General features: G+C 48.1%; 375 protein-coding genes, 6 tRNA genes, 3 rRNA genes, 1 other RNA gene, 13 pseudogenes and 1 CRISPR repeat array (1 of these 399 cut by a window edge). Of the genes and pseudogenes, 173 read left to right on the top strand and 225 right to left on the bottom strand.

Going from position 1 to position 461,373, the window contains the following annotated elements:
* The first annotated feature begins 320 nt into the window (after positions 1-320).
* Positions 321-989 (top strand): AlkZ-related protein, encoded by a 669-nt coding sequence (locus BQ5591_RS10955; RefSeq protein WP_071149326.1) that lies wholly within the window; start codon positions 321-323, stop codon positions 987-989.
* 37 nt (positions 990-1,026) lie between these two features.
* Here the strand turns inward: BQ5591_RS10955 and BQ5591_RS21845 are convergent, their stop codons facing one another.
* Positions 1,027-1,479: an AEC family transporter gene (locus BQ5591_RS21845; protein ID WP_235817075.1), complete on the bottom strand. Its 453-nt coding sequence runs from the start codon at positions 1,477-1,479 to the stop codon at positions 1,027-1,029.
* A complete protein-coding gene (locus tag BQ5591_RS21840) occupies positions 1,440-1,934 on the bottom strand; it encodes an AEC family transporter (RefSeq protein ID WP_235817074.1) in 495 nt (164 codons plus the stop codon). Before BQ5591_RS21840 ends, BQ5591_RS21845 begins: the two co-directional genes overlap by 40 nt.
* Before the next feature lie 602 nt (positions 1,935-2,536).
* Here BQ5591_RS21840 and BQ5591_RS10945 point away from each other — a divergent pair.
* The 3 genes and pseudogenes from BQ5591_RS10945 to BQ5591_RS10935 all read left to right on the top strand — a co-directional run bounded on the left by BQ5591_RS10945 (position 2,537) and on the right by BQ5591_RS10935 (position 4,837).
* Positions 2,537-3,163: a hypothetical protein gene (locus BQ5591_RS10945; protein ID WP_071149325.1), complete on the top strand. Its 627-nt coding sequence runs from the start codon at positions 2,537-2,539 to the stop codon at positions 3,161-3,163.
* 2 nt (positions 3,164-3,165) lie between these two features.
* Positions 3,166-4,203 (top strand): HNH endonuclease signature motif containing protein, encoded by a 1,038-nt coding sequence (locus BQ5591_RS10940; RefSeq protein ID WP_071149324.1) that lies wholly within the window; start codon positions 3,166-3,168, stop codon positions 4,201-4,203.
* Positions 4,204-4,268: 65 nt separating this feature from the next.
* Positions 4,269-4,837, top strand: a pseudogene (locus BQ5591_RS10935) (hypothetical protein).
* Positions 4,838-4,845: 8 nt separating this feature from the next.
* On the opposite strand, the gene BQ5591_RS10930 reads toward BQ5591_RS10935, so the two are convergent.
* The 10 genes from BQ5591_RS10930 to BQ5591_RS10890 form a co-directional block, all read right to left on the bottom strand.
* A complete protein-coding gene (locus tag BQ5591_RS10930; protein ID WP_071149323.1) occupies positions 4,846-6,375 on the bottom strand; it encodes a mobilization protein in 1,530 nt (509 codons plus the stop codon).
* A gap of 323 nt (positions 6,376-6,698) precedes the next feature.
* Positions 6,699-7,409: a hypothetical protein gene (locus BQ5591_RS10925; protein ID WP_071149322.1), complete on the bottom strand. Its 711-nt coding sequence runs from the start codon at positions 7,407-7,409 to the stop codon at positions 6,699-6,701.
* Positions 7,410-7,443: 34 nt separating this feature from the next.
* The gene (locus BQ5591_RS10920; protein ID WP_071149321.1) at positions 7,444-7,791 is read right to left on the bottom strand and encodes a hypothetical protein; all 348 of its coding nucleotides are present in this window, start codon (positions 7,789-7,791) and stop codon (positions 7,444-7,446) included.
* Positions 7,792-8,015: 224 nt separating this feature from the next.
* A complete protein-coding gene (locus tag BQ5591_RS10915; RefSeq protein ID WP_394331804.1) occupies positions 8,016-9,209 on the bottom strand; it encodes a primase-helicase family protein in 1,194 nt (397 codons plus the stop codon).
* Positions 9,210-9,225: 16 nt separating this feature from the next.
* Positions 9,226-9,531, bottom strand: a complete 306-nt coding sequence (locus BQ5591_RS10910) for a helix-turn-helix transcriptional regulator (RefSeq protein WP_071149319.1) — start codon at positions 9,529-9,531, stop codon at positions 9,226-9,228.
* A 141-nt stretch (positions 9,532-9,672) separates the two neighbouring features.
* Positions 9,673-10,749, bottom strand: coding sequence for a DUF6043 family protein (locus tag BQ5591_RS10905; RefSeq protein ID WP_235817071.1), 1,077 nt, complete (start codon positions 10,747-10,749; stop codon positions 9,673-9,675).
* Between the two features lie 8 nt (positions 10,750-10,757).
* Positions 10,758-11,087 carry a hypothetical protein gene (locus tag BQ5591_RS21835; protein WP_235817070.1) on the bottom strand — a complete coding sequence of 110 codons (330 nt, stop codon included), beginning with the start codon at positions 11,085-11,087 and terminating at the stop codon, positions 10,758-10,760.
* 21 nt (positions 11,088-11,108) lie between these two features.
* Positions 11,109-12,401, bottom strand: coding sequence for an ATP-binding protein (locus BQ5591_RS10900; protein WP_007747646.1), 1,293 nt, complete (start codon positions 12,399-12,401; stop codon positions 11,109-11,111).
* A gap of 175 nt (positions 12,402-12,576) precedes the next feature.
* Positions 12,577-14,076: a tyrosine-type recombinase/integrase gene (locus BQ5591_RS10895; protein WP_071149318.1), complete on the bottom strand. Its 1,500-nt coding sequence runs from the start codon at positions 14,074-14,076 to the stop codon at positions 12,577-12,579.
* 133 nt (positions 14,077-14,209) lie between these two features.
* Positions 14,210-14,668 (bottom strand): lipocalin family protein, encoded by a 459-nt coding sequence (locus BQ5591_RS10890; RefSeq protein ID WP_071149317.1) that lies wholly within the window; start codon positions 14,666-14,668, stop codon positions 14,210-14,212.
* 214 nt (positions 14,669-14,882) lie between these two features.
* Between BQ5591_RS10890 and BQ5591_RS10885 the strand changes: the two genes are divergently transcribed.
* The 11 genes from BQ5591_RS10885 (at position 14,883) to BQ5591_RS10835 (ending at position 36,507) form a co-directional block, all read left to right on the top strand.
* Complete coding sequence (locus tag BQ5591_RS10885) at positions 14,883-18,158, top strand: UvrD-helicase domain-containing protein (protein WP_071149316.1); 3,276 nt, start codon at positions 14,883-14,885, stop codon at positions 18,156-18,158.
* A 17-nt stretch (positions 18,159-18,175) separates the two neighbouring features.
* Positions 18,176-21,076, top strand: coding sequence for a PD-(D/E)XK nuclease family protein (locus tag BQ5591_RS10880; RefSeq protein WP_071149315.1), 2,901 nt, complete (start codon positions 18,176-18,178; stop codon positions 21,074-21,076).
* Between the two features lie 290 nt (positions 21,077-21,366).
* The gene (gene gltB, locus BQ5591_RS10875) at positions 21,367-25,902 is read left to right on the top strand and encodes a glutamate synthase large subunit (RefSeq protein ID WP_071149314.1); all 4,536 of its coding nucleotides are present in this window, start codon (positions 21,367-21,369) and stop codon (positions 25,900-25,902) included.
* A 132-nt stretch (positions 25,903-26,034) separates the two neighbouring features.
* Positions 26,035-27,384, top strand: a complete 1,350-nt coding sequence (locus BQ5591_RS10870; RefSeq protein WP_071149313.1) for a glutamate synthase subunit beta — start codon at positions 26,035-26,037, stop codon at positions 27,382-27,384.
* Positions 27,385-27,420: 36 nt separating this feature from the next.
* Positions 27,421-29,151 (top strand): asparagine synthase B, encoded by a 1,731-nt coding sequence (asnB, locus tag BQ5591_RS10865; RefSeq protein WP_071149312.1) that lies wholly within the window; start codon positions 27,421-27,423, stop codon positions 29,149-29,151.
* Between the two features lie 418 nt (positions 29,152-29,569).
* Positions 29,570-30,418 (top strand): diaminopimelate epimerase, encoded by an 849-nt coding sequence (dapF, locus tag BQ5591_RS10860; RefSeq protein WP_071149311.1) that lies wholly within the window; start codon positions 29,570-29,572, stop codon positions 30,416-30,418.
* A 71-nt stretch (positions 30,419-30,489) separates the two neighbouring features.
* Positions 30,490-31,722: an LL-diaminopimelate aminotransferase gene (locus BQ5591_RS10855; RefSeq protein ID WP_022163815.1), complete on the top strand. Its 1,233-nt coding sequence runs from the start codon at positions 30,490-30,492 to the stop codon at positions 31,720-31,722.
* 43 nt (positions 31,723-31,765) lie between these two features.
* Complete coding sequence (locus BQ5591_RS10850) at positions 31,766-32,485, top strand: hypothetical protein (protein WP_071149310.1); 720 nt, start codon at positions 31,766-31,768, stop codon at positions 32,483-32,485.
* 23 nt (positions 32,486-32,508) lie between these two features.
* Positions 32,509-32,865 carry a P-II family nitrogen regulator gene (locus BQ5591_RS10845; RefSeq protein ID WP_022163817.1) on the top strand — a complete coding sequence of 119 codons (357 nt, stop codon included), beginning with the start codon at positions 32,509-32,511 and terminating at the stop codon, positions 32,863-32,865.
* Positions 32,866-32,926: 61 nt separating this feature from the next.
* A complete protein-coding gene (locus BQ5591_RS10840; protein ID WP_071149309.1) occupies positions 32,927-34,213 on the top strand; it encodes an ammonium transporter in 1,287 nt (428 codons plus the stop codon).
* A gap of 104 nt (positions 34,214-34,317) precedes the next feature.
* Positions 34,318-36,507 (top strand): glutamine synthetase III family protein, encoded by a 2,190-nt coding sequence (locus BQ5591_RS10835; RefSeq protein WP_071149308.1) that lies wholly within the window; start codon positions 34,318-34,320, stop codon positions 36,505-36,507.
* A gap of 368 nt (positions 36,508-36,875) precedes the next feature.
* On the opposite strand, the gene BQ5591_RS10830 is transcribed toward BQ5591_RS10835, so the two are convergent.
* Complete coding sequence (locus tag BQ5591_RS10830; RefSeq protein ID WP_071149307.1) at positions 36,876-37,463, bottom strand: HdeD family acid-resistance protein; 588 nt, start codon at positions 37,461-37,463, stop codon at positions 36,876-36,878.
* A gap of 139 nt (positions 37,464-37,602) precedes the next feature.
* Here BQ5591_RS10830 and BQ5591_RS22005 point away from each other — a divergent pair, with 139 nt between their 5' ends.
* The 9 genes from BQ5591_RS22005 to BQ5591_RS10785 all read left to right on the top strand — a co-directional run bounded on the left by BQ5591_RS22005 (position 37,603) and on the right by BQ5591_RS10785 (position 45,598).
* Positions 37,603-37,731 carry a hypothetical protein gene (locus BQ5591_RS22005; RefSeq protein ID WP_262483109.1) on the top strand — a complete coding sequence of 43 codons (129 nt, stop codon included), beginning with the start codon at positions 37,603-37,605 and terminating at the stop codon, positions 37,729-37,731.
* Positions 37,732-37,837: 106 nt separating this feature from the next.
* Complete coding sequence (trpB, locus tag BQ5591_RS10820) at positions 37,838-39,049, top strand: tryptophan synthase subunit beta (RefSeq protein WP_071149305.1); 1,212 nt, start codon at positions 37,838-37,840, stop codon at positions 39,047-39,049.
* Entirely contained in the window at positions 39,046-40,452 is a 1,407-nt protein-coding gene (locus tag BQ5591_RS10815; protein WP_071149304.1) for an anthranilate synthase component I family protein, read from the top strand. The genes trpB and BQ5591_RS10815 overlap by 4 nt, the downstream gene beginning before the upstream one ends.
* Positions 40,453-40,482: 30 nt before the next feature.
* Positions 40,483-41,049: an anthranilate synthase component II gene (locus tag BQ5591_RS10810; RefSeq protein ID WP_071149303.1), complete on the top strand. Its 567-nt coding sequence runs from the start codon at positions 40,483-40,485 to the stop codon at positions 41,047-41,049.
* 67 nt (positions 41,050-41,116) lie between these two features.
* Positions 41,117-42,112 carry an anthranilate phosphoribosyltransferase gene (gene trpD / locus BQ5591_RS10805; RefSeq protein WP_071149302.1) on the top strand — a complete coding sequence of 332 codons (996 nt, stop codon included), beginning with the start codon at positions 41,117-41,119 and terminating at the stop codon, positions 42,110-42,112.
* Between the two features lie 4 nt (positions 42,113-42,116).
* A complete protein-coding gene (trpC, locus tag BQ5591_RS10800) occupies positions 42,117-42,935 on the top strand; it encodes an indole-3-glycerol phosphate synthase TrpC (protein WP_071149301.1) in 819 nt (272 codons plus the stop codon).
* 24 nt (positions 42,936-42,959) lie between these two features.
* Positions 42,960-43,565, top strand: a complete 606-nt coding sequence (locus tag BQ5591_RS10795) for a phosphoribosylanthranilate isomerase (protein ID WP_022162940.1) — start codon at positions 42,960-42,962, stop codon at positions 43,563-43,565.
* A gap of 51 nt (positions 43,566-43,616) precedes the next feature.
* Entirely contained in the window at positions 43,617-44,405 is a 789-nt protein-coding gene (gene trpA, locus BQ5591_RS10790) for a tryptophan synthase subunit alpha (protein ID WP_071149300.1), read from the top strand.
* Positions 44,406-44,557: 152 nt separating this feature from the next.
* Positions 44,558-45,598 (top strand): asparaginase, encoded by a 1,041-nt coding sequence (locus tag BQ5591_RS10785; protein ID WP_022162942.1) that lies wholly within the window; start codon positions 44,558-44,560, stop codon positions 45,596-45,598.
* A 338-nt stretch (positions 45,599-45,936) separates the two neighbouring features.
* On the opposite strand, the gene galE is transcribed toward BQ5591_RS10785, so the two are convergent.
* From galE to BQ5591_RS10735, 9 genes are all read right to left on the bottom strand, one after another.
* The gene (galE, locus tag BQ5591_RS10780; protein ID WP_022162943.1) at positions 45,937-46,971 is read right to left on the bottom strand and encodes a UDP-glucose 4-epimerase GalE; all 1,035 of its coding nucleotides are present in this window, start codon (positions 46,969-46,971) and stop codon (positions 45,937-45,939) included.
* Positions 46,972-47,127: 156 nt separating this feature from the next.
* Complete coding sequence (gene rsxA, locus BQ5591_RS10775) at positions 47,128-47,706, bottom strand: electron transport complex subunit RsxA (protein ID WP_022162944.1); 579 nt, start codon at positions 47,704-47,706, stop codon at positions 47,128-47,130.
* A gap of 45 nt (positions 47,707-47,751) precedes the next feature.
* Positions 47,752-48,336 carry an electron transport complex subunit RsxE gene (gene rsxE, locus BQ5591_RS10770; RefSeq protein WP_022162945.1) on the bottom strand — a complete coding sequence of 195 codons (585 nt, stop codon included), beginning with the start codon at positions 48,334-48,336 and terminating at the stop codon, positions 47,752-47,754.
* 18 nt (positions 48,337-48,354) lie between these two features.
* Positions 48,355-49,017, bottom strand: a complete 663-nt coding sequence (locus BQ5591_RS10765) for an RnfABCDGE type electron transport complex subunit G (protein ID WP_071149299.1) — start codon at positions 49,015-49,017, stop codon at positions 48,355-48,357.
* The gene (locus tag BQ5591_RS10760) at positions 49,014-50,006 is read right to left on the bottom strand and encodes an RnfABCDGE type electron transport complex subunit D (RefSeq protein WP_022162947.1); all 993 of its coding nucleotides are present in this window, start codon (positions 50,004-50,006) and stop codon (positions 49,014-49,016) included. Before BQ5591_RS10760 ends, BQ5591_RS10765 begins: the two co-directional genes overlap by 4 nt.
* Positions 50,007-50,020: 14 nt before the next feature.
* A complete protein-coding gene (gene rsxC / locus BQ5591_RS10755; RefSeq protein WP_022162948.1) occupies positions 50,021-51,358 on the bottom strand; it encodes an electron transport complex subunit RsxC in 1,338 nt (445 codons plus the stop codon).
* 37 nt (positions 51,359-51,395) lie between these two features.
* A complete protein-coding gene (locus BQ5591_RS10750) occupies positions 51,396-52,304 on the bottom strand; it encodes a Fe-S cluster domain-containing protein (RefSeq protein ID WP_071149298.1) in 909 nt (302 codons plus the stop codon).
* A 32-nt stretch (positions 52,305-52,336) separates the two neighbouring features.
* Positions 52,337-52,759, bottom strand: a complete 423-nt coding sequence (locus BQ5591_RS10745; protein WP_071149297.1) for a SoxR reducing system RseC family protein — start codon at positions 52,757-52,759, stop codon at positions 52,337-52,339.
* A gap of 333 nt (positions 52,760-53,092) precedes the next feature.
* Positions 53,093-54,550: a DUF3078 domain-containing protein gene (locus BQ5591_RS10735; RefSeq protein ID WP_071149295.1), complete on the bottom strand. Its 1,458-nt coding sequence runs from the start codon at positions 54,548-54,550 to the stop codon at positions 53,093-53,095.
* A 299-nt stretch (positions 54,551-54,849) separates the two neighbouring features.
* On the opposite strand from BQ5591_RS10735, the gene BQ5591_RS10730 reads away from it, so the two are divergent.
* The 3 genes from BQ5591_RS10730 to BQ5591_RS10720 all read left to right on the top strand — a co-directional run bounded on the left by BQ5591_RS10730 (position 54,850) and on the right by BQ5591_RS10720 (position 59,920).
* Positions 54,850-56,496, top strand: coding sequence for a CTP synthase (locus BQ5591_RS10730; RefSeq protein WP_071149294.1), 1,647 nt, complete (start codon positions 54,850-54,852; stop codon positions 56,494-56,496).
* Positions 56,497-56,540: 44 nt separating this feature from the next.
* Complete coding sequence (gene yidC / locus BQ5591_RS10725) at positions 56,541-58,397, top strand: membrane protein insertase YidC (RefSeq protein ID WP_022163904.1); 1,857 nt, start codon at positions 56,541-56,543, stop codon at positions 58,395-58,397.
* Positions 58,398-58,576: 179 nt separating this feature from the next.
* Positions 58,577-59,920, top strand: a complete 1,344-nt coding sequence (locus tag BQ5591_RS10720; protein ID WP_071149293.1) for an MATE family efflux transporter — start codon at positions 58,577-58,579, stop codon at positions 59,918-59,920.
* Positions 59,921-60,619: 699 nt separating this feature from the next.
* Here the strand turns inward: BQ5591_RS10720 and BQ5591_RS21375 are convergent.
* The 5 genes and pseudogenes from BQ5591_RS21375 to BQ5591_RS10690 all read right to left on the bottom strand — a co-directional run bounded on the left by BQ5591_RS21375 (position 60,620) and on the right by BQ5591_RS10690 (position 64,555).
* Positions 60,620-60,763, bottom strand: a complete 144-nt coding sequence (locus tag BQ5591_RS21375) for a hypothetical protein (RefSeq protein WP_159434452.1) — start codon at positions 60,761-60,763, stop codon at positions 60,620-60,622.
* 324 nt (positions 60,764-61,087) lie between these two features.
* Positions 61,088-62,016, bottom strand: a pseudogene (locus BQ5591_RS22180) (IS982 family transposase); the annotation flags it as partial.
* 7 nt (positions 62,017-62,023) lie between these two features.
* Positions 62,024-62,380 (bottom strand): annotated as a pseudogene (locus BQ5591_RS22295) (IS982 family transposase); the annotation flags it as partial.
* A gap of 331 nt (positions 62,381-62,711) precedes the next feature.
* The gene (locus BQ5591_RS10695; RefSeq protein ID WP_071149289.1) at positions 62,712-63,344 is read right to left on the bottom strand and encodes an RloB family protein; all 633 of its coding nucleotides are present in this window, start codon (positions 63,342-63,344) and stop codon (positions 62,712-62,714) included.
* Positions 63,341-64,555 carry an AAA family ATPase gene (locus tag BQ5591_RS10690; RefSeq protein WP_071149433.1) on the bottom strand — a complete coding sequence of 405 codons (1,215 nt, stop codon included), beginning with the start codon at positions 64,553-64,555 and terminating at the stop codon, positions 63,341-63,343. The genes BQ5591_RS10695 and BQ5591_RS10690 overlap by 4 nt, the downstream gene beginning before the upstream one ends.
* Before the next feature lie 275 nt (positions 64,556-64,830).
* On the opposite strand from BQ5591_RS10690, the gene BQ5591_RS10685 reads away from it, so the two are divergent.
* The 6 genes from BQ5591_RS10685 to BQ5591_RS10660 all read left to right on the top strand — a co-directional run bounded on the left by BQ5591_RS10685 (position 64,831) and on the right by BQ5591_RS10660 (position 74,834).
* Positions 64,831-65,742: a fimbrillin family protein gene (locus tag BQ5591_RS10685; protein WP_083380931.1), complete on the top strand. Its 912-nt coding sequence runs from the start codon at positions 64,831-64,833 to the stop codon at positions 65,740-65,742.
* A 46-nt stretch (positions 65,743-65,788) separates the two neighbouring features.
* Complete coding sequence (locus tag BQ5591_RS10680; RefSeq protein WP_071149287.1) at positions 65,789-69,307, top strand: leucine-rich repeat protein; 3,519 nt, start codon at positions 65,789-65,791, stop codon at positions 69,305-69,307.
* Positions 69,308-69,325: 18 nt separating this feature from the next.
* A complete protein-coding gene (locus BQ5591_RS10675) occupies positions 69,326-70,222 on the top strand; it encodes a fimbrillin family protein (protein ID WP_071149286.1) in 897 nt (298 codons plus the stop codon).
* A gap of 114 nt (positions 70,223-70,336) precedes the next feature.
* Positions 70,337-72,196 (top strand): WG repeat-containing protein, encoded by a 1,860-nt coding sequence (locus BQ5591_RS10670; protein ID WP_083380930.1) that lies wholly within the window; start codon positions 70,337-70,339, stop codon positions 72,194-72,196.
* Positions 72,193-73,182 carry a hypothetical protein gene (locus tag BQ5591_RS10665; RefSeq protein ID WP_071149284.1) on the top strand — a complete coding sequence of 330 codons (990 nt, stop codon included), beginning with the start codon at positions 72,193-72,195 and terminating at the stop codon, positions 73,180-73,182. Before BQ5591_RS10670 ends, BQ5591_RS10665 begins: the two co-directional genes overlap by 4 nt.
* A 14-nt stretch (positions 73,183-73,196) precedes the next feature.
* Positions 73,197-74,834, top strand: a complete 1,638-nt coding sequence (locus BQ5591_RS10660) for a leucine-rich repeat domain-containing protein (protein WP_071149283.1) — start codon at positions 73,197-73,199, stop codon at positions 74,832-74,834.
* Between the two features lie 2 nt (positions 74,835-74,836).
* On the opposite strand, the gene BQ5591_RS10655 is transcribed toward BQ5591_RS10660, so the two are convergent.
* The 7 genes from BQ5591_RS10655 to BQ5591_RS10625 all read right to left on the bottom strand — a co-directional run bounded on the left by BQ5591_RS10655 (position 74,837) and on the right by BQ5591_RS10625 (position 87,549).
* Complete coding sequence (locus BQ5591_RS10655) at positions 74,837-76,144, bottom strand: anaerobic C4-dicarboxylate transporter family protein (protein ID WP_071149282.1); 1,308 nt, start codon at positions 76,142-76,144, stop codon at positions 74,837-74,839.
* A gap of 15 nt (positions 76,145-76,159) precedes the next feature.
* Positions 76,160-79,771, bottom strand: coding sequence for a glycosyl hydrolase 2 galactose-binding domain-containing protein (locus BQ5591_RS10650; protein WP_071149281.1), 3,612 nt, complete (start codon positions 79,769-79,771; stop codon positions 76,160-76,162).
* 12 nt (positions 79,772-79,783) lie between these two features.
* Positions 79,784-82,051, bottom strand: a complete 2,268-nt coding sequence (locus BQ5591_RS10645) for a GH92 family glycosyl hydrolase (RefSeq protein WP_083380929.1) — start codon at positions 82,049-82,051, stop codon at positions 79,784-79,786.
* A 29-nt stretch (positions 82,052-82,080) separates the two neighbouring features.
* Positions 82,081-83,481, bottom strand: coding sequence for a glycoside hydrolase family 125 protein (locus BQ5591_RS10640; protein ID WP_071149431.1), 1,401 nt, complete (start codon positions 83,479-83,481; stop codon positions 82,081-82,083).
* A gap of 301 nt (positions 83,482-83,782) precedes the next feature.
* On the bottom strand, positions 83,783-85,849 hold the full coding sequence (locus tag BQ5591_RS10635; protein WP_071149280.1) for a beta-N-acetylhexosaminidase: 2,067 nt from the start codon (positions 85,847-85,849) through the stop codon (positions 83,783-83,785).
* A 112-nt stretch (positions 85,850-85,961) separates the two neighbouring features.
* Positions 85,962-86,978 carry a serine/threonine protein kinase gene (locus BQ5591_RS10630; protein ID WP_071149279.1) on the bottom strand — a complete coding sequence of 339 codons (1,017 nt, stop codon included), beginning with the start codon at positions 86,976-86,978 and terminating at the stop codon, positions 85,962-85,964.
* Complete coding sequence (locus BQ5591_RS10625) at positions 86,965-87,549, bottom strand: hypothetical protein (RefSeq protein WP_022164071.1); 585 nt, start codon at positions 87,547-87,549, stop codon at positions 86,965-86,967. Before BQ5591_RS10625 ends, BQ5591_RS10630 begins: the two co-directional genes overlap by 14 nt.
* A gap of 243 nt (positions 87,550-87,792) precedes the next feature.
* Here BQ5591_RS10625 and BQ5591_RS10620 point away from each other — a divergent pair, with 243 nt between their 5' ends.
* From BQ5591_RS10620 to BQ5591_RS10595, 6 genes are all read left to right on the top strand, one after another.
* Positions 87,793-89,970 (top strand): dipeptidyl-peptidase Dpp5, encoded by a 2,178-nt coding sequence (locus BQ5591_RS10620; RefSeq protein ID WP_083380927.1) that lies wholly within the window; start codon positions 87,793-87,795, stop codon positions 89,968-89,970.
* A gap of 893 nt (positions 89,971-90,863) precedes the next feature.
* The gene (gene cas9, locus BQ5591_RS10615; protein WP_071149277.1) at positions 90,864-95,396 is read left to right on the top strand and encodes a type II CRISPR RNA-guided endonuclease Cas9; all 4,533 of its coding nucleotides are present in this window, start codon (positions 90,864-90,866) and stop codon (positions 95,394-95,396) included.
* A 5-nt stretch (positions 95,397-95,401) separates the two neighbouring features.
* Positions 95,402-96,337, top strand: coding sequence for a type II CRISPR-associated endonuclease Cas1 (cas1, locus tag BQ5591_RS10610; protein WP_071149276.1), 936 nt, complete (start codon positions 95,402-95,404; stop codon positions 96,335-96,337).
* A complete protein-coding gene (gene cas2 / locus BQ5591_RS10605) occupies positions 96,337-96,669 on the top strand; it encodes a CRISPR-associated endonuclease Cas2 (protein ID WP_071149275.1) in 333 nt (110 codons plus the stop codon). The genes cas1 and cas2 overlap by 1 nt, the downstream gene beginning before the upstream one ends.
* A 106-nt stretch (positions 96,670-96,775) precedes the next feature.
* Positions 96,776-97,206: a CRISPR direct-repeat array (repeat unit 47 nt; unit sequence GCTGTTCTTTATGGTTCAAAGATACTAATTTGAAAGCAAATCACAAC).
* Positions 97,207-97,645: 439 nt separating this feature from the next.
* Positions 97,646-98,869: a site-specific integrase gene (locus tag BQ5591_RS10600; RefSeq protein ID WP_071149274.1), complete on the top strand. Its 1,224-nt coding sequence runs from the start codon at positions 97,646-97,648 to the stop codon at positions 98,867-98,869.
* Positions 98,870-98,890: 21 nt separating this feature from the next.
* Positions 98,891-100,195: a site-specific integrase gene (locus BQ5591_RS10595; protein ID WP_071149273.1), complete on the top strand. Its 1,305-nt coding sequence runs from the start codon at positions 98,891-98,893 to the stop codon at positions 100,193-100,195.
* A gap of 63 nt (positions 100,196-100,258) precedes the next feature.
* Here BQ5591_RS10595 and BQ5591_RS10590 read toward each other — a convergent pair whose 3' ends face one another.
* From BQ5591_RS10590 to BQ5591_RS10400, 40 genes are all read right to left on the bottom strand, one after another.
* Entirely contained in the window at positions 100,259-100,570 is a 312-nt protein-coding gene (locus BQ5591_RS10590) for a helix-turn-helix domain-containing protein (protein ID WP_071149272.1), read from the bottom strand.
* Entirely contained in the window at positions 100,567-100,860 is a 294-nt protein-coding gene (locus BQ5591_RS10585; protein ID WP_071149271.1) for a helix-turn-helix domain-containing protein, read from the bottom strand. Before BQ5591_RS10585 ends, BQ5591_RS10590 begins: the two co-directional genes overlap by 4 nt.
* 13 nt (positions 100,861-100,873) lie before the next feature.
* Positions 100,874-101,197: a helix-turn-helix domain-containing protein gene (locus tag BQ5591_RS10580; protein ID WP_071149270.1), complete on the bottom strand. Its 324-nt coding sequence runs from the start codon at positions 101,195-101,197 to the stop codon at positions 100,874-100,876.
* Between the two features lie 206 nt (positions 101,198-101,403).
* Positions 101,404-101,820, bottom strand: a complete 417-nt coding sequence (locus tag BQ5591_RS10575; protein WP_071149430.1) for a hypothetical protein — start codon at positions 101,818-101,820, stop codon at positions 101,404-101,406.
* Between the two features lie 346 nt (positions 101,821-102,166).
* Positions 102,167-103,474 carry a sigma-54-dependent transcriptional regulator gene (locus BQ5591_RS10570; protein WP_071149269.1) on the bottom strand — a complete coding sequence of 436 codons (1,308 nt, stop codon included), beginning with the start codon at positions 103,472-103,474 and terminating at the stop codon, positions 102,167-102,169.
* A gap of 12 nt (positions 103,475-103,486) precedes the next feature.
* Positions 103,487-105,799 carry a hybrid sensor histidine kinase/response regulator gene (locus BQ5591_RS10565; protein ID WP_235817068.1) on the bottom strand — a complete coding sequence of 771 codons (2,313 nt, stop codon included), beginning with the start codon at positions 105,797-105,799 and terminating at the stop codon, positions 103,487-103,489.
* Positions 105,800-105,818: 19 nt separating this feature from the next.
* Positions 105,819-107,111 carry an ATP-binding protein gene (locus BQ5591_RS10560; RefSeq protein WP_071149268.1) on the bottom strand — a complete coding sequence of 431 codons (1,293 nt, stop codon included), beginning with the start codon at positions 107,109-107,111 and terminating at the stop codon, positions 105,819-105,821.
* A 48-nt stretch (positions 107,112-107,159) separates the two neighbouring features.
* Positions 107,160-108,056: a protein kinase family protein gene (locus tag BQ5591_RS10555; RefSeq protein ID WP_071149267.1), complete on the bottom strand. Its 897-nt coding sequence runs from the start codon at positions 108,054-108,056 to the stop codon at positions 107,160-107,162.
* On the bottom strand, positions 108,043-108,723 hold the full coding sequence (locus BQ5591_RS10550) for an eCIS core domain-containing protein (protein WP_071149266.1): 681 nt from the start codon (positions 108,721-108,723) through the stop codon (positions 108,043-108,045). The genes BQ5591_RS10555 and BQ5591_RS10550 overlap by 14 nt, the downstream gene beginning before the upstream one ends.
* Before the next feature lie 12 nt (positions 108,724-108,735).
* On the bottom strand, positions 108,736-113,004 hold the full coding sequence (locus BQ5591_RS10545) for a contractile injection system tape measure protein (RefSeq protein ID WP_071149265.1): 4,269 nt from the start codon (positions 113,002-113,004) through the stop codon (positions 108,736-108,738).
* Between the two features lie 35 nt (positions 113,005-113,039).
* Entirely contained in the window at positions 113,040-115,415 is a 2,376-nt protein-coding gene (locus tag BQ5591_RS10540; protein ID WP_071149264.1) for a hypothetical protein, read from the bottom strand.
* A 24-nt stretch (positions 115,416-115,439) separates the two neighbouring features.
* Positions 115,440-116,174, bottom strand: a complete 735-nt coding sequence (locus BQ5591_RS10535) for a hypothetical protein (RefSeq protein WP_071149263.1) — start codon at positions 116,172-116,174, stop codon at positions 115,440-115,442.
* A 38-nt stretch (positions 116,175-116,212) separates the two neighbouring features.
* Positions 116,213-119,449, bottom strand: a complete 3,237-nt coding sequence (locus tag BQ5591_RS10530; RefSeq protein WP_071149262.1) for a baseplate J/gp47 family protein — start codon at positions 119,447-119,449, stop codon at positions 116,213-116,215.
* A gap of 45 nt (positions 119,450-119,494) precedes the next feature.
* Complete coding sequence (locus BQ5591_RS10525) at positions 119,495-119,911, bottom strand: GPW/gp25 family protein (protein WP_071149261.1); 417 nt, start codon at positions 119,909-119,911, stop codon at positions 119,495-119,497.
* Positions 119,912-119,954: 43 nt separating this feature from the next.
* Positions 119,955-120,767: a hypothetical protein gene (locus BQ5591_RS10520; protein WP_159434451.1), complete on the bottom strand. Its 813-nt coding sequence runs from the start codon at positions 120,765-120,767 to the stop codon at positions 119,955-119,957.
* Positions 120,768-120,912: 145 nt separating this feature from the next.
* Positions 120,913-121,035, bottom strand: a complete 123-nt coding sequence (locus tag BQ5591_RS21995) for a hypothetical protein (protein WP_262483108.1) — start codon at positions 121,033-121,035, stop codon at positions 120,913-120,915.
* 10 nt (positions 121,036-121,045) lie between these two features.
* Positions 121,046-122,506, bottom strand: coding sequence for a fimbrillin family protein (locus BQ5591_RS10515; protein ID WP_071149259.1), 1,461 nt, complete (start codon positions 122,504-122,506; stop codon positions 121,046-121,048).
* A gap of 68 nt (positions 122,507-122,574) precedes the next feature.
* Positions 122,575-122,874: a PAAR domain-containing protein gene (locus BQ5591_RS10510; protein ID WP_071149258.1), complete on the bottom strand. Its 300-nt coding sequence runs from the start codon at positions 122,872-122,874 to the stop codon at positions 122,575-122,577.
* A gap of 201 nt (positions 122,875-123,075) precedes the next feature.
* A complete protein-coding gene (gene vgrG / locus BQ5591_RS10505) occupies positions 123,076-124,851 on the bottom strand; it encodes a type VI secretion system tip protein VgrG (protein WP_071149257.1) in 1,776 nt (591 codons plus the stop codon).
* Positions 124,852-124,874: 23 nt separating this feature from the next.
* Positions 124,875-125,534, bottom strand: coding sequence for a CIS tube protein (locus BQ5591_RS10500; protein ID WP_071149256.1), 660 nt, complete (start codon positions 125,532-125,534; stop codon positions 124,875-124,877).
* A gap of 192 nt (positions 125,535-125,726) precedes the next feature.
* Entirely contained in the window at positions 125,727-126,173 is a 447-nt protein-coding gene (locus tag BQ5591_RS10495) for a phage tail protein (RefSeq protein WP_071149255.1), read from the bottom strand.
* A 23-nt stretch (positions 126,174-126,196) separates the two neighbouring features.
* Positions 126,197-126,652: a phage tail protein gene (locus BQ5591_RS10490; RefSeq protein ID WP_071149254.1), complete on the bottom strand. Its 456-nt coding sequence runs from the start codon at positions 126,650-126,652 to the stop codon at positions 126,197-126,199.
* 43 nt (positions 126,653-126,695) lie between these two features.
* On the bottom strand, positions 126,696-128,285 hold the full coding sequence (locus BQ5591_RS10485) for a phage tail sheath family protein (protein ID WP_071149253.1): 1,590 nt from the start codon (positions 128,283-128,285) through the stop codon (positions 126,696-126,698).
* Positions 128,286-128,349: 64 nt separating this feature from the next.
* The gene (locus BQ5591_RS10480) at positions 128,350-129,129 is read right to left on the bottom strand and encodes a hypothetical protein (RefSeq protein ID WP_159434450.1); all 780 of its coding nucleotides are present in this window, start codon (positions 129,127-129,129) and stop codon (positions 128,350-128,352) included.
* Positions 129,130-129,150: 21 nt separating this feature from the next.
* Complete coding sequence (locus tag BQ5591_RS10475; protein WP_071149251.1) at positions 129,151-129,678, bottom strand: Pvc16 family protein; 528 nt, start codon at positions 129,676-129,678, stop codon at positions 129,151-129,153.
* Positions 129,679-129,689: 11 nt separating this feature from the next.
* The gene (locus BQ5591_RS10470) at positions 129,690-131,588 is read right to left on the bottom strand and encodes a fimbrillin family protein (protein ID WP_071149250.1); all 1,899 of its coding nucleotides are present in this window, start codon (positions 131,586-131,588) and stop codon (positions 129,690-129,692) included.
* A 12-nt stretch (positions 131,589-131,600) separates the two neighbouring features.
* Positions 131,601-133,157 (bottom strand): fimbrillin family protein, encoded by a 1,557-nt coding sequence (locus tag BQ5591_RS10465; RefSeq protein WP_071149249.1) that lies wholly within the window; start codon positions 133,155-133,157, stop codon positions 131,601-131,603.
* Between the two features lie 26 nt (positions 133,158-133,183).
* Positions 133,184-134,101: a fimbrillin family protein gene (locus tag BQ5591_RS21155; RefSeq protein ID WP_071149248.1), complete on the bottom strand. Its 918-nt coding sequence runs from the start codon at positions 134,099-134,101 to the stop codon at positions 133,184-133,186.
* A 48-nt stretch (positions 134,102-134,149) separates the two neighbouring features.
* Positions 134,150-135,028, bottom strand: coding sequence for a FimB/Mfa2 family fimbrial subunit (locus BQ5591_RS21150; protein WP_071149428.1), 879 nt, complete (start codon positions 135,026-135,028; stop codon positions 134,150-134,152).
* A 17-nt stretch (positions 135,029-135,045) separates the two neighbouring features.
* Positions 135,046-136,158 (bottom strand): DUF3575 domain-containing protein, encoded by a 1,113-nt coding sequence (locus BQ5591_RS10450; RefSeq protein ID WP_071149247.1) that lies wholly within the window; start codon positions 136,156-136,158, stop codon positions 135,046-135,048.
* A gap of 598 nt (positions 136,159-136,756) precedes the next feature.
* On the bottom strand, positions 136,757-137,545 hold the full coding sequence (locus tag BQ5591_RS10445) for a PRTRC system ThiF family protein (protein WP_071149246.1): 789 nt from the start codon (positions 137,543-137,545) through the stop codon (positions 136,757-136,759).
* The gene (locus tag BQ5591_RS10440; RefSeq protein ID WP_071149245.1) at positions 137,542-138,243 is read right to left on the bottom strand and encodes a prokaryotic E2 ligase family D protein; all 702 of its coding nucleotides are present in this window, start codon (positions 138,241-138,243) and stop codon (positions 137,542-137,544) included. Before BQ5591_RS10440 ends, BQ5591_RS10445 begins: the two co-directional genes overlap by 4 nt.
* Entirely contained in the window at positions 138,230-139,372 is a 1,143-nt protein-coding gene (locus tag BQ5591_RS10435) for a hypothetical protein (protein WP_235817067.1), read from the bottom strand. Before BQ5591_RS10435 ends, BQ5591_RS10440 begins: the two co-directional genes overlap by 14 nt.
* Complete coding sequence (locus BQ5591_RS10430; protein WP_071149244.1) at positions 139,373-139,594, bottom strand: PRTRC system protein C; 222 nt, start codon at positions 139,592-139,594, stop codon at positions 139,373-139,375. It lies immediately after the preceding gene.
* A gap of 4 nt (positions 139,595-139,598) precedes the next feature.
* The gene (locus BQ5591_RS10425; protein ID WP_071149243.1) at positions 139,599-140,597 is read right to left on the bottom strand and encodes a PRTRC system protein E; all 999 of its coding nucleotides are present in this window, start codon (positions 140,595-140,597) and stop codon (positions 139,599-139,601) included.
* Between the two features lie 32 nt (positions 140,598-140,629).
* Positions 140,630-140,845: a hypothetical protein gene (locus BQ5591_RS10420; protein ID WP_071149242.1), complete on the bottom strand. Its 216-nt coding sequence runs from the start codon at positions 140,843-140,845 to the stop codon at positions 140,630-140,632.
* 340 nt (positions 140,846-141,185) lie between these two features.
* Entirely contained in the window at positions 141,186-141,422 is a 237-nt protein-coding gene (locus BQ5591_RS10415; RefSeq protein ID WP_071149426.1) for a hypothetical protein, read from the bottom strand.
* Between the two features lie 192 nt (positions 141,423-141,614).
* On the bottom strand, positions 141,615-143,714 hold the full coding sequence (locus tag BQ5591_RS10410) for a type IA DNA topoisomerase (RefSeq protein WP_071149241.1): 2,100 nt from the start codon (positions 143,712-143,714) through the stop codon (positions 141,615-141,617).
* A gap of 91 nt (positions 143,715-143,805) precedes the next feature.
* Positions 143,806-144,066, bottom strand: coding sequence for a DUF4099 domain-containing protein (locus tag BQ5591_RS10405; protein WP_071149425.1), 261 nt, complete (start codon positions 144,064-144,066; stop codon positions 143,806-143,808).
* A gap of 51 nt (positions 144,067-144,117) precedes the next feature.
* Complete coding sequence (locus tag BQ5591_RS10400; RefSeq protein ID WP_071149240.1) at positions 144,118-145,887, bottom strand: DUF3945 domain-containing protein; 1,770 nt, start codon at positions 145,885-145,887, stop codon at positions 144,118-144,120.
* Positions 145,888-146,041: 154 nt separating this feature from the next.
* Between BQ5591_RS10400 and BQ5591_RS21370 the strand changes: the two genes are divergently transcribed.
* The 4 genes from BQ5591_RS21370 to BQ5591_RS10385 all read left to right on the top strand — a co-directional run bounded on the left by BQ5591_RS21370 (position 146,042) and on the right by BQ5591_RS10385 (position 149,262).
* Complete coding sequence (locus BQ5591_RS21370; protein ID WP_159434449.1) at positions 146,042-146,212, top strand: hypothetical protein; 171 nt, start codon at positions 146,042-146,044, stop codon at positions 146,210-146,212.
* A gap of 573 nt (positions 146,213-146,785) precedes the next feature.
* On the top strand, positions 146,786-147,808 hold the full coding sequence (locus BQ5591_RS10395) for a type IV toxin-antitoxin system AbiEi family antitoxin (protein WP_083380926.1): 1,023 nt from the start codon (positions 146,786-146,788) through the stop codon (positions 147,806-147,808).
* Complete coding sequence (locus tag BQ5591_RS10390) at positions 147,786-148,634, top strand: nucleotidyl transferase AbiEii/AbiGii toxin family protein (protein WP_071149239.1); 849 nt, start codon at positions 147,786-147,788, stop codon at positions 148,632-148,634. The genes BQ5591_RS10395 and BQ5591_RS10390 overlap by 23 nt, the downstream gene beginning before the upstream one ends.
* The gene (locus tag BQ5591_RS10385) at positions 148,621-149,262 is read left to right on the top strand and encodes a PP2C family protein-serine/threonine phosphatase (RefSeq protein WP_071149238.1); all 642 of its coding nucleotides are present in this window, start codon (positions 148,621-148,623) and stop codon (positions 149,260-149,262) included. The genes BQ5591_RS10390 and BQ5591_RS10385 overlap by 14 nt, the downstream gene beginning before the upstream one ends.
* Positions 149,263-149,435: 173 nt before the next feature.
* On the opposite strand, the gene BQ5591_RS10380 is transcribed toward BQ5591_RS10385, so the two are convergent.
* The 8 genes from BQ5591_RS10380 to mobA form a co-directional block, all read right to left on the bottom strand.
* On the bottom strand, positions 149,436-149,726 hold the full coding sequence (locus BQ5591_RS10380) for a DUF4120 family protein (RefSeq protein WP_071149237.1): 291 nt from the start codon (positions 149,724-149,726) through the stop codon (positions 149,436-149,438).
* A complete protein-coding gene (locus BQ5591_RS10375; protein ID WP_071149236.1) occupies positions 149,723-150,235 on the bottom strand; it encodes a hypothetical protein in 513 nt (170 codons plus the stop codon). Before BQ5591_RS10375 ends, BQ5591_RS10380 begins: the two co-directional genes overlap by 4 nt.
* Before the next feature lie 11 nt (positions 150,236-150,246).
* Positions 150,247-150,504, bottom strand: a complete 258-nt coding sequence (locus tag BQ5591_RS10370) for a DUF6926 domain-containing protein (protein ID WP_071149235.1) — start codon at positions 150,502-150,504, stop codon at positions 150,247-150,249.
* 12 nt (positions 150,505-150,516) lie between these two features.
* Complete coding sequence (locus tag BQ5591_RS10365) at positions 150,517-150,783, bottom strand: hypothetical protein (RefSeq protein WP_071149234.1); 267 nt, start codon at positions 150,781-150,783, stop codon at positions 150,517-150,519.
* Positions 150,784-150,802: 19 nt separating this feature from the next.
* Positions 150,803-151,123: a hypothetical protein gene (locus BQ5591_RS10360; protein ID WP_071149233.1), complete on the bottom strand. Its 321-nt coding sequence runs from the start codon at positions 151,121-151,123 to the stop codon at positions 150,803-150,805.
* Positions 151,124-151,349: 226 nt separating this feature from the next.
* Positions 151,350-153,371, bottom strand: coding sequence for a conjugal transfer protein MobC (gene mobC, locus BQ5591_RS10355; RefSeq protein ID WP_071149232.1), 2,022 nt, complete (start codon positions 153,369-153,371; stop codon positions 151,350-151,352).
* A 33-nt stretch (positions 153,372-153,404) separates the two neighbouring features.
* Positions 153,405-154,658: a conjugal transfer protein MobB gene (gene mobB, locus BQ5591_RS10350; RefSeq protein ID WP_071149231.1), complete on the bottom strand. Its 1,254-nt coding sequence runs from the start codon at positions 154,656-154,658 to the stop codon at positions 153,405-153,407.
* Complete coding sequence (gene mobA / locus BQ5591_RS10345; RefSeq protein ID WP_071149230.1) at positions 154,648-155,118, bottom strand: conjugal transfer protein MobA; 471 nt, start codon at positions 155,116-155,118, stop codon at positions 154,648-154,650. Before mobA ends, mobB begins: the two co-directional genes overlap by 11 nt.
* Before the next feature lie 673 nt (positions 155,119-155,791).
* Here mobA and BQ5591_RS10340 point away from each other — a divergent pair.
* The 4 genes from BQ5591_RS10340 (at position 155,792) to BQ5591_RS10325 (ending at position 158,209) form a co-directional block, all read left to right on the top strand.
* Positions 155,792-156,559, top strand: coding sequence for a ParA family protein (locus BQ5591_RS10340; protein WP_071149229.1), 768 nt, complete (start codon positions 155,792-155,794; stop codon positions 156,557-156,559).
* Positions 156,556-156,993, top strand: coding sequence for a DUF3408 domain-containing protein (locus BQ5591_RS10335; protein WP_071149228.1), 438 nt, complete (start codon positions 156,556-156,558; stop codon positions 156,991-156,993). The genes BQ5591_RS10340 and BQ5591_RS10335 overlap by 4 nt, the downstream gene beginning before the upstream one ends.
* Positions 156,994-156,995: 2 nt before the next feature.
* Entirely contained in the window at positions 156,996-157,451 is a 456-nt protein-coding gene (locus BQ5591_RS10330; RefSeq protein ID WP_071149227.1) for a DUF3408 domain-containing protein, read from the top strand.
* Between the two features lie 89 nt (positions 157,452-157,540).
* The gene (locus BQ5591_RS10325; protein WP_235817066.1) at positions 157,541-158,209 is read left to right on the top strand and encodes a DUF4122 family protein; all 669 of its coding nucleotides are present in this window, start codon (positions 157,541-157,543) and stop codon (positions 158,207-158,209) included.
* Between the two features lie 163 nt (positions 158,210-158,372).
* Here BQ5591_RS10325 and BQ5591_RS10320 read toward each other — a convergent pair whose 3' ends face one another.
* Positions 158,373-158,678: a hypothetical protein gene (locus BQ5591_RS10320; protein WP_071149226.1), complete on the bottom strand. Its 306-nt coding sequence runs from the start codon at positions 158,676-158,678 to the stop codon at positions 158,373-158,375.
* A 112-nt stretch (positions 158,679-158,790) separates the two neighbouring features.
* Between BQ5591_RS10320 and BQ5591_RS10315 the strand changes: the two genes are divergently transcribed.
* Complete coding sequence (locus BQ5591_RS10315; protein ID WP_071148388.1) at positions 158,791-159,564, top strand: IS5 family transposase; 774 nt, start codon at positions 158,791-158,793, stop codon at positions 159,562-159,564.
* Between the two features lie 29 nt (positions 159,565-159,593).
* Here BQ5591_RS10315 and BQ5591_RS10310 read toward each other — a convergent pair whose 3' ends face one another.
* Positions 159,594-160,175, bottom strand: a complete 582-nt coding sequence (locus tag BQ5591_RS10310; RefSeq protein ID WP_071149225.1) for an SLOG family protein — start codon at positions 160,173-160,175, stop codon at positions 159,594-159,596.
* A 367-nt stretch (positions 160,176-160,542) separates the two neighbouring features.
* Between BQ5591_RS10310 and BQ5591_RS10305 the strand changes: the two genes are divergently transcribed.
* The 16 genes and pseudogenes from BQ5591_RS10305 (at position 160,543) to BQ5591_RS10230 (ending at position 174,174) form a co-directional block, all read left to right on the top strand.
* Positions 160,543-160,839: a DUF4134 domain-containing protein gene (locus BQ5591_RS10305; protein ID WP_005801791.1), complete on the top strand. Its 297-nt coding sequence runs from the start codon at positions 160,543-160,545 to the stop codon at positions 160,837-160,839.
* 2 nt (positions 160,840-160,841) lie between these two features.
* A complete protein-coding gene (locus BQ5591_RS10300; protein ID WP_005801790.1) occupies positions 160,842-161,174 on the top strand; it encodes a DUF4133 domain-containing protein in 333 nt (110 codons plus the stop codon).
* Positions 161,171-163,195: pseudogene (locus tag BQ5591_RS10295) on the top strand (TraG family conjugative transposon ATPase); the annotation flags it as partial. The gene BQ5591_RS10300 and the pseudogene BQ5591_RS10295, both read left to right, overlap by 4 nt.
* A gap of 628 nt (positions 163,196-163,823) precedes the next feature.
* Entirely contained in the window at positions 163,824-165,479 is a 1,656-nt protein-coding gene (ltrA, locus tag BQ5591_RS10290) for a group II intron reverse transcriptase/maturase (RefSeq protein WP_071149379.1), read from the top strand.
* 116 nt (positions 165,480-165,595) lie between these two features.
* A pseudogene (locus BQ5591_RS10285) lies at positions 165,596-166,069 on the top strand (TraG family conjugative transposon ATPase); the annotation flags it as partial.
* A 33-nt stretch (positions 166,070-166,102) separates the two neighbouring features.
* Positions 166,103-166,717, top strand: coding sequence for a hypothetical protein (locus BQ5591_RS10280; protein ID WP_071149223.1), 615 nt, complete (start codon positions 166,103-166,105; stop codon positions 166,715-166,717).
* 40 nt (positions 166,718-166,757) lie between these two features.
* Positions 166,758-167,390, top strand: a complete 633-nt coding sequence (locus BQ5591_RS10275) for a DUF4141 domain-containing protein (RefSeq protein WP_071149222.1) — start codon at positions 166,758-166,760, stop codon at positions 167,388-167,390.
* A gap of 18 nt (positions 167,391-167,408) precedes the next feature.
* On the top strand, positions 167,409-168,413 hold the full coding sequence (traJ, locus tag BQ5591_RS10270; RefSeq protein ID WP_032944415.1) for a conjugative transposon protein TraJ: 1,005 nt from the start codon (positions 167,409-167,411) through the stop codon (positions 168,411-168,413).
* A 20-nt stretch (positions 168,414-168,433) separates the two neighbouring features.
* Complete coding sequence (traK, locus tag BQ5591_RS10265; protein ID WP_029426967.1) at positions 168,434-169,057, top strand: conjugative transposon protein TraK; 624 nt, start codon at positions 168,434-168,436, stop codon at positions 169,055-169,057.
* A gap of 12 nt (positions 169,058-169,069) precedes the next feature.
* Positions 169,070-169,363: a TraL conjugative transposon family protein gene (locus BQ5591_RS10260; RefSeq protein WP_071149221.1), complete on the top strand. Its 294-nt coding sequence runs from the start codon at positions 169,070-169,072 to the stop codon at positions 169,361-169,363.
* 4 nt (positions 169,364-169,367) lie between these two features.
* Complete coding sequence (traM, locus tag BQ5591_RS10255) at positions 169,368-170,660, top strand: conjugative transposon protein TraM (protein WP_071149220.1); 1,293 nt, start codon at positions 169,368-169,370, stop codon at positions 170,658-170,660.
* Between the two features lie 20 nt (positions 170,661-170,680).
* Complete coding sequence (gene traN, locus BQ5591_RS10250; RefSeq protein WP_032944397.1) at positions 170,681-171,652, top strand: conjugative transposon protein TraN; 972 nt, start codon at positions 170,681-170,683, stop codon at positions 171,650-171,652.
* A 2-nt stretch (positions 171,653-171,654) separates the two neighbouring features.
* The gene (locus BQ5591_RS10245; protein WP_071149422.1) at positions 171,655-172,227 is read left to right on the top strand and encodes a conjugal transfer protein TraO; all 573 of its coding nucleotides are present in this window, start codon (positions 171,655-171,657) and stop codon (positions 172,225-172,227) included.
* A gap of 6 nt (positions 172,228-172,233) precedes the next feature.
* Positions 172,234-173,112: a toprim domain-containing protein gene (locus BQ5591_RS10240; protein ID WP_071149219.1), complete on the top strand. Its 879-nt coding sequence runs from the start codon at positions 172,234-172,236 to the stop codon at positions 173,110-173,112.
* Positions 173,113-173,144: 32 nt separating this feature from the next.
* Positions 173,145-173,648: a DUF3872 domain-containing protein gene (locus BQ5591_RS10235; RefSeq protein WP_005801773.1), complete on the top strand. Its 504-nt coding sequence runs from the start codon at positions 173,145-173,147 to the stop codon at positions 173,646-173,648.
* 13 nt (positions 173,649-173,661) lie between these two features.
* Positions 173,662-174,174, top strand: a complete 513-nt coding sequence (locus BQ5591_RS10230; protein ID WP_071149218.1) for a glycoside hydrolase family protein — start codon at positions 173,662-173,664, stop codon at positions 174,172-174,174.
* A gap of 58 nt (positions 174,175-174,232) precedes the next feature.
* On the opposite strand, the gene BQ5591_RS10225 is transcribed toward BQ5591_RS10230, so the two are convergent.
* The 3 genes from BQ5591_RS10225 to BQ5591_RS10215 form a co-directional block, all read right to left on the bottom strand.
* Positions 174,233-175,297 (bottom strand): DUF1848 domain-containing protein, encoded by a 1,065-nt coding sequence (locus BQ5591_RS10225; RefSeq protein WP_071149217.1) that lies wholly within the window; start codon positions 175,295-175,297, stop codon positions 174,233-174,235.
* A 116-nt stretch (positions 175,298-175,413) separates the two neighbouring features.
* A complete protein-coding gene (locus BQ5591_RS10220; protein WP_071149216.1) occupies positions 175,414-176,337 on the bottom strand; it encodes a DUF932 domain-containing protein in 924 nt (307 codons plus the stop codon).
* Between the two features lie 45 nt (positions 176,338-176,382).
* Positions 176,383-176,673, bottom strand: a complete 291-nt coding sequence (locus BQ5591_RS10215; RefSeq protein WP_071149215.1) for a DUF4120 family protein — start codon at positions 176,671-176,673, stop codon at positions 176,383-176,385.
* Between the two features lie 335 nt (positions 176,674-177,008).
* On the opposite strand from BQ5591_RS10215, the gene BQ5591_RS10210 reads away from it, so the two are divergent.
* Positions 177,009-177,353 (top strand): hypothetical protein, encoded by a 345-nt coding sequence (locus BQ5591_RS10210; protein ID WP_071149214.1) that lies wholly within the window; start codon positions 177,009-177,011, stop codon positions 177,351-177,353.
* 54 nt (positions 177,354-177,407) lie between these two features.
* On the opposite strand, the gene BQ5591_RS10205 is transcribed toward BQ5591_RS10210, so the two are convergent.
* From BQ5591_RS10205 to BQ5591_RS10120, 16 genes and pseudogenes are all read right to left on the bottom strand, one after another.
* On the bottom strand, positions 177,408-178,121 hold the full coding sequence (locus BQ5591_RS10205) for a hypothetical protein (protein ID WP_071149213.1): 714 nt from the start codon (positions 178,119-178,121) through the stop codon (positions 177,408-177,410).
* A gap of 4 nt (positions 178,122-178,125) precedes the next feature.
* The gene (locus BQ5591_RS21595) at positions 178,126-178,833 is read right to left on the bottom strand and encodes a hypothetical protein (RefSeq protein WP_071149212.1); all 708 of its coding nucleotides are present in this window, start codon (positions 178,831-178,833) and stop codon (positions 178,126-178,128) included.
* Positions 178,834-178,843: 10 nt separating this feature from the next.
* Positions 178,844-179,863, bottom strand: a complete 1,020-nt coding sequence (locus BQ5591_RS10195; protein WP_071149211.1) for an LPD29 domain-containing protein — start codon at positions 179,861-179,863, stop codon at positions 178,844-178,846.
* An 11-nt stretch (positions 179,864-179,874) separates the two neighbouring features.
* Positions 179,875-180,084 carry a hypothetical protein gene (locus BQ5591_RS10190; RefSeq protein ID WP_071149210.1) on the bottom strand — a complete coding sequence of 70 codons (210 nt, stop codon included), beginning with the start codon at positions 180,082-180,084 and terminating at the stop codon, positions 179,875-179,877.
* A gap of 11 nt (positions 180,085-180,095) precedes the next feature.
* Positions 180,096-180,692 (bottom strand): hypothetical protein, encoded by a 597-nt coding sequence (locus BQ5591_RS10185; RefSeq protein ID WP_071149209.1) that lies wholly within the window; start codon positions 180,690-180,692, stop codon positions 180,096-180,098.
* 10 nt (positions 180,693-180,702) lie between these two features.
* Positions 180,703-180,933 (bottom strand): hypothetical protein, encoded by a 231-nt coding sequence (locus BQ5591_RS10180; protein WP_071149208.1) that lies wholly within the window; start codon positions 180,931-180,933, stop codon positions 180,703-180,705.
* A 13-nt stretch (positions 180,934-180,946) separates the two neighbouring features.
* Positions 180,947-181,528, bottom strand: a complete 582-nt coding sequence (locus tag BQ5591_RS10175) for a hypothetical protein (protein WP_057254238.1) — start codon at positions 181,526-181,528, stop codon at positions 180,947-180,949.
* 39 nt (positions 181,529-181,567) lie between these two features.
* Complete coding sequence (locus tag BQ5591_RS10170) at positions 181,568-182,056, bottom strand: DUF4313 domain-containing protein (RefSeq protein WP_071149207.1); 489 nt, start codon at positions 182,054-182,056, stop codon at positions 181,568-181,570.
* 29 nt (positions 182,057-182,085) lie between these two features.
* Positions 182,086-183,018, bottom strand: a complete 933-nt coding sequence (locus BQ5591_RS10165) for a hypothetical protein (protein WP_071149206.1) — start codon at positions 183,016-183,018, stop codon at positions 182,086-182,088.
* A gap of 84 nt (positions 183,019-183,102) precedes the next feature.
* A complete protein-coding gene (locus BQ5591_RS10160; RefSeq protein WP_071149205.1) occupies positions 183,103-183,390 on the bottom strand; it encodes a hypothetical protein in 288 nt (95 codons plus the stop codon).
* Between the two features lie 12 nt (positions 183,391-183,402).
* A complete protein-coding gene (locus tag BQ5591_RS10155; RefSeq protein WP_071149204.1) occupies positions 183,403-183,717 on the bottom strand; it encodes a hypothetical protein in 315 nt (104 codons plus the stop codon).
* A 12-nt stretch (positions 183,718-183,729) separates the two neighbouring features.
* Positions 183,730-184,221, bottom strand: coding sequence for a hypothetical protein (locus tag BQ5591_RS10150; RefSeq protein WP_071149203.1), 492 nt, complete (start codon positions 184,219-184,221; stop codon positions 183,730-183,732).
* Positions 184,222-184,443: 222 nt separating this feature from the next.
* Entirely contained in the window at positions 184,444-187,446 is a 3,003-nt protein-coding gene (locus tag BQ5591_RS10140; RefSeq protein ID WP_071149201.1) for an N-6 DNA methylase, read from the bottom strand.
* 80 nt (positions 187,447-187,526) lie between these two features.
* Positions 187,527-188,468: a hypothetical protein gene (locus tag BQ5591_RS10135; RefSeq protein ID WP_071149200.1), complete on the bottom strand. Its 942-nt coding sequence runs from the start codon at positions 188,466-188,468 to the stop codon at positions 187,527-187,529.
* A 12-nt stretch (positions 188,469-188,480) separates the two neighbouring features.
* Positions 188,481-189,311: pseudogene (locus tag BQ5591_RS10130) on the bottom strand (DUF4121 family protein).
* Positions 189,312-190,029: 718 nt separating this feature from the next.
* Complete coding sequence (locus BQ5591_RS10120) at positions 190,030-190,356, bottom strand: hypothetical protein (protein ID WP_083380923.1); 327 nt, start codon at positions 190,354-190,356, stop codon at positions 190,030-190,032.
* A gap of 326 nt (positions 190,357-190,682) precedes the next feature.
* Here BQ5591_RS10120 and BQ5591_RS10115 point away from each other — a divergent pair.
* The 5 genes from BQ5591_RS10115 to BQ5591_RS10095 all read left to right on the top strand — a co-directional run bounded on the left by BQ5591_RS10115 (position 190,683) and on the right by BQ5591_RS10095 (position 195,607).
* Positions 190,683-190,755 (top strand) — tRNA-Thr (locus tag BQ5591_RS10115).
* A gap of 119 nt (positions 190,756-190,874) precedes the next feature.
* Complete coding sequence (mltG, locus tag BQ5591_RS10110) at positions 190,875-191,909, top strand: endolytic transglycosylase MltG (protein WP_071149198.1); 1,035 nt, start codon at positions 190,875-190,877, stop codon at positions 191,907-191,909.
* Between the two features lie 198 nt (positions 191,910-192,107).
* Positions 192,108-193,700, top strand: coding sequence for a thiamine pyrophosphate-dependent enzyme (locus BQ5591_RS10105; RefSeq protein ID WP_022164067.1), 1,593 nt, complete (start codon positions 192,108-192,110; stop codon positions 193,698-193,700).
* Positions 193,701-193,704: 4 nt separating this feature from the next.
* Complete coding sequence (locus BQ5591_RS10100; RefSeq protein ID WP_022164066.1) at positions 193,705-194,289, top strand: indolepyruvate oxidoreductase subunit beta; 585 nt, start codon at positions 193,705-193,707, stop codon at positions 194,287-194,289.
* 4 nt (positions 194,290-194,293) lie between these two features.
* On the top strand, positions 194,294-195,607 hold the full coding sequence (locus BQ5591_RS10095) for a phenylacetate--CoA ligase (RefSeq protein ID WP_071149197.1): 1,314 nt from the start codon (positions 194,294-194,296) through the stop codon (positions 195,605-195,607).
* 528 nt (positions 195,608-196,135) lie between these two features.
* Here the strand turns inward: BQ5591_RS10095 and rplT are convergent.
* From rplT to BQ5591_RS10040, 11 genes are all read right to left on the bottom strand, one after another.
* Positions 196,136-196,486 (bottom strand): 50S ribosomal protein L20, encoded by a 351-nt coding sequence (gene rplT, locus BQ5591_RS10090; protein WP_022164499.1) that lies wholly within the window; start codon positions 196,484-196,486, stop codon positions 196,136-196,138.
* A 102-nt stretch (positions 196,487-196,588) separates the two neighbouring features.
* On the bottom strand, positions 196,589-196,786 hold the full coding sequence (gene rpmI, locus BQ5591_RS10085) for a 50S ribosomal protein L35 (protein ID WP_022164498.1): 198 nt from the start codon (positions 196,784-196,786) through the stop codon (positions 196,589-196,591).
* Between the two features lie 72 nt (positions 196,787-196,858).
* Positions 196,859-197,461, bottom strand: coding sequence for a translation initiation factor IF-3 (gene infC / locus BQ5591_RS10080; protein ID WP_022164497.1), 603 nt, complete (start codon positions 197,459-197,461; stop codon positions 196,859-196,861).
* Positions 197,462-197,573: 112 nt separating this feature from the next.
* Positions 197,574-199,514: a threonine--tRNA ligase gene (gene thrS, locus BQ5591_RS10075; protein WP_022164496.1), complete on the bottom strand. Its 1,941-nt coding sequence runs from the start codon at positions 199,512-199,514 to the stop codon at positions 197,574-197,576.
* Positions 199,515-199,596: 82 nt separating this feature from the next.
* A complete protein-coding gene (locus BQ5591_RS10070) occupies positions 199,597-201,654 on the bottom strand; it encodes a tetratricopeptide repeat protein (RefSeq protein WP_071149196.1) in 2,058 nt (685 codons plus the stop codon).
* A 133-nt stretch (positions 201,655-201,787) separates the two neighbouring features.
* A complete protein-coding gene (def, locus tag BQ5591_RS10065; protein WP_022164494.1) occupies positions 201,788-202,342 on the bottom strand; it encodes a peptide deformylase in 555 nt (184 codons plus the stop codon).
* A gap of 73 nt (positions 202,343-202,415) precedes the next feature.
* Complete coding sequence (ruvX, locus tag BQ5591_RS10060; RefSeq protein ID WP_071149195.1) at positions 202,416-202,838, bottom strand: Holliday junction resolvase RuvX; 423 nt, start codon at positions 202,836-202,838, stop codon at positions 202,416-202,418.
* A gap of 175 nt (positions 202,839-203,013) precedes the next feature.
* Entirely contained in the window at positions 203,014-204,489 is a 1,476-nt protein-coding gene (gene xylE, locus BQ5591_RS10055; RefSeq protein ID WP_071149194.1) for a D-xylose transporter XylE, read from the bottom strand.
* Positions 204,490-204,589: 100 nt separating this feature from the next.
* Positions 204,590-205,906 (bottom strand): xylose isomerase, encoded by a 1,317-nt coding sequence (gene xylA, locus BQ5591_RS10050; protein WP_071149193.1) that lies wholly within the window; start codon positions 205,904-205,906, stop codon positions 204,590-204,592.
* An 82-nt stretch (positions 205,907-205,988) separates the two neighbouring features.
* Positions 205,989-207,479: a xylulokinase gene (locus tag BQ5591_RS10045; RefSeq protein WP_071149192.1), complete on the bottom strand. Its 1,491-nt coding sequence runs from the start codon at positions 207,477-207,479 to the stop codon at positions 205,989-205,991.
* Between the two features lie 61 nt (positions 207,480-207,540).
* Positions 207,541-208,263, bottom strand: coding sequence for an NUDIX hydrolase (locus tag BQ5591_RS10040; protein ID WP_071149191.1), 723 nt, complete (start codon positions 208,261-208,263; stop codon positions 207,541-207,543).
* A gap of 404 nt (positions 208,264-208,667) precedes the next feature.
* On the opposite strand from BQ5591_RS10040, the gene fabD reads away from it, so the two are divergent.
* Entirely contained in the window at positions 208,668-209,555 is an 888-nt protein-coding gene (gene fabD, locus BQ5591_RS10035) for an ACP S-malonyltransferase (protein WP_071149190.1), read from the top strand.
* A gap of 126 nt (positions 209,556-209,681) precedes the next feature.
* Here fabD and BQ5591_RS10030 read toward each other — a convergent pair whose 3' ends face one another.
* From BQ5591_RS10030 to lipB, 4 genes are all read right to left on the bottom strand, one after another.
* A complete protein-coding gene (locus tag BQ5591_RS10030) occupies positions 209,682-209,927 on the bottom strand; it encodes a TIGR03905 family TSCPD domain-containing protein (RefSeq protein ID WP_071149189.1) in 246 nt (81 codons plus the stop codon).
* Positions 209,927-210,661, bottom strand: coding sequence for a YebC/PmpR family DNA-binding transcriptional regulator (locus tag BQ5591_RS10025; protein WP_022164486.1), 735 nt, complete (start codon positions 210,659-210,661; stop codon positions 209,927-209,929). The genes BQ5591_RS10030 and BQ5591_RS10025 overlap by 1 nt, the downstream gene beginning before the upstream one ends.
* Before the next feature lie 266 nt (positions 210,662-210,927).
* Entirely contained in the window at positions 210,928-213,390 is a 2,463-nt protein-coding gene (gene pheT, locus BQ5591_RS10015) for a phenylalanine--tRNA ligase subunit beta (RefSeq protein ID WP_071149187.1), read from the bottom strand.
* 154 nt (positions 213,391-213,544) lie between these two features.
* On the bottom strand, positions 213,545-214,201 hold the full coding sequence (gene lipB / locus BQ5591_RS10010) for a lipoyl(octanoyl) transferase LipB (RefSeq protein ID WP_071149186.1): 657 nt from the start codon (positions 214,199-214,201) through the stop codon (positions 213,545-213,547).
* Positions 214,202-214,857: 656 nt separating this feature from the next.
* Here lipB and BQ5591_RS10000 point away from each other — a divergent pair.
* The 13 genes from BQ5591_RS10000 (at position 214,858) to BQ5591_RS09940 (ending at position 234,095) form a co-directional block, all read left to right on the top strand.
* Complete coding sequence (locus BQ5591_RS10000) at positions 214,858-217,281, top strand: outer membrane beta-barrel family protein (protein ID WP_159434448.1); 2,424 nt, start codon at positions 214,858-214,860, stop codon at positions 217,279-217,281.
* Position 217,282: 1 nt separating this feature from the next.
* Positions 217,283-217,972, top strand: coding sequence for a lanthionine synthetase LanC family protein (locus tag BQ5591_RS09995; RefSeq protein WP_071149183.1), 690 nt, complete (start codon positions 217,283-217,285; stop codon positions 217,970-217,972).
* A gap of 807 nt (positions 217,973-218,779) precedes the next feature.
* Entirely contained in the window at positions 218,780-220,423 is a 1,644-nt protein-coding gene (locus BQ5591_RS09990; protein ID WP_113740860.1) for a VapE domain-containing protein, read from the top strand.
* Positions 220,424-220,579: 156 nt separating this feature from the next.
* Positions 220,580-221,425, top strand: coding sequence for a DUF3298 and DUF4163 domain-containing protein (locus tag BQ5591_RS09985; RefSeq protein ID WP_071149182.1), 846 nt, complete (start codon positions 220,580-220,582; stop codon positions 221,423-221,425).
* 51 nt (positions 221,426-221,476) lie between these two features.
* Complete coding sequence (gene rsmG, locus BQ5591_RS09980; RefSeq protein ID WP_071149181.1) at positions 221,477-222,097, top strand: 16S rRNA (guanine(527)-N(7))-methyltransferase RsmG; 621 nt, start codon at positions 221,477-221,479, stop codon at positions 222,095-222,097.
* A gap of 63 nt (positions 222,098-222,160) precedes the next feature.
* Entirely contained in the window at positions 222,161-222,799 is a 639-nt protein-coding gene (locus BQ5591_RS09975; RefSeq protein ID WP_071149180.1) for an MBL fold metallo-hydrolase, read from the top strand.
* A 63-nt stretch (positions 222,800-222,862) separates the two neighbouring features.
* A complete protein-coding gene (gene gcvP, locus BQ5591_RS09970; protein ID WP_071149179.1) occupies positions 222,863-225,712 on the top strand; it encodes an aminomethyl-transferring glycine dehydrogenase in 2,850 nt (949 codons plus the stop codon).
* A gap of 347 nt (positions 225,713-226,059) precedes the next feature.
* Positions 226,060-226,863 (top strand): metallophosphoesterase family protein, encoded by an 804-nt coding sequence (locus BQ5591_RS09965; RefSeq protein WP_071149178.1) that lies wholly within the window; start codon positions 226,060-226,062, stop codon positions 226,861-226,863.
* On the top strand, positions 226,838-227,647 hold the full coding sequence (locus BQ5591_RS09960; RefSeq protein WP_113740859.1) for a hypothetical protein: 810 nt from the start codon (positions 226,838-226,840) through the stop codon (positions 227,645-227,647). Before BQ5591_RS09965 ends, BQ5591_RS09960 begins: the two co-directional genes overlap by 26 nt.
* 451 nt (positions 227,648-228,098) lie before the next feature.
* Entirely contained in the window at positions 228,099-229,445 is a 1,347-nt protein-coding gene (locus BQ5591_RS09955) for a sigma-54-dependent transcriptional regulator (protein ID WP_071149177.1), read from the top strand.
* Between the two features lie 15 nt (positions 229,446-229,460).
* Positions 229,461-230,852, top strand: a complete 1,392-nt coding sequence (locus BQ5591_RS09950) for a sensor histidine kinase (protein WP_071149176.1) — start codon at positions 229,461-229,463, stop codon at positions 230,850-230,852.
* A 45-nt stretch (positions 230,853-230,897) separates the two neighbouring features.
* On the top strand, positions 230,898-232,349 hold the full coding sequence (locus BQ5591_RS09945) for a potassium/proton antiporter (RefSeq protein ID WP_071149175.1): 1,452 nt from the start codon (positions 230,898-230,900) through the stop codon (positions 232,347-232,349).
* A 78-nt stretch (positions 232,350-232,427) separates the two neighbouring features.
* A complete protein-coding gene (locus BQ5591_RS09940; RefSeq protein ID WP_071149174.1) occupies positions 232,428-234,095 on the top strand; it encodes a long-chain fatty acid--CoA ligase in 1,668 nt (555 codons plus the stop codon).
* A gap of 131 nt (positions 234,096-234,226) precedes the next feature.
* On the opposite strand, the gene BQ5591_RS09935 is transcribed toward BQ5591_RS09940, so the two are convergent.
* From BQ5591_RS09935 to BQ5591_RS09920, 4 genes are all read right to left on the bottom strand, one after another.
* A complete protein-coding gene (locus tag BQ5591_RS09935) occupies positions 234,227-235,813 on the bottom strand; it encodes a beta-N-acetylhexosaminidase (RefSeq protein WP_071149173.1) in 1,587 nt (528 codons plus the stop codon).
* A gap of 331 nt (positions 235,814-236,144) precedes the next feature.
* Complete coding sequence (locus BQ5591_RS09930) at positions 236,145-237,887, bottom strand: phospho-sugar mutase (protein WP_071149172.1); 1,743 nt, start codon at positions 237,885-237,887, stop codon at positions 236,145-236,147.
* A gap of 105 nt (positions 237,888-237,992) precedes the next feature.
* Positions 237,993-239,636 carry a C69 family dipeptidase gene (locus BQ5591_RS09925; protein ID WP_071149171.1) on the bottom strand — a complete coding sequence of 548 codons (1,644 nt, stop codon included), beginning with the start codon at positions 239,634-239,636 and terminating at the stop codon, positions 237,993-237,995.
* Positions 239,637-239,705: 69 nt separating this feature from the next.
* Positions 239,706-241,370, bottom strand: coding sequence for a M23 family metallopeptidase (locus BQ5591_RS09920; protein WP_113740858.1), 1,665 nt, complete (start codon positions 241,368-241,370; stop codon positions 239,706-239,708).
* Positions 241,371-241,582: 212 nt separating this feature from the next.
* Here BQ5591_RS09920 and ald point away from each other — a divergent pair, with 212 nt between their 5' ends.
* Complete coding sequence (gene ald, locus BQ5591_RS09915) at positions 241,583-242,689, top strand: alanine dehydrogenase (RefSeq protein WP_071149170.1); 1,107 nt, start codon at positions 241,583-241,585, stop codon at positions 242,687-242,689.
* A gap of 143 nt (positions 242,690-242,832) precedes the next feature.
* Here ald and BQ5591_RS09910 read toward each other — a convergent pair whose 3' ends face one another.
* From BQ5591_RS09910 to BQ5591_RS09880, 8 genes are all read right to left on the bottom strand, one after another.
* The gene (locus BQ5591_RS09910; protein WP_071149169.1) at positions 242,833-243,792 is read right to left on the bottom strand and encodes an NAD(P)H-dependent flavin oxidoreductase; all 960 of its coding nucleotides are present in this window, start codon (positions 243,790-243,792) and stop codon (positions 242,833-242,835) included.
* 112 nt (positions 243,793-243,904) lie between these two features.
* Positions 243,905-244,417 carry a DUF4858 domain-containing protein gene (locus tag BQ5591_RS09905; protein WP_317042566.1) on the bottom strand — a complete coding sequence of 171 codons (513 nt, stop codon included), beginning with the start codon at positions 244,415-244,417 and terminating at the stop codon, positions 243,905-243,907.
* Positions 244,371-244,586, bottom strand: a complete 216-nt coding sequence (locus BQ5591_RS22085) for a DUF4858 domain-containing protein (protein ID WP_317042565.1) — start codon at positions 244,584-244,586, stop codon at positions 244,371-244,373. The genes BQ5591_RS09905 and BQ5591_RS22085 overlap by 47 nt, the downstream gene beginning before the upstream one ends.
* 12 nt (positions 244,587-244,598) lie before the next feature.
* Entirely contained in the window at positions 244,599-245,147 is a 549-nt protein-coding gene (locus BQ5591_RS09900; protein WP_071149418.1) for a DUF4943 family protein, read from the bottom strand.
* 19 nt (positions 245,148-245,166) lie between these two features.
* A complete protein-coding gene (locus BQ5591_RS09895) occupies positions 245,167-246,255 on the bottom strand; it encodes an outer membrane beta-barrel protein (protein ID WP_071149168.1) in 1,089 nt (362 codons plus the stop codon).
* A complete protein-coding gene (locus BQ5591_RS09890; RefSeq protein WP_071149417.1) occupies positions 246,242-246,793 on the bottom strand; it encodes an RNA polymerase sigma factor in 552 nt (183 codons plus the stop codon). The genes BQ5591_RS09895 and BQ5591_RS09890 overlap by 14 nt, the downstream gene beginning before the upstream one ends.
* Positions 246,794-246,981: 188 nt before the next feature.
* Positions 246,982-247,830: a carboxylating nicotinate-nucleotide diphosphorylase gene (nadC, locus tag BQ5591_RS09885; protein WP_022164460.1), complete on the bottom strand. Its 849-nt coding sequence runs from the start codon at positions 247,828-247,830 to the stop codon at positions 246,982-246,984.
* On the bottom strand, positions 247,823-248,215 hold the full coding sequence (locus BQ5591_RS09880) for a DUF4783 domain-containing protein (protein WP_022164459.1): 393 nt from the start codon (positions 248,213-248,215) through the stop codon (positions 247,823-247,825). The genes nadC and BQ5591_RS09880 overlap by 8 nt, the downstream gene beginning before the upstream one ends.
* Before the next feature lie 206 nt (positions 248,216-248,421).
* Between BQ5591_RS09880 and rlmH the strand changes: the two genes are divergently transcribed.
* On the top strand, positions 248,422-248,895 hold the full coding sequence (gene rlmH / locus BQ5591_RS09875; protein WP_071149167.1) for a 23S rRNA (pseudouridine(1915)-N(3))-methyltransferase RlmH: 474 nt from the start codon (positions 248,422-248,424) through the stop codon (positions 248,893-248,895).
* Positions 248,896-249,002: 107 nt separating this feature from the next.
* Here the strand turns inward: rlmH and BQ5591_RS09870 are convergent, their stop codons facing one another.
* The gene (locus BQ5591_RS09870) at positions 249,003-251,861 is read right to left on the bottom strand and encodes a bifunctional fucokinase/fucose-1-phosphate guanylyltransferase (RefSeq protein ID WP_262483113.1); all 2,859 of its coding nucleotides are present in this window, start codon (positions 251,859-251,861) and stop codon (positions 249,003-249,005) included.
* A gap of 154 nt (positions 251,862-252,015) precedes the next feature.
* Positions 252,016-253,233 (bottom strand): transposase, encoded by a 1,218-nt coding sequence (locus BQ5591_RS09865; protein ID WP_071148854.1) that lies wholly within the window; start codon positions 253,231-253,233, stop codon positions 252,016-252,018.
* A 267-nt stretch (positions 253,234-253,500) separates the two neighbouring features.
* On the opposite strand from BQ5591_RS09865, the gene BQ5591_RS09860 reads away from it, so the two are divergent.
* The gene (locus tag BQ5591_RS09860; protein ID WP_071149165.1) at positions 253,501-255,309 is read left to right on the top strand and encodes a C10 family peptidase; all 1,809 of its coding nucleotides are present in this window, start codon (positions 253,501-253,503) and stop codon (positions 255,307-255,309) included.
* Between the two features lie 34 nt (positions 255,310-255,343).
* Complete coding sequence (locus BQ5591_RS09855; protein WP_071149164.1) at positions 255,344-256,465, top strand: fimbrillin family protein; 1,122 nt, start codon at positions 255,344-255,346, stop codon at positions 256,463-256,465.
* 2 nt (positions 256,466-256,467) lie between these two features.
* Here the strand turns inward: BQ5591_RS09855 and BQ5591_RS09850 are convergent, their stop codons facing one another.
* The 8 genes from BQ5591_RS09850 to BQ5591_RS09815 all read right to left on the bottom strand — a co-directional run bounded on the left by BQ5591_RS09850 (position 256,468) and on the right by BQ5591_RS09815 (position 266,679).
* The gene (locus BQ5591_RS09850; protein ID WP_071149163.1) at positions 256,468-256,821 is read right to left on the bottom strand and encodes a MarR family winged helix-turn-helix transcriptional regulator; all 354 of its coding nucleotides are present in this window, start codon (positions 256,819-256,821) and stop codon (positions 256,468-256,470) included.
* Positions 256,822-256,836: 15 nt separating this feature from the next.
* Positions 256,837-259,287, bottom strand: coding sequence for an FAD-dependent oxidoreductase (locus BQ5591_RS09845; RefSeq protein WP_071149416.1), 2,451 nt, complete (start codon positions 259,285-259,287; stop codon positions 256,837-256,839).
* A 315-nt stretch (positions 259,288-259,602) separates the two neighbouring features.
* On the bottom strand, positions 259,603-260,676 hold the full coding sequence (locus BQ5591_RS09840) for a clostripain-related cysteine peptidase (RefSeq protein WP_235817083.1): 1,074 nt from the start codon (positions 260,674-260,676) through the stop codon (positions 259,603-259,605).
* Between the two features lie 132 nt (positions 260,677-260,808).
* On the bottom strand, positions 260,809-261,207 hold the full coding sequence (locus BQ5591_RS09835) for a hypothetical protein (RefSeq protein ID WP_022164451.1): 399 nt from the start codon (positions 261,205-261,207) through the stop codon (positions 260,809-260,811).
* 163 nt (positions 261,208-261,370) lie between these two features.
* Complete coding sequence (locus BQ5591_RS09830) at positions 261,371-262,231, bottom strand: sigma-70 family RNA polymerase sigma factor (RefSeq protein ID WP_008766632.1); 861 nt, start codon at positions 262,229-262,231, stop codon at positions 261,371-261,373.
* 262 nt (positions 262,232-262,493) lie between these two features.
* Positions 262,494-264,062 (bottom strand): trypsin-like peptidase domain-containing protein, encoded by a 1,569-nt coding sequence (locus BQ5591_RS09825; protein ID WP_071149161.1) that lies wholly within the window; start codon positions 264,060-264,062, stop codon positions 262,494-262,496.
* Positions 264,063-264,287: 225 nt separating this feature from the next.
* Positions 264,288-265,445: a dipeptide epimerase gene (locus BQ5591_RS09820; RefSeq protein ID WP_071149160.1), complete on the bottom strand. Its 1,158-nt coding sequence runs from the start codon at positions 265,443-265,445 to the stop codon at positions 264,288-264,290.
* Between the two features lie 10 nt (positions 265,446-265,455).
* Positions 265,456-266,679: a C40 family peptidase gene (locus BQ5591_RS09815; protein ID WP_071149159.1), complete on the bottom strand. Its 1,224-nt coding sequence runs from the start codon at positions 266,677-266,679 to the stop codon at positions 265,456-265,458.
* Between the two features lie 124 nt (positions 266,680-266,803).
* On the opposite strand from BQ5591_RS09815, the gene rnpB reads away from it, so the two are divergent.
* An RNA gene (rnpB, locus tag BQ5591_RS09810) (RNase P RNA component class A) lies at positions 266,804-267,219 on the top strand.
* Positions 267,220-267,246: 27 nt separating this feature from the next.
* A complete protein-coding gene (locus tag BQ5591_RS09805; RefSeq protein WP_022164445.1) occupies positions 267,247-268,566 on the top strand; it encodes a YihY/virulence factor BrkB family protein in 1,320 nt (439 codons plus the stop codon).
* A 200-nt stretch (positions 268,567-268,766) separates the two neighbouring features.
* Here BQ5591_RS09805 and BQ5591_RS09800 read toward each other — a convergent pair whose 3' ends face one another.
* Entirely contained in the window at positions 268,767-270,344 is a 1,578-nt protein-coding gene (locus tag BQ5591_RS09800) for an ATP-binding protein (protein ID WP_071149158.1), read from the bottom strand.
* A 175-nt stretch (positions 270,345-270,519) separates the two neighbouring features.
* On the opposite strand from BQ5591_RS09800, the gene BQ5591_RS09795 reads away from it, so the two are divergent.
* The 11 genes from BQ5591_RS09795 to BQ5591_RS09745 all read left to right on the top strand — a co-directional run bounded on the left by BQ5591_RS09795 (position 270,520) and on the right by BQ5591_RS09745 (position 286,839).
* Positions 270,520-271,437 carry a tyrosine-type recombinase/integrase gene (locus BQ5591_RS09795; protein ID WP_071149157.1) on the top strand — a complete coding sequence of 306 codons (918 nt, stop codon included), beginning with the start codon at positions 270,520-270,522 and terminating at the stop codon, positions 271,435-271,437.
* 1,166 nt (positions 271,438-272,603) lie between these two features.
* Entirely contained in the window at positions 272,604-273,191 is a 588-nt protein-coding gene (locus BQ5591_RS09790) for a DUF3575 domain-containing protein (RefSeq protein ID WP_071149415.1), read from the top strand.
* Between the two features lie 108 nt (positions 273,192-273,299).
* On the top strand, positions 273,300-274,718 hold the full coding sequence (locus BQ5591_RS09785; protein ID WP_083380920.1) for a DUF3868 domain-containing protein: 1,419 nt from the start codon (positions 273,300-273,302) through the stop codon (positions 274,716-274,718).
* Between the two features lie 327 nt (positions 274,719-275,045).
* Positions 275,046-276,992, top strand: coding sequence for an Mfa1 family fimbria major subunit (locus BQ5591_RS09780; RefSeq protein ID WP_071149156.1), 1,947 nt, complete (start codon positions 275,046-275,048; stop codon positions 276,990-276,992).
* Positions 276,993-277,167: 175 nt separating this feature from the next.
* Positions 277,168-278,247, top strand: coding sequence for a FimB/Mfa2 family fimbrial subunit (locus tag BQ5591_RS09775; protein WP_071149155.1), 1,080 nt, complete (start codon positions 277,168-277,170; stop codon positions 278,245-278,247).
* Positions 278,244-279,995 (top strand): Mfa1 family fimbria major subunit, encoded by a 1,752-nt coding sequence (locus BQ5591_RS09770; RefSeq protein ID WP_071149154.1) that lies wholly within the window; start codon positions 278,244-278,246, stop codon positions 279,993-279,995. The genes BQ5591_RS09775 and BQ5591_RS09770 overlap by 4 nt, the downstream gene beginning before the upstream one ends.
* Positions 279,996-280,024: 29 nt before the next feature.
* Entirely contained in the window at positions 280,025-281,173 is a 1,149-nt protein-coding gene (locus tag BQ5591_RS09765; RefSeq protein WP_071149153.1) for a hypothetical protein, read from the top strand.
* 22 nt (positions 281,174-281,195) lie between these two features.
* Positions 281,196-283,742 carry a fimbrillin family protein gene (locus BQ5591_RS09760; protein ID WP_159434447.1) on the top strand — a complete coding sequence of 849 codons (2,547 nt, stop codon included), beginning with the start codon at positions 281,196-281,198 and terminating at the stop codon, positions 283,740-283,742.
* A 9-nt stretch (positions 283,743-283,751) separates the two neighbouring features.
* Complete coding sequence (locus tag BQ5591_RS09755) at positions 283,752-284,801, top strand: BF2992 family fimbrillin-A clan protein (protein WP_071149151.1); 1,050 nt, start codon at positions 283,752-283,754, stop codon at positions 284,799-284,801.
* Between the two features lie 22 nt (positions 284,802-284,823).
* Entirely contained in the window at positions 284,824-285,873 is a 1,050-nt protein-coding gene (locus BQ5591_RS09750) for a DUF4906 domain-containing protein (RefSeq protein ID WP_071149150.1), read from the top strand.
* A gap of 90 nt (positions 285,874-285,963) precedes the next feature.
* Positions 285,964-286,839, top strand: coding sequence for a DUF5106 domain-containing protein (locus tag BQ5591_RS09745; protein WP_071149149.1), 876 nt, complete (start codon positions 285,964-285,966; stop codon positions 286,837-286,839).
* A 252-nt stretch (positions 286,840-287,091) separates the two neighbouring features.
* On the opposite strand, the gene BQ5591_RS09740 is transcribed toward BQ5591_RS09745, so the two are convergent.
* From BQ5591_RS09740 to phoU, 3 genes are all read right to left on the bottom strand, one after another.
* On the bottom strand, positions 287,092-287,640 hold the full coding sequence (locus tag BQ5591_RS09740) for a nitroreductase family protein (protein ID WP_071149413.1): 549 nt from the start codon (positions 287,638-287,640) through the stop codon (positions 287,092-287,094).
* 94 nt (positions 287,641-287,734) lie between these two features.
* On the bottom strand, positions 287,735-288,334 hold the full coding sequence (locus BQ5591_RS09735; protein ID WP_022164402.1) for a riboflavin synthase: 600 nt from the start codon (positions 288,332-288,334) through the stop codon (positions 287,735-287,737).
* A 453-nt stretch (positions 288,335-288,787) separates the two neighbouring features.
* Complete coding sequence (gene phoU / locus BQ5591_RS09730; RefSeq protein WP_022164401.1) at positions 288,788-289,474, bottom strand: phosphate signaling complex protein PhoU; 687 nt, start codon at positions 289,472-289,474, stop codon at positions 288,788-288,790.
* Positions 289,475-289,996: 522 nt separating this feature from the next.
* Between phoU and BQ5591_RS09725 the strand changes: the two genes are divergently transcribed.
* The 3 genes from BQ5591_RS09725 to BQ5591_RS09715 are packed head-to-tail and all read left to right on the top strand — an operon-like array spanning position 289,997 to position 293,856.
* Positions 289,997-291,736, top strand: a complete 1,740-nt coding sequence (locus BQ5591_RS09725) for a glutamine--tRNA ligase/YqeY domain fusion protein (RefSeq protein ID WP_022164400.1) — start codon at positions 289,997-289,999, stop codon at positions 291,734-291,736.
* 24 nt (positions 291,737-291,760) lie between these two features.
* Positions 291,761-293,176 carry a tetratricopeptide repeat protein gene (locus BQ5591_RS09720; protein WP_022164399.1) on the top strand — a complete coding sequence of 472 codons (1,416 nt, stop codon included), beginning with the start codon at positions 291,761-291,763 and terminating at the stop codon, positions 293,174-293,176.
* Between the two features lie 26 nt (positions 293,177-293,202).
* On the top strand, positions 293,203-293,856 hold the full coding sequence (locus BQ5591_RS09715; RefSeq protein ID WP_071149148.1) for a DedA family protein: 654 nt from the start codon (positions 293,203-293,205) through the stop codon (positions 293,854-293,856).
* Positions 293,857-294,425: 569 nt separating this feature from the next.
* On the opposite strand, the gene rrf is transcribed toward BQ5591_RS09715, so the two are convergent.
* The 11 genes from rrf to BQ5591_RS09660 all read right to left on the bottom strand — a co-directional run bounded on the left by rrf (position 294,426) and on the right by BQ5591_RS09660 (position 306,296).
* Positions 294,426-294,536, bottom strand: a 5S ribosomal RNA gene (rrf, locus tag BQ5591_RS09710).
* Between the two features lie 77 nt (positions 294,537-294,613).
* Positions 294,614-297,495, bottom strand: a 23S ribosomal RNA gene (locus BQ5591_RS09705).
* A gap of 141 nt (positions 297,496-297,636) precedes the next feature.
* A tRNA-Ala gene (locus BQ5591_RS09700) sits at positions 297,637-297,710 on the bottom strand.
* A 14-nt stretch (positions 297,711-297,724) separates the two neighbouring features.
* A tRNA-Ile gene (locus tag BQ5591_RS09695) sits at positions 297,725-297,798 on the bottom strand.
* Between the two features lie 125 nt (positions 297,799-297,923).
* Positions 297,924-299,452, bottom strand: a 16S ribosomal RNA gene (locus tag BQ5591_RS09690).
* The 16S, 23S and 5S rRNA genes sit together here with 2 tRNA genes alongside, the layout of an rRNA operon.
* A 764-nt stretch (positions 299,453-300,216) precedes the next feature.
* A complete protein-coding gene (locus BQ5591_RS09685) occupies positions 300,217-301,524 on the bottom strand; it encodes a DUF58 domain-containing protein (protein ID WP_071149147.1) in 1,308 nt (435 codons plus the stop codon).
* Positions 301,525-301,555: 31 nt separating this feature from the next.
* On the bottom strand, positions 301,556-302,521 hold the full coding sequence (locus tag BQ5591_RS09680) for an AAA family ATPase (RefSeq protein WP_071149146.1): 966 nt from the start codon (positions 302,519-302,521) through the stop codon (positions 301,556-301,558).
* Positions 302,518-303,774, bottom strand: a complete 1,257-nt coding sequence (locus BQ5591_RS09675; protein ID WP_071149145.1) for a DUF4350 domain-containing protein — start codon at positions 303,772-303,774, stop codon at positions 302,518-302,520. The genes BQ5591_RS09680 and BQ5591_RS09675 overlap by 4 nt, the downstream gene beginning before the upstream one ends.
* Entirely contained in the window at positions 303,771-304,388 is a 618-nt protein-coding gene (locus BQ5591_RS09670; RefSeq protein ID WP_071149144.1) for a DUF4129 domain-containing protein, read from the bottom strand. Before BQ5591_RS09670 ends, BQ5591_RS09675 begins: the two co-directional genes overlap by 4 nt.
* A 17-nt stretch (positions 304,389-304,405) precedes the next feature.
* Positions 304,406-305,353 carry a hypothetical protein gene (locus BQ5591_RS09665; RefSeq protein WP_071149143.1) on the bottom strand — a complete coding sequence of 316 codons (948 nt, stop codon included), beginning with the start codon at positions 305,351-305,353 and terminating at the stop codon, positions 304,406-304,408.
* Complete coding sequence (locus tag BQ5591_RS09660; protein ID WP_071149142.1) at positions 305,334-306,296, bottom strand: stage II sporulation protein M; 963 nt, start codon at positions 306,294-306,296, stop codon at positions 305,334-305,336. The genes BQ5591_RS09665 and BQ5591_RS09660 overlap by 20 nt, the downstream gene beginning before the upstream one ends.
* A 103-nt stretch (positions 306,297-306,399) precedes the next feature.
* Between BQ5591_RS09660 and BQ5591_RS22175 the strand changes: the two are divergent.
* Positions 306,400-306,517, top strand: a pseudogene (locus tag BQ5591_RS22175) (RDD family protein); the annotation flags it as partial.
* Positions 306,496-307,125: an RDD family protein gene (locus BQ5591_RS09655; protein ID WP_394331807.1), complete on the top strand. Its 630-nt coding sequence runs from the start codon at positions 306,496-306,498 to the stop codon at positions 307,123-307,125. The pseudogene BQ5591_RS22175 and the gene BQ5591_RS09655, both read left to right, overlap by 22 nt.
* 28 nt (positions 307,126-307,153) lie before the next feature.
* On the opposite strand, the gene queF is transcribed toward BQ5591_RS09655, so the two are convergent.
* The 4 genes from queF to BQ5591_RS09635 form a co-directional block, all read right to left on the bottom strand.
* Entirely contained in the window at positions 307,154-307,609 is a 456-nt protein-coding gene (gene queF / locus BQ5591_RS09650) for a preQ(1) synthase (RefSeq protein WP_022164277.1), read from the bottom strand.
* Positions 307,610-307,667: 58 nt separating this feature from the next.
* Positions 307,668-308,324, bottom strand: a complete 657-nt coding sequence (gene queC, locus BQ5591_RS09645) for a 7-cyano-7-deazaguanine synthase QueC (RefSeq protein WP_071149140.1) — start codon at positions 308,322-308,324, stop codon at positions 307,668-307,670.
* Between the two features lie 116 nt (positions 308,325-308,440).
* Positions 308,441-309,121, bottom strand: coding sequence for a queuosine precursor transporter (locus BQ5591_RS09640; RefSeq protein ID WP_071149139.1), 681 nt, complete (start codon positions 309,119-309,121; stop codon positions 308,441-308,443).
* Between the two features lie 250 nt (positions 309,122-309,371).
* Positions 309,372-310,835 (bottom strand): OmpP1/FadL family transporter, encoded by a 1,464-nt coding sequence (locus BQ5591_RS09635; protein WP_071149138.1) that lies wholly within the window; start codon positions 310,833-310,835, stop codon positions 309,372-309,374.
* Between the two features lie 280 nt (positions 310,836-311,115).
* Between BQ5591_RS09635 and BQ5591_RS09630 the strand changes: the two genes are divergently transcribed.
* The 4 genes from BQ5591_RS09630 to BQ5591_RS09615 all read left to right on the top strand — a co-directional run bounded on the left by BQ5591_RS09630 (position 311,116) and on the right by BQ5591_RS09615 (position 314,090).
* Positions 311,116-311,844, top strand: coding sequence for an MBL fold metallo-hydrolase (locus BQ5591_RS09630; RefSeq protein ID WP_071149137.1), 729 nt, complete (start codon positions 311,116-311,118; stop codon positions 311,842-311,844).
* 28 nt (positions 311,845-311,872) lie between these two features.
* Entirely contained in the window at positions 311,873-312,946 is a 1,074-nt protein-coding gene (locus BQ5591_RS09625) for a DUF4468 domain-containing protein (RefSeq protein ID WP_071149136.1), read from the top strand.
* Positions 312,947-313,162: 216 nt separating this feature from the next.
* A complete protein-coding gene (locus BQ5591_RS09620; protein WP_022164271.1) occupies positions 313,163-313,351 on the top strand; it encodes a hypothetical protein in 189 nt (62 codons plus the stop codon).
* 4 nt (positions 313,352-313,355) lie between these two features.
* Positions 313,356-314,090: a class I SAM-dependent methyltransferase gene (locus BQ5591_RS09615; protein WP_071149135.1), complete on the top strand. Its 735-nt coding sequence runs from the start codon at positions 313,356-313,358 to the stop codon at positions 314,088-314,090.
* Positions 314,091-314,109: 19 nt separating this feature from the next.
* Here BQ5591_RS09615 and BQ5591_RS09610 read toward each other — a convergent pair whose 3' ends face one another.
* The 3 genes from BQ5591_RS09610 to feoB all read right to left on the bottom strand — a co-directional run bounded on the left by BQ5591_RS09610 (position 314,110) and on the right by feoB (position 317,576).
* Positions 314,110-314,649, bottom strand: coding sequence for a TlpA family protein disulfide reductase (locus BQ5591_RS09610; protein ID WP_071149134.1), 540 nt, complete (start codon positions 314,647-314,649; stop codon positions 314,110-314,112).
* Between the two features lie 99 nt (positions 314,650-314,748).
* A tRNA-Cys gene (locus tag BQ5591_RS09605) sits at positions 314,749-314,820 on the bottom strand.
* A gap of 284 nt (positions 314,821-315,104) precedes the next feature.
* Complete coding sequence (gene feoB, locus BQ5591_RS09600; RefSeq protein ID WP_071149133.1) at positions 315,105-317,576, bottom strand: ferrous iron transport protein B; 2,472 nt, start codon at positions 317,574-317,576, stop codon at positions 315,105-315,107.
* Positions 317,577-317,997: 421 nt separating this feature from the next.
* Here feoB and tilS point away from each other — a divergent pair, with 421 nt between their 5' ends.
* On the top strand, positions 317,998-319,275 hold the full coding sequence (tilS, locus tag BQ5591_RS09595; protein ID WP_071149132.1) for a tRNA lysidine(34) synthetase TilS: 1,278 nt from the start codon (positions 317,998-318,000) through the stop codon (positions 319,273-319,275).
* Here tilS and BQ5591_RS09590 read toward each other — a convergent pair.
* Positions 319,265-320,101, bottom strand: a complete 837-nt coding sequence (locus BQ5591_RS09590) for a 4Fe-4S binding protein (protein WP_071149131.1) — start codon at positions 320,099-320,101, stop codon at positions 319,265-319,267. The two genes, tilS and BQ5591_RS09590, sit on opposite strands and share 11 nt — an antisense overlap.
* Positions 320,102-320,393: 292 nt before the next feature.
* On the opposite strand from BQ5591_RS09590, the gene rho reads away from it, so the two are divergent.
* The 6 genes from rho (at position 320,394) to BQ5591_RS09560 (ending at position 327,897) form a co-directional block, all read left to right on the top strand.
* A complete protein-coding gene (rho, locus tag BQ5591_RS09585) occupies positions 320,394-322,421 on the top strand; it encodes a transcription termination factor Rho (protein ID WP_071149130.1) in 2,028 nt (675 codons plus the stop codon).
* A 63-nt stretch (positions 322,422-322,484) separates the two neighbouring features.
* Positions 322,485-323,810, top strand: coding sequence for a signal recognition particle protein (ffh, locus tag BQ5591_RS09580; protein WP_071149129.1), 1,326 nt, complete (start codon positions 322,485-322,487; stop codon positions 323,808-323,810).
* A 153-nt stretch (positions 323,811-323,963) separates the two neighbouring features.
* Complete coding sequence (gene folD, locus BQ5591_RS09575) at positions 323,964-324,845, top strand: bifunctional methylenetetrahydrofolate dehydrogenase/methenyltetrahydrofolate cyclohydrolase FolD (RefSeq protein WP_071149128.1); 882 nt, start codon at positions 323,964-323,966, stop codon at positions 324,843-324,845.
* Between the two features lie 10 nt (positions 324,846-324,855).
* Positions 324,856-326,001 (top strand): CapA family protein, encoded by a 1,146-nt coding sequence (locus BQ5591_RS09570; RefSeq protein WP_071149127.1) that lies wholly within the window; start codon positions 324,856-324,858, stop codon positions 325,999-326,001.
* Between the two features lie 91 nt (positions 326,002-326,092).
* Positions 326,093-326,166: transfer RNA gene (locus BQ5591_RS09565), tRNA-His, on the top strand.
* 93 nt (positions 326,167-326,259) lie between these two features.
* Positions 326,260-327,897: a B12-binding domain-containing radical SAM protein gene (locus BQ5591_RS09560; protein ID WP_071149412.1), complete on the top strand. Its 1,638-nt coding sequence runs from the start codon at positions 326,260-326,262 to the stop codon at positions 327,895-327,897.
* Between the two features lie 4 nt (positions 327,898-327,901).
* Here the strand turns inward: BQ5591_RS09560 and BQ5591_RS09555 are convergent.
* Positions 327,902-328,228: pseudogene (locus BQ5591_RS09555) on the bottom strand (LysR substrate-binding domain-containing protein); the annotation flags it as partial.
* A 136-nt stretch (positions 328,229-328,364) separates the two neighbouring features.
* On the opposite strand from BQ5591_RS09555, the gene BQ5591_RS09550 reads away from it, so the two are divergent.
* A complete protein-coding gene (locus BQ5591_RS09550; RefSeq protein ID WP_071147970.1) occupies positions 328,365-329,651 on the top strand; it encodes an IS1380 family transposase in 1,287 nt (428 codons plus the stop codon).
* Positions 329,652-329,818: 167 nt separating this feature from the next.
* Here BQ5591_RS09550 and BQ5591_RS09545 read toward each other — a convergent pair.
* Both BQ5591_RS09545 and BQ5591_RS09540 read right to left on the bottom strand, forming a co-directional pair.
* Positions 329,819-330,385, bottom strand: a pseudogene (locus BQ5591_RS09545) (LysR family transcriptional regulator); the annotation flags it as partial.
* A 1-nt stretch (position 330,386) separates the two neighbouring features.
* A complete protein-coding gene (locus BQ5591_RS09540) occupies positions 330,387-330,992 on the bottom strand; it encodes a DUF6621 family protein (protein WP_071149126.1) in 606 nt (201 codons plus the stop codon).
* 305 nt (positions 330,993-331,297) lie between these two features.
* On the opposite strand from BQ5591_RS09540, the gene clpB reads away from it, so the two are divergent.
* Both clpB and BQ5591_RS09530 read left to right on the top strand, forming a co-directional pair.
* Positions 331,298-333,892, top strand: coding sequence for an ATP-dependent chaperone ClpB (gene clpB, locus BQ5591_RS09535; protein WP_071149125.1), 2,595 nt, complete (start codon positions 331,298-331,300; stop codon positions 333,890-333,892).
* Between the two features lie 232 nt (positions 333,893-334,124).
* Positions 334,125-334,592, top strand: a complete 468-nt coding sequence (locus BQ5591_RS09530) for a nucleoside deaminase (protein ID WP_022164256.1) — start codon at positions 334,125-334,127, stop codon at positions 334,590-334,592.
* Between the two features lie 113 nt (positions 334,593-334,705).
* On the opposite strand, the gene BQ5591_RS09525 is transcribed toward BQ5591_RS09530, so the two are convergent.
* The 5 genes from BQ5591_RS09525 to nusB form a co-directional block, all read right to left on the bottom strand.
* Positions 334,706-335,134, bottom strand: a complete 429-nt coding sequence (locus tag BQ5591_RS09525; protein WP_022164255.1) for a DUF5606 family protein — start codon at positions 335,132-335,134, stop codon at positions 334,706-334,708.
* 148 nt (positions 335,135-335,282) lie between these two features.
* Positions 335,283-335,861, bottom strand: a complete 579-nt coding sequence (coaE, locus tag BQ5591_RS09520; RefSeq protein ID WP_071149124.1) for a dephospho-CoA kinase — start codon at positions 335,859-335,861, stop codon at positions 335,283-335,285.
* A complete protein-coding gene (locus BQ5591_RS09515; protein ID WP_071149123.1) occupies positions 335,851-336,873 on the bottom strand; it encodes a CdaR family protein in 1,023 nt (340 codons plus the stop codon). Before BQ5591_RS09515 ends, coaE begins: the two co-directional genes overlap by 11 nt.
* A gap of 18 nt (positions 336,874-336,891) precedes the next feature.
* On the bottom strand, positions 336,892-337,227 hold the full coding sequence (gene yajC, locus BQ5591_RS09510) for a preprotein translocase subunit YajC (protein ID WP_022164252.1): 336 nt from the start codon (positions 337,225-337,227) through the stop codon (positions 336,892-336,894).
* A gap of 42 nt (positions 337,228-337,269) precedes the next feature.
* Positions 337,270-338,196 (bottom strand): transcription antitermination factor NusB, encoded by a 927-nt coding sequence (gene nusB / locus BQ5591_RS09505; protein WP_022164251.1) that lies wholly within the window; start codon positions 338,194-338,196, stop codon positions 337,270-337,272.
* A gap of 172 nt (positions 338,197-338,368) precedes the next feature.
* On the opposite strand from nusB, the gene BQ5591_RS09500 reads away from it, so the two are divergent.
* From BQ5591_RS09500 to BQ5591_RS09480, 5 genes are all read left to right on the top strand, one after another.
* Positions 338,369-338,782 carry a PUR family DNA/RNA-binding protein gene (locus BQ5591_RS09500; RefSeq protein ID WP_071149411.1) on the top strand — a complete coding sequence of 138 codons (414 nt, stop codon included), beginning with the start codon at positions 338,369-338,371 and terminating at the stop codon, positions 338,780-338,782.
* A gap of 140 nt (positions 338,783-338,922) precedes the next feature.
* Positions 338,923-339,510 (top strand): 50S ribosomal protein L25/general stress protein Ctc, encoded by a 588-nt coding sequence (locus BQ5591_RS09495; RefSeq protein ID WP_022164249.1) that lies wholly within the window; start codon positions 338,923-338,925, stop codon positions 339,508-339,510.
* Between the two features lie 160 nt (positions 339,511-339,670).
* A complete protein-coding gene (pth, locus tag BQ5591_RS09490) occupies positions 339,671-340,234 on the top strand; it encodes an aminoacyl-tRNA hydrolase (protein ID WP_022164248.1) in 564 nt (187 codons plus the stop codon).
* On the top strand, positions 340,235-340,657 hold the full coding sequence (locus BQ5591_RS09485; protein WP_071149122.1) for an RNA-binding S4 domain-containing protein: 423 nt from the start codon (positions 340,235-340,237) through the stop codon (positions 340,655-340,657).
* An 87-nt stretch (positions 340,658-340,744) separates the two neighbouring features.
* On the top strand, positions 340,745-341,731 hold the full coding sequence (locus BQ5591_RS09480; RefSeq protein WP_022164246.1) for a Gfo/Idh/MocA family protein: 987 nt from the start codon (positions 340,745-340,747) through the stop codon (positions 341,729-341,731).
* Positions 341,732-341,741: 10 nt separating this feature from the next.
* Here the strand turns inward: BQ5591_RS09480 and BQ5591_RS09475 are convergent, their stop codons facing one another.
* The 3 genes from BQ5591_RS09475 to BQ5591_RS09465 all read right to left on the bottom strand — a co-directional run bounded on the left by BQ5591_RS09475 (position 341,742) and on the right by BQ5591_RS09465 (position 347,818).
* A complete protein-coding gene (locus BQ5591_RS09475; protein WP_022164245.1) occupies positions 341,742-344,012 on the bottom strand; it encodes a monovalent cation:proton antiporter family protein in 2,271 nt (756 codons plus the stop codon).
* 391 nt (positions 344,013-344,403) lie between these two features.
* The gene (locus BQ5591_RS09470; protein WP_083380917.1) at positions 344,404-346,905 is read right to left on the bottom strand and encodes a hypothetical protein; all 2,502 of its coding nucleotides are present in this window, start codon (positions 346,903-346,905) and stop codon (positions 344,404-344,406) included.
* A gap of 82 nt (positions 346,906-346,987) precedes the next feature.
* Positions 346,988-347,818, bottom strand: a complete 831-nt coding sequence (locus tag BQ5591_RS09465; protein ID WP_071149121.1) for a GLPGLI family protein — start codon at positions 347,816-347,818, stop codon at positions 346,988-346,990.
* 228 nt (positions 347,819-348,046) lie between these two features.
* On the opposite strand from BQ5591_RS09465, the gene BQ5591_RS09460 reads away from it, so the two are divergent.
* Positions 348,047-349,489 carry a sensor histidine kinase gene (locus BQ5591_RS09460; protein WP_071149409.1) on the top strand — a complete coding sequence of 481 codons (1,443 nt, stop codon included), beginning with the start codon at positions 348,047-348,049 and terminating at the stop codon, positions 349,487-349,489.
* A complete protein-coding gene (locus tag BQ5591_RS09455) occupies positions 349,486-350,169 on the top strand; it encodes a response regulator transcription factor (protein WP_022162267.1) in 684 nt (227 codons plus the stop codon). Before BQ5591_RS09460 ends, BQ5591_RS09455 begins: the two co-directional genes overlap by 4 nt.
* 342 nt (positions 350,170-350,511) lie before the next feature.
* Here the strand turns inward: BQ5591_RS09455 and BQ5591_RS09450 are convergent, their stop codons facing one another.
* A complete protein-coding gene (locus BQ5591_RS09450) occupies positions 350,512-350,757 on the bottom strand; it encodes a hypothetical protein (protein ID WP_394331803.1) in 246 nt (81 codons plus the stop codon).
* Positions 350,758-350,810: 53 nt separating this feature from the next.
* Positions 350,811-351,068 (bottom strand): hypothetical protein, encoded by a 258-nt coding sequence (locus tag BQ5591_RS09445; RefSeq protein WP_071149120.1) that lies wholly within the window; start codon positions 351,066-351,068, stop codon positions 350,811-350,813.
* 956 nt (positions 351,069-352,024) lie between these two features.
* Between BQ5591_RS09445 and BQ5591_RS09435 the strand changes: the two genes are divergently transcribed.
* The 8 genes from BQ5591_RS09435 to BQ5591_RS09400 all read left to right on the top strand — a co-directional run bounded on the left by BQ5591_RS09435 (position 352,025) and on the right by BQ5591_RS09400 (position 361,838).
* Entirely contained in the window at positions 352,025-353,218 is a 1,194-nt protein-coding gene (locus BQ5591_RS09435; RefSeq protein WP_159434446.1) for a 6-bladed beta-propeller, read from the top strand.
* A gap of 130 nt (positions 353,219-353,348) precedes the next feature.
* Positions 353,349-353,765 carry a methylmalonyl-CoA epimerase gene (gene mce / locus BQ5591_RS09430; RefSeq protein ID WP_021847717.1) on the top strand — a complete coding sequence of 139 codons (417 nt, stop codon included), beginning with the start codon at positions 353,349-353,351 and terminating at the stop codon, positions 353,763-353,765.
* Between the two features lie 196 nt (positions 353,766-353,961).
* Complete coding sequence (locus BQ5591_RS09425; protein WP_022162262.1) at positions 353,962-355,515, top strand: acyl-CoA carboxylase subunit beta; 1,554 nt, start codon at positions 353,962-353,964, stop codon at positions 355,513-355,515.
* A gap of 15 nt (positions 355,516-355,530) precedes the next feature.
* A complete protein-coding gene (locus tag BQ5591_RS09420; RefSeq protein ID WP_071149117.1) occupies positions 355,531-356,481 on the top strand; it encodes an OadG family transporter subunit in 951 nt (316 codons plus the stop codon).
* A gap of 30 nt (positions 356,482-356,511) precedes the next feature.
* Complete coding sequence (locus tag BQ5591_RS09415) at positions 356,512-356,943, top strand: acetyl-CoA carboxylase biotin carboxyl carrier protein (protein ID WP_022162260.1); 432 nt, start codon at positions 356,512-356,514, stop codon at positions 356,941-356,943.
* Positions 356,944-356,947: 4 nt separating this feature from the next.
* Entirely contained in the window at positions 356,948-358,114 is a 1,167-nt protein-coding gene (locus BQ5591_RS09410) for a sodium ion-translocating decarboxylase subunit beta (protein WP_022162259.1), read from the top strand.
* Positions 358,115-358,532: 418 nt separating this feature from the next.
* Positions 358,533-359,861: a tetratricopeptide repeat protein gene (locus BQ5591_RS09405; protein ID WP_071149116.1), complete on the top strand. Its 1,329-nt coding sequence runs from the start codon at positions 358,533-358,535 to the stop codon at positions 359,859-359,861.
* Between the two features lie 123 nt (positions 359,862-359,984).
* Positions 359,985-361,838 carry a glycoside hydrolase family 13 protein gene (locus tag BQ5591_RS09400; protein ID WP_071149115.1) on the top strand — a complete coding sequence of 618 codons (1,854 nt, stop codon included), beginning with the start codon at positions 359,985-359,987 and terminating at the stop codon, positions 361,836-361,838.
* A 168-nt stretch (positions 361,839-362,006) separates the two neighbouring features.
* Here BQ5591_RS09400 and BQ5591_RS09395 read toward each other — a convergent pair whose 3' ends face one another.
* Positions 362,007-362,909, bottom strand: a complete 903-nt coding sequence (locus BQ5591_RS09395) for a cation diffusion facilitator family transporter (RefSeq protein WP_071149114.1) — start codon at positions 362,907-362,909, stop codon at positions 362,007-362,009.
* Between the two features lie 328 nt (positions 362,910-363,237).
* Positions 363,238-363,687, bottom strand: a complete 450-nt coding sequence (locus BQ5591_RS09390) for a cupin domain-containing protein (RefSeq protein ID WP_071149113.1) — start codon at positions 363,685-363,687, stop codon at positions 363,238-363,240.
* Between the two features lie 235 nt (positions 363,688-363,922).
* Between BQ5591_RS09390 and BQ5591_RS09385 the strand changes: the two genes are divergently transcribed.
* The 12 genes and pseudogenes from BQ5591_RS09385 (at position 363,923) to BQ5591_RS09335 (ending at position 371,185) form a co-directional block, all read left to right on the top strand.
* Positions 363,923-364,294, top strand: coding sequence for a winged helix-turn-helix transcriptional regulator (locus tag BQ5591_RS09385; protein WP_071149112.1), 372 nt, complete (start codon positions 363,923-363,925; stop codon positions 364,292-364,294).
* A gap of 41 nt (positions 364,295-364,335) precedes the next feature.
* The gene (locus BQ5591_RS09380; protein ID WP_071149111.1) at positions 364,336-365,097 is read left to right on the top strand and encodes an SDR family NAD(P)-dependent oxidoreductase; all 762 of its coding nucleotides are present in this window, start codon (positions 364,336-364,338) and stop codon (positions 365,095-365,097) included.
* Between the two features lie 49 nt (positions 365,098-365,146).
* Complete coding sequence (locus BQ5591_RS09375; protein ID WP_022162252.1) at positions 365,147-365,740, top strand: GNAT family N-acetyltransferase; 594 nt, start codon at positions 365,147-365,149, stop codon at positions 365,738-365,740.
* On the top strand, positions 365,737-366,270 hold the full coding sequence (locus BQ5591_RS09370; protein ID WP_071149110.1) for a helix-hairpin-helix domain-containing protein: 534 nt from the start codon (positions 365,737-365,739) through the stop codon (positions 366,268-366,270). The genes BQ5591_RS09375 and BQ5591_RS09370 overlap by 4 nt, the downstream gene beginning before the upstream one ends.
* 70 nt (positions 366,271-366,340) lie before the next feature.
* Positions 366,341-367,312 (top strand): annotated as a pseudogene (locus tag BQ5591_RS22290) (GNAT family N-acetyltransferase); the annotation flags it as partial.
* A gap of 63 nt (positions 367,313-367,375) precedes the next feature.
* Positions 367,376-367,912: a GNAT family N-acetyltransferase gene (locus BQ5591_RS09360; RefSeq protein WP_071149408.1), complete on the top strand. Its 537-nt coding sequence runs from the start codon at positions 367,376-367,378 to the stop codon at positions 367,910-367,912.
* A pseudogene (locus tag BQ5591_RS21805) lies at positions 367,909-368,355 on the top strand (GNAT family N-acetyltransferase); the annotation flags it as partial. The gene BQ5591_RS09360 and the pseudogene BQ5591_RS21805, both read left to right, overlap by 4 nt.
* Entirely contained in the window at positions 368,332-368,799 is a 468-nt protein-coding gene (locus tag BQ5591_RS21990) for a GNAT family N-acetyltransferase (protein WP_262483112.1), read from the top strand. The pseudogene BQ5591_RS21805 and the gene BQ5591_RS21990, both read left to right, overlap by 24 nt.
* A gap of 339 nt (positions 368,800-369,138) precedes the next feature.
* Positions 369,139-369,498: a DUF3795 domain-containing protein gene (locus BQ5591_RS09350; protein ID WP_071149108.1), complete on the top strand. Its 360-nt coding sequence runs from the start codon at positions 369,139-369,141 to the stop codon at positions 369,496-369,498.
* A 1-nt stretch (position 369,499) separates the two neighbouring features.
* Complete coding sequence (locus tag BQ5591_RS09345) at positions 369,500-369,946, top strand: DUF2867 domain-containing protein (protein WP_071149107.1); 447 nt, start codon at positions 369,500-369,502, stop codon at positions 369,944-369,946.
* Positions 369,947-369,969: 23 nt separating this feature from the next.
* Complete coding sequence (locus BQ5591_RS09340; RefSeq protein WP_071149106.1) at positions 369,970-370,341, top strand: DUF2200 domain-containing protein; 372 nt, start codon at positions 369,970-369,972, stop codon at positions 370,339-370,341.
* A gap of 16 nt (positions 370,342-370,357) precedes the next feature.
* Complete coding sequence (locus BQ5591_RS09335) at positions 370,358-371,185, top strand: SDR family oxidoreductase (protein WP_071149105.1); 828 nt, start codon at positions 370,358-370,360, stop codon at positions 371,183-371,185.
* Positions 371,186-371,633: 448 nt separating this feature from the next.
* Here the strand turns inward: BQ5591_RS09335 and BQ5591_RS09330 are convergent, their stop codons facing one another.
* Together BQ5591_RS09330 and BQ5591_RS09325 are read right to left on the bottom strand one after the other, a co-directional pair.
* Positions 371,634-373,532, bottom strand: coding sequence for a CocE/NonD family hydrolase (locus tag BQ5591_RS09330; RefSeq protein WP_071149104.1), 1,899 nt, complete (start codon positions 373,530-373,532; stop codon positions 371,634-371,636).
* A 118-nt stretch (positions 373,533-373,650) separates the two neighbouring features.
* Positions 373,651-374,514, bottom strand: a complete 864-nt coding sequence (locus BQ5591_RS09325; RefSeq protein ID WP_083380915.1) for a helix-turn-helix domain-containing protein — start codon at positions 374,512-374,514, stop codon at positions 373,651-373,653.
* A 130-nt stretch (positions 374,515-374,644) separates the two neighbouring features.
* Between BQ5591_RS09325 and BQ5591_RS09320 the strand changes: the two genes are divergently transcribed.
* The gene (locus BQ5591_RS09320) at positions 374,645-375,952 is read left to right on the top strand and encodes a cytidylate kinase family protein (protein WP_071149103.1); all 1,308 of its coding nucleotides are present in this window, start codon (positions 374,645-374,647) and stop codon (positions 375,950-375,952) included.
* A 129-nt stretch (positions 375,953-376,081) separates the two neighbouring features.
* Here the strand turns inward: BQ5591_RS09320 and BQ5591_RS09315 are convergent, their stop codons facing one another.
* Both BQ5591_RS09315 and BQ5591_RS09310 read right to left on the bottom strand, forming a co-directional pair.
* Entirely contained in the window at positions 376,082-377,086 is a 1,005-nt protein-coding gene (locus tag BQ5591_RS09315; protein WP_071149102.1) for a class II fructose-bisphosphate aldolase, read from the bottom strand.
* 238 nt (positions 377,087-377,324) lie between these two features.
* Positions 377,325-378,332 (bottom strand): endonuclease/exonuclease/phosphatase family protein, encoded by a 1,008-nt coding sequence (locus tag BQ5591_RS09310; RefSeq protein ID WP_071149101.1) that lies wholly within the window; start codon positions 378,330-378,332, stop codon positions 377,325-377,327.
* Positions 378,333-378,582: 250 nt separating this feature from the next.
* Between BQ5591_RS09310 and BQ5591_RS09305 the strand changes: the two genes are divergently transcribed.
* Together BQ5591_RS09305 and BQ5591_RS09300 are read left to right on the top strand one after the other, a co-directional pair.
* Positions 378,583-378,834, top strand: a complete 252-nt coding sequence (locus tag BQ5591_RS09305) for a type B 50S ribosomal protein L31 (protein ID WP_071149100.1) — start codon at positions 378,583-378,585, stop codon at positions 378,832-378,834.
* A gap of 117 nt (positions 378,835-378,951) precedes the next feature.
* The gene (locus BQ5591_RS09300) at positions 378,952-379,959 is read left to right on the top strand and encodes an alpha/beta hydrolase (protein ID WP_071149099.1); all 1,008 of its coding nucleotides are present in this window, start codon (positions 378,952-378,954) and stop codon (positions 379,957-379,959) included.
* 111 nt (positions 379,960-380,070) lie between these two features.
* Here BQ5591_RS09300 and BQ5591_RS09295 read toward each other — a convergent pair whose 3' ends face one another.
* The 5 genes from BQ5591_RS09295 to BQ5591_RS21365 form a co-directional block, all read right to left on the bottom strand.
* Positions 380,071-380,616, bottom strand: a complete 546-nt coding sequence (locus BQ5591_RS09295) for a hypothetical protein (protein WP_071149098.1) — start codon at positions 380,614-380,616, stop codon at positions 380,071-380,073.
* A gap of 49 nt (positions 380,617-380,665) precedes the next feature.
* Positions 380,666-382,960: a GH92 family glycosyl hydrolase gene (locus BQ5591_RS09290; RefSeq protein WP_394331802.1), complete on the bottom strand. Its 2,295-nt coding sequence runs from the start codon at positions 382,958-382,960 to the stop codon at positions 380,666-380,668.
* Between the two features lie 346 nt (positions 382,961-383,306).
* Entirely contained in the window at positions 383,307-384,914 is a 1,608-nt protein-coding gene (locus BQ5591_RS09285; protein ID WP_071149096.1) for a RagB/SusD family nutrient uptake outer membrane protein, read from the bottom strand.
* 16 nt (positions 384,915-384,930) lie between these two features.
* Complete coding sequence (locus BQ5591_RS09280; protein WP_071149095.1) at positions 384,931-387,933, bottom strand: SusC/RagA family TonB-linked outer membrane protein; 3,003 nt, start codon at positions 387,931-387,933, stop codon at positions 384,931-384,933.
* Between the two features lie 749 nt (positions 387,934-388,682).
* On the bottom strand, positions 388,683-388,853 hold the full coding sequence (locus BQ5591_RS21365; RefSeq protein WP_159434445.1) for a hypothetical protein: 171 nt from the start codon (positions 388,851-388,853) through the stop codon (positions 388,683-388,685).
* An 847-nt stretch (positions 388,854-389,700) separates the two neighbouring features.
* Between BQ5591_RS21365 and hydF the strand changes: the two genes are divergently transcribed.
* A complete protein-coding gene (hydF, locus tag BQ5591_RS09275; protein ID WP_071149094.1) occupies positions 389,701-390,888 on the top strand; it encodes a [FeFe] hydrogenase H-cluster maturation GTPase HydF in 1,188 nt (395 codons plus the stop codon).
* Here the strand turns inward: hydF and BQ5591_RS09270 are convergent.
* The 16 genes and pseudogenes from BQ5591_RS09270 to BQ5591_RS09200 form a co-directional block, all read right to left on the bottom strand.
* Positions 390,881-392,149 (bottom strand): histidine-type phosphatase, encoded by a 1,269-nt coding sequence (locus BQ5591_RS09270; protein ID WP_071149093.1) that lies wholly within the window; start codon positions 392,147-392,149, stop codon positions 390,881-390,883. The two genes, hydF and BQ5591_RS09270, sit on opposite strands and share 8 nt — an antisense overlap.
* 195 nt (positions 392,150-392,344) lie before the next feature.
* Positions 392,345-393,745, bottom strand: coding sequence for a glycoside hydrolase family 28 protein (locus BQ5591_RS09265; protein WP_071149092.1), 1,401 nt, complete (start codon positions 393,743-393,745; stop codon positions 392,345-392,347).
* Positions 393,746-393,759: 14 nt separating this feature from the next.
* Positions 393,760-395,220: a glycoside hydrolase family 28 protein gene (locus BQ5591_RS09260; RefSeq protein WP_083380946.1), complete on the bottom strand. Its 1,461-nt coding sequence runs from the start codon at positions 395,218-395,220 to the stop codon at positions 393,760-393,762.
* 32 nt (positions 395,221-395,252) lie between these two features.
* Positions 395,253-397,565, bottom strand: a complete 2,313-nt coding sequence (locus BQ5591_RS09255; protein WP_083380914.1) for a GH92 family glycosyl hydrolase — start codon at positions 397,563-397,565, stop codon at positions 395,253-395,255.
* Positions 397,566-397,619: 54 nt separating this feature from the next.
* On the bottom strand, positions 397,620-398,696 hold the full coding sequence (locus BQ5591_RS09250) for an acyltransferase family protein (protein WP_071149406.1): 1,077 nt from the start codon (positions 398,694-398,696) through the stop codon (positions 397,620-397,622).
* Complete coding sequence (locus tag BQ5591_RS09245; protein ID WP_071149090.1) at positions 398,696-400,852, bottom strand: alpha-N-acetylglucosaminidase; 2,157 nt, start codon at positions 400,850-400,852, stop codon at positions 398,696-398,698. Before BQ5591_RS09245 ends, BQ5591_RS09250 begins: the two co-directional genes overlap by 1 nt.
* A gap of 112 nt (positions 400,853-400,964) precedes the next feature.
* Positions 400,965-405,131 carry a two-component regulator propeller domain-containing protein gene (locus BQ5591_RS09240; RefSeq protein WP_071149089.1) on the bottom strand — a complete coding sequence of 1,389 codons (4,167 nt, stop codon included), beginning with the start codon at positions 405,129-405,131 and terminating at the stop codon, positions 400,965-400,967.
* 29 nt (positions 405,132-405,160) lie between these two features.
* Positions 405,161-406,582 (bottom strand): [FeFe] hydrogenase H-cluster radical SAM maturase HydG, encoded by a 1,422-nt coding sequence (gene hydG / locus BQ5591_RS09235; protein WP_071149088.1) that lies wholly within the window; start codon positions 406,580-406,582, stop codon positions 405,161-405,163.
* Positions 406,583-406,612: 30 nt separating this feature from the next.
* A complete protein-coding gene (hydE, locus tag BQ5591_RS09230) occupies positions 406,613-407,647 on the bottom strand; it encodes a [FeFe] hydrogenase H-cluster radical SAM maturase HydE (protein ID WP_071149405.1) in 1,035 nt (344 codons plus the stop codon).
* Positions 407,648-407,669: 22 nt separating this feature from the next.
* Positions 407,670-409,142 (bottom strand): monomeric [FeFe] hydrogenase, encoded by a 1,473-nt coding sequence (locus tag BQ5591_RS09225; protein ID WP_071149087.1) that lies wholly within the window; start codon positions 409,140-409,142, stop codon positions 407,670-407,672.
* A gap of 351 nt (positions 409,143-409,493) precedes the next feature.
* Complete coding sequence (gene gcvT / locus BQ5591_RS09220) at positions 409,494-410,597, bottom strand: glycine cleavage system aminomethyltransferase GcvT (protein ID WP_022163115.1); 1,104 nt, start codon at positions 410,595-410,597, stop codon at positions 409,494-409,496.
* 30 nt (positions 410,598-410,627) lie between these two features.
* The gene (gene pepT, locus BQ5591_RS09215) at positions 410,628-411,848 is read right to left on the bottom strand and encodes a peptidase T (protein WP_071149086.1); all 1,221 of its coding nucleotides are present in this window, start codon (positions 411,846-411,848) and stop codon (positions 410,628-410,630) included.
* A 110-nt stretch (positions 411,849-411,958) separates the two neighbouring features.
* Entirely contained in the window at positions 411,959-413,368 is a 1,410-nt protein-coding gene (locus BQ5591_RS09210; protein WP_071149085.1) for an amidophosphoribosyltransferase, read from the bottom strand.
* A 15-nt stretch (positions 413,369-413,383) separates the two neighbouring features.
* Positions 413,384-414,832, bottom strand: a pseudogene (locus BQ5591_RS09205) (protein-disulfide reductase DsbD family protein); the annotation flags it as partial.
* 107 nt (positions 414,833-414,939) lie between these two features.
* Positions 414,940-415,402: pseudogene (locus BQ5591_RS22160) on the bottom strand (protein-disulfide reductase DsbD domain-containing protein); the annotation flags it as partial.
* Between the two features lie 25 nt (positions 415,403-415,427).
* Complete coding sequence (locus tag BQ5591_RS09200) at positions 415,428-415,730, bottom strand: Dabb family protein (protein ID WP_022163119.1); 303 nt, start codon at positions 415,728-415,730, stop codon at positions 415,428-415,430.
* Positions 415,731-415,832: 102 nt separating this feature from the next.
* On the opposite strand from BQ5591_RS09200, the gene udk reads away from it, so the two are divergent.
* A complete protein-coding gene (gene udk / locus BQ5591_RS09195) occupies positions 415,833-416,444 on the top strand; it encodes a uridine kinase (RefSeq protein ID WP_071149083.1) in 612 nt (203 codons plus the stop codon).
* An 18-nt stretch (positions 416,445-416,462) separates the two neighbouring features.
* On the top strand, positions 416,463-417,863 hold the full coding sequence (locus BQ5591_RS09190) for an MltF family protein (RefSeq protein WP_083380913.1): 1,401 nt from the start codon (positions 416,463-416,465) through the stop codon (positions 417,861-417,863).
* A gap of 138 nt (positions 417,864-418,001) precedes the next feature.
* On the opposite strand, the gene metH is transcribed toward BQ5591_RS09190, so the two are convergent.
* From metH to BQ5591_RS09165, 5 genes are all read right to left on the bottom strand, one after another.
* Positions 418,002-420,770 carry a methionine synthase gene (metH, locus tag BQ5591_RS09185; protein WP_071149082.1) on the bottom strand — a complete coding sequence of 923 codons (2,769 nt, stop codon included), beginning with the start codon at positions 420,768-420,770 and terminating at the stop codon, positions 418,002-418,004.
* Positions 420,771-420,883: 113 nt separating this feature from the next.
* Positions 420,884-421,336: an SsrA-binding protein gene (gene smpB / locus BQ5591_RS09180; protein ID WP_022163123.1), complete on the bottom strand. Its 453-nt coding sequence runs from the start codon at positions 421,334-421,336 to the stop codon at positions 420,884-420,886.
* 40 nt (positions 421,337-421,376) lie between these two features.
* On the bottom strand, positions 421,377-421,952 hold the full coding sequence (locus BQ5591_RS09175; protein ID WP_071149081.1) for a Yip1 family protein: 576 nt from the start codon (positions 421,950-421,952) through the stop codon (positions 421,377-421,379).
* Positions 421,953-422,744, bottom strand: a complete 792-nt coding sequence (locus BQ5591_RS09170; protein WP_071149080.1) for a hypothetical protein — start codon at positions 422,742-422,744, stop codon at positions 421,953-421,955.
* 213 nt (positions 422,745-422,957) lie between these two features.
* Positions 422,958-423,461, bottom strand: a complete 504-nt coding sequence (locus BQ5591_RS09165; RefSeq protein WP_022163126.1) for a DMP19 family protein — start codon at positions 423,459-423,461, stop codon at positions 422,958-422,960.
* 378 nt (positions 423,462-423,839) lie between these two features.
* On the opposite strand from BQ5591_RS09165, the gene BQ5591_RS09160 reads away from it, so the two are divergent.
* The 4 genes from BQ5591_RS09160 to BQ5591_RS09145 all read left to right on the top strand — a co-directional run bounded on the left by BQ5591_RS09160 (position 423,840) and on the right by BQ5591_RS09145 (position 426,365).
* A complete protein-coding gene (locus BQ5591_RS09160) occupies positions 423,840-424,541 on the top strand; it encodes an iron-sulfur cluster assembly scaffold protein (RefSeq protein WP_021846350.1) in 702 nt (233 codons plus the stop codon).
* Between the two features lie 13 nt (positions 424,542-424,554).
* Positions 424,555-425,565 (top strand): GGGtGRT protein, encoded by a 1,011-nt coding sequence (locus BQ5591_RS09155; RefSeq protein ID WP_071149403.1) that lies wholly within the window; start codon positions 424,555-424,557, stop codon positions 425,563-425,565.
* Between the two features lie 166 nt (positions 425,566-425,731).
* Positions 425,732-426,031, top strand: a complete 300-nt coding sequence (locus BQ5591_RS09150) for a nucleotidyltransferase family protein (RefSeq protein ID WP_022162656.1) — start codon at positions 425,732-425,734, stop codon at positions 426,029-426,031.
* A complete protein-coding gene (locus BQ5591_RS09145) occupies positions 426,024-426,365 on the top strand; it encodes a HepT-like ribonuclease domain-containing protein (protein ID WP_071149079.1) in 342 nt (113 codons plus the stop codon). The genes BQ5591_RS09150 and BQ5591_RS09145 overlap by 8 nt, the downstream gene beginning before the upstream one ends.
* 122 nt (positions 426,366-426,487) lie before the next feature.
* Here BQ5591_RS09145 and tnpC read toward each other — a convergent pair whose 3' ends face one another.
* The 3 genes from tnpC to BQ5591_RS09130 form a co-directional block, all read right to left on the bottom strand.
* Positions 426,488-428,335: an IS66 family transposase gene (gene tnpC / locus BQ5591_RS09140; RefSeq protein ID WP_071149078.1), complete on the bottom strand. Its 1,848-nt coding sequence runs from the start codon at positions 428,333-428,335 to the stop codon at positions 426,488-426,490.
* Between the two features lie 90 nt (positions 428,336-428,425).
* Positions 428,426-428,758 carry an IS66 family insertion sequence element accessory protein TnpB gene (tnpB, locus tag BQ5591_RS09135; RefSeq protein ID WP_071149077.1) on the bottom strand — a complete coding sequence of 111 codons (333 nt, stop codon included), beginning with the start codon at positions 428,756-428,758 and terminating at the stop codon, positions 428,426-428,428.
* Positions 428,752-429,117: a hypothetical protein gene (locus tag BQ5591_RS09130; protein ID WP_071149076.1), complete on the bottom strand. Its 366-nt coding sequence runs from the start codon at positions 429,115-429,117 to the stop codon at positions 428,752-428,754. The genes tnpB and BQ5591_RS09130 overlap by 7 nt, the downstream gene beginning before the upstream one ends.
* 240 nt (positions 429,118-429,357) lie before the next feature.
* On the opposite strand from BQ5591_RS09130, the gene BQ5591_RS09125 reads away from it, so the two are divergent.
* The 3 genes from BQ5591_RS09125 to BQ5591_RS09115 all read left to right on the top strand — a co-directional run bounded on the left by BQ5591_RS09125 (position 429,358) and on the right by BQ5591_RS09115 (position 433,449).
* Complete coding sequence (locus BQ5591_RS09125; protein ID WP_071149075.1) at positions 429,358-430,533, top strand: MFS transporter; 1,176 nt, start codon at positions 429,358-429,360, stop codon at positions 430,531-430,533.
* A gap of 21 nt (positions 430,534-430,554) precedes the next feature.
* Positions 430,555-431,991, top strand: a complete 1,437-nt coding sequence (locus BQ5591_RS09120) for a Na+/H+ antiporter NhaC family protein (RefSeq protein ID WP_071149074.1) — start codon at positions 430,555-430,557, stop codon at positions 431,989-431,991.
* A gap of 93 nt (positions 431,992-432,084) precedes the next feature.
* Positions 432,085-433,449 (top strand): S41 family peptidase, encoded by a 1,365-nt coding sequence (locus BQ5591_RS09115; protein WP_235817064.1) that lies wholly within the window; start codon positions 432,085-432,087, stop codon positions 433,447-433,449.
* A 27-nt stretch (positions 433,450-433,476) separates the two neighbouring features.
* Here the strand turns inward: BQ5591_RS09115 and BQ5591_RS09110 are convergent, their stop codons facing one another.
* Entirely contained in the window at positions 433,477-434,304 is an 828-nt protein-coding gene (locus BQ5591_RS09110; protein WP_071149073.1) for an alpha/beta hydrolase, read from the bottom strand.
* Positions 434,305-434,377: 73 nt separating this feature from the next.
* Between BQ5591_RS09110 and BQ5591_RS09105 the strand changes: the two genes are divergently transcribed.
* Complete coding sequence (locus BQ5591_RS09105; RefSeq protein WP_071149072.1) at positions 434,378-435,682, top strand: hemolysin family protein; 1,305 nt, start codon at positions 434,378-434,380, stop codon at positions 435,680-435,682.
* A gap of 223 nt (positions 435,683-435,905) precedes the next feature.
* Here BQ5591_RS09105 and BQ5591_RS09100 read toward each other — a convergent pair whose 3' ends face one another.
* Together BQ5591_RS09100 and BQ5591_RS09095 are read right to left on the bottom strand one after the other, a co-directional pair.
* On the bottom strand, positions 435,906-436,508 hold the full coding sequence (locus BQ5591_RS09100; RefSeq protein ID WP_071149071.1) for an OmpH family outer membrane protein: 603 nt from the start codon (positions 436,506-436,508) through the stop codon (positions 435,906-435,908).
* A gap of 29 nt (positions 436,509-436,537) precedes the next feature.
* On the bottom strand, positions 436,538-436,771 hold the full coding sequence (locus BQ5591_RS09095) for a hypothetical protein (RefSeq protein WP_071149070.1): 234 nt from the start codon (positions 436,769-436,771) through the stop codon (positions 436,538-436,540).
* A gap of 145 nt (positions 436,772-436,916) precedes the next feature.
* On the opposite strand from BQ5591_RS09095, the gene BQ5591_RS09090 reads away from it, so the two are divergent.
* Both BQ5591_RS09090 and BQ5591_RS09085 read left to right on the top strand, forming a co-directional pair.
* Positions 436,917-438,377 (top strand): aminoacyl-histidine dipeptidase, encoded by a 1,461-nt coding sequence (locus BQ5591_RS09090; RefSeq protein WP_071149069.1) that lies wholly within the window; start codon positions 436,917-436,919, stop codon positions 438,375-438,377.
* Between the two features lie 178 nt (positions 438,378-438,555).
* Complete coding sequence (locus BQ5591_RS09085) at positions 438,556-439,602, top strand: endonuclease/exonuclease/phosphatase family protein (protein WP_071149068.1); 1,047 nt, start codon at positions 438,556-438,558, stop codon at positions 439,600-439,602.
* Between the two features lie 16 nt (positions 439,603-439,618).
* On the opposite strand, the gene BQ5591_RS09080 is transcribed toward BQ5591_RS09085, so the two are convergent.
* From BQ5591_RS09080 to BQ5591_RS09070, 3 genes are all read right to left on the bottom strand, one after another.
* The gene (locus BQ5591_RS09080) at positions 439,619-440,200 is read right to left on the bottom strand and encodes a 5'-methylthioadenosine/S-adenosylhomocysteine nucleosidase family protein (RefSeq protein ID WP_071149067.1); all 582 of its coding nucleotides are present in this window, start codon (positions 440,198-440,200) and stop codon (positions 439,619-439,621) included.
* A gap of 106 nt (positions 440,201-440,306) precedes the next feature.
* On the bottom strand, positions 440,307-440,591 hold the full coding sequence (locus BQ5591_RS09075; protein WP_022162644.1) for a winged helix-turn-helix domain-containing protein: 285 nt from the start codon (positions 440,589-440,591) through the stop codon (positions 440,307-440,309).
* The gene (locus tag BQ5591_RS09070; protein WP_235817063.1) at positions 440,584-441,225 is read right to left on the bottom strand and encodes a hypothetical protein; all 642 of its coding nucleotides are present in this window, start codon (positions 441,223-441,225) and stop codon (positions 440,584-440,586) included. The genes BQ5591_RS09075 and BQ5591_RS09070 overlap by 8 nt, the downstream gene beginning before the upstream one ends.
* A gap of 645 nt (positions 441,226-441,870) precedes the next feature.
* On the opposite strand from BQ5591_RS09070, the gene BQ5591_RS09065 reads away from it, so the two are divergent.
* The 5 genes from BQ5591_RS09065 to BQ5591_RS09045 all read left to right on the top strand — a co-directional run bounded on the left by BQ5591_RS09065 (position 441,871) and on the right by BQ5591_RS09045 (position 445,878).
* Entirely contained in the window at positions 441,871-442,164 is a 294-nt protein-coding gene (locus BQ5591_RS09065) for a hypothetical protein (RefSeq protein ID WP_071149066.1), read from the top strand.
* A gap of 12 nt (positions 442,165-442,176) precedes the next feature.
* Positions 442,177-442,467 (top strand): cell division protein ZapA, encoded by a 291-nt coding sequence (locus BQ5591_RS09060; protein WP_022161576.1) that lies wholly within the window; start codon positions 442,177-442,179, stop codon positions 442,465-442,467.
* 138 nt (positions 442,468-442,605) lie between these two features.
* Positions 442,606-444,144, top strand: a complete 1,539-nt coding sequence (gene rny, locus BQ5591_RS09055) for a ribonuclease Y (RefSeq protein ID WP_071149065.1) — start codon at positions 442,606-442,608, stop codon at positions 444,142-444,144.
* A gap of 169 nt (positions 444,145-444,313) precedes the next feature.
* A complete protein-coding gene (locus tag BQ5591_RS09050) occupies positions 444,314-445,066 on the top strand; it encodes a copper homeostasis protein CutC (RefSeq protein WP_071149064.1) in 753 nt (250 codons plus the stop codon).
* Between the two features lie 140 nt (positions 445,067-445,206).
* On the top strand, positions 445,207-445,878 hold the full coding sequence (locus BQ5591_RS09045; protein ID WP_071149063.1) for a hypothetical protein: 672 nt from the start codon (positions 445,207-445,209) through the stop codon (positions 445,876-445,878).
* Here BQ5591_RS09045 and BQ5591_RS09040 read toward each other — a convergent pair.
* Positions 445,875-446,558, bottom strand: coding sequence for a response regulator transcription factor (locus BQ5591_RS09040; protein WP_071149062.1), 684 nt, complete (start codon positions 446,556-446,558; stop codon positions 445,875-445,877). The two genes, BQ5591_RS09045 and BQ5591_RS09040, sit on opposite strands and share 4 nt — an antisense overlap.
* A 96-nt stretch (positions 446,559-446,654) precedes the next feature.
* Positions 446,655-448,181 (bottom strand): sensor histidine kinase, encoded by a 1,527-nt coding sequence (locus BQ5591_RS09035; RefSeq protein WP_071149061.1) that lies wholly within the window; start codon positions 448,179-448,181, stop codon positions 446,655-446,657.
* Between the two features lie 235 nt (positions 448,182-448,416).
* Here BQ5591_RS09035 and BQ5591_RS09030 point away from each other — a divergent pair, with 235 nt between their 5' ends.
* Positions 448,417-449,286 (top strand): GLPGLI family protein, encoded by an 870-nt coding sequence (locus BQ5591_RS09030; protein ID WP_071149060.1) that lies wholly within the window; start codon positions 448,417-448,419, stop codon positions 449,284-449,286.
* A gap of 323 nt (positions 449,287-449,609) precedes the next feature.
* Positions 449,610-452,129: a carboxypeptidase regulatory-like domain-containing protein gene (locus BQ5591_RS09025; RefSeq protein WP_071149059.1), complete on the top strand. Its 2,520-nt coding sequence runs from the start codon at positions 449,610-449,612 to the stop codon at positions 452,127-452,129.
* Positions 452,130-452,144: 15 nt separating this feature from the next.
* On the opposite strand, the gene BQ5591_RS09020 is transcribed toward BQ5591_RS09025, so the two are convergent.
* The 6 genes from BQ5591_RS09020 to BQ5591_RS08995 all read right to left on the bottom strand — a co-directional run bounded on the left by BQ5591_RS09020 (position 452,145) and on the right by BQ5591_RS08995 (position 459,315).
* Positions 452,145-452,813, bottom strand: a complete 669-nt coding sequence (locus BQ5591_RS09020; protein ID WP_071149058.1) for a phosphatase PAP2 family protein — start codon at positions 452,811-452,813, stop codon at positions 452,145-452,147.
* Between the two features lie 39 nt (positions 452,814-452,852).
* On the bottom strand, positions 452,853-454,766 hold the full coding sequence (locus BQ5591_RS09015; RefSeq protein ID WP_071149057.1) for an LTA synthase family protein: 1,914 nt from the start codon (positions 454,764-454,766) through the stop codon (positions 452,853-452,855).
* A 166-nt stretch (positions 454,767-454,932) separates the two neighbouring features.
* On the bottom strand, positions 454,933-456,384 hold the full coding sequence (locus BQ5591_RS09010; protein ID WP_071149056.1) for an ATP-binding cassette domain-containing protein: 1,452 nt from the start codon (positions 456,382-456,384) through the stop codon (positions 454,933-454,935).
* 14 nt (positions 456,385-456,398) lie between these two features.
* Positions 456,399-458,396: a type I pullulanase gene (gene pulA / locus BQ5591_RS09005; RefSeq protein ID WP_071149400.1), complete on the bottom strand. Its 1,998-nt coding sequence runs from the start codon at positions 458,394-458,396 to the stop codon at positions 456,399-456,401.
* Between the two features lie 50 nt (positions 458,397-458,446).
* Positions 458,447-459,016 (bottom strand): crossover junction endodeoxyribonuclease RuvC, encoded by a 570-nt coding sequence (gene ruvC / locus BQ5591_RS09000; RefSeq protein WP_071149055.1) that lies wholly within the window; start codon positions 459,014-459,016, stop codon positions 458,447-458,449.
* Positions 459,013-459,315: a DUF4286 family protein gene (locus tag BQ5591_RS08995; protein ID WP_071149054.1), complete on the bottom strand. Its 303-nt coding sequence runs from the start codon at positions 459,313-459,315 to the stop codon at positions 459,013-459,015. Before BQ5591_RS08995 ends, ruvC begins: the two co-directional genes overlap by 4 nt.
* 113 nt (positions 459,316-459,428) lie before the next feature.
* Here BQ5591_RS08995 and BQ5591_RS08990 point away from each other — a divergent pair.
* The 3 genes from BQ5591_RS08990 to BQ5591_RS08980 form a co-directional block, all read left to right on the top strand.
* Positions 459,429-459,502: transfer RNA gene (locus BQ5591_RS08990), tRNA-Ala, on the top strand.
* A 224-nt stretch (positions 459,503-459,726) separates the two neighbouring features.
* Positions 459,727-461,190, top strand: a complete 1,464-nt coding sequence (rhaB, locus tag BQ5591_RS08985) for a rhamnulokinase (protein ID WP_071149053.1) — start codon at positions 459,727-459,729, stop codon at positions 461,188-461,190.
* 25 nt (positions 461,191-461,215) lie between these two features.
* On the top strand, positions 461,216-461,373 hold the 5' portion of the coding sequence (locus tag BQ5591_RS08980) for an L-rhamnose isomerase (RefSeq protein ID WP_071149052.1). The gene runs 1,096 nt beyond the window's last position; only the first 158 of its 1,254 coding nucleotides appear in the window; it begins with the start codon at positions 461,216-461,218; its stop codon lies off the right edge, out of view.

The raw sequence follows: 461,373 nt of genomic DNA, 5'->3' as shown, positions 1-461,373 counted from the left end.
GAAAATTTTATAACTGGCCACAAAAATTTTCCCAGTTAGCAAAAAACTTTTTCCTAACTATAAAAAAATCAAGCATCCAAATATCAATCACCACCAAACACTGAATAATAACAATGCGATAAAAACAAGAGCATTAAAAATGACAAAGAAATATTACAAACAATACAAGATCCCAATATACCATGTTTCCGATTGACCAAACATTTTCATCTCCTCTTCAACCAAAATTCCTCAAAAACTTATATATTTGGAAAAAGATTACAATAAAAAATTGTATTGTATTGTATTAAGAAAAGCAACAGAAAATAAAGATATTATAGATGGAAAAAGGAACATTGCATTCTTGCCCCGAATTGATTGACTATATCAACCACATCGGATTTCTGCCACTATTACGCATGGGCATTCCTGGATGGTCGGCCGAAGAAATAACAGATGAAAATTGCCAGTATACCCGCCTGCCCGATGGCGGATGGGAATGGCCGCTGTGGGAATGGAAAGGTGCTATCCTGCAGGAAAGTGGTTGTGCATACGGTAAGTTTTTCAATCGTAAAGCTGCCTTTATCAGTCGCGAATGGTGGCCTGACTTCTGCAACTACCGTCGAAGCGTTTTCCCTTCCCCCGAAGAGGGAAGCATCGAAGAAGCTATTCTTGATGTTTTAAAAACAGAAGGAAGCCTTATCACCCGTGAACTTCGCGCTGCATGTGGCTTCACTGGAACTAAAATGCGAAGCCGATTCGATGCTTATCTCACTCGCCTGGAAATGGGCGGATACATCGTTACACAAGACTTCATCTATCCTCGCGACCGCCACGGACACGAATACGGCTGGGGATGGTCGCTCTTAACCACTCCCGAAGCACTCTTCGGACGAGAAGCTTGCCACCCCAAACGCACCCCACAGGAATCACGCCAACGAATGCTTATCCAGTTAAAAAAAATATTGCCTGAAACTTCACCAAAAGTGTACGACTTCTTGTTGAAATAGTTCCCAAAAGTCAAACAAACCAATAAATAGACTACTTCTACAAGAACAATGTCAGCAAAGGAATGGTCAACACCGAAAGCAAAGTTGTAATAAAAGTTCCCTCGGCCATAATAACCTCCCCTTTAGCATATTGAATACAAAACAGTGTTCCATACGAAGCCACAGGCATAGCTGCCAGCACCACATTAATATTGGCAATAGTATTGTCGACACTGCAAAGGCGTGATATGTATAAGATGAACAGAGGAATTAGCATCAAACGCAAAGCCGACATAAGGTAAATGGCTACATTACCGAACATCCGAAGGACAGGTACCCGAGCTATCGACGACCCTATGATGAGCAAGGCTGCAGGTACGGTTACATTGCCCAATAATACAAAAGGTGTGCTGACAACACGGGGAGGCACCCATCCCGTCAGTACAACAAGGATAGAAAGGTACGAAGCAATCATAGCCGGACAATAAAGAGTATGCCAATTGAAACGCATATTGCCCTGGTCACCCGAAATAAAAAAGGTGCAAAAACAAAAATCAGCAAAGTGCTTGGAAAATTAAGGATACTGGCATAGAATACTGCATTCGGTCCGAAAATAGAAGCAACAATGGGATAACCGATAAAACCAACATTACCGAAAGCCAACATAAAGCTATAAATTCCACGGTCGGCCGCCTTGACAGGCAAATAACGAGGAAGCAGAAAAGCCGCACCTATCAACACCACATAAGTGGCAAACCCCACGAGAAGCAAGGGAACGATGAATGTTTTGTCAGGAAGCGTATCGCCCATCACCGATGAAAGTATCAGGCAAGGACACGTTACATTAATAACCAATCCCGAAAGCTTGCGGTCAAAATCCGCATCCATCATCTTCTTTTTACTCAGATAATAGCCGACGACTACCAGTACGAACAAGATAATCATCTGCGTTACTATTGCATCCATAAATCTTTTTACCTCCTAAAAAACTGGCGCAAAGATACAGATTATAGAATTTGGATATTCTCCACTCGGGCGGAAAATTGATAGCTAATATACTTTCCTCCTCACACTCACTTTACAGAAAAGTCATTGAACACCAGCCTATCCGTATCGTAACCACGCCGACGGAGTTTGTCAAGAAGTTCTTGAAGTACATTATCTGGTAAAGTCGCCTCACGACTCATAATCCGGAGGTCCCAGGTTCAAGCCCTGGCTGGTCCACATTAAGAATCAAGCACTTACAAATATTTGTAAGTGCTTTTTCTTATATACAGTGACCTTCAGGTGACCTTTTTGAGGCGAAACTCTGTAATAATGGCCTTTTGCAATTCCATGAAATTACAGAGAGTTTTTATAGATTTTTAAATAGAAAGAGTGGCTAAATCTGGCCTTTAAATAAATCATTGCGATTATTCGTGTAAGGGATAAGATGAGACCGCAATAACTTGTCGGGAAATTATTGAGTATTCTTGAAATTAATACATTATGCACAATAACATGATACACCTATTTTTTCTTTGCGTATATTTTGTTCTGTAACTTTGTATCCATAAATATTATGCAATATGGAAAGCGAAAAATTAACCATTGGCAAACTCATCGAAAAGGAGGTGAGGAAACAGCAAATTCCAATCACAGAGTTTGCACGATTGATTTGCTGCCAAAGGAACAATGTGTATGACATATTCAAGCGCAGCAAAATTGACATCGTACAGCTTAAACAAATATCAAAGGTTTTAAGGCGGAACTTTTTCAAAGAGCTTGCCGATGACCTTGAATTGATAAATGAAGAAGAAATGAGTGGGGCTGATGTAAAAAAGCAAAAGGCAGTATCACAATTCTTTGAGGTCGTACCGAATATATTGCGAGAATTGGGAAAAACGTCTACAATTATCTTCTGTAAATTGGACGATTCTGGCTATGAAGATTGTGCTACACCAGATTTTGGATTGCCCGACTATTTCATAACTTTCACCATCGGAGACACTCTCCAAGAGCGAATCGGCAACAACCTTGCGCTTCCTATTGGAGTAGTCCACGACAGCACGAATAACTGTGAAGTCGAAGTCTGCACTAATGTCGTCTATGGGTCAGTCTGTGTAAATGTAAAGCTGGATTACAAGACACAAGACGAATGGAGAAAAGTTTTGCTGTTAGCTTTTGAAACCTATGACATATTTGGACGGAGGTAATAATGAGAAATTTATTGGATGATTATAAGGAGGTTAAGGATTGCATCTACAAAGGTGAAACCTACTCTGTCCGTGACAATGGGGCGGTATTGCGCCATTCTCGCATAGGTAAAAGAGTGAGGAAAGAAGATGATATTTGGACATTCGGAAAAGCTAATGAACAAACTGGATATATGATTATTGGCGGCGAAAGAGTACATCGCATTGTTGCCTATGCTTTCTTAGGGGAGCCACCTACACCCCAACATGTTGTTGACCATATAGACACCAATAGACGAAACAATCGCCCTCAAAATCTAAGGTGGTTAACAAAGTTGGAAAATGTTTTGCTAAATCCTATTACAAGAAAGAGAATAGAGTTTCTATGTGGGAGTATTGAAGCATTCATAAACGACCCTTCAATCATACAGGAATTTGCCAATGACAACCCAAACTTTGCATGGATGCGGACTGTTTCCGCCGAGGAAGCAAAGGCTTCATATGAACGCTTGAAATTATGGGCGGAAACACCATCTGCCCCAACAAACACAAGCAATGGTACTATGGGCGAGTGGATTTATGCACCGACCAAACGCCACGAACACATTGAGCCATTTTCTAAATACAGTTCTGTACCCAGTAGCCAATCAGAATTCTCTGCCGTAGAATACAAGCAAGACATTCTGACTGAATCGCTATCACCGACTGCGATGCAAAAGTATTGGCGTACACCGACAGAATTTCCGCTATGCCCAATTCGTTGGGATGAAGAACCATTGGAAACATATTCCAAGATGCTTAAAAAAGGGGCTATCGTTACCAAGAATGAATTTTCCACTCATTATATTGACGATTTCGCCTTGAAAGGGGACTCCCTTTTAATCAAAACCCATGCAGATGATGGCATCAAGAAATTCTCTTTGATTACTGTGTCATTTGAAGGTGATAAATATATTCACGAGGGACAAACATTCTTTGAGGAACAGGGCGCACGAAAGGCTTTTACATTAGCCCAAGGTTTAGAATGGGATGGTGAAGATGGAATTGACGATTATTGCTAAAATAATTTGCTATATTGCTAAAAATGAGTAAATTTGTAACTATAACAAATCAACCATCATAAATTATGAAAAAGATTCTAGCCTCTTTAGCCGTATTCTTAGCTGTCATTAACATCATGGCACAAGAACACCTTTCATTCAAAGGGATTCCTATTGAAGGAAGCATGACCGAGTTTTGTAAAAACTAAAAACCAAAGGATTTACTTCTATCGGGCAGGAAAACAATATCTCTTTGTTTACAGGGGATTTTACTGGCCGTGAAGCGACTGTAGGTGTAACTGCTACAGACGATGGGAAAAATGTTTTTGCTGTAGTTGTGTTGTTTGAACCGAGCGGAGAATGGAACACTCTCGTTAACACCTATGACTACTATAAAGATTTGTATACTCGCAAATATGGTAAGCCGTCTATCTCAAAAGAAAAAAATCCAGCCCTTTCTGATTCCAATACTGCTTTAATGGCAGAAGTCCATCAAGGAACAGTTGTATATGGTAGTGCATGGGAAGTGACAGGTGGAGATATACAACTTTCAATTGAAAAATCCTCTGGGGTTTACGAAGGTATGGTGCTGATTCGCTATCGTGATTCTCAAAATGTAGAAGCCAAAATTCAAAGCGATTTGGATGATATTTAGATCCAATATCATCTTTGTAATCTTTGTTGTATACTCTCTATTTTCCAATCATACTTACCTTCTGCCACATCACCAACCTCTTTGAGTGTATGGCGATGTTTTATTTCGTCAAACGGCTGTCGGCTTTCCGCATAGTCACAGAGCCATGCTCCGACCGCGTTCTGCTGTTCGGTTGTTTCCCCGTACTCCTGCATCACGCTCTTGATGTCGGCGGCTTCAGACGGGGCGAAGAATGACTTGTGCCGCTCCGTGCCGAAATGGATAATCGCATCGATGGCTCTTTTGAACACCTCGCTTGCCTTGTAGAGCATATCCGCAAACAGGCTTAGGATATGCCTGCTCGCTTTCAGCGTACTCTGCAACAGGCGGATAGTCTTGTCTTTCTCCACCGTGGCTTGGCTCACCGCTTGGCTGATGCGCTGCCGCTCGCCGTCCTTTTGCTCCTGAAGCTGCCGTACCGCCTTGTTCCTTTCAATGGCAAATGAACGGCTCTGCACCAAAGCCCTGTCACGCTCCGTTTCGGCTTTCTGTTTTTCTGCGACCAATGCCTTTGTCCGTTCTTCCGCCTTGTCCTTTACAGCTTCGGCAAAGGCTTTCTTCATGCGTTCGTTCTCGGCTTTGAGTTTGGCGTTTTCCTTTTCGACCGCTGCGGACTTGCCGACCCCCACAAGGTTGCCAACGCTGTCCAGTATGCTGTCCACTTTCGCCTTTCGCTCGTCTTTCAACTGCTTCTCCTTTTCGGCAATCTCGCTGTCGAGGGCAAGACGGTACTGTTCTTTCGCCTTGTTCTCGTTCTCCACAGACATGAGTTCCGCTTCGGCTTCCTCCTTGGCGGCGATGGCGGCTTGCCTTGCGGCTTTCGCCTGTTCCGCTTCCTGTTTCTGTTTGGCGATGATGAAGTCCGTGCGCTCCAGATGTTCCTTTCCCGTCACCTCCTTTGAGGTGCCTCTTTCCATTTCCAGACACTCAGCCAGAACCGTTTGCATCTCGCTCATGGCTTTCTCGTCCAGTTTGCAGGATTTGCCCGTATCGTGGTTCATCCAGTCCCATACGATATGGGCGTGTAGGTTGGGTTTCCATGTGGCATTGTCGCCGGGTATTCCGTAATGCCCCTCGTCACGGTGGATGAACACCTGTAGGGCTGTGATTCCCCAACGCTGCCTACACACCTCACAGAACTTCCGTAACTGCTCCATCGTTGTGTCATCCTTGATGACGACCACACCCTCCTTGAGCGGAGTGCTGCCACGGACGATGGTCACCTTGCCCGTCTTCTTGTTCACCCGTTCCCGGTCTTTGGTCTGCATCGCCCGTCCTGTCTTTTCCTTAACCATAGCGGCTATCTGATTGTAGCGGTCGGTGAGCGTGGCTTCGCCGAAATCAGGTGATACCCATGTCTCGTTTCCTGCCATGAGGTCGGTACGGATGTAGAACTTCTCCCTGCGGATATTGGCGAGGTATTCCGCTGTCCGCTTGTTATGCGCTTCGCTGCTGCCGATGTTGCACGGCTTGATGTTAATGGATGTCTTCTGTGCCATAGGCTTGTCTGTATTTTGGGTTTCACTTCGGGTCATTAGGGCGGAGCCTTAATCGGAGGGTGCAGGGAGAGGGTCACTTCCTGCTCCGGGTTCTTAGGGGTGGAAGCCACTAAGCGGAGTTTCCAAAGAGAGGGTCACTCTTTGGTCGGGTTGCACAGGGCTGAAAGTCCTTGCCGGGTTCTTAGGGCAGCGTCCTAAGCCCCTCGGGAGAGCCCACAACTTCGGAAGTTATAGTGGGCTATATCTGGGCAAGCCCAGTCAGTCACGTCCACCAACGGAGTACCGCTGAAATCCTGCGCTGTGCGCCCGTCAGTTCCTCCCGGCTATGTCGGGTCTTCCACGCCGCCAATCGTGCCGTTCTGCGCTTCTTTCGGGCTTTCTATAGGATTGTTTTCATGCTGTCCGTTGTCATTGTCTGCGATATGGGGATTGTCGGCTTTGTCCTCCGCATCCGCTCTGTTCTCCGAACTGTCGAAAACCACAGGCGAACATAGGGAAAAAGAAAGGGCGGCTGCTCCGCCTGCCATGCTGTCCGCTTCCAGCCTTGGGCACTGGCAACCATCCGGCACGGTACACGGTTTGTTCTCCGACGGCATATCATTAGAGTATGGTGTCCGCACTCCGTCTGCCTGTCCTTTGGAAACTGCCGCAGGCTTGACATAATGGGGATTAGTCAGCAGGACACCATCCACATACCACCCCGTAAGAAAATGCAGGGTGTGTATGGATGTTCGGTTGTTGGTTCGGGTGGTCAGCATACCAAGCCTGTTGAAGTTGCCGATGAGCTTTCCGATGGTCTTTCGGTTGCAGCCCATGTATTCCGCCAGTTCCACATCGGAAGCTGCCGCCTGTCCCACCTCCAACTCAATCTCAACTCCCTTGATACGGAGGGCGGTCTTTGTCCGCACGGCTGCGGTCATCAGCCTGTGCAGGCACTTCTGCCTGTCGATGGCGGATCTGCCGTCCAAAAGGAAATCCCACTGCCCGGCGGAAAGGATGGTGCAGTAATGTATGGTCTGTTCGTTCTTGCACATAGTCTATGATATTTATAGGTGTTACACTGGTCAGCTACCTGCCCATGCCATACCCGTGTTCCGGCATATGGTATTCCCTGTCCGCTGCGATATGGTTCAGCACATCCTGCAAACGGTCGAGCTGGTCATGGTCAAGCACACGGATTGCGTTAATGGTTATCACCTGCGTGGCAATCCTGCGGTGTGCAATATTGTTCTCGCTCATCGTACCGTTACCGTCAGCATGGACTGAACGGAGGTAGGCATTGACCGCTTCCGTCTGTTCCTTTGAGGGGTACGGTGCTGCCCACCTGTCTTGAATGTAGCCGACCATTTTGCCGACCGCATCCGCCAAGAGCGGATTGCGCTGTGCGATAATTGGTATCAAATCTTCTTTCTTCATGTGACTGTTATTTTAGAAGTCTTGTGATTGTTTATTTCTCGTTGATTTTGTTGACTTTGTTGAGAGAGTACCGACAAAAGGGAAAATAAAAATCGCATCCAACGGTTTAGGATTCTACTTTTCTTTTTTGGCCAGCAATTCTGTTGAAAACTGTTGAGACTATTGTTGAATCATATAAGCCTTGCTCATACGTTTCTCCCTATATTTCATCAAATTCAACAAACTCAACGATAGTCTTTCAGAATTTCTCGGGTGACGGTGTAAAAGCGACCGACTTTCTTGGGTGATGCTGAATACTTCTGTCCCGGCAACACGGATATTTGGTAAGTGGAATAAGACAGCGCATTGGGAGCAGGCTCCAGTTTCCAACACTGTTGCAGGACATTCCTCACTTGGTGGCGTTCCACTCTTACCATAGAATAGTTGAACAACGCCAATAGGTCGTTGATGCAGAAATCCACCACATCCACCTGCATGCAGTCCATGATGTCGAGCAGCAGTTCAGCCATGTCAAGTTCTATGCGGCTCCGATTGCTGCGGATGATTTTCTCCAATGCTTCCGTGCGTATGAGTGACGGCGAAAACCACATTCGACTTTCTTCTTTGGTTGTCAAGTCACGATGCAACAGATAGTGCAAAAATGCTGGGATTTCGTCTTTCAATTTCTGTAGAAACGAAGTATCATCCTTCTCCAATCGGTTAACCTTCCTTACCCAATAACGTGTTTCCTCCGGCTCAATGTAAACGGGGAAATTCTCGTTATTGGAACACAGCACAAACTTAGCGAAGAACTGCACTTCATAGCGGTCTTTTCCTTTGGATTCCATTTTATAGGAATGGGCTGTGCTAAGATTCTTCAACCGTTCGCTATCCTCACGGCGGTTGAGCAGCACTTCATCCACAACTATCATCAGTTTGCCTGCCCAATCGGCATTGAATTGACTGCGGAAATCCTCATTCGTATTGAAAGTAACATTATCCTGAAACAATGCTTTCAAGAAGTTCAAGAATGTACTCTTGCCTGTATTCCGTTCTTCCGAAACCAACAGAAGTATCGGCAATTTCTGTGTCGGTTTCAGATATAACAGTTGAAGGTAATCCATTCCCAACTCATACTGCTCACCGAAAATGTGTTCCACCAACGAGCGGATATGCTTGAAATCGCCCTCCACAGGAATATGGGTTATCGGCTCGTAAAGATTGTAGAAACCTGCAACTTCTTTTTGATAGTTAATATGACTCGGTACTGTACAAAAGCCATTATACTTTGTGATGGGAGGAATATTGTTCTTTCCATAGTCCTGCCGGATAGTGCCAAAGCTCCATTGAATCCGGCGGGTGATAGTTGTACCATCGACCAAAGGTTGCTGCACTACCTTATATATTGTAGTACCTACTCGAATATATAATTCTTCCATATTGTATCTCTTGGGATTATACATTCAATTCATTACAGCCAGAACCCTGAACTTTCGATTTCACAAGTGAAGTAATCTCTCTTTTTGAGTAAAGATTACGTCCACCTAACTTGTGAACGATGATTGTACCCTCTTTCTGCATACGCCATAAAGTGGTGTAGGTGATGTGAAGCCGTTCACATACTTGGTCGCGCGTATAGTATTCGTCACTCTCTTCTGATGTCAAATCGGGCTGGGATTTCTTTCCTACCAACTCTTCCACTAATTCGGAAACAACCTGCTTGAGGTCATCCTTCTGTAACATGATAAAATTTCCTTGCATAATATGTTGTTTAGATGATTATGCCGCGAAATTATTATAGAACACAAAGAAAGCACCTCGGTAAAAATCGCGTCGATTTCTGCCGAGGTGCTTTTAACGGGATAGCGTTTCTTTTTAACTAACCAAGCGTTTATGATAGAATTAATATATATTGGGAGAAAGCAAAGTACGCAGTCTTATCTCCATCAACTTCGCTTGTTCCCTTCCTGTTTGAATAGTTTTTTCTGATAAACTCAAATTATAGCCATAGTCACCATGTTCATTGATAATGGCACAATAAAGGGCTTCTGCCCAATCAAAACCAGATTTGAATCCAAGGGATGGGAACCTCTCCAAAATGGCAGTATGAAAAGTTCGGTAATTGTAAGAGTCATTAAGCAAACCGCCATTAGTCAACGCAGCAAAAATATAGGCAAGAACGGAGTCTGTAGCATTCGTTTCCATCCATTCGGTGAGTATTGTTTCTATCCCATTGGTAAGAAGTTCCGCATAAGGTTGTATAAGCATTTCTTCAAGCAGGACACAGACTTGCTTGCGTCCACGGCGACCTTTAGATGCCTGTAAGGTGGAACTGACCACCTCTTTTGCCGCACCATTTTTACCCATAGCTTTCCATGCCCCTTTGGTATAAGCTGCTTTGTCAAAACTGGTAAGCATTAAAGAGCGTATAAATTGCCCACCAAAACCTTTCTGCCAGACAGACGAGTTTTCTCCCATCATTGTTTTGGAGAGTAAATCTCCCATCTTCACAAAACCATCGTCAAATATCATCCAGTAGAACGCACTACACATGAAAGGATTGTTATGCAGGAGTTTTTGTTTCGTTGCCTCTTGATTAAATGTAGAAGCAAACAAGGCTGTCAGTTTCTCATGGACTTGCTGGTAATTGCTTCCAAATTGAGCTCTATTGTAGCTTTCAGTCCCAGGACAAAGGCTTTCAAGTAATTCTGTAATGCCCTTAATTCCATTAAGAGACAGCATCTCTGCCAAGTAAGACATGCCTTTAAGAATGAAAGTCATATCACCTTCGTATGCTTTGGCAAAAAGATTTGCAAATTCTTGATAGTCTCCGGGGTGTTCATAGTGCCAGCGACGCAGGCTGAGCAAATTCAAATCCTTGTTAACTGCTTCTTGAGTTTCACGTTTCTTATCTTCCAAATAGGCATGAATGCCTTCTTTAATGTATTTTGCATCCTCTGATTGCTCAAATTTGGTCATGGCATATTCTATTCCTTAAGCCCATTGTCCAGTTCCAAATAGCAATACAAGCAGCAGGCTGACACATTCCCATCTTTTATGGCATTAGAGAATTTGTCAATCATCTCATCGGTAGCAACACCTTCTTCTGTGGTCATTATCTCCAAGATTATGTTTTGTAACGTAATTGCCTCATCGTCTATCTGTTTACTGTGGTTATCGCACAACAGATTCTTTAAGATTGATTGAATCTTGCTCTTAAAATTTGTATAGATTTCTTGATTCGCTTCAAGCCATTCCTGCATTTTCGCTTGAAGATGAAACTTATCAGGGGAAAGTTCCTTCATATTATTGTCCATATAAACAGCTCCGCTAAATGGTTAATCTTTGAGACATGCCAAAGGAATCACTTTAACCCCATCGGGACGAGAATATGCCATTGTTCCACCTGTCATCACAATAAGTAAATCTGGCTCCCGAATAGGTACCTGCTTCTCCGTCTTGTTGTGTTCCTGTATAAGCCTTTTGAGTTCGAGTAAGTGTTTAGCTCCTTCATCAATTTCGCTACTACCAAGTTTGCACTCAATGAGAGCATAACGTCCATCTTCCAAATGCAGCACTATGTCCGCTTCCAAGTCGTATCGGTCATGGTAGTAAGATACATGACTATTTAAATCAATGGTGTACGCCTTTAGGTCACGAATACACATCTGCTCAAAGATAAATCCAAACGTCCTAAGTTGCATACTTAATGATTCGGGAGATAGTCCCAAAAGGGCAATCGGTATAGAAGGGTCACAGAAGCATCGTTTTACACTGCTTCTGATAGCGGTCTTACTTCTTATGGCAGGACACCATGCACTTATGTTCTGGATAACAAATAGTTTTTCTAAAGCCGAAACATAATCATCAAATGTATCTACGTGACAACTTACTTCGCCAGACGAGGTTACATCATCTAAAAGAGATTTTTTCTTGACCAATGTCGAAACATTCCTGGCATAAGCCCGAAGTATCATGCTGGTCAGTTTGGCATCTCTTTTCTTTCCATCAATACCGGAAACGTCGTCAGAACAAATGGTTTGAACATAGTTCTTTGCCACAAGTAATTGAGCTTTTGGAGTACGAGCCAACAAAGAAGCCGGCCATCCACCTCGGGATGCGGCAAAGATTAGGTCTTCGACGGTCATCTTAGACATTTTACCGTCAATATCATAATCAGGATTGTTGAAAAGTTCTTTCAATGAAACTTCGCCCGTAGATTCTTGCGACTCCCACAAGCTCATAGGCAACATACGCAGCCGGGCAATACGACCAGCTCCGGAATGATGTATTTGAGATTTGTCAACAGCATTGGAACCAGTGAGTATAAATTGTCCGGGAATTTGGCGGTCATCAACAGTTGTTCGTACCGCATCCCACAACATTGGAGCATCTTGCCACTCATCAATAAGACGAGGTGTATCTCCTTTTAACAGAATGGACGGCTTAGTTTTAGCTGTGGCTAAATACTCCTCACGCATACTTGGGTCTTGCATTCTCAAGATGCTATTGGCAAGTTGAGATGCCGTAGTGGTTTTACCGCACCATTTGGGACCTTCTATCAATACTGCCCCAAATGCATCCAGTAAATCTTGCAGCAGGGCATCGGCTGTTCTTTTATAATAATTCATATAATATATTTTTCAATGGCAAAGATACACATTTTCTGCGAATTGTATTGCCAATTCGTGTTTTTTGTGGTAATTAAATCCACTTTTTTGCGGCATTTCATTCGGTATTTTTGCTGTGTTTTGTTCCGTGTTTTTGTGGTATTTCACTTGGTGCTCTTGCGGTAAACAGCTATAATTAGTCAGATAGATTAGCTATCAGTTCCATCCTCTCCTCTTCGCTTAAGCCCTTCAGCATCTCCAACAAAGCTTTCTTATCTACAACTGGGGCAGTTTCTTTAGGCTTCTCATTAAGCAAATAATAATTGTACTCCAACATCTTCGCAAGAGGATAGGTGCCTATATAGTTGGAAGTGATGTCACTGCCACCACTATGCCCCATGCTGTCACTTATATATTTATAAGGTACGACACCTGAATTATTGAGATTGGTAGCAAAGCTATGTCTTGCCCATGTTGGTGATGGTGTTTGTTCCAATCCTATGAGTTTAGCGACTTTTGCCATGTGCTCACGTATATATCTGTTATAACGTTGGATAACCCATATCTCCTGTTCAGGGGTAATAAGTTCGCTCATTATGGGAAATACCCTTCGCCCAAGTTTTGGAGCATTACCATATCGGTTGAGTATCTCTTGTATCTCAGGTGTAACAGGAAATATTACCTCACTGGCACTCTCGTTTCGTTCCCGGGTCTTATGACGAAGAAAACGCAACTGTTTGCCATGAGTGGCATAGTATAGTTCATCATAAGTCAGACGGAGTGTATCAGCAAGATTTTGTCCATCGCCTAAATACATAAAGAGGAATAATCCAAGGTCGCGAAATATAGCATGTTTTTCTCGCCCAAGAAACAACTCGTTCCTATCCTTGTCTTTTGCCTCACCTGCTTTCCAGAAGTCATAGAGTTTACGCATGGTAGCTACATCAAGAAACTCATGCTTGCGGCTTTGGGATTTATTGTAACCTGTGTCCTTGAACATTTCCTTGGTATCACCCTTCATCAAACCATTTGAGATACACATATTGATGATTGTTCTGAGGCTACGAAGTGCGATGGCAATGGTCGTTGTACTCAGTCCGTTCTTTTTCATGATTTTTACCCACTTCATGATAAACTCCTTGTTAATATCAGCAAATGATACATCCGTACCCAAGTCTTTCACAAAGCGGTTACGAACATCTTTGCTACAACGGGCTGAACCAGCCTTGCCCTCATTGGTCTTAGATTGAATGTATGAATCCCACACTGTAATAATGGTGCTGTCATCATCTTTTCTACCCTGAAATCTGTCTTGCAGCTTGCGAAGAGAGAAGTTGTTTTCTGCGATAAGTTGATTGGCGATAAGTTCCACCCTATCCATTAGATTTTTCATGTCGTTTCTCTCTGTCAGTTGAACACGACGGCCACTTTTCTCGTATTCGCACAAGGTCAACCATTCTTCCATAGTGTATGTTTTGCCCAAACGAAGAAAGACCTTCTGTCCAGCATGACATATACGCACGGCAACAGGAAGCGGTTGCGAGTAATCTCCTGCTTTTCGTATATCAAGAGTCAATGAACCATATACGTTGCCATTTGCAGCCGTGAATTTGGCGAGGCACTTTTCTCCCCTTGAAGTGGTTTTGGCTTCCATTTTTGCCGTTTTAGTGACCTTATTCGTCTCCTTCTTCTCCATAATATGTTTATTTACAAGTGATATTCCGCTCTCTTTGGTGACCTTCAGGTGACCTTTTCGCACGAAAACTACTGCAAATATACGTATTTTCCTGCAAACCACAAAATGTATTAAGTGCTGACAATCAGTATATTTACATAATATGTAATTTCATGAAATACCCTACAAAAAGACTCATAATCCAAAGATACTTATCGCTGCTACTTCCTACCAGCACATAACGATAGTCGGGATCGATGTCGAGCACATAATAATCAGCATAAAACCACAAGAAGAACGATACTTTCAACTTGCCCGGATCAGCAGCATCAGGTTGTTTGGCTTTTCCTTTAATCTCTTTGTACTTGCCGTCTTTATAACCAGCATTCAGCACTTCAATCCGTCCGTTATCAAGCAAGGTATAAGTAGCTGTCACCCGATTCATTCCCTCTTCAAAGCGATGATCATAACGTGCTATCTCGTACCATTTTCCCATAAAACGAGTCACATCGAAAGTCTGCACCGTCCGGTTGTCAATCTCCTTACTTGCAATAACAGAGCCACAACCACTCAATCCTAAGATAGAGCACAAAAGAATCAGAATGTTTTTCATACGCTTTCAAGTTTATTATGTGTAGAGAAGTCAACAAAATCGGTAATGTCACACAGTTGCCACCAGCATGTGCCACTCACTTCTCTCGTTCTACTCTTCCTATTGACAAAGATAAAACATTGCAGACACACAACCAAACAATCAGCCCTTGAATATTACGCAAACTTTACGTAATTTTGCCAACATCTTTTGTTCAGAAAATGAAAATCTACACATGGAATTGTTAGTATACAAAGCATCCGCCGGGTCAGGAAAAACATTCACTTTGGCCGTCGAGTACATCAAACACCTGATAGCAAACCCAAGAGCCTACCGGCAGATTCTGGCTGTGACCTTTACCAACAAGGCCACTACCGAAATGAAGGAACGTATCTTGCAGCAACTGTACGGTATCTGGCAGGCCGACCCCGCATCCGACGCTTACCTGAAACGTATAGAAGAGGACCTCGCACGCCATCACCAGACAGGCATGCCCAAGCCCTGTACAACCAGCGAATTGAGGCAACGCGCCGGCATGGCTTTACAGTACATTCTACACGACTATAGCCGCTTCCGCGTAGAAACCATTGACTCCTTTTTCCAGTCCGTCATGCGTAATCTTGCACGCGAGCTGGAACTGAGCCCTAACCTGAATATCGAACTGAACAACAACGAAGTATTGAGCGATGCCGTCGATACCCTTATCGACCAACTCACTCCCACCTCACCCGTATTGGCATGGCTTCTGGCCTACATCGACGAACGTATTGCCGACGACAAACGCTGGAATGTATCTGATGAAATAAAACGATTCGGACGAAACATCTTCGACGAAGGCTACATTGAACGTGGCGAAATGCTGCGCCAGAAATTACGCGATCCGCAAGCCGTCAGACTTTATCGCGACGTGCTGCGTGAAATGCTGACAGATGCCCTTGAACAGATGAAAGCTTTCTACGATCAGTTCGTCGGCGAACTCGAAGCCCATGCCCTCACCTCCGACGATCTGAAAGGAGGGACACGAAGCATTGGAAGTTATTTCCGTAAATTGCGCGATGGAAAACTGGCCGACAAAGATGTATTGAACACTACCCTGAAAAATTGCCTCGACGACCCGCAAAACTGGGCATCGAAAACATCGACGCGCAAAAAAGACATCATCCACTTAGCCGAAAGCAGTCTGATGCCCCTTTTGCGTGACTCAGAAAGACTACGTCCACAACGCAACCAAACAGTAAATAGTTGCCGCCTCTCTCTACAACATCTTGACAAACTACAGCTGCTAAACCACATAGACGAACAGGTACGTATCCTTAATAAAGAACAGAACCGTTTTCTGCTGTCTGACACGAATGCCTTGCTGCATCGACTGCTGGGTGAGGGCGACTCATCATTCGTCTTCGAAAAAATCGGAGCCAGCATACACAATGTGATGATCGATGAATTTCAAGACACCAGTCGGATGCAATGGGACAACTTCCGCATGTTGTTGCTTGAAGGCCTCGCACAAGGTGCCGACAGCCTCATCGTGGGCGATGTCAAACAATCCATTTATCGCTGGCGCAACGGCGACTGGAGCATTCTGAATAACCTTGGCAGTTCTACCAACAAAGACTCTTTTGGTTCCAACCGTTTTCCCATTCGTGTGGAAACGCTGAAAACAAACCGTCGAAGCGAAACCAATATCATCCAGTTCAACAACCATTTCTTCACCCAAGCCGTCGATTATCTGAATGCTCTGCACTTGGACGAACTGCACGAAGAATGCCACCCACTGAAGAATGCCTATGCTGATGTCGCCCAAGAATCACCACGCAGCCTGTCGCGCGGCTATGTAAAGGCCAGTTTCCTTGAACCCGACAACGACCACAACTACACTGAACAGACTTTGATTGCATTAGGCAACGAAGTACGTCATTTACTCGATAGCGGTATACTGCTAAACGACATCACCATACTGGTACGTAAAAACAAAAACATTCCTCTCATTGCCGACTATTTCGATCAGGAACTCCGCCTGCCTATCGTCTCTGACGAAGCTTTTCGTCTTGATGCATCCGTAGCAGTCGGCATGCTGATAGATGCCCTACGCATCCTGCTCGATTCTGATGACAAAATATCGCAAGCCTCGCTTGCGACAAACTACACCCAATACGTGGCTACCTCCCCGGTTCAATGGCATCAGTTATTCGCCGAACCGAACTCTGGCATACTGCCCGAAGCTTTCTGTGCACACACCGCAGAACTTCGCCTCATGCCTCTATACGAACTGTTAGAAGAACTATACAGCATCCTGCACCTCAACCTCGTCGCAAAGCAAGATGCCTACCTGTTCTCCTTCTTCGATGCCGTGACACAATATCTGCAAGACAATCCTTCGGACATCGGTCACTTCATCCGCCATTGGGAGGACACACTATGTGCCCAGACAATCCCTAGTGGCGAAGTGGATGGCATACGTATCCTCTCTATTCACAAATCGAAAGGACTTGAATTCCACACCGTGCTCATCCCATTCTGCGACTGGAAACTGGAAAACGAAACCAACAACCAGCTTGTCTGGTGCCAAGCGCCTTCTGCCCCCTACAATGCACTTGACTTGGTTCCCGTTACCTACAGTCCTCTCATGGCTGAATCTGTTTACCGTTCCGACTATCTGGATGAACGCCTTCAGTTATGGGTCGACAACCTGAATCTATTATACGTAGCTTTCACCCGCCCCGAAAAAAACCTCATCGTATGGAGCAAAAAGGACCAGCGTGGCACTGTAGCCGAATTGCTGGCCAACGCACTTCCTTCCGTAGCCAAAGCCATCGAAGGAAGCCTGTGGGACGAAGAATTCGCTACGTTTGAGAGTGGTTCTCTATGCCCTTCGACCCTATCCGGACAGGAAAATAAAACTTCTGCCAACAAGTTGGCTTTCAGTCCCCATAAACAACCGGTACGTATGGAAAGCCTGAAGCACGACATCGAATTCAGACAATCCAACCGCTCAGCCGATTTCATTGCCGGTATCGATGAAGAAGAATCTGCACAACGTTTCATCAACCGCGGACGCCTGCTTCACACCCTCTTCTCAGCCATCGAAACCGAAGCCGACATTGACAATGCAGTCTCACACCTTGTAGCCGAAGGTGTCATCGGCCACCAAACAACCGCAGACGAAATCAGAGAGCTTACCAGACGTGCCTTCTCCCTACCCGAAGTCAAACAATGGTATTCGGGAGAATGGCGCCTGTTCAACGAGTGCGACATCATCTGGCTTGACAACGGAAAACTGCTTAACCGCCGTCCCGACCGTGTAATGATGAAAGGAGATGATATCGTGGTTGTCGATTTTAAATTTGGTAAGCCTAGTAAACGATATAACCGACAGGTTCAAGACTACATGCGCCTGCTGGTACGTATGGGCTACACTGCCTCTCACATAAACGGTTACTTGTGGTATGTAGACATGCAACAAGTAGAAAAGGTAGATTTCGAGAAACAAGAAAAAACAAAAAACAAATAAAATAAAAATTCAGCAAGATGCAAACTTTCCTCCAACTGGTAGCCCACGACCTTTATCATAAGATAGGTAATGACCTGTCACGCACAGCCATTGTCTTCCCCAACAAACGTGCCAGCCTTTTCTTCAACGAATATCTGGCAGCCGAAGCCGACCGTCCCATCTGGTCGCCTTCGTATGTCAGCATCAGCGAATTATTCGGTCAGCTATCCCCCCTGAAACTTGGTGACCCCATTCGCTTGGTATGCGAACTCTACAACATATTCGTCCAAGAAACCCATAGCGACGAAACCCTCGACGACTTCTATTTTTGGGGTGAATTATTGATCAGCGATTTTGATGATGTCGACAAGAACCTTGTAGATGCCGACCGCCTTTTCACCAACTTACAAGACCTGAAAAATCTGATGGACGACTATAGCTTCCTCGATCACGAACAGGAAGAAGCCATCCGCCAATTCTTTCAGAACTTCTCTATCGAAAAACGTACGTTGCTGAAAGAACGTTTCATCTCCCTTTGGGACAAACTGAACGATATTTACCATCATTATCGCGACAGCCTGACCCAACTGGGCATTGCTTACGAAGGAATGATGTATCGCAACGTACTCGAACAACTTACAGCCGACTTCAATGCCGGTATTCCTCTGCTTCCCCGCTACGATCGTTATGTCTTCGTAGGCTTCAACGTATTAAATAAGGTAGAGAAAGCCTTCTTCTCCCTTCTGCAAGAGGCTGGCAAAGCTCTTTTCTACTGGGATTACGACATCTTCTACACCCGTCTGCCTCATGAACAGCAGCCACCCTATACACACGAAGCAGGTGAATTCATCTTGCAAAACCTCAAGATTTTTCCCAATCAGTTACCCGAATCGGTTTTCGACACCTTGCGGAGCAACAAAAAAATACAGTATATCTCCTCTCCTACCGAGAATGCACAGGCACGCTTCATTCCTCAATGGGGTCAAAGCATTGACACTACAAAGAACCTGAAAGAAAACGCCATTGTTCTTTGTAATGAAGCCCTTCTCTTGCCAGTGCTTCACTCGCTCCCGGCAGACATTAAAGACGTCAACGTCACCATGGGATTTCCACTGGCACAAACACCTGTGTACAACTTCATCAACGCCCTTGTCGAACTGCAAACCTCCGGCTATCGCACCGATACGGGCCGCTACACCTACGAAGCTGTGCTTAACGTGTTGAAGCATCCCTACACCCGTCAGTTATCCCCTTCGGCTCCGGCACTCGAATTGTCGCTTACACGCAACAACCGTTTCTATCCTCTTCCTTCCGAACTTAAACAAGATGCTTTTTTGGAGAAGGTATTCACCCCACAAAACGGCATTCAGGCTTTGTGCACCTACCTCATTGACATGATACAGGAAGTAGCTGTTCTCTACCGCCACGAAGACGATTCGTCCGACTTATACAACCAGCTCTACCGCGAATCGCTGTTCAAAGGTTATACTCTTATCAATCGTCTGCTCAGCCTGATTGAAGATGAGGTATTGACTTTACGTCTCGACACCCTGAAACGGTTGCTCAACCGCCTGCTGGTTTCGGCCAACATCCCTTTTCATGGCGAACCTGCCATCGGACTTCAGGTCATGGGAGTACTTGAAACACGTAACCTAGATTTCAAGAACCTGCTTATCCTCTCACTGAACGAAGGCAAGTTGCCCAAAGCCGAAGGCGAATCATCCTTCATCCCCTACAATCTGCGCAAAGCTTTCGGCATGACTACCATCGAACACAAAAATGCTGTCTACGCTTACTATTTTTATCGACTCATTCAACGTGCCGAAAATATCACCCTGCTCTACAATACTTCTTCCGACGGGCTGAACCGGGGAGAAATGTCACGTTTCATGTTGCAGTTTCTCATCGAATCGCCTCATACTGTTACCCACAGTTACCTCGAAGCAGCTCAATCACCTAAGCAAGGTCGCACCATCCAAATTGATAAAACCGATGAAGTAATACGTACAATGTACGCCACCTACAACAGCCGTCTCCATCCCGAGCGTCTGCTATCTCCCTCGGCTTTGAACTCTTATCTGGACTGCCGACTGAAGTTTTACTTCCGTTACATAGCCGGCCTTAAAGCACCTGATGAAGTCAATGCCGAAATCAATTCAGCTCTGTTTGGAACTATTTTCCACCGTTCTGCCGAACTGGTATATACCGACCTTACCAGCCACCAGAAGGAAATACATAAAACAGATCTCGAACAATTACTCAAAGACGACGCACGACTGCAAGAGTACGTCAACCGAGCTTTTAAAGAAGAGTTTTTCCATGTACCTCCTCAGGAAAAACCTGAATACAACGGAAGCCAACTCATCCACGCACGGGTCATTGTTTCCTATCTGAAACAACTGCTCAGAAACGACTTGCAATATGCCCCCTTCAGCATGGAAGCTATGGAAAAGACTGTAAAAGAAAGTATCGAGATTGAGACCTCCAAAGGAAAACTATCAGTAAACATTGGTGGCACTATTGACCGTATGGATAGCAAGGATGGTACTTTGCGCATTGTTGACTACAAAACAGGAGGCTTACCTAAGACACCTGAGAACATTGGACAGCTTTTCACCCCTTCTGAGAATCGCCCGGGTTACATTTTCCAGACCTTCTTGTATGCCGCCATCATGTGCCGCAAACAATCCCTAAAAGTAGCACCCGCCCTTCTCTATATCCACAAGGCTGCTTCCGACACCTATTCGCCGGTTATTGAGATAGGTGCTCCGCGTCAGCCCAAAATTCCAGTACTCAACTTTGCTCTTTACGAAGACGACTTCCGCGAACATTTACAAGCCTTGCTGAACGAGATATTCAATCCGCAAGAACCTTTTACCCAAACTGATGACACGAAAAAATGCGAATATTGCGATTTTCATAAATTATGCTGGGGATAAGTTGAAGTACGGAACACAATGCATAATGCCACCTATATGGCTTTATGCATCCAATTAAAAAACTTATTCAATATGTTAAAATAACAATATGAAATTAAAAAGCACAAATATGCTTTCAGTTTAGTATATTTAATTACTAAATTATCAACCAATCGTAACCGTTTAAACAAATGCTTTAATTTTATTATAAACAAGATTATTGAAAATTTACCATTTTGAAATTAATACCATATATTTGCCGTGCATTTTGACACAAATAATAGGTATTACAGGAAATAAAGTTAATCAAGATGGTAAAGCAAGAACTTTTTAACAACAAAACAAAGGAAAAGAGAGGACTATACGATCCGTCTTACGAACACGATGCATGTGGTGTAGGAATGATTGTAAACATCCACGGAAACAAAAGCCACGAATTGGTTGAATCGGCTCTGAAAGTGCTTGAAAACATGCGCCATCGCGGTGCTGAAGGTGCTGACAACAAGACTGGCGACGGGGCAGGTATCATGTTGCAGATCCCCCATGAGTTTATCTTACTACAGGGAATTCCCGTGCCCGAAAAAGGCCGATACGGAACAGGTATTCTATTTCTTCCCAAAGATAAAAAAGATCAGGAAGCTATTCTTAGCATCATCATTGAAGAGATTGAGAAAGATGGACTCACATTGATGCACCTGAGAAATGTACCCACATGTCCCGAAATTTTAGGGGAAGCAGCACTGACTGCTGAACCGGACATCAAACAAATCTTTATTACCGGATTCACCGACAGCCAGACAGCCGAAAGAAAACTATATATTATAAGGAAAAGAATAGAAAACCGCATAAGAAGGTCGGACATTCCTACCCGAAACGACTTCTACGTATGTTCGCTATCGACCCAGAACATTGTCTACAAAGGCATGTTATCGTCTATGCAATTAAGAGGGTACTTTCCTGACTTGACCAACAGTTACTTCACCAGTGGTCTGGCTTTGGTTCATAGCCGGTTCAGTACTAATACTTTCCCCACTTGGGGACTCGCCCAGCCTTTCCGCTTGCTGGCACACAACGGCGAAATAAACACCATCCGAGGAAACCGCGGATGGATGGAAGCCCGCGAATCGGTATTGTCCACCCCCACATTGGGAGACATACGCGAAATACGCCCCATCGTACAACCAGGTATGAGCGACTCGGCCTCGTTGGACAATGTGCTTGAATTCCTAGTCATGTCCGGTATGAGTCTGCCTCATGCTATGGCCATGCTCGTACCCGAATCTTTCAATGAAAAGAATCCTATCAGCGAAGACCTGAAAGCTTTCTACGAATACCACTCCATCTTGATGGAACCATGGGACGGTCCTGCCGCTCTGCTCTTCAGCGACGGTAGATATGCTGGTGGTATGCTCGACCGAAACGGTCTCCGTCCTGCACGCTACCTCATTACAAAAAATGACACGATGGTAGTAGCCAGCGAAGTAGGTGTAATGGATTTTGAGCCAGGCGACATAAAAGAAAAAGGACGCCTTCAACCCGGAAAAATCCTGTTGGTTGACACACAGGAAGGACGTATCTACTATGATGACGAACTGAAGCGCCAACTGGCTGAAGCCAAGCCTTATCGCGCATGGCTTGCCACCAACCGAATCGAATTGGACGAACTGAAAAGCGGAAGAAAAGTTGCACATAGTGTACCTCATTATAGCGACATGCTCCACATCTTTGGATATACCCGCGAAGATATCGAAAAAATTATTCAGCCCATGGCCGAAAATGGTGCCGAGCCCGTAAGTGCCATGGGTAACGATACACCATTGGCTGTATTGAGTGATCGCCCACAATTGCTGTTCAACTATTTCCGACAGCAATTCGCTCAAGTCACCAATCCGCCTATCGACCCAATCCGCGAAGAATTGGTCATGTCGCTCACCGAATACATCGGAGCTGTGGGAATGAACATCCTGACTCCTAATGCCGAACACTGCAAAATGGTAAGGTTGAACCACCCCATATTGACCAATACGCAACTTGATTTGCTTTGCAACATTCGCTACAAAGGATTTAAAACAGTAAAGCTTCCTATGCTCTACGATACTTCCAAAGGAAGAAACGGTTTGCAAGAAGCCATTGCCTCGTTGTGTAAGCAAGCAGAAGAAAGTGTCAATGAAGGAGTTAACTATATTGTTCTGACCGACCGTGAGGCAAACGACGCACATGCCCCCATCCCTTCACTCCTGGCCGTCAGTGCTGTACATCATTACCTGATTTCTGTAGGCAAACGTGTACAGACAGCCCTTGTAGTAGAAAGTGGCGAAATACGCGAAGTTATGCATGCAGCCCTGCTGCTCGGATTCGGAGCCAGTGCTCTGAACCCCTATATGGCTTTCGCCGTACTCGACCAATTGGTGGCCGACAAAGACATCCAGCTGGATTATGCCACAGCCGAGAAAAACTACATCAAAGCCGTATGCAAAGGTTTGTTCAAAGTGATGAGTAAGATGGGTATCAGTACCATCCGTTCTTATCGCGGTGCAAAAATATTCGAAGCTGTAGGGTTGAGTCAGGAATTGAGCGATGCCTACTTCGGTGGACTGAAATCATGCATAGGTGGTATCGGTTTGGAAGAAATTGTCAAATTCAGATTCAGAAATCCCCATCCTCAAATAGAGGGCTCGCATGCCGAAAGCGAAGATACGACAAAAGCCGGTAAAGAACTTTTGCCCAACGCAGGTATCTACGCCTTCCGTAAAGATGGCGAAAAACATGCATGGAATCCCGAAACCATAGCTACCCTGCAATTGGCTACACGTACGGGAAGTTACAAGAAGTTCAAAGAATTTACCCGCTTGGTAGATGAAAAAGAACAGCCTATCTTCTTGCGCGATTTCCTGGATTTCCGACATAATCCCATCGACATTAACCGTGTAGAGCCTGTCGAATCCATCGTGCGAAGGTTTGTCACCGGAGCCATGTCGTTCGGTGCCATCAGCCAGGAAGCCCACGAAGCCATTGCCATTGCCATGAACCGTCTGCACGGACGCAGCAATACCGGCGAAGGAGGAGAAGACAGCTCACGCTTCGACAACGAAACCAGAAGTGCCATCAAGCAGGTAGCTTCCGGACGTTTTGGCGTGACAACCGAATACTTGGTCAATGCTGACGAAATCCAAATCAAAGTGGCCCAAGGTGCCAAGCCTGGTGAGGGCGGACAATTGCCAGGATTCAAGGTAGATGAAGTCATAGCACGCACTCGTCACTCCATCCCGGGCATCTCGCTCATCTCGCCTCCACCTCATCACGACATCTACTCTATCGAGGATTTGGCACAACTGATTTTCGACCTGAAGAACGTGAACCCGCACGCCAAAATCAGTGTCAAGCTGGTTGCTGAAAGCGGTGTAGGAACCATCGCTGCCGGTGTGGCAAAAGCCAAGGCCGACTTAATCGTCATCTCTGGAGCCGAAGGAGGCACGGGAGCATCACCGGCATCAAGCATCCGGTATGCAGGTATCTCGCCCGAAATCGGATTGAGCGAAACGCAACAGACGCTGGTATTGAACGGTCTGCGCGGACAAGTCCTCCTGCAAGTAGACGGACAATTGAAGACTGGACGTGACATCGTACTGATGGCTATGCTCGGTGCCGAAGAATATGGGTTCGCCACTGCCGCCCTGATCGTACTGGGATGCGTGATGATGCGTAAATGTAATCAGAACACATGTCCCGTAGGTGTAGCCACCCAGGATGCCGAACTTCGCAAACGCTTCAGAGGACGAAGCGAATACCTGGTGAACTATTTCACTTTCCTGGCACAAGAAGTACGCGAGTATTTGGCCGAAATCGGAGTTGAAAGAATGGACGACATCATCGGACGGACGGATCTCATCATCCGAAGTAAACGCGATTACAAGAACCCCAAGCATGCCTTGCTCGACTTCTCGCAATTGCTTACCCGTGTAGAGAACGGAGCTGCTATACGCCACGTCACCGACCAACAACACGGCATCGACCACGTAAAGGATGTAGAAATCCTCCACGCTGCTGCCGAAACATTGGAGAACCAGAAAGAGATCTCCTTAGAATATACTATCGCCAACACCGATCGTGCCTGTGGTGCCATGTTGTCGGGAGCCATCGCCCAAAAGTATGGCGCTAAAGGACTTCCGGAGCATACCCTGAATATAAAGTTCAAAGGTTCGGCCGGACAAAGTTTCGGAGCCTTCTTGGTACCAGGTGTCAACTTCAAGTTGGAAGGCGAAGCCAACGACTACTTGGGCAAAGGACTCAGCGGTGGACGCATTGCCGTATTGCCTCCTGTTCGAAGCAACTTCGAAGCCGAAAAGAACACAATTGCCGGAAACACCCTGCTATACGGTGCAACCAGCGGAGAAGTATACATCAACGGATGTGTGGGCGAGCGATTTGCCGTACGTAACTCGGGAGCCATTGCTGTAGTCGAAGGTGTAGGTGATCACTGCTGCGAATACATGACCGGCGGACGTGTCGTTGTACTGGGTAAAACCGGACGAAACTTTGCTGCAGGTATGAGTGGAGGCGTAGCCTATGTATGGAATAAAGAAGGAAATTTCGACTATTTCTGTAACATGGAAATGGTAGAACTCTCGTTAATCGAAGAAGCATCGTACAGAAAAGAGTTGCACGAACTCATCCGGCAACATTATCTGTACACCGGTTCGAAACTGGCACGCGTCATGCTCGATGACTGGACACACTACGTCGACCAGTTTATCCAAGTAGTACCTATCGAATACAAAAAGGTATTGCAGGAAGAGCAAATGCGCAAGTTGCAACAGAAGATTGCCGACATGCAGAGAGACTATTAAACGATAAAGGAACAAAAGAAGCAAAACTTCCTTCCCAGACATGAAACCATCGTCTTTAATGTCTAATGAAGCGAAGCGGAAAGATAACTTCTTTAACTCCTAATGAAGTGAACTTCATAAACTAATGACAACATGGGAACCTCAAAAGCATTTTTAAATATACCCCGCCAGGAAGCGGGTTACAGACCGATAGAAGAAAGAATCACCGACTTCAGCCAGGTAGAGCAAACCCTGAACAGCCACGACCGTAAACTTCAGGCCAGCCGGTGTATGGATTGTGGCGTACCTTTCTGCCACTGGGCATGCCCGCTGGGCAACAAAGACCCGGAGTTTCAGGCTGCTCTCAGCAAGGGAAAATGGGAAATGGCTTACAGAATATTATCGCAAACCAACGACTTTCCGGAGTTCACCGGCCGAATATGCCCTGCGTTGTGCGAGAAGTCGTGTGTATTGAAACTGTCATTCGATGCTCCTGTCACTATCCGCGAAAACGAAGCAGCCATAGCCGAAGCCGCCTTCCGCGAAGGCTACATCCGTCCGCTGAAACCGGTAAGAAACGGTAAGAAAGTGGCAGTCATCGGTGCAGGCCCTGCCGGACTAAGCACAGCTGTCAGACTTAACGCCCAAGGATTCGAAGTCACTATCTTCGACAGGAATCCCATGCCGGGAGGACTGCTGCGATACGGCATCCCCAACTTCAAGCTTCCTAAAGAAATCATCGACCGACGCATGAAGCTTCTCAAGGAAGAAGGCATCCACATGGAAATGGGAGTAACCGTTGATGTAGAAAAGCTTCCGGAAGGATTCGATGCCTATGCATTGTGCACCGGTACTCCCGAAGCCCGCGACCTTAACATTCCCGGACGAGACCTGAAAGGTATCTACTTCGCACTCGACATGCTGGCACAGCAGAATCGGATATTGGACGGAGAAACCTTCCCGAAAGAACAACTGGTGAACGCTCATGGTAAGAAAGTGCTCGTTATAGGTGGCGGAGACACTGGAAGCGACTGTATCGGTACCAGCATCCGACAAGGAGCCGTAAGCGTCACTCAGATCGAAATCATGCCCCAGCCGCCCGTAGGATACAATCCAGCCACTCCTTGGCCCCAATGGCCTGTCGTGCTGAAAACAACTTCCAGTCACGAAGAAGGCTGTATCCGGCGGTGGAGCCTGAATTCGAACAAATTCATTGGACGGAACGGTCGTGTAACCGGTGTCGAAGTAGAAGAAGTAGAATGGATTCCGGCTGCCGACGGCGGACGTCCCACAATGAAACCCACCGGGAAAAAAGAAATTATCGAAGCAGATATGGTACTTCTGGCCATGGGTTTCCTGAAACCCAAACATCCGGAGCTTCCGTCCAATGTTGTGATAGTCGGCGATGCCGCCACAGGAGCCTCGCTCGTCGTGAAATGCCTTGCTGCCGGACGCCGTGCTGCTAAAGACATCGAACAGATGTTATCCGATAAGGAGAAATAAATTCATCACTAACCTTCAACAAAAAACGTAAATATTATGTGTGGAATAGCCTGCATCTTCAATATTAAACATCAAACGCCAGAACTGAGACAAAAGGCTCTCACCATGGCGAAACGCATACGCCACCGCGGTCCCGACTGGAGCGGAATCTATTGCGGCGGATCGGCCATACTGGCACACGAGCGACTCTCCATCGTTGATCCTCAAAGTGGAGGACAGCCGCTCTTCTCACCCGACCGCAAACAGATTCTGGCTGTAAACGGCGAAATCTATAACCATCGCGACATCCGGCGCGACTTCGCTGGCGACTATGAATTTCAAACTGGTAGCGATTGCGAAGTTATCCTTGCCCTATATCGCCGTTACGGAAAGGACTTCATCGAACATCTAAGCGGTATCTTTGCTTTCGCCCTTTACGACGAAGAACGCGACGAATTCCTCATTGCCCGCGACCCCATTGGTGTTATACCTCTTTATATAGGTAAAGACAAGGATGGTACCGTCTATTGTGCCAGCGAACTGAAAGCTCTGGAAGGCATGTGCGACGAATACGAACCATTCTTGCCCGGCCACTACTATTGGAGCCGCGAAGGAGAAATGCGCCCTTGGTACAAACGCGAATGGACTGAATACGATGCAGTCAAAGACAACTATACCGATAAAGCAGATAACGAGACACGCACTTCTGCCGCCTCGGCCTGCGATCCCGAAGCATATCGCATGCAAGTGTCAGCCATTCGTACCGCCCTTGAAGATGCCGTTCGCCGCCAGCTGATGAGTGATGTTCCTTACGGAGTACTGCTATCAGGCGGTCTTGATTCTTCCGTCATCTCGGCTGTAGCCAAACTTTATGCCGCCAAGCGTGTGGAAACAGACAGTACCCAGGCAGCCTGGTGGCCGCAACTGCATTCCTTTGCCGTCGGACTGAAAGGAGCTCCCGATTTGGAAAAGGCACGCCTCGTGGCCGAACATATCGGAACCGTACACCACGAAATCAACTATACCATTCAGGAAGGACTGGATGCCATCCGCGATGTTATCTACTACATCGAGACATACGATGTGACTACCGTACGTGCCTCTACTCCGATGTACCTGCTGGCTCGGGTCATCAAGTCGATGGGTATCAAAATGGTACTGAGTGGTGAAGGAGCCGACGAAGTTTTCGGAGGCTACCTCTACTTCCACAAAGCTCCTACTCCACAGGCCTTCCACGAAGAGACGGTACGCAAACTCTCCAAACTCTATATGTACGACTGCCTTCGTGCCAACAAATCCCTCTCGGCATGGGGAGTAGAAGGACGCGTGCCATTTCTCGACAAAGAGTTCCTCGATGTAGCCATGCGTATTAACCCTGCCGTAAAGATGTGCCCGGGTCATACCATCGAAAAGAAAGTGGTGCGCGACGCATTTGCCTCACTTCTGCCCGACAGTGTAGCCTGGCGACAGAAAGAACAGTTCTCAGACGGTGTAGGCTATTCTTGGATAGACACTTTGAAAGCCATAACCGCTTCTGCCGTAAGCGACGAACAAATGGTACATGCTGCCGAGCGTTTCCCTATCAATCCGCCACAAAACAAGGAAGAATACTATTATCGCAGTATTTTCGAAGAACATTTCCCCAGTGAATCGGCAGCCCGCTCGGTACCCAGTATACCCAGCGTAGCATGTTCGACCGCCGAGGCTCTGGCTTGGGATGCTAGCTTCAAGAATCTGAACGACCCCAGCGGCCGTGCAGTTGCCGGAGTTCACGAACAGGCATATTGATAAATCTCTCCATCGTAAATCTTAAAAAGAACCGTATCTTTCCTTAATATAGGATAAAGATATGGTTCTTTTGCATTTTTATAGTATGCAAACGTTATCCTTACAACCAATAAACTGTCTACAATGTAGTTAATCACCTACTATCACACAATCCGAAACTTTTATCAATAGGACCAAGATACATAAAAAGGCTCTCCTCTATTCTGAAGTATTCCAGAAGTCATACTTTCAGATTGTAGAAATATATCCCTATAATATTCCAATCTGAAACCTAAACACACAATATCTATTCATCTTGAAAGTAAAAGCTAAAATATTTAGAAAAAAGACAGGGATACAAATATAAAATAATCAAAACGTCGTATATTTGCATTGAAATAAAACAAAAAGATATACCAATCAATTATTAAAAGACAAAATGACAAGAGTGGTTAGATTTACTAAAATGCACGGAGCTGGAAACGACTACATCTATGTAGACACCCAACGTTACCCTATCGAGTATCCGGAAACACTTGCCATCAAATGGAGTGCTCCGCATACGGGAATAGGCAGCGACGGACTGGTGTTGATCGGATCATCGGAAAAAGGTGATTTCAGCATGCGCATCTTCAATGCCGACGGCTCAGAAGCCAAGATGTGCGGAAATGCCAGCCGATGCATAGGTAAATACCTCTACGAACATGGACTGACCCACAAACAAGAAATCAGACTTGAAACCTTGTCGGGCATTAAAATCCTGCAACTACATGTCAAGGACAGCAGCGTAAATTCCGTTACTGTAGACATGGGGATACCTGCCGACGAACCGGTCGACTACGACGGACTAGGAGCCAAACCGATGAAGGAACGTCCTATAGTTGCCGGAGGAAAACAATGGATCGGTACCACCATATCAATGGGAAACCCACATCTGGTGATCTTCGTAGAAGACCTTAACGAAATAGATATAGAAGATGCCGGACCGAAACTGGAAAATCATCCCTTATTCCCCGGACGAATCAATGTAGAATTTGCCCAAATTCTGGAAGACGGAAAAATCAGAATGAGAGTATGGGAACGCGGTTCGGGCATTACTCAGGCCTGTGGTACAGGTGCATGTGCTACCGCCGTAGCTGCTTGCATCACCGGACGTTGCGGAACAAAATCGGACATCATCATGGACGGAGGAACCCTTACTATTGAATGGAATCAAGAAACCCGACATGTACTGATGACAGGAGAAGCGACCCAAGTCTTCGAAGGAGAAATTAATATAGAAGATTGAGAAACAAAACGAGCTTTGCTCGTTCATTCAATTGACAGAAACTTAATTCAACTAACCAAATAAAAAAGATTATGGCTTTAATAAACGAACATTTCTTAAAATTACCTGGTAGTTACTTATTTTCAGATATAGCTAAAAAGGTAAACACATTCAGGATAACACATCCCAAACAAGATGTCATCCGTCTGGGCATCGGAGACGTTACCCGTCCACTGCCGCAGGCTTGCATCGAAGCCATGCATAAGGCAGTGGACGAGATGGCCAGCGAAAAAACGTTCCGCGGATACGGACCGGAGCAAGGATACGACTTCCTGATCGAAGCTATCCTTAAAAATGACTTTGCCTCCCGAGGAGTCCATCTGTCACCGGCCGAAATCTTCATTAACGACGGTGCAAAAAGCGATACCGGAAACATCGGCGAACTACTACGTTGGGACAACAGCATGGGGATTACCGACCCAGTATACCCGGTATACGTAGACAGTAACATCATGTGCGGACGTGCAGGAGTATTGGAAGAAGGAGGCCACTGGAGCAATGTCACCTATCTTCCCTGTACCGAAGAGAACGGATTCATTCCGCAAATCCCCGACCGACGCATCGACCTCATTTACTTATGTTACCCCAACAATCCGACCGGTACTACACTGACCAAAACGGAACTGAAAAAATGGGTAGACTATGCGCTGGACAACGACACCCTGATCGTATTTGATGCAGCCTACGAAGCCTTCATCCGCGAAGACGACGTGCCCCACTCCATCTACGAAATAAAGGGAGCCAAGAAATGTGCCATCGAGATACGAAGTTTTTCGAAAACCGCCGGTTTTACCGGGGTACGCTGCGGCTACACCGTAGTGCCCAAAGAACTGACTGCCGCCACTCTGACTGGCGACCGCGTAGCCTTGAACAAGCTATGGAACCGCCGCCAGTGCACCAAGTTCAACGGCACAAGCTACATAACCCAACGGGCTGCAGAAGCCATCTATACCCCCGAAGGCAAACAACAGGTAAAAGCCAACATCGACTATTACATGGAAAATGCCCGAAATCTGAAAGAAGGGCTCGAAGCTGCCGGATTAAAGGTATACGGTGGTGTCAACGCTCCCTACATCTGGCTGAAGACACCTCAGGGAATCAGTTCTTGGAAATTCTTCGAACAAATGCTCTACGAAGCCAATGTAGTAGGCACTCCAGGAGTAGGCTTCGGCCCCAGCGGAGAAGGATATATACGGTTGACAGCCTTTGGCAAACACGAAGACTGTACAGAAGCGCTGAAGCGCATCAGGAAGTGGCTGGCATAAAAAAGAATTTCTTTTTTACTCACTTTAAATAGTTTTAATAGGTATGAAAACAGGAAGATTGAAATCAGGAGTAATAGCCATCGCGCTATTATCTGCAGCTTTCGGAGCAAAAGCACAGGACAAAGTAGAAGCATCGGTCGGCGCCGACCTCGTAAGTGGTTACATCTGGCGCGGACAGGACTTGGGAGGCGTCAGCATACAGCCCGGCGTATCATTGTCCTACAAAGGTTTTTCACTGGCTGCATGGGCCTCGGTAGGCCTGGAAAGCTCCGATACAAAAGAAATGGACCTGACTTTAGGATACTCAACAGGAGGGTTCAGCGTATCGGTTACAGACTACTGGTTCAATAGCGGAAATGGTTACTTGCACTACGGTGCACACAGCACGGCACACGTGTTCGAAGCACAGGTTGGATATGACTTCGGCCCGTTGGCGGTTAACTGGTATACCAATTTCGCAGGTGCCGACTACGCGAAGTACGATGGCAGTCGCGCCTATTCTTCCTACATTTCGGTAGCAGCACCTTTCAAACTTGGCGGACTGAACTGGAGCGCAGAGATCGGTGCTACTCCATGGGAAACAGCTTTCTACAATAAGACAGGCAACTGCCCGGGGTCAAACGGTTTCACCGTATGCAACATCAGCCTGGAAGCAAGCAAGGCAATCCGGATCACCGATAGTTTTTCGCTTCCTTTGTTTGCCAAAGCCATCTGGAATCCACGTACCGAAGGGGCCTACTTCGTAGCCGGAATAAGTTTCTAACACAATCATAAATAGTTTAAGGTATGAAAAAGATTGAAGCTATCATCCGCAAGACCAAATTCGAGGAAGTGAAGGACGCACTGCTCGAAGCGGATATCGAATGGTTCTCCTACTACGATGTCAGGGGAATAGGAAAGTCCAGAGAAGCCCGTATCTACCGTGGTGTCATGTACGACACCAGTTCTATCGAACGTATTCTTATCTCGATTGTAGTGCGTGACAAAAATGCCGAGAAGACTGTACAAGCCATCCTGAAAGCAGCTCAAACGGGCGAGATAGGCGACGGACGTATCTTCGTCATTCCCATCGAAGATGCCATACGCATACGTACTGCCGAACGAGGCGACATTGCCCTCTACAACGCCGAACAGGAAAAATAGCACGCAACTCACAAACCACACAAAGACCAATTACAACAAATACAACTAAAGTAAAAAGATTATGGATACAACAACTGATACACTGGCGCAACTGGTTTCGGGCGTCAACACCGTATGGATGCTATTGGCAGCCATGCTGGTATTCTTCATGCAACCGGGTTTTGCATTGGTAGAGGCTGGATTCACTCGTACAAAAAACACTGCCAACATCCTGATGAAGAACTTTGTGGATTTCATGGTAGGTTCACTCCTTTATTGGCTGGTAGGTTTCAGCATTATGTTCGGACTGGGCGATTTCTTCGGTACGCCCCACTTCATGAGCTTGCTGTTCGACAGCAACGGTCTGCCCGATCCTGCCTCACTCCCTACCGAAGGCTTCCTCGTATTCCAGACCGTATTCTGTGCCACTTCGGCCACCATCGTTTCGGGTGCCATGGCCGAACGTACTAAATTCTCCATGTATTTGGTTTATACTATCTTCATCAGTGTACTGATCTATCCGGTATCGGGCCACTGGACATGGGGTGGCGGCTGGCTGATGAACGGCGATGAAGGTTCGTTCATGATGAATACGTTCGGAACTACCTTCCACGATTTTGCTGGTTCTACAATTGTACACTCCGTAGGTGGCTGGATTGCTTTGGTCGGAGCAGCTATCCTGGGCCCGCGCCTTGGCAAATACGGAAAGGACGGGAAGTCGAAAGCTATTCCCGGTCACAACTTGACCATCGCCGCCTTGGGGGTATTCATCCTGTGGTTTGGCTGGTTCGGATTCAACCCCGGCTCACAACTGGCTGCCGCTACAACCGACGATCAGGTAGCCATCTCACTGGTATTCCTCAACACCAACCTGGCAGCCTGTGCCGGTGGTTTCATGGCACTGCTGGTAAGCTGGTTCAAATATGGTAAACCGTCACTCTCACTTACCCTCAACGGTATCTTGGCCGGCTTGGTAGGTGTAACAGCCGGATGCGATGCCGTATCGCCACTGGGAGCTGTTATCATCGGAGTCATCTGCGGAACTTTGATGATCTATTCGGTAGAGTTCATCGACCGCGTACTGAAGATTGACGACCCCGTAGGAGCCAGCTCCGTACACGGCGTATGCGGATTCACCGGAACCATACTTACCGGACTGTTGTCTACCAGCGAAGGTCTGTTCTACGGTGCAGGCTGGGGATTCTTCGGAGCACAGGTATTCGGTGCAGTAATTGTAGGTAGTTGGGCAGCCATCATGGGCTTCATCATCTTCAAGGTGCTCGACAAGATTCATGGTCTGCGCGTACCGGCACGTATCGAAGAAGAAGGACTCGACATCTACGAACACGGAGAGTCGGCCTATAACTGATAGCTTAATCCCGGGCGGGCTTGGCCGCCTTCCCGGAAACCAGATAAAAAAGAAAATCTTTATTCTAACACATCATTTTTAAACCAACAAATTACAAAGGTATTATGTCAAAACTGAGATTCAGAGTAGTCGAAACGGCGTTCAAAAAGAAACCCGTTGCAGTGGCAATCCCCGAGGAACGACCTTCGGAATATTTTGCCAAGTATGTTTTCAACAAGGAAAAGATGTTCAGGTATCTGCCCAGCAAGGTATACGCAAAGTTGATCGACGTAATCGACAACGGTGCTCCACTGGATCGCAGCATTGCCGACGAGGTAGCTGCAGGAATGAAAAAATGGGCTCTTGAAATGGGAGCCACTCACTACACTCACTGGTTCCATCCGCTGACCGAAGGTACGGCCGAAAAGCACGATGCCTTCATCGAACACGACGGAAAAGGAGGCATGATGGAAGAGTTTACCGGCAAACTGCTGGTTCAGCAGGAACCGGACGCTTCGAGCTTCCCCAACGGTGGAATCCGTAATACGTTCGAGGCACGCGGCTACTCGGCATGGGACCCGTCGTCACCCGCTTTCATCGTAGACGACACTCTGTGTATTCCGACTATCTTTATCGCCTACACTGGCGAATCGCTCGACTATAAGGCACCGTTGCTGAAGGCGCTGCGTGCCGTTGACAAGGCTGCCGTAGAGGTATGCCACTACTTCAACCCCGACGTCAAGAAAGTATATGCCTACCTGGGCTGGGAACAGGAATATTTCCTGGTTGACGAAGGTTTGTATGCTGCCCGTCCCGACCTGCTGATGACCGGACGTACACTGACCGGACACGACTCGGCCAAGAACCAGCAGCTGGAAGACCACTACTTCGGTGCCATTCCGCCCCGTGTGGCAGCCTTCATGAAGGAACTGGAAATTGAAGCACTGAAACTGGGTATCCCCGTAAAGACACGTCACAACGAAGTGGCTCCCAACCAGTTCGAGCTGGCTCCTATCTTCGAGGAGTGCAATCTGGCTGTCGACCACAACATGCTTATCATGGCACTGATGCGTAAGATAGCACGCAACCACGGCTTCCGCGTACTGCTGCACGAAAAACCCTTCAAGGGAGTAAACGGAAGCGGCAAGCACAACAACTGGTCGTTGGGTACCGATACCGGCATTCTGCTTCACGCGCCTGGCAAACAGCCCGAGGACAACTTGCGTTTCATCACGTTCGTAGTCAACACACTGATGGCTGTCTACCGTCACAATGGTCTGCTGAAGGCTTCCATATCGAGCGCTACCAACGCACACCGTCTGGGAGCCAACGAAGCACCTCCCGCCATCATCTCTTCTTTCCTGGGCAAGCAGCTGAGCCAGGTGCTCGAACACATTGAGGAAAGCACGAAGGACGAACTCATCAGCCTCAGCGGCAAGCAGGGCATGAAGCTGGACATTCCGCAGATTCCGGAATTGCTGATCGACAACACCGACCGCAACCGTACCAGTCCGTTCGCCTTCACCGGAAACCGCTTCGAGTTCCGTGCCGTAGGTTCCGAGGCCAACTGTGCCAGCGCCATGATCGCCCTGAATACTGCCCTTGCAGAACAGTTGACAGACTTCAAGAAAGACGTGGACGAACTGATTGAAAAAGGCGAACCTAAGATTTCGGCCATCCTCGACGTCATCCGCAGATACATCAAGATCTGCAAGCCCATCCATTTCGACGGAAACGGTTACAGCGACGAATGGAAAGCCGAAGCTGCACGCCGCGGCCTGGATTGCGAAACAAGCGTCCCCGTCATCTTCGACAACTACCTGAAACCGGAAAGCATCGCCATGTTCGAGTCGACAGGCGTCATGACCAAGAAGGAACTCGAAGCCCGCAACGAAGTGAAGTGGGAAATTTATACCAAGAAAATCCAGATTGAGGCTCGCGTATTGGGTGACCTGGCCATGAACCACATTATCCCCGTGGCCACTCAGTACCAGACCGAACTGATAGACAACGTCTACAAGATGAAAGAACTGTTCCCGGCAGAAAAAGCAGCCAAACTTTCGGCCAAGAACCTGGAACTGATAGAGGAAATTGCCGACCGCACCGCTTTCATCAAAGAACACGTGGATGCCATGATCGAGGCCCGCAAAGTGGCCAACAAGATTGAATGTGAACGTAGCAAAGCCATCGCCTACCACGATACCATCGTTCCGGCCATGGAAGAAATACGCTACCACATCGACAAGCTGGAACTGATTGTGGACAACCAGATGTGGACGTTGCCCAAATACAGAGAACTGCTGTTTATCAGGTAACAGACACAAATCTATAAAAACATCGGCATTCAGCCTCCTCATCACCGTCTGGCAGTCAAACAGACAGAGGCGGCGAATGCCGGTTGAAAATTCTTTTGTTGGTTGTTTTAAGTTTATAAAGGGAGAGGTGCCGTGAGGCAGTTCTCCCTTTGCTTTATGCCGTACATACTATCCGCCTGTCGTCCACAACCGGCGTTTCCTTCGTTCCCTTTTAATGGGAATTCCAGTTTCCCTTAACGGGAACGGCAGTTTCCTTTAATGGGAACTCCGGTTCCCTCTAATGGGAACAGCCGTACCCACAAGTGGGAACCGGCGGTTCGACCAGAGAAAACCGGAGTCTACCTAAATCTTCAGTATTCCGAATCGGTTTATTCTACGATTTCGGCGTCTTCAATGTCGCGGCGAGTCTTCAGCGAAGTGCTGCCTGCAGGCATGTCAGCCTTCGGACGACGGCGCATAAACATGGCCCAGTTCAGCAATTCGGAAGCCGCATACACCAGGCTGCTTACACCGATAATGATGAAAGCCGTAGAACGCACGCCCGTAGGATTGAACAAAGCCACCAGCCCGGCTATCAGAATGAGCGACGGAACGACGTAAAATCCTGCCGGAACGGGCACCCAGCGACGGGCACTGACCAGCGAAGCAATCTGCTGGACTCCACCCATCAGAAGCACGAAGCCCAAAACATACGTCAGCAGGTCGGCAAAGAATCCCGGCATAATGATGAGCCACAGGCCAAACAACAGACTGCCCACCCCTTCGACCGGAAAACGGCGGCGCAACTCTTTGTCCTGTGCAAAATATCCGATAAGGCTGATAAGCGAAGGAACCAGAAAAACGACTCCGATCGTTATCACAAAATAATCGCCTGCACGGTCGGGAAACAGCACCAGCACCAACCCGACAACCAGCGCGCACACGGCACGCAGAAATGAATAACTTAATCCTTTCATAACTTCTATTCTTTTTTTGCGAAGATACGCTTTTATCACAACAATAGAACACATAACAACCGAAAAAAGATTGCTGGAGACAGCAATTTTACAAGAAACTTGGAAAAAAATTCCTCCGGCATTTGGAGTTTCCAACAAAATGACTACATTTGCCATCGTAAAACAACAAAAAGACAATGAAAACAAGATTCGTAAATACATATTGGTGGTGGCGCCCGTTACAACTCCTACAGTCGTAAGGGAGCAGCGCTCGTATGTATATATGTAATCAGTAACTGATATCGGAAAGAGCCCTGCCGCACTTGCGGCAGGGCTCTTTTTCGTTTATCACACTCTCAACATCCGAATAATAACTCTACTAAAACCATACAGATATGACTTTCTTAGTTGACAATCAAGGCTATTACGGCGAATTCGGTGGCGCCTACATCCCCGAAATCCTCCACCGTTGCGTAAAAGAACTTCAGGACACCTACCTCGACGTGCTGCAAAGCGAAAGCTTCCGCCGCCAGTACGACCAGTTGCTCCGCGACTACGTAGGCCGTCCCTCCCCACTCTACCTGGCCCACCGCCTTTCGCAGCAATACGGATGCAAAATCTACCTGAAGCGTGAAGACCTGAACCACACGGGAGCCCATAAGATAAACAACACCATCGGACAAATTCTGCTGGCACGCCACATGGGCAAGAAACGCATCATTGCCGAGACCGGTGCCGGACAGCACGGCGTGGCCACCGCCACCGTATGCGCCCTGATGAACATGGAATGCATCGTCTACATGGGCAAGACCGATGTAGAACGCCAACGCGTCAACGTCGAGAAGATGAAGATGCTCGGTGCCACAGTCGTACCCGTCACCTCGGGCAACATGACCCTGAAAGACGCCACCAACGAAGCCATCCGCGACTGGTGTTGCCATCCGCAGAACACCTATTATATAATAGGTTCCACCGTAGGTCCTCACCCCTATCCCGACATGGTGGCTCGCCTGCAGTCGGTCATCAGCGAGGAAATCCGCAAACAGCTGCTCGAACAGGAAGGACGCGACTATCCCGACTACCTCATTGCCTGCGTAGGCGGCGGCAGCAACGCGGCCGGCACCATCTACCATTACGTCGACGACCGCCGTGTGCAGATCGTCCTGGCCGAAGCCGGAGGCAAGGGCGTGGAAACCGGTATGACTGCCGCCACCATTGCCTTAGGCCAACTGGGCATCATACACGGCGCACGTACTTACGTCATTCAGGACGAAGACGGGCAGATACAGGAGCCTTACTCCATATCTGCCGGTCTCGACTATCCCGGCATCGGCCCTATGCACGCCAACCTGGCCAAACAGAAACGCGCACTCGTCCTGGCTGTCAACGACGACGAAGCCATCCGTGCCGCCTACCAGCTGACGCGCCTCGAAGGCATCATTCCCGCCCTGGAAAGTGCCCATGCTCTCGGTGCTTTGGAAAAGGTCAACTTCCGTCCCGACGACGTAGTTGTGCTGACCGTTTCGGGCCGGGGCGACAAAGACATTGAAACTTATCTGAAATATAATACATCTTCGTTCAACACCTCAAATACAACTGCACTATGACCCCAACTACATTCCGATACAAGACCGTCAGCCGCACCCTGCTCGGCGACCTGCACACGCCCGTAAGCACTTACCTGAAGGTACGCGACATCTTTCCGCAAAGCGCCCTCATGGAGAGTTCCGACTATCACGGAAGCGAAAACAACCGTTCCTTCATCGCCCTCTGCCCGCTGGCAAGCATCAGCATCGACCACGGCACAGCCATATTCCGCCTGCCCGACGGCCGGCGCGAAGAACGGGCCGTGACCGATACCTACCGGGTGGAAAATGCCATCAACGATTTTCTGGGCCGCTTCCGGGTAGAGGGAGAGTACAGCAACTACTGTGGCCTGTACGGCTACACCTCGTTCAACGCCGTCCGCTACTTCGAGAACATCCCGATAAAAGACAGCCGCGAAGCCACCAACGACGCCCCCGACATGCTGTACATCCTCTACAAGTACCTGATTGTATTCAACGACTTCCGCAACGAAATGATGCTCCTCGAAATGCAGGGCGAAGGCGAGGAAAGCCAGCTCGACGTGGTGCAGCGGGCCATCCACAACCGCAACTACACCGCCTACGACTTCCACGCCTCGGGTCCCGTCACCTCGCCGCTCACCGACGAGCAGCACAAGGCCAACATCCGTCGGGGCATTACCCACTGCCTGCGGGGCGACGTCTTCCAGATTGTGCTTTCGCGCCGCTTCGAACAACGCTTCACGGGCGACGACTTCAAGCTGTATCGCGCCTTACGCAGCATCAACCCTTCGCCCTATCTGTTCTACTTCGACTTCGGCGGATTCCGTATCTTCGGCTCTTCGCCCGAAACTCATTGCCGCATCGAGGGAGGACGCGCCTACATCGACCCCATTGCCGGAACGACCAAACGTACCGGTGATCCGCAGCAGGATGCCGCCAACGCCCGCTACCTGCACGACGATCCTAAAGAGAATGCCGAACACGTGATGCTCGTCGACCTGGCCCGCAACGACCTCTCGCGCAACTGCCACGACGTCAAAGTCGACTTCTACAAAGAGACACAATACTACAGCCATGTCATTCACCTGGTCAGCCGTGTCAGCGGTACGCTGAACAACGATGCCGACTCCGTCAAGACATTCATCGACACGTTCCCGGCCGGTACACTGAGCGGTGCTCCCAAAGTGCGCGCCATGCAGCTGATCAGCGAACTGGAGCCCCACAACCGTGGCGCCTACGGCGGCTGTATCGGATTCATCGGACTGAACGGTTCGCTCAATCAGGCCATCACCATCCGCACCTTCGTCAGCCGCAACGGCGTACTGTGGTTTCAGGCCGGCGGAGGAATCGTGGCCAAGAGCAACGAAGAATACGAGCTGCAGGAAGTGAACAACAAACTCGGCGCCCTGCGGAAAGCCATCGAAATGGCCGAGAAACTATAAACCACAACCCTTACAAAAACAACAAGAACCATGATAGCCATCATCGACAATTACGACTCCTTCACCTACAATCTGGTACATCTGGTGAAAGAGCTGGGCGCAGAAACCTGTGTGTTGCGCAACGACTGTTTCCGCCTGGACGAACTGAAACGTTACGACAAGATCCTCCTGTCGCCCGGTCCGGGCATCCCCGAAGAAGCTGGCCTGCTGATGGACACCATCCGCACCTATGCCGAAAGCAAACCGATACTGGGCATCTGCCTGGGCGAACAGGCCATAGGCGAAGCCTTCGGTGCCCGGCTGACCAACCTGAAAGAAGTATTCCACGGCGTACAGACTCCCGTAAAGATACTCCGCGCAAATGAAGACTACCTCTTCAACGGCCTGCCCGACGAGATTCTGGCCGGACGTTACCACTCGTGGGTAGTAGACCAGACCGACCTGCCCGACGCCCTGGCCGTTACCGCCGTCAGCCCCGAAGGCCATATCATGGCGCTGAAGCACCGCCAACTCAACGTACACGGCATCCAGTTCCACCCCGAATCGGTACTGACTCCCGAGGGAAAGACAATCATACGAAACTGGCTCCGGCAATAACCGCTCAAGACAGCGCGAACCCAAAGAAAAATTCTCTATACAACATACACTCAACAAAGAAAACATTATGAAAGAAATATTATCCCGACTCTTCAACCACGAAGAACTGACCTCGGCAGAGGCCCGGCAGATTCTGCTCAACATCACCCGCGAGATGTATCCGGAAGCTCAGATAGCCGCCCTGCTCACCGCCTTCCAGATGCGCGGCATCACAGTCGACGAGCTGATAGGATTTCGCGAAGCACTGATGGAAACACGAATTCCCGTCGACTTCAGTCCTTATCGCCCTATCGACATCGTAGGAACAGGTGGCGACGGTAAAAATACATTCAACATCTCGACCTGCGCCTGTTTCGTCGTAGCCGGTGCCGGCTACAAAGTGGCCAAGCACGGCAACTACGGAGCCACTTCGGTCAGTGGTGCCAGCAACGTCATCGAGCAGCACGGTATCCGTTTCACCAACAATGCCGACACCCTGAAACGCAGCATGGACCGATGCAACATAGCCTACCTGCACGCCCAGCTTTTCAACCCGGCTATGAAGTTTGTCGGCCCCGTACGCAAGGCATTGGGTGTCCGCACCCTGTTCAACCTGCTCGGACCGCTCGTCAATCCATGCCGTCCTGCCTACCAGCTGCTCGGCGTGGCCGACCTTGCCCAAATGCGCCTTTACACCAATGTATTTTATAAACTGGGCATCGACTTTGCCGTGGTCAACAGCCTGGACAGTTACGACGAAATCTCCCTGACCGACGAGTTCAAGGTAATGACCCGCCACTACGAACGCATCTACCGCCCGCAGGCTTTGGGCTTCAGTGCAGCCCGCCCCGAAGAACTGTTCGGCGGCGGCAGCAAGGAAGACGCCGCCCGCATCTTCGACAACATCCTGCACTGCCGTGCCACACCGTCACAGACACAGTGCGTAGTGGTCAATGCAGCCTTTGCCATTCAGGTGATGGAGCCGGAAAAGGAAATCGAAGAGTGCATCGCCATCGCCCGCGAATCGCTGGAAAGCGGGAAAGCACTGAATACACTGAAAACATTCATCGAAATAAACAGCTAAGGACATGAAGGATATACTATCGCAAATCATCGAGCACAAAAAGACAGAGGTACAGGCACAGAAGCAGGCCATCGGCCTGGAGCAACTGCGCGAACAGGTGAAGGAGCAACTGAAAACAGATAACACACCCCGCCGCAGCATGAAGCAGGCACTTGCCCAATCGGCAACCGGCATCATTGCCGAGTTCAAACGCCGCTCTCCTTCGAAAGGCTGGATCAACCGACAGGCACAGGCCGACCTCATCCCTCCCGGCTACGAAGCGTCGGGAGCAAGTGCCCTGTCCATTCTGACAGACGAAACATTCTTCGGCGGTACTTTGAACGACATACGCACGGCACGCCCGCTCACCCGTCTGCCCATCCTGCGCAAAGATTTCATCATCGACGAATATCAGCTGTTGCAGGCACGCCTGGCTGGTGCCGATGCCGTCTTGCTCATTGCTGCCTGCCTGACCAGCGAGGAATGTGCCACACTGACCGAACAGGCTCATGCGCTCGGACTGGAAGTCTTGCTGGAGCTCCACAGCGAAAGCGAGCTGGCATACCTCAGCACTGTAGCAGCCGACATGGTTGGCATCAACAACCGGAACCTCGGAAGCTTTGTCACGGATGTAGCCAACTCATTCCGGATAGCCGACCGGCTCAGGCAACAGACCTCGGCGTTACTTGTTTCGGAAAGCGGCATCTCCAGCATGGAGACCATACAACGGCTGCGCGCTGCCGGCTATCGGGGCTTCCTGTTGGGAGAAGTCTTCATGAAGCACTCCTCACCCGCCGAAGCCCTGAAACAGTTTCTTCAATCAGAAATACAACCGCGTGTTTAACTACTAATTTATCTTCAAACAACTATGATCATCAAAGTCTGCGGAATGACCGATGCGGAAAACATCCGCCAAATAGAACAACTGGGAGTAGACATGATAGGCTTCATCTTCTACCCCAAGTCACCCCGCTATCTGTACGGCATTCCTGAATATCTTCCACAACATGCCAGGCGAGTCGGTGTCTTTGTCAATGAAAGCAAGGAAAACGTCTGCGTCTATGCCGACCGTTTCGGCCTGGACTACATACAGCTGCACGGCAACGAATCGCCCGAGTATTGCCGTTCGCTCCGCCAGCAGGGACTACAGCTGATCAAAGCTTTCTCCATCGCTTCGCCCAAAGACCTGAACAGCATCTCGGCTTTCGAAGGCATATGCAGCTACTACCTGTTCGACACGAAAAGCGAGAAATTCGGCGGATCGGGCAATCAGTTCGACTGGAACCTCCTGCACCGCTACCAGGGACACACTCCCTTTCTGCTGAGTGGAGGCATCAACCAGTACAGCACACAGGCGATAAAGCAGTTCCATCATCCCCGACTGGCTGGCATCGACATCAACAGCCGCTTCGAAACATCACCCGGGCTGAAGGACGTAACGCGCATAAAAAATTTCCTCCAGACAATCCGGTAACGGACATTATCAACCCCCATTTATGTATAACCCTATAAAAAGAATATTATTATGAACCGCATCAACCAGCTTTTTCAGCATAATCCCCACAACCTGCTTTCCATCTATTTCTGTGCCGGTTGCCCCAGCCTTGAAGGTACTGCCGACGTCATCCGCACACTCGAAGAAAACGGTGTCGACATGACCGAAATCGGCATTCCCTTCAGCGACCCGATGGCCGACGGTGTCGTCATACAGGCTGCTGCCACCCAGGCACTGCGCAACGGCATGTCGGTACGCAAACTGTTCGAACAGCTGCACGACATCCGCCGCCACGTTCACATCCCGCTCATCTTGATGGGCTACCTGAACCCCATCCTGCACTACGGATTCGAATCCTTCTGCCAGCAGTGTGTCGCGTGCGGCATCGACGGCATCATCATTCCCGACCTTCCTTTCCGCGATTACGAAGAACATTATAAAGACATCGCCCAGAAGTACGACCTCCGCATCATCATGCTCATCACCCCCGAAACCAGCGAAGAACGCATCCGTCAGATCGATGCCCATACCGACGGTTTCATCTACATGGTTTCCTCGGCTGCTACCACAGGTGCCCAGCACGATTTTGACGCACAAAAGCAAGCCTATTTCCGCAAAATCGAGGATATGCAACTGCGCAATCCCCGCATGGTAGGCTTCGGCATCAGCAACAAGGCCACCTTCGACGCCGCCTGTGCACATGCCTCGGGAGGCATCATAGGCAGCCGCTTCGTCACCCTTTTGAACGAATCGGACGGCGATGCCGGCAAAGCCATCCGGAAACTGAAGACTGACATCGGTCTTTTGCAACTGGAATAACCCCACAACAGCCCTGCACAGCCAGAAAGACAGACCTATCAATGGCATATTTCCACACGTATTACAGAAATGTGTCATTGATACCTGTAAACAAAAGTGGATTTTTAATATTTTATATTAACTTTGCCGCTGAAATAAAAAGCGATATGTCTATGCAGATAAATTGTCCTTCCGTATTGTTGATTTATACCGGCGGAACTATTGGCATGATAGAAAATCCGGAAACCGGCGCACTTGAGAATTTCAATTTCGATCATTTACTCAAACACGTTCCCGAACTGAAACGTTTCAACTATCACATCTCATCCTATCAGTTCAACCCTCCTATCGACTCTTCGGACATGGAGCCCGCCTTTTGGGCAAAAATCGTAAAAATCATCAGCTACAACTATGATTATTTCGACGGTTTTGTTATTCTGCACGGTACCGATACCATGGCCTATACCGCTTCTGCCTTGAGCTTTATGCTCGAAAACCTGTCCAAACCTGTCATCCTGACCGGCTCGCAACTCCCCATCGGTACACTGAGAACCGACGGAAAAGAAAATCTGATCACCGCCATCGAAATCGCAGCCGCCAAGCATCCCGACGGCACGCCTGTCGTACCGGAAGTCTGCATCTTCTTCGAGAACGAACTGATGAGAGGAAACCGTACCACCAAAATCAATGCGGAAAACTTCAATGCATTCCGTTCCTTCAACTATCCCTCGTTGGCCAAAGTCGGCATTCACATCCGTTACAACGAGCATCTGATTCGGCGTCCGGATCCTACACGTCCGCTAAAACCGCATTATCTGTTCGACACCAATGTAGTAGTCCTCACCCTTTTTCCCGGCATACAAGAAAAAATCATTCATTCCGTTCTGCATGTACCGGGCCTGAAGGCTGTTGTGCTGAAAACATTCGGATCGGGCAATGCACCGCAAAAAGACTGGTTGATCAATTTATTGAAAGACGCCACCGAGCGCGGCATCATCATTGTCAACATCACCCAGTGCCAAAGTGGAGCAGTCGAAATGGAACGCTACGAAACAGGTTTGCAATTACTGCAGGCCGGCGTCATCAGCGGCTACGACAGTACGCCCGAATGCGCTGTCACCAAACTGATGTTCCTCCTGGGACACGGACTTAGCCAATCCGAAATACGCTACCGGATGAACTCCTGTCTGGCAGGAGAAATAACCAAGGAATAACCACACAAAAGTTACTTTCCTTCTCCTTCCTTCGTCTGTCTAAACAGGCGAAGATATCCTCTTTTTCCCTTGTCCGTAACTTTATCCTGTTTTCGTATGCCCCATGCAAGTGGGTATACGAAAAATAGGCCCTGTCTCCCGACAAGGCCTATTCACAACACAAACACAAAATAAAACACGACAAAACTACTATGCAATCTATCCTGTCTATGCCGAGGAGGCATAAGTATCTATCTAAGTATATTCACATACACCAAAGATAAAATCAGGAAGATTAGCCTCTATATAACAAATGCGGGGAAGCATTTGTTTTTCCAATTTCCTTAAAAAATGTTATTTTATTGAATTCCTCTTTCTCTTAACTTCAATTGCCAGTTCCATGCCGAACGCAAAGTATCTTCAATAGTGCTTTCTGCCTTCCAGCCCAACTCTTCATTGGCCAAAGCAGGATTAGCCCATACTTTCTCGATATCACCGGCACGGCGACCTACAATCTGATAGTTCAATTTCACACCTGTTGCTTTCTCAAATGCATGAATCAGCTCCAATACAGAAAGTCCGCGTCCTGTTCCAATGTTGAACACTTCTACTTTTTCTTTCTGCTTCTTTTCCAGAATTCGTGCAATAGCTACAACATGTGCCTTAGCCAAATCAACCACATTGATAAAGTCGCGGATACATGAACCGTCAGGAGTATCATAGTCATCTCCGAATACGCTCAGTTTCTCGCGGATACCAATGGCTGTCTGAGTCAGATAAGGAACAAGGTTTTGAGGCACACCGTTCGGCAGTTCACCCAACAAAGCAGTAGGATGAGCACCAATCGGATTGAAATAACGCAGCAAAATAGCATTGATAGGTGATCCGGAAGCAACAGTATCACGGATAATCTCTTCATTGATCTGCTTCGTATTTCCGTAAGGAGACTCAGCCTTCTTGATCGGAGCCTGTTCTGTTACCGGCAATTCATCCGGCTGTCCGTATACCGTACACGAAGAAGAGAATACAATTCCTTCCACTCCGTGCTTGGGCATCAGCTCCAGCAAATTGATCAAAGAAACCAGATTATTACGATAGTACAGCAAAGGCTTCTGAACAGATTCACCCACAGCCTTGCTGGCTGCAAAATGAATAATCGCCTTTATACCTTTATATTTTGCAAACACGGCATCAAGTCCGGCAAAATCCAAACAATCCAACTTTTCAAAAGCCGGACGAATGCCTGATACCTTTTCGATATTATCTACAACATCTGCACTCGAATTCGACAAGTTGTCTACAATAACAACATCGTAACCTGCATTCTGTAATTCCACCACAGTATGAGAACCAATATATCCAGTTCCACCTGTAACTAAGATTCTTTCTTTCATAAAAAAATAGATATTTAGCCGTTAGCTTTTCAATACGAACGCAAATGTAGAAAAATAAATCAAGAAAAAACAGAAAGAAGAGAAAAAAATAAAAAAAACGCGAATGACAGCCCTTTTCGCGGCCATCATTCGCGTCCAAATTCACATTATGATCGATTAAATTTTCACTACACCCGAGAAGCCCATAAAGGCCATCGCCAACAAGCCGGCTGTAATAAGTGCAATAGGAGTGCCCTGCATTCCTTTAGGCACGTTCACCAGGCTCATCTGTTCGCGCAGACCGGCAAACAGTGTCAATGCCAATCCAAAGCCCAATGCTGTTGAAAAAGCATAAACCACACCAGTCAGCAGATCATAATCCTTCTGGATAACAAGGATCGCTACACCCAGAATACAGCAGTTCGTCGTAATCAGCGGCAAGAATACGCCTAATGCCTGATACAAAGAAGGAGAAACCTTTTTCAGGATGATCTCCACCATCTGAACCAATGCTGCAATCACCAGGATGAAGGTGATGGTCTGCAGATAGCCCAGACCGAATGCGTCGAGAACATATTTCTGAATAAGGAATGTCACAATAGTGGCAATCGTAAGCACAAACGCTACTGCTGCCGACATACCCAGTGCCGTATCAATCTTTTTGGATACACCCAGGAACGGGCAGATTCCCAAGAACTGCGACAATACGATGTTGTTCACAAAGATTGCCGAAATAAATATCAATATATATTCCATACTTTCTTCAATTGATCGTTAAATTCATGATTCATTCTCCTTGTTTCAGGCCTTCTTCAAACGGTTTACCACAGCAATCAGATAGCCCAATGCGATAAATGCACCCGGAGCAAGAACAAACAACAGCATACCGTAGTCTTCTGGGAAAACAGTCAGACCGAATATCTTGCCCGTACCCAGCAACTCGCGTACAGCTCCCAGAAGAGTCAGACCCAACGTGAAGCCCAGACCCATGCCCAGACCATCGAACATGGAAGCCAACGGACCGTTCTTGGCAGCAAAAGCCTCGGCACGTCCCAGCACAATACAGTTCACCACAATCAAGGGGATAAACAATCCCAGTGTTGCGTACAGTCCGGGAACATAAGCCTGCATAATCATCTGCAGCAACGTCACAAACGAAGCGATAACGACAATAAACGACGGAATACGTACCATATCCGGGATCAGATTCTTGATCGCTGAGATTACGACGTTGGAGCAAATCAGCACAAACATCGTGGCCAATCCCATGCCCATACCATTGATTGCCGAAGAAGTAGTACCCAAAGTAGGACACATACCAAGCAGAAGCACAAACGTCGGGTTTTCCTTGATAACCCCGTTCATCAATACTTTAAAATTGTTCATAGCTTTCTACTCCTTTCATTAATTAACGCTAACCGAGTCCGTAGCAGCAGAGTCGGCATCATTAGCAGGTTCAACATGTTTTTGTGTAGCGCCCGTTGCACCGTCGGCCGTATTCTGGCCAGCATAAGCCGCATAGGCCGCATTCACTGCATTCAGAAAAGCACGTGAAGTAATGGTAGAAGCAGTAATGGCATCTACCTGACCGCCATCTTTGCTCACGGTCAACGGAGTCTCTCCCGGGTTAAGTCCTACGATATTTCCCTTATTTCCCTTCTTAAACCATTCGGCAGCTTTCGAGCCAAGTCCCGGAGTTTCGGCATGAGCCAACAGAGAATAATCGATGATCTTGCCTTCGGCATCAAATCCGACCAATACTTTCAGTTCACCGCCAAATCCCATAGACGTAGCCTCAACAGCTGCTCCAATATATTCTCCGCCTTTTGTAGCCGGATAAACAGCATATTGTACTCCGTTCACTTCCTGAATTTTCTTTTCCGCTATCGGGTCATTGTCAAATCCGGGAACAACGGCACTGACAGCGTCGCTCAATGTTTTGGCATTGGCTTGCGCAATGGGTTCTTTTGTCAGTTCATTGACATAAGCCAACAATGCTACAGAAACGGCAGTCACACCAGTGAGCACCAGTAACATATTCTTTAAGGATGATTCTAACTTTTTCATTTCTTTTTCGCTACCTCCCCAAAGCGTTTAGGTTTAACATATGTATTGATCAAAGGAGTGAATGCATTCATGATAAGAATGGCAAACGACATACCCTCGGGATAAGCACCGAACAGACGGATAATGACCGTCAGCAGACCAATGCAAACACCATAGATCAACATTCCTCTATGATTCATCGGCGAAGTCACATAATCGGTAGCCATGAAAATAGCACCCAGCATCAGACCACCCGAAAGCAGGTGTACCAGACCGGACGCATACTTTTCAGGATCAACCCAGTGCATGATCGAAGAGAATACAAATACTGTCACAAGAATCGATACAGGAATATGCCAGGTAATGATTTTCTTCCACAGCATATAAGCCAGTCCGATGAGCAGTGCCAATGCGCTGACCTCACCGATACAGCCACTGTTGTTACCGATCAGCAGGTGGAAAGACTGCGGCAGGTCGCTCAACGACATTCCGGGAGCGCCGTTGATCACACCTTTCATAATAGCCAGCGGAGTGGCAGTTGTCGTAGCATCCGTATAAGCCATCAGTTGTCCTACTTCCGGCCAGCTGGTCATCTGCACCGGGAAAGAAAGCAGCAGGAATACACGTCCGGCCAAAGCAGGATTGAAAGGATTACATCCCAAACCGCCAAACGACATCTTGGCTACGCCAATGGCAAAAAGTGCACCAATGATGATGATCCACACAGGCAGGTTGGAAGGCAGGTTGAATGCCAGCAGCACACCGGTTATGATGGCCGAACCGTCTGTAATGGTTGTATGAGGGTTCTTCAGCAGATACTTGCCGATCACCCATTCGAAAAAGAGACAGGCCAGCACCGAAGTAGCAGTAACGATCAGTGCTCCCAGTCCGAAGAAATATAGCGACACCAGAAAAGCCGGGATCAGTGCCACAAGCACCCCGTACATATTCTTCTTCACGCTATCACCTCCATGCACATGGGGTGAAAGGGATACAATTAACTTATTCATAGATTTGTGCTAATTTATTTTTTTACTTGGCGTGCACGTATCATGGCACCGACCTTTGCCTTGCCCAGACGTATAAAGTCCAGCATAGGACGATTGGAAGGACAGGTAAACTGGCAGGAGCCACATTCTATACACGACATAATATCTTCTTTTTCCACTCTCTCGAAATCGCCATGAGCCGACACAGTTGCAAGCAAATAAGGTTCCAGACCCATCGGGCAGGCTCCTACGCACTTGGCACAACGGATACAGGGCTGAACACTGCCACGCTTGGCTTCCTTATCGTTCATGATAAGTATGCCCGAGCTTCCCTTGGCAGTAGGAACATCGGTATTCACCAGCGCCTTACCCATCATCGGTCCACCACCGATAATCTTACCGGTATCTTCCGGCAGTCCGCCGCAAGCGTCAATCAGCTGCTTCATCGGCGTACCAATACGAGCCAGGAAGTTAGACGGCTTGGCCAGCGACTTTCCGGTCACTGAAATCACACGCTCAAACAGCGGTTTGTTTTTCTGAACGGCCTGATATACCGCAAAGGCTGTACCTACATTCTGTACCACAGCTCCTGTAGAGATAGGCAGTGCACCGGCAGCCACCTGACGTTTGATGATGGCATCGATCAGCTGCTTTTCACCTCCCTGCGGATATTTCACCTTCAAAGGCACAACCTCGATACCGGCATACGAAGCGGCAACTTTCGTCATCAGCTGGATAGCATCAGGCTTGTTGTTCTCGATACCGATAAAGGCCTTGTTCACCTTTACTGCCTTCATCAGGATTGATACGCCTACCATAATTTCTTCAGCGTGCTCCAGCATCAGCTGATGGTCGGCGGTCAGATAAGGTTCACATTCTACAGCATTGATAATGACACATTCGGCTTTGAATGCAGGCGGCGGACACAGCTTGACCTGTGTAGGGAAGCAGGCACCTCCCATACCAACAATACCTGCATCGGCTATTTTCTTCACAATTTCTTCGGCAGACAGGTTGCACTCTTTCACCAAAGTTTCACTACGGTCGATGCTTTCCTCCCACTCGTCACCTTCCACGTCAATAAAGATAGCCGGTTTGGCATAACCGCTGGCATCGATAACCGTATCAATTTTAGCAACTTTTCCACTGACAGAAGAGTGGATGGCCGCAGAGACAAAACCTCCGGGCTCGGCTATTTTTGTTCCAACCTTCACCATGTCACCTTTTGCCACAATCGGCTTTGCCGGCGCACCAATATGCTGGCTCAACAAAATCACTGCTTTGGCAGGGATCTCTGCCTTGACAATCGGCTGATGTGCTGAAAGTTTATTTTCGTGTGGATGTACTCCACCAATTGAAAATGTCTTCAACATACGATCTTGTATTTTAATTCGTTTATTTCTCTAATCTTTATTTCTTTGCATCAGCGGCCACTTCGGCAGCCTTTACTTCAGCGGCTTTCGGAGCCTCGCCCTGTGCGGCTTCTTCCGTCTTAGGTTTACGCGGCGGGAAGTTCAGAGCCACGATAGCTCCCTGCGGACAGGCTTCTTCGCACTTGCGGCACGACTTACATTTGTTATAATCGATATAAGCCAGGTTGTTTTCCAACGTAATGGCCTCGAACGGACATACCTTCACGCACTTTCCGCAACCGATGCAGGCAGCCGTACATGCCTTACGGGCCACAGCTCCCTTGTCCTTATTGACGCATTGTACGTAAACCCGACGCGATTTCTTACCCTGCGGACGGATTTCGATGATATTACGCGGACAAGCTTTCGCACAGGCACCGCATGCCGTACATTTGGCTTCGTCCACTTCGGGCAACCCTGTTTCAGGGTTCATGCGAATGGCACCGAACTGACACGCTGAGACACAGTCGCCACATCCCAGACAGCCATAGCTGCAACCCGTTTCGCCTCCATACAGAGAAGACATGATAGCACAACTTTTAGCACCGTCGTACTGATTGATTCGAGGACGGTTGGCACACGTACCGTTACATCTCACCACTGCCACCATCGGTTCGGATGCAGCAGCATCCAATCCCAGGATTTCAGCGACCTGAGTCATAACAGCCTGTCCACCTACAGGACACAATTTCCCTTCCAAAGAGCCAGCCTTCACACATGCGTCGGCAAATCCGCTACAACCAGGGTACCCACATCCACCACAATTGGCCTGGGGCAGCACAGCAGCCACCTTGGCTATTCGTGGATCTTCATACACGGCAAACTTCTTGGAAGCCACATAGAGCACAATCGCCGAAACGAGCGCTATGACTCCCAAAGAGATCACTGCAATCAGAATTACATTCATAGATCTGTTGTTTATTAGTTATTTATTTTAAATTAGTTAATCATCGGTTTGATCGAAAAGGAAAATTTCTTGCTCATCCGCGACCTGTTCATCCATAAGACACCATAGTACAATGCCAGCAACAAGAACGACACAAGCGCCGAAGACAATTCTTCTTTCCAAATACTCATAAAGACAAAAAGAGAAATTACCAAAATCAGGAAAGGGAATATAAAAGCATAGAGCACGGCCAATGCACCCATCGACACTTCTCCGACTACACAGACCCGATCCCCTACCCGATAAGAAGACGTATCTGTCACCGTTACATCAATCAGCTTTTCCTTTACGTCGGCCGAAGTGCAATGTCCCTTTATACTGCAAGCCGCACAAGCAGAAGTCTGAACAATCCGCACCTGAAGATGCGAATCTGTTATGTTTTCCACAATACCTTGATGTTCTATAGTATTCGCCATTTTGCAAAGTGAGCATTACAAATCGCGGCAAATTTACTCATTATTTACGAACTGCAAGGGATTAAATAGTTTTTTTGTGTGCGATAACGTTCATTTTTTGCATTTGAATGGTATTTATACTCATTTTACAATAAGCAGAGCCGATGAAATGCTCAAAATCACCCGAAAAGCCATTTCCGGGATTCTGCGACAGGGGGAAAGAAAAAGGATGTTTTCCCCTCCGCATCGCATCCCGATACGGCAGAGAGAACATCCTTTTGTATTGAGAAGAGGGTGTGTCGAAATGAAGATACACTCTCTCCACTATCATTCTGACCAATCTTCAGCCTTCGCTTACCATGAATAGTTGATACCGAAGCTCAACAGTTCTTTTACCTGGAAATAGCTGTCACCCTCGGTCGGCAAACTACTGTCATCAAAACGGGCATGAATATAAAGCTTGGTCGACAGGTATCTGTTCAGCACAAAGTTGAATGTATTTTCCCATTCGATGCGCACCCACTCGTAACTTGTCAGGAAGTCGAGACGAGACTCCAGCGAAATCGAAGGTATGATCTGCCACGTCAAGGTCGGCTTAATCTGCGAACCGAAATTATGTTTCACCGATTTTCCTTCCTCCAGACCAAAGCTCACCTCATTCACCTCACTGTTGCCTACATAACGCATGGTCCACGTCAAAGGTGCCATGAACACAGACAGGTTTATCTTACTCTTCACCAGCTTATAATCCATACCGACACTGGCCGACCAGTCAGCCGGTGCCAGGAAAGACGAAACCAACGGTTCTTCGTTGGCCTTATAGCCATGACAGAACTGGGTCTTGAATTCGGTCGATATAGTATAATACCATTTCGAAGCAGCCTGAATACCCAGCTTGCTGTAGATGCGCAGCTGGTCGGTATTCACCAGAAAATCGTGAAACTTGTCCGAGGGTGCAGATGTAAAGCCCAGCTTGGCATCCAACAGACTTTCCCACTGGATCTTTTCACGGTCGTTGTAGTTGGCAAACATCTGCAGGTTGGCGAGCACCGAATTGGTACTTTCTCCACCCTTGTACCAGTTGTCCGAAATGTAGTTCTGCGTTATCTGCAACGAACCGTTTCCACCCGTTGTCCACCAGTTGGGTTTATGAATCACAACTCCTGCATCTTTCTTCACCGTCATTTTCTCCTGCGAGAACAGTTTGATGACAGACGGTTTGGACGATGCTTCCTTTTCGATGTCATCCTTGAACAGTCTTCCCTGGTTAATCACATCCTCCGTCCGTGTAACCTTCCGCGGACAATGCACATAGGCCGACAGCAGTGTACGGTCTACCACCTCACCGATGCGGTCCAACGACGAAAAGCTCAGCGTATCGTACGGCAGCAGGTCGCGCGTCAGTTCGGGCACCGTATCCGGCTGCTGAAACTTCCACTCCAACGTAGAATAACGCTTCAGCGGACCATAAAAATACGTAAAGGGCACAAACATCCGGTAATAATACGGATTCCAGGCGATATAACGTTCCGAAGTAGCCGGATCGTTCAGATAGTTCAGTATCCCCAGATACTTTTCATACAGCACGGATACAGTATCTACCTTATAAAGTGAATCCACCTTATTCAATTTCAACATCAGATTTTCCTTTAAAATTCCAGATAAGGTATCGACCTTTGCAGTATCCTGTACACTGGTCTTTACCGTCTTCCCTTTATCGGGAAGAGCACTTGTGGAGTTCTGCGCCATCAGCACCGATGGGAAAAGCATGGTGGCTGCCATTATCCACATACAAAAACGTCTATTCTTCATAAAGCCCTGAATTTATGATTTGAGCGCAAAAATAACTTAATTTTATATAGGAAACAACCGACAATAAGTTAAAATCTGCTCTTTATGCTACTGGCGGCTTTACTTTTCTGCGGAATGAAGCCAAGTGGCAACTTCTGTAAATCCTAAACTCTACAGGGATATTAAATCCGAAAATCAGGTAAAATAGTCGTCTCCAGCGGTTTTTCACAATTGTTTTTGCCAAACCTTATGAACTTCCTCATTTTTTTCATAATTTTGCGCTTTAAATTGAAAACAAATTAATTAAAAACAGTATAGCTGTGGGAGAAACAAAGTATATTTTCGTCACTGGTGGCGTTGCCTCTTCTTTAGGAAAAGGCATTATCTCATCCTCCATCGGTAAATTGCTGCAAGCAAGAGGTTACAAAGTTACAATCCAGAAATTCGACCCGTACATCAACATCGACCCGGGTACACTGAACCCTTACGAACACGGAGAGTGTTACGTAACTGTAGACGGTCACGAAGCCGACCTGGACTTAGGACACTACGAACGCTTTTTAGGTATCCAGACTACCAAAGCCAACAATATCACAACCGGGCGCATCTACAAAAGCGTTATCGACAAAGAACGTCGAGGCGATTATTTAGGAAAAACCATCCAGATAATCCCCCACATCACCGACGAAATCAAACGCAACGTCAAGCTGTTGGGCAATAAATACAAATTCGATTTCGTCATCACCGAAATCGGAGGTACCGTGGGCGACATCGAATCATTGCCCTACCTGGAAAGCATCCGTCAGCTGAAAAGAGAATTAGGTAAAGACGCCTTGTGCGTACACCTTACTTATGTTCCCTACCTGGCTGCTGCCGGCGAACTGAAGACCAAGCCGACCCAGCACTCGGTAAAAGAACTTCAAAGCGTTGGTATCCAGCCCGACATCCTCGTGCTGCGTACCGAACACGAACTGAATGCCAACCTCCGAAGAAAAGTGGCACAGTTCTGCAACGTTGACGAAGAAGCCGTTGTACAAAGCATCGACGCACCTACCATCTACGAAGTTCCTATCCTGATGCAGGCACAGAAGCTCGACGCAACCATTCTGAAGAAGATGGATCTGCCGGTGGGCGATACTCCGGGACTGGCTCCGTGGCGTGCTTTCCTGGAGCGCCGTCACAAAGCCGAGGCTACAGCTCCTCTGCACATAGCCCTGGTCGGCAAATATGACCTGCAGGACGCTTACAAGTCCATCCGCGAAGCCCTGTCACAAGCCGGTACCTACAACGACCGCAAGGTGGAAGTAGACTTCGTAAACAGCGAAAAGCTTACAGACGAAAATGTAGCCGAAGCTCTGAAGGGCAAGGCCGGTGTACTGATCGGACCGGGATTCGGAGAGCGTGGAATCCCCGGCAAGTTTGTAGCCATCAAGTACGCACGTACTCACGACATCCCCACTTTCGGTATCTGTCTGGGCATGCAGTGCATCGCCATCGAGTTTGCCCGTAACGTACTGGGATACGCCGACGCCAACTCACGCGAAATGGACGAAAAGACTCCCCACAATGTCATCGACATCATGGAAGAACAGAAGTCCATCACCAACATGGGAGGCACCATGCGTCTGGGCGCTTACGAATGCGTACTGAAGAAAGGCAGCAAGGCATACGAAGCCTACGGCGAAGAGCACATTCAGGAGCGTCACCGTCACCGCTACGAATTCAACAACCAATATAAGGAAGAATACGAAGCAGCAGGCATGAAGTGTGTGGGCATCAACCCCGAGTCCGACCTGGTAGAAATTGTCGAAATACCTGCACTGAAGTGGTACATCGGCACCCAGTTCCACCCGGAATACAGCAGTACCGTGCTGAAACCGCACCCGCTGTTTGTTTCATTTGTGAAAGCCTCCATCGAAAACGAACGCGAACATGCTGCAAATGAAGATGCGAACGTAGAAAAATGACAACATCATTCATAGAAAAACTTTAAACATACTTTATTGACTACATGGACAAAAATACCATTACAGGTCTGGTTCTGATTGCCATATTACTGGTGGTCTTCAGCTTTCTGAGCCGCCCCAGTAAGGAAGAAATAGCAGCCCAGCAACGCTACTACGACTCCATCGCACAAGTACAACAACGCGAAGCCGATCTGAGAGCCAAAGCCGAAGCCGCACTGGCCAACGAGAAAGAAAAGCAGAGTCTGGACTCTACCAGCCTGTTCTTCAATGCCCGCAAAGGCACAGATACGCAGATTACCATCCAAAACGACGTAGCCCAGATTAGCGTCAGCACCAAAGGCGGACGCATTTCAGCAGCTACATTGAAAGATTGGAAGGAACAGGACAAGACAACTCCCGTCACCCTGTTCAGCGGTGAAGATGCTTCGATGAACTTCCTGTTCTATAACAAGAAGGAGACCATACAGACCGAAGACTATTACTTCACCCCCGTCAATCAGACGGATACAGCCGTAACCATGCGTCTGGCAGCCGATAGCGCAAGCTACATCGACTTCATCTATACCATGCATCCCGAAAGCTACCTGGTCGACTTCAAGATTCAGGCAGTGAACATGGACGGAAAGCTGGCATCAAGCAACAAATCGGTCGACATCGAATGGTCGCAGCGTGCCCGCCAGATCGAAAAAGGCTATACGTACGAGAACCGCCTGGCCGAACTTACCTACAAAGTAACCGGCGAGAGCACCGACTACCTCTCTCCTTCGAAAAACGACGAGAAAGAGTTGTCCGAACCCCTCGACTGGATTGCTTTCAAGAACCAGTTCTTCTCTACCGTATTCCTTTCCGAATCGAGCTTCGAGAAGAGCAAGCTGACGTCGAAACTGGAAGCACAGGGCAGCGGTTACATCAAGGACTATGCAGCCGAAATGAGCACCGCGTTCGATCCTGCCGGCCAGACACCTACCCAGCTCTACTTCTACTTCGGTCCCAACCACTACAAGACCCTGACCGCCCTCGACAAAGGACGCGACGACAAGTGGGAACTGAACCGTCTGGTCTACCTGGGATGGCCTCTCATCCGCTGGATCAACAAATGGTTCACCATCAACATCTTCGACTGGTTGTCCAGCTGGGGTCTGAGCATGGGTCTCGTACTGCTGTTTATGACGCTCATCGTCAAAGCCGTCGTATTCCCTGCCACGTGGAAGACCTATATGTCATCGGCCAAGATGCGCGTACTGAAGCCGAAAATCGACGAAATCAACAAGAAATATCCCAAGCAGGAAGACGCGATGAAGAAGCAACAGGAAATCATGGGACTCTATAGCCAGTACGGTGTCAGCCCGATGGGTGGCTGCTTGCCGATGCTCATCCAGTTCCCCATCCTGATGGCCTTGTTCCTCTTTGTACCGAGCGCCATCGAGTTGCGTCAGCAAAGCTTCCTGTGGGCCGACGACCTTTCGACGTACGACGCGTTCATCAACTTCCCGTTCCACATACCGTTCCTGGGCAGCCACCTCAGTCTGTTCTGCCTGCTGATGACGGTTACGAACATCCTGAACACCAAGTACATGATGCAGCAGCAGGACACCGGTGCCAATCCGCAGATGGCAGCCATGAAGTGGATGTCCTACCTGATGCCTATCATGTTCCTGTTCATCCTGAACGATTATCCTTCAGGCTTGAACTACTATTACTTCCTCTCCACCCTGATCAGTGTGGCAACCACCATCATCATGCGCAAGATGACCAATGAGGAAGCCCTGCTGGCACAGCTCGAAGCCAACAAGAAGGATCCCCGTAAAATGAAGAAATCGGGATTCGCCGCCCGTCTGGAAGCCATGCAGAAGCAACAGGAAGAACTGATGAGACAACGTCAGAACCAAGGTCGCAAATAAAATATCAGCCAACGGCTGCAAACCGGCAGATATCCCTCTCCGCAACTTGCCAGCCCACGTGTCTGAGTAAATGACGCGGACAACATAGATTTTTATCCATCGCCCCCTACGGGAAACGATGTATCATAAGAATTTGTGTATTCCGCGTCATTCTTATTCTAACCTATTCCAAAAACAATATGAAAACAACCTATCCTACCCACTACACCAACAAGCAAATCTGGCTCATAGCCTATCCCATCCTCATCAGCCTCATCATGGAACAGATGATCGGAATGACCGATACCGCCTTTCTGGGCCGTGTAGGCGAAATCGAACTTGGCGCTTCGGCCATCGCCGGCGTATTCTATACGGTCATCTTCATGGTAGCGTTCGGCTTCAGCATCGGCACCCAGATACTCATCGCCCGGCGCAACGGCGAAGCGAACTACAAAACCATCGGTTCGCTCCTCTACCAGGGCATCTATTTCCAGACCTTCCTGGCAGCCGTCCTGTTCCTGCTCTCCTACTGCTTCTCGCCCATCCTGCTGAAGCACATCATCGAATCGCCGCAAATCTACGAAGCAGCCAACAGCTACCTGCACTGGCGTGTGTTCGGCGCCTTCTTTTCTTTCAGCGCCATCATCTTCCGTGCCTTCTTTCTGGGCACCATGCAGACCAAGACCCTGACACTGAACTCCATCGTCATGGTCCTGAGCAACATTGTCCTCAACTACATCCTCATCTTCGGCAAGCTGGGCTTCCCCGCGCTGGGCATTGCCGGCGCAGCCATCGGTTCGTCGCTGGCCGAACTGATATCACTCGTCTTTTTCATCGTCTACACGCGCTACCGCATCGACTGCCCCAAGTACGGCCTCAACCGCATTCCCCGGTTGCAGCTGTCCGTATTGCGCCACATGCTCAACGTCTCTTTCTGGACCATGCTGCAGAACTTCCTGTCCCTGTCCACCTGGTTCCTGTTCTTCCTCTACATCGAGCATCTGGGCGAACGCCCACTGGCCATTACCAACATCATACGCAGCGTCAGCGGCATCCTCTTCATGGTCATGATGGCCTTCGCATCGACCTGCGGTTCGCTCGTCAGCAACCTGATCGGCGCCGGCCACGCCTCCAGCGTGCACTCCACCATCCGCCAGCACATCCGTCTGGCCTATCTGCTGGTGCTGCCCCTGGCCTTGCTCTTCAGCCTCTTCCCCGAGCTGATACTGGGCATCTACACCGACATTCCCGAACTACGTCAGGCCTCCATACCTTCGCTGTGGGTCATGTGTTCCACCTACCTCTTCCTAATCCCCGCTAACGTCTATTTTCAGGCCGTTTCGGGCACAGGTAATACTCGCACTGCCCTCGGCCTCGAACTGTCCGTATTGGTCATCTATGTGGCCTATATCACGTTCATTATTCTCTACCTGCGCCTCGATGTTGCCCTTTGCTGGACTTCCGAGATCGTCTACGCCACTTTCATCTTCCTTTTCTGCTACTACTACCTGCACAAAGGAAACTGGATGCTGAAGAAGATTTAAAGGAAGCGATGAACCCCGCGAATCTTGCAATCTTGCAATCTTGCATCCTTCCTCACACACACCCACGCGCACGCACGTACGCGCGCGTATATAAGGAGTGAAGAAGTTAAGGAGTTAAGAAGCTAAGAAGTTATGGAAGTTATAGAAGTTATGGAAGTTATCACTCCGCTTTGCTCTGTTAGAAGTGAAAGCCGATAGTCTTGCAAAAGGAGGAAATTGGCAGTAGCAGGCCTATTTGTATATTAACACTTTATGTTTTCACCTGCCACCTCCCCTTCCGGGTACTCACTCCCTCTTAACTCCCCGCTATCGGGAGAAAACAGCCTTCTGATCCTGAAAAGGTTATCATGGGCAAGAAGACCTCAACTCCTCCATTATCGGGAGAGAACAACCTTCAGGAAGGAGGAGTGTTTCAAAAACCTTTGTTTGGGCACATCCCCGAAAACTTCTTTCCCACTTCTAACTTCTGCAAGGCACCTGCCTCCCCTCCTTCGGGAAGGAGAGGTGCCCAATGGGCGGGGTGGTAGGCAATACTACACCTTATACTACGCGCGCGTACACATGCGCGTGGGTGTGTGTGAGGAAGGATGCAAGATTGCAAGATTGCAAGATTCTACTTCCCCAGTTAGGAAAATATTTTTTCCTAACTGGGAAAAAAAGATTGGGCAGTTAGGGAAAAAAACAAAGGGGTTCTATCTTCTACAGCTGGCGTTTCCAGTGCACAATTTTGTCACGATTGATTCCATAATCAGTACAATACTCGCAAAGATCCTTAGCCTCGCTACATAACAGGTAGAAGACATACACCTCCTGATAGTTTACTTTCCCTTTTGCTATAATCATTGTTATTAAATATATAGCGCAAAGACATGTTTGAGAGACATTCGTATTAAGACGAAAAAAAGAATGGTCACTTTATATTTTGAACTCACAGTAAGTTCATAAATTACAGTAAATCATACTAATTCACACATAATAATCTAATCTAGTGACTCTGGTTCATCTTCAGTCGACTCTGTTGTACTTGAATCAAAAGTTAAAAATATCTCAAGAAAAGCCGTCTCTCTATAAAAGTAATTAACGTGAGTTCGATATAAAATCAAAAAAAGAAAGTTGTCTGTCATTGACAAAATTTATATCAATAGCTGGCTTCTTTTCAAAAAAGCAGTATGCTGCGATAGCCGACAAAGAGTTAGCTATAAAGTTATTGAATGAACGATGTCTGGAGTGCTCTATCTGTGCAATGTTCTTCAATTCGTCATTGACCGTTTCGATCAGGGCTCTTTTTCTGAGCAAGATCTTGTCGGCAATACTCATCAGTGAGTTCTTCATATTGTTCTTGACCTTGGTGACAAGTTGTATGCCATTAAGAAAAAGATTCTCGAACNATGTGTATAAGAGATAGGGGCTCTTTTTCTGAGCAAGATCTTGTCGGAAATACTCATCAGTGAGTTCTTCATATTGTTCTTGACCTTGGTGACAAGTTGTATGCCATTAAGAAAAAGATTCTCGAACAGGGCCTGACCAATATATCCTTTGTCTGCACATAGTTTTCCTTTAATGTTCTTCAGGAACTTGCCCAGCTTCAAAGGCTCCCGGTCATCCACGTTTCCGGGAGTAAACATGAAATTGAGAATTTCCCCTTTGTCATTGATTATCAGATGCAACTTGAATCCGAAGAACCATCCCATTGAACATTTTCCACGCTCGGCAAGTCCTTCAAATGTCTTATGAATAAGGATTCTTTGGTTACGGCATACACGTAAGGGAGTGGAGTCCACAAAACTGATGCCGGTACAGGTTCCCAGCAGTACTTTTTTGATAAAGATGCTCAGGGGAAGTAGTACTTCCTTTTCCAATTATACAAAACGGTTATAGGAAACTTGGCGCGGAAAAAGGTGTTTCAGATGTTTACAGACATACTCCTTGTAGTAATGCTTGAAACAGCGAAAACCACCGGAGTGAAACAGGATAAGAATAACCATAATCTCAGCATCACTCATACGGTTGGGTTTATTGTGATGCTTGGTCTTCTTATCATCAATCATATATTTTTCCTGTTGAAATGTAAATTCCTTGCAAAAATCATCGGCCATACAATAAATCTCTGTAANTGATGCCGGTACAGGTTCCCAGCAGTACTTTTTTGATAAAGATGGTCAGGGGAAGTAGTACTTCCTTTTCCAATTCTACAAAACGGTTATAGGAAACTTGGCGCGGAAAAAGGTGTTTCAGATGTTTACAGACATACTCCTTGTAGTAATGCTTGAAACAGCGAAAACCACCGGAGTGAAACAGGATAAGAATAACCATAATCTCAGCATCACTCATACGGTTGGGTTTATTGTGATGCTTGGTCTTCTTATCATCAATCATATATTTTTCCTGTTGAAATGTAAATTCCTTGCAAAAATCATCGGCCATACAATAAATCTCTGTAACTTTAGACTCTGGAAACATAGTGATAATCGTTTAAATGTTATAATTGTTCACTATAAATTTAATACTTTTATCGCTATGTTCCTAATTTTCAGTGAAATATTTATTTGCTTATATCGAACTCACGTTAATTATTGCTTCCGATATCCCCCGAAAACGCTCCTTACTCGGCACAATTCAGTTTGTTATTCTTTAGAATAACCTGATAAAACATTCCATTATCGTGTCAGAAATAACATTTATCTTAAATCCTGTCTCTTAGCAATAAGGTAGCAATTACTTATCCGGAAAAACAGAGAATAAAACTAATTCAGAAAATCGAACGTGTTTTATATATGTAAATATGATTTAATCAAACATATTTATTCAGTTCTTCAACCAATAAATGTACAGTAGTTGAAGATTCTTCCATAGCAGGATTACCTTTTGAAATCTCGCTAAGTACAAAAGATGCGTTCTTTATTGCCTGAGATTGCAAATGATAAAGTCTGTTATACATGATAGCGCCAAATCCTTCACTTTTGGAATATGGTATTCCTAAAAGTTTCGATAGCATATCCGCATAATTCTGGCGATGAAAGGGACCTCGATAGAGATTAAAATGCAGCAAAAACCAATACTCAAATGCCTGATTACTATATGCAACACGAAAACCGTTCTTTTGAGCCAAAGCTATTGCCTGGTTGAAGTCTTTTGCTGGAAAATCATCCTTGTCAAAAACAACCCAACACTGGTCGTAATAATGCTTTTTCTTTTGTTCGGTATCACGTATACTGATTGCCTTATTGACAAGACTTATGGTATTCATTGCCTGACCTATGGCTTTGACAGTGGCTGTTGTCATGCGGAAAGCCTTAAAGTAGTCCGGTTCTGTACGTACCCCTTCACATACAATGAGAAACGACTGTTTTACATTTCTCGTTCCCTGCTTTCTGGTTAGACTACTTGTACGATGATCCTTTTTTATTTGTCTTCCCATACTCATTCCTCCATATTAAAGACCTTCTCCATTTCACCGATAATGGGAGTTGCACCATATTTGCCTAACAGATAATCCCTTTCAAATGGAGTATTGCTGCGTACCTTATATTCAACCAGTGAATATGCTTCAGTGGAACCGAAACTGTTTTTCTGAGTAAACCATATCTGGTCACGACGAAACATTCCGGCACTTAACAGGAATGTATCATGAGTGGTAAAAAGCAGTTGTGCGCCCTTCGGATTTGTTTTTGCCGAATTAAAAAGACTGATGATTTTACGAACCAACAAAGGATGAAGCTTTGAATTAAGTTCATCAATAACCAGAAACTTTCCATTATCCAAAGCATCAATGATCGGATATGATAAAGAGAAATATTTTATTGTTCCTTCCGATTCGTTACTGCTGAATGAAAAGGCTACACTATTGGTTTCTTTTCCCTCATCATCATATTGACGGTGGGTACTAACGATGCGGTTATCTGTTTTTACGATATTGTCTATCCCCAAATCTGCATATTTTGCAAAGTTCGTAATACGCAAACGAAGATTCTCATCATCCATAGACTTTAAAGCCTGTTTCCACAGTTTTTCCTCGTCATTGCCAAATATCACCTGCATATCATTCAGCCATTGCAAGATACTGACTGCTATCGGCTCATTGAACTGTGCTCCAGTAGACAGCAATAAAGCATTGTCACGCACCATTTTCTTGTTTACAAGTTCCATCAATAAAGAGCTCTTCTGATGAACGGTGGTTTCTTCTTCTGTCCTATAGAATATTTCAATTTCTTTAGCTCTCTTTTTATTTGTACGCTGGTATAGCCATTCAGCATGTACTGCTTTACTGTCAACTTCGAAACCATAACGGTAAGTGAAACCTTCAACGATAAAGGTTGCTTCCATCGTAGTCGGCTCATTCATTGAAGTTGAATTCAACCGAAAGTTCTCTACATCAATTGCTTCTCCTGCCTGACTGTTTTTGAAAGAGTCCGTGATAAAACGCCTATAAAAAGCGATAGCCTTCAGAACATTAGACTTTCCTGAAGCATTGGCACCGTAAATCACTGCACTCCTTAAAACAGATAATCCTGTATCGGGCACAGTTATCATATCGTTTGACTCTGTAAGAACATCCTTAAGAGCTGTTGCAACAAAGGATATTTTTAACTCGTCCTTTATTGACAGGTAATTGCTGACACAAAACTCTAAAATCATAAACTTAACTCCTATTTTTTGCAAGATTTCTACAAAAATAGAAGTTAAGTTTTGAAAATCCAAAAGATAACTAAAAATTATTGTTTGGCGAATACACTTTTAAAAGCCTTGAATTTGACATTATTTTAAATGACAAAGAACTTGATATATTGTCTCAAAAGTAAAAATACAGCCCATCACCCACTAATATCCCACTCATCTCACCGTATGAACCATTATGAACTTGACAGCTATTAACAGTCTTATTACTTTTGTAACAAATTTAATTCGAACGTATGAAAACATATCATCAACTTCTGTGTGCAACCATGCTTGCACTGTTTGTGGCAGGATGTTCGTCCGATCATACGGATGAAGTACCGGAACCCGAGTCTAAGAAAATCCCCATAACCCTCAGTTGCGGCATCACTGCGACCTCTACCAAGGCTACTGATACGGGATTTGAGACTGGCGACAAAATCGGACTTTATGTGGTGAACTACAGCGGAGGGGTGTCGGGACCGCTGCTTAACGCCGGTAACCATGTGGATAACATGCGATTCACCTACGATGGTACGTGGACTCCGGCCACACCTATCTACTGGGAAGATGAAACTACTCCGGCCGACTTCTATGGTTACTATCCTTATAGTAGTACGCTGACCAACGTAAAGGCAATGCCTGTCGAGACACTGGCCGACCAAAGCACCGAAGCCAACTACAAAGCCAGCGACTTTCTGTGGGGCAAGACGCTGAATGTGTCGCCTACCGAAAAAGCGGTGGGCCTGACCCTTGACCATGTGTTCAGTTGCGCCGTAGTAAAAGTGAGCGCCGGAAACGGATTCACCACCGAAGGACTGGAAGCGGCGAATGTGAGCGTGAAGCTGAACCAGGCTGTATGCCAGGCCACACTGAACCTGCAGGACGGCAGTGTAACTCCAGGTACGCAGAAAGAATCTGTCTCTTTCCTGCGCGGCAAGAACAACGAGTTCAAAGCACTGGTGATCCCGCAAAGCATTCCGCTGGCCGACAACCTGTTCACCGTAACCATCGACGGGCGTGACTTCAACCTGAAAAAGGAATTTACTTTTGTCGGTGGCAAGCGCCATACGTTTACCATCACCGTCAAGAAGACCAGCAACGGCATCAACGTTGATATAGGCGACTGGACAGATGATGGTGAGGACCATGGTGGCGTGGCAGAATAAACAGAACAAACAGAATAAACAGAATAAACTTAAATAGAACTCATATATGAGAAGCAACATCATTCACAGCTTGGCTATGCTAATGCTCGTCGGGGCACTGGCATCGTGCAACGATGACACCTTCGGTCCGAACGGATCGCAGGAGGAAAACAGACGCCCCATCGTTCTGTCCGGAGAGATAGAACAGGTGGCCGTGACACGTGTCAACGACAACGGTTTCTGCGATGGCGACGAAATGGGTGTCTACATCGTAGACTATCAGGGAAGTACACCGGGTACGCTGCAAAACAGCGGTAACCGCGGCAACAACGTGAAGCATACGTTCGACGAAGCCGCCTACAAGTGGAACTCGGCTTACGACGTCTATTGGAAAGACGATCATACGCACATCGATATTTATGGTTACTACCCCTTCGGCTCGCCCGAGGACGTCAATGCCTATGCTTTCGAAGTGAAAAAAGACCAGTCTACCACTACCACCAGCAACGAAATGGGCGGCTACGAAGCCAGCGACTTCCTGTGGGGAAAGGCTGCCGACGTGGCTCCTACGGAAAGAATCATCCGTCTGCCTATGCGCCACCGTATGAGTAGCCCGCGCATCACGCTGACCGAGGGCGATGGTTTTGCCGAAGGTGAATGGGCCGGACTCGAAAAACAGGTATTGATTAAGAACACCAAGCAGAAGGCTGTCATCAACCTGGCCGACGGAAGCGTCAGCGCTACAGGCGAAGTGAGCCCTACCGGTATCATCCCTTACGTAAAAGACAACGTGTTCCGCGGCATCGTAGTGCCACAAACCATTTCGGCAGGCACACAGCTGTTCAGCATCACCGTCAACGGTGTAGTCTATAACTTCAGCAAAGAAGAAGCCTTCACCTACGTCAGCGGCAAAATGCATAACTTCACCATTCAGGTGAACAAAAAGGAAGCGACAGGCGAATATACCTTCAAACTGGCAGGTGAATCCATCACCGCTTGGGAGAACGACGACGTGTCGCACGATGCTACCATGAAGGAATACATCGTCATCAACTCTACAGCCGGGCATCTGAAGGACTCGATTACGGCTGCAAAGAAGGATTACAGAAAATTGCAGAATCTGAAGATTACGGGAGAAATAAACTCGCAGGACTTCTACTTCATGCGTGATTCGATGGATGTACTGCAATCGTTGAATCTGAAAGAAGTAAGATGTTTACATGGGCAATTCGGAGGCCGTGGAGGAGGTTTCCCTAATAATAGTTGGGAATACGAGGATGACATCATCCCAGAAAGTGCCTTGAATGAAAAAAGATCGCTTGCCCGAATCATATTGCCTGACAAACTAAAAAAAATAGGTGACTGTGCATTCCGTGACTGTATCAGCCTAACAGGTAGCATTATTATACCTGAAGGTGTTACACACATCGGAGCCAGTGCCTTTCTGTGGTGTAACGGTTTAACCGGTTCTTTATCTCTGCCAAGTACATTGGAATATATCGGAGGCGGAGGTGCTGTCGATATAGGAGGAGCATTTGACGGTTGTAAATTTACATGCGAATTAAAACTTCCTGACAATCTAAAATACATCGGGCACAACGCGTTTAGTGGAAATCCTGGTTACTATGGAGAACTGAGACTTCCTGGAAAATGCGAATTTATAGGAGACGGTGCATTCGCTTCCTGCAAAAACTTAACAGGTAACCTATCAATACCGCAAGGTGTAACTGTCATCTCGCAATTTGCATTCAGCAATACAGGATTAAACGGAACATTGCAACTGCATGACGGAATTACTACCATCATGAATGACGCATTTTCCGGAAGCCCGCTTAAAGGAGAATTAGTATTACCTAAAAACCTAACAATGGTAGGTATAGGTGCTTTTTATGGCTGTGATTTCTCTGGAGAACTAAAGTTGCCTGCTAATATTGCATCAATCGGTGATAAAGCCTTCGCCTACAACTGGCGTCTGATTGGTATACTAGAATTTCCCGAAGGCATTCAAAGTATCGGTGCCGGTGCTTTCGCCAAATGTAGTGGCATCGAAGGACTCGTATTTCCTGAAAGCCTTGAAAGTATTCGCTACGAAGCCAGCTACTATGAAGAAGGCGGTGCTTTCCAGGATTGCTTTGGTATCGGTAGCATCGTCTGCAAGGGTTCTACACCTCCTTATGTGCAAACAGGAGCCTTCGATGGCGTAGCCAAAGACAACTTCACCCTTGAAGTACCGGAAAGTGCCATTCAGCAATATCAGGCCGCATCGGGTTGGTGCGACTTCAAACGCATTGCCGCCCATCGCGAGCTGGTATGCCGACCCAGCATAGCCAATGCAATCAATACCGAATGTACCCGTACGCTGATTGTTGATGCAGAAGGCGACTGGATAGTAGAAAGCAAGCCGGACTGGTGTACGTTGTCGCAGAACGAGGGCAGCAAAAAGACAGAAGTGACGCTGACCATCCATCAGATGTCATCGGGAAGCTCCATGCGTAGCGGAGAAATCGTATTCAAACTGAAAGACCAGGACTATCGCCACAAGTGTACCGTATCGCAATACGACTACATCTATGCCGAAGACGAAATCATCAACCTGCAGAAAGCCAGCAAAGGCAATCGGGGCGGCATCAACCTCGTCTTTTTAGGCGACGGATATGACGCCAAGGACATTTCGGACGGCAAGTATATGAAAGACATGCAGGATCAGGTAGAGAATTTCTTCGGCATAGAGCCGTACAAGAGCTATCGCGACTACTTCAACGTCTATACCGCCATTGCTGTATCACCGGAAACGGGTATCGGTACGGTCAACACCATCCGCTACGCCAAATTTGAAACGACATATACCGGCGGTGTAGGATTGAAATGCGACTACGATGCTGTCTTTGACTATGCACTGAAAATGCCTACCGTGACGACAGAGAATCTGAAAGAATCGCTCGTTATTGTGGTGCCCAACAGCACCGACTACGGCGGCATCTGCCAAATGTGGGAAGACGGATCGGCCATTGCATTCTGTCCGCTCAGCACGTATGGTTATCCGCTCGACACACGCGGAGTGATCCAACACGAAGCAGGTGGACACGGATTCGGCAAACTGGGTGACGAATACATCTATCACAATGCGTTCATCGACTTCTGTACATGTACTTGCTGCGGACATGTCGATGCTATCAATTGGGCCAAAGCCTTGGGATGGTACGAAAATCTGTCGCTGACCGGCAAGATGAACGAAGTGCCCTGGAGCCAGCTGATATTCGACGAGAAATACAGCGACTTTGTCGACATCTTCGAAGGTGGCTATATGCACAGCCGGGGCGTGTTCCGTTCGGAGCAGAACAGCTGTATGAACAACGACATCCCCTACTACAGCACCATCAGCCGTATGGCCATCGTGAAACGCATCAAGCAATATGCTGGCGAAGAGTTCAGCTACGAAGACTTCAAAGCCAACGACGTAGTGAGCAACGATGCTGCTACTCGCAGCTTCGACAACTTACGATACAGTGGAGGAAGTGTGCACAACTACCAGCTCCCGCCGAAGATTCACAAAGGCAGTCCGCTGGGCAACAAGAAAAACAAATAACGTCATAAACCTACTGATATGAACAATAACAAGTTACACCATATACTGGAAGCAGGACTCCTGTCAGTCCTGCTGATGGTGGGAAGCGGATGCAGCGACAACGAATCGCCGCTACCTGCTGCCGAAGATGAGAATGTGATGACTTTCAACGTCATGCACCCACGGCAAGCGGTTGCCGACTCAAGGGTGACGACTACATCCTTTGAAAGTGGAGACCGGGTCGGTCTGTTCATCACCCGCAAAGATACCCCACTGGAAGTTTCGGGCAACTACGTGAACAATGCCGCCCTGACTTTCGACGGGAGCCAATGGACAACCGAAAAGCCCGTATACTGGGACGGAGGCACTTACAACATCTATGCGTACTATCCGCAAATGAAACCGGTAACTTCGGTGGACAATCTGCCTTTCAGCGTGTCGACCAACCAGTCGGCCGAAGGAGAATACGAAGCGAGCGACTTCTTATGGGCTGGCCAACAGAACGTCAGTGCGAGCAATTCACCTGTCAACCTTCAGTTTGCCCACCGCATGAGCCGCATGCTGATCCAGCTGGTCAAAGGGGAAGATTTTGAAGGCGACCTGCCGGAAAATGCTGAAGTATTTATCCACAACACGGTGCCCGAAGCCACCATTGACCTGAGTGCCGGTGTAGTGACACGCTACACGTACGGCACCCGGCAAAGTATACAGGCCAAGAGTCTGGGGAACCATACCTATTCGGCCATCATCGTTCCCCAACGCCTGGACAACCGTCAGCCGCTGGTGGAGGTCATCATGAAAGGAGTGTCTTACCTGTACGAAAGCAAGTTTGTCTTTAAACCAGGCATACAGCATTCCGTGCAATTGGTTGTTTCTAAAAATCCGGAGCAGATAAAGATTGAAATAGGAGGAGAGTTGGAAAATTGGGACGAATAAAGTTGCATTAACTGGTAGGGAGATGCCATCCTTTCTTTTCTCATTTTTTATGGGAAAAGAAGGATAGGCATCTCATTTTAAGTTATCTTTGCCGTCACATAACGATGTAAAACCATGCAACAAACCAATCCTATTTTCCATATTCTTTTATCGAGCTTATCTGTCTGTGTTCTTTTCCTGTCGTCATGCCACCATTCGGATACCGATCCTGTTGAGGCTCTTCCGTTCCGTAACGATGGAACAACGTGGGGGTTGATAGCCACCGACGGGACCGTACTACAGCCTGCCGGGAGCTTCGAACATCGGCCATCGGCCGTTGTAGGAGGCATGTTCAGTCTGGCAAATGAAGAAGGACGTCTCCAACTCTACAGCCTGCACGATCCTGCACATCCCGTCAGCCAACGCAGCTTTGTACGCATCGGACATTTTTTCGAGAACGTGACACTTGCTCAGGAGGAAACAGATTCTCCGATTCTGCTGATAGACAAACAGGGAAACAATGTAGCCTCGACGGCCCAATATCCGCAATATGACATCGTACTGATGCATAACTTCAGCGAAGGTCGTGCACTGTTTGCCACAGGCAATGGAAAATACGGATATATGGATACACAGGGGAACATCGTTATTCCACCCATTTACGACCGGGCACACGATTTTCACGAAGGCCTGGCACTGGCCGGCAACACCAATAGCCAGGGACAGAGCGGCTACCTGCTGATTGACAGGAACGGAAAGATAAAGACGGCCATCCGGTTGTCCAACTCGCTGCTCGATGCCAGACTGTCTGACAACCGTCTTCTGTTCTGCGAATTGGGTACCCGTCACTTCGGCTACCTGAACCGGCAGGGAGAACCGGAACTCTATCTGCCCGAAAAGTTTCGCCTGGCATTGCCATACAAGAATGATATGGCTGTGGTAGAAACGGAGGAAGGACAGGGCGTTATCGACCGCCAGGGGCAACCGCTGATTCCGAGCATCTACGACAAAATATACCTGACTAACCACGGGCTCACAGCCATCTGTAAGAACGGGAAATGGGCAGTGGTCGATCCCAGAAATCAGGCAGCTATCCAATTTCAATACGATTCCATCGGGCACTATTACCATGAAGGACTTGCCGTAGCCCGGCAAAAGGGACGATACCTGCTGATTGATAAGGAAGGGAATCCGCAGGGAGATGTGACTTATAATGTCATCGGTGAGGAGCAGACTGCCAGCCGGTTGTGTCCGCAGCGTTTCCTGATAGAACGTCCATCGGCCGGAAACAGCATGAAACTGCAATCTGAAAGCATTGAAGACAAGCAGGGAAATGCGCTCCCAGACACAGACCTTGCACAAACATCCGGCAACCATACGACGGAACCCACAACAAAAACCTCCAGCCATATAGCTAGTCAGGACTGGAGGAAAGTAAGCGAACAGCATCCGTTCTATCAGGAAGCCATCAAAGTGGTATCGGGCAAACTGGACGAAAAGGATGCAGGGAACAGACAGATGATACTGAACTACGTAGAGCATCTGCGTACTTCGTATACAACCAAGGATATCGACTTTCTGGAACAGCTGTTCAGCGAAAACGCCCTTATTGTGGTAGGCACCGTGGTACACACGTCGCAAAAGGAAACCGGCTACCTGTCGCCTGCACAAGTCGTCTACAACGTTAAGAGCAAACGGCAGTATCTGGACCGTCTGAAACAGGTGTTCAAGGCCAACCGCAGCATCAACGTGAAGTTCAGCGATTTCCACATCATGCGCCATCCTACGGTGAAAGGTATTTACGGAGTCAGCCTGAGACAGAAGTACCGGTCGGACATCTATGCCGACGACGGGTATCTGTTCCTACTGTGGGACTTCCGTGACGAAACGGCCCCGAAGATTCACGTACGTACCTGGCAACCCCGTATGCAAGCTGACCATACGCCACTGCCAGAAAACGAAATATTCAACATCAATAACTTTAACCTGCAATGAAACGTACTTCATCCGTCCTACTATTCAGTCTGCTGCCGGTCCTCCTGCTGCTTTTACCCACAGGAAGCACCTTGGCACAGGACTTTACCGTACGCCATTTCCGTATATTGCCCAATGACATTTCAGCCTACATTGACCCGGTGCGCGACCTGAACGATGAAGCCTGTGCCCTGATCAAAGTTGTAGGTGACAAGGATTTTGTATTCTCCTCTCCACTGGGCATCGTAAAACGTAAAAACGATGTAGGAGAAATCTGGTTATACCTGCCCAAAGGTAGTGTGATGATAACCATCAAACATCCACAATGGGGCGTGTTGCGCGATTATCGCTTTGCGGCACCACTCGAATCGCGTATGACTTACGAACTGATGCTGACACCGCCACTCGGATATCAGTATCCGGTAGAAATGCCAACGCTTGAAAAGCAGCCTGTACTGCCCGACACCTCCCTGTACCTGGCTAAGCATCTGCCACCGCTTCCGCCTCAACGGCCCCGCCGGCCACGGGAGCCCTGGCGCAGGCTTATATTGCTCAACGCAGGTATACAGGCCGACGGGCCTTCGGCCGGACTGCGCCTGGCACTTATGCGGCGACACGGTGCGTATCTGCTGGCACAGAAAGATTTTCACGGCATGCCTCATACCCAGGGCGAATGCGACCGGAACGGACTTCTGCCCGGAACGGATGAAGCCCCCTACTACACCGGACGGACAGAAAAAGGACGCTGGATGCTGATGGCGGGAGGCATTCACCGGTTGATAGCCGACTTCTGTATCTACGAAGGTGTGGGTTACGGACAGCGGGATGTGGCTTGGGAACAATATGATAACAGTGCACTGCTGCTGAACACCGATTTTTCGTACCGGGGTATCAGTGCGGAAGCCGGTTGCCTTTACCGCTTCCGACGGATGGTGGTATCGGCGGGTGTTATGACCATCCGTCTTCAGTATTGGGAAGCCGCTGTCGGAGTAGGTATTAACTTCTAAATCCTTTCGAAAAAATGACTAATTATTTCCGTACATACATCCATATATGGATCATATTCCTGCTTACAGCCTGTAGTAAGGATGAAGAACCGGTGAACCTGCCTCCGTCGGTCAGCATAGAGGCAGCCAGGGACATTACGCGCACAAGTGCCCTGCTCTCGGGCAAGGTAACGCCGAATGCAGAAGGTAATGTCAGTCAGATTCGGTTCCGATACGGACTGACTTCTGACATGACCGAATCCGTCGACATATCCGTCACCGAGGAGCAGGATGTCTCGACACTATTGACTGGCCTGCATCCGGGAAGCACTTATTATTATCGCCTGGAAGCTGGAAACACATACAGCACCGTGCACAGTGAAACGATGAGTTTTGAAACAGTCCCCAATACAGAACCTACTGTCAGCGACCTGAAAATGCTGAACCAGGGACCGAGCAGCATCACCCTTGAATGCGAAATTCTGGACGATGGCGGAGAAGAAATCACCGCTACCGGATTTTATTTCCGGGCCGAGGAAGATGAACAGGAACAACAAATCAAACTGGGTAGTCCGGAAGAAAAGCGCTGGAAAACACGCATCGGTAACCTGCAACTAGAAACCACCTACTACATACAAGCCTATGCCGCTAACTCTATTGGTGAGACACGCAGTAAGGTGTACCAGTTCCAGACTGGTGAGGTGGTCGTACTGACAGAAGCCGGAACCCTTCATGAAGCAATTGGAGAACAGGAAAAATACCAGTTCACTACCCTCAGTATAGCCGGACCGCTGAACGGAACAGACATCCGTTATCTGCGCGACATGATGGGAACGGACATCGAAGGAGAGAATACCGACGGGAGATTACAGCGACTTAACTTAAACGATGCTTCGATTGTGGCCGGTGGTGCGAGTTACGACGGACAACGTTTCACAACTGCCAATACAGTCAGCCAAGGCATGTTTGCCAACTGCATCTGGTTACAGGAACTGACCCTTCCGGTAGGAGTAACGACGGTCGAAAGAAATGCCTTCGAAAACTGTACCTCTTTGTCTGTCCTTCATTTCTCACCATTGCTGGCACGATTTGCTCCCTCGGAAGGTTGCAGCAGTCTGACCATCCTGGACATTCCGGAAGTCAATCCGGCCTTTAGCAGCGATAATGGGATATTATACAACCAAAAAATGACAGAACTGGTATGGTATCCGGAAGGGAAAAAAGAAGAATACTTCCAGATACCGTCGAACATCACCACAATCAGGGAATATGCTTTCTACAACACCCGGTTACAACAGATCGACTTGCCTTCGTCCGTAAAGGAGATCGGGCAAGAAGCCTTTGCCTTTTCAGCAATCAAAAGCATTGTTTTGCCCGATAATATCAGCCTCATCCCTCATGGATGTTTTCAGCAGTGCCGGCAATTACAATCGCTGACATTGGGAGCATCTGTATCTTATCTGTCTGAATATTGCTTCGACGGTTGCTCTTCGCTGCAACACCTGTACATCAAAGCAAGCGATTTTCCGCCCGTATGTCAGGACGAAACCTTTGTCGGAGCGGAACAACTGTTCGAACAAGGTACCCTTCATGTGCCCTACGGCTGCCAGTCGATCTACAGGAAGCATGCTGTCTGGGGACAGTTCAGGAACATCGTTGAAGAGAGTTTTTAAAGCTACAGCCAGATCAGCAGCAATCCTACCGCAATGCTCACGATGGTGCACACCATTCCCGGCATCATAAACGAATGGTTGAGAATGTACTTCCCGATGCGGGTCGTGCCTGTACGGTCGAAATTGATTGCTGCCACCACTGTCGGATAATTGGGTATAAAGAAATAGCCATTCACAGCCGGGAACAATGCTATCAGCATCCAGGGAGAAATGCCTAATGCGATTCCCAAAGGGAGTACGGCACGGATGGTTGCAGCCTGACTGTAAAGCAGAATGGACATGACAAACAACGCCACCCCAAACAGCCATGGCATGGACTGGACAACACCTTCGATGGAGGAAGTCAGCGAAGACAGATTGCCGGCAATGAATGTATCGCCCATCCAGGCAATACCGAAAATGGCAATCACAGCCTGCATACCTGCCGAAAAAACACTTCCCTGCACAGCCTTGATACCGTCGATCCGACAGATAATCAGGATGAGAGCCGAAGTGCTGAGCATGATGATTTCGATAATGGAAGGCATGTCGAGTGGAACAAGTTTGCCATCTGCCCAAAATACAGGACGCAAGGCATCAACCGAACCAAACAATACAATCAGAAAAGTAGCCAGTAGAAATATGCCTACTGAGATACGGGCTTTCTGCAAATCGAACGATACAGTCGTTTCGGCCAGACGAGACTCTATCATCCCCTCCTTAAGACGGCGTTGGTATTCCGGATCGTTCACCAGTTCTTTGCCTACCTTCATCGAACAAAAGGCACCCACCAGTACCCCGATCAGCGTAGCAGGAACGGAAATCTTCAGAATATCGAACAAGGAAATGTCGAAACCAGCCAGCATGCCCAGCAAAGCCACCGTAGCCGCCGAAATGGGACTGGCTGTAATGGCCTGCTGCGAAGCAATGACAGCAATACCCAACGGACGTTCGGGACGGATTTCTGTCTCGCGTGCCACTTCGGCTATCACAGGAAGCACCGAATAGGCTATGTGCCCTGTTCCTGCCACGAAAGTAAACAGATAAGTAACCAAAGGGCTCAGCAGCGTAACCCATGCCGGATGTTTGCGCAATAACCTTTCGGCCAGCTTCACCATATAGTCGAGCCCACCGGCAGCCTGCATGCACGAAGCTGCCGAAATAACGGCTACAATCATCAGCATCACATCGATAGGAGGAGCCGTAGGCTGAAGCCCGAAAACAAAACAAAGCAAGGCCAGGCCTGCGCCTCCCATTACTCCTAACCCGATGCCTCCCAAACGGGCACCAATCACAATAGCAGCCAGTACAACAATCAATTGCAACCACATACTCACTCCATTTTTTTATTCTACATTATAGCCTGACACTTTCAGCAGGGGTTTGTTCCCCCGTGTATCTACGTCTTTCCAACGGACATGTATCAGTTTGCTCTCGCCCGGCAGCAGGGCAAAATAGTTGTCGGAATAGAACACGGGCAAGAACTGAATGCCGTCTTCATCGCCTACCACATTCAGCCGGATCATCAAAGCCGGAGTGGCAGTGCGGTTCTCGACAGTGATTCGGGCCGTCCATTCACCGTCAGCACGCTTCGCATATGCTGCCTGCGTATGCAGAGTAACCTTCGGAAGCTGTTTCAGAGCCTGATAGTTGTTCTCGACCTTACTGCGGTGATAGAAATTCTCGGAAACAGTCTTCCCATTTTCCTCCAGCAGTAACCTGATGAAATGTACTTCGCTCAGGTTGTCGGGGAATTGCAGTCGGATACACTTTTCGGTGGTATCTTCGCGGCTGTCTACTTTGACTTCCTTCTCCCAAGCTACGGTGCCGTTCATGTGGAGCACCTGTGCACGGGCCTTCAGAGCGGGATGCCGGCCGGCATGATAGTTCACCACTTCTACATCGTCCGTAGCCGGATTCCACTGGATGTGCAACGGTTCGGAAGCTTTCTTGATGGCAAAGTAAGCGGCTGTCGGTTCGAAATAATAGTCATACGTCTGCCACACCATCGAAGGCCAGCAGGGATGGCTCATCCACATCAGCAATCCCATACGGTTCTTGCTGCGCGACTCGAAGAGGCTGCGATGCCCATCGTAGTTCACCCACTGAGCCAGATCAGCAAATTCTTTGGCACTCTGTGGCTGACCGTATCCCGAAGCTATGATCTCATTAAAAGACGTTGCGCCCTGTGCCCCTTCCAGAGTATAGTCGTGCATGCCCCACTGATGCGACTGCGGCCAGATACCTTCGGGCGAATAGGTACGCAGAAAACTCTCATAAGTCAGTACGTTGGGCATGCCTCGCTCGCTGTGGAACTTGTCGTTACCGGTCTCCAATGTAAAGTAGGTTTTGGCAGGAAGCATACGGTAAGGACCGTGACCGCTCACTACCTCATCGGCCGAACTGGAAATATAATGAAGTCCCGGGTGTTCTTCCTTTACGATACGGCGCAAAGCTTTGTCGATAGTCTCGGGTGGGAAACCCTCGTTACGTCCGCAATACAAAGCAAGTGAAGCATGGCTGCGGATGCGCTTCACATAGTCCTCGGCATTGGCAATAAACATTGCCGGATTGTAAGGATCGGGACCGTCGGCAAGATTGGCCAGCCAGAAATCTTGCCAGATCATAATGCCATATCGGTCGCAGGCATCATACAATTCTTCGTCGCCAATCATGCCTACCCAGTTGCGAAGCATGGTGAAGTTCATGTCTGCATGATAAGCCACGGCAGTCTCGTATTCGCGGCCCCGGTAATTCAGGTTCGACTCACTGAAGCCCCAGTTACCACCACGGCCAATGAAACGGCGACCGTTGATGTAGAGGTTCAGCACGTCGTTCTTCTCGTCGAACGTCATCTGACGAATACCGACTTTGAAGTCACGGGTATCGGATACTTCGTCATCTACTTTGAACGTAAAGTTTGCATCATATAGATAAGGGGTGCCATAACCGTTGGGCCACCACAAACGAGGATGCTGCATACAAAGTTGTGGGAAACGGTCAGCATCGAATACAACCGTCCGTTCTTCACCGGCCTGCAAACTGACGGGTTGCTCGAAACGTACATCGCCTATCCGGCCCGACAAGATGCCACTCACGGCATTGGCGTCGTGATTCTTCACCACAACCTCTGCCGTCAGTCGGGCCTGGGTGGTGTCGAGCAAAGCCAGTTGGGTCTGCACGTAAGGATCCTGCACGGTGACCTTGCCAGTCGTTGTCAGAAACACATCGTTCCAGATACCAATGTTTCGTCCGCGTACGGTCGGTATCCAGTCCCAGCCGATGGTGGCATGGAAAGTAGGATTGTCCGCACCCAGAATACCGCCATTGAAGTCCGTACTCTGTTTGTTCTTTTCTTTCACGGCACCAATATGTTCATTCTTGATGATTTCTACGGCCAGAACGTTTGTACCCTCCTTCGCCCACCGTGTCACATCGAACTTACCGCGGATAAAGGCACCTTCGATACGTCCTACCTGTTGTCCGTTCAGGAAAACATTGGCTTTCCAGTTGATGCCGTCGAAGTTCAGAAAAACCCGGTCGCGCCGGAACGATTGCGGCAACTGGAATTCACGACGATACCAGAAATTGGAGTTAAAAAACGATTCAGATACCATCAGTTGATTGTCGGCATAGTTCGGATCGGCCAGCGCACCTACATTCTTGTACGAAGTCAATACGGTGCCCGGCACGGTAGCTGTCACCCACCCTTCAGGTTTATAAGCAGGCAAGGAAATGTCCTCGCCTACGGCCTGCACCTCCGAAGCTCGCTGCAACTGCCATCCACCGCCCGAAAGTAGCAGTTTGCCGTCTGCCGCTGCGGGCATGGCTGCCGCATGGGGCAGAAGTCCTCCCCGACCCATTACTTCCAATTCACTCAGTATGTAGCATTCCCCGTCTGCCGACTGGTCCATACAGACACGAACATAACGCCCCTTTCCATCGACAGCGATTTCGTCTGTCAGTTCTGTTCCGCCGGGCAACGAAGCTACATCGTGCCACGTACGGGCATCGTCCGAAGTCTGTATGCTTCCTTTGACAGCCTTGTTCACCCAGCGCAGAATTACTTTGTCAAACTCCGAACGGGTACCTAAGTCTACACTGACCCATTCCTTGCCCGCAGTGGCACTCATCCATGCACTGGTGAAAAACTGCGAAGGCTTCAAATCGACGGGTCCTTGAGCATCGGCAAACTCAACTTCGTGGAAAGTCCACTCGTAAGCACCCTTCATCCGCAAGCGGATGCGATAGGATGAATAAGACGCAGCATTGGCAAAACGGAAGGTCTCCTCCAGTCGGCGCATTGGCATGGACACAGTACCGGTCTGTTTATTGGGGTCGTTTACATCTACCCGACCATTACGGGCTTTGCCGAGCAATCCGCTTCCCCGGTTCACAGCCAGTACAGTCCAGGTAGTACCGTCGTTCGAGGCTTCCCACGTCATTTCGTACCCACCCTGAGCCAATCGATCGTCGTACACCAATGTACCGGTGACTACTGCATGGGTAACAGTTTTGCCATAATGGTGCATATCAAACTGGAAAAAGGCATCTTCACCACGCACACTATTGCGCGAATACGGCCCTCCGTCAATCATCCATTCCCGTTCCCTTTTGGGGACACTCCCCCCGGCAGTCCGGAGCTCGAAGTAAGGAGGCTTGCGGTCGGTCACGATGCCATCCGTCAAAAGTTGCGAGGTCAGGTTATAATCGTAAGCCGACGACTGATAAGTAGCCCGCAGGAGAGCCAGGTTACGATATTGGTTGCCTCCGGGTAACAACTCGGGCGAGAAGTCTTCTTCCGGACTGCCCGGATAGACACCAATGCCACGGGTGTAATAGTCGGAACGCAGATAGTCCCGCTCCGAAGCTGTCTGTGCATCGGCACAACCGGACAGAAGCAACAAGGCTCCTGCCCCACCATACAATATTAAAGCTGCTGCGTCTTTCTTCTTCATAAATCATCTAAACTAATAGGAACGGGGACGGTCTGCCGGAGCAGCACCAAACTGTTTATTCGGCTTGTTGCCCATCTCGAAGGTCAATGTACCGCCTTTCATAACATCTTCGTACGTGATATAGCTTTTCGGATAGGACTCACCATTCAGTCGGACAGATTGGATATATTTATTGTCCTTGCTTACGGCCGGAGCCTCTATCGTAAATGTCTTTCCTTCCGGCAGGTTAATGGTAACTTTCTCAAAGAGCGGACTGCCAAAAACATACACTCCGTGAGACGGATTAACCTGATAGAATCCTAAAGCAGACAGTACATGCCATGCCGACATCTGACCACAATCTTCATTGCCAATAATACCGTCGGGACGGTCAGTATAAAAGTTGTGCTGAATGTAACTGACTCTCTCCGCCGTCTTCCACTGCTGGCCGGCATAAACATAGAGGTAAGCCACGTGATGACTGGGTTCGTTGCCGTGGGCATACATGCCTATTAGTCCGCTGATGTCGGCTGAGGCCTGCTCACCCATATCACCTTCGGCCACAAAGAGCGAATCCAACTTGCTGGCAAAGCGGTCGTCGCCGCCCATCAGACTGATGAGTCCTTCGGGATGCTGAGGCACAAAGAAAGTATAATGCCAGCCATTGCCCTCACAGAAATCACCCCATCCGTGAATAGACAGGAAAGGATCGTAGGGCGTACGCCAACTGCCGTCGTCCATCTTCGGACGGATAAAATTGATACTTTTATCAAAATACTGTTCGTAGTAGTGCCCACGCTTCCAAAAAGTATTATATATATCTTCTTTACCCATCTTCTGAGCCATCATGGCCAGCCCCCAATCGCCTACGGCATATTCCATGGCAATGGAAGTGGCTTCAGGCATTTTGTCACACGGTATCCAGCCTTTTTCCATCACGTAAGGAACCCCACGCTGCCTGTCGTAAGTAGCTGAAGCGACCATGTAGTTCAACGCCCGTTCGGGATCGAAACCACGGAAACCTTTCAGATAAGCATCTGCTATTACCGGAATAGCACTGTAACCCGGCATTTGATTGGTTTCGCCTCCCACTAACGGCCAGATGGGCAACTTACCTTGCTGATCGTAGATACTCAGCATGGAATTCACCATGTCGGGCACTAACTGAGGTTGGAGAATGGTAAGCAACGGATGGAGAGTGCGGTACGTATCCCACAACGAAAACGTAGAATAGTTAGTCCAATAGTCGGCCTTGTAGATTTTATCATCGTGCCCACGGAACTCTCCGTTCACATCGGCATACAGTGTCGGAGCAATGAACATGTGATACAAACTGGTATAAAAAATCTTCTTGCCACGTTCGTCACCACTCTCTACGTTCACACACGACAGCATGCGATTCCAACGTTTTTCGGCATCCGAACGAACCTTCTCAAAGTTCCATTCAGGTTGTTCCGCTTTCAGATTAGCCAGAGCATTGGCACAACTGACGGATGAAAGGGCCACCTTGAGCTGCACCTTCTTCGGATTGTTCCGAAAGGTCAGTACCCCTTTCACCGCTTCGCCGGAAAGGCTATCTGATCCGACAGCCGCATCATCGTCAAATACGGCCACACTCTCAATCGGTTGATCGGACTTCAGCACAAAAAATACCTTGTGCTGCGGACTCCATCCCTTGGAAAAGCGGTATCCCTCAACCGTATATTCATCCGTCCGTTTCAACGCAGTCGCAAAAGCACGGTCGCCGTTGCCTTCCTTTAAGTTCACCAACAGCCGGGGTGTTCCTTCGGGGTAAGTATAACGATGAATGGCAACACGGTCGGTAGCCGTCAGTTCGGCACGCACGCCATTATCCATCAGCAATGAATAATAACCGGGAGCAACTTCTTCGTTCTCGTGCGAGTAATAGGTCGAACAGGCTCCCTTGATGTTATCCTGTTCGCCACGGGCAGTACGGACATCGCCTACATAAGGCATCAGAAGCACATCGCCCAAGTCGGCACATCCAGTACCGCTGAGGTGCGTATGACTGAATCCTATCAGTACACTGTCCGAGTAATGATAGCCCGAACACCAATCCCAACCTTTATGAATGTTCTGCGGCCCCACCTGCACCATGCCCAAGGGGACACTGGCACCTACAAATACATGTCCGTGCCCACCCGAGCCGATATAAGGATCTACGTAACGGAGGTAATCGGCACCAGCCATACTGTTTTCTTTTTGCAAAACGCATGCGGACGGCAGCACAGCCAGCAGTCCACACAGCAATATACCTATAGTAAATGAAAGTATTCTCATGGCATTATGTTTGTTTGAAAGTTTATTCGTTACAGACTGTTCAATAAATCCAGCTTCCCGTCATTGATTAACTTGATGATCAACTCACCGAACAGTGTGTTCTGCCAGGCAAACCATTTACGGGTGAACTTTTCAGGATTGTCCTTATGGAAAGATTCGTGCATGAAACCGGTACCGGCATCAGTTGTCATCAGCATACGGATACACTGTTTGATTTCCTCGTCGTCCTGACTGGTGAAAGCTTTCATCATGATGCTCATGGGCCACACCATATCGTATCCGATATGCGGTCCTCCAATGCCTTCGCCTGCCTTTCCCCTGAAGAAATAAGGATTGTCCTCGCTCCAGACAAAGCGGCGTGTATTCTGATAGACGGGATCGTTGATATCGACATCTCCCAGATAGGGCAAAGCCAACAGGCTGGGAACATTGGCATCGTCCATCAGCATGCAGCTGCCATAACCGTCTACCTCGTAAGCATAGATTGTACCATATTTAGGATGCTCGCAGGTGGCATATTTTTTCAGAGCCTGCTCTACTTCATTGGCCAGATCCGTGCATTGATGTGCCAGTTCCCCATTCTTGTTCACTTCCGTCAGAATCTCGGCCGCTTTCCGCAAAGAAGTCACGGCAAAGAAATTGGACGGAATGAGGAAAGGCAGGGTCGTAGCATCGTCCGACGGGCGGAAAATGGAGACTATCAGGCCAACCGGATTGGCAGGGGCTCCCCAACCGTCGTTGATGGTAGTATCGGTAGCACGTTCGGTTTTGCGCTGGAAACGGTAAGGTCCCCTATCCTCTTTACGTTGCTGTTCCTTAAAAGTACGGAGTACGTTACCGATAGCCTTCAGCCAGTTTTCATCGAAAATACTGGCATCGCCCGTCACTTTCCAATAGTGATAGGCAAGCCGCAACGGATAGCATAAAGAGTCTATCTCCCATTTGCGCTCGTGCAGTTCGGGCTTCATGTCAGTACGGTCGGTCTCCCACTGACTGCCCTTGGGACCGTCATTGAAAGCATTGGCGTAAGGATCCTGATTAATGCACAGAAACTGACGGCGAATGACTCCTTCGAGCATCGCCTTCAATTGAGGATCATCGTTGGCAAACTGTACGTAAGGCCATACCTGTGCACCCGAGTCGCGCAGCCACATGGCATGGATGTCGCCCGTATAGACAAAAGTGTCCGGTTTACCGTCCAGCATACGGAAGTGCACGGTGGTATCCAGTGTATTTGGGAAACAGTTCTCGAACATCCAGGCCAGATAAGGATTCTTCAGCAACGCTTTTATTTCCGCAATTTTCTTTTCGATGATATCCGACTGAAACAGACGCTCCTCCGGCTTGGGACGTTGGCTGATATAGCGACCAACGTTATCGTTCGGTGCCGTAAAAGATTCTTCCGGAATTTGTTCAACGGGGCGGGACATCCCGTAACGGTTTTCGGCTGCAGCAGTGCCCGACACCAGTCCCGACAGCATCAGGGCGGCAGCCAGTAGTTTTTGGTTCATCATATATTCTATTTACTTATCTTACTTAAGTTTCGCAAGTCTCAACTTATTAGTTGACAAGGCTTCAGTTAACAAGTCTACTAGGCTGGAACTCCCGGTTTGACAAAGTGTTGCTTGAAACGGCTTGCTACAAACGCCTTGTTAACTCGTCAACTTGTTGCTTGTCAACTGCAACTTGAGCTTGCGAATTGAAAATCGACGAAGTCAAAGTTGAATTATCTTACTTAACTACAATTTCATCGGTAAACAGCCAGCCCATCACCTCCCGATTCATGAATCCCTGGAAACGGACATATCGTACTTTTGCATTGCCTTCCCACCGATAGTTGCGGAAGGTAAGCCGTTCCTCGGTAACAGGGACGTCGGTCGCAATGCGCTTCACCTCTTCGAAGTGGAGCCCATCCTCGGACAAAGAAATCACGACCTCCTTCGGAAGCCATACTTCAGGACCACGCAGTTGCAGAAAGTCCGCTTCCACCAGCCTGATATCCGTCAGTCTGCCCAGATCGATGGTTACGTCCACATCCTTACACAGGAAACCTTGCCAGCGACGGTCGCCATACGTCCAGCCTCCACGCCATCCATCAGTCAGCGTAGAATCGCCCGAAGCCGGATAGGCCGATGAGAAAGGTTGGGCATACGTCACCGGACAATGCAAGGCAAGATGTTCGACCGGCTGCAAAGACTCCGGACGCTCGCCCACTTCTTTCTTTAAGTCGAAAGGATGATAGTCCTGCGACTGCAACCATTCCGTTTCCTTCAAGACGGATTTCCGGAAACGGGTCCAGTCTTTCCGTTCCGGCTCTGTCCACGCCACTTCGGCCAAGGCCAGCAAGCGCGGATAAATCATATATTCGGCATGTTCGGCAGTGGGAATATACTCAGTCCAGACATTAGCCTGTACTCCTTTAATGAACCGACGCTGCTCACTGCTCAGTTCGGCAGGAACTGGATTGTAGGAATATACTTTCTCCAAAGTCAGATAACCGCCAATCGCTTCGGGCTGTGAAACAGGAGCATCCTGATAGGCGTCCAAATAGCAAAACTCGCCGGGAGTCATGACAACATCGTGGCCAGCCTTGGTAGCCGTAATGCCTCCCTGCTCGCCCCGCCACGACATTACTGTAGCACTCGGAGCCAGCCCACCTTCCAGAATCTCGTCCCATCCTATCAGTTTACGGCCGTGACTGTTCAGGAACTTCTCTACGCGATGAATCAGATAGCTTTGCAATTCTTTCTCGTCTTTCAGTCCTTCCTTACGGATACGGTTCTGACACTTCGGGCACTTCTCCCAACTGCTTTTGGCTGCTTCATCCCCACCGATATGAATATACTCCGAAGGGAAAAGCTCCATCACTTCCAGCAACACGTTCTCCAGAAAAGTAAATGTTTCTTCGTTGCCAATGCATAGTTCACCGTTCTGATAAGGCTTGCCCGAGCAGGACAACTGAGGAAAGACGGCCAGTACTTCTTCCGAGTGTCCAGGCATCTCGATTTCCGGAATGACGGTAATGTGCAGTTTGCGTGCATGTTCCACAATCTCGCGTACGTCGTCTTGCGTATAATATCCACCTTCGGCATCGGCCTCATCCCGACGGCAATATTTACGTCCTCCCCTCCACCAGGCTTTCCAGTTGGGATAAGGACGATAGGCAGTCTGTTCCGTCAGCTGAGGATAACGTTTGATTTCCAGACGCCAGCCCGCACCGTCGGTCAGGTGCCAGTGGAAACGGTTCAGCTTGTAACGGGCCATGGCGTCGAGCTGCTTCATCACAAACTCCTTCGAACGGAAGTGACGAGATACGTCAAGATGCAGACCACGGTAATCGAAACGTGGATAGTCACTGATATCTACATAAGGTAAACTCCAACTACCTTCTTCAGGCCCTTCCTCTGCCAGTTGCAACAGGGATTGAAAGGCATAGAAAAGTCCTGTCGCAGTAACAGCCTCAACATGTACCCCGCCGCGGCCTACAGCTAAGGTATACCCTTCGGCAGAAGCTATACCCGGAATAGAATCTGTCAGTTCGAAACAGAAAGGTGCCCGCTCATCCTCCGACATCTGCAGCCTGAACGGGGAAGCTCCAAGCACAGCAGCCAGATCGGAGCGTTCAGTTCCTTTCAGATTGGTAGTAAACTGTCCTCCAAAAGAAAATGTGTACATACCAGAATGTACCTTATACATCTGAGGTTGAGGAATGAGGGCTAACGGGGAAGTGGACACACGCCCACATCCGACAGCCAATGCCATCAAGACAGTCAAAAGGGAAATCAAACGGATTTTCATAGCCTAAAAGTATTAAATCTTCTTCGGCCGCCTAAATTAGCAAAAATATTTTTAAATCAAAGATTTAACCGACAAAGAAAAACAAAGCCACCGGAAACAGCTCCGTCCCCGTCTAATACAGATTACCTAACTTTGTCCGGTAGCTGGCAGCAACGCTCTGCTGAACCGACAATGGAAACTCATCGTTCCAAACAGATTTCTGCATAGCGGTATCGGACAACTCAGCCCAATGGGAAGCGGGCAAAGAATAGTTACCATAGACCGGCAAAGCCACAGGAGCCTTACCCGACCTGCGGGAAATATAAAGAGCTCCCCCCACAACAAGCAACAACGCCATGCCGGCAGCCAAGATCCGGTAACGCCTCAAGAAGACAGACTTTTCCTGCACACTGCAGGACACCTCCAATGCCGAAGCATAACGTTCTGCCGGCTTACGACGCGTACATCTCCGCGAAACAGCAGCCAGTTTTTTGTCCTCCAGGATTTCGGCCATCTCGCCAATGATTATGCCCAACGAATAAATATCGGCACGCAGGTCAAGAGGCTGTCCAGGTTTCAGGGCTTCAGGAGCCAAGTAATAGCGGGTACCGGCAGGAAGCTTTAACGCATCGTAATCGTCACAGTCGGACAAGCCGAAATCGATCAATTTTACATTATGACCATTATGAGTCACCAGTATATTTTCCGGTTTCAAGTCTCGGTGTACAATCTGTTTCCCGTGCAGATAATGAAGCGCACTGCAAAGTTCGGTTATAAACTTACGCGCCAGTTCCGGTGTCAGCAGACCACGCTGCATAACTTCCTTCAGCGTAATTCCGTCAATGTACTCCAGCACAATGCAATGTCCCAGCTCCGGTAAGGTTTCCCAGCCTAAGGCTCTGCAGATATGAGGGTGCTCCAGTTGATAACCGATATCGAATTCTTTCCGCAACGCCTGTTCATAGAAATCGCTGCCAATGTATTCGGGCTTCAACGCTTTCAAAATATGCAAGCGATTATAACGCTGACAACGGAACAGACGTGCATAACCCGACACGGACACATACACCTCCGTCAGATTCGAAAAGCTCTGTTCGCCCGACTGAACGTCAGCATCGATAAATCCGGACGAAACTTCATTCTCTGCCATTGGCCAGCCCATTTAATAATGTCAATCCACCGTTACGCCCTGCGATGAAAGGCGAAAGCTTCACACCGTCGCGCAATACGTAAGGCAGGAAAAGCGGTTGTCCCATCAGGAAAGAGACTGCTTCGAAACGGTCACCCACCAACAATTTAGACTGCCGGGCTTCCTTTACTTCGAACAAATCGCCTCCTTCGTAGTACAGACGCAGATAACGATTAGGCGACCATCCGATCTCCAACTCCGAACCGGGTGACAACTCGCGGGTCACGATCTGATGAGCCGAGAAAAACGATGAATTATAAACCGGACTATTCTTCAGCCATGCGCAAAACTGCTTGAAATTGGAATGCCCCACATAGCGTGCCAAAACATCCAATGTACGCATACGAGGCAAATGAGAATCACCCACATACCCCCACAAACGTTTCAAGGTAGATGTCGAGACCAAATCGTCCACCTGCTGCTTCAGATGTAGAGAAAACTCATCGAAATCGGTCGAAGTCTGCAACGGCTTCTGATATGTCTTCTCCACCTGTAATAACAATTCTGCAATTTCCGGTTTATATATATTCATTTTTGTCTTGCATTATTTAACGAGACAAACTTACGGAAAAATCTTCATTTATAACACCTCCACAACAAAAAATGCCAATTAAAAGTTGAATGTGCATCTGTTAAATCTGCGTCATTGAGCTGTCTTTCTCTGTTTTGTCTCCCAAAAAATCTTATCTTTGCACACACCGAAACCGTGCGACAAAGGCAGTTATACCGCCGGTCGGCACGAAGCCCGACGAAATCAAACCAATACTATAACAATATGAAACATCTAAATCTTTTGCTTATGGCAGCAACCATGACGTGTGGAGCATGCGGAAGTATCCAAAACAGCGATACACCGGATGCAGAAGACCTCATCCAGCGTTCGGACATCCGTATCGAAAACCGCCGTATGACACCCGAAGCCCTGTGGGCCATGGGACGCATCGGAAGCGTAGCACCCTCGCCCGACGGTAAGCAGATAGCCTATGCCGTCACTTACTACAGCGTACCGCAAAACAAGAGTAACAGCGAACTGTTTGTCATGAACGCCGACGGCAGCGCCAACACACAAATCACCCATAGTGCCATGCGCGAAAACCAACCCGCCTGGATAAAAGGCGGTCAAAAACTGGCCTACCTCAGCACCGAAAGCGGAAGCAGCCAGGTATGGGAAATGAATCCCGACGGAAGCGGAAAGCAACAACTGACCAACTACGATGGCGATATAGAAGGTTTCTCCTTCAGCCCCGACGGTAAAAAGCTGCTTTTCATTGCCCAGGTGAAAACAGTGCAAAGCACCAAAGACAAATATCCCGACCTGGATAAGACAACAGGTATCATCGTCACCGACCTCATGTACAAGCATTGGGACGAATGGGTAACCACTGCCCCACATCCCTTCGTAGCCGACTTCGACGGTTCGTCCATCAGCAACGTGACAGACATCCTGCAAGGCGAACCTTACGAAAGCCCGATGAAACCTTTTGGCGGTATCGAACAGCTCGCCTGGAGCCCCGACAGCAAGGAAGTGGCCTATACCTGCCGTAAGAAGACAGGACTGGAATATGCCATTTCCACCAACTCAGACATCTACATCTACGACCTGGCCAGTAAACAGACACGTAACATCACCGAAGAGAACAAAGGATACGACACCAATCCGCAATACTCTCCCGACGGCAAATACATTGCCTGGCAAAGCATGGAGCGCGACGGCTACGAGGCCGACTGGAACCGCCTTTTCGTGATGGACCGCCAGACGGGCGAGAAACGTTTCCTGAGCAAGGGCTTCCCCTCGAACGTGGATGCTTTCTTATGGAACAGCGATTCGCAGAGCATCTTCTTCACCGGTGTGTGGCACGGTATGACTCCTATCTATAACGTAAGTCTGAAGCCGGACGGCTGGATTTACCAGCTGACCAACGGCCTGTACGACTACGGCAGCATCGCCCTGTGCGGCAAGGACCTCATCGCCACCCGCCACTCCATGAGCGAAGGCGACGAAATCTATGCCATTACCGACCTGGACAGCAAGCCTTTCCCAGTAAGCTTCTTCATGGAGGGCGGCCCGGAGCGGTTCAGCAGCACGGACAGCATCCGTCCCGACTACCCCGTCAAGCAACTCACCCACGAAAACCAGCACATCTACGACCAACTGGACATGGGCCGCGTAGAGGGACGCTGGATGAAGACCACCGACGGCAAACAGATGCTGACATGGGTCATCTATCCGCCCAAGTTCGATCCTAACAAGAAATATCCCACCCTGCTGTTCTGCGAAGGCGGACCGCAAAGCCCCGTCAGCCAGTTCTGGAGCTACCGCTGGAACTTCCAGATCATGGCAGCCAACGATTACATCATCGTAGCCCCCAACCGTCGCGGCTTGCCGGGATTCGGCGTCGAATGGAACGAAGCCATCAGCGGCGATTACGGTGGTCAGTGCATGAAGGACTACTTTACCGCTATCGACGAAATGGCCAAAGAGCCGTTTGTCGACAAGGACCGTTTAGGATGCGTAGGAGCCAGCTTCGGAGGATTCTCCGTCTATTGGTTGGCCGGCCACCACGACAAACGCTTCAAAGCCTTCATTGCCCACGACGGCATCTTCAACATGGAAATGCAATACTTAGAGACAGAAGAAAAATGGTTTGCTAACTGGGATATGGGCGGCGCATACTGGGAAAAAGACAACGCCACAGCTCAGCGTACCTTTGCCAATTCGCCTCATAAATTTGTTGACAAGTGGGACACGCCTATCCTCTGCATCCATGGCGAAAAAGACTGCCGCATTCTGGCCAATCAGGCCATGGCTGCCTTCGATGCCGCCAAGATGCGTGGCGTACCAGCCGAACTTCTTATCTATCCCGACGAAAATCACTGGGTGCTGAAACCACAGAACGGTGTGCTGTGGCAGCGCGTATTCTTCGAATGGCTGGATAGATGGTTGAAGAAATGATAATGAATTATGAATATAGAATTCTGTTCAAAATCCATAACTAACTTTTAACATTCCAACTGCTTTCTTCCCTTGATGAAAGCAGACATAAACCTATAACGGTTATTCAACATACAAAGTCCCTCTTTAGAAAACTAAAGAGGGACTTTACGTTCGTATATGGCTATCAATATTGCATAGCTTTTTATCCTGCATCATATTGTTTTCACAACAGCATTGCTTTCCCTATCACACAATACAGCTTGTGCTTTCCCCCTACATTTTATCCTTTTTCACCGAAAATGCCTTCACGCTTTCACCTCCTTACAAATGGCTCGTTATAAGGAGTTTCCGGTGAAAGCTATGTTTCAAAAACAATTTCACCTTTCTAATTCAGGAAAACACAACTATTTGCGAATACCCAACAATTGTGAAAGGTATGTTTCACTATATTCTTCTGTTTATCAATGCAATGAAAGCAATAAAGCGGTAAAAGTAATTTCAGGAAACAAAGTTCAAAGAGCGGTGAAACTTATACGTTCTCTTTCAGACAACAACTAATCACCTTTCACCGACATCATATGGATATTTTCACTCACTTGCAAGGCTAACGAACCACACAAGTGTCCCACGCGAGAAACATAAGTGCGGCTCGTCTTCCACACTGGTGTCTCTCGCGAGCCGTACAAGTGCGGAAGAGAACGCGTAGATGCAATCACTATTTCAACCCAAACAGGCAGAAATAAAAAATCCCCCGTTAAAGGACGAGGGAACCTAATGTTTTCACAACGGAATAATCCTTATTGTGAGTTGCTTCAAATTAGTATGGCAAATATACAAAGAAAAAAGCATTTAGCAAGTGATTTCTCATTTATTTTTGTAGATTTGTGGCAGATATAAAGATTTCCATTACCATGAAAAGAATATTAGGGTTAGATTTAGGTACCAATAGTATTGGTTGGGCAATAATAAATAAGTCTTTCGATAATGAGGGTAACGAATTGCTATGCGGTATAGAAGCAGCAGGTAGTAGGATTATCCCAATGGATGCTACTATTTTAGGAGATTTCAATAAAGGTAACAAAGTTTCTCAGACAAAAAACAGAACACAGGCTAGAAGCGTCAGACGTATGTACGAAAGACAGCATCTAAGACGCGAAAGACTCCATCGGGTACTATCTGTGTTAGGATTCTTGCCTCCTCACTATTCACAACAATTAGATCGTTATGGTAAATTTTTGCCTGATAAAGAGCCCAAATTGGCATGGTATATAAACGATGCTGGTAAATCACATTTTTTGTTTCAAGACTCTTTCCAAGAGATGCTAGATGTATTTAGAAAATACAATCCATCTGTCATTATTGGATCTCATAAAGTACCCTATGATTGGACTATTTATTATCTAAGAAAAAAAGCGTTATGCAAAAAGATTAAAAAAGAAGAGTTAGCTTGGATTTTACTAAACTTTAATCAGAAAAGAGGATATTTTCAATTACGCGATGAAGAAGAAGAACAAGTTTCTACCAAAACTCGACAATATTTCGATCGCCAGCAAGTGGTTGATATTATAGATACTCAAGAAGTGTATAAAGGATTGAAAATCATACAGGTTGTGCTGGCTAATGGTACTCAAGGGAAAATCTTCAAAAAAGAAATTCCTGATTGGATCGGACAAATAAAAGATATTATTGTAACTGTTGATATAGACAAGGATGGAAAAGATAAATATGATGAGGACGGCTCTCTTTCATGTCGTTTTAAAGTCCCTTCTGAAACCGAATGGGAAACAGAATGGAAATTAATTAAAGAAAAAACACAGCATGATTTAGAGGCATCTGGTAAAAGCGTAGGTGAATATATATTCGATACCCTCCTTCACAATCCGACGCAGAAAATTCGCGGAAAGCTGGTCCGTACCATTGAACGAAAATATTACAAGGAAGAACTATATCGGATATTGTCGAAACAAAAGGAATTCCATGACGAACTAAATGATAAGCAACTCTATGAAAGATGTCTGGAAGAACTATATCCCAACAATCCGGCTCATAAAAATCTAATGGCAACACATGATTTGCCTTACTTTTTAATAAATGATGTTTTATTTTATCAACGTCCGTTGAAAAGTAAGAAGTCATTAATAGATAATTGTTCCTTTGAAGGACATGAATATATAGATAGAGAAACAAATGAACGCAAATTTTCGCCAATAAAATGTATTGCAAAGTCTCATCCTTTATTTCAAGAATTCAGATTGTGGCAATTTGTTTCAAATCTTCGTATTTACCAAAAGGAAAAGGAAATTGACGGACGCTTGATGACAGATGTAGATGTCACGCAAGAGTTTCTACGTGACGAAGAAGACTATGTTGCCTTATTCGACTGGCTGAATGGGAAGAAAGAAATCAAGCAAGAACAATTTTTGAAATATCCGACATTTGGCTTAAAGAAAAAAGCGAACCAATACAGATGGAATTATGTTGAAGACAAGCCTTATTGCTGTAACGAAACACGTTCTCTAATGTTGGTTCGTTTAGAACAAGCTGGTATTCCGCTTACATTTCTGACTCGCGAACGCGAGAAAGCTTTGTGGCATATTTTATATTCTGTATCGAACAAACAGGAACTAAAGCAAGCTCTTGCATCTTTTGCTGGCAAAAATGGTTTAAACAAGAACTTTGTCGAAATATTTGTCAATACACCAGCATTCGAAAAGTCTTATGGATCATATTCTGCTAAGGCTATTAAAAAATTACTTCCTTTAATGCGTATGGGACATTACTGGAAAGAAGAAAACATAGATGTGCACACACTCGAAAGAATCAATAAAATTCTGTCAGGAGAATACGATGAAAATATCAAGAATCGAGTCCGGGAAAAAGCTATCCATTTGGAAGATTTATCTTCTTTCAGGGGACTTCCTCTGTGGCTTGCAAGTTATATTGTTTATGACCGTCATTCGGAAGTGAAAGAAGCCTGTCAATGGAAATCCCCCCAAGATATTGATGAATATCTAAAAGCGTTTAAACAGTATTCTTTGCGTAACCCGATTGTGGAACAGGTCGTTCTGGAAACTTTGCGTACCGTTCGTGATATTTGGAAACAAATAGGGACAATTGATGAAATTCATGTAGAGTTAGGACGTGAAATGAAAAATCCAGCTGAGAAACGTAAGAAAATGGCTCAGAAAATGCTAGAAAAAGAGAATACCAATCTGCGTATCAAATCCTTACTTGTTGAGTTCATGAACCCCGAATTGGGCATAGAGAACGTCCGTCCTTATTCTCCTTCTCAGCAGGATTTGTTACGTATCTATGAAGAAGGCGCATGGAATGCTTCAAACGCTGATGATAAAATGCACGATGAAATGCTGAGTATTCTGAAGAAATTCAATGAGTCGGACAGCAAAAAAAGGCCTACTTCTTCTGATATCAAACGCTATCGACTTTGGTTGGAGCAGAAATACAGATCACCCTATACAGGTGCAGTCATTCCATTAAGCAAATTATTCACTCCTGCCTACCAGATTGAGCATGTCATCCCTAAAGCCCTTTATTTTGACGATTCGTTCAGTAATAAAGTGATCTGTGAGTCTGAAGTGAACAAACTTAAAGATAAACAGCTAGGCTATGAATTCATTAAGAAACATCATGGTGAAAAAGTTCAATTGTCGTTAGGCGGTGTAGTCGAAATTTTTTCAGTAGATGCCTATGAACAATTTATAAAAGAAAACTATTCACAGAATAGTGCCAAGATGAAGAAACTTTTAATGGACGAGATACCAGAACAATTTACAGAACGCCAAATGAACGACAGCCGATATATCAGTAAGTTAGTTGTATCATTGTTGTCGAACATCGTCCGTAATGAAGAAGAACAAGAAGCTCAGTCAAAGAATGTCGTAGTATGTACAGGTGGAGTGACCGACAGATTAAAGAAAGATTGGGGAGTGAACGACGTGTGGAATAAAATCATTCTGCCGCGATTTGAACGTATGAATCAACAAACAGGAACCTCCGATTTTACGTCGGTCAATAGCAATGGGCATACAATACCTGCCATGCCCCTTGATTTACAAAAAGGGTTCAACAAAAAGCGTATTGATCACAGACACCATGCGATGGATGCCATAGTAATAGCATGTGCGAGCAGGAACATAGTCAACTATCTGAATAATCAATCGGCAGGAGAACACGGGAAGATATCCCGCTATGATTTACAACATCTGCTGTGCACCAAGGTGCAAGATGGCAATGGGTATCAGTGGGTTATTAATAAACCTTGGAAAACATTTACCCAAGATGTATATGAAACGCTGAGAAACGTGATTGTCAGCTTCAAACAGAATTTGCGTGTCATTAACAAAACAAGTAATTACTATCAGCGGAAAGAAAATGGAAGAACGATTCTTTCCAAACAGGATAAGGGAGATAATTGGGCAATTCGGAAATCGCTACATAAAGAAACTGTTTTTGGAGAAGTAAATTTACGTAAAACAGGTAGTACTTCTTTAAAGGTTGTTCTTACTAACCCGAAAGTAGTTGTTGACAAAGATTTAAAAAAGAAACTAATAGAACTCATACAACAAGGATTTAACGAAAAACAAATAAAGAATTATTTTAAAGAACATAAAGACAGTTGGCAGGATGTAAATCTAAAAAAAATTCCTGTGTATTTTTTCACAAAAGATACCCAAGAACATTATTTTGCTTCCCGAAAACTTTTAGATGACACTTTCAAACAAGATTCAATTAAAGAAAGTATTACAGATACAGGAATACAAACTATTTTGTTGAAGCATCTGAAAGAAGAAGGTAATGACCCTAAAGTTGCTTTTTCACCAGAAGGAATAGAGCGTATGAACAAAAATATAGTGCATTTAAACAATGGACATCAACATCAGCCAATTTATAAAGTACGAAAATATGAAAAAGGTGACAAGTTTGCAGTGGGTGCAAGAGGCAACAAATCCTCAAAGTTTGTAGAGGCTGCTAAAGGCACAAATTTGTTCTTTGCAATCTATGAACAGGAACAAGTCGAAAAAAGCAATGGTGAGGTAGTGAAGAAGCGCACATTTGCCACAATTCCACTGAATGTAGTTATCAGTCGGCAAAAACAGGGCAAATCTTCTGCACCTGCTGACGAAAATGGAAATTTGCCTTTATTCGTTCTTTCACCCAACGATTTGGTGTATGTGCCAACCAGAGAAGAGCTAAAGAATGGACAATTACCTGACAATCCTCATCCTGATAGAATTTATAAAATGGTAAGTTCTAGTGGTAACCAATGCTTTTTTATTCAATATGGAGTATCTAGTATGTTATGGGACAAAAATGAATTTTCTGCTCTTAATAAGATGGAAAGAGCTATAACAGGAGAAATGATTAAAGAAATCTGTATTCCATTAAATATTAACCGTTTGGGGCATATCACTTATAGACTATAACTATCATGATAAAAAAAACGCTATATTTTGGGAATCCAGCTTATTTATCCTTACGCAATGGGCAGCTGGTAATAAAGCTACCGGAAGTTGAACGAAATGGTTCACTTCCGGAAGCTATCAAACAACAAACGGATGTTACACGACCTATTGAGGACATCGGTGTAGTGGTTCTCGACCATAAACAAATAACTATTACTTCGGGTGCTTTGGAAACCTTACTGGAAAATAATTGTGCTGTCATCACTTGCGATAGTAAAAGTATGCCAGTAGGATTGATGTTACCTCTTTGTGGCAACACCACACAAAATGAACGTTTTCGAAAACAACTAGAGGCTTCGTTGCCATTAAAAAAACAAATGTGGCAGCAAACCATTCAAACCAAAATCCGTAATCAGGCACAAATATTAGCGCAATGTACAGGAGAGAAAGCAAAGTGTATGTTTGTGTGGGCCAATAATGTTCGGAGCGGTGATCCTGATAATTTGGAAGCCCGAGCTGCCGCTTATTATTGGAAAACAATGTTTGCTGATGTAGATGGTTTTACACGCGATAGAGACGGCCTTCCTCCCAACAATCTATTGAATTATGGATATGCTATTTTGCGTGCAGTCGTAGCTCGTGGATTAGTATCGAGCGGATTACTCCCGACTTTAGGTATTCATCACCACAACAGATACAATGCTTATTGCCTAGCAGATGATATAATGGAACCCTATCGTCCTTATGTTGACCGTCTCGTTTATTCTTTATTTAAAGAAAAAGGAGAAAATGTAATTATGGACAAAGCTGTTAAAACAGTCTTGCTTACCATCCCAACTTTAGATGTTCATATTGGTGGCAAACGTAGTCCATTAATGGTAGCTGTTGGGCAAACCACTGCATCCTTATATAAATGCTTTGCAGGGGAATTAAGACGTATCCAATATCCCGAAGAAGATTAATGGAACGCTTTAGCGAATATAGAGTAATGTGGGTATTAGTATTTTTTGACTTACCAACGGATACAAAGAAAGAGAGAAAAGCAGCGTCCGATTTCAGAAAAATGCTTCAGCGTGATGGGTTCACCATGTTTCAGTTCTCCATTTATGTCCGACATTGTGCCAGTAGCGAAAATGCCGATGTACATATTAAAAGAGTCCAATCCTTTCTTCCTCAATTAGGTCAGGTGGGTATCTTATGTATTACAGATAAACAGTTTTCCCAAATTAAGATTTTTTATGGGAAAAAGACTGTAGAGCCTAATGCTCCAGGACAGCAATTAGAGCTATTCTAAAAAAGTAAATCCTACTATTTGTAGGATTTACTTCAAAGAAACAGCATTTTTACAAATTCTAGCTATACTCATAAATCCCTGATTTACTAGTCGTTGCATACATTGAGCTGTTCTTTATGGTTCAAAGATACTAATTTGAAAGCAAATCACAACATTGTGTCTAAATTAGGGGTGGGGTATTGGCTGTTCTTTATGGTTCAAAGATACTAATTTGAAAGCAAATCACAACGATAGGACTAATTCATCCCTGTACTTGTAAGCTGTTCTTTATGGTTCAAAGATACTAATTTGAAAGCAAATCACAACACGTATTCGTTCGCGTATAACAGACTTTATGCTGTTCTTTATGGTTCAAAGATACTAATTTGAAAGCAAATCACAACTCAGAAGAGCGAAGCATGATTTCACCAGATGCTGTTCTTTATGGTTCAAAGATACTAATTTGAAAGCAAATCACAACAGGGTTTAGAATGATACTCGAAAATCCTTCGCTGTTCTTTATGGTTCAAAGATACTAATTTGAAAGCAAATCACAACATACTCTTGATTGTTCCGTCCGCTTCCGTTGCTGTTCTTTATGGTTCAAAGATACTAAAACTCGCCCACATACGGATCGATTTTGGAGAAATAATGCAAACTGTTGGAAATGAAAGGTGATGTGCGGTTGTATTCCGTATCCGTCATTGGGGCACATTTGCCATTTTTTGAGGGGTTAAGAAAATAAATCGCTACCTATCCGTTGCCTTTTTCAGATTGGGAAAACCGTGCGAAACGGGCTTCCGATTCCTCTGTCATATCACCGTAAAGAACGCTGTTCCTGCATATTTTGCGTTAGCGAAGATAGCCATTTTTTCGCAAAGCAGAAAAAATACGGGCCGGTTCTTTCGAGCATGGGACTTGTTTCCATATTCTGCCATATTCGTCATGCCTTTCATTTGGCTTTTATCCGGTAATTTTGCAACGAAAGGAAAAGAGTATGAATCAGACGAATGTAAAGGTTTCGTTCTACCTGAAAAAGAGCGAGGCGGATGCTGACGGGAATTGCCCCGTGATGGCAAAGTTGAACATCGGAAAATATTCCGAAGCGGCATTCAGTGTGAAGATGAAAGTCCCCCAGTCCCGTTGGGCTTCGGGACGCGCGTCCGGCAAGAGTGTGGCGGCAAAGGAAATCAACAACAGTCTGGATGAAATCCGTGCAATGGCATTGAGCATTTATGCGGACTTGTCGGCTGTCCGCGACGGGGTGACAGCCGATGAGGTGAAAAAACTATTGCTCGGAATGGCTTGCGGACAGGAAACGCTCCTGGGCTATTTCAGGCAATTCATCAGTAATTTTGAAAAGCGCGTAGGAGTCAGCCGCACGGAAGGCAGCCTGAGGGCGTACCGTAATGCCTACAACCATATCGAAAGATTCCTGCATTGGCAATACAGGCTGTCTGACATATCGTTTGCCGCATTGGACCGTTCCTTCATCGACAAATACGACTTGTACCTGCGGACAGAGCGCAATCTCGCACCCAGAACCATCATCAACCTGACCGTCCAATTGAAGACTGTCGTGGGCGAAGCCATAGCGGAGGGCATCATCACCACTTATCCGTTTGGCGGATATGAGCCGGTACACCCGAAAGCCGTGCAGAAGTATCTTACGGCAGAGGAACTGCGGCGGATTATGACGACCCCGCTTCATAGAAAGACCCTCTACCATGTACGTGACCTGTTCCTGTTTTCCTGCTACACCGGCATTCCATACGGGGACATGCGCCGGCTGACAAAGGACAACCTTTCATGTGCTGAAGATGGCACATGGTGGATCAAGAGCGCCAGGAAGAAGACCAAGGTGGAATTTGAGATACCCTTATTGGAGTTGCCGCTGCATATCCTGCAAAAGTATCGTGATGCCGCTCCTGGTGACAAGTTGCTGCCGGTGTACTGCAATTCCATGCTGAACCTTTACCTGAAAGAGATTGCCCGGATTTGCCGCATCGACCGTCCGCTCGTATTCCATCAGGCCCGGCATACATACGCTACAGAAATTACGCTCTCCCATGGAGTTCCCCTTGAAACTGTCAGTAGAATGCTCGGCCACAGCCGTATCGAAACCACGCAGATTTATGCGAAAGTGACTGATGACAAGATAAACTCCGATACAAAAGCCTTGAACCGGAAAATATTGGAACGCTTTTCTGTCATCATTTGACGAACCCTTAAAAGCAATGATATGGAAAAGAATACAGGCAATCAGAACACCAAACGCCGCAGCACCTTTGCGGTATTGTTCTATATCAACCGCACCAAGGTGCGCAAGGATGGGATGTGCCAGCTGCTATGCAAGGTCAGCATAGATGCGGAATGGGAACAAATCGGGACGAAAGTTTCTGTCAATCCCGCCATCTGGAATCCGGAAAAGGGACGGGCGGACGGACGGAGCGAGAATGCACTTACCGTGAACCGTGCCATAGACGACCTGACGCATGAGATTTGCGGACATTACGACCGGATAAAGAACAGCCTGGGGTTCATCACGGCGGAACTGGTCAAGAATGCGGTCAAGGGCATCGGACAGAAACCGCTTACCCTGTTGGCCCTCTTCAGGGAGCATAACGAGGAATTCAAGAAGCGTGTCGGGATAGACCGCATACAGGAGACATACGATTCCTACTTGCGTTCCTACAAACACCTTTCGGCATTCATCCGTGAAAAGAAGGGTGTGGAGGACGTGACATTGCGAAGCCTTGACCGGGCGTTCTATGACGATTTCGAGCTGTTCCTGCGCACTGACCACAACTTGAAGCCCAAGAGCGTGCACGAACACCTGTACCGCCTGAAGAAGCTCACGATGCGGGCTGTCAGCCAAGGCACATTGCGCCGCGATCCTTATTGCCGGCTGCATCCCGAACTGCCCAAGAGGAAAAGCCGCCACATGAAACTGGAGGATCTCAAGACATTGATGACCACACCGGTGGAGAAACCGCAGTTGCAGTTCGTAAGGGACATGTTCATATTCTCGACGTTCACCGGACTGGCATATGCGGATTTGAAAAAACTGTCAATCAATGATATTGCCCGGGCAGATGACGGTACATGGTGGATACATCTACACAGGCAGAAGACAGACACGCTTTCGTCTGTCCGCCTGTTGGATATTCCACTCCGGATCATTGAAAAGTACCGCAGCCAAAGAACGGGGGATAAAGTATTCAACGTGTACTCCCGTGGATATTTCATTTTATTGACAAGGGAACTGGGAGAGGTTTACGGCTTTGACTTGACCTTTCATCAGGCCAGGCATAATTTCGGCACTCATATCACCCTCTCGCTCGGCGTACCGATAGAAACAGTCAGCCGCATGATGGGACACACATCCATTTCCACCACGCAGATCTATGCGCAGGTGACAGACACAAAAGTGGATGAAGACATGAAAAGGCTGAGAGCCACCGGATTTTGGGACAAAACAGGCCTTTATGAGGAGGATTTCACTGCCGGGAAAAAGTGGAAAAGGAATTCTGACTCTCAGAAATAAGAAAACGGAGAAACAGCCTGCGATCCGGACAGGTTGTTTCTCCGTTTCTGATTATGAGGAAGGCTATACCCACCTCTGTTCTTCCCGGCACCTCTTGTAGGCATCCTCCAGAAGTTTCTGTATGTCGGATTCCTTGTAGAGCACTTTTCCTTGAAGGAGGTAATATGGAATGACACCGAATGTGCGGTATTCCTGCAAGGTGCGCCGGCTTATCCTGAGTATGCCGGACAGTTCCTCATCCGTCAGGAAGCGTTCTCCCTTGAATATCGGTTTGGGGGTCTTTTCCATGTCGGACAGCATTCTTTCCAGATTTTCCAGCCCTTGAAAAAGGACTTCAATGTGAGGGTCTTTCTTCTCTATGAAATGGTAACTCATGGTTTTCTTTTTATGGGGTGATAACTTGATTCCAACAGGTTCTGCACGTCCTCCGGCTTGTAGAACATCTTGTGTTTGATGCGCGTGAAAGGCAGGAGGCCCTTGTCGCGGTAAACCTGCAATGTCTTCTTCGATATGTGGAGCACGTCGCAGACATCCTGGTTGTCCATCCAGTTCTTCAAGTCTGTGTCCTCCTGTGAATGGCACAGCCGCGCCATCCGTCCTTCAAGTTCGCAGAAACGTGTCCGGAACTCGTCAAAGGTCTTTTTGTCTATACATATTATTTCCATACATCATGTCTGATTAAGATTGAATACCCAATTCCTTTTTGATTCTTGCGGGCAACGCCTTTCCTTTCCGGTTCAGGAACTCCTGCACCTCGGAAGCCTTGTAATAGGTACGCCCGTCAATCATATAGTAGGTCACGAGCTTCTTCTGGCGGTAACGCGCAAGGGTGCGCTTGGTCACGCCGAGCAGCTCGCACATGTCCTGGTTGTCGAGCAGCTTGTCGCCTTCAAGGGCGGCCGTCTGCCGGTTCATACGGCTCAGCCTGTCCTCGATTCTGTCGAAGCGTTCCATAATCTGGTGGAGCATCATCTGGAATGTCTCCCGGTCTATCTGTATCATACTGAATTCTGTTTTTAGTGCGTGAATACTTCGTTTACCGCACTGTTGCGCAACAGGCTTCGGTATAATAAAGGCCAAATCATAGACCAACGCGGCAGTTTATCCTTTCATAAGCAGATAAAATACTGAAAACCATAGAAATAAAAAATCAGCCTCCGTTTCGGAAGGCTGACGGGCATATTGCAAATGCAATCTTTTGCAATGGTCTATTGCAACATCCTGCAATAATTCAGGCGGCACACGCCGTTCCGGAAAGTCTTGGACTTGACAAGCCGCCAGTTGCCCGACGGGAGGTGGGCGGAAACGGATAAAGGGGAAGCGCAGACCGTAGGGATAAGAAAGATTACAAGTTCGTCAATGAGCCGGTATATCGACAGCCCTCTCAAGAGTTCCACGCTTTCCTCATCGTATATTTCCGCATGGAAGACAGTGGAAGACCCGGAAGTGTCTTTCTCGCAAATAAGGTCAACCAGCGGATAACCGGGAAATAAGTGTCTGGTGGAATGTTCCCGCCAGTACGGGAAGCCCATCCTGTCCGATTTTACCCATTCCATCAACGGTTCGCCTTCCGACGGGATGTTCCCGTCCAATGTCATTGCTATCACTGCCTGTAACCTTGCCATAGTCCTACCCTTAATGAGAAATAGCGTGAAATCCACGCATTATCAGGTAGAGGCTCTGGCAAGCCCAAAAACAGATCTGCATGGACTCACGCTATAGGGTATAGCATAAGCCTCACGCAAAAGCCTCTGTTTTTGAAATTTTGCCAGATTTCTACCTGAGACGTCTTGCGACTTATGTATGATAACCGGCAGGACTCCGGTCCTTGCCGTCATCAGTTCAGTATGTTGCGGCCGGAACTTATGCGGCGCACAGTTTTCCGACCTCTGTGCAAAAGTAGGCATTTTCTTTCATTCTGTAATGCCTTTTGCTCCTATATCTTGCGCCCGACAATGAAAAACATGCCGTTCATTTGTCAAGCAGGTAGTATTTTTTCATTTTCCGGTACAGGGTGGACGGGTCGATATGCAGCATCTCCGCCGCCTTCCTGCGGTGTCCTCCGCTTGCCTTTAACGCTTTCAGTATGGATAGTTTCTCTTCCGCTTCCGTTTCCGGGAACAGGTTGATTCCACCGTCCGTGTCGTCCGTCCGGATATTCAGTTCCGCCGCTTCAATCACCGGTTGCCGTGCCATTAGCACCGCCCTCTTGACCTTGTTCTGCAATTCGCGCACGTTTCCCGGCCACCGGTAGGAAAGCATCAGCCGCGCGGCTTCAGGAGTGAACCCTTCCGCTTGTTTCTTGAGTTCCTTGGAAAATTTCTCCCTGAAATGCTCCGCAAGCGGAAGGATGTCTTCCGGGCATTCATGCAGCGACGGCATGACTATCTCAAACTCGCACAGCCTGTGGTACAGGTCCTCACGGAAACGCTTTTCCCTGATGGCCAGCTGCAAATCCTCATTCGTGGCGGCCACTATACGCATGTCGGCCTTCCTTTCCCTGCCGCTGCCGATCGGAAGATAGGTCCCTTCCTGAAGGACACGCAGCAGCATGGCCTGCACTTCCGGAGACAGCGTGCCTATTTCGTCAAGGAACAGTGTGCCGCCCCTGGCCAGGTCGAAATAGCCCTCCTTGTTCCCGTCCGCACCGGTGAAAGTCCCTTTCACATGTCCGAAAAAGAGGGTCGGTGCCAGTTCTTTGGGAATCACGGCGCAGTTGACGGCCACCAACGGCTGTTCACGGCGGTCGCTGGAATAATGGATGCGCTGGGCGACGGATTCCTTCCCGGCTCCGTTCGGCCCGAGGATAAGCACGGATATGTCAAATGGGGCGACAGTCCGCGCAAGATTCTCCACCTCAAGCATCTTCGGGCTGTTCCTGTGGAAAAGGTCCTTGTCCTTGCCATAGACCAGGGCTTTGGGGCGCAGTATGTCCTTGATCAACTCAAGGAGTTCTTCCATCTGCACGGGTTTCGCTAGATAATCTTTTGCGCCGAACTTGATGGCCTTCACCGCGTCAGGCACGGAGGCATAGCCGGTCATGACGATGAAAGGAATATCTATCTTTTCCTTGTGCATCCATTCGAGCAGGGATATGCCGTCTCCTTCCGGAAGACGCACGTCTGCAAGGATCAGTTCAAAGTGTTCCGATTTTATCCGCTTTCTGGCACCCGGTTCGTCTATTGTAGTATGAACCTCGTAGCCGGACTTCTCAAGCCACTTTTTCTGCTGACCGGCCAGCATGATGTTGTCTTCTACGATAAGTATTCTATGCTTCATATATTAATTTCTTTATTGTTCATTTTCCGTTTCCGACAATAACCTTTCGGCTTCAGCAATCAGCCCGCATATACGGGCGATAGTTTCTTCCGTATACCTTTGAATCATATCCTCGTCAGAATCATCATGTAGAACCTCGCTGTACCTTTCAAGTTCATGGGAAATACCCAGCTGTTCCCATACCGGATACATGCGGTGGAGCGTTTCCCTCATCCGCCCTAAATTCATTTCAATGTCCGAAAGGGATTCCTGAAGCTCCGCCTTGTTCTTATGGGACTCTTCAATGAATGTCTCCAGAAGCCATTTCCTGTCCTCAATGTCGGCTGCCAGTGTGGAAAAGTCTGCTGAAAGTGGCTGCGTTGTTTTCTCCTTTCCCATAATGGAAGACATGAATGTCAGCAGTTCGTTTATTGAAAACGGTTTGCGTATGCATCCGGCAAATCCTGCGTCCGTATAGCGGCATCCGTCCCCGTCATTCCGGGCTGTCATTGCCGCGACCGGGACGGTCCTTGAATCACCTATATTGGAGTGCCGCAACAGGTATAGCAGGTCGAAGCCTCCAGTACCACGCATCTGTATGTCTGTCAGAATGATGTCATAATGTGTCCGGCGAAGTTCATTCACCACGGCCTGGGCACTCTGGCATTTGCAGCAGAACACGCCGTTTCTTTCCAGCATTTCCCCGATGATGCACAACTGTATCGGGTCGTCATCGACGACAAGAACTTTTCGTGGAAGAGCAAGCCTGCCTTCTGTTGGAACAGCGGTGGCTTTCACCGGCTCGTCCGTCCTGGGGAGAGGAATCCGTATTTCGAAGGAGGTACCTTCTCCCAAACGACTGGATACGGAAATTTCTCCTTTGAGCAGGCTGACAAGTCCCTTAGTTATCGCTAGACCAAGTCCGAACCCTTCGGCATCCATTTCCGGTGCCGCGCGTTCAAAAGGCCGAAATATCCGTTCCATGGATTTTTCATCCATGCCTATGCCCGTGTCCTGTATCCTGACAGTCAACATATCTTTTTCATACGATGCGAAAAAGTTGATTGAGCCGGATCTTGTGAACTTGATTGCGTTTGACAGCAGGTTGTCAATGACCTGTTCCATCCGGTCGGCATCACCGGAAACCGTGATGTCCGGAACATTTATATTCTTGGAAAAGAGCAGCCCCTTGTCATTGGCAGGCCGCGTATATTCTTCCGCTATGCTTTCGAGGAAGGAATCGAGACGGAAAGGAACAGGATTCAAGATTTCCTTGGCCTCGTCAAGACGTGACAGATCAAGCAGGCTGTTGGCAAGCCGGAGGATATGCCGTGATGACTCAAGGATGTTCTCAATGTGTGCATTGCGCCGCTTCCTGTCCTTTGTATCCAAAGCCAGTTCCGCACTGCCGCTGATGGCGTTCAAAGGACCACGTATGTCATGCGAGAGTGTCACTATGATTTTCTTGCGTATGTCGGACAGACTGCGGTTCTGAGCCAGAGTATCCTCCAGACTATTCCTATCATGTTCCCGACGCCGGAGATCGCGCATGATGATAAGGTGCGAAATGATGAGCAGGAGTATGGCCGCTCCTACGAGTCCGGCTATGAGACGGAAGGAATGTCTTTGCGCCTCGGCGAGTTTCTGTTCCCGATATTGGAAAGAGGTCTGTGCTTGCCCGTCAAGTTGGGTAATGAATGAGGTGAGCCTTGTGTTCAGTTCCTGATTGTAGAACCGAAGACTGTCGGTGTAGGTGTCGAGATCGCGGATGCGCTTCTCTTGCAGGGATATAAGCCGTTCGTTCAGAGAATGAAGAGGTGCGGCGGGAACCGGAATTGTCACCGTATCCTTTTTGCCGAACCATCCGGCTATGCCTTTCTTTCTCCTGATTTCTGTCCTGGTATGGGTGGCCTGTGAGGTCACTTTCGGCAGCTGCTCCGCTATGAGGCTGTCGGCTATTTCCTGCCGATGGAACGCTTTCATGATGCGGTATAGGTGATGTTCTTTGTCGGAGAGCAGCATCCGCAGGGTGTCCACCTGTTCCGGCAGGACAAATCCGGTACAGTTCTGTTTCAGGTCTGCTAACAAGGTATCGACCGACATGCGTTTCTTGTGATACTGATGGTACTCCGTGGTGTCCCATGCCATGACCGACTCTCCGAGGGTTGCAAGCTCCGTGATACGGCGGTGTACGGCGTTAATGTCCCGGCGGACAGACCGTATCTCCGCACTCTCTTCCTCGATTTCCCTTATCCGGGCACGGTCAAAGAGCAATATGGCAGTCATGCTGCCGATGACTGCCATAAGGATGACATAGCCGAAAAGTATCTTATGCTGTATATTCATAAATATGAGCTAATAATTATCATGTCCCGTTTTCTTCCCTGTGTATGGAGGCATGTAACAATACTAAACTCAACATTTGTTGCTGGTTCTCTACTAATGTTATCGCACACCTTCTTACCACATTCGCAATGGAACCACCGGAGATTTCGGTCTGGGCGGCGGTAGCGATGAGTTCTTCCGCATCATCGCCGAGCCATTCTTTAGGAAGCATACTGCGCCATAGGGCGGCGCGGAGTTCTTCGTCAGGCATCGGGAAGTAGATGATGGACTGGAAGCGGCGGGAGAAGGCTTCGTCGATGTTTGACTTCAGGTTTGTGGCAAGGATGACTGTGCCGGGGAAGTCCTCAATACGCTGAAGCAGGTAGGCGACTTCTTGGTTGGCATGACGGTCGTTGGAGGTGTTGGTCGAGGTGCGCTTGCCGAAAAGGGCGTCCGCCTCGTCGAAGAACAGAATCCAGTTGCGGTTCTCTGCCATGTCGAAGACTTTGGCCAGGTTCTTCTCCGTCTCACCGATGTATTTGGACACAATCATTGAAAGGTCCACACGGTAGACATCCATGTTGTTTTTTTTGCCGAGCAGGGTGGCGGCAAGGGTCTTTCCGGTTCCGGGCGGGCCGTAAAACAAGGCTCGGTAGCCCGGTTTAAGGAAGCGTTTCAGTCCCCAGCCTTCCATGATAGTGTGCTGATGTTCAATCCATGTATTGATCTCTTCAAGGGCTTCCAATGTATTGTAGTCCAGTATCATGTCCTCCCATTCCAGTTCCGTGGTGATGCGTTTGGCCGGAAATCCGATATTGTAGTCCGGCTTGTACTCCCTGTCGAGCAGGACATGGCTCAGAAACTCCTCGGAAGGACGGAGCTGGCCGCTCAGGAACGGCTCGCCTTCGCCAGCACCCTCCAGCCGCAGGATGTTCTTCGTATAGAACCAGTAATCCTTTTGGAACATTCTGATGACAGTTTTCTTCTTCTCCATATCCTCACCGGCAATGATGAACGAGGCGGTCTCACCCGTAGGCAGGAATCCGCCATGAGACAGCCCTTTCCAACCGCCGAACTCGGTGTACTGGCGGTCGAAGTTCTTGTTCTGGACGAAGAAGATGTCAAGGGCCTGCGGACATGTATGCGGCATCAGGGCCAACATGATTATCACACGGTCATTGAATGAAATGTCCTGCTGACCTGTCATCTCTTCCAGCCATCCGTCATCAGGGGGCACGATTTCCTCAATGGAAGAGTATTCGCACCCCTGCTGAAAATACAGCTGTATGGCTGTGGTCAGCATCCGGTTGAACCAGTCGATAGAGAGTTTCATTTAAATTCCTTTATTTTAAAGATAAGATGGATCTTTAGTTCGTTTACATTATTTTTTCAAAAACAATTTTTCTATTGCTGTATTTATTCCAATTTCCAAATTGTTTTTTGCAATTATTTTTTTGTTTTTTAGAATGACCTCTTCGCCTTTCTTGTTGTTTATTGTAAACATCTTTTTAAAATAACTATTATTTATTATATCAGTTATTATATCTTCTTTGTTATTTTCCAATAATTTATAAGCATAAATTCTATATTTCTTCTTATTAATACCTCTAAAATAGGATCCTGAATCAATAGGAATGGCCTTACCTGTATCAATATTAATGAATAAATTTTCTTCATTCATAGACCATGGCATCCATTTTCCATCACCAGGATCGTCATATTCTGAATTGCCAAGTTGATTCTTATATTTTTCCAATCCAAATCGATCATAATTTCTCATATACAAATCAAGAACTAAAATCTTTCCAATATTCTGGAATATGTTTTGTACACTTTTATCTTTGGGAATTTTATCTAATGAAATATTTGTAAGTTCTTGCCCATTAATTTTTTTCATCAACAATGCTGTATCTATTCCACTTATTTTCTCCCCATTTCTCCATCTATACCTAACATCCTTCAATGCGACTTCAACTGTTTCTTTCCACAAGCGAGATTTACTAGTAATAATTTGGGAATCAGGCGTTATCAATCCTAATCCTCTTGCCTTTTTATCATAAATTTCAGCACTTGAGTTATATCCACTTAATTTGATAACATATTTATCGCCTATAAGAGCTCCGTCATCTCCGTTGCTAGACCATTGATATTTACATTGAATTGGTTTTTTTTGAGAAAAGATATCCCATATAGAAATAGTTTGATGACAAGGAGAATTCTTTTTTTGTTGAAAAATAACTCTCGAAGCTACATGTTTTTTTTCACTATACTCTTTCATTGTAATAACTGTTCGCCTTTGCACCCATCACATCGGCCTCATGTTCAAGGTCTACATTGTCATTCACGGGCAGTCCACCCACTTCGGTGGTCGGTTCGACACGGCCTGCCATCTGCTGTGCCACATGCCATGCCTCGTGGGGCAGGTACTGTTCCTGTCCGGGAGCGACATGGATGTCGGTTCCCTGCGTGTAGGCCAAAGCCTGCACGGTTGCCGGTTTGTCGGAGTTGTAATGCACACGCACATCGTCCATTGAGAAGCCGGAGAGGTCTTCTATCCCGGCTTTCAAGTTGTCGGGCATCCCCGTCTCGTTCTTCTTCTGTACAGGCTGCTCGAACTTACCCTGCAGGGCTTCATCGTCTTCCTCACGCTGGACGGTCTGTGCGAATTTTCCCTGTAATGTCTCATCATCCTCGTCACCGAGCCGCTGTATGGGCTGCTCAAACTTGCCTTGCAGGAGTTCTTCGTCATCCTCCTGCCGTTGTAGCGTATTCTTGAACTTGCCCTGCAATGTCTCGTCCTCGTCTTCGAGCCGCTGCACAGGCTCTGCCACCGCCTGAAGGATTCCACCCTGACGGTTGTCAGCAAACTCCAGTGCGCCTTCACCGCCACGCTTCTGCTGGATGGTGCGCGGTACCTTGTTCTGGTATGTCTTTTCTGCTTCCATATCGGTATATGTTTAATTGTTATAATTCTCAAAATCAAATTCTTCCTTGTCACGCCAGACGACATTGATCTTCTTTTTCAGCCACGGCAGCCGTATGGTCCGGTATGACCACGGCAGGGAGTCCAGCAGGATGTCGTATGAGCGTTCCTCGACATACAGTACCCATTTGTCCTCGCGCTGCTCCAGTTTCCCTGGACGCTCGATGAAACTTTTCTGGAAACCTTTCACCGATGTGCCTTTCATCTTGTCCCAGTTGGCCTTCACTCCGGAGAGCATGGACTCTGCGGTCCTAATTTCATTGTCGGTCAGTTCCAATGTCCTGGGCAGCGGTACATGGAAAGGACATCCGGTCAGTATACGGTTCAATGCCAGTTCCTGCTCCCTGTATTCCCTTTTCTCGTCCGTAACCAGCCGCTGCAGGATGAATATCGCCCTTATCCTGGCTGCTGTATCTCTCAGGTCTTTCTTCCCGTCGGTATTTGCCTCCAGCAGGCCGAGCATATCAAACAGGCGGGTGAACCATACAGCCAACAGGCACAGTCCGACATTCGGAATCTCGATGTATTCCGGCAGGACGGCATCCTCCATAATCCGTTCTTTATCCTCTATATGCAGTTCCATTTCGGTTTCTTTGGCAACGGTGTCCTGCACGGATTTTCTGTCTTCATTATAAGGAATTATCTCAGGTATTTCAGACGTTTCAGTCCGTTTTTGAACCAGTATGGAACTCTTTTCTTGGCCCTGAACTTCTGACACAACATTCCCTGTTTCCTCAATGTTTCCCCGTTCCGTATTATCCCTGCCTGCCGATATGTGAGGCTCCAATGCTGAAATATAGTCCCGGACAACAGCCTGCGGTTCTAAATAATGTACATTATCCGAAGGATGGGATGCGAGGAAGATTACCAATGCTTCCGCAGATGCGGAATCGGTGATATTGTATTTTCCCGATACGGCGGTGATTGTCTGTCGCAAAGTCTCACCCAAAGTCAGGGAGATGCCCGAAATCATTTCCAATAATGTGTCCCTGTCAAGCCACGATGCCCACTTCGTCGGAATAATTGCCCTTGTAGCGGAAGTTCCCGATGAGTAGAGGATAAGCCTCCAGAGCAAGTCCGGCTGCCAGCGGGCATAGTGTCGAAGCAGTTGCGATTTTGCAGTATCGCTGACAGACGAAGATATCAGCCATTCCGACATCCTGTCAAGAGTCTCCGGCATCTGTCCATCTGCCGGAGAAGCTGGCGGCATACCTTCTGTTTCTGACGATGATGATTCGGCAGGAACGGTCCCGGAAGGCACAATGTCAGAGACAATCTTCAATCCGGCGGACTCCCATTCCTGATGTTCCGAAGCTGTATAGTCCTTGCTGCCGGTAATTGCAAAATGCAGGGTATCCATGAACATCCAGACAATACTTTCAGTATTAATGGAATCCGTATTGTGCTCTTCTGCAAGCATCATCAGTATTGCCTTTGCAATGGCCTTGTCATACTCTGTTCCGCTGGCACCTTTGAATATGACATCACCTGCACCGGTATCCTGCAAACGCATGACAATCCTCTCTGTCACTGAGGACAATCTGCTGTCAATACTGCCTGCAAGTTCCAGTAGTATATGGATATCCGATATTTCCGACCACAAGGCAAGCAAGCTGCTGTCGGAAATGATGCTCTCCCGTACAAGTTCTGCTGCCTTGTCCGGCCTCGCAGACATGAAACGACGGAGTAATTCCCGCTTCTGTGATATAGGGAAAGCATCGTCTCGAAGCCATTCTGCGATTTCGGCAGGATTATCAAGAAAGCGTTCAATTGGAGACTGGCCATCATGAACCCGAATATATTTCCTGATTTCGGACAACAGGGACAGAAGCGAGCCATTTTCAGCGTCAGTGGCAGCAACCCAGTATTCCCCGCCTGATGCCGGACTTTCCGATACCGATGGATATGGTTTCAGGACCAATTTATGGAAAAGGTACTCCAATGCAGCATCAGTATGGCCGTTGCCGACTGTATCGGTAAGCAGGCGGACAATATCCTCCATGCCGTTATCATCAACTGCCGGCAACATGGCTTTCCTTTTTGATACCAGCGATACGAGCAATGATAGCCATATCTCTTTTGCCGGGCGGGAAACGACACCTGCCAGGGTCTCCATATTGTCGGCAATCAGACTGACGGCCAAGGAAATGTAATATCCTGTACCATAGTAGCCGTATGCGGAGCCAGTCAGTCTTGATGCAATCTGTCTGAGCTGCGAACTTTCAAGAATATCTATCGCTTCCTCCAATATCCGTTCAGAATACAGGGCCGATACCAGTCCGATTTCATCACCATTCCATGTGTCGAACCATTGAAGCAGGAGCAGTCTTTTTCCGGAGTCTGGAATGCTTCTGTCAAGCAGCAACGCTTTAAGTGATGCGGGCGTTTCGGATGCCGCAGTTCCTTTGTCAGGATGCAGCGGACGATAGTACTGATCCGGAACACTGTCCGATACATTCAGTCCAGGTATTGCATTTTTGACGGCATCGAGAAATTCCCGTATCGGTTCCGGAACGGTACTGTCCTCTGAAGATGCCGCTCCTCCGACTTCTTTGAACAGCCGTTCAGTAATGCGCATGATTATTTCCCCGGCAGTACCCGATGTGGAAAGCGAACCGTCGGCTATACCTTCCAGAATCGTAAGATATACCATCTGTCCGAATCGGGATCTGTCGGTTTCTTTCAGCCATGAGACATGGGTGACAATATTGTCTGCCTGACCTGAAATGACGGATATAACTTCAGCCAGCTGCAGGGAAATCCTGCCAGCCAGCATGGATAATGACCTGCCATTCGAAAGGGATGCCAGCACAGAAATATTCCGCTTTTCCTGTCCTGCCTTCAGCCACCGTACCAACTCGTCCGGATTTTCCCTGACAAGGCGGTTTATGAGGCGTTTTTTAACGACAGGAGGAATATTATTGTCCTCTAACCATTGCCCGAAACTTTCCGTATACTTTATAAACTGGTCTAATGCTTCTGATCCTATATTCTCCGTTTTAGCATGGTTATAAGATATATTATCTCGCTCCACACGGAATGTGCGTGTAGTCTTCTCGTCTTCTGTCAATTCTTTCCGAATGGCAGATATATCATCCTTGTTAGGAGTGAATGCCCGGTCTGTGTTTACTGCATTCGCTTTTATCAGCGAGAGCTGCATCAGCGTATAGTAAAGTTCCCAGGCATAGCTGTCCCCGCCGGCAGGGGAGCCGTCCGGATTGAGAGGCTGGTTGTGGTAGATGATGTCAAGTACGGCGGTATAATGTTCAGCTCCGAACACCGCCATGAGGAACTGCACGGTCAGTTCAGCCTTGGAAAGGTATGACGGATAGGTGCGGCCGTGTATGAATGACAGCAGGCTGCGGTTCAGATGCAGGCGGAAATGCTGCTTGTCCCCAAACATCGGCACTCCGTTGAAAGGATAATACTCCAGCAGCCAGCTGTAGAGCCTGTACCAGTATTCCGGAAGGTCAATCTCCGCATGACTTTCCGTCTCCGCCTCCATGATGCCCCTGACCTGTGGGGACTCTATCAGCCCGGCCATGCCGTCAAGGATTCCTGATTTGCCTGTCTCATGTATGAGCTTGATGACCGTTTGCGGAGAATGCTCCAACGTGGCGGCTATGTGGCGCCGCTTCTCATATTCCCCGATGGCATCGGAGGAAATCACGGCCCGCAGGATATCCATACCGAAATCCGAATCTCCGGAGTGCATCGACAACCTGACGGCAGCATGTGGTCTGGACACAATCAGAGCGGCAATCCGTCCGGCATAATCCCTGCCCTTGAAGAAGTCCGCTTCCTTGGCCGGATCAAAATCACAGCCGCTCCACTCCGGCAGACAGAAGCCGTACTCCAGATAATGCAGGAAATTCTCAAATCGCTTTTCTGTCGCTGAGGCAGACGGACCGGTCTGATAACCGCTTACCCCTTCCAGATATTGTCGGGTAGATGACTCTCTGGCGGTAATTCCTCGTACTAGTGGAATGAAATTCCTCTCCAACGCCTCACGCAGCCTTGCCGGGAACTCGTTCATGAAATCCTCCTGCGGGATGTCACCGAGGTTAAGGTCGAGGCTGTCTATCTCGATGTAGGAGTCCTTGGTGTCATACGGGGAGAAGAAATCCTCCATCACATCTGTGACACAGCGGCGGCAGAATCCGTCCCAGTCCGCATAGAGGTCTCTGGCGAACTGCTCGTCCGTCATCCGGAAGCTGAACGATATCCTGTCAATCACTGTCATCGGCGTATGGTGTTACATTGTCAAACTATAATCCATCAAGTCGCGGTACCTGAACTGTCACCGGTGCCTGCTTCAGAGGCACGTGCGGCATCAATCACATCCGTCATGTCCTTCTGCAGTCCGGCACGCATCTCCTCCGGCAGACGTCCTGCCAGACAGTCGCGCCACTTGCGGTAGCATTCCTCGAACCTCTGCATCCGGGAGGCATTGAGCCAGCAGGTCTCCATTTTCAAATGTGCCGGAATCACCGACCTTGCCAGCTGTGTGCAGGCATCCCTGAAACGGGGCGAGTGCGTGCGGGCCGTCCATCCGGAGAATACCAGCAGGACGGAGAGCCGCTCCGCAGGCTTGAAGAGGCTCTTCTCCACCACATACACCGCCTCACACTGGCGGTTCAGCCCGCGCAGATAACGGCACAGGGTATTGGCCCAGCCGCGCAGACGCTCCTTATCGTCCGACCTCCCGAGATTCATCCTCAGCCGTTCCTCCCGTCCGCGGAACGCCAGTATCCACTCGCTGCCGTCCGGCACGAGGTTGTAGTTGTCCAGCCGGATGCCCTCCCGGAAAAGAGAACCGCTGATCCAGTTGGAGTTGAATATCGGCAGGCTGCGCCTCAGATCCTCGTCACGTCTCAGCCGTTCCTCCTCTGTCCCCGGCGGGTCGTCCGGCTCGATGGCCTCCACCATGTCGTCATCGAACAGGGAGTCGTCTATCATGGCGGAGTTCATCAGCTCGCGCACACGGTGCCCTTTCTCCCCGTCACCCATCAGTATCAGGTTGTGTCCCGGAAGGATGTTGCCCACAGATACCTCCTCGTCGCAGTTGAAGCCCAGATGCAAAGAAAGATGGCGTTTCACCGCAGGTATGTTCTCTCCTCCGTATGTTCCGGTAATATCCACTCCGCGCGAGCGGTAGCGGACCAGTCTCGGAAGTTCCCTCAGGAAAGCCATCCTGCGTTTCAGACGGTCATCCTCCGACCGGCTGTAGTAGTCGAATTCCCGTAGCCATAGCGGATTGCTGTCTGTCCCGTACAGGCCGTCAAGGAAGTCCATGTATCTGTCTTTCAATGCCGAGACATTCCTCTGTCTGTCCCTGCGCTTGCGCATGTCCAGAGTCCCTTCCGGCAGGGTCGGTATTCGGGAAGGCGAATCCTCCTCTTCGATCGACAGCAGGCTTTTCAACCCGGCCAGCTCGCCCATGCCCCTTTCCATCAGCAGGTCGAACAGCCGGAGGTAACTTCCGAAATTCACCGCTTCGGCTATCTTAGAGGCAGGCGTGCCGCTGACAAAATCCTTGTCGGATGTACGGTAGCACTCCGGCAGTTCACCGGCTACGGGATAATGTCCGTAGACATCCCTGTAACGGGCCTTGCGGCGCATTTCCTGTACCGAGGTGTCCCCATGTACATCCGTCATGCCCCGTCCGTGCTCCTGCATCAAGTGACGCATCCTCAAAGTAGAGCGCAGGAAGTACTTGGCTTTCAGTCTCTCCTTGAACTCGTCCACATCAGCATACACCCGCTCTCCTCTGACCGTCACCACCATGTCCGACAGGCTGTCGGGTATCCGGAGCATATATCCGTCCTTAAAATCCGTCACCGCACGCCCTTCCGTGTCCCTGAACCAGCATGTCTTGAAGCCTCTGACACCCTCTATCCCATTCAGCCGCCAGAACAGTTCCCTCTCGGTATTCCTCTGAAGCGGTATCACAGCACGCACGTCCTTCACCGGGCCATCATACCAGGAACTGAGGTCCGGTCCTTGCTCCGGATTCCCGGAATCGCTGACTTCCAGCTGTACCGAGCCGGACAGATACTGCATCGCTGTCCAGTATATCTGTACCAGTATCTCCGTGGCATTGCAGCCCGGCAGTATTTCCAGTTCGGCTTCCAGTGTCAGTTTCTCCGGCTGCCCGATCGTTACCCCGCCTATGGTCTCACACAGGTTGCGGTGGCGGTTCAGGAAACTGCGCACACGACCGATAACTCCAGCCTCGTCAGTAAAGAAAGGCGACAGCCTGAGAATGAAACTGTACGAGCAGTTGCCAAGGTCGGGGATTATATCCACATTCTGGACCATAGGGAACCGGGCGAGGATAAGCCTTCGGTAGTCATCCGGTGTCACCGGAGCGGACGGATAGACTTCGGATGCGGGGAAAAGCCCGTATCCGCACACCGACCATGTACCATCGGCGTCCGTCAGGTAGTCCTCCATGCAGAATCCTAACTTGTAGTCGGTCTCCGTTAGGGCATAGTTCACTGCATCTGCCACGGTCACACCCGGGTCATGCGGGTTGTAGTCCGTCCACACCTCTCCGGCAAGACGCTGCAGTTCGGCGAGTGTCCTGCGCTGGAGGACGGTATAGAGATCGTCCCCTTCCGGTCGTGTTATGTATAACGGTCTGTCTGCCATTTTCTTCGGTTTTCAGTACGACAATCACATATCCCACACGGTCTCTATCCGGCAGGAGATGAACTCCGCCCCGCGCCTTGTCCTGCGGCTGCACATCTGGAGGTACAGATGTCCGTCATGCAGCTGCCAGCGCAATTTTATCTTCCCGCTCCAGCCCCACCAGTGCTTCCGTGCCGACTCGATCCTGCGGCGGCTTCCGTCCGAATGGGAGGCCACGGCCTCGCATACGGAGTATCTTCCGCTGCGCGGATGGTGCCAGCAGGCGCAGATGCGGTACACTCGGCATCCGTCGCTGCCCCTCCCGCTGTCTGCATACTCTACGGGCAGGTCGTGCCAGTGCCCGTCGGCATTGATCCTGAACATGCCGTCATCCTCCGGAGAGGTTTCCTCTTCCTTGTCGGACAGGTACCGTCCGGCCTTCATCTCTCCCGGGACGGTCACGCTATCGTCCTGCCCGAGAATTAGGACGGCATCTCCCTTGCCGTTCAGTATCTCAAGTGTCCCGCCTTCCCCTGTGACAATGCGCCATAGGGGAGCGGCATCGGGAGATTCGGGCTTTTTCGCATACACCGTCGCTACCGTCTTCCCTCCCTGGGATGGGAAGAGGATGAGACCATCACTTCCGGTCACTTTCAGGCAGCCGTCTTCACGGATGTTGTGCAGTGAGTCTATCAGGGCGGCGAACTGCTCCTCGGTGGGTATCCTGCCCTTCTTGAAATATGACTTCAGGGTCTGTCTGTCTATGTGGCTGTTGTCCATATCGTTGTTCCTTTCTCTTGGTTATCAGTATCATATGCTTATCCTATGACAAAATCATTTCCTATCCGGGTCTCTTCTATGCCCGATCGGCTGTCCACCAATTCTATGCGGATGTCCTTCACATACAGCACTCCGGCCCTTGCTGTCGGGCTGTACCACCTGTCCCCGCCAAGCTCCGTTTCTTCCGCCCCGCTTACCTTGAGCGAGATGACATCGATGATGCACTTGTCGTTACCGACCCGCGAAAGAAGGGCTTCATGGGAGTATCTCTGGCCGAGTTCCGGCAGTGTGCCGTCTAAAAACCAGGAACAGAAATATATCATCACCATTCGTTTCAGCCTCCGTCTTACCTCACCCGTATCCTGCACGTCCTCCCTGATGACGGCCTTGAAGCCTACCTCTATCGGCTGGTACACCGCGTTGATGACTTCCATCCGGACAAACGGGGATGTCCTTTCCCTGATTCTGTTCCCGATTTCCGCAAGCTGCCACAGTGGAAGGAGCGGGAAGCTGCGCTTCTCCGGCTTCGGGAACACCACGACCTCGACCGTGCCGTCCTGCGATTCGGAAGGTATGCAGCACACTTTCTCTATGTCCGGGAACTGTTCCATGACCAGAGACTCATAATCCCCTTGACATACGGCCCTGTTGCGGGTGGAGATGCGGATCCGGCTGCGGATTCCCGTGTCTGCGGGATTCTCCGCCGGTCTGCCTCCGTAGCCGGGCAGTGGCTGCGAGACGGACAGTATGCGGCTGTCCTCCACGACTGGAGCGGCTATCGTCCCGGCAGGCAGGGAATGTCCGTTCCCGTTCCGGGCCGTGACACGGAAGCAGTTCAGCCATATTCCGTCCACCGCCGTGTCCACGGGGGCGTTGCCGTCAGGAAAGCTGAACATGAACCAGGACTTTCCGTCCGCTCCGGATGCGGGACATCTGACCTCGATGAATCCGCTGCGGGTCAGCCCTTCGGTCTCCTCGCACAGGATGTCCTCCTGTGTCATTTCCTCCCAGCCGGTTCCGTGCACATGGCGTGATACGGCCATCCGTCCGTGCCGGACAGCAGTGTCCATGCCTTGTCTGACCATGTCCCCTGTCATGATGTAGCGGAGATTCATGTACAGCCTCAGGCGGCTTGTGTCTCCCATGCCGCTGAATCCCAATATCAGCGATGGGACGGCTATACGGGGAACAAACAGCGGTATCGTATTTCCTCCTGTACAGGCGCATTCCTCGCATCCCGTGGTTTCTGATACTGCCAACAGGCGAGAGCCGATTCCGTCACCCGGACTGAAAGTCTCGTCACTCTCGTATCCGAATACGGCTTCCGCAAGCATGGGTACGGACGGCATGTCGGGTACAGGCACATGGTTCTTTTCCTTGGTGTTGTGCATCATGGCGGCTGCATAGAGCCGGTAGTAGTCGTTCATGCCGAAGCCGGTTTCCGGAGCATCCAGCGTGATCCGGTACAGCCCCTTGCTGTTGTGCGCGGCCTTGTATTCGGGGTCGCTAACCAGATTTATTGTTATGGAAGCGCTTTCGCAGAGGTTGCCCCTATCCGTTTCCCTGAAAAGGGACTTGTCCGAGTCCCGGCACTCTTTCCAGAGTCCGCCGTCCTGCCATTCGCAGCGTATTCTGAAGCTGCCGTTACCGATGGCTTCCCTTGTCCCGTAATGGCGGTATGTCTCCCTGAAGCCTTTCTCCGGCAACTTGTTCCAGAGACCTTTCAGCGACACTCCCACGGTATTCTTCATCGCCGCCTCCGAGTGGCCGAACACAAGCCGGTTTCCTCGCTCTCCCGTCGGGCCGAAAGGATAGAACGGCTGGCCCGGATCCATGTCCCCGAGGTCGCCTTTCAGGGTGAAGTTGCGGATGCCGTCCACTTTGGTGCGGATGCGCACACTGCTGATATTTAACCCCTCGGGCAGGATGTCTATATGCTTCCTGTCTGCGAAAAGCAGTCTTGCCGCAGGGTATTCCGTATCAGTCCCATGCAGTTCCGCACTGCACGGAGTAGGGGCAGGTTCTTCCTCTTTCAGGGTGAATGTGAACTCAAGGGAGTGGTCCTCTTTATTGAATACAAAAGTATATGGCATCTCCGTCCAGCCGTCCTCTCCGCTTACCTGCAGGCGGAACGCTGCCGTGGCCCCGTCCAGTATGCCCGACAGGTCGGGAACGGCAGAGCCGTCTTTCATGGCCAATGCCAAAGTGACGGTCACGCACCGTTGCCCCTCCGACAGCACGAGGCTGCGCGAGGTGACCATCCATCCGTATTCCAATTCGGCGGAAGTCACGCCGATGTGAGTGAACAGGCGGGCGGAGCGGTTTCCTTCAAGCAGCAGGGAGGCTGTGTGCAGCCTGTCGTCTTTCCTGAATACGGACTGAACGGAGGAAAGGACGGCCGGAACAACATACGCTTTTTCGTCAAGGGCATAGAGCAGGTCGTTGCCGTCCGCGGTCTTGCCTGCCGTGAATGCGGTGCCTTCCGGCAATGAGAATGTCCCTGTGGCTTTTGTCCTGTCCGGCTCTATCGTGATGAAGGTCCTGTCCTGCACGGCCTCTTTCGGTGTGTCATGCAGTATCTCCCGGCGGTAGAAAAAAGCCCAGTCTGTCAGTCTGGCGTTGAAATCCGATGCGATGCCGCAGTAGTTGCGTACCATCGTCAGCAGCAGGGCGAGCGAGGCGTCCATGTCGCCGCCGGATTCTATGCGGCTGATGTATTCCTCCGCCTTGGCCTGTATGTCCTGCAATGCTCCGAGCATCTGGAAATAGGGCTGTGTGCGGTTGTCCATGAATGCCGGCATACGCCTTGGCCTGTCCCGGTCTTCATCTCCGGTCGGTATGACTGCAGTGAGCCTGTCCCGTATCTCCACGGCCACCTGCATGGCCGGGCTGTCCGGACTGTAGCCGTGTGACTTGCGGATGAAGCGGTCCAGTCTCAATGACCACTGCGTGCTGCGGTTGATAAGGTTCCGGGTGTAGCGTTTCTGCAGCGAGGTGCCCTGACCTCCAACGAACGAGGATACATAGCCGCTGAGGTCCTTGCGGATTATCTCCACCAGCACCACCAGCACATGGTTCTCCCACAGGGAGGAAAGGCGACCTTCCTCCTCGTCATCCGCATTGATGAAGGGGATGTCCCCGCTTACGGACAGCAGCCACCGGAAGAGTTCCCTCCAGTCGCTCTCCAGAGCGTGGAAGTCCTCCAACGTCGCGGTGTCCTTCATGCAGTCCTTCCGCAGCGTGCCTCTCAATTCGTATGTCGGCTTCTCGTTCATCGTGTCATCACTATATGGTTCTTTAGTTTTCTATAATTTCGTTTGTTACAGTCCTGTCAGGTCAGTACCTTCATGAAAGTAGAAGGGATAGACCATGTTGGTGCGGCGGTTCGTCCGGCGGATGGTGTAGTCTAGGGTGATGCGCAGGATGCCTGCCTTCTCATCCGTATCGAAGTCCACTTGGTTCAGGTCCACCCTCGGCTCGAACATCACCACCGCCCGCTCTATCTCGTCACGCAGCAGTGTCTGCGTGGAGACATCCATTATCTCAAATACGTACCGCCGCACCGGGCAGCCGTAGTCGTAGCGGTGGATACGCTCGCCGGGCGATGTGCTCAGCAGCGTCCACAGACTTTGGCGTATGTTCTCCTCGTAGGCGACCATTCGGGTGGGTGTGCCGTCCTTGTCCAATGCCGGAGGAAAACTCCAGCCGTTGCCGAGGAATGTTTTGTTTTCGTTCATATTTCGTTATATACTGAATTATAATCCAGCATGGGATTAGAAACTATTTTTTTTGAGTATAAAATATACGTTTTTTCTTAACAGCGTCTTCTTTACGTGCTCTTTCTTCTTCATCAGAACTAAAATCATCTGATACTGTTGGAGAGAGTGCATTCCATATTTCTTGTTCATCTTCAGAAAGATCTTCGATACTTCTAACTCCTGATTGTACATCGTGGAATCTTCCCACTTGCTTTCTGCCTTCATCTGCCGAAGAAATAAATTTATATTTTTGAAGAAAATCATCAAGCGTATCTTCCCCTTGAGCTATCCTTGTTAACTCTCCTCTATATAATTTTGCTGCGCCGTGTTTTCTCCATTCTTCTGCTAAATATATTGTAGAATAGAGCATGGCAGCCCCTCTTTTCTCACCATCACTACTAAGAACAGACCCATCTTCTTGTAATAGAGCGTTAGCTATTTCTCTATCGCTTTTACCTCCAGATCTTAAAGCTTTAATATATTCTACATATTTATCCCCCATTGAAAATCCTCCATAATTGGATGCACGTGAGCCTATTTTAGGTGCTCCTCTTTTATGAGTTGCGCTAACTTCTCCAAAAGGTGTTTGTGCCCGTATTCCTGTAGAATTTTTTGTCCATTCTCTTAATTCTGGCATACCACGTGAAAGATGACGTTTAACATAAATATTACCCTCTACAATATCTACTACTTCATATAATAATCCTGTATTCATATCTTTATATATACCATTACCAACATCAAGCAAATTCAATCTATGCCCAGTTTCAGAAACAATAACCCAAACACCTTGAAGAATTGACTTTACAACTGTAATTTTCTCTTTATTTAACATTCTCGTTGCATTTTCAATTCTTCGACTAACCTTCTCCTTACGTTGTCTCGCCTCGTACATATCCATCAAATTTTTAAGATTATTACTCAATTAAAACTCTTTGAAGAGCAGCCGCCCAAAGGGGCGACCACTCTTAATGCCCGTCTTAACCCAACGGATTTTCAGTCTGGTCTTCGTCCGGAATAATGGTAGTGCCGCCATCCGTGGAAGCCTTTACCCTCTCAATGTTTATATATGTGTTGGTTGATGGTCTTGTCAACTGAATCATGGCACTCTTTTTATTCTTTGATTACTCCGACATGGTCTTCCGCGTAGGTTGTTCCGTTGATAGTGACACCGGCACGGATGGTGACAGTGCCGCATGTGCCATAAGAACCCGCTCCAACAAGACTGCTCAACATACATTGGTTTTGAAGCGTGAATGTTCCACCTTCAAGCGTGATTGTCCCGGCATCCTGGCTTACGAATTCTCCAATGTTGGCTCCGCCTTCTGCAGTTGGTGAACCGCCAGTCACGGTAATTGTACCTCCTTTGATGACAAGGTTGGCATTCTCATACAAACCGATACCTGCCCCATACAATAAATAGATAGCTGTGTCCGTTCTTCTCCGAGTTATGGTCAATGTTGCTTTAGGTTCGCTTTCTATGGTAAGCGTACCGCTGGAGCGTACTTCGATGCCGGAACCCAAGTCACTATAAAAGGGGTCAGCTCCTTTTGATGTCGGACTAAGTTGATTAGTACCGCTGAGAGTGATGTGGGCAGTTCCTTGGCAAATGATAGTAGGGCCTTCATTGTAAAAGATATTAACATCCTGCAGGGTAAGTTCTGTATCGGGTTCGACGGTGATTTGCAGGTTCTTTTGCTGTCCGTCACCCTTGAGGATGGTCTTTCCGCTGACGGTAAGGGTTGTGCCTTCGCAGGTGCCAAGGTCTATTTCTGTAGGTGCTTGCTCTACGCTGATGGTTATCGTATTAAGCGCCGCCACTACCGGGGTGAGGGGCGTGGTAAGAGTGGTTTCGATGCCATTCACCTTTACACGGTCTATCACTACATCGGGCACTACGTTGGCCTCCCAGCACTCAGTGCCGTCAGTATAGGTGGTGTGCTTCATCTTTATCCAGCCTTGCGTGGTGCTGCCATCGGTGACGGGAGCGCCTTCATTGTTCGTGCAGGTGGTGTAGCCGTAGACTTCCACGCTCTGCGCCATACCGGCCTGCGTGCCGCTGAGCACTAAGCGCACCTTGGCAAGTTGGTGCTTGAAGCCAAGGGTAATTTCATTGTTGTAGGTGGCATCCTGCACTTCGGCTTTCAGCAGATAGGCAAGACCATTTGTCTGGTCGCTGAAATCTATCGTCTCATCCGTTGGATACCAGGCGGTGACGCGGGCGGGGTCAGTGCTTGTCCAGTAGAGCTGCCTGTCAGGTGTCAATTCCTCGCCGACATTCAGCGTATAGTCTGCGGTTTCGTCGCCCAGCTGCACACGTATTGTTTCCGAGCCGTCCCATTCCCACACACTGCTCTTGCCATCGGTATTATCCTCAGTAACACGGGTCTGCGGTCCCTCTGCACTCCACGGCTCCGCGCCGCTTTCCACATTGAGGGTGACGCCGCCTATTTGCAACGGATATTCGCCGTAAGGCAATTCATTGCCTTGTCCGCCCGGTTCGTCCTGCGTACAGGCGGCAAGCAGCAGGAGGGCTGCTGCGGGGATTATGCCGATTAATGTTCTCTTGTTCATATCGTTCTCTTTTATGTTATTCTATTGTGTTTTATATACATTCTTCGTAACAATGCTCTCAACGGCAGTCATCCGCCAATCATTACAGTTGGACAGCCCATCACTATGCTGCCTCCGTGTGCGGTGGTGTCGCCCATCCGTGCGGCAGGCTTGCCTCCGATCATTACCGTGGCGGAGCCTTTGACAATGCTGTCGGGCGGCCCGACACATACGCACATGTCCCCCATGACAGCGGCAGGTATCTTGTCTATCAGTACATTCGGCACACCCGGACCGACTATCGGCCCTCCCACATGGGGTATAGGCGGCAGACCCGGAGTCTGCATGGGGCAGGTGTGCATGTCTGTCAGTCTTGCAGCCGGCGGCATAGACTCCTCCTTTCTATTTTATATGTTCCACTTCCATTCATATATCGTTTCTTTTTTCGTTTCACTTTCATCCCTGTTCTGAAAATTCATATAAAAAGAGGGAGTTCAAGGCCTGCGATATTTCAGAATACCGGAGCATACTTTCGTATGTGAGGATTTCTGAAATGAGCATAACGCAGAAATCACCTTTTTATATAATTTTCAATTTATCATGACCATAGCTCCCTTTACGGTAGTCTGGCCGCTGGCGGACAGTTCCGCCGTGGCTTTTCCCTTGACGGTCGCGCCCATCTTGCCCTGCACCGTGACGTTCAGCCCTTCGAGACTGGCGTCCTGCTTGGCCGAGCCGCTGAGTTTCATCGTGGCATCCATCGTGATGTTGCCTTTCGCACTCAGCTTTATGTTCTTGGCCGATGAAAGGGATATCCCGTCCTTGTCCATTTTCACCTCGTTCCCGTTGGCATCGGTCAAGGTAACGGATTTCCCGTCATCGTTGAGTTCCACCTTGTTGTTTCCGGGGGTGGATACCGTGATTATCTTCTTCTCCTCGTCAAACTCAATCTTCATTTTCTCGCGAGTGACGAGCGCTTTCATGTTGTTTTCCGCCGTATATTCATAAGGCGGCTTGTGCTTGGCCCCATAGACGGAGCCGAGGATGACCGGATGGACCGGGTCGTTGTTCACGAAGCCTACAAGTACCTCGTCATCCGGTTCCGGCAGCCAGAATGTGCCGGAGCCATTTGTCCCGTACAGGGATGAGAGCCGTGCCCAAAGTAGCTTGTTCTCTCCCTCTAGCCAAGGCAGTTCCACCTGTATGCGATATTCTCCGGCGGGGTCGCCGTCAAGTTTCTTGACCACCGCCGTATGCAGTCCCTCCATGCCGGGCAGAAGTCCCGCCGCCGCAGGACTCACCACATCCGGCTCGTCGGTGATGCACGCGGGGTCTATCCCGATGCCCGCCTCTGTTATCCACTCGTTCTTTTCAATGATATGGGTCACGGAGCCGATGAAGGCATTGCCGTTGAAGCGTTTGCCCAAGCCTTTCAGCTCGATGACACAGCCCGGCACGACCTCCGCAGCACCATAGAAGCTGACTCTACCCCTGTATCGTGACAGTCCGGCTTTCAATGCAAGGCTGTCCGCCCATGCTTTCAGTACGGAACTGTCTACCGGGGCATCTGTCTGGAGAAGCATGCTGCCGTCCGAGGAGAGGTCGCTTGCCGCCATGTCGCCCTGGCTGTTCAGGGACGGGGCGGAGGCGGAAGTCTTGACCTGCTTCTGTTCCGCAGGATTCCATGACACCGCATCGTAGCCTGAGAACTGGTCCCCTGCGGAAAGTCCACAGTCGAAGGAAATAAGATCGTTGCCGTATGTGACGGTCAGCACCGGGGATGCTCCCACATCCGGCTTGAACACCTTGATGGCAGTGCCTGTGGTGAGGATGAACATACCGCAAGCATCGGCACGGGAAAGGGCGAAGTCCCAGTCCGTACAGTAATACTGCACCATCTCCGGATGCTTGTAATCCGTGCCATCTACCGAAACGCTGCCGTAGGAGGAAAGGGCCTCGCTGATCATCTCGCTGTCCTTCTTCTTCTCGAAAATCCGGTTGTGCCGTCCCTGTGTGGCAGGCCAGGCGTTGTCCCTGCATTCCACCACCATCATGGAGCGGCAGTTCTTTCCGATACGGATGCCCGTCTGCATGATGATGCCCTCGAACAGGGTCTTCTGGTCGTTCAGGTCACCTGCATCCAGACGTATGGTATTGCCCGGCTTGAAACTGTCCGAATCGCTCTCATCGAAAGTCTGCGTATCCATGTCCCCGGCGTTGAAGCACAGGGTGGCCTTGCCGATCCGGTTCAGTTCGAGGCGAATGCGGGCCGAGACAAGCTCGAATGAGCCGTCCAGCCTGCTTCCGCCTGCGTAAACCGTCCAGGCAAGGATGCGGTCAGCGTATTTCGATGGTGAGTCTGCCATATTGCTCCTTTCTGTCTTTGTTGTCAACTCTTTTTAAGCGGAGGGAACAGCAGTTGTGTCCCAGCCGGTATGTTTCTGAAACTATCCAAGTCGTTGAACCTCGCCACCTCCCGGACAAGCAGGGAATCCCCGTATATCCTGTAGCAGAGGTAAGGCAGTGTCTCGCCCTCCTTGACGGTGATGAGCCGGGACATGTCGGGAGACTGCTTGGAGAATTTCTTGCGTTCCTCCTCGCTGTTTCGGAATCCGGTAAAGGTCAAGGACACCGATGCCCGTAGAGGATTACCCTTGTCATCAAAGAGGGTGTAGTCCACCTCGAACTTCTTCACTTGTCCGTGAAATACCATCGTCCCATACAGAACTTTCACATAAGAGGGGCGGTGTCCGTCCGTGTTATAGACATACAGCAGGTTCTCTATCTCCTGTATCTTATTGTACACTTGGTCATTTTCTTTCGTCCCCTCCACAAGCCCCGTGCAGTCTATGGTGAACTTGAACGACAGGTTCTCTGCCTTGTACCGTACGAATTTTACATTCCCTCCGATGGCTCCGAGCTGCCTGTCTTCGGCATACACGATTTCCTTGTCAAGTTTGAGCGTGTCTGGATCCAACAGTGCAGTATAGCTGCCTGTCTCGCTGCCGTACTTCGGGTCTGTGTACCCTGTAAATGTCAGATTCTCCATTTCTTTTCCATTCTATCGTTCAACGTTCCTTTTTTCTGATGTCCATCGAATGCCTATGCTCCTCCTTTTCAGAGAGTTCCTCCAGCACAGCCCGTTTAAGGGATTCCAATGCCCTCTGAGAAATCTCCTCCGGGAGGATAATTTTCTTCTCCACTACTGTACTGACCCGTATTTCCTTGATGACAATCGGCATTATCTGTTCCTCCTCAATGATTTGCACCGTAAAGTAATGGTCTCGACAGCAATCTTGCTTTCCGAGGCGTTCAGCTGACCGACAGTCCATTTGATAGGAAAAGCCCATTCACAAGTCCATCTTGCTGCAATCTTATCCTGTTCATCGAGCAGAGAAACATGCAGTGTACACGGCTTTATCTTTGCTCCGTGCTTAAACAGAAATGTGTTCTTGACCCAGACCGTGATTTTCTCGTTGATGGGCTCGATAGCACGTTTCAGAGTGACATCCGAGACTTTAACATCGGTTGCCAGATTCACCTTGTTGCTTCCTGTTTCAAGCACAAGTTCCTGACCAAGGCCATCCACCTCCGCAAAGGAGGCGGATGCCTTGTCTTTTCCCCACTGGAACTCCACCGTGAAGTGGAAGAGTACCGGCGGTTTCCATGTCTTGCTGTCATGAGCCATGCCTGAACAGTCAAAGGTTTACACTATGCCGGAGTCACACCCTCGTGGGCAATCACAATGGTTTCCATCGATACGCTGTTGCCGTCGGCCTTGAACCCTTCCACGGTGTACTTCTTCGGCCATGCGTTGGTCAGATTCCATTTCTGCACGGGTTCCCCGTTTTCATCTAAAAGGGCAACCGTTATGCTTGAACGCTTGATGACATTCATCTTTACCTGGTTGATCCAGTCCCATAGTTTCGTGTCTGATTTGAACATCGCTTTCTTGAGTGTCACGTCTCCGGTCTTCTTCAGCCCCGGCATCTTCACCTTGGTAAATCCGGGCATGTCACCGGAGCGGTATTCAATCACGTCGAACTCCATGTCGAGTCCTGATACTTCCTTGCAGGAGATCTTGCCTACATCGGCTATCTCCACGCTGAAATGAAATTCGGGCACGGGCCACGTTGCTGCGCTCTGTGCTGATCCATCTTCTGTCATAATTCTTTATGTTTTAATGTGTTATTAATTCAACATACAGTTATCAGCTCTTCTGCATCTGCTGCTGGAAGGTGATTTCGATGAACTCTGCCGGACGGGTAATGGCCACCAGTACCGTGATGCGCATGATGCCGTCGAGGATGTCTGTGGCGGTCATCGTATCACCCAGTCCCACATGAATTTCGTATGCGTCCTCCGGAGTGGCTCCGGCAAGTCCGCCCCGTTTCCATACGCTGCGCAGGAAGTTGTCTATCATCGAGCGCACGTTCATCCAAGTGGCGGCCACATTCGGCTCAAACACGTATGCCTTGGCTGCGTTCTTCACCGACTCTTCAAGGAACATCATCGTGCGGCGCACATTGACATACCTCCAGTCCTGGGAATTGCCGTCCAGTGTCCTTGCACCCCACACCTTGATGCCTTCGCCCGGGAAAGTGCGGATGGCGTTCACCGCCTTGCCGTTCATCGGCATGTTCAGGTCTTCCTGCATGGCGTTGTCGATGTTCTCGACGGGGCTGTTCACATAGTTTACGCTCACATTTGCAGGGGCTTTCCAGACCCCTCTCGTATTGTCCACCATTGTGTAGAGGCCTGCCATGGCAGCTGAAGGAGGAAGCAGGTTAAGCCTGTCTTTTACTTTGTTCACGATATACTGATAGCCCGGAAGATTCTGCAGCAGGGCGTTGTGCAGGTTGGTCTTCATGGCTGCCAGTTCGTCCGGCGTGCAGTCCGCTGTCTCGGCAGGAACTGTTTCTGCTCCAGTCTCGTCCTTCTGGGCCGGCTTCACCACCTTCTTGCCTGCGGCAATCTCAGCGTATGTGTCCGCGAAGTATTTCGGGAACTTGGAGCCGGGAGCGAAGAACGGAGCGATGTCAGGAGTCGGCTGGGTAAAGTCCCATGTCAGCACCGTGCCGTCTATGTCCTTGACGGACAATACGGATGTGTTCAGCCACGGATAGTAGGCGGCACCGTATGAGAGGAAATTGGCACCTACATTGGTGCGGAAAGTCTCTATCTGGTCGGACATGGTCTCGTGTGCGGCGGCTTTCGGCTGCACATCGAGGATAGCGATTCGGTTCATCATCTTTCCGCAATGCGCCAGCACCTGAGTCTGGATGTCCTTGCAGTCAGGTACGGATGCGGCTTCCGGGACGACCACCATCGTGATCTCCTGCTCCTTCTCCATGGCTGCGAGAGCGGCCACGACCTTGTCCTTGTCCACAGGCGCACCTTCTGCGTAAGTACCGACAGAGACGATGTAGCAGGTACCACCGCCGTTGGCATAGAACATGACCATCTGGTAATACAGGGAGAAAGGTCCGCTCTGGTCAATGACCGTGACAGCCTTGCTGCCGTCAGGTGACGGGAGGCTGTAGAATGGAGCCGGGTCGCCCTCCTTCGGAGCATCGCCCACGGAAAGCACGAATTTCGGAGCCGGTGCTCCGCCGAAATACTGCTGGAACTCGGTCATGGACGTGATCTTCCACGGCTTGCCGCTGAGGGAGTCCGGACCGTTCTGGGCTTTCTCGGTGATTCCGATGAAAGCCGGGATCGCTGTAGCCGCTTCGACTACCGAATTGGGAAAGGCGCTTTTCTCCACGATGTAAACGCCAGGGGTCTTCATCTGTGCCATAAGCTACTTGGGTTTAATTGGTTTGACATATTATTAATTATTTGGTTATACTTGTTCCTGACTGTCATATTCTGATTATGCGCTTCAGTATCCTTGGTTCCGAATCCAGATAGGCACCGGTCTCGGGCGGCGGGATATGCCGCATGAGGGTCTGGCGTCTGTCCGAGTTCTCCTGCCTGCATGTGAGTCTCAGGTCGATGTCATAGCGGACGTGCATCGGCACGGATTCTTCCGAAACCGTCCGGAATATGCCGTCCTCCGTCTTTGCAAACGGCGGAAAAGTCAGTCTTCCGCCTCTCTCCTCCAGCATGAGCTGTCCGGATGGCCGGAGGGTGTCCTTCCGGAAATCCAGCCGGTATTCCCACCTGCACGCTTTCGGAGTGAACCGCAGGGTGCAGCCCTGTGGATGACCTTTCAGGGCATCCTGCCACATCTCTTCTGTCAACCGTAGGCTGACCGTACATAAGCCGCGTCCGATCTGCCGTGCTGCGGCAGACTCCATCAAGGCATTTGTACCATCCGCTGTACCGCCTTCTGGAAGCGGAAGAGCCAGCGTATATGCGGCTGTCGGACGGAAGTCCTCCCACAGGGTGTAGAGGACGAACTGCGGGTCTGTGATGGCCAGGTCCAGTTTCAGGACATCCGTTCCGGTATCCGGCCCGGATCCAGCGGTATCGCACAGAATGGTCCATGAACCTACATCCGTCTGTCTGAACAGCAGTCCGCGCCTGCGCATGAGTTCCTGCCCGGGCGGTGCTGGAGTGCAGGAGAACGCCCGGCAGAGACCATCGTCAAAATAGCCGTGCCGGATGCTCAACATGTATAGCGGACTGTAACTGCTCATCTTGCTTATATCATTAGTTGTCTACATTCTTACTTCATTTCCTGTGGCCGCTCCTGTGCCGGAGATGACCGTGCCGGAGTCTATGGTCAGGCCGCGTACCTTGCAGATGACTGACGGATGGTACTGGCCGCCCATTGTCGTCCAGATATTGTGCAGGTCCATTGTGGACATCGGCACCACCTCTATGGTATATACCGCACCGTCCACACTGAACTTCGGCATGGACTGGATGAACTCCAGGGTGTCCGACAGGACTGACAGGGACTCCGCATATCGCTTGCTCTCGTAGACGGCAGCCAGCATGATGTGCATGTTCAGCATCAGCGGTGCAAGCCGTCCCGCATATCCGCTTGAAGCACGCTGCATATACACGCCATCCCCGGATGCCTCCTTTTCGAGGTTCACGAGGGATACCACCAGTTTGTTCGGTGTCTCTTCAGAGGCAGTACCGATAAGTCCTACCGTTGCAATCCCTTCGGGCTGGCGGTGAGTACGGCTGAGGTATTCCTCCAAGCGTTCGGCGTAGTATGTCAGTATCTTACGTATCATTGCGTTTCAGTTTAATTGTTCGGCACGAGGGTCGGTGGAGTATCCGGGGCATCGGTATGCCACAGGTAGGTGGCATCTGTGCCGAGGGCGGCGTTCATGGCTTCAGTGGCCTGCGCCCAATTAATAGCTTCTCCATCTACCTTGTAGGCTCCGTCCCACTGATTGTTTTCATTACAATAACCTACACCTACACCGTCGAAGTTGCTCCAATAGCAGGCGTTAGCCGTGGTGTTGATTTGCAGGAAACCGACAACTCCTCCTGTTCTATATGCAGTTGTTGATAGATTAGATAATTCTCCTACAGAATAACATCCAATCATGTCATTGAAGAACCTACAATATCCTGCAACGCCACCAACTGCTCTATCACTGGTAATTGAACCCGAAAACGAGCAACCTTTGATAACTGTTGCCGTGGCATATTCGCCTCCCAATACTCCGCCTACATAAGTAGAGTTTCCTCCTTGAATAGAAGCCGAGGAATGGCAATATTGTATAACTCCAGAATCCATCCTTCCGACGATGCCTCCTACATAGAACAATCGAGAATTTGTAGAGATGTTTCCAGAAACATTGCAGTTCGAGATGATACCTTGATTAGACCCAGCCAAAGCTCCTATTGCAGCAAGACCTTCATTAGAACTAACATTCAGGCTCACATTCTCAAGGGTCAGATTTTTTATGGTTGCATTTGTTCCTACACTACCAAACATTCCACAATAATAATTGAAATACAGATTTGTTATTGTCAGATTGCTAATAGTATGTCCATTACCATCGAAAGTTCCAGTATAATATGTATTATAATTCCCAAAAGCCACCGGTTCCCAATTCACGCCCGAAAGATCTATGTCTGTCATCAGGGTACAATTGGTACTCAAATCTTGGTTTGCCGCTTCCGCCCATGCGTCCAGCCCCTCGGCGGTATAGACGGAATAGGTCTTGGTGCTTTCGTCGTAGGTGTAATCTTTCAGGGTGATGCTGCCGCTGCCTGTAGCACCGTTTTCCCAATTGATACCTTCCGATACCTGCACCTCAAGCCCGTAGTGGAAGACGGTGATGTCGTAGGTATAGACATAGCCGGGGTTCCAGTTTACATTATTTTTCAGGGTGTAGTAAAACGGACCGTAGGAGGTGCCGTCCTTCTCGGCGGTAAAGGTAAACAGCCTTGAGCCTGCCGCCACGGACTGCGGGATGACAAAGGCTTCGTAAGTGGCGAAGTTGTCGGTCTCCGTGGTCGTGGCAAGGTGGGGCTTGATGCTGCCTTTGGTGCTACCGGATGCCCATGTGCCGAGCCAACGGTCGTCACTGTCCGCTGCCGTTGGGAGGGAGAACGAGCCGTCCATCGTGAGGATGTCACCCTCACCGATGGTCAGGCTAATGTTGTCTGCCGTGGCGCCGATGCTTGTGGGTAATCCTTCCTGCTTGATGTTTACCACCACCTTGGCGGTCTGGTGGTAGAAAGTGAGGGCGGGCGTCTGGGCGAAGCTCACAGCCTTGGATTCACTGCAAAGCAGGTCGCCTGACTGATAGGCTTCATCGCTGCTTTGGTCTTCCTCCACGCTCCATGTCCAGTCGTTGTTTTTCACCATGATATTCGGGTAAAGGCCCTGCACGGTGATGGAACTTGGATTTGTCCAGTAGTAGTCGCCGGACAGGTTGCCTTTATCGTCCACCGTGTAGTCGTACCACTCCGTGCCGTTCCCGTCGGTTACTTGCAGGGCTATCGTCTCATTGCCGTTCCACCGGTTGTCCACGGTGGCGCGGGTCTCTGCATTGCCCTCTATGGCGGCGGTCAGCATCAGCGGCTGCATGCCGTCGGGCAGCGTTCCAACATCGTCCTGCGTGCAGGCGGTGGCCGCAAGAAGCAGGGCGAGTGTCGAGAATGTATGTAAGGTATATCGTTTCATAATGTCCTGTTTTTACTTCTTCTTCAACACAGGCAGACCGTCGGTGCCGAGCTCCCATTGGTAGGCATTGTCGGTAAGGGCGGCGTTCATGCCGTCTATGGCATTCTCCCACGATTCGCCGTCATTCACCTTCGTGGCGTCTATCGTTCCTCCTTCATTATTGTATACTCCTTTGTCTGTATTAGCACGCCAATAGCAAGCTGTTATAGAACCAATGCTAAAATTATAATTTACTATACCTCCACTTGCATTCTCTTTTAATGTTCCGTCGAACCAGCAGGCGGTGATGCTGCCTTGATTTGCGTAGGCTATACCACTGACAGCACTGAAAGCGTCAATCTTCCCCGTTACGGAGCAGGCAATGACTTGGCCATAATTATTAACCACTATACCGGCTGTACCTCCGCCTGATTCGTATAATTCCACATCCACGAGTTGCAGATTCTTTACCGTTGCACTTTCTCCTGTTCCTCCAAAAAGCGAGGGAGCATTTAATCCCGTGATGCTGTACCCTTGTCCGTCAAAAGTGCCGTTGTATGTTTGAAAGCTATTACCTATTGGTGTCCAGTTCTTGTCCACCATATTGATGTCTTCGGTCAAGGTGCAGTTCAGCGATGGGTCGTTTTGTGCAGCTTTTGCCCATTCCGTCAGACCGTTGGGTGTATAGACGGAGTAGGTATGGGTGTCCGCATTGTAGGAGTACCCCAAATCCTCTGCCGTGCCGCTCTCGCCTACACCAAGTGTCCAGTCACCGATGGTGCAGCCTGCCAGTTCCAGCCCCTTGGCAGTGACATTGACGGTGTAGGTGTAGCGGCTGCCAGCCTTCAGCTCCACGCTGTTCTGCGGGCGGAAGTAGAAGGTACCGCCGTTCAAGTCCACTTGAATGAAAGGTGTGTTTGCTTTCACGGTCTGCGGTGCGGCAAGTGCCTCGTAGGTGTCGTTGCCCGGTGCATAGGTGCTGATGAATGCCGGATTGCCGCCGTCCGTGGAGAGGCCGGTCACATAGACTTCCGCTCCTGTCAGGTCGTTGATACCGGCGCCCTCTCTAAGTATAATAGTCACCCGTGCCGTGCGGTGGCTGAACGCCAAAGTCGGGTTGTCGAAGTGCACCGTCTGGTTCTCAGCGGAGATGTAGTCGCTGGCTGCAAAGTCGTTCGCTGTGCTTTGGTCGGCCTTCACCACCACGGTGGGCATCTGCGAGATGTTGGTCTGGTCGTATGGCCACCAGGCGCTGACGGTGATATCGTTGCGGCTCGTCCACCAGAACGGGGAGAGGTTGTTGCTCAGGGTAGCCGTCTTTTTCTCGGCATCGGTGGTTGTCACGCTGTACTCCTTCGTCTCGCTGCCTAAGCTGAGGGCCACGGACGTGACCCCGTCCCAGTTGCCGTCCACGGTGGCACGCGAAGCAGGGGTTGCCTCTACAGAGAGTCCGGTGGCGTTGATAATCAAAGGGTATTCGCCCTCAGGCAGACGGGTGCCGTCCGCCAGTTCGTCCTGCGTGCAGGCGGTCGCTGCGAGAAGCAACACTACCGCACCGGAGAGAATATATGATAGATGTCTGAAACTCATGATTCCTCAGGTTTTGAATGTTTTATTTATAAGTCTGCATTCACATTGCCACCGCTTACCGGATTCCAGTCACTAATCTCGGCCTTGCCGACGCTCAGGTCCTTGTTGCGGACGGTGACGGTCCATGTGTAATTGTTGCCGGCTTTCAATGCGCCCTCGGGTACGGTGAGCGTGGCGTTGTAGTCATTGTCGTTGAAATTCACAGTCAGGTCAATGCTTGTCATGGTCTGCGGAAAGAGGATGACCGACGAGGTGAGCGTGCTGCCTATCGGCATGGTGAGGTCGGCTGCCTGCGCGTTCTCATCCGCCTTGGCTATGCCGGTTTCGGTGTCGAAGCTGCCCGTCAGCGTCAGTCCGGAGAGCGTGTAGCTTACAGGCTTGACAGCGGTGAAACTTACTCCGCTGCCTGCCTCGAAGGTAATGGTGATCTGGCTCATGCAGTGGTGGAAGGAACAGTCCCTTCCGTTGTCCTTGGTGTTGTCGGTGAAGTCTATCGTAGGATGGTGCGTATCGGCAGTGGCTCCGGTGGCATAGAGGAAGTCGATGAGGGGCCGGTTTTCAGCCGTCTGGTTCTCACTTCCCGTGCTGACTCCAGTCAATACGCCCGCAGATTCGCCGGGTGTGCCCGTGAACGGATAGTAGGCGCGGAAGGTCACACTCTCGGGAGTCTGGAAGTAGATAGCGTTCTCCGACGGTGTGGTAAAGCTGCTGCCGTTCCATTCGTAGCATACGTTGTTGTAATAAGTACCCGTGCCTGCCACGGTAGAGACACCTATCTGGTCGTACGTGGTCCACTGCGTCCCACTGGCGCGGGTAGCCACCGCATCGGAGATTTCGGCGTTGATGCGTGCCGCCACAGGGCTGTTGTCCATTGCTTCGTTGTCGTTGGTGCAGGCTGCCAGGCTGAGGGCAAGCGCTGCGAGTGCAAAAAACTTGGTATTCATCGTATCTTAAATTTATTATTTTCTTTTCAGTTATCTGTCCGGTACGTCTTACATCTCGGCATCCACTCCGCCGCCGTCAATCTTCTCCCAGTCGGTGATGCCGGCTTCCACTCCGGCTTCCGCCGGGGTCTCAGCCATGGTACCGCCGAGGGTGAGAGGCTCTGTCTTGTCGGCGTTGAAGTCCGCGAGGGCTGCCGTGAGGTCGCTCTCAAGTTCCGTGGGTTGTGGGTTGCCGTTTGAGTATGTCAGCGTGGCGGTCAGCCTTTGGAGGTTGCCTGCGATGCCCAGAAGCCGCACGGTGGCGGTCCATTTGCCGGCATCGTCACCCTCGGTTATCCTGGTGAAGTGCAGGGCGACATCGGATGCCGCTCCGTAGGTTCCGGTGGCGAAGTCCAGCGTGCCAGCCGCTCCTGACAATGCGCCTTCGATGCTCTCTATCCTGTCCGCCGCATCGCCTGTAGGCTCGATAACAAGGGTAAGCTGGCGTACCTGCTGGTGCATCGCAGCTGTCAGGTCATAGTCGGTGTCGGCCTCGACGGTAACATCCTGTACGGAGGTCATCAGCCAGCCGGGGGCGTTGCTGATGAATGTTCCGGTTCCTGTTTCTTGAACTACGGTGGCGGTGGTGCCGCTTATCGTAATGTTCTCGGTGGTGTTATACACTGCGAGGGTGTAATCGCCGGGATTGAAGAGATAATCCGGCGCATGGGCCTCTCCGGTCTCCGTGCCTGTGTAGTCGCCCATCGTCACTGTCCATTCCTCAGGGATGCCCACGCCATCGCCCCTGTCGGTCCAGTCGGCGGTGACGGTGATCTTACCGGTGTCCGGATGCGGCGTGTCGTGAAGCTCGTCCTTTACGCAGGAGGTAGCGGCCAGCAGCAGGGCTGCCGTTAAAAGTGATGTCTTGTATATGCTGTTCGTTTTCATCATCTCATCCTCCTTTCTTAAAATAGTTGCCATACCAATGTCACTCCGGCGTTTATCGGGCCGACCCAGTGCTTGGTCCCGTTGCCGTCGCGAACCCTCACTCCATTGATCACCTCGTATTTCTCCGTATCGGCATTCAGATAGCCAAGTCCGAGGGTGAAGTCCATCGAGAGGGCTTCGGTCAGGCGCATCTGGTAGCCGCCGGTGATGCCGCCGCCGAGAAGGTCACCCTGACGGCCGGTGCCGGAGAGCTTGTAGTTGAACTGTCCCGCCTTGAACATCGCTCCGACATACCAGCGTCTTGCATCGCCCAGATACCAGCGTACCTCCGGAGACACTTCCCACAAGGCGTAGCGGCGGGCGTTGTCCTGCCATGTCCAAGACGTCCAGCTGCCGTTAACCATGATACCTACGGACGGGCTGATACGCCACTCGATGCCGAGATCGGGAGTGAGGGTCGCCCAGCGCAGCAGGTTGGCACGGAGGGACAATGTATAGGAATCGACGGTTTTCGATTTCTCGGCTGCGAGCCTTTCGGCTTCGGCCTGTGCTTGGGCAAGGCTGTCGGCCTTGGCCTGTTCTGCGGCAAGGTGTGCCTGTTCTCTATCATGTGCGATGCGATCCTGTTCAGCCTTTTCTGTGGTTATCCGCTGCTGTTCGGCATGCTCCACTGCAAGCTGTTCCTTTTCAGCACGCTCAGTAGCAAGTCTCGCTTCTTCATTATTATCCGCAGGGATAACTATCCGCACCGTCACATAGTCACCTCCTCCTGAGTGATTTTTAGTGATGAAGCATTCTTCTGTCAGTTTCTGTCGCACTATCAGTTCTGACTTCACCCGGTTGGAACGGACCTTCGACATGGCGAGATTTTCTGTCTCATCCTGTCCTGCCGTGCTGTATCCGTCCACATAGAGCGGAGTCTCTCCGGAGAGAATGTCAGCCCTGTACTGCTCCACGCACTGCATCAGTCTTTCCAGTTCCGCATTATTGCCTCCATAAGGAACGTAGAACATGTCCCTGTCCGGTACAAATCGGAAAGTGTAGACCGTATCCGGCTTTTCCTGTGCCGACAGAGGCAGCAGGAATAAAACGCAGATGACGGTCACTATGGTTTTCATTGTCTTACTCATATATTCATCTATGGTTTATTTGTTCTCTATTGGATACAAAAAGCCCCGGACACATACAGGCGCAATTTCTCCTTGCATCGTATGTAACCGGGGTATATAAACATGTCCACCCGTCCATTACTGCATGGCGGGGACACAGTATGTCCTGTGATTGTTTCTCGCTGAAACGGACTGACGGAAGCGTAATCCCTTCCGACGACCTTTTGAAAATTAAATAATTTGGAGTAAATTCCTGCGCGTACCCCCCCGATACATATTTTCACTATTACAAGTGAAATTTAACAATTCAAGTGAGACTGGACAGGTTTTGATAGAGGTTTCCTGTTTGATTATGAGATTGATTAGAGCACACAAAAGACTCATCGCCATACTTTCAAGAATAGCGATGCAAGCAGATGAAGGGAAATTTGCCTGCCATATCCGTTGTGTTCTATTGTCATAATCCATTTTGATATACTTAACCAAGTACAAAAGTAGAGAAAAATTTTATGTGATTGCAGAATCTATGGTTAAAAAATCATTGCCGAAGCAGAATATTTTGCTATACATGTTTCAAAAGAACAGATTTCAGACTCATATTTAAAACTTTGGCCCAAGGTTATACAGGTATCGGATTAACTTTCATCGTTTCCAGATTGAGGTAAAGCCCGTGATGCTCAATCATCCCGTGGCGGAACATCTTCCACAGAATGTTGCAGCCCAACTGCGCCAATGTGGAATTGATGAACAGATCCTGCTTTTCCAGAGCTTCCGCCAGCGAGCAGCTCGGGCCGGAATCTTTCTCCTTCACGCTCGCATATTTCACCAGCCGGGTGATGACTTTCAGCGAACTTACAGTTTCGTAGAGCCGGGAAACCGGTTGCTTGATTTTCTTCGGTACCGTTCCCAGCACGGCCTGGCCAGATGTCTGCGTGTTTCCGAAGTCCATCCAATAGAGGGGTGTCTCGTAACTTCTGTATTCCGAAACCGACACGGCTTTCAGCGTGTTCCACAGGTCGAGCCGTGACTTGATATTGTCCGTGCAGGTGATAGTTATATTGGCGAGGTTGTCCCGCCTGGCATCTTTCAGAATGGCCGGATAGATATCCGGTACCGCCTTCCAGCCGTTCCCGAAGAAGTTGTTCATGCGCGTGACGAGGCACTGCGCCTTGTTCAGGCCTATGTCCGAAGGGCTGAAGAGCTGGCGTCCGATGTTGGCTTCCGTTACGGTGTCCGGATCGTAGGCTGTCACGAACAGTCCGGGATGCCCGAGCCCCCTGAGTGCCATGTCGAACCGTGCCAGGCAGGTCAGCACCTGAGAGCCTGTCCCACCCGCACCGATGACATTCACTGTCACAGGATGCTGCGGGTTTATCAGGTAATTGTCGATATAGTGTACTCTCTTCATTTCAGTATATCTTTAAGTTTCAGATTCTTCAGCGGCTTCAATTCTTTCAGGTCGAAAGGCTTGCCCCTTGCCGCCTTAGTCACCAGTACGAGGTTTGACTTCGTTGGATTCCCGTGTCCTCCCAGATGGGAAAACTCCGTCAGCCAGAATTTTTTCTCCCAGTATTCGAGCAGGTTCACATAAGTCAGTTCCTTTGGCTTTTCTATCCTTGCCGAACCGAGACAGACGCTTGACCCTGTCACGTTGAAAAGTGGCGCCGCATAGAGTGCCGTTTCCATGCCGGGCCTGTCTTCCTTGTAGGCGTAGACGTCCAGCCGTGTGTCCCCGGCTTCGTAGATGATTCCCGGCAGGTTGTATTCCGCGTTCTCTATCCCGAGGCCGCTGACAAAGTACATCCTCCGTTTCCCGGGAGGATTGTACCAGACGTATCTCTCGCTTCCCTTGCGGGTATCCGCATACAGCAGGTTGGACGGTAGCCTGCCGTGGGGCGTACCGCTGTATGTTTCCGAGTAATTGCGTACCAGTTCGTTCATGAATTCCACCGTTACAGGATGTCCTTCACCCATCCTTCCCCTCGCGTCAATGCTCCGCTGCTCCAGGAAATACTTATTATTATTCCCTTCATAGGTATAAGCTATCAGTACCGCCCGTGGGCATAGGGTGGCATGTATCGTGTTCGTAAGCTCATTCTTCTCCATCTTCCTTATTATTTGATATGTGGTTTATGAACCTGTCCGCCCATCTGAAGAAACGTTCCGGATAATCATCGTCCATCTTGAACAGGCTGTCCGTTTCCGGGGATATTTCCATCGTGGTGACGGGAATCAGGTCGTATGTTTCCTGCCTGTCGGAATTGTACTGTTCTTCAAGACTTTCCGTCACGATGTCATGGATATCATAGGCAATCCGTATCTGCCTGTCAAGCCCCATCGGCCAGTAATCCGGTTCTTCCTCGAAGTACGGATCATAGCAGTATTGCATGATCGGCTTTTCCGGGCGGAGGAATTGCAGACCCTCTGTCATCAGTTCCAGCAGTGCCGCTTCCCAGTTGTCCTGCGGAGAATATTTCCGCATGGCGGCAGGTAGGTTCTTGTAATAGGAGGTCTTCTCCACCCGTCTCAACAACCTTCTGATTTTCCCGCTCCGGTATGAGCGGACGAGGGCATTTCTGCGCCGCACATCATCTTCCGGCTCATCCCGGTCCGCCGTTTCAATCCAGTCAAGTACCGTTTCAGTTTCCTCTCCGTCCAGTACCGTGGCTATCCCGTTGGCTTTCGCCATACCGCTGATGAACGATATGGCGATGCGCCTCAGTACCGGATTCAGATTTTCCACGAATTTTACGGGGAAATAATACAGCGTATATTCTCCCCACTGGTGATATTTCCACAGGTTGAAATACAGGCGCTGCCCGTTTTGCTCTATATTGACACCCGCATTGTCCTTGAGCAGGGTTTCCATGTCATATACCAGCTGGTTGATGCTTTCCCCGACATTCCTTCCCGGAACATGCTGGGCTTTTGCCCCCATGAGTTCTGCATACTTCCGGTAAGAACCGAGCAGGAACCTGTAGTTTTTATCCGTCAGTATGTTGAACGGTTCTCCGGCATGGTCTTTTATAAGAAATCCGGGTACGATACCGGAGAAGACCGTGCTTAAAAAACGATTACGGCACCGCTGGGTGCCGCAATCCTTCTTTCCTTTTCTGTTCCGTAACGGTAGGCTTGTCCGGTTTCCTGTATGATGTACCTTGCAAGTTGTTCCACCTGGGATTCGCTCAAGAGTCTGCATGATTTCTTCTTTTTTCTGTTGTCCTTTGCCATACATTTATCCTTTTGTCCCGATGGTGGTTTTGAACTCGTATTCCGCCATGTCCTCCCTGATGACCGGCCCGTGGACGGTTGCCGTCGTCAGTTCCGGGTACATGTTCGAATAATAACTCATGACCATGTCCGGCGTGAAATCCGTACCCGGATCAGCCAGGGTCACATACTCCGTTCCTTTCTTGAACTTGAATGAGCGTGTCATTCCTTTTACTTCGAGTGGCATAATCTTACATTTGTTGGTTTGTTGTCTGATATCTGTTTCCGCCTTTCAGCATTTCCATCGGGAAATCCGGGTAGTTCGCATACTCTTCCGGGTTGTAGTCCGGTTCGTCCTGCCCGTAGGAGGACGTTCCGTCTTCCATCATCGAATACCCGTCATACTGCGGCATGTCCCCGTCAAAGCCTGCCGCCGGCTGTAGCGGCTGTGGCGCCTGTTGCTGTCCGTATGCGCCCGGCTGAGGATATTGTCCTCCCTGACCGCGATACGGCTGCGCGGGGTATGGCTGTTGTCCTCCGGGATAAGGAGCCGTCTGCTGTACAGGCTGTCGCGGCGGTAAAGGCTGTCTGACAGGCTGCTGCCCACGGTTTGCCGGATGCGGCTGCGGCGGCATGTTCCCCGGAGCCTGCCCTTGTAGCGGACGGGGGTGTGGCACAGGTTGCGGCTGTGGCTGCGGTGCGGGTTGTGGAGCCGGCTGTTGGTCAAAGGCTTCCATGCCGAACAGGCTGCCCTTGTTGAGCTCGGTGGTCTGTACCTTGATTTTTTCCTCGATTTCCTTCGCCTGCTGAGGGTTGGCGTACGCCTTTGCCTGTCCAAACACGGTCACGGCCTCCTTGTGGTTTTTCGCCGTTGCCAGCTCGTCCGCCTTCTTCATCAGTTTCTCATACTTCTCCCGCTTTTCCTTTTCCTCCTTGGTCTCTTTTGCCTTCGCTTCCTTGGCCGCCTTGCTGTCTTTCGCGGTCTTGTCCGCCTGTTTCTCGAACTCCGCCATGTTGGTCAGCAGCCCCGATACCTTCTGCACCGGCCTTGCGATGGTCTGGAAGAAACCGCCGTCAAGCTCTTCCGGTGTCCCGGACAGGGTCAGCGGCACGATATGGTTCTGGGCCTCGTCCTTGAGCCCGTTTGACTTGGGCAGTACTGATACCGTCATGCCCGTGGCTGATTTGCGGATGACCAGCGTGATGTCCACGCTTCCGGCCATCAGTTGGTTGAACTGTGTAAAAAACATAATCTTTTGTATTAAATGGTTAGACATTGATTCTATGCGTCCTTGAAGAGTTCCGCCAGCAACCTGTCCCTATCCGGATGACTGCATATTTCCAGTATCGGGTTCAGCAGTCTGGAGATATGTACCGGACCGCTTCCTCTTGGCGGCAGCTTGATTGCCGGCTGCGGGATGTGCACTTTCGGTCTTCTTGCCACGGGCATCCCTATCGGGGCCGGTGACGGTTGTCTTGTGATGATCGCTTGTCGCATAATCTTTATTGTTTAATGTGAATACTCGGGCTTTGGCAGCCCGTTGAACTACGGGGGCCGGGCGGCGAATGCTTCCGGAAAGGCAAGGTTTTCGGGAAAAATACCGGAGCCTCCGGCGAGGATGATTTTTTCCGAAACCGCAAGGCCAGACCTTGCCGTCCGACAAGAAGCATTTGCCAACTTTGCCCTGTAGTTCATCGGGTCGCCAATGTCTGTGTCTTCCATTCCTGTCTTTCCACTTTTCCCATGCAATGTATGAGGATAAAAAAAGAGCCGTCCGTGTCCGGACAGCTCCCTTATGCTGTAATAGTAAAGCCTGCACATGTCCTATTCCTTTAGATTAGAAGACCAGAAAACTCAGGATGCACAGGATGATGGCGAGCGCCACGAGAATACAGGCTATCCGGTAGAGGAACCTGAACAGTCCCCTGAAACACACGATGGCCACGGCTGTCCATACGGGGGATATGCCGTGCGAATAAAGCCAGCTGAACGCGATGGCGGCTGTGAGGGCCAATGCTGCCGTCCTTGCCCACCTGTTGCCGGCTATTTTCCTGATTTTTTCTTTCGCTTTCATAATCTTCATGTTTTATGGGAATGCCATTCCCGGTTTCGGGGGCTGTCGTGCAGACCGCCTCCACAGGCAAGGTTTTTCGGGGAAAATACCGGAGCACCGGCGAGGATGATTTTTCCCGGAAACCGCAAGGCCCGACCTTGCCGGTGGAACCGGGCGGTCTGCGACCTTTGCCCGCGAACCGGAATGGCGCCGTCATTTCCTTTTCCTGCCTTTTCCGTCTTTCGGGAACGAGAGGACCAGGTTGAACCCCGCGTCAAAGGCTACCGCCGCATCGAAAGCAACCCCTTTCTTTCCCTTGAATCCCTTGATAAGACGGGTAGTGCCGGAGGAGAAAAGCTGCTCCAAGTGCTGATCCGTCAGCTCCTTGTTCAGGAACTTGCGGAACACGAGCAGGCCGCAACCCTCGTTGTCGCATTTGGCCGTCCTGCCCTTGAGGATGACATGGCCGGTCTTGCATTTGGGGCAGGTGAACGTGCGGACGGGTGCCGCCGGCAGGGAGAGTCTCAGGATCTCCCCGGTGGCCTTGCGGGTATAGTCCCTGATGGACGCCATGAACGCATCCGGGTCGAGCGTGTGCCGCTCTATCTGCGACAGGGCGTTCTCCCAGCTTCCGGTCAGGGAGACATCCGCCACCAGCATGTCCTTCACCGCCCCGTAGAGGAGAAGTCCCTTTTCCGTAGGCACGAGGCTTTTCCCGTTCCGTTCGACATAATCCCTCTTGAACAAAGTGGTGATGATGGCGGCTCTTGTAGCCGGTGTGCCTATTCCAATATCCTTGACGGCCTCACGCGCCTCTCCGTCGGCGATGTCCTTTCCGCATGTCTCCATTGCCGCCAGCAGCGTGGCTTCGGTGTAGAGCGGCTTGGGCACGGTCTTTTTCTGCACAAGCCCGTGGCCCGATACCGGAATCCGGTCCCCTTCGGAGAAAACGGCATGACCGTCGTTCAGCCCGTCCCCGTCCTCTTCCTTGTCCTCCTTCCTGCCGAAGACCCCGCGCCAGCCGGGACTGGTGACGGCGGAACTCTTCGAGCGGAAAACCGTCTCTCCGATACGGCACTCCATCAGCAGCGTCTCCTTTTTGCAGCAGGGCGAGAATGCTTCCAGCATCCGTCCGGCAATCAGGGCATAGACGGCGGACTCCGCTTCGGAAAGCCCTTCGGGGGCGATGCCGGTCGTAATCAGGGCATGGTGGTCGGTCACTTCCGTGTCGTCCACGCTGCAGGTGTTCAGGGCGGAGAGGTCGAGCGCCTTCCCGTATTTCCGGAATTCCGGCATGGCGGAAATCTTTTCCAGCAGTTCCGGAACATACGCCATGACATCCTGCGGGATGTGGCGGCTTCCCGTTCTCGGGTAGGAAATGAGCTTCTTTTCATAGAGCGTCTGGGCGATGTCCAGCGTCTTGGCCGCCGGCAGGTCGAGATGCACGTTGCAGTCCTTCTGGAGCGCCGTCAGGTCGTAGAGCAGCGGCGGTTGCTGCTGGACTTCCCTGCGTTCCGCTTTGGTGATTTCCGCCACGGAACCGGACGGGATGGCCCTGTATGCGGCTTCTGCCTCCGCCTTGTCGCCGAAGTTCCCGACACGGAAAAAACGGCGGTACGATTCCTTGCCGTCCAGCGTGATGTGGAGCTGCCAGTAAGGGGCGGACACGAATTCCCTGTTCTCCCTGAACCGGGCGCATATCATGGCCAGCGTCGGGGTCTGCACCCGCCCGATGGAGCTGTTCGGGGTGCCGGAGGCTATGGCCAGGGCACGGCTGGCGTTCATGCCCACCAGCCAGTCCGCCTTGGCGCGGCTGTCGGCGGCGGCATACAGGCTGTCATACGCCGAACCGTCCTTCAGTTCCTCCAGCCCTTTCCGTATGGCCTCGTCGGTGAGCGAGGAGATCCACAACCGTCTGAACGGTTTCGTACAGCCCAGGTAGTCGTATATCCAGCGGAATATCAGCTCGCCCTCGCGTCCGGCATCGGTGGCCACGATGATGCTGCCGCACCGGTTGAACACGCTTTCTATGATTTTCAATTGTTTCGAGGCGGCAAGGTCGGGCACCATACCCCTGTCCGTGCGTACCTGGCGGGATACCAGGCGGAACGGTTCCGGCAGCATCGGCAGGTCCTCCGCCGCCGTTTTCGTGTAACCGTATGCGTCCGGCAGGGCCAGCGACACGAGGTGCCCCAATGCCCATGTGACCATGTACCCGCCTCCGGCACAGTAGCCGTCATTTTTACTGTCTGCCCCGACCACACGGGCTATGTCCATGCCCACGCTCGGCTTTTCTGCGATGATTGCTATCATGTTGTTCGATAAAATTTAAGCCGTTTCCCGTTTTCCATGCGGAAGACAGGAAACGGCGGTTTGACATTCTTTATTCGATATTACTGTCCGGTTATCTGCCCAATGGGGTGACACCCTGGATTTCAAGAAGTGGCGCTTCGCCCTTGCGTACAAGCTGGAGCGTGGCGTCCATCACCACGTCCACGCCGAGGAGCACGAGGCTCAGCGGTATTACGCCGGTCTTCTCCCCCTTGAGGAGGGTGTCCAGTTCCCCGGCCATTTCCAGTTCGTCCTTCAGGATGCCGATGGCGGCCAGTTCGTTCCAGTCCACATCCTCCGCCTTGAAAGGCGCATTGTTGTTTTCCTTGTTCATCTTCTTGTTCATTTTGAGTTAAAACTTCTTTTCCCTCTTCACGGATGCATGTCAGGAAGCGCTGATTCCCTTGGACTTGCGGCTGCCCTTTTCCTGTCCCTGCTTCTGGGCCGCCGCCACCACGTTGCGCTGCGAGGCGTTCTGCTTGTGGTCCGGGTTCTCGTTGTAGAAGTCCAGGCGGCCCTGGTTGAAGTTCGCCTTGACATACTGCGAGATGGTCTTTCCGTCGTAGCCCTTGATGCCCTCGACCAGCACCGCCTTGCCGTCCTGGAGGTCGGCGCGTTGCTTCCGGGTCAGTTCCACGTTCCATACCTTGTCGGGTATCTTGAACTCTACCTGCTGGTCGAAGCCGTCCGGCGTGCGGGAGTAGCTCAGCCGCCCCGTCTCCAGGTCCGCCTTGATAAACGAGGAGAATTCCTCGCCCTTGCGGTTCACCATGTCGTTGAGGAAGATCGGCCTCCCCGCCAGAAGCTCCTTCTTTTCTTCCGGCGTGATTCTCACCCCGTTGATTTCGTCCGGGATGTAAATCTCACGGGCGCCTTCCGGGGAATCCGGGTTGTAGCGGGTATAGGCGGGCTTTCCGGTCGCCTCGTCCAGCTTCACGAATGAGGAGAAGATTTCGCCGTCCTTGCGCTTCATCCCCTCCACGAAGATGGCCTTGCCCGCGTTCAGGTCCTCGATCTGCTTCTGTGTCAGTTCCACGCCTCCCAGCGACTGGCGGTTGAAGAGCTTGTCGTTCTCGAAGATGTACTCGATGCCCCTGCGCTCGGCGTTGACCTGTATGAAGGCGTTGAACTCGTTGCCTGATTTGGCTGTCATGCCCTCGATATAGACTTTCTTGCCTTCCCGCAGGTCGTTCTTTTCCTGCTCGGTCAGTTCCACCCCTTTTATCTCGTTCGGGATGAACACGTTGTCCACTTTGGTGGCCACCACCTCATTGGTAAGCCTGTCTATGCTGATGAAGGACGGGATGTATTCCCCGTTGCGCCCCTTCAGCTCCACGACACGCCCCATGTTGCCCGTCTCCAGCAGGTTGCGCTTGTCCTCGTCGGAGAAAATGTGTCCGAAATACGGGCGGTCGAGGTCGGGCTTCTGGCGGATTCCGTGGATGCCCAGCACGATTTCCCCGTTTCTTGACTGCTGGAAGGACAGGCGGGCGTCGGTACGCAGCGCGGCTGAGCCGAAGTTCATGGTGATGGGCACGACCTGGTTGGTCTTGTAGCCCCTGAGCATTTGGTCAAGCAGCCCGCGCTCCTGGAGGTACTCGCGGGACAGTCCGAAGTTCTTCAGCTGCTCCCAGTTGATCATGGACTCGTTGTAACGGTACGGGTTCTGCTGCTGGCCTCCTTCTGCGGCGACCTGCGGCTGGTTTTCTTCTTTTTTTGCCATTTCTTCTTGATTTTGTGGGTTGATACTTTGGTTTTCCTTGTTCCGTGGGACAATCTCATACTTTTTCAGAAATTCCTCCACGGCCTCTGTCTTTTTTCCGTTTGCCATGTCTTCTATGGCCTGCCGTACTTCCGGAGTGTCCAGGCTTCCTTCCCTGACGGAGAGGATGCCGAAACGGGTCGGGTCCTTGAACTGGCTCCAGAAATTTTTGATGAAATTCTCGAAGATGTCCGCATAGCGGTCAATCTTCAGGAAGGAGTTGCGGTGCCGCTTGTCGGCGTCCACCGTCTTGAACTTGCCGTCCTGCCCGATTTCAGACACCGCCTTCAGGAGCAGCTCCATCTTGTCGAGGATGAAGACGATGTCGCTCATCTGGGCGTTCTCGGCGACCGTCGGTTTCGGGGGTTCTTCCCTTGCATTTTTCTTTGCCATAACTGAAAGTTTTTTTAGCGTTAATACTGATGTTGTCGGTGCAAATATATAGGACTAATTTTGATAAATAATTGATTTGTAATGTGTTAGGATATACATTACACCGTATGTCATCCTGTTTCACCGCAGGCTCGGGTACGGAAAGGGAAAAATCGTGGAAACACGAGGGGGAAACAGCCCCGCAGCGGAGGGTGCGGCAGGGAAAGGGACGGCACGGGAACAAAACCGGGCAGCGTCACCGCCGGACGGGACAACGCCGGCAAAACGGGAACAGAAACTGTACTATGCAGAGTGGGGAGCGAGCGAAGCCCTTGTCCCGTCCTGATGCGTTCCTGGAGACAGGAGGCGGATATTCGGTGGGAATGTGATGTGAAGGCGGCAACCCATTGGGATTTCCGATGTTGCAAAAAAACAGCCCCGCCAGATTGCTTTTCTTTGACCCTGTACTTATGCGTCGTAGGTCGCTTCGCTTGCCAAGTCCCGCTCCTTTCCCCAACTCGGACGGCAATACCGGAGCGTTTTTTCGGGCTGAAAATTACCATCGGGAATTTTCTGTCCCGAAAACCGGAGGCCCGAACGTGGAGGTATTCGCCCTCCGAGTTATCTTCTCCGGGGGACTTGCCAAGTGAAGCGGGGCTTATGATGCCGTTTCATAGAAGAATGGGGAAACAAACTCTTCGGGTATGCGAAACATTGCAGTGAGTATGCACAAGCAGTCAAAAAATGGCTACTTTCGTATGACCGTTGAAGAAATGAAGCATCTTCCGTTCACATTCTCCTTTCGTTCATTTATAATGAACATCATTAAAATATGAACAAATTTCTTTGCCGCCTGGATTTTGTTCATTATATTTGCAGCGTTCATTATAAATGAACATCACTAAAACATGAACATATTATGGCATTGGCTGAACGTGAAACATTAAACTTGGCATTGGAGGCATTACGGGAAAAGTTAGTATTGCCCGAAGAAACGGTCATTCTAAAAGAGGACAATGCATACAGGAATTATGATGCGATTGTCCAGATTATGAATGTGGAGTTTCTATGTGAAGTCAAAAATACGGTGACAACAGCCACCGTCGGGAATATTGCAAACCGGTTAAAGACCTTGGCTGCAACAGAAAAGCGGCCTGTATTGTTAATCGCCAAATACATAACGCCGACTGTCACAGCTGACTTGGCGACAAACGGGATCAATACCTTGGACTGTGCCGGCAATTGTCATATCAGATATGTAAAAGGAAATAAGATAATATTTCATCTGGCGAATAAAGGAGAAAAAAACACTTTAATGGCTGAAAAGCCTTATCCGGTATTTCAAGAAGCAGGATTGAAAGTCATTTTCTATTTATTGCAGGAATTTACCAATGTGAACAAACCGTACAGGGAAATACAGAAAGCGACAGGCGTTTCTTTAGGGGCAATCAAAAATGTATTTGATGTTTTGGTGGAGAGGAACTTTGTCCTTATGACCAACAGCAAGCGAACACTAAAAAACATCAATGCCCTTTTAAATTTGTGGACAGAAAATTATAATCAGGTACTGAAGCCTAAATTATTGCTCAGCAGGATGACATTCCGTACCAATGAGCAACGCATAAAATGGTTGGCTATGGAATTGCCTGATGGAATGTATTGGGGGGGAGAAAGCGGAGCAAACATGGTCGATTCTTATCTGGAACCCGGTGCTTTTGATATATATACACAAATTCCTGCCGCACATTTACTGAAAACAGGTTTTGTAAGATTTGATGAGAAAGGGGAGATAAGAATATACAAGAAATTCTGGAATTGGGAAACGGAAAATCATCTTGTCCCTCCAATTCTCACGTACGCAGATTTGATAGGTAGCGGCAATAGCCGTTGTATTGAAATGGCTGAAAGACTTTTGGACCATGGACTTAAAGATTACAAGTGAAAAAATAGCGAATCCATTACTGGTCGATTTGCTAAAAAAACTGACGGACAGTTTCAACCGCATGGGACGGGAGTTCTATGTCATCGGTGCGACTGCGCGGGATATAATCATCGGCCAGCTTGCCGATATCACATCTGGAAGGAAAACCCGGGATTTGGATATTGCGATAGCAATACCCGAATGGAGCGTTTTTGATGAAATAAAAGAAGTTTTGATTGCGGACGGATTCAAAAAGTCCAGGCATATGCACCAACGTTTTTACTATGGCGATTACGAATTGGATATAGTTCCGTACGGGGTCGCCAAGGAAGATGACAATATCTATTGGCCGCCGGAAGAAGAGATTGCCATGTCCGTGAAAGGTTTTGACGAGGTGTTATCGGATGCCATAACCGTGAATGTCGATGATGAATTTGACATAAAAATAGCATCGCTTCACGGTTTGTTCCTTTTGAAATTCAACGCATGGCTGGACAGGAATATCCAGACAAGCAAGGATGCCGAGGATATGTCGTTCATCCTATCCAATTATTTCATCGCCAATCTTGACCGCGGCATCCATCCGGAAGTTTATGATTGGGAAAGGTTCGATGAATATACCGTTGGAGGATACTGGCTTGCCCACGACCTGCTTTCCCTCTTGAACAAAGAACAGGTTGCCTATTACAAGGACTGCATTGAAAAGGAACTTGAAAAAGGAGACGGAAGCAGGCTGTTCAATCAAATCATAGAACACAGCCACGGTCTGGCTTATGAGACAGTGAAAGATGCGTGGCAAACCATTGCGGATGTTTTTCAAAAAGCGATAGAGGATGAAAATGATTGAATTAAAGGCTTTCAGCCATTCCGGAAAAGACAAGGACAACGAGGATTATGCCTTATGCCACAGGCTGTCCGACAACAGCCTTGTTGCCGTTCTTGCAGACGGCATGGGAGGCCTGTCTTACGGTGCATGTGCCGCAAAAATCATATCGGACTCCATCCTGGCCACTGTCATTGACAAGATTCAGGGATGTTCGCCGGAAGACGTATTGCGTATGGCATTCGATGCCGCCGACTCTGCCATATACAGGAAATGCAGGGAATTAAAGTGCAGGATGGGAGCCGCAGTGACCGTGGCCTTGGCCATGGGTGATTCCTTGTATTACGCGTGGCAGGGCAATGTGAGATTATACAAAGTGTCGGACGGCGAATTATCCTTATTGACAACAGACCATATCGTGGCAGACGCAGAAGGCATATATTTAACACGATGTGTCAACGGGAAGGGGTTTCGTGAAAATGTCCCGGTTATGCATGAAAGGCTGGAACAGGTTGACAGGATCATCATTTGTTCCGATGGCTGCTACCGGCATACAGACTTGAATGCCATGATAAACCATGGTGGAGCGTTTGAATTTGATGGAATCTTTGAAGATGACGCATCATTGATTGAGATGAAAAAAAGTAATTGAAGGGTTTAATCCGATGTTTTTGCAAGAATTGGGTTTTAACTTATCAGGTGAGAATTTAACGTCCAATTCCTACAAGAGGTGTTGTCAGGATGTGCGGAAAAAGTGCAGGAATAATCAGATTACTATTGCACTTTTTCCGCTCAATGTCCTGTCACATTTTTAGTTCTTGACACTTACGTGTGTATGCTCCAGCCGTGGAACGGCTCCAGGATTTTGGAAAGGGATTCGTCCGGCCTGCCGTGATAGAGCAGCCCTCCGACGACGCCTGTCCGTCCGTCGGGTGTCCTTTCGGCGAATCCGAAAGAATATGGTGCCATATCCCAATAGAGTTCGATTTCACTTTTCCCGTTCGAGTTCTTTTCCCATTGCTTCAAGTCTTCAATGCAGCGTTGCAAGGTCTTGTCTCCGATGCTTTTTGCGTATTCCACCACCTTGTCGTAGTGTTCCTGGCATTTGATTGTCATATCCGGTTGTCTTTAAGTTGTTGCAATAGTTCTTCATACTCACCGAAGCCGTAACATCCGGCCAAGACGAAATCTTCCCCGCATTTGTCGGCCAGCGATTGCAGACCGTCAAGGGAATCACAGTAGAAGAAAATCTCATCATCCTTTTCCGTATCCGACTCCATGCCCAGGGCGATTCTTGCCTCTTGGGTTTCAAAGGTGTCATTCCATCGTATGACGCAATCCAGGAAATGCGGTTCATGCCCCTTTCCCGCGCGGTATTCCAGATATCTTTCGCGGATTTCCTTCTTGATTTCTTCCGGCTTTTTCCATGAGCTGTCATCCACGATTTCAAAACCCGATCCTTCGACCAACAGGCAAGTCCCGTTGTCGTTCACCATCAGGGTACGTTTGCCCATATGCCTCTCACACATCCCTGCCCAATCCGGCAAGTCCCAACGCTCTGTTGTCCAGATTCCGCGCCAGGTTTCCGGAATGGAGTTGTACTCACTTAATGTAATCTTTCTCATGACATTGCATTTTATTTGAATGTTACAAAATTGACCCTGTAGGTCTTGCACGGTTTCCCGAATGCGGGATGAGGGTCAAACTCCCGGAATGAATCCCAATCCACGCTCATCGTGTATCCGTTCGGAAAATTTTCGGCAATGAACCGGGTTATCATTCCCTTGTCCTCTTCGGAAAGGAAGAGTTCTTCCTCAATGCCGTATTCCAATGAAAAGACCGCCCATTCGGGTATGTTGTCCCAAACGGGCGGCATGTAATTGTTCTCCTTCATACATCGGGATGCTTATTGCGGTGATGCCGTCAGTTTCCGGATAATGTTCCCAAGTTCCGTCTCCCATGTCCTGTCACCGTTCCCGGCAAAGGGATAAGTCAGCTGGTGCCAGTCGTGGTAATCGAAAAGTTTCATCCGCAGCGGATAATAGTCAAAAAGTTTCCTGCCGTCCTTGAATATGCGGATATGGTTGGTCCCTACATTCATGGACTGTAATCCGTTCCCGTGAAGAATCTCCCGGAATCTTTCCATTGGTGTGAAGTTGCTTCTCTTTTTCATATTTCTTTCCATAACTCGTTCAACAATACATTCTATACAACTCGGCATCCGGCAGTGTGCGCAATTCCTCCCCGGTACAGAAACCGTCGATTTCCTCGCATACCTCCATCGCCTCGTAGATACCGCTGCGCATATCGGTTATCAGTTCATCCCGCAGGCTTTCCACCGACACCCTGAACGTGCTGCTGCCGACATCAATTTCCCTGACGGGATAGGCGCGTCCTTTCCAATGGATTTGTCCAATGACTGTTCTGTCCCCGTTTTCAGCCGCCATGCGTTCCTTCCTGCACATCTCGCCACAGGCTTCCTTGCGGATATCGGCCGTTCTTGTCTTGTCCATAACTTTCTGATTTTATTCTGTTAAACATCTACCGGCTCGTGAGCCGATATTTTATTTCTTGCCTGCCATACCGTCCCGTGCCGGATTGTGCAAGGCTTTCCGGAAAAATACCGCAAGCGGAGCGCGGAAGATTTTTGCGGAAACCCGCGAGGGCCCGGCCTTGCTCAATCCTGACAGGCACGGGAAGACCTTTGCAGGCGGAAATAAAAAAGCGGCCTGTCGGATATTATTCCTTATTCTCTTCTTCCTTTGGAATCAGGTGCTTCAAGTCCGGATCGTTGGCTATGCGCTCCATCTCGTCCTCGATTATTTGCAGCACGTCGGCCTTTATCTGCGAATAGTTGCGGTCTATCTGCTGCTGCATGATGTCGTTTCCGTCCGCGTCCCTGAACTCGTTGATGACCGGTATTTTCTTATAGGCTTTCATCTCCTCCGACACTTTCGCGCTGTCCACGATGATGCGGGCATGGAAAATCTTCTGCTCTATCTCCTCCCCGAAGTTGTCGGCCACGCTGCCCACGAAAGTACCCTGCGAGAGGTTGGCGATCTTGGAGGCGGGTATGAGGGAGTCCATCTGCGTGTTGATGGATGTGGAGGTGTCCTGCCGGTTGATGGAGAGGGACTGCCGCTGCTGGAGTATCTTGCCGAACCGCTCCGACAGGCTCTTTGCCGTCTCGCCGACCACCTGCCCGCTGAAGATGTTGCCCACCGTGTTCTGGATGACCTTCGCCTCCTTGTCCCCGTAATCCCTCGCCAACTGGCTGAAGTCCTGGAAGCCGAGACAGACGGCCACCTTGTTGCTCCGGGCGGTGGCGATCAGGTTGTCAATGCCACGGAAGTAGATGGTGGGCAACTCGTCGATGATGATGGAGCTCTTGAGCTGACCTTTCTTGTTCACCAGCTTGACAATGCGCGAATTATACAGACCGAGAGCGGCCGAATAGATATTCTGCCTGTCCGGATTGTTGCCTACGCAGAGGATCTTGGGGTGTTCGGGATTGTTCAGGTCCAGGGTGAAGTCATCCCCCGTCATCACCCAGTAAAGCTGTGGCGAGATCATTCGCGAAAGCGGAATTTTCGCGCTTGCTATCTGGCCCTGGAGCTGATCTTGAGCTCCGCCTTGCCATGCGTCCATAAAGGGGGAAAGGTAATTTTCAAGGGACGGATACGAGGTCAAAATCGTGAAAATATCCGCATAGGGCTTGTTCAGGAATTCGATCGCATGAGGGAACGTACAGTACTTCCCGTTCTTGTAAATCCGCAAATACCAGATGATTGCGGCAAGCAGGATAATCGGTGATTCCACGAAAAAGTCACCCTGTTTCTGTATCCAGGTCTTGTTCAGGTTGAGCATTATCGTATAGGCCGACTCATAGGCATCGGATATGTCCGCCATGAATCTCGGGTTGATGGGATTGCAGCGGTGGCTGCGCCTCGGGTCATCGAAATTGATGACGTAGAATTCCGGCTTGACCTTGTAATGCGCCTTGTGCTTGAGCAGGTGGTTGTAGGCTATCTCCGACAGGTCCGGGAACTTGTAGTCGTAGATGTACATGGCAAATGACTTCTCTATCTGCTGCTTGATGTAGTTGTTCACCACGGCGTAGCTCTTTCCCGATCCCGGCGTTCCCAACACGATGGAGGCGCGGAAAGGATTGACGATGTTGATCCAGCCGTCCCATTCCCTGCCCTGATAGACAAACTTCGTGGGCAGGTTGACGGAATATTCGTTCTCCATGAGCCTTGTCTCCTGCATGAAACTCTCGTTGGCGGTGTTGAACACGTCCTCCATGAGGTTGTGTTTCAGCATACGGCTGATCCACACTCCCGACATGAGCAGGAGAATGTAACCTGCGGTGAGCGTCAGCGTATATGCGGCCGCGTTCACCGTCGGGCTGAACGGGAGGTCAAGCATCCACCAGTTCATGAAGAACAGCACCAGCCCCGAAAGGAAGGCGGCGTATATCTTCCGCCAGGTCATTTTCTGGTTCTTCACGCCCTTTGTGCCGAGGCATGACAGTCCCAGGAATATGAAGGCGAACACTTTCGTCACCAGCAGGTTGCTGAACAGCCCCGCCGTCCGCTGGAAATTAAGGAGTATCTTATCCAATACACCTATGTCTATACCCATATCCACGAATGAACGGTAACAGAACCAATAGACATGGACGATAATGAACACGATGGAAATGGCCCGCATGAATTCCATGACCTTGGCCAATCCCCTTAAATCATCTTCTTGTTGCATAAATTAAAAATTTTGATGGTTGGTAATTGACAATCAGGATATGCCGCGTGAACGGCGTTTCTTTTTCTTTTTGCGTTGCAGCCTGCGGGCAAGCGCCTCCTCCTGCGGGTCGGGACCGTTGATGTCGGGACTGAATATCCCGAAAGCCTGCTCGATGGCGCTCTCCATGCTGTCGGAAAGGTTCTCCCGTTCGCCAGCATATTGTCCGGGGAATTCCGGTTCGGGGAACTCCTGCGGCCTGTTGAAGAGCTGCTCGAAGGCATTGGCGGAGAACTCCTTGCCCAGACGGGAACCGTTATACACCTCCCGGTTCCTGTGATCGATGAAGGTCACGCCGTAGATACGCCCTTCCTCATTTTCCCGGAACACCACGTCAATGCCCTTTTCCCCGAGCAGCCGGACGAAGTCCTCCCGGTTTCCCCGGCATCCGTGCACGGCAAGCGCCACATCATCCCGTATCTTCGGCTGCCATTTCCGGTTCCTGAAGTCACGGACATTGGCGGCAATCCGTTTCTCTATGCCTTCGTAGCCGAAGCGCTTGCCGATGAGGGACGACTTTATGGGCGTGCATACCGGCCTGCCGCTGTCGTCGGTCAGGGTATAGACTATGCCGTTATAAGGCGTGCCCTCAAAATCACCCCTGACCTGTTTCGCCTCGATGTTGAAGCAGGAAAGCAGGGCGCTGTACTCCCCGAATGTCTGGAAGCGGTAGGCGGTGAACACGCTCTTGAGGATATTGCCGGCCTGACGTTTCACGTCCCCGTCCCTGTAGTCCGCCTTTTTAAGATACGGCTCCAGCAGTTCGTTCCGCTTGTCCGCCACCGGCTTGAGCCCGAACCTGCTCTCCAGTTCCCGGCAGGCTTTCATCGAGCGGTTCCATTCGTAGGCGTCGCTGATTTTCTCCCCGTTCTCCTTCACGCAGGTGGAGACGATATGGACGTGCCTGCGGCCGATGTCCTCGTGCAGATACACGATATAGGGCTGGTCGCCGTAGCCCATCTTCCGCATGTATTCACGGGCCAGTTCCGCGAACTGCCCGTCCGTGAGGCGGTCGTCCACCGAGGGGTTCAGGGAGATGTGCAGCACCGGCTTCTCCGTGTTCCTGTTTGCGGCGAGGTAGCTCTCGAACGCCCACAGCGTCTGCTGCATGACATTGTGGGGATTTCCGGTGAGGTCGGTCATCATGCGGTTGCCCGCGATGATGCGGGCTGTGGATTCATCCACTTTCTGCTGGTTGTAGGCGACCGCCCCGTAGAGCGATGCGCCCCTGTTGATCTTAGCCACCATTCCGCTGTTCCTCCTTCTTCCTTTTTATAAGGTACTCCTCCTCGAACTCCCGGGTCAGCATGATGATCCGCTTGCCCAGCACCACCAGGTCGATGGTGGCCTTCTCCAGGTTGCGCAGCAGGGCGAACGCCCGTTTCTCCCCGAAGTTGGACTTGACGGCCTTCACCGTCTGGTTGTAGTTGTTGCCGATGGCCTGGAACTGGTGGTAGAAATTTGTCAGGCGGATGTAGTAGTCCGTCGCAGCCTTGTCGATTCTGACGACCTTCATTTCGCGTCCGAAAATCATCGCCTTGATGAATCTTGCCCGTTGTTTCATCCCGGATTTTTCAAACAGCAGCTCGAATTTTCCGTTCTCTTCCGAGGTCAGCTTGATGCCGTAGCGGAATACTGCCGGGTCAGTCTTCGGTTTTCTGCCCGTGCTTCTTCTTGTTCTTCTTTTACTGTTTTCTTCCATGCGCATTGAGTTTTTCTGTTTTTGATTTTCCGTCATGGATTTCCGACTTTGGAGGAAATCCCTCCCGAGCCTTCAGGCGAGCGGCAAGTTTGTTTTGGGATGCCCGAATCATTTCGGGCTGCCCAAAACACAACTTGCTATGTTCGCTTGAACATGAATTTGCCTGAAGTCAAATTGAGTTTTGACCTTCAGCCTCATTCTTCGGCTTCGGGATAGCTCCATCCGGTATCCATTCCGTTGTTGGTGGCAAAGTTACAGCGGTATATTTATCTGTAAAACAGTGGATTATATGTAATAAGATGTCATACGGTGACAAGGGTCGTCACCGTCTCCGGATGATGGTGATCATTCGGGAAAATCCCCTTTTATTTGCAGTGCGGACGGTTGCAACCGGCCTTCTGATAGCGGAATAATGGTCATGTTATCCGATGATTCCGGTAACGGTTGGGATGATGGAAGCAATATCGGACGGGACCGTTGACGGATTGTCATGACCAACAGACAGACCGCGGATGGAAGCGATGTCGGAAAGATGCGGTAACAGTAGCATCAAAGGTTATGACACTGGATGATACCGTTAATGGATGCGGATTCGGATGGTTGGAAAGAAACGTCTGCGGATTCACGGATTAGTGGATGACACCGGTATTTATTCAATAACAATTAAAAAGAAAGACTTATGAGTAAAGAAACTTTGTTCGTTGCGATTAGCAACCAGAAAGGAGGGGTCGGGAAATCGGCCCTGTCCGTAGTGCTTGCCAGTTACTTCCATTTCGAGAAGGGACTGAACGTGGCTATCGTTGACTGTGACTCTCCCCAACACAGTCTCGTACGTATGAGGGAGCGTGACAAAAAGGCTGTTTCCAACAGCGCCTATTACCGGCAACTGATCAAACAGCAGTGGAACCAAGTGCAGAAAAAGGCTTATCCCATTGTAGGCTCCACCGCTGAAAAGGCAAGGGAAGCGGCTGATGCGATTGCGGCAAGCGGGGATTATGACCTTATTTTCGTGGATCTTCCCGGAACGGTAGAATCCACCGGGGTATTCCGAACGATTGTCAATATGGACTACGTGCTTACTCCCACCGTTCCGGACCTGATTGTGATGCAGAGTACACTGTCCTTTGCCACGACCGTGCTTGACCATATCAAGAAGATGGAAAATACCCCGTTGCTCAAGGACATCTTCTTTTTCTGGAACAAGTTGAAAAAACGTACCAATGTGGAGATTCTCAAGTCATATTCGGAAGTCATGAGGGAGCTGCATCTGACAGTCCTCGACAGCACGCTTCCTGACCTGTGCCGTTATGAAAAGGAGATTACCCATGCCAAGCGTGCCTTTTTCCGTTGCACGCTGCTGCCGCCTCCGGCCAGACAACTGGAAGGCAGCGGGCTGGTGGAACTTGCGGAAGAGCTTATGGTCAAACTTAAACTCGGACAGTCATGAAAAAGAAAATCGTAGAGGTGGACGAAGATGTACTGAAGGAAATCATTGTCGGCGACATACCTGTTTTCGGCAAGGACAGCCTCGCCCCGAAAGAAAAGCCCGTGGAACATCAGGAAGCGAAAAGCCCCGCCTCAACCGTACCGGCAGATACTCCAGCGGAAAAGCCCTCCGTGGAGAAGCCCAAAAGGAAAAAGGATGAATCCTGCGGATACCGGGAAAGGTTTCTGGTCAATATACCCGCGTCAAACCGTTCCCATGTGTATATCAACCGTGAAGTGGCCGAGTGCATCAAACGGGTACTGCCTGTCATCGCTCCGGAGATGAGCATATCCGGCTTTATCAGCAATATCCTTGTGGACCATCTGCAGAAACACTGGGACGAAATCAACGAATTGTATAACAAAGAGTATTATAAACCATTAAAACCATTTTGATTATGACACAGATTATTTTTCAGGCCATCGTTGCCTGTTGCTGCATTTACACTGCTTACAGATTGTCATTGTTTATTTTCCGTAGGCTGTTCAAGGGCAGGAAAAGAGGAAAGGATGTCCGCGACGTTTCTGGTGAAACGGCAGACATGACAAAAACTGACAACAGGGATGACGATACATCCGAGATTACGTTTGAGATACTGAAAGACATATCTGCTTCCAGGTCTCCGGAAAGCGGTTTCTATAAATCCATCTATCTGGTAAACTATCCTGTTGGAAATCGGATACAAGTCTATATCAACAAGGAAAATCACTCCCATATCAAGCGTTTTCTGGCAGTTACCGCTCCTGAGGTGCCCATTTCCGGTTTTGTAAACAGGATTATAGATGAACATTTGAAGAAGTACGAGCATGAGATGTCAAAGCTGTACACGGAATGTATCACCAAACCTTTATAATTATGACTGCGATAGTTTATTTTACCGTAAAGGCAGTATGTGCTGTCTATATATTGTGCCATTTGTGGACATTTATTTTCCACAGACATATGTACGGAATATGGGACCTCATTTTAAGGCTGATGCGGATTGCCCGTGTCAGAGTGTGGAGATACCGCAGACAACGCAAGGAAGAGGCGGAACGTCGTGCCCGCAGAAAGGCAAGGCGCAGAAAGCCGGAAACGGATAAGTCCAAAGGAAAAACCGAAACGGCTGTTCCGTCCTCTTCTTCGGATGACGATGATGTGATAGGCAAGACAAAGGTCATCTATCTGGAAGACCCGAAAGTTGCAAGGATGACTCCAACCCGTTCCGAGCCGATGGAGAAAATTCCATTGGAGGAAGACGAGGATATCGGTTCTGATGATGTGGAGCAGGAAAACAAAGGACTGACAGAAGAAGAGCGTGAGGAACTGATGGCTCCCGTAGATGCCGAACCCGACCCGGATTTCAACACGGCATTGACAATCGAGGAAATAAACAACGTAGCGGAAGTACTTACTTCCGGGATTGTTGACGAACAGAAAGCCCTGCGTGCCGCAAGAACCATCCATTACAAACTGAGTGAAACGGAGATACTGGCTTTCCTGACCGACAAGCTGAGCAATCTGGAGAAGGTGAACGGTTTGCTTGACAAGTATCTGGGAAACCGGAGGGGTGTATCAGGAAGAAAAGGCAGTAAGGAAGATGAGCCTTTCGATATAGACAAGTATGCGTGATCAGGAAGTTCAAACGTGGCCATCCTGAAACGGTCAGATGAAGGAGATTCTGGTTGAATCTGAAAGAGTGATACATACAGGATAACTTTAGTTTCATACCCCTGCTTTCCCTTTTTAATATTTAGGGGGAAGTGGGGGTATGCGATATGAGACGGTGGATATCCTATTTCCTATCCGGGTACAAAAGGTCGGGACTGACATTGATGAAACGTACGTAATCCTCCGTATGCGCGAAAGACTCGTCATTGATTCGTCCAGCCAGTTCATCGGGTGTCAGACATTCCACATCGTAGAATGTCTCGTCTTCAGGATCATCCAGACTTCTGGCGGGGGATTTCCTCCACATCTCAATGATTTTCTCATCAGAAACGTCTCTGCTGAAAAAACCGCAGTTCCATACAAAAGCGAGTAATCGTGTTTCTCTTTTCCCTGTATGGTCAGGGATTTTAATCTGTTCCTTTGATTTCATAAGAAACTGTTTTGAATTGATTCAAGAATAATGTTACAGTCTCCTTAAAATTTGAAATCAGCAGGCCAATTGGAAAAATGTTATATCTTTAAAGGTACCAAACTATAAAGTTATGACACACTATCCAACCGACCTGACTGAAAAACAGTGGCAAGTTATAAAAAATATTTTAGAACCGCAAGCGAGGAACCGAAAACATTCTCTTAAAGAGATAATGAATGCAATCCTTTATATCAACAAGACCGGCTGCCAGTGGCGTATGCTTCCCTCTGACTTCGCCCCTTGGCAAACCGTCTATTACTATTTCCGTAAATGGAAGCTTGAAGGCGTGTTTGAAGAGGTGATGGATACCTTGCACGCTTTCATCCGTAAACAGGCAGGGCGTCAGGAAAGCCCCAGCCTTGGCATCATGGATTCCAGAAGTGTGAAGACTTCCCATCATGTTGATTCTGACCGCGGTATAGACGGGAACAAGAAAATCAAGGGGCGGAAAGAGCACATAATTGTCGATACGCTTGGTCTTCCGTTAGCCGTCGCAATCCATGAAGCCAACCTGCATGACAGCAAAGGCGCTCCGCAAGTCATAGAGAAACTTGCTTATAAATTCCCGCGCTTGGTGAAAATCCTGGCAGACGGTGGTTATAAGGGAAAGTTGGCTGATTGGGTCAAGAAGAAATTCGGATGGGTATTGGATGTCGTGCTCAGGCCGGACGAATGTCCAACCAAGTTTCAAGTTCTGCCTAAGCGCTGGATTGTGGAACGCTCTTTCTCATGGCTGGAAAACTTCAGAAGGCTAACCATCGATTATGAATTCCTCGCTGAAACTGCGGAAGCCATGGTACAAATCGCATTCATCCAAATCATGCTTAACAAATTTATCGAATGAAATCAAAACAGCTTCTAAGTTCCTATCTTTTAATCTGTCCATTTTATATTCGGTTTATTTGGTTCATGATTGTTTTGCAATGCAGTTATGTCCGTTATCACTTCTCCAGTAAACAGATTGATGACTTCCCGTCCAGTTTCCACGGCCTTTTTCACGGTATGGTATGTACCTCCGTTGCACACGTTGTCCCAATATGCTATTACCATTGAAGCCCTGCTGACCATATAGGTGTCACGGCGCAGGTAACATCCCCTGTAATATTTTTCTGAAAGCATCACTACCCGGTCAGCCTTCTTAAGCAGTTCCCTGTAAAGCAGCTGGTCTTGCGGGTCAAACCATTCGGCTTGGGCTCTGAAAGGGATAGCAGCCGCCAGTGTCATATCCTCATATTGTTCTTTCAGTTGCAGGACAGCTTCAGCCGCTATCATGTCGAACCCTTCTGCCATGCCCGAATAAAATTCTCTGAAACCTTCTTCATAGAGGTTTTTTATCATAGTTATGACCTTTCCCCTGATTTGTCCGCTGAAGTTCCGGTAGTCCTTGTTTTCCTGCATCAGTCTTTGCTTCCGGTGTCCCGTGAATGCCGCTACCTTTTTTTCTTCCTGTTTCATGATGTTCTGTTTTTTGTTCTACATGTGTCCGGTATATGCCGGAGTTTGATTTCTTGCAGGCTTTTCTGTCCCGTGCCTGGATACTGCAAGGCTTGTCGGGAGAAAATACCGCAAGCGCAGCGAGGATGATTTTCTCCCGGGCAACCGGAACGGCCTGCCTTGCAGATTCCGTAAAGGCACGGGCTACCTTTGCCGGAAGAATCAAAGGACGTTTTCCCAGTGTTTTTCCTTTGCCGAAATCCCCCTGCCGATGTAACGTAATGACACCCGATGTCACGCATCGTCAGTGTTGTAAATCAATGGATTAAGCGTTATATATTCGTGGTCGAAATCATTTTTTTGTCTCACCAATTAAAAGTTTCGACACATGAAAAAAAGATTCTTTTTTGCAGCCATGATGCTGCTTGCAACGACAGGGGCTTTCGCCCAGGGTAATGGTATCGGCGGTATCACTGAAGCCACCAACATGGTCACTTCCTATTTCGATCCGGGAACCAAACTGATTTATGCCATCGGAGCCGTGGTCGGCCTTATCGGAGGCGTGAAGGTCTATTCCAAGTTTTCCTCGGGAGATCCCGACACCTCCAAGACGGCAGCCAGCTGGTTCGGTGCCTGCATCTTTTTAATCGTAGCCGCCACCATCTTACGTTCATTCTTCCTCTGATTATGGCGGAGTATCCTATCAACAAGGGAATCGGCCGCAGCCCTGAGTTCAAGGGGCTGAAAAGCCAGTACCTGTTCATCTTCGCCGGCGGACTGCTCGCCCTGTTCGTCCTGTTTGTCATCATGTACATGGCAGGCATCGACCAGTGGGTATGTATCGGCTTCGGTGTCATCTGCGCTTCGGTGCTTGTCTGGGTGACTTTCCGCCTGAACGCGAAATATGGTGAATGGGGACTGATGAAATTGCAGGCGCTGCGCCGCCATCCCCGCTACATCATCAGCCGGAAGGGTTTCCTCCGGTTGATTTGTCCAACCCCGAAAAAACGTAATGTATGAGAAATGTAATGAAAGCCGCCACACTGGAAAGCCGGTTTCCTCTGATGGCCGTCGAGCACGGGTGCATCATCAGCAAGGATGCCGACATCACCGTGGCCTACAGGGTGGAGCTGCCCGAAGTGTTTACGCTGACACGCGCCGAGTACGAGGCCCTCCATTCCACATGGGCGAAGGCTGTCCGGGTTCTGCCGAACTACAGCATTGTCCACAAGCAGGATATCTTCATCGAGGAGAGTTACAGACCTGACATCTGCCGGGATGACCTGAGTTTCCTCAGCCGAAGCTTTGAAAGGCATTTCAACGAACGGCCGTACCTGAACCATACCTGCTATCTGTTCCTGACTAAGACCACTAAGGAACACAGCCGCACGACAAGCAGTTTCAATGCCCTCACGCGCGGGTTTATCATCCCCAAGGAGATGCAGGACAAGGATACCGTTGCACGCTTCCTGGAATGCTGCGGGCAGTTCGAGCGTATCGTGAACGACAGCGGTCTGCTCCGCATGGTCAGGCTGACGGACGAAGAGATTACCGGTACGGAAACCTCCGCGGGCATTATCGAAAAGTATTTTTCGCTTTCGCAGGAAGATACGACCAGCCTGCAGGACATCACTCTCGGAGCCGGGGAAATGAAGGTCGGCGACAATGTGCTCTGTCTGCATACCCTTTCTGAAACTGAGGATTTGCCGTCATCCGTGGGTACGGACAGCCGTTATGAACGGCTCTCCACGGACCGCAGCGACTGCCGCCTGTCCTTTGCCGCACCGATAGGGATACTGCTCACGTGCAACCATATCGTGAACCAGTATCTCTTCATAGACGATTCGGCGGAGAACCTGAGGAAATTCGAGCAGACCGCCCGCAACATGCACTCGCTGTCCCGTTACAGCCGCTCCAACCAGATCAACCGTGAATGGATTGAGGAGTACCTGAACGAGGCGCACAGCAAGGGACTCACTTCCATCCGTGCGCACTGCAATGTCTTTGCATGGAGCGACGACCGGGAGAAGTTGAAGCGTATCAAGAATGATGTGGGCAGCCAGATTGCCCTGATGGAGGCCAAGCCCCGCCATAACACGGTTGATGTGCCGACACTTTTTTGGGCGGCCATTCCCGGCAATGCCGGTGATTTTCCGTCTGAGGAAAGCTTCTACACCTTCATCGAGCAGGCCCTGTGTCTGTTCATCGGGGAAACGTCCTACAAGGATTCGCTCTCGCCGTTCGGCATCCGCATGGTGGACCGTCTGACCGGAAAGCCTGTCCATCTGGACATTTCCGACCTGCCGATGAAGAACGGTACGATTACCAACCGCAACAAGTTCATCCTCGGACCTTCGGGCAGCGGAAAGTCATTTTTCACCAACCACATGGTGCGCCAGTATTACGAACAGGGAGCACATGTGTTGCTGGTGGACACGGGAAATTCCTATCAGGGACTGTGCAGCCTTATCCATGCCCGCACGCATGGCGAGGACGGCATCTATTTCACCTATGAGGAGAGTGACCCGATAGCTTTCAATCCTTTCTACGTGGAGGACGGTGTGTTTGACATCGAAAAGAAGGAGTCCATCAAAACACTTATCCTTACCCTGTGGAAACGTGATGACGAGCCGCCGACACGTGCCGAGGAGGTGGCGCTCTCCAACGCAGTCAATCTCTTTCTGGAGAAGATACGCACGGACAGTACCGTGGTTCCGTCCTTCAACACCTTCTATGAGTTCATCCGCGACGAGTATCAGGAAATCCTGAAGACCAAGCGTACACGGGAGAAGGATTTTGACGTGTGGGGGTTTCTGAATGTGCTGGAACCTTATTACAAGGGTGGCGAATACGACTATCTGTTAAACTCCGAAAAGCAGCTTGATCTGCTGTCCAAACGCTTCATTGTCTTTGAGTTGGACAATATCAAGGACAACAAGGTACTGTTCCCGATTGTCACCATCATCATCATGGAAACCTTCATCAACAAGATGAGAAAGCTGAAAGGTATTCGCAAAATGATTCTGCTGGAGGAGGCATGGCTGTGACATGTAAGTCTTGTATATGATTGTTCAACTTTCATTCCACGAGTTGGAAATAGAACGATTGAACCTGTTGTTCCGTCAACAGTAGCCTATGGGAACGTGCGGTATTAAGCAATGAACCCGTGCGGTAACAGAACCAACAATGAAGCCCTTCCGAAAGGAGAAGTCTGAACCGTGAGGGGATGACAACTGCCGTTAGTATCGAACGACAGGGGAGCTAGGCTGAATGGTATGAATAACGTAATGTGAACCGTTGATAAACGTCGTAACTTCGAATGAGCTGCTAATGATACTGGGCTCTAACCCAAAAGGGATGCAGTCGGATAACCTTCTCCATGCTAAGGTTACACGGACATAACGACTGCCGGCGGATAGACGGATTCTAACCCATTCGTTTGTCATATACGAGAAACATGGTAAACCCGTACTTCTCCTGTTAACAGCAGGTAAGCAGACCGTAAGTGAAGCCGAATGGAGTGCGGGCAGAGGAATGCGGAGAAAGCGAATGCCGTTCTGTAACGGAACGGATAGAGGTTGAAACATCACCTCACACGAAAGTGGGCAGACTTCCGCATGGTGGATGTTTTACAAGAAACTTATAGAACTTATTAAAGGAGAAAAGCAAATGAACGAGATTAAAACATCGTGTGCATCTACTGACCGGAAATGGAGCACTTGGGAAAGCATAGACTGGAACAAGTGTGAGATAGCGGTTAATAAGCTACAAGCACGTATTGTAAAAGCTCAAAAGGCGGGCAAACACGGCAAGGTGAAATCCTTGCAATGGGTGCTAACGCATTCGTTTTACGCTAAAGCTTTAGCCGTAAAGCGTGTTACATCAAACAGTGGCAGTGACACCGCAGGCGTTGACAAGGTGAAATGGTCAACTCCCAATGCCAGATTCAAGGCTATCGGTGAACTGAAAAGAAGAGGCTACAAGCCCCAGCCGTTAAAAAGGGTCAATATCAAAAAGAGTAATGGGAAACTACGTCCTTTAGGTATCCCGACGATGAAAGACAGGGCTATGCAGGCATTATACCTGCTTGCGTTGGAACCTGTATCGGAAACAACTGCGGACAGTAATTCCTACGGTTACCGTAAAGAGAGAAGTACTGGAGATGCAAGGGAACAATGTTTTTGTGTCCTTGCAAAGAAAACTTCTCCCGAATGGATTATGGAGGGTGACATCAAAGGTTGTTTCGACCACATCAGCCACGAATGGCTGCTGAACAATATCCCTATGGATAAAGTGATGCTGCGGAAATGGCTCAAATGCGGTTTTGTCTTCAACAAGGAGCTATTCCCCACGGAAGAGGGTACCCCACAGGGCGGTATCATTTCACCAACTCTTGCGAATATGACACTGGACGGGCTGCAAACTATGCTTGCAGAGAAGTATCACAAGAAATTTGTAAACAGGAAAACGACCTACTATCCCAAAGTACATCTTGTACGCTATGCGGATGATTTTATCATCACGGGTAGAAGCAAGGAAGCTTTGGAAGAAATCAAACCGTTAGTAGTAGACTTTCTCAAGGAAAGGGGATTAACCCTATCGGAAGAGAAAACAAAGATTACACACATTGATGACGGATTTGATTTTCTTGGGTACAATATCCGAAAATACAAAGGAGTGCTTCTAATCAAACCGTCCAAAAAGAGCCTGAAGAAATTCATGCAGAAAATCCGGGGAATCATTGATTCCAATAAAGGAAGCAAACAGGAATCACTTATAAGGCTCTTGAATCCTGTGATAACAGGCTGGGTAAACTACTATAAGAATTGTGTGGCTTCTGACACATTCAGAAAAGCTGACTACCTGATATTTGAAAAGTTATGGCAATGGGCTAAGAGACGACACCCCAAGAAAGGCAAATACTGGATTGCCGACCGGTACTTTACACGGGTAAAAAACCGCAACTGGTGCTTCGTGGCAAACTTCAAGAAAGGCAAGACTGATGACAGGATTGCACTGAAAAGGCTGTATGACACAAAGATTACCCGATATGTCAAGATAAAAGGTGAAGCAAATCCCTTTGACCCCGAATGGACAGAGTATTTTGAAAAGCGTAAGACTTACAAGATGCTACAGTCGCTCAACGGTAGAAAATCATTGCTGTACATGTGGGAAAGACAGAACCATTTATGTCCCGTATGTGGTAAACCCATAGACAAGGAACATCCTTGGGGAACTTCCCAACAAATAGTCAATGGCAAGAAAGTAAATTTCCTGCTGCATGACAGCTGTAGAAGAAAAGTCATTCAAACTAATAAGATGTAACTATGAGCTGGTTTCTATTAAATAGAAATTTAACACTGCTTGAGCCGTATGATTGGAAACTTTCATGTACGGTTCTGAGGGGGGAAAGGGGCAGTAATGCCCCTGACCTACCCGGCAAAGCCATCAGCAAGGAAGGTATGGCGGAATATCTGAAGTACCTTTTCAAGACCGTCCGAAAGTTTTTCGGAGAGGCTGTTGTCGTTACCCAGGAGGTGGAAGACATCATTTCGTCACCCATCGTCAAGGGAACCATCATCAACAACAGCGACTGCAAGATTTTGTTGGACCAGAGGAAGTATGTCAACAAGTTCGATGAAATCCAGTCCCTGCTGGGTCTGACCGACAAGGAACGTGCCCAGATTCTCTCCATCAACATGGCCAACAGCCCGTCCCGCAAGTACAAGGAAGTGTGGATAGGTCTCGGCGGAACACAGTCGGCGGTCTATGCCACCGAGGTCTCACCGGAAGAGTACTACACCTATACGACCGAGGAGACGGAAAAGCTTGAAATGATGCGGCTTACCCGGAAGCTGGGTGGCAATATCGAGCTGGCAATCAAGCAGCTGGCCGAGAGCAAGAGGAAAAAGTGAAATCATTTATCAACCAATTAAACTTCTGAATTTATGTATAGCGATCTGGAATCTAATGAAAGCAAACGCCGTGAGGTCGTGTCATCCTTCTACTGGTCCCTGATGCAGGGCTGGAATATTCCTCTTTCCATACAGGAGTATTACGGACTCACGGAGGATTACCGTCTGTTCCATCAGCTTGAAGGGATGGCTCCTGACGAATACCTGCGGAAGAGGCAGACGGGGGAAGTACCCGACATTCTGGAGGTGGATGCAAGACTGACACATGCGGTGGAGAAGATTTTTGAAAGTGTGTGTCCCCGTCCTCCGGCTGAATACCTCGACAAGTTGAACGGGGAACTGGAGAGGCTGGGCAGTATTGCCGCCTCGCCGGGTTCCGTACATGACCCGATACATATCCGCCCGGATTTTCTCGTGAAATACGGCATTGACAGGAGCAGTCCGGAGGATGTGATACGGAAACAGGCGGAGAAGGCTTACCGGGAACTGGACGCCCGATTTGTCAGGATGACCGGCAGACGTCCCTATGCGGACGAGTTCTTCAGGAATATCAGGCCTGCCCGCACGGTCTCTTCGGAAACAACACTGCGGAGGAAACCGCACATCACTGTCCGTCCGAAGCCGAAAGGCCGCAAGATGGGACTCTGAACTAACGGAAAAGATTTATCAACCATTAAAGATTAACGACATGAAGAAAAGAATTATGACAGCCTTATGCTGTATCTGCCTCCTTTCGGCAGGCAGGGCACACGCCCAATGGGTAGTGACCGACCCCGGGAATCTTGCCCAGGGCATCATCAATGCCGCCAAGAACATCGTCCATACGTCCTCGACGGCAAGCAACATGGTCAAGAATTTCCAAGAAACGGTAAAGATTTACCAGCAGGGCAAGGAGTATTATGACGGTCTTAGGAAAGTCAAGAATCTGGTACGCGATGCCCGCAAGGTACAGCAGACCATCCTGATGGTCGGCGACATCACGGAAATCTATGTGACCAGTTATGAGCGTATGCTCAGTGACCCTTATTTCACCCCTGAGGAACTGAGTGCCATCGCCCTCGGCTACACGAAGCTGCTGGAGGAGAGTGCCAATCTGCTGACGGACCTGAAGACGGTGGTCAACGAGAACGGCCTTTCGATGAACGACAAGGAACGTATGGACATCATCGACCGCTGTTATACCGACATGCTGCAATACCGTAGTCTGGTGCAGTACTATACCAACAAGAACATCGGCGTGTCGTACCTGCGTGCCAAGAAACAGAATGATCTTGACCGTGTGATGGCTCTGTACGGTTCACCCAACGAACGCTACTGGTAATTTCAAGGAGGATTGCTTATGGTATTGTTGGCTGTGAATTTTGACAATCTGCACCAGATCCTGCAAAGTCTGTATACGGACATGATGCCGCTCTGTTCGCAGATGACCGGCGTGGCCAAGGGCCTTGCCGGATTGGGAGCCCTCTTTTATGTGGCGTATCGTGTCTGGCAGTCACTGGCCAGGGCCGAACCTATTGACGTGTTCCCTTTGCTGCGTCCGTTTGCTCTGGGTATCTGCATCATGTTTTTTCCGACCATCGTGCTGGGTACGCTCAACAGCATTTTGTCACCCGTCGTGACCGGAACGCACAGGATTCTGGAGACGCAGACCTTTGACATGAATGAGTATCGGCAGCAGAAGGACAAGCTGGAGATTGAGGCGATGCGGAGGAATCCCGAGACGGCCTACCTGGTGGACAAGGAGGCTTTTGACAACAAACTGGATGAACTGGGAGCTCTGGACGCTATCGAGGCTTGCGGTATGTATGTGGACCGTGCCATGTACAACATGAAGAAGTCCGTGCAGAATTTTTTCCGTGAGCTGCTGGAACTGATGTTCAATGCGGCCGCGCTTGTAGTGGACACGCTAAGGACATTCTTCCTGATTGTCCTTTCCATTCTCGGACCGATTTCCTTTGCCATTTCGTGCTGGGACGGCTTTCAGGCCTCGCTGAGCCAATGGTTTGTCCGCTATATCAGCATCTATCTGTGGCTGCCCGTCTCTGATCTTTTCAGCAGCGTGCTGGCACGCATACAGACCCTGATGCTTCAGAGGGACATCGAGCAGCTGTCCGACCCCAACTTCATTCCGGACAGTTCCAATGCCGTGTACATCACGTTCCTGATTATCGGCATCATCGGGTATTTCACGATTCCGACCGTGGCCAACTGGATTGTTCAAGCCGGTGGAGGTGCAGGAAATTACGGCAAGAACGTGAATCAGGCTGCTTCCAAGACAGGCTCCATTGTGGGCGGTGCCGCAGGTGCTACTGTAGGAAATGTGGCCGGAAGACTAATCAAGTAACAATCATAAAACGAATAAGAATGGAATTCAAATCATTGAAAAATATCGAGACCAGCTTCCGGCATCTGCGCCTGTTCGGAATAGTCTATCTGGGTGTCTGCACCCTGCTTGTGGGCTATTCCGTGTGGAAGGCATACAGTTTTGCCGAAGCCCAGCGCCAGAAGATCTATGTGCTGGATGAGGGGAAGTCGCTCATGCTCGCCCTCTCGCAGGACCTGGAGCAGAACCGTCCCGTAGAGGCAAGGGAACATGTCAGACGTTTCCATGAGCTGTTCTTCACGCTGGCCCCTGACAAGAGTGCCATCGAGGGGAACGTGCAGCGTGCCATGTTCCTGAGTGACCGTTCCGCCTATTCCCATTACGGGGATCTGGCCGAACAGGGTTATTACAATAGAATAATTTCGGGCAATGTCAGCCAGCGTATCGAGATAGACAGCGTGAAATGCGACTTCAACACCTATCCGTATGATGTCATGACATACGCACGCCTTTTCATCATCCGTGAGAAGAGCGTGACGGAACGCAGCCTTGTCACGCATGGCAGGTTGCGGAATTCCACCCGCAGTGACAACAATCCGCACGGGTTCATCCTGGAAGGGTTCCATGTACTGGAGAACAGGGATATCAGAATGTATGACAGATAAAACAATGTATGTATGAGAAAAATGTATGTAAAGTTCAAGGAATGTATCGGGGGCAGGCTGCGCGGCCTTTGTGACAGACTCACACCCCGTCAGAGGGCAATCGCCATCATCGTGATGGTTTCCCTTTTCGCGCTGGTGAATTTCTACATGATTTTCCGTGCGATTTATGACATCGGACGGGAGGATGCCCGGCAGGACATCATCAGGATAACCCCGCTTGAGGTTCCCGACTTTGTGCCTGCGGATACCCTCTCCGATATGAAAGTCCGTGAGATGGAAGAGTTTTTTAACCAGTTCAACAAGTAAGATTATGAGTACAGATGCAGAAAAATTGAAACAGAAGCAGAAAATCAGGAAATATCTGGTTTTCACAGGCATGTTCCTGCTGTTCCTCGGGTGCATGTGGTTAATTTTCGCCCCGTCCGAAAAAGACAGGCAGGAGGCGGAAAGGAAGACGGGCTTCAATGCCGAACTTCCCGATCCGAAAGGTACGGGTATAGAGGCGGACAAGATGGCTGCCTATGAGCAGGCAGACATGATTCGCCGGCAGGAGGAGAAGAAGCGTACGCTGGCCGACTTCTCCGCCCTGACCGATGGACACAGACAGGATAATGTCCCGGAAACAGAACCGGCGCAGGACATTGCAAGTGAAAATGAAAGCCGTGCGTACCATTCAGGAGGAAACGGCAGGACGGGAGCCTTCGCCTCTTCAGCCTCGGCTTACAACGACATCAACGCCACTCTCGGTAGTTTTTACGAGAGTCCTGAGGAAGACCCGGAAAAGGAAGCCCTGAAAGCAGAGGTGGAACAGCTCAGACAGGCTGCCGCAGCGCAGACGGCCGGACCGAGCTACGAGGAACAGGTGGCTCTGCTGGAGAAGTCCTATGAACTTGCCGCCAAATATATGCCTTCGGGCGGCAGCACGGGAACAGCGGACAGTCAGGAGACGGAAAGTCCCTCAAGGGAGAGGAAGGCGAAAGCCGTTCCCGTCGGGCTGGTGTCCTCTCCGGTCGTGTCGTCCCTTCCTCAGCCTCTTACCGATTCGGTACAGTTCGCGAGACTGCTTTCCGGTGCTGATATCGGCTTCCATACGGCTGTGGGCAGTGCCGGGACACAGATGGCGAGGAATACCATACGGGCCTGCGTGCATGGCGACCAGACCATTATCAGCGGACAAAGCGTGCGTCTCAGGCTGCTGGAGGCCATGCGTGTGGGAAGATATGTGCTTCCCCGCAATACCCTGCTGACCGGTGAGGGACGTATCCAGGGCGAGCGGCTTGGCATTGAAATCCTGCAGGTCGAATATGACGGCAATGTCATTCCCGTGGAACTGACCGTGCTGGACAGTGACGGACAGGACGGGATATTCATTCCCGGTTCGACGGAAGCGAATGCGGTAAGGGAAGTGGCCGCCAACATGGGACAGAATCTCGGCACGACCATCTCCATCACCAACCAGTCGGCAGGTGACCAGCTTCTCTCCGAGCTTGGACGAGGGGCCATACAAGGCGTGTCGCAGTACATCTCCAAAAAGATGCGCGAGGAGAAGGTACACCTCAAATCAGGCTACGGACTGATGCTTTATCAGAACAACAATCAATAACCCATTAAAACAGTAAAGACATGAAAAAGATTCTTTTGATGCTTGCCCTCGCAGGCGGCGTTGCAAGTGCACATGCACAGTCGGCTGATACCACGGCCGTAAATGATTTGACCCTGAAGGCGGATATCTATCCGCAGCAGGAGGACGGCGACCTCTATCACGGGCTGTCCAGAAAGCTCACCTTTGATCGGATGATTCCGCCTTACGGTCTGGAAGTGACGTATGACAAGACGACCCATATCATCTTTCCCTCGGCTGTCCGTTACGTGGATCTCGGTTCTCCGAATCTGATTGCGGGCAAGGCGGACGGTTCAGAGAATGTAATCAGGGTAAAGGCTACCAGAAAGAACTTCCGTGAGGAGACCAACATGTCGGTGATTACCGAAAGCGGAAGTTTCTACACCTTCAATGTGAAGTATGCCGATGAGCCTCTGCTGCTCAACATCGAGATGGCCGATTTTGTTCATGACGGCAGCGAGGTGAACCGCCCGAACAATGCCCTTGACATCTACCTGAAGGAACTCGGCAGCGAGTCGCCCAAGCTGGTACACCTTATATCCAAGGCCATCCACAAGGATAACAGACGTCATATCAAGCATATCGGGAGCAAGGCGTTCGGCATCCAGTACCTGCTGCGCGGACTCTATACCCATAACGGGCTGCTTTATTTCCATACCCAGGTGAAGAACACGTCGAACGTGCCTTATGAGGTGGATTTCGTGACGTTCAAGATCGTAGACAAGAAGGTACTCAAGCGCACGGCCATCCAAGAGCAGGTGATATTTCCACTGCGTGCCTACAACTATGCCACGGCTGTCGCCGGAAAGAAGGATGAGCGTACTGTCTTTGTCTTTGACAAGTTCACCATTCCCGCCGACAAGATGCTGGTGGTGGAGATGCACGAGAAGAGCGGAGGCCGTCATCAGACCTTCACCGTGGAGAGTGAGGACATCGTGAGAGCGAGGGTGATCAATGAACTTAAAGTGAAATGACCATGAAGAAGTATCTGTTTCTTTTTGCCGTATGCGTATCGCTTGCCCTGTCATCGGGGCAGGCATACGCCCAGCGTTACCTTCCCGGAATGAAGGGTGTGGAACTCAGGGGAGGCTTTGCCGGAAACCTGAAATCACCGGTTGACTGGTACACGGGCTTTGCCGTGTCGGGATATACGAAAAGGGCCAACCATTGGGTGGCTGGCGTGGAATATCTGCTGAAGAACTACGGCTATCGCGGGACCTTCGTTCCACGGGCCCAGTTTACTGCCGAGGGCGGCTATTACCTAAAGTTCCTGTCCGACCCGGCGAAGATATTCTTCCTTTCTGTCGGCGGTTCTGCCCTGGTGGGATATGAGACGTTGAACTGGGGAGAAAAGGTTCTGTATGACGGTTCCATGCTTTCCTACCGTGATGCATTTGTCTATGGCGGAGCCCTGACGCTGGAGCTGGAAAGCTATGTGACTGACCGTATCGTGCTGCTTGCCCATGTGCGCGAACGTGCGCTATGGGGCAGTTCTCTGGGAAAATTCACGACACAGTTCGGGCTTGGAGTCCGTTTCATCTTCAATTAGACGCCTATGGATATAGAGATGATCAGAGGCATTCCCATTGAGGAATTCCTGTCCCGTCTGGGACAGGAGCCGGTCAGACGGCACGGCGACGAATGCTGGTATCTCTCCCCGTGCCGTGAGGAAAGGACACCTTCGTTCCATGTGAACACCCGTAAGGGCGTATGGCATGACTTCGGCACCGGGCATGGAGGCGACATCTTCACCCTTGCGGGGGAACTTTCAGGAAGCGACGGCTTCATGGCGCAGGCGAGGTTCATCGCCGGAGTATATGGAGGAACAGTCCCCGAATATGCCGGACAGAAAAGAGAAAAGGAAAGTGTCAGGACAGAAAAGCGCAAGGAGCCCTCCCGCTTCGAGGAGGTGGTTTGCGGTCCCTTGCGCTGTAATGCCCTGCTCGGCTATCTGAAGGGACGCGGCATACCTGCGGAAATTGCCCGTGCAGAGTGCGAGGAAGTACGGTTCCGGCTGTACGGCAAGCGGTATTTCGCCGTCGGCTTCAGGAACATGGGCGGAGGCTATGAGCTGCGGACCAGGTTCATGAAATGGTGCCTGCCGCCCAAGGACATCTCCGTCATCCGCAACGGCTCGCTTACCTGCAACCTTTTTGAGGGCTTTATCGACTTTCTTTCATGGAAGGTACTCGGCATCAGCCGCGGTGAGGATTATCTGGTCCTCAATTCGGTGGCCCTGCTTGAACGTTCGTTCCCTTTTCTGGACAATTACGGGAGGATCCGGTGCTACCTGGACAATGACGATGCCGGAAAAAGGACACTGTCCGTCCTTCGGAAACGCTACGGTGACAGGATTGACGACTGTTCCGACCTGTATGCCGGATGCAAGGACCTGAACGAATATCTGGAAAGCAATTTTCCGCCTGAACAGTAATTTTTTATAAACCGTTAAAACAAGAAATGAATATGAAACCGATTATGAACAAGAAAGGGCTGTTTGCCCTTGTATGCGCCCTGATGGGCATGACCTTCAGTATATTAACCTCGTGCAGCGATGACCTTGATGTGCAGCAGTCCTATCCCTTTACTGTGGAGACGATGCCTGTACCCAAGCGTATCGTGAAAGGCGAGACCGTGGAAATACGCTGTGAACTGAAACGGGAAGGACGGTTCTCCGACGCCCGCTATACCATCCGCTATTTCCAGCCGGACGGCGAAGGCAAACTGCGCATGGATGACGGGATGGTGCTGCTGCCCAACGACCGTTATCCTCTGGACAGGGAGGTGTTCCGTCTTTATTACACCTCAGAGTGTGAAGACCAGCAGAGTATCGACATCTATTTTGAGGATAACAGCGAGCCGGCACAGCTTTTCCAACTGACCTTTGATTTCAACAACGAGACGGAGGACGAGGATACCGTGGTTACTTCCGGCGGCAAGGAACTGCCTGTCGTCATCGTATCACAATGAACCTGACCTGCCTATGGGAATAAAAGCAAATTTGTTTGCGGCGTTTTTCGCCATCATCTGCTTCGGGAGCATACCGTTGCGGGCGGAGAATCCGGTAAAGGAAAAACAGGACAGGTTCAGCCTTGCGGTTGAGTGCATTAAGCGGTTCGAGGGCTGGCATGGAGAAAAAAGACACTGGCCTTATGTCGGGTACGGGCATAAGGTCCTTCCCGGGGAAAGGCTGACCAATGACATTACAAAAGAACAGGGGGATTCAATCCTGAGAGCGGATTTACGCAAGCTGTGCCGTATGTTCAGTTATCTGGGACGTGATTCATTGATTGCCGCTGTTTTGAGCTATAATGTGGGGGCATACCGTCTGAAAGGTTACGGCAAGATGCCCAAAAGCAAATTGTTGAAGAAGCTGGAGGCCGGAGACCGGAATATCTATAAGGAGTATGTTTCTTTCCGGTGTTACAAAGGCAAGGTAGTGCCGAGCATTGAACGGAGAAGGAAGGTGGAATATATGCTGCTCTTCGAAGAGTAAAAAAACGAGGAAGAATCTTTCAGTCTTTTGACTGTCAGTTTCTTCCTCGTCTGTTGTTCTACTTTCCGGTTATCGTTTCCGCCATAGGGTTCTGCCGGTGCATTTCCCAGTTCATGATTGCCGATTTTTTGCTTGAATTTGCATAGCAGTATTCGCAGAGATAAGGGCAGGTATTGTATTCCCCAATATCCTTGGCTGCCATACATCCGCATGAGGCACGTTGTCCCGGATCCTTTTTGTGATTGCTGACGAAGTATTTGTTGCCAGGTAGAAGCACAGCACCGTAAGGAAGGTCATTCATGTCGAAAAAGGCTGGAGACGGCATTTCCTGTATGGTGACTCCCAATGCAGACATCAGTTCCTTGTCTTTCCATGCCAGACGTGCTATCAGGTCACCGTCGATGCAGCGGTTACGGGATATCCTGTATTTGCCAAAATCCAGATTTTCGCCGCAGGTAGCCAGCTCCAGATTCCATCCTCTGTTACGGTTCAGTACCGTCAGTTTTCCGGCAAGTTCCTCCATTTTTTCTTTATTCCATTCATGATACGGGATTCCGCTGTCTGTCATGTTGGCCTTGACCTTTCTGTACGAGTCTATGTCTGCAAAACTGAAAACCAGCTTTTCCGTACAATTGTGTATCTCCGTTCCTACACGTTCGATCTTTTCAATCAGAGTATCCACGGATATGTTGTCTGTGAGTATCAGCGGATCGAACCGCCATATTACGGCTTCTTTACCCAATATCTCAGAAAGGGTCCTGAATGTTTCAATACGTTCTGTCAGCGGAGGAACACCGGTTTCCAGTCCGTCTTCCTCATAATCATTCAAAGTGAACTGGATATAGCAACCGATACCTCTTTCTTTCAGGATCGGCAGATAAGGAAGAAGAGGTTTGGGATTTTTCGACCAGAACACTATGAATCTTGTATTCCGGTAAGAGATATAGCTCTTTTTTCCGTTGAACGGGTTGTTCCACACGGAATAGCCGGTTTCGAGCCGATGGAAGAACCAGTCCGCATAAAATGCCGGGATGTCCGTGCTGCGGCTTGCCGATATGATGTCGGGAGCCGGGACTTCCATCTTTCGGCCGTCTATGATGATATTTGCTTTTTTCCAAGTCATATTGTTAAAATTATATAGTAAAGACAGGCGTCGGTTATGAACGCCTGTCCGGGTTGTTGATATGTCATTGGTTTGCTTGCGGCAAAAATAATATGAATATTTCATTCTGTAGCCGTTCAGCTTACCAGAACCGCATCCTGTATTTCCACCTCTGCTGGAAGACGGGAAAGCAGGAGTTCCGCCATTGCCCCATTCTGTGGAATCAGTGCCGGGAAATCCGTTCTGCCCGGCTTATATATCTCAGTCGCTACGTTATACAAGTCCCAAGCGGTGATTTGTCCCTTTTCGCGGACCAGTTTCAGCACCTCTTCCGTGAAGATGGAAATCTGGCTCTGGTTCAGCGGGTAGGTTTCCACGGAGGATGACAGGTTCCTGTCCGAACTGTCATGGGAGACGCGCAATGCTGTCAGCAGCCCGATATACATATACACTTCCTCCAGGGAGACAATTCTGCGTTTCAGCCGCTGAATCCTTGCGATGTCCTCGTTCATGTTCACCTCGAAGTTTGCCAGCCAACCGTCCACCGTTTCGAATACCCCTTCCGTTGTCACCTTGTTTTTTCCGTAATTGCAGATGCTCCTTTCCGGTGATAGGATACACTGGTTATGGCATATCTTCACGCACGGGCCTATGGCTGCCTGTATGCCGTCCTGATGGTAGGCGACGACCAGCGTAGTCGTCAGCTCGTCCGTTTCCCAGTCCTTGATCCGGATGGTCGCGAAGATGCGTCGGAGGATGTGCGCTTCCACTGCTTTTTCACCAAGTGTCTGTTCCACCTGCGGGAGAATGCTTACTCCCGGCTGTGTCTTGTTCCTGTTCTGTGCCGCGAAGATTTCTTCCACCTCGTAATCGAGGTTGTACTTCTCGCAGATGTCCATCATACGCTGCAGGACCTGGTAGTGATAGATGCCCTGGACAGGCTTGCCGTAGATGTCATTTTCTTTGTAGGTACGCTGGAGAGTCTCGAAGTTCATTACTTCGATTCCGTTGTTCTGAAAATCAAACTGCTGTTGTTTTTCCAATACTGCCATTGCTTCCATAATCTTGAATTTTATAAAGTTAATACTATGATTGTCTATCTTTTTTCAGGTATGTATCTGCCATCCGTGGAACGGTTCAAGTGTCACGGCAAAAGACCGGTCCGGTATTCCGTGATAGAGCAGACCGCCTACGATGCCGATGCTTCCGTCGGGATAGCGTTGCGTGAAGCCGAACGAGTACGGTGCATGGTCATAATAGAGCGAGATTTCGCTTGGATGGTCTGGATTCTCCTCCCATTTTTTCAGTCTATCCAGACAGTTCTGGAGTGATGTGTCACCGATGGATTCGGCGTAACGCTTTACATTCTGGAAATGTTCTTCATTCAGGATTTTCATGAGTCATTGTATTTTATCTGTTAAACACGTCCGGCTCCGGGAGCCGGTATTTTTTATTTTTCGCCTGCCTGACTGTCCCGTGGCCGTACCCGCAAGGTTTGGCGAAAGAAAATACCGCAGCCACCGGCGAGGATGATTTTCTTTCAGCCAACCCCATAGGGGCCTGACCTTGTCCGGGTACGTTGGACACGGGACTATCTTTGCAGGGAGGAAAATAAAATATACAGGTTGTGTGTCGTTGTATTTTCTTGCAGGTATGTCGGTGAGAAACCCATTGATTTGTTCGTCTTTGACAAAGGAATGGTGTACTTTTGCAAATCCTAATTTGAAAAATCATGGAAGATTATATAAAGAAAGCTGCGGATGCTTTCCTTGTGGAGCGTCCGTATGGTATGCGCGTGGATTACAGTAAGCGGGGATACGTGCTGTTCAACCGTAATCTCAATGTGTTGGGCAATGGGGAACATGCCCGCCTGGAGGAACTGCCTCTGGAGGAGTTTGATGTGGACGAGATTCCCTTGGAAGGAGAAATCATAAAGGAACATGCGGGTTTTACCGATGTGTTTTTCTATTCGGATTGTACCAATCCCTATGCAGGGTATGTGCTGGATCTGAAGAAGCTCAAGGTCTATAACCAGTTTATATATCCCTTGGCGATGGTACTGAACAGAAAGCTGTAAAATTCAGATAATAGCGGTAACAGTTGCATAGGAGAGCTGTTACCGCTTTGGATCTTATTTTCTGATTTCATTTCCGGCAAGAAATGCAAGATAGTCTGCCACAGCCTTATGGCACCCGGTAAAGTCGGGAGTACGGCGGCCTTTGTATTTTCGGAAACTGACGGTTCCGTTCCTGTCGATTGCTGTCACATGCCTGTTGAATGTCCCTTTGGTTCTGATATGGATGTCAAAGCCGTCCCTTCCGGTAATTTCAAGAAACATTTCTGCCGTTATTTTCTCACCGTCCAGGAATTTCCGCTTGTTCTCGTCAAGCAACTGTTGCCATCGGGTTTCTTTCTCCTTTCTTTCCAGTTCTTCTTTTCTTTTCCGTTCCAGTCGCTTTTCTTCCTGCTTTTTTGCATATTCCTCACGGGCCTGTACCAAAGGGGTGGAGTCAAGACCGAGTGCATTGAATACATGGACAGACAAGAGGGGAATGATTTTTCCATCCTCTACATCCTTCAGGGTGTTTTCAATCCAGTTCTTGCAATAGGTCGCCGCTTCTTCCCGGTACCCCTCCTTGTCAAGTATTCTGCGTGAATACTGTCCACAGGAAAAATGGACATCACCTATCTTGCAGATTATATGGAAACTGTCTTCACTTTCGTTTCCGTATTCGTTTTTTCTTGCCAGCGAGATGAATACATTCTCCGCATACGGCTCAAGTTCCATGTATGGGGCAACGATGGTGTTGCCGTCAAACTTGTATTTCAATACTTTTGCTTTCATGTTTCTATTCTGTTTTTCTGTCGGTAGATATTTCATCTATTATCTCATTCTCTTTTCTCTCACCTTTGAGGAAGGCAAGCAGCCGCCCGAAAAAGAACGGGGCTTGGTCTGTCCCCAGCTGTGAGCTTTCCCCGTTCCGGGTGGCGCATATTGCAAACCGTCCCAGTCCGAGACTGTCCTGTGGAGGTAGGATATGGAATGACAGGTTTCCCGTACCGTTGATATGAAGCCCGCCACGGTAGGTGTAGAATGTCTTTGCGGTTCTTCTGTCCGTATCAATGTCCACCCGGCTGTAGCCTGTTTTTTCCAGGTGCTCAATTATTTCCCGGACGGATATTTCCATGTCTGTACAACAGTTCGTCCAGTCCATGTTTGCCAGCACCGCCTCATAACGGTCATAAACCGTGTTGAACTGCTTCTGATATTCTTCAAGAAAATTTCCTTCGTCATCGCACATATCTTCAAGCGCAATGCCGCTTCTTTTCACGAGGGCGATATCCGCCAGTCCGCATACCGTTTCGATAAGCAGCGACCGTTCCATATCCCCGTTTTTCCCTATCCCGAATATTTTCATCCGGCAATACCGGAACATGGCAACCCGTGTCGACATGTCAAGGTCTTTCCATACATTGATATTTTCCTGTACATATAGCTTTTTTCTGATTTCTTCCGGCAACGAGTACCACCATTTGTTCAAATTTTCCGTATCCATAAATTTTGATTTAAGTTGTTTTAAAATTCCGCCTTGATTGCCATGTGCGGTATGCAGTGGCATATTCCTGCCTTTCCCGTTCCAGATTGCTTTCCGTTTCCGGGGTATATCCGAGCAGGCGTATGTATCCGCCGTTGCAGCCTGTCAGTTCGCAGCGCATTCCGGCTGCCTCCAGTTTCCCGATGCGTTTCTGTGCCGTCTTCGCACTCGAATATTCCTTGGGCCAGAAATAATGTTCGCCCTGTGAGCCGTAAAAGTCCTCTCCAAGTATCATTTCCCCGATATGTCTTCGGTTCTCGATGAAGCCGAACCGGGCCTTGCCCAGTGCCTGACGTATAGCCTTGTGTGCCGCTCCTTCGGGATGTCTGAAAGCTTCAGGATTGTCTTTTCCCGTAATTTTCGGCAGTTCCATCCGGTACGGCTGTCTGTAGCTGCCGATTCCGAGCGTGAGATAGAAGTTGGTGTGGAAATAGTCGGTCATGGGGTCGCTTTCATCGAAATTGTATGACATCACAAAATCCCTGACGTTTGTCATCACGTCCTTGGCCCGGTCGGTCAGACTGTCTGATGTCTGGATGTTGTAGTGGTTGATGTCTCCCTGTATTTTTCCTGACTCTTTGGTGAAAGCCTCGAAGTCTGCTTTCATCAGCCGGATAAGGATTGAATTGTATCCGTCCCTGCGGACCGAGAAGGTATATCTCGGGTAGGTTTCCTTGAGCCATGCCCTGACCAGTTCCGTGATCTCCGGTGCGGACTGTCCGGTATAGTTGTGTCCTTTCCAGCGGTATTCATTGTACACATATTCGGTGTATTCCTTTGCGGTGGCACCCTGAAAGTCGTGTTCGTAGCCTGTTGGAGCTGTGGAAACGCAGGGCTTGTCTTTCCAGACCTCGAACAATTTTCCGAATTCGGTGTTCACCTGCTGCATGAGGGCAGTGTCACCACCCTTGTCCGGGTGGTGAAGCATTGCCAGACGGCGGTATTCCTTTTTCAGGTCCGCCAGAGAGTGTATGTTTTGAAAATAAGTCATGTCTGTATCCGTTAAAGTCCCGCGAGACGGTTGATGAAATATATCTGCCAGTCCAGGTCAAGCCCGAGGTTGCTGCACGCGATTTCGAAGTCTTCGCTTCTCAGGTCGTTGTCCTCCTGAAGTTCCTGCAGGTTTCTTATCTCGTCGTCCAGGTATTCCTGTGCCTCTTCCTTGCCGCAACTGCATGAGTTGCAGATCAGGTCAATGATATTCCGTGCCATATCTGTTGTCTTTAATTGTTTGTCAGGTATATGTTCCTCTTCTCGTCATAGTTTTTGCCGTTCCACCATTCGTCGGCGGCCTCGGAGAATGTTTGCCCGGAATTGGCTGAAGGGAAATCGGATGTCTTGAATCCGGTCAGGTATTCAAGGTTATCGGTATTGTTGGATTTCCACCATTCCTGCATCTTTTCCAGAAAGGATTGCTTGGAGCAGGTCTCCACATTGTCCTCGCACTGGGAACACCAGATGTCATCGTCCACGTCACTGTGGTATTCGTTCGTGTTTACATCCACCCATGCCTGAATCTCAATCTCTGTTGAACCGCAGTCACTGCACACTTTGATTTTGGAATCGTCCGGGTGTTTGCGCCTGGCCTTGCCGTCATACAGGCTGACGGCCCGTTCCACCAGTTTTTCCCTGTAGCGGTCCGTCAGTTCCGCATAGAACCGTTCGGAGGCTCCGAATACACCCTTGTCCGTCATCAGACTCCATTTTTCCCAAAAATGTGGGTACATTTCCTTGAAGACTGTCTTGCACTCTTCCTCGCACCAGGTATTCCACATGTAGTAGAAGTAGCTGGACACTGCATTTTCCGCTTGATATTTCATACTGTTGTTTCTATTTGAGGTTATACATTTTTGCAAAATGGCTGTTCACTTCAGGAATCCTTTTCTTGTAATAGGGTTGGTTGTCCCTGCACCAGTCCGCCAGTTCCTGTTTGTTTCTGAAAGGTTCCCTCCAGCTTTGCCCGCTCATGATCATTTCCACCTGCGGGGCCAGCTCCCTGATGAACGCTCCGACAGTCCATCCCTCCCGGACGTGTCTGTCCATATTGACTTTTGTTGCCATATTGTCTTTCGTTTTAAGAGTTCCCGTTTGTATTTTCAAGTTGAAGCCTGACTGCTTCGTACATTTGATTGAGCCAATCAATGTTGCTGGCTCCAAGTTCGAAAGGACTCTGACAGAAAACCTCTTCCATACTGTCCTTTATTGTTGCCAACACGGTAATGAACTTGTCAGTAACCTCAATTCCTGTAACATAACACTCGTATGGGTCTCCATTATCGTCAAACCAGATAATCCATACGGGGTCTTCTTCGTTGTCGGTAAACGTGATTTCTTTCAGTCCCTGCGCATCAAGCAGCTCCCTGATGGCTTCGATTATGTCCTTTCTCAGTTCTTCAATCCTGTCGCTGAAACACATGGACGTGTATCTGACCTTGCCTTTGCCACCCCGTTCCCTGAAAGAAAGGATCTGCATGTCGGGGTGACAGCCGAATCTCCAGTCTGTCACCTCGTCATCATCGCAGGTAGTGTGGATGTTTCCGCCCAATACCAGACCGCAGTCTTCCGTTACAATTCTTTCCGCCTCGTCGCGGTCTTCCGCCACGACCTTGTAGGTACCCTCGAAGGTGTACCTTACTCTTACATCGTACTTTGCCATAATTCCTATGATTTGGTTAATGATTTCTGTTGTTGATTCTTATTCTTGGTTCTCGAACGATTCCGGTGACAACCGGTACAGTTCAGCCAGGTTCAGTTTGGCCATCGGATATTCCACCCATCCGCTTTTGCGTCTGTATCCCGTATCTTCGGCAAGGCTGTTCCTTATGAGAAATTCCATCGCTTCCGGATTGTTGTTTATGTCAATGAATGCCTGGTCGGGAATCCCGAATGCCGGGGAGTCTTCCAGATTGACGGTAAGTACCGTGTATAGTTCCCCGTTGTCCGGTGATTCCAGACTCAGAACCAGCCATCCGTTCGGGTAGAAGCCGATGACAAGCCTGAATTCCTTTCCATGGTACCGGAATGTCCTTTCAGACCGGTTTTTCCCGGATTCCTGAATTTTGAAGTCGTCTTCTCCTTCAGTGAATGTCCTCACCGGGCAGGACACATCGTAATGGCAGCCGTCTTCGTGACCGCACAGGTATTCTTTTCCCTTGAATAGGATGATTGCATATTTCTTTTCCATACTTGATTTTTTTAGTGACCATACTTGATTTATGAGGCGACAAGACCTATCTTTTCTCCGAAGAAGGAATCGCATACCCCGTACACATGCTTGATGGAGCATTCATATTTTGACCTCTCGTTGTCAATACGGAAGCGGAATCCGTGATAGTCCCTGACTTCCAGTTTCAGTCTGACGTCTTTTCTGAGTTCCATTTCCAGGAGGCTTCCGCCGCCGTACATGGAGCTGAAGATGCCACAGCAGTTGCCTTTGGGAATAATGACTTCCTTGAGCGAGAATCCGGCATCATAAAGTTCCTGCAGGCTTACCTTGCCGATATATGTCAGCAGGTTGGCACCGCAGCAGGAGTTGATGAGTTCCTGATAGAACTGTTCATAGGATACCTGTTCCTTGCCGTCCCTGTATTTTTTGTCGGGGAACCGGCCATATACCGTGTAGCCTTTCTCCACCAGCATTTTTTTCACTTTGGAAGGATTGAGGTTCAGCGCGTCTATCATATCCCCGAAATAGGATTCCTTGTACCGGTATCCTTCCTGCGATTCCAGCCAGTTGGAATTGATGCAGTCGTAGTTGGACAGCATCTCGACACGCACTGGTATGTCATCCGTGTTTTTGAGAAGTTCTTTCAGTGTGTCAGAGTCGTTTCTGTCATAGATTTCTTCCCTGATTTCATCTTCGTGTTCTTCGAAGAATTCTTCCACTTCCTCTTCCCCGAAGTCATGGAAGCCGGTGCATTCATCCTTCAGCTTTGAGATGATTTCACGGACGCTTTCCCATTCGGCGTCACCGTACCATTCGTCCACTTTTTCCCACAGACTTTCACAGCTCCTTTCTTCCAGACACTTCTGAATGGTGTCACGGCAGTTGTCGAGATTGTCGTTGTAGTCCACCCATACCAGCGTGTAGGACTTGTCCATGAGCGATTTCACGAATTCCATAGTCAGTCTTTCCTGTTCTTCCATTTCTGTTACCTGTGTACGGCAGGATTCCGTTTCCCGTACATGTCGTTTATAAATGAGAAGAGCGACCTTTCGGCCGCTCCCTTATCATCTGTTCTCTTCCTTGAGCCTTTCATATTTCTCTGTTTCCATTTCCGTCTCGCCGTCGAAGTGGAAATGTGCAGTATGACCGTATCCGGTCTTCGGCTCACCGCCGCACTGGTGCAGGGCGGTATCTATTTCCCAGTCGGTGTCACCGATGCCGAGGGATATGTATGTCCCTCTGAGCATACACCCGGCCAGCCTCAGTGCGGCATCCTTCCTTTGTTCCCTGCGGAGCCTGTCAAATGCCGCGAGCGCGATTTCCCGGTTGGGTATTTTTACCGTAGTTTCCATATCGTTTCATTTTCAGTTTGCCGTTTCCATGTCTTTTCCGTTGTCTTTCGCTGCCAGGACACCGAAAGGCAGATCGAGTATCCTGTGATTAAAACACAGCGTTGAATTGTAGTCCGTGCGTTGCCAGAGGGTGAAATGGTTTCCGGTGAACGACCATCTGAAATAGCCTGACAGCGAGCCGAATTGCGGGTTGACGTTCCTGCTTATGAGGAAGCGGTTCACGTCCACGATGTGTCCCGCCGTCAGTAGTATGTTCAGTATCTCCACGAATGCCAGCTGCGAGTATGGGTCGATAGGCATTACAGGTCCTTTGAAGTTGATTTCCATATTTTTTGTCTTTTAGTCATAATTGTCATCAAATATTTCGTACCGGAAGGGAAGCATGTCGCAGTAGTAGCTTGATACGCCCGTGTATATCAGGGCATCTTCTCCCGTGTCCGCGTCTTCTTCCGTTTCCGTGACGGTGTCCCCGTACAGGTCATGGTAGTGCGATACCATCATGTGCGGGTCATCCGTGGTGATGTCATATCCGTAACTTCTGCTCCAGTTTATGAAAAACTCCGTTTCTTCCTCTTCGAGCCTTTCAAGGGCATCCCTGATCTCGAAGAAGTTGGGACAGAGCCATTCACGGCTGATCAGTGTGTCCGGAATGTTTTCCCATTTCGGATACCGGTATTCCGGTTCCTCCTCCCCGGGAAACAGGTCGGAACAGGCACTCAGGAACTCGCCCATGTCGCTGTATTCGGACAGGTGCATCCAGTAGTCCCTGTAATCCTTTATGTCCATGAGATGCTGTGTGGTCACGGCAATCTCTGCATTGTTCAGATCCATATTACTTGTCTTTTATGTATGTGGATGCCGGGGATTCCATTCCACCGACCTTGACAAGGTGCCGTGTCCCGGCTGTGCAGGGTTTTGCGGGAAAATACCGCAGCTCCGCGAGGATGATTTTCCCGAAAACCGCCTGCGGCCTGACCTTGCTCAGCCGATGGGGACGCGGACTACCTTTGTCGGTGGGAATGGAACTCCCGGTCTTCTCCATACGGTTCATGTTCATTCTCTTATGCGCTGGCTTCCCCAGCTGATATGTATTTTGCCTTCACTGTCCTGCGTGCGGACGAGCAGGCTGTCGATGACGGACATCGTGATGTCGAATTCCTCGAAGATTTCTGACTGTTCCTTGACCTCCCCGGTCTTGATGAATTCGTTCAGACGCTCCTTGGTCAGTACCAGTGCCATCAGGTTCTGTTCGACCGAATCTTCGTAGGTGACGTAGTGGACATCCTTCATTTCTCTGGAATCGAGACGGATGAAGCGGAAATAGAACTGTTCCATGCGGGGGATGTTCCATTGCAGGGACTCCAGTATCACGTCGTTGCAGGTAGGTATGTTCACGGAACTGCTCAGGCTCTGTTGCGTGCATATCAGGATGCCGTTGATGGTGGAGTCGAATTCCGTCACGATACTTTGCCGTTTTTTGAAGGCGACATCTCCCTTGACCACATATACAGGTCTGTCAGGAAAATGTTCCCGGATATAGCTCTCATACAGGTCAAATGCCGCCAGCGTGGTACATCCGATGGCTACCTTGCCCGGTATTTCCCTTACAAGCCTTTCGATATACCGGGTCTTGGAGGGATACCTGTCGCCGTAATACCCCTTTATCAGGTGCGGTACCGAGCAGGCCTTGATAAGCAGTTTGATCTGCCTCATGAGTCTCAGCCCTGCATCCTTTTTCGTGTCTCCCGTGCTGTTGTAGTACAGTTCGCAGATGCGGCAGAATTCCTCGATGATGACACGGTATACCTCGTGTTCTCCTTCCGAGGGGCGGACGGTATGTGTCCGTATCCGGTATTTCTCACCCGCGAAGTCACGGAATTTGCGGGTGATGACCGTCTTGCCGATAAGTTCGGAGAGTTCGTCCTTGTTGTACACGTCCTGGTTCTGTTTCTCGATGCCGAATACAGTGGCTTTCCCCGGACAGTGGCAGGCACGGAAAAGGACATGCCCCCTGAAGGCGGGGAACGGTGTTCCGTAATCCGGGTTGTTCTCTTCCTCTATCTCGTGGTCCCTGTTTTCGTGGTAGACCTGCGGGCTCCAGCATATCATGTTCACCGAATTGTTGTAGAGCAGTTCGAACTGGCTGTACAGTTCCGCGATGTTGTTGCGGGTGGTTGTTCCGGTATCGAGAATCTTGTACCTGAGCCTTCTGAATATGCACAGGATGTTTCTTGTACGCTGCGATGTGGGATTGGTGATTTCGTCCGACTCGTCGAAGACAAGGCACAGTTTGCCGGAAGTGCGTTTTACGAAACGCATCAGTCCTCTTTTCAGTTTCCGGAGCATGGAGGTGGAGACGACAAGGAATGTCCCTTCCGGTACGTTGTCGAGGTCGCCGGCGGTCTGTATTGTACGGAAGCGTTCCTTGTTTATGGTAAGGAACGGTATCCAGGTCATGTTGGTGGCGATGGCCGGGGCAAGTATGATGACGTTCTTTGCCTTTCTGAACTTGAGCAGGTATTTCGCCCTGTGATAGACGGCGGCGGTCTTGCCTGAACCCTGCTGCCAGTTCAGCAGGGCGTAGCGTTTCTGCAACACGAGGTTCAGGTCGTGTTTCTGCAAGTCCGTGAATTCGCAGACTTCACCTTCCTTGTTGATGAACCTGGTGCGGTCCAGGTATTCCTTCAGACCGTCATCTTCCCGCATTTCCGCAAACTGGAGATTCTGGGTCTCATATTGCCTCTGTTTGCGCCGTATCAGTTTTCTGGCGGCACGGATCTGCCGCATGTTCTTTTCCGTGACGGTTTCCGGCATCGGGAGTTCGGCCCTTCCGAGTATGATGTCGTTGATGCCTGCGGCCTTGTGCGTGACCTTGTCGAGCAGACGCGGGGCATACTGTTTCAGCTTGAAGCCGTAGGATGTCTTCACCAATGCCACTTCCTTGCGCGGCACCACGTTCTGCGAGGTGATGTACCTGCGGATGATGCCGAGAACCTTGCCGGTGGTCAGCTTCTTGCGTTCCCATTCCTTTATCTGTTCCCTGGTGGCACCTTCCGGTGGTTTCTGGTTGCGGAATTTGGACACCAGTGCTTCCGCCTTTTCGATGTGCCTGTTCAGCACGGCATGGGTTTTCAGTTCGTACATGTACTTGGCGAGCCTGTACTCGAACTGTTCCAGTTCTTCCTTGTCTATATGGTTGGACTCCCGCATCAGTTGGAAGCGCAGCCGGTGTTTCATTTTCCGTACTTCGGCTATGCGTTTCTTCAGCTCATCCATGCTGACAAACTCTTCCGCGTTGTAGGGCTGCATTTCAATATGGAGGGAACGGCGGAGGAATACCATGATTTTTGTTGCGAAATTCTGTACGCCCACCGTAGAGAAGGCTGAATGTTCCAGCCTGGTCTGGCCGATGAAGGAGAAATTCGAGTTGATTTTCGCCACGCGTGTCTTTTCCCAGAACTCGTTCTGCATGAAGGAGAGAGGGACGATGACCATCAGGATTCCGGCAGGGTTGAGCACGTCATAGGCCTTGTCCATGTAGAATTCCTGCGACAGCCTGTAATCAAATTTCAGGTTGAAGGGCGGATTTCCGACAATGATGTCGAAACGCTGTTCGGGATTGTACAGCTGTATGTCGCATTTCTCGATATGGGCTTCCGGGTAGAGGTATCTGGCAACGGCCACCGCCTTGCCGTCGATGTCGAATCCGTAGGCATTGTGCAGGTTGGGCAGATGGTTGAAGAAGTTGCCCATGCCGCAGCACATGTCAAGCACCATTTCCGTAGATGTCGGGGATAGGGCTTCCATCATGTTTCGGCATATGTCGTGCGGGGTGAAGAACTGTCCCATCTCAAATTCCTTCTTGGCCTCGGCATAGTCATGGTAGCTGGCGAAGTCCGACTGTCTGAGGCTGTGCAGTCCTCCGGTTCCCGTGTAGCAGTTGTAGATGCTTTCCTTCGGGACGAGGTCCTTGCCGGAGTCTATGGCGAAAAGAATCTTCTCGTTGACCTCGGCACGCCTGTCCTGGGGAATCTGTTGGGGTATGATGGCATACATGTCTTTTCTTTTTTAATGGTTGGAAACGAAGACACCCCGCAAGGATGTCTTACGGGGTGCCTGAATAAGTATTTCATGAATCAGTCTTCTCTGAGTGTGATTTCATCCAGCCGCAGCTTCCTGTAGCAGTTCTCTGCGGCTCGGCTGTCTTTGAAGCGCACGTCGATGCGTCCGTTCTTGTAGAACTTGATCTGCTCTGCATTGGTCAGGGTGAGGCTGTACCATTCGGTTATATCCACATCGCGTCTGTCAAGGCCGATGACCATACCGCTTGAACCGTTTATCACGTCATCCGCCCCGTATGCGATACCTTCGCAGAAAATGTCCACTTTCCTCCCGCAGTCATACGAGAACTCATATTCCTTGTGGTATTCCAGATGGATGCTGTCCCAGGACACGATGTCAGGGAAAGTTATCTTGTCCTTTTTCAGTTCGGGCTTCACCTTGCTCCAGCGGGAAGGCTGTACCGTTTTCAGAAAACGGGCCAGCAGTTCTTCCTCTGCGGTCTCACGGAAACTTTTTCCGCCGAGGTGTTCGATGACCGTGTCCACGTAAGTCTGGTAGACCGGACGGAACCCCATGCGCATGGCCTTCTCGTCGATTACAGGAACAGGGACATCTACATTGTAGGTCCTGTTGAAATAGGAAATGATGCGACTCGCAAAATTCGCGTTGGCATTGCAGTTGTTGTCCGCAAGCTCGTTGATGAGGTCAAACGGTTTGAATTCGTTGTGGGTATAGTCATCCTCCCCGCTGTAGTTGAAATGGAAATTCCGTATAGTGACCTTACCGTTATCCTCATACTTGAAGTTCTTTGTTTCCCGGTACCGTTCCGCTTCTTCCTTGAAGATGGCATACCATCGGTCGATACGGTCAAGCGTTTTGTAGAGCTGGTCCTGCTGGAGCTGGCAATACTGCCTGTCCTGTTCTGTAATCTTGTCCTCGTTTCTCACTTGTACGTTCAGGATTCCTGTGAGCAGGTCAGTGTGGCTGCCTGCTGCTGTTGTTGCTGTTGTCTGCATAACTGTATTATTTTAGAGATTGTCAATTTCGGGTTTGATTCGGTAGCAGTAGGTGATGTGGCTGTCCATGTCCTTGACCAGCTTGACCTGTTCGAGATAAAAGTTGAGACGCCGTTCCACGGCCTGGACATCTATTTTGTCCCACTCGTGCTGCGGCAGGAACTGGTTCTCATGACGGAAACACCAGAGAACGATATGGTTTTCCTAGTTGCCCTTGAACACGGTCCCTTCATAGTCCTTCAGGAACTGCTGGAAGTCATCTTCGGTCCTGAAAGCTATGTCGTAGCCCTGGTACAGGTTGCGTGCGTCCGGACCCGTGTTTTTTGTCAGATAATACTGTCTCCATGTTTCCGTGGTGAAATCGCCGTAGAGAGGGTCAGGTTCGGAATAGGACCATAACGGCACTCTTGCCGTGAATGCGACGGCACCGTTGGCGCACGCACCGCAGTTGCCCCAGTCTTGGAATACCCCTTCCGTCCATCTGACGAACTTTAACTGGCGGGGGTCAATATGATGGAAGGATCCTCCGCTGACGCTTAAACCTATACCGTCATACTCTTCCCAGATAAAAGGGACATAGGGGATTTCACAGATGGAAATCAGTCCGTCCGTATTTTTGCGTTTCTCGATGAGGGCGTTGCCGTAATATTTCCCGTATCTGTCCACATAGATGAGTCTGTCTCCGACCTGCGGAATCTTTTCAGAGCGTGTCCTTTCTATCAGTTCCACATAACCGTTGGCCATATCCACGTCCTGCTGTGTCAGCCAGTGCTTGTGATCGTACAGAATGTTCAGTGGCTTGAGTGTTTCCACCGTGTACTTGTTCTTTGTTGCCTGTAACATAACATTTGATTTTTTGTTAGTCCGGCTTCTGGGGCCGGAGTTCCCATAACTACAGGCTTAAAAAGGTCGTGTTCCGTACATGCAAGGCTTCGGGAAAAAATACCGCAAGCCCTCCGGGGCGAGGATGATTTTTTCCACGAACCCGAAGGGCTTGGCCTTGCTTGTACGGGAAGAACACGAATTACCTTTGCCTGTGGTTATGGGGACTCGGCTACGGTATGCTCGTTTTCCCGATATGTTTTTATTCCGTAAGATTGCAGCCGTTTATATGGCCTTTTCAGAAAGAAATGTTATCTTTGCAAGTGAGATAAAGAGTTATTTGAAAGCATGAGAAATATGGCGGTTCGGAACAGTCCGGCTTTTTCTTATCCATTGCCCGTTCTCGTGCGAGTTTTATCCAATCTGTTGATAGTCAAATAAAACCTACCTGATTACAACAAATATACTAATTTGAAAGCAAATCACAACTCCGTACGACCTGTATCAGCGAATAGGCTAGCTGTTCTTTATGGTTCAAAGATACTAATTTGAAAGCAAATCACAACGTATCTTTGTAGTGTTGAAAGCAACCAATAGCTGTTCTTTATGGTTCAAAGATACTAATTTGAAAGCAAATCACAACACCTCGGCTTGGGCTACCTGAATGCCGATTGTTGTCTCCAATGGTCCAAAGATACTAATTAAAAAGCAAACCACAGCAACAAAAGGAAAGAGACGATTACACCTCTTTCGTATAACTGTTCAAATAAAACTTTTTAAAAGCTTTTGCATCTTCGATTAATCCATATCCGCCATACCAGTGACAATAACGATTAAATAAAAGAGCTTTTAGTGTGATCGGTGTATCATCCATCATGTTAAACTCAGAAAGCCCAGCAGAAATATATTCATCAAGCATATCACCAAGAATATCATCTTTATTAATGCTTAACGCAATCCATTTCTCTTCATAAAACCAAAATAGATTTTTATCCCCATTTTTGTAAGGGTTCTCTTCCTCACCTTTATAATACCTACAGAAAGGTAAATAATTATTTTTTTCCATGCTCAATATCTAATGTTTGATAAAGTTTAAATATAACTAATTTCATTCATCTGGAAGAATATTCAGACAGCTGTTCTTTATAATCCAAAAATACTAATTCGAAACAATTTTACTACCCCAATTTCAACTAAAAAAACAAAAGAGATTAGTTTTCAATTCCTCAAGCCAGAACTCCCCCATTTTACCCCTTCACTAAAATCCCCCATCCTTTCTCCCCCACCAACCACTTCCCCTACTTTTTCGATTCGCTCCTAAAAAAACAAGCGATTATTTTTGCAGTTCCAAATAAAACAGTACCTTTGCACCCCGTAAAACGAAAAGAGATTGCCGATATAGCTCAGTTGGTAGAGCAACGCATTCGTAACGCGTAGGTCGCCGGTTCAAGTCCGGCTATCGGCTCGAAATGTAGAGAAAGAGATGTGACCGCATCTCTTTTTTTTGTTTCAAGACGAAAAGAGAGAAACGCCACACTTCTTTCCAAAGATTTACGAACAAAAAATCGACGTATTCAGACTTAAATGAAAAAGAAACAGAAAATGCTTTTGGGAGGACTGGCGGCCCTGGTCCTCATTGGACTGGCATGTGCCGGAACTGCTTACTACCTGTTACTGGCTCCCCAGTTTCATCCGTCGAAAACCAGCTATATCTACATCGACCGCGACGACAATATCGACTCTGTCTGCCACAAGCTGAAGACACAAGGCAAAGCTGCCAGCCTGTCCGGCTTCAAACTACTGGCACGCTATAGGGAATACGGCCAGCATATCCGCACCGGACGCTATGCCATTCGCCCTGCCGACAATGCATACCACGTATTCAGCCGACTGTACCGTGGTTATCAGGAGCCTATGAACCTCACCATCGGTAGCGTCAGAACACTGGATCGCCTGGCACGCAACGTAGGCAAACAACTCATGATAGACTCTGCCGAAATAGCCAGTCTGCTGAACGACACGATGCTTATCCGGCAGTGGGGTTATCAGAAAGAGACCCTGCCCTGTCTTTTCATCCCCGACACCTATCAGGTATATTGGGACATCAGTGCGGAACAGTTCGTAGAGCGGATGCAAAAAGAGCACAGCCGCTTCTGGAATGAGGAAAGAAAACAAAAGGCGCAAGCCGCAGGCATGACGCCCGAAGAGGTATGCACACTGGCTTCCATCGTAGAAGAAGAGACCAACAACAACGCCGAAAAACCTACCGTAGCAGGACTTTACATCAACCGCCTGCACAAAGACATGCCTTTACAGGCCGATCCTACAGTCAAATTTGCCCTGCAAGACTTCCAACTGAAACGAATCAGCAACAAGCACCTGACCGTGGATTCGCCGTACAACACGTATCGCAACATCGGACTGCCTCCCGGACCGATACGCATCCCTACTCCTGTCGGAATCGATGCCGTGCTGAATTATGAAAAGCACGACTACATCTATATGTGTGCCAAAGAAGACTTCTCGGGGACACACAACTTCGCATCCAACTACACAGAACACATGAAAAATGCACGCAAATACTGGAAAGCCCTGAACGAAAGAAAGATTTTTAAGTGATTTTGTGTTCTTATGTAAAAGCAAAAGCTTATATTTGCGGTTAACTAACCGAAAAAACAACCACACAAGTTTCGCAAGTTCTGCAAAGCTTGTAGAAGTTAAGAAGCTAAAGGATGGCATCGCCTGCCTGAAGCAGGACGGTTTCACAGCCACCCATTAACTTCAAAGACTTTAAATTAATACCTAAAAAAGACAGATATGAGCAAACAACTTTTACTTGGCGACGAAGCCATAGCGCAAGCTGCACTAGATGCCGGACTTTCGGGCGTTTACGCCTATCCGGGCACTCCGTCTACTGAAATCACCGAATACATACAGATGATGCCTATAACGGCCGAACGGAACATCCACAACCGGTGGTGCTCCAATGAAAAGACGGCCATGGAAGCTGCACTGGGCATGTCGTTTGCCGGAAAACGGTCGCTGGTCTGCATGAAGCATGTAGGAATGAACGTGGCAGCCGACTGTTTCATCAATGCAGCCATGACTGGTGTTAAAGGCGGAATGATAGTCGTGGCAGCCGACGACCCCAGCATGCACTCTTCACAAAACGAACAGGACAGCCGCTTCTACGGCGACTTTGCACTGATACCTATATTCGAACCCAGCAGTCAGCAGGAGGCCTACGACATGGCCTACGAAGGTTTCCGCTTCTCCGAACAGACGGGCGAACCCCTGCTGTTGCGCATCGTTACCCGTCTGGCCCATTCGCGCTCGGGCGTAGAACGCAAGGAACAACAGGCTCAGAACGAACTGGCTTTCAGCGACGACCCGCGTCAGTTCATCCTGTTGCCGGGAAATGCCCGCAAACGCTACAAAGCCCTGCTACAACAACAGGACGAGTTTGTAAAAGCATCCGAAAATTCTCCCTTCAACAAATACATTGACGGACCCAATAAGAAACTGGGTATCGTAGCTTGTGGCATCGGCTACAACTACCTGATGGAAAGCTATCCCGAAGGCTGCGAATATCCCGTGCTGAAAATAGGTCAGTACCCGCTGCCCAAGAAGCAACTGACACAGCTGATAAACGAATGCGAAGAGATTCTGGTGCTGGAAGACGGACAGCCCTTTGTAGAAAAGCAGCTGAAAGGTTATCTGGGACTGGGCGTCAAAGTGAAAGGAAGACTGGACGGTACACTGCCGACCGACGGCGAACTGACCCCCGACAGTGTGGCACGTGCCGTAGGCAAGGAAAACAAGGCTGAATTCAGCGTTCCGTCACTGGTAGAAATGAGACCGCCCGCACTGTGCGAAGGCTGCGGACACCGCGACATGTACACCGTACTGACACAGGTGCTGAAAGAAGAATATCCCTCGCACAAGGTATTCAGCGACATCGGTTGCTATACACTGGGAGCCAACGCCCCCTTCCACGCCATCAACTCGTGTGTAGACATGGGAGCTTCTATCACCATGGCCAAAGGAGCGGCCGATGCAGGATTATATCCATCGGTAGCCGTCATCGGTGACTCGACTTTCACTCACTCGGGCATGACAGGTCTGCTGGATTGTGTCAACGAGAATGCCAACGTCACCATCGTCATCTCGGACAACGAAACAACCGCCATGACAGGTGGACAGGACTCTGCCGGAACCGGACGTCTGGAAGCCATCTGCGCCGGCATTGGTGTAGCACCGGAACACATCCGCGTAGTAGTGCCTCTGAAGAAGAACTACGAAGAAATGAAGCAAGTGATACGCGAGGAAATTGAATACCACGGAGTATCGGTCATCATCCCCCGCAGAGAGTGTATACAGACATTAGCACGCAAAAAACGTAACAAGTAAAGCCATGAAAAAAGACATCATACTTTCGGGCGTAGGAGGACAAGGCATCCTGTCTATCGCCACCGTTATCGGTAAAGCTGCCCTGAAAAAGGGCTTGTATATGAAACAAGCCGAAGTACACGGCATGAGCCAGCGCGGAGGAGACGTACAGTCGAACCTGCGTATCAGCGACCAGCCCATCGCATCCGACCTGATTCCGACCGGCAAGTGCGACCTGATCATCTCGCTGGAGCCTATGGAAGCCTTGCGCTATCTGCCCTACCTGAATCACGAAGGCTGGCTGGTGACCAATGCAGTTCCCTTTGTCAACATTCCCAATTACCCCAGCGAAGAAGCCCTCAAAGCCGAACTTGACAAGCTGCCGCACAAAATTGTGGTAAACGTCAGCGAGATAGCCAAGGAAGCCGGTTCGCCCCGTGTGGCCAACATCGTGCTGTTGGGAGCCACTATCCCCTTCCTGGGCATCGACTACGCTACCATGCAGGAAAGCGTACGCGAAATCTTCCAGCGCAAGGGCGATGCCATTGTGGAAATGAACCTGAAAGCACTGGCAGCAGGCAAAGAAATAGCAGAAAAACTTATACAATAGAACCATGAATGACAAGTACTGGGAAGAAGAAATCGAAACCATGCCACGGGAAAAACTCCGTGAATTACAACTGCAACGACTAAAGAAAACAATAGGCATCGCTTCCCATGCCCCTTATTACAAGAAAGTGTTCCAGGAGCACGGCATCACGCCAGACAGCATTCAAAGCCTGGAAGACATACGCAAGATACCGTTCACTACCAAAGCCGATATGCGCGCCAACTATCCTTTCGGACTGGTAGCAGGCAACATGCGCGAAGACGGAGTACGCATCCACTCGTCCAGTGGTACGACCGGTACCCCTACCGTCATCGTACACTCACAACACGATTTGGATTCGTGGGCCAATCTGGTAGCTCGCTGCCTCTACATGGTAGGCATCCGCAAAACCGATGTTTTCCAGAACAGTTCGGGCTACGGCATGTTTACCGGCGGACTGGGCTTCCAATACGGAGCCGAACGTTTAGGAGCGCTGACAGTGCCGGCTGCTGCAGGAAACAGCAAGCGTCAGATCAAGTTCATTACAGACTTCAAGACAACTGCCCTGCACGCCATCCCCAGCTATGCCATCCGTCTGGCCGAAGTGTTCCAGGAAGAAGGCATGGATCCCACCCAGACAAGCCTGAAAACCCTTGTCATTGGTGCGGAGCCTCATACTGACGAACAACGCAAGAAAATAGAGCGCATGCTGGGCGTAAAGGCCTACAACAGTTTTGGTATGACGGAAATGAACGGTCCGGGCGTAGCCTTCGAGTGTACCGAGCAGAACGGTATGCACTTTTGGGAAGACTGCTACCTGGTAGAAATTATCAATCCCGAAACAGGCGAACCAGTGCCCGATGGCGAAATTGGTGAACTGGTGCTGACTACCCTCGACCGTGAAATGATGCCACTGATACGCTACCGTACGCGCGACCTGACACGCATCCTGCCCGGTACGTGTCCCTGCGGACGTACACACCTGCGTATTGACCGCATCAAAGGACGTAGCGATGACATGTTCATCATCAAGGGAGTAAACATCTTCCCGATGCAGGTGGAAAAGATTCTGGTACAGTTCCCGCAGCTGGGAAGCAACTATCTCATCACCCTGGAAACAGTGGACAATCAGGACGAAATGATTGTAGAGGTAGAACTCAGCGACTTGTCGACCGACAATTACATCGAACTGGAAAAGATACGCAAGGACATCACCCGCCAGCTGAAAGACGAAATACTGGTCACCCCCAAGGTGAAACTGGTAAAAAAAGGCTCATTGCCTCAGAGCGAAGGAAAAGCTGTCCGGGTAAGAGACTTGCGCGACAACAAAGAAAAGTAAGTAATTCCCCCCCAAATTCTCCCCAGTTAGGAAAAAATTTTTTCCTAACTGGGGAATTTTTATTCCCTAACTGGAAAAAAAACAGAGCCTAGTTAAGGCCTATTTCTATCTGAAAAAGCGGGCCAGAATGATCCTGAAACGAACGAAAAGAAAAGGGAATGCGCCAACCTGACACATTCCCTTTTTTATAAGAAAGCCGCACCGATGATGTGATGAAACTCCGAATGACATGGTTTGAGTGCTCGTCCTCTTTGTAATCCACCGACTCAAAGGTTACCCCGAAGGGCGTGGCCCGCCATTGAGAAGCGAAGCTTGTCTCGGTATTTCATAAAAATTGATGAGTTTCCCGATCCAATCAATGCGGCTATTTTTTCTATAACAAAGATAAGAAGTTTATGTGAAAGAAACAAGCAATTGAACAAATTTGTGCGTTTCAGCCCCTCTTTTCTCTCGTATAGGCATAAAAAAAGATGCCAGCTACATCATCTGCAGTCGGCATCCTATCAGTTTTTCAATTTATCAGAGTCTTTATGCAGCCTTAGCCTTGGCAACAATAGCCTTGAATGCTTCGGGATGATTCATTGCCAAATCGGCCAACACCTTACGGTTGATTTCGATGCCGGCTTTATGCAAAGCACCCATCAGCTTGGAATAAGACATACCTTCCAAACGTGCAGCTGCATTGATACGTTGAATCCACAACGCACGGAAATTTCTCTTTTTGGCCTTACGGTCACGGAACGCATAAGTCAAACCTTTCTCCCAAGTATTCTTGGCTACGGTCCATACGTTCTTTCTTGCACCAAAATAACCTCTGGTCAATTTCAAAATTTTCTTTCTTCTTGCTCTTGAAGCAACATGATTTACTGATCTTGGCATAGTTTTTCTTTTTTTTGAATGTTAGCGCCATTGCTTTGAAACAACAGACTTAAAGCTAATGCATTCGGTTAATAACTTTGATACTTTTAGTACACTTTTCGATTACTTCATCGCTAAGAGTTCCTTCACCTGGCTAACATTTGTGGTGTCAACAAGTGTAGAATAACACAAGTTTCTCTTTTGCTTTTTAGTTTTCTTAGTCAGAATGTGACTATGAAAAGCGTGCTTTCTTTTGATTTTACCCGTTCCGGTAAGAGTGAATCTTTTTTTAGCACCGGAGTTCGTCTTGATCTTTGGCATCTTACTTTAACTTTTAAATTATTAATAATATGGTTACGCACTATACCGTGGCGCAACTCACTTTTCCATTAATTATTCTTCGTCCTCAGCGTCGCGTTGAACATTCTTGGGTTCTTCAGCGGGCTTCGGAGCAGCAGCCTTCTTGGGGCTGCCCGGCTTCTTGGGCGAAAGTTGGATAGTCATACGCTTTCCTTCAAGGATAGGCATCTGATCTACCTTTGCATAGTCTTCAAGGTCGTTGGCAAAACGAAGTAACAATACTTCTCCTTGCTCCTTGAACAGGATGGAACGTCCTTTAAAGAATACGTAAGCCTTCACCTTATCACCATCTTCCAAAAAGCCTTTGGCATGTTTCAACTTAAAGTTGTAATCATGATCGTCGGTCTGAGGACCGAAACGTATTTCCTTCACGTTGACCTTTACCTGCTTGGCTTTCTGTTCCTTCTGACGTTTCTTTAACTGATACAGAAATTTAGAGTAATCGATTATACGACAAACAGGGGGTTGAGCATTAGGAGAAATCTCCACAAGATCCGCTTCATGTTCCTCGGCAAGCTTCAAGGCCTGCGCTATCGGATAGACTTTCGATTCTACTTCATCGCCCACTATACGGACTTCTTTGGCACGGATCTGTTCATTAATCCGGTGTTGCCCTTTTAAGCTGTCATTCTTCATTAATAACTTTTACTTCCAGTTTGTTTTTTTACTATTACTACTAAATTCTTTTATCTTAAAAAAGCGTCATCTGAATGCATTTTCAGACTTGCTTCTGCAATTGGGCGCAAATTTACCACTTATTTATCATATTTTGCACTTCCTCGTAGACTTTTTTTGCAAAATCTTCGAATTTCATGCTACCCTGGTCACCTTCTCCCTGCTTACGAACAGAAACTTCTCCGTTTTCGGCTTCTTTCTCACCGACAATCAGCATGTAAGGAATACGTTTCATCTCGTTATCACGGATCTTGCGACCTATCTTTTCATTACGCTCGTCGACCAGCGCACGGATATCATACTTCTTCAGGCTGTTCTTTACCTCATTAGCGTAGTCGTTAAACTTCTCGCTGATAGGCAGAATGGCAACCTGATCGGGGGTCAGCCACAAGGGGAATTTACCGGCTGTATGTTCGATAAGTACGGCAACGAAACGTTCCATCGAACCAAACGGTGCACGGTGAATCATAACCGGACGGTGTTTCTGGTTGTCGGCACCGGTATACTCCAGTTGGAAACGTTCAGGCAAGTTGTAGTCTACCTGAATTGTACCCAGCTGCCAGCGACGGCCAATGGCATCCTTCACCATGAAGTCGAGCTTAGGACCATAGAAAGCGGCTTCGCCGTATTCGATCTTAGCAGGCAGACCTTTTTCCTCGCAAGCCTCGATAATGGCACGTTCGGCCTTCTCCCAGTTTTCATCGCTACCGATATACTTCTCGCGGTTAACCTTATCGCGCAAAGAAATCTGAGCTTCAAAGTTCTGGAAGTTCATCGACTTGAATACGATAGAAATGATGTCCATCACACGCAAGAATTCTTCCTTCACCTGGTCGGGACGGCAGAACAAGTGCGCATCGTCCTGCGTAAAGCTACGTACACGGGTCAGTCCGTGCAACTCACCACTCTGCTCGTAACGGCAAACAGTTCCGAATTCGGCAATGCGCAAAGGCAGATCCTTATACGAACGGGGCGAGTTCTTGTAAATCATACAGTGGTGCGGACAGTTCATCGGTTTCAGGAAGTATTCTTCGCCTTCTTCCGGAGTCTGGATAGGCTGGAAAGAATCTTTTCCGTATTTAGCATAATGGCCCGACGTGATATACAGCAACTTGTTGCCGATAGGCGGACACATTACTTCCTGATAGTCGTAACGACTCTGGATGCGACGCAAGAAGTCTTGCAGACGGATGCGCAAGGCAGCACCTTTCGGCAACCACATCGGCAAACCTTTTCCGACTGTATCGGAGAACATGAACAAATCCATCTCCTTACCAATCTTACGATGGTCGCGCTTCTTGGCCTCTTCCAGCAGAACAAGATACTCATCAAGCATCTTCTTCTTCGGGAAAGTGATACCATAGATACGTGTCATCATCTTACGGTCTTCCTGTCCACGCCAATATGCACCGGCTACAGAAGTCAATTTGATAGCCTTGATAGGTGCGGTATTGAGCAAATGCGGACCACGGCACAAGTCAGTAAAAGCACCTTGTGTATAGGTAGTGATATGTCCGTCTTCCAGTTCGGAAATGAGTTCACACTTGTATGTTTCTCCACGATCGCCGAACATTTTCAGGGCATCGTCTTTCGCGATATCTTTTCTTACCACCGCTTCTTTCTTGGCGGCCAGTTCTGCCATCTTCTTTTCAATAGCAGGCAGATCGGATTCCTTGATAGGAGTCTCGCCCGGATCGACATCGTAGTAGAAGCCGTTTTCGATAGCCGGACCGATACCGAACTGAATGCCCGGATACAACTCCTGCAATGCCTCGGCCAGCAAGTGGGCACTTGTATGCCAGAAGGTATGCTTTCCCTGCTCGTCTTCCCACTTATACAATACAACTTCTGCGTCCTCGTTAATAGGACGTCCCAAATCATAAGTCTCTCCGTTCACGCCACAAGCCAGCACTTCCTGTGCCAGGCGAGAACTAATACTTTCTGCTATTTGCAGTCCCGTCACTCCGTCGTTGTACTCCCGTACAGAGCCGTCTGGAAAAGTTATCTTTATCATAATAGAATTATTGATTTTTCAATTTTTCAAAGCGCAAAAATAGCTATTTCTTTTTGATAATCCACTTTTTAGCAAAAAAATGTTATTCGCTTCTGTCGGTAAAGCGTTTAATTACATTATATGCTGACACGATACCCAATTCACCGGCCTTGCTCAAATCCTGAAGTCCCTGCTTGTTGTTGCCAAGATAGATGTGAACCAGACCTCTGTTGAAATAAGCTTCACCGAATTCCGGATTCAGCTCGATGGCTTTGTCATAGTCAGCAACAGCCGCCCGATAATCTTTCAGCAATGTTGAAACGTTTCCTCGGTTGTAGTAACCATACACAAAATCGGGAGCCAACTCGACAACGTGGTTCAGGTCATCGCGTACAATATTATAATCGATCGTTGTAACTTCTGATTTCTTCGCATTGTTATTGTTAATTCCTCCTACCGTTGTCGGGGCGTTTCCTCCCTCCATACTTTCCTCAGCCTTCTGGTATTCCAGCTGCTTGCAACGCACCAAAGCACGCATAAAATAGGCCGGGAAGAAAGTATCATCCAACAGGATACTCTTGGTAAAGTCATCTACCGAACTGGCAAAGTCCTGTACCAGATAGAAGTCCAATCCACGCATGAAACGTTTTACGGCATTATGGTCATCGGCCACGATATCCGATGTATGCGAGTCGATCAGAGCAAAATGGAAACGTACCTGTTCTTCGGTCAACGGTGCTTCCATATTGGTGATACGCAACATTTTTGGGAAGAGTTTGGAACGGTTCAGTTCGTCGATGTAACGGTGGAAATGAACAGTACGTTTCACATCGCTCACCTTTTCGTAATAAGTCAGCGCATACATAGGCTCCTGTTTGATAATTACATTACGATCCTGCACGCGTCCGCGGTAGTCGCTCGTATAACGTTGCTCAAATTCCGAATCATCGGCAATCACAATCTTACGATAGTTTTCCACATTCTTATCCGACTTCTTACGAGTCTTACTATCATCTTTGGAAGAATCCGAATTGTCGGCCATATCTTTATCTGCATTGCCCGACGCCGCATTGTTCCGCTTGTCGATCTGCATCTTCATGATTTTGAACTCGTCCTGTTCGGCCCCTTTCGCATCACCAATCTTTTTACGGGCCTGGGCACGCTGGTAATAACCAGCCATAAAGTTTGGATAAGCATCTATCACCTTCGAATAGTCGCTGATAGCTCCACGGTAATCGCCGGTCTGCGCACGAAGCAATCCGCGGTTGAAGGTAGCCATCATATTGTCCGGCTCAATCTGAAGAACAAAATCGAAGTCTTCGATAGCACGGTTGTCATCGCCAACCTGCGCACGAAGCAATCCACGGTTATAGTGTCCCAGGAAGTTATTCGGATCAATGTCCAAAGCAAGGTCATAATCGCTCATGGCTCCTCTCAGGTTATTCTGATGGAAACGGGCCAAAGCACGGTTGATGTAATTGCCGGCATTGCGAGCACTCAGATGAATGGCCTGATCAAGGTCTGCTTCTGCTTCCTTATACTTGCCCTGCTGAATACGCACAATGGCACGCGCGCTCCAACCGTCTGGGTCGTAACGGTCCAGTTCAATGGCTTTCTCGAAATCGTTCAATGCCTGAATGGTATCGTTCTGTTTCAGATAGACCTCGCCACGCATCAGATAAGCAGGCGTATAACGGGGAGAAATAGCCAGCAACTTACCCAAATCTTCCTTAGCCGAGTCGTAATCTTCCTTCCGCATATGGCACAACGACAGGTTATGCCACAGCACAAGGTTTTCGGGATCATACTTTAAAGCCGTCTGATAGTCTTCGATGGCGCCATCAAACTTATTTTGCCGGATGCGCGCCAAACCTCTGATCTGGTAGGCTCCTACGACAAAAGGATTGCGCTGAATGGCCTTGTCGCAATCGGCCTCGGCGCCTTGGAAGTCTTCCAGATTAATCTTGGCCAAACCTCGGAAGAAATAAGGCTCAAACAGATAAGGCTTTGCGTTGATTACCTGATTAAAGTACTGAATAGAAAGCACGTAATCTTCAAAATACAAAGCATTTCGGGCAATTGTCATTACTCGCTCTGTATTGATTTGCGCACACAGCAATGCGGGAAACAGCAAAAGGATTGCTAATATTTTTTTTACCATTTTGTCTTACAAATACTTATATACGAAAGCAAAAGTAATGCATTTCGTTTACTTGACAGGACTTAGGAAAGAGTTTTTCCGTTTGTTTTTGAGTTTTTTAGTATCTCAAAACTTTCTATTCAGAACCGGTAAATCATTTCACTGTCTTAACCCGATAAGAGCAGCGGGCCTTACCTTTCAGCATAGCGTTCAGCTTGCCTTTAATCATCTGCTTACGAAGAGGCGACAAATGATCGATAAACATTGTGCCTTCCAGGTGATCGAACTCGTGCTGCATGACACGGGCAAGGTAGCCTTCTACAATTTCATCGTGTTCGACCATATTCTCGTCCAGGTATCTGACATGAATCTTATCACCACGTTTCACAGACTCGTGAATGCCGGGCAGACTCAGGCAACCTTCTTCCATCGAAACTTCCTCGCCCATAACCTCAAGAATATGGGCATTAATGTAAACCTTGCGGAAATCCTTATATTCAGGCATGTCTTCGGAAAGAACATCCAGGTCGACTACGACTACACGAATAGGCAAACCAATCTGCGGCGCAGCCAGCCCTACTCCATCGGCATGGTCCATTGTTTCAAACATGTTGGCTATAAGTTCTTTCAGGTTAGGATAATCAGGTGTAATATCCTCTGCCACTTTTCTCAATACGGGTTGTCCGTATACATAAATGGGTAAAATCATAAGTGTATTTTTTTAATGTTTCATTTCTACATTTACCGACGCGGCACGTCCGCCCCGTCTGTCAGCAAAAGCTTCAGCCACGCATTCCCCGGCTTTCCAGATAGGACTGCAGAATAATCGTCGCACTAATCTCATCGACCAAAGCCTTATTCTGACGGTCTTTCTTTTTCAGGCCGGCTTCCAACATTGTACGATGGGCCAGAACAGAAGTAAACCGTTCATCGACATACTCTACCGGCATATCGGGCAGCTTCTTCTTCAACGAACGTACAAACGGCTCAATCCGCTGCATGTTTTCTGACATTTCGTTATTCATCTGCTTAGGGAGTCCAACCAATATCCGTTCTACCGGCTCTTTGCTCACATAATCAAGAATAAACGACAGCAGCTGATGCGTAGGCACAGTTCTCAGGCCGTTGGCTATCATCTGCAAGGGATCGCTTACAGCAATTCCGGTGCGTTTTCGTCCGTAATCTATGGCTAATATTCTACTCATAATTGGTGCAAAAGTACGATTAAAAATCGAAACCTGCACCCAAATGAGACGCTATAATGCAAAAAAGGGCATCCGAACAGTCCGGATACCCCCTTTTTACTACCTGACACAGATTGTCCTTACTGCCAGGCATTGAACTTTTATCTGTAATCAGACCGGCTAAAAACCGGAAAACTTATTTTTTCTTCCAAAGACGTGTCATGTCTTCCAATGTCTTGCCTTTGGTTTCGGGAACCAACTTCCAAACAAAAATTGCAGCAATCACGCAGATGATTCCATACAGAGCATAAGCAAACATATGTCCAAACTTCTCGCCCATATCGCCCAGCGTCATGTTGTACATCGGCACAAACGTAGACGAAACGATGAAATTGAATATCCACTGGAAAGCCACAGCAATGGCAACAGCTGCGCCACGCACTGTATTCGGGAAGATCTCGGCAATCAGTACCCAGCAGATGGGGCCCCAGCTAAACATAAAGGAAGCACTATAAACCATAATACTTACTACAGACACCATCGGCGGAAGTCCTGTCAGCACATTGGACAGCGCAACACCGAAAGCACCGATAGCCATACCGATAGAACCGGAAATAAGCAAGGGCTTACGTCCCCACTTTTCGACTGTGAACACAGCCAGCAAGGTGAACAGAATGTTGATGATACCCATAATCACAGTCTGCACCATCGGATTGCCCATACCCATTGTTTCGAAAATACGGGGAGCAAAATAGAGCACAGCGTTGATACCTACAGCCTGCTGGAACACACTCAGCATAATACCGATAAAGATCACCATCCAGCCATAAGTGAACAGACGTTCGGTCTTTTCGTGGGCAGTAGCCTTGATTTCAGCCAAAATTACTTTAGCCTGAGTCACACCGTTAATACGGCTCAGGATATCCAAAGCCTTCTCATCGCGACCACACATAGCCAAATATCGAGGAGTCTCGGGAACCAAGAGAACAAGTATTGCGAACAAGCCGGCAGGAACAGCCTCGCTGACAAACATCAGACGCCAGCCGGTTTCAGTAGTCCAGGCAGCAGCTTCCGGATTCAGAATCTGATTTACTCCCTCGACTGCTTTGATAACGGGATTGGCATTGTCGCCCAAAATAAGGAAATTCACAAAATAAACCACCAGCTGACCAAAGATAATGGCAAACTGGTTCCAGGATACCAATGTACCCCGAATATTACTGGGAGCGATCTCGGCAATATACATCGGACAAATGGCCGATGCCAAACCTACACCGACTCCACCCAATACGCGATAAAAATTGAAAGCGATAAGAAGCGAATAAGACGGAACTCCGTAATCGTAGAACAGGAATTCGGGATAATAAGATCCCAACGCTGATAAGAAGAACAGAATACCAGCAATAAAAAGAGACTTTTTACGTCCAAAATTGGATGCACAAAAACCTGAAATGGCACTACCGATGATACATCCTATCAATGCACTGCTGGAAGTGATGCCGTGAATCGTATCTGTGTAAGTAAAGTCCGAAGCTCCCATAAAGAAAGCCTGAAGTCCTTTTTCTGCGCCTGAAATGACCGCCGTATCATAACCGAACAGCAATCCGCCGATAACAGCCACCATCACAATCGAAAAAAGATAGACCTTACTTCCTTTTTCTGTATAGTTCATGGTATAAAAATGATATTAGAAATAGTTTATAAACAAAAAAACAGGCTGCCTCTCTGCCGACTGGCAGAAAGCGCAGCCCATTACATATCACTTTAATCTATTAGCAATACATATTGAGGATAGCCTCGTACAGTTCTTGCTTGCCACTAGTCTGCTTCGGTTCACCGTTAGCCTTAGCATAAGCAACAACGTCTTCCAAAGTCAGCTTACCTTCTTCGAATTCCTTACCCTTACCGCTGTCGAATGAAGCGTAACGATCGGCCAGCATCTTCTTGTAAGGAGATTCTTCCAGCAGACGAGCTGCGCTTTCCAAAGCACGAGCCATTGCATCCATACCAGCGATGTGTGCGATAAAGATATCTTCCAGATCGGTAGAGTTACGACGAGTCTTGGCATCGAAGTTTGTACCACCGTTACCCAGACCACCGTTACGGATGATCTGCATCATAGCTTGAGTCAGTTCGTAGTTATCAATGGGGAACTGGTCGGTATCCCATCCGTTCTGATAATCGCCACGGTTAGCATCGATAGAACCCAACATACCGTTATCAACAGCTACAGCCAACTCGTGTTCGAAAGTATGTCCGGCCAAAGTAGCATGGTTTACTTCGATGTTTACTTTGAAATCCTTATCCAAGTTGTGAGCTTTCAGGAAACCAACTACAGTTTCTGTATCAACATCGTATTGATGTTTTGTCGGTTCCATCGGTTTCGGTTCGATCAGGAATGTTCCAGTAAAACCTTTGCTACGTGCATAATCACGAGCGATTGTCAGCATCTGAGCCAAATGTTCTTTCTCACGCTTCTGATCAGTGTTCAACAAAGACATATAACCTTCGCGGCCACCCCAGAATACGTAGTTAGAACCACCGAGTTCGATAGTTGCATCAATAGCGTTCTTAATCTGTACGGCAGCACGAGCCACTACATCAAAGTCAGGGTTAGTAGCAGCACCGTTCATATAACGTGCATGACCAAATACATTGGCAGTACCCCACAACAGTTTAATGCCTGTTTCTGCTTGTTTCTGCTTAGCATAAGCAACAACTTCTTTCAGATTAGCTTCATATTCTTCGATAGTATCAGCTTCTGTGCAGAGGTCTACATCGTGGAAGCAATAATACTCGATACCGATCTTCTGCATGAATTCGAAACCTGCATCCATCTTATCTTTAGCAGCCTGAACTTTATCTGTTGCAACATTCCACGGGAATTTCTTTGTGCCACCGCCAAACTGGTCACCACCTTCAGCACAAAGTGTGTGCCACCATGCCATTGAGAACTTCAACCAGTCTTTCATTTTCTTACCCATGACTACCTTTTCAGCATCATAGTAACGGAATGCCATCGGATTGCGGCTTTCTACACCTTCAAATTTAATTTTTCCAATACCAGGAAAATACTCTTTTGTTGCCATAATATTCTTTATATTTTATGCCTCCTACATATATATTGCAGGAAAGCGGGTTAATAATAAAATCTTCTTCTGTTCAATTAAATTAATCTCTCATAGACTTTTCCAAACGATGCTTCCAACGTGCATAAGCATCAAGATATTCCTGACGTTTGCTCTGGTTAGGCTCTATTACGTCTAGTTTTTCCAGTGTGGCAAAGGCTTCGTTGTTATCTTTATAAATACCTGCACCAATTCCTGCACCCTTGGCTGCACCAACCGAACCGTCGGTATCATACAACTCAATGGTAGCACCAGTCACACCAGCCAACGTATCACGGAAAATGGAACTCAGGAACATATTGGCATGTCCGGCATGTATCTTCTGTACAGGAATACCCATACCTTCCATTATATCAATACCATATTTAAACGAGAATACAATGCCTTCTTGTGCTGCACGTACAATATGCTGTTTGCCATGCAGATTAAAGTTCAGACCACGGATAGAGCAATTGATTTCCTTATTCTCCAGCATACGTTCGGCACCATTACCAAAAGGCAGAATGCTGATGCCTGCACTTCCAATAGGAGCTTGAGAAGCCAGTACATTCATTTCATTATAAGAAATACCTTCGGGAGCAATTGTACGTTTTACCCATGAGTTCAGGATACCTGTTCCGTTGATGCAAAGCAACACACCCAGACGGGTCTGATCAGCAGTATGATTGACGTGTGCAAAAGTATTGACACGAGACTTTGGATCATAGTTTACTGCTCCGTTCACTCCATAAACAACGCCACTCGTACCTGCCGTTGAAGCGATTTCACCAGGATTGAAGACATTCAGTGAAAGTGCATTGTTCGGCTGGTCACCAGCGCGATAAGTGATAGGAGTACCTTCTTTCAAACCTAATTCTTTAGCTGCAGCCGCAGTAACACGCCCCTGTTCGGCAAATGTCGGTTTTATATCAGCTATCAGCGAAGAGTCAAAGCCATAATAATCCATCAGAAATTCTGCCAGGCAATTGTTTTTGAAATCCCAAAACATACCTTCGGACAAGCCTGATACCGTTGTACAGATCTCACCGCTCAACTTCATCGCGATATAATCACCAGGAAGCATAATCTTGTATATCTTCTCGTAAACCTCCGGTTCATTCTCCTTAATCCAAGCCAACTTGGAAGCAGTAAAGTTGCCCGGAGAATTCAGCAAATGAGAAAGGCAACGTTCTTCGCCCAATGTCTCAAACGCACGCTGTCCATACGGAACGGCTCGCGAATCACACCAGATAATTGCCGGGCGCAGTACTTGCTGATTCTTGTCTACACATACCAATCCATGCATCTGATAAGAAATACCAATAGCCTTAATTTCTCCTCCGTTCACACCCGATTCTGTGAGAATAGCCTCCGTAGCCAGCTTCAGGTTTTCCCACCAGCTTTCAGGATTCTGTTCTGCCCAACCTTGTTTTACTGCAATAATAGCAGCTTCCGTTTTCGGGAAAAAAGCAGAAGAAACACATTTTCCACTTTCTGCATTTACCAAACTCGCCTTTACCGACGAGCTACCGATGTCATAACCTAATAGATACACTTTGAAATTATATTAAAAGTTAATAATTCTATGTTTTTACAAGGAATATACCCAGTCCCTCTTAACGTCTGGACTTATTATAGATTTTCTTATCGAAACGATAATAGCGGGCAGCACGATGAGCCACTCCCTGCTGACGTTCTTCGAGAGGTACTACATACTCCATTAAAGCGATTTTCTTATGGAAATTACGCACATCAATCGGTTTTCCATATATCAATTCGTACAGTGTACGCAACTGAGAAGCCGTGAATTTACGCGGAAGCAGATCGAACAGAGCAGACGGATTCGCTTCTACATACTGACGGATATACAGCAAAGCTTCTTTTATAATCAAATTATGATCAAAAGCCAAATCTTTGATATCCGGCAAAGCCACCCAACACGCCTGCAAATTATTCAAATCACGATTCAGCGTACGGTCAATCTTTACCAACGACAAATAAGCAATGGTCACAATACGTTCAACCTTCGACTGTATGGCACGTTCCAACCAATGAACATCTCTAGGGTCCTTGGTCCGGTCTTTAGAGCCAAAGGCCTTAAACTGTACCAGATTCACATTTTTCACACCAGTCAGTTCATTCAACACCCTTTGAGCAGCTCCATCCAGATCCTCATCCATATAAATCAAGCTTCCCGGCAATTTCATATCGTGAAACACTTCACCTTCTTCCTCTCCCATTCGACGGATAAGCAAAACCTTCAGCTGTTCTCCGTCAAACCCTATTACCACACAATCTACCGAGATGTGATTATTTGCCAATGGCATTTCGTGTTCCATGCTTTACATGATATTTTGATTAAACGCTGCAAATATATAGATGTTTTTTCAAAATGCAATAGCATAAGACATAAAAATTAGTATGTTATAAAGCATTATTTTTCAGAGAAATAGTTATCATACATCATACAATATGGAAACACATGCTTATCGTAAACAATACAATATGTAATATATACATTCGTAAACAATAGGCAAACACATAGTAGAAACAATGCGAAACATTCTCATTTATAAGGAATTCAAGCAGGATTAAACTATGCTATCCAATACACCACTTATTGTACCTGAAAAAGCACAGTCTACAATCGGATTGCACAAAAATTGCATATATGTGCGGTGATTATCAGAAAAAGACCTAACTTTGCAGCACTTTTTATATATAGTAACTAAAAACAATAAAAATGAAAGCATTTGTATTTCCAGGGCAAGGTGCCCAATTCGTAGGAATGGGAAAAGACCTGTACGAAAATTCAGCTTTAGCTAAAGAACTATTCGAAAAAGCCAATGATATCCTCGGCTACCGTATTACAGACATCATGTTCAATGGAACAGACGAAGATCTGCGCCAAACCAAAGTTACTCAGCCTGCCGTATTTCTCCATTCAGTAATCTCTGCGCTCTGCATGGGCGATGAATTCAAACCCGAAATGACCGCCGGACACTCACTTGGAGAATTTTCTGCCTTAGTAGCTGCTGGAGCACTGACTTTCGAGGACGGCCTCAAATTGGTATACGCCCGTGCTATGGCTATGCAAAAAGCATGTGAAGCACATCCTTCAACCATGGCTGCCATCATCGCATTACCCGATGAGAAAGTAGAGGAAATTTGCGCACAAGTAAGTGCCGAAGGCGAAGTTTGCGTAGCTGCCAACTACAACTGCCCGGGTCAGATTGTAATCTCTGGTTCGATCGAAGGAATCAATAAGGCATGCGAACTGATGAAAGCCGCAGGTGCAAAACGCGCTCTTCCACTCAAAGTAGGTGGTGCATTCCACTCTCCGCTCATGAACCCTGCCAAAGTAGAATTGGAAGCAGCAATTAACGCTACTGAAATTCATACCCCGAAATGCCCCGTTTATCAAAACGTTGATGCATTGCCTCACACCGATCCGGCAGAAATCAAGAAGAACCTCATTGCCCAGCTGACAGCTTCCGTACGCTGGACACAAACTGTAAAGAACATGGTAGCCGACGGCGCAACCGACTTTACAGAATGCGGCCCCGGCGCAGTGCTGCAAGGCCTGATTAAAAAGATAGACTCTTCTATACCAGCTCACGGTATCGCATAAAAAGTTCAAATATCATATATATATAAAAGAGGGTTTTAATAAACCCTCTTTTTTATATCTCAACAGAAATATAAGCTAAATATTTCTACCGCACGAAATTTCACTCAAATCTTTATTCCACCGCACTCAATATCCCATTTCGTGCAATGCCTTACACAACTGATCCGGGCACGAGGTAGGACGTCCACCACAATGGATACCTTCCAGACGTTTGATGACATCACACACCGGCATTCCTTTTACCAATCGGGAAATACCTTGCAAATTGCCATTACAACCACCCCAGAAAGCAACTTCTTTCAGGATGCCGTCTTCTACCTCCAACTCAATATTACTACTGCAAGTTCCTGCAGTTTTATAAGTATAAGTCATTATTCGCCCTCTTCCGGCTTCATATTAGTATACACCGTCTGAACATCATCAAATTCTTCCAGACGTTCTATCATCTTATTGATAGTTTCACGGTGCTCAGCTTCTACATCCTTCAAATCATTCGGAATATAAGTAAAGTCACCACCGACATCCTCAAAGCCGCCCTCTTCAAGGTGCTTCTGGATGGCAGCATAGCTCTTAGGATCTCCGTAGATAGTAATTGTGCCCTCTTCTTCGTCCTCTTCGTAATCTTCATCTACATCGAAATCGATCATATCAAGGATAAATTCTTCCATATCCATGCCATCTTTCTTTTTGAAAGTGAACACGCATTTATGGTCGAACAAGAATGCCAGCGATCCCATTGTACCCAAGTTGCCACCAAACTTATTAAATACACTGCGTACATCAGCTACCGTACGTGTCGGATTATCCGTCAGCGTATCAACAAAGACAGCTACTCCGTGAGGACCATATCCTTCATACGTCATGCTCTTGTAATCACTCTGGTCTTTTCCCAGCGCATTTTTAATCGCACGTTCAATATTGTCCTTCGGCATGTTCTCGCGCTTGCAAGTAGCAATCACCGAACGCAATGCCGGATTATTTTCAGGTTCCGGACCACCAGCCTTCACAGCTATGGCAATTTGTTTACCCAGTCTTGTAAAAGTCTTAGCCATGTGGCCCCATCTTTTCAGCTTTGTAGCTTTTCTATATTCAAACGCTCTTCCCATTGGTTTATTATTTTTAAATTGTTATATTACCTTTCTTTAATATCTTAATCTTCTTTATCAAGTCATACACTTCTGATACGAGAAACACGATAACCATCAGTCCGCCAATCCCCGCCATTATGCGCACTTCACAAGTGCTGCTACCGAGCGCCTTATTAAAAGCTACATATATCATATATATATCGAAGCAAATAAGTGCTACTGGCCAGACCAATGCTCCAAACCTGTTCTTTCTCATGAGATTACGTACAACTGCCCTCTTTGAATCATCTCAACTTGGCATCAAGCTTTGTTTCAAGATTCTTAATAAGCTTCTGCATGATCTTATCAATCTGCTTGTCATTCAAAGTCGCATTCTCATCCTGAAGCATAAAGCTTACAGCATAACTCTTTTTACCAGCTTCGAGATTCTTTCCCTCGTAAACATCAAACAAAGATACTTCTTTCAGCAACTTCTTCTCGGTTTCGTATGCAATCTTCTCAATTTCAGCGAACTGCACTTTCTTATCAATCAACAAAGCCAAATCACGCTTCACAGCCGGGAACTTGGTCAGCTCAACATAGTTCACCTTTACATTTCTGATAGCCTTAAGCAACTCTTTCCAATTGATATCCGCAAAGTACACTTCATTGTCAATATCGAAGCCCTTAAGAATCTTATGAGAAACGATTCCCAAAGAAGCCAACAGCTTACCGCCTCTTGTGTATACGGCCAAGGACGCAGCATAAATATCACTGTCCTGCACACCTACCACCAAGTCGCGCATCTGCAATCCTACACGACTGAAGATATTCTCTACATAAGCTTTCAATTCATACACCGAGCTGTCTTCGTCAGCATGCGCCCACGAGTTGGCAACTTTCTTACCAGTAACCCACAAGCCCAAGTGGTAATCCTCCGTATATGCAGCCAAAGCTTTCTCAGGATTCTTTTTCTCCTCATGATAATAATAGCAATTACCATACTCGAAGAATTTCAAATCTGCATTTTTACGGTTTGCATTGTGAGCAATACTTTCCAAACCGCCAAACAGCAAAGTCTGGCGCATCGCATTCAGGTCTGTACTCAAGGGGTTCATCAACATGACCAGATTCTTCGAGGGGTAACTATCCAAACCATCATAGTAGCCTGCCCGAGTCAATGAATTGTTCAATATCTCGTTGAATCCGCAACCCACCAACTGCTCGGCTATCAGATTCTGCAACTTGTTCGACTTATCATGTTCACCTTTTACTGTGAGACAAGATTTCAAAGCTGACGGAATTTCTACATTATTATATCCATAGATACGCAGAATATCTTCAATCACGTCACAGTCTCTTTGTACGTCCACACGGTAAGGCGGTACATCCAACACCAAGCCTTCGGAAGTTTCTTCCACAATCTTCATCTCCAGGCTTGAAACAATGCTCTTGATAGTTTCCGCAGGTATCGTTTTTCCTACCAGAGCATAAACCTTTTCGTAAGGCAGATCTACTCTGAAATCACTGAAATCGGCCGAACATACATCCTTGATATCACAAGAAATTGTTCCACCAGCCAGTTCCTTCACCATCAAAGCTGCCAGTTTCAGGCAATAAATTACTGAATTGGGATCGATTCCACGTTCGAAACGGAACGATGCATCAGTGTTCAGCCCATGACGACGTGCAGTCTTACGCACCCATGTAGGATGGAAATAAGCACTCTCCAGGAAGACATCCTTGGTCACTTCGGTAGAGCCTGAATTCAGTCCGCCGAACACACCGGCAATACACATGGCCTCTTCACGATTGCAAATCATCAGATCGCGTTCGCTCAGCTTGCGTTCTACGCCATCCAATGTCACAAAAGGTGTACCTTCGGGCATCGTCTTTACAACAACCTCTCCACCTTTAATCATGTCGGCATCGAAACAGTGCAAAGGCTGACCGAAAGCATGAACTATATAATTGGTAATATCTACTACATTATTTATAGGGCGCAATCCGATAAGGCGCAACTTGTTCTGCAACCACTCCGGACTTTCCTTTACTGTTACACCTTTTACCGTCACACCGGCATATCTCGGACATGCTTCGATATTTTCTACAGTCACCTGAATATCCAGATCGTGATTATCAACAGCAAACGCCTCAACCGAAGGACGCTTCAGTGTTGTCTGCTTGCCATTCTGTACCAAGTATGCATACAGGTCACGAGCTACTCCATAATGCGAGCATGCATCCGCCCGGTTCGGCGTGATGTCTACTTCGAGCACATAATCGCTTTTAATATTATAATATTCTTTGGCAGGAGTACCCGGTACGGCATTTTCCGGCAGAACAATGATTCCGGCATGATCCGTTCCGATACCAATCTCATCTTCCGCACAAATCATACCATTAGATTCCACACCACGCAGTTTCGACTTCTTAATGGTAAAACATTCGTCACCGTCATACAATTTTGTTCCCAGCGTAGCTACTACGACCTTTTGTCCTGCTGCCACATTGGGAGCGCCACATACGATCTGTACAGGTTCGCCCTGTCCCAGATTTACAGTCGTAACGTGCATATGATCCGAGTTCGGATGGGGTTCGCATGTCAGCACTTCTCCAATCACCAAACCTTCCAGACCACCTTTAATCGTCTGTACTTCTTCTACACTTCCCGTCTCAAGTCCGATCGAGGTAAGCGCAGCTGCTACTTCTTCCGGTGTCAAGTCAAAATCGACATACTCTTTCAGCCAATTATAAGAGATATTCATATTATTATTTTTTTATTGTTATCAAAAGTGACCTGCAAAGTTAATAAGATTTTTTGGTTGACAGAGAATTATGAGAGAAGAATTTACTATAGCCAAGCCTCTCGGCCACACGTAAAGCGAAACCACGACCGGAACAACGCGAAGGACAAAACGTCTACAGTCTCGTCAGCAATTCCTCCAGCAACCGGTCTTTTACTTCCTGCATCGGCACTTCATGTCCCAGTTCCTTCTGAAGCGACGTAACCCCTTTGTCCACAAAGCCGCAGGGATGAATATAGCTAAAATAACGCAAATCCGTATTCACATTCAAGGCCAGCCCGTGCATGGTCACATAACGGCTGCACCGCACTCCGATGGCACAAATCTTACGTGCTGTCGGCTTGTCGCCATCCAGCCACACACCTGTAGCCTTTTCGACCCTTCCAGCAACAACACCATACGAAGCACAGACAGCTATCACGGCCTCTTCCAGCAACCCGATGTACGACCTTACATCCAAAGCAAACTCTTCCATATTCAGAATAGGATAACAGACTTGCTGCCCCGGCCCGTGAAAAGTAATATCACCACCCCGGTCGACATGATACAGCGTGGCTCCTATCCGGTTCAACTGCTCTTCACCCAGCAACATATTCTGTTCCTTTCCACTACGCCCCAAAGTATATACAGGCGGATGCTCGCAAAACACAATATGATTCACATACTCAGTTCCTGCCAACTTGGCCTCCACCAGTTTGTCAAAATACTCCTTCTGCCGCTGCCATGCTTCGGCATAAGAAATCAGTTTCCAGTCTATCGGTTCTATTTTCATGGAAGCAAAAATAAAAATTTTTTTTCAAATCGGAAAGAATCCGAATAATTTATAACCCAATAAACGACAAAAGTCAAAACGTACTGTTTGCGATTCCTTCGAGCGACACTTGCACGGCTCGTGAGCGACGCAAGCAATACTCACGGGCTTTGCATTCCCAATCCGTAGGCTTTGCAAGCAATATCCGACGGGATTACTTATAAAACTCTGCGATATTGCTTGTTGCATCGGCTAACTACCGATGTTACGCGACTAAAGCAGATAGTTAAGAATAAAAAGTGAATAATTAGAAATGAAAAACAGAGTGAAGGATGGATACGCGGATGGCAAAGAACGCATTAATCAATTATTCGATATAAACTATCGTTTTAAAAAAATTCTTATTTTCTTTGTGTTACAATATTTTTTCTTTAAATTGCGACCGCTAATCAATAAAATCAGTTGGATATGTTTGCTCAACTTAGCGTATTGGGGATATTGTTACGAAAAAAGGTTTATTGATTATCAGTTATTTACAACAATTATAAACACTTACAAACGTGCGTATTGAGAGATTGTATCTGAAGTGTTTTGTCGTTTGATATTGGCTTTGTATATTCGATATGAATAGAGTTCTTTTTATTTTTTCTTATAAAGAACCGTTAAAAAAGCAGATTATGGAAAGACGATTTTTAGTAGGGATATGTTGTCTCCTATTTTCCTTGGGGAAGCTTTGTGCACAGACGAAAAATCTTATTGTTTGCGATCAGGAGGCTCGGATTCCTTTGGATGTAGTCACTGTATTGGCTTTAGATGAAGGCAAAGAGGTTGTTGGCACAACAATGACCTCCGATACAGGAGTGGCGTCTTTGGATTTCCGTAATTCATCACAGATTCGTATCCTTCGATTAAGTCGTGTGGGCTATCATTCTTTGGAACTTGAATTTCGGCAGGTTGCTGATACGGTGTTCCTTCAACCGTCAACACGTCTGGATGAGGTGCGAATTACTGCTTATAGACAGCTTGTCAAACTCAAACCGGGAAAATTGGTGTATGAAGTCGAGAATGACCCGGAAGCCCGCGATAAGAACACGTTCGATGTTATGCATAAAGTTCCTCTGCTGGTGGTCAACCGACACAACGGTACGATTGCATCGGAAGGAGGCCAGTCAATTGTTTATCAGTTAAATGGCAAACGTGATGCTTTACTACAAGGAGACATAGAAAATGTTTTACGGTCGTTGGATGCCGGTTCAGTGAAGCGGATAGAAGTTGTTACACAGCCTGGCATTGAATATGGACCAAACACGTTGGTACTGAATTTTGTGACTAAGGGTAAAATTGAAGGATATAGCAGTACTATAAGTACGGATGCAAGCGACAGCCGATGGAGAAATACATTGTTCGGCTTGACAAAATACAAAAAGTTTACCATGTCTCTTAGCTATACTAACCGCTGGGATTATGGGCATGGCGCTGTAGATGAGCGTGAAGAATATCGCGAGAATTCTGCAGACAATTATGCTTTCTACAAACGGACGGAAGATGATGGATATAAAGCAAATGCTCATGACATGGAAGGAACGGCAAGCTATGAAATAGACGACTTTTCCTTGCTAAGCGCATATGGCCGTGTTATTCTGAACAATGCAAGCAACCCGCATCAAGATATGTATGAAACAGGGACTATGTTCCGTCAGGACGGTACACGGAATTACTCTTACGCCAAGCGAAGCCACAGGCTGTTTCTGAACAGCGAGTATGATGCCTATCTTTTTTACGAACGACACTTGGGCAGGGGCGGACAGCAGGGAAAATTCTTTCTTGGGTATCGCTTCTACAAACGACCTTTCGATGAAACGACTACCTTGAAATACGAGAATGTAGAGTTTGAAAACAAGGATGCCGGTTATGAAGAGGACTTTTATGATTATGTGCGGAGGCACAAATCTTCCCGAGGATACCACACGGTAGAAACCGAGTTTGTCCATAAAATAGGTACTTGCCATAAGTTCTCGGTAGGAGGGAAATATATCATGAGACCAGAAAATGAAGATTTCACGTTGGACGTGTCGCCCGTATATTCGGAATCCTTTATTAGAGATGAAGAAGGTACGAGTCGTTATACACATCATCAACATGTATTCAATGGTTATGCTTCGTATAATTATCTTACGTCCCGTTTCAATCTTACGGGCGGCATGGTCTATGAACTCCAGCACGACCGTTTGCGCCATTCCGTCCCAGAGCATAATTTGGACAGGACTTTCCATAATGTCTTTCCTCGGCTTACTATGGCATACACTTGTTCTAAAAAAACGTCAATAGAACTGGCTTATGCCATGTCGGCTCTTCGTCCTGACATTTTTGCTCTCGATCCTTATATAGATGCGACTGTTCCCATGCAATTGTCGTATGGCAACCAGCGTTTGAAACCAGAAATATCACACACCATACAATTGGCTTCTTATCATGATTTAGGCCGTTATACGTTACGGTGGGCATTGTCACATCAGCATACTAACCGCATTATTTTAGATTATCGCTTTTTGGATGGAGATATGCTCCATCTGACGAAAGACAATCTGGGCAGAAAAAACTTGTCAGCATTAAGTGTTTGGTTTTCCGGAAGACCTTGCCGCAACCTGTTCATACGCCTGTCGCCGGTTGTGCACTATGTGTATTATGATGCTTCAAGGCTTTCCATGCAGAATGATGGCTTCTTTTTCCGTTTGCGCGGCGAAATGGAACTGGAACTGCCGCATTCTCTCTACCTAAGTGCCGACGGCGGTTACAATACACGCTATATAATGTTACAGGGACGGGGAAGCACGAGCTATAACTATACGCTGTCTCTCTCGAAGTATTTCTTGAAGAATCAGTTACGAGTCTCTTGTAGCGCAGGAAGTTTCTTGCCGACCCACTATACAAAACATAATGACTGGCAAGCCGATAATTATCGTTATCGTTCTTCTTACCGATATTATCAGGCTTATTTCAACTTAGGTATTCGTTACACTTTCGGGCGTTTGAAAGCCCGTGTAAAGAGTACGGATAAAACGATACAGAATAATGACATAAAAGTAGATTATAGCGAATGATATGAGCCGTTTGTTAGATGATATTGTACATAAGGAATTATCTCTTATGCGTAAGGAAAATCTGTTTTTGCAGCATGGTTTAATGGGCTATGCAATCTTTTGTTTCTGGTATGGACGCATGAGTCAGGATGATAAGTATACAAAGATTGCAGAAAGGTGTTTAATGCATGTATGCAAGTCTGTCAATAATAAATGTTCATTGGGAATTTCTGATGGATTATCTGGTATTGGGATAGGAATATGTTACTTATGTAGCAAAAACTATTTGGAAGGAGATCCCAATAGATTACTTCAAGGTATTGACGATTTTATGTTTAAGGTAATAGAAAAAGGATTGCAACAAGAACGAATTGAGAATGAAGCATATATAGATTCATTGTTAGATGTAATGCTTTATTTAAACTTTCGTTTAAGAACAGATATTCGTAAACCTTATGAAAAACAAATTCTAGAGTTGTTTTTCGAGAAAATATTAAATTGGTCATATCAAAATGCAGGATATTCATTTTTTGAAGAACCGTTGCCTTCTAATTTATCATATAGACTTGCAAAATTTTTATTTATATTAGGACATGTTTGTGAACTGAATTTTTATAATTCTCGTATAAAGAGAATTATCCTTGTACGTCCCCCTTTAACAACAATGATTATGGCAAGCAATATACGCGAGCCGTACAAGCAATACACGTGAGAGTTGCAGGCAATACTCGTGGACATTGCTTGCAATACTCGTGGACATTGCTTGTCAAACCCGGCGGCATTTAATGCAAAACCCGCTGGCATTGCTTGTTACGCCGGCTAACTACCGATGTTACGCCGCTAAAGTAGGACGTTGAGAATGAAAAATGAATAATGAAAAACGGGTGAGGGATGGATACGCGGACTACGCAGATGGAGCGGACGAACACGGATGAAAAGGAGAAAAGGGGAAATTGGGTTCACGCTTTCAACACGGAAAATCAGTGCTGATAATCAAAAGGATAGGGTGAAAGATAAGTTTCACGTGGGTTCAATTAAAAATGAATAATTAAAAATTAAAATCCGCGTTCATCCGCTCATTCCGTGTGGTCGCGTATCCATCTTTCACCACAAACGGTTAATCCTCAAAAGATTACGGTGAAACTTCACCCTGCAAATTGGTGAAAAACACCACTGACGACGCGGATTAGCACGGATTAAATGTTTTTGGGATGGGACAGTAGTGTAATCATGTGCGTGGGTATGAATGTATGCGTGTGTGGGTAGAGACGCAAAATTTTGCGTCTCTACGCGATGTGCGCGCGCGTATGAATTAATCTGTGCCAATTTGTGTGGTGATTGAAAAAGAAGTTGATTTTTGTTGATTATTTCTCGCCAAACACTTGACAAAGGCCTTCTGATTTTGTATCTTTGGGGAACAGTTAATGAGTTAATGAGTTAATAAGTTAACAAGGGAACGGGGAAACTCGGGGTCTGTAACCGCGCCCCCGTCCATTATCACTTAAACCCAAAAATCGCTATGAACTTGATTACGAACCTGAAAAGCTGGTTCCTTCCGTGGAACACCACACGCAAGGACAACACGACAAACGACACGACTAACACGACCGGCACGACGACAGCAGCGTCTTCCGCTTCTGCCTACGAACAGCTGTTCGCCGACCTGCAACACGTCTGCACCCGCCTGCCCGGAGGCGAAGTGTTCGTGGTGATAGGCAGCGGCGAGTTCAGTGTCCGCATGACGTGGACACCCGACAACCGTACCAAAGGCGAACAAAAACGTATGTTCAGCCTGAACGGCGGGAACGAAATCATCGAATGGGTGGACGCTCAACCCGACGAAGCCGCCGAAGCACGTATCCTGACAATGGAACAACCGCCTGTCATTGAAGAGGATACGGTGAAAGATACGGCAAAGGAAGTGGTAAAAGATGCACCCCAAGAAGAGGTTGCCGCACCTGCTGAAGAATCTCCTGCCCAACCCGAAAAGCCCTCGCGCCAGCAACAGATGATGCAACGCCTGACGCGCTACCTGAAACTGCACTATGCCTTCCGCTACAACCTGCTGACGGAACGTACGGAGTGCGCCCGTATAGACACTACCAGCACTGCTGATCCGCACCACCTTATTTATACCCCCGTGGACAACCGTACCCTGAACGGCATCGCCCTCGACGCCATGAACAGCGGCGTGGACTGCTGGGACCGTGACGTGAAACGCTATGTGGAGTCCGACCACGTGCAGACCTACCATCCGTTCGACCTCTATTTCAAGCACCTTCCCGCATGGGACGGTACCGACCGTGTGACCGAGCTGGCCAAGCGGGTGTCCGACACCGACCTTTGGACACGTGCCTTCCACCGCTGGATGCTCGCCATCACAGCCCAGTGGACAGGCCGTGGTGGAGAGGGACGCCGTGCCAACAGTGTGGCGCCGCTACTGGTCAGCACCGCACAAGGTTTGGGAAAATCCACCTTCTGCCGCCTGCTGCTTCCGCCCCAACTACGCGACTACTTTACCGAAAGCTTCGACCTGACCAACGCCACGGCGGCGGAGAACAAACTAGCCTCGTACGGACTTATCAACCTGGACGAGTTCGACCGCCTGCCCGCCAGCCGGATGCCCCAACTGAAAAACCTGATGCAGATGGAAGCCTTGCGCGTGCGCCGCGCCTATCGCCGCACGGCAGAGCCGCTGCCTCGCATCGCCTCATTTATCGGCACCAGCAACCGCCGCGACTTGTTGACTGACCTTTCGGGCAGCCGCCGCTTCATCTGTGTGGAGGTGGAACGCCCCATTGACTGCAACACCCCGATAGATTATGAACAACTTTATGCCCAGCTGCTGCACGAGTTGGAAAATGGCGAACGCTGCTGGTTCAGCAAGGAAGAGGAAAACGAGATCCAGCAAGCCAATCGCCCGTTCTATCGCGTCACGCCTGCCGAAGAGTTGGTCAGCTCCTGTTTCCGCTTCGCCGAGCCGGGCGAGCAAGGTGCCCGCCTGATGTCTGCTGCCGAAATTTATACCACAGTGAAGAAGAAGAACCCTGCTGCGCTGAAGGACTGTTCCTGCACGTCGTTCGCCCGACTGCTGGCGCAGTTAGGGCGCAGGGTGCATACGAAGTACGGAAATGGGTATTGGGTGAAAACAGTGGAAGCCTAAGCGTTGGAATGGCTCAATGCCCTGAATATATTGGAAAAAGAGAACAACTAATAAAACTCATTTTTTCCTTTTTCCATACAATTGGTTCGTCAATATATTCTATATTTGTCCTTAAAGAGCATTGATCAACAAATTGATTATAAAACAAAAACTGATATGAAAAAGCAAACTGTCAGCCAATTCATCTTTCTGCTTACAGCAAGCATTTTTTTCTTCTCGTGCGGTAACAAGATGAACAAAAACACAGGTTCATTAGAGTTCGACAGCATTCAAGTAAACGAGACTGCCCACCTTTTCGGAGATACAGCCAAGCCCGCATGCAATCTGGTTATCAACTTTACATTTGCCAGCCAGTCGTCCGACCCTCGCCTAAAGGATAGCCTCAACACATATTTCCTATCTGTCTGCCTGGGCGACAAATACCTCGCCATGCAACCCGAGAAAGCCATCGAACAATATACCCAAAAATACATCAGCGATTACCGGTCCGATTTAGAGCCACTCTATCAGAAAGAGAACAATGATACTTCGTCTGATGTCGGAGCATGGTATTCCTATTATAAACACCTACAGAGCCACGTGCAATATTATGCCAAAAATCTGTTAGTATACCGCTTCCGTTACGAAGAATATACAGGAGGAGCACACGGTATATATATGACTTCCTTCCTCAATCTTGACCTCCGCACCATGCGTCCTATCCGTCTGGACGACCTCTTTGCCGAAGGATACGAAGAGTCTCTGACCGACTTGCTCTGGAACCAGCTAATGGCTATCCACAAAGTTACGTCGCGCGAAGAGCTCGAAGAAATGGGATATGCCAGCACAGGCGAGCTGACACCTACCGAGAATTTCTATCTGACCAAGGAAGGCATTACATTCTATTATAATGTATACGACATCGCTCCCTACGTAATGGGGGCCATCGAAATCAGCTTGCCATGGGAAATGATGCAGCACTTGCTGAGCGACAGCCTTCAAATTACAGAATCCGTCAGATAAGACAAGAACAACCAGAAATTAATCTGCAACGTTAAAGCAATCAAGAAGGCAATGGACATTATTTTAAAATATTTTCCCGACCTGACAGCCGAACAAAAGACACAGTTCGCTGCTCTTTACGACCTCTACACCGACTGGAACTCTAAAATAAATGTAATCTCCCGCAAAGATATTACAAATCTATATGAGCACCATGTACTCCACTCATTAGGAATAGCCCAGGTGATCCGTTTCCGCCCCGGCACCCGTATTATGGACTTAGGTACCGGAGGGGGATTCCCGGGTATTCCGCTGGCCATTCTTTTTCCCGAATCACATTTCCATCTGGTAGACAGCATCGGGAAGAAAGTACGTGTAGCCAGCGAAGTTGCCAACAGTATCGGATTAAAGAACACGACTTTCTGCCACGAACGTGCCGAAGAAGAGAAACAGAAGTTTGATTTCGTCGTGAGCCGTGCCGTCATGCCCCTTGCCGATCTGATAAAGATCATCCGCAAAAACATTGCTTCCGAGGGGCGAAATGCCTTGCCCAACGGGCTTATCTGCCTGAAAGGTGGCGAACTGGCAAACGAGACTTTGCCATTCAAGCAAAGAACCGCCATATGGGATCTGAAAGATTATTATAAAGAAGAATTTTTCGAAACCAAAAAAGTAGTCTATACGGCCCTATAAGCCTGACTGCATTTTCACTTGTAAATCCTCTAATCTATAAATCAGAAAATCATACAAAAAAAGATGAAAATTAAAAGATTTGAATTCAATATGTTCCCCGAGAACTGCTACGTGTTATGGGACGAAACGCGCGAAGCAGTTGTCATCGACCCCGGGTGCTTCTACGAAGAAGAGAAGCAGGCACTCAAAGGATTCATTACCAGCTTCCAGCTGAATATAAAACATCTGCTCAATACCCACCTGCACCTTGACCACATCTTTGGCAACCCTTTTATGCTGAAAGAATTTGGCTTGAAAGCCGAAGCCAATCAGGCCGATGAGTATTGGATAGATGAAGCTCCCAAGCAAAGCCGGATGTTTGGATTCCAGCTTCAGGAAGCTCCTGTCCCGTTAGGTAAATATCTGCACGACGGCGACATCATCACCTTCGGAAACACCCAGCTCGAAGCTATCCACGTACCCGGGCACTCACCCGGCAGTTTGGTATACTATTGTGCCGCCGAACATTGCATGTTCTCGGGCGACGTACTATTCCAAGGCAGTATCGGACGTGCCGATCTGACAGGAGGCAACTTCGATGAACTGATAGAGCACATCTGCAGCCGCCTGTTTGTGCTACCTAACGAAACAGTTGTTTATCCAGGACACGGCGCACCCACTACCATTGGTATCGAAAAAGCCGAAAATCCATTCTTCAGATAAACCATATTATCTTGCTTGACAAAAAAGGAACCGAATTAAAAAACATTTTTAATCAATATAGATATGAAAAACGACTTATTGATCAATCGCCACATTGGGATTACTCCCCAGGATGAAGAGACTATGCTACGCAAAATAGGCGTTAGCAGCCTTGATGAACTGATAGACAAGACCATTCCGTCCAATATTCGCTTAGACAAGCCTCTCGACTTGCCCGAACCTATGACTGAATATGAATTTGCAGGCCACATTGCCCAGCTGGCCTCGAAAAACAAACTTTATACTACATATATAGGCATGGGTTGGTATGGCACCATCACCCCGGCGGTTATCCAACGCAATGTTTTCGAAAATCCAGTATGGTATACATCCTATACTCCTTATCAGACTGAAGTTTCCCAAGGACGTCTGGAAGCCCTGATGAACTTCCAGACCGCAGTATGCGACCTGACCGGAATGCCGCTCGCCAACTGCTCCCTCCTCGACGAAGGAACTGCAGCAGCCGAAGCCGTCACCATGATGTACGCTCTCCGCTCGCGCGCACAACAGAAAGAAGGAGCGAATACCGTTTTTGTAGACGAAAGCATTTTCCCGCAGACCTTGGCCGTAATGACAACCCGCGCCATCCCGCAGGGCATTCGCCTTACTGTAGGACGTTATAATGAAATGGAACTGACTCCCGACATATTTGCCTGCGTAGTTCAATACCCCAATGCCAGCGGTAACGTTGAGGATTATCGCAGTTTCGTTGAAAAAGCCCATGCTGCCGGTTGCAAAGTAGCTGTAGCTGCCGACATCCTGAGTCTGGCCCTGCTCACTCCTCCGGGCGAATGGGGTGCTGATATTGTCTTCGGATCGACACAGCGCTTGGGTACTCCGATGTTCTACGGCGGACCGTCGGCTGCCTATTTTGCCACACGCGATGAATACAAACGCAACATGCCTGGACGTATCATCGGATGGTCGCGTGACAAATACGGTAAGCTGTGCTACCGCATGGCCCTACAGACACGCGAACAGCACATCAAGCGCGAGAAGGCTACATCCAATATATGTACTGCTCAAGCCCTGCTTGCCACCATGGCCGGATTCTATGCCGTATACCATGGTCAGGAAGGCATCCGCAACATAGCCGAACGCATCCATAGTATCACCGTATTCCTGGAGAAAGCAATCAGCAAACTGGGCTTCCGCCAACAGAATACACAATACTTTGATACCCTGCGTTTCGCCCTGCCCGACAATCTGTCGGCCCAGCAAATACGCACCATTGCCCTGAGCAAAGAAGTCAATCTGCGGTACTTCGACAACGGTGACGTCGGATTCAGCATCGACGAAACCACCGACATTGCCGCAGTCAATGTCCTGCTCTCCATATTCACCATTGCTGCCGAACAAGACTGGCACAAAATCACCAGCATCCCCGACAGCAGTATTCTGCAGGATACCATCAAACGTAAAACGCCGTTCCTGACTCATGAAGTATTCAACCTGTACCACACGGAAACAGAGATGATGCGCTACATCAAACGCCTGGACCGTAAAGATATATCGCTGGCACACTCCATGATTTCGCTTGGTTCGTGCACCATGAAACTGAATGCTGCAGCCGAGATGCTTCCGTTAAGCCGCCCGGAATTCATGAACATTCACCCGTTTGTCCCCGAAGACCAGGCAGAGGGCTACCATGAACTTATCAACAATTTGAGCGATGAACTGAAAGTCATCACCGGATTTGCAGGTGTCAGCCTGCAACCCAATTCCGGCGCAGCAGGCGAGTATACAGGATTGCGTGTCATCCGCGCCTATCTGGAAAGCATCGGTCAAGGCCACCGCAACAAGATTCTGATACCGGCCTCAGCCCATGGAACCAATCCCGCATCAGCCATTCAGGCTGGTTTCACCACCGTAACATGTGCCTGCGACGAACACGGCAATGTCGACATGGCAGACCTTCGTGCCAAAGCCGAAGAAAACCGTTCCGACCTTGCTGCCCTGATGATTACCTATCCTTCTACGCACGGAATCTTCGAAACCGAGATTGTAGAAATCTGCAAGATCATCCACGATTGCGGTGCACAAGTCTATATGGACGGAGCCAACATGAACGCCCAAGTCGGCCTGACCAGCCCCGGTTTCATCGGTGCCGACGTCTGCCACCTGAACCTGCACAAGACCTTTGCTTCACCTCACGGTGGCGGTGGCCCGGGTGTAGGTCCTATCTGCGTAGCCAGCCACCTGGTTCCTTTCCTCCCCGGACATCACATGTTTGGCAATGCAGCCAACGAAGTTTCGTCTGCTCCGTACGGTAGTGCAGGTATTCTGCCTATCACTTATGGCTACATCCGCATGATGGGTGCCGAAGGCCTGACACGCGCCACCAAGATAGCCATACTTAATGCAAACTACCTGGCCGCTTGCCTGAACGATACTTACGGAATCGTATATCGTGGTGCTAACGGTTTTGTAGGTCACGAAATGATACTCGAATGCCGGAAGATTCACGAGGAAACAGGCATCAGCGAAAACGACATCGCCAAGCGTCTGATGGATTACGGCTATCACGCTCCTACCCTCTCATTCCCTGTTCATGGCACGTTGATGATCGAGCCAACCGAAAGCGAAAGCCTGGCCGAACTCGACAACTTCGTCCAAGTGATGCTATCCATCTGGAATGAAATTCAGGAAGTGAAAGACGGAACAGCAGACAAGACCGACAACGTACTGGTCAACGCTCCGCATCCCGAATACGAAGTAGTAGCAGATCAATGGGATCACTGCTACAGCCGTACCAAAGCTGCCTATCCGACAGAGAATGTACGCGAAAACAAATTCTGGATCAACGTAGCCCGCGTAGACAACACTCTGGGCGACCGCAAACTGCTTCCTACACGTTATGGAACATTCGAGTAAACCGAATCCGTTAACGGAAAAGAAGTAATATATAAAGAACTGGAACTGGTTATCAATGGCATCATTGATAGCCAGTTTTTTTATACCTGCCGGTTCTGTTTTATTCCCTCCCCAACGAAAAGCAAGCCAATTTTCCTCCCCCCTCCTCCTGCTACCCTCGTAAAGTATTCCTTTCGGAACACAAAAAGAGCCAATCTGGTAAACTACATTCAGAGAGAAAAACATATTTTTGCAACCTGTTTATCGGCTTCTGTTTTATCACACACCACCTCTCAGAGAAGAGAATCACACTATACAAACAGTCCGAGCGATCATACAGCTTTTTATTATTAACGTAAGATATAGACATGAGGCATTCCCTACTTTACATCATTTCGGCATGTTTGCTGCTAGCCGGTTGCGACATGATAGATTATCATCCTTACGATGTACGAATAAGCGGTGAAACAAATGTCAATGCACACAATATCGAAGAAATCGAGGCACGCTGCCTGGGCAAAGACACCCTACGGATCGTCACAATGAGTGACTCACAGCGATGGTACGACGAGACGGAGGATTTTGTCGAACATCTGAATCAGCGAAACGATATTGACTTTGTGATACATGGAGGCGACATGAGCGACTTCGGAGTCACCAACGAATTCCTGTGGCAACGCGACATTATGAATAAGCTGAACATACCCTACGTCACGCTGATTGGCAACCACGACTGTCTGGGAACTGGCGAAGAAGCCTACAGAGCCATTTTCGGTAATCCCAATTTCAGTTTCATTGCCGGACGTGTCAAGTTTGTCTGCCTGAATACCAATGCCCTCGAAAACGACTATTCGCAGCCCATCCCCGACTTCGAATTTCTGGAAAACGAAATTCACAACCGCAGGGATGAATTTGACAAGACTGTCATATCCATGCACGTACGCCCGTATGCCGACCAGTTCAACAACAATGTGGCACGGGTATTCGAACGGTATGTCATCGAGTTTCCAGGCATTCAGTTTTGTACTGCAGGCCACGAACATCATCTTTTTGAAGAAGAACTTTTCGAGGATGGAATCATGTATTATATGAGCGACTGCATGAAACACCGCAACTATTATATTTTCACCATAACACCTGAAGGCTATGAAAGAGAAGTGGTATATTATTAAAAAAGGCATTCCCTATTGCCTTGCTCTACTCCTGTCCGCATTCGCATTTCCGCTTCAGGCACAAATAGAGCAGGAAGACAGCATAAGAATCACCTATCGCGAACCCGCCGATTCTTCCACCATCCAGCAGGCAGAACTTCAGCACGATACCGTCTGGATAGTAAAACACGATACGATATGGGCACCACTGACCGACGAAGACATGCCACAGTATCAAAACAAATACGACCATCGCATCCGCCGCTACCGCAACCGCTGGGAAGCCCTGATACCTGTATACAGCAAAATTCAGTTTGCAGGCAATATAGGCCTCGTATCGGTGGGACCCGGTTGGGACTATGGACGTCACAATCAGTGGGAGACAGACATGCTTTTCGGCATTCTGCCTAAATATCAATCGAAAAAAGCCAAACTCACCTTTACTTTAAAACAAAATTATATCCCCTGGGACTTACGCATCAAAGAAAGCCCGTTCAGCATCAACCCGCTTACGTGCGGCATGTATGTGAATACCGTATTTGGTGATGATTTCTGGGTGAACGAGCCGGACCGTTATCCTAAAGGTTATTATGGTTTTTCGTCCAAAATACGCTTTCATGTTTTCTTAGGGCAACGAATCACGTTCAACATCGACCAAAAGCATCGCCTTATGGCTAAACAAATCAGCCTGTTCTACGAAATCAGCACATGCGACCTCTACGTGATAAGCGCATTTACCAACAAATATCTGAAACCCAAAGATTACCTGAGCCTTTCATTCGGCATAAAGATGCAGCTGATATAAACCGGATGTACGCCGCCGACTAGCCAAGAGATTTCTTATAACCCAAGCGCAAGGAGGCAAAAAGAGCAAGGCTCTGTAGCTCAAACGCTTGCAGTTTCCGTTCGTTTCCTGCCTTGGAAACAGTCGTTTCCTCTTTGGGGAACGGCCGTAACCTCCTTGGGGAATGAGAGTTTCCCCTTGAGGGAACTGACGTAACCCCAAGAGGATACGGACATAACCCCACGGGAATACGGACATACCCCCGCTGTTATCCCTGACGGAAACCTGCGGTTGGAGAATAAAAAGCAAAGCCGCGTGTGCCGCAATCGGGCAACTTCCGGCCCAGCGCCGAAAATATCCTCCGGACAAAGCTTGCGTTTCAGATTTAATTCGTACTTTTACCCTCTCTGTAAAGGCTCTCCAAGCATATGGCTCGCGAAGCCCGAATAAACAAAGCTTACCAGAAATAAGGATGAACAGAAAATACGGAAAGATTCTCATAGTTGACGACAACCAGGGAGTACTCGCAGCATTGCAATTACTGCTAAAGCCCTACTTCGATACCATAAAAGTACTTTCTTCGCCTGTCACACTGCCCTCCGTCATCAACGAGGAAAAATGGCAAATAATCCTGCTCGACATGAATTTCACAGCAGGCATCAACACGGGCAATGAAGGGCTCTACTGGCTGCACGAAATTAAAAAGGCTGTCCCCAAGCTGCCCGTTATACTCTTCACTGCCTATGCCGATATCGACTTAGCCGTACGGGGCATGAAGGAGGGAGCGGCCGACTTCATCGTCAAGCCCTGGGACAACCGCAAAGTCATCGAAACCCTGATACGTGCCATAGAAGACGGGCAACCGGCCAACAACACCGACCGGAAAAAACCGAAAACAGAAAAAGACAGCATGTATTGGGGAGAAAGTCCCGCCATGAAGCACTTGCAGCTGTTAGTACAAAAAGTCGCCGCAACCGATGCCAACATACTGATAACCGGCGAAAACGGTACCGGCAAAGAAATGCTGGCACGCGAAATACACCGACTGTCCCACCGCCACCAGCACGAAATGGTGTGCGTAGATATGGGGGCCATCACCGAGAGTCTGTTCGAAAGCGAGCTTTTCGGCCACATCAAAGGCGCTTACACCGACGCACATGCCGACCGTGCCGGCAAGTTTGAATCGGCCGACCAGAGTACCCTCTTCCTGGACGAAATAGGCAACCTGCCCTATCACCTGCAAGCCAAACTGCTGACAGCCATCCAGCGCCGCAGCATTGTCCGTGTAGGCAGCAACACCCCGGTTCCTGTCAACATCCGCCTAATTTGCGCCACCAACCGCAATCTTCAGGACATGGTACAAAGGAACGAATTCCGCGAAGACCTGTTGTACAGAATCAACACGATACATCTGGAAATCCCGCCGCTCAGGCAACGCCCCGAAGACATTGTTCCGCTGGCCGAAATGTTCATTACCCGCTTCTGCAAACGCTACGACAAGCCACTGGTCAGCCTCACCGAAAGCGCCCAAGCCAAGCTGAAGCAGCATCCCTGGTATGGCAACATCCGCGAACTGGAACACACCATCGAAAAGGCCGTCATCATCTGCGATGACACCTGCTTGCCTGCCGAACTGTTTCAACTGACCTCCCATCAGGAGAAAAGCCCGGAAATGCCGGCCTCGACCTTGGAAGAAATGGAGTTCAAGATGATTCGCAAAGCACTGGACAGCTGCAACGGTAACCTGTCTGCCGTAGCCGCCCAATTAGGAATCAGCCGCCAGACCCTATACAATAAAATGAAGAAATTCGGACTCTAACAAACTGTTACGCGAATGAAGGAAAAAGATCCAAGACAATACTATCCGTTCCGGGTGGGCGTCAGTCTGCTGGTGACTTTCATGGCAGGTTTCTTCTGGGCAACGCTTCTGTGGAATCCCCTGCCCCTGCCAAGGTTCCTCAATCCTACCTTTTGGGCCCTTGTGTTCACCGCCCTCTTGCCCGTCGCCCTATACTGGCAACACCGGCTTTACCGCCGCCACATACGCAACGTACTCTTTCTGCTCGATGCCATTGAAAACAATGACAACTCCATCCACTTCAACGAGGACGACCACAACCGGGAAAACCGGATAGTCAACCGGGCATTGAACAAAGTGGCATGCATCCTGCACAACGTCAAAAAAGAAACCATCCAAAAGGAGAAATACTACGAGCTGATTCTGGGCTGTGTCAACACCGGCATCGTAGTGCTGAACGAAAACGGAGCTGTCTATCAAAAGAACGATGAAGCCCTACGGCTGCTGGGCATCAATGTGTTCACCCACGTCAAGCAGCTTAGCCGCGTGGACTCCCGACTGACGGACACCATCAGCCAATGCCGCCCGGGCGACAAACTGCAGATTGCTTTCAGCAACGAGCGCGGCACGGTCAACCTGTCCGTACGCGTCAGCGGTATAGTGGTTCGCGACGAGTCTCTGCGCATTCTTGCCCTGAACGACATCAACAACGAACTGGACGAAAAAGAAATCGATTCGTGGATCAGGCTCACCCGTGTCCTGACACACGAAATCATGAATGCAATGACTCCCATCACCTCGCTCAGCGATACGTTGCTGCACCTTGTCGCCCAACCGGGCAAAGCGGACGAAGCCTCAACCCCAACGGTAGAAGAAGAAATACGCAACGGACTGCAAACCATCAGCAGTACCGGCAAGGGATTGCTCGCATTTGTCGAAACCTACCGGAAGTTCACCCGAATCCCGACGCCGGAGCCATCTCTGTTCTACGCCAAAGGATTCATTACACGAATGATCGAGTTGGCCCGGCACCAGCATCCCGACGCACACATCACATTCCAGACCGATGTCGCCCCCGAGGACCTCATCATCTATGCCGACGAGAACCTGATAGCGCAAGTCGTCATCAATATTCTGAAAAATGCCATACAGGCCATCGAGTCATCTCCCAACAAGGAAGCCGACACGGGTTGCATACGCATACGCGCCTATTGCAACGACTCCGAAGCCATATTCATAGAGATTTCGAACAACGGGCCACAGATTCCTCAGGAGATTGCCGAACACATCTTCATCCCCTTCTTCACGACCAAAGAGGGCGGAAGCGGCATCGGCTTAAGCATATCCAGACAAATCATGCGCCTGTCGGGTGGCAGCATTTCCCTTTTGCCCGGAAAAAAAACCACCTTTGTTTTAAAATTCAACTAAAGTTTGCTATCTTTGTATTCTCCTAACAATTTATTATTCAACAACATGATTTTTACAGCAGAAAACATCCTTCTTATCGGTTCTATTTTACTTTTTGTCAGTATCGTTGTCGGAAAGACCGGCTACCGTTTCGGAGTACCAGCCTTGTTGCTCTTCCTCATGGTGGGCATGGCCTTTGGCAGCGACGGACTGGGATTGCAGTTCCACAATGCACAGGAGGCACAGTTCATCGGTATGGTTGCCCTGAGCATCATCCTGTTTTCGGGAGGTATGGATACCAAGATAAGCGAGATTCGCCCCATCCTGTGGCCGGGCATCGTATTGTCAACAGCAGGCGTACTGCTTACAGCCCTGTTCACCGGACTCTTCATCTGGTGGCTTTCGGGCATGAGCTGGACCAACATTCACTTCCCGCTTATCACCAGCCTGCTGCTGGCCGCTACCATGTCTTCGACCGATTCGGCCTCCGTATTCGCCATACTGCGTTCGCAGAAGATAAACCTGAGGCACAACCTGCGTCCCATGCTCGAACTGGAAAGCGGAAGTAACGACCCGATGGCCTACATGCTTACCATCGTGCTGATACAGTTCATCCAGTCGTCGGGGATGGAAACGGCACACATACTGGGCTCGTTCATCGTGCAGTTCATCGTCGGAGCCGGCGCCGGCTATCTGCTGGGAAAACTGGCCATCCTCATCCTGAACAGAATCAACATCGATAACCAAGCGCTCTATCCGATTCTGCTGCTGGCATTCGTGTTCTTCACCTTCTCCCTTACCGACCTGCTGAAGGGGAACGGCTATCTGGCTGTTTACATAGCCGGTATGATGGTGGGTAATGCCAAGATTATGTACAGGAAAGAAATATATACCTTTATGGACGGACTGACATGGCTGTTCCAGATCATCATGTTCCTGTGCCTGGGACTTCTGGTCAACCCGCACGAAATGCTCGAAGTAGCCTGCGTGGCCTTGCTCATCGGTGTATTCATGATTCTGATAGGCCGTCCGCTCAGCGTCTTCCTTTGCCTGCTGCCTTTCGGCAAAAAAATAACGCTCAAATCGCGCCTGTTCATCTCATGGGTCGGACTGCGCGGAGCTGTTCCCATTATTTTTGCCACCTATCCCGTAGTAGCCAATGTGCCGGGCTCTGATGCCATCTTCAACATTGTCTTCTTCATCACCATCGTCTCGCTCATCATCCAGGGAACTACCGTATCGCGGGCTGCCCGATTGCTGGGCCTCTCCATCCCGATGCCCAAAACAGGCAACGACTTCGGTGTGGAACTGCCCGATGAAATAGACTCCGACCTGAAAGATATGACCGTCACTCCGGAAATACTGGCACAGGGCGACACCCTGAAAGACATGAACCTGCCTCAGGGAACACTGGTGATGATTGTAAAAAGAGGCGACGAATACCTCATTCCCAATGGAAGCCTGAAGCTGCATGTAGGCGATAAGCTACTGCTCATTTCGGAGAAAAGTAAAAACTAAAAAACATGAACTGCTTGTTTCGCATTGGTATAAGCCCTATATTTGCACGGTTTTAACTAAAGTGTGCCGATTTAACAAATGGAACAGAAACAGCAGTTCATTGACTACATTGAGCAAAGCATCATACAAAACTGGGACAGAAATGCCCTGACAGATTATAAAGGCGCCACATTGCAATACAAAGATGTTGCCCGGAAAATAGCCAAATTCCACATCGTATTGGAAAGTGCCAACATTAAGCCCGGCGACAAGATTGCCGTTTGCGGACGCAACAGCGCACATTGGGCCGTGGCCTTTCTTGCAACCCTGACCTATGGTGCAGTCATTGTCCCCATACTTCACGAATTCAAGGCTGACAACATACACAACATTGTCAACCACTCCGAAGCCAAGCTGCTGTTTGTCGGCGACCAGATATGGGAAAACCTGAACGAAGACGCCATGCCGCTGCTGCTGGGCATTGTGCTGATGCCGGACTTCAACCCGGTAGTCTGCCGCGACGAACGGCTGATGGAAGCATTCGAGCATCGCAATGCCATCTACGGGCAACGCTACCCCAAGAATTTCCGTCCGGAACATATCTGCTACCGCAAAGAGGCTTCACCCGAAGAACTGGCGGTCATCAACTATACATCAGGCACAACAGGCTATTCGAAAGGAGTCATGCTGCCCTATCGCAGCCTGTGGTCCAACATAGCCTATTGCCACGAAATGCTGCCCGTTCGCCCGGGCGACCACATCGTATCCATGCTTCCGTTGGGACATGTATTCGGTATGGTATATGATTTCCTGTACGGATTCTCAGCCGGCGCCCATCTGTACTTTCTTACCCGTATGCCGTCGCCCAAGATTATCGCACAGTCTTTCGCAGAAATCAGGCCACGGGTCATCTCCTGTGTACCGCTCATTGTCGAGAAAATCATTAAGAAAGATATTCTGCCTCGTGTCGACAACCGTATTGGAAAACTGCTGCTGCGGATGCCCATCATCAACGACCACATCAAGGCCGATGCCCGCAAGAAGGCAATGGAAATATTCGGTGGCAACTTTGACGAAATCATCATCGGAGGAGCACCGTTCAATGCCGATGTCGAACGCTTCCTGAAATCCATCGGCTTCCCCTACACCATTGCCTATGGTATGACAGAATGCGGTCCTATCATCTGTTCGAGCCGTTGGGAAACCTTGAAACTGGCTTCCTGCGGCAAAGCAACTTCACGAATGGAAGTCAAGATTGACTCCAACGACCCGCAACATGTAGCAGGCGAAATCGTCTGCCGCGGAGCCAACCTGATGCTGGGTTACTATAAAAATCCGGAAGCCACAGCGCAAATCATCGACGCGAACGGCTGGTTGCACACCGGTGACCTGGGCACCATGGACAAAGACGGTTACGTCACCGTCAGAGGACGCAGCAAGAACATGTTGCTTACAGCCAGCGGACAGAACATCTATCCGGAGGAAATAGAAAGCAAACTGAACAACATGCCTTATGTATCCGAGTCGCTGGTTGTCCTGCAGAAAGACAAACTTGTAGCACTTATCTATCCCGACTTCGACGACGCTTTCGCGCATGGCCTGCAACAGAAAGACATCGAAGGCATCATGGAAAACAACCGGATAGAACTGAACCAGCAACTGCCTGCTTATTGCCAGATAACGAAAGTCAAGATTCACTTTGAAGAGTTTGAGAAAACTGCGAAGAAAAGCATCAAGCGTTTCATGTATCAGGAAGCAAAAGGATAATCACTCCTTTCCTCCTATCAGTACATGCTGCAAAGCTTTTCTGGTAATCCGCCATATATAAAAACTGCACCGGACTGTAGACATTCGATTCTATGAGTCCGGTGCAGTTTTTCTTTTCAGCTCTGTTCGGGTCAGCCGTTCTTCAGCACATCGTCTTTATCGGGTGCATCCGGTTCGGGAGTAGCATCCGGCTGAAAAGGATTGAAATAGTAAATGCCTAACCGATCAAGCAGTTTCAGGAATTTGGGCAGCTTCTGCATAAACAGGCTGCAGTCTTTCTTTTTTGCCGGTGTCCATGCCGACTCGGCAACAGCTGCCAGACGGGGAAACGTCATAAAGTCAAGTCTCTTCTCATCGGCCACACGCTCGGTCCACATACTGAACTGAAGGCCCATCAGCTGATCTTCATAGCCTTGTGCCAAATGTATGATCGGTTCAGGGAAACGGCAAATATCCTCTATCGGATTATAGCCATCCCAGAAACGTCCTACCGTATGTTGACCGTACTGCACAAAGTCACCATACAACGGTCGGCGCGGGGTCATAATGACTTTGTAGCCGTTTTCCAAGGCCTTTACAAGCTGATGTTTTCTGTCGTGACGCCACCACATGACTACAGCTTTCTCGGGTGACACGCCTGCATCCACAATCTCATCCCAGCCAATCATGGTCTTTCCTTTCGAAGCCACCATGTCGGCTATCCGACGGATAAAATAATGCTCAAGTCCTACCTCATTGCCCAGATTCTTGTCCTTGATGAACTGCTGAATCTCCGGATCGGTATACCAGCTTTGGTTTCCGAAATGCACTTCGTCGCCACCTACATGGATATAGGGCGACGGAAAAAGGGAAATAATCTCGTCGAAAATATGGCTGATAAACTCAAAGGTTTCTTCCTTGCAGGGATGAAAAGTGAAACCTTCCCACTTTCCCTCACCTCCACCGGACACTTCGGGATAGGAACGGCAGACGGCTGTAGCATGTCCGGGCATATCAAATTCAGGAAGAATCATGATATGACGCTCGGCAGCATAAGACACTATTTCGCGTATATCGTCCTGGGTATAGAATTGAGCCGGTGCCTTCGGGTCGTGCCAGTTTCCTACAGCGCCTTCGGAGGTAAGCTTCGGATACTTTTTGATTTCGATTCTCCAGCCCGGTTCGTCAGTCAGATGCCAGTGAAAAACATTCAACTTCAGCGAAGCCATCATGTCAAGATACTGCTTGACCTTCTCCTTACCAAAGAAATGACGACTTTCGTCGAGCATAAAGCCTCTCCAGGAATACCGCGGAGCATCTGCAATCCTGCAACATCTGATTTTTCCTCCAGCCGTCTCAGCCAACTGCAGGAATGTCTCTTTAGCATAAAACAGTCCTGCTGCCGACGAAGCTTTCAAAACAACCTTGGCAGGAGTTACCTCCATCGTATAGCCTTCATCAGGCAAACCGGCAAGTTCATTCAGTTCCAGAAATACCTCTCCCGATGCCCGGGTATCTGCGGATACCTCTTTCAGTTCCTCGCCTAACTTCCCGGCCAGCAACGCTGCATATCCTCCGTTGCTGCCAACCTGAAGATTCCTTCCAACCATGAAATGCCCTTCTGCTTTCCGGACCTCTACCGGCGTCGGGAATAAAGAAACCTGAGACACCATCGGCAAGCTGAACAGGCATGCCATTGCCACAATAACGATTCTTCTTTCTAAATTTCTGATCTTCATGTCACATTGATTTTTCTAAATGTTGTTTTCCACATAGTAAGGGTTCACTCCTGCCGCGCCCGAAGAGTCAGCAAACACGGATAAACGATACTGAACAACGGCTTAACAGGCATGACAAAAATACAGATAAAATCTAAAAGAATAACCTAACCGAACAACTGTTTCCAGATAATGGACGTTAGTGTCATAACTATGGACTTTAGCGGCATAACTATAGACTTTAGCGACGTAACTATGGACTTTAGGAACCCTAACTACGGACAAAAAAAATCCCTCCTGCAACCCGTAAAAAAACAGGCTGCAGGAGGGGAAAAATAATATCAGAGTTCTATCAGATGCCTAAAGAAGCACGAACAGCCTCAACTTTCTTCTCAGCCTCGGCATTAGCACTTGCATAACATTTCGGACATCCCATTTCGCCTTTTACTTCAATATAGAACTTAATCTTAGGTTCTGTTCCCGACGGACGAACAGAAATCTTCGTTCCGTCTTCGGTAAAGTACTGAAGAACATTGGAAGATTCAGGCATATTCAGATCGGTCACCTGACCAGTTGCATTAGTCATCTTCAATGTCTTGTAGTCCTTTATCACGCAGACTTTCGATCCACCGATTTCCTTAGGAGGATTAGCACGGAAGTTGTCCATCATGGCCTTGATCTCTTCGGCGCCGCTCTTACCGGGTTTTACCACATTTACTGTAGTTTCCTTCGAGAAACCGTATTCTACATAAATACCCATCAAGATATCGTACAGTGTCTTACCCTGATCCTTAGCCCAAGCACAGATTTCGGCCAGCAAAGAGCAAGCAGAAACTGCATCTTTATCACGCACGAAGTCTTCGGCCAGGAAACCGTAGCTTTCTTCACCACCGCCAATGTATTGTTGCTTGCCTTCACGCAAACGGATTTCACGGGCAATCCACTTGAATCCGGTGTAGCAGTCGAGCATCTCAACCTTGTTCTTATCAGCCACAGCCTTAATAAGCTCGGTAGTTACAATTGTCTTCACGATGAAGTCGCCCGGCTGCATCTTACCAGTAGCCAAACGGTTCTTAATAATATAATAAAGGAATAACAGACAAGTCTGGTTACCGTTAATCAGTACCCATTCGCCCTTGTCGTCCTTACATGCCATACCTACACGGTCGGCATCCGGGTCGCTCGCCATTACAATGTCAGCATTAATTTCCTTTGCCAACTTGATAGCCAACGTCAGAGCTTCTGCATTTTCCGGATTGGGCGAAACGACTGTCGGGAAGTTACCGTCCTTCACCATCTGAGACTCTACACAATGGATATTCTCAAATCCCCACAACTTCAGCGAAGCCGGAATCAAGGCACGGCCTGCACCATGCAGAGGAGTATAAACAATGCTTAAATCTTTCTGACGTTTGATAACTTCGGGATCGATAGAGATTGAATGTACCTTATCCAGATAAGCCTTATCAACATCTTCACCGATAATCTGAATCAGATCTTTGTTTCCGTTAAATTTGATATCAGCTACAGTTACTTTGTTCACTTCATCAATAATTGCAGTATCGTGCGGTGCCAATACTTGGGCGCCATCATCCCAATAAGCTTTATAGCCATTGTATTCGCGCGGGTTATGACTTGCCGTGATATTAATACCACTCTGACAACCCAAGTGACGGATAGCAAACGATACTTCCGGAGTAGGACGCAAATCATCGAACAAATAGACTTTAATGCCATTGGCCGAGAAAATATCAGCAGAAATCTCTGCAAACTTACGGCTGTTGTTACGGCAATCGTGACCTACGACTACTGAAATCTGACCTTTTCCTGCAAAACATTTATTCAAATAATTGGCCAATCCCTGAGTAGCCAGACCCACTGTATAGATATTCATGCGATTACTTCCGGCTCCCATAATGCCACGCAATCCACCTGTACCAAATTCCAGATCCTTATAAAAACTTTCGATCAGTTCTGTCTTATCCTGGTTTTCCAACATTTTTCTTACTTCGGCCTGAGTTTCGGCATCATAAGCCGGGGTAAGCCACTGTTCAGCTTTCTCAGTCACCTGCTTAATCAGTTCTTGATTTTCCATAATACAAAATTTATTTAAAGATTTTACAATTCATATGCTCTTTACCAACAGATATATTCAAAACTTGTTTGCTACAAAGATAAACACATAAAATGAATTAACAAATTATTCAGGTATTTTATATCTGTCGCCTGTCTGCTTCACATATTCTTCCAAAAATTCTTTCGGATATCCGGGGCGAGTAACACCAGCGGGCCGTCCAATGGCATTACGCTCAAACTTTCCATCTTTCATCCGACGTACCACACCGTCGTTATACTTCACAACCAAGAATTCACCAAGACGCTTCCAAGTCTCCCATGTACTTTGGGCTGTCATGTTCGTATAATTGGTCAGGAATTGTTTGGCTTTTACCGGATCGGTTTCCAGCAAACGGACGGCGGCAGCTTCTACACCTTCCTGAGCGTTATTGAATGTCGTCTCCAGTTCAGTCTGAACAGCCCGGACGTCATCAATCATCAGGTCGTAACGCGGATATACCATATTGGCCACCCAGTTGAATATCCAGAAAGAAGAATTCCAGGAGAAAGTAATATAATCTGCACCATCAACAGGTGTATAGCATACAGGAACCTTATCGGTACAGCAGTATACAGGTGTAAACACTGTCATGTTGGCATCATCTACTCCGAACCAAAGTACGCCACCAATAGGATCGGGCATGTCTGAGCGCATCTGTGCTACAAATACAAAACCGCTCTGCTGTGTAGAGATAGGACGTTCATTAAAGTATTTCACCCCATTGACTTCGAAATCGAGTGGAGACAGACGATAAGGAGTGTGATACGGACCTGCACCAAAATCCTTGCTTAGGTCAAGCGGAGTACCTTCGTAATGATCGCGCATGGCATTCTTTACATCCTGTACAGAAATCTTCCGGTTCGGCTTTACGTAAAGCGGCATCGGTGTATCACTCTTTCCTTCGATATAAGGGAGAAATTCATTTCCACGATCGGTGAACATATTGAAATAACTCCACACGCGGGCTTCACAATAGCGACGGGCGCCAAAATCAAGCGGAGCATAAGCATCGGCAAAACTAAAGTCTTTATTCACTCCATTGAAGTAGCCTTTTTCGCGAGCAAAAGATATCACATCCGGAGAATAAATACAATTGTTTTTATCTTCGATATCAAACTGATGAATACGGCTTTGATTGGCATGTGCCGAAATACAGTCGTCCGGCACACGTACAGCTACCCATACAGCACCACGCACACCCGGGCCTTTTCCGATCATTTCCATAATCCATATTTCATTAGGATCGGCAATAGTAAACGACTCACCGCTACTGTAATAACCGTATTCCTCAACCAATTCTGTCATCACATTGATTGCTTCACGAGCTGTACGCGAACGTTGCAACCCTAAATATATCAGACTGCCATAATCTATTATTCCAGTAGTATCTACCAGTTCCGGACGTCCTCCAAAGGTCGTTTCTCCGATAGTTACCTGGAATTCATTCATATTTCCAATCACATTATAAGTCTGACGGGCCTGTTCTATCTTTCCCAGATATTTGCCGGTATCCCATTCATAAATATCAATCAGCGTACCTTTTTTATGTACACCTGCCGGATAATGATACAACTCGCCGAACAAGCCATAGGAGTCGGCAGAATAAGAAACAATGGTAGAACCGTCAGCCGAGGCATTTTTCCCAACTATCAGATTGGTACAAGCCAGCGCATTGACTACAGCTGTTAGCACCAACGAGACGGAAAGAATCAGTCTTTTACTTTTCATACTTTACTTTTTTATTTAATCGATATATTTGATTTAACTCCCAGATAATACACATACCTGAAACAGCACTTAATATACAAAATGATACTGACGGGTTGTCTTATTTCCACAACCGTCCGTAACGGTCATTACCAGCACATGCCTGCTTCCTTTCTTCACCCGTTTGGGATCCAGTTCGCAAACCAGATTTCCACTGACAGAATTAGGTTTGCCAAACAATGCGTATTTCCCATCAATGGTCCCCCGATAACTGCTGATACCGGTCTCCTTATCCTTGGCCTTAAACACGATGCGCCCCGTACGCCCCCATTGTCCTTGCCCTACCGGAGTCAGAACCGGAGGTACCGTATCAACTGCTACTGTATAGGTAGCCAGTTCGCGTATACGAACTTTCATAAATCCATCGTCGAACTTGCCCCCTACACCATACTTTCCTCCTTTAGAAGTCACACGGGCCACGTAATATTTCGACATATCGTCTACCGGATAATGTCGCAGACCGATGCTCAAATCACAATAGTCATGCAAAGGTACTACGACATCGTTCAACTGATAGGTATAGGAAATATCAGCACTGTCGGCATATATGGCATAATTCAGTCGGGCGTCCTCGTAAAGCATTCCACGAGGCACCACAAGTTCCATTCCCGGCTCTTGCAGGTAATTTGTCTTATCCCACTTAAAAACATATTTCTCCGGATAAGGAGGCATCATGGCAATCTCAGCCCTCTTTCCCTGCACAGTAAAGCGTACTTTGGATGTATTGCCCAACGCATCCATCAATGTATAAACAATCTGATAGGCACGTTCTTCATCTATATTTATCAGTCCGCGACTGTCATTGGAGGCATGCAACATGCGCAAACGATTGCCAGGAGCGATAAACGATTTCATATATTGTCCTTTCGTCCACGAGTTGATGTACCTGTTTTCTTCGTAAGCAAAACGGTCGACCACGCTGCGGAATACTTCTTTTCCATCTACTTTCAGGATCACCGTATGCACTCCATAACGATTCTGTGCCCCTTCCATATAATCATAAGCACGAATTCCCAAGCCAATCCATCCCCAAGCCACAATGGGTTTTCCCAGACGTTGCATGGAAAATGCGGTCGGTGTCTGCTTCCCTTCTACTTCTCCACAGCCAGGCTGAGGAAACACCATAATGCCTTGTGCACGTGGTGCTGTATGATCTTTTACATTCTTTTTAAAAAAGGGCAACGGATCGACGTAATCTCCGGTTGATGTTTCAAAAACATCCAGATGCAAATGAGGTCCGAACGAATATCCCGTATTTCCACTCAATGCAATGACTTGTCCGGCTTTTACCGGATATTCGTCAGGTGAGGGAGTTATATCCACTTCCCAGCTTTCTTCCTTATATTGCAGTTCTTCTACCCTACGGGCTATTTCGCCTACAAAAGCACTAAGATGACGGTTGATAGTAGAATAACCATTATCGTAAACAACATCAAGCACATATCCCGACCCATGAGTAACACGAATTCGGGAGATATATCCATCCGCCAATGCACGCACAGGCTTACCGGTCACTCCACCGGTCTTAAAATCCAGTCCCCCATGAAAATGATTGGCCCGTATCTCACCAAAATTTCCGGAAAACACAATCGGAAAATCAAAAGGAGGGTGGAATAAAACATCTTGTGCTTTCGTCTGCACAAAAAAGCTATACCCTACCAATAAAAAGAGAATAGACCTAAGATTTCCGTTCATTACAACAAACAATTATTTTTTATACTTAAACGTACGGCAAATATAAAAAGAAAGATTCAAGTAATGAAAAAAACTCGTATGCAAATGCCGATTAATCATTTTGCAAGCAAAAAGCTGCATATATGCTATACAACACACTTCACAAATAACAAAATATCAGAATTATCAGTATCTTTAGCCATGTTTAACCTCATATTTAAAACTTAAAGGTTATGATTATCGGAGTACCCAAAGAAATTAAGAACAATGAGAACCGTGTAGGAATGACCCCTGCAGGAGTTGCAGAACTGGTGAAGAAAGGGCATACAGTGTATATACAGACCAATGCCGGTGCAAATAGCGGCTTCACCGATGACGTCTATCAGGCCGTAGGTGCCAAGATTCTTCCTTCGATTGACGAGGTATATGCTATTGCCGATATGATTGTCAAGGTTAAAGAACCTATCGAACCTGAGTATAAACTCATCAAGAAGGGACAAGTTGTATTTACCTACTTCCACTTTGCCGCCGACAGAGTGCTGACTGAAGCCATGATAGAGAGCGGGGCTGTGTGCATTGCATACGAAACAGTCGAAAAAGAAGACCGTTCGCTGCCTTTGCTTACTCCGATGAGTGAAGTGGCCGGACGTATGGCCACACAAGTCGGTGCACACTTCCTCGAAAAGCCCCAGGGCGGAAAAGGCAAACTCATGGGAGGAGTTACAGGAGTACGCCCGGCAAGAGTACTTGTGCTGGGAGGAGGTATTGTCGGAACCAATGCCGCCCAAATCGCAGCCGGTATGGGAGCTGAAGTCATGATCACTGACATAAATCTTGCCCGCTTGCGATACCTCAGCGAAATAATGCCTAAAAATGTCAAGACACTCTACTCGTCCATGCACAACATTGTGACAGAGTTGCCTAACATCGACCTGGTAATAGGTTCTGTACTTATCCCTGGAGATAAGGCACCGCATCTGATAACCAGAGATATGCTGAAACTGATGAAGCCGGGAACCGTGCTGGTGGATGTAGCCATTGACCAAGGAGGCTGTTTCGAAACCTCACACCCCACTACCCACAGTGATCCTACTTATATAATAGACGGAATTGTACATTATGCAGTAGCCAATATTCCCGGTGCCGTACCTTTTACTTCGACTATGGCTTTGACCAACGCTACTCTGCCGTATACTGTAGCGTTAGCCAACAAAGGCTGGAAACAAGCCTGCAAAGAAGATCCGTCACTGGCACTCGGACTGAACATTGTAGAAGGCAAAGTCACCTACAAAGCAGTGGCTGACGTATTCGGATTGAAATACGAGACTATTGAACTATAAGAGATACGCTGTTTATCCAACCAGACGTTTTCTCGAAACATAAAAAATACACGGATGCTTCCCAACACTCATCGTTGTTAGTTGCAATCCGTGTATTTCTTTGCATACAGACTAATGTCTTATACCTTAATTTCTCCTGCTTTTCAGATCAGGGCATCTTTGCTTTTAAGTATCTCATCCCATGCTTCAGCATATTCTTTCTGCAAGTCGTTTACTACCTCCTCTACTGTCTGGATTCCCTTACCACACAACAAAGAAGATGCCTGCCCTATTTCCAGTTCACCTTCCTCCAGATTTCCTTCAAACATACCCAACTTGGCACGTCCTCGTCCCAATAACAAACGAAGTTCCTCTTCACTTGCACCTTTTGCTTCGGCAACCTCCACGTCACTTCTAAACTTATTCCGTACCAGACGAACCGGTGAAAGTTTCTTCAGCATCAAACGGGTATCTCCTTCTTCCAATTGCAAACAGTAATTCTTGAAAGCTTCACTGGCCGAACTTTCTGCAGTCAACGCAAAACGCGTTCCTATCTGAACGCCTTCGGCTCCCAGTGTTCTCACAGCCAGCATAGCTCTTCCGGTTGCTATTCCTCCGGCAGCTATCAATGGCAGCGATGTTACTGCTCGCACGGCTGGGATCAAGCACAAGGTAGTCGTTTCTTCCCGTCCATTATGACCACCAGCCTCAAAACCTTCTGCCACAATAGCATCAACACCCGCCTCTTCAGCTTTAACGGCAAAACGTGATGATGAGACAACATGCACCACTGTTATACCACGTTCTTTCAACCATCCAGTCCACTTCTTGGGACTACCGGCAGAAGTAAAAACAATCCTAACCTTTTCATCAGCCACAATCTGCATGATCGTTTCTATCTCGGGATACATCAGGGGAATATTAACTCCGAACGGTTTTGTTGTAGCAGCCTGACATTTCCGAATATGTTCACGCAAGGTTTCCGGATGCATGGATCCTGCACCCAACAGTCCCAATCCTCCGGCATTGCTCACAGCGGAAGCCAATCTCCAACCACTGCACCACACCATTCCTCCTTGAATAATAGGATATTTAATTCCCAAAAGAGAAGTTATTCTATTCATATCTCACTACAAAAAAATTAAATGTATGTATCGGATAATCTTCTTGACCATTCCATGCTTATACCAGCATATTTATAGTAAAAACAAACAATAACAGCAAAAAGTTTCCACCTTACTTCAAACCAGAATCCATATCTTTTCGTTCCCATACCGTAATCGAGTCTCCATACGTGCGCAATACCTCCAGCGTGCGCTTTCTGATCTTGCGTTTTTTGAAACTCCAGAATTCTCGGGTAAACGGCAACATCAAGTCCAAACCTCCTACACCACAGCCAGCCGTGCTCTGCCAGGTACCCACCATCATATTATTCAGCCGTTCTGTCGCCCGATAGCGTAAACCTGTAGCCTCTATCTGTTCCACGGATTCACGCAATCCGGCATCCAACGGATTTTTAGCCCAATTGGTAGGAGTCTTCAGTGTCTTCAGCTGATAGAATGGTCCTCGCCAGGTGTCTTTATCGACATGTATTTTCTTCTGATATACAGGATCCCAATTATAGGGTGTATTAGGTTTGTAAGGATACAACGTCAGCACAACTTTTTCTGTAGAAACCTTAGGAGCAGTCGGCAAGGTTTCATCAAAGTCCAGCCATTTTTTCTGCTTTGACAGCTTTTGATTTCCCATCAGTTTTTCCGTGAAACAGTTCTTCGATAGCCTCCGGATTCAGCTCCGGTTGCTTCTCGCCATCCAACAATTTCTGTAAGCGCAAAGAGTCCTGTGCCGTCCAGTTTTGGGAATAACAAGGGAGAGCTACTGTAAACAGCAGCCCTAAAACGAGCAAAAATGTTTTCATAAGGAAATCAAATTACCACCACATATATCCACTGCCACAAAGAGGTTCGTTATAGCAAGGATCTATTGTCCACATCGTTCGCGGATACTTGCGTGCCTCCCACCAACGACGATAGCGGGCCACTGCATCAATCACTTCTTCGTCCGACAAGAAGTAGATACCCTCATAATTCTCGGCATCCGTATGAACCATTTTACAGCCCATAGAAGCATTATGTCCCAGACGTATTGTCTCTACAGTCCACAACAGACATTCTCCCAAGCGCAACTTTCCGCCAGCCGAATAGGATACAGGAGCCAAAGGAAAGGAAGGGATAACCGTCAGATCGTCTGCATACTTCAACAGATCATCTATATCGTCCTGACTAAAATGCGGAAACTTACTTAGACCATCAGTACCTTCAGCCGAATAATTTCCGTTCTTCAACTGCTTGACAAACAGTTCAACATCCGGATTATTAAAGTCCAATGTTTCCTTGCCACAAGAGACAAAAGTCAATATAAAGAGTACAAACGTCAGAATGCGTCCATACATATATATTTTAGTTCTTAAGTTTTTCATCATACATTCAAATTTATGGTTAATAAATCATACGCACTCCACACAGAAGATTCATGTTGGTCGCCCGTTCACTACGTAAGCTCCGGACTTCGGAATCGGTTGCAAAATGATGCGAAAGCAGAGGCTCGGCAAACAAAGACAAACGTTCATTAAGCTTATAGCCTACTCCTAATCCTGCCACAGCCGAAAGGCGAACTGGATCTTCGGAAAAGCCTTTATTAACAATCTTCTCTGCACTTCCACCAACAACTGCATACAAATCTACTTTTGGAAATGTAGCCAAAGCTACATTCAGCCGCAACGGAACTGCCAATGCCTGCAAATCGTTGCCAACCGACTTACCAACCGGCAAGTAATTATACTGCAACCCAGCTTCCAAAGACAGGTATTTGTTCAATCTCCGTTCAACCGAAACCCCAGCTGTCAAAGGTGCCGCAAAATCCCCCTTAGGTAAAGAAGTACCAAGCGAAGCTTTCAGAGCCCAGTTGCGAACGGGAGCATGTACATCTTCAGTCTTATTATCTTTTTCCTCCGATATAGAAACAGAGGAATTTTCTTTTTGTTCAGAGGATTTTCCGGATAACGGTTTGTAGTGCAGACCACCAGCCTGAGCATAATGTCCTCCTCCCTGCGATTGGCGGTTACCGTAAAGTCGTTGCGTAATTGTGATAGATACTCTCACCGAAACATTTTCGTTTTCATCTTCTTCAGCCACAGCTGCAGGCGTCGCACTGGCCTGTCTCAACGGACTTGTATTCTGACTTCCCGATGCCATCTGACGAACCGGTGGAAAGGTTTCCTGTACAATATCTCCATCCAAGCTTCCCTTAGGAGCCAACGTTGCTACTTCTGTAAAAGCCTGCTCGATTTCTTCTTTAGGAGAGAAATACCAAAAAGCAGCAGAAGCAACTCCCAAAACAAAAACGACAGAAGCTGCGGCAACTGTACGATAGAATCTAGGAGAGAAAGGAATAGTCTTCTTCCCCGATACAGTTTGTGCTTTGAGCAAATCGTTTTGCAGATCTTCCCAAAAGCCATCGCGTACGTCCATCTCCATGCCTTCAAGACGACGACGGAACAAACCGGTGATTTCATCATTTTCTCTCATGGTCAATATATTCTTTAATTCTTTTTACCAATAGACTTTTGGCACGATGAAGTTGCGATGTGGACGAATGTTCCTTGATATGAAGCAGTTCGGCTATCTCCTTGTGCGACTTTTCTTCGAACACGTACAAGTTGAATACAGTACGGCATCCATCTGGCAACTCGGCAACAAACTTCATCAACAATTCTTCAGACAGCCGTGATCCGGCTTCAGCTACCTCCGTTTCATCGGCTATATCCGGCAATTGTTCTTCTGTCACCACTAATCGGTTGAAGCGTTGCTGCTTGCGCAGATAGTCGATAGCCTGTGTCACCATCACCCGGGTTACCCATGTACCCAAAGCACATTCTCCACGAAACGTAAAATGGGTAAATATTTTAATGAACCCATCGTGCAATACGTCATAAGCAGCATCCATATCACCCGTATAACGGTAGCATACTGCCAGCATCTGTTTGGAATAGAGAGTATACAACTCCCTCCGAGCGGAATCCATACCCGCTCTACAGCCCTCAACCAACTCTATCTCATTTTCCAATACCAATGCTCTTTTACGGGCGCCTCTTCCTTGCGCCATCCGTTAATTAGACGCAACACCTGGGACAATGCTGCAATATAAAATCTAAAAAGAAGTTAAAGAACAAACCTCCCATAAATCTGCATTAGCTATGCATCTTTTATGGGAGGTCATAACGTATCAAAACGTTCCAAACATATTTCTATTTATCAACAAGCTTTAAAGCTCATATCCAGTCCTTTCACCGAATGAGTCAAAGCGCCGACCGAAATGAAATCAACACCACACTCTGCATAATCGCGCAATGTGTCGAATGTGATACCACCCGAAGATTCTGTTTCATAACGCCCGCCAACCATCTCTACAGCCTTTCGGGTCATCTCTGGAGTGAAGTTATCAAACATAATACGGTCTACTCCACCAAGGTCGAGCACTTGCTGCAACTCATCAAAATTGCGCACTTCGATTTCGATCTTCAGATCTTTTCCTTTCGCTTTGCAATATTCCTTGGCGCGCATAATAGCCTTGTCAATACCACCTGCAAAGTCGACATGATTATCCTTCAGCAGTATCATATCGAACAATCCGATGCGATGGTTTACTCCTCCACCAATCTTTACTGCCATCTTCTCAAGGATACGCATACCCGGTGTCGTTTTCCGCGTGTCAAGCACACGGGTTTTTGTACCTTTCAGTTTTTCAACATATTTATGAGTCATTGTAGCAATTCCACTCATACGCTGCATGATATTCAGCATCAAGCGCTCGGTTTGCAGCAACGACTGCACTTTTCCTTCTACAATCATAGCTACATCACCCGGTTTCACTTCAGCTCCGTCATTAATGAAAACTTCGACTTTCATCGTAGGATCGAAGCGACGGAATACTTCTTTAGCAATCTCTATACCTGCCAGGATTCCAGCCTCCTTAATCAGAAGTTTCGACTTTCCCATTGCTGTTTCGGGAATACATGAAAGAGTGGTATGGTCACCGTCGCCGATATCTTCGGCAAAAGACAAATCAATCAGTCTGTCTATCAATTCTTGTTCCTTACTCATTTGTCTTATCAATTCTTATTTGATGTATTAAATACTTGTCACCCGTTTTTTTAAAGAAGCAGTTTACACGAAACTTGCCATTAGCCGTTGTCAGAGTTCCCACAATAAAGCTCGATTCATCGCGTTTGCCCTGATGGTTCACCCGAAAATCACTCACTCGATTTCCAGAGAAGAAACGGGCCATTTTATTCGTTGCCGTTCGTTTGTCTGCGCGTTCGGTATGTTTCTGAATAACCAGTTCGACCTCATTGCCCCAATATTTACCAAGCTCCTGAGAATTTCCCTTTTTAAAGGCCATCACAAGCGCATTTGGCACCTCTTGAGCAAAAAGCATAGGCAAACAAACAAGAAAGCCAGCCAGCAATAAAATAACTCGCTTTTTCATTTACACAATTATTAATGATAGGCAAAGGTAAGCATTTATCCCAAAATACAAGAAAAAAGTCTTATATTCTTTATAAAACAGGCCATAACGCACCATAATTTCTCTATATTTTGCCCCCAAAAACAACCTACCAGCAAGCGAAGAACATACTCCCAATATGTGAAATCGGTAAAAAGCCCTATCTTTGCAACCAAAACCAGAAACTTATGAAGACAATATTACTCGTCGTAGGGCGCACTGTAGAACAACATTTCATCACAGCCATTAACGACTACGTACAACGCACGAAACGTTACCTGCAATTCGAAATAGAAGTAATACCCGAACTGAAAAATACCAAAAGCCTCAGTACCGACATCCAAAAGGAAAAAGAAGGAGAACTCATTCTGAAGGCATTGCAACCTGGCGATGTTGTCGTATTGCTGGATGAAGGAGGTAAAGAAATGCGTTCCATCGAATTTGCCGACTACATGAAACGCAAAATGAATACAGTCAACAAACGCCTGGTTTTCGTCATTGGAGGTCCATACGGCTTTTCCCAGCGGGTATATGAAGCTGCCCAGGAGAAACTTTCACTATCGCGTATGACTTTCTCGCATCAGATGGTCCGCCTTATATTTGTCGAACAGATATACCGTGCCATGACTATCCTGAACAATGGCCCTTATCACCACGAATAAGGGAAAAAAAAGTGCAATGGCTTGTGCACTGACAGTGCACTAACTACTGCACTCTGAGTGCACAAGTTATTGCACTGTGAGTGCAGCAGTTAGTGCACTTTTATTTCTCAAGAGCGTGAAACCTGAAAGCCTAAATTAGAAAGCGACATCTCTACAAAACGTGCCCGCGGATTAGGAGCATGCTGAGTCAGCAATTCACGTATATGCAATGCTGCCTGCGGATCTTTGGCAACCATGTACAAATAGCCTCCCCCACCGGCACCAGGCAGTTTATAACCTAACGTATAATCTTTAATAAGGTTTATAATCTGTTCTACCGCAGGCGGATTTGTTCCACTGTCCAAAGCCTTGTTCTGCTTCCACGTTTTACCCACCATCCGTCCGAAAGCATCAAAGTCGTTCCGTTGGATCGCTTCTGCCATTTCCAAAGCATGCGTCTTCATTTCTGCAAGCAAATCCAGATGGACAGATGAGTTCAGAAACATGCAACGTACTATTTCAGCCAGAATCTCTTTAGCTGTACGGGTGATACCTGTATAATAAAGAAGGTGACAGGCACGGAACTCAGGATGGGTAAACAAATGGTCAGGCAACCAACGCACCAACGGATTCTGAATAAAGCCCGGTTCGGTCTGCAGCAACTTAACGCCTTGCAATACCCCACCGTACTGATCTTGCCAACCTCCACCGGTAGTAAGCAGCTGTTCCAATGCCAAAGTACGCCGACAAATTTCATTCTTATCCCAGGCCAACCCGCAAAAATCGCTTAACGATCCCAATACCGTCGAAGCCAATATCGAGCTTGTTCCTAAACCGGAACCTGCCGGAATAGCAGACAACAATGTGATTTCGATTCCTGTACCGAATGCTTCCAGCTGTTTTTCCAAAGAAGAATAAGTAACTTCCGAGAAAGCCGGCACAAAACCTGCCAGCGCCAAAGCTGCCTTAGGAATGGAGAAAGGAGAACCCACCTGTCTGTAATCCTGCAACTCATCAAAAGTAGACACCACCTCCATTGCTCCCATATCAATGGAACGCAACACAATGCGCAACTCTTTACAAGGTTTCACATACACCTGCAAAGGAGGTTGCCCGTTGAGTTCGATGGCCATGTTGACCACATTGCCACCGGCAAACAAGGAATATGGCGGAGTATCAGTCCATCCACCTGCTACATCAATGCGGACCGGACTGCGTCCCCATACAATCTGGTCACTGTAGACATTGAGATGCGGGCGACTCTTCTTCGCATACATATCGGCCAACAATCCTTCACGCAACAGGGCAAACGCACCCTGTTCGTCGGCCTTGAAATCTTTTCCACCCAACTTTTCTATGCGGGCACGCAACATCCGATTATGGATACGCTGCATCAACGGAGCATCATCAGGCAGTAGTTCAGGAGCAGGAAGCCCATAATGAGCAAATTCTCCGGCTATATCATCCAAATCTAACTGATAAAAAACGCTTTTCTCGTAATTGGCAGCCAAAGTCTCCAGATTCTTTTTTCTGAAACTTTCACGTTGTGCATACAGCAGCCTAAGATCGGCTTGTGCCGAGATCTCATCAGCCGAAAGACGTTCACTCTGCAACCAAATGTCTTTCCCTTTCTTAGACATTGGATCTGTGACCATCCAGTTCAGCACTTTCCCCATCTGTTCCGCATCAGACACAACCGGGAATAGCGAAGCTGCCTGCAAATCATCGGTTCGCTTACTCCAGCCTTCTGCTGTAAGTCCCCGCTCATCCAGCCAACGCAAGAAAGGCTTTCCCAGGAACATAGTCTTCTCGTCCTTCAAATCTCCCTTGAATACATCATCGAATCCATAAGGACGAACAGCCCAACGGGCTTCACTCAAAGGCACTACATCCACACAAACTCCGTCTGGCAATTCCAACTCCCAATTATTATATGGTACACCGGTAATAATCTGCCGTTTGCCCAACTTCCAACGTTCGCCTACAAAGCTGTTCTCTATCCACACATTATCATTATCCGAGGAAAAGCCGACATGTATCTCTGCATTCTGTACAAAAATAGCCGGATTCGGTTTCATCTTCCGATGGATAATCTGTCGCTGGTCATACACTTTGTTCTGTAACGTAACAGTAGACGACAACAGTTCGCGACTGGTTCCATAATGATAAAATTCACCTCCCGGCAAAGGCAATATCGCTACCGACAAGGCATTCAGTTCCTCGTCTGCAATACGCGGATGATTGCCCAATGCCAATCCGAAATCAGAATACAAATCGTAGTATCTCAAATCGGAATAAGGCTTTCCCGAACCATCATCAGGCTTTTGGGAGCGTTTCACCAATAAATCGACAGCTCTGTCGCTCAAAATCCATATACCGATATCCATCAGGAAAAGATGAGTCTTTGACAACTGCCCCAATTCGGCCAAAGTAGGTTTCTGAAGCATAAAGTCCAAAGCTTCCGGCTGTTTACGATCGGAAACAAACACCCCGTGATGAGTAGCCAATACAGGGTCTACCCACAATCCGTAACACACCACGTCTGCTTCAGGAATATCCTGCAAAGATTCTTCAGCCCGTATATAGACGTCGCCGCTGGCAATCAGCGTACGCAGTTTTTCGGGAGCGCGCTCCATGATTTTTTCATAAAGCGACAATTGCAGGGAAAGTAGATTTTGCCCCAGCCGTTGTCCTCGTGCCCAACGGAATACCGGAATAGGAGTAAGTATTTTGCCGGAAGGAGCATACGACGGTAGCCGCCGGCTTTGCCCGCCGGCATGAAGTAAAATACGTTTTTCAGTTTTGTCGGCATTCTGACGGCACCGAGCCCACTCTCTGAGTAACCAGGCAGTTCCACCTCCCGACCCTAATTTCACACCGACAGGATCTGATGTACAGAACCATTCCTTAGGGTCAACCTTCTCTAATTCATAAAAAGCCGAAACCAAATTGGGCGGCAAAGACAACATTTTTTGCATAGTGGCTATAAGATTAGCTAATGTTAAGTAAGTGCAAAATAAAGCAATCTTAGGCAAATTACATAACCTGATGATTATTTATTGCATAATTATAGGTAAATATCATAAAAAACATTATTTTAGCGCGCTTTATTTACAATAGTTCGTTAAAAATTAGCCTAGCCTAAGCGGCTCTGGCAGTAAATAAAATGAGTTCTTTGAAAAGTTTGTCAATTAATTGCGTGTTTGGTTCAATCCCAGACACGCAAATAAATCGTTCAAGCATGTAAGCATTGTGTATGACTGACTTGCATGATGATATGGAATATTTTATTCCCATCTTCTTACAGGCAGCCTTGGCGAGGTTTATCGCTGCAAGTGATGCATTAAAGTGGAATGCCAGTTTCCTGAAGTCTGTAGACTGACAGTTTGTTATTCCTGCATGTTGCTTGGCATCCCGAAAGCAGAATTCGAGTTGGAAACGTGTCCTGTAAAAGTCCAGTACATCCTGTGCGTTCTGTATTTCGTTTGTAGAGAAATACAGCTGCCATTTGTCCGTTCTTCCATCCATGGGATACCATACAGCCAGGCTCACAAAGCGTTTGAGTGCTTTGGAGTATGCTTTCAGTCCGTAAAGTTTACCCTTGTTTACTTTGTATTCGGTACATCTTGTAATGTCCAGATATTCAAAGTCAATCTTTCCGTCATACAATTTTGGACGTCCGCGTTTTCCTGTCCCATTTTCTAAGGTGGGATAAAACAACGCTGCATCATTTCTGAAACGGCTTATAACGTGGAATCCGTTCTCGCATAATGGTTTGATGAAAGTTGCCTTTGAAAAGAACGCATCACATACGACAGTGTCGGAAATCCGTTTCAGATGTTCCTGTATGCTGATAAGGTAAGAACTGTACCAGTCTACAAGATTCTTCCCGCGGCTTTCCAGCGTTGTGTTGTCAGGTGTCTGTACAGAGGCCAAAGTCATACATTCATGGTTGTCAACGTCTATAACTCCAATACCGGTTATCTCCAGTCCGCGTTTGTATTCGCCGGCACAACCGGACCAGAAATAGCCAATCCACGGTGTTTTGCTGCCGGATTTTGGAATGAAAGACGGATCAATGGCTATTGCCTTGCGACAGCCTTTAAGGTGTTCTCTGATGATGGCTTCATTGAAGGAAAACCAGTCAAAGTCATCATTCTCAAAATTGTTGCGGTATGTCTGTTCCGAGAAACATCCATATCGTCCCATTTGCAGGAAATTGATGCGGTCAGGTATAGCCATGAATAATTTCATTGCATCCATGAATACTTTCTGAAAAGATTTGCTTATATTTACAGCTGATTCGAGAGCGTTTCTGCACTCGGATTGGTATTGCATAAGGAGTGATTCTTTAGTCATAATTAAAAGTGGTGAAATACTTCTAATTTACTAAAAATCAGTGAATTATGCAATACTCTTCCTCTTTGTCTTCAGCTGTTTAGCATATATTTTCATCCCTTTTCTTACTCCTTAACGATTCATTCTTGACAGTATTTCAATGATCTCTTTAATGTAATTTTGAACCGGCTAACACCGATTCTATTGTTTTATTTTTATTTATCGGTAAAAATTTACCGAAGTATTGTTATTTATAAAAGAACCATTTACTAAAAAAGGAATCTGTTTATGAGGAACATTTTATTTATCTTGTGTTGCTTCTTCTCCGGTCTTCTTTTAGCAGACAACGTGACCGTAGAACAGGCACAGTCGTTAGCCGCGAACTTCTTTCGGGCAAGTACCCAGACTCGTAGCGCATCACCCCAACTACAACTGGTATGGGACGGGGAAGATCCGTCAACCCGAACTTCGGCTACAGAACCGGCTTTTTATGTATTCAACCGTACCGATTCAAAAGGATTCATTATCGTTGCCGGTGATGATGTAGCCATGCCTGTATTGGGCTATTCATTCGAAAACTCATTCAAGACCGAAAATATGCCAGCCAACCTGAAAAACTGGCTGCTGGGACTGAAAGATCAGATCAATGAAGCTAGAAACAATCATTTTACAGCCTCTGCCACAACGGAGCAAGCGTGGAAGAATGCAAGTGATGTTGTGGGCGACATAGAAGTAGAACTGGAAACCGCCAAGTGGAACCAGGATGCTCCATACAATGACAAATGTCCCATGCTGAGCGGCGAACGAACTGTCACAGGATGTGTAGCCACAGCCATAGCTATTATTATGAAATATCACGAATGGCCGGACTGCGGAGAAGGCACACTGGAAAGTTATACATATAAAGCTGCCAACGGTAGTACCCAAACAGTCCCTTCCCACACATTAGGACATGCCTACAACTGGAATAACATGCCTTTAATATATGACAAATCCACATCTGCCGAATCGGAACAGGAAGTCGCCACTTTGATGTACGACTGTGGAGTAATGTCGAAAGCGACTTATAACGTAGCCTCAACAGGAGGTACAGGCGCCACTACCCAAAACGCGATAACAGGTATGATTAACCATATGAAATATGACAAAGGCGCCCGAATACTTTATCGTAGCTGGTACTCGGACAGCGAATGGCATAAAATGGTGAAAGAAGAACTTGAAGCCCATCGTCCCGTTCTGTACGGAGGATCCAATAAACGAAATGAAGGCCACCAATTCGTATTGGACGGATATACCAGTAACAATTACTTTAGCGTAAACTGGGGATGGGGAGGATATTCCAACGGTTATTATCTGCTGTCTGGCCTGAATCCTAATGATCAGGGTATCGGTGGAAATACCGGTGGATTTACCGTAGGACAAGATGCTGTGTTCGGACTGAAGAAAGCAGAATCCAGTTCGGAATATGCAGACATACTGGCCATTGCTCAAAGCACCGAAGGAGGCAAAGGACTCTATACCAACGAAAAGAACATCCAAACAGGCAAAGAATTTACAATCTCTGCAGAATACATCTTTAATTTTGGTTTAAGCACTTTCAACGGTGAAATCGTAGTTACCCTATTCGATAAGAATGGACAAGTAAAAGAAGACATTAGTGAAATAGCCGGTGTACAAGACCTTGATCCGTTCCATGGAGTTGGCGGCGACATACCTTGTACGATTACACAACCCATCAAAGGTGGTGACCGAATCAAAATGCGTTTTAAAGGAAGTAAAGGTACCGAATGGCAAGTAATACCTGCCTACGATGAAAGTATCCCTGGAGAAATTCTTGTCCGTGAGGAAATAGCAAGTGTAGAAGAAGCCACTTCTTTCACTTACAACAAGACTAGTAAAATCATTACGCTGAACACTGCAGTCGATATCGCCTATAAGTTGACTTCAAATGATAATAAAGTAATAAAAGAAGGTACAACCGACGATTCCGGAGAAATCAAAATAGATACCAATGAACTGGAAGCCGGCACCTACACCATTGTATTAACTGGTGAAGAAGACAGTAAAACATTGAATTTCACCATCGGAAACAAGTAACAAGCATTTTTCTTACTAAAAATCAGAACTTCATATGAAAACCATACAGAAATATATATTATTCTCCCTCATCGGTTTATCCGCTGTTGCCTGTAAAGACGACCAGGAAGAATTGGGCGGAGGCGAAAAAGTAGAAGTAACCTTTACGACCGAAGTGCAGACGCGTGCATTGACAAACGTTACTACCGATATTGAAAAGGACGGAGAAACAATGAACGTATTCGTTCTCGAAAGCAGTTCAATCACTTCCGGGCAAGAAGTTCCCACTTACCAAGCCACCAGACAAAGCGGTTCCTGGAAAAGCAACCCTGTTCTGGAACTGACCAGTGGACAGAAAAAATATCTTCGTGCGTTCTATCCTTATAGCGCCAATATAGGAACTCCGGATGCTATAGCCATCGAGATCAATAGCCAGACAGACTACCTGTATACCGGCACGGCAGTTCAGGCTACTTACGAAAAACCTTCTGTGAAACTGACATTAAAGCATGCTCTTCCCATATTGGCTTTCAACATTAAAAAAGAAAACTACGACGGTGAGGGCAAGCTGGAACAAATCACCATTGAAGGAAAGAATTTCTATACCCAAGGAACTCTGAATATTGCTTCTGGAGAAATCAAAGGAAGCACACAGGAAAAATTCTCAATCACTTGTAATAATACCCTGTCTGCCGAAGGATGGAAGGAAGATATGCCCGACATGTTCTGCATACCTTTCACTTCATCCGGTTCAGATGTGAATGTCACCTTCAAAATAGATGGTAAAGACTATACCTGCCCTCTACCTAAATACGGTATAGCCCAAGGCGTTAAATACATCTTCCGTGCAGCCATGACTGCCAAAGGAATCACTATTTTCGATGCACCCGAATTAGTATCACTCAACTCTGACAATGACGACATGAGCCAATTCAGCTATGGAATGCTGAGAATTACACACAATAGTCTAACCTTCACCCCACCTACATTCTCTGGACTCAATATCACAGGAAACATAGACTGGGGAGACGGAAAGACAGAAATATACAGCACTGCCGCCCAACATGAGTATGAAAAGGACGGAGAAAAAACAGTGACACTGGAAATGTGGGGAGCAGAAGAAGTCACACTTCCTAAACTGACAGGAGTAACAGAAATAGACCTGACCGAATTCTAAGGCTATTCACCAATAGCTTGCAGCAACAGGTCAGGGAGTTTCCATGTAGCTCCTTTGATATTTAAAATACGGTTTTTACCTTCAAGCGTCAGAGCAAAAAGCATCTGGCGCTTGTCTTTTTTACCCACCACACGAGTAATCAGCTTCTTGCTTTCTACCGAGCGAATCACTTTCGAAGCATTCGAAGCAGATAATCCCAACGCCTCAGCAATTTCGCTTGCAGTCAACTGAGTACGGTCAAGCAACGTGCACAACAGCATGCCTTCATTCAGAGACAGATCGTACATTTGTACGAACTGTCCCTCAAATTCTGCAATAGCCCTGTATATATCACGAATCTTACACAAAGTTTCCATATAACCGACGTTTTATTAGATGAACAGATTTACATTAGCCTTGTCTGCACGTTCCATATAAGTGGCTACACCGCCTATTGTCACTTCATCGAGCAACTCTTCCCGACTAATTCCCATCATATCCATCGACATCTGACATGCTATAAACTCCACTCCCTGTTCCAATGCCTGGGCACGCAACGATTCTAACGAATCAACTCCCTTGCGCTTCATCAGAAAACGCATCATGCGGCTTCCCAAACCGAACATATTCATTTGCGAAAGTTTCAGTTTCAATGAACTGGACGGAAGCATCATACCGAACATTCGGCCAAAGATGTCTTTCTCCACCTTAGGCTTTTGTACTTTCTTCAGCACATTCAAGCCCCAGAAAGTAAAGAAGATGGATACCTTCTGTCCTGTAGCAGCGGCTCCATTGGCCAGTACAAAAGTGGCTAACGCTTTGTCCAGATCATCACTAAACAAAATCAATGTCTTTCCACGTCCAGATGGAACGGGCGTTGCCGTCGAGCAACTATTTCCTTTCTCTATTACTACCGTATAACGTCCTTTCGACTCACTTTTTCGGATCAGCTTATTGCCGGTTGTATCACACCAGGCCGACGCGTCGCGTGCAAAACCTGCATCAGTCGCAACCACTTCTATCTGTTGCCCTGGCTCGGCATGATCCATTGCTTGTTTCACCTTCATAATAGGTCCCGGACATTGCAAACCACACGCATTAATCTTCACCACCGGTGATTCACAAGCGCAGGATGATACTTCGTCTGAAACTGCTTCAGATTTGTAACATACTGTTTCGTCCGCAACCGGAACCGGCACAGAAGCTACAGCAGCCGAATAGGTTTTGTAACCGCCGATCAGGTTACGTACCCGTTTATAACCGTTCCCTATAAAAATGCGTTGTGCCAAATAACCACGCAAGCCAACAGCACAGAACAACACTACCGGCTTATCCGAAGGAATCTCCGACAAATGGTTACGCAACTCATCAAGCGGAATATTGACTGCTCCTGGAATAGAACCAAACGAGTATTCCTCTGGAGTACGGGTATCAATCAACATTACATTTTCTTTTTCTGCCAACAGTTCACGCCAGGTTATTGCAGGCATAGCTCCGCTAATAATATTAGAGGCTACGTATCCGGCAATAGCTATAGGATCTTTAGCCGACGAGAAAGGAGGAGCATAGGTATGTTCCGTCTCCATCAGATCGTACACTGTACCACCGCGCTTAATCAGTCCGGCAATCTGGTCAATACGCTTGTCTACTCCTTCGTAACCTATACATTGGGCACCATACAGTTTTCCCGTTTTAGGATGGAATGTCAACTTCAAAGTCAGCGGAAGGGCATCCGGATAATAACCCGCATGTGAAGCCGAATGAGTCACAGAACTGCAATAGTCCATTCCCCATTGTTTCAACCGCTTGGCAGCCAGTCCTGTCGAAGCGACTGTCATATCAAATACTTTAGCAATCGAAGTACCAATAGCTCCTTCGTATGCCACCACGTTCCCCAATGCCATGTTGTCTGCAACAATACGCCCTTGTCTGTTAGCCGGATTAGCCAAATAATTCAGCCAAGGCTTGCCTGTCAACGGATGCGGATATTCGATGGCATCGCCTACTGCATAAATGTCTTTAATGGATGTCTCCAGATGCTCGTCCACCCAGATACCACCAGTTTCCCCCAATCTTAATCCGGCTTGCTTGGCCAAGTCCGTAGCGGGACGCACTCCGATAGACAGCAACACCATATCAGCAGGAATCGTTTTACCACTTTTCAGAAAGACGTTAATCCCCTTATCCGTCCGTTCGAACCGAGTTACGCCCTCTTCCAGATAAAGTGCCACTCCTTTTTGAATCAGATGCTGATGCACAGGAGCTGCCATCGAGAAGTCGATAGGTGCCATCACCTGATTCCCCATCTCTACTACAGACACATGAACACCGGCATGATGCAAATTCTCAGCCATCTCCAAGCCAATGAAACCAGCCCCGACTACTACAGCGCGCTTTACGCATTTCGAACTGATGTATGATTTTATACGATCCGTGTCTTCTACATTGCGCAAAGTGAAAATGCCTTCCAAATCTATTCCCTCCAAAGGCGGCCTTACGGGTGTAGCCCCCGGAGACAGGAGCAACTTGTCGTAACTCTCTTCATACGTACTGCCATCCGCCTTTCGAATAGTTACTTTCTTATTATCGGGCTGTATAGATATCGCCTCATTCTCAACCCGCACATCTATACGAAAGCGTTTACCAAACGACTCTGGTGTCTGTACTAATAGTTTTTCACGTTCGGCAATCACGCCACCTATATAATAAGGAAGACCACAATTGGCATAAGAAATGTACTTGCCTTTTTCCAGCAAAACAATTTCTGCCTTTTCATCTACTCTTCTCAATCGCGCTGCTGCTGTTGCCCCACCTGCAACTCCTCCAATAATCATGTATTTCATCATTCAACTATTCATTTTAAGTTCGCACATATTTTAGTTTATGATGCAAAGAAAATATTTATTTTCCAATTATATATAATTTCCAATGGAAAATAATGTTAATTGATTAATATAATGCAAGAAAAGTATAATTATAAATAGGAATAGAAATAGTTACTTTAAACAAAAACAAGTACAAAGAAACAACTAAGAAAAAAACATGCTTATAATAAAAATGGCATGTATACGATGCAGATAAGCTATCTGTCTCATATACATGCCACCTTCCCATTCATCTTTTTTTTAAAGGAATGAAACGGGATCAGCTTTTATCTATTACCAACCTAAAGCTGACAAACCTGCATCCTGATACCAGGACATCGAACGGTAAGCGGTAGCTCTGGAAGCATTATTGCCGGGAATATACTGGGTAATACCATTAGCACCCTCCATCGAGAACATACCTACTACCTGCGAGTAATTCTTTGCAGTCGTATTCCAATAAGCGATGGCATCATCAAAAGCCTGTTCCCAAGTTGCAAATGAATCTTCGTCCAGAATCTCCTGCATCATCTGTTTCAGGTCGAAATATCCCACGTAATCTCGTCCCCATCCGTCATGATCGTAATCAAACACCTTCTCCATCAGCTCAGCATTATCAACATCTTCCTGCGGAAGCAATTGGGCCGTTATCGAAGCCAATTCCTGCAAAGCACTCGTACGCATCACACAAATGGAAGTACCACCGGTCCAATTATTGTTGGAAATACCGATTCCACCATTATAAATCGCTTCGTAGGATGCAAAATACACTTGAGCCATCCGAACAGCAGCATTATCCTCCGCCATCAGCGGCACCAGTTTATCATAAGGAGCACCCGGTCCCGGGTTTTCAGTGGGAGAACCGATGTAATAATCAGTAAAATTACGCAATTCGTAAGCTACTTCGACAGACGACATAAAGCATGCATCGAACATGATAAAACTAAAATGCGGCGTCGTTTTCAATAAAGAAACCAGCTCCGAGATATTCATCCGGTGATCGCCATCCGTTTTATCCTGCCCTACCCAACGTGTCGAAGCTTCTCCATAAGGAATCCAGCCATCGGCATGAGACCAGTATATCAGTCCGTAACTTTCAGCTTCAAAATTCGGACTGGAAAATACGGCATCAAACACTTCACGGGTTTCCTCCAAGCCACACGAATTACGGTCCTCATACTCACGTACAACTTCCTCCACAACCGTATCACCCGACTTTTTCAGTTCCACAAGACGTGGAGAATCACCCGTATCCAGATATACCAGCAGATGTAAAGCTGTAGCATCCGCCTCCTGCATTCCCTGCTTCATCTCCGCCAGATCCTTAAAAGCAAACGAAGACAAGCTGTTATCACCTGCAATATACACCAAAACCGTTCTTTTATAAGGTCCAGGTTCGGGATCATCGCTTCCACACGACGTTACCAAAAACATCAATAGCAAGAAAGGTAATATAAGCCAATTCTTTATCATGTCGATTTCAGTTTAAACTACAGATTATTATTCTTCCGGTTTCTTAAATGAAAAATCAGAAGGAGCAATGGATTGCAATTTCAGATTTCCTTTCACATATTTACCTTTTACCTTACTGGCTTCTTTCTGAAGTTTATTTTTGTTTTCAGAAAAATAAATCATACACGTATAATCCGGTTTCGCCAACTCATATTCCAGATAATTCTTCAGCTGATAAGAATAGAGTTCACGTTGTGGTAAAAAACCCCGCTTATCCAAAACTACACTGTCAAGCATTTGAATTTCCGTATAATACACAATCGTGTCATTGAACGAAGCCGCCACACCAAAAGCATAAACTTGTTTTTCTTTCTCTTTCTTCATAGAAAACGCCGAGCACAGCGTAAACACCAGTGTTACAGCCAATAAAATACGAAGATATTTCATAGGTTTCTTTAATTATATAGTTTGTTAATACTAAAATCCGTACAAGCCAAATGTTTCACATTCAACTGCATTTGCCGCAAAGATATAAAAAAACCGGCTGCCTGACGCAAGGCATACCGGTTTTTAATACCTTCTTTATTTGTCGGAAACTGATATTTCTTATTTATCCCAAATAAGACTTGAGCAATTTACTACGATTACTTTGTCTTAATCTTCTAATTGCTTTTTCCTTAATCTGACGAACACGCTCACGAGTGAGACCAAATTTGTCGCCGATTTCCTCCAGTGTCATTTCCTGTTGTCCGATGCCAAAGAACATCTGAATGATTTCCTTTTCGCGCTCGGTTAACGTAGAAAGAGCTCTATCAATTTCCCTCGCAAGAGACTCGTTCACCAACGAGCGGTCGGCCATAGGAGAGTCGTCGTTGACCAGCACATCAAGCAGACTGTTATCTTCTCCTTCCACAAAAGGCGCGTCTACCGAGATATGACGTCCCGACACCTTCAGCGTATCCGAGATTTTGTCTACCGGGATTTCCAGCTCATCTGCCAATTCTTCGGGCGACGGACGACGTTCGTTTTCCTGCTCAAACTTCGAGAAGGCTTTGCTGATCTTATTCAGCGAACCCACCTGATTCAACGGCAGACGTACGATACGCGACTGCTCGGCCAAAGCCTGCAAAATGGACTGACGTATCCACCATACTGCATAACTGATAAACTTGAAACCACGTGTTTCATCAAACTTTTCGGCTGCCTTTATCAGACCCAGATTACCCTCATTAATCAAGTCGGGCAAACTCAAACCTTGATTCTGATACTGCTTGGCTACAGATACAACGAAACGCAGATTGGCACGTGTCAACTTCTCCAATGCAACACGGTCACCCTTACGGATGCGCTGAGCGAGCTCTACCTCCTCTTCGACAGTAATAAGGTCCTCACGGCCAATTTCCTGTAAGTACTTGTCAAGAGAGGCGCTCTCTCTGTTAGTGATACTTTTAGTGATTTTTAATTGTCTCATCCTATAAATACGTATTTGGGCTACAAAGTTACGACTTTTTCTTTTGATGTTCAAAAACTTATCCCAACTTTTTTGCCTGAATTCAACAAATACATAACAAAAAGGACACCGATAAATATCATATCGGCATCCTCTTTTTCTTTTTTGTTTGCGATTATTACAATCTTCTTACCTTATTACCTTTTCCTTTACGGCAGAACGGTTAAAAATACCATTTCTCAAAAGTCCGGCATTTTATCCCCGTTCCGGCCTATAGCGGGTGTCATTCCTGGGACAAGTCTACAGCATAGCTTGCACGTTTGCCCGACGGGAACATACCAATAATGAACAATACCTGCTCAGGAGTTCTGGAAGCTTCCTTCATCACATTTTCCAAATCGTCAACCGTCTTCATCTGCACACCGTTAGCTTTCAGGATAATGAATCCCTTACGGATTCCGGCATCACTCATCTTACCGCTGCTGACACCTGTCACTTCCAATCCGTAACCCAAGTTCAGTTGTCTCTTCACCTCTGCACTTACAGGACGGAAGGCTGCACCCAAAATGTCCATATCGGCATTCTTTATAATCTTGGTAGTGCCCTGTTCGTTCTTCAAAGTTACTTCTACAGTCTTTTCTTTCTTGTCACGAATCAGTTTCACTTTCACCTTGTCGCCCGGACGATATTTAGCAAGAGCTTCCTGCAGGTCGGCAAACTTATGGATTTCTTTTCCGTCCATACCTACAATCACATCATCTACCTTAATATCGGCACCGGCAGCAGAACTACCCTCTACAATTTCTCTTACCCAAAGTCCGTCTATAACTCCAAACTTATCTCTGGCCTCTTTCTTAATCTCACTCAGTTTCTTTCCGTTTTTCTGATCCGAAACCTGAGTATCACCCGGTTCTTCAGCCAATTCCGTCACACTGACACCCAGCTTAGCACGCTGAACTGATCCATATTGCTTCAAATCAGCTACAACCTTCTTCATAATACTGGTCGGAATGGCAAATCCATAACCGGTATTCGAACCTGTCGGAGAGAACAAAGCCGCATTGATACCAACCAATTCGCCACGGGCGTTAACCAATGCACCACCACTGTTTCCCTGATTAATAGCTGCATCTGTCTGAATATATGATTCGATACCTTGTTTGCCAGTCATCTGTCCCATACCCAATGAACGGGCTTTAGCGCTGACAATACCGGCCGTAACCGTAGAAGTCAAGTTGAACGGATTACCTACAGCCAATACCCATTCACCCACTTTCAAAGCATCAGAATCGCCGACCGGAATAGTCGGGAAATCATCTCCTTCTATCTTTATCAAGGCTAAATCGGTTTCTTCATCTGTACCGATAATACGACCCTTAAACTGACGGTTATCATTCAACGTAACACTGATTTCATCAGCACCGTCAATCACGTGATTGTTAGTCACGATATATCCGTCCTTCGAAATAATGACACCCGAGCCGAAGCCTGTACGTTCGGGAGTCTGTATCTGACGTTTTTGCGTACCACCACGCCCGCCAAAGAAATCACCAAAGAAATCATAAAAAGGATCTCTTACTTCCACTTCCTGCACTTTGGACGATTGTGTAGAACGGATATGTACAACACCGTGAACGGAATTTTCAGCAGCTTGTGTCAGATCCACCGGCTGAGCGGCAGCTCCACTGAATGCAGCCAGATTTACACCCGGATTGGGCTCAAACATCTGATCGAATGACTGATTGGCATATTCTGCCTTTTGCATTAATTTATAGGTAGTGATACCTGCAACACCTGAACTCAAGAGTACGATTGCCGCAACTCCCAAGATGTTTTTTGTTGTCTGTTTCATATCCTTTTTTACTGTTTAAAGTGTTAATATTCGAGTTTCGTTTAACATTACGACGTTAAAATAACGACAAAAAACGTTCAGTTATTCCACTTGTCACCTTTTTTTGTTCTCTTTTAACAGAGAGGTTTTTGAGCTTAACAGCGGTTAACGACGAAAGCTGACAATTTTGCATTTATCTACTATTCTGACATGTTAAAAGACTGACAGATAGGACATGACAGCACTTTAAAGCTTTACTACTCCTATTCCCGGCAAATCCGAAAGGGTTATTTTTCCACCCACAACCTCCATTCCCTTGAAACGGTCGTTACTGATAAGCAAGTTTCCGTCAAGGTCGGCAAAGTCAACAGCCGGAGAAAACTGGGCAGCCGCCGAACAAGCGCACGAAGTCTCCGTCATACAACCCACCATCACCTTCATATCCAGTGCACGCGCCAATGTCAGCATCTTCCACGCCTCACGCATACCGGTACATTTCATCAGTTTGATATTGATACCCGTAAAAGCCCCTTTCAAAGACGGAACATCCTTCAGACGTTGCACCGATTCGTCAGCAAATACAGGCAAAGGACTCTGCTGGGTTACCCAGGCAATATCATCCAACTGCTCTTTAGGCATCGGTTGTTCGACCATAACAATTCCCTGTTCCTTCAGCCAGTGAATCATGTCCAACGCATGCTGCCTGTCCTTCCAGCCCTGATTGGCATCGACCGCTATCGGCAAATCAGTAACCGAACGAATGGCCTTTATCATTTCCTTATCGTTGTCACGTCCCAGCTTCACCTTCAAGATATTATAAAGCTCGGCACACTCTTCGGTCTTTTTGCGGACCACGTCAGCCGTATCAATACCTATTGTAAACGTTGTCGAAGGAGCTTTTTCCTTATCCAGTCCCCATATTCTGTACCAGGGAGCCTGCAACAGCTTACCTACCAGATCGTGCAAGGCAATGTCTACTGCTGCTTTTGCTGCCGTATCTCCCGGCGAAAGACTATCTACATACGCCAGAATATCCTCCAGTTGGAAAGGATCGCTGAACTGCCCCAAGTCCACCTTCTGCAAGAAAGCCAATACGCTTTTTACTGTCTGCCCCAGATAAGGCGGCATGGAAGCCTCACCATAACCTATTATGCCATCGTACTCAATCTCGACCTGCACATCGGGAGTAGTCGTACGCGAATAAGTAGCTACCGTAAAAACATGACGCAATTGCAATTCGTAGGGGAAGAAACGCATTTTCATTTTAGGAGCTGACCCCTGCTTATTAATATTAAATAGGTGTATTTTCTTTTTCTTGGTATCTGCCATAGCCTCCTCGGCAATCATTCCGGCACCCAGTGTTGCCAGAACAGCAGTCTTAAGGAAATCTCTTCTGTTTGTCATAACTCTGTAATTAGTCCGACTCCTCCACTCCCCAGCGATAATACGGATTGGTATCGGTTGTGTTCAATTCATCCATTTTATTTATATAAGGTATCACGCGCGTAGCAAACAACAGACGCCCCCGATTGAAAGCATCAAACAACGGATCGGAAGCATCGAGACTGCTGACATGTACATCGCCTTGAGAGTGAATAAAGCGCCCCTGCCCGATGTAGATGCCCACATGAACCACGCGCGCCTTCCGTTCGGCAGTGGCCGGACTGCCGAAAAACACCAGATCGCCAGGCTGCAGATTACTGAAATCGGAAGCAATCTCGATATGCTCGCCTACATAAGCTTGCTGTGAAGCATCACGCGGTATAATCATATCGTGCATGTACAGCACCGTCCGCACCAACCCACTGCAGTCCATTCCTTTCGAAGAAGTCCCAGCCCACAGATAAGGTACCCCAATCAGTGTATAAGCCGTCTTCAGAATAGAACCGGGATCCTTTTTCAAAGACTTCCGCCATTGTTTTTCGGGACAAGCATCTGCCTTCTCCACATATCCGGTGCGACCATCGGGATAAGCCACCTTATAAAAATCCTTCTTACTTCCCAGCCACTTCAGACGATTGCCTGCCACGATATCCGATACCGTCTGCGAACGACGGTTGGGAGCAGAATATACAAAACCATAATGAGTCGTGACAACAATCTTCTCCGCACGGTTCCAGTCCGCCACCTCTGCACTGTCCATCAGCCTGACACCTGCCCGATGCACCCAGGCAATATAATTATCCGGAGTCTGTATCCGATACCAGCCGTCGAACTGAAGCACACGAACCGGCATCCCCAATAATGCCTGAGTCGTCATCTCCGAAGCAAAGTCGGGCTTTACATGCAAGTTACACACCGACAGATTAACTACTCCATACGTTTTTCCTTCCAAAGCCGCCTCATCGGGAAGCACCTTCATACAGTCCATCACCTCGTAACCGGCCTTTCCAAGCCCTTGCAGCAAAGCCTCTTTGGCCGCTGCAGCCGTAGTCACTCCCCTCAGCATCATCTTCCGGCCGGAAACCGTATAATCAGTCTGGAACAATGCTACCCGTCCGTCGGGAGCATAAACCTGTTTCAAACTATCCGTCAGCCGAATCATATCTGCCGGCAAATCGTTACTTCCGACACCGGAAGCCTGCACCAATGAAGTCAAAAACAGGGAAAAGAGAAATAAATGAATAGTTTTTCGCATCTGCCAAATTCTTTTTGATAGTGTTTCTGTTAGCAAAGCTACAAATTATTTCTTTTGAGAGGGAGAAAAAGGGATAATTTTATTTTATACTGTGACGCGTTTACATTATCTTTGCACGCCAGAAGCAGTCGGTCGGTCTGTCGCTTGCGCCTTGTGCGTATGAGGAAAGTCCGGGCAACACAGAGCATTCCACTTCCTAACAGAAAGCTATCCGCGAGGGTAGAGTAACGCAGAAGAAAATAACCGCCACAATCTTCGGATTGCGGTAAGGGTGAGAAGGCGGGGTAAGAGCCCACCAGTCTTGTGGTGACGCAAGGGCTGTGTGTCTTGGAAGTTGTAAGGTCATGTAAACCGGCGCCACGAGAGTTGCTCGCTCCATGTCGGAGGGTAGACCGCTAAAGCTCGTATGGCAACATACGGCTCAGATAAATGACAGACAATTTGTCTTGACAGGACTGATAGATGAAAGGCGAATGCCCGAATCGAAACACGGCCCGCCAGGACAGATTACAGAACCCGGCTTACAGACCGACTGCTTTTTCTCTTTCTTTCTTCAATCCATGGATTATGAACAAACGTATAGCCACACTCTGGAAGTTCCTGACCTACGACATCTGGCGTATTACGGAAGACGAAGTCACCAAAACGACTTTCTCTCTCTATAACATCATCAAGACCATCTATCTCTGCGTTTCCCGCTTCGCACAGGATCGTCTGGCCAACAAAGCAGCCGCACTGACTTATAGCACCCTGCTCGCCATCGTACCCATCCTGGCCATTCTGTTTGCCATTGCCCGTGGATTCGGATTCGACAACCTGATGGAACACCAGATCATCAACGGTTTTGGCGGAGTCACAGGGACTACCGAATTCATATTCCAGTTTGTCGACTCCTATCTGTCGCAAACCAAGAGCGGAGTCTTCATCGGAGTAGGCCTTATCATGTTGCTTTGGTCCGTACTGAACCTGATCAACAACATGGAAATTACCTTCAACCGCATCTGGCAGGTAAAAAAAGCACGCAGCATGTACCGCAAGATAACAGATTATTTCTCCATGCTCCTGCTGATGCCAATTCTGATTGTCGTGTCAGGAGGTCTTTCCATTTTCATGAGTACCATGGTAAAGAACATCGAGGACTACACCCTGCTTGCACCACTTGGCAAGTTCCTGATACGGCTGATACCTTTCGTACTGGCTTGGGGCATGTTCACAGCCCTCTATGTCTTCATGCCCAATACCAAAGTCCGCTTCAAGCATGCACTGATTTCGGGCATTCTGGCCGGTACCGCCCATCAGGCATTCCAGTTCCTGTACATCAGCAGCCAGTTGTGGGTGTCGCGCTACAATGCCATTTACGGAAGTTTTGCCGCTCTTCCTCTGTTTCTGTTATGGCTCCAGATTTCGTGGACCATCTGTCTGTTCGGTGCCGAGCTGACGTATGCCGGACAAAACATCCGCAATTTCAGTTTCGATCAGGACACGCGCAGCATCAGCCGGCGTTACCGCGACTTTGTATCGATGCTCATCATGTCCCACATCACCAAACGGTTTGAAAAAGGAGAAACTCCCTATACGGCAGAAGCCATTTCGGAAGAGTGCCAGATCCCCATACGGCTTGCCAACCAAACACTCTACGAACTTCAGGAAGTCGGACTGATACACGAAGTGGTAGTCGACGCCAAAAGTCAGGACATCGCTTACCAACCTTCGATGGACATCAACCAACTGACCGTAAACATCTTGCTCAACCGGCTCTATACCCACGGATCAGAAAACTTCAAGATAGACAAGGACCACGAATTCAGTTCCGAATGGAAAGCCTTGATGAAAGCCAGAGAGGAATACTATAACAGCACCCAACAATTGCTGGTGAAAGACTTATAACAATTATCTCAACTTTGACTTCGTCGATTTTCAATTCGCAAGCTCAAGTTGCAGTTGACAAGCAACAAGTTGACGAGTTAACAAGGCGTTTGTAGCGAGCCGTTTCAAGCGGCACTTTATCAAACAGGGAGTTCCAGCCTAATAGACTTGTTAACTGAAGCCTTGTTAATGGTTAATGATTAGTAGTTAATGATTAATGATTAATTCTTCATTTCTCTGCACTCCCATTCGCCAATAGTCCCCGTTTCCGACGAGAAGGTTGCACCAATCTTATACACTTTGCGTACATCGGCTGCATACTCGCGTGCGTAACCCTTTTCTTCTATCTGCTGCAAGGCTTCGGCAGCGGTGCCGTCCAGCTTGAACTCGAAGATGTAGACATACTGCGGTGTTTCCAGCACACAGTCCACACGCCCTTGACTCTGCACCTTTTCCACATAGACAGTGTAGACACTGATCAGGCGGAGTATCAGATAAAAGGTATATTGGAAGTAACGTTCGCGTTCCACTTCATCCTCCTTGCGGCGCATGGTATAGGGGATGCTGGCCAAGAAGGAAGCAAACAACGTACGAAGTTTCTCGGTATCCCCCTCCTCCAGTGTCTCCACTGCATCGTCTATCCAGCCTGTCACCCGTTGTTTGGGTTGCAGATACGACGTGGCAAGCATGGTCAAAAAGCCATTCTTCACCTCGTTGTTCGGGAAGTCCAGCAAAAACTTGTTCATCCGCATATTATACCCTTTGATGGTCAAGTAACCACTCTGGTAAATCATCGGCAGTGGCATCTCCACGTCGGCTTTGTAGTCGATGAATTCCTCCGGACGATAGTACTTGCCCGTCAATTCGTTCAGGTTTTCATTAAAGTGGTTCAGCAGGCGAATGAGATAAGTGGGCGTACCTGAACGAAACCAGTAATCGTTCACGCGGCGGCTGTCCAATGCGTTGAGCAGGCTGAAAGGATTGTACACGTCTATCATACGGTCGCTGAAGTGGTAGCCGTCGTACTGCTGTTTCAACCGCTGTTTCATCTCCTCCGGCGTGCAGCGGTAGTCCACCGCCATGTCGGCGATGGGTTGCGGAAAGTATCGGTCGATCTCTTCCTGTGTGATGCCGCACAACGTCTCGTAACGCCCGTCCATGCTGATATCCTTCGGCTGGTTGAAACCACTGAACACACTCACCTGCGAGAACTTCGTCACACCAGTCAGCAACACGAACTGCAGGTGCTCGTCTGCTCCCTTAAATACGGAGTAGAAACCTTTCAGCACGTTGCGGTGACGATCCTCCAACTCGCGGTCAACATCGAGCACATCCAATATCGGCTTGTCATACTCATCAATCAGCACCACGCAGCGGCGTCCCGTCTGCTTGTGGGCGGCACGAAGCACTTCGATAAAACGATACCCGTACCCCAGTTCCTCTTCGCGGTCGGGTATGCCGTACTGCTTTTCCCATTCCGACACATGGAAATTGATTTTCTTTTCCAGTTCGCCAGAATCCGTAAAGTTCCCTCCATTGAAGTCCACATGGAACACAGGATATGTCGCCCACTCCGTCTCCAATTCGTCGATGGCCAGACCACGGAACAGTTCACGCCGTCCCAGAAAATAGTTTTTCAGTGTGGATACCAACAGGCTCTTCCCGAAACGGCGCGGACGACTCAAAAAGTATATACTACTTTCATGTACCAGGCTGTAAATTAAATCCGTCTTATCCACATAGACATAGCCGTCTTCAATGACACGATCGAAACTTTGTATTCCAATAGGGTATTTCATAAGCAGAACGTTTTCGTTTTCATACTACTTGCAAATATAAAAGATTTCCGCCCAATCAGGAAATAATCCTCTATTTTTCCCCTTCGTTGCACAACTCTCCCTATCTTTTTCTTATTTTGTTTCGCATAAACTAAAACACTAAACAATCTGCACTTTATCAAACTCGAAACGAATCATGAAAAAGAAAGAACACTTAACCACTTACATGGACCTGATTATTCAACAGCTGGAAGCGGAAGGACGCCTCGGAACGGCACACATCTATCGCAGTACACTGCATCGCATACTCGACTTCACTCGTAGTCAGCCGCTCACCTTCGGTGAAGTAACTCCCCTCTGGCTGAAAGCTTTCCAGAATTATCTGCTGGGACGCCAGTTGCAGTGGAACTCCGTTTCCACCTACATGCGCATGCTTCGGGCGGTATACCTGCGTGCGGTCGATGCCGGAATGGCCGTCTTCCGTCCCCGCCTGTTCAAAGGCGTATACACGGGCACACGGGTGACGGTGAAGCGTGCCCTCAGTGAAAACGACCTGCGTAAACTGAATGAACCGAAACCTGCTGTGCGCGAATGTAGCCTTGAGCGGACACGAATGCTGTTCATGCTGCTGTTCATGCTGCGCGGCATCCCTTTTGTCGACATAGCCTACTTGCGCAAGTGCGATTTGCAGGATAATGTCCTGATGTATCGCCGTCGTAAGACAGGAAGCTGGCTGACGGTACGTGTAGAGCCGCGTGCCATGAGCCTCATCGAACAACTGAAGACGCCGGACGAATCTTCACCCTATCTGTTCCCCTTTATCAACGGCACAGACGCCGATGCTTACCGTCAGTACCAGAGTGCGCTGAGAAGCTTCAATGCACGACTGAAGCGTCTGGGTGCATTGGCCGGTGTGAAAGGGAGCCTTAGCAGTTACTGTGCCCGCCATAGTTGGGCCACCATAGCCAACTATCACAACTACCAGCAGGAACTTATCTGTAATGCAATGGGGCATTCATCTGTCAAGGTTACAGAAACCTACTTCAAGCAGCACACTGATGAACGTATCGGACAAATGAACAAAGAAATACTTTCACAGGTATTTCGGGAATAGAACAATTATCGCACCAGATTAAAACTACAGACCACAACAACCAACAGTTGCAATACGAAAAGACTTTTCATAAAATCTGTATAAGGAATGATTCCGTTACTTCGTAGGTAACGGTTATACTTTTCTTTTGCCTTGATGCAAAAGAAAAAATACCAAAAGAAAAAATCAAGAGACGAACCTCCGGAACTACTCAGTCTTCATTTTTGCTAAAAGGCAGAGAGTCGCCGCGCTCCAAACAGTCTGTCTTTTTCAACGTAAGAAACAAAGACGCCGCTTCACGCCCCTCCGATTATGCCCAAAGGCTGCGCACGGCACCTTTGATACATTTGTGAGACACTTGTATGGCTCACAAGCAACACTTGCACGGCTCGCGAGCAACGCAAGCAATACTCGTGGCAATTGCAAGTCATACTCGTGGGCTTTGATTGTAATACTCGGTAGGATTGATTGTTAGACTCGTGGAGATTGTTTGTTAAACTTGCCAGCATTACTTGTTATGTCAGCTAACTATTAATATTGTCCGGCTAAAGTAGGTAGTTACATCTGTCAAGTGAAACTTTACGAGATGAAAGATGGATACGCGGACTACGCTGAGGAGGCGGACTTACACAGATGAAGAATAAAAAAGAAGAAAAATGCCTTCACGCTTTCACCAGAAGACATCTATGCTGATACACAGAAGAATATGGTGAAAGATAAAGCTTCATCCTGATTCAGTGAAAGGTCTTTTGTGAATAATTAGAATCCGTGTTCATCCGTCTCATCAGCGTAGTCCGCGTATCCATCTTTCACCATAACATGCTAATCATAAACGATTTATGGTGAAACCTTACCTGTAAAAACCTACACATACCCCTCCAGTCGGAAGGTGAAAGGTGAAAACAGTCATTTTATTTCCTCCTCCGGTAATATGTTAAATGCCCCCAACAACCGCTTAATCTTCCGACAGCATGAAACGCCGTATTTCTTTCATTCAGCTTATTTCACCTGCGCTTCATTCATTCTTGCATAAATATGTTAAAAACATGTGTTAAATCAAGACTTTCATTTGCTTATTTGTAAAAATAAAACAATCTTTGCAGCGAATTAGAAAACACACCCGTTACCTACGAAGTAACGGAACAACAAAACAACATCCCGCTAAGAAAAAAAATTGTGTTATGGACATGAAAATAGTGAAACGAAGCCTGCTGCTTTGTTTGCTGTTTGTCAGTATTTCACTTTCAGCCCAGAACTGGGCCGTAAAGACGAATTTGTTGTATGATGCAACGACTACAGTAAACCTTGGAGCAGAAGTCGGATTGTCACCCCAATGGACATTCGACCTTTCGGCCAACTTCAATGGCTGGACCTTCGGCGACAACAACAAGAAGTGGAAGCACTGGCTCATCCAGCCGGAACTTCGCTACTGGTTGTGCGAACGCTTCAACGGGCACTTTGTAGGCACCCATCTGCTGGGAGGTGTGTACAACTTCAGCAACCTCAATCTTGACTTCAAACTTTTCGGCACCGACTTTGGTGAACTGAAAGGCCACCGCTTCGAGGGCTGGATGGCGGGTATTGGTGTAGCATACGGTTACCACTGGATGCTGTCGCGCCGCTGGAGCCTTGAAGGGGTCATTGGCTTGGGTTACGTCTACAGCCGTGCCGATAAGTACCTTTGCCCGCGATGTGGCGAACAGTTGGAGGACAACGAACCGCATCATTACCTCGGCCCCACCAAGGCTGCCCTGAATCTGATATATGTTTTCTAAATATAATAAGGTGAAATTTTGAGATACGCGGACGACACGGAAAAAGACGGACGGACGCGGATAATTCCAACTCAAAAAACTACAAACTAAAAAGACACCATCATAGACATGAAACGAATCATTTTGATATATAGCCTTTTCTTGGGATGCCTTGGCGACGCTCTGCCACTCATGGCCCAGCACACCCTTCAAAGCGGTGCAACGGTCGAGGCAACCGACGTCTGCCGCCTGCGCGACAGCGTCATTATCACCATGCGGCTCGATCTCTCGACCATGGAGGTAGAGTCCAACCGCTCCATCGTCCTGATTCCCCTGTTTGAAGCCGAAGGCAAGCACATCGAACTGCCCTCGGTGGAAGTAATGGGCCGTAGACGCCAACTCTACTACGAGCGTAACGGACGCCGACACTACGCCGACAGCCCTTGGAGTGTCATACGTCGCAAGGAAGGCGAGGCACAGACTGTGAACTATCGCACTACCCTACTCTACCAACCCTGGATGGACACCGCCCGTCTGGCCGTGACCGAAGACCTTTGCGGCTGTAGCGAAGTGCAACCGGGCAACCAGCTGACGCTGCAGCAGGCCGACATCGCCTTTCGTCCGCAACTGGCCTACATCGCTCCCGAAGTGGAAGTGGAGAAGCGGCGCGCACTGAGCGGCGAAGCCTATCTGGACTTCGTGGTGAACCGCACCGACATCAACCCCACCTACCGCCGCAACCCCGATGAACTGGCGCGCATACACGCCTCCATCGATACCATCCTGCACGACCGCGACTTCCGCATCACCCGCATCACCTTGCGTGGATATGCCTCGCCCGAAGGAACCTACCGCAGCAACACCCGTCTGGCCGAAGGCCGTACCGAGGCGTTGAAGGCGTACGTACAGACGCGCTACGGCTTTGTCGACACGCTGTTCGTCACCGACTTCGTACCCGAGAACTGGGAAGGCCTGCGCCGCTACGTGGCAGGCAGTACGCTGGCCGACCGCGACGGCATTCTGGCCCAGATAGACAGCGACCTGGAACCCGACGCCAAGGAGCGCGCCATCCGCAGCCGCTACCCCAAAGCCTACGCCACCTTGCTGGCCGAGTGCTACCCCGGCTTGCGCCGCACCGACTACCGCATCGACTACACCATACGCAGCTTCAACGTGAACGAAGCCAAAGAAGTGCTTCGCACCCGCCCGCAGAACCTCAGCCTCGACGAGATGTTTGCCGTGGCGCAGACCTACGAGCCGGGCAGAGACGACTTCAAGCAGGTGTTCGACGTGGCCGTACGCATGTACCCCGACAGCGAAGTGGCCAACCTCAACGCCGCCTGTGCCCTCCTGGAGCAGGGACTGACCGAGCAGGCACAACCCTACTTGGACAAGGCTGGCAACAGTCCGCAGGCAGCCAACGCCCGCGCCGTATCGCTGTTGCTGCAAGGCCGTTACGACGAAGCCCTCCCGCTGCTGGAAGAGGCTCTGCAAGGAGGAGTGAAGGAGGCCGAGGAGAACAGGAAGATCGTTGGAAATGAAGAATGAGGAATGAAGAATTAAAAACGATATAAATGAGTCCACTTTAAAAAGTACACTTTTTGCCTTAGAGCATAACGTAGTTGTCATTCTGTCATCCTGAACGTAGTGAAGGATCTCCTTCGAAAGCTACGTGATAACAGATCCTTCACTCCGTTCAGGATGACAGAGCAAAGCGGACTCAGGAATGACGCAAAACGGTAAAGGGCTAAGGGTAAAACCAAGGTCAACAATTCACCCTAAACCCTCAATCCTCAACTCTCAACCCTAAGTCCTTAAAACAAAACAAAGCAGATCAAAACAAATAATTATTAACTCGATAAATAAGTAAAGATTATGAAAAAGATTTTTAAAAACATGGCTTGGATGCTGACCGCCACATTGGTGATGGCGGCTTGCTCCGACTCGCTGGACGAGGGTGACAACACCGGCCAAGGACCGCTTACCGGTGAAGGGTATGTGAAGGTGGCAATTAATATGCCTTCTACGAGTGGTAATTCAACCAGGTCTACCGATAATGAAGAAGGTGGTGCAATTGTTGACCTTGAAGATGGTAAGGCTAATGAATATAATGTAAACAACGCCATTCTTGCTTTCTTTAAATGCGATAAGACGTTAAACTCTGGTACTCCTGAAACCGAGGCTGCATTTGTTAAGGCTTATCCTTTAAGTAATACTGATTTAGCAATCTCAGGCTCTACAGAAACTCCACAAGTGACGGAACAGGTATCAGTTATTACTGAAGCTCCTAAAGTTGCCGATGATGAACAACTTTATGTACTTGCGATATTAAATTATAATAGCTCTTTATTTACAATTGACAACGGTACTTTAACAGTTAGTGGAACCACTGTATCAAAACTTTCTGATTTACAGAAGAAAATCTCAGCTTCAATAACAGGAGAAACACTAACAAATAATGACTTTGTTAACAAGTTTACCACTAATCCAACTACTTCTAAACAAGATCAATTTACAATGACAAACGCTCCGTTGTCTGACAAACCAGGAAATTCTTCTGAAACAATTTCAGGGGCAAAGGCCTATACTTTAGTGCCTGTCACAGTTTATGATACAAAAGCTCAAGCCATAAATGGTGACGTAGCTAAAATTTATGTGGAAAGGGTTGTTGCGAAAGTTACGTTGAAATTGGGAGCTACTAATAAGGTTACTGATGAAGATGCGCAAATAAAAGTTACTGAAGCAGATGGGACAGCTACACAAGATATTGTAGAAATAACCGGCTGGTGTCTGAATGTCACAAACAATTCTACCAAACTGGTGCGTGATGTAACAGGGTTTAATAACTCCGGATGGTTAGCAACTGCAACCGACCATAAACCTGAGCGCTTTGCAGGAACAAGAGGAATCAATGCTTCATTTGGTATTAATAACGAAAGTAGTTATTACCGTATCTATTGGGCCCAAGATTGTAATTATATAGGTACAGGAAGTACAGATGTTACGGACGCAGCTAATGATTTTACTACTTATTATACTAATAATGGCACGGTCACTCCTCAAGCGCCAGCTTGGAATAGTGGTCTTGCAACTTCTACAGCTGACAATGCTTGCTACTGCCTTGAAAATACGATGGACTATAACCAGCAGATAGATGACCGCACGACAGGAGTTCTGATACAAACGGACTATTATACATACTTCAATGGTGACACTGAAGCTCAAAAAAGAAGTTTTTTTATTTGTGGAACAAGTTCAACTAAGTATCCTGAAGAACAAGTAGGAGGTGGCTCTACTTCAAGTGGTACAGATGCCTTTGTTGATTATGTCATGAAGGAAGCAAACAAGTTGATAACTAAAACAGAGTATCAGTTTACGACAAATGAGTTGCAAATAAAAACTTCTCTGGCTTCTGGAACCTATACGAATGTTGCAGACGTGTTCACTTTTAATGCAACTAGCGATGAACTTACAGCACAACAAGCTGCAGTAAATACAGTAGTAGGTGGTAGAATTTCTTATTATAAGGATGGAGAGAACTATTACTATTCTTCATTGATACGTCACTTCAACGATGATGAAGGAGTGAAAGTACCTGCTGCTGGTGTTACATCGGTCAATGACTATGCACTAAAACATTTAGGCCGTTATGGCGTAGTACGTAATAACTGGTATGAAATAACTATAAACTCTGTTAGTGGACCTGGTGATCCTACAATCGTTCCACCGAGCGGTAACCCAGATGATGAGGCAGAAGGTTACATCAACTGTACCATCAACGTCCTCTCTTGGGCAAAACGTTCACAGGGTGTAGATCTGTAACATAGTGTGTGAGGCTGTGCCTCGTATTCACCACAGATTACGCGGATTGTCACTGACGGACGGAACAGGACAATCTGGAAGTTCAAGAAAAATCTGTGTCAATCCGGGAAATCTGTGGTGGATAAACACACCTCGCAATCTGCTCAATCAAATTAGATATAAAAAAGAACTTGATATGAACCATTGTGCCAAACATATACTGAAGGCAGGCTGGCTGGCAGGATTACTGCTGGGCTTGTCCGTTACGTCGTGTACCGACCTGATCTTCGACGACCGTGACGGGTGCGAACGGGGCGTGTATGTCAACTTCGTCTACGACTACAACCTGCATCGTTCCGACCTCTTCGCCGACCATGTGGGCGAAGTCACCCTCTACATCTTCGACGAACAGGGCAACTACATTGACAGCCGTACCGAAGCCAACGACGACGAATTCCAACCCCTACGGGAGTATGGCTATAACATGTATCTGGACCTTCCCGACGGGAAATACCGCTTCGTGGCACTGGCACATCAGCGTAAAAGCGACGACCAACTGCGGGGCAGCTTCCAACGTACGGAAATGAACGAGAGCAGCCGCATGGAAGACCTGCAGATAACCCTCGACCATACCCGTCTATACGACGGCGCCGGACTTGTCAACCACCAGGGCGAACCGCTGGACACGCTTTGGCATTCCATCTCCGACCAGTCCGTGGAAGTGCGACAAGGGCAGTATGCCTATCACACCCTGTCGCTGGTCAGAAACACCAAATACATCAGTGTTGTCCTGCGCGACATTGACGAACCCGCCGCAATGGACATCGACGACTACAACCTTTACATCACCGGAGGCAACATCCGGCTGAACCATGACAACTCCGAAGACCCCGATATCAAGGCCCTGTGTACACCTTTTGTCACGTGGAATACCCAAGACCCTGATGTCAGCAGCCGTGCTTCGACAGTAGGAAACATGGGACATGCCGACTTCATGACCTCGCGCATCTTTGCCCACGACGACATGGCCGACGACGAGGTATTGGTAGTAGAGCACAAGGAAACCGGCAAACGGGTCATCGAAGTCAACCTGCCCGACCTGCTCGGCCGCCTGTGCAACTACGACGAGCTGCACCGCTACTCCCGCCAGGAATTCCTGGACCGCGGCTACGATTACGACCTTACCTTCTTCCTCACCGACGGCAGTTGGGCTTATGCCAACGTGTCCATCGGTGTGCTGGGATGGAGCAAACGAATACAGAATGTAGATTTATGATGAAAAAAGTGATATATGCGTTTTTGTCTTGCTTCGCCTTGTTGCTGACAGGCGGATGTCAAGAACAGAATTGCGTGGAAGAAATCGACACTTCCCACGCAAGAAACTCGCTATATCTCAACCTGAGCCTTCGAGTGAACGACGGCAGCGGTGCCGCGAGCAGAGCTACCGATGAAGATGTCATACCCGGAACTGGCGATGAAAACACCATTCACTCTCTTTATATATATCTGTTCAATTCAGAGACCGGTGCTTTGGTCTATTGGGCAGACATTACCAACCTCTATCAAGCCGACAACACGAAAACGTATGCCATCAAATTGCAGGATATAAACTTGCCGGAAAAGGTGAGCATATACCTGGCTGCAAACCTGACCCGCCAGCAGGCGGAAAGCATTACAAGTCCGACAGCCTCCTATAAAACCAATGCCACATCCTATACAAGAGCCATCAACGAGTTTGCGCCTTACGAATTTATGCCACAGTTTGGAGTAACAGGTATTAGTAAGCGCGACATAGGCATCGCCATGACCGGACAGGCGGTTTCGGGTTCGGATAAAGTATTTGACATTCATGGCCATACTTCGCCTGACAAGCCGCTTGCCTTAACAGTTGATTTGAAACGGGTGGTAGCCAAAGCATTGCTTACGGTAGTGCCATCAGATGATGATGGTAATTATGCAGTAATCGCTTCTGGAAATGAACACAAAGGCTGGGTACGCATCAGCGACATCTATTATTTCCCCAACGGAACCAACAAAAGCCTGTATTGGTTTGAACAAGAGAACAATAAAGATCCCAATTCAGACCTTACAGATTATATTAGTTCTACAGGGACCGATACCGAACTTGCATTGAATACCGAAAACTATCAGAACGATTTTGTGTATTACAACCAGACGGAACAATATAAACTTTATTATGCTTATTATCAGGCTCAGAAGTTTGATCAGAGGATTGACGATAGTAATACTTACACAGCCGGTATGTATTTCCTGGAAAATACGTTTACGATACCGAAAGAAACGAGTGAATATAAAGCCCAACTGGAAAACTATAAGCTCGCCCTCCCGATGGTGACAAGCATATCCATCGCCTTGCGCTATACTCCCAAAGAGATTTATGTGGAAAAGGGACTGTATGAGAAATTGGAGAAAGGAGAGGGAATGTCGGCAAGCGAAAGAGAAAAATGGAATACAATGAAAGGGAAATATCAAGGCAATAAGCCTTGGGACGAAGCAACGTGGACAGAAGGTGTAAGTGTAAGTGCTGTCATCTTCAATGACGAGGCTGATGCCCAGTTCGTACTCACCATGTCGCTCAAACTGAATGAGGCCTATATTTCTTCCACGGAGTATGGCAACCAGGTGACGAACGGTACGTACAGCGGTACCAAGTTTCCGGACAATACTTTCTTTGCTTTTACGCCAGAAACAAATACCGATGAGAGTTTTCTGTATCATTATTATACCTACGGTGCCCGGCAAAATATAGAGAACCCCATCTATTATGTGCCTTACGTAGGCGGGTGGGCTTATTATTATACTTACTTGGATGGAGATGGAACAAATACTACAAATAAAGCGGTATATAGTGATTCGCAAGTAACGAGAAATACATACTACATCCTGAAACTGAATAAAATAACCCGATTGGGAGGGTCGAAGAGTGACCCCAACAACATCCAGGTGAATACAACCGTGGTTCCGTGGAAGAAAGGCGGTCGGCTGGATGTGGATTTGTGGTAAGCTTGAATGAACTAATAAAAAGAACGAAAATGAAACGGAATGTTCGATACCTGCTATTCCTGCTGTTCGTGCCGCTGCTGGCGGCTTGCGACCAGCCAACCGACGCATCGCTCTCCTTTACCGATGTGCCCATTCGGGTCAATACATCCGTAGAGGGAGGGGGCAGTACGTATACAGTCGGCGATGAAGAGGCGTGGGTGGGCGAAGAACTCCCTGCCAAGCTATTCTTCTGGCATGAAGGTGATTTTAATACGTTAAAAAATACATCAGAAACGAATGCACCTACCCCTTATTTCACCTACCTGATGAACGATGCAATCACTTCGTTCAGCTTCGCGGACAGCCGCTGGCTGGATACCGGGCATCCTTATCCGGAGAATCCAGACAAAACGGAAGCGTATGTATATGCCACCGGCTATGCGCCCCGCACCCTGCTGAAGGAAGACGAAACATCAGGATTCAGAAAACTGACCGTGACAGAAACGGATCTGCAAAAGGTGGCGCACTGTGACTTCCTGTCCTGCGATGCCCGAAGCGAACAGACGGGCAGTTTTGAGAAGCCTTTTGGAAATACGGCAGACAATGAACTGCAGTTCAGACACCTCACTTCCAAAATTCTGGTCTATGCTTCCCGACACGAGACCATTACCGGGCAAGTATATGTCAGAAAGGTGAAGGCTACTTTGACACTGAATAATGCAAATGCTAAGAACGATAAGTTTCATGTGCCAAGTGTGATTGAATGGACGGACGCTGCAAGCGGAACAAATACAGAATGGGGCTACCAGGTAACAGATACCTCCCCACTTACAGATGGTTTAACCTTTCAAGACAATACCGACGATATGATTATGGTGTTGCAGGATAAACGAATAGACTCCTGTTACGTCTGCCAGCCGTCTGATGTAAAGACCACTGCCGTTGATCTGAGCGTAACAGCCGAATACTCGTATCGACAGGACTTTAGTTCGCCCTATGAATTTACATGGAGCGGAACCAATCTGCCCATCAAGGCACTTGACGAGAATGGGGAAGAAACTGCAACGGAATTTAAGCCCGGTTATGTGTACGAAATATATCTGAAGTTCTATAAAACCGGGGTGATTGTAACTGCTAAGGAAGTGGAATGGGAAGACGGAGGTATCCATTATGTACCGGTCTATCCGCCCGGTACTTGACAAACAGATGAAAGAAATGCGTATGATGAAAGGAAAGAATTTTTATACAATTCTGCTGTGTGCCGCCCTGATGGTGGCAGGCACGGCGGCGTGCTCGGACGATTGGCTGTCGGGGGCCGATACTTCCCACGACTCCTCGGAAGAAGGACAAGTGGCTGCTGTCAAACTGGAGGGCAACGGGGAAGTAGTCTCCCGAAGCGCTTTTCAGGCAGGGACTGCCTATAGATTGGTGATGTTTACCAGAGGTTTTGAGGCGACAGATACATCAGCTCCTGATTTATCTGAAGATTCTGTACTCAGGTATAATGGGCTGGCTACTGAGACCGCTTTGGGTACGTTTCAATATCTGGTTGTTAATGACGACAGACATATTAATAATGACTGGTTTAGTTTTCGATCACTTGAGCCCATAGATGATGCAACTAAGACAGAGACCGGCAGACGCTCCCTCAGCTTCTACGGCTTTACCTATGGGGAGGAAAACGCACCGGAATTAGATACGGATGCATATACGCGGACGGAAGAAGTAGATGGAAACGGCGAACTGAAAGACCTGATGTGGGGCATCCTTGTTGACCAGAACGACGCCACCGCCGAGTTCCCGTGTGAGATTCCGTTCCGTCATGCCTTTTCCCGGCTGGAATTCAAGGTTTCTCAGTTGGAGTCTGAGACAGAGGCGGGGCAAGGTATGTATAATTTGGGCATCGAACGTATAGCGGTGACCGATACATACCAAAGCGGGACAGTGGATTTGTTTACGGGAAAGACGACACTGAATGGAGCACAGTCAGAGAGGCCTTTATCCAACATGGCCACAAATTATAATGTTGGGGAATATATCAGCGTAGACACCCCGGACAGCTTAGGTGCCATGATTGTCTTTCCTTCCGCTAAAGAGTCGTTAAGCGATGGCGTGGATAAATATACCATTGGTTTGAAGATAACCTTGAAGGGAACGCTAAATGAAGTAGAAAAACTGGTAGGAACGGGCAATGCTACAAAGTCATCGTCAGGTGACTATTATACCGGTGAATATATTGTAAAACAAGTGTATAGCAGTGTATATGGGGGGAATGATCTTACAAGTGATGGTTCCATTGCAGCTTCTCCACTTTATCTGCAGGCAGGCAGTAAATACACCCTGCACATCGTGTTGATGAAGGACGAGGTGCGGGTCGTAACCGTTGTGCCCAGCAAAGTGGAATGGTTGCCGGGGGAAACAGACGATGAGGGAAATACCTTTTCCACCGAGGTAGTAGGCCAGCCCATCTTCTTTGACAACACCATGTGGATGGACAGAAACTTGGGAGCAAACGAAGCTGACCCGGGAGGTAACTATAATCAGACTATCGGGTATTATTATCAAAACAATCGGAATATTCCGTATTGGCCGTATAGTACTGAGAGGTTTGGTTACTCTTATTATCCTAATCAACTTAACTCTATTCCTAAACCTGAAAATCGTTATTTAGATACTTTTACTTTTAGCTCTTGGGAAAATCCTTCGTTCAAAGTTTATCCTATGATTGATGAAAATATTATGAAGGGAGATTCTTATAAATATTATTGGAATTCTAATGCATCTAAATTGTTTTACAAACTGCCATCTGCTACTGAGAATCCTAATGCTAAATCATATATTTTTTATTGGGGAAAAGGATCAGCTGATGTCCCTTTAGATTGGACGACCAATAATAGTTGGACGAAGCGAGAAAATCAGCCTGCTCCTCCGGGGTATGCTTTGCCTACACAAGAACAGTTTCAAAGCGTATTCCCAACAACAGTTTTTGCGGGGAATATCACTTTCTGTAAGCTGAATAAATCAGACAGTGATTGGTATGGAGACCAAACAATGACAGAGGATATAATAAGGATTTGTGTCCCGTTTTATACAGATGGAGTGAATACCACTAATAAATTAAAGTATCTTCAACTGTGGAAAAATCTTAAAGACCCTGGAGCATCACCAAACAGAAATTCTTATTATAATGGGTGGTATGATCCTCATTTTTATATTAACAGTGAACCTGATGGAGACCCCTCTCCTGGTTATTGCTCGGTTTATATTATTAGTCGGAAAGGTGATGACTTATATACTCTTTCCATCGCTGATGATATAGAAAAATATTATCAAACCCTACAATGGGGAACTATTTATGGAATAAAAAAAGTTGGCACTTCTGAAGCTTATAGGATGAGATGGAAAGTAATGAATGCTCAAACAATATCTGGAGGCATTCCATTGCTTTATGTTAAAGTAAGTATGTACAGTTGTACGAAAAATGATAATTTGACTGCAGATAATTATGATAGTTATGATTGGGATCATCCTTCTTCTGAGATGTTTTTCCCTCTGTGCGGTGAAGTGGAAGGAAGAAATGCAACTCAAAGCCGCGTTAGTGGATTTTCATCCTATGGTTCAGCTGTACTTTATGCTTGTGCGTCAAACAATGCAGCCTTACATATTAAAATTACAGGTTCAAATAAAGCGAATCAGTATATGTCTGTAGTTAGCAATGAAGTCCAAACCAATGCGAAGCAAATCCGCCTGGTAAAAACTCAAAATTGACGAGGAAGTATGTGGAAAATAGAACGATATAAGAAAATGTGGGGAATGGCCGCCTGGTGCTGCATGCTCTTAGGATGGACAGCCTGCGACAACGATGCCGCTGCGGACAAAGTGCCGGGTGACGGCCTTGTACAGATACAGCCGGTGCTGTCCGGCAGCCTGGTGGCCGACGGTTTTAGCACCACGACCAGAGCCCCAGAAAACTTACCGGATCATGTAATAGTACCATTGCCCGAAGGAACGACTTTATGGATTATTGCAGAGAAGTCAGGTGAGGTGACTTCTACTTCTAAAACAGCTTATGTAGTAAAAGAAGTGAGCGAGGGAACAGGCGTAACATCGCTGTATCCTTGCGAAGTGGATGACGATGGGAAGGTGGTTTCGGTGGATGGAACGCCTATGTTCATATCGGAAGGAACCTATACATTTTGGGCGGTATCGCCTGCCCGGGAATTGAAGGATGGCAATACCTTAAGCGTAAAGAACGGAGAGGAACTGCTGGCTACAGACGACAGGTATGTAAAAACTGAACCTACTACCATTACAGTTTCTGGAAATTGGAGCAATGATGAAAGCAGAATTGAAGTTATCAAGCTGAACCCTTTGTTCAATCAGACAGCCCAACTAAAGTTTACCATTACTTCCGAAGCTAAATGGATTCACAGTCTGGAACTGCTGGCGGCAGGCGTGGAATACTCGGGACTGCAGGAAGAAACGGAAAACAACTGGAGTCTGACAAATCACTTGAATACCGACTATGGCATGAAGAACGGTACATACCGGGAGACGGAATGTGTGACGGGAAAGAACAGTGATGGTACCCATTACCTGGAAGTGACGACTCCTATTCTGCCGGTTAACGCCGTTGCCACTCCGGTGGTGGTGCTGTTCAATGTGCTGATAAACGGAGTGCCCAGCCCGTTCAGCATCATGCTGACCGAGAAGAATTTTCAGGCAGGATATTCTTATCATTACAAAGGAACCGTCAAACTGCAGGACGGTGTAGCGGTCATCGTATGGCAGTTTGTGGAATGGAATATGGATGTAGTATTTGATTAACAGTGTTTCAAAGGAAGAGGATATGAGCAACTATTTCAAGAATCTGGTCTATGCCTTAACGGTCTGTCTGCTGGCGGCCTGCGAACAGACAGTGGTGGACATGCCGACTGAACCGGGCACATGGACCATTGCGGCAGGCCCCATGAACAATTATGGCGGAACAACCCGCTCTTCATACACCATGTGGCCGGAAGAGGAGAACTGTATCAAGACGCTGGCTTTCTTCCAGTTCGACCCCGAAGGGATGCATACCCGTAACGAATTGTATAACTTCCGGAATTTTGCTACGGAGGACAATCCGTACGGTGTGTTGCAGGCTTCCATTTCGGATGTCAGTTTCAAGTCGTACAATGCGAACAATACGACCATCTGCGTGGTGGCCAATGTGACGGAACAGGATGTGAACGAGTTTTATAACCAATATACCACCAGCACATCGACCCAAGTGCGACTGGACGAGTTCAAGGAATGGACCCATAAGTTCCAATATAAAGTAGATCCCGATTCACTGGGGCATCTGAAACAGGTGTGCATGTTCGGCTATTACGAAGGAACACTGGGCGGAACGGAACAACTTCAACGGCTGATCTTAGGACGTCTTTGCAGCCGTATCGAGATAACACTGCAGGCTGAAAATGCGAATGCGGATTACTTTTCTTCGGGTGTAAGTTTCGAGTTCGACAACGTTCCGACCGAGGCCTATTACTTTTCTACCGGAGTGGGAGTAACCGATACACAAAAGGATAACCAATTTGGAACGACCGTTTCTTCGGTGACAACCGAGAAGCAGATGTTCTACTTTTACATGCCCGGCAATTCGGCACAGACCGAGGAGGCTGCATTGAAGCTGAACATCACTTTTGGCAATCAAACCAAGACGGTGACGCTTTGTACGTTGCCTCCGAAACAGAATGAAGGGTATGTGGACTATACCATCAACCGAAACAGTATCTACCGCTTCAACCTTACATTAAAGAAAGCCGCCTCAACAAGATGCGGAGAGTGTAAAGGATTGGTATCGTCTGCCCCCGTAGTTGCCTATAGCGGAGAAGATACGGAAATTTACTTCTAAGATAGTATAAAATAGAATAAAGAGAATATGATAAAATATGGATGGATATACATTGGTTGCTTTCTGTTAGCACAGAATGGGGGAAGAAACATGACTATTCCAAAAGTGCAGCAGAGGACTGTCGCACCACGGAAAGAAGGATTCCCCTTCCCCACCATCCCCTCCACCCTGACAGAACCCGAAGCCCGCAAGTCCTACCTCCTCACCCACTACTGGGAGCGTTTCGACTTTGCCGACACCACCTTGGTGGATAACCGTGACGTGACCGAACAGGGCTTTGTGAACTTCATCGCCCTGCTGGCAGATGGCACAACGCCGGACGAACTGATGCGTGAAAGCATGGAGAACTGGTGCAGGAGGTTTATTCCCTCGACTTATGCATGCCCGGTGCTGATGAAAATGGCGGATGATTACCTCTACAATCCGAATTCACCTTTCTACAACGAACATCTGTATGGAATGTATCTGGAAGCACTGATCAAGGAATTCCCCAAAGGGGATGCACAAATTTCGAGATTCGGCTTCAGGCTAAGCCTGCTGAAACGGAACAATCCGGGCAACCGGGCAACGGACTTCACCTACTACCTGCCCGACGGCAACCGCCGCACGCTGGCCGCTACACCGGTGAAGGGCGACCGCTTGTTACTGGTGTTCTACGACCCGGAATGTGAGTCGTGCCACGCCGTATTGGGACAGATGACAGCCAGCACGGCACTGGCAGAAGCTGTGAAGACGGGACGAATGAGTGTACTGGCCATTTATACCGAAGGCAACGAAGAAGCCTGGCGCAAAGCCTTGCCCGATATGCCCGAAGGTTGGGTGGTAGGCACCGACCGTGAGACAGTAAAGACCGGTGCGCTGTACGACCTGAAAGCCATGCCTTCGCTCTACTTGCTGGACGGACAAAAGAAAGTATTGCTGAAAGATGCCGCTTTTGAAGAGATAAGCCGCTTTTTAGGATTTTGAGTTGCTCACCACAGAGAGCACAGAGTGGTACAGAAAAAAGTCACCGTGAGGTGACGCGCAAGCCAGTTCATGGCTTAGAGAAGCTGGAACTGGCAGCACTTATCAGTGCGATAAGTGTGATTGTTTGTTTTGTTTGTCAAGCCATACTGCCTCAATGCGGTATGGCTTGTTTTTTCTCCTGTCAGGAAAAAAAATCCCAGTCAGAGAGATATGTTGCTCTAACTGGGAAATAATCGGGCTATAATACCCATTTTAATAATGATTGTAACTGATGACTTTTTCTGCCGGTTTCCTCGACTTCCGTCGTTTTTCTTTCACGGGATATCCGATTGTGATGTCAAGCAGCAACCGTTTGCCTGAAGGAATATCGGTCAGCTTCTTAATCTCTTTCTCGTCGAACCAGCCTAAAATGCACGACCCAAGTCCTTCGCTCTCGGCTGCCAGCACAATATGGGCGGCAGCAATGCCGATGTCGATCAGCGGGAAATATTTATCTTTTATCCTGGCACCTAGGAAGGAAGTGAAATTCATGGATTCCTCCACCACCAGAATATGAACCGGTGCGTTGCGGGCAAACTTGTTCATGCCCAGTCCGGCGGTAGCCTTTCCGACTGCTGCGGCCAGCTCGGGATCGGTAACGACGACAAACTTCCACGGCTGCGCATTGCAGGCCGACGGCGAAAGACGTGCCGCCTGCAATATGCGTTCCAGCTTCTCCTGCTCCACCGGACGTGACACATCGTAAGCACGGTCGCTCTGCCGCGCCTCGACCAGGCGAAGAAAATCAGACTCTGCAAACATATCTATCATTAAAATTTAGGTTTCACCTATCAAGTTCGGGTTGATAGTAAATCTCAACCTGCTTTCATCTTGAAATCCCCTCCTGGGTAAAGCCTCAATACTGTATCATCCGGCTGATATACTTTCCTATAATATCGAACTCCAAATTGACTACGCTTCCTACCCGGATGGCATGGAAGTTGGTATGTTCGAATGTATAAGGAATGATGGCAACCTGGAAGGTATCGTCGGTAGGGTTGCACACCGTCAGACTGACACCGTTTACTGTCACCGAACCTTTGTCGACAGTGATATAGCCCCGTTTCGCCATCTCCTTATCAAAGGCATAACGGAAGGTAAAATAGTAACTGCCTTCAGCATCCTTAACATCAATGCAGGTAGCAGTCTGATCGACATGGCCCTGAACGATATGTCCGTCCAAACGTCCGTTCATCATCATGCTGCGTTCTACATTCACTTCATCGCCTACCTGCAACAAACCGAGGTTGGAGCGGTCCAGCGTTTCCTTCATGGCTGTTACCGTATAGGTATCATCGGTCATGCTGACTACCGTAAGGCATACACCGTTGTGAGACACACTCTGGTCAATCTTCAACTCATTTACAAAAGAGCATGTGAAAGTGAAATGCACATTCTCCTGCTCTTTTACCATCGCCACCAACTTGGCGCATTCTTCTACGATTCCGGAAAACATATACTAAGTATTTAATTCTTTGGTGGTTAGGTTTATGAGTCTATAAGTTATTTTGTTTCAGCTCGAAAACCCACAAACTTACAAACTGATAAACTCACCTATTATTATTAAGATTTATACTTTGCGAAGATAGACATTTTTTCTTTTCTGACTAAAAGAAGGGGCAACAAAAAAGGCAGCTTTTCACAAAGCCACCTTTTTCAGTTTTCAATAGGTATTAGTTTTTTTTTAAGGTAAAAAGATTGTTTTCAGGATAACGATGCAAATATAGCGGCTTTTCGAGATACCAGCCAAATTAAAAAACATGTCTTATAACATCTTTTTGAAAAAACTTTTGGATTTGTTATCATTTGAAAGCAATTTTCTACATCCGCACCTTTTTCAAGAAACAAATATAAGATTTTTTTTCTTGAAACACTAAAATTATCCTAAAAAACTGTTTTCTTTCCTATATTAACGGGGATAGTTTTCATCCGTGCGTCCGCTATGTTTTAATACCTTCGCATCGATAAAGAAAACAATTTCCTCGGCTATATTTGTAATATGGTCGCCCGAACGTTCCAGTTTGCGGAACACACTGATGAGGTTCAAACAAGTCAATGCACTTTCGGGATGCTTCACTATATAATCGGCCAGAATTGCCGTCACCTCGGCGTTGATTTCATCCAGCAGGTTGTCTTTAGCAAAAACAGAGGTAGCCAACTCCTGACTTTCTTCCTGAAGAGCTTTTTTGGCCAGTTCCAGCATCGAAAGTACTTGTTTGATCATTTCCTCCAAACGAAGTTTCTTGATCAGTTCGGCATCCAACGCTGGCTCCTTACAATTAATGGCAAAACGTGCTACACCTTCTGCAAAATCGCCCAACCGCTCCAGATTGGTATTGATTTTAAGCATGGCCAGCACAAAACGCAAATCAATTGCTACCGGATTGTACAAAGCAATGATATCTTCGACATCGCTATCTATTTTCAATTCCAAAGCATTGACACGACGTTCACGGACCAACACTTGCTGTGCCAGTTCGCGGTCAAGAGTAAGTACTGCTTCTCCTGCCCTGTCAAGCTGGTTGTACACCAGATTCCACATCTCCTCTATCTCCTTTTTCAGCAAGACGAGTTCCGATTCGATAAATTTTACCATAACTTTTTTGTTTTTATAATTGATGATTTACTTAAGTTTCTGTTTCAATATTCCATTGGAAGCTAAGAATTTATAGTATTCAAAGCCAATAGTGCGGAAATCAGTCGTAACCTGTTCTACCGACCTTTAACTTCCAAACTCCACCGGAGAACGGCCACTTCTTCTCCCCCCCTTTACTCTTGTAAGTTTCGGTGAAACCAAAACTTGCGAAAGTTAAGCCTATTACATTGGATATGCAAAGAAACAGAGCAGATGTTAAGAGGATATGACTGCATTTTGAAAGATCTGTTACAAAAGTGTTACATTTCTGTTACATCCCCCTTGGATACTTTTCCACCGTTTACAACCGGAAATGACAATAGCCCGACACCATCAGGCACTTCATAGACTACTGATGCTGCTCCCCCCTTCAGGAAATCATAAAAAAGCACGGATATAATTCCTGCAAAATAGCAATATACCAAAAAATTAGTCGTATTTTTGCAAAGTTGAAAATAGTGAAAACTACGAAAAGATACAATTATGGCAGAAATGAAAAGCGAAGAAACAAGCGAAAAGAAAAGCTTGAACTTCATTGAGCAGATAGTAGAGAACGACTTGAAAGAAGGTAAAAACGGAGGAAGAGTACAGACACGTTTTCCGCCAGAGCCTAACGGCTATCTTCACATCGGACACGCTAAAGCAATTTGCCTCGATTTTGGCATTGCAGCTGCTCATGGTGGTGTGTGCAACCTGCGCTTTGACGACACCAACCCGACTAAAGAAGATGTAGAATATGTAGAAGCCATCAAGGAAGATATCAAGTGGCTGGGATATCAGTGGGGAAACGAATATTATGCTTCCGACTACTTCCAGCAACTTTGGGATTTTGCCATACGGCTGATTAAAGAAGGAAAAGCATACATCGACGAACAATCCAGCGAAGAGATTGCTGCCCAGAAAGGTACACCTACACAACCTGGTGTGGAAAGTCCGTACCGCAACCGTCCCATTGAAGAAAATCTGGAACTGTTCCAGAAAATGAACAATGGAGAAATAGAAGAAGGAGCCATGGTGCTGCGTGCCAAGATAGATATGGCTAACCCCAATATGCACTTCCGCGACCCGATCATTTACCGCGTCGTAAAACATCCGCACCACCGTACGGGAACAAAATGGAAAGCATATCCGATGTACGACTTCGCCCACGGTCAAAGCGACTTCTTCGAAGGCGTGACCCACTCGCTCTGTACACTGGAGTTTGTGGTACACCGTCCGCTGTACGACTTGTTCGTGGACTGGCTGAAGGAAGGAAAAGATCTGGAAGACAACCGTCCCCGTCAGTACGAATTCAACAAACTGAACCTGAGTTATACACTCATGAGCAAGCGTAACTTGCTGACCTTGGTAAAAGAAGGACTTGTCAACGGTTGGGACGATCCCCGTATGCCGACCATTTGCGGTTTCCGCCGTCGTGGCTACTCACCGGAATCAATCCATAAGTTCATTGACAAGATTGGCTACACGACCTACGATGCACTCAACGAGTTTGCATTGCTGGAAAGTGCCGTACGCGAAGACCTCAACGACCGTGCAACCCGCATTTCGGCTGTACTGAATCCGGTAAAACTGGTTATCACCAACTATCCGGAAGGACAGGTAGAAGAACTGGAAGCCATCAACAATCCGGAACATCCCGAAGAAGGCAGTCACATGATCGAATTCAGCCGCGAATTGTGGATGGAACGCGAAGACTTCATGGAAGATGCTCCGAAAAAGTATTTCCGCATGACTCCCGGACAGGAAGTACGTCTGAAAAATGCCTATATCGTAAAATGTACCGGATGCAAGAAAAACGAAGCCGGCGAAGTGGTAGAGGTATATTGCGAATACGATCCTGACTCGAAAAGCGGTATGCCGGGTGCCAACCGAAAAGTAAAAGGTACACTCCACTGGGTAAGCTGTGCACACTGTCTGGAAGCAGAGGTTCGTCTGTACGACCGCCTGTGGAAAGTGGAGAACCCACGCGATGAACTGGCTGCCATTCGCGAAGCTAAAAACTGCGATGCACTGACCGCCATGAAGGAAATTATCAATCCCGACTCGCTTCAGGTATTGCCCTGCTGCTACATCGAAAAGTTTGCAGCCGGCATGAAGCCTCTTACCTATCTGCAGTTCCAACGTATCGGCTACTTCAATGTAGACAAAGACTCTACTCCCGAGAAGATGGTCTTCAACCGAACTGTAGGACTGAAAGATACTTGGGGAAAAATCAACAAATAAATCAAAAAGGAGTTATTACTATTGATGAACAGAAAAAACCTACTGTCTGGAAGAGACAAAGAATTGTACGAACTGGCAGAACAATACGAAAAAGCCCAAAGGGAAAGAATGCCAATCTATATGGATGCGGACGACCTGGCGGACTTGGCGGACTGGTATGCCATGCGGAATAAATTTCAGACAGCTCTGGAAACCACTGAATATGGACTGAGCCTGCACCCCAACAACACTGCGTTGTTGGTGGAGCGGGCTTACCTGTTCCTGGACACTCAACGTCGTGGAAAGGCCAAAGAAATAGTCGAAAGAATCACCGACGATTTTTCTTCCGAGGTAAAAATACTGAAGGCCAACATACTGATGGGCGAAGGTAAACTGGAAGAAGCTGAAAAGCTGATCAACACCATTAAAGACAAAGAGGAACTGGCCAACATTATTGAGGTAGCTTACCTCTACAATGACATGGGGTATTCGCAGAAGGCCTCACAATGGCTAGAGATAGGAAAGGGACTTTATGATGAAGATGAAGCCTATTTGGCTGTAGTGGCCGACTGCCTGTATGGAGAGCGCAAGTTCGACGAAGCAGCCGTATACTACAATAAACTGATAGACAAAAATCCCTATTCTGCCCCTTATTGGTTTGGCTTGGCACGATGTTATTTCGAGCAACAACAGTACGACAAGGCTATCGATGCCTGCGACTATGCCATCATATCCGACGACGAATTTGCCGAAGCATACGTAGTCAAAGGACATTCGTTCTACCAGCTTGGAAACGACAAGAAAGCCTTGGAAAGCTACCGGAAAGCCGAAGAACTGCAAGTGCTGACTCATGACTTTGTCTATACCTTCATTGCCATGGGACATATCAGCCAAAATGAATGGGAGCAAGCCTATCACTATCTTAAAGCTGCCATAGACAGTTACGAGGAAAAGACAATTCCACTTGCCATGCTGTATTCCAATGCTGCCCTCTGCCTCTTCAAAATGGGGGAAAAAGAGAAAGCTTACCAATATAGCCGCAAAGCCATAGGAACCGATCCGAATGATGTGGAGAACTATCTGATATCCGGCCGAATTTATATGGAAGATGGAAATCCCGAACAGGGAATCAAGCAATGGGCCAGGGCGCTGAAAATCGCCCCCTATCCGGAGACTTGGAACGAAATAGGACTCATCTGTATGGAAATCAATCAGATAGAATATGCACGAGTAGCCTTCGAACACGTCAAAAAAGATGCTCCCGATTACGAAGGTATCAACGAAAGACTAACCTCCATTTATCTGATATTGCATGATAAAGAGAATTTTATGAAGTACAACCAGCTTTGTAAGAAACCCATCAGCCAAGATGAGTTAAAAGAATTGCAGCAGATGATGAACGGAGAAGAACGGGAAGAAATGGCTAAAATCATGAAAGATATTTTTGAATCACTGAAATAAATCGTTAAAACCAAGTAGAAGAAAAAATGGAATCAGTAGCAGAACTTCTCAAATGGGTACTGGAAAACCTGAATTATTGGGTAGTCACTATTTTTATGGCTATCGAAAGTTCGTTTATACCTTTCCCTTCTGAAGCAGTAGTGCCACCGGCTGCATGGAAAGCCATGGCAGACGATAGTATGAACATAATCCTGGTCGTAGTCTTTGCAACCATAGGAGCCGACTTGGGAGCATTGGTCAATTACTACCTGGCAAAATGGCTTGGACGTCCTATCGTCTATAAATTTGCCAACAGCCGTTTTGGACACATGTGCCTGATTGATGAAGAAAAGGTACGCCATGCCGAAGAATATTTCCGCAAGCACGGTGCAGCCTCTACTTTCTTCGGACGATTGATACCGGCTGTACGCCAGCTTATCAGTATCCCCGCCGGACTGGCCGGAATGAAAATGGGACCATTCCTGCTCTACACTACCTTGGGAGCCGGAATCTGGAACGCAATATTGGCGACATTAGGATACCTGATATACCGCTTCACAGATCTGAAAACCACCAACGATGTTTATGTCATGGCAACCAAATACAGCCATGAAATAGGATATTGCATTCTGGCATTGGCTATTCTGGCAATAGCCTTCATTGCTTACAAAGGACTGAAAAAGAAGAGCCAGAAGAAATAACGACATCACAAGAATTCATCAAAAGAACGGGAGAAAATATAGTTAAAAGCTCTATTTTCTCCCGTTCTTTTATATTACGCAGTCAGCTCTTATCTCAATCCCCTAAACAAACAACTATGAGTCCTTCATTTTCCAAGCCACAATTTATCGGATAAGAGTAGCCGTTAACTAAAGGAACGACAAGGCATCAGTTATCCTTTTGACAACCTGCTTTCTGAAGGGAGAAAGAGATCTGAAAAGAAAGAAATGAATGCCTACTATCCTTCTAAAACTCCCCAGTTATCCCCAGTGAGTGCACCAGTTATTGCACTCACAGTGCAGTAGTCAGTGCACTCGCAGTGCAACAGTTGGTGCACTAACAGTGCAGTAAGCAGTGCACTGGAACAGCATAGTCGGCGCATTTGGAAAGCACAATTCAAAAAATAGTAAGCTGTATCTATTGTTTTCAGTCGCGGCCTTCCCCGTGTCTTTCCGTGGCATCCGTGCCTGAGGGGAAAAAAAGAATTCTGCGTGCATGCGGAGGGAAAACAAAAAAGCCCCTCCGGAACTCTCCGAAGGGGCTTCTACTAAAACGGCGACTACCTACTCTCCCACTGTTACGCAGTACCATCGGCGTGACCGGGCTTAACTTCTCTGTTCGGAATGGGAAGAGGTGGAACCCCGATGCTATAGTCACCTTAATAAGGTCGACATGATGTCTGAAAGTAAAACCATCAATTCTGAACGTATATAACGACTATCCTGTATCCTCTTTGAGACCTAAAAGTGAACGGGCAATTAGTAATGCTCGGCTTTGGTGTCGCCACCTTTACACCTGCATCCTATCAACGTCATCGTCTTTGACGACCCTAAGAAATCTAATCTTGTGGCTGGCTTCGTACTTAGATGCTTTCAGCACTTATCCAATCCCGACTTAGATACCCGGCAATGCACCTGGCGGCACAACCGGTAAACCAGAGGTCAGTCCAACACGGTCCTCTCGTACTAGTGTCAGAGCCACGCAAATTTCATACGCCCACGATAGATAGAGACCGAACTGTCTCACGACGTTCTGAACCCAGCTCGCGTGCCACTTTAATGGGCGAACAGCCCAACCCTTGGGACCTTCTCCAGCCCCAGGATGTGACGAGCCGACATCGAGGTGCCAAACCCCTCCGTCGATATGAGCTCTTGGGAGGGATCAGCCTGTTATCCCCGGAGTACCTTTTATCCTTTGAGCGATGTCCTTTCCATACAGAAACACCGGATCACTATGCTCTAGTTTCCTACCTGATCGACTTGTATGTCTCCCAGTCAAGCGCCCTTATGCCATTACACTCTGCGGACGGTTACCAATCGTCCTGAGGGCACCTTTAGAAGCCTCCGTTACGCTTTTGGAGGCGACCACCCCAGTCAAACTACCCACCAAACAGTGTCCTCCATCCAGGAGTTAGAACTCAAACAACCAAAGGGCCGTATTTCAACAGCGGCTCCACGATGACTGGCGTCACCGCTTCGATGCCTCCGGCCTATCCTACACATCAGTTGCCCAAATTCAATGTTAAGCTATAGTAAAGGTTCACGGGGTCTTTTCGTCCCATCGCGGGTAATCGGCATCTTCACCGATACTACAATTTCACTGAGCTCACGGTTGAGACAGCGTCCGGATCATTACACCATTCGTGCAGGTCGGAACTTACCCGACAAGGAATTTCGCTACCTTAGGACCGTTATAGTTACGGCCGCCGTTTACTGGGGCTTCAATTCAACGCTTCTCTTGCGATGACGTCTCCTCTTAACCTTCCAGCACCGGGCAGGTGTCAGGCTGTATACTTCATCTTTCAATTTCGCACAGCCCTGTGTTTTTGTTAAACAGTTGCCTGGACCTATTCTCTGCGCCTCAACTTCCATTGAGGACCCTTTATCCCGAAGTTACAGGGTCAGTTTGCCTAGTTCCTTAACCGTGATTCACTCAAGCGCCTTAGTATATTCAACCCGACTACGTGTGTCCGTTTGCGGTACGGGTACCATGCAAGTTAAGTTTAGCGGATTTTCTCGGCAGTATGTTTACCCACACTATTGACTTGTCCCGAAGGACGCGTCATACTTTCAGGTTCGATTCTTTCCGTGGATTTGCCTGCGGAAATCAACATCTACTCCCTTAAACCGGCTATTCCGTCAGCCGGCGGTGGTGTCACTCCTGCGTCCCCGCGTCACCCTGCATGGTAGTAACGGAATATTAACCGTTTCTGCCATCGGCGTCGCCGTTCGGCTGAGCCTTAGGACCCGACTTACCCTGATCCGATTAGCGTTGATCAGGAAACCTTAGTCTTTCGGCGGGCAGGTTTCTCGCCTGCCTTATCGTTACTTATACCTACATTTGCTTTTCCACACGCTCCAGAATACCTCACGGTACGCCTTCAACGCTGAGTGGAATGCTCCCCTACCGATGTATAAACATCCCAGAGCTTCGGTAGAATACTTATGCCCGATTATTATCCACGCCAAACTCCTCGACTAGTGAGCTGTTACGCACTCTTTAAATGAATGGCTGCTTCCAAGCCAACATCCTAGCTGTCTTAGCAATCTGACTTCGTTAGTTCAACTCAGTATTCATTTCGGGACCTTAGCTGCTGGTCCGGATTGTTCTCCTTTAGGACATGGACCTTAGCACCCATGCCCTCACTCCCGACATAGAACTGGCACGCATTCGGAGTTTGTCAAGACTTGATAGGCGGTGAAGCCCTCGCATCTTATCAGTCGCTCTACCTCATGCCAGTATAAGTCGAGGCTGCACCTAAATGCATTTCGGGGAGTACGAGCTATCTCCAAGTTTGATTAGCCTTTCACCCCCACCCTCAGTTCATCCAGAAGCTTTTCAACGCTTATTGGTGCGGTCCTCCAGCTGGTGTTACCCAGCCTTCAACCTGACCAAGGGTAGATCACTTGGTTTCGCGTCTGTTCCTTCCGACTATCCGCCCTGTTCAGACTCGCTTTCGCTTCGGCTGCAGGCCTCAAGGCCTTTAACCTTGCCGGAAATAACAACTCGTAGGTTCATTATGCAAAAGGCACGCCGTCACACCGAAAGGTGCTCCGACCGCTTGTAGGCGCACGGTTTCAGGAACTATTTCACTCTTCTGTTCGAAGTGCTTTTCACCTTTCCCTCACGGTACTGGTTCGCTATCGGTCTCTCGGGAGTATTTAGCCTTACCGGATGGTCCCGGCTGATTCACGCAGAATTCCTCGTGCTCCGCGCTACTCAGGATACCACTATGCTTCGTCTGACTTCATGTACGGGACTGTCACCTTCTGCGGTGCTACTTTCCAGAAGCTTCCATTCGTCAGATTTCTTGCAACGACGTGGTCCTACAACCCCTGTCATGCCGTAACATGGCAGGTTTAGGCTAGTCCCCGTTCGCTCGCCACTACTTGGGGAATCATTATTATTTTCTTTTCCTGCAGGTACTAAGATGTTTCAGTTCCCTGCGTTGGCCTCCATCATAAGGATGGATGGTATTCCTTCAGAATACCGGGTTGTCCCATTCGGAAATCCGCGGATCAAAGGTCATTTGCACCTACCCGCGGCTTATCGCAGCTTATCACGTCCTTCATCGCCTCCGAGAGCCAAGGCATCCGCCATGCGCCCTTGCTTACTTTTTTGTCTTATCGACACAGCAGTCGATATATACTTTCAGCTTTCAACTTTTACTTTCATTTTGTACATCATGTCATAGATCGTCGTGAATGAAGAATGAAGAATTATGAATGAAGAATCAAAATTCAGGCATCCCATCACATAAGTGGAGAATAACGGATTCGAACCGTTGACCCCCTGCTTGCAAAGCAGGTGCTCTAGCCAGCTGAGCTAATCCCCCAGTATATCTTCAGGTAGTCCCAGGCAGAGTTGAACTGCCGACCTCTACATTATCAGTGTAGCGCTCTAACCAACTGAGCTATAGGACTGTCAGTCTAACCCTCGCCTTTCGGCTCGGCTTCTACTTTTCTCGCAATATCGTAAAAACAATCACGCAGGTACAAGAGAACGGTAAGAGAACCATCCGAACTTCATCTTTCGGACGTCACTCCAGAAAGGAGGTGTTCCAGCCGCACCTTCCGGTACGGCTACCTTGTTACGACTTAGCCCCAATCACCGGTTTTACCCTAGGGCGCTCCTTGCGGTTACGCACTTCAGGTACCCCCGGCTTTCATGGCTTGACGGGCGGTGTGTACAAGGCCCGGGAACGTATTCACCGCGCCGTGGCTGATGCGCGATTACTAGCGAATCCAGCTTCGTGGAGTCGGGTTGCAGACTCCAGTCCGAACTGAGAGGGGTTTTGGAGATTGGCATCCTGTCGCCAGGTAGCGGCCTGCTGTACCCCCCATTGTAACACGTGTGTAGCCCCGGACGTAAGGGCCGTGCTGATTTGACGTCATCCCCTCCTTCCTCACATCTTACGACGGCAGTCTATCCAGAGTCCCCAGCATGACCTGATGGTAACTGGATATAAGGGTTGCGCTCGTTATGGCACTTAAGCCGACACCTCACGGCACGAGCTGACGACAACCATGCAGCACCTCCACAGCGGCGATTGCTCGCTTATCCGTTTCCGGATAATTCCGCTGCAGTTCAAGCCCGGGTAAGGTTCCTCGCGTATCATCGAATTAAACCACATGTTCCTCCGCTTGTGCGGGCCCCCGTCAATTCCTTTGAGTTTCACCGTTGCCGGCGTACTCCCCAGGTGGGACACTTAACGCTTTCGCTAAGCCGCTGACCGTATATCGCCAACAGCGAGTGTCCATCGTTTACTGTGTGGACTACCAGGGTATCTAATCCTGTTTGATACCCACACTTTCGAGCATCAGCGTCAGTTACAGTCCAGCAAGCTGCCTTCGCAATCGGAGTTCTTCGTGATATCTAAGCATTTCACCGCTACACCACGAATTCCGCCTGCCTATACTGTACTCAAGGCTTCCAGTATCAACTGCAATTTTACGGTTGAGCCGCAAACTTTCACAACTGACTTAAAAGCCCGCCTACGCTCCCTTTAAACCCAATAAATCCGGATAACGCTCGGATCCTCCGTATTACCGCGGCTGCTGGCACGGAGTTAGCCGATCCTTATTCATACGGTACATACAAACATCCACACGTGGATGACTTTATTCCCGTATAAAAGAAGTTTACAACCCATAGGGCAGTCTTCCTTCACGCTACTTGGCTGGTTCAGGCTCTCGCCCATTGACCAATATTCCTCACTGCTGCCTCCCGTAGGAGTTTGGACCGTGTCTCAGTTCCAATGTGGGGGACCTTCCTCTCAGAACCCCTATCCATCGTCGACTTGGTGGGCCGTTACCCCGCCAACTATCTAATGGAACGCATCCCCATCGCTGACCGGAATCCTTTAAAAGGATATCCATGCGGAAGTCCTTTGCTATCGGGTATTAATCTTTCTTTCGAAAGGCTATCCCCGAGTCAGCGGAAGGTTGGATACGTGTTACTCACCCGTGCGCCGGTCGCCACCAATTGAAGCAAACTTCAATCATGCTGCCCCTCGACTTGCATGTGTTAGGCCTGTAGCTAGCGTTCATCCTGAGCCAGGATCAAACTCTTCATTGTAAGAATATCTTTTGCGACAGTTACCTGTCGGCATTTGCTCTGTTCAGGACGACCGATTGATTTACCGAAGTTCTCAATTTTTCTCTTTCATTATATATATAAGGAAAGAGGATTGACGGTTCTTCTTTACCCGGAGAAATCTGATCTTTCAATCTTCATTTCTCCGCTCTTGTACTACGTATTGTTTATGTAATCTCTTCATAGATCGCTTCTTCTTGACGAAGGCTTTTCTTTCGGAAAGCGGATGCAAAGATAAGAACTTTATTTCATATCTTCCAAATTTTTTCGAAGTTTTTTTTCATTTTTCTTTTTCAGGGTTTCTTTGCGAAGCGTTGCTTGACAAAGATTGCCTTCCGGCTCACTTCCCTTGCAGAATGTAAGCAGAAAAAGATTTAAAACTGCGAATCGTTCGTTCCGCGTATCTCAGAATGTCATTTCGTCGCTGCTCTCGTTCTCGAAAGCGGGTGCAAAAGTAGTGGGTTTTTAATTATGCTCCAAATATATCACACAATTTTTTTCATCTTTTTGATGAAGTTTTTGCTAAATAACTGATTTAGAGATATGTTGTAGAACATGTTTTTATAGAAGGTATCGTAGGGAAAAGGAAAGGGGACACATTATATATTCACATGTGCGCGCGAGAGGGGAAAAAGAAGCAAAAAGGGGAGAAAAAGGGAAAGAGAGGGAAAAGATAGGGACGAAAAAGCGCAAAAGAAAGGGCAAAGAGGGGAAAAGAGAAAAGTAAAAGGTATATGAGAATAGTCCTAAAACAAGTTTGTTTTTATCTCCAGATACTTATTAATCACATCCACTGAAAGGTTCTCTGGAGTAGTCAACAATGAAAATATACCATGCTGTTTTAATGAAGATACGATTAACCGCTTCTCAAAAGCAAATTTTTCTGCTATCACATGCCGGTAATAATCTTCTGTAGAATGTGAAGAACTTGCTATATATTCATTCAACTCTACATCTTCAAAAAACACGACCAACAAACGATGCCGATGACTAAGCTGCTGCAGATAAGGCAATTGACGTTGCAAACTATCTAACCCTGAGAAGTTTGTATACAGCACCAACAAGCTACGCCTGTAAAGATGCTTATCAAGATGAACGCATAAAGAGGAAAAATCACTTTCAACAAAATCTGTCTGCTGATTATACAGGGCTTCTAACAGGACCTGCATTTGTCCCTGTCGTTTAGAAGCTGGGATAAAAGTATCGAAACGTTCATTGAATGTGGCAATGCCTGACATATCCTCCTTACGCATAGCAATATATGCAAGTACCAAAGCTGCATTGATGGCATAATCCAGAAGTGTCATTCCCCGGAAAGCCTGCTGCATCATTCGTCCTTTATCGATAATAGCATAGACAGACTGAGCACGTTCATCCTGATACACATTCACCATCAAACGATTGCGTCTTGCAGTAGCTTTCCAATTAATCATACGAAATTCATCACCTCTTACATAATCCTTAATCTGATCAAATTCAGTATGATGCCCTACCCTACGTATACGCTTGATGCCTTGATCGGTTAGCCGATTATCAATTGCAAGCAACTCATAATGATGTAACATCAGAAAAGAGGGATATACCTTTACCTGACAAGAATCGCCGCAAGTATAACGTCGCGCCAAAATACCAATCGGACTTGAAGCAAAAACACGAATGAAACCGAAATCATAAACACCCCGACAGACAGGATGCAAACTATAATCGATATTCTTACCCTCATGAGGCTGAAGGTACAAATGAAAGTTTACATCACGTTTCTGAAAGGCAAAAGGTATTTCGTCAATAACTTCTACTGATACCGTATAAGAATAAGAATTTTCAACACGAATAGAGATAGCATTGTCGTCACCATTGGAGAAACGGACAGGGCACTTCCTAAAAGCCTTTATACCACGAACGTGATAAAGCATCCACCCGTCAACGAGCAAGATTATTGCAAATAATAACAATGCCCACTGCCCAATTACAAACAATGGTGCAAAAACATATCCACCGCCCAACAACAAGACGATTAATACCAAAACTATATAAAAACGAGAAGTTAAAAACAAAATCTGAAACTATAAAATTATAAACAAAAAATTACTGAGGTACTTCTATCTGATCAATCAGTCTTTGGGTTATTTTCAAAGGCGTATAGCCCTCCATTTCTGCTTCAGCTGTCAGAATCAAGCGATGCTGAAGAACAGAAGGTGCCACAAACTTAATATCTTCCGGAGTTACAAAATCGCGTCCCTGCAACAAAGCATACGCTTTGGATGCCTGAAGCATGCAAACCGATGCACGCGGCGATGCACCAAGATAAATGGTTTTGGCTGTTCGAGTTCGTTGAACTATCTGTACAATATACTGCAACAAAGTACGGTCGACAAACACTTGTCCAAGCAAACTCCTTAACTCCAATAGTTCACTTTTAGATAGTACTGGCACCACCTCATCCAACTTCACTAATGAAGCATTAGCCTGATGACGTTCAAGCACTTCGAGTTCTTCTTCAGCAGACGGATATCCCATCGTTATTTTCATAAGGAAACGATCGAGTTGTGCCTCCGGAAGCTTATAAGTACCTTCTTGCTCAACTGGATTTTGAGTTGCGAGAATAGTATACAATTCTCCCATAGGATAAGTAACACCATCAATACTGGCCTGCCGTTCTTCCATTACCTCGAATAAAGCAGCCTGCGTTTTGGCTGGAGCACGATTGATTTCATCAACAAGCACAATATCGGCAAACGCAGGTCCACGATGAAAATCAAAACCTCCTGTCTGCATATTGAATACAGTAGTTCCCAATACATCGCTTGGCATCAAATCGGGAGTAAACTGAATACGGCTAAAGTCTGCATCAATCAACTTAGAGACCAAACGAGCCAACAAAGTCTTCGCCACTCCCGGTACCCCTTCTATCAACACATGTCCATTACCTAAAATAGCAGTCAGGACAAGATCGACAATCTGCTCCTGCCCCACCAATACAGAAGCAATTTGCTTTTTCAATTCTGCTATTTTTGCAGAAAAGAATGTAAGGTCAAGCCTATTTTCACTCATAACAAATTTCTGGTTATATCATTCATGTTATCAATCAATCGTTTCATTTGCTGCTCACTCACCTTTGCATTCTTGCCATACACTACACTACGTACTGTATGGACAAGGGTAGCTATTGATTCCTTATCTATACCCGTCCGCTTTGCTATTCGATCGAAAGATCGGATGTCTTCTTCCACTGCTTCCAAATCGACCTGCAACGAACGGCGCAGCATTTCAGCAAAATAAATATATTTTTTACGCACTAAATCCGCATGATCTTTCTTCTGAAAATACAGAGTTCCTATTAACTTAACGAACTCCAATGACTTGTTCAATGGAGGCCGTACAACCGGAATAGCACGCTGCCGACGACGAGCCGTAAAAAACATAAAAAGTACAACTCCTGTCAACGTCAGATACAACGCCCAGCGCAAAGGGCGATGAGCTAAAAGATATCTGAACGGCGATTGTTGTACTTGTGAAGTTTCATCCACATAAGCTTCGGTCCGAACCAATGGCAAACCTTTCATCTGCGAAAGAATTCGGAAAATATAAGCTGCATTATTTCCATCTACCACACCATAATTGGTAAAAAGCAAAGGAGTGGAAACTAAAATAATTTCTCCTTTCCCCACAGGAACAGATAATGCAACAGGGCTATACTGCAAGGTATCAGTCATCAAACCATCCACATTTTTACCTACCACTTCATGTTTTATTGCAAGTACGTCTGCATCTGCTGAATCGGCAGACAAAGTCGATGCACACAATTGAGGATAGAAATAATATGCCAAAGAGTCGCCTGGCGATGCTATCCAGATAAGACTGTCGCGAGCAAACAAAGAGACTGCTTGTTTTTTCAATGCATTAAAATAGAAATAAGAATAATTCCCATGCACCCTCAACGTGTCTTCCAGACGAGCCGGAAACAAATTACTCACCAACAGAACTTTATCTCCACGACTTGCCATAGAAAGTAAAGCTTCCACATCAACATCGGACAATGCAAGGTGCTCAGAAATAGCCAAAAAGCCTCTACGTTTTAATGTATCTTCAGAAGCCAACTGATAAAACGTCTTACGGGACAAAGTATACGTTTCAGAAGCCGAAACAGACACTAAGCTATCGAAAAGTGCACACCCAAAAGGCTGCTCATCATAATGGCCAAAAGTCGGACGCCAGACAAAACGTTTAGGCAAACGACACTCTATAGCGAACATCAACAACAGAAAAGCAACAATTCCTACAACAAACCAGTGCCTGCCTTTCATGTATCACCCCCTTTCTTCACCTCACCCTGTAAAGCACACATAGAGCGGAAAAGCATTTCGGTTGCTTCAAAATTGCCATAACGTACACGCAAAAAATGATCGGTCAAACGACTGAAAGCTCCCATACGCACCTCGTATATATATTGCGTAGGAGTTTTGTAAGGCTGCCAAACAATGCGCTCCTCATCATTCAGCAACTTCAACGTCTGTAAATAAAGCAAACGTACGGCTTCCCGATAATTTTCTGAAGTTACTGCATGCGATATAGCCTTTTCAAAATCAATGCCATATATTGTATCTTCCGAAACCTCATACGAAATATCTGTCTGAGAATATGAACGAAGAAATAATGAAGGACGTTTTTTATATATAAACCAAACTAAAAAAAGCAATAATAAAACAACCAGTACAATCAAAATGACTTCGCCATATTCACTCATTACCCGACTACCGAAAAGCTCTTGCAATAACTTCCCTATCTGACGACTCAGCCATTCCATAATATTTATATCAGGAGTAAGCAACTCCCGATTATAATAATATGAAGGATCTGCCTGCCAGGTATTCACCAAATCAATATTATAAGCCAAAGTATCGGTAGCCGAAGTATTCATCTATGCTTCAAGGCAAATTAAAGTTGGTCAAAATGATTAATGTCTTCCTCTATTCTTACACTATCCATTTTTTCTGCAGCATGACCATATTGATAAGCAAGGCCTACCAAATAGAATATCATAGCAAGATAAGCACCGAAAGCCTGAAGAACACCAAACAGATAAAGCATAAAGTTATAGCCGGCAGAAGTACCTATTCCATTACCCGCATCGCTTGCTATAAAAAATGTCTTTACCAATATAGATATGTACCAAGGCATTGTCGTTACTCCCTGCAATATACTTGCTAAAAAGCCCATCACAATAGCCATCAACACAACGCCACCCCATGTGGCAAAACCCAGACGAAAAGCTTTGCTAAATGCTTTCATCAGAGATATATCTTCAAACAAATAAATACTTCCCCACAACAACAATGGTGCTAATAGCAACAAACATACAAACAGCAGCAGAAAAACAAACAAAACCGAAAAGGACGATACCAAGGAAGCCAGTACGCCAATCACAAGTCCCATCAGAACCATCATAAATATCGCAAACAGAGTAAGCGAAAACAATCGCTTGAAATTACGATAAAGCAATGGTTTTAATTCTCCAAATTCGATTCCTGACAAACGCTGTTCACGTTCATTATAAAGCCTCATCAAGGTATATACCAAAGCCCCCAACAGATTGGTACCGATTAAGCTGATCAATAAAAGCAATCCATAATAAGAAACAAATGTAACCACTTGCCCCGAATCGGTAAACATTGCTTCAACCACAGCCGGATCAGCTGTTCCAAGCATCATTCCCATCAGTCCATTCATGCTTAAAGCCTGTATCAGACTAACAGGCAACAGCAAGTATGTGACATACTTTAACAGCACTTTCCAATTCTCTTTGATAAAATCAAATGTTGCATTCAGTTTATCGCCAAACGTACGCTGGACATACATTGCGATTTTAGGTTTCTGTGTTTCCATATCGTCTTCTGTTCGGTAAATAAATATAATAATAAAGTATAAATATCAGCGACAGTACTATAATACCCAGCCGCAAAGCATCAGGCAGATTAGTATGACGCGTTATAAATCCCTCAATAAAACCAGCCATCACAAAAACTGGAACAGTACCGACTACAATCTTTACTCCTCGCCGTGCTCCTCGACGAAAAGATTCAGTACGTGAATAAGTTCCGGGAAACAACCATCCTTTTCCCAAAGTTAATCCGGCAGCACCGGCAACAATAATAGCCCATATTTCCAGTGTCCCATGCAACCAGACTGCCAACGCAGACTCCCATAATAATCCATGCTGATAAAAGAAAGTCTGGAAAGCGCCCAACATTACACCGTTATTGAAAAGCATATATGCCGTGCCGAAGCTGGTCAACAATCCCATAGCAAAACAATTGAAAGCAACCATCACATTGTTCAACGTAATCCCCAGGAACATTGGTACCTCTGACGCACTGCCATATACTCCCATAGGATTACCTTCTGCGATGTTACTGAGCGTCATATCCACATAAGCATTTCCTAAAATAAGCCGAACAAAATCCGGATCGTTCGCTGCCGAAAGCACGCCAACGCCTACACTGACCATAAAAATCAATAAAGAAAGCCATAACTCCCGACGTGAATCATACATCGCACAAGGTATTTCACGAGTCCAGAACGTAAACAGACGTGACCATTTTTCACGTTTGTTCCGATAGATTCGGTTATGCAAAGCCGAGGACAAATTATTCAGATAAATTGTAATTCTTGAAGTAGGGAAATGAGTCTGAGAGAAAGCCAGATCTGCCGTCAGTCCAACATATACGTCAGCAAGCTGGTCAGGCGACACACGATCCGCCTGTTCTACCACCTTTTCGGCCTGCTTCCACCTTTCGATGTTCTGACGAATGAACGTTACTTCTTTCATGATTAACCAAGGACTTCTGCTGTGTGTTTTAACTCAAATCGGTAACAAAAATAAGAGAATAATGATATATTTGCAACGAGATACCTAAAATGTTTTATCGAAAATGGCAGAATCTACTATTATTACCGGACAATTCGTCCGAATCAGTCAAACGCCAGCCAGCATTGGCGAACGATTGGTAGCGCTGATTATCGACTACATCATCATTGGTGTTTATCTGTTAGGTGTCAGTAAACTGTATCTCAAAGTTCACCCTACCGACGAAATCTCGTATATCGTCCTCACTGTTACAATTTACTTACCTGTATTGTGCTATGCTTTTCTTTGGGAAGTATTCAATCAAGGACAAAGTCCTGGCAAGCGGTTAATGAACATACGTGTGGTCAAATCGGATGGATCAACGCCCAGTATCAGTTCGTACCTGTTACGCTGGCTACTGTTTCCTATAGATGCGTTCCTGACCGGAGGATTCGGACTTTTGTCCATACTACTGACGCATAACAAACAGCGCATAGGCGATCTTGCTGCAGGTACTATGGTCATAAGAGAAAAAAACTATCGTAAAATTCATGTAAGCCTTGACGAGTTTGATTACCTGCGTCAAGGCTATCGCCCTACATATCCTCAAGCTGCCAACCTTTCGTTAGAACAGATCAATGTCATCAGCCGTACATTGCAGTCAAACCAGAAAAACAGAGCACAACGGATGGAACAGCTGGCAATAAAAGTAAAGGAGTTGCTATCAGCAACTCCCCATGAAAACAACGCAGAAAAATTTCTGCAAACAATTCTTCGCGATTATCAATATTACGCCCTAGAAGAAATATAATTGATACCCGAAAAATGCGTATGGCAAATTATTCTCTACTTGCCAGACGCTGCTCGGCCAAATGCTCATATTTTGTGCCAGGACGCCCGTAATTGGCATACGGATAAATAGATATTCCTCCACGAGGAGTGAAGAAACCCGTTACTTCAATATACTTAGGATCCATCAAACGTATCAAATCCTTCATAATGATATTCACACAATCTTCGTGAAAAGCACCATGATTCCGAAAGCTGAAAAGATAAAGTTTCAGACTTTTGCTTTCTACCATTTTTATATCGGGAATATAAGAAATACGTATTTCTGCAAAATCGGGTTGTCCTGTAATAGGACATAAGCTGGTAAACTCCGGGCAATTGAAGCGAACCCAGTAATCATTATCTGGATGTTTATTGTCAAAAGCCTCCAGCACTTCAGGAGCATAATCCTGCTTATATTCAGTCTTCCGTCCCAAAAGAGACAATTGGTCTTTCAATTCGGTCATAACAACAGATTTTTATAATAATATGATAAACTATAAAACAGTAATAAAAGATAATGGCTTATTTACGGGAATTCAAGTATTTCTCCAGTCCCTCACGACGTAATTTACAAGCCGGACAATGACTACATCCGTCTCCAGGAATACCATTGTAACACGTAAGAGTATCGTGACGAACCAAGTCAAGTACCCCTAATTCATCGGCCAAAGCCCATGTTTCTGCCTTATCAATCCACATCAAAGGTGTATGAATGACAAACTGCTCATCCATTGCCAGATTCAACGTCACATTCAACGATTTAATGAAAGCGTCGCGACAATCAGGATAACCACTGAAATCTGTTTGCGATACACCTGTTACAAGATGATTAATGCCACGTTCACGAGCATAAACAGCTGCAATGCTTAAGAAAAACAAATTACGTCCTGGTACAAAAGTATTCGGGAAAGTATCGGCCGGTTTTTCACTATCCATCGTCATGGAAGGATCAGTCAGTGAATTATGCCCCAACCGACCGATAAACGATACATCCATTACATCAAATTCTACCTCAGCTTTACGAGCTATTTCACGCGCCAGCTCCACTTCTTTCTGGTGCTTCTGTCCGTACAGGAAACTTAGCGCATACACTTTCTTAAATTCACGTTTTGCCCAGAACAGACAAGTAGTTGAGTCCTGCCCACCACTGAACACGACCAATGCACTTTCTTTATTCATCTTTTTAGTAATAAATATTAGAAATCTTTTATAACAATACAGACAAGAGGACTTTGTGTACCAAAGCTTTAAACAACTTTGTTTTGAAAAAGATTATCCTCTCTTTTTAAGAATAGTCAAATATCTGAGATCTTCCAGACTTTATACGAAATCCCCTCATCGTACACATCACTTCCATCGATCCTCTTTATGAGCCCGACAACACGAATAGTAACCGGCAATATTACCACTTCATACATCGACTTCAGAATAATCTGTATACACATCATCAGCAACAATTCCTGCCACGCAATGATACCACCGAAAGCTACAGGAAAGAAAATCAGTGAATCGGCCGTCTCACCTACCACAGTGGACAAGATGGCCCGTAACGAAAAATGACGCCCTCCACTGGCCAGTTTCATTTTACTCATCACATAAGCATTAAGAAAAGAACCGACCAAAAATGCAGCCAAACTGGCTACAACGATACGTGGCGCCATGCCAAAAACGAAATTAAAATGCTCCTCACCTTCCCAAAAAGGCGCCGCCGGCAAAGCTACAGCAGCCAAGCCCAACATCACTACAAAAAAATTCATGGCAAAACCACTCCAGATGATCAATCGCGCCTTACGGAATCCCCACACCTCAGCGATGCAGTCGTTAATGATATAAGAAACGGGAAACACAAGCAATCCGGCTGTCACCGTAATGCCACACACCTGAATGACTTTAGTTTCAAGAAGATTGGCTGCAATAAGGCAGACATTGAAAAGAATGCCAAGCAGCATAAAAGGAACAGATACTTTTTGCTTCATAACTCCTGTTTTTTACGTGGTTGTCCTAGAATACACGACCGCTATTCACGGCATCATACTTATTTGTTTTCGGCCTGCAAAGGTAGAAGTTATTTTTGGGATTACCAAGAGACGAACTGTTAATCCCTACAATATACACTTTGAGCACTTTGCAGTGCCAATACGTTCCAACCGACATAAAACTGTCTTCGGGACCAGCACTACAAAATGCTCAAATGCACATTATATAACAAAGAAAAGGAATATGCTATCAAAAGCAATAGTTCAGACTTACTCCAAACACCTTATTCGTACGGCTATATACATCCTTATCTCCATCTACAGGCAACCCCAATGCCTCTAACGAACTTCTGCGAGGAGCTTCCTTCGTATAGTCACTATAAGTTGTCCAGAAATAAGCTACATCCAGACTTAATGCCTGGCTCAGATAGATACGCCCTCCAAAGCCTATTGAGTAAGAATCACAAGAAAAACTGGTATCCGACTGAAAATCATCACTCAATCCATAATTCGTATTCTGATATCCACCACTAAGTGTCAGATACTTGGTTGCATCCCATTCTATTCCTGCCAAATACTCATGAGTTCCATGCTTCAATGTCTTCTCCTTGCCTCCAGCCATACCAGCATGTTTATCATCGAAGAAATGATATTCGAGCGAAGCACGTAAAGAAGGCAGAATCTCGTATCCGGCTGCTACCGACAACATAGACGGTACATCACTCGGTGTGTTTACTCCATCCTTAAAAGGTGCCATATAAGATTCGGCAGCAGAAGGATATTCCAGACGATTGGTCTTATTCTCTATATTCATATTAGCCTTAAACTCATATTTGGCAGCTACATTCAACTTCCCGTATTTAACGTCAACTCCGACAATCGGTGTCAACCCCCAACCCGACTGATCACAATCGAGCTCTATACCCGACTCCGAAAGTTTCTCCATCATTGGAGCCGAAATCTCAGCAGCCTGTGCCATTGCCTGCTCCAACGTAAGGCCAGCCCCCATCAACTTGCTCACAATAGCAGCTCCAACTTCTTCGGCTACCCCATCGTTCAGACCAACTTTCAGGAAACCACTATAACCACCAGAGAAATAATTCATACGAGCACCTGCAAAGACCGATATATGTTCGTTTACCTTATAACTAAGTCCTAACTGAGCGCCATAAATATACTGGCGGCCTTCCATAGCCGAATTAATAAAATATTTGTCCGGACTCATCCGATATCCAAAGTTCTGCTGTAAGGCCTGTGTTTCTTTTGTCACCATTCCGATGGCTGCGGCATCAAACATCGGCAATCCATGATCAAAAGACGCCTTTCCACCACCACCAACAATGGCAAAACCTCCTGAAAAGGCCCAATCGCCTTTTTTATAAACAGCATGTATGGAAGGGATGACCGGAGCCGAAGCTTTTCCCTCATAATAACGCGACGTATTATTTCCATCCATTGTCCAAAATGGGCTGACAGCCATAATGTCACGCGTCTGATACGCACTTTGTATGGTAAGCGATACCCGAAAACCATCTTCAGGCAGAAAAGCCAGTCCGGCTGGATTGCTATACACACCATCAACATCGATCGAAGCACCACGGGCTATCATACGAAGAAACGCGGCATTCTGATTTGTATTAGTCAGATAATCTCCCGCGAAAGTTGAATTAGAAACGATCAGCATCGCAATGCCAATCAAGATTTTTTTCACCATCTAAATTATTTTTAATCATTTCAGGCCGCAAAGGTATAACAAAAATGCACACCAACAAACACAGTGTGCAAAAATATACAGGAAAGCACATATCAGAAGAGCATATATTTGCAAAAAACAATTGTTTCTTATGAAACGAAACAAAGAAAAAAATTCATCCCGATCCCAGCATTGTTAACCTGCCTGCCGCATAGTCGGATTCTATTTGACATAAAATAACAACACAATCTTCAAAGTTATCCGACGTTTTTCGTAATATTGCTGCTAAATTCATTTATCCATGAAACTTGATTATATCTATCATAGTGGATTCGCCATCGAAGCAGACGATGTCACAGTCATTATAGACTATTACCAAGACTCATCTGAAGACAACTTCGAAAAGGGGATTGTACATGACTACCTGCTTCATAAAACAGGGAGAATGTATGTGTTGGCTTCCCATTTTCATCCAGACCATTTCAACCGTGACATATTGTCCTGGAAGAAACTGCGTCCAGACATCCGATACATATTCTCAAAGGATATACTGAAGCACAAACGTGCTACGGCCGACGAAGCAACTTATCTCCTCAAAGGCAGTATTTACGAAGACGATCATATCCGTATCGAAGCCTGTGGATCAACCGATTCGGGCGTTTCCTTTCTGATAGACTTGCAAGACAGACGTATTTTCCATGCCGGCGACCTGAATAACTGGCACCGGGGTGATGAATCTACCCCACAAGACATGCGAAAAGCTGATGGTGATTTCCTAGCCGAAATAAAATACATACAGCAAAGAATATCTGCCATAGACATCGCCATGTTTCCCATGGACAGCCGCATCGGTACCGACTACATGCGTGGAGCCAGACAGTTCATTGAGCGGATAAAGACCGCGGCTTTTGCTCCCATGCATTTCGGCGAAGACTACAGAGGCGGCAACGCCTTCCAACCTTTTGCCGAAGCCCAAGGATGCAGGTTTCTCGGCATCACGCACCGAGGAGAAAGTTTCGAACTATCATGAATTTTAAAACAAAAAACATATAACACTTATGAAAAAACTAACAAGAATTTTATTTATCGTAGCCTGCCTCTGTCTGCCAATAGCATTGCAGGCACAAAAGAAAGACGACAGCCGTTACCTGACAGGTGCCGTTCCCGAAGAGAATGGAAAAGTAGTGTTCAGCAAAACATTCAGCATCCCCGGCATGTCGCAGGATGCTGTTTTCGACCGTATCCTGCAATGGATGGATGCCCGCCTGAAAAAGAACGAGAATAACAGCCGTGTAGTGTATACTAAAAAAGAAGAAGGACAGATTGTCGGGCTAGGAGAAGAATGGATTGTCTTCAAGTCGAGTGCCCTATCACTGGACCGTACAAAAATAATATATACACTCACAGCCTTGTGCCAGCCCGAAGAATGTACCCTTCGTATAGAAAGAATCCGGTTCGAGTACCGCGAAGGTGAAGACAAAGAAAAATATGATGCGGAAGAATGGATTTCCGACAAATACGCCCTGAACAAATCGAAGACCAAACTAGTACGCGGACTGGCCAAATGGCGTAGAAAAACTGTTGACTTCACCGACACCCTTTTCGGAGAAGCAGCCAACGCACTGAGTGCTACTACAGCGCAAAGTAATGCAAAAGGCAACGGAAATACTGAAGGAAATGCAAATACGACCGGCAATACCGTTATCACCCCCAAACAGGAAGTTACCGTCAAAAGCAGTAATGCAACTGCTGTTGCTGCAACACCGGCAACCTCAGCCAGTTCGTATAAAGACGTAACACCCAGTCAGTTGCCAACTGACCTCATCCAGATGGGAGCAGGCAAACTGGTTATTGCTATCGGTACCGACAGCTTCAACATGACTACCATGACCGCCAACGCAGGAGGCTCATTGGGCAAGATGTCCGGAAAACCTGTTGTATTCACCATGCTATCACCCGACCAGCCTTACGAGCAACTGGAGAAAGCCGAAAACTACACCGTACGTTTCTATCCCAACGGGCAGAACGAACCCAGCGTCATACTGGAGTGCAAGAAACTTCCCTCACAGGAACCCCTCGAAGGACAGCCTCGCACATTTATCGGCGAAATTGTAAAAGCATCGGTCAAATAACCGGTCCGTACCGGCACAGCGTCCATGCGGCATAGCTGCGCTTTGCCGCGATGCAATCATTCCTCCAACAGCAGTCAGATGCTGACAGATAAGGCTTCGACAGGCAAGAATCGTTTCAACTACCCTTGCCTGTCGAAACTTTTTTGTTTCATCATGCAGAAACCAATCCTGCAAATACGTATATTTGCAGCCAGAAACAATAATAACATTTCGTATATGAGTATCGAAGAAGCCATGATGGGCGGCATCATTTTCAAAGGCAAGAAAGACAAGCCCAAAGAAGAGAACAAAATCAAAACCAAAGCCAAGAAGAAAACCTACATCACAGGCCTGCACGGTTCCGGAGCTGCCAAGATGAAGGCAGAAATCCGTCGCAAACGTGCCAACAGACATAAAAGCAAATAACTCCATGCTGAACACCTGCTTACTATCACCCGAGAAAGACCCGATGGGGGCAGCGATAGCCGACTACGCCCGCTCGGGCAAAGCCGCCCGCCTGCGTGTGTTTTCATCGCAATTCGATGAAGACGAAATCCCCGTGAAAGAATTGTTTCGCAGCGAGGCCTCCATGCCCCACCTGGAACAGACGGCCCTGAAGCTGGCCACAGGACGGATACTGGACGTAGGCGCCGGAAGCGGTTGCCACAGCCTTGCCCTGCAAAAAGCCGGAAAAGATGTGCACGCCATCGACATCTCTCCCCTGTCCGTCGAAGTAATGAAGCAAAGGGGCGTATGCCATGCCACACAGACCAACCTCTTCAGCGAACAGTTCTGTGGGGCATACGATACCGTCCTGATGTTGATGAACGGATCGGGTATTGTGGGCAAACTTGAAAACATGCCGCTATTCTTCCGTAAGATGAAGCAGCTGCTTGCACCCGGCGGATGTATCTACATGGATTCGAGCGACCTGAAATACCTGTTCGAAGAAGAAGACGGCAGTTTCCTTATCGACCTGGCCGACAGCTACTACGGTGAAGTAGACTTTCAGATGCAGTACAAAAATGTAAAAGGAGACGTTTTCGACTGGCTGTACATCGACTTCCAGACCCTCTCCTACTATGCCGCGGAAAACGGATTCAAGGCCGAGCTAATAGAAGAAGGAAAACATTACGAATACCTGGCCCACCTCAGCCAAGTCTGACCCGTGCGAGACGGCAGGTTTATTCGGACAGCATCTCTTCGATTTTACGTACCAAGGCTGCAAACTCTTCCGGATTGTACAAGCGGGTCAACATCACAATACGACCCGTCTTGTCGATCAGCACATTGCGGGTGATGCCCGACTGGCGCAGGGCGTAGCGGGCAAAGATATCCGCACCCGGATCCAAGCCCAGCGGATAGGTCACCCCTGTAGACTTGGCAAAAGCCTTCACTTTCTCCAGCGGTTCGTCACGGTCGATGCCGAACAGGGCAAAATCATCATCTACCCGGTGTTTCTGCCAGATATCCTTTTCGATAAAAGGCATCTCCTTGCGGCATACTCCGCACCAGCTTGCCGTAAACTGCAGCATGACCACCTTGCCACGAAGTTCGGACAGGGTTACTGTTTTCCCGTCGGTCAACTGCATGCTGAAATCCGGGGCCATATCCCCTACCTTGACAATGTAGCCCGTACTGTCGGCTACTACCTTCTCCTGTGCCATCAATGCGCTGCACACGAGCAATAAAGACGCTATCAGAATATTTACTCTTGTTTTCATGCCTACAAATATAGTAAATAGGAATGTCTTGCACAACTAACAGGGAAAGGAAAAGGCATAAAAAAACAGAAGCACATCGTTGCATGTGCTTCTGTTCTGAGGTACCTGGCAGATTCGAACTGCCGTACACGGTTTTGCAGACCGCTGACTAAGCCACTCATCCAAGGTACCGTTTTGTTTCGGCGAAACTCTCTTGTTTCTCGATTGCGGTTGCAAAGGTAATGCATTTTTTCTAATTACCAACTATCCGCAGCATTTTTTCTTCGATATTTTTTGGTTTTTACCGCAAGCCGAACGCTTCTCATCGTATAATCTCTTTATGTCACAGCCCGTTACACAGTTTGCGCACGGATTGTTTTTTTCATTCATCCGGCGAAAAAACATACGAATCCGTCGGCCTATCCAGTACAGACAGCACAAAAGTAGCAGTGCTACTACCCATTCTTGCCAATGGCTCATAACAACAGTCCTCCCACCTGATGAACAACAAAGGCTACAATCCAGGCAAGCACTGTGGTGTATACTGCCGTAAACAGTCCCCACTTCCAGCTTCCCGACTCTCCCTTAATGGCCGCCAGTGTGGCTATACAGGGGAAGTATATCAGGACGAAGACCATATAACAGAAGGCTACCAGCGGGGTGATCGGTATGCGTTCGCCCAGACTGGCGGCGTCGGCCTCGGCATCGTCCGTGTAGAGTATACCCAAGGTACTTACGACCAACTCCTTCGCTCCTACGCCGGAAAGTATACCTACTCCCAACTTCCAGTCGAATCCCAGCGGCTCAATGACCGGTTCTATTGCTTTTCCTATCATGCCGATGTACGAGTTTTCCTGCTGTTCGGCTACCGTGCTGTACGAATCGTGGCTGGGATAATACCCCAATGCCCAGATGACAATCGACGCTACCATGATGATGCCTCCCATCTTGCGCAAATACTGGGCACCTTTCTCCCACGTATGGCGGAAGATGGACTTCGAAGTAGGAAGGCGGTAAGGAGGCAGCTCCATGACGAACGGAGTATCGTCGCCCTTGACCAGGAATCGGCTGAAGAGGCGCGCCATCAGCACGGCCAGCAGGATGCCGATGGCATAGATGGCCAGCATGACCAGACTGGCGTTGTGGGGGAAGAAGGCTCCTACCAGTACCAGATAGATAGGCAGACGGGCACTGCACGACATCAGCGGAGTGATGAGCATGGTGATAAGACGGCTCTTGCGGTTCTCAATGGTGCGCGATGCCATGATGGCCGGCACGTTACAGCCAAAGCCCATGATGAGCGGTATGAACGACTTCCCGTGCAACCCCATCTTGTGCATGATCTTGTCCATGATGAATGCCGCACGCGCCATGTAGCCCGAGTCTTCCATCAGCGAAATGAAAAAATACAGTATCAGGATGTTGGGCAGGAAGACAATCACACCGCCCACACCGCCTATTATTCCGTCGACCAGCATGTCCTTCAGTGGTCCTTCGGCCATGTTGTTGCGTATCAGACCACCTAACGCGTCGACCAGCCATTCGATGCCTTGCATCGGATATTCACCCAGTACGAACGTTGCCTGAAACATGATGTAAAGGAACAGGAAGAAAATTGGATATCCCCAGATGCGGTGGGTGACGATGGAGTCGATAACGCGGGTGGTGCGTTCGCGGTCCATGTGGTTATCGACGTACGTCTCCTTCAGGGCACCCGATATGAATCCGTACTTCGCATCCGTGATAGCCTGCTCACTGTCTTCACCGATGGAGTTGCGCAGGCGTTGCTCTTCTTTGTCGCGCACATTCAGTATGTCCTGTCCGTTGGGCAGGTCGGCCACCATCTTCTCCAGTTCCTTGTCGTTCTCCAGCAGCTTGATGGCCAGAAAACGGGTCGAATACTTGTGGCGGATATTTTCGTTGACGCTGATGATGCGCTTCACCTCGTCGATGCTGCGCTCCAGTTCGGGACCGTGGTTGATGTGGATGTGGCGGAAGAAGCCGTTGGGATGTTCGTGTTCTTCCTTGTGGCTGCCATAGTCATGGTCGGGCACGTATTCCTTGTGCCAGTTTCGCAGGTCGTTCAGGATGTCGGGCCGTATTTTTCCGTCTTTGCCCAGAAAGTCTCCTCCTTCGTACATGCCGATGATGACATGGAACAAGGTGTCGACCCCCTTGCTGGTACGGCATACGGTGGGCACCATCGGCACACCGATCAGTTCGCTCAGCTTCAGGTAGTCGAGGGTATTTCCGCTGGCTTCCAGCTCGTCGAACATGTTGAGCGCAATGACCATGCGCACGTTCATGTCTATCAGCTGGGTGGTAAGATAGAGGTTACGCTCCAGATTCGAAGCATCGACCACATTGATGATGATGTCGGGCGTTTCGTCGATGATGTGGCGGCGTACGTATATCTCTTCGGGAGAGTAAGCCGAAAGGGAGTACGTGCCCGGCAAGTCGACGATGCGGAAGTGGTAACCCTGGAAGTCGAAATAGCCTTCCTTGGCATCGACCGTAACGCCGCTATAGTTGCCCACATGCTCGTGCGAACCGGATGCGATGTTGAACAAGGACGTCTTGCCGCAGTTCGGATTGCCGACCAGGGCCACGTTGATGGTACGGCGTTTACCCAGCGCGATGCGCTTCATCTCTTCGTCACTCAGGTGGATGTCTTCGCTGACACCCTTATGATAGTCCAGCCCGACGGACTGTTCCCTGGCTTCCTGTTCGCTGACTACCTCAATCATTTCGGCTTCCTGCCGGCGCAACGAGATTTCGTATCCCAGCACCCGGTATTTGATAGGGTCTCTCAGCGGAGCATTCAGAACTACCTCCACGGTCTTGCCTTTGATGAAGCCCATTTCCACAATCCGCTTGCGGAAACCACCGTGGCCTAACACTTTCACTATCACACCTTTCTCACCGGTCTTCAGTTCGGATAAACGCATAACTTCTATATTTCGTCTTAATTATACCACATTTTCCGCCCACAAAGATAGTTCATTCAGCGGTAGCCTACAAATAATTTAGAATGTTTTTAAATAACCGCCACTTTTCGGCCAGCAGTTACCATCGTGACAGTTGCATCCGGCAAGCATATATCTTTACAAGCAATATGGAGAAAAGTACCTTTGTATGCCGAGTGTACCTAAGTATACGACTGAGATACCCTAAGTATACGACAGAGATAGCCTAAGTATACGACCGAGGCACCCTAAGTATACGACTGTGACAGACCAGTGCTGAAGGATTAGCAGAGACCAGATACACGACTGATACACAGCATTTTGCACACCGACCACCATAAAAGTAATAAATATAAACTAACAGAGCGATACGAAAAGCAAAATTCTATCGTATATTTGCTGCATGATAACAGGAAAAGTAAAGCAATACATTGAGAAGGAACAGCTTTTCGCCCCGCACGAGAAGCTGCTTGTAGCCTTGAGTGGCGGTGCCGACTCCGTGGCGCTGCTGAGAGTGCTGCTGCAACTGGGCTATTCGTGCGAGGCCGCACACTGCAACTTCCACTTGCGCGGAGCCGAATCGGACCGCGACGAGAACTTTGTACGCCAGTTGTGCCTCCGGCTGCAAGTGCCGCTGCACGTCACCCACTTCGACACCACGCAGGTTGCCGCCCAGCGGCATATCTCCATCGAAATGGCTGCCCGCGAACTGCGCTACGAATGGTTCGAACAGACACGCCTTGCCTGCGGAGCCGACCTCATCGCCGTGGCCCATCATGGCGACGACAGCGTAGAAACCTTTCTGCTGAACCTGATACGTGGCACCGGCATCAACGGACTGCGAGGCATACGCGCCCGGAACGGCCGCATCGTACGTCCTCTGCTCTGCCTGTCGCGGACGGACATCACCGACTACCTGCACGGCATCGGCCAGGACTACGCCACCGACAGCACCAACCTGCACGACGAATATACGCGCAACAAAATACGCCTGAACATCCTGCCACTGCTACAGCAAATCAATCCCTCGGTGAAAGAAAGTATCCTGCAAACCGCCCGCCACCTGGACGACACCTATTATATATATAAGAAAGGTATAGACGAAGGACGGCAGCGCGTGTACGACGGCAGCCAAATCAGCATCCCTCTGCTGCTACAGGAACCTTCGCCCGCCACACTGCTGTTCGAGCTGCTGGCTCCGCTGGGCTTTAACCACGCACAAATCGACGACATCTTTGCTTCGCTCACAGGACAGTCGGGAAAAGTATTCATCGCTTCCGAATGGAAAGTCGTGAAGGACCGCGAATACCTGCTCATCGAGAACCGGCAACACACGGCCCGTCCACCCCAGTTGCAAACCGAAGAACAGGATTACTACCCCGGTTTCCCCATCCCCCGCGACAAGAATACCGCTTGCTTCGATGCCGGGAAGATACAACATCCGCTTGACCTGCGCCTATGGAGGCAGGGAGACACGTTTGTCCCCTTCGGCATGAAAGGGAAAAAGAAGGTAAGCGATTATCTGACCGACCGCAAGTTCTCCCTCGTGCAGAAAGAACAGCAGTGGGTGCTGTGTTGTGGCAACAACATCATCTGGCTGGTAGGCGAACGGACAGACAACCGCTACCGGGTAGACGAACATACCCGGAAAATACTGATCATAAAACTGCTTACAAGATAATCCGGTTTTCCTTTTCGCGCTGGAAACAGGTGGAAAGCATCTCGGCAAACGGCGTATCGTAACTGCGGGCCTTTTGCGGACATCCTTTCACGCAGGCACAACAGCGGATGCACTTATCGGCCAGCGTATGACACTCGTCACCCTTCACTATGGCACCGGCGGGACAATGCTTCGCGCAGTAGCCACAGTGGTTGCAACGCTCCGCATCCACCTCGGGCGTACGCGGCATGGGCATCCCGCTCTTGCGCAGCTTCACAACCTTACGCACAAAGCGCAACAGGGGGAAGAACGGCTGGCGCGGCCGCAAAATCTTCGTCACGTCCACCGGATACAAATGTTCCATATCGGCCGCCGAAGCAATCTTCGTCTGCAACTTCATGCCGAACTGTTCGGCATACTCTACATCAGCCGCGTCCGGACGCCCCGCCGCAATGGGGTATTGCTCATTGCTGTACGAATGTTCACCAATAAACGTGCCGCCCGCAATCACCTTGAATCCGCGCGCCGACACAAAAGCGTCAAGTTCTTGCAAAGCCTTTTCGTATGCACGGTTTCCGTACACAACCACAACCACTGCCGGAGCCCCTTCGTCCGAACGTATGTCCTTCATACGCTCCAGTGCCAGCGGAGCCACATGGCCTCCGTACACCGGCACCGCAAACACGGCAAGCGCCTGACGCGGAACCGTCAACGATTTCTCCGTCTCCAGCGTCACGTCTGCCACAGCCACACGCTCGATACCCGTTCCTCTGACAATCGCTTCGGCCACCCGTCTGGATGTGCCTGTAGGCGAAAAAGTTATCTGATAAACGTCCTTTATATCCATTTGCAAAATAATTTATAGGTTGAAAAACAGTAAGGCAAAGGTAAAGTTTTAAAATTAAAAAAACACAATCCGCTTACAAAACCAAAAATAATTATTATCTTTGTGCCGTTGAAAGATGCGGAAATATCCTGTTGCGGCAGGAAATGCCTGTCTGATTTCCGATTCAATATAACATATCCCAATTAAATCATAAAAATATAAAGTACATTGCCGACGTTGCCCCAACAAACAGAGCAGCTTAGCGACTGTAATCTTTCAAAACTAGAATTTTAACCAATCACACATATACTATATGTATAACATTATTCAATTAAACGACAAAAGTCTGTCGGAACTACAAGCTATTGCCAAAGAATTAGGTATTAAAAAAACAGATTCGCTCAAGAAAGAAGATCTGGTTTACAAAATACTTGATGAGCAAGCCATTGCCGGTGCTACCAAAAAAGTAGCAGCAGACAAGCTGAAAGAAGAGCGTAAAGTAGAAAAACAAAAACGCCCACGCTCCAACAAGAAGGAAAATAGCGAGAAAGCGCCCGCAACCAATAAAAACGAAGAAACAGCCAATAAAGAAAACACTAAAAAGGCCAACAAAGCTGAAAAAGCCCCAAGCGAAGTAAGCATCCAAGTTGCCACCACCACAACAGCCCCGAAAGCTGACGAAGAAACAACCGAACCGGCAGCAAGCACCGAAAACGCAGAAACATCCACCGCTGCCAAACGACGCGGACGGCCACGCAAAGCCAAATCGGAAACCACTGCCGACAAAGAGACAACAGTCGCACCGGCTGACGAACTGGAAATGAAGCCTGAAACGCAGCAACCTGAAGCAGAAAGCATCAAAGAAAAAAATGCCGTACAGGACGAAAGCCCCATCATAGCCGAAGCCAACGACGACTTTATCCCCATAGAAGACCTTCCTACAGATAAATTCGAGCTCCCGTCCGAGTTGATCGGAAAGTTCGAGGCTACCAAAGCCGAACCTCCTGTACCTGCTGCCGAACCGGTGCAGACGCCTCAGCCTCAGCAACAGCGTCCCCGCATCCGTCAGCGCGACAACAACCGTAACAACAATAATAACAACAACAATAATAACAACAATCAGCGCCAGGCACAACAACGTCCTGCACAACAGCAAAATACAAACGAAAACGCTGCTGCACAGGAACGCAAACAGCCCGAACGCGAGAAAGCATACGAATTCGACGACATCCTGACCGGTACCGGCGTACTGGAAATTATGCAAGACGGATACGGATTCCTGCGCTCGTCCGATTACAACTACCTGTCATCGCCCGACGACATCTACGTATCACAATCCCAAATCAAGCTCTTCGGTCTGAAGACTGGTGATGTGGTCGACGGTGTTATCCGTCCTCCCAAGGAAGGTGAAAAATATTTCCCGCTGGTTAAGGTCTCTAAGATCAACGGACGCGACCCGGCGTTCATACGCGACCGCGTGCCGTTCGAACACCTTACCCCACTCTTCCCCGATGAAAAGTTCAAGTTGTGCAAAGGCGGTTACTCCGACTCTTTATCAGCCCGTGTAGTCGACCTCTTTGCTCCCATCGGAAAGGGTCAGCGTGCTCTTATCGTAGCACAGCCCAAGACGGGTAAGACCATCCTGATGAAAGACATTGCCAACGCCATCGCCGCCAACCATCCGGAAGTATACATGATCATGCTGCTCATCGACGAGCGCCCGGAAGAAGTAACCGACATGGCACGTACGGTCAATGCCGAGGTCATCGCTTCTACCTTCGACGAACCGGCCGAACGCCACGTCAAGATTGCCGGCATCGTATTGGAGAAAGCCAAACGACTGGTAGAATGCGGACACGATGTTGTCATCTTCCTCGATTCTATCACCCGACTGGCCCGCGCCTACAACACCGTATCACCGGCTTCTGGTAAAGTGCTTTCGGGAGGTGTCGACGCCAATGCATTGCACAAGCCTAAACGCTTCTTCGGTGCCGCACGTAACATCGAAGGCGGTGGTTCGCTTACTATCCTGGCCACAGCACTTATCGACACGGGGTCGAAGATGGACGAGGTAATCTTTGAAGAATTCAAAGGTACAGGTAACATGGAGTTGCAACTCGATCGCAACCTGTCCAACAAGCGTATCTTCCCGGCTGTCAACATCGTTGCTTCGAGCACTCGTCGCGACGACCTGCTTCAGGACAAGCAGACACTCGACCGCATGTGGATTCTACGCAAGTACTTGGCCGACATGACTCCGATAGAAGCCATGGACTTCGTAAAAGACCGTCTGGAGAAAACCAAAGACAACGACGAGTTCCTGATGAGTATGAACAGCTGATACAAAGACAGCCTATCGTCGAAATATTAACGAATACGTATAATCTGAAATTACACTGATATTATGTTCGATAATCTAAGTGAAAGACTCGAAAGATCATTCAAGATTCTGAAAGGTGAAGGCAAAATCACCGAAATCAACGTAGCCGAAACGCTGAAAGACGTCCGTAAAGCCTTGCTCGATGCCGACGTCAACTACAAAGTAGCCAAAAGTTTCACAGATACAGTCAAAGAGAAAGCACTGGGACAAAACGTACTGACAGCCGTAAAGCCCAGCCAGTTGATGGTAAAGATCGTGCATGACGAGCTGACCCGTCTGATGGGTGGCGAGACGTCTGAAATCAACCTCGACGGAAAGCCCGCTGTCATCCTGATGTCCGGTCTGCAAGGTTCCGGTAAGACTACCTTCTCCGGCAAACTGGCACGCATGCTGAAAAGCAAGAAAAACCGCAAGCCGCTGTTGGTAGCCTGTGACGTATACCGTCCGGCAGCTATCGAGCAGTTGCGCGTACTGGCCGAGCAGATCGGTGTACCTATGTACTCGGAACCCGACAGCAAGAATCCGGTAGCCATCGCACAAAACGCCATTCAGGAGGCTAAGGCTAAAGGTTACGACCTCGTCATTGTCGATACTGCCGGTCGTCTGGCTATCGACGAAGAGATGATGAACGAGATTGCAGCCATCAAGAAAGCCATTAACCCCAACGAAATCCTCTTCGTGGTTGATGCCATGACCGGTCAGGATGCTGTCAATACCGCCAAGGAATTCAACGAACGCCTCGACTTCAACGGTGTTGTTCTGACGAAACTCGATGGTGACACACGCGGTGGTGCCGCACTGTCTATCCGTTCGGTAGTCAACAAGCCTATCAAATTCATCGGTACGGGCGAGAAGCTCGAAGCCATCGACCAGTTCCACCCCGCCCGTATGGCCGACCGTATCCTCGGCATGGGTGATATCGTTTCGCTGGTAGAACGTGCACAGGAACAATACGATGAAGAAGAAGCCAAACGCCTGCAAAAGAAGATTCAGAAAAACCAGTTCGACTTCAACGATTTCATGAGTCAGATTCAGCAAATCAAGAAGATGGGTAATCTGAAGGACTTGGTTTCCATGATCCCGGGTGTAGGCAAAGCCATCAAAGACATCGACATCGACGATAACGCCTTCAAGAGCATCGAAGCCATCATCAACTCCATGACTCCGAAGGAACGTACCAACCCCGAAATCCTGAACGGTTCACGCCGCCAGCGCATTGCCAAAGGTAGCGGTACCAACATCCAGGAAGTAAATCGTCTGCTGAAGCAGTTCGACCAGACCCGTAAGATGATGAAGATGGTGACCGGCAGCAAGATGGGTAAAATGATGATGCCGAAACTGAAGAAATAAAATACAGGAATCATTCCATAGAAATTCGGAAGAGGGAGGAAATTCAATGATTTTCTCCCTCTTTTATTATGGCATCTGAAGATTTAGCGTTACCTTTGAGCGGAAAACTTAGCTGCATAGGCAAAATCAGACAATAATAAAATAAAAAACACTATGACATTAATCGACGGAAAAGCAATTTCAGAACAGGTAAAACAAGAGATTGCCGCCGAAGTGGCGGAAATTGTGGCTCGCGGAGGCAAGCGTCCTCATTTGGCAGCCATCCTTGTCGGACACGACGGAGGTAGCGAAACCTACGTTGCCAACAAAGTAAAAGCATGCGAAGTATGTGGATTCAAATCGACGTTGATCCGCTACGAAGCCGATGTGACCGAAGAAGAGTTACTGGCCAAGGTACGCGAACTGAACGAAGATGACGATGTAGACGGATTCATTGTACAGCTCCCTTTGCCCAAACACATCTCCGAGCAGAAAGTAATCGAAACCATCGACTACCGTAAGGATGTAGACGGCTTCCACCCCATCAATGTGGGACGTATGTCCATCGGATTACCTTGCTACGTATCGGCTACCCCCAACGGCATTCTCGAACTGCTGAAAAGATACAATATCGAAACCTCCGGTAAGAAATGTGTTATCCTGGGCCGCAGCAACATTGTAGGAAAACCGATGGCTTCGCTTATGATGCAAAAGGCATATCCGGGCGATGCAACAGTTACCGTTTGTCATAGCCGCAGCAAGGATCTGGTGAAAGAATGCCAGGAAGCAGACATCATTATTGCTGCCATGGGACAACCCAACTTCGTGAAAGCCGAAATGGTAAAGGAAGGAGCTGTCATCATCGATGTAGGTACAACACGCGTACCCGATGCCAGCAGAAAATCCGGCTTCAAACTGACAGGCGATGTCAAGTTCGATGAAGTAGCTCCCAAATGTTCATTCATCACTCCTGTTCCCGGTGGTGTAGGCCCGATGACAATCGTCTCACTGATGAAGAATACACTGCTGGCCGGTAAAAAAGCTATTTATCAATAAGAACAAGGTTATGAAAACCTTGCTTGCAGTAGTTGCAATATTATACAGCGTAATTCTTTCCGCACAGGAAAGGATTACGCTGTTGTTTGTTGGTGACCTGATGCAACATCAGGCACAGATCGATGCCGCCCGTACTCCGCAAGGCACGTATGACTATTCCCCCTGCTTCTCACTGGTCAAAGAACAGATAGCCCAAGCCGACATAGCCATCGGCAACCTGGAAGTCACGTTAGGCGGACGGCCCTATAAAGGCTATCCGGCATTCAGTGCCCCCGATGAATATTTAAAAGCCATCAAAGACGCAGGATTCGACATATTGCTGACTGCAAACAACCATTGTCTGGACCGCAGAAAGCAAGGACTGGAACGTACACTGCTCATGCTCGACTCTCTGAACATCCCGCATGCCGGAACTTACCGCGACAGTGCAGATCGCAGGTCAAGCTATCCCCTGATTATCGAGAAAAAAGGATTCCGCATCGCCCTGCTTAATTATACCTACGGAACAAACGGTATTCCGACCACGACACCCAACATCGTCAACCGCATCGACAAAACCGTCATGCAGAACGATATCCGGCGGGCAAAAACATATCGTCCGGATGCCATCATCGCCTGCATGCACTGGGGCGAGGAATATCAACGTCTTCCCAACGACGAGCAACGCTCCCTCGCCAACTGGTTGCTACAGCAAGGAGTAACCCACATCATTGGCTCGCATCCACACGTCGTACAGCCTATGGAACTACGTACTAACGGAACGCAGCAACACGTCATCGCATATTCACTGGGAAATTTTATCTCAAATATGAGTGCCCCCAACACCGACGGAGGACTCATTTTCACATTAGAACTGGAAAAATACCCTTTGCGCTGCCACCCGATACCTCCGTCTTCATTTGAACTCTCTTCCAGGAAGCCGCACCCATCGCAGCTAACTCCCTACCCCTACTGTAAAGTGAAGAAATGTAGCTATAATCTGGTATGGACCATTCCGCCCAGATACAGCCACACAAAAAACTTTGTTCTACATCCTGTAGGGCTTCCAGCAGACTTATTGCCAGAAGAAGCGCGTAAACGACTGAAAATCTTTGTAGATAACACCCGCAGCTTGCTTCAGAAACACAACATCGGAATCGGTGAAAACAAAAAATAATAGTAAAACACTAATTTTTTTTCATCCATTTCTTTGCAGATTCAAAGATAATCCATATCTTTGCACCGCATTTAAGAAATGCACTAACATGGTGGCTGTAGTTCAGTTGGTTAGAGCGTCAGATTGTGGTTCTGAATGTCGTGGGTTCGAGTCCCATCTGCCACCCCCGCTAAAGAGGAAATTCAGCAATGATTTTCCTCTTTTTTTATGTTATAGTCACCCACTATCGGTCCGACACCGACTAATGCTGCAATGGATATGAAAATACTCTGGATAGACTTGAACAGCTCGTATGCCCATTCTTCGTTGGCACTCCCGGCGCTCCACGCACAAATCGCCTCCAATCAGAACATCGAATGGATAAAAGTATCGGCTACCATCAACGAGAATATCGGCATGATTGTCGACAACATCTATCGCTACCATCCAGATATTTTAGCCGCAACTGCGTGGCTTTTCAATCATGAGCAACTTTTGCACATCTGCACCCGCCTAAAAGCACTTCTCCCGCAAAGCTGCCTGATATTGGGTGGTCCGGAATTTCTGGGCGATAACGAAGCTTACCTCCGTAATCATCCATTTGTCAATTGCGTTTTTAGGGGAGAAGGCGAAGAAGCCTTTCCACAATGGCTATCATGCTGGAACCAGCCAGAACAGTGGACACACATTCCCGGCCTTTGCTACATTGATCCGCAACAACAATACAAAGACAACGGAATAGCCCGTGTACAAAACTTCCAGGCACTTGTGCCTCCTGAAGAAAGTTATTTCTTCAACTGGGACAAACCGTTTGTACAGCTCGAAACGACTCGCGGATGTTTTAATACCTGTGCCTTTTGCGTCAGCGGTGGAGAAAAGCCTGTGCGCACACTCCCTATCGAACAAATCAGAGAGCGCTTACAGCTCATTCATCAACATGGCATCCGTAATGTCCGTGTTCTCGACCGCACCTTCAACTACAATACACGCCGGGCCAAAGAACTGCTACAACTCTTCCTGGAATTCTCCCCCGACATTCGTTTTCATCTCGAAATACACCCTGCCCTGCTTTCCGAGGGACTGAAAGAAGAACTTAAGCAGCTTCCCCAAGGGTTGCTGCATCTTGAAGCCGGCATACAAAGCCTGCATGCCCCCGTCCTGGAACGCAGCAGAAGAATGGGTAAACTGGAAGATGCCCTTGAAGGATTGAAATTTCTATGTTCATTACCCAACATGGAAACCCATGCCGACCTCATTGCCGGCCTGCCGCTGTATCATCTGGCTGAAATATTCGAAGATATCCGTACGTTGGCAGAATATCAGGCCGGAGAAATTCAGCTGGAGTCACTAAAGTTGCTGCCAGGAACAGAGATGAGAAGACGCGCTTCCGAACTGGGGATATGCTACTCTCCATACCCTCCCTACGAAGTGCTACAAACCAATGAAATAAGCTGCAACGAATTGCAAACAGCACGCCGCCTCTCCCGGTTGCTGGACGGTTTCTACAATGTGCCTGCCTGGCAAGCACTAACCAGAACCTTTATCCTGACTGACCGGTATTTTCTGAACAACTTCCTGACGTACCTCACAGAGAAGAATTTCATCGACCAGCCTATGAGTTTAGAAAAGAGAGGCCTGATACTCTACGAATATTGCAAGCTCAACTACCCGCAATATCTGACGGATGCCAGCATTGCATGGATTGAAGCCGGCATGTCGCTGAAAAAACTTCCAGCAGAAAGAGTTCGTACCAAAAGACAAATACCCCCCACGGACTGGAAAGTAATCTATGGACAATACAAGCCCACCCTACGGCTCTGCTTCCTTCCTGTTGACGAGACACTGGAACACGGACACTGGTTCGGCTTTGAGTCGGAAATACAAATGAGCAAACCGGTCTTCAGGGCATATAGCTAAAAGGTCAGAAGTGTTCGGCAAACTGCATGAACACTTGTGCCAGCCCTCCTTCTTGTCCCTGCAGCCCCACAAAGTTGAGTGCACGCATCATTGGCATATCTTTAATCTCTATCACACGAAATATGCCGGCTGCCAGCTCTTTGCTTATGGAACGGACAGAAACAATTCCCATACAATCGGAATTTTCAAGAAAAAGCTTAATGCTTTCCGTACTGCCCAGATACATCAGCACTTGCAAGGACGAAAGCTTGATATCATGCTGCAGCAAAGCCCTTTCTATGACGTCCAATGTTCCCGATCCCCGTTCACGAAGCACCAACGGAATGTTTATCCTAAATTCCGCAGCATTTTAGTTTAACTTATTTTATAAGTACCTGAGCAACAAAAAGTTGCTCAGGATTTTGCCATGTCAGATTTTTCACCTATCTTAGTGTTGCAAATCAAAATATGTATCAAACCCGACAGACATGGCAAAGGTAGCAATAAAATCTGAGAAACTCTCTCCTTTTGGAGGAATTTTTTCAATAATGGAGCAATTTGACTCCAATCTCTCATCTGTAATCGACTCAACCCTCGGTATGAGATGTAGGCTGTATGGTTATCAATACAGCGAAATCATCCGTTCGCTTATGAGCGTTTATTTCTGTGGCGGCTCATGCATAGAGGATGTCACCACTCATCTGATGTATCACCTCTCGCTTCATCCGACACTTCGCACATGCAGTGCCGACACGATTCTCAGAGCCATAAAGGAACTGACCCAGGATAACATTTCCTACACATCCGACACTGGCAAGACCTACGACTTAAACACGGCAGACATGCTGAATACACTGCTCCTCAATTGCCTATTGTCCACAGGGCAGCTGAAAGATGGCGAGGGGTATGACGTTGACTTCGACCACCAGTTCATAGAGGCTGAGAAGTTTGATGCGAAACCCACATACAAGAAGTTTCTCGGATACCGTCCTGGCGTGGCGGTTATTGGCGACTTGATTGTCGGCATTGAGAACAGCGACGGCAACACAAATGTCCGTTTCCACCAGAAGGACACGCTGAAGAGGTTCTTTGAAAGGTTTGAAAAGAACAAGCTTATGATCAACCGTTTCAGAGCTGATTGCGGCTCGTGTTCTGAAGAGATAGTGGAAGAGATTGCTAAACACTGCAAGACCTTCTATATCCGTGCCAACCGATGCAGTTCGCTCTACAATGACATCTTTGCCCTCAGAGGTTGGAAGAAAGTGGAATTGGGCGGCATTGAGTTTGAGCTGGCCTCCATTCTCATCGAGAAATGGAAAGGGAAGGCATACCGTCTTGTGATTCAAAGACAGAAGCGGATAGACGGCGAACTCGACCTGTGGGAAGGAGAATACACCTACCGCTGCATCCTTACAAATGACTACGAGTCTTCCGAGAAAGAGATTGTCGAATTCTATAACCTCCGTGGAGGGAAGGAACGCATCTTCGATGACATGAATAACGGATTCGGCTGGAACAGGCTTCCAAAATCCTTCATGGGAGAAAACACGGTGTTTCTTCTGCTTACGGCACTCATACGCAACTTCTATAAATTCATCATGGCGAGGCTTGACGTGAAGAGGTTCGGACTCAAAGCAACAAGCCGCATCAAGGCGTTTGTCTTCAAGTTCATCTCTGTGCCAGCCAAATGGGTCAGGACATCAAGGCAGTATGTGCTGAATATCTATTCATGCAACAACGCTTATGCTGATGTGTTCCAGAATGACTTTGGATGACACCGACAACTTATGGTCGTGATTTTGCGTATTGCCTCAAGTCGCATGGTGGGGTAAGGGGATTTAATGCGTCTTTGTGGCGATTTTTGCTGCGTTGCACCCTCTTTTGCCACAGTGTCGCTACCTTTTTGACCTCTGTGTCATCTTATGAGGGCGGTTGCGGATTTGAGGTTTATCAAATCTTTGGGAGTTATCTCATCGGGCAACGACAAACGGCTACGGGTATGAACTACCGCCACAAGTTCGTCTTCCAGAAAAGAGGTATATTTCAGGTTAGGCAAGCGAAACACACCTTCCACTAATCCCAAATCGATACGATGCTCCTGCAACGCCGTTTCCACCTCACGCGAATTGCCGCTCAGAAGCGAAAGACTGATGTGAGGAAACTTGGCAATAAAACTGGCCAGTAACGGTGGAAGTACATACTGCGCAATGGTACTGCTGGCCCCCAGACGAAGCTCTCCCCGATACTCATTGTGCAATAAATGCATTTCATATTCCAGGCGTTTGTATTCATCCAGAATCCGTTCGCAATGCTTCAACAGCAACCGTCCCGACTGAGTCAGCGAAATCTTACTGCCCTGACGGTCGAACAGACGTGTCTGATAAGCCGTCTCAAGCTCCTGAATATGCTTGGTAATGGCAGGCTGACTGATAAACAGTTCCTGAGAAGCCTTGGTAAAGCTAAGATTATTAGCTACCGACTGGAAGACCTTTAACCGGAAATCACTCATTTCACAGTTCCTCCGGTTTGATTCCCAACGCTCCTGCCAAAGAGAAAGAAACAAAATCCCACTTATAATTCACAGGACTGACAGGTTGCTCCATAGTGAAAAGTATCGGTTTAGAGCAAGCCTCTTCATCGTTCTCATTAAAATATTTATGAAGCAGTTCATCCACCCGGCCACCAAAAGCACGCAAATAAGGCACTAAGACCAGGCGTTTCACCTCGGCTGAATCAAGCGCCAACGACATCAGGTCAACAAACAAGCTTCCACAGTCCGTAATACCTTCCGGATTGACACACGAAAACGATAGTTCGCCCAAAGGAATCCGGCAAGCCATTCCCTCCAAAGCAGACAAGCCAGAAGGTTCACAACATTTCAAATTCTTATTCGGTTCATCATACACCAGAATCACCTGAATATCATTCCCCTCTGTACGAATCCCGGCATCCAGTGCAAGCAGGTTCAGCCAACCGGGCAAATCAAGAAGTGGCAATGTCCTATCCAATTCTCCCTCCATCCACGTTCTGATTCCTGCCACTACCTCGTTCAAGAAGGCTGCATCCAGCAGAATCACATTCTCTGCAAATTTCACCTTATTATTGTTTTCCATCATTTCGTATGTTTACATCAATACCTTAAATATGCTACAAATATAAATAATATACTTGACTCATGCAGCATTCTTCCTGCCGAATATCCGATGCCAGCTCGCCATTTGCACGCTCAGCTTCAATACCTCGCCCAACAACAGAATTGCTCTATATCAAGCAAAACACGACGACAATGCAGTAATTATGCCAAGTTGACATTGGATTTAATAATAAATCATGACATTTTGTCCGAAACAAGACATTGGCAAAACTTTTGCCTCATATGGGGTGTAAAACAACTGATGAAAAAAAGAAAGGAGATTAAAATATGAACTTTAACAACTTTACCATCAAAGCGCAAGAAGCCGTTCAAGAGGCCGTAAACCTGGTACAACGCCGGGGGCAACAGGCCATCGAACCGGTACACCTGCTGCAGGGAGTGATGAAGGTAGGCGAAAACGTTACCAACTTCATCTTCCAGAAGTTGGGCATGAACGCACAACAGCTGGCAATCGTGCTCGACAAACAGATAGAGTCATTGCCTAAAGTATCGGGTGGCGAACCTTATCTGAGCCGTGAAGCCAACGAAGTATTGCAAAAGGCTATGGACTACTCCAAGGAAATGAATGACGAATTTGTTTCGCTTGAACCCATCCTGTTGGCTTTGCTTACAGTGAAGAGTACAGCCTCCAGCATCCTGAAGGATGCCGGTATGACTGAAAAAGAACTGCGTACCGCCATCAACGAATTGCGACAAGGTTCAAAGGTCACTTCACAATCGAGCGAAGACACTTATCAATCGCTGGAGAAATACGCCATCAACCTGAATGAGGCTGCACGAAGCGGAAAGCTCGACCCTGTCATCGGACGTGACGAAGAAATTCGTCGTGTACTTCAGATTCTGAGCCGACGTACCAAAAACAACCCTATCCTGATAGGTGAACCGGGTACCGGTAAGACTGCTATCGTGGAAGGACTTGCCCACCGTATCCTGCGTGGCGATGTGCCCGAAAACCTGAAGAACAAGCAGGTATATTCGCTGGATATGGGTGCCTTGGTAGCCGGTGCCAAATACAAAGGTGAGTTTGAGGAACGTTTAAAAGCCGTTATCAACGAAGTGAAAAAGTCGGAAGGTAACATCATCCTTTTCATCGACGAAATCCACACACTGGTAGGTGCTGGCAAAGGCGAAGGGGCTATGGATGCTGCCAACATACTGAAGCCTGCACTGGCTCGTGGCGAATTGCGAAGCATCGGTGCTACAACCCTCGACGAATATCAGAAATATTTCGAGAAGGACAAGGCACTGGAACGTCGATTCCAAACCGTCATGGTCAACGAACCGGATACGCTGAGCACCATCTCTATTCTGCGTGGACTGAAAGAACGTTACGAAAACCATCACCACGTACGTATCAAAGACGATGCCATCATTGCCGCAGTCGAGTTGAGTAACCGATACATTACCGACCGTTTTCTGCCCGATAAGGCCATCGACCTGATGGATGAAGCAGCAGCCAAACTGCGTATGGAAGTAGACTCCGTACCTGAAGAGCTGGATGAAATTTCGCGTAAAATAAAGCAATTGGAAATCGAGCGCGAAGCCATCAAGCGCGAGGACGACAAAGCCAAACTGGAACAAATCGGTAAGGAACTGGCCGAACTCAAAGAACAGGAAAGCTCGTACAAAGCCAAATGGCAAAGCGAAAAGACGCTGGTAAACAAGATTCAGCAGAACAAGGTCGAAATCGAAAACCTGAAATTCGAAGCCGAAAAAGCTGAACGCGAGGGCGATTACGGCAAAGTAGCCGAAATCCGTTACGGCAAGCTTCAGGCATTGAACAAGGAAATAGAAGAGACCCAGCAGAAACTGCATGCCATGCAAGGCGATAAGGCCATGATCAAAGAAGAGGTAGATGCCGAAGACATAGCCGACGTTGTATCGCGCTGGACAGGAATACCTGTCAGCAAGATGCTGCAAAGCGAAAAGGAAAAACTCCTCCATCTGGAAGAAGAACTCCACAAGCGTGTCATCGGTCAGGATGAAGCCATCGAAGCCGTTGCCGACGCTGTTCGCCGTAGTCGTGCCGGGTTGCAAGATCCCAAACGGCCTATCGGTTCGTTCCTCTTCCTGGGTACGACTGGTGTAGGTAAAACCGAATTGGCAAAGGCACTGGCAGAATTTCTGTTCGACGACGAAACGATGATGACCCGTATCGACATGAGCGAGTATCAGGAGAAACACAGCGTCTCCCGTCTGGTCGGAGCGCCTCCCGGATACGTCGGATACGATGAAGGTGGTCAGCTGACCGAAGCCGTAAGGCGTAAACCTTATTCGGTAGTATTGTTCGATGAAATCGAGAAAGCACATCCGGACGTATTCAACATCTTGCTGCAAGTACTCGACGATGGACGTCTGACCGATAACAAAGGACGTACGGTGAACTTCAAGAACACCATCATCATCATGACGTCCAACATGGGAAGTTCGTACATTCAAAGCCAGATGGAAAAGCTGAATGGCAGCAACAAGGAACAGATTGTAGAAGAAACCAAGCGCGAAGTGATGAACATGCTGAAGAAATCGATACGGCCGGAATTCCTTAACCGTATAGACGAAACCATCATGTTCCTGCCGCTGACCGAGCCTCAGATCAAGCAAATCGTAACACTGCAAATCAACAGTGTACGTAGAATGCTCGAAGGCAACGGAGTGGAATTACAGCTCACCGACACCGCCATCAACTTCCTGGCAAATGCCGGATATGATCCTGAATTTGGTGCCCGTCCTGTAAAACGTGCTATCCAGCACTACCTGCTCAACGACTTGTCTAAGAAGTTGCTGGCACAGGAAGTAGACCGCAGCCGTCCTATTATCGTAGACGTAAACGCCACAGGCGACGGTCTTCTGTTCCGGAACTAAAGCATACAAAAAAAGACTTAGCTGAACATGCAGTCGGCTAAGTCCTCACATAAAAAGCAGATCTTCACAACTTATTTGTGCAGACCTGCTTTTTTTATGCTGATACGGAAGCTCATTTTTTTGTCCAGTTAGGAAAAAAATTTTTCCCAGTTAGAGAGAAATATTTTCCTAACTGGGAAAAATATGGCACATAAGTATTATCTTTACCTCGTGTAACGAAAAGCCAAAAACTATGACGAAAGAAGAATTAATGAGAAAAGCCATAGAGCTATCTGTTGAAAACGTAGAAAATGGTGGAGGTCCTTTTGGCGCAGTCATCGCCAAAGACGGACAGATTGTAGCTACTGGAGTCAATCGTGTGACTTCCAACTGCGACCCTACAGCCCACGCCGAGGTAAGCGCCATACGTGCCGCTTGCGAGAAACTCGGAACATTCGACCTGAGCGGATACGAAATCTATACCTCCTGCGAACCCTGCCCCATGTGCCTGGGTGCCATCTACTGGGCACATTTGGATAAAATGTATTACGGAAACAACAAGACAGATGCCAAGAATATCGGTTTCGATGACTCCTTCATCTACGATGAACTGGAATTACCTAAAGACCGACGCAAATTGCCATCTGAAATAGTATTGCCCGAAGAGGCCATCAAAGCCTTCGATATGTGGATGAAAAAAGAAGATAAGGTGGAATATTAAGGAAATAAACACTATTGATAACAAAAAAAAATGAGTGTATCAGAAACTCACGAACTGAACGTTCCACTTTCTGATACACTCATTTTTGTATCTAATCCCAAAGTAGTGTCTTTTTATTTTTCTTCAGCGGCTTCTTCCTGCTCTTCTGCAACCTCTTCGAAATCTGTCAAACCGGCTGCTACCAGCAGATTGTACCAGGAAATCAGCTTTTTAATATCGGAAGAATGTACACGGTCGCGGTCGAAGTTTGGCAATACTTCTGCCAGATAAGTACGAAGTTCCTCTGATGTAGCCTTCTTCAGATCCATAACTACAGCAGCACCATTCTCTTTCTTCTTCATAGAAACCAGTACATCTCTCAATGGAATATCTTCTGCATCCGTATACATGGCAATATCACCCAACGAAATAATCTTTTCGTTACCGTAAGCCGGGAAGCGTTTTTTATCCACAATTGATTCTACAATCAGCATATTCTTTCCTTGAGAAACAAGTTTATACAATCCTGGTTTTCCAGAGATAGACAAAATAGTCTTCAACATAACTCTATTCTTATTTTATTTAGTTAATAGTAATTTTAATCGGATGGCAAAGATAATGCAAGCTAAAGAGAATACAAAATAAGGTTACTTATTTTTGCTTACACCCGTCCTTTGACCCAAGACAGGAAGCAAGGCATATCTTCTTTTTCTACAACGATGCAAGCAATTCCCGGACTTGTGGTATCAAAGTTTTCTCACCGTCGTTCACTATCACAAAATCGGCCTGACGGCGTTTCACCTCGTCATCCATCTGACTACGGATGCGCTGTTCAATCAATTTGCGCGACGAACTGTCACGTTCTATCGCACGCGCTATACGTACCTCACGAGGCGCATATACCATCAGTACTTTGTCCACTTCGGCTGTAAAACCAGCCTCTATCAGAATGGCCGATTCGATACCTACCAAAGGAAACTTTTCGTGTTCCTGCACCCATCGGCGGAAATCCTTCTTCACCTGCGGATGGACAATTGCATTGACCTCACGTGCATGTTGCTCCGAAGCAAAAAGATACGAAGCCAGCATCGGCTTGTTCAAAACACCACCTGCATACACTTCGTCGCCCAGCAAATCTACCAGCTTCCGACGTATTTCTCCGTCCGTCAGCATCAGTTTCTTTGTTTCAACATCAGAGATATAAACAGGCACTCCCATCACTTCGAGTAAACGGGACACAACACTTTTTCCACTGCCTATTCCCCCCGTTATTCCTATCTTAATTGCCATAATCCGATGGTATTTGCTCTATCAAAAAGTCTACCTGCTCCGGATGGATACGTACTTGCGTGACTCCTTCCGGCACATGTCCCAACTTCACTTTATACTTGTCCGAACCCAACAGCAGCAGTTCTTCATACGATACACGAATATGAAAATCATCAGCTGTAATCTTCCTGAAGCGGCTTAGTCCTACCTGAAAAGTGACTTGTACTTTCGAAGGAAAAGCCCGCAGCACCTTGTCGGCCGGGAAGTTAACACCCCGTAAAGGTACTTCTACCGTTTTCTCCGTATAAATATCAACAGGTAACATCATGTCAACCGAAGATGGAACATATTTTATTCCTTTGCGTGCCATCAGACCAACCTGTTGCTTCAACGTATCAGTAATCTCATCCTGTCTGACCCATTTCGTATAGGCCGCAGTTATAGTGTCTAAAGCCTCTTTCGAAGCATACACCAATACCGAATCAGGCGTAAAAACAGTATCCGACAAATAATATTGCCTGCCGGCATTCACCTCACCCAACAACTTCACTGGTACCAGTTTCGAATCACCAGTAGAATAATAATACTCTAACGTGTCCGGCTTCATAGCGAGCAAACGTGTTGACACATTCAGCTGACTAAGAATTTTCTTCTCGAATTCAGACGAAACGATACGCACATGATTGCTGTTGTCACTCGTCTTGTATTCATCGAAATTAATAGCAAGAGGATAGAAACTCTTCCCTAACATATAGTTCAACAATACAGTGCCTTTGTCCTTCACTTTGATATGCAACTCTGTAGCCGGTTCCGAAGTGATAACAACATTATCAGGTACCCCTTTCAACCGCACAGGGACGGAGAACTCCGTTTCATAGTCGTTGTTCAACGTCTGCAACAACCAGAAACCACTGGCTATAAAAAAGAAAAACAAAAAAATGAAGAACTCTCTGCTCTTGGCACTGAGCAGAAAGTTCTTCACTTGTGCAGCAATCTTAGAGTATTTGCTCTTTATATTACTACGATCGAGCATAGGCTCATATTCCTTCCTTTATTTTGCAGCCTGGCTACCATTAGCATCGGCAGCAGCGGCAAAAATAGAATTCTTATCAATACGGATCTTTACATTAGAAGCAATCTCAAGAATCACGTCATTATCATTGATTTCTTTGACCACACCATGAATACCTCCGGCAGTAATCACTTTCTGATTAACCTGAAGCGATTTACGGAAATTGGCAATTTCTTTTTGCTTCTTGTTCTGCGGACGAATCATAAAGAAATACATGATCACAAACATGGCTATCAGCATAATCCACATCATGCTACCGCCACCCGCAGGACCTGCGGGAGTAGCTTGCAGGAAGAATACAGTCATCAAATTCATAAATATTCAGTTTTAGTTTTTTAAATGTGAGCAACAAAGGTATCAGTTTTTCGTTAACTTCCCTTCTTTTTTTAATACCTTAACAATTCCGTCTAAAGTACCATTGACAAAACTGCCGCTCTTCAATGTACTATATACTTTTGCGATGTCGACATATTCGTTCAGGGAAACGCTGATTGGGATATTGGGGAAACTCAAGATCTCGGCCAACGCACACTGCATAATGATGACGTCCATGAAAGCTACACGCTCCAAATCCCAGTTGCGCGTATTCTCGCTGATCAGATGACGATAGTAGTCGCTGTTCAGAATAGCACGGCGGAACAACCGGCGGGCAAACTCGCGATCCTCATCATCCTTGAACTCGGGAAGCAGTTCCTGATTGGCTCCATTCTTTTCGTCAAAGCGTTTGATGGTTTTCAGTACAAAGGTGTCAACAATATCCTTGTCATCATTCCAATACAGACTTTGGTCTTCAAGCAGACTGTCCAGATCCTCGTTGTGGAAAATAAAGGTTTTATAAAGTTTCCGCCACAATTCGCGGTCAGCTTCGTACGAAGTTTCTGACGAAGCCATATATTCCTTATATATATCCGAAGCCTGAATCTTCTCATAAAGCCCCTTCACGAAATCTTCATCATTGCTCCAACTGCGTTTCTGGTTGGCGGCATAATCCATCAGCTGCTTGTTTCCCTCCAACTGGGCAACAAACTTGTTTTCCACAAATTTCATGTTCGGATACAATTCTTCAGGAGTAGGAGCCAATTTGGCCTTTGCAGTGTCAATACGCTTACGCGCATAGTTCGTCAAAGCAACCATCAGCATCAGCAGGTAATTGTAAAGGTCGTACGCCTTAGAAAGGCTAAAGAACAATTCTTTCTCCGCTGAGTCTAAATTTTTACTGCCGTTCTGATAATAAGCATATACAATCTGTATAATCTTAAGACGAATAAGAACTCTGTTAATCATAATGCTAAATAAATACTATTGTTTTAACAATGCAAAAGTAGACATTTTTAGTGAGTTGAGCACAAACAAATCACATTTTTTTATGCGGAAAGTCATTATCCGGCATTTTTCTTTTGACAGTTTAAAAAAAATCATCAATTTTGAAGCCGATTACAACAAGAATTTAGGCAATATGGAAGAGTTAAAGAAAAAAAACGGTGTTGATATGAGCGACAAAGAGATTGTATTCTCCCAGTCCATCAAAGCTGGTAAGCGCATTTACTATCTGGACGTAAAAAAGAACAGAAAAGACGAAATGTTTTTAGCCATCACCGAAAGCAAGAAAATTGTAACCGGCGAAGGCGACGATTCACAAGTAAGTTTCGAAAAGCATAAAATATTCCTTTATAAAGAAGACTTCGAAAAATTCATGGCCGGCTTGCAGCAGGCTATCCAGTTCATCCAACAGGAACAAGGCGAAAGCACTTTTTCTGATACAACTCCAGAAAACAGTTCCTCGGAAGCAAACAGCGCAGAAACTAAGCAAACAGCCAAGCCTGATTCATCGACATTGGAAGGAGAAATCAAAATAGACATTGATTTTTAAAAAGTATTTTTGTGTAATTCAAAAAGAAAATGTAATTTTGCACCGCTTTTTTGCAGCATCGTATGGATAGACCATATCGTGTGATGGTGAATTAAGCAACAAACAAACTTAATTTAGAGTAACACAAAAACTTTTAAAAGATGAAATCAATCGAAATTAAAGGAACTGCAAGAACTATTGCAGAACGTTCTTCGGAACAAGCCAGAGCTTTGAAAGCTATTCGTAAAAACAACGGTGTACCTTGCGTATTGTACGGCGGTGGCGAAAACATCCACTTCACTGTACCCGCAGAAGGCTTGCGCAACTTGGTATATACTCCGCACATCTACGTGGTTGACCTGATCATCGATGGCAAAAAAGTAAATGCTATCATGAAGGACATCCAGTTCCACCCTGTAAAAGATACTATTCTGCACGTTGACTTCTATCAGATCGACGAAGCTAAACCTATCGTAATGGAAGTTCCCGTACAGTTGGAAGGTCTGGCTGAAGGTGTGAAAGCCGGTGGTAAGTTGGCATTGCAAATCCGCAAGCTGAAAGTGAAAGCTTTATATAATGTAATCCCTGAAAGACTGATCGTAAACGTTTCTCACCTGGGTCTTGGTAAGACTATCAAAGTGGGTGAGTTGAATTTCGAAGGTCTGGAACTGCTGAATGCTAAAGAAGCAGTTGTATGTGCTGTGAAGCTGACTCGTGCCGCAAGAGGTGCCGCAGCTGCAGCCAACTAATCAGCATCTCCTTTATTTAAAATATCCTTTGACGCGGATTACGCAACCACTCGCAGATTCACTTATACAATCCGCGAGTAGTTGTGATAATCCGCGTCGCTTTTTTATGAATAATGCTGCATACTTGCGCATTTAAAACAAGTTATCTAGACAGACACTCATGAAATATCTGATTGTAGGATTAGGAAACATCGGCCCTGAATACCATGAAACCCGCCATAACATAGGATTCATGGTAGTAGACGCACTGGCCAAAGCCGCAGGAGCTACGTTCGAAGACCGCCGTTACGGATTCATCACCACGCTGTCGGTTAAGGGCCGTCAGTTACTGCTGCTGAAACCCTCCACATACATGAATCTTAGTGGAAACGCAGTCCGTTACTGGATGCAGAAAGAAAACATTCCTCTCGAAAATGTACTGATCGTGGTAGACGATCTTGCCCTTCCATTCGGCACTTTGCGACTGAAAGGAAAAGGTAGTGATGCCGGACACAACGGCCTGAAACACATAGCCGCTACTTTGGGTACACAAAATTACGCCCGACTGAGATTTGGCATCGGAAACGACTTTCCACGCGGAGGACAAATAGACTATGTGTTAGGCCACTTCACCGACGAAGACTGGAAGACCATGCCCGAACGGCTGGAAACTGCCGGAGAAATCGTAAAAAGTTTCTGCCTGGCAGGAATCGACATTACAATGAATCAATATAATAAGAAATAAATGAGCGAAGCCAGAATAGATAAATGGATGTGGGCAGTACGCATCTTTAAGACGCGTACCATCGCCGCCGAAGCCTGCAAGAAAGGACGTGTCAGCATTAACGGAGCACAGGCGAAAGCAGCACGTATGGTAAAACCAGGCGACGTCATACAGGTACGAAAACCGCCTATCACCTATTCTTTTAAAGTATTACAGACCATCGAGAAACGGGTCGGAGCCAAAGTCGTTCCTGAAATGATGGAAAACGTTACGACTCCCGACCAATATGAATTGCTGGAAATGAGCCGTGTCAGCGGATTCGTGAATCGAGCTAAAGGAACAGGTCGTCCTACCAAAAAGGACAGACGCGAACTCGAAGAATTTACTGCACCCGAATTTATGGACTACTTTGATTTCGACTTCGACTTTGAAGACGAAGACTGAAAACAAACCTCTTCCATCCATCATACAAGCAAACTTTACAAAACTACAGATAAGTAAAACAGGATTTTAACGTCAATGCATAATGATATGAAGGAAAAAATAATTAAATGGGGATTCATAGGCTGTGGCGAAGTAACCAAATACAAAAGTGGTCCGGCCTTTCAGAAAATAGAAAATTCCGAAGTTGTAGCCGTTATGAGCCGCGACGGTGCCAAAGCCAAAGCGTATGCACAGGAAAGAGGAATCCCCAAATGGTACGATGATGCACAAGAACTGATTGACGACGACGAAATAAACGCTATCTACATAGCCACTCCTCCTTCCTCGCACGCTACATACGCCGTCATGTCAATGAAAGCGGGAAAGCCTGTTTACATTGAAAAGCCGATGGCTGTCACTTACGAGGAGTGCTGCCGCATCAACCGCGTTTCGCACGAGACGGGAGTTCCTTGCTTCGTTGCCTATTATCGGCGTTACCTTCCCTATTTCCAGAAAGTAAAATCGCTGGTCGAAGAAGGTGCTATCGGAAATGTCATCAACATCCAAATTCGTTTCGCACAACCTCCACGCGATCTGGACTACAACAAGCAGAAATTACCTTGGCGCGTACAGCCCGATATTGCAGGCGGAGGCTACTTCTACGATTTGGCTCCTCATCAGATTGACTTATTACAGGAAATATTCGGCTGCATACTACAAGCCAGCGGCTACAAAAGCAACCGGGGCGGACTCTACCCTGCCGAGGACACACTGAGCGCTTGCTTCCAGTTCGACAGCGGCCTGGTAGGCAGTGGTTCTTGGTGCTTCGTTGCACACGACTCGGCACGTGAAGACCGTATCGAAATTATCGGAGACAAGGGCATGATCTGTTTCTCGGTTTTCACCTACGACCCAATAGCGCTTCACACCGAAAGAGGACGTGAAGAAATTATTGTCGAGAATCCCATATACGTACAGCAGCCGCTCATTCAGGCAGTAGTAGACCACTTGCTGGGCAAATCAGTATGTACATGCGATGGCGAAAGCGCTACTCTTACCAACTGGGTAATGGACAAGATATTAGGGAAGTTATAAACAGACTTCCCTACTCCATTTCCTCATCTTCATTCTTCTCCCCAACCAGCTTATACACATCTGCTTTTTCTCCCACAATCCACACAACATCGCCTTCGGCAAAAGGTTCATGCGGATCGGGAGCGTGAAGTTCGTCACTACCACGCTCTACACCGGCTATCAGACAATGATACTTCTCACGAATGCCGGCTTCCTTCAGCGTCTTGCCCAAGAAGGGAGAACCAGCATCGATGCGGAACTGACGAAGAATCGTTTCGCTTTTTTCCACCACGTCAGTATCCAATTCTGAGACTTTTGCCATCTCTTCGCCAAAACGGTTCAGTTCTTCATCCGTAGCTATCACCTGCAATTTATCTTGTGGAAACAAGCGGTCCATAGCACCGGGAATATTGATACGTTTCTTTCCACGCAGGATGGAGACAACATGCACACCATATTCTTTACCGAAATTCAGTTCGGCAAGCGTTTTGCCAACCCATCCCGACTCGCCCGGCACCACATAATCGGCCAGATGCAAGTCGCGCGAAAGCAGACGACCCGCATATTCAGGCTTCTTCTCGCCCATATATTCCGCCCGAATGTCACGCGAACGTAAGTTTTGGAAGAACTTACGTTCTATCAGTATGGACTGTCTTTTCAGCTGACGAGACAGAATCATCACAATCACCAGCAACAATGCAACACCAAACACCAGTCCGACCGACATCTTGAACAGTCCTGCAATGACGAACATCACAAAAGATACGGCCAGCAATATGCGCAACACAATGGTAGCTACTAGCGGCGCACGGTTTCCACGGTTGTCATTCCACAGTGTAACAAATTCCATGGAATGGTTTTTCTTGATCATGATGGCCCGCAGGAAAGGAGCCAGGAACAGAATCGTTACAAACGCTGCAACCAACGCTCCCCAAACGCCCGGTAATCCTTCCTTGCAAAGAGGTACCAGGAAACGGAATGAAACCGCTACTATAGCCACACACACAATGGAGTAAACGACCGTAATACGCACAAGCGATACGATCAAGCGCTTCCATAAGCTATCATGATTGACCGCACGCGAGCCCGATGTATAGCGGTCGAGAAAGCCTTTCCACCTTTTCGGCATGTGAGCATCCACAAAATTGGAAGCCGGTTCGGCCAGACGTATCATATAAGGAGTAAGGAAAGTCGTAATCACCGATACAGCCACCACAATAGGATAGAGGAAATGACTGGTCACATTCAGAGAAACACCCAACGAGGCAATAATAAAAGCAAACTCACCAATCTGTGTCAAACTGAATCCGCACTGCATGGCTGTCTTCAACGGTTGTCCCGACAGCAGAACGCCCAATGTGCCAAACAAAGACTGTCCGACAATCACCGCCAATGTTATGACCAGAATGGGGATAGCATATTCAACAATCATCCCTGGATCGACCATCATACCTACCGACACGAAAAAGATAGCTCCGAACAAGTCCTTTACCGGTTTTACCAGCTGCTCGATGTGCTCTGCCTCTAATGTCTCTGCCAGAATAGAACCCATAATGAAAGCTCCAAAGGCCGCAGAAAAACCCGTATGGGCAGCTATCACCACCATACCGAAACACAGTCCTAACGAAACGATGAGCATCGTCTCATCGCTCATCAGCTTGCGGCAGCGCTTCAGCAGTTCAGGAATCAGATAGATGCCTACCACAAACCAGAGTATCAGGAAGAAGAGCAGTTTGGCGACGCTTTCCAGCATTTCCGTCCCTTCGAAATTGTTGCTGACTGCCATGGTAGACAGCATCACCATCAGGACAATGGCCAGAATATCTTCCAAAATAAGCACACTTAACACCAGTCCTGTAAACTGCTTTTTCAGTATGCCCAAATCATCGAAAGCTTTATAGATAATGGTAGTAGACGACATGGCTATCATTCCTCCCAGGAAGATGCAGTCCATCCGCTTCCATCCGAATGATGTTCCCACTGCTACACCGACCAGTATCATACAGAAAATAATGGTACAGGCTGCAATAATAGCCGGACCTCCTACCTTTACAATCTTCTTGAAACTGAACTCTAATCCCAATGCAAACAGCAAGAAGATGACACCTATATCGGCCCAAGTCTGTATGTTGGCCGTGTCCATCACCGAAGGGGTAAAAGACAGATGAGGGCTTGCCAGAAAACCGGCTACCACATATCCTAACACAAGAGGCTGTTTCAGCTTCTTGAAAAGCAGTGTCATCAAACTTGCAGAAATCAATATAAGTGCCAAATCGGCAATCAGAGGAGCTAAATGCGACATAATATTATCCTTTTTGTCATTATTAGTGCAAAGTTACAACAAAGAAACGAAAACTCATATCTTTTTGTCTAATGTTTAATGACCCTTTTCTCGCCAGAAAAGGCAAAAACAGGAAAAACTTATTTTTCCCTCTAACAACAGCTGTCAATGAAAGGAGGATTACATAATTCATAAAGGGGGACTTGCATAGTTCGCAAGCACTCTTATTTCACACTCGTAATGCCCGCAATGCAAGTTTCCTATTTTTAGAACTACCCTACTGGGTAGTGGAAAAGTCTCACGAAGTATGGAACTTTGCAGAAGAAAACTAAAAGGATTTATGACTGCATCAATTTATTAATCGCTAATAATCAAACTTATATATTATTTCATATCGAATTCACGTTAAATATTACAGTGTTATTGCAAGCGTAAATAATAGTTCACGCCCACGCAGTTTGTAATCATAGATGTAAGTATTGATAGAATCGTATATCGTATAGCTATATGCATCTTGGTTTAACGCGTTTTGCAAGTTCAGATTAAACCTGAAAGCTTTGAATAACCAAGTTATGCCAAAATCAAGCAAGCCCGTTGTTTTACTCTGATTTTCTGTTAAGTCCTTTTTCACGATGTCTGATGAAGCGGACAATATAAAGGACTGTACCGGTGTGATTTTTAATGAGATTTTATGTACTTGCGACCAATAACTTCTCTTGATTTCCTCATAGTTCAAAAAAGTTTTGCTTATTTCACCGGAATAATCCAATTCGACATATTTGCATGGCTGCGAGGTCAATGTAGAGGAAATGCCGACACTTTGCCAGGAATAGGTTGTGAGCAAGCTGTTCTGCTCTGCCTGCTGTTGTCTCCATATATACAGTCCATTTAATGAAATTTTTGTCTTTATGGATTCAATTTGCTTGGTAATGCCCAGTTGGGCCGTTATGTTATGGGTATTGTTGGGCATATACAGGTAAGTTGACTGAATCAAGTCTGATGTTACCTTATGGGATGCCAGCAGATTGTTATGCTCACGTTGGTACATGATGTCAGCATTGACAAACCACATATCCAATGGTATCTTATAGTCATAGTGCAGGTTTGCCATCAACGATTGATTGTCCTGCAGAATGCCGGAACTGATTTTTTGAGTTATGTTGTCCGTCTGCACTGGGAACGTCAGGAAGTCCAGAATGTCCCCAAAGTTTCGTGTATAGGCTACTTGCGTCCTGAATGTAGAACGGCTGCTGAATTTATAGTTGAAATAAATTCCAGGACATACGGAAAAGAAACTGAATTTATCTTTTTCATTCTGTATGTAATTCTTGTTGTATATGTAATCTATCCGCATCGGTACGTCAGCCCGAAAGACATAGATGCGTTTCGGATGGGTATATTCATAGCGCGGAGCAAAAGCAACACTCAAATTACCACCTGTCATATCGTTCTTATTGGCTGTATTCTCTCGGTAGGACTGTAAATCTGTTTGTATTTTATCTGCCGAATAGTTCAGTGACAGTGGAAAATGAAAACGCGAGTTCTTGAAATCATAAATCGCAGACAGGAGATTCTTGGTCTGAAAGCTCAAGCTGTTTACATGCTGATGAATGTCGTTTCCTTCGTTTGTGACAGTAAGCCTGACTTGTGGAGTGTTGAATAACAGCACGGATGATGACAACCTCCAGCGCAGTTTCTTCCTGCGCCAGCTATATGAAAAATCATTTCCTACATAGTAGTCACACATGGACTGTTGCTGCATAAGTGTCTGGCCGTTTTCCGTAGTCGGCAAATCGTTGCGCAGGAACGTGGCCTTGCCAAATAGAGAATTATCAAGATAGCTTGTCGATGCATTGTTTTTATAAACGATGGAGAAACTGGGAGTATGACTGGTTGACAGCGAATTTATACCTTGGTCGATGATTATATTTTCATCCCCGTCATAGAAATTGCGTTGAATATCATAATCATATTGGCTTTTGTAATAGCTGTAATCGACGTTTCCACGCAATGTGGCTGTTTCTGTTATTTTTTGAATAAAATTGACTGAAAACATGCGTTCGGCAGGCGAGGCATACCGGTCTTTGTCCATCGGTGGAGTGGAAGCCGATACATTGCCCATCAGTTTTTCTGCCTTGGACTCTTCTTCGATTCCTCCGATAAGAGAAGTCACTTCATCTGAAGCAAATGAATATACGTTCCCTATTTTCAATGTGGTAATGGTTTGGAACTTGGGCTTGAAAAGCATACCGGCCCCGCTTGCCTGATATAGCCAGTCGTCACCATATCCGGCAGAGCCTTCATACGTTCCAATGGGTTTAAAACGTGCATTGTTATTCATGTTGATGTTTATGGCCACATCATCTGAAAAAATATCCTTATTCATGTTTATGGCCTGATGATTGTTCAGCACCTGAACAGAATTTACGTACGAGGCAGGTATATTTGTGGTCGCTATGTTATATTTCCCGCCAAGCAAATCCAGACCGTCAATGTAAAAGCTTGAGATGTCTTTCCCCAGGTATTTGATTTTGCCCGATTCTTCTACGTTTATGCCCGGAAGCTTTTTCAGGGCGTCTTTCAATGTATAGTCACTTTGAGTGGTATATGCAGAAAGATGAAAGGACAAGGTATCGCCGCGCTGGTAGATGGCCGGGGCCTTTACGACCACTTCTTTCAATTCCGTCGCTTTTTCTTTCATTGTAAGATTGCAGGTCTGGGACATATTCAAGATTTCGTTTTCCACAGATTCATACCCCATCGACTCGGCGATTAGCCTGACTTTTTTTGAATCAGTATGAAAAGCAACATTAAAATGTCCCTTGTCAGAAATTGCATAGGCAATGACGGTGCTGTCCGCAGAAATTTTGATGATCGCACCGTCGATGCCTGCGCCGGAAACATCTCTCAACATTCCTTCTATCCGACTTTGAGAATAAGCGATACCTGTAATAACGCAAAATAATATACTGAAGAATAAACGCATAGCCAAATTTTCATTCTAATTCCAAGGGAGTGTAACCATTTGGGCGAATCCGCAACTGTACACCGTTGATAAGGATGGAGCTTTTCCCTTCTTCATCCTTTTGCACCGTCATATCACTGATTGATTCCAGTGGAATGTTTGTCATGGGGTCCTCTTCAAATTTGTTCTTGCTTTTGACAAACTTGTCTCTTTCTACGGTCACTATGTTGGGGATATCCGGCAAAGCTATCGGCAATGTGCCCTTGCGGAAAGTAATGGCTTCAAAACGGTGTATGTTCTCCGTATCATGAGCCAGCATTACGAGGCCGGGAAGGCCACAAAATTTCCAAGGACCGAAAGTGGTCGGTATTTCCGGTGCGTACCACACGACCCATTTTCTTCCTCCGTATTCACCCGTCGCTTTTTTGCAGACGTATCCACAGACGGTATCGGTTTCATTGCCTAAACTCCACTGTATCGGGCGGAGTTTTTCCTTGTACAAATAATAATCCGGCGGTATTACACTGTAAACAGACATTTCCCCTTGCGGATGGTTCTGTAATACCGTCTGGTCGAAAAACAAACTGTTCCTTATTTTCTGCATCTGGTATTTTTTTATATCCTCGTCGGAAGCATGGGGGCTGGCGTTGACAGAATCGGACTGGAATGCCGTGTAATCCATAAAACAGGAGCAATCACGTCCTATCTGTAAAATAGTCGTATAGGTGTCCGTAATGGATTTTGAGTTTGTCACCTTATATTCGTACAGGCATTCATAATCTGTCGGGAACGTGTTGCTTTGTTGTGCGGACAATGACAAGGAAAGTCCCAGTCCTGCACTGAGAATTAGAAAATGTTTCATATACAATAAGTTTTATGAAGTTAATATCTGTTGATGGTTATTTATATTGAACGTATTTTCATAAGAATATTCGCATTACTTTTTTTGTGCAAAGGTATCGGGGCCGTGACAGACTGAGAAAAATAATCATTATCCTATTCTTATAGAATTATTATTAAATTATTATGGCCGATTAATATTGCCTTGCCCATGCTGTCCATTCAATTCAAATTGCCATATATTTGCATTATGGAAAAAAGAATCAAAATACTGAATTACCTGACAGTAATTGTCATCGTGTTATTTGCCATCGTGCAGGGCAAATGGCTTTATTCCCGATATAAGTACACGGTACAAACCTGTGCGGATACACTTTACAGTCGTGTATTTGAATCCGTTGATGAATACAACAAGGTGCGTCAGAGTGCGGTCAATAACGAAATTGCCGTTGAATATACGACCAGACGGTTTGTAAAAGGAGATACTGAGATGTTTTTATTTGATATCTATACGGCAGATATGCGCCGGTGTTCGGCAATTGACTCACTTTCGGCTGATTTGTTTTCCCGAATATATGAAACGCAACACCCTGACTGGTTAGATAGAGAAGTACAAGTGATTGTTGTCAAACAGGATCGGAAAGAATCGGAGGTTCTTGATGCGATAGAACGCAACTGTCTTAACAGACGGTTCCCGTTTTCAGCTGAGAAGCTCGACACGATAATGCAGTCTAACAACATCAGGCTCGATACCATTTTCACCGAAACAGCGGACTCGATAGTCTGGGAAGCTTCCCGTACGGAATGGGGGGCGTTGTTCCATCCTGTACTCTCCATAACCTATCCCTACGACATTCTTGGCAAGAAGCTGGTACGAATGGATTGCCCAATTGCATTGCCGCTGATTATAAGAGAAATGTCGGATATTCTGTTCTTTTCATTCGCCTTATCTGTTTTATTGATTGTTTGCCTTGTTGCGCAAATTACCACGATCCGCAAACAGCGTAAAATAGAAAATCTCCGGTCAGACTTTATACAAACCATGATTCACGAACTGAAACGTCCGATTGCAACGCTCAAAATGTGTGTCTCCTATATGGGTAATGAACGCCTTATGAAAGACATTGCGGGGCGGCAAATGGTCGTAGCGGATTCCCATACGGCATTGGACAGCCTGTCTGCTTTGTTTTCCAAACTGAGGGATTTGACCTTCAGCAAGGCAACCGAGATACCACTTAATATTTCAGCATTCAGTCTGCACGATTTGCTGGATGCGTGTATCCATAAACTGAATGTACCAAGTGACAAGAATGTCCATATCGTTGTTCTTCCTCACGAGGATATGATTATCACTGCTGACAGGATGCACATGATTAATATTATCGAGAATCTGTTGGAGAATGCAGTAAAATACTCGCGCGAAAAGGCTGAAATCGAAATAGATTATCGGAAATGTGACAATGACCACGTCCGTCTCTCAGTTAAAGATAATGGATTTGGCATTCCTAAATCAGAACAAGGACATGTTTTTGAAAAATTCTATCGTGGGCGGATTGGCTTTGATAAAAACATAGCAGGCATGGGACTCGGACTGGCTTATGTCCGCATGCTTGTTGAAGCACACCGGGGTAATATACGCATAGAAAGTGAGCTGAATCATGGAAGTTCTTTTATTATAGAGTTACCACAATGAATAAAAATGAAATACATATTTTGTTGGTTGACGATGACAGGCAGAACTCATTGCTTTTGAAACGTTTCTTGGAGCTCGAAGGATATTCGGTAGCCTACGCTTCCGATGGGGCTGCGGCATGGGAAATGTATAACCACCAACATCCCGACTTGATATTGCTGGATGTGAACATGCCTGTAATGAACGGATTCGAACTTGCACAGAAAATCCGTGAAACGGATAATGAGGTATTCCTGTTTTTTCTGACTGACCGTACGGAAAAGGCAGACCGGCTGAAGGGCTTCCACTTGAAAGGCAATGACTATATTCCCAAACCGTTTTATCCTGAAGAGCTGATTGCGAGAATTGACGAACGGTTTGAAAACAGGAAAGTTGATGTTCAATGTCGCTATATGATTGGGAAAACATTATTTGACAGCCAAAATTCATCAGTCACATACGATGGGATAACCCGTAATCTATCGGCACGTCAGACGGATATTCTGGTCCTGTTGTCACGAAGTGTCGGCATACTGGTGACGCGGGATGAAATTCTGAATCAGGTATGGGGCGACATCAGCTATTCTAATTCCATGTCTTTGAATGTGCAGATTACTTATTTACGGCATATTCTTGCTCCTGATAATGCCATTAATATTGTTTCTGTTAAGAAAAAAGGATATATTCTTCAGATACAATGACAAGCTACAAAGAATAAGTCTTTGATCTCATGGTTTGATTGGACAATCAATATGCTAACATAATAACCATGATCTCAGCGTCACACCCAAAGGACTTTATTGCAATCGTTTAAGCAAAAGGATCATTCTCGTTAGCATCCTCAAATCAGCCTCAGATTGGCCGCGATGCCCACGGCCTCAGTGATGTTTTCTGCGTGTAGCTTCTCGAAGAGTTTCTTCTTGTGGAACTAATCGGCCCCTCTATTGGGTACAGCTTACTTCCATAAAAAACTATAACCTTGAAGTTCGCTCTTGCAAGCAGGAACGGCTGGGGCTTACGATTGCATAGTCATGAAAAAATTGTTATACATCTTTCTGCTGCAGATTTTTTCCCATTTTCTTATCGTATGCCTGACCTCTGGGCACCAGATAGAGAAACATGACGCAGTCATCCACTATCTGTACATGATAGCTGAAGAAGGCACGATAACTGCCTATTCTCAGACGGTAGATAAACTCAAAATCTACCAGTTTCTTGCAGTCCGTCAGTTCCTCGATGTTTCCGGCATTGATAACTTCCTGTACTGCCTGACGCACTGAATCCAGCATTTTTCCGGAGAGTTTGCGGACTGCCTTTTCAAACTCCTTTGAAAATTCAACCCTCATTTCTCAGTAACCCCCAGCCAATCCATAAATTCCTTACGCTCGTTCTTATCCAGCTTGACCTTTCCGTCCGGGTAATTCTCGGTCATATAGCGGTAGGCTTCGCTGTCATCGTACTCTTCGGCTGTCTTGTCGAGCAGGTTTTCTATCAGTTTCTTCAGGTTTGTACCCTGGCGTGCTGCCATGACTGAAAGAACCTTAAACGTGTCCTCCTTCAGGTCGATAATCTTTTTCTTGTATGTTACTGTTGCTTCCATTATTCCGTCTTTTTTGCAAATATATAAAATATATACGATATATATGATATATATTGCTTTTTCTTTTAAGGTGTTCCCGTCAGGTTGGACTTTCCGCTGCAATCTTTAACGCATAATTTACCTACCCCTCTAAGGCATCAATAAAAAGGTGGTCCATTTCACCTGCTTGCGAGGTAAAGTTTCACCGTAACCTTTTGAGGATAAAACATTTGCAGTGAAAGATAATTAAAATAAAGCAGATGAACAACGGTGTTTTCATTGAATGAGCGTGAAACTTATCTTTCACCATATTCATCTGATTATCAGCACAGATATCTCCAGGTGAAAGCGTGAACCCAATTTCTCCTTTTCTCTTATTTATCTGTGTAAATCCACCCATTCTGCGTTGTTCGCATATCTATCCTTCACCCGCGTTATTCATTTTAATCATTCATTTTTCATTTTCAAAGTGCCACTTGACGCTCGTAACTACCTACTTTAGCCAGACAACATCGGTAGTTAGCCAACCTAACAAACAATGCTGCCGAATGTGACAAGCAATGTCGCCGAGTTTCACAAGCAATCCCGTCAGGTTTTGCCTGCAAAGTCCACGAGTATTGTCTGCAAAGCCCACGAGTATTGCAAGTGTTGCTCGCGAGCCGTACAAGTGTCGCTCGTGAGCCGTGCAAGTGTCGCTCATGAGCCATGCAAGTATCACTCATGCCTACCGCATAGCAACGTACTTCCTGCCTGTATCGCGTAAGAGTTTGTGTTCTTCAGCCTCTCCTTTCAGCAGTTCGCCTGGATGTATAAAACCACCATCCATCTATACATATTGTTAATTTCAGCCAAAATACATCTACAAAACAAAAAAACTCTTATTTTTAAGTCCAATAAACATTTCAAGAAGGTGAATCCTTAATTAATTGAGAGCGTTAATAATGAATGCCGCCAACCTGAATAAAACAGTACGTTATATGAAAAAACACAAGACTATACTCCCCGCTTACCACAACCTATGGAAACTGCTATGCCTATCCGCCTATCTGTTGGCTACAATGTACCTGCAAAGCTGCATCAATCGTCCCTCCTCTTATACTTGCGACCTGGATGCACTTGAAACGACACCGATTGCCTACAAGTCTTCTATCTACAAGAACGTAAAATTAGTTTTCCTCGACAGTTATCCACCTATTTCCTCCATCAAGAAAATGCTGGAAAACGAAGGGAACCTATACATTCTGGATACGGACAACCACCTGCATGCCTTCACCAACACCGGCAAATACCTGCACACGATAGGCGCAACCGACACAGACTTTGAAAAATACAAGAAAATTTCCGATTTCACGATAGCCTCTGAAGACAACTGTATCTATGCGATAGATACCGGAGCTCAAGCCATTCATACGTACGACCTGCTTACCGGACATTTTATTGAGTCCAAAAAACTGGACGACACACATTATCGAAGCCAGTACATAGCCTATGCCGAAGGCTTTCTCTACACCGATTTACTTCCCTTGCATGGTGGAAAACACTTGCTCCGTCGGTTGGGCCGGACAGCCAAAGAAGCTGATACATACCTGTTGCAGCAGGAAACAAACAACCTGACAAGCAAATATCAGCAAACATCCTCACCCTTTTTCCATGCTTCACATGGCGGGTTTTACTTCATACCCCCACTTTGCAATATTATTTTTGAACTGAAAAAAGGGAAAATCAACCCATTTCTGACAGTAAACAGCAAAAACTTTAGCGATAAAACCAGCCTCCCCCAATCTGCCGGCAAGGACGAAGAACAATCAAACCTTTCCAATAGAATTCATTACATCTACAATTGCATAGTCAACAGTCATCTTGTGTCTTTCAGTTATCTGCAAGAAAACACGCCAGCCACCGTCGTGAAAATGAAAGACAGCCCAAACATACTGAAAACCGACATGCTGACAGATGATCTGTTATTCAAGAAAGAAAACGTCGTTTACCTTCCCTTACACTATGCAACGACTAACTTCAACGGCGATTATTATTATCTGAATCCTCCGGGCGTCTCAATGCTGAAGGAATATGCCGATGCCGGTTATTTACTTTCCGACAGCAAAACCGACAGCAACAACAACCTTGCAGAAGAATTGCGCCCTATAATATTGTATTATACCTATAAGTAAATAGAAAATTAACACTCCCCCTGCCACGAATTAATTGGCGAAATATTTCTTTATTCAACAAGAATTGCCTTACTTTGTACTGTTTTATCCCCTTACGAGGAGTTTTATACCAACATTAATAAAAATAGTTATGAAGATTTCACACATTGAACATCTGGGCATCGCCGTAAAAAGCATCGAAGAAGCCCTTCCGTACTACGAAAATGTATTAGGTCTGAAGTGTTACAACATCGAAACAGTAGAAGACCAAAAAGTTAGAACTGCTTTTCTGAAAGTGGGTGACGTAAAAATAGAATTGCTCGAACCGACAAGCCCCGAAAGCACCATCGCCAAATTCATCGAGAAGAACAATGGCAACGGTGGTATGCACCACTTGGCATTTGCCATCGAAGACGGCGTAGCCAACGCATTGGCTTCGGCTGAAGCTGCCGGAATCCGTCTTATCGACAAAGCTCCGCGCAAAGGTGCAGAAGGCCTGAACATCGCTTTCCTCCACCCGAAATCAACACTGGGTGTACTGACTGAATTATGCGAAAAGCCTGAATAAACAAGGACGGATGTCTTTTCTGATTCCAAAGGGAATATCCGGACGATAGGAAATCTAAAAAAACAACTAGCCTTTTCCACCTTCCGGACTTTGGAATCAGAAAAAAGCATCCAGTCCAACTTTTCCTGTAAACATCGAAATTCCCAACTCTGAATCAGAAAATCAGAAAAATATTTAAATTCTAAAATTTATCAAAATGAGTAACCAGCTTGAAAAGATTAAAGAGCTTATTGAACTTCGTGCTCAGGCTCGTTTAGGTGGTGGCGAAAAGGCTATTGAGAAACAACATGCCAAAGGCAAATATACAGCCCGCGAGCGTATAGCCCAACTGCTTGACGAAGGCAGTTTCGAAGAAATGGATATGTTCGTAAAACACAGATGTACCAACTTCGGACAGGACAAAAAACACTTCTTGGGCGACGGTGTCGTAACCGGTTGCGGAACCATTGAAGGACGTTTGGTATACGTATTCGCACAGGACTTCACTGTATTCGGCGGTTCATTGTCTGAAACAATGGCACAGAAAATCTGTAAGGTAATGGATATGGCCATGAAGATGGGCGCTCCTGTTATCGGAATCAACGACTCGGGTGGTGCACGTATCCAGGAAGGTATCAACGCCTTGGCCGGATATGCTGAAATCTTCCAACGCAACATTATGGCTTCGGGTGTCATCCCGCAGATCTCCGGAATCTTTGGCCCCTGCGCCGGTGGTGCCGTTTACTCACCTGCCCTGACCGACTTTACTCTGATGACCGAAGGTACTTCTTACATGTTCCTGACTGGTCCTGCTGTAGTTAAGACTGTAACAGGCGAAGACGTAACTCAGGAAGACCTCGGTGGTGCCAGCGTACACGCTTCCAAGTCTGGTGTTACTCACTTCACTGCAGCAACAGGCGAAGAAGGTCTGGCCATCATCCGCAAGCTGTTGAGCTACATTCCCCAGAACAACCTGGAAGAAGCTCCTATCGTAGCCTGCACCGACCCGATCGATCGTCTGGAAGACTCACTGAACGAAATTATCCCCGATAATCCGAACAAGCCGTACGATATGTACGAAGTAATCGGTGCCATCATCGACAACGGCGAATTCCTCGAAGTACAAAAGGATTACGCCAAGAACCTGATTATCGGTTTCGCCCGCATGAACGGACAGTCAGTAGGTATTGTTGCCAACCAGCCTAAATATCTGGCAGGTGTGCTCGACTGCAACGCTTCACGTAAAGGCGCACGTTTCGTACGCTTCTGCGATGCCTTCAACATTCCTTTGGTAACACTGGTCGACGTACCGGGATTCTTGCCGGGTACAGGACAGGAATACAACGCTGTCATCCTGCACGGAGCCAAGTTGCTGTATGCCTACGGCGAAGCTACAGTGCCCAAAGTTACCGTAACATTGCGTAAGTCTTACGGTGGTTCTCACATCGTGATGAGCTGTAAGCAGCTGCGTGGCGACATCAACTACGCATGGCCTACTGCCGAAATCGCCGTTATGGGTGGCGCAGGTGCCGTTGCCGTATTGTATGCCAAGGAAGCCAAGGAACACGAAAATCCTGCTCAATTCCTTGCAGAAAAAGAAGCCGAATATACCAAGCTGTTCGCCAACCCGTACAATGCAGCCAAGTATGGTTACATCGACGACGTTATCGAACCGCGCAACACTCGTTTCCGCGTTATTCGCGCTTTGCAACAGCTGCAAACTAAGAAACTGACTAACCCTGCCAAGAAGCACGGTAATATTCCACTTTAACAAAATCTTCCGATTATGAACAAAAAGAAAATAGGAATACTTATCGCAGCGTTCATGACAGTTTGCGGCGGTGCTTTTGCACAAAGTGCCAGTAGCCTCTGCATCAACGAAGTATTGGTGAACAACAAAGACAACTTCCAGGACGATTATGGCAAGCATAACGCATGGATCGAGATCTTTAACACCTCGTTCGCCACAGTTGATATCCGCAACTGCTATCTGACCAACGATAAGAGAGTATTGGATAAAAGCCTGTCGGCACCCGAACGTGCTGCCATGATGTATCCGATACCCAAGGGAGACGTATTGACCAAGATTCCTCCCCGTCAGCACCTGCTCTTCTGGGCAGACAACGAACCCAAGCGTGGCAACTTCCACCTGAACTTCAAGCTCGATTCTGTTGGTCCGAACTGGATCGCCCTGTACGATGCCAACGGAACTACTTTGCTCGACTCAATCACTATCCCCGCCAATATCCCGGTAGACTGCTCCTACGGTCTGGTAGTAGATGGAGTAAAGGAGAGCGGATGGACAGTCATGGGAATCAACGGCCACTACGTGACACCCAGTACCAACAACAAGACGCTTGACTCCAACGAGAAAATCGATGGCTTCAAGATGAAAGACCCTGTGGGAGTAGGTATGGCAATCATGGCTATGCTTGTTGTGTTCTTTGGTTTGATCCTGCTGTATATTGCCTTCAAGATTGTGGGCAACATTGGTGCAGGCTTCATCAAGCGCAATGCCATGCGTGCACATGGCATTACCGACAAACAGGAAGCCAAGGAAAAAGCCATCGGAACTGAATCAGGAGAAATATTTGCTGCCATCGCCATGGCATTGCACGAGTATCAGGACAATGTACATGACATCGAAGACACCATCCTTACTATTAATAAGGTAAAACGCAACTATTCTCCTTGGAATTCGAAGATCTATACATTGCGTCAAACGCCGCATAAGTAAATCAATACTTACCATAAAAACTAAAGAAAAATGAAACAATATAAGTATAAAATCAATGGTAACCTCTATAACGTTACTGTTAATGATGTAGAAGACAACATTGCACGTGTAGAGGTCAACGGTACTCCCTACAACGTAGAGTTGGACAAGCCCCTGAAAGTTGCTCCCAAACCTATTGTTCGCCCGGCTGCTGCACCTAAGACCGCTACCGGAGCACCTGTCGTTTCACGTCCGGCCGCTCCTGCCAAGAACAGCGGCGTGAAGTCTCCGCTGCCAGGTGTTATCCTCGACATCAAAGTGAAAGAAGGCGATATGGTGAAGAAAGGACAGGTAATCGTTATCCTGGAAGCCATGAAGATGGAAAACAACATCAATGCCGACAGAGACGGAAAAGTTACTGCAATCAAAGTTAACAAAGGTGATTCTGTTCTCGAAGGAACGGATTTAATTATAATCGAATAAGTTTATGGAAGAAGTAAGCTTTTTATCATTTATTGGCGATAACCTGGTCGACTTCTGGGGGTATACGGGATTTGCGAATGCAACTTCCGGACACCTTATCATGATCTTGGTAGGTTTGTTCTTCTTGTTCCTGGCTATCAAGAAGAATTTTGAGCCGATGCTGCTGATTCCTATCGGATTCGGTATTCTGATCGGTAATATCCCGTTCAAGATTGACGCCGGCCTCGAAGTAGGTATCTACGAAGAAGGCTCTGTGCTCAACATCTTGTATCAGGGTGTAAAGACTGGCTGGTATCCGCCGTTGGTATTCCTCGGTATTGGTGCCATGACCGACTTCTCTGCACTGATATCCAACCCGAAACTGATGCTGGTAGGTGCTGCCGCCCAGTTCGGTATCTTTGGTGCCTATATGATTGCCCTTGCATTGGGATTCGAGCCTAACCAGGCTGCCGGTATCGCCATCATCGGTGGCGCCGACGGTCCGACGGCTATCTTCCTTTCTTCCAAGCTGGCTCCCAACCTGATGGGTGCTATTGCCGTATCAGCCTACTCGTACATGGCGCTCGTACCTATCATACAGCCGCCTATCATGCGTTTGCTGACTACCAAAAAGGAAAAACTGATCCGTATGAAACCGGCTCGTGCCGTATCTCATACCGAAAAGATCATGTTCCCCATCATCGGTCTGTTGCTTACCTGCTTCCTGGTACCGTCTGGTCTGCCCCTGCTGGGTATGCTGTTCTTCGGTAACCTGCTGAAGGAAAGTGGCGTAACACGCCGCCTGGCCGAAACAGCCAGCGGTCCGTTGACGGATGCTATCACTATCCTGCTGGGTGTAACGGTAGGTGCTTCTACTCAGGCTTCCGAGTTCCTGACACTGAACACTATCTTCATCTTCTTCCTGGGATTCTGTGCATTCATCATCGCCAGCGCTTCAGGTGTGTTGTTCGTTAAGTTCTTCAACCTGTTCCTGAGAAAGGGTAATAAGATCAATCCGCTTATCGGTAATGCCGGTGTATCTGCCGTTCCGATGTCGGCACGTATCTCGCAGAATGTCGGTCTGGAATACGACCCGACCAACTACCTGCTGATGCACGCCATGGGTCCGAACGTAGCCGGTGTAATCGGTTCGGCCGTAGCAGCCGGTGTGTTGCTGGGATTCCTTATCTAATCAGTAGAGATTATCCGGAAATCTTTTCCGGATCGGAACATAAGTGTTGCACACACTACAGACGCCTTTCCGCTAACTTGCGGAAGGGCGTCTTCTTTTTTACCGTTACCCCACTGCCGGACAAATGTTTTCCCCTTCCATAGCCGTTCCGTCAGCAACCTCCTAAAAACACTGTCTTTTTTTCCCAGTTAGGGAAAAATTCCTGCCCAGTTAGAGAAAATTTTTTTCCCAGTTAGGCAATTATTCTCCCCCAACTGACTACGAAACAGCACACTTCCCTTCCCACCCTGTTCGCAACTGAGGCATACACGTACAAACAATAGTTAAAATATACAAAGCGTATACTACGATAATATCGTAATCGATTTATATTTATTATATTGCAGCAGTTTTACGATCAATCATTTTAATTCATCACATGAAAAAGGTCCTTATTTACCTGCTTCTACCCGCTTTCACTCCATTCCTGAAAGCACAACAAGTACAGTCCATCCAGGAAGCGATGGCCAACTACGATTATGAAAATGCACTGACCCTCATTGCGCACGAAGATTCGCTCACCGTTCCCCTGCTTTATCAGAAAGGAAGGGCACTGAAAGGCCTCGGAAGAAACGCCGAAGCACTGGACGTATTCCGACTGCTCACCGTGCAGGACTCACTCAACCCACGGGCTTACATCGAGGCTGGCGAATGTTACAAGACACTGGGCAAGTTCCAGCCCGCCCTGCAATGCTACCGCCGCGTACTCGATCTGAAGCCCGACCATAAATATGCCCATATTCAGTACATTGGCCAGCTGCTGAACCTGCAGAAGTATCAGGAAGCCTTAGGCGAAAGCACCTCACTGGCCGAGCAGGACAGTTCTGCCACCATACTCCACCTGAAGGCACAAAGCCTGGAAGGACTCTACACCGACCCTAACATCCTGATAGGTGCCTATATGGAGATAAATGACCGCTATCCCGAAGACTACCTCGCCGCCTCGAAGCTGGCAAGCCTGTACATACAGAACAATTACTACGACTATGCCATCGAAACCTGCGAAGACTACCGGAAAACAGACACGACCAATGTCACCATCAACCGTCTGGAAGCCCAGGCATACTGTCTGAACAAAGAATATGCCAAGGCTTTGGAACGCTATCTCCCGCTGCTGGCTCAGGGAGACAGCTCCTTCTACAACTGCTATTACGCAGGCATCAGCCACTATGCCCTGAACCAGCCCTACGAAGCTCACGACCTGCTACAAGCAGCCCGCAAACTGGCTCCCGAACACGTTGACCTGCTCTACTACCTGGGGAAAGCCTGTTCCAAAACGCTATGGAAGGAGAAAGGGGTGGAATATCTGGAAGACGCCATCAGCCTGGCATTTCCCAAAGACAGTGTCGTGGCAAGACTTTATGACGGCCTGGCCGACTGCTGTCGGGAAGCCGGCGAAACACGCAAGCAGATCAAGGCATTGATGCAGCAATACAAATACGCACCACAAGCCCACAACCTGCTCTACAAGGCAGCATTCGCATCGTACTACCATCTGAAGGATATGGACGAAACCGAAAAGTATCTGGAAGCCTACCTCAAGACACGCCCCCAAGACAGTAAGAACAAGCCGCAGGAAATGACCGAGGACGACGATATCATCCTCAACGAGGATAATCGCTACAATGCTGCCGAAGCATGGCTGAATGACTTGCGGAAAAGGAAGAAAGTAGAGAATTTCTTCCAGGGCAGCCAAAAAGGAAAGTGACAAACCCACCGAAAAGCAAACGTTTGCATAATAAATCAGGACAGAATTGGCGGAGAACCTAAGTGTTTCTCCGCCAATTGTCTTATATTAGCCGCACAAAAAATCAACCGTAAAATTACTATCATGAAAAAGAAAGTATTCTCGCTTCTAGGAGGCGTACTGCTCTCGCTTGGTACATACGCTTCACCCAACATCGACAAGATTGATCCCCCCTTCTGGTATGCAGGCATGCAGAACCCCGAACTGCAGCTGATGGTCTATGGCGAAGGCATCGGCGACTCCCGCGTCACCGTAGATTATCCGGGCGTATCGCTAAGCAGCATCGTCAAGCTGGAGAGTGATAACTACCTGCTGGTCTATCTGAAACTGGACAAGGACGTACAGCCCGGCAAGATTCCCCTGACTTTTGTACAAGGTAAGAAGAAAACCGTACAGGAATACGAGCTGAAGGCACGCGCCATGAAAGGATGCGAACATAAAGGCTTCGACGCTTCGGACGCCCTTTACCTGCTGATGCCCGACCGCTTTGCCAACGGCAATCCGGACAACGACCAGGTAGAAGGCATGCTCGACGCCAAAGTAGACCGCAACGACCCGAACGCCCGTCACGGAGGCGACCTGGCCGGCATCGAACAGCATCTGGACTACTTTACCGACCTGGGTGTAACCGCTCTGTGGTTTACCCCCGTATTGGAGAACAACATGCAGAGTGGCAGCTACCACGGCTATGCCACTACCGATTACTATAAGGTAGATCCGCGCTTCGGTACCAACGAAGAATACCGCCAGCTGATAGAGAAAGCACACCAGCGCGACATCAAAGTGGTGATGGACATGATTTTCAACCACTGCGGTGTAGACCATGTATGGATCAAGGACATGCCGTCGAAGGACTGGTTCAACAACTCCGACTACCAAAACAACTTTGTACAGACTTCCTTCAAGCTCACATCGCACGTCGATCCTTATACTTCGAAGTACGACTTCGACCAAATGAACGATGGATGGTTCGTTCCGACCATGCCCGATCTGAACCAGAAGAACCCACACGTGCTGAGATACCTCATCCAGAACAGCTTCTGGTGGATTGAATATGCCAACATCGACGGCATCCGCATGGACACCTATCCTTACGCCGACTACGACGGCATGAGCCAGTGGATGAAGGAACTGAACGAAGAGTACCCCAACTACAACACGGTGGGCGAAACGTGGGTCACCGAACCTGCCTATACCGCCTGGTGGCAGAAAGACTCCAAGCTGTCTGCTCCGAAGAACAGTAACCTTAAGACGGTGATGGACTTCAGCTTCTACGACAAGATCAACATTGCCAAGAACGAGCAGACCGAAACCTGGTTCAAAGGTCTGGACCGCATATATGGTAACTTTGTATACGACTTCCTCTACCCCAACCCTGCCAGTGTATTGGCTTTCATCGAAAACCACGACACCGACCGCTTCCTGGGCGAAGGACAGAACCTGGCCATGCTGAAGCAGGCCACTACGCTGCTGCTCACCACACGCCGCATCCCGCAGCTGTACTACGGCACGGAAATCATGATGAACGGTGTAAAGACCAAGAGCGACGGATACGTGCGTTGCGACTTCCCCGGCGGATGGGCAGGCGACAAGCAGAATGCCTTTACAGCAGAAGGACGCACCGAATTGCAGAACGAATGCTACAACTTCTATAAGACCATCCTGAACTGGCGCAAGGGCAACGACGTGATTGCCAAAGGCAGCATGACACAGTTCATGGTGCAGAACGGCGTCTATGCATACGCTCGCCAATACGAAGGAAAGACCGTATTCGTGATGCTGAACGGAACGGACAGCGAAACAACCCTGCCACTGAAGTTCTACAAGGAAATCCTGAAAGACACCAAACAGGGTAAGGACATCCTGACGGGACGTACCATCAGCTTCACCGAAGACCTGAAGATGGCAGCCCGCGAATCGTTAGTCATCGAACTGTAAAACCAGCCCTCCACAAGAGGGAATAGATACGTCAGACGCAGATAAATGCCAATCATACGGTCCGGCAGCAGTCCGGATATTCCAAAGATTTGCATTTACCTGCGTCTGATGTGTCTGTTCATCGGCATGCTACCCACAACGACCTGTTCCCCGGCGGGGAGTCAGGTATCAGGGGCAGCACTCCATTTCCTTGCATACATTGCCCGCCTGCTCACACTCTATCGTACAATGCGAAACTCCGTTCTTGCGGAACGCCTCCTTCAATTCTGTCTTCACACGCTCCATCGCCGAAAGGTCGCCAAGCACCACATGCAGCGTAGCCGCGTTCTCCGTCGTACTGATGGCCCACACATGCAAATGGTGCCAACCTGCCACCCCCGACGTTTCGGATATATCGTGCTTCAGCTTCTCCATGTCAACGCCTTCGGGAACTGCATCCAACGAGAGGAACAGACTCTCTTTCAGCAATCGGTAAGTAGATACCAGAATAATGACGGCAATCACAAGGCTGACAGCCGAATCGATCCAGACCCAATCGGTGAAACTGATGATGACGCCCGAAACAACCACCCCTACCGACACCAACGTATCCATAAGCATGTGCAGGAAAGCGCCGTTGACATTGAGGTCGGCCTTGCGGTCCTTCATCAGCAGCCAGGTGGTCAGTCCGTTGATGACGATACCTGCACCGGCTGTCCACCCGATGGCTTCGCCCGACACGTCTGTCGCATTGCGCAAGCGATAGACACTTTCAATCACAATAGCCCCTACAGCCACCAGCAGGATAACGGCATTCAGCAGCGAAATCAAGATAGTGGCTTTCTTGTAACCATAGGTGAAGTGCAAACTGGCCGGATGCCGGGCCAGACGAAATGCAATGAGGGCCAGCATCAGGCTGAACACGTCGCTCAGATTGTGTCCGGCATCGGAAAGCAAACCCAACGAATTATAAACAAAGCCGACAATAGCTTCGATAAAAACGAACAGCAGATTCAACGCTATACAGACAATGAATATCTTGTAAAGCGAATCGGTCACTGCATGTGACTCGTGATGATGATGATGTTCCATACAATATATTTATTACTGATTACATTATTCTACCATGCAAAGATACGCTTTTACGAGTACAAGTGTATTTTCCGGCTCAACTTAATGTTGCCCCCATGACACTCACTCCGTCCGCCACCCCATCTTTCAGGAAGCATCCCCCTGCCGTTTGCCATTCCGGCCGGCCATCCCATCTTTCCATTCCTAAAACGAAGCAGGTACTTAATGACAAGCACCGGCATCATACACTGACGCCGGTGCTCATCAAAAAATACCCGCTATACTTACATGCCGGCTGGCATGCGATTGCCTTAAGCCGTGACGCATACCGTGCCGACGGCTGCAGCGCTTACCACTTTACTTCGTCAGTGGATATGACGCCATCGGCTGCATCTTCGGCCGTAAACGTAGCTCCCTTGTATTGCACGCAAAGCATCACAAGCGGTTCATTTCCATTGTTGCGGACAGACCGCAATCCTGCCGGGGCTACCCTTACCACGCTGCCTTCGGCCACGGGAAAAATCTGTCCGTCCACCTGAAACTCACCTTTTCCTGACAGGAAGAAATACAACTCCTCGTGAGTTTTGTGAGTATGCAGGAAGCCCGTCTCCGTTCCGGGTGCAAACGACTGAAAAGAGAACTCGGCCCCTGTGGCCTTCAAGGCAGCACCGCCGAATACCTTACCCGGGATTTTCATCTCCGGACCCAGTTCCAATACATATTCACCCAATTCGTTCAGCCGACCTACACTGATGGCGCTGAAATTCTTTGCTTCTGCAGTTTTTTCAATCTGTTTCATACGATGTTCTTGTTTATATCAATTACGATTCACGCTGCAAAGTTATCCACTAAAAAACTATTTGTCAAGAAGTTACAAATTCATCCCATACTAACCTTTTCCTCACTATTGCAGAGAATCAGGCAGTTGCGCGAACATAAAAAAATAGAAAAAATATAATGCCTCCGTACAGTCGGTAGTCAGGAAAAAAAATGTTAGCTTTGCCTGCGAAACCCAAGCTAACCCACATCGGAACATGCAAAAAAAAGGAGATACTAATTCGATTATAGAAATCTGTCCCATTCGCAACGTCATTGCACGCTTTGGCGACAAATGGTCTTTTCTCGTCCTGCTCACCATCGACGAGCACAAAGTGATCCGTTTCAACGAGTTGTGCCGAGCCATCCCCGACATATCCCCCAGAATGCTGTCGGGCACGCTCCGAACGCTGGAAGCCGACGGACTGATTTCCAGAAAAGTATATCCCGTCGTTCCGCCCAAAGTGGAATACCGCCTGACTGACATCGGCGATTCACTCATCCCTCACATCAACCGACTGACCGAGTGGGCCTTGGAGAATATGCAAAAAATCGTTTCGCACCGCAAACGGTTCGACGAGACGAAATAGACGCATGCATGCAACAATTCATCAATCAACCTCTATAAGATATGAAAGGAAAACTGATTTTCATCACCGGCTCCACCAGTGGAATCGGTGAAGGATGTGCCCGCAAGTTTGCGGCTATGGGTAGTAACCTGATACTGAACGGACGGAACACCGAAAAACTGGAAGCCCTGAAGCAGGAACTCACGGCACAGGGCGTGGAAGTGCTCACACTGCCCTTCGACGTACGCGACCGCCAGGCCATGCAGCGGGCCATAGACTCACTCGAAGGACGCTGGAGGGACATCGACGTGCTGGTGAACAACGCCGGACTGGTCATCGGCATGGACAAGGAATACGAAGGTTCGCTGGACGAGTGGGACGTGGTCATCGACACCAACATCAAGGCCCTGCTGGCCATGACGCGCATGATAGTGCCCGGCATGGTGGAGCGCGGACGCGGACACATTATCAACATCGGCTCCATTGCAGGCGATGCAGCCTATGCCGGAGGCAGCGTCTATTGCGCCACGAAGGCTGCCGTCAAAGCTCTGTCCGACGGACTGCGCATCGACCTGGTGGACACGCCCCTGCGGGTGACAAACATCAAGCCCGGCATGGTGGAAACCAATTTCTCCGTGATCCGCTTCCGCGGCGACAAGCAGAAAGCCGACAACGTGTACGACGGCATCCGTCCGCTGACGGGCGACGACATTGCCGACGTAGTCTATTATGCCGCCTCGGCCCCTGAGCACATGCAGATAGCCGAAGTGCTGGTGATGCCTACCTATCAGGCTACGGGAACCATCTGCCATCGGCAGAAATAAGAGTACAATAAACTACATAAATATTACATTTTAGTTATTTTCATTACCCATGAAAACAAATACACTTGAAACTTCACGCCTCGTCCTCCGCCCGTGGAACGAAGATGATGCCCCTTCACTGTACCGATATGCCTGCCACCCGGATATAGGTCCGATTGCCGGATGGCCACCGCATACATCAATAGAAAACAGTCTTGAAATCATCCGTACCATCTTCTCTGCTCCCGAAACTTACGCTGTTGTGTTAAAGGCCACTGGTGAGCCTGTAGGCAGTGTTGGCATCATGTTCAGTGACGGTATGCACAGCGCCACAATGGAACAAGGCGATGCCGAAATCGGATACTGGATAGGGGTACCTTATTGGGGACAGGGGCTGATACCTGAAGCTGTACGTAGTTTACTACACCGTTGTTTTGAAGAACTTAACATACAGACTGTCTGGTGTGGTTATTATGACGGTAATATAAAGTCGTGCCGCGTCATGCAAAAATGTGGATTTACTTTTCACCACACCGAAACTGGAAAAATATCACCGTTGGGCGATGTCCGCACCGAACATTTCATGCGGATGACAAAAGAAGAATGGAATACCCTCAATAACATAAATCTCCCATCCGAAACTTCTAATCATCCCTTATTATGACCGAACTCCGCCAAATCCCCAACGTAGGTACGCAGACCGAGCAAGACCTGATTGCCATGGGCTACACCACCATCGCCTCCCTGCGCGGCAAGCGGGCAGAAGAACTCTATGCCGAAGAATGCCGACTGCGCGGTTGCCTGATAGACCGCTGCCAGCTCTATCTGTACCGCGCCGTAGAATACTTTGTCAATGCCGAGAATCCCGACCCCGACAAATGCAAATGGTGGTTGTGGAAAGATGAATTTGTCGAACCCTCGCCCTGCGGAGCCGTATGTACCGAATGCGGCAACTTCCCTACTGCATGCAGCGGATGCCGGAAGATCCGCGGCAAGGTATTCTGGCTCCGGTATACGGACCACGATGTCTGCCCCATCTACCAATGCTGCCGCGAGAAAAGAAAAAAGAACTGCGGTGGCTGCCCCGAACTGCCTTGCCACCGCTTCATGAAAGACCCCACCCTGACGGACGAGGAGAACAATGCCCACCTGAACAGGATGCTGGAACGCCTGCAGGAAGCGGCGAAGAAATAAAGAAATCACCTTTCTGGAAGGTATAAAAGAAAAGTTTCTTATCTTTATCCGCCATTTCAACAGACTAAAGATGAAGAACCAGCCTTGCACCATCCGTCCCCTGCTTCCGGAAGAAACCCACTTGCTGAGCGACTTCCTTTACGAAGCCATCTACCTGCCCGAAGGCACCCCTCCTCCGCCTCGCAGTGTCATCCAGCTGCCCGAGCTGCAAGTCTATATCCGGGACTTCGGCACCCAACCCGACGACTACTGCCTGGTGGCCGAAGCTTCGGGTAAAGTTGTCGGTGCCGTCTGGGTTCGACAGATGAACGACTACGGACATGTGGACGGGCATACTCCCTCACTCGCCATCTCCCTCTACAAAGACTTTCGGGGGCATGGCATCGGTACCCGCCTGATGAAAGGAATGCTCGATCTGCTGCACGGCAAAAGCTATCGGCAAGTGTCGCTCTCGGTACAGAAGGCTAATCCTGCCGTCCGCCTCTACACAAAACTCGGCTTTGAAGCAGTGAAGGAGACGGAAGAAGAATATATTATGGTATGTAACTTATCAACGCACCCACTTATGAAAACCTCGCATCGCAACCAGGCGGTCTCTCCCACCATCACCTTCCGACCCGCCACCACGGCCGACATATCCGAACTGAAAAGCCTTTTCTGCAACACCGTGCTGACGGTCAATGCCCGCGACTATACCACTGAGGAAGTAGCCGACTGGGCTTCGTGTGCCGACCGGCCCGGTCACTGGGAGAAACTGCTTGCCACCCTGCACTTCATCGCTGCCTGCGATGCCGAAGGCCGTATCATCGGCTTTACCTCCATCCGCAACGATGGCTACCTGCACTCCATGTTCGTCCACAAGGACCATCAGGGAGAAGGTATTGCTACCGCCCTGTTGCAACAGATAGAAGTCTACGCCACGGAGCACGGCATCCGCGAAATAACTTCCGAAGTAAGTATCACCGCCCGTCCCTTCTTCGAACATCGGGGCTATGCCGTCGAACGTGAACAACGCGCACAGGCCAATCGGCTGCAATTGACCAACTATGTAATGAGGAAAGTCCTGCCTTCCTCTCTGGCTACTCAAACGGAGAATAAGCAACAGATTGCACAACAATCAAGCTGTGTCACGCCCCGATTCCGTCTGCGGCCATGGGAATCGTCCGACGTGCCCTCATTGGCAAAATACCTGAACAACAAGAAGATTTGGGATAACTGCCGCGACCGCCTCCCCTTCCCTTATACGGAAGCAGATGCCCACTCTTTTATCGACTATGCAACAAGCCGGCAAGAGCCCGGCGAGTACTGCATCGAAATAAACGGTGAAGCTGCCGGCAATATCAGCTTTATGCGGGGAACAGATGTGGAACGCTTCAATGCCGAAACCGGTTATTGGCTGGCAGAGCCCTTCTGGAACCAAGGCATTGCCAGCGAGGCCTTGCGCGAAGCCTTGCGACAATATTTGGCTGCGACAGACGTCGTCCGTATCTTTGCCAACGTGTATGAAAGCAACATCGCCTCCATGCGGGTACTCGAAAAAGTCGGTTTCCGTAAGGTAAGTGTTCTCCGCAATGCCTGTTTCAAGAACGGCCGCTTTGTAGATGCCCACTATTTTGAACTGCTGAAAGAAGAGTTTGCATGAACATCCAACTCATCACCACCGACAAGAAACGCTTTCTCTCCCTCCTGCTGCTTGCCGACGAGCAGGAGTCAATGATCGACCGCTACCTGGAGCGGGGAGATTTGTTCGTCATGTCCGACGCTGAAGCAATCCCTATCTCCGTAGCCGTTGTGACGGACGAGGGAAACGGAGTCCTCGAACTGAAGAACCTGGCCGTTGCACCTGCCTGCCAGCGCAAGGGGTATGGCCGGCAAATGGCGGAATTCGTCAGCCGATACTATGCCGACGTGTGCCACACGCTACTCGTCGGTACGGGCGAAAGCAGGCAGACTCTCAGCTTTTACAAAAGCTGTGGCTTTACTTATTCGCATACCGTCGCCGACTTCTTTACCCGCAATTACGACCATCCGATTGTGGAAGACGGGAAGGTACTGAAAGATATGATTTACTTGCGGAAAAGCCTGATTGAACTTCGCAACCTTCCTCTTTCTGAACGCACCGACGACCTTATACATACTTTAGTCGGATTATGGGATGCATCGGTACGGGCAAGTCATCATTTCCTGACCGAGGAGGACATCCTGCAGCTCACCCCGTTTGTAGATGAAGCCATCCGAGGCATTACTTCCTTAACTGTATCGTATCAAGGCAGCCTACCGGTTGCTTTCCTGGGCATCGAAGGAGAAAAAATAGAAATGCTATTCGTTTCTCCCAACTGTTTCGGGAAAGGAATAGGTAAACAGCTTGTCCGCACGGCTATCGAACATTATCACATACGCTATGTAGACGTGAACGAGCAGAATCCCCAAGCCGAAGGTTTCTACCGACATCTGGGTTTCCACACCTTTGAGCGAACCGAAACCGACGAACAAGGCAATCCGTTTCCTATTCTGAAAATGAAACTTTAAACAAGCATCAGTAACTTTATCGGCATCTGATTATATCCTATAACCAAAGAATTTACTTATATTTGCAAGCGGAAGAAGTAATTCGTCCATGGCATATTAAGTAAAGAAAGAAGCGTTATGCTTATCTTGTAGTTTGAAAACCTGAGAAACTTTCAAAAAGAGATACAAGGAAAAGCATAGTGGTTCTCACGCTATAGCGTGGGCTGCTATACTCATGTCTGTATCTCAGGTTTTCTCAGGACCTTCAAACTAAGATGTGGCATTGCAGTTCCACGCTTTTGCTTTTAAAAAGATATCCTTATGGCAACTGAAGGATAAAACGTAAAAAAGTAGATACAAATGAAAAACGAAACGAAGCCCATCACCGCCTCCACAAATTACATCGCCGCCTGTGGCCTGTATTGCGGAGCATGTCGTAAATACCTCAACGGTAAGTGTCCGGGATGCCGCCAGAACGACAAGGCAACTTGGTGCAAAATCAGACAGTGCTGCCAGAAGAATGGCTTTCACAGTTGTGCCGAATGCAGTACGGACGTAAAAGCCTGCAAGACGCATAACAATGTGATAGGGAAAATCTTCGCCTTCCTGTTCAACTCCGACCGCGCGGCGTGCATCCGCTACATCCAAGCCAACGGACGCGAAGCTTTCGCCGAAGAAATGACCCGACGGAAAGCGCAAACCATGAAAAAAAGAAAATAAAATGAAAGTTATGGCCCCCAACTATTATGCCGACACCTACACCACAACTGTCCGAAATGCCTGCCGCATGACAGCTGGTGATTTGTTCCACCTGATGTTCGTATGCTATCCTAAACCAGTCCAATATTTGCTAAGGCTACGCGACCAGTTAGTAAAACCGTTTGGATTCCAAAAAGGAGGTGGCTTTACAGAGTTGATACAAGAACAGAGCGAAGAAAGAATTGTTTTCGGCAAGTCGGACAAACATCTGAATTTTCAAGTACGGTTGGAATGCGATGCCCCTGACAACCGCACACAATGCCAATCCATTCGTATAATGACTTCCGTCAGATTCCATAACACTTTGGGCAAAACCTATTTCTTCTTCATCCGTCCTTTCCATTGCCTGATTTGTAAAACCCTGCTGAAACGGGCAGCACGAAACTGGGAGAAGAAAAACAACCCATAAGAAAACCCTAACCGAAAGAAACAATGAAACAGACCGGACAATCAACATTCGAGAAGGTATACCAGATGCCTCTTGACAAAGTCTATCCGCTACTGGTGAACAAAGCCACACGCAAAGGACGCACCCGCGAAGAAGTAGACGAGATAATCTGCTGGCTGACCGGATACAGTCCCCTGCAACTGGCAGAGCTGCTGAGCCAGCCTACCACCTACGGCGACTTTTTCCGCAACGCCCCGGCTCCCAACCCTGCCCGTAAACTAATTACGGGAAGCATCTGCGGCATCCGGGTAGAAGAGATTCAGGAACCGCTAATGCAGGAAATACGTTACCTGGACAAGCTGGTGGACGAACTGGCCAAAGGCAAACCAATGGAAAAGATTTTAAGAAACTCATAACATACATCAACCAACCATGAACAGAATCATTATCGTAACGGGCGGAGCCGGCGGCATCGGCCGTTGCATTGTAGAACATTTTGCAGCAGAGGGCGACCAGGTTTACTTCATCGACATCGACCGCGAAGTGACCCTCAACCAAGTAGAACGGATGCACCAGCTGGGGTATAAAGTGACCGGCTTTGTAGGCGACGTAGCCGACAGGCAGGCACTGGAAGACTTCGCCCAGCTGGTACTCGACGAGCAACCTCAAGGCATCCATTGCCTCATCAACAACGCCTGCCTGACGAACGGAGGCATCCTGACCGACTGCGACTATGACGAATTCCTCTACATTCAGCGCGTAGGCGTGGCGGCTCCTTACATGCTGGCCAAGCTCTTCAAAGACCACTTCTGCGGCATAGGGTCCATCGTAAACATCTCTTCGACCCGTGCCTTCCAGTCGCAACCCAACACCGAGAGCTATACGGCGGCCAAGGGTGGCATTACGGCACTGACGCACGCACTGGCCATCAGTCTGTCAGGCGTGGCGCGCGTCAATTCGGTAGCGCCCGGCTGGATAGACACCGGTAACTACCACGGCGACCCGAACCAACCCTACACTCCCTTCTACAGCAAGGGCGACATCGACCAGCATCCATCCGGCCGTGTAGGCGAACCGGAGGACATAGCCCGCGTGGTAGCTTTCCTGTGCGACGAGCGCAACTCGTTCATCAACGGCGAGAACATCACCGTGGACGGAGGCATGAGCCGTCAGATGATTTACCACAACGATTTCGGTTGGAAGTATCAGCCCACAACGTCACCCATATACGAATATTTGTTTCCAATTGATGAAGAATAAGCCTTTTCGCTGACACCCGCTTTTCACAGCGGGCCGAAAACAGGGCCCCAAAACAGCAAAAAACCACCTTGCCGAGAGGAACAACGCTTGCATTGCTCGGCAACAACGCTTGTGTTGCTCGCAAAGATTGCTTGTTTCCGTCCGCAACAAGGCTTGTTATCTGTCCCGAAAAGGCTTGTTTTCTGCAAAAAGAAGGGGAGTTTCCGACACAAAAGCCTCAGCTTTGCCACGGAAACTCCCCTTTTCGGCTCTGCGGAGCGCTCGCGGGCTCCGTTTTTCTTCTATTTCATTTGTAAGTATTTCGCTATCGTGCTGTCTGCAAGGCAGAAACGTTCCGTTCGCTTCGATTTTCGGCACCGGCCTTTCCCTTGGCCCGAAACAGACGATTCTCAGGCGGTCGGGAAATCAAAATGTCATTTTGACAAAACGGCCGATGCCCCTGTCTGCCTTACTCCTTCGCCGGAATCTCGGGAATGTAGAGATAGCTGTCGTACCGGCCACCGGTGTAGATGCAATGCCTTCCCACGTTGTGCGTAGCAGGCGACGTGACCACTTCGGCGGGGTCGGCGCATTCGTCGGCATTGCCACCCAGCGTCATCATCTCCGGCTGCTGGCCGGGCATGTAGGTAAAGTCCTCCTTGGGCACGGTGATGTGTGCCGAGCCGAAAGGTATGGCGGCCTTTTCGGGCTGATAAGCGCCGACCGTCAGTTGCAGTATCTCGCCCTTCTCGAAGAAAAGTCCCATCGGCCAGATTTCAATCTCGACGGGGACAATCTCGCCCGGCTTCAGCTTCTGCACGGTGGTGAAGGGATAGTAAGGCTCGGACTCGGTTGTGCGGAGCGTATCCAGCTGGCGCATGGAGACACGCATCTGTCCGGTAGCGACGATGCGGTTGCCTGTGCGGTCGGGAATAGGCTGCCCGTCTTTCGACAGTTTCTCCACGCGGACGGACAGGTCCATGTCGTCGTTGTCGGGGGCTGCCACCCACAGGTGCAGCTTCATGTAGCCGGTAATCTCAGTGGGCTTGTCCATGCGGTAACGGTAGTTCACCTGATGGCAGTCGGCGGCCGACTGGTATGTGTTGACGTTTTCCTGTTCGGGCAAGGCGGTGAGCAGCGTACTGTCCGCAGCCGACAGGTAGAGCTTCCGATAGACGGTGCGTGCCAGCGGAAACTCTTCTTCCGCACGGCCCACAATGTCGTGACCGCCGGGGTTAAGCACCGACAGGCGCACTTTCGGAGTCTGCTCCCAACCGTTGTCCACACCCTTCAGGTAATGGTCGAAGAAGCGGCGCAGGTCTTCCACGTTTTCGGGCGTATAGTAGTCGAACCACTCCTGCGTGTTGTGCACGCGCAGCCATTTTTCCTTCGACGCCATGCGGCGGTATCCGGCAAAGGTGCCGTGCGTGTGCACCGAGTTGGTGTAGCTGGCCACCACGTAGGCCGGTATTTCGATGTTCTCCACGCGGGCCGCCTTGTCCTGCCAGTAGTCACACATCAGCGATTTCTCGACAATCATGCGTGGCTGGTCTTCCAGCATGCCGTGAGCCGACGAGAAGGTTTCGGCAATCATCTCCGGAAACTCCGGCGTCGGGATGCCGCCCCGTGTGCCCGACTCGCGGTAGTGGTCGCAGAAGCCTTCCCAGGGAGCGATGGCAACCAAGTGTTCCGGCCGCTCGGCAGCGATGAACCATTGCGAGACGGTCAGCCACGAATTGCCTGACATGCCAACCTTGCCTGTACACCAGTTTTGCGAGGCAATCCACTCGATGACGTCGCAACCGTCCAGCGCGTCCTCGTGTCCCCAGTACAACAGGTTGCCCTCGGACATGTAGGCGCCACGCTTGTCCACATTCACGATGGCATAACCGTGGTTCACCCAGTAGGCGGGGTCGGGTCCTTCAAACTTCTCTAATCCCGAAGTGGCGTCCACCGGCACACCGGCACGCCCCGGCACGTCGTCCAGCATCTGTCCGCCGATCTCCTTACCATAAGGGCTCCACGCCAGGATGGCAGGGCAGGGTTTACCGTCGGTCGGACGGAACACATCGGCATAGATGGTGACCCCGTCGCGCAACTTGATGGGGACATCCCTTTCCAGCAGAATGTCGCACGCCAGCGGTTTGGATCCTTCGCGGCGCACACTGCCCTCTTGCAGCACCACTGTCTCCTGCCTGAAACCCGGATAGCGCACACGGTCCGCACTGACCGGCAAAGCCTTGCGCATGGGTACCTTTATCTCCTTGCCGCCGGCATCGTGCAAGGTGACTTCCTGTTGTGCCGCCACACGCTGCGTGCAGACGGCCAGGAGTGCTAGGACTCCTGTATAAATCCAATGCTTTCTCATATGATTTGCGTTTTTATGAATGACACATTCGTTTGTATTCCGGCGGCAAAGTTCGGCATTCTTCTCCGGAAAACGTTATCAAAACAAGAAACGGAATTCGTTGAATACGAAACAAAAGTCACTCTTGCCGCATCCGGAACTTCACAGGCGAAAGCCCCGTCTTGCGGACAAAGAACTTCCCGAAGACCGACTGGTCGGAGAATCCCAGTTCGTCGGCTATCTCCTTGACGTCAAGGTCGGTACACTCCAACAGTTTCCGGGCGTCGGCACACAGCAGCTCCGAGATGTGGAAACAGACCGTATGCCCGGTAATCTCCTTGACGATGCGCGACAGATAGGTAGTCGATATGTTCAACCGGTCGGCATAGAAGCCGATGTTGTGCTGCTCGCGGTAGTGATGCACCAGCAGACGCTTGAAGTTTCGGAATATCTCGCTCGAACGTTTCACGCAGGTTGCCTCTTCCCGGTTCTTCCCATACAGCGCATCGGCCATCTGCAGCAGCACAAAGCTGCATAAATGTCTGACAGCTCCGTCACGATAGAGCTGCATCGCCTGCAACCTGTCCGCAAACAGCTCCAGCGACTTCTGCAGGTAGCCGGCCTGTACGGCATTCAGCGAAAAGACCGGCAAACGATAGTTTCCGATGAACTGCGACACCTGGTTGTACACCAGCTGCCCTTCGGAAAGGCCGTCGTAATAATCGGGATCGATGTAGAGGCAGACGAAGGAGAAGTCCGCACTCATGCCGTCCAGCGTGGCCGACACACTGGGAGTCACCACCAGCAGCTGCCCCGCCGACAACGCATAAGCATGATAAGCATCGGATACGGTCGCCGTTCCGTTTACGACGAGCCAGAAGTAAAATCCCTTCTCGATCAGTATCTGCCTGTTGTCCGCAAGTGCTTCTTCCGTAAAATAGCCGAAAGGGAATGGCCGCGCCTTTTCCCCCTCTCCCGCCAGTTGCCATGCAGAGATTTCCATAACGATGAGTTTTATTCGGCAAAAGTAAGCAGCGTTTCGTTTTCGACCAAGAAAGGTCGCCTTTTTATGCACCGCAACCGGAAAAAAAGTCAGAACTTTGCCGACGATTCAACAAAACACATCCATTATTATGCAAGTATATAAGTCCAGGCGTTTCCTGCTGTTCGTTATTTCCCTGTTCATCAATGCCTTTGGCATTGCCTTCATCACCAAAGCCCTGCTGGGCACCTCGCCCATCACCAGCGTCACCTACGTGCTGAGCATGTTCACTCCTTATACCATAGGCATATGGACCATCCTGCTCAACCTGCTGTTCGTCGTCCTCGAACCCCTCCTGATGACGCGCAAAGAGCTGAAAGCCGACTGGCAAATGTATGCGCTGCAGATACCCATCGCCTGCTGCTTCGGACTGTTCATCGACTTCTCCATGTTCATCCTCTTCTGGCTTCACCCGTCCACCTACGTAGGACAGGTCGTAGCCCTGCTGGTGGGCTGCGTCATTCTGGCCTTGGGCATCGCACTGGAAGTCAAGGCGAACGTAGCCATGATGGCCGGCGAATATTTTGTCAACGTCATCACCAAGCGCTTCCACGGTAACTTCGGCTTTGTCAAGTTGGGCTTCGATGTCAGCCTGCTGGTCATTGCCTGTCTGCTGTCGCTCTTTTTCCTTTCGGACATCGAAGGCGTGCGCGAAGGTACGGTAGTGGCCGCCTTGGCCGTCGGCCCGATAGTCCACTTCGTCAGTCCCTACTACCGCTTCTTAGACAAGTGGATTGGCAGTCCCGACCAACTGAAGAAGACCACCGCAAGAAGCAGCCGCCACATCATCATCACCATTGCCCGCGAGTACGGAAGCGGCGGGCACCTGCTGGGCGAAATGTTGTCGAAGGAATTAGGCATCCGCCTGTACGACAAAGAGTTTATCCACCTCACCGCCCAGCGCAGCAACATGGACGAACAGTACATCGTGAAAAACGAACAATCCATTCCCTCCTTCTGGCTGAAGTACATCCTCTCCAAAAACAGTGAACAACCCATAGAAACCAGCCTCTCGCCCGACGACGTACTGTTTGTGGCCGAAAGCAAAATCATACAGGAACTGGCCGAAAAAGAATCGTGCATCATCGTAGGCCGCTGCGCCGACTTCGTGCTGAAAGACGATCCCGACGTACTGAAGGTCTTCTGCTACTCCGACCTGCCAAGCGCCGTAGCCCGCTGCGTCAGCGAATACAACGTCCCCAAGGACAAAGCCGAAGCCGAAATCCGCCGCATCAACCGCAACCGCATCCATCATTACGAATACTACACGGGCGACAAATGGGGCGAACCGCACCACTATCACCTGATGCTCAACACCGGAAGCATCGGCCTGGAGACTTCCTGCCAGTTAGTGAAAGGACTGTATCAGGAAAGGCAGAAAGCCATCGCAGCCCAATAGCCGCGCCTCAATAACGGAAAGCCTTGGCGGGGAAAAACAGGAAGTTCGGCGCCCTGAACTACCCGCATACAAAGAAAGGGGATGTGCCCGTGCGGACACATCCCCTTCTTCTATAATCTTGTGGAAAAATTATTCAGCCAACTTGTTGTCTGAACCCAGCACGTTGATGATTTTGTGCTTGTACAGTTTCTCCATGTTGTCACGAGCCGGACCCAGATATTTACGCGGATCGAACTCTCCCGGTTTCTCAGCCAGCACCTTGCGGATAGCAGCAGTCATGGCCAGACGAGAGTCTGAGTCGATATTGATCTTGCAAACAGCCGACTTGGCAGCCTTACGCAACTCGTCTTCGGGGATACCGATAGCAGCTTCCAGCTTGCCACCATATTTGTTGATAGTATCCACTTCTTCCTGAGGAACTGAAGAAGATCCGTGCAAAACGATGGGGAAGCCCGGCAGTTTCTCCATAACGGCGTCGAGTACATCGAAAGCCAAAGGAGGAGGAACCAGACGGCCGGTAGCCGGATCAACGTGACATTGTTCGGGTTTGAACTTGTAAGCACCGTGAGAAGTACCGATAGAGATAGCCAAGCTGTCGCAACCGGTGCGAGTAGCAAAGTCGATAACCTCTTCAGGGTCAGTATAAGTATGATGCTCAGCAGAAACTTCATCTTCTACACCGGCCAATACACCCAGCTCGCCTTCTACAGTTACATCAAACTGATGAGCGTAGTCAACAACCTTCTTCGTCAAAGCTACGTTCTCTTCGTAAGGCAGGTGAGAACCGTCGATCATTACAGAAGAGAAGCCCATGTCGATGCAAGACTTGCAAAGTTCGAAGCTGTCACCGTGGTCCAGGTGGAGCACAATTTCAGGATGAGCGCAACCCAGTTCCTTAGCATATTCTACAGCACCTTCAGCCATGTAGCGCAGCAATGTAGCATTGGCATAGTTACGTGCGCCTTTGGAAACCTGCAGGATAACCGGAGATTTAGTTTCAACGGCAGCCTTTACGATGGCCTGCAATTGCTCCATATTGTTGAAGTTGAAAGCCGGGATGGCATATCCACCTTTAATGGCACGAGCAAACATATCTCTTGTGTTCACAAGGCCTAATTCTTTGTAATTAACCATTTTGTTTAAAAGTTTATTGTTAGTGAATCAAAATTCTGTGCAAAAGTAAACATTCTCATTCAAAAAGCGGACACCTGCCCCAATAAAAAAACTCTCCGAACAAAAGAAAAACAAATATTTTTCAAGTGTTTGAAGAGTTTTAACAAAAGATTGTAAAGTCCACGTTGCAAACTTTATCCCGGCAAGCTGCCCTTCCGGACCGCAACATGCAAGGACTATATCTCCAAATATATAAGGACTATTTCCTTAAATATATAATGGTAGGAAGATGGTCGCTATATCCGTTCAGCCACGTCCGTCCGCCATGGGTGCGCAAGGGCGAACCTTTGTATTTTCCGTCTTGCTGTATCAGATAATCGCGCAGAAACACCTCGCTATGGTCGTATCGCAAGCCGCGACGCTTCTTCAGAAGCGGCTTCGACAGCACAATCTGGTCGAACAGGTTCCACTTGCCGCGATACAGCAACGTTCCTACTCCCTTATCTTCCAATGTTTCCCACCAGGGATTGTAGAAATCGGCCTTCTTCACCTCATCTCTGTATTTCCGTGCTCCAAGCGTCTGCATACTTTCATCCATCGGGTCGTCGTTCATGTCGCCCATCACTATCAGCTTTAGCCTGCGGTGTTCGTGGCGCAACGAGTCGGCCAGTGCCTTCACCTGCCGTGCCGCATGTACCCGCACAGGCGACTTGGCTCCCCTTGAGGGCCAATGATTGACTATGACGCAGACACGCTCACCGGCCAAGCGGCCTTCCACGATCAGGAAGCCGCGGGTCAGATGCACCGTATCGCCCTGATAAGGCTCCGACAGCACTAACTTCGACGCCTTCACTTCAAACTGCGTGGGATCGTACAGCAATGCACAATCTATACCCCGCTTGTCGGGACCTTCGTAATGGATAAACCTGTAATCAGAAAGAGAAGGCTGCTTCAGCAAGTCGGTCAGCACACGGTCGTTCTCCACCTCGGCCACCCCGATGAAGGCAGGTCCCTGCTTCACTACGTCGCGCGACAGGGAAGACAACACCTTGGCCATATTCGCCAGCTTGGCTTCGTACTTCTTCGAGTTCCACCGATAGCTTCCATCAGGCAAAAAGTCATAATCGTTCTTGCCTTCATCGTGAATGGTATCGAACAGGTTTTCAAGATTGTAAAACGCTACACTATACAAGTCGCGCTTCTCGTTTTGCGCTTTTGCCACCATCGCGCAGAGACAGAGCGCCAACAGAAAGAACATTTTTTTCATAATCGTACAAATAAAGTCAAGTTTCGAAATAAGTTCAGGGAAACACAGCCGGCGCCGCTACAACCACGCCTTCTTTATAATCCGGCTGCAAAAAAAGAAAATAAAACGGGATAAACCTATTTTTTCAGCAAACTTTTTTTCAGATTCAATAAATAGCACTATCTTTGCAGCCTGAAAAGTAAAATAGACCATTACACTATTTATTACCAAGATAGTAACCGAATAATAAATTAAAAAAGCAAATAGCGAAATGAAAAAAGGTATTCATCCTGAAAATTACCGTCCGGTAGTATTCAAAGATATGTCAAACGGCGACATGTTCCTGTCTCGTTCTACAGTTAACACGAAAGAGACAATCGAATTCGAAGGTGAAACTTATCCGTTGGTAAAGCTGGAAATCTCCAACACTTCTCACCCGTTCTATACCGGTAAATCCAAGTTGGTTGACACCGCCGGTCGTGTTGATAAGTTCATGAGCCGTTACGGTAACCGTAAGAAATAACTCTCTACGCTACACCCGTAAGAGGAAAGGGGATGTGTCTGCAACGATACATCCCCTTTCCTTTATATCCGACAACTTCATACCCCTGAATGTTTCAACAATCAAAATAACCGTATCATGAAAAAATATGTATTTGCATCCCTGCTTGCCGGATTGCTGCCAACTACTTTCCAGGCTTCAGCACAAACAGCCGAAGCACCGGGCAAGCAAACCCTGAAAGTAGAAATCACCGAAACACCCGTTGATGTTATCAGTAATGTGATCTATTCACAAATTACATTCCCCACCAACCGCCAGCTCAGAATGACGCTGCTCGTTCCGCGCACCCCCCAGCCCAAACCTGCCATTGTCTTTTACCCGGGAGGAGGTTTCATGACGGCCAACCACGACAGCTTCATCGCAATGCGAATGGCACTTGCCAAAGCCGGCTTCGTAGTGGCAGCCGCCGAATACCGAACCGTCCCCGACCGCTTTCCGGCACTTGTCATCGATGCCAAATCTGCCGTTCGCTACCTGCGTGCCCATGCCGGTCAGTTTGGCATCGATCCGCAACGCATCGGAGTCATAGGCGACTCGGCAGGAGGCTATGTAGCCCAGATGGTAGGAACGACCAACGGTGAAAAACAATTCGACGCAGGCGACTTCACCGAAGTTTCTTCCGACGTACAGGCTGCCGCAACTATCTACGGCATCAGCAATCTGATGAATATAGGTGAAGGTTACTCGGAAGACATACAAAAAGTACATGCCTCACCGGCCGTCACCGAAGCATTGCTGGTACACGGTCCGGCCTTTTTCAACTTTGCAGGCAGCAGCATCCTGAGCGATCCGAAAAAAGCATTGGATGCCAGTCCGATGGGACACGTCAAAAGCAATCTGCCTCCATTCCTCATCATGCACGGTTCTGCCGACCCGTTAGTATCCCCGGTTCAGAGTGAGCAACTGTACAAGGCCATGGTCGAGAAAGGCAACAAGCCAGACTACATTGTAGTAGAAGGAGCCGGACATGGCGACCTGTACTGGTACCAGCCGGCCCTTATCGATACGGTTGTCAACTGGTTTAAAAAGCATCTGGCCGGTACTGCCGGGACCGATGCCACAGCCGACAGCAACCAACAGAAATAGCAGGCAACAACCATTCAGAAAAAAGAGCAAAAGCCCTCGTCGGACTTTTGCTCTTTTTATATACTCCAAAGTTGCTCCACCCGGCAGCAACATCTCGTCGGCATCCGCTTATCATTTCAATACCTGCACTTCCCAGTTCACCTCTAACGGATTCTCCTTCATACGCCATACGAGGGGCAATGCCGGATTATCCCAAATCCACATCTCCGCCCCTTCCTGAACGTCGCGCACGTGCAGCAAGGCATGTCCCGAAACGTGTTCGTTGTTGTCCAACCATTCATATTCGGTACAGTTATATGCCAAACGGCGGTTAGCCTTCAACTGACGGTATGCCTTACGCGAAATCAGATAGGCCGTTTCCCGATCGGACAGCACTACCTTCCTCCCGTCCTCGGGCATCAGGAAACTAAGCACCTCTCCGCTTTCCATGGCTGCCGGAGTCAGCGTATATGAACCTTTCTGCCAGCGCAGGTTACGCAGAATACGCCAGTCCAGCACAACAGAATCTTTTCGCTGGGTGAAATTCATTTGGTATTTGCGTGTCTGCCCGTGCAGCTTGAAGACAAACAGCAACGTATCCGGTATAGCACTTTGTGCCGCAGCTCCCGTCCCCATAACCAGCAACAGGAGCAAAGTAATCAAATATTTAGCTTTCATATTTCTTATGTATCTAAGTTCTGCATAAAAGGATATGTCGGAACTTCAATCAATGATTCGGTCTAAACATCTCCTTGCCCCACTCCGAAGGCTTCTTTCCCATCTTCAGCACCAGCGTGCCGCCGGCCATCAGGTCCTTGTGGCGCAATGCCGACCACGGATAATCTTCCCCGTTCAGGGTAGCACTCTGCACATAACGGTTCTTTTCCGAAAGGCCGTCGGCCACAATCCGGAAGTCGTGTCCGTTCGCCAGATGCAGCGTAGTGGTACGAAGCAGCGGTGTGTTTATCAGGTAGTAGTCCTGACCGGCATTGGGATAAAGCCCCATCATATGGAAAGCCAGCCACGACGACATGGCACCCGAATCGTCGTTGCCCGGCAGACCTACAGGACCGTCGTTATAGCTTTCTGCCAGAATCGTATGGATGCGGTCGCTGCTCCGCCAAGGCTTGCCCAACCAGTGATACAGGCAGGGGGTAAGGAACGACGGTTCGTTGTTCACATTATAATAATTGCGGATAAAGAAAGTGTCCAACCGCTGTTCGAAAGCCTGCGGACCGCCACACTTCTCGATCAGCCCCAGTACGTCGTGCGGTATGCTCAGCGAATATTCCCACGAAGAAGCCTCGTAGAAGAACATGCTCCACCAGGGCGTGTACCACGGTCCTTCAAATGTCATAGGAGTATAGACATACTTGGGTTGCATCACCCGGCTGTGTCCGTAGGGCAGGCTGTCCAACCACTGGCCATCGGCACCGCGCGGCATGATGAAGCCCCGTGCCCCGCTGTGTTCGTAGTCGTCGCGCCACAGGTTCTTCCAGTTGCCGCTCTGCTTCAGGTAGTGTTGGTACAGTTCTTCCTTTCCCAGTCCCTTGGCCACGAGGGCAATGGCATAGTCACAATAGCTGTATTCCACCGTACGGTTTCCGGCACGGTCGATGCCCCAGGGAACATAACCCAGCTCCAGATACTCGCGCAAGCCGCCACGTCCTTCGGCCTCGTGGTTGGCACCCGGATCCACGGTAGCATCTTTCAGCATGGCTTGCAGGGCCAGTTCGTAGTCGATGCCTTCCAGTCCTTTTACAAACGCATCGGCAATGACGATTTCGGCATTCGACCCGCCTTGTGTACGTCCGTTGCAGTTGCCGCTCCGGGCATCGGGCATGTAGCCATCGCGCTTGTAAATGTTCACTAACGAACGGACAATATCGACCTCACGCTTCGGATCGATCAGCGTGATCAGGGGCGACGACGCACGGTACGTATCCCAAATGGCATAAAAGTCATCGTAATAAGGTTCGGGATCACTCCAAAGCGGATTCTCGCCCGTACGATCTACAGGCATCAGCATCGTATGATACAATCCGGTATAGAACATCCGCTTGTGTGCTTCGGGAGCTTTCTCGTCGATCTCGATTTTCGAGAACAGTGCTTCCCACCTGTCCAGGAGCTGACGGTGTACCTCGTCGAACGACCAGTGGGGAATCTCGTTGTGTGCGTTGGCCTGGGCACGCAGACAACTCAGGAAAGAGATGCCCACCTTCAGCTGCAGCATTGTGGCATCGCCTTCGAAACGAAGCAAAGCCCCCGTCTTCTGATGCGAATCGTACTGCGTGCGGTCGGCAGTGATGCTGTCGCCTTTCCACGTAGCCCATTCGCTGAAGGGGCGGTCGGTTTCGGCATAAAAGTAAACCGTATAGGCACGCCCGTTGTTCCATCCGCCACGAATGCGGGTATATCCGCACACTTCCCGGTCGGACAGTATCTGTATCTCCGAGCCCACAAACTGCTGGGCCTCGCGTGCATCGGGCACCGGACTTTCGCCCAAGAAGAAACCGGCGTCGATGGCCAGTGCCTTGTCCGCAGCCTCGGGATAAGTAAAGCGGTAGAACGAAGCCCGCTCGGCGGTGGTTATCTCCGTACGGATGCCGCTTTGCTTGAAACGGGTGTCGTAGTAACCCAAGCGTATGTTCTCGTACTCGCGATAATCGAAATGTTGCGTGCGGTCCAAAGCTCCGCAGAAAGGAACCACCAGCACGTTACCATACTTCGGTCCGCCTCCGGTGCCACTGACGTGTACTTGTGCAAAACCATCCACCCGTTCGGGCATCGGCAACCATCCACTGTTGGGAGAAGGTGTACAGTCGGGCGACGGCTTCACCATGCCAAAGGGGCACGACGGACCGATAAACACACGTCCCAGTCCCTCGGAACCAATACGCGGGTCAACGTAATCGGTCAGAGAAGTCTTCCGCTCTACCGACTGAACATTTGATGAAGCAGTAGCGACATGCGCCAACAACAACGCCAATGCCATACTGCAAAACAATCGTTGAATATTCATAACTATGCCATTTATTTACGTAAGTTCTTGTCTCCATTCAGATATTTTCCTGTCCGAATACATTTTCTTTTTCATTCGTTGTCTGCAAATTTAATCATAAATCTGCTTCTTTCTGACAACAGAATCCGAAAAACATCCGGGTTGATACTGATTCTCTTCCACCTGCTTCATTCACAAAACGACGTTGATAGGAATAAGGAAAAGCAGAATGAATGATGCTGTCATAAAAAAAGCCTTGTGTTAGCATCCGTAGCATGACACTACGGATGCAACCCAAGGCTTCCATTTTTAAAACTCTAAATAAAACAATCGCCTATTTTTTACCTTAAAAATGTATAACGAGTGATTAGTATCCAGGGTTCTGTGTCCAGTTGGTGTTAGTATTCATCACACCGGTCGGGATCGGGAATATACGACGGAATAATTCCGTTTTTGCTTTAGGATTAACCACATGCTTCAAACACCAATCATCTTCAAACTTACCGAAACGTATCAAGTCATTACGACGCCAGTTTTCATCGAAAAACTCGCGACCACGTTCGTCCAGAATATCCTGCAAAGTAGGATCACCTTCAAATGCCGGTGCATGAACATAAGAACGAATCTGATTCAGTAAAGAAGCCGGAGTATCGCCATTTGTTGTACTACCACCTCGCAGAATAGCTTCGGCCTTAGTCAGAATAATATCAGCATAGCGGAAAATAGGCACATCATTACTTTGATTACGGTCATTCAAATAATCATCGTAAGTGGGAAACCACTTCACCGATTTGTAACCTTGTGACCAACCAGTCACATTCTTACCAGTATTAAGCTGTTCAGGAACAGAACCTTCTTTTAATGTAATTTCTTTTGTAAAAACAAGTTGTTCTCCATTATATAATACAGGCTCATTAGTTAAATTACGATTATTGTCGAAAAAATAAATAGGTCCACCGACGATTGACAAGTTACGATCATCACCAGGCAAAGACAGCAAATCAACCACATTAGGATTTACAGCCAAGTTTCCACCGACAGACGCACTCAATTTAAATCCATACATTGACGGATCTAAAGAATTCATCTGTCTCCAAGTACGAAAACGAGCATATGTCATACCTTGAGCCTTTATGCGATCATAAGGCATAGCATAAATAAAATCTTTAATATGAGATCCGTTTTCAGGCCAAAACTTCTCACGGTAACCATCACTCAAATCAAACGGACCATTATTCATGATTTCATCACAAACTGAAATACAGTCGTTCAACTTCGGATTGTCAACAGAAGGCGTATAAGTAGTAACATCAGCACATGAATAAACGGCCCAGTTCAGATAAAGTTTTGCAAGTAAAGCTTTGGCCATCCAATAGTTCGGTTTACCATAAGTAGCAGCATTTGACTCCTTGCTAAGATTTGGAAGAGCTTTTAATAAGTCTGCTTCAATGAAAGCAGCTACTTGAGGACGTGGAGAACGATCAATGGACTCATCTTCATCAAGCAAATGATCCAAAATAGGAATAGCTCCATAGCAATCCATTAGGATGAAATGATAGAATGCACGCATAGCAAGCGCCGGAGCTGCAGCTGGTTCATCCTCTCCTCCAAAATCAAGAATTGCTTTATTGCAATTAGTAATACCTGAAGCCAAATCACCATACCAACCTACAGTCGAATCATCAGGAGTCAACATATGTAGCGTAGGATTTGCTTTTTCACCATTATCATAATAATCTCCATCAAATGAGATACCTGTAAATTCATCAGAAGACAACTCACATGCCCAATTATAATTACGTCCTAAGGCTCCTCTAAATGCATAATATACATTAGCCAATTTTGCTTCTGCAGCAATTTCTGAGTCGGGAAACTCCGTCAGTTGCGATGTTATATCTACATCAAGGTCGGTACAACCGGTTGTAGCTGCTGCCAAGAATCCGGCCGATATAAATAATTTGAATATCTTTTTCATAATTTTATTCTGTTAATTAGAAGTTTACATTCAATCCTAACATAAAGGTACGAGTACGCGGATAGAAGGAGTTACGCCAATCAATACCCGGTTCTATGCCACCCAAACTTACTTCGGGATCTGTACCAGAATAACCAGTAATAGTAAAGACGTTGTTGCAGGTAGCTGTTAACTTCAAATTGTTAATCCAATTACCAATCTTTCCAAAATCATATCCTAAGCTCAAAGTAGAAAGACGCAGGTAGCTACCATCTTCCAAATAACGATCAGAAGGAGCTTGTGCATTAACATCTGTAATTTTCTGATCAGTCATAATCTCTTTTAAACCATTCTTACCTTGTTGAATATTAGTCGTATTATTGTATTGTGCACGGGTAGCATTGAAAATCTTGTTACCAAATGTTCCTTGGAAGAAAGCTGTCAAAGTCCAATTTTTATAAGTCAATGTGTTATTCCATCCTAAGTTCAGTTTGGGTTGTGCGGAACCAACTTTCACACGGTCTTTTTCATCCAATCGAGTGGTAGTACCTATTACATTTCCATCCTCATCGTATTCATTGAACACGGAAACTCCTTCATCATTATAACCTGCCCATTTCCACATATAGAATGTGCCTATCGGCTCACCTTCCATAATACGTTGAATAGAATTCGCTTGTGCAGAACCGCCAATATTCGGATTGGCTGTATTAATATACGGTACAGAATAAGTATCATTAGATATTTTTTCAACAATATTCTTATTATGGGATAAATTCACCGTTGTGCTCCATTCAAAGTTTTTTGTCTGAACAGGAATAGCGTTAATACTAATTTCGACACCTTTATTACTTATATCTCCTACGTTAGCCCACATAGAAGGATATTGATACCTATTTGTTGACACCTCATAAGCAAGAATCAAGTCAGAAGTCTTTTTCACATAATATTCAATGGTTGCTCCCAAACGACCACCTAATACAGAGAAGTCAACACCGACGTTGAACATGGAAGTCGATTCCCATTTCAAATCAGGATTAGAGTTACGCAATGCACCGATGATACGATAGTTAGATTCAACTCCGTTAGAATCTACATAAGTAAACCAACCGGTACCACCATAAAGCATTCTCGAAATATAAGGATCAAAGCCCAGTGAGTTACCGCTGACACCATAACCTGCACGCAACTTCAAGTCATCAAATCCCCAATCTTTGGCAAACTCTTCTTCAGAAATACGCCATGCGGCAGAGAAAGAGGGGAAGGTAGCCCAACGGTTATTGACACCAAAAGCAGAAGAGCCATCACGACGAACAGTGGCCTGCAACAAATACTTACTGTTATATGAGTAATTCACACGGCCATAGAATGAAATCATACGCAGGGTATTTTCTGCAGAAGACCAGACACCATCAATTCCATCCATTTTGTTAGCCATACCCAAATTCTTGTAACCTAAATCATCATTATAAAAGTCATAAACAGTCAGGCCATATCCATCGGCTTTCGTTGTTTCTTCCCAAGAATAACCCAACATAATACCCAATTTATGAACTTCATTGAAAGTCTTGTCATAATTTAAATAAGTCTCAAACACTTTCTTGAGGTCTTGAGTTGTACGACGATGAGCCTGGCCATTATCTTTGACATAAGTCATTTGTGACTGTGAAGTATGGTATTCATCCCACAAGAACTGCTCGTTCTGATAAGACAAAGTTGCATTCCATTGTAAACCATCAATAATATCTAAAGACGCCTTAGCTGTACCTTGCATTTTTTTAGTTTGATGATGATAAAGGTCTTCATTAATCATTGACAGTGGATTATAGTTTTGAGAAACACCTACATAATTTGTCCAATTACCATTTTCATCCCGTACAGGAACCAATGGTGAATAATAGTTCATTGCATCATAAACACTGTTATTATCACCTCCTGTTTCAACAGAATTGTTATTGGTGATACTGGCATTCAGATTCATAGACAAAATCAAACGGTCATTCAAAGCTCTTGTCTGTACAAAAGCACGTCCGATCAAACGATCCATGTCAGTACCCTTAATAACACCTTGTTTCTCCATATAATTAATACTTGCAGTGTAAGAAGTACGATCACTCCCGCCACTAATCGACACATTGTGATTGTGAGTAAATGCTGTACGTTGCACTTCTTTCTGCCAATCCGTGTTTGCTCCGAAATCGTTATTGATGGTAAAGTTATTGGCTTTGGCATACGCACGCAGGTCGTCTGCAGTCATCATGTCAAGGTTCTTCATCACCTTGTCTGCAGCGATGTAAGCACTGTAAGTTACAGTAGCTTTACCGGCCTTACCTTTCTTCGTAGTAACGATGATCACACCATTGGCTGCCTTTGAACCGTAAATGGCAGTAGCTGTTGCATCGCGCAGTACGTCGATGCTTTCGATGTCTTCGGGAGCGACCAAAGCCAAAGATACGCCCGGAACGCCATCTACTACATAATAGGGCTCCATAGCCTCACCACCACGCAATGAAGAAGCACCACGCAGCGTGATTGAGGAGTATTCGCTGTTCGGGTCGCTGCTCTGTGTGATGGTCAGACCCGGCACTTTACCTTGCAGCAACTGGGCAGGACTGGTGTAAGTACCTACATTCAGTTTGTCGGCCTTTACAGTAGTAATAGAGCTGGTCACATCCTTACGAGTCATGCTACCGTAACCAATAACCACTACCTCGTCAAGTGCCTGAAGGTCTTCCTGCAGAGCGACATTAATAACATTCTGATTAACGACTATTTCTCTTGTTGTAAAACCAATATAGGAGAACATCAATGTTTTACCTTTCTCAACATTGATGCTGTACTTTCCGTCCACATCGGTTATACTACCATTAGTCGTGCCTTTTTCGAGGACATTAACACCCGGCAACGGAGCACCAGTCTTATCGGTTACGGTACCCGTCACCTTGTTCTGTGCAAATGCTAAGGTACTGCTTAGCAAGAACATGACGAGGAGCAAACTCTGCATCCATGTTCTTTTTCCTTTTAATTGTACATTCAGCATAAAATAAAGTTTTAGTTAAAAAAAACAGTTTTTATTCTCATTTTATATATTTATCACATTCTTTTTTCCGGCCGCAAAAGTAAAAGCCGCATGTTACATATTTATTTCAACAACATTTCAAAATGAACACAACAAACTAATAAACAGAAAGTTAGGGAAAGAACAAAAACAACAAGCCCATTCCTTCACTCTTATCATTTATACTGCTAAGTGTAAAGAAACAGGCTCCCGACGATGTTGCCTTTTAACAACAGGCAACAGATCAATGGAAGAAATACATTCATTGCTGTTTCCATAGCTCATTCTTAGATTTCAGTTGTCGCAAAGATACACTAAGCCCCTAAGGAAGGGGGAGAAAATAGCGCAAAATAGGGAGAAAATAGTAAACCAACTTTTCATCATCCTCATTCATCTTTCACCACAATTATCTATTAATCAACAACTTGCAAAAGTTCACTATTTTACTCCTACTAAAAACCAACAAAGAAAAATGTTTTTGAGAAAAGCGACACATACCTCCACCTACCTGTCCAAAACTCCGCTACTTGCTTTTTGCCCGTCCCATAGGAGAAAAAATACAACGGCCTAACAGCCGACAGAACGGAAAGACTATGCAGCCTCACTGCAACAGTTAGTGCAGTCACTCTGCATCAGTCAGTGCAGTGACACTGCATCAATACGTGCAGTTATGCTGCAACAGTTTGTGCAGCAACGTTACTCAACGTACCACTTCTGTTTTCCCATAAGGTTCACATCAAAAAGCGGATGCTGATAAAAGGACGCAGGTGAAGTTTCACCGTAATCGATTGATAATAAAAAAGTTGTGGTGAAAGATAGATACGCGGACTACAGGGGAAAGGCGGATGAACGCGGATTTTCAAATTTTCATTGAAAGGGCGTGAAGCTTCATCTTTCACCATATCCTGCTGTGTATCAGTGCGAAAATCCTCCGGTGAAAGCGTGAAGGCAAAATAGTGGGTTTAAGGTTTAATGTTGAGGGTGAAGGGTTGAGGGATGAGGGATGAGGGTGAAGGGTTGAGGGATGAGGATGAAAGAGAAAAGGATTTTTGGACGTGAACAAAAAAGGTCACTCTGCCATCTTCATTTTTAATGTTTCATTTTTCGTTTCCAAACTCCTACTTGGCGACTGTAACTACCTACTTTAGCGGCGTAACATCGGTAGTTAGCCGGCGTAACAAGTAATGTCGGCGGGAATGACAAGCAATGCCGGCAGGTTTTGAAAGCAATGCCGCCGCATCTTACAACCAAGCCCGCCGCATGTTGCAAGCAAAGGGCACGAGTATTGCCTGCAACTCCCGCGAGTATCGCAAGCATGGCTCGCGAGCCGTACAAGTGTTGAACAGGAGCCGTACAAGTGTTGCTCACGAATGCTCATTGCCATCCCATGTTTTTCCGAATACTGGCGCACACCGTATCGAAGCGATCAATAAGTTGTAACCAACCGGGTACATCCTTGTTCATCCATCCCATGACGACAACCATCTCCCGATGAATATCTTCCACACGATTCAAATTCCAGCAAATGGATTCATTATGAAAAGCAGTTTGGTGGAGAAAACTTTTTCAAAGAATGCTTTGTTATGTTCCATATCTTTTGTACTTTTGTATTGCAGTCCCGGGCGTTCCTCTCCCAGCTTTCAGTTACTGGTGATGAATCCGGGTTTTTTTATGCCTGCTTACAAAGATATAATTATTTCTTTTCATCAGCTAACTTTAATCCATATTCCTCCTTTAAACTACCGTTTTATGAGTTTAACAGCTACCCCCCGCTCCAACCGCCTGCACATCGTTCTGCTGGGCAAACGAAACAGTGGAAAATCTTCGCTGCTGAATGCACTGACCCACCAGCAGGCAGCATTGGTGTCCGACGTCGCCGGCACAACCACCGATCCGGTCTATCAGGCCATGGAAGTACACGGATTGGGGCCGTGCGTATTCATCGATACGGCTGGCTTTGACGATGAGGGCGAACTGGGTGCACTGCGTGTAGAAAAAACATTGAAGGTCATGCAAAAGGCCGACGTAGCCCTGTTGGTGTGCAGAGACGAAGAGGTGAAAGACGAACTGCACTGGCTACAACTGCTGAAGGAAAAGCAAATCCCCACCCTGCTGGTGCTGAACAAGGCCGACCTGCTACCCCGGGCCGAAACCGTGGCCGATGCAATAAGCAAGAAAGCCGGCATGCGTCCCCTCATTGCCAGTGCCCGGACGGGCGAAGGCGTGGAAGCTATCCGCGAAGCCCTGATACGCATGGCATCGGAAACGGTACAACCCGCCATCGTGTCGCACTTGGTATCGGAAGGTGACTTGGTACTGTTAGTGATGCCGCAAGACATCCAGGCTCCCAAAGGCAGACTGATTCTGCCCCAGGTACAGACACTGCGCGAACTGCTCGACCGGAAATGCATGGTGATGAGCTGCACCACCGACAAGCTGGCCGACACGCTGCAAGCCCTGTCGCGCCCGCCGCAACTGATCATCACCGACTCGCAGGTGTTCAGCACCGTATATGAGCAAAAGCCTGCCGAAAGTCTGCTGACCTCGTTCTCCGTCCTGTTTGCCCGTCAAAAGGGAGACATCGACTACTATCTGCAAGGCGCGGCCAGCATCGCCCGTTTGGGAAAGGATGCCCGCATCCTGATAGCCGAAGCCTGCACCCATGCTCCGCTGTCGGAAGACATTGGCCGCGTGAAACTGCCCCGCATGCTGCGCAAGCGTTTAGGAGAAGGCATACACATCGACATCGTATCGGGCGCCGACTTCCCAGACGATCTTTCGGGCTACGACCTCGTCATTCATTGCGGCGCGTGCATGTTCAACCGCAAGCACGTCATGAGTCGCATCGAAAGTGCCCGCCGCCAGGGAGTGCCGATGACCAACTACGGCGTAACCATCGCCTGGGTAAACGGCATATTAGACAAAATCGTCATCTGACGTCACCGCCCTGTGCAGGTGCCACCTGGTGCCAGAAGCGCTTTACGTCTTCCCAACGGTAGAACGATCCCTCCACGCTTTGGATGGGAAGTTTGGCTTCGCGCTCGTTCAGCAGGAAGCACACCAACACATCCTTCCCCGGAGCCCGATAGAAAATAAGCTGCAAGTTGGCACCCATGGGCGAGACTTTGTAGTCCTGCCATGCCAGATGAAACTTATCCATATCGGCCTCCTGGTTTGCACAGCCCTCCATCTGCATCAGGGCCAGCAATCGGATGAGGTGTGTATCGTGTCCGAAGCGCAAATCGGCAGCCGTCTTTCCGCCACGTATGGCAGTATCGGCCTTTGCCACAATATCATTCAACAGGTTGGAAGCACAGCGCGGCATCAGCCCCTCATTAAGCGGAGCTGCGGCGTTGCACACATACATGCGGGCATTCACCGTCCGCCAGAAGTCGCGCAGTTCGTCGTACTGAAAGAGGTCGTAAAACGACACTTGTCCGCACAAATCCACATTCTGCATGTCGGCGGCAATCCAATAAAGCGATGTCATGACATCGGCCGACTGTTTCTCCGAGAAGTTTTCGGCATGCTGAAACAGCGATTTCATCAACCGGGCCGGACGTATCATGCGACTTTCGAAAGCGTGAAAATCCTTGCGCCATGCAGCCTGCTCGGAGGTGAAAGCCTCGCCTTCGGGCGAGGTATAGGCAATGTAGTTCATGTACTCGCCATAAGCACGGCGAGTAATGCGCAAGGCAGAATTCTGTTCTTTCAGTCCGTCGGTGAAATAACTCATGCTCATCGCACAGCGGAGCGAAGTGGAAGAACGGGCATCGATGACCGCACTGTCGCCAAACACCTGCGGGAAGTTGCGGTACATGCGGACGGCAATGTCGTGATGCTGCCGTTCGCCAAGCGGCGTGATGTTGCCGCTGCGTCCGCGGGCATCGTCCCACACGCGATGCAGGCGCAGACGGACATCCTGTCCCAAAGCCGTCAGCTGATTGCATCGGTACAGCGAATCGAACAGACTGACCATCGCCACATAACGCACATCGTCCGTCATCCAACGCGAACCGTGACGGCCGTAATGGCTGATGTAGAACGGCTCATATCCTTCGGGAGCCGGTGCAGGCGCCTCCGTCGGTGCGGGATAGGCATAATAGATACTTCCCAACTGCTCGGGCGTGGGACGGCTTTGCGAAAAGACCGCCAGAAAACTGCAAAAAGCGCATATCGTAATCAGTATTCGTCTCATATTCTGTTTTTTACCAATAGACATTCAAATTCAAAAGTAGTTGTTATTTTCAGACACGGATTACACGGAAAAACAAGATATAAAGAATAAAAATAATCTGCGAATATCCGTGTAATCCGTGCCTGAATAAGTGGGATACAATGTATCGGATTCCCTCCTTTTCACTCCTTAACTGTCAGGCAGGAACCGGTCGGCTCATTCAATCACCACGTTGTGGGCATTCTTCTGCATCACACCGTCGGCAGCCTTGTCGGGCTTGGTATCGCCCCACATGATGCGCGAATCTTCTATATAAATGTCTGAAGCCGTATCGATGTAGAAACCGTACGTGCTATCATGTACAAAACCTTCGCCCAGACAGGGACGCTTGTCGTAGATTCCTCCGGGATAGCCGGTACGCTTGTATAGCAACACATCCACGTCCTTGAAGTAAATGTGATTCACCTTGCCCGGTACATCTCCGCCTACAAATACGCCGTTCTCGCTGGTACACTTGATATTCGTGAAGTAAATACGGCTCACCTCTCCGCAACGTCCTTCGGTAGCTCCCTTCGGAAAACGCCAGCCGGCATCCTTGTGATTGCCTACGGCACGCGGATAAGAAGTCACATAGATAGGCTCGGCCTTGCCCCACCACACATCGGAAAAGAACTGGCAGTCGATAAGCATATTCGAGAAAACAACGTTGGTCACCGTGCCTTCGTCACGGTTCTGAATGCCGACTCCACGGTTGCTGCCCCGGATGATGCAATTGTTGAACAGCACGTTGTTGATAACGTCCATGTTCTCCGACCCAATCTTGATGGCACACGAACGGGAAGTCATCACACAGTTGCTCACCACATTGTCTTCGCACGAACCGTATTCTTCGAATTCACGTCTGTTTTTCAGGCAGATGCAATCATCGCCCGACTCGATAAAGCAGTCGGCGATGCGTACCTTGCGCGAATGGTCGAGGTCGATGCCGTCGCCATTGCGGATCTTCAGGTTATTGAGTAGGGAAATACCTTCGATCAGCGCATCGTAGCAACCCACCAGATGAATGGTCCAGTAGGCACTGTTGCAGATGGTTACATCTCTGATCACTGTCTTCTCGGCATTGATAAGGGTCAGGACATGCGGACGCGGATCGAAGTCCGTCACCGGTTTCAGTTCGTACGAATCCTCCAGTTCCTTCCCCATAAAGGCCACCCCGTTGCCGTCGATGGTACCTGTACCCGTGATGGACAGGTTTTTCAGGTCTTTTCCGCTGATCCACATCATGCCTTCACCACGGTTGTCGCCAAAAGCGCTTTCGTTGTAAACACTTTCGTCGGGATTGGCCAACAGACGCGAGTTGGGCTCCAAATGGAAATTGACATCGGAAGCCAACTTCAGCGGACCACACAGAAAGGTATGCCCCGAAGGGAGCAATACGGTTCCGCCTCCGGCGGCACTACAGGCATCGACAGCCTGCTGTATGGCAGTTGCGTCGTCGGCCTTTCCGTCTCCCGCCGCTCCATAGTCCATCACGTTGTAAACTCCCTTCTGCCGTTGCTGGCACGCATTCAGCAGAAACAGGCTGAACAGGGCAAGAATCAAATGTTTCGTTCTCATATCTCGTTAAAAGTTTAATCGGTTGTTCGGATATGATCTACCTGCTCGTATCGGAAAGCCGGATACTGGCTGCCCGGCGCACTGTCACCGTAGGTCCGCACCAATTGCAGTCCGTCCACGTTGCGAAACAGGTAAGCGCTCTCCCACGTGGGCTCGGGATGCTGCATATCCCAGTTCACTTCGCAATCGACCAGCGACAGCTTATCAACTCCGTCGAACAGGAATCCGTTGCGCGAACGCTTGTCCACCGCGTCTTCCGGCTCCATAAACAGCTGCACGTCGTTCAGGCGGACGTTTCTGATCCGCCGGCTGAAGCCTTCAAGGCGGATACCACTCTGTCCGTGAGCGATGATGTGACTCAGAGTCACATTCTCGATGGTGCCCGACGGACCGTCTCCCCGCTTCTGCACGGTGAACCAGACGGGGTCTCCGTTTCCCCACCAGAAGGTTTCTTTCCGGCAGGTAGTGATGGCGATGTTCGAAAACAGAATGTTGCGGGCACTGCCACCGTCGCGGATTATCATATTCAGTCCGCGGTTTGCCTTGTCGATGACACAGTTGGAAACGGTAATGTTCTCGAAGTCGGCATGCGACTCCGTGCCGATCTTCAATGCAGCCGACGACGAGGTCAGCACGCAGTTAGTTATGGTAATCTGACTGCAAGGCAGAGCCTTGCCTTCCTGTCGGGTCGTCTTCAGGCAAAGAGCATCGTCGCCGGTATCGATGCGGCAGTTGCTCACCATCACTTGGCTGCATCCGTCGATGTCGAGTCCGTCGGCATTGACCCCGTTGTGACGGTTGGAAGTGATATAAACGCCATCAACCGTCACCCGTTCGCACCATTGCAGATGCACGGACCAGAAAGAAGATTCGACCACCCGGATGTCGCGGATGCACACACCGGTACAGCCAACAAAGCTAATGGCTCCGGGACAAGGCGGCACTTTACGGAACTTGCTCTGATAGTCGGCTCCGTAACGGGCGGCATTGGCAATCTCACGACCGGTAACCGAATCGGTGACGACAGTCTGTGGAGCGCGCCGATATCCGATGCGTTCGGCACGGCAGTGCAGGGTTCCGGTTCCCGTCACCGATATATTTTCGGCATCGAAAGCCCCCAACAGGACTTCACTCTCACTGGTATCGGCTGCTCCAACCTTCTGCCGTAAACCTTCATAGTCAGACACTTTCCGACTGGCATAAACGGTGGCACCGGCATCCAGATGCAGATTAACGTTGCTTTTCAGTACGACCGTCGTGCACAGGTAATTGCCGGCAGGCACCCATACCGTTCCTCCACCGTCGGCAGCACAGGCATCGACTGCCCGCTGAAAAGCCTCGGTAGAAAGTCGGGTAGTATCGGAAACCGCACCGAAAGCAGTCACATCATATACCGGAGCATGTCCGCCTCTGGCATACAGGAACAGAGGGACAAACAGTAACAGGAACAGACAGACAGGTATTCTATGTATCATAAGCATTAATATTCAATTAATTAATCAATCAATCACATGACAGAAGGCGGACAGTCGGCCGAAGCACTGCCCCAGGCTGTGTTGGGCTTATCGCCCATGACAAACTCCATCGTTCCTCCCCGCAGGATGTCCTCGTGCGAAAGGTAGTTCTTCGTATAAGGGCGACCGTTCAGACGGACACTCTGTATATAGATGTTCTTTTCGGAAGCATGAAGCACCTTCAATGTAAATGTACGCCCGTTCTCAAGATGCAGCACGGCTTCGCTGAACGAAGGACTGCCCAATATATAATAAGGTGTGCCGGGACATACGGGATAGAAGCCCAAAGCGGCAAAGACGTACCACGCCGACATCTGTCCGGCATCGTCGTTGCCCGACAACCCGCCGGGTGCCTGTAGGTACTCGGTCTGCATGATGTGACGCACTGCCTGCTGGGTCTTCCACGGCTGTCCGGCATAGTTGAACAGAAAGGCTACCTGATGACAAGGTTCGTTACCATGCCAATAGCGCTGTTCGCAGAACATGGAGTCGAGCTTGGCGATAAAATTGTCACGCCCGCCCATACATTCCATCAGACCGTAAGGGTCGTGAGGCACGTACCAAGTGTAATGACAAGGGGCTCCTTCTGTGATGAAGGAAGCAAAACGGAACGCATTATCGTCCGTAAGGAAACTGCCGTCGGCCCGACGCCCTTGTGCATAACCGGTACGAGGATCAATGACGTTGCGATAATTGCGGGCACGAGCCAGCAGGCTGTCAGTATCGGCTGTCTTGCCCAAAGCTGCAGCGACCTGCGCCAGAGCAAAGTCGTCGTAAGCATACTCCAGCGTACGCGATACCTGTTCCCTTGTATGGAACGCATCGGGAACAGAATCTTCAAGCGGAATGTATCCGTACTTCAGATAGGACTTCAAAGCCCTGCGCCCCATACCGTCACGGTATTCGCGTACATCGGCGGGTGATTGAAAAGCGTTCTTGCGCATGGCCTCGTACGCCTTGTCAATATCGAAATTACGGATTCCCTTACAATAAGCATCGGCCAAGGTAGCAATGCAGTGGTCGCCAATCATGGCAGCCGTGTAGCTGTTCCAGCACGGGAAAATAGGAAGCCACCCACCCTGTTCGTACTTCCAGACAAGCGACTGCATCATATCGCCCGCCCGTCCGGGGGTCAGCAGATTGACCAACGGATGCAAGGCACGATACGTATCCCACATGCTGTAGTCCTCGTAATAGGTACGTCCGGCAGGAAGCTGACGTACGGGAGTACCGGTAGCAAACGAAGGATAACGGCCGTCGGCATCGTTGAACGTGCGCGGCAGGAAAGAAGCCCGGTATAAGGCACTGTAAAATTTTTCCTTTGCTTCGCGGTTGTCGGTCTGCACTTCGACAAGTGCCAACCGATGTTCCCAGATATCTGTCAGTTCACGACGTGTACGGTCAAAATCCCAATGGGGAATCTCGGCTTCAAGATTGTTCATGGCTCCTTCGGCACTGACAAACGAGGAAGCAGCCTTAACCAACAGGTTCTCGCCTTCGTTCACATCGAATTCGACATAGGCACCGATACCACAGGCATTGCCTATAGCGTCACGAGCCGGAAATATGGAATCGCCTCGGAATACGCCGAAGCCTGTTATCTTCTTCTGGAAACGAACCACAAAATGTCCGCTATATCCGGCGGGCTCTCCCCAGCCCTGATAGATGCGGTGAACGGGATTGTAACCGCTGATGACGTTGTTCACCGTATCGACCGAGATAAATCCCTGTCCTTCATCGCTGTTCGGATTGACAACCAAATAGGCTTTACCGCTTTTCTGATAGGTGAAACGGAAAATGGACGAGCGCGAACGTGCCGTCATCTCTGCTGTCAGAGCCTCATCGGGCAAGGAAACGGCATAATAGGCAGGAGTGGCCTGCTCGGTCTGGTGCGAGAAACGGGTTACACGTGCTTCGGGCATGCACCGCAAACGGCTAAAAAGCGGCATCAGGGTCATGGAACCGTAATCCTGTGTGCACCCGCCAACAATCCAATGCGAATTGCGGAAACCCTGCAAAAGGCTGTCGGCATAATAGTAAGGAGCAATGCATTTCTCTTCGGTGTCGCGAGTCTGCGGAGTCCAGAAATTCATTCCGTTGGGTTCGAGTACTGCGGGCAACGTCTGTCCGTATTCCTCGGTATTCTTTCCAAACAGTCCCGCCGTATGCGTCACACTGGGAGCCGTACCAATCCGCGTATCAACATATGGCAGACGTTTTTCCTCCGCACTTTTCTCCGAACAAGCTGCACAAAAGCCTGCAACGGAAAAAATACACAAGACACTATATAAACGGATTCCTGTCATAACACTTTGCTCTTTCTTTTCAATTCTTTCTATCGAGAATATTCTACGATCTGCTTATAACTTGATATATATTTTCTTTTTGTACAGCCAATATCCGCATCCTCCCATTACCAGCGCGAAGAGCAACGAATAACATGCCGAAGCCAGATAAGGATCGGAAATGCACGAGTGAATGACTCCGTAAACGACAGGCTTGCTTTCCGTAGCACTTATCACAATAGCTGCCACTTCGCTCAGCACATACAGGAACAACGGATTGACTCCGAATACTTCGAAGAAGCGACACCAGTCTTTCTTTCCTTTCAGATCAATGAAGTAGGTCAGTGTAGCCTGAAGCATGGCTGCAAGTCCACAAGTGACCAGTACAAAAGTAGGCGACCAGATACGCTTGTTCAGCGGGAAAGCTTCTGTCAGCAAGCAGCCTACAGCCATCAGCAGAAAGCCTGTAACCGCCAGCTTCAGGATTCTTGTTTCCAATGAAATGCCTTTCTTCAGCATCAGTGCTCCACAGCAGAAGCCTATCAGTGTGTGAGCAATGGCAGACAAGGTACTGACTAACCCTTCAGGGTCAATCGGGCTCTTCCGGTAAAGGTGCTCTGTCCCTAAAATACCACGATCGGCAACACACAGAATATTGGTCTCGTCACACGCATATCCATTGCCCATACAGAGCAAAACAGCATAGCCCACCAACAATATGCCTGCAATCCATGCCAAACGTTTATTATTGACATACAATGCCAGAAGTGAAGCTACACAATAGCACAAAGCAATGCGGGGCAGCACTCCAGTCAACCGTAAATGGGCAAAGGGAAAGATATCGCCTTCACAAACAAAATCGAACCAACCGATGGCCCATCCGATAAGCAGAATGAACACGGTACGCTTCAGTATCTTCCGGATGACCGGTGCTGAAGGCTGAAAATCGAACTTGCGAAGCGCAATGTATGTGGATATCCCCATAATGAACAGAAAGAAGGGAAATACAAGGTCGCAAGGAGTCAGGCCATTCCATGCAGAATGGCGCAACGATTCGTAAGACTGACTGCCTCCGGCATTGTTGACTACGATCATACCGAACACCGTCAGTCCCCGCAATACATCCAACGACAAGAGCCTTTTCTTTTCCATCATTTAAATACTTTGGCAAACACTTCTTTGGCTACATCGATGCAATCGCCTTCGGGTGCTGACGTATATGGATTCGAAGCCAGCGTCCAAGGCTCTTCCATGGCATAAAAGTCGAGAGTTACGGCTGGTTTTCCGTCCAGTTCGTCCTGCAAGGTTTTCCAATAGGCTTCCCAGCGTTTATAATAGAAATCGCGCAAAATGCCGTTCCATTCTTTGTGGGCATAGTCGCGCAGACCGCCTTCGTCGGCACAGACACGATTGCCCCACGTGGTAATCTGCACACGGGCATTCCATTCATAAAGTTTCTTCTCCTCGGGAGTATTGCCCAATTTGCGTGCCTGCTCTATCCAGCGTCCGACACGGAACTCGCTCCGTGTACCCAACAGACGATCCTGCAACAAGAGCATATCGAGGAACTTGCGGGAATCTGCAGCAAAACTTTTCTTATCGAAACTCTTATAATCGGCTATCGTACGGTTGTAAACGATACGTCCCTTATCGGCAATGGCCTGACGAACCACGTCTATCAGATCGTACTCGAAATTGTTGTTGCCACGATAACGGTCGGCCACTTCCAACAACAGGCTGGCAGCCTCTTCCGTCACTGTCGGGTCGTAATAGTTGGCCATCTTGGACCAGCTTGACACCTGGAAATTGTTCAGCGAAGGACGGCCGCAGAAAATGGATTCGTGAGGGCCTTGCTGATTGTTACCGAAAGGACAGTTATAGATGGTATTGGCCAGCAGGGTCCATGCCTGTTCGATCTTCTCGTCGCGTACCCCGTAACGGGCAAACAGATAGTCCTTCAGCCATGCTTCTTTGGTGAATTTCTCCGGACGCCAGGGTAACTCGCACATCAGTTCGAACATCATCGGATTGTTCTCGCTTCCCTCCATTGTCAGACCGATACCCTTCAGATGGGCTGCCAACGGATTGTTTTTAGTCAGATAGAAATTATTGAGTAACTGATCCATACGCCCGTGCAAACCTACATTTCCACCGAAATTCAGCAACATGCAGAAGATCCAGTCGTGCTGTTCGTATCCCTTGTCGCGTTTCCAGATAGAAGGTATTCCCCACATGGGACGGCACTCACTGAAGAGGTCCAGAATAAGCAGATCACCATTCTTCAGATTTTTCATCATTTCCGGACGCGGATTCTCGGTCCACCCCTGTACAACCCATACAGCCTTCGGGTTGACTTTCTTCATGGCATTCATAATGGCTTTTCCTGCCGCATCGAAATCTACTGAAGCTGCATTCTCAGCTTCGTGGAAAGGATCCATAGAGTAGAAATCGGCTTTTCCGAACAAACGTTCCTGTTCGCTGTAATACAGATCGGCAATCTCGGCAAACCGTTCATCGGTAGGTTGCAGGAAAGCCGGACGGGTAAATCCGTTCCACAGATCAGATTTGGTCACATTCAGTCCCAACTTCACATCGGCATCGTGTGGCACCATGCCCGAATAACCGGGAAAGACAGGACGAATGCCGTACTCGCGCATCCGTTTCAGAATTCTTTTCTGCAAAGCTTCCTGCTGCACATACCAGGAGTCGGGATTCGGGCCACCCCAACCTTCGAGGTTGTTCATCGCCCACCAGGCCAGAAAAGCAGGTCCGGCGATAAAGCGGTTCACTTCTTCCTTCGTGTAACCAAGTTTCTGAAGCATATTAAACCAGATACATTCCTGTCCTACTGCAGCCAAAGGCATGTTGATACCATGCAAGGCCATCCAGTCAATCTCCTTTTCCCAGCGTTCCCAATCCCAGAAAGCCATTGTATAGGAATAAGTACAATAATTAAAGTCGTAGCGAAGAGACAAATCCGTTTCGTGGCGTTCTTTCTGTCCGACAGGCGGCAGTACATCGGGCAGCTTGGCAGTCATGCCATTCCATGACAACTGGATGCCTGCATAGTACTTCAGATACCAGTTTATACCTGTAGCTATATTCACATAGTTATTACCACGCACCACTACTTTATTGCCACGTTGATCCAGTTCGAAAAAATCTTTCTCTCCCTTTTTCAACTCGATGGCAAACTTGCGTGAAGCACCCTTATCTATTCTTTCCAACAAACCACTAATGGGGTTGCCAGCCAGACAGAATGTATACACTGATAAAAATAAAAGGACGAAAACTGTTCTGATTTTCATGATAGTACTTAAGATTGATATTCTTTTCAGCAAAAATAAGTACTTTCTCCAATGGAATGGAGGAAAATAGAAAAGTTTAGGCAGAATATAGTAAAGTTCAATCCGACAAAGGCTATTTCTTCAGTAAGCTACTAGGCAAATAACCAAAGAATTCCTTAAAACACTTCGTAAAATACTTGGGGTCGTTGAAGCCCACGGCATAAGCAATTTCGGAAACATTGAAATCGCCCGTACTTTCCTGAATCATTTTCTGTGCTATGTTCAGACGGTAACCTTTCATAAACTGACCGATAGGTTGTCCCGTCAGTGCCTGCATTTTTTTGTTGACCATCGTTTTACTGTACCCCATGTCACGTACAAAGTTGTCGAGCACATATTCCGAATCGCCATAGTTTTTCTGCATCAGCTCCAATGCCCGCGCAATGAAGACCTGATCCCGGGATTCTTCCTTCATGGGAAGGTCGTCCACATTGCTGCTGGCCGAAAACATCTTTTTATATTTCTGACGCAAATTCAGGATATTGCGAATACGCAGTAACAACATATCGGCATCGAAAGGCTTGCATAAATACTCGTCTACCCCAATCTTATAACTTTCTTTTTCCTGAGCTTCCGAACGAATGGCAGTCAGCATCAGGAAGGGAATGTGCGAAGTTGCCAGATTTTCCTTTATACGACGCGACAGTTCTAAACCATCCATCACCGGCATCATCAGGTCACTGACAATCAGATCGACGTTATGATGCTGTATGGTTTCAAGAGCTTCCTGCCCGTTTTCTGCTTCGAGCAGGCAATACTCTCTTTCGAGCAACGTACGAATATAGGAACGCATGTCCTTGTTATCTTCTACAATCAGAATAGTTGCTTTCTTCTGACCTCCCGTTAAGTTTTCCCCATCCAGAATCTTTGTTTCTTCCAATACCTTTTTATCATCAGCCAATTCTAGTTCTTCGCTTGGGACAAAAGGCATCAAGATGCGAAAAGAAGCTCCCTTACTATGATTATTGCGTGCATGGATAGTACCTTCATGCAATTCTACGATTTTCCGACACAAAAACAATCCGATACCCGTACCGCTTTGCCCGTACACCGGATACTTGACACTTTTCTTTGACTGAAAGAAACGGTCGAAGATCTTTTCCATATCTTCTTCAACAATACCATGCCCCGTATCGCAAACATCAATATAAAGCATTGGGGTACTATCCTTTCCACGTACAGACGCAACAAATACGTCAATGCGCCCCCGATCGGGCGTAAACTTAATGGCATTCGAAATGAGATTCACCAGCGCTTTACGCATGTAAGCGGCATCGAGCAACACCCACGGAGTACTGACCCGTGAGAAAAAGCGGATCTCAATCTGCCGCTCTTTGGCAAATACCTTAAAAGGCAATAATAACTCGGACAAAAGAGCAACGAACTGACAAGGCTTCCTGTCCAATGTAACTTTGTCCATATCCAGTTTCCTGAAGTCCATCAGTTCGTTGACCAACGAAAGCAAATAACTGGAATTGCGCTCAGCAATCTGCAAATCTGCCTTCACATGTTCGTCGGTCACTTCTTTCAACGCATGCTCAATCGGTCCGTGAATCAACGTAACGGGAGTACGGAATTCATGGGTAATATTGGTAAAAAAGGCAATTTTCTCTTCTGTTACATCTTTCACGTGTTGTGCCATCTCCTCCAGCTGTCTGTTCTGAACAGCTAATTTCTGAGTACGCTCCTCAACCTTCTGTTCCAGTTCAATCCGTTGTTCGCGGAAGCGGCGTGTCTTACGTCGATAAAACCACCAGGCACCCAATACTGCCAGAATCAGAATCGAAAGGTAGAACCATACTGTCTTATAGAAATAAGGTATAATACGCACCTGCACTTCCCGAACATATTCAGACCAATGTCCGTACTCATCGGTAGCACGCACCTGCAATATATAATTTCCGGCAGGCAAAGCTGTATATCTGACCATACAATCTCCCGGCAATGTTTCATTCCATTCTTTTTCATAGCCTTTCAAACGATAAGCAAAACGAATCCGCCGGTTATTGCCATAATTGCATGTTGTCAATCCAATTGAAAAACGACTTTCACTTTCGTGCAAAGTAATTTTAGAAGCTTTCGTAACAGGCTCTTCCAAATAATTGCCGTCCAACGGATAAACCACATTTCCGGCCACAGTCAGCGATGATAAACGCACTTCGGGAATGCCTGATGGTAACAGTTCATTTTCGGAATGAATAATAAGCAGTCTGCTGGTTGTTGCCAGATATAACAAATCGTTTCGCGACGAATAATAGATACCATTCCAATAGAACTGTGCAGTTGGCAAACCGTCGGACTGTGTATAGCTGATAAAAGTCATCGAATATGGATTGACTTTTGTCAGGCCCTCATATGTTACAATCCATAAATTGCCTTGTCCGTCTTCAGTCATCCCTAATACTGTATTGTTGGGAAGTCCGTGCTGCGTTGTATAGTTTTTAAAACTGAAACGTCCATTTTTGTCATCTGACAACTTATAAAGTCCGCTACCATTCCCTCCCAACCAGATATTGCCTTCATGGTCCTCCAGAATACTGTTTATCTTTTCAATCTTTCCCGATTCGGGATCATCCAGCTTATAACGCAGGTATGTATAATCGAAGCGTTTACGCGATTTGGCAAACGAAAACAAATCTATAATAAACACTCCCTGTGAAGAACCAACCCACAAACGTTTTTTCTTGTCTATCAGAAGTGCGTGAATTGATTCGAATTCGTTTGTAACCCTATCCAACAACACTCTACTAAAAGAATTTGTTTCACGATCGTAAAACAATACTCCACGAGTGGAACCAAACCAGATTCCCCGATTGATGGTATCCTCGCAAGCACTACTGATAAAATCGCCTTTCAACGTAGAAAATTCCTCACGGGTATATCGCTTGAATTTCCTTTCATCCGGTTTGTTCAGATCGAGGTCGTTGATACCAACTCCCCACGTATAAATCCACAAATGATTGTCTGCGGTTGTAAACAGACCGTTAATTGTATTATTACTGATCGAGGTCATATCACCCGGAGAGAACAAATATCGTTTATACGAATTGGTTACCGGATTCCATTCTACCAATCCTCTCTCTACCAGCCCAATCCATAAATTACCCGAAGCATCCTCGGTTATGGCATTAGCCGCCGCATGTTCACCTTCCTTGCCCAATAAAGGGCATGCCCACATTTCTGTCTGCAATCGTTTAGGTGAAAGCAGGTTAATGCCACCAGTCTCCGTACCTAACCAAATGGTTTCTCCAGAAGTAAATATACAATTGATGCCATTACAGTTAATGCCAGATCCATTTTGAGTATTACCTTGACGAATGAAAGAGAAAGTATCTGTATCACGATGGTATACATTCAATCCGTTCAGTGTGGAAACAATCAGATATCCCAATTCTGTCAGTTTGATATCCGTGATATAAGCCTGACTCAACATGCCGGGACGGTGCGTAGAGTAACGGTATCTTTTCAGACTTTTGGTAAAATGATTGTATTTGAACAGTCCGCGATTGGAGCCAATCCAAAGAAAGTCCCCATCCATCAGTAAACAGGATATGCGCCAGTCTTCACTGAAAGGTACCAGTTCATCGGACAAAGGAACTGCCTTTAAAAGATGGTTACCTGCCTTTTCTATTATACAAATCTCATTGTCAATGCCAGCACAAACAAAATCCCCCATATCCACCACAGCATGAATGGGTGAAGTGGCTTTTGACCTCAGTACATGATATTCACACACTTGCCCGTTAGCATCCAGACGAAGATGCCACAAATCATTGTTACATGCTATCCACAAATCATCTTTCTTGTCTTTGTAAATAGTATGAATAAAGCTATTTTGCAAACGATGAAGGATGGTATCAGAAGGAAAAGGAAGCCGGACGGAAGCGTATGTATTCAAGTTTATCAAATCGAGACCTCCTTCCGTGGCAATCCACAAACGCTTGAATTTGTCTTCACATAGGTGATGTACAAATCCGTTTTTCAAACGAATAGGATGTGTCTGGGAATTATAATTCAGAAACTGATAACCATCATAACGCGCAAGCCCGTTGTAAGTAGCAGCCCAAATATAGCCGTCAGAGTCCTGAATAATGTCTGTCACAACACTATAAGGAAGTCCAAAACGTTCGGTTATGAAATGAAAGTTGTACCGGTTGAAGAAGCGGTCTGATTCGTTGGAATAGGCAGAGCATACCCAACTTAAACAGACTAATACAACCAGCAACTTCAATCGTCTCATAACCAAGCTACTTTTTCAAATCCAACCTTTCAGAAACGGAAATCCCGCTCTCCTTTTACAATCTGTTCCAAATATTCGGAAGCTCGGGTTCGTATGGCTGCATTCGGAACATGCTGCATCTCTTGCCTGATCATCTGCCTACCCAACTCACGGGTTTCTTCCGACGCATAATCCTCCAGATATTCCTGCAAGGTTATCAAGGCATTGGGCAAACAGCAATTGGCTATCTGACCGCTTTTTACCAGCGACATGAACCGGTCACCCGTACGTCCGGCACGGTAACAAGCCGTACAGAAGCTCGGAATGTAGCCCAGACGAAGCAACCAGTTGACTACTTCGTCCAGCGTCCGGGTATCGCTTACATCGAACTGAGCGGAATTCTCTTCCGGCAATTCGGGCGCAGCATAACCGCCCACACTGGTACGCGAACCGCCGCTAATCTGTGAAATACCAATATCGAGCACTTTCTCGCGTGACTTCTGCGACTCTCGTGTCGAAATAATCATCCCTGTATAAGGCACACTGACGCGAATCACAGCTACAATCTTCTGGAAAGTCTCGTCGGAAATGGCATTCTCGAAGGTGCTGGCATCAATGTCGTCGGCTGAGCAGATACGGGGAACGCTGATGGTATGAGGACCTACGCCAAACGCTGCTTCCAAGTGTTCGGCATGCATTAGCAAACCTACAAAATCGTAACGATATGTATTCAGTCCGAAAAGCACTCCCAAGCCTACATCATCGATACCGGCCTGCATGGCACGGTCCATGGCTTCCGTGTGATAGGCATAATTGCTCTTCGGTCCACGCGGATGAAGTTTCTCATAATTTTCCTTATGATAAGTCTCCTGGAAAAGAATATAGGTACCGATGCCTGCCTCTTTCAGCTTGCGATAGTTTTCGACAGTTGTAGCGGCAATGTTCACATTCACCCGGCGGATAGCTCCGTTTTTGTGATGAATACTGTAAATGGTCTGTATCGACTCCAGGATATATTCTATCGGATTGTGCAAAGGATCTTCGCCGGCTTCGAGTGCCAGACGCTTGTGCCCCATGTCTTGCAAGGCTATCACTTCGCGGCGTATTTCCTCCTGCGTGAGTTTCTTGCGGGCAATAGTCTTGTTCTTTACATGATAAGGACAATAAACACAGCTGTTGACACAATAATTGGAAAGGTAGAGCGGGGCAAACATCACAATACGGTTGCCGTAGAAACGCTGCTTGATTTCCTTGGCCAGACGGAAAAGTTCTTCCGTCAGATCCGGCAGGTCGCATTCGAGCAACACTGCCGCTTCGCGATGCGAAAGCCCGCGACACTCGCGTGCCTTCTCTATCAGCGAACTGATCAGTACACGGTCGTCCTTATGCTGACGGGCGTACTCCAGTGTATCAAGTATTTCTTCGTGATTGATGAACTCTGTCGCTATAGACGATTGGGGATTATAAGCCATTATCTTGATCCTTTCTTATCTTATTCTTTATTAAACATAATCTCCTCTTCCATAATCGATGCGGTAGCCGATGCGATCCAATTCTTTCTGAAGAGCTTGCAAACCTTCTGCTGACTCGGCTCCCAAAGCAGCCTTATCGTTGTAAAGTTCGTACTTTTGCCGCACAGACAGCGGAGACAGATTGGGCATCACGACATTGGCACCTGCCAATATGCCACGGTTCCGCCCTTCGGGCGACAAAGTTGCCAGAGCGGTAGTAGCCGGAATCAGTGCACGTGGATGCATCAACCGCAGAATGGACAACAGGCGCAGCGTCAGTTCTACACTTCCAGCCTTCTCAAGGGCAAAAGGAGTAGCATGATGAGGAATGAAAGGCCCGATACCAATCATCTGCGGAGCCAGTTCGCGAATGAAAAGCAAATCGGCTACAATGTCATCAACTGTCTGCCCGGGACTTCCTACCATGATGCCTGTTCCTGTCTGATAACCAATATCTTTCAGGTCGTGCAGACAGCGCAACCGGTTGTCGCGGGACATTTCAGCGGGATGCAGCTGACAGTAATGGGCAGCATTATACGTCTCGTGCCTGAGCAGATAGCGATTGGCACCTGCCTGGAAGAAGCGCTCGTATGCCTCGCGCGACTTTTCACCCAGCGAAAGCGTGATGGCACAGTCAGGATAAAAGGCACGGATAGCCGAAACGACATCCACAACAAAATCATCCGTTTGCCGCGGGTCTTCTCCACCCTGCAACACAAAGGTACGAAATCCCAGTGAATAACCATGACGACAACACTCTAAAATATCGTCCTTCCCCAGCCGATAGCGCACCACATCAGGATTGCCTTTCCGGATGCCACAATAATAGCAGTTATCACGACAGTAATTGCTGACTTCAATCAGTCCCCGTACGTAAACCGATGTACCGAAACGACTTTGTGCTACCCGACGGGCACACTCCTGCAGATATGTGGAAGCATTGCCGTCCGGCATCACCAACAAACTGCGTAAAGCTTCGGAGGACAGTGCCTCACCGCCCTCCAGACGCTCTACGTATTCCTTCAGCCGATTCTGTGAAGTCATCGTATCATTCTCCGTCTCTGTTTTCGTATGACTCGCGACGCTTCAGCAGTTCCTGATTGAGCTGGCGGCGTCCGGCCATAAAGTCGTTGTGGGCACTCGGACCCGAAATACAGCCACCCTCGCAAGCCATCACTTCGATGAAACGTCCCTGCACCTTGCCTGTCTTGGCAGCAGCACGCAGCAATCCGATGTTCTTCTTGTTCAGGTCGGCTACCTGTATCATAGGAATACCTTCGGCCTCCTTGCCTAAATAAGCTTTAATAGCTCCTGCTACACCTCCTGCCTGTGCGAAACCGTGTGCCTCGCGTACAGAAGTATAGCTTACGGCGTATGCCGGAGTCTGCTTCAGGTCAATGTGGAATCCTTCGAATACGGAAGCGATTTCCTCGAATGTCATTACGTAGTCTACGCACTCATCGCGACGTGCCTCCTTGCGTTTGGCCACACACGGGCCGATAAACACAACTTTTGCCTCGGGATAACGCTGCTTGGCGATACGGGCAGCATAGTACATGGGCGAACCGGTAGTAGAAACATATTTCTTCAGCTCGGGCACATGCTTTTCGACCATTTCTATATATGACGGACAGCAGGACGTTGTCATAAACGCCTGTCCTTCTTCCAATTTTTCTTTCAACTCGGCAGCCTCGTGACTCACAGTATCCATGGCTCCCTGCGCAACTTCAATCACATCGGCAAAGCCTACCTTGCGTAATGCTCCGTACACTTCCTCGATGGTGGAATTGAACTGTCCCAAAACAGACGGAGCCGGAATGGCTACAACCTGTTCGCCTTCGCTGATAGCTTGCAGAATGTCGAACACCTGCGAAACCTCGAATATGGCACCAAAAGGACATGCGTTCAGACATTTACCGCAATAGATACATTTCGATTCGTCGATGTGCTCTACATTGTCCTCGTTCTTGCTGATAGCCTTTACCGGACAAGCTTCTTCGCAAGGCACAGGAATATAGACAATAGCATGATAAGGACAGTTCTGGTGACACTTACCGCAACTGATACACGTATCGTGGTCGATCATAGCCTGGCCGTTCTTCTTGAAACGGATGGCATCCTTCGGACAGTTCATGTAGCAACTGCGGGCCACGCATCCCCGGCAAAGGTTGGTCACTTCGTAGTTCACCTGCACACACGAAGAACAAGCCTCATCGATCACACACAGAATATTCTCCTTCAACTCACGACGCTTCTCCAAAGCCTGACGGGCATACTCGGAAAGCGGAGTCAGTTCGTCTTTCTCGTCTGTCATGTCAAAACCCAGCAAGGGGAACATCTTATACTTGTACACAGCACGTTCCTTGTGGATACAGCAACGTCCCAACGGACGCGCACGACGAGGACTCAGTTCGATAGGCAGACGGTCAATTTCCTCGATTAAACGATTCTGATTCCAAAGATCAACAAGTTTCGCCAATAGTTTGTGGCGAACAATCATAACATTATTGGTGAAAGCCATAAATATTGAATGTAGTGAATGAATTAGAATTAGGGGCGCAAAGATAAGAATTATAGGTTTTTTAACCAAATTTCATAGTACATTTGTGCATCGCTATCTGCATACAAACCTGACGGGCGAATCATACCTGCATGAGGCGTGAGCCACACTTGTGTTGCTCGCGAGCCATGCAAGTGTTGCTCACGAGCCGTGCAAGTGTCGCTCGCGAGCAACACAAGTGTCTCTCAACTGACATAAAATTATACTGAATTACAGCTATTTATAAAAACGAAAATATCCTGCCGAGAACAGTCTGATTACTGCCCCGACAGGATATGCTTATTTTATCCGTCGTTCTTCAGAGAAACAATCTTATTTACGGAAAGGCGGACGTACCACTACAGCCTTCAGCTTCCGGCCACGCATGTCGATACAGATCTCCGTACCCGGCTTGCTGTATTCCGGCTTCACATAGCCCATACCGATACCGATCTTACGGGTTGGCGACATGGTGCCCGAAGTAACCGTACCGATTTCCTCGCCTTCGGCACTGAACAGGCCATAACCATGACGGGGAATACCACGGTCCACCATCTCGAAGCCGACCAGTTTGCGCACTGTACCTTCCTGCTTCTGGCGCTCCAGCATGGCACGGTTGACGAAATTCTTTCCATCGACAAACTTCGTTATCCAACCCAAACCTGCCTCAATAGGCGAAGTCGTGTCGTCCAGGTCATTGCCATACAGGCAGAATCCCATTTCCAGACGCAGTGTATCGCGTGCACCCAGACCGATTGGTTTGATTCCGAATTCGGCTCCTGCCTCGAAAACTGCATCCCAGATCTTCATGGCATCCTCCGGATAGAAATACAACTCGAAACCACCTGCACCCGTATAACCGGTATTGGAAATGATGACATCCTTCACACCGGCAAACTCACCGTGAGTGAAATGATAATAAGGTATGGCCGAAAGGTCGATCGAAGTCAGTTTCTGCAAAGCAAGAATGGCCTTCGGACCCTGTACAGCCAACTGAGCCATACGGTCGGAAGCGTTCTCCAACTCAGCTCCTTCGGTATTATGGCTTACACACCAGTTCCAGTCTTTTTCGATGTTGGAAGCATTTACTACCAACAGATACTTCTCGGGTTCGTACTGGTAGACAAGCAAGTCGTCGACAATACCACCATCCTCATTGGGGAAGCAACTGTATTGCACTTTACCCGGGGCATCGGCCGTAACGGGAGTCAAAGCAGCTACGTTGTTCGACGTTATTTTCTGCAAGAAAGCAAGTGCTTGAGGGCCTTTCACCCAAAATTCTCCCATGTGGGAAACATCGAATACGCCTACACCCTGGCATACAGTAAGATGTTCGTCGATAATGCCAGAATATTCTATCGGCATGTTGTATCCCGCAAACTCGTGCATCTTGGCACCCAGCGAGATATGTTTTTCGGTAAATGGAGTTGTTTTCATGATATTCTTAAAAAGTTTAGTGTCAGATTCTTATTTTGCCACGATTTCCGCAATTTTCACAATGACATTCATTGCCTTCTCCATGCTTTGAATAGGAACGAACTCGAAACGTCCGTGGAAGTTCAGTCCGCCGGCGAAGATATTCGGGCAAGGCAATCCCTTGAACGAAAGCTGTGCTCCGTCCGTACCACCACGGATGGCTTTCACGTGAGGTTCTACCCCTGCAGCCTTCATTGCCTCGAAAGCAATATCGATGACGTGCATCACAGGCTCAATCTTCTCGCGCATGTTGTAATATTGGTCATGCAATTCCAAAGCTGCAGTTCCCTCACCGTATTCGGCATTGATAAATGCAGTCAGACGTTCCATGCGCTGCTTGCGCTGCTCGAAACGAGCACGGTCGTGGTCGCGGATGATGTAAGACACGGTAGTCTGCTCTACTTCGCCGTTCATACCAATCAGATGGTAGAATCCTTCATATCCCTCGGTATGTTCGGGCGTTTCGTTTTCGGGAAGCAAAGAAATGAAACGGTTGGCCACATGAAGCGAGTTCAGCATCTTGTTCTTGGCATAACCCGGATGTACATTGCGTCCTTTAAAAACTATTTTGGCCGAAGCAGCGTTGAAGTTCTCGAACTCCAGCTCGCCCACTTCACCTCCGTCCATCGTATAAGCCCAGTCGCAACCGAACTTCTCTACATCGAACTTATGAGCTCCCAATCCGATCTCCTCGTCAGGATTGAACCCGATACGTATCTTACCATGCTTGATTTCGGGATGCTGCTGCAAATAGACAACAGCCGAAACAATCTCGGCAATACCAGCCTTATCATCGGCCCCCAACAGCGTTTTGCCATCGGTCACAATCAGGTCTTCTCCCTTGTGATCGAGCAGTTCGGGAAAGCGCGAAGGAGAAAGCACAATGTTTTCTTCGGTACAAAGCACGATGTCCGTTCCGTCATAATTGGTCACCGTACGCGGCTTCACGTCTTTTCCACTCATGTCGGGGCTGGTGTCCATGTGGGCAATGAAGCCTACCACAGGCAACTCCTTGTCGACATTGGCCGGCAGCGTAGCAAACAGATAGCCGTTCTCGTCCAATGAGATTTCTTCCAACCCTAAAGATTCCAGTTCACTCTTCAAATACTCGGCAAACGTCATCTGCCCCGGAGTACTTGGTGTAAGTCCCGTCTCCTCACTTGACTGGGTATCGAAACTTACATACTTTAAAAAACGCTCTACTAAAGACATATGATTAACGGATAATATTAGTTTGTAAGTTCTTGAGTTTATGAGTTGAATTATAACTATTAACTTGCCAACTTAAAAACTCAAGAACTTAACCATGAATAATGCTACATTTAGAAACAGCTGCTCCCATCAAAACAGTGTGTACACAGCTTACATTTGGGCAAACCAATAGATTCGACCAGTGTTTCCAGCGTATTGAACTTCAATGAAGTCAGCCCAAAACGTTCGCGGATAATCTCGACCATCTTTTCGTATTCAGGCGAACCGGTAGTGGCGTACTTATCGAGGTTCTTGTTCTCATCGCCTTCCAACTCCTTAATAATACGACGTGTAATCAATTCCAACGGGCTCTTGGAAGCCGTGAATCCGACAAACGGGCAAGCATAAATCAGCGGCGGACAAGCAATACGAATATGTACCTCTTTCGCACCACAATCATACAGAATCTTTACATTGTCGCGCAACTGGGTACCACGAACAATCGAATCGTCACAGAACAACAAACGTTTTCCCTGCAACATGGCACGGTTGGGTATCAGTTTCATCTTAGCCACCAGATTACGCATTTCCTGCTTACTGGGAGTAAAGCTGCGCGGCCACGTCGGTGTATACTTGGATATAGCACGATGATAAGGTACTCCCTTACCTTCGGCATATCCCAAAGCCATACCTACACCCGAATCGGGAATACCGCAGGCACAATCCACCTCGGATGTATCGGTCTGTCCCATCTTCAATCCGCTGGTAAAACGTGCTTCTTCTACATTAATACCTTCGTAGCAGGAAGTAGGGAAGCCGTAATATACCCACAAGAAAGAACAAATCTGCATTTTATCTTCAGGCTTACGCAACTGTTCCACACCATCGGCACGAAGACGGACAATCTCTCCCGGTCCTAAATAACGGTCAATCTCATAATCCAGATTGGGGAAACTGCTTGACTCACTGGTCGCTGCATAAGCTCCTTCTTTTCGTCCTATAACGATAGGAGTACGTCCCCATTTGTCACGGGCAGCAATAATGCCATCTTCGGTAAGCAACAGCATAGAGCATGACCCTTTAATATGCTTGTAAACATTCTCAATGCCTTCCACAAAGTTCCGGCCTTGAATGATCAGCAAAGCCACAAGTTCAGTCTGATTGGTCTGCCCCGAACTCAACTCGGCAAAATGCATATTATGGCTTAGCAGTTCAGCTTCCAGTTCGGCCAAATTGGCAATCTTAGCTACCGTAACAATGGCAAAACGTCCCAAATGGGAATTCAATATGATGGGCTGCGGATCGGTATCGCTAATAATTCCAATACCTGAATTTCCTTTAAACTTGTCCAGTTCGTCTTCAAACTTCGTCCGGAAATAAGTACTCTCCAGATTGTGAATAGAGCGTGCAAATGTTTTCTGTTCCGAATCAAACGTAGCCATACCGCCACGCTTTGTGCCAAGATGCGAATTGTAATCGGTTCCGTAAAACAAATCAGCCACACAACTTGCCTTGGCAACTGTCCCAAAAAATCCTCCCATAAATTCTCTTTATTTTTATTGTTTCACTATTTTATAATTCTCCAATCCCGTCTGCAGGAATTCTACGTACTTAGGTATATCCTCATCGTAAGAGTACGACTTGTTCAACGGCTTACCTTCGTTGTCAATCAGCACATAGAATGGCTGGGCATTGGCACCGAACTTCACACGTTGCAGATAGCTCCACTTATCACCCACCGTACGCAATGTACGTTCCGTACCGTTCTCGACAATCTTTTGCGGCTGAGGAAGCGGGGTCTTATCGTCTACATATAATGTGATAAGTACATAGTCGTTACGGATAATATCACTGACTTTCTGGTCGGTCCATACAGCCAGCTCCATCTTACGGCAGTTGACACATCCATAACCGGTAAAGTCAAGCATGACAGGTTTACCCTGGCGACGTGCATATTCCATACCCAAATCGTAATCCATGAACTGGGCATGTACTTCGTTATTATAAAGATTAAAGTCTTGAGTCTTCATCGGCGGTGCAAAGGCACTGACAGCCTTCAGCGGAGCACCCCACAAACCGGGAACCATATAAACCGCAAAGGCCAGTGAAGCCAGAGCCATAAAGAAACGGGGCACACTGACTTTGGTATCGTCGTCATCGTGCGGGAATTTGATCTTTCCCAACAGATAGAAACCCAATAAAGCAAAAAGAACAATCCACAAAGCCAGGAAAGTTTCACGATCCAAAATGCGCCATCCGTATGCCAAATCGGCTACAGAAAGGAATTTCAGCGCGAAAGCCAGTTCGAGGAAACCCAACGTCACTTTAATGACGTTCATCCAGCCACCCGATTTAGGCATCGACTTCAGCCATGACGGGAACAGGGCAAACAGCGTAAACGGCAATGCCAATGCAATGGCAAAGCCCAACATACCGATAGCAGGAGCTATCACACTGCCCGTCGTAGATACCTGTACCAGCAAAAAGCCGATGATAGGACCCGTACACGAAAAAGATACCAGCGACAAGGTGAAAGCCATCAGGAAAATACTCAGCAATCCTGTAGTCTTTTCAGCTTTACTGTCGACAGCATTGCTCCATTTGGAAGGAAGCGTAATTTCAAACGCTCCGAAGAAAGAAGCAGCAAACACAACCAACATCAGACAGAAGAATATGTTGAATATTGCATTTGTAGAAAGAGCATTCAACGCATTGGCTCCGAAAATACCGGTAATAATCAGTCCTAACGCTACATAGATCACTACGATGGAAGCACCATACGTCCATGCATCACGAATACCCTTCTTCTTATCTTTGCTACGTTTCAGGAAGAAACTTACCGTCATGGGAATGATAGGCCATACACAAGGAGTGAACAAAGCAAGCAATCCTCCTACGAAACCCGTAATAAATATATATACCCACGACATATCTTCCTGAGCAGAAGATGTTTCGCCCATTGCCTTCAACTCATCAATCACCGGCTTCCAAAGATCTACAGTACCCTCTGTCACCTTTTCAACAGGATCAACTGGAACTGCTTCTTCCGTTACGAGTTCCTCGGTGGCCTGTGCCTGTTCCGTTGCAGCTGTATCCGTTTTCTCGGCAACGGAAGCTTTTCCGGCAGCCTTTCCAGAAAAATTAAAAGGCACTTGCGTAGGCGGAAGACAATTCTCGTCGTTGCAAGCACCATACTCCAGGAAACCTTCTATCTGATAGTTACCTCCGGTCAGCTTCAATTTCTGCACAAACTGAGCTGTATGCTCAAAATAACGCACTTTCATTTCGAACATCTGGTCATAAGCTGATACTTCCTTACCTACAGGTTTCAGTTTACCAACCAATGATGCCCCGGATAGTTTCTCGGTGTTGAATGTGGCAGAAATGGGGCCACCGTCACCTAACTCGGTAGAATACACATGCCAGCCGTTGTCGATAGTGGCCGAAAAAACAATCTCAACCTCATCGGCCGAAACATTCTTTAATTCAGTCTTAAACTTTACCGGTTCCTGAATCTGCGCCTGGGTCATCACGGCTAGAAGCAGCAGCAGAACCGAAAACAAACTTTTCTTCATCAGTTATTTCAATAATTACAAGGGTTTATCCAATTTCATAATCAACACAAGCACGGCTTTCCTTGACATGGGCAATCAGCTTGCCAGCAGCCACATGATCGGGGTGCGAAGCATAATACTTCACGTCGTCCAATGTATCGAACTCACTGTACAAAGCTATGTTCCACTCTTCCGAAGGGTTCATATTCAATCCAACTTCAATCTTCCGAATCACCGATATTTTGGCAGGAAGTGCTTCGATAGCCTTTTTAAAATTGTTCATTGCCTCTAACTTTTCGGCAGTCGGAGCCTCCTTTTTCAACTTAAATAATACTATGTGCTTGACCATAACTTTGTTATTTTAATGTTTTTACGTATATTTGTCAGCCGAAGCAGTTGTTTTCAGCAACTGCAAAAATACTTGTTTTGTTTCAAATATACATGTAAACGGATGTTAATAATAGGAATTGCAGGCGGAACCGGGTCAGGAAAGACCACCGTCGTACGTAAAATCATCGAGAGTCTGCCAGCCGGCGAAGTTGTTCTACTCCCTCAGGACTCATATTATAAGGACAGTAGTCATGTACCCGTCGAAGAACGACAGAATATCAACTTCGACCATCCCGACGCTTTCGATTGGGCACTACTTTCCAAGCACGTAGCCTTGCTGCGCGAAGGAAAAAGCATCGAACAGCCCACTTATTCTTACCTGACCTGTACACGCCAGCCGGAAACCATCCACATTGAACCACGCCACGTCATCATCATCGAAGGTATTCTGGCTCTATGCGACAAGAAATTGCGCAATATGATGGACTTAAAGATTTTCGTTGATGCCGACCCCGATGAACGGCTCATCCGTGTCATCCAGCGCGATGTCGTAGAAAGAGGACGTACAGCCGAAGCTGTCATGGAACGCTATACACGCGTCCTGAAACCTATGCACCAACAGTTTATCGAACCTTGCAAGCGCTATGCCGACCTCATTGTGCCTGAAGGAGGAAGCAATCAGGTAGCCATCGACATTCTGACAATGTACATCAAAAAACACTTGAATCACTAATCTGTAACAAGAAAAAAGATGGGGAAACGACACCTGCTATTTCCGGCCGGCTTGTGCCTGTCGCTCCTGATATTTATATTATTCGGAAGTTGCCGTGGAAAACAAGGTTCGTCCGAAGCCGAAGCAGACTTTGACGAACTACAACAGATCAAAGATAGTGGCGAACTGGTAGTACTCACACTATACAGTTCGACCTCTTACTTCAACTACCGCGGACAAGAAATGGGCTTCCAATATGAATTGGGCGAACAGTTTGCCAAAAGTCTGGGTGTCAAACTAAAAGTGAAAGTAGCCAGAAATGTGCACGACCTCATCCACAAATTACTGGCAGGCGAAGGCGACCTGATAGCCTACAACCTGCCTATCACCAAAGAATGGAAAGACAGTGTGACCTATTGCGGTGAAGAAATCATCACCCATCAGGTCGTTGTTCAGCATAATAACGGGAAAGAACGTCCGTTGAAAGATGTTACGGAACTGATAGGTAAAGACATATACGTCAAACCCGGCAAACATTACGAGCGTTTGGTCAATTTGGATAAAGAACTGGGCGGAGGTATACATATCCACAAGGTAAGCAGCGACAGCATTACAATGGAAGATCTTATCACTCAGGTTTCACAAGGCAAAATCTCCTATACGATTGCCGACAACGACGTAGCACGCCTCAACCGAACCTATTACCCCAATCTGAATATCCAACTCTCTATTAGCTTTGACCAGCGTGCCTCTTGGGCTGTACGGAAAAGCTCTGTGCAACTAGCCGAAGCCGCCAACCGATGGCACAAAGAGAACATGACATCACCAGCCTACACGGTCAGCATGAAGCGATATTTCGAGCACAGCAAATCTGTGCCCCACTCTCCCATCCTGTCGTTACGTGAAGGGAAAATATCCCATTACGATCATCTGTTCAAAAAATATGCACCCCAGATAAACTGGGACTGGCGACTGCTTGCTTCCCTTGCTTACACCGAGTCCAACTTCGACAGTACTGCCGTATCGTGGGCAGGCGCCAAGGGCCTGATGCAGCTGATGCCTGCCACAGCACGCGCCATGGGAGTCCCGCCGGGCAAAGAACAAAATCCGGAAGAAAGTATCAAAGCCGCAGTAAAATACATCGCGTCCACCGCCCAGAGTTTTGCAGCTGTTCCCGAAGAAGAACAAACCAAATTTGTACTTGCAGCTTACAACTCCGGTATCGGACACGTACTCGACGCGATGGCTTTGGCCGAAAAATACGGAAAGAACAAATACATTTGGCAAAACAATGTAGAAAACTACATCTTACTGAAAAGCGACGAAGAATACTTTACCGACCCTGTCTGCAAAAACGGCTATTTCCGAGGAATCGAAACGTATAACTTTGTTCGCGAAGTGACCTCACGATACGAACAATACAAAAAGAAAATAAAGTAAAAACGTTTCCTTAAAAAACTCAAATGTTGCCTACCTTCTGATAGATGGTAGACAACATTCGGCATAAAAAAGGTAAGAAAAACCTCAAATACAAATTAATTTTGTTATCGCGCCACAATTAAAAAACGGAATCGCAGCTTAAAACAGTTTCAGCCTGTTGGCACGCGCCTCTTCCAGTGAAACGGTTTTCACCTGCTGCTCTCCACTTTTTTCACGCAACTGGCGGTAAGTTTCGTCCAGCTCGGCCTGCAACTCACGTCTGGCATTTGCATTCATCAGACGGGCAGCCACTGTTGCATTCTGCGAAGCATCTTTCAAATAGATCACCGGAGCATGGTAGACCGGCGCAATCTTCAAAGCGGTATGCAGTTGCGAAGTAGTAGCACCACCAATCATCAGTGGAATATCAAGACCTGCTTTCTCCAGTTCCGCAGCCACATGAGCCATCTCTTCCAAAGAAGGAGTTATCAGACCACTCAGACCAATCATGTCCACTTTCTCTTCAACGGCACGTTGCACAATGACTTCGGCAGGTACCATAACCCCAAGGTCTACAATCTCGTAACCGTTACAAGCCATAACTACCGAAACGATATTCTTTCCGATGTCGTGCACATCACCTTTCACCGTAGCAAGCAGCACTTTTCCTGCTGAAGCTGCTCCGGCCTGCTTCTCCGACTCGATAACAGGTTGCAGAATAGCAACAGCCTTCTTCATGGTGCGAGCTGTCTTCACCACCTGAGGCAGAAACATCTTACCAGCTCCAAACAGATCGCCTACATGATTCATACCTGCCATCAGCGGACCTTCAATAATATCTACAGCCTTGGGATATTTCTGCAAGGCTTCTGCCAAGTCTTCTTCCAGATAATCGCCTATTCCTTTAGTCAGAGCATATTTCAACCGCTCTTCTACCGTAGTACCTTCCCTCCACGATTGCTGCGAACGAGTTACAGCCTGCACAACTCCATCTGCTGCAGCTGCTTTAGCTGCATCAGCCTCGGCCTTCAGACGTTCGGCCGTCTCAATCAGCCGCTCGGCAGCATCAGGCCGACGATTCAGCACCACGTCCTCAATACGCTCCAGTATATCGGCCGGAATGTCGGTATAGAGCACAGAAGTAGCCGGATTGACAATACCCATATCCATCCCCTCGCGAATGGCATGATACAGGAACACAGCATGCATCGCCTCGCGGATATAATTGTTTCCCCGAAACGAGAAAGAAAGATTGCTGACTCCACCACTGACGTGGGCGCCAGGTAAATTCTTTCGTATCCATCCTGCTGCACGGATAAAGTCGACCGCATAATTATTATGTTCCTCCATTCCCGTAGCCACAGCCAACACATTGGGATCGAAAATAATGTCGTGCGGATCGAACCCTGCTTTATCAACCAGCAAACGGTAAGCCCGCTCGCACACAGCCGTTTTCCGTTCGAACGTATCAGCCTGCCCCTGCTCGTCGAAAGCCATGACTACCACAGCAGCTCCGTAACGACGAATGATACGGGCATGCTCCAGAAACTTCTCTTCACCCTCTTTTAAAGAGATGGAATTTACAATCGATTTGCCTTGAAGGCACTTTAAACCAGCCAGAATCACTTCCCACTTGGAGGAATCTATCATTACTGGCACACGGGCAATATCAGGTTCGGAAGCAATCAGATTCAGAAAGACCGTCATTTCGTGTGCAGCATCAAGAAGACCGTCGTCCATATTGATGTCGATCACCTGCGCCCCATCTTCCACCTGCCGACGGGCTATGCTGAGGGCTTCCTCATATTTCTTTTCGTTTATCAGTCGCAGAAACTTGCGTGAGCCTGCCACGTTGCAACGCTCGCCCACATTGACGAAATTATTTTCAGGCTTTACTTCGAGCAATTCCAAGCCCGAGAGCCATAAATGCTGCGGACGGCGAGCGGGCACATGAGGCCGCGCGCCGGATGCCAGTTCGGCAAAACGGGCGATATAAGCATCAGTCGTACCGCAACAGCCGCCTACAATATTCACCAGTCCTTCGTCAATGTATTCCTGTATCTCACGGGCCATGTCATCGGGCGACTGATCGTACTTACCCAAGCTGTTGGGCAGTCCCGCATTGGGATAAGCACTAATATAATAAGGTGCACGTGCAGCAAGCTGCTCCAAAAAAGGTTTCAGCTGACGCGCTCCAAACGAACAGTTCAAACCTACTGAGAATATATCGGCATGCTGCACCGAAGCTAGAAAAGCATCCAGCGTCTGACCGGACAGCGTACGTCCGCCCGTGTCGGAAACAGTGACGGAAAGCATCAGCGGCACAAATATTCCGGTTGCCTCCATCGACTGCCGGGCTGCAAAAAGAGCAGCTTTAGCATTCAGTGTATCGAAAATGGTCTCAATCAGCAAAGCATCCACACCGCTCTCTAACAAAGCTGTCATCTGCTCCGTGTATGCCTCAGCCAGCTCGTCGAACGTCAGCGAACGGAAAGCCGGATTGTTCACATCAGGACTCATCGAGCAAGTCTTGTTGGTAGGCCCTACCGACCCAGCTACGAAACGAGGCTTGTCGGGAGTCAGTGCAGTAAATTCATCAGCCAGTGTACGTGCCAGTTTCACTGCCGCACGATTGATTTCATCAACCAGATGCTGCGTGTGATAATCGGCCATACTGATGCGGGTAGAATTAAAGGTATTGGTTTCGATGATATCGGCACCGGCTGCCAAATATTTACGATGAATATCCTGTATCACGTCGGGGCGCGTCAGGCACAACAAGTCGTTGTTGCCTTTCATCAGTCCAGGAAGGTCTGCAAAACGTTCTCCCCGAAAATCTTCCTCTGTTAAGTTGTATTGTTGTATCATGGTGCCCATGGCGCCATCCAGAATCAGGATACGCCTGTTCACCAACTCTTGTAAAGTCATGGTTCTTGAGTTTTTAAATTTCTGAGTTTTTGAGTTGACAAGTTAACAAGTTGGCAAGTTAACGAGACTACGGGAGCTTGTAGGTGTAGCCTTCTCCACTCGCCAACTGAACTCTATCGTTTAAACATACGCGCCATGTCGCGCTTGTCATCTTTTTCGCGGAGCGATTCACGCTTGTCGTACTGTTTCTTACCTTTAGCCAAAGCTACCACGACTTTGGCCAACCCTTTCTCGTTTATAAACATACGTACAGGAATGATAGTGAAACCAGGATCCTTCGAACCACGTTGCAACTTGTCCAATTCCTTACGATTGAGCAACAGTTTCCGCTCCCTGCGTGCCGAATGGTTGTTGTACGAGCCATAAAAATACTCGGCTATATGCATGTTCTTTACCCACAGTTCGCCGTTAGAGAAGTAACAGAAAGTATCCACCAAGCTGGCCTTTCCCAGCCGGATCGACTTTATCTCAGTGCCCGTCAGCACGATACCTGCCGTATAGGTATCTATCAGCTCGTAGTCGAACGTAGCACGTTTGTTCTTGATATTTACAGGAGCTTGTTTCATTTTCAACAATGAATAATGAGAGATGATGAATAATAACAGATCAGTTCAGCAACAATGTCAGCTTGTTGAACAATAACTGAATGACTGCCGGACAAACAATCAGCAGTATCGACGAAATCACCGTGAAACGCAGACGATCTTTCTCTTCTACTTCCATCAGGCTGCGACTGCCTTCCCACACCACATACACAATGTAGAACTGCAATAACATAGCGATGATATTGAAGTCGGGCAATACACCAATAATGATCTGAAGCAGGAAAGGTACAACCATGGCGTATCCTGCAAACTGACGCGCCAGGTTAATATCATCGTCCTGCATAAACAAGCGGACACGCAAAGCGTTGATAAGATAAGCTGCCAGGAAATAGCCGCCAAACAACGACACAGCCACAGCGCAACATTGCGTCATGGCATACTGAAAACTCTCCGGACCACTCCACCCCTTCAGCAGCAACGAACCGATGAAGACGGAGAGACCGCATAAACCAATCATAGGATAGACAAAGGCGGTAAACACCGTTCGTCTATCCTCTTCCAAACGAATTTCCTCCCAGGCACGGGCCGGGGAGGAAATCAGTAAAAGTGCGGTATGAAATAAACTTTTGTAGTTCAATTAGTCAAAATTATATTTAGAACAATCTATTTCGAATCTCGCTTCTTGCGCTCCTTCCATATTGTCGGAAGAAGAATTGCATTTACCTATCATAATGATCTTCGACATTTTCTGGCCTGCGCTTTCAATGGCTGCGACACCTGCTTGAATATTCAGCTCGTACATCACAACATTGTTCACGGTACGGCTAACTACCTCACCGGCCTCATCCGTCACATTGTGATTAACATACAGATAAAGCACTGTAGGTTCCGCAGGTTTTACCTCATAAGTTACTGTAAACTGATGTTTAGCCAATTCTTCTTCATAAGCATCATCATCGGCTACAACGGCACGCCAGAACAAAGCCGGATAAATCATAGTAGTCTTATCATAAAGCATCGGACATAAAGTAGTTGGCCACCCTGCATAGTTATATGTATATTCAAAAGCATATAACGCAGCATTTGAGACACTAGAACCAGATTCAGGGCTTGTATAAAGTCTGTCCAGACGAACCGGATCAGACAACAATGTTATTGTAATTTCTTTAGCCCCTTCAGGTACTTCATCACGATTATATTGAAAGTTTAGATTATACAAACCCTCTGTGAGTGTCAACATCACAGACTGGTCAGTCGGTATTAAACGAACTCCATCCATTGTTGTAAACGAAGCACCATAATAACCACCATCGTAACGAACGAACATTGAAGTTGATACAATCGGGTTGTCATCATCATTAAAACAAGAAGTCAACGAAATGCCCATCAACAGCGTAAGGGCAAGCGCAAAAAATTTTAGTTGTTTCATTTCTTTTTATAAATAATTTGGTTTGCAAAATTAGATAAAAGAATGGAGTTACACACGACTCTCCTCATTTTTTCATTGTTTTTAAGGTTAAATGAAAGATTAAGTAAAATACTGCATGAAGCGGCCACATATTAACAAATATTCAGAAACTTCAGTTTCCACTCCCTTTCTATTTCTGTTTCTCACATCACCAATCGAAACCTTGGAATCTACCTATACAATTGTGGCAAACAGTTCCAGATGCTCGTCGACATAAGCCGCCACCTGAGCCGTAAATTCCTCCTCACGCTCCAAAAATTCATCTTCCAATTCATCGAAAGCCTCATAGTCCTCGTACATGGCCATAAATTCGTCGTCGGTACGTTCGCGCTCCAGGTCTTCACGATGGGCATCGTAGATTTTCTTCGCAGCATACACCATCTTGCTCAGGTCACCCAGCCCCCAAAGCCTCATCACCTTGGCAAAGGGATTCACAAAAATGTACCCGCCATAACCGTTCTGTATCAGCTGACAGAAACCTCCCTCCATCAACTCATCACGGAAAATCTGATAGGCCAGCAACGTATGCTGTTCGCCGGTAAGCAAAGGCATCGTTTCAGCTGTAAGCTCACCTCCGGTCACCTTGCGATAGGCATCGGTAAACACTTGGATAAATGCATCCATTCCTTCGGCCGCAGCCTGACGCAAAGCTGCATCGGTCACTTCAATTCTTTCCATCCTTATTATATTATAGTTTAACTCAAGTTTTGCCAACCTATTCCCATCTACAGAAGAAAATATCCCCAACCCGTGCACAACCGTAAGAGGACACCCAAACGAAATGGAACTGTCTTTTACATATTAGGAAATTGAGTAAGCAAATATCGAAACTTCCCCGTAAAAAACGAAGCAATCCGAACAATTTATTTGCAAAAGCCCGACAACTGCAATCTCTACTTTGCATTCGGCCAGAAATAGGCAGTCCGTTACTTATTTTTAATAAAAAAGTCAAATCACAGGTTTGCCAGAAACGGGGAAAAGCAGTAACTTTGTGACCGATTCCGAAAAAGTGGATTTACTTTTTTATTATATAACTAATCTAAAAAAGAGCTAATTATGACTTATTCACACGAAGTGGAACACATGTGTGTTGTAAAGAAGGGTCCTAACCACGGACCGGCTCCTATTCCCGAAGAAGGTAAATGGGTAAAAGCTAAAGAAATTGTTGACATCTCTGGTTTGACACACGGTATCGGCTGGTGTGCTCCTCAGCAAGGTGCTTGTAAATTAACCCTCAACGTTAAGGAAGGTGTCATCCAGGAAGCTCTGGTCGAGACTATCGGCTGCTCCGGTATGACTCACTCTGCCGCTATGGCATCTGAAATCCTTCCGGGCAAGACCATCCTCGAAGCCCTGAATACTGACCTCGTTTGCGATGCTATCAACACAGCCATGCGCGAACTTTTCCTGCAAATCGTATACGGACGTACACAGTCTGCTTTTTCAGAAGGCGGTCTGATGATCGGTGCCGGTCTGGAAGACCTCGGTAAAGGTCTGCGTAGCCAGGTAGGTACACTGTACGGAACTTTGGCTAAGGGTACACGTTACCTGGAAATGGCCGAAGGTTACATCAAGACTATCGCTCTGGACAAAGACGACCAAGTTTGCGGATATGAATTCGTTCACCTGGGCAAGTTCATGGACGAAATCAAGAAAGGTACAGACGCCAACGAAGCTCTGAAGAAAGTAACCGGTACTTACGGACGCTTCAGCAAAGAGGCCGGTGCAGTTAAATACATTGACCCACGTAAAGAATAAGGAGGAAGGAAATATGATTAGAGAAGTGAAATTTGAAAGCCAAGACCGTCGTATCAAGCAAATTCTTGCTGCTTTGAACGAAAACGGCATCAAGGATATCGAAGAAGCTAACCAAATCTGCGAATCTTACGGCCTCGATCCTTATAAGACTTGCGAAGAAACTCAGCCTATCTGCTTCGAAAATGCAAAATGGGCTTACGTAGTAGGTTGCGCCATTGCACTGAAAAAAGGCGTTAAAACAGCTGCCGAAGCTGCCGAAGCTATCGGTATCGGTCTGCAGGCATTCTGCATCCCCGGTTCTGTAGCTGACGACCGTAAAGTAGGTCTGGGCCACGGTAACCTGGCTGCCCGTCTGCTGAGCGAAGAAACCAAATGTTTCGCCTTCCTGGCTGGTCACGAGTCATTCGCTGCTGCTGAAGGTGCCATCAAAATTGCCGCTAAGGCTGACAAGGTTCGTAAAGAGCCTCTGCGTTGTATCCTGAACGGTCTGGGTAAGGACGCTGCCATGATCATCTCTCGTATCAACGGCTTTACTTACGTACAGACTCAGTTCGACTACTACACTGGCGAACTGAAAGTTGTGAAGGAAATCGCTTACAGCGACGGTCCTCGTGCCAAAGTAAAATGCTACGGTGCCGACGACGTTCGCGAAGGTGTAGCTATCATGTGGAAGGAAGGCGTAGACGTTTCTATCACTGGTAACTCTACTAACCCGACACGTTTCCAACACCCGGTTGCCGGAACTTACAAGAAAGAACGTGTATTGGCTGGTAAGCCGTACTTCTCAGTAGCTTCTGGTGGTGGTACAGGACGTACTTTGCACCCGGATAACATGGCTGCCGGTCCTGCTTCTTACGGTATGACCGATACTATGGGCCGTATGCACTCTGATGCTCAGTTCGCTGGTTCTTCATCAGTTCCTGCTCACGTAGAAATGATGGGCTTCCTGGGTATCGGTAACAACCCGATGGTAGGTTGTACAGTAGCTTGCGCCGTTGACGTTGCTACTGCGCTGAATAAGTAATCTATACTTAATCAAAATAATAAATCCCTGTAACTTTATGAGTTATGGGGATTTTTATTTTATCAGTACTTCCATAGGTAAATTAGGAAGGAATAGAAAAAAGTCCTCACAAATAGCGCTATTATTGCGCAACTTTACTATCTTTGTATCATAAGCAAGTTTGTTTATGAAACTAATAGAAAACAACATACAGAAGATTTTCGCTTTGTGCAAAAAGTACAAGGTAAGCAAACTATTTGTGTTTGGTTCTATACTTACTGATCGTTTCAATGATGATAGCGATGTAGACTTCGTTGTTTCTTTTAACAAAGTAGAGGTAAATGATTATTTCGACAACTACTTTGATTTCAAATATTCGTTGGAAGAATTGTTTGGCAGAAAAGTGGACTTGTTGGAAGAACAGACTATAAAGAATCCATATCTGAAAAAAAATGTGGACGCAACAAAAGCATTGATCTATGGATGATTTGACAAAGAAACACCTGCAAGATATTCTGACTGCCATCGAAGAAATAGAAAGTTTCTTTGGTGACAAACCCAAATTGTTTGATGACTTTTACAGCAATCTTTGCCTTAGGCGTGCTATTGAACGAAATATAGAGATTATTGGCGAAGCAATGAACAGAATATTAAAAACGGACAAAAATATCGCCATCACCAATTCACGTAAAATTGTGGATGCAAGAAACTATATTATTCATGGCTATGACAGTTTATCGGCAGATATTCTTTGGAGCATGGTAATCAATCACCTGCCGAAACTAAGAAATGAAGTAACCACTTTATTAAGTTATGAATGAAACACGCTAGTTAAACAAGAATTCTCCCTTTATTTTTGTAAACTTCCAATTTTAGGGCACCCCCTTTTAGACGGGCGCCAGCAGGCACCCGTCTAAAAAAGAGTCCACAAATTTAACGATTATTATTTGCATATTGTCATGGGAAGAAGGTTTTCGTAATCCGTTCTTCCCTTTTTTAATTCTCTGAGCAGCCTGCAGAAGTAATCCCTGAAGGAGACTCCTACCTGTTTGCAGGTTTCTATAAAGGTATTATAGATTGCGGAGTTCTGTATTCCTTTCACGCTTCCGAAGAACAGACTGTTCTTTCGTTGGACAGTGATTGGTCTTATCGCTCTTTCAGCCGCCATATTGTCTATTGAGTATTCTCCATCGTTTCTGTAGGCGAAGATCTGATTCCAGAAGTTCTTCAGATACTTAAGGGCCTTGCCCATAAGTTCACTTCGGCTCTCATCCGGATTTGCAAGCAGATCATAAAGTTCCGTCCTTATCTTATCAATGATTTCCGTCGTTTCCTTACTGTTTCTTCTGTGGTAAATCTCGTCTGCGGTAAGTCTTTCCCGGCGGTAAGTATCTTCCATGCCGTATAACTTTCCTATCAGCTCAAGGAAGATTCTTGCCTGCAGGCTTCCCTGGTCGAAGGCATACTTGAACTTAGCCCTTGCATGAGCCAGACAACAGAGATGTTCTATATCCATAAGTTCGTTGTCAAGATACATATATACGTTATAACCGTCACTCTGCAGTGATTTGATTTTTGCATCACCAAGGAACTCCTTCAACACATTTCTGCTCCTTCCTCCATGTTTCTGCAAACCTTCATCGTCCGTTGTGTCCTCATAAAAGAAGATGACAATACGGGCTTTTCTGTTTACCAGACACCACATATAGGTCTTGCGTTTCTTATTGTAAGTGTGGTAACGAAGCCATGTCTCGTCCACATTCACGTTCGCACCGTCCTGAAGGGCAATCTTCTTGAGGGCAGGTATCAGCTTATTGAGTTGCATTGCACCTTTGTCGGCCCAGTTCAGCAGGTTCTGGACAGAAGTGTTCCAGTCCATATCCGACAGACGGTTTTTAGCTTCCCTGTATGCTGGCGTTGACATCTGGAAGCGGTTGAACATAAGATACGAGAGCATGTTTGCCGTAATGCTTGTACCCGGTACAATCTCATTGTAGATGTCAGCCCGGGCGTCATCTTTCATGGGAAGGAACATGCTTTCAATCCTGCCGTCGGCATGCTTTACCTTAAGCACTTCAAAGTGATGTTCCTCAATATGGCTCACGATATTTCTTATTTTACGATAGCTTGATGATATCACTACAGACCCCTCAGGAAGCATTGTATAATCGGACTTGTGTATTATCGGGGTGCCTACACAGTTCTTGTTGTATCTCATTCCTTTTCTATACGGTCTTTCCTTGGAATGAGGAGTGGCCGGAGTATCCTGCGTGTCGCATGATGCGGAAGGCTCTGACTGTGGAACTTCACCAGCCGGAGCAGTAGGAGTACCGTCAAAGTCATCCTTGTCGTCATGCTTTCCTTTTACGACCTTTTTGCGGTCAATGCCTTTAAGGCTTTTGGATGAAGCGTAAGTCTGGTTATTCATAAGTGAAAGACGCTCGACAAGGGCGTTATGCTTTTTCTCAAGCTTTTTGTATTCCTTGTCGCGGAGCTTGCATTCAATGGCAGCCTTCTCAGCCTTGCTGTTTGCCTTAAGCAGGGCATCTGTAAGGGAATCAATCTTACGGTTGGCGTCCTTCAGGTCTTTTCCTATTTCATCAAGTCGTGCTATCATTTCATCAAGCTGCTTGCTCTTGTTCTGATTCTCTTCAAACAGGAACAGGGCGAACCTCTTTATCTGCTCATTATCCATACCTTCAAGGGGTGTATGCTCCTTTTCAGGCCTGTTCATCATCTCTTCAAGATGCTTCTGTCTGAGTATGTGTTCTATGAGTTCCTCTGTTTCCATGTTCTCTAAATTTTATGTAAAGATACTCATTTTCAGTGAGATACGCAAATATTCAGAGAACTTTTATCGCTGATTTTCAGAGTTTTATCATTAAATTTTTATGCTCGTTATTACCGGAGTTTCAAGTATTGTGACCAGGTCTTTCCAGTCTATCTTATACACTGTCACGTCATCCTTGCGCTCTATCCTCATGAACCTGTAGCCCTTTATGAAGGACTTCTCATGAAGATAATAGGCATTGCGCTCATAGTGTATCATGCGAACCTTGCGCTGGTCTTTAGACATGAACATGTAAACATCGCCGTTCATCGGGTCACGGTGGTACCTGCCGCGGATTATCTCACATATACGCTGAGCCTTGCATCTCATATCATGAAGCTCAGGAAGGTAGTAGAAGTTGTGAAGACCGTTGATGCTCAGCATAAGCCCTCCAGTTTCTCTACCAGCGTTTTCAGCCCCTGATAGTCTAAGCCTTTCTTCTGAATGCACAAGCCCTCACGTGTTTTTATCGTCACCATGATGCTTCCTTTATGGGGAGTTGTATGTTTGGGCTTGTCTTTAGCAACATCCTGCCGTTCTTCATTGCCTGTCCGAATCAACTCTTCCGGAATTCCTTCCACTTCTACAGGTACAACCTTCTTTTGTGTCTTCTTGAACCAGTCATAGAATGCCGTGTATGGAATATTGTTGCTAATGCAGAATGAGTTGATGGAAACCCCTTTGGGCTCACCCTCGGTTTTGTATAGGAACCACAGTCTTTCAAAGTCTTTTTCGCTAAACATAATCTTTCAAGTTTTAAGTTTAGCACGAAGGTATGGGAAAGAGCCATGCTAGTCAATACGCCAATTTTGGAAGTTTACTTTATTTTTCCCTAGTTAGGAAAAAATTTTTCTCCAGTTAGGAAAATATTTTTTCCTAACTAGGCAATTTTACACAGCCAACTCCCCGACAGACAACAGAGAATCTGGCAAGCTTCCACACAAAATAGCCGAGCATTCAAAGAAAAGCCGTATCTTTGCGGCATGAAACAAGAATTGAAAGAAAACGGCGGACTTCCCGCCTCCATTTTATGGACGCTCGCCATCGTAGCAGGAGTATCGGTAGCCAACATTTATTACAACCAGCCCTTGCTAAACCTGATCAGACATGATCTGGACGTATCTGAGTTTCAAGCCAACCTGATAACCGTCATCACTCAGGTAGGTTATGCTTTGGGATTGCTGTTCATCGTACCACTGGGCGACTTGTATCATCGCAAGAACATCATCCTGACCAACTTTACGTTATTGATATTCTCGTTGCTGGCCATTGCATGGGCTCCCAACATCTACATCGTTTGGGCTGCCTCTCTGCTGACGGGCATCGGTTCGATGATACCACAGATTTTCGTCCCGATAGCCTCCCAATTCTCGCGTCCCGAGAACAAAGGCCGCAACGTAGGTATGGTCATTTCGGGACTGCTGACAGGTATATTGGCCTCGCGTGTGATTAGCGGATACGTAGGCGACGTACTGGGTTGGCGCGAAATGTATCTGATTGCGGCAGGACTGATGGTGATATGCGCCGTCGTTGTGCTGAAAGTCTTGCCCGACATCCGGCCGACTTTCGAAGGCAAATACAGCGACCTGATGAAATCGCTGTTCCAGCTGATACGCGATTATCCGGCTCTGCGCATCTACTCGGTACGTTCAGGTCTGGTATTCGGATCGTTTCTGGCCATGTGGTCGTGCCTGGCGTTCAAGATGGCCGGAGCTCCTTTCTATGCCGGAAGCGACGTTGTAGGCATACTTGGCTTATGCGGCATTGCAGGCGCATTGGCAGCCTCATTCGTTGGCGGAAGCATCAGGAAAGTAGGCATCCGACGATTCAATTACATCGGCTTCACACTGAACCTGTGCGCATGGGCATTGCTCTATTATGGCGGCAACAGCTATGTGGGCATCGTAGCCGGTATCATCCTCATCGACATCGGCATGCAATGCGTACAGCTGAGCAACCAGGCCAGCATCTTCGAACTTTGTCCTTCAGCCTCTAACCGCGTGAACACGATTTTCATGACCACCTATTTCATTGGCGGTTCCTTAGGCACTTTCCTGGCCGGAAGCTGCTGGGAAATGTGGGGCTGGGCAGGCGTGGCCCTGGCCAGTGTAACACTCACCTTACTGGCAGCCCTACTGACACTTTGTACCAAGAAATAACTTAGCAATCATAAACTTCACATGAATAGAGAAAAGAGAATACCCTCCCCATTTGTCTCCCTCCTGCCGATACTGCTGCTGGTGGGAATGCTGTTCGCCACCATTCATACTTTCGGCAGCGATGCGCTGAGCGGTGGAAGCCAGATATCCCTGCTCGTCACGACGGCTGCCTGCGCATTCATCGGAGTGGCTTTCTACCGCATCCCGTGGAGAGACTACGAAATAGCAATCACCAACAACATCAGCGGTGTAGCTACCGCCATCATCATCCTGCTGATAATAGGTGCACTAAGTGGTGCCTGGATGATTAGCGGCGTAGTGCCTGCCCTGATATATTACGGCATGCAGATTCTGCATCCCGACTTCTTTCTAGCCTCCACCTGCCTGATTTGTGTCATCATCTCCGTCATGACAGGCAGCTCGTGGACTACCATTGCCACCATCGGCATAGCCCTGCTGGGTATCGGCAAAGCACAGGGATTCAACGAAGGCTGGATAGCAGGTGCCATTATCTCGGGCGCTTACTTCGGCGACAAAGTTTCGCCTTTGTCCGAAACAACCATTCTGGCGGCGTCGGTCACCGAAACACCACTGTTCCGACACATCAAATACATGATGATTACTACCATTCCTTCGCTGGTCATCAGCCTGATACTGTTCACCGTCATGGGACTGACTCACGATACGGGCGGAACGGAACAGATCAGTGAGATTTCAGCAGCACTGGACAGCAAGTTCAACATCACCCCCTGGCTGTTGATCGTACCGATAGTGACAGGCATCCTGATTGCCCGCAAGGTACCTTCCATCATTACCCTGTTTGCATCAACCCTGCTGGCAGGCCTGTTTGCCCTTATCTTCCAGCCCGATCTGCTGAGAGAGATTGCCGGCAACGGCAGCCTGTTCAAAGGTTGCATGATGACCTTTTACGGCAGTACCAGTCTGCAAACCGATAACGCCATGCTGACCGAACTGGTAGCCACACGTGGTATGGGAGGCATGATGAACACCGTATGGCTCATCCTTTGCGCCATGTGTTTCGGCGGTGCCATGACGGCCAGCGGCATGCTGGGCAGTATCACGTCGGTCTTTGTACGCTTCATGAAGAATACCTTCAGTATGGTGACATCGACCGTTGCTTCCGGACTCTTCTTGAATCTGGCTACGGCCGACCAGTACATCAGCATCATCCTGACAGGCAACATGTTTGGCAACATTTACAAGAAGCGGGGATACGAAAGTCGCCTGCTGAGCCGCACAACTGAAGATGCTGTCACCGTCACTTCGCCACTGATACCTTGGAACACGTGCGGCATGACGCAGGCCACCATTCTGAGTGTGCCCACACTGGTCTACCTGCCATACTGTTTCTTCAATATCATCAGTCCGCTTATGAGTATATGCATAGCAGCCATCGGTTACAGAATTTATAAAAAGAAGGAAGACGACAATGCATAAACATCGGACGTTATCAATTATTATATCACGTTTGTAAGCAGATAAACGAACTATTCGCTACATTTGCAGGCAGAAAATAAAAAGAACAAGGAAATGCAGATAAGAACAAGGAATACACTGTTTTATTTGTTAGGAGGACTTCTTGTACTGACAAGCCTCTTCTCGTGCGGCGTAGACCGCTGGCCAGAGTACTATCCGTGGACGGGACGTGACCTGTGGATAGACAGCGTCATGCGGGAAGACTACCTGTGGTATGAAGAAATTCCTTCGTTCGACGACCTGAACTATTTCCTTGAACCGCAATCCTTCCTCGACGCAGCAAAGTCGGAGAAGGATAACGGAATCTCTTCGGTAGACACCCTACTGACTGCCTCCACTCCCAGCTACGGGTTTGACTATTCGCTGAGCCAGGTGCCGGACAACGACACGGCCTACTACGCCATGGTGACCTACGTTGTTCCCGAATCGCCGGCAGCCGAAGCTGGCCTGAAACGCGGCGAATGGATAATGATGGTGAACAACGACTATATCACCAAGAAAAATGAAACCATACTGACCGAAGGCGAGAGCAAAGACATCGTCATCGGGAAATATACCGTACACACCGAGACTGGAGAAGACGGAACGGAAACCGAAACTGCCGAAGTTGTAAAAGACCGAGAAAGCGTATTGCCGGCCACACGACCGGTAACAGATGCCGTCATACCGGCCAGCACCATCGTGCAACACAACAATAGTAACATCGGCTATCTGGCCTACAACAGCTTCGACACCGAAAGCGATACACAACTGCTGGAGTTCTCGAAGACTTGCGCAACGAACAATGTAAAAGATTTCGTGCTGGACCTGCGATACAATGCCGGAGGCGATATGGAAAGCGTACAAAGACTGGCCTGTATCCTTGCCCCATCCGACAAACTGGGCGGTACGCTGGCCACATTGCAATACAACCAAAAGAAAAGCGGAAAGAACCATGACCTGATATTCGACGCACAGCTGCTGGTAGGAGGTTCCAATCTAAATCTGTCTACCGTATACATACTGACAAGCGGTACCACGGCCGGAGCGGCTGAAATGTTGATCAACAGCCTGACTCCCTACATGAAAGTTATTGTAGTAGGCGAGACGACGAAGGGCGAATACATCGGTACCGAGCGCTTTGAGAACACGCAATTCATGTGGGCACTGCGACTGGCTGTCTGCGAGATATTCAATGCACGAGGTACAGCCAATTATACCAACGGATTCACTCCCAGCTATTCGGTCAGCCCGCTGAGCGACCCTGCTACCGTATTGCCTTTGGGTGACCCGAAAGAAGCACTGTTAAGCGCCGCTCTGGGAATCATTGACGGCAGCATCAGCCTGGACGGTTCAGAAACAACCCGCGCAACAAGTGCCGCCAACGTAAAAGAAGTAAAAATGAAACGTACCTTCCCACGAGGTATCATCGTCCGATAACCAGGCAGAAAGGTACAGGAGAAGAGCTTAGCGCTTGAAATATTTCTCGAAGAAAAGTATCTGATAATCGATTGAATTGTTCCAATACCGTCCGTCGTGAACACCAGGACGGGTAATGAAGTCGTGATCGATACCACGTTCCAACAAACGCTTGTGCAGGTCTTTATTCACTTCAAGGAAGAAATCCTTCTCACCGCAATCAATGATCAGTGCCAAATCACCGTTAGCTATACTGTCGAGCTGGTTGACAACGGTATGTGCATCCCACAACGCTTTGTTCGATTCATAGTCGCCAAGCTGTACTGCCATTTCCCAGTTCTTGGGGAAAGGACGGATATCCACACCTCCACTCGTACTGCCAGCTGCACCAAACACGTCTTTATGTCGTAAAGCATTCCACATGGCTCCATGTCCGCCCATGCTCAGACCAGTAATGGCACGACCTTTCCGGTCGGCACGCGTAGCATAATGGGCATCCGTGTACTTTATCAGTTCCGAAGAGATAAAAGTCTCGTAACGTACATCTTCATGCTTCGGACTATCCCAATACCAACTGTTCTCACCGTCGGGACAAGCAAAAATCAATCCCTTCTCATCAGCAATCTTCCCCAACTCCGGCTTGATGCCAATCCAGGTTCCGGCATTCCCACCATAACCGTGCAGCAGATAAACCACCGGACATGCCTGCGGATTCTCTCCCAAAGCTTTGTCGGGTACTACATAAATCACCTCTACCTTCTTCTTCATCGAAGGACTGTCCACCCACGTTGTATCGACACATGCACCCTGCACCGAAACAGCCAGCAACAGTAGCAAAACAGCGGACAAACTTGTTCTCTTTCTTACATTTTTCATTGTTTTACATCTATTTCATTATTTTTATGCGCCAAAATTAGTAAGTTTGCAGCATAAACACTCAAAACATTATATGGAATTTGTCATCATTCTTATCTTATTGGGTCTTAACGGCGTATTTGCCATGTACGAAATAGCTTTGGTTTCCTCCAGTAAAGCCCGTCTGGAAACGCTGGTAGGCAAAGGAAACAAAAGAGCCAAAGGCGTACTGAAACAACTGGAAGAACCGGAAAGATTTCTTTCGACCATCCAAATAGGCATCACACTCATCGGAATTGTTTCGGGTGCATACGGTGGCGCCACACTTGCCGACGATGTACGACCGCTGTTTAGCGTTATTCCCGGCCTTGCAGCCTATGCCGACACGCTTGCCATGGTCACGATTGTAGCCGTCATTACCTATCTGTCGCTTATCATTGGCGAACTGGTTCCCAAAACCGTGGCTCTGAACAATCCTGAGAAATGGGCAACTTTGCTCAGTCCTTTTATGATAGCTTTGACCAAGATATCGTATCCCTTCGTCTGCCTGCTGAGCGCATCAACCAAGCTGGTGAATAAAATGATCGGTATGGAAAACAACGAGGAACGCCAGATGACACAGGACGAACTGAAAATGATTCTGCACCAGAGTTCGGAACAGGGTGTCATCGACAAAGACGAAACCGAAATGCTGAAAGACGTATTCCGCTTCTCGGACAAACGGGCTAATGACCTGATGACTCATCGGCGCGACGTCATTGTGCTGCACCCTTCGGACACACAGGAAGAAGTATTGCGCATCATCCGCGAACAGCATTTCAGTAAATACCTGCTGGTAGATAAAAGCAAGGATGAAGTAATCGGAGTGGTATCAGTGAAAGACATCATCCTGATGCAGGGCAACAGCAGTCAGCCGTTCGACTTGCGTAGCATTGCACGTCCACCTCTGTTCATTCCCGAAAGCCTGTATGCGAAGAAGGTGCTCGAACTGTTCAAAAAGAACAAGAACAAGTTTGGCGTTGTAGTAGACGAGTATGGAAATACAGAAGGCATCATCACCCTGCACGACCTGACAGAAAGTATTTTCGGTGACATCCTCGAAGAGAACGAAACGGAAGAAGAAGACATCACCGTGCGTCAGGATGGCTCCATGCTGGTAGAGGCCTCGATGAACCTGGACGACTTTATGGAGGCTATGGGCATCATGAATTACGATGACCTGCGCGAAGAAGACTTTACCACACTGAGCGGACTGGCCATGTTCCTTATCGGACGGGTACCCAAGGCGGGTGACTTGTTCAGTTATCAGAATCTGGACTTCGAAGTAGTAGACATGGACCGTGGACGTGTAGACAAATTGCTGGTCATCAAACACGAGGAGGAAGAAGAGAAAGATTAACCAGCCCAATCATAGATATTAGTCAGTAGCCGGAAGGCATTTTCCAGCCCCGCCCTATGCGAAGAAAAGCCTTCGACGACTTGACATACATATATATAATAATGTATAGGAGCACAAAAAAAGATTGCAAGTCCTGACGATGCAGAGCTTGCAATCTTTGTTTTTTATATCCTTTTGTTTGCCCTTTCCTTTTGACGGGAGAGGAAAACTTATCAGCTAAATATTATTTCTTCGGAGAAGAATATCTGGCATTCAAACCATCCAGAATTTCCTTCGTGATGTTGTAAACGCTATCAGCATAAAGCAGGTTGTCGAAACCGGTATTGCTGATAATCAGGCTATAACCTTTTGTCTTGTTGTATTCCTTCAGGAATGCATTGATAGAATCGCGCAGTTGAAGGCTGTTCTTGTCGTTTTCGCTCATCAACTCTGACTGAAGTTTATTGCTCAAAGCCTGCAGGTCCTGTTCCAACTTAGCAATGCGGTTGTATTCCTGCTGTGCTCTTTCCTGTGAGAGATAGGCATTATTCTGATATTTAGTCTGGAATTCCTGTTTCTGCTTATCCAGTTCCTTGGCTTTCTGGTTCAGCGTCAGACGAACATTCTCGCTCTTCTTCACCATGGCTTCGTTCAAATCGATGCAGAAGTTGTATTTAGCCAAAAGGGTATCAATTTCCACATAAGCAATCTTCATGCCCGACAATCCGGCTGCAGCCTGTGCAGGAGCATCTGCTGTTTGAGTTTCTGTTTTGCCGGTACATTGAGAAAACAAAACGATCAGTGCAAGAGCTACCAAACCGTTCATCAGATAGTTCAATCTCTTCATAACTTGATAAATATTGTTTTTAGAATTAATTAGTTCAGACTCTCATTCAGTCTCTGTTCCAGTTCGTCGATGGAAAAGCGACGCTTGCGTTGCGCTTCCCTGTCCTGCGACTGTACGCATCCGATACCCCTGTCACGCATTGCCTTGCTTCCGCTGACATGTGAATTCGGGAAACGCCCGCCTTTCACAAAAAACACTTTTACGCCCAGCAATACGACGCAAATAGCAACTATTAACAATGTTATTAATATGGTATGGAGCATATTCACTATTTTTGTGGGTGCAAATATAGGGCTTTGGACGGACTAACGTACCCTTTTTACATTAAAAAAAGAGAGAGGGGAAGAGAATAGTCAACCATTTTAACCATATTTAGCAATGAGAGGTTAAACTAATGAAGATAATCGAATGAAAAATGAAGATTTAAAACCGCAGGGCGTGTTCCATTATTTCGCAGAAATATGTAAAGTGCCACGCCCCTCGAAGAAAGAAGAAAAGATTATAGCCTATCTGCAAGCATTCGGAAAAAAGCATAATCTGGAGACACTGACCGATGAAGTTGGCAACGTACTGATAAAGAAACCTGCCACACCGGGAATGGAAAACCGTAAGACCATCGTACTGCAATCGCACGTCGACATGGTGTGCGAGAAAAACAACGACGTGCAGCACGACTTCCTGAACGACCCCATCGAAACCGAAATCGACGGAGAATGGCTGAAAGCCAAAGGTACCACACTGGGAGCCGACAACGGTATTGGCGTAGCAACCGAACTGGCTATTCTGGCCGACGACACCATAGCACACGGCCCGCTGGAATGTCTGTTCACCATCGACGAAGAAACCGGACTGACCGGTGCTTTTGCCTTGAAAGAAGGCTTCATGAACGGTGACATCCTGCTGAACCTCGACTCGGAAGACGAAGGCGAACTGTTCATCGGCTGTGCCGGAGGCATCGACACCGTAGCACAATTCGCATATCAGGAGGTGGACGTACCTGCCGGTTACTTCTGCTGCAAGGTACAGGTGAAAGGACTGAAAGGCGGACACTCGGGCGGCGACATCCACCTGGGACGCGGCAATGCCAACAAAATTCTGAACCGTTTCCTGAGCCAGACACTGAAGAAGTACGACATGTATCTGTGCGAGATTGACGGCGGAAACCTGCGCAATGCCATCGCACGCGAAGCACATGCCGTTATCGCCTTGCCTGAGGCCGACAAGCATGCCGTACGTGCCGACTTGAACATTTTTGCTGCGGAAGTACAAGCCGAATACAACGTAACAGACCCCGACCTGCAACTGCTGATGGAGTCGGAAGCACCGCGCGCAAAAGCCATCGACAAAGACACCACCAAGCGTCTGCTCCAAGCCATCTATGCAGTGCCTCACGGTGTATACGCCATGAGTCAGGACATTCCGGGACTGGTAGAAACATCTACCAATATGGCTTCGGTGAAGATGAAACCCGGAAACATCATCCGTATCGAAACTAGCCAGCGCAGTTCTACCGCTTCGTCCAAACGCGATATGAACACAATGGTACGCACCGTATTCGAAATGGCCGGTGCCGAAGTTTCTTCGGGCGAAGGCTATCCGGGCTGGAAACCCAACCCGCACTCCGAGATTCTGGAGATTGCAACCGCTTCGTACAAACGTCTGTTCGGTGTAGATGCCAAGGTAAAGGCTATCCATGCCGGACTGGAATGCGGCTTGTTCCTCGACAAGTACCCGACACTGGACATGATTTCATTCGGTCCTACCTTGCAGGGAGTACACTCGCCCGACGAACGGATGCTGATTCCTACCGTACAGAAGTTCTGGGATCACCTGCTGGACATCCTCAAGAACGCACCTGTCAAGAAGTGATCTGCTGATACATAAACAAGGACTGACCATGACGGACCAGACACTGCCCGCGCCGAATCGCTGTTTCCACATTCTTCCTGCACCGGAAGACACAGCCACACGGCGGACGTGCCTTAAGCCTTCAAGGTCAGCCCTTTCTGTTTTTCCTCCGCTGAAAAGATGGGGAATTTGCGCTTGCATGTTGCTACTTGCCCTGACGGCATCCGGCCAGACACGCCGGGACACTGCCCGGTTCCGCGTCATGTCGTACAACGTCGAGAACCTCTTCGACTACCAACACGACACCCTGAAAGAAGACCGGGAATTTCTGCCCGACGCCATCCGCCACTGGAACTACACGAAATACCGGAAGAAACTGAACGACATCGCCCGCGTCATCACCGCCGTAGGCCAATGGGAAGCGCCTGCTCTGGTAGCCTTATGCGAAGTGGAAAACGATACGGTCATTCGCGACCTGACCCGCTACTCTGCCCTTCGCGAAGCCGGCTACCGCTATCTGATGACTCATTCGCCCGACCTTCGGGGCATTGATGTGGCTTTGCTCTATCAGCGGCACCTGTTCAAGCCCATTGCTCATCGAAGCATCTCCGTCCCGCCGCCCGGCAAAGACAGCCGCCCTACCCGCGACATCCTCCATGTCAGCGGCCTGTTGCTCAATCTGGATACGCTCGATGTATTCGTCTGTCACTTCCCCTCCCGCTCGGAGGGCGCAAGGGAGACAGAGCCTTATCGCCTACGGGCCGCCCGACTGGTAAGGCAGGCAGCAGACAGCCTGCTGCACGTCCGCCAACGGCCGCAAATACTGATTATGGGCGACTTCAACGACTATCCACACAACAAGTCCATCCGCCAGGTGCTCGGAGCACAGTTACTGCCGGAAAATGCCGGCGGAAATGCTGATTCGTCCGCCGTCGCTGCACAGCCCGATCCTTACAGGCTCTATCATCTGCTGGCGCACCGGACCGCCAGCCGCAAGCACTTCGGCAGCTACAAGTATCGGGGCGAATGGGGACTGCTCGACCACATCATCGTATCGGGCACACTGCTCCGCCCCGACGCACCCTGCCACACCCGAGGAGGAGACGTCTTTGCGCCCGACTTTCTGCTGGCTCCGGACAAAAAATACGGCGGCAGGCAACCCTTCCGCACCTATTACGGCATGAAGTACCAAGGAGGCTACAGCGACCACCTGCCTGTCTGGGCCGATTTCTACATCCTCTATTAAGCCCGGACCTGACGACTCACACGGTAGTTACCAGCCCTTCGAAGAAGTTGCTCAAGCCTTGGCGTGCTTCGGCCAGCTTGTCTTCCCAATGCTTCACCGAGTTTTGTCCGATGACGTCTGTCACATACTTCACGGCTATGAAAGGCACTCCCTTGGCACGACACACCCACGCCTGGGCAAAGGCTTCCATGTCTACTACGTCGCCTTTCACATCAGTCAGCTCGGTCAGGAAGCTGTCGCCGGTATTGCACGTACCGTTGTCGGGCCAGTGCAGGCAATAGCCTTTCTGCGCCAGCAGTTCGGCAGAGTCAATCTGCCACTCCATGCCCAGATCGGAAAGTTTCTGCATGTCGCGGTCGACAAAGTGGCGGCACACCAATACATCGCCCACCTGACGGCTGACGCTGCCTGCCGTGCCCACATTTACCACCAGGTCGGGCTGCCCGTGCGCGATGGCTTCGGCCAGATAAAAAGCCGACTTCACCTTACCGATGCCCGTGCGCAAATAGCCCACCTGCACTTCCTCACCCCCGACGATGCCGGGAAACTTCAACTCCGTAAATTCGCCTTGAACGGCGTAAGTAACCAGTATTCTCATCTTGTTTCTTTTTTATTCACCACCGAAGAGACAGCATTTCACAGCGTCTTCCTTATCCTTCCGGACAATGGCTCTGCAATACGCAGCATCCTCCGTGGCATACATTCTACATTTTAATATAAGTCTTCAGCGCCTCCACATACTCCTCGAAAGCATCGACGCCACAGGGGGTAATCTTACAGACCGTACAAGGCATCTTGCCCTTGAAAGTCTTTGTTACCTCCACATAGCCAGCCTTGTTCAGTTTGTCTATCTGCACGCTCAGATTGCCTGCCGTGGCTCCCGTCTGCTGACGGATGTAGACAAAGTCAGCCTCCTCGACACTGAGCAGCAGCGACATGACGGCCAGCCGAAGCTCGCTATGCAGCAAAGGATTCAGTTCTTTAAACATAACGGTTCCTTTCTAATGCGTTAGGTATAACCTCCCTGCGAGCCCGACGGTTCAACACATGCCCCGGGATAACCAGCGACAGCAGCACAATGACGGCAAACACAAGCAGCGTTGCAGAAGATACACCGCCGGAAACCACCTGAAACACCAGCACCAGACTCCAGGCAAAGCCCAGCGAAGGCAATCCCGAAAACAGGGTATAACGGATGATAATGCCCGTAAGCAGACTGCCCAGCGAAACCAGCATGGCACACAACGGCAGAATCAGTCCGTAAGCCTGATACAACGTAGCAAACACAGCCACACCACAACAGGCAATGCCAATCATCTGCCACACCTGACCCACCACACGGTCGGTATAGTCCTTCGCTCCCTGCTGCTTCCGCCACCGGCGGCCAAACCACCACGACAGCAACCATCCCACCACCGGCAGCGCCCAAAAGCCCCACAGGCAGGCAGTGCAGTTCGTGAAATACAAGGCAGCCCACACACCCAGTGTAACCACCACGCCGGTATATCCCCACAACAGAAACATATTTCCACCGCCCACATCCAGATTGCGGCGCGTATTGCGGATCATCTGCGCTATCAGCTCCAGACTCTCCCTTTCGTTCAGTTTTCGGTCTTCCATCATTTGTCCTCCTTCATTTGTTTTACATGTACAGGGTTCCCCCTCATTCTATTAGTCACAGTTGTCGTTCGAACTCCATTGCAAAGATAAGAGGTTTATTTTGTAAACCAAATTATATCATAAATAAAAATACGTTCTAAACTACTTTTTCTCCAGATCCGTACAACCGACGCCCCCGTACACATCCCCTCCACCCTGCACACCCTGTCAGCCGCCTACCCGCTATCACCCCACCACCCCCCAGGCTTCGCATAAAAACACGTCAGGCCCGGCACCTCCCTTCCCCTAAACACGAAGCCACTCATGCATAGGAGAAGTTACATCTCAGCACGCGAGATGAAAGCGACTCCCTATGGAAGAACCTTTCCAAACCATACAAACCTCCTTTCACGAATAAGCCCAACCACATCCATCCGTATACCAAGCCCGCAAGCATCCGATGGCATCCGCCCGCCCCACGCCGCCGAAGCCTTCCGAGAATGACGGCTCTCATCAACAAAATGACAGAATAATCGCCCTATTCAGGCAAAAACATCCTCCCACAGAAACAAAAAGAAGAAAAAAAACTCCCGAAAGACTTGTTTTTCTCTGAAAAGTTTTTGTAATATCCGAATAAAACGTATTTTTGTGTACAATTTTGGTGTAGTAATGACAGAAGAAGAAAAGAAGCTATTAAGTACCTTTGAAGCCAGGCTGCGTCATTTAATCTATCTGCACGATGAATTAAAACGCGAGAATGCCGAACTAAAGCAACTTCTCGATGCCAAAGAAGAAGAATGCCGGACACTGATGGCCGAATATAAGCAACTGGAACAGAACTACACAGACCTAAAATCAGCTACGACAATCAGCCTTAACGGCAGCGACGTAAAAGAGACGAAGCTGCGATTGTCAAAATTAGTGCGTGAAGTCGATAAATGCATCGCTTTGTTGAATGAATAAAGAAGAAGATGTATGAACGATAAAATAAAAATAAACCTGCAGATGGCAGGAGCTTCTTATCCGCTTACCATCAACCGCGAAGACGAACAGATGGTGCGGGAAGCCGCCAAGCAGGTCGATTTGAGGCTCAATGCGTATCGCGAACATTATCAGAGCGTTTCCGCCGAACGGATCATAGCCATGGTGGCCTATCAGTTCTCGCTGGAAAACCTGCAACAGAAACAGCGTAACGACACTGAACCCTATACAACAAAGATAAAGGAACTGACAAAGGTGCTGGAAGATTACTTTAAAGAACCGTAATCCGTACAACCGCCACCTTCAAAGTATACCTTATTTATTAAGTAGAAAACCCACGCACTGTGCAAAAGTCCGTCTTGCCGATAGAGACAGGCTTTTATACAGTGCGTTTTTATTTATATCTATAAAAAACAAATTAAAATGACAGTAGTTACAATAGTAGTATCCATTGCCTGCTTTCTTATCGGAGGATTCGCCTCGTACCTGTTCTTCAAGCACGGGCTGAAGTCCAAATACGATAGCATTCTGAAGGATGCCGAAGCAGAGGCGGAAGTGATTAAAAAGAATAAGTTACTCGAAGTAAAGGAAAAATTCCTCAACAAGAAAGCCGACCTAGAAAAAGAGGTAGCCATCCGCAACCAGAAAATACAACAGGCCGAAAACAAGCTGAAACAACGCGAAATGGTGTTGAATCAACGCCACGAAGAACTGCAACGCAAGAAACAGGAAGCAGATGCCATCAAGGAAAACCTGGAGGCACAGCTCGTAGTAATAGACAAAAAGAAAGAAGAACTGGACCACCTGCAACGCCAGGAAATAGAAAAACTGGAAGCCATCTCCGGACTTTCGGCCGAAGAAGCCAAAGAACGCATGGTAGAATCGCTGAAGGAAGAAGCCAAAACGCAGGCACAGTCCTACATCAACGACATTATGGACGATGCCAAACTGACTGCCAGCAAGGAAGCCAAACGCATCGTCATCCAGTCCATCCAACGGGTTGCCACCGAAACAGCCATTGAGAATTCCGTGACCGTATTCCACATCGAATCGGATGAAATCAAAGGACGCATCATCGGACGCGAAGGCCGTAACATCCGCGCGCTGGAAGCTGCCACAGGTGTGGAAATCGTTGTGGACGACACCCCCGAAGCCATTGTGCTCTCCGCCTTCGACCCCGTACGCCGCGAGATTGCCCGTCTGGCCCTGCACCAACTGGTGACCGACGGCCGCATCCACCCCGCACGCATCGAAGAAGTAGTAGCCAAAGTACGCAAACAGGTTGAAGAAGAAATCATCGAAACCGGTAAGCGTACCACCATCGACCTGGGTATCCACGGCTTGCACCCTGAACTGATCCGCATTATCGGAAAGATGAAATACCGTTCATCCTACGGACAGAACCTGTTGCAACACGCCCGCGAAACAGCCAACCTTTGCGCCGTCATGGCATCGGAACTGGGACTGAACCCGAAGAAAGCCAAACGTGCCGGACTGCTGCACGATATCGGCAAGGTACCCGACGAAGAGCCCGAACTGCCGCACGCACTCTATGGTATGAAGCTGGCCGAGAAGTTCAAGGAAAAGCCCGATATCTGCAATGCCATCGGTGCTCACCACGACGAAGTGGAAATGACCAGTCTGCTGGCTCCCATCGTACAGGTGTGCGACGCCATCTCGGGTGCACGTCCCGGCGCACGCCGCGAGATCGTAGAAGCCTACATCAAGCGTTTGAACGATCTTGAGCAGCTTGCCATGTCCTATCCGGGTGTGACGAAGACATACGCTATCCAGGCCGGCCGCGAACTGCGCGTCATTGTCGGTGCCGATAAGATAGACGACAAGCAAACCGAAAGCTTGTCGGGCGAAATCGCCAAGAAGATCCAGGATGAAATGACTTATCCGGGTCAGGTGAAGATTACCGTTATCCGTGAGACACGTGCGGTAAGCTACGCCAAGTAACATAGCTACATAAAAACTCTACCATTGAAGGCACGGATTACACGAAAAGCCACAGAAAGTTCCAACAACAATCTGTGGAAAGAAGTGTAATCCGTGCCCCGTTTCTATCAACACAGTTGCCGGCAGGAACAACTTACAACGGCCGGACCAACTTTAAATCCGCAAAGCCATGAACCATTATCAGTTTGAAGTCTGCGCCAATTCCGTAGAAAGCTGCCTCGCTGCACAGGCAGGAGGAGCCGACCGTGTAGAATTGTGCGCCGGCATTCCCGAAGGGGGGACCACTCCCTCGTACGGCGACATAGCCACTGCCCGCGAGCTATTGATGCATACGCGCCTGCACGTCATCATCCGCCCACGCGGAGGCGATTTCCTCTATACCCCCGTCGAACAACGCATCATGTTGAAGGACATTGAAAACGCCCGCCGGTTGGGAGCCGACGGAGTAGTCTTCGGCTGCCTGACGTCCGAAGGCGATATCGACATCGCCCTGATGAAGCAACTGCTCGAAGCCGCGCAAGGCATGTCGGTCACCTTTCACCGTGCCTTCGATGTATGCCGCCAGCCCAAGCAGGCATTGGAGACCCTCATCCAACTGGGTTGCTATCGCATTCTTACTTCGGGTGCACAGCCCACTGCCGAACAGGGTATTCCCCTGCTGAAAGAACTGCAGGCACAAGCCGACGGACGCATCATCCTGCTGGCCGGCTGCGGTGTCAACGAAAACAACATTGCCCGCATAGCCAGCAAAACGGGTATCCGCGAATTCCATTTCTCGGCTCGTGAGCAACTGACCAGCGGAATGCAGTTCCGCAACGAAGCCGTCTCCATGGGTGGAACGGTGTGCATCGACGAATATTCACGGCCAGTCACCACTGCCGAAAGGGTCCGAAAGACCATCAGCGCACTAGTTCAACAATAAGCCCGGATGCAGATTTCGGTTGTCTTTCCTACCCGTTTGGTCGGGAAAAGTGGCCTGTCAGTCAAATTTTGCCTTCAGAGGCAACCAAAGTCCTGCAAAATTGTTATCTTTGTAAGGACTAATCCTTTATACAGACAACTATGAAAGTACTGCAACACATATTCAATAACGTATTCCTGCTCGTCGGCTTGCTTCTTTCGTTCACTGCATGCAGCGACGACAACGACGTGACAGCCACCCTGCTCGACAAGGAATACGAACTGGTCGATATAGAATGGTGCCGCATGCCCGACGACGTATCGTTCAGCAAAGCACAATCCTTCACCCACGAATCAACTTCGCAACAGAAATCGGAAGGCAAGCATTACATCGAACTCGACGTGATGGAAGGCTATCGCCAAAGCTCCCTCTTCCTCCCCGATGACCCCGTACTGTTCCAGCGTCTGGCAGGTTCGGTCACCGACTCGGTTTGTGTCCCCCAAAGCGCAACACAGCCTACCACGGGAGTTTACTTTCACATGTACACGCGGAATATTCCACAGGTACCTTTCACTACCGAATATTACCTGTACAACTCCGAGCAGCCCGACCTGTACATCGAGTCGGAGACACCGTTCATCGCCTACATCACCTCGGAAATCATGGAGTATCAGGTGACTTACACCTACCGTGCCCTGTTCCGTGGGAAGACGACCGGCCAGGAGATAGAGACTACCGGCAAGTGGGAAGGTATTTATTACCAGAACATCGGCAATCAGGTACATTCGTTCGAAGGGGAGAACATCACCGAAACCGCTCCGGCGATGCCCTAACCGACCGTAAGCACATACCCTTTTTTCATCAACGACTCAATCCGTACGGTTGGGTCGTTTTTTAATGCCCTCCGCAGGTAAGTGATCTGCACGTTCAGGGCCAGCGAGTTGGCATAACTGTCGCTGCCCCACACGGCTTCGAGCAGGGCAGAGCGCGCCACCGTCGTGTTCGCATTGCGTGCCAGCATCCGCAGGATGTCGGCCTGACGCGAAGTGATGAGCACTTTGTGGGTGCCCGTACGGATTTCGTTGGTGCTGTAGTTGAACACCGAGCGGCCAAAGCCATACACTTCCTCCTCGACCACCTCGTCGAGCTGCGAGGAGAAGCGCTCGCGTATGCGGGCTATCAGTTCCTCCGGATAGAAGGGCTTGGCCAGGTAGTCGTTCGCCCGGAGGCGGAAGCCTTGCAGACGGTCGGCCTTGTCGCTGCGGTCGGACAGAAAGAAGATGAGGACATGCCTGTCCGCCTCGCGGATACGGGCTGCCACTTCGAAACCGTTCAGACCGGGCATGTTGATGTCGAGCAACACCAGGTCGGGCCTGACGTGGGGAAACTGCTCTACGGCCATACTGCCGTTTCCTACATAGGTGACGTCGTACCCCTCCTGTTCGAGGAAGCGTTTCAGCAGCAGGGAGTACTTCAAGTCATCGTCGGCAAAAAGAATCTTCAGTCGTTTCATACAGGGCTTTACCTCCGCGCCCTCTCCCCGAAAAGAGGAAGAGGAGAACGGCAGGATTTCTTTTTAGAATCTGTTATTCTTGTTTTCACTCATCGTTCATTGCGGGATGCAGACGGTCACCGTTGTCCCCTGCCCCGGGCGGCTCCGTAGGGTGACGGTTCCGCGGTGTGCCTCGGTCAGCAGCTTTACGTAGCTCAGTCCCAAGCCGATGCCGGGCACAGCAGGGTCGGGCAGGCTGGCACTGCGATAAAACTTGTCGAATACACGGGCCTGCTCGGCAAGAGGAATGCCTATGCCGTTGTCGGCTACGCTCAACGTGAGCCGGGCATCGGTCACTGCCGCTTCGATGACGATATGAACCACGTCGCCCGAATACTTCACCGCATTCTCCAGCAGGTTGCTGATGATGTTCGAGAAGTGTAACCGGTCGGCCCGCACCGTCAGCGAAGGGTCGATACGGACTTCGAAGTTAGTCTGCTTGTCCGTTGCCGACTGTTGCAGGAGTACCAGCTTGTCCACCTCTTCGCGCAAGTGGAACGTAGTGACGGTCAGTTGCGCCTGCCCGTCGTCGGCCCGGGTCATGTCGCGCAGCTTCTGCAAATAGGCCGACAGGTTGTCCAGACCTGCCCGTGAGTCGTGTATCACTTCTTCCATCGCCTGCCGGTCGGCACACATCTCGCGATGACTCAGAAAGGCCACACACGCCTTCAGCGTCTGCACGGGGCGTTTCAGTTCGTGAATCATGGTGTTGACAAAGTTCTTCCTCATCTCGTCGATGCGCCGCTGACGCAGGATGGTCCTGATCTGGAAGAGCAGACAGCAGGCCAGCAACAGTATCATCAGCAGGCTGCCCAACAGTTGCCACCCCATCCGGAGCAACAGTGCGTGAGGCTGTATCCGCACCTGCACACGCACCTGTTCGAACTTCATCGGGTTGTAGGGATAGTCGATCTGCAGCACGGGGAACAATGACGTGCCGAGGTGGGTCACCTTCTCCTTGCAGCGGTACAGCGTGTCGCGCACATGGGTCAGCTGCGTGGTAAAGGGCATTCCGTCGAGCCGTGCCTGCAGGATGGAGTCGAAGCGTTGCAGCGTGAAGGGCACGTCAACCTGCAGCTTGTACTGGTCCAGCACACGGACAATGTCGATCCCGCCAGAGTAACCGTCTTCACTACTCAACACCAACGAATCGACAAACTGCATGTTCAGCCTGTCGGTACGCACGCTGATGCTGTCTTTGCCCGTGCGGGACAGTCGCACCGTGTCGGGCATCAGGTCCGAGATGCTGGCTTTCAGCAGTTCGTCGGTATCCACTGTACCCACTTTGACCACCTGCCTGTACTCCTGCCTGCCGGCGGGGTTCAGGCTGTCTTTCTGGTCCCGGTAGCTCAGCGATATGCTGGTGTTGAGCGACACACTCGAAGCTCCGAACGTCTTTCGGGGCATCGTCCGGCGGATGGAGTCGTTCACGGCCACCGCATCCATGACGCGGCGGTACATCTCGTCGGCACACTCTTCGTTTTTATACCGGTACTGGTTCCACAGCCAGTAGCCCTGCCCCGCAATGATCAGCAGCATGGCCGCCAGCGAAAGCATCCATATAATCTTGATCCGTTGTTCCATTCTTCGTCTTGTTCGGTTCGTTTAGGGTTCCGGAAGCAAAAGTAACGCATCCGTTCCAATTAGCGGTACGCGCAAGGCGAGTATTCTCGGGCGAATAATATTTCAGTAATAACTTTCCTCCGTGCCGGCAGCTTTTCTTCATAGTTTTGTGTCGGGCAAGGCGGAAAAAGGAACCGTTTCCGCCACCTGCCCGCCCAAAGAAAACATGATACGAACCTTTAAAACAAGAAACAGTATGAAAACAACCTTCTTCCTTCTGACCCTCCTTTCGGTCCTCATCGCACAGCCGGTGGCGGCCCAGTTCAACATCCGCATCTCGACCGGCGAAAGCCTGCGGCAGGACACCATCGACCAGGCCGTCTATGTCGTGCAGTACGACATGCAAGACCGCAGCGACACCACCGAGACCGAAGCCCCCAACGAGACAGCCCTGCTGGAGGTTGGCCGGAAACTCTCGAAGTTCTACAGCTACACCAAATTCGTATGCGACTCGGTGCTGGCCGCCGATCTGGCCAACCATGCGTCGCAAGAGGTCATCAACGAGCACCTGGGCCGGTATGGGAAAAGCCGGCTGAGCGAACAGACCTTCAAGCGATTCCCCGACGGAAAGGTGACAACCCTCGACGAAGTGGCGGGAGGCATCAGCCGCCTGCGTTGCGAAGAGGCCGAGGAGCGTCCGCAGTGGGAACTGTCGGCCGACACGATGCGGGTGTTGTCCTTCGGGTGCCGCAAGGCCACCTGCCGCTTCAAGGGGCGCAACTGGACGGCCTGGTACACCACCGACATTGCTTCGAGCGAAGGCCCCTGGAAACTGTGCGGACTGCCGGGCCTGATACTGCTGGCCGAGGACGACGAGGGTCACTACCGCTTCGAGTGCACCGGCATCGAACAGTGCCGCGCCTATCGCCCCATCTTGTACGCCGGAAAAGACTACGAACCGATGAGCCGGAAGGCCTACAACAAGGTACACGAACGCTACTATGCCGACCCCGTCGGATTCATCACCGGCAACATGCCCAACGTGAAGATTACCATCAAGGACTCACAAGGCAACCCTACCAGCAACCCCAAAAACCTGCCCTACAATCCGCTGGAAATAGAGTAGCACGAACATCGCCTGCCACTCCGGCAATCGCCTGCCTCCGGCAGCGAATTATCCCGACAAAAGACGGGCTGCCGGAGGGTGTGGATGCAAGGGGGTAAGGAAGGCAGACAGGCAAATCATAAAGCGCTGACTACGTGATAGTTGCATTTTGGCTATCACAGTCGTATACTGAGGCACCCTCAGTCGTATACTTAGGTACCCTCGGTCGTATACTTAGGGGGGCTCGGTCGTATACCGAGACCGACACCCTTCCGGAGTGTCCATAAAAGACCTCCACTTCCTCCCCACATCAGCAACGAAAAATATTTATCAAATTCCCGAATATGAACCAGAAACTACCGATACTTTTCCTGGGGCTTCTTCTGACCCTATGCACCGCCCTGCGGGCACAAACGCTGGAGGGCCGCATCACCGATGCCGAAACCCGTCAGCCGCTGGAGGCCGTCATGGTGAGCGTGACGCGCGACAACATACTGACCGACTACCGTCTGACCGATGCCGACGGACGCTTCGCCCTGCCCTGGAAATATGAGGGCAGCCGGCAGGTGTCGGTTTCGCTGCTGGGCTACCGCACGGAAGTACGCACCGTTATCGCCCCCGGCCGGCTGGACATCGCTCTCGTGCCCGAAGCCGTCGTCCTGAAGGAAGTACAGATACGGCCGGGGCGCATCAGCACGCGCAAGGACACGGTGCGCTACGACCTGGCCCGCTTTGCCACCTCGAAAGACGTGCACATCAAAGACGTGCTGAAACGTCTGCCCGGTGTGGACGTGGACGAAAACGGCCAGGTGAGGTACAAAGGCAAACCCATCGACCATTACTACGTGGAGGGGATGGACGTCACCGGCGGACGATATGCCCAAATCAACAACAACCTCGACGCACGGGCCGTGAAGACGGCCGAAATCATGGAGAACTATCAGTCGGTGAAGGCACTGAAAGGGAAAATCAACTCCGAGGAAGTGGCCCTGAACCTGAAGCTCGATCCCAAGGTGCGCGACCAGTGGATATGGAATGCCACCGCGGGCCTGGGAGGCGGCACCGACATGTTGTGGGAAGGCAGCCTCAACGCCTTGCAGTTAGGCAAAGGGCGGCAGAGCATCTACAACTACAAGACGAACAACAACGGGGCCGACCTGAGCCGCGAACAGGACGTGCAGACTGCCGACGCGGATGCCGACACGCCGATGACAGGCTTCCTGACCCAGCCCGACATACAGGCACCGCTGGACGAACACCGCCTGCTCTTCAACCAGACACACACGTTGAATGCCAACCGCATGTACAAGTACGACGACAACCGCTCGTTGCGCCTACAGGCCGGATACACCCGAAACCAGCTGGAGCAGCAACAGGGCAATGTCCGCCTCTACTACCAGCCGGGCGACACCGTGCGACTGGACGAGGACTTCCAGTATACCCTGCTGGAACACGACGCCTTTGCCGAAGCCCGCTACGAGGACAACAGCGAGCGACACTACCTGAGCAACCGCCTCACGCTGCAAGCCAACGCCGGACGGAATCGCTCGGCGGAACTGCAACAGACTCTGAACACCGGTTCGATGCAGGCTGCCAACCTCTTCAGCCTGATTCGCAATGCCGACCAGCACACGTGGGAGGTCACTTCCACCACCCGTTATGCCTGGATGCCCTCGCGCCTGCAACTTCCGGCCGGAACCGACGACTACCGTCAGCAGGCGTTCCGTACCGACAACCAGGTCAGCTACCTGCACAAGCGGAACGGCCTTACCCGCCAGCACCAGGCCGGCATAGAAGGGGAATGGACACGCGACAACGGATTCGCAACCGGCTCGCTGGCGTTCCGGCTGCTCACCTCTTTCCTGCTCGACCGCGAGCCGTGGCGGGTTTCCCTCTCGCTGCCCGCCGGACTGAAGCACTACTTCGCGCAAAGCCGCCCCCACCTGGTGTTCCAGCCCACCCTGTACGTCAGCTATCGGCCGGACTATCACTGGAAATTCTCGACACTGGCCTACATCAACCGTTCGGCAGGCAGCACGTCCGACCTGTACCCGTACCTGTACCGCACCGATTACCGCACGCTGCACTGCACCAACGGGCTACTGCCGGTCAGCCTCAGCCAGAGCTATCAAGTGTATGGGGAATACAAGAATACGGCACACGAGTTCTTCGTCACCCTGTCCCTGCAATACGCGAAACGCCACAGCCGTACCCTGACCGCCCAATACATTGCGGCCGACACCCTGCTCTACCTCCGGCAAGCGATGCCCAACCACACCGAGCAATGGTCTGTCAGCACCCATCTGTCCAAAGGATGCTACGACTGGAACCTGAAAACCTCACTGGAACTGTCGCTGAACCGCAGTACGGGCAAGCAGCTGACCCTGTCGGCCGCCACCGGCACCACCAACACCGGCACTGCCGACGCCCTGCCGCAAAACTACCGCTACGACTACCTGAAGGCCGAGCCCAAAATAATCTGGGCCCCCGTCGATGCGCTCGAAGTGCAGTATCACGGCACGTTTGCCTACGGCGGCAGCAAGATTGGTGACCACACCCGCCTCAGCCCCTTACTCGATATGGTCAACCGCCTGCATCTGACCCTGAGCGTCGGAGACGTCTATCTGCGCCTTTCGGGCGAGCACTACCGTAACGACCTTGGAGGCGGCAACCACCAGACCACCTTGCTGGCCGATGCTACCCTGACCTACCGGCATGGGCGATGGAGGTTCGAGGCATCCGTCCGCAACCTCTTCGACAAACGGACGTATGCCTACACAAACTACACAGCTACACAAAGCTATACGTACTGGTTGAACATACGCCCGCGGGAGGGGATGGCGAAAGTCAGCTACCAGTTCTGATACGGGAAGTTCCGGTCAACAGCTCTTCACCAAGGCATACACCAGTATGCACCCTATCGTGATGCCGCCCACCGCTATCGGAACCCACGTCTCGCGGAACTCCTTCCGCCGATACTTGCCGAGCTTGACAAACAGCCAGTAGCACAGGCTGGCTCCCGCAAAGCCTACCAAAGCACCTGCCAGCAGGTCGCCGGGGTAGTGAACGCCCAGGTACGAACGCGAGTAGCAGGTCAGCAGCGCCCAAAACATGATGAACGCCGTGAGCAGGCGGTTACGGAATATATAGAAGACGAAGAAAGCCAGTCCGAACGTGTTGGCGGCGTGGCAGGAGGGGAAACCGTAGCGACCGCCCCGGTAACCGTTCACAATCTGCACCAAGTCCGAAATGGGGTTCTCTAAATTGGCCGGGCGAAGACGGCATGCCACCGGACGAATCAGGGTGGCGCATACCTGGTCGGCAAAGGTGATAGTCAACGCTACCGTGACGATGCAACCTAATGCCGTCTTCCATCCCACGTTGCGGAATATCACGTACAATATGGCGGCATACATGGGAATCCACACCAACTTGCCGCTGAAAGCATACATAAAGTAATCGGCCCACTCGGCACGCCATCCGTTGATAGCCAGCAGCAAATCGGTGTCCGCATCGGACAAGGCCGACAAAAAGTCAATTAACATCATCTCTCGGGTTCTGTTGTTTAGGGTTATCGGTTCAGTGATTCATCGGGTTGCCAGGTCGTCGTACAACTTCTGCAGATAGGCCTCGCCTGCACGCAGATTGGATCCCTTGTGCTCTCCTTCGTCAAGGACGACCTTGCCCGACTGGTTGTCGAATATCAAACGGTTGTCGGCAGTAGCCATACCGAAGGCATCGGGCACGGTGAAGAAGGCGAAATGGGGCGATGCCGGGTTCATCAGGTCCTTGCTGAACACAAATTCGCCGTGCGGCAAACCTAACTGTGCCAGCAGCGTTGCGGCAATGTCCTGCTGCGAGCCATAGACATCGATGCGGCGCGGCTTCTCGATGGCACCGCCCACCATCAGCAGAGGGATCTGGTAACGTTCGATCATGAAGTTGTTCACCGGTTCGGGCGTAGCTCCCAAGTGGTCGGGGACAAGCAGCACGACGGTGTTTTTCCACTGGGGTAACTCACGGTATTGCCTTATGAAGTCGCCCACACAACTGTCGGTGTAGGCAAACGAGTTCATGGCGTTGTTCTCTAAACGGCGGTAGGGCACTTCGAAGGGCTCGTGACTGCTGGAGGTCTGAATGACGCGATAGGCAGGCTGCTGCTGTCCGTCGGAGGCAGGAAGGGTGGCAGCCTCTTCCTTCAGGTCGTCCAGCAGGCGGCGGAATACCAGATGGTCGTGCACGCCCCACTTGCTCAGACGGTCGGAAACAGGGAAATCCACATCGGAGACAATGTCTTCGAAGCCCGACGACATCAGGTACGAGCGCATGTTGGTGAAGTCGGCATCACCACCATAGTAGTACTTGGCACTGTAGCCTGCCTTCTTCAGGCTGCGGGCTATGGCAGGCAGGTTCTGCGTTTTACGCGGATATTTCATGATGCTTGTCGTGGGCTGTGCCGGATAACCGCTCAGTATCGATACAAGTCCGCGGTCGGTACGAAAGCTGTTTGCATAGAAGTTGGTGAACAGCACAGCTTCGCGGGTCAGGCTGTCCATCTGCACCGCAATGTCGGGCGTGCCGCCCAGCGTCGCCATCAGCCGCGAAGAGAAGCCTTCCAGAATCACGATGCACACGTCGGGCCGCTGCGTGTTGAACAGGGTGCGGCCGGCCATGGTCAGCGAATCGGCAGACAGGGCAAGCAGCGAGTCGGCAGGCTGTACAGCTCCTTCGACAGACGGGTCAACCAGGGTGGCAAACAGCCGGTCGGCCTCGTCCGGCTCCATGAAGCGGTACTGGCTGGCAAAGTCTTTCTGCTTGGACAACGACTCCATCAGGCTGAAGGCCGGGTTGGTAGCAGCATGGTTCAGCAGGATATTGGTGCTGAAATAGACCTTCCCAGTGTTCATGGTAGAAACCGTAAAGCCCCCACGGATAGGGATAAACAGCAATCCCGTCAGCAGAAGCAGCAGGAACGACATGCCCAGACGATGGTAAGGCAGCTTCATCTGGCGGTACTTCTTCCCTATCAGCAACACACGGAAAAGCCAGTACAGCAACATGGCATACACCGCCATGACGAGTAATCCGCCCAACACAAACCACACACTGACACTAGCCATCGCCTCCTTAGGCGAGGAAAAGAAGTAAAACAGCGGAGTAGCATCAAGACGGAAGCCCCAGTAGCCGTATAAAGCAAGGTCGACCACGAAAATAACGGAAAGCAATATGGATATGAACAGGAAATACCCCTTCCAGATGCGGTGCAAAGCTCCCGACAGTGTCCATACGGTCACAATGGCCAGCAGCCCGGGAATCAGCGTCAAGTATCCTGCCAGCGACAGGTCGAGCGGAAGGCCGTGCCACATCACCTGCAGCCAGTCCTTCCACGAGGCATCGGCATACAGCGAATGATAGCAGAGCATGAACAACGGCTTCTGCACAACGAAGATACAGACGAACAGAAGATATGTCTTGAGGAATGCAATGAGTCTTTCTTTCATGGTGTCTTTTCTAGCTACTTTTTATCTAAGAATCTGATATTCCGGACAAAAATAGGCTTTTTATTTCTATTTCCGGTCATGATGCTGAAAGAAAAACGAAAAATGCCCTGCATCTGGAGCAATACAGACCAGCATACAGGGACATCAGAAAGGGTCGGCATCCGCCTTAATGGCGTTCCAGATGCAGACGATGGGTTATCGTGGCAGGTAGCTCGTTTTCGTAGTGAGTAACCATGATCAGCGTCTTGTCGCGTCGCTGGCAGAAGGCTTCGATCACCTTCTTCACCCGCCGGCGGTTGTAGGTATCCAGCCCATGCAATGGCTCGTCAAGAATCAGCAGTTCCGGGTCCTTCACAAAAGCACGTGCCAGCAAGGCCAGCCGTTGTTCGCCACTGGACAGCTGCAGGAACGGACGGTCCTTCAGGGCGGCAATGCCGAATATGTCCATCCACCACTCGCATACCGACATCTGTTCTTCCTTGGGACGCTTGTACAGTCCGATGCTGTCGTGCAGACCCGAAGCCACAATCTCGATGGCAGGCAGGTTCTTCAGATAAGCGCGGTGCATCTCGGGGCTGACGTAGCCGATGTGTTTCTTTATCTCCCAGATGCTCTCGCCCGAACCGCGCTTGCGTCCGAACAGGCTGATATCGCAGGCATACGACTGGGGATTATCGGCGCACACCAGACTGAGCAGGGTCGACTTTCCCGCACCATTTTCGCCACTCAGTGCCCACTTCTGGCCGCGCATAACGGTCCAGTCAAGGTCCTTCAGGATAGTACGGTCGCCATAACGGATGCTTACCTTGTTCAGCCGGACTACCTCGGCGGAATCGTAGTTGGCGTGTTCGTAGGGATAGTTCAGGATGCGTTGTTGCAGTTCGTCGAACGACTGGGCTGTGTCCTGCTCGCGGAAGGCCTTCAGATACTCCTCGCGCGTCATCTTGGGACCAACCGTCCGGTTGCTGACGGGCACTACATGGGTGATGAACGATGGGATGTCGTCGAGCATCGAGAGTACCAGCACAATCTGCAACGAAGCAAGCCGCGTCAGTTCGTCCAACAGATGGAACAGCAGATCGCGTGTCGCCGCATCGAGGCCGATGAAAGGATTGTCCATAATAAGGATGCGGGGCGAAGTCAGCAGCGTCTTGGTCAGCTGGAACTTGCGCAACTCTCCGCTGGAAAGCAGGATGATTTTCTTTTCCAGCATTGGTTCGATGCGGAACAGGTCGAATAGCTGTTGCTTCAGGGCATCATCCTTGATCGTCCCCAACAGGTCGCGTACCACGGGGGCATCGTCCTGATCGTGTGCATTCCAACGTTGCTGGTAGTAATAGTTGGCGTCGGCCGACCCGTACGTGTCGCGAAAGGCTATGTATTTGATATTATCATAAACCGCTTTCGAAGCCGAAGGAGAAAAGTCGTAAGACAATTCACCTTCGTACAAAGGATATTTGCCTGTCAGCATATCGACCAGCAGACTCTTACCGGCTCCGTTGGGGCCGACAATGGCGATGTGCTCCCCGTCCATGAAATCGAGTGAAACGGGACGGGCCAAACGCACAAGCGGGTTGCGTACGACGCCCCCCGCTACATGTATTGTATAATGTGGCATATTATAGAAATAAATTACTGATATATGATCATGGCCGACTGCGGCGCTACCGTCAGCGAGGGGCCATAGACTGTCGCCAACCCTTTTTCGTTGACTAAACCGTTCTGACAAACAACTGTATATTTGCCTTCGGGTACCGACAGGGAGGCTGACTCGCGGCGGGCATTCAGCACTACGATGATGTCTTTCCATGTATCGCCTCCAGCGTGATCCTTCAAGCGGTAAGCCACGAGGTTCGTACCTTCGACAGGCAGGAACTCCAGATGCTTTCTTACCAGTTCGGCATCGCCCAGACGGAAGGCCGGATGATTGCGGCGCAACTGTATCAGCCCCTTGTAGTAGGCAAATGCGTCGGCATTGAGCGTCTTGCGATCCCAGTCGATAGCGTTGATGGAGTCCGGACTCTGATAGCTGTTGTGCACGCCTTTCTTGTCGCGCATCACTTCTTCACCGGCATAGATGAAGGGGACGCCCTGCGAGGTGAACACAGCCGTCTGTGCCAGCTTGTCTAAGCGTACCAGTTCTTCAGGCGTGATGCCGGGTACACTTGCCTTCAGGCGGTCTACCAGACACATATCGTCGTGACACGACACGTAGCTGATCATCTGCGTAGGCTGTCCGGCCCAGGGAGCCTTGCTGTAATTCACCGAGTCGTTGTTAATCTGCGGATGCTTTACAGCACCTGCAATGCCAAACTTGATGCTTTCTTCTCCACCCGGCAGTCCGGCCAGAAATGCGCCTTGCTCGTTGTTGTTGAAAGGTCCTCGGAGAGCATCACGCATCTCATCGGAGAAAGCGGCGATGCCAGGCATCTTGTAAGTGTTGGCTTTCATGGCCAGCGAATCTTCGGGCATCTGCGGTGCCGAAGCAGCCCAACCTTCACCATATATAAATATGGTAGGATCGATAGCCGAAGCGGCCTTACGTATTTCGTTCATCGTTTCGATGTCGTGGATGCCCATCAGATCGAAACGGAAACCGTCGATGTGATATTCGTTGATCCAGTAGAGCACTGACTCGATCATGTACTTGCGCATCATGGGGCGGTTGCTTGCCGTCTCGTTGCCACAAGCCGAAGCGTCGGCCAGTGTACCATCAGGCCGCTGACGATAGAAGTAACCGGGCACGGTACGTTCGAAATTGCTTTCGGCTGTGTTGAACGTATGGTTATAAACAACATCAAGCACTACGCGGATGCCTGCCTTGTGCAAAGCCTGCACCATCTGCTTGAACTCGCGGATACGGACTTCCGGACGATAGGGATCGATAGAATAAGAGCCTTCGGGCACATTGTAGTTCAATGGGTCGTAGCCCCAGTTGTATTTGTTTTCATCCAGACGGGTCTCATCGACCGAAGCATAGTCGTACGAAGGCAGGATATGCACGTGCGTCACACCCAGTTCCTTCAGGTGGTCGATGCCGGTAGCCATTCCGCCGGGGTTCTTCGTACCGGTCTCGGTCATGGCCAGGAACTTGCCCTTATGCTCGATGCCCGATGAAGGATGTACGGAGAAGTCGCGGTGATGCACTTCATAAATGATAATGTCAGCAGGACTTGCCAGCGGCGGACGCTTGTCCTCGGCCCATCCTTCGGGATCGGTCTCGCGCAAGTCGATGATGGCAGCACGCTTGCCGTTCACTCCTACTGCCTTGGCGTTGATACCGGGAGTATCGCCTTGCCACTTTCCGTCTATCTTCACGTTGAAGGTGTAGAATTTCCCTTTCAGGTCTTTTTCTACTTTTGTCTTCCAGGTACCTTCCTCGGCCCGTTCCATGCTGACGGTCTCGTAGGCATGTCCACCTTCGCCTGCCTCGTAAAGCATCAGGCGTACTTCGTCGGCTGTGGGTGCCCACAGCGTAAACTGAGTTGCTTCGGGCGCATACTCCATCTCGGTCAGACTGCCGGAACGTACCGGATAAAGTTCAAAAGAAGTGTATTCATTCTTTGCCGGAGCACAACTGACAACTGTGGCCGCCGCTACTCCAATGATTACCAAATCGTTCAGCTTCACCATACTGTTATTATTTTATTGTTTCAATAATTTCGTCCATTTGTTCCTGTCTATCCTTTTACCTTGTCGGGATTCTTGGCGATGAAGTCTTTCCATCCACGATAGCTTTTCTCCACTGCCGGACGCCCCATCTGCAGGTAGTGGCAATAGGCGGCTGCCAGAGCATCGGTAGCATCCATAAAGGTAGGCATATCGGCCTTACTGAAGTGCAACATGCGCTGCAACATATCGGCCACCTGCTCTTTCGAAGCCTGCCCGTTGCCCGTGATAGCCATCTTTATCTTCAGCGGGGCATATTCCGTAATCGGGATGTCGCGACTCAATGCTGCCGCCATGGCTACTCCCTGTGCCCGTCCCAGTTTCAGCATGGACTGCACGTTCTTACCGAAAAAAGGTGCTTCGATGGCCACTTCGTCGGGCAGATAGCTCTCGATGATGCTCAACACCCGTTCGTGGATATGCCGCAATTTCAGGTAGTGGTCGCCAAACTTACGCAGGTCAATGATGCCCATCGCTATCATCTCGGGCTTGACACCCGTCACCCGCAAAACGCCATATCCCATGATGGTAGTTCCCGGGTCGATGCCCAGAATGATTTTTTCCTTTACCGGCTGCATCACACGATTACCTCCATCAGTGTAGGGAAGCCCACTACTTTGTCTTTGAACAGCTTCATCATCTCCTCATTCAGTTTCACGCCCTGTTCGGTGTGCCAGCGGTGCAGACTGGCAGAATCTTCTACCTCGAACTGCACAGAATAGCAGTTGCCTTCTTCGCGATGGCTCAAGATGCGAGTAATACGCGGTGAGCGCAATATCCCTGTTTTCTCCACTTCGGGCAAGTAGTATTCCTGCATCCAAATCAGGAAATATTTCTCCTGCCCGTCTTCCACATGATAGGTTGTATTATAGACCAGCATAACTTTTTTCTTATTTTTCTCCGCAAACATAGCAATTATTTCAGAATTATGCATTATATTTGCGCCGTCAAAACAAGAAAACGTTCCGCAAACGTTTCAATGACGCTTAAATTGGGGTATTAGCTCATCTGGCTAGAGCGCGACACTGGCAGTGTCGAGGTGAGCGGTTCGAGTCCGCTATGCTCCACGAAAGAGGATGTACCGAAAGATACACCCTCTTTTTTTATGCTTACTACCCTATCTTTTTCTGCCCAGTTAGAAAAATATTTTTCCCTAACTGGGAAAAAATATTTCTCCAGTTAAGAAAAAAATTCTACCGTATTATTTCTGCCACATTACTTACTTTTAAGGTCAAAAAGCACATGAACGGCTCGGACATAAACTGCTATTTTTGCAGAAAAACGAATAGCTATGAAACAATACCTTTTTGCTGTCGACCTCGGGGCTACCAGTGGGCGTACCATCATAGGAAACTTCACAACGGAAGGTTGGGAAATGGAAGAAATCAACCGCTTTCCCAACCATCTGATTGAAGTAAACGGCCATTGCTATTGGGACATCTACGAGCTCTACCGCAACATTCTTGAAGGATTAAAACGGGTATCTGACAGAAAAGATGTGGAAATCATTTCTATCGGAGTAGACACCTGGGGAGTAGATTTTGCATGCATAGGCAAAGACGGTCAACTCATGCGTCTGCCTTATTCCTACCGGGATTCACATACCAACGGTGCACCCGAAAAGTTCTTTATGCGTATCCCACGCCAACACGTCTACAACCTGACAGGCATCCAGGTGATGAACTTCAACACACTTTTCCAGCTGGACACAATGCGACGAGACAAGAACAGCGCACTGGACAGTGCGGAGAAAATACTGTTTATACCCGACGCCCTGACCTACCTGCTGACCGGAGAGACAGTCACCGAATATACCATCGCCTCCACAGGCCAGCTGGTCAACGCCACTACGCGCCAGCTGGAACCGGAATTACTACAGGCAATAGGCTTAAACACTTCCCACTTCGGACGTTTTGTATATCCGGGCGAAAAAGCAGGCGTACTATCGGCCGAAGTCCAACGCATTACAGGACTGGGAGAAATTCCCGTCATAGCCGTCGCCGGACATGACACAGCTTCGGCCGTAGCTGCCATCCCTGCCCGTAACCGTAACTTTGCATACCTGAGCAGTGGCACCTGGTCGCTAATGGGAATCGAGACAGACAACCCCATCATCACTCCTCAAACCGAATCGTTGAACTATACGAACGAAGGCGGAGTGGAAGGAAGTATTCGTTTTCTGAAAAACATCTGCGGCATGTGGCTCCTCGAACGATGCCGACAACAATGGGGCAATACCTCTTACCCGGAACTGATAGCCGAGGCATCCGCTTGTGAAGCATTCCGCAGCCTGATTTACCCGGACGATGACCGATTCAGTAATCCTATCAATATGGAACAGGCTATAAAAGATTATTGTAAAGACACAGGCCAACCTGTGCCCGAGACTCGCGGACAAATTGTGCGCTGCATCTTCGAAAGTCTGGCCTTGCGCTACCGGCAGGTATTGGACGATCTGCATGCCCTGTCGCCCCATCCGATAGAAACGCTACACATCATAGGGGGCGGTAGCCGGAACGAACTGCTGAACCAATGGACTGCCAACGCTGCCGGAATTCCGGTCGTAGCAGGTCCCTCCGAAGCAACTGCCATCGGCAACATCATGATGCAGGCAATAGCAGCCGGAAAGGCATGTGACCTGTTCGCCATGCGTCAGCTTGTCGCACAATCTGTTCCCCTGAAAACATTCCAACCGAAAGACAAGCCGATGTGGGAACAAGCCTATGCCCAATTCAAACACAAAACTCAGATATAAAAACCTTATCAATAAATAAAGAACCATGAAAGAAGAACTGATTGTAAAAGCTTACGAGATAGCCCAAGAGCGCTATGCATCCATCGGTATAGATACGGAAAAAGCTATGGATGCCCTACAGAATATACAATTGTCGCTGCATTGCTGGCAGACCGATGACGTATCCGGTTTCGAAGCATCCGG

The sequence above is a fragment of the Bacteroides ndongoniae genome (assembly GCF_900108345.1).
Taxonomy (GTDB): Bacteria; Bacteroidota; Bacteroidia; order Bacteroidales; family Bacteroidaceae; genus Bacteroides; species Bacteroides ndongoniae.
Note: the sequence above shows the minus strand (reverse complement) of the source record. Positions and strands in the feature narration are given on the sequence as shown.

Coding starts and splice junctions, on each gene's coding strand:
- BQ5591_RS10230 (WP_071149218.1), top strand. CDS start 173,662: ATGGGAATAAAAGCAAATTTGTTTGCGGCGTTTTTCGCCATCATCTGC.
- BQ5591_RS21150 (WP_071149428.1), bottom strand. CDS start 135,028: ATGAAAACGAACAGCATATACAAGACATCACTTTTAACGGCAGCCCTG.
- udk (WP_071149083.1), top strand. CDS start 415,833: ATGTTAATAATAGGAATTGCAGGCGGAACCGGGTCAGGAAAGACCACC.
- BQ5591_RS09400 (WP_071149115.1), top strand. CDS start 359,985: ATGAAAAAGAAAGTATTCTCGCTTCTAGGAGGCGTACTGCTCTCGCTT.
- BQ5591_RS10750 (WP_071149298.1), bottom strand. CDS start 52,304: ATGAATGTAATTCTGATTGCAGTGATCTCTTTGGGAGTCATAGCGCTC.
- BQ5591_RS09035 (WP_071149061.1), bottom strand. CDS start 448,181: ATGGAACAACGGATCAAGATTATATGGATGCTTTCGCTGGCGGCCATG.
- BQ5591_RS09415 (WP_022162260.1), top strand. CDS start 356,512: ATGAAACAATATAAGTATAAAATCAATGGTAACCTCTATAACGTTACT.
- BQ5591_RS09785 (WP_083380920.1), top strand. CDS start 273,300: ATGAAACGAATCATTTTGATATATAGCCTTTTCTTGGGATGCCTTGGC.
- BQ5591_RS10215 (WP_071149215.1), bottom strand. CDS start 176,673: ATGAAAATCCTGAATGAAGAACATTTCCAGAATGTAAAGCGTTACGCC.
- gcvP (WP_071149179.1), top strand. CDS start 222,863: ATGAAAAACGACTTATTGATCAATCGCCACATTGGGATTACTCCCCAG.
- BQ5591_RS09245 (WP_071149090.1), bottom strand. CDS start 400,852: ATGAAAATCAGAACAGTTTTCGTCCTTTTATTTTTATCAGTGTATACA.
- BQ5591_RS09780 (WP_071149156.1), top strand. CDS start 275,046: ATGAAAAAGATTTTTAAAAACATGGCTTGGATGCTGACCGCCACATTG.
- BQ5591_RS09085 (WP_071149068.1), top strand. CDS start 438,556: ATGTTGCTACTTGCCCTGACGGCATCCGGCCAGACACGCCGGGACACT.
- trpA (WP_071149300.1), top strand. CDS start 43,617: ATGAACCGCATCAACCAGCTTTTTCAGCATAATCCCCACAACCTGCTT.
- BQ5591_RS09960 (WP_113740859.1), top strand. CDS start 226,838: ATGAAAGAGAAGTGGTATATTATTAAAAAAGGCATTCCCTATTGCCTT.
- BQ5591_RS09260 (WP_083380946.1), bottom strand. CDS start 395,220: ATGATACATAGAATACCTGTCTGTCTGTTCCTGTTACTGTTTGTCCCT.
- BQ5591_RS10170 (WP_071149207.1), bottom strand. CDS start 182,056: ATGGAAAAGAAATATGCAATCATCCTATTCAAGGGAAAAGAATACCTG.
- xylA (WP_071149193.1), bottom strand. CDS start 205,906: ATGGCAACAAAAGAGTATTTTCCTGGTATTGGAAAAATTAAATTTGAA.
- BQ5591_RS09445 (WP_071149120.1), bottom strand. CDS start 351,068: ATGGAAGCAACAGTAACATACAAGAAAAAGATTATCGACCTGAAGGAG.
- BQ5591_RS10135 (WP_071149200.1), bottom strand. CDS start 188,468: ATGCAGACAACAGCAACAACAGCAGCAGGCAGCCACACTGACCTGCTC.
- BQ5591_RS10310 (WP_071149225.1), bottom strand. CDS start 160,175: ATGAAACAGGAAGAAAAAAAGGTAGCGGCATTCACGGGACACCGGAAG.
- BQ5591_RS10690 (WP_071149433.1), bottom strand. CDS start 64,555: ATGATTTTAGAGTTTTGTGTCAGCAATTACCTGTCAATAAAGGACGAG.
- BQ5591_RS09955 (WP_071149177.1), top strand. CDS start 228,099: ATGAACAGAAAATACGGAAAGATTCTCATAGTTGACGACAACCAGGGA.
- BQ5591_RS10555 (WP_071149267.1), bottom strand. CDS start 108,056: ATGAAAGAGTATAGTGAAAAAAAACATGTAGCTTCGAGAGTTATTTTT.
- BQ5591_RS09030 (WP_071149060.1), top strand. CDS start 448,417: ATGAAAACAACCTTCTTCCTTCTGACCCTCCTTTCGGTCCTCATCGCA.
- BQ5591_RS09310 (WP_071149101.1), bottom strand. CDS start 378,332: ATGAAAAAAATGTTCTTTCTGTTGGCGCTCTGTCTCTGCGCGATGGTG.
- BQ5591_RS10220 (WP_071149216.1), bottom strand. CDS start 176,337: ATGGAAGCAATGGCAGTATTGGAAAAACAACAGCAGTTTGATTTTCAG.
- BQ5591_RS09525 (WP_022164255.1), bottom strand. CDS start 335,134: ATGTTGAAGACTATTTTGTCTATCTCTGGAAAACCAGGATTGTATAAA.
- BQ5591_RS10855 (WP_022163815.1), top strand. CDS start 30,490: ATGGCTTTAATAAACGAACATTTCTTAAAATTACCTGGTAGTTACTTA.
- galE (WP_022162943.1), bottom strand. CDS start 46,971: ATGAAAGAAAGAATCTTAGTTACAGGTGGAACTGGATATATTGGTTCT.
- BQ5591_RS10540 (WP_071149264.1), bottom strand. CDS start 115,415: ATGGCAGACAGACCGTTATACATAACACGACCGGAAGGGGACGATCTC.
- mobA (WP_071149230.1), bottom strand. CDS start 155,118: ATGCGCATGGAAGAAAACAGTAAAAGAAGAACAAGAAGAAGCACGGGC.
- BQ5591_RS10450 (WP_071149247.1), bottom strand. CDS start 136,158: ATGAGTAAGACAATGAAAACCATAGTGACCGTCATCTGCGTTTTATTC.
- BQ5591_RS09995 (WP_071149183.1), top strand. CDS start 217,283: ATGAGCCGTTTGTTAGATGATATTGTACATAAGGAATTATCTCTTATG.
- BQ5591_RS10235 (WP_005801773.1), top strand. CDS start 173,145: ATGAAACCGATTATGAACAAGAAAGGGCTGTTTGCCCTTGTATGCGCC.
- BQ5591_RS10920 (WP_071149321.1), bottom strand. CDS start 7,791: ATGAAGAAAGAAGATTTGATACCAATTATCGCACAGCGCAATCCGCTC.
- BQ5591_RS10765 (WP_071149299.1), bottom strand. CDS start 49,017: ATGAAAAAGTTAGAATCATCCTTAAAGAATATGTTACTGGTGCTCACT.
- BQ5591_RS09880 (WP_022164459.1), bottom strand. CDS start 248,215: ATGAAAAAGCGAGTTATTTTATTGCTGGCTGGCTTTCTTGTTTGTTTG.
- BQ5591_RS09920 (WP_113740858.1), bottom strand. CDS start 241,370: ATGAACGGAAATCTTAGGTCTATTCTCTTTTTATTGGTAGGGTATAGC.
- BQ5591_RS09280 (WP_071149095.1), bottom strand. CDS start 387,933: ATGCTGAATGTACAATTAAAAGGAAAAAGAACATGGATGCAGAGTTTG.
- BQ5591_RS09070 (WP_235817063.1), bottom strand. CDS start 441,225: ATGATGGAAGACCGAAAACTGAACGAAAGGGAGAGTCTGGAGCTGATA.
- BQ5591_RS10625 (WP_022164071.1), bottom strand. CDS start 87,549: ATGAATATATATAAACCGGAAATTGCAGAATTGTTATTACAGGTGGAG.
- BQ5591_RS09570 (WP_071149127.1), top strand. CDS start 324,856: ATGAAAACCTTGCTTGCAGTAGTTGCAATATTATACAGCGTAATTCTT.
- BQ5591_RS09410 (WP_022162259.1), top strand. CDS start 356,948: ATGGAAGAAGTAAGCTTTTTATCATTTATTGGCGATAACCTGGTCGAC.
- BQ5591_RS10520 (WP_159434451.1), bottom strand. CDS start 120,767: ATGTTAAATAAAGAGAAAATTACAGTTGTAAAGTCAATTCTTCAAGGT.
- BQ5591_RS10930 (WP_071149323.1), bottom strand. CDS start 6,375: ATGGCACAGAAGACATCCATTAACATCAAGCCGTGCAACATCGGCAGC.
- BQ5591_RS09285 (WP_071149096.1), bottom strand. CDS start 384,914: ATGAAAAAGATATTCAAATTATTTATATCGGCCGGATTCTTGGCAGCA.
- BQ5591_RS10840 (WP_071149309.1), top strand. CDS start 32,927: ATGGATACAACAACTGATACACTGGCGCAACTGGTTTCGGGCGTCAAC.
- cas1 (WP_071149276.1), top strand. CDS start 95,402: ATGATAAAAAAAACGCTATATTTTGGGAATCCAGCTTATTTATCCTTA.
- BQ5591_RS10405 (WP_071149425.1), bottom strand. CDS start 144,066: ATGAACAAGGAAAACAACAATGCGCCTTTCAAGGCGGAGGATGTGGAC.
- BQ5591_RS10525 (WP_071149261.1), bottom strand. CDS start 119,911: ATGAACGAAAACAAAACATTCCTCGGCAACGGCTGGAGTTTTCCTCCG.
- BQ5591_RS10545 (WP_071149265.1), bottom strand. CDS start 113,004: ATGACAGTGATTGACAGGATATCGTTCAGCTTCCGGATGACGGACGAG.
- BQ5591_RS10565 (WP_235817068.1), bottom strand. CDS start 105,799: ATGAATATACAGCATAAGATACTTTTCGGCTATGTCATCCTTATGGCA.
- BQ5591_RS22085 (WP_317042565.1), bottom strand. CDS start 244,586: ATGAAAACATTTTTGCTCGTTTTAGGGCTGCTGTTTACAGTAGCTCTC.
- BQ5591_RS09495 (WP_022164249.1), top strand. CDS start 338,923: ATGAAATCAATCGAAATTAAAGGAACTGCAAGAACTATTGCAGAACGT.
- BQ5591_RS09905 (WP_317042566.1), bottom strand. CDS start 244,417: ATGGGAAATCAAAAGCTGTCAAAGCAGAAAAAATGGCTGGACTTTGAT.
- BQ5591_RS09300 (WP_071149099.1), top strand. CDS start 378,952: ATGAAAAAATATGTATTTGCATCCCTGCTTGCCGGATTGCTGCCAACT.
- BQ5591_RS10275 (WP_071149222.1), top strand. CDS start 166,758: ATGAAGAAAAGAATTATGACAGCCTTATGCTGTATCTGCCTCCTTTCG.
- rho (WP_071149130.1), top strand. CDS start 320,394: ATGTATAACATTATTCAATTAAACGACAAAAGTCTGTCGGAACTACAA.
- BQ5591_RS09460 (WP_071149409.1), top strand. CDS start 348,047: ATGGAAAAAAGAATCAAAATACTGAATTACCTGACAGTAATTGTCATC.
- clpB (WP_071149125.1), top strand. CDS start 331,298: ATGAACTTTAACAACTTTACCATCAAAGCGCAAGAAGCCGTTCAAGAG.
- trpD (WP_071149302.1), top strand. CDS start 41,117: ATGAAAGAAATATTATCCCGACTCTTCAACCACGAAGAACTGACCTCG.
- BQ5591_RS09985 (WP_071149182.1), top strand. CDS start 220,580: ATGAAAAAGCAAACTGTCAGCCAATTCATCTTTCTGCTTACAGCAAGC.
- BQ5591_RS10320 (WP_071149226.1), bottom strand. CDS start 158,678: ATGAAATCAAAGGAACAGATTAAAATCCCTGACCATACAGGGAAAAGA.
- BQ5591_RS09405 (WP_071149116.1), top strand. CDS start 358,533: ATGAAAAAGGTCCTTATTTACCTGCTTCTACCCGCTTTCACTCCATTC.
- BQ5591_RS10685 (WP_083380931.1), top strand. CDS start 64,831: ATGAAAACATATCATCAACTTCTGTGTGCAACCATGCTTGCACTGTTT.
- BQ5591_RS09740 (WP_071149413.1), bottom strand. CDS start 287,640: ATGTTTGCAGAGTCTGATTTTCTTCGCCTGGTCGAGGCGCGGCAGAGC.
- BQ5591_RS09335 (WP_071149105.1), top strand. CDS start 370,358: ATGAACAGAATCATTATCGTAACGGGCGGAGCCGGCGGCATCGGCCGT.
- BQ5591_RS09475 (WP_022164245.1), bottom strand. CDS start 344,012: ATGTCGCATTTAGCTCCTCTGATTGCCGATTTGGCACTTATATTGATT.
- BQ5591_RS10630 (WP_071149279.1), bottom strand. CDS start 86,978: ATGGCAGAGAATGAAGTTTCGTCCGGATTTATCGATGCTGACGTTCAG.
- BQ5591_RS10575 (WP_071149430.1), bottom strand. CDS start 101,820: ATGGCAAGGTTACAGGCAGTGATAGCAATGACATTGGACGGGAACATC.
- BQ5591_RS09930 (WP_071149172.1), bottom strand. CDS start 237,887: ATGGAAAATCAAGAACTGATTAAGCAGGTGACTGAGAAAGCTGAACAG.
- infC (WP_022164497.1), bottom strand. CDS start 197,461: ATGAAGAATGACAGCTTAAAAGGGCAACACCGGATTAATGAACAGATC.
- BQ5591_RS09120 (WP_071149074.1), top strand. CDS start 430,555: ATGAATAGAGAAAAGAGAATACCCTCCCCATTTGTCTCCCTCCTGCCG.
- BQ5591_RS10435 (WP_235817067.1), bottom strand. CDS start 139,372: ATGTATGGCAAAGGACAACAGAAAAAAGAAGAAATCATGCAGACTCTT.
- BQ5591_RS10205 (WP_071149213.1), bottom strand. CDS start 178,121: ATGAAAGCAAAAGTATTGAAATACAAGTTTGACGGCAACACCATCGTT.
- traK (WP_029426967.1), top strand. CDS start 168,434: ATGGAATTCAAATCATTGAAAAATATCGAGACCAGCTTCCGGCATCTG.
- BQ5591_RS10150 (WP_071149203.1), bottom strand. CDS start 184,221: ATGGATCTGAACAATGCAGAGATTGCCGTGACCACACAGCATCTCATG.
- BQ5591_RS09850 (WP_071149163.1), bottom strand. CDS start 256,821: ATGGAAACTTTGTGTAAGATTCGTGATATATACAGGGCTATTGCAGAA.
- BQ5591_RS10375 (WP_071149236.1), bottom strand. CDS start 150,235: ATGAGAAAGATTACATTAAGTGAGTACAACTCCATTCCGGAAACCTGG.
- BQ5591_RS09765 (WP_071149153.1), top strand. CDS start 280,025: ATGAAACGGAATGTTCGATACCTGCTATTCCTGCTGTTCGTGCCGCTG.
- BQ5591_RS09290 (WP_394331802.1), bottom strand. CDS start 382,960: ATGAATATTCAACGATTGTTTTGCAGTATGGCATTGGCGTTGTTGTTG.
- BQ5591_RS09385 (WP_071149112.1), top strand. CDS start 363,923: ATGCAAAAAAAAGGAGATACTAATTCGATTATAGAAATCTGTCCCATT.
- BQ5591_RS10475 (WP_071149251.1), bottom strand. CDS start 129,678: ATGATACGTAAGATACTGACATACTACGCCGAACGCTTGGAGGAATAC.
- BQ5591_RS09940 (WP_071149174.1), top strand. CDS start 232,428: ATGGAACAGAAACAGCAGTTCATTGACTACATTGAGCAAAGCATCATA.
- BQ5591_RS09560 (WP_071149412.1), top strand. CDS start 326,260: ATGAAAATACTCTGGATAGACTTGAACAGCTCGTATGCCCATTCTTCG.
- BQ5591_RS09375 (WP_022162252.1), top strand. CDS start 365,147: ATGAAAACAAATACACTTGAAACTTCACGCCTCGTCCTCCGCCCGTGG.
- traN (WP_032944397.1), top strand. CDS start 170,681: ATGAAAAAGATTCTTTTGATGCTTGCCCTCGCAGGCGGCGTTGCAAGT.
- BQ5591_RS10745 (WP_071149297.1), bottom strand. CDS start 52,759: ATGGCGAATACTATAGAACATCAAGGTATTGTGGAAAACATAACAGAT.
- BQ5591_RS10160 (WP_071149205.1), bottom strand. CDS start 183,390: ATGGAAACTACGGTAAAAATACCCAACCGGGAAATCGCGCTCGCGGCA.
- BQ5591_RS09420 (WP_071149117.1), top strand. CDS start 355,531: ATGAACAAAAAGAAAATAGGAATACTTATCGCAGCGTTCATGACAGTT.
- mobB (WP_071149231.1), bottom strand. CDS start 154,658: ATGGTGGCTAAGATCAACAGGGGCGCATCGCTCTACGGGGCGGTCGCC.
- BQ5591_RS10395 (WP_083380926.1), top strand. CDS start 146,786: ATGGCATTGGCTGAACGTGAAACATTAAACTTGGCATTGGAGGCATTA.
- BQ5591_RS10845 (WP_022163817.1), top strand. CDS start 32,509: ATGAAAAAGATTGAAGCTATCATCCGCAAGACCAAATTCGAGGAAGTG.
- BQ5591_RS10810 (WP_071149303.1), top strand. CDS start 40,483: ATGATAGCCATCATCGACAATTACGACTCCTTCACCTACAATCTGGTA.
- BQ5591_RS09975 (WP_071149180.1), top strand. CDS start 222,161: ATGAAAATTAAAAGATTTGAATTCAATATGTTCCCCGAGAACTGCTAC.
- BQ5591_RS10245 (WP_071149422.1), top strand. CDS start 171,655: ATGAAGAAGTATCTGTTTCTTTTTGCCGTATGCGTATCGCTTGCCCTG.
- BQ5591_RS09485 (WP_071149122.1), top strand. CDS start 340,235: ATGAGCGAAGCCAGAATAGATAAATGGATGTGGGCAGTACGCATCTTT.
- rhaB (WP_071149053.1), top strand. CDS start 459,727: ATGAAACAATACCTTTTTGCTGTCGACCTCGGGGCTACCAGTGGGCGT.
- BQ5591_RS09435 (WP_159434446.1), top strand. CDS start 352,025: ATGAAAAAACACAAGACTATACTCCCCGCTTACCACAACCTATGGAAA.
- BQ5591_RS10340 (WP_071149229.1), top strand. CDS start 155,792: ATGAGTAAAGAAACTTTGTTCGTTGCGATTAGCAACCAGAAAGGAGGG.
- BQ5591_RS09935 (WP_071149173.1), bottom strand. CDS start 235,813: ATGAAGATCAGAAATTTAGAAAGAAGAATCGTTATTGTGGCAATGGCA.
- BQ5591_RS10510 (WP_071149258.1), bottom strand. CDS start 122,874: ATGCCGCCGGCTGCAAGACTGACAGACATGCACACCTGCCCCATGCAG.
- BQ5591_RS09590 (WP_071149131.1), bottom strand. CDS start 320,101: ATGGATATAAAGGACGTTTATCAGATAACTTTTTCGCCTACAGGCACA.
- BQ5591_RS09860 (WP_071149165.1), top strand. CDS start 253,501: ATGAGGAACATTTTATTTATCTTGTGTTGCTTCTTCTCCGGTCTTCTT.
- BQ5591_RS09925 (WP_071149171.1), bottom strand. CDS start 239,636: ATGAAAAGTAAAAGACTGATTCTTTCCGTCTCGTTGGTGCTAACAGCT.
- BQ5591_RS10260 (WP_071149221.1), top strand. CDS start 169,070: ATGAGAAAAATGTATGTAAAGTTCAAGGAATGTATCGGGGGCAGGCTG.
- def (WP_022164494.1), bottom strand. CDS start 202,342: ATGATTTTACCCATTTATGTATACGGACAACCCGTATTGAGAAAAGTG.
- BQ5591_RS10600 (WP_071149274.1), top strand. CDS start 97,646: ATGAATCAGACGAATGTAAAGGTTTCGTTCTACCTGAAAAAGAGCGAG.
- BQ5591_RS10365 (WP_071149234.1), bottom strand. CDS start 150,783: ATGAAAAAGAGAAGCAACTTCACACCAATGGAAAGATTCCGGGAGATT.
- BQ5591_RS10815 (WP_071149304.1), top strand. CDS start 39,046: ATGACCCCAACTACATTCCGATACAAGACCGTCAGCCGCACCCTGCTC.
- BQ5591_RS10280 (WP_071149223.1), top strand. CDS start 166,103: ATGTATAGCGATCTGGAATCTAATGAAAGCAAACGCCGTGAGGTCGTG.
- BQ5591_RS09190 (WP_083380913.1), top strand. CDS start 416,463: ATGGGGAAACGACACCTGCTATTTCCGGCCGGCTTGTGCCTGTCGCTC.
- queF (WP_022164277.1), bottom strand. CDS start 307,609: ATGACCGAATTGAAAGACCAATTGTCTCTTTTGGGACGGAAGACTGAA.
- BQ5591_RS10940 (WP_071149324.1), top strand. CDS start 3,166: ATGAGAAATTTATTGGATGATTATAAGGAGGTTAAGGATTGCATCTAC.
- BQ5591_RS21155 (WP_071149248.1), bottom strand. CDS start 134,101: ATGAATACCAAGTTTTTTGCACTCGCAGCGCTTGCCCTCAGCCTGGCA.
- BQ5591_RS09835 (WP_022164451.1), bottom strand. CDS start 261,207: ATGAAATATCTTCGTATTTTATTGGCTGTAACACTGGTGTTTACGCTG.
- BQ5591_RS09660 (WP_071149142.1), bottom strand. CDS start 306,296: ATGAAAGAAGTAACGTTCATTCGTCAGAACATCGAAAGGTGGAAGCAG.
- BQ5591_RS09865 (WP_071148854.1), bottom strand. CDS start 253,233: ATGACTAAAGAATCACTCCTTATGCAATACCAATCCGAGTGCAGAAAC.
- fabD (WP_071149190.1), top strand. CDS start 208,668: ATGAAAGCATTTGTATTTCCAGGGCAAGGTGCCCAATTCGTAGGAATG.
- BQ5591_RS10590 (WP_071149272.1), bottom strand. CDS start 100,570: ATGAGTTACCATTTCATAGAGAAGAAAGACCCTCACATTGAAGTCCTT.
- BQ5591_RS10830 (WP_071149307.1), bottom strand. CDS start 37,463: ATGAAAGGATTAAGTTATTCATTTCTGCGTGCCGTGTGCGCGCTGGTT.
- BQ5591_RS09945 (WP_071149175.1), top strand. CDS start 230,898: ATGATTTTTACAGCAGAAAACATCCTTCTTATCGGTTCTATTTTACTT.
- BQ5591_RS10400 (WP_071149240.1), bottom strand. CDS start 145,887: ATGGCAAAGAAAAATGCAAGGGAAGAACCCCCGAAACCGACGGTCGCC.
- BQ5591_RS10835 (WP_071149308.1), top strand. CDS start 34,318: ATGTCAAAACTGAGATTCAGAGTAGTCGAAACGGCGTTCAAAAAGAAA.
- BQ5591_RS09345 (WP_071149107.1), top strand. CDS start 369,500: ATGAAAGTTATGGCCCCCAACTATTATGCCGACACCTACACCACAACT.
- BQ5591_RS09845 (WP_071149416.1), bottom strand. CDS start 259,287: ATGAAATACATGATTATTGGAGGAGTTGCAGGTGGGGCAACAGCAGCA.
- BQ5591_RS10440 (WP_071149245.1), bottom strand. CDS start 138,243: ATGGAGAAGAATGAGCTTACGAACACGATACATGCCACCCTATGCCCA.
- BQ5591_RS09160 (WP_021846350.1), top strand. CDS start 423,840: ATGACTTATTCACACGAAGTGGAACACATGTGTGTTGTAAAGAAGGGT.
- BQ5591_RS10850 (WP_071149310.1), top strand. CDS start 31,766: ATGAAAACAGGAAGATTGAAATCAGGAGTAATAGCCATCGCGCTATTA.
- BQ5591_RS10390 (WP_071149239.1), top strand. CDS start 147,786: ATGGACTTAAAGATTACAAGTGAAAAAATAGCGAATCCATTACTGGTC.
- BQ5591_RS10640 (WP_071149431.1), bottom strand. CDS start 83,481: ATGTCCCGCCCCGTTGAACAAATTCCGGAAGAATCTTTTACGGCACCG.
- BQ5591_RS21365 (WP_159434445.1), bottom strand. CDS start 388,853: ATGGTGAAAGATGAAGCTTCACGCCCTTTCAATGAAAATTTGAAAATC.
- BQ5591_RS10225 (WP_071149217.1), bottom strand. CDS start 175,297: ATGACTTGGAAAAAAGCAAATATCATCATAGACGGCCGAAAGATGGAA.
- BQ5591_RS09200 (WP_022163119.1), bottom strand. CDS start 415,730: ATGGTCAAGCACATAGTATTATTTAAGTTGAAAAAGGAGGCTCCGACT.
- BQ5591_RS09805 (WP_022164445.1), top strand. CDS start 267,247: ATGAACAAACGTATAGCCACACTCTGGAAGTTCCTGACCTACGACATC.
- BQ5591_RS10735 (WP_071149295.1), bottom strand. CDS start 54,550: ATGAAGAATAGACGTTTTTGTATGTGGATAATGGCAGCCACCATGCTT.
- BQ5591_RS10140 (WP_071149201.1), bottom strand. CDS start 187,446: ATGTATGCCATCATACCCCAACAGATTCCCCAGGACAGGCGTGCCGAG.
- BQ5591_RS10195 (WP_071149211.1), bottom strand. CDS start 179,863: ATGACTTATTTTCAAAACATACACTCTCTGGCGGACCTGAAAAAGGAA.
- BQ5591_RS09625 (WP_071149136.1), top strand. CDS start 311,873: ATGAAAAAACTAACAAGAATTTTATTTATCGTAGCCTGCCTCTGTCTG.
- BQ5591_RS09320 (WP_071149103.1), top strand. CDS start 374,645: ATGCAAGTATATAAGTCCAGGCGTTTCCTGCTGTTCGTTATTTCCCTG.
- mce (WP_021847717.1), top strand. CDS start 353,349: ATGAAGATTTCACACATTGAACATCTGGGCATCGCCGTAAAAAGCATC.
- gltB (WP_071149314.1), top strand. CDS start 21,367: ATGGTAAAGCAAGAACTTTTTAACAACAAAACAAAGGAAAAGAGAGGA.
- BQ5591_RS09735 (WP_022164402.1), bottom strand. CDS start 288,334: ATGTTTTCCGGAATCGTAGAAGAATGCGCCAAGTTGGTGGCGATGGTA.
- BQ5591_RS09305 (WP_071149100.1), top strand. CDS start 378,583: ATGAAAAAAGGTATTCATCCTGAAAATTACCGTCCGGTAGTATTCAAA.
- BQ5591_RS09090 (WP_071149069.1), top strand. CDS start 436,917: ATGAAAAATGAAGATTTAAAACCGCAGGGCGTGTTCCATTATTTCGCA.
- BQ5591_RS10315 (WP_071148388.1), top strand. CDS start 158,791: ATGACACACTATCCAACCGACCTGACTGAAAAACAGTGGCAAGTTATA.
- rny (WP_071149065.1), top strand. CDS start 442,606: ATGACAGTAGTTACAATAGTAGTATCCATTGCCTGCTTTCTTATCGGA.
- BQ5591_RS10070 (WP_071149196.1), bottom strand. CDS start 201,654: ATGGTAAAAAAAATATTAGCAATCCTTTTGCTGTTTCCCGCATTGCTG.
- BQ5591_RS10945 (WP_071149325.1), top strand. CDS start 2,537: ATGGAAAGCGAAAAATTAACCATTGGCAAACTCATCGAAAAGGAGGTG.
- BQ5591_RS10490 (WP_071149254.1), bottom strand. CDS start 126,652: ATGACAGAAGATGGATCAGCACAGAGCGCAGCAACGTGGCCCGTGCCC.
- BQ5591_RS10105 (WP_022164067.1), top strand. CDS start 192,108: ATGAGCAAACAACTTTTACTTGGCGACGAAGCCATAGCGCAAGCTGCA.
- BQ5591_RS10500 (WP_071149256.1), bottom strand. CDS start 125,534: ATGGAGAATCTGACATTTACAGGGTACACAGACCCGAAGTACGGCAGC.
- ruvX (WP_071149195.1), bottom strand. CDS start 202,838: ATGAGTAGAATATTAGCCATAGATTACGGACGAAAACGCACCGGAATT.
- BQ5591_RS10410 (WP_071149241.1), bottom strand. CDS start 143,714: ATGATAGCAATCATCGCAGAAAAGCCGAGCGTGGGCATGGACATAGCC.
- BQ5591_RS10120 (WP_083380923.1), bottom strand. CDS start 190,356: ATGGAAAAAAATAATTATTTACCTTTCTGTAGGTATTATAAAGGTGAG.
- BQ5591_RS10550 (WP_071149266.1), bottom strand. CDS start 108,723: ATGGAAGCAGAAAAGACATACCAGAACAAGGTACCGCGCACCATCCAG.
- BQ5591_RS22005 (WP_262483109.1), top strand. CDS start 37,603: ATGACTACATTTGCCATCGTAAAACAACAAAAAGACAATGAAAACAAG.
- BQ5591_RS09130 (WP_071149076.1), bottom strand. CDS start 429,117: ATGTTTAGCGAAAAAGACTTTGAAAGACTGTGGTTCCTATACAAAACC.
- rsxA (WP_022162944.1), bottom strand. CDS start 47,706: ATGGAATATATATTGATATTTATTTCGGCAATCTTTGTGAACAACATC.
- BQ5591_RS09630 (WP_071149137.1), top strand. CDS start 311,116: ATGAAACTTGATTATATCTATCATAGTGGATTCGCCATCGAAGCAGAC.
- BQ5591_RS09025 (WP_071149059.1), top strand. CDS start 449,610: ATGAACCAGAAACTACCGATACTTTTCCTGGGGCTTCTTCTGACCCTA.
- pepT (WP_071149086.1), bottom strand. CDS start 411,848: ATGTCTTTAGTAGAGCGTTTTTTAAAGTATGTAAGTTTCGATACCCAG.
- cas9 (WP_071149277.1), top strand. CDS start 90,864: ATGAAAAGAATATTAGGGTTAGATTTAGGTACCAATAGTATTGGTTGG.
- BQ5591_RS10880 (WP_071149315.1), top strand. CDS start 18,176: ATGCAAACTTTCCTCCAACTGGTAGCCCACGACCTTTATCATAAGATA.
- BQ5591_RS10515 (WP_071149259.1), bottom strand. CDS start 122,506: ATGAACAAGAGAACATTAATCGGCATAATCCCCGCAGCAGCCCTCCTG.
- BQ5591_RS21375 (WP_159434452.1), bottom strand. CDS start 60,763: ATGATTATAGCAAAAGGGAAAGTAAACTATCAGGAGGTGTATGTCTTC.
- BQ5591_RS10385 (WP_071149238.1), top strand. CDS start 148,621: ATGAAAATGATTGAATTAAAGGCTTTCAGCCATTCCGGAAAAGACAAG.
- BQ5591_RS10785 (WP_022162942.1), top strand. CDS start 44,558: ATGCAGATAAATTGTCCTTCCGTATTGTTGATTTATACCGGCGGAACT.
- BQ5591_RS10645 (WP_083380929.1), bottom strand. CDS start 82,051: ATGAGAATACTTTCATTTACTATAGGTATATTGCTGTGTGGACTGCTG.
- folD (WP_071149128.1), top strand. CDS start 323,964: ATGACATTAATCGACGGAAAAGCAATTTCAGAACAGGTAAAACAAGAG.
- BQ5591_RS10885 (WP_071149316.1), top strand. CDS start 14,883: ATGGAATTGTTAGTATACAAAGCATCCGCCGGGTCAGGAAAAACATTC.
- BQ5591_RS09045 (WP_071149063.1), top strand. CDS start 445,207: ATGAAAGTACTGCAACACATATTCAATAACGTATTCCTGCTCGTCGGC.
- BQ5591_RS09665 (WP_071149143.1), bottom strand. CDS start 305,353: ATGGAAACACAGAAACCTAAAATCGCAATGTATGTCCAGCGTACGTTT.
- BQ5591_RS09100 (WP_071149071.1), bottom strand. CDS start 436,508: ATGAAGAGATTGAACTATCTGATGAACGGTTTGGTAGCTCTTGCACTG.
- BQ5591_RS09370 (WP_071149110.1), top strand. CDS start 365,737: ATGACCGAACTCCGCCAAATCCCCAACGTAGGTACGCAGACCGAGCAA.
- BQ5591_RS09015 (WP_071149057.1), bottom strand. CDS start 454,766: ATGAAAGAAAGACTCATTGCATTCCTCAAGACATATCTTCTGTTCGTC.
- BQ5591_RS21595 (WP_071149212.1), bottom strand. CDS start 178,833: ATGGATACGGAAAATTTGAACAAATGGTGGTACTCGTTGCCGGAAGAA.
- BQ5591_RS09965 (WP_071149178.1), top strand. CDS start 226,060: ATGAGGCATTCCCTACTTTACATCATTTCGGCATGTTTGCTGCTAGCC.
- BQ5591_RS09540 (WP_071149126.1), bottom strand. CDS start 330,992: ATGATGGAAAACAATAATAAGGTGAAATTTGCAGAGAATGTGATTCTG.
- BQ5591_RS10335 (WP_071149228.1), top strand. CDS start 156,556: ATGAAAAAGAAAATCGTAGAGGTGGACGAAGATGTACTGAAGGAAATC.
- traJ (WP_032944415.1), top strand. CDS start 167,409: ATGGTATTGTTGGCTGTGAATTTTGACAATCTGCACCAGATCCTGCAA.
- BQ5591_RS10570 (WP_071149269.1), bottom strand. CDS start 103,474: ATGAAGCATAGAATACTTATCGTAGAAGACAACATCATGCTGGCCGGT.
- BQ5591_RS09950 (WP_071149176.1), top strand. CDS start 229,461: ATGAAGGAAAAAGATCCAAGACAATACTATCCGTTCCGGGTGGGCGTC.
- BQ5591_RS10635 (WP_071149280.1), bottom strand. CDS start 85,849: ATGAAAATCCGTTTGATTTCCCTTTTGACTGTCTTGATGGCATTGGCT.
- BQ5591_RS09075 (WP_022162644.1), bottom strand. CDS start 440,591: ATGTTTAAAGAACTGAATCCTTTGCTGCATAGCGAGCTTCGGCTGGCC.
- mltG (WP_071149198.1), top strand. CDS start 190,875: ATGAAAAAGAAACAGAAAATGCTTTTGGGAGGACTGGCGGCCCTGGTC.
- dapF (WP_071149311.1), top strand. CDS start 29,570: ATGACAAGAGTGGTTAGATTTACTAAAATGCACGGAGCTGGAAACGAC.
- BQ5591_RS09610 (WP_071149134.1), bottom strand. CDS start 314,649: ATGAAAACAAGAGTAAATATTCTGATAGCGTCTTTATTGCTCGTGTGC.
- pheT (WP_071149187.1), bottom strand. CDS start 213,390: ATGAATATCTCTTATAATTGGCTGAAAGAGTATGTCGATTTTGACTTG.
- BQ5591_RS10595 (WP_071149273.1), top strand. CDS start 98,891: ATGGAAAAGAATACAGGCAATCAGAACACCAAACGCCGCAGCACCTTT.
- rsmG (WP_071149181.1), top strand. CDS start 221,477: ATGGACATTATTTTAAAATATTTTCCCGACCTGACAGCCGAACAAAAG.
- cas2 (WP_071149275.1), top strand. CDS start 96,337: ATGGAACGCTTTAGCGAATATAGAGTAATGTGGGTATTAGTATTTTTT.
- lipB (WP_071149186.1), bottom strand. CDS start 214,201: ATGAAAATAGAACCGATAGACTGGAAACTGATTTCTTATGCCGAAGCA.
- BQ5591_RS09455 (WP_022162267.1), top strand. CDS start 349,486: ATGAATAAAAATGAAATACATATTTTGTTGGTTGACGATGACAGGCAG.
- BQ5591_RS10445 (WP_071149246.1), bottom strand. CDS start 137,545: ATGAAGAGAGTACACTATATCGACAATTACCTGATAAACCCGCAGCAT.
- BQ5591_RS10670 (WP_083380930.1), top strand. CDS start 70,337: ATGCAACAAACCAATCCTATTTTCCATATTCTTTTATCGAGCTTATCT.
- BQ5591_RS09165 (WP_022163126.1), bottom strand. CDS start 423,461: ATGGAAAGAATTGAAGTGACCGATGCAGCTTTGCGTCAGGCTGCGGCC.
- BQ5591_RS10305 (WP_005801791.1), top strand. CDS start 160,543: ATGAAAAAAAGATTCTTTTTTGCAGCCATGATGCTGCTTGCAACGACA.
- BQ5591_RS10580 (WP_071149270.1), bottom strand. CDS start 101,197: ATGATACAGATAGACCGGGAGACATTCCAGATGATGCTCCACCAGATT.
- BQ5591_RS09255 (WP_083380914.1), bottom strand. CDS start 397,565: ATGACAGGAATCCGTTTATATAGTGTCTTGTGTATTTTTTCCGTTGCA.
- BQ5591_RS09675 (WP_071149145.1), bottom strand. CDS start 303,774: ATGAAAGGCAGGCACTGGTTTGTTGTAGGAATTGTTGCTTTTCTGTTG.
- BQ5591_RS10430 (WP_071149244.1), bottom strand. CDS start 139,594: ATGCCACTCGAAGTAAAAGGAATGACACGCTCATTCAAGTTCAAGAAA.
- BQ5591_RS09060 (WP_022161576.1), top strand. CDS start 442,177: ATGAACGATAAAATAAAAATAAACCTGCAGATGGCAGGAGCTTCTTAT.
- BQ5591_RS10560 (WP_071149268.1), bottom strand. CDS start 107,111: ATGAAACTCTCTATCGACTGGTTCAACCGGATGCTGACCACAGCCATA.
- BQ5591_RS10420 (WP_071149242.1), bottom strand. CDS start 140,845: ATGCGACAAGCGATCATCACAAGACAACCGTCACCGGCCCCGATAGGG.
- BQ5591_RS10095 (WP_071149197.1), top strand. CDS start 194,294: ATGAATGACAAGTACTGGGAAGAAGAAATCGAAACCATGCCACGGGAA.
- BQ5591_RS09325 (WP_083380915.1), bottom strand. CDS start 374,514: ATGGAAATCTCTGCATGGCAACTGGCGGGAGAGGGGGAAAAGGCGCGG.
- BQ5591_RS10720 (WP_071149293.1), top strand. CDS start 58,577: ATGAAAACAACCTATCCTACCCACTACACCAACAAGCAAATCTGGCTC.
- BQ5591_RS09620 (WP_022164271.1), top strand. CDS start 313,163: ATGAGTATCGAAGAAGCCATGATGGGCGGCATCATTTTCAAAGGCAAG.
- BQ5591_RS09065 (WP_071149066.1), top strand. CDS start 441,871: ATGACAGAAGAAGAAAAGAAGCTATTAAGTACCTTTGAAGCCAGGCTG.
- BQ5591_RS09390 (WP_071149113.1), bottom strand. CDS start 363,687: ATGAAACAGATTGAAAAAACTGCAGAAGCAAAGAATTTCAGCGCCATC.
- thrS (WP_022164496.1), bottom strand. CDS start 199,514: ATGATAAAGATAACTTTTCCAGACGGCTCTGTACGGGAGTACAACGAC.
- BQ5591_RS09800 (WP_071149158.1), bottom strand. CDS start 270,344: ATGAAATACCCTATTGGAATACAAAGTTTCGATCGTGTCATTGAAGAC.
- BQ5591_RS09790 (WP_071149415.1), top strand. CDS start 272,604: ATGAAAATAGTGAAACGAAGCCTGCTGCTTTGTTTGCTGTTTGTCAGT.
- BQ5591_RS10165 (WP_071149206.1), bottom strand. CDS start 183,018: ATGGAAGAACAGGAAAGACTGACTATGGAATTCGTGAAATCGCTCATG.
- BQ5591_RS10175 (WP_057254238.1), bottom strand. CDS start 181,528: ATGGCAAAGTACGATGTAAGAGTAAGGTACACCTTCGAGGGTACCTAC.
- BQ5591_RS10650 (WP_071149281.1), bottom strand. CDS start 79,771: ATGAAGAAGAAAGACGCAGCAGCTTTAATATTGTATGGTGGGGCAGGA.
- BQ5591_RS10665 (WP_071149284.1), top strand. CDS start 72,193: ATGAAACGTACTTCATCCGTCCTACTATTCAGTCTGCTGCCGGTCCTC.
- hydG (WP_071149088.1), bottom strand. CDS start 406,582: ATGGCTTATAATCCCCAATCGTCTATAGCGACAGAGTTCATCAATCAC.
- BQ5591_RS09900 (WP_071149418.1), bottom strand. CDS start 245,147: ATGAAAAACTTAAGAACTAAAATATATATGTATGGACGCATTCTGACG.
- BQ5591_RS10530 (WP_071149262.1), bottom strand. CDS start 119,449: ATGAACGAGAAGCCGACATACGAATTGAGAGGCACGCTGCGGAAGGAC.
- rpmI (WP_022164498.1), bottom strand. CDS start 196,786: ATGCCAAAGATCAAGACGAACTCCGGTGCTAAAAAAAGATTCACTCTT.
- BQ5591_RS09170 (WP_071149080.1), bottom strand. CDS start 422,744: ATGAAACAACTAAAATTTTTTGCGCTTGCCCTTACGCTGTTGATGGGC.
- BQ5591_RS09500 (WP_071149411.1), top strand. CDS start 338,369: ATGGAAGAGTTAAAGAAAAAAAACGGTGTTGATATGAGCGACAAAGAG.
- BQ5591_RS09715 (WP_071149148.1), top strand. CDS start 293,203: ATGGAATCAGTAGCAGAACTTCTCAAATGGGTACTGGAAAACCTGAAT.
- BQ5591_RS09340 (WP_071149106.1), top strand. CDS start 369,970: ATGAAACAGACCGGACAATCAACATTCGAGAAGGTATACCAGATGCCT.
- feoB (WP_071149133.1), bottom strand. CDS start 317,576: ATGCGTTTATCCGAACTGAAGACCGGTGAGAAAGGTGTGATAGTGAAA.
- BQ5591_RS09465 (WP_071149121.1), bottom strand. CDS start 347,818: ATGAAACATTTTCTAATTCTCAGTGCAGGACTGGGACTTTCCTTGTCA.
- BQ5591_RS09795 (WP_071149157.1), top strand. CDS start 270,520: ATGAAAAAGAAAGAACACTTAACCACTTACATGGACCTGATTATTCAA.
- BQ5591_RS10915 (WP_394331804.1), bottom strand. CDS start 9,209: ATGGAAGAATTATATATTCGAGTAGGTACTACAATATATAAGGTAGTG.
- BQ5591_RS09295 (WP_071149098.1), bottom strand. CDS start 380,616: ATGAAAGCTAAATATTTGATTACTTTGCTCCTGTTGCTGGTTATGGGG.
- BQ5591_RS09350 (WP_071149108.1), top strand. CDS start 369,139: ATGAAAAACGAAACGAAGCCCATCACCGCCTCCACAAATTACATCGCC.
- BQ5591_RS09330 (WP_071149104.1), bottom strand. CDS start 373,532: ATGAGAAAGCATTGGATTTATACAGGAGTCCTAGCACTCCTGGCCGTC.
- BQ5591_RS09155 (WP_071149403.1), top strand. CDS start 424,555: ATGATTAGAGAAGTGAAATTTGAAAGCCAAGACCGTCGTATCAAGCAA.
- traM (WP_071149220.1), top strand. CDS start 169,368: ATGAGTACAGATGCAGAAAAATTGAAACAGAAGCAGAAAATCAGGAAA.
- BQ5591_RS10870 (WP_071149313.1), top strand. CDS start 26,035: ATGGGAACCTCAAAAGCATTTTTAAATATACCCCGCCAGGAAGCGGGT.
- yajC (WP_022164252.1), bottom strand. CDS start 337,227: ATGAATTTGATGACTGTATTCTTCCTGCAAGCTACTCCCGCAGGTCCT.
- BQ5591_RS10025 (WP_022164486.1), bottom strand. CDS start 210,661: ATGGGAAGAGCGTTTGAATATAGAAAAGCTACAAAGCTGAAAAGATGG.
- BQ5591_RS10495 (WP_071149255.1), bottom strand. CDS start 126,173: ATGGCTCATGACAGCAAGACATGGAAACCGCCGGTACTCTTCCACTTC.
- BQ5591_RS10000 (WP_159434448.1), top strand. CDS start 214,858: ATGGAAAGACGATTTTTAGTAGGGATATGTTGTCTCCTATTTTCCTTG.
- rsxE (WP_022162945.1), bottom strand. CDS start 48,336: ATGAACAATTTTAAAGTATTGATGAACGGGGTTATCAAGGAAAACCCG.
- BQ5591_RS09480 (WP_022164246.1), top strand. CDS start 340,745: ATGAAGGAAAAAATAATTAAATGGGGATTCATAGGCTGTGGCGAAGTA.
- BQ5591_RS10300 (WP_005801790.1), top strand. CDS start 160,842: ATGGCGGAGTATCCTATCAACAAGGGAATCGGCCGCAGCCCTGAGTTC.
- BQ5591_RS09020 (WP_071149058.1), bottom strand. CDS start 452,813: ATGATGTTAATTGACTTTTTGTCGGCCTTGTCCGATGCGGACACCGAT.
- BQ5591_RS09110 (WP_071149073.1), bottom strand. CDS start 434,304: ATGAAAAATGTAAGAAAGAGAACAAGTTTGTCCGCTGTTTTGCTACTG.
- ltrA (WP_071149379.1), top strand. CDS start 163,824: ATGAACGAGATTAAAACATCGTGTGCATCTACTGACCGGAAATGGAGC.
- BQ5591_RS10680 (WP_071149287.1), top strand. CDS start 65,789: ATGAGAAGCAACATCATTCACAGCTTGGCTATGCTAATGCTCGTCGGG.
- BQ5591_RS21845 (WP_235817075.1), bottom strand. CDS start 1,479: ATGCGTTTCAATTGGCATACTCTTTATTGTCCGGCTATGATTGCTTCG.
- BQ5591_RS21995 (WP_262483108.1), bottom strand. CDS start 121,035: ATGATTCAGTTGACAAGACCATCAACCAACACATATATAAACATTGAG.
- vgrG (WP_071149257.1), bottom strand. CDS start 124,851: ATGGCAGACTCACCATCGAAATACGCTGACCGCATCCTTGCCTGGACG.
- BQ5591_RS10240 (WP_071149219.1), top strand. CDS start 172,234: ATGGATATAGAGATGATCAGAGGCATTCCCATTGAGGAATTCCTGTCC.
- BQ5591_RS10330 (WP_071149227.1), top strand. CDS start 156,996: ATGACACAGATTATTTTTCAGGCCATCGTTGCCTGTTGCTGCATTTAC.
- BQ5591_RS10370 (WP_071149235.1), bottom strand. CDS start 150,504: ATGAAGGAGAACAATTACATGCCGCCCGTTTGGGACAACATACCCGAA.
- BQ5591_RS09380 (WP_071149111.1), top strand. CDS start 364,336: ATGAAAGGAAAACTGATTTTCATCACCGGCTCCACCAGTGGAATCGGT.
- BQ5591_RS10910 (WP_071149319.1), bottom strand. CDS start 9,531: ATGCAAGGAAATTTTATCATGTTACAGAAGGATGACCTCAAGCAGGTT.
- BQ5591_RS09450 (WP_394331803.1), bottom strand. CDS start 350,757: ATGCTGGATTCAGTGCGTCAGGCAGTACAGGAAGTTATCAATGCCGGA.
- mobC (WP_071149232.1), bottom strand. CDS start 153,371: ATGCAACAAGAAGATGATTTAAGGGGATTGGCCAAGGTCATGGAATTC.
- BQ5591_RS21835 (WP_235817070.1), bottom strand. CDS start 11,087: ATGGACAATAATATGAAGGAACTTTCCCCTGATAAGTTTCATCTTCAA.
- BQ5591_RS10925 (WP_071149322.1), bottom strand. CDS start 7,409: ATGTGCAAGAACGAACAGACCATACATTACTGCACCATCCTTTCCGCC.
- trpB (WP_071149305.1), top strand. CDS start 37,838: ATGACTTTCTTAGTTGACAATCAAGGCTATTACGGCGAATTCGGTGGC.
- BQ5591_RS09530 (WP_022164256.1), top strand. CDS start 334,125: ATGACGAAAGAAGAATTAATGAGAAAAGCCATAGAGCTATCTGTTGAA.
- BQ5591_RS10040 (WP_071149191.1), bottom strand. CDS start 208,263: ATGGAACACGAAATGCCATTGGCAAATAATCACATCTCGGTAGATTGT.
- BQ5591_RS09240 (WP_071149089.1), bottom strand. CDS start 405,131: ATGAGACGATTGAAGTTGCTGGTTGTATTAGTCTGTTTAAGTTGGGTA.
- tnpC (WP_071149078.1), bottom strand. CDS start 428,335: ATGGAAACAGAGGAACTCATAGAACACATACTCAGACAGAAGCATCTT.
- BQ5591_RS10795 (WP_022162940.1), top strand. CDS start 42,960: ATGATCATCAAAGTCTGCGGAATGACCGATGCGGAAAACATCCGCCAA.
- BQ5591_RS09720 (WP_022164399.1), top strand. CDS start 291,761: ATGAACAGAAAAAACCTACTGTCTGGAAGAGACAAAGAATTGTACGAA.
- BQ5591_RS09395 (WP_071149114.1), bottom strand. CDS start 362,909: ATGGAACATCATCATCATCACGAGTCACATGCAGTGACCGATTCGCTT.
- BQ5591_RS09830 (WP_008766632.1), bottom strand. CDS start 262,231: ATGAGACAATTAAAAATCACTAAAAGTATCACTAACAGAGAGAGCGCC.
- BQ5591_RS09270 (WP_071149093.1), bottom strand. CDS start 392,149: ATGAGACGAATACTGATTACGATATGCGCTTTTTGCAGTTTTCTGGCG.
- BQ5591_RS10325 (WP_235817066.1), top strand. CDS start 157,541: ATGTACGGAATATGGGACCTCATTTTAAGGCTGATGCGGATTGCCCGT.
- BQ5591_RS10380 (WP_071149237.1), bottom strand. CDS start 149,726: ATGACAATCAAATGCCAGGAACACTACGACAAGGTGGTGGAATACGCA.
- BQ5591_RS10030 (WP_071149189.1), bottom strand. CDS start 209,927: ATGACTTATACTTATAAAACTGCAGGAACTTGCAGTAGTAATATTGAG.
- BQ5591_RS10180 (WP_071149208.1), bottom strand. CDS start 180,933: ATGGCAACAAAAGTCAATATGGACAGACACGTCCGGGAGGGATGGACT.
- BQ5591_RS09105 (WP_071149072.1), top strand. CDS start 434,378: ATGGAATTTGTCATCATTCTTATCTTATTGGGTCTTAACGGCGTATTT.
- BQ5591_RS10655 (WP_071149282.1), bottom strand. CDS start 76,144: ATGTGGTTGCAATTGATTGTTGTACTGGCTGCTATTGTGATTGGTGCC.
- BQ5591_RS09820 (WP_071149160.1), bottom strand. CDS start 265,445: ATGACAAACAGAAGAGATTTCCTTAAGACTGCTGTTCTGGCAACACTG.
- BQ5591_RS10905 (WP_235817071.1), bottom strand. CDS start 10,749: ATGACCAAATTTGAGCAATCAGAGGATGCAAAATACATTAAAGAAGGC.
- rlmH (WP_071149167.1), top strand. CDS start 248,422: ATGAAGACAATATTACTCGTCGTAGGGCGCACTGTAGAACAACATTTC.
- BQ5591_RS09515 (WP_071149123.1), bottom strand. CDS start 336,873: ATGCTCGATCGTAGTAATATAAAGAGCAAATACTCTAAGATTGCTGCA.
- BQ5591_RS10485 (WP_071149253.1), bottom strand. CDS start 128,285: ATGGCACAGATGAAGACCCCTGGCGTTTACATCGTGGAGAAAAGCGCC.
- BQ5591_RS10585 (WP_071149271.1), bottom strand. CDS start 100,860: ATGGAAATAATATGTATAGACAAAAAGACCTTTGACGAGTTCCGGACA.
- yidC (WP_022163904.1), top strand. CDS start 56,541: ATGGACAAAAATACCATTACAGGTCTGGTTCTGATTGCCATATTACTG.
- BQ5591_RS10620 (WP_083380927.1), top strand. CDS start 87,793: ATGAAACATCTAAATCTTTTGCTTATGGCAGCAACCATGACGTGTGGA.
- queC (WP_071149140.1), bottom strand. CDS start 308,324: ATGAATAAAGAAAGTGCATTGGTCGTGTTCAGTGGTGGGCAGGACTCA.
- BQ5591_RS10900 (WP_007747646.1), bottom strand. CDS start 12,401: ATGAATTATTATAAAAGAACAGCCGATGCCCTGCTGCAAGATTTACTG.
- ald (WP_071149170.1), top strand. CDS start 241,583: ATGATTATCGGAGTACCCAAAGAAATTAAGAACAATGAGAACCGTGTA.
- BQ5591_RS10100 (WP_022164066.1), top strand. CDS start 193,705: ATGAAAAAAGACATCATACTTTCGGGCGTAGGAGGACAAGGCATCCTG.
- ffh (WP_071149129.1), top strand. CDS start 322,485: ATGTTCGATAATCTAAGTGAAAGACTCGAAAGATCATTCAAGATTCTG.
- rsxC (WP_022162948.1), bottom strand. CDS start 51,358: ATGTTGAAGACATTTTCAATTGGTGGAGTACATCCACACGAAAATAAA.
- BQ5591_RS09315 (WP_071149102.1), bottom strand. CDS start 377,086: ATGGTTAATTACAAAGAATTAGGCCTTGTGAACACAAGAGATATGTTT.
- BQ5591_RS08995 (WP_071149054.1), bottom strand. CDS start 459,315: ATGCTGGTCTATAATACAACCTATCATGTGGAAGACGGGCAGGAGAAA.
- BQ5591_RS09775 (WP_071149155.1), top strand. CDS start 277,168: ATGAACCATTGTGCCAAACATATACTGAAGGCAGGCTGGCTGGCAGGA.
- BQ5591_RS10185 (WP_071149209.1), bottom strand. CDS start 180,692: ATGAAATATCAAGCGGAAAATGCAGTGTCCAGCTACTTCTACTACATG.
- BQ5591_RS09265 (WP_071149092.1), bottom strand. CDS start 393,745: ATGAGAACGAAACATTTGATTCTTGCCCTGTTCAGCCTGTTTCTGCTG.
- BQ5591_RS09250 (WP_071149406.1), bottom strand. CDS start 398,696: ATGGAAAAGAAAAGGCTCTTGTCGTTGGATGTATTGCGGGGACTGACG.
- BQ5591_RS10675 (WP_071149286.1), top strand. CDS start 69,326: ATGAACAATAACAAGTTACACCATATACTGGAAGCAGGACTCCTGTCA.
- trpC (WP_071149301.1), top strand. CDS start 42,117: ATGAAGGATATACTATCGCAAATCATCGAGCACAAAAAGACAGAGGTA.
- BQ5591_RS09125 (WP_071149075.1), top strand. CDS start 429,358: ATGAAACAAGAATTGAAAGAAAACGGCGGACTTCCCGCCTCCATTTTA.
- BQ5591_RS09040 (WP_071149062.1), bottom strand. CDS start 446,558: ATGAAACGACTGAAGATTCTTTTTGCCGACGATGACTTGAAGTACTCC.
- nadC (WP_022164460.1), bottom strand. CDS start 247,830: ATGAGTAAGGAACAAGAATTGATAGACAGACTGATTGATTTGTCTTTT.
- BQ5591_RS09990 (WP_113740860.1), top strand. CDS start 218,780: ATGAACTTGATTACGAACCTGAAAAGCTGGTTCCTTCCGTGGAACACC.
- BQ5591_RS10660 (WP_071149283.1), top strand. CDS start 73,197: ATGACTAATTATTTCCGTACATACATCCATATATGGATCATATTCCTG.
- BQ5591_RS10695 (WP_071149289.1), bottom strand. CDS start 63,344: ATGAGTATGGGAAGACAAATAAAAAAGGATCATCGTACAAGTAGTCTA.
- BQ5591_RS09080 (WP_071149067.1), bottom strand. CDS start 440,200: ATGAGAATACTGGTTACTTACGCCGTTCAAGGCGAATTTACGGAGTTG.
- BQ5591_RS09855 (WP_071149164.1), top strand. CDS start 255,344: ATGAAAACCATACAGAAATATATATTATTCTCCCTCATCGGTTTATCC.
- BQ5591_RS10895 (WP_071149318.1), bottom strand. CDS start 14,076: ATGGAGAAGAAGGAGACGAATAAGGTCACTAAAACGGCAAAAATGGAA.
- BQ5591_RS10470 (WP_071149250.1), bottom strand. CDS start 131,588: ATGAAACGATATACCTTACATACATTCTCGACACTCGCCCTGCTTCTT.
- BQ5591_RS09425 (WP_022162262.1), top strand. CDS start 353,962: ATGAGTAACCAGCTTGAAAAGATTAAAGAGCTTATTGAACTTCGTGCT.
- BQ5591_RS09770 (WP_071149154.1), top strand. CDS start 278,244: ATGATGAAAAAAGTGATATATGCGTTTTTGTCTTGCTTCGCCTTGTTG.
- BQ5591_RS09010 (WP_071149056.1), bottom strand. CDS start 456,384: ATGCCACATTATACAATACATGTAGCGGGGGGCGTCGTACGCAACCCG.
- BQ5591_RS10955 (WP_071149326.1), top strand. CDS start 321: ATGGAAAAAGGAACATTGCATTCTTGCCCCGAATTGATTGACTATATC.
- BQ5591_RS10190 (WP_071149210.1), bottom strand. CDS start 180,084: ATGGCACGGAATATCATTGACCTGATCTGCAACTCATGCAGTTGCGGC.
- BQ5591_RS09550 (WP_071147970.1), top strand. CDS start 328,365: ATGGCAAAGGTAGCAATAAAATCTGAGAAACTCTCTCCTTTTGGAGGA.
- BQ5591_RS09910 (WP_071149169.1), bottom strand. CDS start 243,792: ATGAATAGAATAACTTCTCTTTTGGGAATTAAATATCCTATTATTCAA.
- nusB (WP_022164251.1), bottom strand. CDS start 338,196: ATGATTAACAGAGTTCTTATTCGTCTTAAGATTATACAGATTGTATAT.
- BQ5591_RS09150 (WP_022162656.1), top strand. CDS start 425,732: ATGAAACTAATAGAAAACAACATACAGAAGATTTTCGCTTTGTGCAAA.
- smpB (WP_022163123.1), bottom strand. CDS start 421,336: ATGAAACAAGCTCCTGTAAATATCAAGAACAAACGTGCTACGTTCGAC.
- BQ5591_RS21840 (WP_235817074.1), bottom strand. CDS start 1,934: ATGGATGCAATAGTAACGCAGATGATTATCTTGTTCGTACTGGTAGTC.
- BQ5591_RS09750 (WP_071149150.1), top strand. CDS start 284,824: ATGAGCAACTATTTCAAGAATCTGGTCTATGCCTTAACGGTCTGTCTG.
- BQ5591_RS09670 (WP_071149144.1), bottom strand. CDS start 304,388: ATGAATACTTCGGCTACCGATACTTTGGCTTATAATATTGATTTGGTG.
- BQ5591_RS09145 (WP_071149079.1), top strand. CDS start 426,024: ATGGATGATTTGACAAAGAAACACCTGCAAGATATTCTGACTGCCATC.
- BQ5591_RS10465 (WP_071149249.1), bottom strand. CDS start 133,157: ATGAGTTTCAGACATCTATCATATATTCTCTCCGGTGCGGTAGTGTTG.
- BQ5591_RS10480 (WP_159434450.1), bottom strand. CDS start 129,129: ATGAGCAGTTACAGTCCGCTATACATGTTGAGCATCCGGCACGGCTAT.
- BQ5591_RS09225 (WP_071149087.1), bottom strand. CDS start 409,142: ATGGCTTTCACCAATAATGTTATGATTGTTCGCCACAAACTATTGGCG.
- BQ5591_RS10890 (WP_071149317.1), bottom strand. CDS start 14,668: ATGAAAAACATTCTGATTCTTTTGTGCTCTATCTTAGGATTGAGTGGT.
- pth (WP_022164248.1), top strand. CDS start 339,671: ATGAAATATCTGATTGTAGGATTAGGAAACATCGGCCCTGAATACCAT.
- BQ5591_RS10360 (WP_071149233.1), bottom strand. CDS start 151,123: ATGGACAAGACAAGAACGGCCGATATCCGCAAGGAAGCCTGTGGCGAG.
- BQ5591_RS09760 (WP_159434447.1), top strand. CDS start 281,196: ATGATGAAAGGAAAGAATTTTTATACAATTCTGCTGTGTGCCGCCCTG.
- hydF (WP_071149094.1), top strand. CDS start 389,701: ATGAGTTTAACAGCTACCCCCCGCTCCAACCGCCTGCACATCGTTCTG.
- BQ5591_RS09115 (WP_235817064.1), top strand. CDS start 432,085: ATGCAGATAAGAACAAGGAATACACTGTTTTATTTGTTAGGAGGACTT.
- BQ5591_RS09755 (WP_071149151.1), top strand. CDS start 283,752: ATGTGGAAAATAGAACGATATAAGAAAATGTGGGGAATGGCCGCCTGG.
- tnpB (WP_071149077.1), bottom strand. CDS start 428,758: ATGCTGAGCATCAACGGTCTTCACAACTTCTACTACCTTCCTGAGCTT.
- metH (WP_071149082.1), bottom strand. CDS start 420,770: ATGACTTTACAAGAGTTGGTGAACAGGCGTATCCTGATTCTGGATGGC.
- xylE (WP_071149194.1), bottom strand. CDS start 204,489: ATGAACTATACAGAAAAAGGAAGTAAGGTCTATCTTTTTTCGATTGTG.
- BQ5591_RS09725 (WP_022164400.1), top strand. CDS start 289,997: ATGGCAGAAATGAAAAGCGAAGAAACAAGCGAAAAGAAAAGCTTGAAC.
- BQ5591_RS09635 (WP_071149138.1), bottom strand. CDS start 310,835: ATGGTGAAAAAAATCTTGATTGGCATTGCGATGCTGATCGTTTCTAAT.
- BQ5591_RS10155 (WP_071149204.1), bottom strand. CDS start 183,717: ATGGAAATCAACTTCAAAGGACCTGTAATGCCTATCGACCCATACTCG.
- phoU (WP_022164401.1), bottom strand. CDS start 289,474: ATGGTAAAATTTATCGAATCGGAACTCGTCTTGCTGAAAAAGGAGATA.
- BQ5591_RS09050 (WP_071149064.1), top strand. CDS start 444,314: ATGAACCATTATCAGTTTGAAGTCTGCGCCAATTCCGTAGAAAGCTGC.
- BQ5591_RS09470 (WP_083380917.1), bottom strand. CDS start 346,905: ATGTTGAGAGATGTTTCCGGCGCAGGCATCGACGGTGCGATCATCAAA.
- BQ5591_RS10425 (WP_071149243.1), bottom strand. CDS start 140,597: ATGTTTTTTACACAGTTCAACCAACTGATGGCCGGAAGCGTGGACATC.
- BQ5591_RS09210 (WP_071149085.1), bottom strand. CDS start 413,368: ATGGGAGGATTTTTTGGGACAGTTGCCAAGGCAAGTTGTGTGGCTGAT.
- gcvT (WP_022163115.1), bottom strand. CDS start 410,597: ATGAAAACAACTCCATTTACCGAAAAACATATCTCGCTGGGTGCCAAG.
- tilS (WP_071149132.1), top strand. CDS start 317,998: ATGATAACAGGAAAAGTAAAGCAATACATTGAGAAGGAACAGCTTTTC.
- asnB (WP_071149312.1), top strand. CDS start 27,421: ATGTGTGGAATAGCCTGCATCTTCAATATTAAACATCAAACGCCAGAA.
- coaE (WP_071149124.1), bottom strand. CDS start 335,861: ATGGCAATTAAGATAGGAATAACGGGGGGAATAGGCAGTGGAAAAAGT.
- BQ5591_RS09895 (WP_071149168.1), bottom strand. CDS start 246,255: ATGAGAGAAAATGATGAAATCACCGGTTTGTTCCGTCGTCGTCTTGAA.
- BQ5591_RS09680 (WP_071149146.1), bottom strand. CDS start 302,521: ATGAGTGAAAATAGGCTTGACCTTACATTCTTTTCTGCAAAAATAGCA.
- BQ5591_RS10415 (WP_071149426.1), bottom strand. CDS start 141,422: ATGAAAGCGAAAGAAAAAATCAGGAAAATAGCCGGCAACAGGTGGGCA.
- BQ5591_RS10760 (WP_022162947.1), bottom strand. CDS start 50,006: ATGAATAAGTTAATTGTATCCCTTTCACCCCATGTGCATGGAGGTGAT.
- BQ5591_RS10210 (WP_071149214.1), top strand. CDS start 177,009: ATGGAAGATTATATAAAGAAAGCTGCGGATGCTTTCCTTGTGGAGCGT.
- BQ5591_RS09640 (WP_071149139.1), bottom strand. CDS start 309,121: ATGAAGCAAAAAGTATCTGTTCCTTTTATGCTGCTTGGCATTCTTTTC.
- BQ5591_RS21990 (WP_262483112.1), top strand. CDS start 368,332: ATGATTTACTTGCGGAAAAGCCTGATTGAACTTCGCAACCTTCCTCTT.
- BQ5591_RS10535 (WP_071149263.1), bottom strand. CDS start 116,174: ATGGACAACAGCCACATAGACAGACAGACCCTGAAGTCATATTTCAAG.
- BQ5591_RS09825 (WP_071149161.1), bottom strand. CDS start 264,062: ATGAAACAGACAACAAAAAACATCTTGGGAGTTGCGGCAATCGTACTC.
- BQ5591_RS09095 (WP_071149070.1), bottom strand. CDS start 436,771: ATGCTCCATACCATATTAATAACATTGTTAATAGTTGCTATTTGCGTC.
- BQ5591_RS09815 (WP_071149159.1), bottom strand. CDS start 266,679: ATGCGAAAAACTATTCATTTATTTCTCTTTTCCCTGTTTTTGACTTCA.
- rplT (WP_022164499.1), bottom strand. CDS start 196,486: ATGCCAAGATCAGTAAATCATGTTGCTTCAAGAGCAAGAAGAAAGAAA.
- BQ5591_RS09745 (WP_071149149.1), top strand. CDS start 285,964: ATGACTATTCCAAAAGTGCAGCAGAGGACTGTCGCACCACGGAAAGAA.
- BQ5591_RS09615 (WP_071149135.1), top strand. CDS start 313,356: ATGCTGAACACCTGCTTACTATCACCCGAGAAAGACCCGATGGGGGCA.